Consider the following 446,034-nt stretch of genomic DNA (forward strand, 5'->3'; position numbering starts at 1 on the left):
CGGCCCCGACCGAGACCTCGCAGACCCCCACGTCGAGCGGGCCGGAGACGGTCCAGGTGAGCGAGGACGCGCTGCTGGGCCTCACGGAGGCGGAGTTCCGCGCGGCCGTCGAGGAGCTCGGCCTCGAGCCGGCGATCCGGCAGGGCGAGCCGGCCACGACGGCCACGGAGGTCGGCACCTCGTACGCCGTCGACCCCACGGGCTCGGTGCCCGAGGGATCGACCCTGACCGGCACGTTCTACGGCGCGGTCGCGACGCTGAGCGACCCGACCGAGTCGCCCCGCCTCGCCGACGACTCCGACCCCTCGGCCGTGGTGGCGGGCTCGGACATCAGCGTCGTGTGGGACGAGGCGTCGTGCCCCGCGGGCTATTCGCTCTCCGGCTACTCGGCCACGATCCAGTGGGCGAGCGGCCGCGAGCAGGTCGTCGAGAGCCCGGTGGCGCGCGTCGAGCTGCGCGACATCCCGGAGGGCGAGTCGCGCGTCTCCTACACCTACTCGTGCCAGGTCGGCGGCGGCGAGACGCTCACGAGCGGCTCCTCGCCCACCCTGACGATCACCGGGACCGCCGAGGAGGAGGAGCCGACGCCGACCGAGACGCCGGAGCCGACCGAGGGCGTCGACCTGCCCCTCCCGACCCCCTGATCGGGGCTGGCGTAGAATCGATCGATCCCTGCGAGGGCAGGGCACGTCGACGACAGGCATGGATGAGCCCGCACCCCCGGGAGGAGCAGCGATGACCGACAGCATCATCGCGTCGCTGCGGACGCTCGGCGACCGCTACGAGATCGGCGAGCTGATCGGGCAGGGCGGCATGGCCGAGGTGCACCTCGCGCGCGACACCCGCCTCGACCGCCAGGTGGCGGTGAAGCTGCTGAAGCCCGAGCTCTCGCTCGACCCGGAGTTCCGCTCGCGCTTCCGACAGGAGGCGCAGTCGGCCGCGCGGATGTCGCATCCGACGGTCGTGCGGGTGTTCGACGCCGGCGAGGAGCCGGCGAAGGACGCGGGCGGACAGCCCGCAGCCGTGCCGTACATCGTCATGGAGTACGTCGACGGCCGCATGGTGAAGGACATCATCGCCGAGGGCCCGCTGCCCGAGTCGGAGGCCGTCCGCATCACGAAGGGCGTGCTCACCGCGCTCGAGTACTCGCACCGCGCGGGCATCGTGCACCGGGACATCAAGCCCGGCAACGTCATGGTCACGCCCGGCGGGCAGATCAAGGTGATGGACTTCGGCATCGCCCGCGCCGTGAGCGAGACGAGCGCGAACGTCGCGCAGACCGGCACGATCCTCGGCACCGCGCAGTACTTCTCGCCCGAGCAGGCCCGCGGCGAGCAGGTCGACGAGCGCACCGACCTGTACTCCACGGGCGTCATGCTCTTCGAGCTGCTCACGGGCGCCGCGCCCTTCACCTCCGACACCGCGGTGGGCGTCGCCTACCAGCACGTCGCCGAGGTGCCGCCCGCCCCGTCGTCGATCACGCCCGGCGTCTCGCCGGCGATGGACTCCGTCGTGGCGCGGGCGCTCGAGAAGCGCCGCGAGCACCGCTTCCAGTCGGCCGCCGAGTTCAAGGAGGCGCTCGACGACGGGCTCGCGGGCGTGCTCGCGCCGTACGAGCGCACCGAGACCGCGCCGGTCGAGATCGGCGCCGCGACCACGATGTTCGCCGCCCTGTCGGTCGACGGCACCGTCGACGACGACGGCGAGCAGCAGCAGCGCCGCGACCGGCGCCCGCCGATCGTCTGGCTCTGGGCCGCGGTCGCGCTCATCGCCATGCTCGTCGTCGGCGCGGTCGTCTGGGCCGTGGGGCTCGGCGGCAGCCTGCCGATCGCGGGCCTGTCGACGACCGTCCCGGAGGTCGTCGGCCTCACCGAGGACGAGGCGGTCGCCGCGGTCGAGGGGGCCGAGCTCGAGCCCGAGGTGCGGCGCGTGATCGACGACGCCGAGGCCGGGACGGTGCTGCGCACCGATCCGGATGCGGGCGTCGCGATCAGCCCCGGCAGCGGCGTGACGGTCGTCGTCTCGAACGGCCCGCCGCCGGAGCCGCTCATGAGCGTCGCGAACCTCACCGAGGCGCAGGCCCGGCAGGCGCTCGAGGCCGCCGGCTACGTCGTGGGCACGGTGTCGCGCGAGGACTCCGCGACCGTGGCGCGCGACCTCGTCATCAGCACCTCGCCGCAGGCGGGCACGGACGTCTCGCGCGGCCAGACGGTCGACCTCGTGCTGGCCTCCGGCCAGGTGGCCGTCCCCGACGTCACCGGCCGCCCGATCGACGCCGCCGCGTCCGAGATGTCGTCGCTCGGCCTGCAGGTGGAGCGACGCTGGACGACGCGCTGCATCGGCGGCGACGTCGTGGAGCAGTCGCTCACGCCCGGCAGCCACCCGCAGGGCAGCGCGATCACGCTGCTCTACTGCAACGGCCAGCCGGCGCGGCCGGCACCCCAGCCCCAGCCCCAGCCCCAGCCTCAGCCGGAGCCGGAGCCCGACCCGCAGCCGACCGAGCAGGGCGGCGGCAACGGCGGCGGCAACGGCGGCGGGAACGGCGGCCCCGGTGGTGGTGGCGGCGGCGGTGACGAGGGCTGAGCCGGCGCTGCCCGTCGGGCCGTCCCGTCAGGCGATGTGGTCGGGCGCGGGTGCGAGCGTGACGAGCGGGGCTCGCCCCGCGGCTCGCGAGGCGGCGCCGTCGAGGCCGGCCGCCTCGAGCCAGTTGCCCAGCATCCGGTAACCGCCCTCGGTGAGCACCGACTCGGGGTGGAACTGCACGCCCCACACCGGCGCCGCGCGGTGCTCGACCGCCATGATCACGCCCTCGTGGCCGTCCTCGGCGACGGTGCGCGACGTCACGCGCAGGGCCTCGGGCACGGTGCCGTCGACGATCGCGAGCGAGTGGTAGCGGGTCGCGGTGAGCGGGCTCGGCAGGCCCGCGAAGATCGTGGAGCCGTCGTGCTCGACCTCGCTCGTCTTGCCGTGCATGAGCTCGGGCGCGTGCGTGACGACGCCGCCGAGCGCCTCGGCGATGGCCTGGTGCCCGAGGCAGACGCCGAGCAGCGGCGTGCCGTGCTCGATCGCAGCGTGCACCATCGGGATCGAGACGCCCGCGTCGGCTGGCGCGCCCGGGCCGGGCGAGAGCAGCACGGCGTCCCAGTCGTCGATCGTCGCGGCGTCGACCTCGTCGTTGCGCACCACCGAGACCTCGGCGCCGAGCTCCTGCAGGTAGCCGGCGAGCGTGTAGACGAAGCTGTCGAAGTTGTCGACGACGAGGATGCGGGTCATGCGTGGCTCACTGTGTCGGCCGGTCATTCGATGACCGGGTCGGGCGTCGGGAAGAAGGTCTGCATCGCCCACGGGTAGCCGTGGACGATGAGGGCGTAGGCGACCGCCGCCACGAGGGCGAGGACGATGAGGAGCCGCACGGACCAGGGGCCGGGCAGGATGCGCCACAGGGCCGCGTACATCAGGCCTCCCCGATCGCGGCGGCGAGCTCGGCCGGCATGCCGTCGGCCGCAGGGCTCCAGCCGACCCACGTCGCGTACGCGATCAGGCGACCCGCGGCCGACCACTCAGGGTTGCAGGTCGTGAGCGTGAGGTAGCGGCCGTCGGCGGGCACCTCGGGCATGCGCGGCACGGGCGCGACGACGTCGACCGCGGTCGGCGGCACGTACTCGTGGTTGCGGAGCTCGTAGACGTTCCACGCCTGCTCGGTGCGCACGTAGACGCGATCGCCGAGGCGCATCTCGTCGAGATGGGTGAACGGCCCGCCCTGCCCGTTGCGGTGGCCGGCGACGGCGAAGTTGCCGACCTCGCCGGGCATCGCGGACGTCTCGTAGTGCGCGAGTCCCTGCTGCAGCGAGTCGAGCACGGCGCGGCTCGTGCCCTCGCCGACCACGCGCTCGAACTCGCCGAGCCGGGGGATGTGGACGACGGCGAACGACTCGCGGTCGTCGGCGCGCACCTCGGCGGGCGGCGCGTCGGTGCGGAGCGCCTCCTCGGCCACGGCGCCGCCGTCCGCGCCGCTCGCCGCGTCGAGCTGCTGGGCGAACGCGCGACCGGCCTCCTGCTGCCGCTCCCCCATGACCGCGTCGGCGAGCGTGACCTGCCAGGCGAGGTAGCCGAGCACCACGACGCCGGCCGTCAGCAGCAGCTCGCCCGCGACGCTCGCCACGCTCGCGCGCCCGCGAGGGCGCGATCGCGCTCGGGACGGCTGGACCACGGCTCAATCCTAGGCGCCGCCTGCACTACCATGGGGCGCATGAGCCCCGAGAAGTCGGTCGACAAGGCCTCTGCGCGAGCCGTCAGCAAGGCGCAGGGCAAGCAGGAGCGATCGCCCCACGACGAGGAGCGGAATCCCGCCTGGTTCAAGCCGGTGATGTTCGGCTTCATGCTCGTCGGCTTCCTGTGGGTGATCGTCTACTACATCTCCGGCACGACGCTGCCGGTGCAGTCGCTGGGCTCGTGGAACATCGTCGTCGGCTTCGCCGTGATGTTCGTCGGGTTCATCATGACGACCCGCTGGAAGTAGCGCCGCCGCGCCTTCATCCGGCGGGAACTACACCGGTGTAGTTCTCCCCAGGTGTGGATATCTCTGTGGAGAACCCAGCGCCGGCGCGCGGTCGACGCCGGCGCTCTCCGGCGCCGGCGCGGCACGGCTCAGAGGAGCGTGGCGACGCGCAGGGCGAAGAGCGCGGCGAGCGCAGCCGCGACGGCGGCGATGACGATCCACGGCGCCCGCGGCGACCGCATCCGCTTGTCGGCGAGTCCCATGCCGAAGCCGAGCGCGAGGCCGACGACGAGGCCGCCCACGTGGGCCGACCACGAGATGTTCCCGAACAGGAACGTGATCGCGAGGTTGATGCCGACGATGATGAGCAGCACGGGCTGCACGCGGCCGAGCATGCGCTGCATGCCGATCGCCATGCCGAACAGCGCGTAGATGGCGCCCGAGGCGCCGACGACAGGCGTGGCCGGCTGCAGCCACGCGATCGCGACGGCGGCGCCGATGGCGCTCACCACGTAGGCGGCGAGGAACGGCAGCTTGCCGATCCGCTGCTCGATCGCCGGCCCCACCATGAACAGCACGAGCATGTTGAAGGCCAGGTGCAGCGGGCTGGCGTGCACGAGGGCCCAGGTGACGAAGCGCCACGGCTCCGCGAGCGAGTACGGGAAGTACCAGAGCAGCCACGACGAGAGGTCGCCGGGCAGCACCTGCGCGATCCCGACGAGCACCGTGACGACGAGGATCGACGTCGTCACCGGCGTCGGCTGCGCGAAGAAGGCGCGCATGCGGCGCCCCGCCGCGGTGCGGGGGGCGCCGTGCGCGACGCGCGTGGCGCGCTGCAGCGTCCGCTGCTCGTCGCGCTCCTCGCGGACGCACTCGGGGCAGCGCACGCCGACCGGCGCCTGGTGCTGGCAGGCGCCGCAGATGGTGCGCCCGCACCGGCTGCAGAGCACCCAGCTCTGGCGGTCGGGGTGCCGGTAGCAGCGATCCGCCGCCGGTGAGGACGTCACGCGCGGATCAGGCGGGCTGGATCTCGATGGTCTCGATCACGACGGCGTCGAGCGGGCGGTCGCGGCCGTCGGTCGGCACCGCCTGGATCGCGTCGACGACGCGCTGCGAGGCCTCGTCCTCCACCAGGCCGAAGATCGTGTGCTTGCCCTGGAGCCAGGGCGTCGCGACGGTCGTGATGAAGAACTGCGAGCCGTTCGTGCCGCGGCCGGCGACCTTGCCGGCGTTCGCCATCGCGAGCACGTAGGGCTTCGCGAAGGTGAGGTCGGGGTGGATCTCGTCGTCGAACTGGTAGCCGGGGCCGCCGACGCCCTGCCCGAGCGGGTCGCCGCCCTGGATCATGAAGTCGGGGATGATGCGGTGGAAGACGACGCCGTCGTAGAGGCGGTCGGTCGTCGTGGCGCCCGTGCCCGGGTGCGTCCACTCGCGGGCGCCCGTGGCCAGGTCGGTGAAGTTCTTGACGGTGGCGGGAGCGTGGTCGCCGAGGAGGTTGACCTTGATCTCGCCGTGGTTCGTGCGGATCGTCGCGACAGCGGTGTGGTGAGCCATGGCTCGATCCTCCCACAGCGCGGTGCCGCGGGACCGGGAGCCCGGGCGCCGTTCGACGACAGCGAAACCGGCCGCGGCCTGGGTGACGTCGCTCAGGAAGTGGTGCCATGATGGCGCCCAGGCTTCGACAGGGAAGGACACTCATGTCGCTCGAACTGACGCGCAAGCGCACCAAGCAGCTCAAGAAGCTCCGCAAGCAGGCGGACAAGCTGTGGGCCGAGCAGAAGGTCGTCGCGGACCACGCTGCCAAGATCGCCCGCGACGCCGGCCACCAGGCCAAGGCCTACGGCAACGAGTCGCTGCTGCCGACGGCCGACCGCCTCGTCCACCGGGGCGTCGACGCTGGCCGCGACACGCTCTCGCGCGCCACCAAGGGGTGGAACGGCAGCGTCGTGCCGGCGATCGCGTCGGGCCTCGGCTCGTTCGCGGCGCTCGCGCAGATCGCCAAGGACGAGCGCGTCAAGGACGCGATCGACAACGTGAAGCGCTACGCGACCGTCCCCGAGGTGAAGCCGTCGCGCGCCTCGAAGTCGGGTCCGAACGCGTTCCAGTGGGTGCTCATCGGCGTCGGCGCGGTCGCCGTCGTCAGCGCCGGCTACGCCGCCTGGCAGACGCTCCGCGCCGACGACGACCTGTGGATCCCGGACGCCGAGGACTCCACGATCGACTCGCCGTCGCAGGGCAGCCCCTCGTCGGGCATCGCCGACGGCCCGGAGGCGGGCTCGCCGCAGGCCTGACCCAGCACGACCTCGAAGGGCTCCGCCGCAGGGCGGGGCCCTTCGTCGTGCGCGGGCCGCGGCACGAGCCGGCACCCGTCGAGCAGGCTGGCCCCGGCCCGTCAGGCCAGCGCGCTCCCGACGGCGACGCAGATGCCGCCCGCGACGAGCAGCCCCGCGGCGACGAGGAACCAGCGGAGCCGGCGCTCGGGGTCGCGGCCGTCGCGCATGGTGCGCACGGCGTCGAAGCCGCTGACGAGGCAGCAGGCGATCATCAGGGCGATGCCCAGCACGACGAGGGGATGCATCAGCGGAGCGGCGTCCCGGGCTCGTCGAGGTGGCCGAGCGCCCAGTCGACCGCGTGCACGCGGCGGAGCGCCGCGACATCCCCGAGCCGGTGCCAGGCGACGTCGTCGGTCGTGCCGTCGACCTCCACAGCGAGCTCGCCGCCGACGACCTCGGCGCGGTACAGGATCCGGAGCGCCTGCATCGCGTCGCCGCGCGACGAGGTCGGCACGACCGCGGAGTCGACGCCGAGCAGCCCCGTGAGCCGCACGTCGTAGCCGGTCTCCTCGAGCACCTCGCGCACGGCGCCGTCTGCGGGGTGCTCGCCGGGCTCGAGCCCGCCGCCCGGCAGGGTCCAGCCGTGCATGCCCGCCTCGTTCCAATGGGGCAGCAGCACCTCGCGCGCGTCGCCCTCGCCCCTCGTGATGAGGGCGTAGGCGGCGACTCGCATGCGCATCCTGCCATCGTACGCACCGCTGACGCGACGGGCCCGTCGACGGAGCGCCACGAGTCGAGACCGGCGGCGCTCCGCACGCGGCGCGCGGTGCGTCAGCCGCGCGGGCGCGCGTCCTGCGGCGCTGCGGCCGGCTCGTCGTCCGCGGCAGTCCGCGGCTCCTCGCCGCGGAGCTCCTCCGCGACCGGGTCCCGCACGGGCTCCTCCTCGGCGGGCGAGGCCGCCGCGGCGTCGGCGAGCTCCGGCGTGACGACCAGCTCGCCGACGCCCTCGCCGGGCGCGGTCTGCTCGATCGAGAGCTGGAAGTCGTCGCCGTGCTCGGTGACGCCCGCGACGACCGCGTGCTCGACGGCCGCGACGGCGTACGCGCGCCGCACGACCACCGGATCCTGCGACAGGTCGCGGGTGAGCGCGACCGCGAGGCCGATCATCACGACGACGAACGGCAGCGCGGCGATGATCGTCACCTGCTGGAGGCCGGTGAGGGCGTCCTCGCCGCCGAGCAGCAGCATGATCGCCGCCACGGCGCCCGTCGCGACGCCCCAGAAGACGACGGTGCGGCGCGAGGGCCGCATCGATCCGCGGTGCGAGAGCGTGCCCATGACGATCGAGCCCGCGTCGGCGCCGGACACGAAGAAGATCGCCACGAGCACCATCACGACGACCGAGGTGATCTGCGCGAGCGGCAGCTCGCCGAGCGCCTGGAAGAGCGTCGCCTCCTGCGTGCCGGCGCTGCCGAGGTCGATGCCCTTCGACTCGAGGTCGATGCCGAGCCCGCCGAAGATGGCGAACCAGACGAGCGAGACGAGCGTCGGCGCCACGAGCACGCCCGTGACGAACTGGCGCACGGTGCGGCCGCGCGAGATGCGCGCGATGAACATGCCGACGAACGGCGTCCAGCTGACCCACCAGGCCCAGTAGAAGATCGTCCAGCCCGAGAGCCACGACGCGACCTCGTCGCCGCCCGCGGCCTCGGTGCGCGCCGACATGAACGCCAGCTGCTCGAAGTAGCCGCCCGCGGTGGTCGGGAGGATGTTGAGGATGAAGACCGTCGGGCCCACGACGAAGACGAACAGCGCGAGCGCGGCCGCGAGCACCATGTTGATGTTCGAGAGCCACTTGATGCCGCGCGAGATGCCCGAGACCGCGGAGAGCACGAACAGCACCGTCAGGAGCGCGATGATCGCGACGAGCACGCCGTTGCCGACCGGGCCGATGCCCGCGACGATCTCGAGCCCGGAGGCGATCTGCAGCGCCCCGAGGCCGAGCGAGGTCGCCGAGCCGAACAGGGTGGCGAAGATCGCGAAGATGTCGATCGCGCGGCCGACGGGGCCCTCGACCGTGCGCTTCCCGAGCAGCGACGTGAATGCCGACGAGATGAGCAGCGAGCGGCGCCTGCGGAACACGCTGTACGCGATCGCGAGGCCCACGGTGGCGTAGATCGCCCACGGGTGCAGCGACCAGTGGAACATCGTGGTGGCCATCGCGGTGCGCACGGCCTCCGCCTGGTCGCCGCCGCCGGTGCCCGGCGGGGGCGTGACGAGGTGGCTCACGGGCTCGGTCACGCCGTAGAAGACGAGGCCGATGCCCATGCCGGCCGAGAACATCATCGCGATCCACGAGATCGTGCTGAACTCCGGCTCCTCGCCGTCGTCGCCGAGCGGGATGGTGCCGAAGCGGCTCGCGGCGATCCAGATGACGAACACGACGAAGCCCGTGGCGGCGATGGCGAACAGCCACCCGGTGCTGTGGACGACCCACTCGACGCCCGCGGTGGAGGCGGCGCTCAGCGACGGCGTCGAGATGACGCCCCACGCCACGAAGGCGAGGGCGACGGCGGCGGCGACGCCGAACACGACGCGGTCGAGGGGGCGCGGTCGGCCGCCGGTCTCGGCGACGGGCGGTGCGTCGAGCGCTGGGTGGAGCGGCTTTGGCCGGCGAGGAGCGCGAGGGCGCTTCGACTCGGTACGGGGGCGGTCTCCTGCGGCGGTGGTCTCAGGGGCGTCGGTGTCGGTTCGCTTCGTCGTCTCAGTCATTCGTCCTCTTCGGTGCACACGTCGAATCCCCCGAGCAGCGGCGTGTCGCAGCGGCGTCGGGGGACCGGGCAACGGTACTCCTGTTGCGCGCAGAAGGCCAGCCGGGAATCAGACATCCCCGGTCAGAGGCGCGTCGCGGTGCTAGCGGGCGCGACCCCGACCACGCACGACGCTCTCGACCGTGTCGCGCACCGGGGCACCGAGGAAGAGGCCGAGCGAGGCGCCCGAGGCGAGCGCGATGCCGATCGCGCCGGCGCCCACGAGCGTGGCCGCGCCCACCACGAGGCTCGCCGCCGACTCCCCCGCCTCGACGAGCTCGAGCAGACCCCGGAACACCGCGTAGCCGGGCACGAGCGGCACGATCGCGGCGGTCGTCACGGCGATCGAGGGCACGTGGAGGCGGTGGGCGACGAGGATGCCGATGAAGCTCGCGACGAGCGCGCCGATGCCGCTCGCCACCGCGACCTCGAGGCCCGCGAGCCCGGCGAGCGAGAAGCCGCCCCATGCGATGCCGCCGAGCACCGCGGAGACGATCGTGGTGCGCAGCCCCGCGCCGTTCATGACCGCGACCGACACGGCGATGGCGATCGCGCCCACCGCCTGCAGGGGCAGCGCGCCGACCGGCGGGGCCGCGCTCGTGACCATGAAGCCGATCCCGAGGCTGCTCGCCATCGAGAGCCCGCCGACGATGCCGAGCACGACGCCGAGCGTGAGCAGGACGATGTCGAGGATGCGGCCGCCAGCCGTGAGCGCGAACCCGTCGATCGCGTCCTGGGCCGCGCCGACGACGGTGAGGCCCGCGAGCATGAGGACGATGCCCGCCGCGACGATGATCGACGGGCGCATGCCCTCGAGCCAGGGGATGCCGAGGTCGCTCAGCTGGTTCGCCGCCACCGCGAACCCGGTGACGACGAGCGCACCCGCGATCTGCGAGAAGAAGAACGGCACGCGCAGCCGCGCCATGCCCCGCTGCGCGACCGCCGCGGCGACCGAGGCGAGGAAGGCGATGAGCACGACGGCCCAGCCGGCGCCGAAGTACACGCCGACGCCCGCTCCCAGGAGGCCCTGGGCGAGCACGACGACGATCGGCCGGTAGAGGAACGGCGTGCGGCGGACGGCGTGGAAGCGCGCGCGGGCGGCCTCGAGCTCGAGGCCCGCCTCGATGTCGGCCACGAGCGCCTGCAGGCGCTGCAGCTTCGCGTGGTCGGGGTAGGGCGCCCGCACGACGCGGAGCAGCGTGATGGGGTCGTCGTCGTCGCCGCGGTGGTACGAGACGCCGATCGAGTTGTAGGTCACGTCGGTGTGGAGCGGCCGGATGCCGTAGGCGGCGGCGACGCGGTTCGTCGCGAGCGCGACGTCGTTCGCGGAGGCGCCGACGGTCATGAGCGACTCCGCGATGCGCATCGCGAGGTCGATGACGCGGGTGGCGCGGATCGCGTCGACGGTCTGCAGCAGCTCGGTCGCTGGCCGCGAGGAGGCGTCGGTGCGGATCGCGCCGACGAGGCGGGCGAGGAGTCCGGGTCGCTGCTGCTCCATCCCCACCATCCTCGCATTCCCGCCCGGCGCGGCTCGCCGAGCCGGGCCCGGGTGTGGCCTCCGCATGGAGGAGCCGTCATAGCAATATCAGTATCGATAGTGATATCGTGCTCGCATGGACTCCGCCTCCGTGCTCCTCCACCCCGTCCGCCTCCGCATCGTGCAGGCGATGCTCGCCGATGGCGCGCTGACGACCCGCGCGCTCCACGATCGGCTCGACGACGTGCCCATCGCGACCCTGTACCGCCACGTCGGCCAGCTCGCGGGGCACGGGCTGCTCGAGGTCGCCGAGGAGCAGCGGGTCGGCGGAGCGAGCGAGCGCACGTACCGCCTCGCCGCAGGGTTCGCGAACCCGACGGCGGACGACCTGGGCGCGCTCGACGGCGAGCAGCTGCTCGCGGCCTTCACCGTGTTCGCGTCGGGCCTCATCCGCGACTTCGCCGACTACGTCGCCCCGGGCGGCATCGACCTCGCGGCCGACCGGGTGAGCTTCGCGCAGGCCGCCTTCTGGGCGAGCGACGACGAGGTCGACGCGCTGGGCACCGCGCTGATGGCGGCGCTCGAGGGCGTGCTCGGCAACGACGCGGCACCCCACCGGCGGCGCCGCGTGCTGAGCACCGTGCTGCTCCCCCGCGACGGCGCCGACGGGACGGACGCGCCGTGAACCTCCTCGACCTCGGGGGCGCGATGCTCCTGCCGCTCGTGCCCGCGCTGCTCCTCGCGCTCGCGCTCGTCGCCTGGGCGCTCGTCGACATCGTCCGCTCACCGGTGCGGCACCTGCCCAAGGTCGTCTGGGCAGTCATCGTCCTGCTCGCCGTGCCGGTCGGCGCGATCGCCTACCTCGTGGTCGGGCGCGGGAGCGGCGCTGCGACCGAGGGGATGCTCCGATGAGCGCGGCCGTCGTCGTCCGCTCGCTGACCCGGGTCTTCCCCGGCGGCGGCGGCATCCACGACGTGCACCTCGCCGTCGACGACCGGGCGGTCACCGCGATCGTCGGCCCGAACGGCGCCGGCAAGACGGTGCTGCTCAGCATCGTGGCCGGGCTCGCGCGCGCCGACTCGGGGGCCGTCGAGCTGGGCGACGCCGACGCCCGGGTCGCGCTCTGCCCCGACGTGCCGCAGTTCGAGCCGTGGCTCACCGCGCGCGAGGTGGTCGAGACGTCCCTCGCCCTGACCGGCGTGCGCGGCACCGATGCGGCGCGCGACGCCGTCCGGGCCGCGCTCGCCAGCTGCGGCATCGAGGCGGTCGCGGAGCGACGCGTCGGCGGCTTCTCGCGCGGGATGCTGCAGCGGCTCGGCATGGCGGCCGCCCTCGTCGCCGATCCCGCGGTGCTGATCCTCGACGAGCCGAGCAGCGCGCTCGACCCGATCGGTCGCTCGGAGGTGCGCGACCTGATCGCCGCGGAGGGCCGGCGCCGCTGCGTCATCCTCAGCAGCCACGCCCTGGGCGAGGTCGAGCAGGTGGCCGACCGCGTCGTCGTGCTCGACCGCGGCAGGGTCGTCGCCGACGGCAGCACGGCCGAGGTGCTGGGTGCCGGGCTCGCGCCGGAGTGGACGATCCGACTCGCCGGGCCGTCGCCGCTCGGCGTCGTGCCGTCGTCGCTCGGGCCGCGACAGGCTCCGGATGCCTCGGGGGTCGTGCGCCTCGAGCGCGTCTCCGACGAGGTGTGGACGGTGCGGTTCGAGAGCTTCGACGCCGCGGCCGACGGGCTGCTGCCGGTGCTCGAGTCGCTGCGGGCGCCGATCGTCGAGGTGACCCTGCGGGACCGCGACCTCGACGCGTCGTTCGCTCGGCTCGTCCGCGAGCGGATCGTCGCGTGAGCATCGCGCTCGCCGCCGCGCGGCTCGAGGCGCGGCGCCTCGCCCGATCCGGCCTGCTCGCGGGCCTGCTGCTCGCCTCCGCGTTCTTCGGCCTCTCCGGCCCGGCGCTCGCGCTGTCCCTCCCCGAGGTCCTCGCGGCCGCCGGCGGCAGCGACCAGCTGACCGTCGAGGCGGCACCGGCGACGCCGGCCGCCGGCATCGCGCTGTTCCAGCAGAGCGCGATGCAGCTGGGGCTCATCCTCGCGGTGGTGGTCGCGATCACCGGGCTCTCGTGGGATGCGCGGCCGGGATCGTCCGTGTTCTACCGGACCCGCGTGTCCCGCATCGAGCTGCTGGTGCTGCCGCGCGCGATCGTCGGATGGATCGCCGCCGCGGTGAGCCACGCCCTCGGCCTCGTGCTCGCCGCGCTGCTCACCGCGGTGCTGATCGGGCCGGTCGACGTCGACGCGCTCGTGCGCGTCGGGGTCGCGTCGACGGGATACCTGGCGATGGCCATGGCGCTCGGCGTCCTGGTGATGGCCGCCACGAGGCGAACGGCCACGGCCATCGCCGTCAGCACGGTGCTCGTGCTGATCCTGCCGGTGCTCGGCGCCGTGGACGCGATCGCCGGCTGGTCGCCGACGTCGCTGCTCTCGGCGCCCGACGGTGCGCTCGCCGGGCCGATGGCCGCTGCGATCTCGGTCGCCGTCGCCGCCCTCGTGGGCTCGGCCGCGCTCGCGCGCCGCCAGGAGCTGCGACGGGACGCGTGAGCGGAAGCGCGGGAACGACGAAGCCCCCGCGCGAGCGGGGGCTTGGACGTGGAGCCTGGGAGAATCGAACTCCCGACATCCTGCTTGCAAAGCAGGCGCTCTACCAACTGAGCTAAGGCCCCGTGGCCGGCGCCGGCCGTGGGAGTTGTGCGTGGTGGGGCTACCTGGACTCGAACCAGGGACCTCTTCGTTATCAGCGAAGCGCTCTAACCGCCTGAGCTATAGCCCCGAGCACAAGCATCGACTCTACCAGACCGAATCGTCCCGGAGGACACGTCGGCGAGCCGCGCTCGCGCGCGATCCCCTACTGGTTGGCGAAGCCGACCTGCAGGCCGCCGGTGATGCGCACCGACAGGTTGTACAGCACCGCGACCACGGCGCCGAGGACGGTGATGACGACGAAGTTCAGCACCGCGACGAGCAGCGTGAACATCATCACCTGCGGCAGCGACACGATCGACGTGATCGCGAAGTCGGGCTGGGCGAGGATGTCGCGCAGCACCTCGTCGATCTTGTCGAACAGGCCGACGACCGACAGCAGCGACCACATGACGAACGTCACCACGAGCTGCACGATGCCGAGCACGAGACCGAGGATCGCCGAGACCTTCATGGCCGACCAGAAGTCGACGTGCACGAGGCGCAGGCGCACCTGCTTCGACGAGCCCGAGCGGCGGGGGGCCTTGCTCTGCAGCTTCTCGGCGATGCTCGTCATGCGTCGGTCCCCTCGGTGCCGGTCTCGTCGGTGCCGGTCTCGGCGGCGTCTCCGGCCGCGGTCGCGTCCGTGCCGTCCACGATAGCGCCCTCGGTCTCCGCGGCCTCCACCTGCGCGACGCCCGTCTGGGCGTCCTGCGCGGGGGTCGTCGCGGGCGCCTCGGCGGCCTCGGCGACGGCCTCCTCGACCTCCTCCTCGACGTTGCGGGCGATCGAGAGCACCGGGTCGGTCGTCGACTTCTCGGCGAACTGCACGCCCATCGTGGTGCGGCCGGTGGCGCGCACCTCGTCGACGCTCGAGCGGATGACCTTGCCCGAGGTGCGGATGAGCAGCAGCTCGTCGCCGTCGTGCACGATCGTGGCGCCCACGAGGGTGCCGCGGTCGTGGTCGCCGGACGAGAACGTGAGCACGCCCTGCGTGCCGCGGCCCTTCGTGGGGTAGTCAGCCACGGCGGTCTTCTTGCCGAAGCCCTGCTCGGTGACGACGAAGACGTAGCCCTCGTCGCCGATCACCATCGCGGCGAGCGCCTCGTCGTCGTCGCGCAGGCGCACGCCGCGCACGCCGCCCGTCGCGCGGCCCATCGGCCGCAGCGCCTCGTCGGTCGCCTCGAAGCGCGCCGCGCGGCCGGACCTCGTGATGACGAGGATCTGGTCGTCGGCGTTCGCGAGCATGGCCGAGATGAGGCGGTCGCCCTCGCCGAGGTTGATGGCGATGATGCCGCCAGTGCGGTTCGTGTCGTACAGCTCGAGGCGCGTCTTCTTCACCTGGCCCTGCTGCGTGGCGAGCACGAGGTAGTCGGCCTGGTCGTAGGTGCGAAGCCGCAGCACGGTCTGCACCTGCTCCTCGGGCTGCATCGCCAGCAGGTTGGCGACGTGCTGGCCCTTCGCGTCGCGGCCGGCCTCGGCGATCTCGTACGCCTTCATCCGGTACACGCGGCCGAGGTTCGTGAAGAACAGCAGCCAGTCGTGCGTGGAGGTGATGTCGAAGTGGTCGACGACGTCGTCGCTGCGCAGCTGCGCGCCCTTCACGCCCTTGCCGCCGCGGTGCTGCGCGCGGTACTGGTCGATGCGGGTGCGCTTGATGTAGCCGCCGTGCGTGAGGCTGACGACCACCTGCTCCTCGGGGATGAGGTCCTCGATCGACACGTCGCCGTCGAAGCCGTGCAGGATCTGCGTGCGGCGGTCGTCGCCGTGCTTGTCGACGATCTCGGTGAGCTCGTCGACGATGATCGTGCGCTGCCGCTCGGGGCTCGCGATGATGTCGCGGTAGTCGGCGATGCGCGTCTCGAGCTCGGTGGCCTCGTCGTGGATCTTCTGGCGCTCGAGCGCCGCGAGGCGGCGCAGCTGCAGCTCGAGGATGGCGCGGGCCTGCACCTCGTCGATCTCGAGCAGCTCCATGAGCCCGTCGCGGGCGGCCTCGGTCGTCGACGAGCGGCGGATGAGCGCGATGACCTCGTCGAGCGCGTCGAGCGCCTTGAGGTAGCCGCGCAGGATGTGCATCCGCTCCTCGGCCTGCGCGAGGCGGAACTGCGTGCGGCGCACGACGACCTCGACCTGGTGGTCGGCCCAGTTCGTGATGAAGCCGTCGACCGAGAGCGTGCGCGGCACGCCGTCGACGATCGCGAGCATGTTCGCGCCGAAGTTCTCCTGCAGCTGCGTGTGCTTGTACAGGTTGTTCAGCACGACCTTCGCGACGGCGTCGCGCTTGAGCGTGATGACGAGGCGCTGGCCCGTGCGGCCCGAGGTCTGGTCCTCGAGGTTCGCGATGCCCTGCAGCTTGCCGTCCTTGACGAGCTCGGCGATGCGCACCGCGAGGCGGTCCGGGTTCACCTGGTACGGCAGCTCGGTGACGACGAGGGCCGTGCGGCCCTGGATCTCCTCGACCGTGACCACGGCGCGCATCGTGATGGAGCCGCGGCCGGTGCGGTACGCCTCCTGGATGCCCTTGGTGCCCAGGATCTGCGCACCCGTGGGGAAGTCGGGGCCGTGGATGCGCTGCATGAGCGCGACCTGCAGCTCCTCCTTCGTCGCATCCGGGTGCTGCAGGTGCCAGATGGCGCCGTCGGCGACCTCGCGGAGGTTGTGCGGCGGGATGTTCGTCGCCATGCCGACGGCGATGCCGACCGAGCCGTTGACGAGCAGGTTCGGGAAGCGCGCCGGCAGGACGGACGGCTCCTGGGTGCGGCCGTCGTAGTTGTCCTGGAAGTCGACGGTGTCCTCGTCGATGTCGCGCACCATCTCCATGGCGAGCTGCGACATCTTCGTCTCGGTGTACCGGGGCGCCGCGGCCTCGTCGTCGCCGGCGGAACCGAAGTTGCCCTGGCCGAGCGCGAGCGGGTAGCGGAGGCTCCACGGCTGCACGAGGCGCACGAGCGCGTCGTAGATGGCCGAGTCGCCGTGCGGGTGGAACTGGCCCATGACGTCGCCGACGACGCGCGAGCACTTCGAGAACGCCTTGTCGGGGCGGTAGCCGCCGTCGTACATCGCGTAGAGCACGCGGCGGTGCACGGGCTTGAGGCCGTCGCGCACCTCGGGCAGCGCGCGCCCGACGATGACGCTCATCGCGTAGTCGAGGTACGACCGCTGCATCTCGAGCTGCAGGTCGACCTGCTCGATGCCGGTGCGCTCCTGCGGCTCGTCGGGCGTGTTCGTGTCAGTCATCGTGCTCTCTCAGCCTCAGATGTCCAGGAAGCGGACGTCGCGGGCGTTCTTCTGGATGAACGTGCGGCGCGCGTCGACGTCCTCGCCCATGAGGGTGGCGAAGATCGAGTCGGCGACGGCGGCGTCGTCGAGGGTGACCTGCTTGAGGATGCGCGTCTCGGGATCCATGGTCGTCTCCCACAGCTCCGAGTAGTTCATCTCGCCGAGGCCCTTGTAGCGCTGCACGCCGTTGTCCTTGGGGACGCGGCGGCCGGCGGCCTGGCCCTTGGCGAGCAGCTCGTCGCGCTCGCGGTCGCTGAAGGCGTACTCGGGCTCGGCGTTCGACCACTTGATCTTGTAGAGCGGCGGCGCGGCGAGGTAGACGTAGCCGAGGTCGATGAGCGGCCGCATGTAGCGGAACAGCAGCGTCAGCAGCAGCGTCGTGATGTGCTGGCCGTCGACGTCGGCATCGGCCATGAGCACGATCTTGTGGTAGCGGGCCTTCTCGGGGTCGAAGTCCTCGCCGAGGCCCGCGCCGAAGGCGGTGATCATCGACTGGATCTCGGCGTTGCCGAGCGCGCGGTCGAGGCGCGCCTTCTCGACGTTGAGCACCTTGCCGCGCAGCGGCAGGATCGCCTGCGTGTGCGGGTCGCGGCCCTGCACGGCCGAGCCGCCGGCCGAGTTGCCCTCGACGAGGAAGATCTCCGAGATCGACGGGTCCTTCGACTGGCAGTCCTTGAGCTTGCCGGGCATGCCGCCCGACTCGAGCAGGCCCTTGCGGCGGGTCTGCTCGCGCGCCTTGCGCGCGGCGATGCGGGCGGTGGCGGCCTGGATGGCCTTCCGCACGATCTCCTTCGCCATCTGCGGGTTGGCCTCGAACCAGTGGCCGAGCTCCTCGCCGGTGACGCGCTGCACGAACGACTTCGCCTCGGTGTTGCCGAGCTTCGTCTTCGTCTGGCCCTCGAACTGCGGCTCGCCGAGCTTCACCGAGACGATGGCGGTGAGGCCCTCGCGCACGTCGTCGCCCGAGAGGTTCTCGTCCTTCTCCTTCAGGAGGTTCGTGGCGCGCGCGTAGCGGTTGACGAGCGTGGTGAGCGCCGCGCGGAAGCCCTCCTCGTGCGTGCCGCCCTCGTGCGTGTTGATCGTGTTCGCGTAGGTGTAGACGGCCTCCTGGTAGGAGCCGGTCCACTGCATGGCGATCTCGACCGAGATGCGGCGCTCGGTGTCCTCGGCCTCGAAGTCGATGATCTCCGGGTGCACCGGCTCCGACTTCTTCGACTCGTTGAGGTAGGCGACGTAGTCCTTGAGGCCCTGCTCGTAGAGGTAGGCGTCGGCGCGCTGGGTGGGCTCGCTCCCGTCCTCGTCGGCGTCGGGCTCGATGATCGCCTCGGGGCGGAGGTCCTCGATGGCGATGCGGAGGCCCTTGTTGAGGAAGGCCATCTGCTGGAAGCGCTTCGCGAGCGTCTCGTAGTCGAACTCGACGGTCTCGAAGATGTCGGGGTTCGGCCAGAACGTGACGGTCGTGCCGGTCTCGGCGGTGACCTCGCCGACCTGGAGCGGGCCCTCGGGCTCGCCGATCGCGAACGACTGGCGGTGCACGTGCCCCTGGCGGCGCACCTCGACCTCGAGCCGGGTCGAGAGCGCGTTGACGACCGACGAGCCGACGCCGTGCAGGCCGCCGGAGACGGCGTACCCGCCGCCGCCGAATTTGCCGCCCGCGTGCAGCACGGTGAGGACGACCTCGACGGTCGACTTCGTGGGGTCGCTCGAGTGCGGGTCGACGGGGATGCCGCGGCCGTTGTCGCGCACGCGCACGCCGCCGTCGGCGAGGATCGTCACCTCGATGTTGTCGCAGTGCCCGGCGAGCGCCTCGTCGACCGCGTTGTCCACGATCTCGGAGACGAGGTGGTGGAGGCCGCGCGGGCCGGTGGAGCCGATGTACATGCCGGGGCGCTTGCGCACCGCCTCGAGGCCCTCGAGGATCTGGATCGCGTCGGCGCCGTAGTCGGCGTCCGGCACCGATCCGCCGCGGGGCGCTGCCGCCGCGTCCTGGGTCGGCTCCTGCGGCTCCGCTGCTGCCTCGTCGTGCTCTGCCATCGTCTCTCGCATCCGCCGTCGGTGTGCCTGCGTCGCCAGCCCGGAACGGGTGTCCGGCAACCTCCCCAGTCTACCCCGCTTGCGGGGTGCGGGCAGCGCACAGCGCCGCTGAGAGCCGCGATCGGGCATCGGGACGATCCAGATGCCCGCCGCAACGGCGCTCGGCGTCCACGGATGCCGTCCAGGGCCTGCACGGGGCGATCCGCGATCGGGGACGATCCCCCGCCTCGGACGCCTCCGGCGTCAGGAGCGGCGGTTCGGGGCGACCACGCGGATGACCGCCGAGTCGTCGCGATCGCCGAGGCCGGCGGCCTCGCCGAGGAGGAAGAGCTGCTCGGCAGCGGCGGCGACGGGCGTCGCGAGGTAGTGGGCGCGGGCGGCGTCGCCGACGATGCCGAGGTCCTTGACGAAGATGTCGAGGCGGCTGAGCACCTCGGCGCCGCCCTCGTCGTACGCCTGGAGCGCGCGCGGGCCGCGGTTGCCGAGCATGAAGGAGCCCGCGGCGCCCGCCTGGAGCGCGTCGAGCGTGCGCTCCCGGTCGAGCCCCAGGGCGTCGGCGAGGGCGAGCGCCTCCGCGGCGGCGGCGATGTGGACGCCGCACAGCAGCTGGTTCACGGTCTTGAGCGCCTGGCCGTCGCCGGGGCGGTCGCCCACGATCGAGAGCGTCGAGGCGAGCTGCTCGAGCACGGGGCGCGCGACCACGAGGGCCGCGTCGCTCGCACCGACGACGATGAGGAGATCGCCCTCCCCCGCGCGGACGGGCCCGCCCGAGAGCGGCGCGTCGACGAGGTGCGCGCCGATCGCCTCGAGCCGCGCGGCGACGTCGGCGATCCCCGAGGTGCCGACGGTGCTCGTCAGCAGCACGGCGGCACCGGGCCGCAGGTGCTCGGCGAGGGGCTGCTCGCCGAAGAGCAGCGACTCGAGCTGCTCGCCCGTGCGGACGGCGACGAGGACGACGTCGGCGCCCGAGGCGGCCTCCGCCGCGCTGCCGGCGGCGCGCACGCCGCGCTCGGCGGCGAGCTCGAGGCGATCGGCGGCGATGTCGAAGCCGGAGACGTCGAAGCGCTCGGCGAGGCGTGCTGCCATGGGGAGCCCCATGGCGCCGAGGCCGATGACGGCGACGGTGCTGGTCATCTGTGCGGTTCCTTCCTGCGGATCGGCCGGTGCCGATCAGTCCTGGTGGTGCTGCTCGTCGTCCGCGAGGGTCTGCACGACGGCGGCGAGGGAGTCGGTGTCGCCGACGTTGCCGGCGAAGACGACGTAGGGGATGCCGATCGCGGGGCCGGCCTCCGGCTGCCACAGCGAGACGATGCCGGGGAGCATGGGGCCGACGACGCGGGCGCGGCGGATGCGGAGCGCCTCGGAGGCGACGTCGCTCGAGGTGATGCCGCCCTTCGCGATGACGAAGCGGGGCGGGGCGAGCTCGAGCACGCGGGCGACGAGCTCGACGATGCCGCTCGAGACGCGGCGGGCGATGTCGAGGCTCTCCTCGCCGTCGCGGCCGGTCACCAGCTCGCGGCTCGTGTGCACGATGACGGTGCCGCGCTCGATCGCGTCGGCGACGGCGCGCGCCTGCTCGTCGAGGTGGGCCTCGCGGCGCTCGTCGATGAGGCTGCGCACGTCGAGCTCGATCGTGGCGGTCGCGGGGCGGTCCTCGCGGAGCGCGGCGAGCTGCGCGGTCGTGAGCGGCACGTGGCTGCCGACGACGACGAGGCCGCCGCGCTCGTTCGCGAGCTCCAGGCCGTCGGGGCCGACGACGGCGGGCAGATCCTGGCCGATGTGGGCGCGCGGGTAGGGCGGGCCGACGCGCAGCAGCGCGCCGAGGCCCTCGCGGTCGAGCTCGTGGAGGGCGATCGCGACCGAGCGCATGTCGTGCTCGTCGACGACGTCGACCGCGACGACGGTGCCGGCCGCGAGGGCCCGGAGCTCCTCGGCGACCGCGTCGGGCCCGCGGCGGATGGTGCCGAGCGACAGCGCGTGCACGGCGTCGCGCACGATGCGGCCGCCGGTCTTCTCCTCCACCCAGTCGCGGAGGTCGCTCGCTCGGAAGCCGAAGGTCGCGTCCTGCGCGAACGGCGTCTCGCCGACCGGCGTCGCCTCGCCGTCGACCACCCAGTGGTGCACGCCGTCGACGGTGATGCGGCCGGCGTCGGGGAAGGCGGGCACGAGCACCGTCAGGTGCGGGGCGGCGTGGCCGCGCTCGACGATGGCTGCGGTGAGCACGTCGGTCTCGAGCGGGAAGTGGCCGCGGAGCGTCGAGTCGCTGCGCGAGACGAAGGTGACGCGGCGGCCCGCGGCGTCGGCGGCGTCGAGGGCGACGGCGACGACCTCGCGGTTGCGGGCCTCGGCCGCGCCCTCGTCGAGCGAGCGGGTGTTCGTGAGCACGTAGACGGCGGGCGCGTGCTGCGCGAGTGCCCAGTCGAGGTCCTCCCGCTCCCACCGCGTGAGCACCGGGAGGCCGGCGACCGACTGGGTGCCGGTCGGGTCGTCGTCGAGCACGACGAGCACGGCGGCAGGATCGAGCACGGCGCGGACGCGCTCGGCGGGGATCTCGATGGGCGCGGGGGCGGCGGCGAGCAGGTCGTCGACGTGCACGGGAGACTCCTTCGTCTGCGGGCGGGCTCGCGACGCGATCCCATCAGATATCAGACATCATGGGCGACGGCGCGCGAGGAAGTCAAGTCCCCGCTAGGAGCCGCTCGCGGCAGGGCGGCCGCGAGCGCTGTCAGCGGCCGTGGACGAGGTGCACGAGGTCGTCGCGCGTCTGCTGCATGTGGCTCGCCATCGCATCGCGCGCGGCGAGCGCGTCGCCCGTCGCGATCGCCTCGAGCACCGCCCGGTGCTCGGCGATCGCGTGCTCGCGGATCACCGGCACCGCGCTCGTCTCGCCGCGCGTCGCGGCGAGCACGGTCGTGAGCGGCAGGAGCGCGGCGACGAGGATGCGGTTGTCGGCCGCCCGCATGATGACGTCGTGGAACTCCAGGTCGGCCTCGACGAACCCGTCGAGGTCGCCGGCCTCGTGCCGCTCGACCATGGCGCGCAGCGAGTCGGCCAGCCCGTCGAGGTGCTCCTGCCCGCGGCGCTCGGCGGCGAGCTGCGCGGCGCCGGTCTCGATCATCATGCGCACCTCGAGCAGCTCGAGCGACGACCGCTCGCGCTGCCCGGAGCTGCGAGCGTGCCGCACGACGGCGTCGAGGCCGGTCCATTCCGCGACCGGAGCGATGCGGTGGCGGCTGCCGGGCACCTGCACGATGACGCCCTGGGCCTGCAGCAGGCGGACCGCCTCCCGCATGGTGAGGCGCGAGACGCCGAACTCGAGGGCGAGCTGGCCCTCGGCGGGCAGCTGGTCGCCTGCGGTGAGCCGCCCCGCGATGATCGCGTCGAGCAGCCGATCGACCGCGTCGTGGGTGCGCGAGGGCCTCGGCATCCGTCCTCCTCCATCGGGTGTCAGACAGCGTAGCCGCACAGACGGCCCGACGCATGGCAGGCGGCTCAGCCGAGGCTCAGCCCTCGAGCCGCACCCCTAGCCTCAGCCCAGAGCGTCAGCCCCAGGTATCGCGTGGGCCGCGACCCGGCACCGAGCGGCGGCCGCGCTGGAACGACGGCAGGTCGGGCCCGATGAACCGGATGCCCGTGAGGCCGCAGTCGGGGAACCGCTGCAGGATGCGCGTCGTCGTCTCGGCGCGCAGGATGCGCATCTGCTGCGTCCACGCGGTCGAGGCGCAGCGCACGGTGAGCTCGCCGTCCTCGAACGCGATCGGCTCGGTGCGGCCGGCGTTCTCCTCGCCGACGAGCTCGGGCCAGTGCGCCATGACGTCGGCCTTCGCGAGGGTCGAGGTCCAGCCGCGGTCGGCGGCGAAGCCGCCGAGCACGTCGCCGAGCGCGCGCGGGTCGCGGCCCTTGCCGAACGGCACGGAGGCGTCGGGGTCGCGGCGCGAGCGGCGTCGGCCGTCGCGCGTCACCATCTCGGGGTCGCCCATCTTGGCTTTGAGGCGCAGCCACACGCGCTCGGGCTCCGTGGGCGCGAGCCGCTGCCAGGGCCGCTCAGCCATCGACGGCCTCGGCGTCCGCGCGCTCGTCGACGCCGACCACGGCCTCGGCGTCCGGATCGACATCCGGATCGCCCGCGCGCTCGACCGGCGTGCGTGCCGCCGCGCCCGCCTCGACGACGACGCCCGCATCGATCCGGATCCGGTGGTCGCGCAGCGCCTCGGGCACGTCGTCCTCGACCGCCGCCGTGATGAGCACCTGCTCGAAGCCGCCCGCGGCCTCGGCGAGCCGCTGCCGCCGGCCGGCGTCGAGCTCGGCGAACACGTCGTCGAGGATCATCACCGGGTCGCCGCCCGAGCCGTCGCGCAGCAGCTGCGCTGAGGCGAGCCGCAGCGCGAGCGCGAACGACCACGACTCCCCGTGGCTCGCGTAGTGGCGGGCGAGCAGGCCGTTGAGCTGGAGCTCCAGGTCGTCGCGGTGCGGGCCGACGAGGCTCACGCCGCGGTCGAGCTCGTCGCGGCGGCGCTGCGCGAGCAGGGCGCGGAACGCCTCGGCATCGGCGGGCACGTTCGTGACGAGCGCGATCTCGGCGCGGTGCTCGTCGCCCGCGACCACGCGGTAGGCCTCGGCGACGTGGGGCGCGAGGTCGGCGACGAGCGCCTGCCGGGTGCGCAGCACCTCGAGCCCGAGCTCGACGAGCCGGCCGTCCCACACCTCGAGCGTCGTGAGCTCGTCCTCGCGGAGCCGCGACGCACGAGCGCTCTTCAGCAGCGAGTTGCGCTGCCGCAGCACGCGGTCGAGGTCGCTGTGCACGCCGGCCAGCCGCGGCGCCCGCATGACGGCGAGCTCATCGAGGAACCGGCGGCGGCCCGCCGGGTCGGCACGCACGAGCTGCAGGTCCTCGGGGCTGAAGAGCACCGCCTGCAGGTAGCGCGGGAGGTCGCGGATGCGCACGCCGTTGCCGTTGGCCTGGGCGCGGTTCGCGCCCTTCGCGTTCAGCTCGACGTCGAGCTGGAACGAGCGCTCGTCGTTCGTGACGGTGCAGCGCACGATCGCGCGCTGCTCCCCCGCCCGGATGAGCGCGACGTCGGTGGGCACGCGGTGGCTCGAGCCGGTCGCGATCCAGACGAGCGACTCCACGATGTTCGTCTTGCCCTGGCCGTTGCGGCCGACGAGCAGGTTGGCGCCCGGCTCGAACGCGACGTCCGCGCTGCGGTAGTTGCGGAAGTCGGTCAGCGCGAGACGGCTGACGCGCACCTACGCCTGCTTGACGGCGTGGCCGCCGAACTGGGCGCGGAGCGCCGCGACCGCCTTCATCGCCGAGGAGTCGTCCTGCCGCGACTCGAAGCGGGCGAAGAGCGAGGCGGCGATGACCGGCATCGGCACCGCGTTGGCGATCGCCTCCTCGACGGTCCAGCGGCCCTCGCCGGAGTCGTCGACGTAGCCCTCGATCTCGGACAGGTCGTCGTCCTCGTCGAGCGCGCGCACCATCAGGTCGAGCAGCCACGAGCGGATGACCGTGCCGCGCTGCCAGGCCTTGAACGAGCCGGCGACGTCGTGCACGAGCTCCTTCTTCTCCAGCAACTCGAAGCCCTCGGCGTACGCCTGCATGAGGCCGTACTCGATGCCGTTGTGCACCATCTTCACGTAGTGGCCGGCGCCCACGGGGCCGGCGTGCACGAAGCCCTCGGCGCGCGGGCCCTCCGGCCGCAGCGCGTCGAAGACCGGCAGGAGCTCGGCGATGTCGTCGGCGGCGCCGCCGACCATGAGGCCGTAGCCGTTCTCGAGACCCCAGATGCCGCCCGAGACGCCGACGTCGACGAAGCGAACGCCCCGCGCGGCGAGCTGCGCCGCGTGGCGCTCGTCCTCGGTGAAGCGCGAGTTGCCGCCGTCGATGACGAGGTCGCCCGCCGACAGCTTCTCGCCGAGCTCCGTGACCACGGCGTCGGTGATCTCGCCCGCCGGCACCATCGCCCACACGATCCGCGGCGCCGGCAGCGCCTCGATGAGCGCGTCGACGCTCGCGACGTCGCTCACCTCGGGGTTGCGGTCGTAGCCGGTGACCTCGATGCCGCGCTGGCGGAGGCGCTCCCGCATGTTGCCGCCCATGCGGCCCAGGCCGATGAGTCCGATGTGCATCGAAGCCTCCTCCTGCCGCGGATGCGGCTCTCGGTCGCCCGCCGGCGGCGGGCTCAGCGCAGCAGCAGGTTGGGCTGCAGCAGGTACTTGAAGTCGGTGGCCTCGGCGTCGTCGCGCGAGGTCTGGCCGCGGATGAGCATCGGGCCGGGCTTGTTCGAGCTCTCCGAGCGCGTGAACGCGATGCGCACGAACTCCGAGTGCGTCGCGTTGATGCCGTCGATGAGCAGCTGCGGCTTGATCGAGAGCACGATGTCGTCGCCGTCGAGCACGCAGTCGATCGTCTCGGATGCCTGCGCCTGCTCGGAGCCGATCGCCTCGAGCTGCACCTGGCCCTCCGAGAACGTGTACCGGATGGCTGCCTCGGCGTCGAGCACGAGCTGCACTCGGCGCGTGGCGTCGACCAGCTCGGAGGTGCTCACGACCGCGTGGTGGTCGACGGCCTCCGGGAACAGGCGGCGCACGGGCGGGTAGTTGCCCTTGATGAGCAGGCTCGTGACCGTGCGGTCGGCGGTCGAGAACGCGATCTGCTGGCGGTCGCCCGGCTCGGAGAGGGTGATCTCGATGCGGTCGGCGGAGCCGAAGGTGCGGCCCACCTCGACGAGGGTGCGGGCGGGCACGAGCGAGGTGACCGGGTCGGTCTCGGTGCCGGCGTCCCACTGCACGCTGCGGACCGAGACGCGGTAGCGGTCGGTGGCGATGAGCGTGAGCGTGGTGTCGGCGGCCTCGAGCTGCACGCCGGTGATGACGGGCGTGACGTCCTCGCGGGACGCCGAGATCGCGACCTGGCCGATCGCCTCCGAGAAGGCCTTGCCCTCGACGACGCCGGTGCGGCCCTGCACCGTCGGCACGGTCGGGTACTCCTCGAGGGGCATGCGGGCGAGCGAGAAGTTCGCCGAGCCGCAGCGGATCGTGACCTTCTGGCCGTCGTCCTCGATGCGGACCTCGCGCTGCGGAAGCTTCGACGCGATGTCGCTCAGCAGCCGGCCCGAGACCAGGACCACGCCCTCGGTCTCGACGTCCGCGGCCACCTGCGTGCGGGCCGACGACTCGAAGTCGAACGACGAGAGCACGACGCCGTCGGCCGTCGCCTCGATGCGGACGCCGCCGAGGATCGGCATCGCCGGGCGCTGCGGCAGCAGCCTGACGGCGAACGACACGGCGTCGCTGAAGACATCGCGGTTGATGACGAACTTCACTCGGCACCCTTCCCTCGTCGCGCTCGGCGCGGCAGCTCGAGCCGTGGACGCGCAGGGCGCACGGCGCTGTCGATTCTGGCACAGGCTCCCGACGCCCGACCCGGCGCCCCGACCGCCCGCCGGCGTCATCGTTGGTGGCTCGACGGATGACAGGAAACTCTTCTTGTCATTCATAACCGCTGTGGAACCTGTGGATCGATCGGCTCCTCGCCAGTGGACGACGGCGAACTACACGACTGTGAGTTGTACATCGCCTGTGGACGCGCATCCGCGGTCCGTGGAACGACAGGATCCGTGTCATCCCCGCCGTCCACAGACCGGGTCCCCGCTCTCCACAGCCCATCGCGTGTCGTCCACACTCGAATCACATGAATTCAACATGGAGGGTTCAGCCGTCGAACCCGCCTCCGGAGTACGCGGCAGCGCCCCTCGAGCCGGTCGAGGGGCTGCGGTGGACGGATGCCAGCGGGACGGACGTCAGCGGACGGGCGACTGCCGGATGCGCGAGGTGAGCTCCGTCACCTGCGTGTAGACCGAGCGGCGCTCCTGCATGAGCTTCTCGATCTTCTTGTTCGCGTACATCACCGTGGTGTGGTCGCGGTTGCCGAACAGCTGGCCGATCTTCGGCAGCGACATGCTCGTCATCTCGCGGCACAGGTACATGGCGATCTGCCGCGCGAGCGCGATGGTCTGCGAGCGCGACGAGCCGTGCAGGTCGTCGACCGTGAGGCGGAAGTAGCTCGCGGTGTGGCTGATGATGTCGCTCGGCGACACGACCGCCTCCTCGTCGAACGAGAAGAGGTCCTTGAGCACCGTCTGCGCGAGCTCCATGGTGACCGGCAGCCGGTTGAGGCTCGCGAAGGCGGTGACGCGGATGAGCGTGCCCTCGAGCTCGCGGATGTTCGACTGCACCTTGTCGGCGATGACCGACAGCACCTCGGCGGGGATCTGGATCCGCTCCGCCTCGGCCTTCTTGCGCAGGATGGCGATGCGCGTCTCGACGTCGGGCACCGTCACGTCGGTGATGAGGCCCCACTCGAACCGGCTCACCATCCGCTCCTCGAAGCCCTGCAGGTGCTTCGGCGCCACGTCGGAAGTGATGACCACCTGCTTGTTGTGGTCGTGCAGCGTGTTGAAGGTGTGGAAGAAGGCCTCCTGCGTCGACTCCTTGCCCCGCAGGAACTGGATGTCGTCGATGAGGAGCACGTCGACGTCGCGGTAGCGCTGCTGGAACGACTGGTTGAGGTTGTTCGCGATCGAGTTGATGAAGTCGTTCGTGAACTCCTCGCTCGAGACGTACCGCACCCGGATGCCCGGGTACATGCCTTCGGCGTAGTGGCCGATCGCGTGGAGGAGGTGCGTCTTGCCGAGGCCGGAGTCGCCGTAGATGAAGAGCGGGTTGTACGCCTTGGCCGGCGTCTCGGCCACCGCGAGGGCGGCGGCGTGCGCGAAGCGGTTCGAGCCGCCGATGACGAAGTTCTCGAAGACGTACTTTGGGTTCAGCCGTGAATCCGCCTTGCGGCCCGAGGGCTCGGAGGAGCGCTCGAAGGTCTCGATCGGCGCCACGACCGGGTGCGAGGCGGGGTCGTCGACGACGTCCGGCAGCGGCTCCTCGTGCTCGAGCGCGGGGTTCACCACGATCTTGAACGACTGGATGTCCACAGGGCTGTCCACAAGCGCATCCGTGATCGGGAGGCGCAGGCGCTGCTCGAGCATGTCGCGCGTCAGATCGTTCGGGACGTCGAGGTAGAGCACCGATCCCATCACGCCCTGCGGCTCGACCAGGTCGAGGAATCCGCGCAACGACGGGGGAATCCGCGGATCCGTCGCCAGAGCCGAGAGGACGCTCGACCAGAGATCCCTGGTGGGGTCGTCCGGGGCCATGGGGCAGCGGTTCCTCTCGTGGGGCGTCGTGATGACAGGTGCGATCCACACCATTATCCACAGGTGTCTGGGGATGAGAGGTCCGCTGCGCGGCAGTGCTCCTGAGCACCTCCCGCGGCGCGGATTCATAGAGTCTGCACGCATAGCGCATCGGGTGCAAGTCCCCGCTGCATCGATCCGGCGTGGCGCGCAAGCGGCCACCGCGCCGTTGACCGCGCCCGTGGCCTCGCGTATGATCGTCAGGTTGCCGCAGCAGGTCTGCGGTGCGCCGTCGAGCCTCGCGGGCTCGATGCGACGACTTCCGGCGCCCAGCGCCGAACCCCACGGGAGACATCACCATGAGCAAGCGCACGTTCCAGCCGAACAACCGCCGCCGCGCCAAGAAGCACGGCTTCCGCCTCCGCATGCGCACCCGCGCCGGCCGCGCCATCCTGTCGGCCCGCCGCGCCAAGGGCCGCACCGAGCTCTCGGCCTGACCCCCAGGGATCTGGCGCGAGGTGCTCGCGAAGGCGAACCGGATCGTGCGGGGCGACGACTTCCGTCGCATCGTGCGCACCGGTCGCCGCGCGGGCGGCCCGCTCGCGGTGGTGCACCGCACGAAGCCCGAAGCGGCAGGCAGCCGCTTCGGGTTCATCGTGTCCAAGCAGGTGGGCAACGCCGTGGTGCGGAACCGCGTGCGACGCCGGCTGTCGGAGATCGTCCGCGCCGAGCTGCCGCTGGATCCCGCCGAGGACATCGTGATCCGCGCCCTGCCCGCGGCGGCCGAGGCCGACTTCGCTACACTCAGGGCCGGGATCACGGCGCTCCTGGAGCGACGGCCATGAGCCTCGCGCTCCTGCCCCGCAACATCTGCGTCGCGTTCCTCGTCGCCTACCGAGCGGTGATCTCACCGCTCTACGGCGATGTCTGCCGCTACTACCCGAGCTGCTCGAGCTACGCCCTCCAGGCCATCCAGCAGCACGGGGTGATCCGGGGCATCTGGATGGGCTCGCGCCGCATCCTCCGCTGCCACCCGTGGGCGCCGGGAGGCGTCGACGACATCCCGGAGCCGCGACGGCGGCTCCACACCACCCGCGCGGGGTTCGTCCTCGCGCACGAGGAGCACTGACACCTTGGACATCTTCGCCCTGCTCATGTGGCCCATCAAGTGGGTCATCGAGGCGATCCTCGTCGGATTCCACACGGTCATCACCGCCCTCGGCGGCGCGGAGGGCTCGGGGCTCACCTGGGTCCTCTCGATCGTGGGCCTCGTGCTCGTGATCCGCTCGGCGATGATCCCGCTCACCGTGCGCCAGATCGTCTCGTCGCGGAAGTCGCTCGAGATCCAGCCCGAGATCCAGCGCATCCAGAAGAAGTACAAGGGCAAGAAGGACCAGTTCTCGCGCGAGGCGATGCAGCGCGAGACGATGGAGGCCTACCGCAAGGCCGGCACGAACCCCTTCGCCTCGTGCCTCCCGCTGCTCATCCAGATGCCGATCTTCCTCGGCCTCGTGCAGGTGCTCACCGACGCGAACAACCGCAAGGCCGGCGTCGGCCTCCTCACCGAGGAGCTGGCGACGCTCTTCAGCCAGTCGACGCTCTTCGGTGTCGTCCCGCTGCACCAGACGATGCAGGGCGGCTTCGCCTCGGGCGACGTCTGGGTCATCATCACCGCCATCGTCCTCACGGCGATCATGTGCGCCACGCAGTTCTACACGCAGCTGCAGATCATGACGAAGAACCAGACGCCGGCGATGAAGGAGTCGCCGATGTACAAGCAGCAGCGCATCCTGCTGTACATCATCCCGGTGTTCCTCCTCGTCTCCGCGTGGCTGTTCCCGCTCGGCACGATGTTCTACTGGCTCGTCTCGAACATCTACACGCTCGTGCAGCAGCTCATCATCATCAACAAGATGCCGACGCCGGGCTCCGACGCCGCCCTCGCCCGCGAGGCGCGCATGGCCCGCAAGCGCCAGCGGATGGGCCTGCCGCCCGTCGAGGGCGACGAGGCCGCGGCCGAGACCGAGGTCGAGATCAAGACCCAGCGGCAGCAGCCCAAGGGCAAGGGCACGAAGTCGAAGCGGGAGGGCCGCGCATGACCGAGCAGGAGACCGTCCGGGCCGAGCAGGCCGAGGGCACGCGCGTCGACGAGGGCGAGATCGCGGCGGACTACGTCGAGGGGCTCCTCGACATCGCCGACGTCGACGGCGACATCGAGATCGACGCCGACGGCTCGCGCACGACGCTCGTGGTCGGCGAGGCCGGCGACGACCTCGGCGGGCTCTCGAAGCCCGAGGTGGTCGCGGCGCTGCAGGAGCTGACGCGCCTCGCGGTCCAGCAGCAGACGGGCGACTTCTCGCGCCTCGTGCTCGACGTCGCCGGGTCGCGCGACGCGCGGGCCGAGCAGCTGCAGGCGGTCGTCGAGCGCGCCGCCGCATCGCTGGCCGACGGCGCGCAGCGCGTGCCGCTCGAGCCGATGTCCTCCTACGAGCGCAAGCTCGTGCACGACCTCGTCCGCGAGCACGGCCTCGCGAGCGAGTCGGAGGGCGAGGGCGCGGACCGCCACATCGTCATCGTCCCCGCGTGACCGAGGACGCCGCTCCCCCGGTGCTCGAGGCCGAGCCCGCCCAGGCGGCGGCCCTCTTCGGCGACCGCATCGACCTGGCACGGTCGTTCACGGCGTCGCTCGCCGAGCACGGCGAGACGCTGGGCCTCATCGGCCCCCGCGAGCTGCCGCAGCTCTGGACACGACATATCCTCAACTCTGCGCTCGTTGCTCCCCTGCTCCGTGGTCGCGTCGGCGACGTCGGGTCCGGTGCCGGCCTCCCCGGGCTCGTGCTGGCGATCGCGCGGCCCGACGTCGAGCTGACGCTCATCGAGCCTATGGAGCGGCGCACCGACTGGCTGCAGTCGGAGGTCGACCGGATCGGCCTCACGAACGTGCGGGTGCTGCGCGCCCGCGCCGAGGACGTTCCGGGCAGCGGCGAGCTGCTGCCGCTCGACCAGGTCACGGCACGTGCGGTCTCCGCGCTGCGCTCGCTCATCCCGCTCACCGCTCCCCTGGCGCGCTCCGGCGGCGAGCTGCTGCTGCTCAAGGGCGCGCGGGCCGACGACGAGATCGCCGCGGCAGCCAAGGTCATCCGCAAGCACCGGCTGCAGTCGGTCGAGGTGCTGGAGCTCGGCGCGGAGCACGGCCTCGAGGTCACGCGCGTGGTGCGAGCGCTCGTCGATCCCTGATCTGCTGCACCCGCGGCGACGGCACTGCGTCGTGCTGCCGGATGGAGCACACCTGCCGATGGCGGGCGTCGTGCCCCGACCGCCGTGCGCGTGGAGCGGGCCGTGCGCCGAGCTCAGTCCGTGCAGGCGTACTGCGCTCCGCTGTGGCGGCGTCGCGCGCTTCGCCGCGTGAGCTGAGCGGCCCACCGGCTCGGTGCTGCGGTTGTTTCACGTGCAACATCGGCCTGGCCGGCCACGGACCTGGCCGCCACTGCATCGGCGCGGTCGCTCTTGCTTCGCGTCGCCCGCTGATGCGCTCCTCGCGCTCCGGGCTTGCTCCGCGCAGCTGATGATCCAGACCCTCGCCGAGGACTGGGATGTTTCACGTGGAACATCAGTAGCGGCTGTGTCATGAAGCCGCTGACCGCGACCAATGCGAAGAGACGGCGATGGCGCCAACGCACCAGCCGGGTCACCGCGTCTGATGCTCGCGATTAGGCAAGTCGTTTCACGTGGAACATCTGTGGCACGAGGGCTACGTGTGATCGACGTGCGCGGTGCCGTCGCGGCGGCTGGGAGGCAGCACGACGGCTGCCGCGTCAGCGGGTCGGCCGCGACTCGGCTGCGGCTGGTGTGCGATCGCAGCGCAGCGGCTCGCGCATGACCGATGTGTTTCACGTGGAACATCGATCATCGGTGCGTGAGTGCCGTCGGGCAGGATGCTCGCCGGCTCGTGGGGTCCGGACATGGCGCTGGCGTGGCCTGCGGGACGACGAGACCTGCATCGCGCGCGGCAGGCGTCGGCATGGCGTCGCACCAGGCGTTCCACGTGAAACATTCCGCGGAGCGAGGCGCGCAGATACGACGAGCATGCGCGCGCTCGCGCGACACGCGGTCGATCGCGTGCGAGGCTCGGCGTACGACGCGCGCTGCTGCGTTCGAGACTGGCCCGTGACCTGTGGACAACTGTGGACAAGTACGGCGACCGCGGAACGCCGAACTTGAGGTCAACGACGGTTCCATGGCCCGAAATCTCCCGGAAACACGCGGAATCTGACCTCTCGGACGTCGCGCTTGGACCGCGATGGTGTGCGAACACCGTCACCGAACGTTCTCCACAGGCATCCATAGGTCTGTGGAGAGTGCGCCTCGGTGTTGCAGTGGACGACACGGCACAGCACCGACTTTGCGACAGCGCGTCGACGCGCCACACTAGGTGTTCTGCATCCCTCGCGCGCGAGCGCGCGGCTCGCGAGAGCCTCGGACGGATGTTCCACGTGAAACATCGACAGGAAGGCCCGCGTGACCACCGGTAAGTTCGACACGACGCCGATCGCCCGCGAGCTCGCTGCGATGGCACGTCGGCGTCAGGCGCTCCAGGCTCAGCAGGTGCCCCTCCCCGCACGCACCCGGATCATGACGGTGGTGAACCAGAAGGGCGGCGTCGGCAAGACGACCAGCGCCGTCAATCTCGCCGCAGCGCTCGCCCAGGGCGGCGCACGGGTGCTGGTGCTCGACCTCGATCCGCAGGGGAACGCCTCGACCGCGCTCGGCATCGACCACCACGCGGACGTCATGAGCACCTACGACGTGCTCATCGATGGGGAGCCGCTGGCGTCGGCCATCGCGACGAGCCCCCAGGACGACAGGCTGCAGGTCGTGCCGTCGACGATCCACCTCGCGGGCGCCGACCTCGAGCTCGCCGGCATGGAGCGACGCGAGCACCGCCTGCGTGAGGCGCTCGACCGCTTCCTCACCGAGACGTCGGTGCCGCCGCACTACGTCTTCATCGACTGCCCGCCGTCGCTCGGGCTGCTCACGATCAACGCCTTCACCGCGGCGACCGAGGTGCTGCTGCCGATCCAGTGCGAGTACTACGCCCTCGAGGGCGTGACCCAGCTGCTCGACACGATCGACCGCATCAAGGCGCACCTCAACCCGACGCTCGACCTGTCGACCGTCCTCCTCACGATGTTCGACGGCCGCACGCTCCTGTCGCGCCAGGTCGTCGACGAGGTGAAGGCGCACTTCCCGACGCAGACGCTCGAGGCGATCATCCCGAGGTCGGTCCGCGTCTCGGAGGCGCCTGGCTACGGCCAGACCGTGATCGCCTACGATCCCAACTCACCCGGCGCGCTCTCGTACCGCGAGGCTGCCGCCGAGATCGCACGCAGAGGAGCGGCATGAGCAAGAAGGCAGGGCTCGGGCGCGGCATCGGCGCCCTCATCCCGACCGGTCCCGCGCCGACGGCAGCGCCCGCCGAGGAGCGCCCGGCGCCCGCATCGACGCAGGCGCCGGCCGAGCAGCAGGATGCCCGACCCGCTGCGCCCGCGTCGCAGCGCCGCCGCCGCAGCACCCCGAAGCCCGGCAGCCGCCCCGTCGACGTGTTCTTCTCGAGCGACGACGACGAGCAGGAGCACGAGCTGCTCGAGGTGCCCGGCGCGACCTTCGGCGCCGTCTCGCCCGGCGACATCCGGCCCAACGCCAACCAGCCGCGCACCGTGTTCGACGAGGACGACCTCGCCGAGCTCGAGCACTCGATCCGCGAGTTCGGGGTTCTGCAACCCATCGTCGTGCGGCCGATCTCGGCCCCGGACCCGGACGGCCCGAAGTACGAGCTCATCATGGGGGAGCGGCGCTGGCGCGCGAGCCAGCGCGCAGGCCTCGAGAGCATCCCCGCGGTCATCCGCGACACCACCGACGACGCGATGCTGCGCGACGCGCTGCTCGAGAACCTCCACCGCGCGGAGCTGAACCCCCTCGAGGAGGCCTCGGCGTACCAGCAGCTCATGGAGGACTTCGCGATCACCCAGGAGGAGCTGTCGCGCCGGATCGGCCGCAGCCGCCCGCAGATCTCGAACACCATCCGGCTCTTGAAGCTGCCCGAGCCCATCCAGGCCCGGGTCGCCTCCGGCGTGCTCTCCGCCGGCCACGCCCGTGCGATTCTCTCGCTCTCCACGCGCGAGGCGCAGGAGCAGCTCGCCGCGAAGATCGTCAATGAGGATCTCTCAGTCCGTGCGGCGGAGACCGCGGCGGGCCTGCTGCAGTCGCGCACGCCGCGCCGGGCGCCCACGAAGGGCGCGGTGCAGCACGGGCTCGACGAGATCGCCACGCGGCTGGAGGACCGCCTCGACACGCGTGTGCGCGTCTCGCTCGGTCGCTCGAAGGGGCAGCTCACCATCGACTTCGCGACGGTCGCCGACCTCGACCGCATCCTCTCGGAGCTCGGCGAGCAGGGCTTCGGCGGCTCGCTGCCGCCGCAGCAGTAGCCCGCGTCCGGCACTACGAAGGCCCCGGGGGAGTCCCCGGGGCCTTCGTGCGTCGCGCGTCAGAGGAACGCGGCGAGCTCCTGCTCCATGGCGGGCTTCGGACGGGCGCCGATGAGCTCCTTGACGACCTGGCCGCCCTGGAACACCTTCATCGCCGGGATCGACGTGATGTTGTAGCGCATGGCGAGGTCGGGCTCCTGGTCGACGTTCACCTTGACGACGTCGAGCTTGTCGGTCTCGCCGTCGATCTGCTCGAGGATCGGGCTGACCGCGCGGCAGGGACCGCACCAGGCCGCCCAGAAGTCGACGAGCACGGGCTTGTCGGCGTTGAGCACGTCCTGCTCGAACGACGCGGTGGTGACTTCCTTCACTCTGTGCCTCCTAGGCCTCATCGAGGGCCGGCGCGGGGTGCGCGGCCAGGTGGTGCTGTGCGTCCAGGGCGGCCACGGTGCCGGATGCGGCGGCCGTGACGGCCTGGCGGTAGGTGGGGTCGATGACGTCGCCGGCGGCGAACACGCCCTCGACCGAGGTGCGGGAGCTGCGGCCGTCGACGGCGATGGTGCCGTCGGCCGTGAGCTCGAGCTTGCCGTGGATGAGGTGCGTGCGCGGGTCGGAGCCGATCGCGACGAAGACGCCGTCGACGGGCATCGTGCGCGTCTCGCCCGACACGGTGTCGCGCAGCACCACGCCGGTGACCTGCTCGGTGCCGTTGATCTCGGTGCCGAGGATCTCGTCGAGCGTGGCGTTCGTGAGGAACGAGATCTTCGGGTCCTGCTCGGCGCGCTCGAGCATCGCCGCGCTGGCGCGGAACGTCTCGGAGCGGTGCACGATCGTGACGTGGTCGGCGAACTTCGTGAGGAAGGTCGCCTCCTCCATCGCCGAGTCGCCGCCGCCCACGACCACGAGCTGCTTCTGCTTGAAGAAGAAGCCGTCGCAGGTCGCGCACCACGAGACGCCGTGGCCCGAGAGGCGCTGCTCGCCCTCGACGCCGAGCTTGCGGTACTCCGAGCCGGTCGCGTAGATCACGGCGCGGGCCTCGAGGACTTCGTCGCCGACGTGGACGCGCTTGATGTCGCCCTCGAGCTCGAGGTCGGTCGCGTCGACCATGCGCACGTCGGCGCCGAAGCGCTCGGCCTGCTGCTGCATCGCGAACATGAGGTCGGGGCCCTGGACGCCCTCGGGGAAGCCGGGGAAGTTCTCGACCTCGGTGGTGGTCATGAGGTCGCCGCCCATCGCGACGCTCGAGGCGAGCACGACCGGCTTGAGGTTGGCGCGCGCCGCGTAGATCGCCGCGGTGAAGCCGGCGGGGCCGGAGCCGATGATGATGAGGTCGTGCACGACATCTCCTGGGTCGGGGTCTCTGGGGAGCACAACCGATCCTAGGTCGCCGGCATTCCCGCGCTCGCGCCGTCGCGGGCCTCCACCACGGCGAGCAGGTCGCCGGTCGCGGCGTCGACCACGAGCAGGCCCTCGCGCGGCCACTCGGGGGTGCGGCGCACCACGGGGCGGGCCACGCGGTCGCGCGTGCGGCGGTCCCACGAGTCGACGAGCCGCGCGGTGCCGGCGTCGACGATGAGCACGGCGGGATGCGCGTGGGCGAGCGACGACGAGGAGTCCGACGACCACCAGCCCTCGGCGGCGAGCGGCCTCGGGGCGGGCGCGAGCTCGAGCCGCGCGCGCTCGCGCCGCAGCGTGGCGCCCACGATGGCGCCGGCCCCGGCGAGCGCGCCGACGAGCAGCGGCGCGACGATGCGGATGAGCGGGCTGGCCATGGATCCCCCTGGTTCGGCGGGCGCGTGCGCGACCGGTGGAGCCGACCCTAGCGATCGGGCCGCGGCGACACCCCGGAGCCGCCCAGGAGGCCCCTGAGCGCAGCCCCGCGGCCGCTGGGGCCCCACGGTGCGGGCGAGGGCGTCAGGCCCGGCCGCGGCGCAGGCGGCCGACGACGAGGTCGACGGTCGAGCGGAAGTCGGGGTTGCGGGTGAGGAAGAGGATGCCGAAGTAGACGACGGCCATCGCCGCGCCCGCGACGATGCAGGTGATGACGCCCGCCGGCTTGTTGATGGTGCCGAAGCCGCCGTCGACGTAGCCGCCCATCGCCCAGACGACCGCGAAGCCGACCGCGCCGGCGGGGATCGCGTACAGCAGGTACTGCACGTGCCGCCACGCGACGAGGCGGAAGCCGAAGGGGCCGATCTTCCGGCGCACGAGCACGAGCCACACGGAGGCGGAGACGAGGTTGGCGATCGAGACGGCGAGCGCGGTGCCTGCGATGATCCAGACCGCGGGCAGCGTCGAGGCCCACCACAGCAGCGCGAAGGTGACGAACATGCTCACGCACGCGTAGAGGAACGCGGTGCGGGTGTCGCCGAGGGCGAAGAAGACGCGCTGGATGACGTATTCGGCCGAGTAGGCGACGGCGCAGACGAGGAACGCCCAGATCACCCACGACATCGCGATCGATCCTGCGTAGCCTTGCTCGAAGATGCGGGCGAGCGGCGGGGCGACCACGGCGACCATGATCGCGGCGATGGTCGTGAGCATCCCTACGCCGCGGAGCGCGCCCGAGAGGTCGCTGCGGATCTTGCCGATCTCGCCGTCGTTCGCGTGGTGCGACATCCGCGTGAAGTACGCGATGGCGATCGAGACCGCGATGATCGAGTGGGGGAGCGAGAACACGTACCAGGCGTTCTGCATGGTGAGGATGTTCGCCTCGTCGCCCATCGAGGCGACGCGCGACTGCACGAGGCCCTTGATCTGCCCGATGATGACGATGCCGAAGAGCCACATGGCGCTCTTGCCGGTGGCGCGCAGGCCCACGCCCCGCCAGCCGAAGTCGAGGCGGAACCGCATGCCGGTGCGGCGGAAGAACAGCACGAGCACGAGCGCCTGCACCGCGACCGCGCCGGTCGTGATGATGCCGAGCCACATGACGCGGTCGGCGTCCCACACGTCGAGCGACTTGTTCGTCTCGGCCTCGCCGAAGAGCAGCATGAAGACCGCGAGGCCCGCGATGCCGATGACGTTGTTGGCGACGGGCGCCCAGGTGTAAGGGCCGAACTGGCTGCGCGCGTTGTAGATCTCGCCGAGCAGCGTGTAGATCGCGTAGAAGAGGATCTGCGGCATGCACCAGTAGGCGAGCCCGATCGCGAGGGCCATCTGGCCGTCGCTGAAGCCTCGGCCGTCCTCGCCGGCGCTCACGGCGTAGATCTGCACGAGGAACGGCGCCGCGATGGTGGCGACGATCGTCAGGAGCAGGAAGACGGTGCCGCCGAGCGTGAGGATCTTCGAGACGTACGACTCGCCGCCGTCCTTCGCCTTCGACGCCTTGACGATCTGCGGCACGAGCACGGCGCTCATGACGCCGCCGGCGACGAGCGCGTAGACGTTGTTCGGCAGCTGGTTGGCGAGGCCGAAGGCCGCGGCGGACTGCGAGAACGACTGCCCGATCGCGGCGGCGAGCATGCCCGCCTTCACGAAGCCGAGGATGCGCGAGACCATCGTCCCCGAGGCGATGATCGCGCTCGCCCTGCCTGTGCTCACGCGGTCTCCTCGATGATCGGGTTCGGCTCGGTGCGCCGGCGGGTGGTGCGGTCGTCGAGGTCGCCGCGCGCCTCGCCGCTGCGTCGCTTGCGCACCGAGCGCCACACGCCGAAGCCCAGCAGCAGCGCGATGCCGATGCCGAGGGTCCACGCCACGACCGCCTCGATCGTCGGTCGGGCCGCGACGCGCACCGTCTGGATCTGGCCGAGCGAGACGCCGTCGGGCGTCTGCAGCTGCGCGATCATGAGGACGGTGCCGGCGCCGACGATCTCGATGGGCACCTGCACGCGCTGCTGGCTGCCCGGCGCGACCGTGACCTCGACCTCCGGGTCCGGCACCGTCACGAGGGCGTTGGAGGGCCGCACGGTCAGCACGACGGTCGTCTCGACCTCGAGCTCGTTCGTGAGCGTGATCGGCAGCGGCAGCGACGTGCCCACGGCCTGGATGTCGCTGCCGCCGACGATCCGGACCGCGTGCCGGATGTCGGCGAGCGCGCCGGCGACCCCGTCGATGGCGACGCGGTCCGCCTCGGTGACGCTGCGTCCCGCGTCAGGGAGGGCGAGCAGCAGATCGAGCCGGAGGCCCGCGAGCAGGGTGGAGGGGTCGTCGACGATGCTCGCGACCTGCGCGGCCTCCGCCTCCTGGTCGAGCGCTGCGCGCACGAGCTGCGCGCCGGCGTCGCGCTGGGGGTCGTCGTCGGCGGCGAGCACGGCGTCGCGCACCGGCGCGTCGAGCGCGGCGTCGATGCCGACGGTCTCGACGAAGGTCGCGTCGTCCAGATCGGCGAGCAGCGCGGCGACGTCGCCGGTGCTCGACGCCGGGAGCATCGCGGCGAGGGTGCGCGGGTCGGAGGGCCGCTCGCGCGTGACGGTGGCCAGCAGTCCGAGGGCGCGGGCGCGGGAGTCGGAGGCGGCGACGCCCTCGTCGCGGCCGGCGGCGCGGACGAGCGACTGCAGCTCCGCATCCGCGGCCACCACGTCGACGCCCTCGACGCGGGCGTGGGCGCTCGGCGTCGAGCCGACGAGCAGCTCGTCGAGGTTCGCGGTCGTGAGCACCACCGTGCCGGCCGTGCCGAGGCCGCGCAGGTCGTCCGCCGTGAGCACGGCGGCGGTCGCGTCGATGACGGGCTGCCGGGTGCCGATCGCGGCGGCGCCGGGCGGCAGCATCGGCGCGTCGTCGCGGGGGATGCCGATGGGCTCGACCGGGTAGGCGCCGGCGCGGACCTGCGCGATCGGGTCGGCGTTGCCGAACTGCAGCGGGTACGTCTCCGGGCGGTCGACGCGCTCGAGCCAGGCCTCGGCGGCCTGCGGCGCGTCCTCGCCGAGCGCCGCCGCGCTCGCGGCGAGGAGCGGATCGGCGCCGATCGTGGCGCCGGCGTCGATCGCGGCGTCGAGCGCCTCGCGCGCCTGGCCGCCGAGCGCGGTCGTGCGCTCGAGGTCGTCGGCGTCCAGGAGGCCCTCGGTGGCGCCGGAGTCGATGGGCGCCGCGAGGGCGAGGCGAGTCGGGCTCGACTCGCCGGGCTCGTCGCGCACGACGACGCTCGTGGCCATCGCGAGCGAGCCGTCGGTCGCCCCGATGCCGTACGCGCCCCACTGCCGGCCGTCGAGGCCGAGCGCCTCGGCGTCGATGGTCACGGTGGCCGTCGCGGCGTCGCCGGCCGCCGCGGCGGGCACCTCGACCTGCGCGACCGGCGCGCTCGCGAAGAGCGCCTGGCCTTCGAACCAGCGCGAGAGGCCGTAGCGGGTGCCGATGGGGGAGGAGGTGAGCAGCACCTCGACCGTCGAGGCGGGCAGCACCGCATCGCCCGGGTTCTCGAGCCGAAGCTCGAGCTCGAGCTCCTCGCCCTCCGACAGCAGCGGGTCGGTCGGCGCGATCGTGAGCGTCGGGCCCTCGGCCGCCGGGGCGGTCGTGGCGGCGGCGGGCTCGCTGCCGACCACCGGCGCGACGAGCAGCGCCGTCGCGGCGGCAGCGGCGGCGAGCGCGGTCGCGCGCCGCCCGGCGAGGCGACCAGCCGACAGCATGCGGCAAGTCTAGGTGGGGTCAGGGACGCGGCCCGCCGCGACCGCGCGGCCGCGGATCTGCGAGGATGGTCGGTCGTGACGGACATGGGTGAGGCCGCAGGGCGGCTCGAGGCGCTGGTCGCTGAGGCGCCGACCGCGGGGCTCGCGGCGGCCTTCGCGGCGGCGGGCCACGAGCTCGCGCTCGTCGGCGGCCCCGTGCGCGACGCCTTCCTCGACCGCAGCGTCACGGACCTCGACTTCGCCTCGAGCGCCTCGCCGGACGAGATCCTCGCCGTCGTCGCGCCGCTCGCCGACGCCACGTGGGACGTGGGCCGCGAGTTCGGCACGATCGCCGCGCGGATCGGCGGCGCCGACGTGGAGATCACCACGTACCGCGCCGACCAGTACGACGGCGTCTCGCGCAAGCCATCGGTCGCGTTCGGCGAGCGGCTCGAGGACGATCTCGTGCGCCGCGACTTCACGGTCAACGCGATGGCGCTGCTGCTCACGCCGCGCCGCGACGGCACGGAGGAGCGGCTGCCGCAGCTCGTCGACGTCGGCGGCGGCCTCGAGCACCTGCTCGCCGGCGTGCTCGACACTCCGCAGGCGCCCGAGCGATCCTTCGGCGACGACCCGCTGCGCATGATGCGGGCCGCGCGCTTCGCCGCGCAGCTGGGCTTCTCGGTGGCGCCGCGCGTCGTCGAGGCGATGGAGGCGCAGGCGGAGCGCATCCTCGGCATCTCCGCGGAGCGGGTGCGCGACGAGCTCTCGAAGCTGCTGCGCACGGCCTCGCCCGTGCCGGGCATCCGCCTCCTCACCGAGACCGGCATCCTCGACCGGGTGCTGCCAGAGGTGCCGGCGCTGCGGCTCGAGGCCGACGAGCACGCGCACCACAAGGACGTCTTCGAGCACTCGCTCACGGTGCTCCAGCAGGGCATCGACCTCGAGGCCTCGCGCCACCCGGGCGCCGAGCTCGACCTCGTCTCGCGCCTCGCGGGCCTCCTGCACGACATCGGCAAGCCCGCGACGCGACGCATCGAGGGCCGCGTCGTCACGTTCCACCAGCACGACGTCGTCGGCGCGCGGATGGCGGCGAAGCGCCTCAAGGCGCTCCGGTTCGACAACGACACGGTGAAGGCGGTGTCGCGGCTCGTCGAGCTGCACCTGCGCTTCTACGGCTACGGCGACCAGGGATGGTCGGACTCCGCCGTGCGGCGCTACGTGCGCGACGCGGGCCCGCTGCTCGAGCGTCTCCACATCCTCACCCGCTCCGACGTCACCACGCGCAACCGCCGCAAGGCCGAGCGGCTCGACTTCGCCTACGACGACCTCGAGCGCCGCATCGCCGAGCTGGCCGAGCAGGAGGAGCTCGACGCCGTGCGCCCCGACCTCGACGGCGAGCGCATCATGGCGATCCTCGGCATCGCGCCGGGCCGCGAGGTGGGCGAGGCCTACCGGATGCTGCTCGAGGCCAGGCTCGAGCACGGCCCGCTCGGCGAGGAGCGCGCCGAGGCGATGCTGCGCGAGTGGTGGGCGGCGCGCTCGGCGTGACGCGCGGCGGCGCACCGGGCCGCGCATAGGCTCTGCCCGTGCAGCCCCACCCGTCCGACGACGCGCCGATCGCCGAGCAGCCCGTGCATCGGGTCTCGCTCGACCTCCTCGAGCGCGAGCCGCGGCCGGGGCTCCTCGACCGCGCGCTCGAGGTGCTGCGCACCGAGCGGCTCATCGGCCTCGTCGGCCGCGATGACCTCATGCAGGCCGCCGGTGCCCTGGCCGGCGAGCTCGCGGTCGAGCGCTCCGTCGCGCTGGTCGCGGGCGCCGACGGCGTCGAGGAGGGCCTGTCGCTCGAGGCCGTCGCCGCCCGCATCGCCCGGGCGCTCGACGCCGCGGTGCTGCTCGCGCCCGCCGAGGACGACGCCGCGCCGGGCCTGGCCGCCGCGCCGGTGAGCGTCATACCCGGCGGCTTCGACCCGGATGCGGCGCTCGCCGAGCGCCTGGAGGCCGCGATGGCGGGGTCGGCGCGCGTCGTCTCGCTCGTGCCCCTCGACGCGGCGGCGGTCCGGCCGCGGCTGCCCGAGCTCGCGCAGGGCGCCGGCGGCAGGGCGGTGCTCGTGCCGGCCGACGGGCGCGCGCTCGTCGTGACGGAGTCGCCCCGCTTCCCGACCTGGTGGGGCGCGGCGAAGCCCGTGCTCGCCGTGGTCGCGGCGGACGACCGCATCGATCTGCTCGCCTGGACCCGGCGGCCCGTGGCCGCGAGCCCCGGGCGGATGCAGCGCTGGGCGGGCGAGGCCGACTGGGGCATCGGGTGGAACGATCCGTCGATCGGCGTCCAGGGCGACGGCGCGGCGCCGGCGGTGCTCGCGCTGCAGGACCGGCTGCGCACCACCGAGCTGTCGGAGCTGCCCGGGGTGCTCGCCGCGCAGCTCGGCTGGGACGCCGAGCGCCTCGCCGCGGTCGCGGCGCTGTGGCGCGAGCCGCTCTCCGCCGTGCCGGTCGAGCGGATCGTCGCGGCGATCGGCGCTCCGGAGGCGATGACGCGGCTGCTGCACGGCGGCGACCCGGCGCTCGAGCCCGGCGCCGTCGCGTACGAGCCGCGCGGCATGGGCGCGACGCTCGCCGACGCGATGATCCTCGCGAGCCGCCCGAAGGGCGACACGTGGTGGTCGCGCTACGAGGCCTGGTGGTGGCGCCGCCCCGGGCTCTCGACGGTCGTCGGCGCCGGCATCCTCGTGCTCATCGGGGTGCTCGCGGTCGCTGCGACGATCGACGATTCGTGGTCGTGGTGGCGCGCGATCGTCTGCGCGGTCGGCGCGATCAACGGCATCGGCCTGCTCGGCTCGGCCGCGCTGGCGCGCCGCGAGCGGCGGCAGCGGCCCGCGGCCTGAGCGGCCCCGGCAGCCGGGCCCTCCCGTCCGGCGCATCCGGTCTGGCGCGCGAGTGAGGTCCTGCGGTACCCTTGCAAGGTTGTGCGGGCTCGGCTCGATCTCGAGCACGCGTCCCGCGCACCATGCATACCCTCCTGCTGCAGACCGCCTGCAGCCGTTCTAGTCCGAAGGAGGTGGGTGAAGCATGCAGCAGTACGAGCTGATGGTGATTCTGGACCCGGAGGTCGACGAGCGCACCGTCGCCCCGTCGCTCGACAAGTTCCTCAACGTCGTCCGCAACGACGGCGGCACGATCGACACCGTCGACATCTGGGGCCGTCGCCGCCTGGCATACGAGATCGACAAGAAGTTCGAGGGCATCTACGCCGTCGTGAACTTCACGGCCGAGTCGGCCACCACGGTCGAGCTCGACCGCCAGCTGAAGCTGTCGGAGGCCGTCATGCGCACGAAGGTGCTCCGTGCCGAGGACGCCGTCACGCAGACGTCGAAGTCGCGCCGCGAGGCCGAGGCGAAGGCCGCCAAGAAGGCTGCCGCGCCCGCTGCGCCCGCTGCCGAGGTCGAGGCCGAGTAGCCATGGCTGGCGAGACGATCATCACGGTCGTCGGCAACCTGACGGCCGACCCGGAGCTGCGCTACACGCAGAACGGCCTCGCGGTCGCGAACTTCACGATCGCTTCCACGCCCCGCACGTTCGACCGCCAGGCGAACGAGTGGAAGGACGGCGAGGCGCTGTTCCTCCGCGCGTCGGTGTGGCGCGAGTTCGCCGAGCACGTGTCGCAGAGCCTGCAGAAGGGCTCGCGCGTCATCGCGCAGGGCCGCCTGAAGCAGCGCTCGTTCGAGACGCAGCAGGGCGAGAAGCGCACCGTCATCGAGCTCGAGGTCGACGAGATCGGCCCCTCGCTCCGCTACGCCACCGCGCAGGTCACCCGCACGTCGGGCGGCGGCGCGGGCCGCAGCTCGGGCGGCCAGGGCCAGGCAGGCGGCTTCGGCGGCCAGCAGCAGGTCGCCGACGAGCCGTGGGGCCAGCCCCAGCAGTCGAACCAGGCGCAGCCGCAGGCTGACGTCTGGGGCGCGCCGGGCACCTCCTACAACGACGAGACGCCCTTCTAGGGGCGCACCCACTCACATGCATAGGGGCTCCGGCCCCGAACAGGAAAGGCAAGCACTATGGCTGGCAAGCCGCAGAACCGCAAGCCGCGGGGCCCGAAGGGCGGCAAGAACGCCGCTCCGGCCAAGGCGATCAAGGTCGGCGTCATCGACTGGAAGGACGTCGCGACGCTCAAGAAGTTCATCTCGGAGCGCGGCAAGATCCGTGCCCGTCGCATCACCGGTGTGTCGGTGCAGGAGCAGCGCCTGATCGCCAAGGCGATCAAGAACGCGCGCGAGATGGCGCTCCTGCCCTACTCGGGCGCCGGACGCTGAGGGGGCTGACGATGGCAAAGCTCATTCTCACGAACGAGGTCTCGGGCCTCGGATCCGCCGGTGACGTCGTCGAGGTCAAGAACGGCTTCGCGCGCAACTACCTCGTCCCGCAGGGCCTGGCCGTCGCCTGGTCGCGCGGCGGCGAGAAGCAGGTCGAGCAGATCAAGGCCGCCCGCGCTGCGCGCGAGCACGCCACGATCGAGGAGGCGCAGGACCTGCGCCAGCGCCTCGAGGCCAACGCCGTCGTGCTGTCGGCCAAGGCCGGCGCCGAGGGCCGCCTCTTCGGCTCGATCCAGACGAAGGACATCGCGGAGGCCGTCGAGGCCGCCGGCCACGGCTCGATCGACCGCCGCGTCATCGAGATCCCGACGCCGATCCGCGCCACGGGCGAGCACACCGCCACCGCTCGTCTGCGCGACGACATCATCGCGACGATCACCCTCAAGGTGGTCGCCGCCAAGTGACGTCCTGACGTCGCTCGCGAGGGCCCGCATCCGACCGGATGCGGGCCCTTCCGCATGCCCGCGAGGATGCCGGGGAGGATTCCTCAGTGCAACCTCAGGGCACGCTCAAGACGAGGCGAGCAGCAACCTTCAACGTGCACTTGACACCACTTTCCCCCCACGGGGTGTGGAAAGCGAAATGTCCGGTCAGACCCGTTTTCCAGCAGTATCCCCAAGACGCTTCCACAGATCTGTGCACAGGGTGGAGGGAACGTGGACAACGTTCGAGTCGGCGTTGTCCACATCCGTCCACATGTCTGTCCACAGGGGGATTCGACGCCGCCGGGAACCCCCACCTAGCCTTGCCGGGATCCACGCGCGCTGCCGATGTCACCGGCATGCGCGACGATCGCGAGCGGGGGAGGAGCGCGCATGACGGACCTGGCGGAGCGGAGCCTCGACGAGAGCCGCTACAGCGAGCGCACGCCCCCGCACGACATGCTCGCCGAGCAGTCGGCGATCGGCGGCATGCTGCTGTCGAAGGACGCGGTGGCCGACTGCCTCGAGCAGGTGCGCGGCGCCGACTTCTACCAGCCGAAGCACGAGATCGTCTACGAGGCGATCCTCGCGCTGTACTCCAAGGGCGAGCCCACCGACGTCATCGCCGTCTCCGACGAGCTGACGAAGACGGCGATGCTCTCGCGCGCCGGCGGCGTCGAGTACCTGCATTCGCTCACCTCGATGGTGCCCACGGCCGCGAACGCCGGCTTCTACGCCTCGATCGTCGCCGAGAAGGCGGTGCTGCGGCGCCTCGTCGAGGCGGGCACCCGCATCGTGCAGATGGGCTACGCCTCGGAGGGCGAGGTGACCGACCTCGTCAACCACGCGCAGGCCGAGGTCTACGCCGTCATGGGCGACGAGGCGGCCGAGGACTACGTGCCGCTCGCCAACGCGATCGAGATGGCGATCGAGGAGATCGAGGCCGCCAAGGGGCTCGACGGCAGCATGACCGGCGTGCCCACCGGCTTCCGCGAGCTCGACGAGCTCACGAACGGCCTCCACCCCGGTCAGCTCGTCGTCATCGCCGCCCGACCGGGCCTCGGCAAGTCGACGCTCGCGATGGACCTCGTGCGCTCGTGCTCGATCAAGAACGACCTCCCGTCCGTCTTCTTCTCGCTCGAGATGGGGCGCACCGAGATCGCGATGAAGCTGCTCTCGGCCGAGTCGAGCATCCTGCTGCAGAAGCTCCGCAAGGGCACGATCGAGGGCCGCGACTGGACGACGCTCGCCCAGGTTCGCGGCCGCATCAACGATGCGCCGCTCTTCATCGACGACAGCCCCAACATGACGCTCGTCGAGATCCGCGCCAAGTGCCGCCGCCTCAAGCAACAGAGCGGCCTGAAGATGGTCGTCGTCGACTATCTCCAGCTCATGACCAGCGGCAAGAAGGTCGAGTCGCGCCAGCAGGAGGTCTCGGAGTTCTCGCGCTCGCTCAAGCTGCTCGCCAAGGAGCTGCAGGTGCCGGTCATCGCCCTCTCGCAGCTGAACCGAGGCCCCGAGCAGCGCGGCGACAAGAAGCCCGCGATCAGCGACCTCCGCGAGTCGGGCTCGATCGAGCAGGATGCCGACATCGTCATGCTCCTCCACCGCGAGGACGCGTACGACCGCGACATCCGCCCGGGCGAGGCCGACATCATCGTCGCCAAGCACCGCGGCGGACCGACGAAGACGATCCCGGTCGCCTTCCACGGCCACCTGGCCCGCTTCGTCGACATCGCGCCCGGCGCGGGTCCCGAGGGCGGCGCCCCCGGCATGCCCGCGATGGGCCCAGGCGGCACGCCCTTCGGCGGCGCGCCGTACGGCGCCCCTCCCGGACCCCCGCCGCCCGTCGAGGGCTGAGCACGACGCAGCGCGTCGAGCGCGCAGAGAGGTCGACGATGACCATCACCCACACCGTGGCGTTCCGCCTCGTCCACGAGGCCGGCTCCGACGCCGAGGCCGCGTTCCTCGCCGACGGGCACGCCGCGCTCACGTCCATCGAGCACGTGCGCGACTTCGTAGTGAGCCGGCAGGTGAGCCCGAAGAGCGACCTGACCTGGCACTTCTCGATGCGCTTCGACGACGAGGATGCCTACCGGGAGTACGACGCGCATCCGACGCACCGCGCCTTCGTCGCCGAGCGCTGGATGCCGGAGGTGGCGGCCTTCCAGGAGCTCGACCTCGTCGCGCACCCCTGAGCGAGGGCGCACGTCGAAGGGCCCCGACCTGCACGGTCGGGGCCCTTCGTGCGGCGGAGCTGCCTAGGCGGCCTGCTGCACCGCGAAGTCGACGCGGCCGTCCGGCTGCGACGAGGCGTCGAGCACCTTGTCGTCGAGCGCGAGCGCTGCCGATGCGTCGAGGAAGACCTTGGCGCCGGCCTGCTCGACCACCTGGTCGGAGGCCTCGGGGGCGTTGGCGACCGACACGTTGAGCCCCTGGCCCTCGGCGTCGGATGCGATGCGCAGACCGCCGGTCTGGGGCGCCTCGGCGCCGCCGACGATCGTCGTGATGACCTGCTGGGCGTTCTCGGTGAGCGTGAGCATCTGGAGCTCCTTCCCGTTGCGAGCAGGCCACGATGCCGAGATCCGGCGGCCGATGCAAGGCCCTCGGGTGCCCGGGCGTGTCGGATGCGCGACGCGAGCGCCCATTCGAGGGTGCGGGATCGACCTCGTGGTGGATCGTGCTCGCGTGGCGCTGGGGGGCAGCTTCTGGCGGCTCTTCGGCGCCTCCACCGGCTCCAACCTCTCCGACGGTCTCATGCAGGCGGCGCTGCCGCTCGTCGCGGCGAGCCTCACGCGCGATCCGCTGCTCATCTCGCTCGTCGCCTCCCTCGCGTTCCTGCCGTGGCTGCTGTTCGCGATCCCGGCGGGCGCGCTCGTCGACCGGCTCGACCGGCGCCGCGCGATGCAGGTCGCGAACCTCGTGCGCGCACTCGTGCTGCTCGGGCTGGCAGGGCTCCTCGCCGGCGGCCTCGCGACCATCTGGGTGCTGTACGCCGCGGCGTTCGTGCTCGGCGTCGCGGAGACGGTCTACGACAACGCGGCGCGGGCGATCCTGCCCCGCGTCGTGCGCCGCGACCAGCTCGAGCGCGGCAACTCGCTCCTCGCGACCGCCGAGAGCGTCACGAACCTCTTCCTCGGCGCGCCGCTCGGGGCGATGCTGTTCGCCCGCTCGGCGGTGCTGCCGCTCGCCGCGTGCGTCGCGCTCTACGTGGCCACCGCGATCCTCGTCGTCACGGTCCGCGGCGCCTTCCGCCCCGAGCGGGCCGCGCCCACGACGCTCGCCGCCGACATCCGCGAGGGGCTCGGCTGGCTCCTGCGCCACCGCATCCTGCGCTCGCTCGTCGTCGTCACCGCGCTCGGCGCCATCGCCTCGTCGCTGGGCAGCGGCATCGCGGTGCTGCTCGCGCTCGAGGTGCTGGGCCTCGACGAGGCCGCGTTCGGCCTGCTGCTCGCCGCCGTCGGCGCGGGCGGCGTCGCGGGCGCGCTCGTCTCGCCGTGGCTCACGCGGGTGCTGGGCCGCACGGCGGCGATCGGGCTGAGCGGCACGGCGTTCGGCATCGGCAGCGGCATCGGCGTCATCGGGCTGTGGCCGACGCCGGTCGTGGTGTTCCTCGCATGGTCGCTGTCGTCGCTCGCGGTGAGCGCCTTCAACGTGCAGATCATGTCGGTGCGGCAGGTGCTCGTCCCGGATGCGCTGTTCGGCCGCGTGCAGGGCGCGTACCGCACGGTGCTGTGGGGCGGCATCCCGGTCGGCACGACCGCGGGCGGCCTGCTCGCCGGCTGGCTCGGCGTCCCGCCCGTGTACGTCATCGACGGCGCCATCGGCATCGTGGCGGGCGTCGGCACCTGGTGGGTGCTGCACCGGCACCGCGATGCGATCGCCGCCGCCTTCGCCGACGAGGAGTCGCTCGGCGACGGCCCGGCCGCCGTCGATCCCGCACCGCCGCCGGGGCCCACGCAGGCCTGATCGCCCTGAGGCTGGGAGGATGGGCGCATGCCCGATCTCGAGCCCCGCGTCGCCGTCTACATCGACTTCGACAACATCCTCATCTCCCGCTACGACCAGCTGCACGGGCGCGGCTCGTTCCACAGCGACCGCGTGCGGCAGCTGCCGGCCGACGGCCGCGAGTCGAAGGCGCGCACCCGCTCGGCGCAGGCGACCGTCGACCTCGGGGCGATCATCGACTACGCCTCCTCCTACGGCTCGATCGTGCTGAGCCGCGCGTACGCCGACTGGTCGGTGCCCGCGCACGCCGCATACCGCGATCAGCTGCTCGCCCGCGCCGTCGACCTCGTGCAGCTCTTCCCGACGACGCGCGCGCTGAAGAACGGCGCCGACATCCGCCTGGCCGTCGACGTGGTGGAGGACCTCTTCCGGCTCGACGACATCACCCACGTCGTGATCGTCGCCGGCGACAGCGACTACATCGCGCTCGCCCAGCGCGCCAAGCGCCTCGGCCGCTTCGTCGTGGGCATCGGCGTCGCCGGGAGCACCTCGAAGTCGCTCGCGGCCGCGTGCGACGAGTTCGCCGACTACGACGCGCTGCCGGGCATCGAGCCGGTGGTCGTCGACGAGCCCGAGGCGGAGCCGGACGCGCCCGAGCCCTCGGTCGAGGAGGGCAAGCAGATCCAGGCGGAGGCCGAGGCGCAGGCGCCCGCGAAGGCGAAGCGCCGCAGCCGGCGCGCGTCGAGCGCGTCCGTCGCGGCGGAGGCCGACGACGAGGTCGCGATGACGCCCGAGCGGCGCGGCGACGCCGCGACCGGGCTGCTCGAGCGGGCGCTGCGCATCCTCACGCAGAAGACCGACGACGAGTGGCTGCACGCCAACGTCGTCAAGGAGCAGATGAAGCGCATGGATCCGGTCTTCAACGAGAAGTCCCTCGGGCACCGGTCGTTCTCGGACTTCGTGGGCGCGCGGGAGCAGCTCGTGGAGCTGCGCGAGGACGGGCAGGCGCGACTGCTGCGGCTGAAGGGGTAGCGACTCCCGACGCCCGCTGGTCGAGGAGCGAGCGGCCGCCGGTCGCTTGCTCCTCGAGACCACCCCCGGCGAGCGGAGCCGCCTGTCAGCGGCCCGGTGCACCATGGGCGCATGCCGGAGCTCCCCGAGGTGGAGGCGCTCGCGGCCGACCTCGCCGAGCGCCTGGTCGGCCGCACGATCCGCCGCGTCCAGATCGCCGAGGTCGCCGCGCTCAAGACCTACGACCCGCCCATCGACGCGCTCGAGGGCGCCGTCGTCACCGGCACCGGCCGGCGCGGCAAGCACCTCGTGCTCGACGTCACCACCGCCGACGGCAATCCGCTGCACCTCGTGATCCACCTCGCCCGCAGCGGCTGGGTGCGCTGGCGCGACGCCGCGCCCGCGCCGCTCAAGGGCCGCGGGCGCGGCCCGCTCGCCGCGCGGATCGTGCTCGAGCGGGCGGAGGGCGACGAGGGGATCGGCGGCGACGGCGTCGACGTCACCGAGCAGGCCACGCAGAAGCGGCTCGCGATCCACCTCGTCGCGCACCCCGACCAGGTGATGACGATCGCGACGCTCGGCCCCGAGCCGCTCGACGACGGCTTCACCGAGGAGCGCTTCGCGCGCATCCTGCAGCAAGCGGGGCGCGCGCAGATCAAGGGCGTGCTGCGCGACCAGCGGCGCATCGCCGGCATCGGCAACGCCTACTCGGACGAGATCCTGCACGCGGCGCGCATGTCGCCCTTCCACCCGGCGTCGATGCCGGCCGAGGAGGTGCACGAGCTCTACGAGGCGCTCCGCCGCATCCTGGGCGGCGCGGTCGAGCGCGCGAAGGGCGTCAAGGCCTCGTCGCTGAAGGCCGAGAAGCGGCAGGGCATGCGCGTGCACGGCCGCAACGGCGAGCCGTGCCCGGTGTGCGGCGACGCCGTGCGGCAGGTGATCTACGCCGACAGCACCTTCCAGTACTGCCCCACCTGCCAGACGGGCGGCAAGCCGCTCGCCGACCGCGTGCTCTCGCGGCTCGGCGTGCGGCGCTGATGCGTGCCGGGGCCAGTCGGCGTCAGGCGGATCGGTGTCAGCCGCGCACGCCGCCCGTGACGATGCCCCAGCGCTTGCGCGAGACGATCGTGACGCCGGGCGCCGCGTAGTAGGGGTCCTCGGCGAGGGCCGCGTCCACCTCCGCCTCGTCGTCGGTGTCGAAGACGAGCAGCGCTCCCGACTGGTCCTCGAACGGGCCGGCGGCGACGAGCAGGCCGCGCTCGTGCAGGGCGCCGAGCAGTTCGCGGTGGCGCGGGCGCAGCTCGAGGCGGGCGGGGTCGTCGCTGAAGCTGAGGATGACGGCGATCATGCCCTCAGCCTAGGAGGGGCGGAAGCGCCGCAGCGCATCCGCCCCTCGGGCCTGTCAGTCGGGCTCAGGCCGCGGCGCGCTCCTCGGCGGCGGCGCCCACGAGCCGCTCGGCGGCGAGGCGCAGCTGCTCCTCGGAGCGCGCGACGAAGGCGGCGGCGTCGACCATGCGCATCGACTCGTCGAAGTCGGTGGGCTGGAACGGCATGAGCACGCCCTCGCCCTGCAGCTCGAGGCCGATGTAGCGCAGCACCGCGCTCAGCTGCGCGTTCGACGAGGCGCCGCCCGACCAGCCGTACGAGACGACGACGGAGGGCAGGCCCACCCACTCCGCCTTGAGGTAGTCGATCGCGTTCTTCAGCGCGGCCGGGTAGCCGGAGTTGTAGTCGGGGGTGACGAACACGACGGCGTCGAGCGCCTCGATCCGCTCGGCCCACGCGATCGTGTGCGGCTCGGTGCGCACACCCGAGGCAGGCGGCAGCGCCTCGTCGAGCAGCGGCAGCTTGATCTCGGCGAGGTCGAGCATGACGGCCTCGCCGCCGGCGGCCTCGACGAGGGTCGCGATCTCGTCGGCGACCGGGCGGCCGACGCGGACGGGACGGGTGCTGCCGACGATGATGCCGACCTGGGGACGTGCGGACATGATGCTCCTGACGCGGTGCGGGTGGATGGATCCTGGCCCGCTCCGACGCGGTGCCGGTGTCTGACAACGCACGGAGGGCCGGGGCATTCCCGCCCCGGCCCTCCGTGCCGCGCCCTCGGGTCAGCGAGCGAGGAACGCCCGCGCCGCCGCGACCATCGCCGTGGTCGCCGTGTCGAGCGTCGGCTGCATCACCGGGATGAACGTGGGGGAGTGGTTCGACGGCACCGAGGCGGCGAGCGTGCCGCGCTCCGTCGCCTCGGCGACGAGCTGCGGGTCGAAGCCGCCGTACATCCAGTACACGTAGGGCGCGCCCCACGTGGCGGGGAGGTCGCTGAAGTCCTCGGAGCCGAGCAGCGGCCGCAGCTCGAGGTGCTGGGCGCCGAACGCCTCGTCGAACGCGGCGGCGACGAGCGCCGTCGCCTGCGGGTCGTTGTCGGTGAGCGGGGCGGTGGAGCCGCGCTCGATCGTGGCGGGCCGCGGCGCGCCGGAGGCCTCGCACTCGCCCTGCACGATCCGCTCGATCGCGGCGATCACGCGGGCGCGCACGCCCTCGTCGAAGGTGCGGATGTTGATCTCGAACCGCGCGCTCTCGGGGATGATGTTCTGCTTCGTGCCCGCGTGGAAGGTGCCGACCGTCACGACCGCCTGCTCGAAGGGCGCGACGGTGCGCGAGACCACGGTCTGGAGGCGCACCACGATGGAGGCGGCGAGCACGATCGGGTCGACGGTGGCCTCGGGCTGCGAGCCGTGGCCGCCGCGGCCGTGGACGGTCACGATGAGGTGGTCGCTCGCGGCCATCACGGGGCCGGCGGCGAGGGAGACGGTGCCCGCGGCGCCCGGCATGACGTGCTGGCCGAGCGCGACGTCGATGCCGTCCGGAAGGATGCGGCGCAGGTCGTCCTGCATGCCCTTCGCGCCGTCGATCGTCTCCTCCGCCGGCTGCAGCACGGCGACGAGCGTGCCGCTCCAGTCGTCCTGCTCGACGAGGATGCGCAGCGCCCCCTGGAGCGTCGCCATGTGGGTGTCGTGGCCGCACGCGTGCATGACGCCGACGGTCTGGCCCTCCCACTCGTCGGTCTGCGTCGAGCGGTACGGCACCTGCTCGGCCTCGACGACGGGCAGCCCGTCCATGTCGGCGCGCACGAGCACCGTGGGGCCGGTGCCGCGGCGGAGGACGCCCACGACGCCCGTGCCGCCGACGTGCTCGTGCACCTCGAAGCCCGCCTCGCGCAGCAGCTCGGCCATGCGCCCGGCCGTGCGGTGCTCGCGGTGCGAGAGCTCGGGGTGCGCGTGCAGCTCGCGGTAGAGGTCCTCGATGAACGGGCGGTGCGATTCCAGCGTCATGGGCCGAGGCTACCGAAGCGCCGGCGCACCGGATCCGGCCTCGAACCGATCAGATATCGAGGGCTACGCTGGCTCCATCGCGCCGCCCGAGCGCGACGACGACGACGTCAGGAGCAGCATGCGCACCCTTCCCGGCACCTTCGCCCCGACCGCGGCGCCCGAGCCCATCGCCGTGCCCGCCGCCGTGCTCGGCACCATGACCTTCGCCGACGGCGCCGACGCCGCCACCTCGCGCGAGCTGCTCCGCGTCGCGCTCGACGCCGGCGTCACCTGGCTCGACACCGCCAACCAGTACGCCGCGGGGCTCGGCGAGCCGCTCGTGGGCGAGCTGCTCCGCGAGCTGCCGGCCGAGCAGCGCGACCGGCTCGTCGTCGCGACCAAGGTCGGGCAGCCGGATCCGGAGCTCGGCGAGGCGTCGCAGCTGCGGCCCGAGGTCGTCCGCCGCAGCGTCGAGCGCTCGCTCGAGCGGCTCGGCGCCGAGCGCCTCGACCTCCTGTACCTCCACAAGCCCGACCGCACGACGCCGCTCGCCGACACCCTCGCCGAGGTCGCGGCGCTCCACCGAGAGGGCAAGGTCGAGCGGCTCGGCCTCTCGAACTTCGCGGCGTGGCAGATCGCGCAGGCGATCGAGACGGCGTCGGCCGTGGACGCGCCGCGCCCTGTGATCGCGCAGCAGATGTACTCGGCCATCGCGCGGCGGCTCGACGACGAGTACGCGGAGCTCGCGGTCGAGGCGGGCCTCGCGACAGTCGTCTACAACCCGCTCGCCGGCGGCCTGCTCACCGGCCGCTACCGCTTCGACACCGCGGCGGGCGAGGGCCGCTTCGGATCGTTCGGCAATGCGGCGCAGTACCGCGACCGCTACTGGGACGAGCGGAACTTCGCCGCCGTCGAGCGCATCGCCGCCATCGCCGACGACGCCGGCATGCCGGTCGCCGAGGCGGCGCTGCGCTGGACGCTCTCGCGCCCCGTCGTCGACGGGGTGCTCGTCGGCGGCTCGAAGCCCGCGCAGCTGCGGCAGAACCTGGCCGCGATCGCGCGGGGCCCGCTCCCGGCCGACGTCGCGGCCGCGATCGACGCGGTCGGCGACGAGCTGCGGGGGCCGATGCCCGCGTACGGGCGCTGAGCCGGGCACGCCACCCGGCGGATCCCGGAGCCGGAGGTCGCCGATAGGATCGAGGGGACTGCCGAGGAGGAGCCGTGACCGCCACGCCCGTGCCCTCGCAGGGACCCCAGCTCTGGCACCTCCCTGCGATGCGCGCCGTCCCCGCGCTCCTCGTGGGCCTGCCGATCCCGTTCATCCAGCTCCACTCGCCCTTCGTCGGGCTCGTGGCGCTCGCGGTGCTCACGGGCCTCGGCGCCGTCGCGCTGTGGATCGGCCGGGGCGTCGTGCCGGCCGAGGCCGGGCGCTGGCCGGCGCGCGCGGCCGGCTGGTCGGCGCTCGCCGCCCTCGTGGCCGTTCTGCTCGTGCTGCTCTCGCCCACCGAGACGGCGTTCGGGCTGCTCGTCGCGGCCTGGGGCATCGGCGCCGGCGCGCTCGAGCTGTCGGGCTGGTGGCGGATGCGCGGGGCGACCGAGCCGCGCACCCTGCGCACCGCGCAGGACTGGCGAGCCGTCGGCGTGCTCACGATCGTGCTCGGCGTCGTCTTCGCCGTCGTGCGCGACGCCGTGACCCTCACGGGCCTCCTCGGCGCCTACGCCGTGATCGTCGGCATCTACCTCGCGCTCGCGGCGCTCTCCGCACGCCCCGCGCGCACGACCGAGCGGAGCGACGCATGAGCGACCACGACGGCACGCGACCCGGCGAGCAGCCGACCCGGCGGCAGAAGCTGAAGCCCTTCGAGTACCTGGCGTTCGCCGGCGTCGCGGGCGGATTCACGGCCCTCGTCGTGCTGCTCTCGATCCGCGACCTCGTGCTCGCGCTCGTCTTCGGCGGCGTCGCCTTCATCGTGACGGTGCTCGTCACCGCGACCCTCATGCTCGCGGTGCAGCCGCGCGACCGCGACGGCCGCGCCCAGCACGACCCCGAGGGCCGCGACCGCACCGACGCGTCCGACTCCTGATCGGCCGACGGATGCCCGCCCGAGCGATCGCTGCCGCCGTGGGCGTGCTGGTGCTCGCGGGATGCTCGACGCTCGGGCCGCAGCCGGCGCCCGCGCCCGCGTCCTCGTCCGGCGTCGAGCCGGAGGGTCTGCACCTGCGCGCCGAGGGCGTCGTGCTGGATCCTGTCGCGGGCGACGTGGCGGGCACGGACGCGTGCGACGGCCTCGCGGGCCGCGAGGTGCTCGAGACCTTCGACCGCGCCGCGTGGCCCGACCTCGACGTGTCCGCCGGCGAGGGCGTGCTCACGTGCGGCAACGCCGACGGCGCGGGCTGGCGGCACATCGCCGACGGCCACACGGGCGACTTCGGCGAGCTCGCCGAGGAGGTCGGCGCCGGCTGGGAGGACGTGGCGTGGTTCGCCATCGACCGCGCGCTCGAGCAGCCCACGCGCGTGGAGGCGTACCGCGACGACATCGTCAACTACGACGTGCTCGTCGAGCTCGTCGACGGCGGCGCCGTGGAGCGGTCGTGGATGGTGACGGTCGGCGTGGGCCTCGGCACCGGGAACGTCATCACCGCGTTCCCAGACGAGCAGCGCTGAGCGGAACCCGGGGCTATCCTGCGGCCGCCTCCCTGGTCCTCGCCCTGGGCGAGAACCTAGGCTCACCACGAGCAGAGCAGCGGCGAAGGCGTCGCGCGGTGAGGAGTCGCGTGGAGATCACGACCGGACCGGCGCCGCAACGGCGCGTGAGCGGGGTCGCCACAGCCGTCGCGGCGGTCATCGCCGCGATCGCGCTCGTCTTCGGCGCGACGTCGACCGCCGCCGCGGTGCCCGTCGCACCGACGACACCGCTCTCGACCGAGGTGACGACCGTCCCCGTGGTGACCCTGGGCGTGGGTTCGCAACGCATCGACGTGCGATGGACCGCAGCCGTCGCGCCGAGCGCGGTGGTCGCGCAGCGAGTGCAGATCGGATGGTCGGGCGTTCCCTGGACTGACGTGTCGGGCGCGCTCGGTCCGGAGGTGCGGGGCTTCTCCGTGGCGGGGCTCACCAACGGCACACGCTACGCGGTGCGGGTCCTGGCCTCGACTGCCACCGAGACGCTGCGTTCGACCACTGCGCTCGCGACACCCCTCGGGCCGCCCTCGGTGCCGCGGGCGGTTGACCTGGGCGTCGGCGCGACCAGCGTCACCTTGAGGTGGACCGCTCCGTCTTCCTCGGGCGGCGCGCCGATCTCGCGGTTCGTCGTCCATCGTTCTTCCGACGGTCTCACCTGGACGGCGGTGAGCTCATCGGTCCCCGCGGACTCGACGCGTCTTCGCGTCGACGGCCTGCGTCCGGGGGTGCGCATCCATCTGCGCATCCAAGCCGTCGCGCCGGGCGGCCGAAGCGCCTGGGTCGCCGTCCACGGCGTGCCGCGATCCGTGCCGGGAGCGGTGCATGCAGCAACGGCGACGGCGGGATCGGGCCAGATCCGCGTCTATTGGGGGCAGCCGGCATCGAACGGCGCATCCATCCAGCAGTACGTGGTGCAGCGTCTGGTCTCAGGCACGTGGCGCAACGTCGCCACCGTCGGGGCCTCTGCTCGGAGCATCACGCCTGAGGGGATGGTCAACGGCGTGTCGCAGTCGTTCCGGGTCCGCGCGGTCAACGCCGTCGGCGCGGGCGCCTGGAGCGCCACCTCCCGTACCGCTCCTCGGGCGCCGAGCGGGTGCGACGCGCGCTACGGCCAGATGGGATCGGGCTCATGCGTGCCGATCGCGAGCGACGTGGACTGCGGCGGCGGCCGAGGCAACGGGCCGACATACTTCTGGGGTCCCGGGTACGTGCTGACCTCCGACCCGTACGGCCTCGACAGCGACGGGGATCGCATCGCCTGCGAATGATCGGCGCCCGCGCGCCACTCCTTTTGTTTTGAGCAGATCAAAACATGCTACGGTCGAGGGGATGACGACGACCGCCCCGCTCCCTGGCGTGCAGGGACCCGACGCCCAGGCCGCGCTGCGCGCGACCGGGCTCAAGGTGACGGCCGGCCGCGTCGCGGTGCTCGAGGCGCTCGAGCACGCCCCGCACGTCGACGCAGAGGCGGTGCTCGCGCTCGTGCGCGACCGGCTCCCCGGCACCTCGGTGCAGTCGATCCACAACGTGCTCGGCGACCTCGTCGACGCCGGCCTCGTGCGCCGGTTCACGCCCGCGCGCCAGTCGGCCCGCTACGAGCGCCGCGTCGGCGACAACCACCACCACGCCGTGTGCTCCTCGTGCGGCCGCGTCGACGACGTCGACTGCGTCGTCGGCGAGGCGCCCTGCCTGCACGCCGACGCGCCGTCCGGCTTCGTCGTCGCCGTCGCCGAGGTCACGTTCGTCGGCATCTGCGCCGACTGCCTCGCGGCCGCCGCGGCCGAGGAGCCCGCCCCCTAGCCCCCGGGCGACGTCCGAGCCCCGCGCATCCGCGCGGCGGCGAGGGCGGAGCCTTGCCAGAACGCCCCCACGTCACGACACCAGGAGGACGCATGCACACCACCACCAACTCCGGAGCGCCGGTCGCGAGCGACCAGCACTCCCAGTCCGTCGGCGCCGACGGCGCCATCGTGCTCACCGACCACTACCTGGTCGAGAAGCTCGCGCAGTTCAACCGCGAGCGGGTGCCCGAGCGGGTCGTGCACGCCAAGGGCGGCGGCGCCTTCGGCCGCTTCGAGACCACCGCCGACGTCTCGCGCTACACGCGCGCCGCGCTCTTCCAGCCCGGCACGACCACGCGCCTCCTCGCCCGCTTCTCGACCGTCGCCGGCGAGCAGGGCAGCCCCGACACCTGGCGCGACCCGCGCGGCTTCGCGCTGAAGTTCTACACGAGCGAGGGCAACTACGACCTCGTCGGCAACAACACCCCCGTCTTCTTCATCAAGGACGGCATCAAGTTCCCCGACTTCATCCGCTCGCAGAAGCGCCTGCCCGGCAGCCACCTCCGGGACCACGACATGCAGTGGGACTTCTGGACGCACCAGCCCGAGTCGTCGCACCAGGTGACGTGGCTCATGGGCGACCGCGGCCTGCCCCGCTCGTGGCGCTTCATGGACGGCTTCGGCTCGCACACCTACCAGTGGATCAACGCCGAGGGCGAGCGCTTCTGGGTGAAGTACCACTTCCGCACCGACCAGGGGAACGACTTCCTGCCGCAGGCGGACGCCGACCAGCTGGCCGGCTCGGACGCCGACCACCACATCCGCGACCTCTACGAGGCGATCGACCGCGGCGAGCACCCGACGTGGACGCTCTCGGTGCAGGTCATGCCGTACGAGGACGCGAAGACGTACCGCTTCAACCCGTTCGACCTCACGAAGGTGTGGCCGAAGAGCGACTACCCGCTCATCGAGGTGGGCCGCATGACGCTCGACGAGAACCCGGCGAACTACTTCGCCGAGATCGAGCAGGCGACGTTCGCGCCGTCGAACTTCGTGCCCGGCATCGCCGCGAGCCCCGACAAGATGCTCCAGGCGCGCATCTTCAGCTACGCCGACGCGCACCGCTACCGGGTGGGCACGAACCACGCCGAGATCCCCGTGAACCGCCCGGTCGCGCCGGTCGACTCGTACTCGAAGGACGGCCAGCAGCGCCACACCTTCCACGACCCGACCCGGCCCGTCTACGCGCCCAACTCGTTCGGCGGCCCGCACGCCGACGCGGCGGCGCACGGCGACGACCGCGGCTGGCACTCGGACGGCGAGCTCGTGCGCTCGGCGGCGACCCTGCACCCCGAGGACGACGACGTGACGCAGCCGCGCACGCTCATCCGCGAGGTCATGGACGACGCCGCCCGCGACCGCCTGGTGGCGAACATCACCGGCCACGTCGGCGGCACGCGCATCCCCGCGATCCGCGAGCGCGCCATCCAGTACTGGAAGAACATCGACGAGGAGATCGGCGCGCGCGTCGAGGCGGGCCTCGAGCCCATCGCGAACCCGCGCGAGACGCTCGCCTGACCCAGCCACGCACGCACGAGGGCCCCGGCGCGATGCCGGGGCCCTCGTCGCGTCTGGGAGAGGTGTGGCTACGGGCGCAGCAGCACCTTGATCGCGCGCCGCTCGTCCATCGCCGCGTAGGCGGCGGCCGCCTCGTCGAGCGGCAGCTCGAGGTCGAAGACGGCGGATGCGTCGAGGTCGCCCGAGAGCACGGCCGGCACCAGCTCGGGCAGGTAGCGGACGACGGGGGCCATGCCGCCGCGGAGGCCCACGTTGTGGCGGAAGGCCGTGCGCCACGGGATGGCCGTGCCGTGCGGCACGCCGACGAAGCCGACGGTCGCGCCGGGTCGCGCCGCCTCGAACGCGGTGACCATCGACTCCTCGGTGCCGACGCACTCGAGCACCGCATCCGCACCGACGCCGTCGGTGATCTCGCGCACCGCGTCGACCGCCGCCTCGCCGCGGTCGGGCACGAGGTGGGTGGCGCCGAAGACGGTCGCGATGCGCTGCCGCTCGGGGTTGCGCGAGAGCGCGATGATGCGCTCGGCGCCCAGGCGGCGCGCGGAGAGCACGCCGCAGAGGCCCACGGCGCCGTCGCCGACGACCACCGCGGTCATGCCGGGCTGGACGTCGGCCGAGACGGCCGCGTGGTAGCCGGTGGGGAGCACGTCGCTGAGTGCGAGCACTGCCGCGTGCTGCGCGGCGTCGGGCGCCTCGTCGAGCACGAAGCACGTGGCGTCGGCGTTCGTGACGCGTGTGAGCTCGGCCTGGCCGCTCGCGGTCATGGCGAGGTCGACGCAGCCCTGCGTCTGCCCCGCGAGGCAGTGCACGCAGCGGCCGCAGCAGTGGTCGAAGGGCACGATCACGAAGTCGCCGACGCGCACCCGCTCGACCCCGGCCCCGACCGCCTCGACGACGCCGATCGCCTCGTGGCCGACGGTGCGGGCCTCCGCCACCTCGTTGATGCCGCGGTACGACCACAGGTCGGAGCCGCAGACGCAGCCCGCGACGACGCGTACGACGGCGTCGGTCGGCTGCTCGATCGTCGGGTCGGCCCAGGTCTCGACGCGGATGTCGCCCGGTGCGTGGAGGATGGTGGCTCGCATGCTCCCAGCCTGGCACGGCCGTGCAGGATGGACGCATGCGTGCGATCCCGGACCTCGTCGACGTCGAGTGGCTGCGCGAGCGCCTGGGGGAACCCGGGCTCGTCGTGGTCGACGCGAGCATCGCCCTCTTCGGCATCCCGGATGAGAGCGTGCCGGGCGCCAGGCGCTTCGCGATCGACGGCGCCATGTCGGCCGACCGCGGCGGCGTGCACGACCTCCCGACGCCCGACGAGCTGCAGGCGGCGCTGCGCGCGCTCGGCATCCACGAGGGCGACCGCGTCGTGGCGGTCGACGCGGCCGGCATCACCGGCAGCGCGCGGGCCTGGTGGATGCTGCGATCGGCGGGCATCGACGCCGCGGTGCTCGACGGCGGCCTGCTCGCGTGGACGGCCGCGAGGCTCCCGCTCGAGCGCGTGCGCGATGCGGCGGACGAGCCCGGCGACGTCGTCGTGCGGTGGCAGGACGGCGGATTCGTGGGCGCGGATGCTGTGGACGCGGCCCTCGCCGACGGCGACGCCGTGCTCGATGCGCGCGCGGCGGAGCGCTTCCGCGGCGAGGCGCCGGAGCCCCGCGAGGGCGTCCGTGGCGGGCACATGCCGGGAGCGGCATCCCTGCCGTTCGCCTCGCTGCAGGACGGCGGTCGGATGCTGCCCGCCGACGAGCTGCGGGCGCGGCTCGAGCAGGCGGCGGGCGATCGCCCGATCGTCGCGAGCTGCGGCTCGGGCGTCACCGCCTGCGTCATCGCGCTCGCCGCGACCCTCGCCGGGCGCGACGACGTCGCCGTCTACGACGGCTCGTGGGCGGAGTGGGGCGCCGCCGGCTCGGGGCGGCCGGTCGTCACGGGCGCGTGATGGCCGCTGCTCGATGGCAGCGTCAGAGCATGCCGTGCGAGCGCACGCTGCCGTCGGCGAGGTCGACCACGATCCGGATGCCGTCGAGCTCGAGCATCGCCCCGTAGGCCGGCGGCAGCACGGCGGCGCGGATCGCGGCGGGCTTGAGCCGCTGCACCATCCACGCCTCCAGCCGCTCGCGGTCGTCCAGGCGCAGGCGGTCCGGCTCGCTCTCGTGCGGCTCGATGAGCCAGCCGCTGTCGCCGGGCTCCGGCGCCGCGTCGCGCGTCATCGTCAGCCTCGTGCAGCGCTCCCAGCCGACCACCGCCGTGATCCGGTCGTCGAAGCGCACCGGCGCCGGCTCGACGCGCGCTGCGCGCCGCACGTCGTCCCAGCCCTCGGCCACCGCGAGGGGCACCGAGAGGTCCGGGCTCGTGCCGGCATGCGGGTCGCCGTCGAACGCCGGCGCGACGACCTGGAGGCCCTCGGCAGTGGCGCGGAGCGTCAGCGAGCACCAGCCGGTGTCGATCGACGACCCGTCGGTCCACGTCGGTCGAGCCTCCGCGAAGGCGTCGAGCGTGCGCTCGAGCCTCGCTCGGTGCGGCTTCGCGGCAGACGCGGCGATCGCGACGCCATCGACCTCGCGCCGCACCGTCACGAGCGCGGGTCCGCCCGAGAGCGAGATCGAGAAGGTCGGCTGCTCCGTCACGGCACCATGCTCGTCGCCCGAGGTGATCGCACGCTGGGAGACGGCCGCGTCGCCCGCTCAGTGCTCGATCACGCCCTGGAGCTCGACCATCGTGCGGATCGCCTCGATGGTCTTGCGGGGCTTGAGGTTGTCGACGTGCTTCGGGCCGCCGAGGGAGAGCAGCGGCACGTACGTGAACGACTCGTCGAACGCGAGCGGGTTGTGCGCCGCGACAGCCTCCGGGAACATGTCCCAGTCGAACTCCTCAGCCAGGTAGTCCTCGCCGTCGAGGGCAAGCATCCCGAGCAGGGTGTCGAGGTCGGTGCCCACCCCCGACGCCGAGCCGTTGCGGTAGATGGCGCCGACGCCGATGCCTGGCTCCCACGTCACGACGTCCGCGAGGCCGGTGACCAGGAACGGGATCGAGATCCGCTGCCCGATGACCTTGCCGAGGACGTCACCGATGCCTCGCTCGTACGCGACGGGATCGATCACGCGGAAGAACCCGTAGCCGAAGGTGCCGAAGCCGTACGTCTCCCACAAGTCGACGACCTCGGGGTGGACGCGATCCCGGTACGCGTCGATCGTGGTCTGCGGGACGGGGGCGTGGAGGACGAAGTCGGTGATCGGGATCATGCTGGCGTCTCAGTGCTCGATGAGGCCCTGGAGCTCGACCATCGTGCGGATCGCCTCGATGGTCTTGCGGGGCTCGAGGTTCGCGACCGACTTCGGGCCGCCCAGGGAGAGCAGCGGCACGTAGGTGAACGACTCGTCGAACGCGAGTGGACCGTGGGTCGCGACCGCCTCGGGGAACGCGCTCCAGTCCAGCACGCGGGCGAGGTGCTTCGCGCCACCGCTGCGGGTCAGGTTGAAGAACGTCGAGACCTTCGAGCCGAGACCTCGGGTGTCCCCGTTCCGGTAGATGATGCCCGTCAGGCCCGCGCCCGGCTCCCAGACGATCAGGTCGGCGAGCCCGGTCACCATCAGGGGGATGGACTCGGTGCCGCCGACCACGCGGCCGATGCAGTCGCCGACGCCGCGCTCGTACTCGCGCGGGTCGATGACGCGCACGAAGCCCTCGCCGAAGGTCCCGAACCCGTATCGCTCCCAGACCTCCACCATCTCGGCGGGCACGCGCTCGCGGTACGCCGCGACGACCTCCGCCGGCACGGGGGCGACCTGCTGGAAGTCGGAGATCTCGATCATGATCGACGCTCGGCGTCGGTGCGGCCCGGGTGGATCAGTGCTCGATCACACCCTGGAACTCGACCATCGTGCGGATCGCCTCGATGGTCTTGCGGGGCTTGAGGTTCTCGACCTTCTTCGGCCCACCGAGCGAGAGCAGGGGCACGTAGGTGAACGACTCGTCGAACGCGAGCGGGCCATGCACCTGCTGCGCCGCGAAGAAGTTCGCGCCGTCGAAGACGTCGACGACGTACTGGTCGCCGTCGAGGTCGAGCCAGTCCGGGATCGCGTTGACGTCGCTGCCGATGCCCGTGGTGCGCTGGTCGCGGTAGATGATGCCCACGACGCCGTGGCCGGGATCCCAGGTGATGAGGTCGGCGAGGCCAGTGACCATGATGGGGATCGCGATGCGGTTGCCGGTGACCTTGCCGATGACGTCGCCGATGCCGCGCTCATAGGCCCCGGGGTCGATGATGCGGAAGAACCCGTTGCCGAAGGTGCCGAACCCGTACGTCTCCCAGAGCTCGATGACCTCGGGGTGCACGCGATCCCGGTAGGCGTCGATCGTCGCCTGCGGGACCGGGGCGTGGAGGACGAAGTCCGTGATCGGGATCATGCGGCCACCCTATGAGAACGAGATGTTCATGAAGACCTGGGACAGATCGGCGCCGGGATTGTTCGCGACGAACTCCGCCACGGCGCTGTCGAGGGCACCGACGCGGCCACGCCACTGGGATCCGAGCGACGAGTTCACTCCACTGTCGCCGACGCCGGAGATGTCGGTCTGCGATCCGCCCGCGATGCCGTCGAGGCGGTGGGTGGCGGCCTGGGTGGCGAGCCAGTCCCGCGCGTCCTGCGCCGCCTGCTCCGGCGTCAGGTTCCGATCCGCTCGGCGGAGATCGCGGATGCGGTCGCGGAGCGCGATGTCGCGGGCTTCCTGCTGGGCGCGCACCGACGCGCTCGTGCGCCCGTTCTCGAGGTAGTCGCCGCGGTTGCGGATCCAGTCGGCGACCGACATGTCCTGCAGCGCGTCGACCTGCTCGTTCACCTGCCGGTTGAACTCCGCCTGGTCGTAGCGGCGATTGTTGAAGGCCCGCACGTCGACGTCCATCGTCGTCGGGTTCTCGACGTCCTGCCGGCGCACGCCGCGCGCGAGCTCCGCGTCCTTGCGGCGGATGGCCTCGGCCATCTCCTTGATCTTGTCCTTCGAGCGCTTCGACTGCCCGGCGACGCCGCGGGCGATGCGGGGCAGCACGTCCTGCAGGGCGTCGATCGCCTCGCGCGTGAGCGTCTTCAGTGCTTGCGACATGCGGTCACCCCGTGAAGATCTGGCAGGAGGAGAGCTGCGAGAGGAAGTCCTCGGCGAGCGCCTCCTGGTCGTCGCCGTTGGCGTCGAGGTCGGCCGCGGCCTGGTCGAGCGCCGCGAGGTCGGCGCCGAACTCGCTCACGTCGCCGGTCTGGCCCTCGACGATGGGCGAGTCGAGCATCGCCATGACCGCAGGCACGGCCTGGTTGAAGAGCGGCTCGACGACCATCGGCAGCAGGCGCGCCGCGAGCTGGTCGATGGCGATGTTCGTGGCGACGTCGAGCAGCTTCTTGCGCAGCGCGATGATCGCGGCGTTCGCGGCGAGGCTCGCGCCGAGCGTGAAGACGGCGCTCGCCGCAGCCGCCGCGATCTGCGCGGCGGTGATGACGAGCTCGGCGATCACCTTCACCTTGAGGGCGAGCACCGCGTCGGCGGCGATGTCGATGCCGGACGCCGCCGGGTCGAGCACGTCGACGAGCTTCTCGACGTTCTGCTGGCGGTTCGTGTCCCACGCGTTGCCGAAGGAGTTCGCGGCCTGCGCCTTCATGGCGCTGCCGACGTCGTCCTTGATCCGGGCCGTCGCCTGGTCGATCGTGCCCTCGATGTCGTCCTTGAAGGTGCGGATGATGTTCGCCGCACGGCGCATCTCGTCCTCGTCGAGGGGCGGCCAGTCGTACCCGAGCATGTCGAGCACCCAGACCAGCTCGCCCGGCAGGTTCATCGCCACGGGACACCTCCTCCACCCTGGCGCTCACGCTAGGGCGGCGGGGTGGGGGAGGGAATGGGGAGAACTCCCCGTCGGCGCTCGCTAGGCGAGGCGGTCGACGAGCTGCGCCGCGACCCCGGTGTACGTGCCCGGCGTGAGCGCCTTCAGGCGCCCCTTCGCGTCGTCGGAGATGTCGAGGCCGTCGACGAAGGCCGCGAGCTCGGCCGCGCCGACGCGCTGCCCGCGCGTGAGCTCCTTGAGCTGCGCGTACGGGTCGGCGATCGACGAGCGGCCGGCGAGCACCTCGGCGCGGATGACGGTCTGGATCGCCTCGGCCAGCACCTCCCAGTTGCCCTCGAGCGCGGCGTCGAGCGCGGTGTCCGACACGGCGATCTCGCCGAGGCCGCGGCGCAGGTTGTCGAGCGCGAGCAGCGAGTGGCCGAGCGCGACGCCCACGTTGCGCTGCGTCGACGAGTCGGTGAGGTCGCGCTGCAGGCGGCTCGTGACGAGCGTCGCCGAGAGCGACTCGAGCAGCGCCGACGCGATTTCGAGGTTCGCCTCGGCGTTCTCGAAGCGGATGGGGTTGATCTTGTGCGGCATGGTCGACGAGCCGGTCGCACCGGCGACCGGGATCTGCGTGAACGTGCCGAGCATGATGTACGTCCACACGTCGGTCGCGAGGTTGTGGAGGATGCGGCCCGCGTGCGAGATCGCGCCGAAGAGCTCGGCCTGCCAGTCGTGCGACTCGATCTGCGTCGTGAGCGGGTTCCACTCGAGCCCGAGCGACTCGACGAAGGCGGATGCCGTGGCCGGCCAGTCGGCGCCCGGCTCGGCGACGACGTGGGCCGAGAAGGTGCCGGTCGCGCCCGCGAACTTGCCGAGCACCTCCACCTGCTCGATGCGGCGGGCCTGGCGCTCGAGGCGCCACGCGACGACCGCGAGCTCCTTCCCGAGCGTCGTCGGCGTCGCCGGCTGGCCGTGCGTGAGCGAGAGCATGGGGCGCTCGCGGTGCTCCTCGGCGAGCTCGCGCAGGCGGTCGATCACCGCGCGGAACGCCGGCAACCAGACCTCCTGCACGGCCGCGCGGATGGTGAGCGCGTAGGAGAGGTTGTTGATGTCCTCGCTCGTGCAGGCGATGTGCACGGCCTCGGCGAGCGCGCCGAGCCCCTGCTGCTCGAGCCGGTCGCGCACGAGGTACTCGACGGCCTTGACGTCGTGGCGCGTGACCGCCTCCTTCGCCGCGAGCCAGTCGATCTCCTCCTGGCCGAAGCCGGCGGCCCAGGCGCGCAGCGAGGCGGCGTCGTCGGCCGAGATCGTCGGCGCGCCGAAGAGGCCGCGCTCCGCGACGAAGACGAGCCACTCGACCTCGACGTGCACGCGGGCGCGGTTGAGGCCGGCCTCCGAGAGGTGCTCGGCGAGGCCCGAGGTCTGCGCCTGGTAGCGGCCGTCGAGCGGCGAGAGGGGCTGGATGGGCAGCGGCATGGTGCTCCTAGCTGCGGAGGGCGGGCTGGATCTGGCGGAACAGCCGGCCGACCGCGGTCTCGATCTGGCGGAGGACCGTGCCGAAGAAGGCGTCCTCCGAGTAGTAGGGGTCGGGCACGTCGGGGCCCGTGGCCTCCGGGTCGAACGAGAGCAGCAGCCGGATCTTCGACTGCTGCTCGTCGGTGCGGGCGAGCGAGCGCAGCGCCCGCTCCTGGCCGCGGTCGAAGGCGATGACGAGGTCGACGCTGTCGAACCACTGCGCCTGGAACTGCTTCGCGCGATGGCCGCTCGCGTCGTAGCCCGCGTCGGCGAGCACCGCGAGGGTGCGCGGGTCGGCGGTCTCGCCCACGTGGTACTCGCTGAGGCCGGCGCTCATGACGAGCAGCCGGTCGGCGATGCCGTGCTGCTCGGCGAGCCGCTCGAAGGCGACCTCGGCCATCGGCGAGCGGCAGATGTTGCCGGTGCAGACGAACGCGACGCGGAAGCGCGTGGCGTCGGCGAACGCCCGGTCGATGGTCACGACCTCCATCCTGCCGGATCGCGCGATCCGACGGGCCGTCGCGGCGCCGTCCACAGGTCGCCGACCGCCCGGCGCGTGACGGCGACGTCGGATGCGATGGTCCCGCCGGGAGGTGCCCGATGACGGTGATGACGACGGCAGCGCAGGCGGCGCTCGCGGCGGCCGCCGCGGCCGAGATCCGCGCGGCGAGCGCAGCGGTGGCGCGCGCGGCGCGGCTGGTGGAGGAAGCCGAGGGGCTCGTGGGCGTGCACGGGGACGACGGCTGGCTGGGTCCCGCGCGCGGCGCGTTCGACGACGCGTGCGGGCGGCTGCGGCGCGCGGCGGGCGTCGAGGCCCACGAGCTGCGGCTGCTCGAGGGCGCGATCGAGGCGGCGCTGTGAGCGCCGGCAGCGGCGGCGGCTCGTTCGGCGCGCCGGTGGGCAGCCTCGGCGGGTTCACGGGCGGCGGCTCGTTCACGGGCGGCGGCGGATCGTTCGCGCCCGGCCCGGGGGCCGCGCCCCAGGGCAAGCGGGGCGTGACGGTCGCCTGGGATCCGACCGCCACGGGCGCCGTCACGGCGCAGCTGCGCGAGGCGCGGCAGCGGGTGCTCGACGCCGCCCGGGCGCTCCGCACCGCGCCCGACCTGCGCGTGCCGGCCGGCGCCGGCATCGATGCGGCGCGGCTCGCCACCTGCGCCGACGAGCTGGCCGCGCGCACGGCCGCGCTCGCGCGCCTCGCCGACGAGCTGGAGCGGCTCGCCGACACGACGCTGCTCGCCGGCCGCGCGTACGAGCACGCGTCGCAGGCGGTGCGCGGCGCGATCGAGGAGCTCGCGGGCCACGCCGCGTGGGCGGGCGGGCGACTGCTCGGCGCGGGCGCCGCCGCGCTCGGCGGCATTGCGGCGACCTCGCTGCTCGGTCTCGCTCCGGTGGCGCTCGCGGTCGGCCTCGCGGCCGTGCCGCTCGCGGCGTGGCTCGCGACGTCGCGCCCCGACCTGCTCGCGCGGGCCGTGGCGGCCGCGCCCGGCCTCGCGGCGACCGCCTCGCGCGGCACGGGAGGGGCCGCGGACGCGGCGATGACGCGTGTCGACGCCTTCCTGCAGCAGACGTCGGGCTTCTGGGACCGCGCCGGCGAGGCGCTGCTGGCCACGCCGGGCTTCGCCGCGGCGCTGCGGCTCGGCGTGGAGTCGGCCGACGAGATGGCGGCCGGGTTCCTCGGGGTGCCGCTGCCGGTCGTCGAGGCGCTCGAGCGCGGGATCGGAGAGGACGAGCTGCTCGCCCTGCTCGCGGGCGGGGCGGCGATCGGCGTGCGCGCGGGCGCCGGCGTCGGGCAGGTACGTCCCGCGGTGCTCGTGCGCGACACCACGGCCGCGCCGACGCCCGTGACGGCGCCGGCCGAGGCGATGCGCGTGCTCCGCGGGCAGCCGGACCAGGTCGTCGTGCACGAGCTCCGGCAGCCGGACGGCTCCCGCCGCTTCCAGGTGTTCGTCGACGGCACGCAGGACTTCGGCCTGAGCCGCGAGACGGGGCTCGACGGCCTCGCGAACGTCGAGAACGGCGCGGCCGCCGTCTCGGCGCACGAGGGCTCGGCCGCGGCGCTCGCCGAGGCGCTCCGCTCCGCGGGCGTGGGGCCCGGCGATGCCGTCGATCTCTTCGGGTACTCGCAGGGCGGGCACGCGGCGATGGGCGTGGCCGCCTCCGGCGACTTCGACGTGCGCTCGGTGACGACGATCGGCTCGCCGGTCGACGGCCTCGACGTGCCGCAGGGCGTCGCGGTGCTGCCGCTGGCGCAGGCGGGCGACCTCGTGCCGGCCGCGATGGGCTCGCCGGACGAGCCGGGCCGGCTCGGCGAACTCGTCGCGGCCGCGCGGGGCGTCGAGGCGCACGCGCCCGCCGCGCCGACGGTCGAGCTCGCGCCGGCGCACGGCGTGGGCAGCGGCGCGTTCGCGCGCCACGATCCCGAGGGCTACCTCGTGGCGCTCGAGGGCGCGCCGGCCGAGAGCACGCGGATGGAGCGCTTCGTCGACCGGCTCGAGCGGCAGCTGGACGGCGCCGAGGGCGTCGCGACGACGAGCGTCCGGCTGCGGCGGGAAGGGGTCTAGCGCTCCCGCGGGCGGTCGCGGCCGAAGATCGGCCGCGTCACGATCGTGATGAGCCAGGTGAGGAACGCGATGCAGACGGCCGCGAGCATGCCCCACCAGAAGCTCTCGAGCTCGAGGCCGAACCCGATGAGGTTCGAGAGCCAGTGCACGATCATGAGCAGGAAGGCGTTCACGAACAGGGCGATGATGCCGAGCGTGAGGATGTAGAGCGGGAACGCGACGATCCGGATGAGGTTGCCGATCGTCGCGTTGACGATGGCGAACACGAGCGCCACGCCGAGCGTGGTCAGCGCGACGTCCCACCACGCGGGGCCGTAGGAGTCGATCTCGATGCCGGGCACGACGAGCGTCACGACCCAGATGGCGATCGCGGTGAACAGCACGCGGAGCAGGAAGCGCATGCCTGGATCATCGCATCCATATCCCCCGAGGGGCCACGACGCGCAATAGCCTGGGCCGGTGACTGTGCGACTTCGCCGCGAGATCGCGGAGGTTCCCCCGTACCAGCAGGGACGGCCCGCCCCGGAGGGCGGGTTCAAGCTCTCGAGCAACGAGAACCCGTTCCCGCCGCTGCCGGCGGTCGTCGAGGCCGTGCAGCGGGAGGCCGAGCGGGTGAACCGCTACCCCCGGCCCGGCGCCCCCGACCTCAAGGCCGCGCTCGCGGCCGAGCTCGGCGTCGAGGCGGAGCGCATCCTCATCGGCGACGGCTCCGCGTCGCTGCTGCAGCAGCTCATCCACGCCGTCGCCGGCCCCGGCGACGAGGTCGTCTACGCCTGGCGCTCGTTCGACGCCTACCCGCTGTTCGTCCGCACCGGCGGCGCGACGCCCGTCGAGGTGCCGCTCACCGCCGACCACGAGCACGACCTCGAGGCGATGGCCGCCGCGATCACCGAGCGCACCCGCGCCGTGATCGTCTGCAGCCCGAACAACCCCACCGGCACGATCGTCGGCGCCGAGGAGCTCGACGCCTTCCTCGACCGCATCCCCGCCGACGTGCTCGTCATGCTCGACGAGGCCTACGTGGAGTTCGTGCGCGAGCCCACGTTCGACGGGATCGACCAGCAGCGCCGCCGCGACAACGTCGTGGTGCTCCGCACCTTCTCGAAGGCGCACGGCCTCGCGGGCCTCCGCGTCGGCTACGCCGTCGGCGACCCGGCGGTGCTGTTCGGCGCCGACGTCGCCGGCGTGCCGCTCTCGCAGACGGCCCTGGCCTCCTCGGCCGCGATCGCGGCGCTCGAGCACGTCGGCGAGACGTTCGCGCGCATCGAGGTGCTCGCCGAGCAGCGCGACGCGCTCTGGCACCGCCTCGTCGACGCCGGCGTGCCCGCGCCCCGCCCGCACGGCAACTTCCTCTGGGTCCCCTCGCGGCCCGGCCAGGAGGAGCGGATCCACGACATCCTCTTCTCGGAGCGGATCGTCGCGAAGGTCTTCCCCGAGGGCACGCGCATCTCGATCGGCGAGCCCGAGAGCTTCGACCACGTGCTCGCGGCGGCCGTGCGCATCCAGGAGCTGCAGACCGACGCGCCCGCGGCCGCCGAGCGCCAGGAGGCGTCGTCGCTGTGAGCGCCGGCACAGCCATCCGCGCCCGCGCCGCGGAGCCCATCCGACTCCTCGACGAGGACGGCCGGATCGTCGAGACCGACGAGAACGCCGAGCACCACGCGCTCGCCGCGCAGCTGAGCACCGACGACCGGCTCGCGATGCACCGCGAGATGGTCGCGACGCGCGCCTTCGACATCGAGGCCGGCAACCTGCAGCGGCAGGGCAAGCTCGGCCTGTGGGTGCCGTCGCTCGGCCAGGAGGGCGGCCAGGTCGGCGCCGCATGGGCGACGCGGCCGCAGGACACGATCTTCCCCAGCTACCGCGAGCACCTCATCGCGCTGCACCGCGGTGTCGAGATGCTGCAGATCCTCGACATCTTCCGCGGCGCGCGCCACGGCGGCTGGGACCCGCTCGAGACGCAGGGCATGCGCATCTACTCGCTCGTCATCGGCACGCACGCGCTCCACGCGACGGGCTACGCGATGGGCGTGCGCCTCGACGGCCGCTGCGGCACGGGCGACGCGGAGGCGGACGAGGCCGTCGTCGCCTTCTACGGCGACGGCGCGGCGAGCCAGGGCGACGCGAGCGAGGGCCTCGTCTTCGCCGCGAGCTACGAGGCGCCCGTCGTCTTCTTCGTGCAGAACAACAAGTGGGCGATCTCGGTGCCCTCGAGCCGCCAGTCCCGCTTCCCGCTCCACGAGCGCGCCCGCGGCTTCGGCCTCGACGCGGCGTGGGTCGACGGCAACGACCCGCTCGCCTCGTTCGCCGTCACGCGCCGGATGCTCGACGCGGCCCGGCAGGGCCGGCCCGGCTACGTCGAGGCCGACACGTACCGGATGGGCGCGCACACCACGAGCGACGACCCCACCCGCTACCGCGACGACGCCGAGGTGGAGGCGTGGCGCCGCCGCGACCCGATCGAGCGCATGGCCGCGCACCTGCGCGAGCTGGGCGTCGACGACGCGGCGCTCGCGGCGATCGGCGAGGAGGCGACCGAGGCGGCCGCCGACGTGCGCCGCCGCATGCTCGCGGCCGGCGGCCCGGCGAGCGACGACATCTTCGACCACGTCTACAGCGAGCCGCACCCGCTGATGGTGGAGCAGAAGCGCGCGCTGGGCGAGTTCGAAGCGAGCTTCGGGGACGAGCGATGACCGAGACCCAGACCCAGGCCGCGGCCGCCGAGCGGCCCGCGACGACGACGATGCCGCTCGCGAAGGCGCTGAACAGCGCCCTGCGCGAGGCGATGCGCGCCGACGAGAAGGTGCTGCTCATGGGCGAGGACATCGGCCCGCTCGGCGGCGTCTTCCGCATCACCGACGGCCTGCAGGCTGAGTTCGGCGCCGACCGCGTGCTCGACACCCCGCTCGCCGAGTCGGGCATCATCGGCACCGCGATCGGCCTCGCGATGCGCGGCTACCGCCCGGTCGTCGAGATCCAGTTCGACGGCTTCGTCTACCCCGGCTTCGACCAGATCGTCTCGCAGCTCGCGAAGCTCACCGCGCGCCACCGCGGCGCCGTCTCGATGCCCGTCGTCATCCGCATCCCCTACGGCGGCCACATCGGCGCCGTCGAGCACCACCAGGAGAGCCCGGAGGCGTACTTCGCGCACACGGCGGGCCTGCGGGTCGTGAGCCCGTCGACCGCGAACGACGCGCACTGGATGCTGCGGCAGGCGATCGAGAGCGACGACCCCGTCATCTTCCTCGAGCCGAAGTCGAAGTACTGGTCGAAGGGCGAGGTGCTCGCCGAGCCCGCGGTCGACCTCCACCGAACGGTCGTCGCGAAGCCGGGCACCGACGTGACGCTCGTCGGCCACGGCGCGATGGTGCACGTGCTGCTGCAGGCGGCGCAGATCGCCGAGCGCGAGGGCACGAGCGTCGAGGTGCTCGACCTGCGCTCGCTCTCGCCCATCGACTGGGCGCCCATCGTGGAGTCGGCGCAGCGCACCGGCCGCGTCGTCGTCGCGCAGGAGGCGCCCGGCCACGTGTCGGTCGGCTCCGAGATCGCCGCGACGGTCGCCGAGCGCGCCTTCTACTCGCTCGAGGCGCCCGTGCTGCGGGTGTCCGGCTTCGACGCGCCCTTCCCGCCGGCGCAGCTCGAGGACGTCTACCTGCCCGACGCCGACCGCGTGCTCGACGCCGTCGACCGCGCGCTCGCCTACTGAGACCGAAGAGGACCCGATGCAGGAGTTCAGGCTGCCCGACCCGGGCGAGGGCCTCACCGAGGCCGAGATCGTCAGCTGGCGCGTCCAGCCGGGCGACGCGGTCCACGTCAACGACGTCCTCCTCGAGGTCGAGACCGCGAAGTCGCTCGTCGAGCTGCCGAGCCCGTTCGACGGCACCGTCGAGGCGCTGCTCGTCGAGCCGGGCCAGACCGTCGAGGTCGGCACGCCCATCATCCGCGTCTCCGGCGGCGACGCCGAGACCGTCGAGACCACGCGCGCCACCGAGCAGACGATCGAGCGCGACGAGGACGGCGGCGCCGTGCTCGTCGGCTACGGGGTGCGCGGCGGGGCGGAGACCCGCCGGCGCAAGCCGCACACGGTGCGCGAGGTGCCCGAGCGCGACCGCCCGGCGCCGCCCGCGTCGGTGCCCGCGGCCGCCGCGGCGCCCGTGATCGCCAAGCCGCCCATCCGCAAGCTCGCGAAGGACCTCGGCGTCGACCTCGCCTCGCTCGAGGGCACGGGCCTCGCGGGCGAGGTGACGCGCGACGACGTCGTGCGCGCCGCCGAGCAGGCGAAGGTGTTCCGCAACCTCGACGCGCCCGCCTGGTCGGGCGGCCGCGAGGAGCGCGTGCCGGTGAAGGGCGTGCGGAAGGTCATCGCGCAGGCGATGGTCGACTCGGCGCAGTCGGCGCCGCACGTGTCGGTCTTCACGGACGTCGACGCGAGCCGCACGATGGAGTTCGTCAAGCGGCTCAAGGCCTCGCCCGACTTCGCCGACGTGAAGGTGTCGCCGCTGCTCATCATGGCGAAGGCGATCCTGTGGGCGATCCGCCGCAACCCGCTCGTGAACTCGACGTTCAAGGGCGACGAGATCGTCGTCCACCACTACGTGAACCTCGGCATCGCCGCCGCGACGCCGCGGGGCCTCCTCGTGCCGAACATCAAGGACGCGCAGGACCTCTCGCTGCTCGAGCTCGCGAAGGCGCTGCAGCAGCTCACGACGACCGCGCGCGAGGGCCGCACGCAGCCGGCCGAGCTCGCGAACGGCACGTTCACGATCACGAACATCGGCGTCTTCGGCATGGACACGGGCACGCCCATCCTCAACCCGGGGGAGACGGGCATCGTGGCGCTCGGCACGATCCGGCAGAAGCCGTGGGTCGTCGACGGGGAGGTGCGCCCGCGCTGGGTGACGACGGTGGGCGGATCGTTCGACCACCGGGCGATCGACGGCGACGTGATCAGCCGCTTCGTGGCCGACGTCGCCTCGATCCTCGAGGAGCCGGCGCTCCTGCTCGACTGATGCAGGTGCCGTCGGCGGCTCCCACGGGCTGAGCCGCTCCGTTCACCTGCGGTGTGGTCTCGACTCGGTCAGCGCGCTGCGCGCGCGGACCGGCTCGACCGGCGGAGGGGCGTCAGCGCCACCAGCCGTCCTCGGGGCCGACGGGCACCTGGCGCTTGTGCTCGGTGCGGTCGTAGCGCTCGATGATCGCCGCGGCCTCCTCGGGCGCGACCTCCTCGCCGCGCAGGAACGCGTCGAGCACCTCGTAGGTGACGCCGAGCTCGTGCTCGTCGAGCTGCCCGGGGCGGTCGTCGAGCAGGTCGGCGGTCGGCGGCTTCTGCCAGAGGCGGTCGGGCGAGCCGAGCTCGCGCAGCAGCTCGCGCCCCTGCCCCTTCGTGAGGCCGTTGAGCGGCAGCACGTCGGCGCCGCCGTCGCCGTACTTCGTGAAGAAGCCGGTCACGGCCTCGGCGGCGTGGTCGGTGCCCACGACGAGCAGGCCCAGCTGGCCGCCGACCGCGTACTGCGCGATCATGCGCGCACGTGCCTTGACGTTGCCCTTGTGGTAGTCGGAGACTTCACCGATCGCCGCCTCGACCGAGGCCTCGAGCGCGTCGACGCCGGGCTTCACGTCGACCGTGACCTCCCGGTCGGCGCGGATGAAGTCGAGCGCCAGCTGCGCGTCGTCCTCGTCGGCCTGCACGCCGTAGGGGAGGCGCACCGCGACGAACGTCGCCTCGCCGCCCCCCGCGCGCGCGCGCTCGACCGCGAGCTGCGCGAGGCGGCCGGCGAGCGAGGAGTCCTGCCCGCCGGAGATGCCGAGCACGAGGCCCTGGGCGCCGGTCGAGCCGAGGTAGTCGGCGAGGAAGGCGACGCGGCGCTCGACCTCGGCCGCCGGGTCGATCGACGGTCGGACGCCGAGCGCCTCGACGATGGACTGCTGGGTGGTGCCGCGCGCGGTCTGCTCCATGGCAGAAGCGTAGTCAGCCCGCCTCGGAGGCCGATCCTCGTGCTCCATGATTTTGACAATCGTTCTCATCGGCTCTACGGTCGTGGAGGAAAGCGAGGACCCATGCACCGCACCCCCACGACCGTCGGCGCCGTCGCCGCGACCGCGATCGTCTCCCTGGCGCTCGCCGGCTGCGCCACCGGATCCGCCGCCGAGCCCGAGGCGGGCGACGGCCTCCAGGTGGTCGCGACGACGACCCAGCTCGGCGACTTCGCGCGCGAGGTCGCGGGCGACGACGCGCAGATCACGCAGCTGCTGCAGCCCGGCCAGTCGGCGCACGGCTTCGACCCGAGCCCGCAGGCGCTGCAGGGCCTCGCCGCCGCCGACGTGCTCGTGATCAACGGCGCTGGCCTCGAGGAGTGGCTCGACAGCGCCGTCGAGGCGTCCGGCTTCGACGGCACGATCGTCGACACCTCGGAGGACGTGCACCTGCACGAGGGCGCGGGCCACGACCACGGCGACCACGCCCACGAGGGCGAGGAGGCGCACGAGGAGCACGCGCACGAGGACGAGACGCAGGCCGAGGACGCACTCGAGGACGAGGCGCACGCGGAGGACGAGCACGCCGACGAGGCCGGCGCGGAGGACAGCCACGGCCACGACCACGCGATCGACCCGCACACGTGGTCGGACCCGCACAACGCCATCCACATGGTCGAGTCGATCGTCGCCGGGCTCTCGGCCGCCGACGAGGCGTCCGCCGACGCGTTCGCCGCGAACGGCGAGGCGTACGTCGGGCAGCTCGAGGCGCTCGACGCCTGGATCCACGCCTCCGTCGACCAGGTGCCCGCGGATGAGCGGCTGCTCGTGACGACGCACGACACGTTCTCGTACCTCGCGGAGGCGCAGGGCATCGAGGTCGTCGGCAACGTCATGGCGTCGCTCGACGACAACGCCGAGCCGAGCGCCGCCGAGATGGACGCGCTCATCGCCGCCATCCGCGACACCGGCGTGCGCGCCGTCTTCTCGGAGACCTCCATCAACCCCGCCCTCGCCGAGACCATCGCGCGCGACGCCGGCGTCGAGGTCTTCTCGGGCGAGGATGCGCTCTACGCCGACTCGCTCGGCGCGGAGGGATCGGCCGGCGCGACCTACATCGGCAGCCAGATCCACAACATCACCCGCATCGTGGAATCCTGGGGTGCGGAGCCGGCAGCGCTCCCCGCGGAGCTGGAGGAGCCCTGAACCCGATCGTCGACATCGCGCGCGCGAGCCTCTCGCACGCAGGCGGCACCCCCGTGCTCACGGGGGTGTCGTTCGACGTGCGCCCGGGGGAGGCCGTGGCGCTCATCGGGCCGAACGGCGCCGGGAAGTCGACGCTCCTCGCGGGCCTCATCGGCACGGCCGCGCACGCGGCCGAGCGCTGGGTCGTGCCCGACCGCGCCGACATCGGCCTGCTGCCGCAGACCTCCACGGCTGACCTCGACTTCCCCGTCACGCTCGAGGACGTCGTGCTCATGGGCCGCACCGCCCGGCTCGGGATGCGCTGGCCGGGCCGCGCCGACCGGCGCATCGCGCGCGACGCGATCGAGCTCGTCGGCCTCGGCCCGCAGCGCCGCACCCGCTTCGGCGCCCTCTCCGGCGGCCAGCGGCAGCGCGGCCTCCTCGCGCGCGCCCTCGCGGGCGAGCCGCGCCTCGTGCTGCTCGACGAGCCCTTCAACGGCCTCGATCGCGCCTCGCGCGACGCGCTGCTCGGCGTCATCGAGCGGCTGAAGGCCGAGGGCGTCGCGCTCCTCATCACGACCCACGACCTCGACCTCGCTCGCGCCGCCTGCGAGCGCACGCTGCTCGTCAACGGCGAGCAGGTGGCGTTCGACGAGACCGCCTGCGTGCTGACGCTCGAGCAGGTGGAGCGCACCTTCGCCGCCCACGCGATCGAGATCGACGGGCACACGCTCGCCACGACGGAGCACCACGCATCCGAGCACGCCGAGCACCACGGCCTCGGGCAGCACGAGGCGCACGGCGCGCCCGCCGCACCTGCCGAGCGACCCGGCGCCGCGTCCGACGCCGCGCGGTGACCCGCCGATGATCGACATCGTCGGCCCGTTCGCGCTGCCCTTCCTGCAGCGCCCGCTGCTGCTGCTGCTCGTGCTGGCGGTCGCCGCCGCGACCGTGGGGCTGCTCGTCAACCTCCGCCGCCTCGAGTTCATCGGCGACGGCCTCACCCACGCCGTCTTCCCCGGCCTCGTCATCGGCTTCGTCATCGCCGGCGAGCCGGGACTCCTGCCCGGCGCGCTCGTCGCCGCCGTGCTCGCGGCGCTCGCGCTCACCGCCGTCGAGCGGCGCGGCACGGGCGGCGAGACCGGCATCGCGATCCTCCTCACCTCGTTCTTCTCGGTGGGCGTCGTGATCGTCTCGACCCGCAGCGACTACGCGGGGCAGCTGCAGGAGCTCTTCTTCGGCCGCCTGCTCACGATCACGGATGCGCAGCTCGGCTGGTCGGCGGCGATCGTCGCGCTCGCCGTGGCGCTCGTGGCGCTCGGCTGGCGGCAGCAGGTGTTCCGCGCGTTCGACCCGGCGGGCGCCGAGGCCGCGGGCCTGCGCACGCTGCGGCTCGACCTCGTCGCGAACATCGCGGTCGGCCTGTTCGTCGTGGCCGCGGCCTCGTCGGTGGGCGTGCTGCTCGTGCTCGCGGTGCTCATCGTGCCCGCCGCGGCCGCGCGGGGCGTCACCGGGCGCATCGGCGCCGCGGCGCTCGTCGCGCTCGTCTTCGCGGCCGTCACCGGCTGGCTCGGCCTCGCGGTGTCGTTCCACCTCTCGGTCGAGCTGGGCGTCGACGCCGCGCCCGGCGCGACGGTGGCGACGCTCATGGTGGCCGCGTACCTGCTCGTGCTCGGCGCCGGCGCGCTCGTGCGCCGCGCCGGCTCCGCCCGCTCGCGCGCGGGCGTCGCCGCAGGGACGGCGGCCGCCTGATGGACTACTTCTCGCTCGCCCTCGTCGAGGCCGTGCTCGCGGGCGCCCTCGCCGGGCTCACGGGGGTGCTCGTGGTGCTGCGGCAGCGCGCGTTCTTCACCATGGCGCTCACGCACGCGACCTTCCCGGGCGCCGTCGTCGCGGTCATGCTCGGCGTCGCCGCGCCCATCGGCGCCGCGGTCGCGGCCGTCGCGCTCATCGGCGTCGCCGCGCTCGTCGGGCGGGTGCGCAGCCAGGGCTCGGCGACGGCGAGCGGCATCATGCTCACGCTCGGCTTCGCGCTCGGCTCGCTCGCGCAGTCGCTCGCCCACGGCCCGGTCGACGTCGAGTCGATGCTCACGGGATCGATCCTCGCGACCGACGCCGGGCAGGTCGCGCTCACCGCGGTCGTGCTCGCGCTCGTCGCCGCGCTGTGGCTGCTCGCCGGCCGCCGGCTCGTCTTCGACTCCTTCGACCGGGGAGGCGCGGCGGCCGCGGGGCTGGCGCCGCTCGGCACCGAGGTGCTCGCGCTCGCCGGCATCGCGGCGACCGTGGTCACCATCCAGCCCGTCGTGGGCGCGATCCTCGGCGTCGCGCTCGTCGTGGCGCCCGCCGCCGCCGCGCGCCGGCTCGTCGGCTCGGTGGGCGGGATGCTGTGGCTCGCCCCGGTGCTCGGCGCGGCCTCCGGTGTCGCGGGCCTCTGGATCTCGCGGTCGCTCGGCGTCTCGGCCGGCGGCGCCATCACGCTCGTCGCTGCGCTCGTGTTCGCGGCGACGCTGCTCGTGCCGCAGCACCGCGACGCGGGCCGGGTGGGCGGCCGGGAGCGGCCGGCGCCGGCGCGGGCTACGGTGGGGGCACCATGACGGAGACGAGGCGGCGCACGACGCGCCAGCGCGAGGCGGTGCGGGCGGCGCTGACGGCCAACGACGAGTTCGTCTCGGCGCAGACGCTCCACCAGTCGATGCGCGATGCGGGCGAGACCGTCGGCCTCGCCACCGTCTACCGCGCGCTCGCGACCCTCGCCGAGGACGGCGAGGCCGATGCGCTGCAGTCGGGCGGGGAGCAGCTGTATCGCGCCTGCACCCCCACGCACCACCACCACCTCATCTGCCGCAGCTGCGGCCGCACGGTCGAGCTCGAGGCGGCCGAGGTCGAGGCGTGGGCGCGCCAGGTCGCGTCCGCGCACGGCTTCGTCGAGCCCGAGCACGTCGTCGACATCTTCGGCCTCTGCGCCGACTGCGCCGCGAAGCGCTGAGCCGCGGGCCTCGAGCCGGCTGAGCCGCGGCCGCCGGCCGGTCGCCCTCCTGTCCACAGGCGCCCCGCCGCTCGCGGCGCGCCCCCAGCCGTCGCTGTGAGACTGGCGCCGTCCGTCGACGGACGGATCCCGCAGCGCCCGTTCCAGCACCACAGGAGGCACCGGTGACCCAGCCGCCCAGCGCGTTCGGCGCACACCCGACCGAGCCCGCCGCCGAGCCGCGGCCCGCCCGCACGCCGCGGCGCATCATGGGGATCCAGCCGGTGCTGCTCGTCGGCATCTGCCTGCTCGCGATCGTCTCGCTCATCACCGTCGTGCTCATCTTCATCGGCGACTTCGAGAGCCAGGCCGCGCGCGTCGTGTGGACCGTCGTCGTGTTCCTCGTCTTCACGGGGCTGCTCGCGCTCGACCTCGTGCTCGCGCGGCGCTCCGCGACCCCGCTCGTCATCGGCGTCGCCGCGAACACGTACCTGCTCGCGGTGCTCATGATCGCGATCTGGGTGCGCGGCGGGACGTCCGACGACGACAGCCTCATCGGCTACGACAGCGGATGGCTCTTCGCCGAGCTGTTCGGCATCGTGCTGCTCACGATCCTCGTCGTGCGCGCGGCGGCCGCGGGCGCGTGGGGGCTCATCGTGCTCGGCCGCCGGGCGCGGGCCGCGTTCGCGTACGTCGTCGGCCTGGTCGCCGCGTCGCTGCTGGGGCTCGTCGGCGTGCTGCTCACCCTGCACTTCGCGATCGACGCCTTCGGCATCGAGGTGGGGGAGTGGTACTGGCGCTCCACCGTGGCGGCGGTCGTGATCTCGGCGCTCGCGGCGTCGATCACGGTGCTGCTGTTCTGGAACCGCCGCAACATCGACTGGCAGGAGGCCGAGGCGCGCGGCGAGCACGTCGGCCCCCGGCAGCCCACCGGGCCGGTGCAGCCGCCGATGCAGGCGGCGTCGATGCAGGGCGCGCCCGCGCAGGCGGGTGCGGTGCCGCCTGCGGCGGCGCCCTGGCCGCCCGCCCCGCAGCCCGACGCGCAGGGTCGCCTCCCCTGGCCGACCTACGCCGACGGCACGCCGCTGCCGATGGGCCCCGACGGCCAGCCGGTCTTCCCGCAGCACTGAGCCGCGATAGCGCGCGACCCGCCGCGCATCCGGGATTGCCGGCGGCGCGTCGCGTCGCGTATGATCGATCCTTGGTGCGCCTCTGTGCGCGCCCGTCCGCGGTCCGCCGCGGAGCACATGGTCACCCCGGGGCCCTCACGGAACGCGGGCAGTGCCATGCGCAGGCAAGTGATCTTGGGTGGGGCTCCGGCCCCACGGTACCCATGGAGGAAACCAATGGCAGCAGTGTGCCAGGTGACCGGAGCCGTTCCCGGCTTCGGCCACAACATCTCGCACTCGCACCGTCGGACGAAGCGCCGCTTCGACCCGAACGTGCAGCGCAAGACCTACTTCGTCCCCTCGCTCAAGCGCAACGTCACGCTGAACGTCTCGGCCAAGGGCATGAAGGTCATCGACGCCCGTGGCATCGAGTCCGTCATCCGTGACCTGCAGAAGAAGGGGGTGAAGCTCTGATGGCGAAGAAGTCGCAGGACATCCGTCCGATCATCAAGCTCCGCTCGACCGCCGGTACGGGCTACACCTACGTGACGAAGAAGAACCGTCGCAACAACCCCGACCGCCTCGTGCTCAAGAAGTACGACCCGGTGATCCGTCAGCACGTCGAGTTCCGAGAGGAGCGATAAATGGCCAAGAAGAGCATGATCGCCAAGAACGAGCAGCGGAAGGCCATCGTCGCCCGCTACGCCGAGAAGCGCGCTGCGCTCAAGAAGGCGCTCGTCGACCCCAACAGCACCGACGAGGAGCGCGAGGCCGCTCGTCTCGGCCTGCAGAAGCTGCCCCGCAACGCGTCGCCCGTGCGCGTGCGCAAGCGCGACGCCATCGACGGCCGCCCCCGCGGCCACGTCGGCGAGTACGGCATCTCGCGCGTCCGCTTCCGCGACATGGCGCACCGTGGCGAGCTGCCCGGCGTGACCAAGTCGAGCTGGTAAGCACCCGCTTCGCTCGAAGGCCCCCGACTCCGGTCGGGGGCCTTCGTCGTTGCCGCCCCGCTAGCGGCGGCGGATGCGGGCGTCGGCCGGCGTCACCTGCAGCCACCGCCAGCCGTACGGCGCGACCTCGACGTCGAGCGCACCGTCGCTGCGCGAGGTCGTGCCCTCGAAGCGGTCGAGCAGCGACACCTGCTCGCCGCCGGCGTCGACCGTGAGCGTGACGACCTCCGGCGCATCCCCGAGGTTGTGGAGCGCGAGCATCGTCCAGCCGTCGCCGCGGCAGACGTGCGCCAGCACGGGCCGCTGCCGCACGGGCAGGACTTCGAGCCGCGACCAGGCGAGCTCCGGCTCGTCGCGGTACATGCCCGCGAGCCGCTGCACGTGCCGCCAAAGCGACTGCGGGTCGTCGCGCTGGTCGGCGACGTTAATCCGGTCGGGACCCCAGCCGTCGGAGGGCATCGGCCGCGGCCAGCGCCGCGGCGCCGCGGTCGAGAAGCCGCCGTCGGCGGTCCACTGCATCGGCGTGCGCACCGCGTACCGGCCCTCCACCTCGAGCGCCTCGCCCATCCCGATCTCCTCGCCGTAGAACAGCACGGGCACGCCCGGCAGCGAGAACAGCAGCGTGTAGACCATGCGCACGGCGCGCTCGTCGCCGAGCATCGTCGGCAGGCGGCGGCGGATGCCGCGGCCGTACACGCGCATCCCCTCGTCGGGCGCGAACGCCTCGAAGACCTCCTCGAGCTCGTCGGGCGCGAGCTGGTCGAGCGTGAGCTCGTCGTGGTTGCGCACGAAGTTGGCCCACTGGCTCGCGACCGGCAGCTGCGGGCGCGCCCGCAGCGTCTCGGCGAGCGCCCGCGCGTCGCGGCGCGCGAGCGACAGGTAGAGCCGCTGCATCGTGGCGAAGTCGAACTGCAGGTGCAGGCCCTGCGCCTCGCCCTCGGCCTCGAACCACGCGAGCTGCTGCTCGTGCGGCAGGTTGACCTCTCCGAGCAGCATCGCCTCGCCGGCGCGCCGCGTGACGAACCGCTGGATGGCGCGCAGGTGGTCGACGCCGTCGTACTCGGCGGCGCCGCGGACGTCGGTCTCCTCGGTCTCGGCGTTCGCGAACAGGAACGGCACCGCGTCGATGCGGAAGCCCGAGACGCCCAGCTGCAGCCAGAGGCCGAGGTTGCGCTCGATCTGCAGCTGCACCTCCGGGTTCGCGACGTTGAGGTCGGGCTGGTGGGCGCGGAAGTGGTGGAGGTACCACTGGTCGGTGCGCTCGTCGTGGGTCCAGGTGGAGTCCTCCTCGCCGGGGAAGACCGGCGGGTCGGGATTCGCGGGCGGCTCGTCGCGCCACACGTACCAGTCGCGTCGCGGGTTGGAGCGCGAGCGGCGGGCGGCGCGGAACCACGGGTGCTCGGCCGAGGTGTGGTTCATGACGAAGTCGAGGATCACCCGCATGCCGTGGGCGCGGGCGACGCGCACCACCTCCACGAGGTCGCCGAGCGTGCCGAGGCGCGGGTCGACGGCGAAGAAGTCGGTGATGTCGTAGCCGTCGTCGCGGTCGGCGGTGGGGAACATCGGCATGAGCCAGAGGCACGTCACGCCGAGGTCGGCGAGGTCGTGGATGCGCGAGACGAGACCTTGCAGGTCGCCGACGCCGTCGCCGTCGGAGTCCTGGAACACCTGCACGTCGAGGCAGTAGAAGACGGCGCCGCGCCACCACCGGTCGGCCGACTCGATGGGCCGCGGGCTCATGCGCCGACCCGCAGCGACGGCAGCACCCGCTCGCCGAAGGCGTCGATCCAGGGGGCCTGCTCCTCGCCGACGTGGTGGAGGTAGAGCTCGTCGATGCCGGTGGCGAGGAGCCCGGCGATGTGGGTGGTGTGGCGCGAGAGGTCGCTCGAGACGTGCACGGCGCGGCGGATGTCCTCCTCGCTCGCGCCGGCGGAGCGGCGGTCGAACTCCTCGGGGAAGGCGATGTCCCACGACTCGGGCGGCGTGATCACCCCGTTCGCCCACTCCTCGCGGGCGATGCGGAGGGCCTCCGCCTCGTCCTCCGCCCACGACAGGTGCAGCTGCCCGGCGACGGGGCCGCGGCCGCCCGCGTCGCGGTAGGCGGCGACGATGTCGGCGAGCGAGCCGGCGTCGCCCGCGACGGTGATGAGGCCGTCCGCCCACTCGGCGTGCCGTGCGGCGGAGGCGGTGGTGGTGGCGGCGGCGAGGAGCCGCGGGGGCTGCTCCGGCAGCGACCAGACGCGGCCGCGATGCACCGTCACCTCGCCATCGTGCGTCACCTCCTCGCCCGCGTGCAGGCGGCGGATGACGTCGACGCACTCGCGCAGCCGCCGCTCGCGCACCGGCTTCTCGGGCCACGTGTCGCCGGTGACGTGCTCGTTCATGGCCTCGCCGGAGCCGAGCGCCGCCCAGAAGCGGCCGGGGAACATCTCGGCGAGCGTCGCGAGGGCCTGCGCGTGCACGACCGGGTGGTAGCGCTGGCCGGGCGCGGTGACGACGCCGAACCGCAGCGACGTCGTGGCGAGGGCGGCGGCGAGCCAGGAGAAGGCGAAGCCGCTGTGCGCCTGGCGCAGGCTCCAGGGCGCGAGGTGGTCGGAGCACATGGCGGCGTCGAAGCCGGCCGCCTCCGCGTGCTGCACGGCGGCGAGCAGGCGGCTCGGCGGCAGCTGCTCGTGGGACGCGTGGAATCCGAGGACGGGCATGATTCCCACGGAAGCCGCTCGCGCATCCGTCGTCAAGGCTGCCCGGGGGACTGGCAGGGCCTCCCCAGGAGCGCTCGCCAGGGACGTGGTACCCGCTACACGACCGCGGCGTCGTGCAGGCGCTCGTGGCGCGAGCGCTCGCCCGCGCGCAGGGCGCGCCACGCGGCACCCAGCCGGGCCATCGCGGCGGCCGTGAGCTCCGGCTCCCACGTCATCGGGATGCGGGCGTAGCGGTCGAGCACGCCGGACGCCGAGAAGCGCGGCCCCGGCGGCAGCAGCAGCCCCCGGTCGCGCGCGGCGAGCGACAGCGACGTCGACCAGGGCCCGCCGAGGTCGACCCACGCGGCGAGGCCGCCCGGCACGGCGGGCATCGCGACCTCCGGCAGGTGCGTGGCGAGCCCGTCGGCGACCGCGGCGCGGCCGATCCGCAGGCGGCGACGGGCGTGCGACAGCAGCCCCTCCATGTCGTCGTGGAGCTCGATCGCGATGCACTGCTCGAGCACCGCGGTGCCGAGGTCGAGCGACGGCCGCACAGACAGCATCCGGTCGACGTGCTCGCGGCTCGCGCGGATCCACCCGATGCGGAGGCCGCCCCAGGCGATCTTCGACATGGAGCCGATGAGCACCGCGGGCCCGTGCGCGGCGAACGGCCGGGGCGTCCAGCCGCGGTCGATGTCGAGCTCGGCGCACGTCTCGTCGACCACGAGCACGGTGCCGACGGAGCGGGCGACGGCCGCGACGCGGGCGCGCTCGAGCTCGGGCATCGTCGCGCCCGTCGGGTTGTGGAAGTCGGCGACGAGGTACGCGAGCGCCGGCCGCTGCTGCCGGATGGTGTCGACGAGGTGCGCCGAGTCCCAGCCCTCGGGGGTCACGGGCGTCGGCAGCAGGCGGTGGCCGGTGCGGCGCAGCGCCTCCATCGCGTGCGCGAACGTCGGCTGCTCGACGACGGCGGGGCGGCCGCGCTCGCCGAGCGCGGCGAGCACGATCGCGAGGGCGTGCATGGCGCCGCTCGTGACGATGATCTGCTCCGGATCGGTGGGCAGGCCGCGCTCGCGGTAGCGGGCGGCGATGCGCTCGCGCAGCTCCGGCAGGCCCTGGAGGGAGTAGCCGGGCGTGCCGAGCAGCGGCGCCAGGCGGTCGAGCGCCCGCACCGTCGCGGCGTGCATGCCGGGGGCGGAGCCGACGGAGGCGATGGTGAGGTCGATGACGTCGCCGTCGACGGCCGCGGCGCGCGGCAGCCGCTGCGCGGGCAGCGCGGCGCGCGTGCCGGAGCCGTGGACGCGCTCGGCGTAGCCGGCCGCCTCGAGCAGCTCGTAGGCGCGCGCGACGGTGGCGCGCGAACGGCCCAGCTCGGCGGCGAGCGCGCGCTCGCTCGGGAGGCGCTCGCCGACCGTGATGCGGCCGTCGAGCAGGAGCATGCGGATGCGGTCGGCGAGCGCCTGGGCGACGCCGCCCGTCGCCTGCCACTCGCCGAGCTGCGTGCCGAGCCGGGATGCCATGGCACCAGCATGGCGCACGAGGCATGCCGAGTGGACCGGTGATCGCGAGCCACTTCGGATCGAGTGGTCCGTGGTGGCGGCATGCGGGCGGGTGTCTGATGGGTTCCATGCACCGCATCCGCCGACTCCTGCTGCCGATCGACTCGCTGGGCCGTGCCGACACGGCCGCCCGCGTCGCGCAGCTGCTCGTCGGCCTGGGCCTCTACGGGCTCTCGCTCGCGCTGCTCATCCGCGCCGACCTCGGCGTCGGGCCGTGGGACGTCTTCTCGCTCGGCCTCGCCGTGCACCTGCCGATGACGTACGGCACCGCGACCGTCGTCGTCTCGGGCATCGTGCTGCTCCTGTGGATCCCGCTGCGGCAGCGGCCGGGCATCGGCACGCTCGCGAACGCGCTGCTCGTCGGCCCGGCCGCCGACCTCGGCCTGTGGCTCATCCCGGAGGCGACGGCGCTGTGGCAGCAGATCCTCCTGCTCGCGGGCGCGATGCTGCTGCTCGCCTTCGCGACCGGCGTCTACATCGCGCCGCGCCTCGGGCCGGGTCCGCGCGACGGGCTCATGACGGGGCTGCGGCGCGTGACGGGCTGGCCGGTGTGGATCGTGCGCACGCTCATCGAGGGCACGGCGCTGCTCGTGGGATGGCTGCTCGGCGGTCCCGTGGGCGTCGGCACGGTGGTGTTCGCGTTCGGCATCGGGCCGCTCATCGGCGTCTTCCTGCCGCTGCTCGAGCGGCGCCGGCAGGCCAGGATCGAGCACCTGCTGGTGCGCCGCGCGGGCACGACGACGGGCGCCTGAGCGGACCGATCCGTTCGCGGATGGCGAGCAACAGCGTCCGCAAACCTCGAAATCCGCGGAATCATCGGCGTGTCGGGGTGTTCCGGCGGTGCTCCCGGTCCGTCGCGGCTACGGTCGGGGGTGGCCGGAGCCCCCTGAGCGGCACCGGCTGATGCCCGCCTCCTGGCGGGCCGGACATGCCACCATCAGGAGGACACCATGGCTGAGACCATCAACAAGACCACCCTCGCCTCGAAGATCGCGGCGTCGACCGACCTCTCGCAGGCCAAGGTCACCGCTGTGCTCGACGAGCTCTTCGCCGAGGTCTCCTCGGCCGTCGCCGCGGGCGACAAGGTCTCGATCCCCGGCTTCTTCACGGCCGAGCGCACCGAGACGGCTGCCCGCACGGGCCGCAACCCGCAGACGGGCGCCGAGATCCAGATCGCCGCGGGCCACCGCGTCAAGCTGACGGCCGGCTCGAAGCTCAAGGCTGCCGTCAAGTAACGACCGCACCCGCAGCCACGAGGGGCCCCGCCGGACGGCGGGGCCCCTCGTGCGTGCTCGCCGCTGGTCGGGGAGCGGCCGGCGGCGCCGGCGGCGTCTCGAGACCTCCGCTCCAAGCTCCATCGCACATAGCAGCCCCGACTACCCTGGGACGGTGCAGCGCCTTCGACTCCTCGGGCCGGCACTCGCGGTCCTCGCGGGGCTGGCTGCGCTGTGGGCGGCGCTCGCCTACGGCGGCGGCGCCGAGGCGCCCCTCATCGAGGATCCCGGAGCCGTCGTCCGCTACGGCATCCCGGTCGCCACGATGCTCCGCAACCTCGCGATCGCCGTCGCGTTCGGCGGCCTCGTGCTCGCCTGCTTCGCGCTGCGGCCCGACGGCCGCGACTGGCAGCGCACGCTCGACCTCGCAGCCTCCGCCACCGGCGTGGCCGCGGTCGCGCACGCGTTCGTCGCGTTCGGCGCCTTCCGCACCGTCGTCACGAACCCGGTGAGCGCCGATGACCAGTTCGGCGGCCTCCTGCAGCTGTTCTTCGTCGAGATCGAGACCGGCCGCCTGCTGCTCGGCACGCTGCTCTCGCTCGCGCTCCTCACGGTCGTGCTGCTCGTCGCGCGCAGCGCGGCCGCGGCCGCCTGGGTCGTGGCGCTCTGGGCGGTGCCGTTCTGGCTCATCGCCTCCGGCGGGCACGCGGGCGGCACCGACAACCACACGCTCGCGGTCTCGTCGCTCTTCCTGCACCTCGTCTTCGTCTGCATCTGGCTCGGCGGCCTCGCGCACGTCGCGCTGCTCGCCGGCCGCCGCGACGGCGACGTCGACGGCCCCGCGCTCCTGGCGCGCTACTCGTCGCTCGCGATCGTCAGCTTCGCCGTCGTCGCCTTCAGCGGCATCGTCTCGGCCCTCATCCGCATCGGCGACGACTGGGGGAGCCCCTACGCGGTGCTCGCCATCGCGAAGACGGCGCTGCTCGTCGTGCTCGGCGGCTTCGGCGCCTGGCAGCGGCTGCGCGTCATCGGCCCGCTCCGGGCCGCGGGCGAGCGGGTGCCGGGGCGCGCGCTCGCCGCCCTCCTCGCCGCCGAGCTCGTCGTCATGGGCGTCACCGCCGGCGTCGCCGCGGGCCTCGCCCGCACACCCACGCCGGTGCAGGAGGTCGTGCCGGGGGCCGGATCCACCCCCTCCGAGATCCTCACCGGCAGCCCGCTGCCGCCGCCGTTCGAGCCCGCGCGCCTGCTCGACACCTGGAACGTCGACCCGCTGTGGCTCGCGATCTCGGCGATGCTGCTGTTCTTCTACCTCGCCGCCGTCGTGCGCCTCGCGCGCCGCGGCGACCGCTGGCCCATCGGCCGCACCGCCTCGTGGACGGCGGGCGTGCTGCTGCTCGCCTGGTGCACGAGCGGCGCGCTCAACGAGTACCAGGAGCACCAGTTCTCGCTGCACATGCTCGTGCACATGCTGCTGGGCATGGCCGTGCCGGTGCTGCTCGTGCCGGGCGCGCCCATCACGCTCGCGATGCGCGCGATCGCCAAGCGCAAGGACGGCACGCGCGGCGGCCGCGAGTGGCTGCTCGCGATCGTGCACTCGAAGTACCTGCAGGCGGTCGGGCACCCGCTCGTCGCCGCCGGCATCTTCGTCGTCAGCCTGTGGGTCTTCTACTACACGCCGCTGTTCGAGTGGTCGATGCGCGACCACCTCGGGCACGTGTGGATGGTCGTGCACTTCGTCGGATCCGGGTACCTGTTCGTGCAGGCGATCATCGGCATCGACCCCGGCCCCGCGCGACCGCCGTACGCGCTGCGCATCGTGCTGCTGCTGGGCGCGATGGTGTTCCACGCGTTCTTCGGCCTCACGCTCATGACGGGCGAGACGCTGCTCGTCGCCGACTGGTTCGGCGCGATGGGCAACGGCATCGACGCGCTGCACGACCAGCAGGTGGGCGGCGGCATCGCCTGGTCGATCGGCGAGATCCCGACGATCGTGCTCGCCATCACCACGGTGGTGCTGTGGGCCCGCAGCGACAAGCGGGAGCGGGTGCGCATCGACCGCGCGGCCGACCGCGACGGCGGGGCCGAGCTCGCCGCCTACAACGAGATGCTCGACCGGATGGGGAAGCGATGACCGACGCGACCGGCACGACGGACACGACGGGCACGACGGGCCGCCGTGACGCCGACGAGGAGGTGCAGCGGAGCCCTGAGGAGCTCGCGGCGCTCGCGGGCGGCCGCGGGCTCGTGCTGCGCATCGTCCGGCACGCCGAGACCGTCTACAACACGCAGCACGTGATGCAGGGCTGGTCCGACTCGCCCATCACGGAGCGCGGCACCGAGCAGATCGCCGCCGTCGCGCGGCACCTCGCGGCCCAGCGGTTCGACCTCGCGTTCTCGTCCGACCTGCAGCGCACCCGCACGACCATGGCCGGCATCCTCGCCGAGCTCGACCCCCAGCCGCCGCTCGAGCACCTCGAGTCGCTCCGCGAGTGGAACTTCGGCGGCCATGAGGAGCGGCCCTCGTTCGAGGTGTGGAGCGAGGTGATCGCGGCGCACGGCCTCGAGGTCGACCGCGAGCTCACGGCGCTCCGCTCGATCGCCGACCGCATCGGCTGGCGCGGGCTGTTCGACGCCGTCGCCCAGTCGGACGTCTCGGGCCAGGCCGAGCAGGCCGCGGCGATCGTGCTGCGCGCCGACGCCGCCCTCGCACACGTCGTGAAGGCCGCCGCGGCGCTGCCGGGCGAGCACGAGGCGCAGGTGCTCGTCGTCTCGCACGGCGGCTTCATCACCTCCCTGCTGCGCCAGCTCGTGCCCGAGGTGACGCCCGACGTGATCCTGCCCAACTGCTCCGTCTCGACGGTGGCCCTGGCCGCGGGCTCGACCGCGTGGGAGCTGCGCGGGGTCGGGGAGACCGCCTAGGCCGCAGCGCCCGACCCGCTCGGACGGAGGAGACCCATGCCGCTCGACGCCGCCGCCGTGCGCGCGCACGTGCAGGAGCGGGACCTCCGACCCGTCGCGGAGGGGCTCCGCGAGGCGCGCGTCGACGAGGTGCTCGCGCTCCTCGACGAGCTCGCGACGACGGATGCCGCGGTCGTCTTCCGGCTGCTCGGGAAGCAGGCGGCCGTCGAGGTGCTCGACCGGCTCGACGCGCGGTCGCGCACCGACCTCGTGGCCGTGCTGGGGCACGAGGAGGTGGCGGCCGCGTTCCGGGGGCTCGACGCCGACGAGCAGGCACGCCTCCTCGACGAGCTGCCGGCGACCATCGCTCGCAGGCTGATCGCGACGATCGACGACGAGCGGCTCGAGCCGGTGATGGCGGTGCTCGGCTACCCGGCGGGGTCGGTGGGCCGCCGGATGGAGCCGACCACGGTGCGGCTGCTCGCCGACGACAGCGTCGACGCCTCGCTCGCCGCGCTGCGCGCGACCGCCGACGTCGGCGCGGCGGTCCCGGTGCTCGAGGACGACCGCGTGCTCGTGGGCCTGAGCGACGCGCACGCGCTGCTGCGCGCCGATCCGGCCGCACCCACCCGTTCCGTCGCCGCGGCGGCGCCCGTGGTCGCCACCACCTCCGACGACGCCGAGCGCGTCGCGCGCCTCGCGCTCGACCGCGGGGCGCTCCTCGTGCCCGTGCTCGACGCCGAGCGCCGGCTCGTGGGCGTGCTGCCCATCGCCGACGCCGCCCGCATCGACCGCGACGCGGTGGCCGAGGACCAGGCCCGATCGGGCGGCAGCGAGCCGCTGCGCCGCCCCTACCTGCTCACGCCCGTGCGCACGCTCACGCGGTCCCGGATCGTCTGGCTGCTCGTGCTCGCGGTCTCGGCCGTGCTCACGGTGCACGTGCTCGAGCTCTTCGAGGCGACCCTCGAGCAGCAGGTGGCGCTGGCGCTGTTCATCCCCCTGCTCACGGGCATCGGCGGCAACACCGGCTCGCAGGCCGCCACGACGGTGACGCGGGCGCTCGCGGTGGGCGACGTGCAGCCGCGCGACGTGCTCCGGGTCGCGGGCAAGGAGGTGCGCACGGGCCTGCTGCTCGGGCTCGGGCTCGCGCTGCTCGCCTTCGCGATCGCCTCGCTGGTCTACGGCTGGCACATCGGCGCCGTGCTGGCGATCGCGCTCGCCCTCAACTGCCCGATCGCGGCGACGGTGGGCGGCGTCGTGCCGCTCGCCGCGCGCGCCTGCCGCGTCGACCCCGCCGTGCTGTCGACGCCGTTCATCACCACCTTCTGCGACGCGACCGGTCTCGTCGTCTACTTCCTCGTGGCGATCGCGGTGCTGCCGCTGTGAGGCCGAGCGCCCACGCGCGGGTCGGCCGCACCGCCCGCACCGCAGTCGCGGTCGGGGCGGGGCTCGCGGTGCTGGTCGTCTACGCGCTCGCCGTGCACACCGGCGGCGGCCGCGCCCTCGACGGCGCGGTGCTCGACGCGGCCGGCTACGCCACCGACTCGCCGCTCCTGACCGCCGTGAGCGTGGCGAGCCTGCTGCTCGCGTGCGCCGCCGTCGCGACGATCGCGCTCGCGCGCCGCCGCGGCGATCTCGCGATCGTCGGCGTCGCGATCGTCGTCGGCGGCAGCGTCATCGGACGCCTGCTGAAGCTCGTGCTCCCGCGCCCCGAGGTCGCGGGCGGCGCGAACTCGTTCCCGAGCGGCCACATGATCGCCTTCGCCGGCGTCGCGGTCGCGCTGCTCGTGGTCCTGCCCGCGGCCGCGCGACCGGTCACGGCGATCGCGGCGGCCCTCGTGCTGCCCGCGGTCGCCGTGCAGCTCGTGCGCGACGGCTGGCACCGCCCGAGCGACGTGCTCGGCTCGCTGCTGCTCGTGCTCGCAGCGACCGCCGCGGCGACCGCCTGGCGCGCGCCGCACGCGCCCGCCCGGGCGCGCTTCCACCGGCTGGCCGAGACCGGCCTCATGGCGGCCGCCCTCGTGGCCGCCGCGGTGGCCGGCATCGCCCACGGGTTCGCGCCCGAGGGGGATGCTCGGGGAGGATGGACGCTCGTGGCCGGCGCAGCGGCGCTCGTCGCGCTCGTCGAGGCCTTCCTCGCCGCGACCCTGCGGCTCCTGCGCCTCGCCCCGGGTGGCGGCGCAGCCCGGCGGCCCCACACCCTGCCCGAGACCACCTAGGGACCGATCCACCCATGCAGCAGCCCCCGCAGCCCTACGGCCGCGCGCCCCGCGGCGCCCGTCGCGCGACCTTCGTCCCGGCTCCCGAGGACGGTGCCGGCCGGCGCGGGCGGCACCGCGCCTCGCGCGCCACGTACGTGCGGCGCCGCGCGGTCGCCGCGCTCGGCGGGGCGCTCGCGATCGTGCTCGTGGCGGGCATCGCCTTCGCCGCGGTCGTCTCGCTGCGGGTCGTGCAGAACATCGACGAGAACGCCGTCGCCCGGCCCGGCGCGCCGACCGAGGCGCTCGGCGACACGGACGGTCCCGACTGGCACGGCGCGGTGAACCTGCTCATCATGGGATCCGACACCCGCGACGGGCAGGTGAGCGGCGACTACGGCGACGTCGGCGGCGCGCGTTCGGACGTCATGATGCTGCTGCACGTGGCCGAGGACCGCGAGAGCGCGACCCTCGTGAGCATCCCGCGCGACACGATGGTCGCCGCCCCCGAGTGCACGACCGAGGACGGCCGGACGGTGCCGGCGCGGCAGGCGGTGCAGATCAACGGGCTGCTCGACCAGGGGCCGTTCTGCGCGCTCGACGCCGTCGCCGAGCTCACGGGCCTGCCGCTCGAGCACTTCATCGTCGTCGGCTTCGACGGCGTCATCGGCATGACGGAGGCGATCGGCGGCGTCGAGGTGTGCGTCGACCGGGATGTCGACGACCCGTACTCCGGCCTCCAGCTGGCCGCCGGCACGCACGAGATCGAGGGCGAGCAGGCGCTCGCGTTCCTGCGCACCCGCCACGGCTTCGGCGACGGCAGCGACCTCGGCCGCATCGAGGCGCAGCAGGCGTTCCTCGCCTCGCTCGCGCGGAAGGTGAAGGCGGCGGGCACGCTCTCGAACCCGGCCGCGCTCTACGGCCTGGCCGACGCCGCCTCGCGCGCCGTCACGGTCGACGAGGGCCTCGCCGACCCGACGAGCCTCGTGGCGCTCGCGGGCACGCTCGCCGACATCGACCTCGACAGGCTCGTCATGGTGCAGCTGCCGGTCGAGGCCTACCCGTCCAACCGGAACCGCGTGCAGGCCACGGCCGAGGCGGATGCGCTCTTCGCGTCGCTGCGCGACGATCGGCCGCTGACGCTGCAGGCCGAGGCGCCGGCGGGCGCCGAGGGTGCGACCGCCGCGCCGTCGGGCTCGGCGGAGGCGACGCCCACGCCGACGCGGACCTCGACCGAGGATCCCGCCGCCTCCTCGTCGCCGCTCGAGCTCGGCCCCGACGCCGTCGGCCAGACGGCCGAGCAGGTGCGCTGCGCGAGCTGAGCCGGTCGCGGTCCCGTCAGCCGCGCACGTCGACGACCACGCGGCCGCGGATGCTGCTCGCGAGGATCCGCTCGGCCGCGTCGACCGCGCCCTCGAGCCCCACGACCTCCGTCGCCTCGTCGAGCGCCGCCAGGTCGAGCTTCGCCTCGAGCATCGACCACGCGCGCTCGCGCTGCGCCGCCGGCTGCTCGACCGAGTGCACCCCGTGGAGGGTGATGCCGCGCAGGATGAACGGCAGCACCGTCGCCGGCAGCTCCGCGCCCGCCGTGAGGCCGCACGCGGTCGCGTGGCCGCCCGGCCGCAGCTGCGCGAGCGCGTTGGCGAGGATCGTGCCGCCCACGGCGTCGGCCACGGCATCCCACCGCGCCGACTGCAGCGGCCGCCCGGCCTCGCCGAGGCTCGAGCGGGGCTCGACCGCGACCGCGCCGAGCGAGCGCAGCCACGGCTCGAGCTGCTCGACCCGGCCCGTGAGCGCCGTCACCTCGGCGCCGGCGCGCGCGAGCAGCTGCACGGCGATCGAGCCGACCCCGCCGCCCGCGCCGGTGACGAGGATGTCGGCGCCGTCGAGGCGCATCCCCGCGTCCTGCAGCGCGAGCACGCCGAGCGCGGCCGTGTAGCCGGCGGTGCCGACCGCGGCGGCCTGCACGTCGGTGAGGCCGGCGGGGATGCGCGTGAGCATGTGCGGCTCGACGCGGGCGCGCTCGGCGAGGCCGCCGTGGCGCGACTCCCCGAGGCCCCAGCCGTTCACGAGCACGCGCTCGCCCGCCGACCAGCCCGCCGCATCCTCGGCGACCGTGCCGACGAGATCGATGCCCGGCACCTTCGGCCAGTCGCGGATGACGCCCGGGCGGCCGCCGATCGCGAGCCCGTCCTTGTAGTTGATCGACGAGTGCGTCACGTCGACGAGCACGGCGCCGTCGAGCGCGGATTCGTCGAGGTCGGTCACGCCGGTCGTCGCGGCGTCCCCGGTGGCCAGCAGCGCGCGCATCACGCCTCCTCTCGCGCCGTCGACGTCGACGGCCTCGGTCAGCTCCTCGTGGGCAGGTGGACGGAGAGCTCGTAGCGCTCGCGCGGCTCGCCGTCGTCGACGCGCTCGCCCGCGAGGCCGAGGCGCCGGTAGAAGTCGGCCGCGACGTCGAGCGACTGCCACTCGAGCACGCGGATGCGGGTGTGCTGCTCCGCCCAGTCGCGGATCGCGGCGAACAGCGCCGTGCCGGCGCCGCGGCCGCGGGCGGCCGGCGAGACCCACAGGTCGTGCATGCGGGCGATCGACCAGTCGCGGTGCGGGGCGGGTCCGTAGTCCTGCGCGGCCGCGTAGCCGATCACGGCGCCGTCGGCCTCCGCGACGACGATCCGGTGCCCGGGGTGCTCGACGAGCGACTCGAGGCGCTCGCGGTAGCGGTCGACCTTCTCGTCGGGCTCGTCGGCGCCGCGGTGCTCGGCGAGCAGCGGCAGCAGGGCGCGGGCGTCGTCGACGTTCGCCTGCCGCACGACGATGCCGGAGGGGGCGCTGCCGCCCCCGTGGATGTCGCCGTCGCCCATGCGGCCAGGGTAGCGGCGCGCGCTCCCGGTGCGCCGAGCGCGGTCGCGTCAGCGGCGCGTCGGCGCCTCAGGCAGCGCCGCCGCCTCGACGAGCGCCGCGTGCTCCGGGCACGCGGGCGCGCAGGCCTCGCAGGTGGTCAGCTGCCGCCGGCACGACAGGTCGGCGCAGTTCGCGACCCGGTTCGTGCCCGTGCCGCAGCGGTGGCAGGTGCCCATGACCGTCGCGCCGTCGCCGAGGTCGACCGTGCCGCGGCCGTCGAAGACGTACAGCGACCCCTCCCACAGCCCCCGGTTGCCGAAGGTCTCGCCGTACCGGACGATGCCGCCCTCCAGCTGGTAGACGTCCTCGAAGCCGCGCGAGCGCATGAGCGACGACAGCACCTCGCAGCGGATGCCGCCCGTGCAGTAGGTGACGATCGGCGTGCCCTTGAGGTGGTCGTAGACGCCCTCGTCGAGCAGGCGCACGAAGTCCTTCGTGGTGTCGACGTCCGGCACGATCGCGTCCTTGAAGCGGCCCACCTCCGCCTCGAACCGGTTGCGGCCGTCGAGCATGACCGCATCCGGCCGCTCCTCGAGCAGGCGGTGCAGCGCGCCCGGGGTCAGGTGCTGGCCGCCGCCGACGACGCCGTCCGCATCCACCTCGAGCTCGTCGGGCGCGCCGAACGAGACGATCTCGTCGCGCGCCTTGACGCTCAGGCGCGGGAACTCGGCGCCCGTGCCGTTCGACCACTTGACGTCCATGCCGTGGAACGCGGAGTACGAGCGCGTCGCCCGCACGTAGCGCTTGCACGCGGCCATGTCGCCGCCGAGGGTGCCGTTGATGCCGTGGCGCGAGACGAGGATGCGGCCCGTGAGGCCCAGCGAGTCGCAGAGCGCGTGCTGCCACAGACGCACCGCCTCGGGGTCGGCGATCGGCGCGAAGCGGTAGAAGAGCAGCACCTTCTGCATCCCTCCATCGTCCCATCCCGGGCGGCGGCGGGCGTTGTGGGCCGACGACAGCGCGTGCCCGGCAGGGAGGCGCGCTGCGGCAGGATCGACGCCGTGAACATGTGGCTGCAGTGGCTGATGGCGATGACGGTGAAGAGCACGGGGAAGCCGGCGCTCGCGATCGACGAGGTGGCGCGCACGCCGTTCCGGGTGCTGCCGACCGACATCGACCTCCTCGGCCACATGAACAACGGCCGCTACCCGTCGTACATGGACCTCGCGCGCGTCGACATGACCGTGCGGACGGGCATGCAGGCGGCGCTCGAGGCCGAGGGCATCTACGCAGTGGTCGGGCAGTCGTCGATGGTCTACCGCCGCAGCCTCGACCTGTGGCAGCGCTTCGACATCGAGACGGCGGTGCTCGGCGCCGACGAGCGCGCCGTCTACCTCGTGCAGCGGTTCGTCGTCGACGGCGAGGTGTACGCGCGGGGCGTCGTGCAGGGCCGCTTCATCCAGAAGGGCGTCGGCACGATCCGGGTCGCGCGGCTCGTGGAGGTGCTGGAGGCCGCCGGCATCGAGGTGCGGCTGCCGGAGCTCGACGAGCGCGTGGCCGACTGGGCGCGCCTCAACGCGCTGCCGCCGACGCGCGCCGCGGCGCCGTCCGACTGGGCGGGGCGCACGCCGCGCTGAGGCGGGAGCCGCGCCGTATCCGCTCCTGGGCACAGCGCCGAGCGCACATCGCAGCCGGCGGCCTGCTGGCGTGCTGATCCGGGCGGGAATCGGCGGATCCCCGGAGCATTCGGCCGTCAGCGGCCTCATGGCTGCGATGTGCGCTCATGTGCCCGCTGAGCGCGGATTCCTCCGGCCCAGGGCCGGCGCTTCCCCGGAGGAATCGGGCCGCAGCGGAGGGCCAGCTGGATAGTCCACTCGGCGCACCGCTGAGCGCGGAATCCTCCGGGCACCCGGCGCCTACGCTGGAGGCATGGCCTCCGCTGATCCCGACGTCGAGCGCCGCGTCGCCGTCCTCGGCTGGGTGAGCCTCGGGCTCGCGGTCGCCGCGCTCGTGCTGCTGTTCGCGCCCCTCCCGGTCGCCGACGAGCAGCTCCTGACCCTCAAGGTGGCCGCGCTGCCGCTCTCCGTCGTCGCGGTCTTCATCGCGCTGCGCTCCCGCCGGCTCGTCGTCGCGCACGGGGTCGAGCGCGGCTGGCAGCCGGGCCTCGGTGGCATGATCCTCGGCGGCTTCGCGCTCGCGGCAGCGCTCATCGGGGTCGTCATCCCGATGCTCGCCGCCGGCTGAGGCCGCTCAGGCCAGCTCGGGCCCCAGCAGCTCGAGCGCCGCGTGGGCGGCGTTGTGGCCGCCGATGCCCGAGACGGCGCCACCGCGGCGCGCACCGGATCCGGCCATGAGGATGCGCGCGAACGGCGTCTCGACGCCCCACGCCTCCGCCACCGAGGTGGCCTCCTGCTCGAGCCACGGCCACGACAGGTCGCCGTGGAAGATGTGGCCGCCGGGCATGCCGAGCGCCTGCTCGATGTCGAGCGTCGTGCGCGCCTCGATCGCGGGGGCGCCGGAGCCGTCGGCGAGCAGCAGCGGCTCGATGGGCTCGGCGAGCACCGAGTCGAGCGACGCGACGACCGCCTGCAGCAGCTCCGCCCGCATCCGGTCGTTCGACTCCGCGTCGACGAGCCGGTCGGGCGCGTGGAGGCCGAAGACGGTGAGCGTCTGGGCCCCGGAGGCGCGCAGGTCGTCGCCGAGGATCGTCGGGTCGGTGAGCGAGTGGCAGTAGATCTCGCACGGCAGCGGATCCGGGATGCGGCCGGACGCCGCCTCGCGGTAGGCGGCGCCGAGGCGTTCGTAGCCCTCGTTGATGTGGAACGTGCCGCCGAACGCGGCCTCCGGTGCGACGCCCTCGCGCAGGCGCGGCAGCCGCGACAGCAGCATGTTCACCTTGACCTGGGCGCCCTCGGGGCGCGTCCACCCCTCCGGCCCGTCCTCGCCGAGCAGGCCCGCGAGGACGTGCGGGGCGACGGCCGAGAGCACGAGGTCGAACTGCGCCGTGAGCTCGGTGCCGAGCGGCACCGGGCCGCGCTCGGCCCACGTCACCTCGCCGTCGGGCGTGACGCGCGTCACCTCGACGTCGGTGAGGATGGTCGCGCCGGCGTCGCGCGCCGCGCGCTCGAGGCCGCCCGAGACCTGGCCCATGCCGCCGATCGGCACGTCCCAGTCGCCGGTGCCGCCGCCGATCACGTGGTACAGCAGGCAGCGGTTCTGCTCGAGGCCCGGGTCGTCGAGGGCCGCGAAGGTGCCGATGAGCGCGTCGGTGGCGACGACGCCGCGCACCAGGTCGTGCTGCACGGCCGCCTCGATCGCCTCGGCGATCGGCGCGTCGACGATCTCGCCCCACGCCGAGTCGGCGCCCGCCGCGGCCCGCGCGGCCTCCCGCGTGGGCAGGCGGTCGGTGAGCGTGGGGAAGAGGGATGCGGCGAGCCGCGTCGTGCGGCCGTAGAACGCCGCGAACCCGTCGGCGTCGGCGGCCGCGCCGAGCGCCGCGAACGACGCGCGCGTGGCGGCCTCGTCGCCCGCGTCGACGAGCAGCCCGCGGTCGCTGCCCGGCAGCGGCGTGTACGAGGAGTAGCGGCGTCGCGCGAGCCGCACGTCGAGGCCGAGGTCGCGGATGATGCGCTCGGGCAGCAGGCTCACGAGGTAGCTGTAGCGCGACAGCCGCGCGTCGAGGCCCGGGAACGCCTCGGCCGACACCGCCGCGCCGCCGGGGTGGTGGAGGCGCTCGAGGACGGTGACCTGGACCCCCGCGCGGGCGAGGTAGGCGGCGGCGGTCAGGCCGTTGTGGCCCCCGCCGACGATGGCGACGCTCGGCATGCTCTTGCTCCTCACTGCGCTGGCGCGGTCGGCCCGTTGCGCGGTGGCGCAAGAGTCGTGCGCAGGAGGCCTCCCGGACGCTCGACCGGCAGGGCCGCTCTGCCCGCACGCATACGATATGCGGCATGAGCGACCAGTCCAGGCCGGACGACTTCGACGCCCTCATCGCCGAGGGCATCGAGCGGGCCGACGCCGACCACCCCGCGCCCGAGGCGCCGCAGGCCGACGGCGCGCAGCCGGACGACGGAGCCCAGCCCGACGACGACGCGCTCGTCGTCGACGAGCAGCGCGCCGACGACGCCCCCGACGGGCTCGAGCCGTCGCTCGACACGGGCCCCGCCTTCGAGGTGGACGAGGCGACGCTCGCCGCGGCCATCCGCCCCTACGAGCCGGTCGAGGTGCCCGGCCGCGCGGCCGACGAGCCGCCCCGCGTGGGGTGGTCGCTGTCGCAGGACGTGACGGAGGTGCCGACGGTGCAGATGGACGCGGCGGAGCTGCAGGCCGAGCTGGCCGCCGCCGACGAGACGCCTGTGCCGGCCGATGCTCGCGTGCCCGAGCCGGTGGACGAGGATGCGCCGGTCGAGGTGGACGAGCCGGTCGACGAGGACGAGCCGGTGGCTGCCTCCGAGGCAGCGACCGCGGAGCCGGAGGCCGCGCCCGCCGCCCCCGTGCTCGCGGGCCCGGCCGAGCCGGAGGACGAGCGCACGCGCGTGCTCGACGTGATCTCGGCGGTGCCCTCCGCGCCCGCGCCGGAGGCCGCGCCCGCCGCTCCCGTGGCGACGCCGCCGGCCGAGCCGGTCGAGGAGGCTGCCGTCGAGGAGCCTGCCGCGGCGCCCGCCGCCCGACCCGCCGAGCCGCGTCCTGAGCCGGAGCCGGAGCCTGCCGTCGAGCCGGAGCCGGAGCCGGAGCCGGAGCCGCACCCCGATGCCGCGCCGGAGCCGGAGCCGGAGCCGGAGCCGGAGCCGGAGCCCGATGCAGCACCGGCGCCCGCCGCGGCGTCGCCGGCGCCCGTGCCCGTGATCCCAGCCGCCGCACCTGCGCCGGCAGCCCCCGCGCGGCCGGTCGCGAACCCGCTCGCGCCAGCCGCCTCCTCGACCGCCGCGGCGCCCGCGCCTGTCGTCGTCCGCGATCCGGAGACCGACGACCCGATCGCGCTCGCCGCCGTCCGGCGCGTCGAGCAGTGGCTCGCGCGCCCGCACGACGCGAAGCGCGACGCCTCCGCCCAGCGCCTCGCGGGCCTCCTCAAGGACCCGAACGGCCTCGACTTCGCCATCGGCTTCGTCGACAAGGTGGTCCGCCCCGAGGACCCGGCCGTCAGCGCCCGCAACTTCGATGCGCTGAGCCGCGACATCCCCGGCTTCCTCGACTGGTACCTCAAGCTCGCCATCACCGTCGGCGGCGGCTTCGGCGTGCTCGCGCCCAGGCTGGTCATCCCCATCGCCAAGCGCGCGATGCGCGAGATGGTCTCGCACCTCGTCATCGACGCCACCCCCGGCCGCCTCGGCCGCCCGCTCGCGAAGCTGCGGCAGGACGGCACGCGCCTCAACATCAACCTCCTCGGCGAGGCCGTGCTCGGCGAGGAGGAGGCCGCCGGCCGCCTCGCGGGCACCACCGAGCTGCTGCGCCGCGACGACGTCGACTACGTCTCGATCAAGGTGTCGTCGATGGCGCCGCAGCTGCAGATGTGGGCGTTCGACGAGACCGTCGAGCGCGTCGTCGAGCGGCTGCTGCCGCTCTACCGGATCGCGGCGGAGGCGAGCCCGACGAAGTTCATCAACCTCGACATGGAGGAGTACCGCGACCTCGACCTGACGATCGCGGTGTTCGAGCGGCTGCTGAGCCGCCCCGAGCTCGCGCGCCTCGAGGCCGGCATCGTGCTGCAGGCCTACCTGCCGGATGCGCTGGGCGCCTACCGCCGCCTCGCCGCCTTCGCCAAGGAGCGCCGCGCCCACGGCGGCGCGGGCATCAAGGTGCGCGTCGTGAAGGGCGCGAACCTGGCGATGGAGCGGGTGGACTCAGCCGTGCACGACTGGCCGCTCGCGGTGCTGCCGTCGAAGGCGTCGAGCGACGCCAACTACAAGCGCGTGCTCCGCGAGGCGCTGCAGCCCGAGAACGCCGCCGCGGTGCGCGTCGGCGTCGCGAGCCACAACCTCTTCGACCTCGCCTACGCGGCCGAGCTGGCGCGCCGCCACGGCACGCGCGACCGCGTCGACGCCGAGATGCTGCTGGGCATGGCGGCCGAGCACCGCGTTGCCGTCGCCGAGGAGTTCGCGCACATCATCCTCTACACGCCCGTCGTCCGGCCCGACCAGTTCGACGCCGCGGTGGCCTACCTGATCCGCCGCCTCGAGGAGAACGCCTCGGGCGAGAACTTCATGTCGGGCATGTTCGAGCTCGCCGAGGCGCCCGTGTTCCAGCGCGAGCGCGACCGCTTCCTCGACTCGCTCGCCCTCATGCGCAGCGAGGACGAGGCCGGCGACCCGCGCCCGAACCGCACGCAGGACCGCCTCGGCGACCTCGCCGTCGCCGTCACGAACCCGAAGGGCTTCGAGAACGAGCCCGACACGGATCCGTCGCTCGCGTCGAACCGCGACTGGGGCCGCCAGGTCGTCGCCCGCGCGGGCACGACCGAGCTGGGCCTGCGCACGCTCGACCAGAACCGCATCGACGACCTGCCCACGCTCGAGCGGCGCATCGACCGCGCCGCGCAGGCCGGCGCCCGCTGGGCCGAGCTCGGCGCCGCCCGCCGCGCGAACATCCTGCGCGAGGCGGCCGTCGCCCTCGGCGTCTACCGCGGCCGCCTCATCGAGGTGATGATGGCCGAGACCGGCAAGACGCTCGCAGAGGCCGACCCGGAGGTGTCGGAGGCGATCGACTTCGCCCGCTACTACGCGGAGCAGGCCGTGCTGCTCGAGCAGGTCGAGGGCGCGCGCCCCGTGCCCGTCGACCTCACCGTCGTCACCCCGCCGTGGAACTTCCCCGTCGCCATCCCGTGCGGCGGCGTCACCGCGGCGCTCGCGACCGGCTCCGCCGTCATCATCAAGCCCGCGCCGCAGGCCCGCCGCTCCGCCGCCGTCATGGTGGAGGCGCTGTGGGAGGCGGGCGTGCCGCGCGACGTGCTCGTGCTGTGCGACATGGAGGAGGGCGAGGTCTCGAAGCGCCTCATCACCCACCCGGCCGTCGGCAGGCTCATCCTCACCGGCTCGTCCGAGACCGCGGGGCTCTTCACGTCGTGGCGCTCCGACCTGCCGCTGCTCGCCGAGACGAGCGGCAAGAACGCGATCGTCGTCACCCCCTCGGCCGACCTCGACCTCGCCGCGGCGGACGTCGTGAAGAGCGCGTTCATGCACGCCGGCCAGAAGTGCTCGGCCGCGTCGATCGCGATCCTCGTCGGCTCGGTCGGCGACTCGGAGCGGTTCCGCCGCCAGCTCGTCGACGCCGCCAGCACGCTGCGCGTGGGCACGCCGCTCGACGCGCGCACGCACGTCGGCCCCGTGATCGAGCCCGCGCAGGGCAAGCTGCTGCGGGCGCTCACGACGCTCGAGGACGGCGAGGAGTGGCTGCTCGAGCCGAAGCGGCTCGACGCCGAGGGGCGGCTGTGGTCGCCCGCCATCCGCGACGCCGTGCTGCCCGGCACCGTCACGCACACGATCGAGTTCTTCGGCCCGCACCTCTCGCTCATCGAGGTCGACACGCTCGAGGAGGCGATCGAGGTGCAGAACGCCACCGACTTCGGCCTCACCGCGGGCATCCACTCGCTCGACCCCGACGAGGTCGCCCTGTGGCTCGACCGCGTGCAGGCGGGCAACCTCTACGTGAACCGCGGCATCACGGGCGCGATCGTGCGGCGGCAGCCGTTCGGCGGCTGGAAGCTGTCGCAGGTCGGCCCGGGCGCGAAGGCGGGCGGGCCGAACTACCTGGCGACGCTCGTCGACTGGGAGCCGGTGTTCGCCGAGCCGCGCAAGTCGGTGCGCCTGCACGGGCTCGACCCGCGGGTCGCCGAGCTCATCGAGGCGGCCACCCCGCAGCTCGACTTCGAGGAGTTCGACCGGGTCCGCGCGGGCGCGAACAGCGACGAGGCGGCCTGGGAGGACGAGTTCGGCGTCTCGCGCGACGTCTCGGCGCTCGGCGTCGAGCGCAACGTGTTCCGCTACCGCCCGACCGAGGTGCTCATCCGCCTCGCCGACGACGGCACGACGGGCGAGCTCGTGCGGCTGCTCGCGGCCGCCGCCCGCACCCGCGCGACCGTGCGGATCTCGACGGCCGTCGAGGTGCCGCAGGGCGTGCTGCGGCTCTCGCAGCGCGCGATCCCGCACGTGCGGATCGAGGAGGTCGTCGTCGAGGACGACGCGGCGTTCCGCGCCCGCGTCGCATCCGGCGAGGCGCTCGAGCCGGTGGAGCGGCAGGATGCGCTCGGCATCGACCACGTCGGCGAGCCGGTGCGGCGCATCCGCGTCGCCGGCACCGCCGCGGGGCTCCGGGAGGCGCTCGCGGGCAACCCGCGCGTGGCCGTCTACGACGGGCCGGTGTCGTCGGAGGGCCGGATCGAGCTGCTGCCGTTCCTGCGCGAGCAGGCGATCTCGATCACGGCGCACCGCTTCGGCAACCCCGACAAGGCGTTCCGCGACCTGGCGGTGTAGGCGCGGCCGCTGCCTGATCCCGCCGTGCGCGCGGGGTCAGGCGGCGGTGCTTGACTGATCCGCATGCGGTACGGATACAAGGCCAGCGCCGAGCAGTTCTCGCCCGCCGAGCTCCTCGACCTCGTCGTCCTCGCGGAGCAGGTCGGCCTCGACTCCGCCTTCATCTCCGATCACCTGCAGCCGTGGCGGCACGAGGGCGGGCACGCGCCGAACGCGGTCGCGTGGCTCGGCATGGCGCTCGAGCGCACCGAGTCGATCATGCTCGGCACCTCGGTGCTGACGCCGACCCTCCGCTACCACCCGGCGGTCGTCGCGCAGCAGCTCGCGACGCTCGGGCAGGTGCACCCGGGCCGCCTCATCCTCGGCGTCGGGACGGGGGAGTCGCTCAACGAGCAGGCGATCGGCGTCGAGTTCCCCGACCTGAAGGAGCGCTTCGCCCGACTGCGCGAGGCCGTGCGGGTGCTGCGGCGCCTGTGGACGGACGAGCGGGTCGACTTCGACGGCGACTTCTACGACCTGCACGGCGCGACGATCTACGACCGGCCGGAGCAGCCCATCCCGATCTACGTCGCCGGCGGCGGGCCCGCGACCACGCGGTACGCGGCGCGCTTCGCCGACGGCCACATCTGCACCTCGGGCAAGGGCGACGACTACTACCGCGACACGATCGTCGCCTCCCTCGAGGAGGGCCTCGAGCAGCAGGGGCGCGACTCGGCCGACGTCGACCGGATGATCGAGATCAAGGTGTCGTACGACCGGGATCCGGAGGCGGCGCTCGAGGCGACGCGGTTCTGGGCGGCGCTCTCGCTCACGCAGGAGCAGAAGCACTCGGTGCACGACCCGATCGAGATGCAGCGCCTCGCCGACGAGCTGCCGATCGAGCAGGTGGCGAAGCGCTGGATCGTCGGCTCGGATGCGCAGGAGGTCGCCGACGCGATCCGCCACTACGTCGACCTGGGCTTCACGCACCTCGTCTTCCACGGCCCCGGCCACGACCAGCGGCGCTTCCTCACGCAGTTCGCCGAGGACGTCCTCCCGCTGCTCCCGGCCCGCTGACGCGCGTCGCGGCCCCTCCACCTGGCCGGGCGCACGCTTCCCGTCGCCCAGGGGCCACGTCCTGCTGCTGATCGGTCGCTCCCTGCGACGAGTGGTCGCGTCGTGCTGGGAGTGGTCACCTCCTGCAGCAGGACGTGACCGCTGATCGCGCGGATCGACCAGTCACGAGCAAGCAGTGACCACTGGGCATGAGAGACACGGCGACGGGGCCGAGGCGCGCTGCCTCAGCCCCGTCGCACCCAGGATCCGGATGCGAGCTACGCCGGCGCCCGCTCCGTCGCCACGCGCCGCACGAGCGGCAGCGCGCTCGCCGTCGCGCCGAGCACCGCCACGACCGACAGCGCCGAGATGAGCGCCCACGTGCCGATCGACTGCGGCGACTGCACCCACAGCAGGAAGCTCGGGATGATCAGCAGCAGCGCCACGCCGGCCGCGCCGCCCACGGCCACGAGCAGCGGCAGCGTCACCTGGCGCACGATCGCGGCGCGCATCGTCGGCAGCTCCACGCCCATCCGGTGCATCGCCTGGTGCTCGCGGCGCTGGTCGAGCACCTTGGCCGACTGCGCGATGCCCGCGAGCACGGCGCCGAGCACGCCGGCGATCGCGATGGTGAGCGCGGCGCCCGTGGCCATGTCGATCGACATCTGGTCGACGCCGCCGCTCATCGCGGGCGCGAGGCTCGCGAAGCCGCCCGCCATGACGGCGACCGCCATGGCGCCGACCACGTTGAAGGCGCCCCGCGGGTCGTCGACGACGCGACGGGCCGCGAGCAGCGTCGCGGGGGAGCGGGCACCCTTCGCCACGAGCCACGCGACGCCCTGGATGACGAGCGGGCCGAGGAGCGAGTACGAGAGCACGAGGATCGAGATGAGCGCGATCGAGACGCCCATCGCCACGTCGATGACGCCCATGCCCACGATGAGCACGTACGCGGCCACCGGCACGGCGAACGCGGCGATCCGCCACAGCGAGAGCCGCCTTGGCCGCACCCGCTGCGCGACGCCGAGCGGCGTCACGTGCACGCGCCGCAGCGACGCGAGCGCGGCGCCGAGCGCGATGAGCACGACCGCGCCGATCGCGGCCAGCCACACCCAGGCGGGTGGCAGCAGCTCAGCGGTGGTGAACGGGAGGCCCTGGAACTCGATGCGGGCGATGCCCGGGGTCACGGCGAGGGCGAGCAGCGCGCCGACGAGGCCGCCGACGAGCGCCTGCGAGACCGCGTCGAGCAGCGCCATCGCGCTCACCTGGCCTCGCGTCGCGCCGGCGAGGCGCAGCGCGGCGAGGCGGTCGTCCCGACGGGCGATCGCGAGCCGCACGGCGGCCTGCGCGAGCGTCCACACCGCCGGCAGCAGCAGCGCCGCCGCGACGAACGAGAGCATGAGCACGAAGGATCCGGTGGCCTCGTCGACCGCGCCGGTCTCGTAGCGCAGGCGGAAGGCGTTGACGCCGCCGAGCACCGCGAGCAGCGCGGCGGTGGCGAAGGCGAACGCGACGGCGCTGAGCATGTCGGTCGCGCGGGGGCCGGTGGCGCGGCCGAGCCGCGCCCAGAGGCGCAGGGCGGTCATCGGGCGCCGCCCTGCTGCCAGGCCTGCTGGCCCTGCTGCCCGTGCTGGGCCTGGTGCCAGGCGGCCGGGACGGATGCGGGGTGCGGCGCCGACGCTGCCGGGTTCGGCACGTGGGCGGTGCGGCCCGTCCAGTCCTGCGGCACCTCGGCGGGGTGCGCGGGCACGCCCTGGAGCGTGACGCCGGCGCGCGTGGCGCCGTACGAGGGCGCGGGGTAGGGCTCTGGCTGCGCGGCCGGGCCGGATGCGGGGTGGTCGGACGCGGGATGGGCGGCGGCGCGGTGGGAGGCGGCGTGCGCGGCGGGGTGCGTCGGGGCGACGTGCGGCACGGGCGGCTGCGGGAGGTGCGCCGTCTGCGCCGTGTGCGCGACCTGCGCCGGACCAGCGACGGCTGCCGCATCCGCGGCCCCGGCATCCCGGGCACCCGCATCCGTCCGCTCGTCGCCGACGATCCGGCCGTCCTGCAGGCGCACGATGCGCGAGCACGCGGCCGCGACCTCCGGGTCGTGCGTGACGACGACGAGCGATGCGCCGTGGCCGAGCGTCGCGCCGATGAGGAGGCTCATGACGGCCGTGCCCGTGGCGCTGTCGAGGGCGCCGGTGGGCTCGTCGGCGAAGACGATGCCGGGGCTGCCGACGAGGGCGCGGGCGATCGCGACGCGCTGCGCCTGGCCGCCCGAGAGCTCGCCGGGGCGGCGCGACTCCATGCCGCCGAGGCCGAGGCGCACGAGCAGCTCGGCGGCCTGCGCCTCGGCGCGGCCGCGCGACTGCCCGGCGAGCAGCAGCGGCAGGGCCACGTTCTCGACGGCGGGCAGCTCGGGCAGCAGCTGGCCCGACTGGAAGACGAAGCCGAAGTCGCTGCGGCGGAGGCGCGTGCGCTCGCCGTCGCGCATCGTGGCGAGGTCGCGGCCGCGCCAGGCGACGCGGCCGTCGACGGGGGCGACGATGCCGGCGAGCACGTGGAGGAGGGTCGACTTGCCCGAGCCCGACGGGCCCATGATGGCGACGGCCTCGGGGCCCTCGGCGCCGATCGTGAGCGAGACGCCGTCGAGCACCCAGGGGTGGGTGCCGGGGTCGCCGTAGGCGTGCGCGACGGCGGTGGCGTCCATGCGGTTCGCGGAGGTCTGGGTGGTGTGCATGGCTGCACTCCATCGCGTCGGAGCACCTCGGCGCGAGCGATCCGGCCCTCCTTCCGACCGCGGTCGGACGAGGATCATCCGCTGGGATGACGGGCCGGCCGACCAGCGGATGTCGCGGGCCGTCGTGGCTCGTCCGGCTAGGGCTGGGCGCCGCCCACCCGCCCCGGTCGATGCGGCACCCCCGAGAGGCGAGCGCCTACGGCTCGACGGGCTGTGCCGTGCCGAGGTCCGTGGAGAACGGACTGGCCTGGGACGCCTCGAGCGTCGAGTGGACCACGCCGTCCCGGCGGATCGTGGGGTTGACCGGCTGCCCCGCGGGACGGGCGTCGATCGTCCGGCCCCCGTCGGCGACGGCGATGCTGTCGCCTGCGGCCTCGGCGATCGCGACGTTGATGGGCGATGCGATGAAGTCGCGCATCGTGACGCCCTGGAGGCCGCTCCAGTCGCCGGCGAACGCGGGGACGACGTCGCGGTCGGTGAAGCGACCGTCGTCGATGTACATGCCGCGGGTGCCGTCCCCCTCGGTGTTGCCGATCGCGCCGAGGTAGCGGTCTGACGCGAGGAAGTCGCCGCGCTCGGCGGCGTTCGCGGCGGCGAGCGCGGTCGCGCCCTCCCAGTAGGAGAAGGCCTGCGCGACGCCGTTGCCGCGCTCCCACATGGCGCCCGGGTGCGCGGGGTCGTCCTCGAGGCCGGTGGCGGCCGGCCAGGCGTAGCCGGCCGGCAGGTCGTAGGGGAACGCGCGCACCGCTGCGCGGTACTCGGCCTCGACCGCGTCGAGGTCGTTGGCCCCGCCGCTGAACGAGTGCTCGCGGATGAACGCCTCGACCGACACCGGCTCGAGGTCGTCGATGGTCTCGACGTCGGCGATGTCGACAGGGGCTGCCGTGTGCGCACCGACGACGATCGGTTCCGTGAGCGGATCCGCCGAGGTGTCGAGCGGGGCGTGCGAGCACGCCGCGATCGTCATGGCGGCGGCCGCGACGGGGATGGCGACGGCGGTGCGGAGGCGGAACATGGGTCCCATCGTGGCATCCGAACGGGGTCGAAAGCGAGCGGCTCTCACGAATGCTCTGCAGGGCCTCGGCGCTCTCGAGCGATGCGCCGGCACCCGGCCCCCGCGCAGGCGGGCTCCGTAGGCTGGGCTCGTGACGACCGCCGAGCGCAGCGCCCGGGGCCTCCGCCTGCCGCCGATCGCCGCCGAGGGGGCGCCGACGCATCCGATCGCCATCGTGCCGGCGGCGCTCGTCTCGGCCGGAGCGGTGCTGCTGTTCTGGGTGATGACCGATTGGGGCTACGCGCCGCTCGTCGCCGGCGTCGTCGCCGGCATCCTCACCGACCGTGCCGGCCGCTCGAGCCGCCTCGGCTCCGACCTCGCGATCATCGCGCTCGCGCTCGCGTGGATCAGCACCATCTCGCTCCACGCCGACCTCACCGACGCCGGCATGACGCGGTTCACGATCGCGCTCGGCGGCGCGGTGCTCATCCCGTACGCGATCTCGCGCTGGGGCTACCGCGAGCACGCGGTGCGCTTCCCGTGGGGCGGCGGCCGCTGGAGCCGGCGGATGTTGGTGTACCTTGCCGTCGTCATCGTGCTGGCGTACCTGATCCTGCCGTTCTACTTCCTCACCTCGGGCGTCTACCGCAACTGGCCGGCGGTCGAGGAGGGCGGCGAGATCGCTCGGCTGTTCGTGGGCGTGAACGCCGTCGGCCTGTGGGACGAGCTGTTCTTCATCTGCACCGCCTACACGCTGCTGCTGCGGCACTTCCGGCCGTGGCTCGCGAACCTGCTGCAGGCGGCGATCTTCGTCTCGTTCCTGTGGGAGCTCGGCTACCAGTCGTGGGGGCCGCTGCTCACGATCCCGTTCGCGCTCGTGCAGGGCGCCATCTTCTCCTGGACGAAGAACCTCGCCTATGTCGTCACGGTGCACCTGCTGTTCGACGCGATCGTGTTCCTCGTCATCGTGCACGCGCACCACCAGGAGGCCCTGCCGATCTTCCCGCTCGTCCACGGCTGGTGAGCGGAGGCGCGGGCGCCCTGGCGGATGTCAGGGGCGCCGCGTAGGTTGCGCGGCATGGCAATCGCACGCTGGCCCAACGTCGTCATCGACTGCCCGGACGCGAAGGCGCTCGCGGGCTTCTACGGGGCGCTCCTCGACTGGCCCGTGAAGCCCGAGGGCGACGAGGTCGACGACTGGTACGAGATCCGCGGCGCCGAGGGGCAGGTGATCTGCTTCCAGCAGGTCGACGCCTACCGGGCGCCCGAGTGGCCCGGGCAGGAGCATCCGCAGCAGATGCACCTCGACGTGGTCGTCGACGACCTCGACGAGGCGGAGGCCGCCACGCTCGCGCTCGGCGCGACGAAGCACGAGGTCCAGCCGGGCACGACCTTCCGGGTCTTCCTCGACCCCGCCGGCCATCCGTTCTGCCTCTGCGTCAGCTGAGCGGCCAGCTGCGCCGGCGGCGCGGCCGGCGGCCGTAGGGTCGTCGACGTGACCCTGGTGCTGCTCGACGTCGACACGGGCGTCGACGACGCGCTCGCCATCCTCACGGCGGCGCTCTCGGACTCGATCGAGCTCGTCGGCTGCAGCGTCGTGTGGGGCAACGTCGACGTCGACCAGTGCGTGCGCAACACGGTCGAGGTCCTGCGCATCGCGGGCCACGGCGACGTGCCCGTCGCGCGCGGTGCCGCAGGCCCGCGCGCAGGTGGCCCGGCGGTGCTCGCGCCCGAGGTGCACGGCGACGACGGCCTCGGCGGCTGCGCCGACCTCGGCATCGAGCCGGGGCCGGGCTCCGCGACCGCTGTCGACCTCATCCTGCGCCTCAGCCACGAGCACGCGGGTGAGCTCGAGCTCGTCGCGGTCGGGCCGCTCACGAACCTCGCCGAGGCGCTCGACGCGGATCCGACGCTGCCCGAGCGCATCCGGCACGTCACGATCATGGGCGGCGCGGCCATCGCGCCCGGCAACGTGAGCGAGACGGCAGAGGCGAACATCTGGCACGACCCCGAGGCCGCGCAAGTCGTGCTCGACGCCGCCTGGGACCTCACGATGGTCGGCCTCGACGTGACGATGACCTCGCTCGTCACCGACGCGCACCGCGCGCGGCTCGCCGCAGGCGGCGCCGCCGGCCGGTTCTGCGCGCGCATCCTGGACCACTACCTCGGGTACTACGAGGGGTGGACGGGCGAGCGCGCCTCCGGCAACCACGACGCCCTCGCGCTCGCGGTCGCGACGGGGCTCGTGCGCACGACCCTCTCGCCCGTCGTCGACGTGACGGTCGACTGCACCGACGGGCCCGCCCGCGGTCGCACGGTCGCCGCCCTCGAGGGTGCGTGGGGCGAGTGGCCCGACCGTCCCGGCGCGCGGCACCGCGTGGTGATGGAGGTCGAGCCCGGCTTCGAGGAGCGGATGGTCGACCTCATCGCCGCCGCGCCCTGAGCGCCCGGCGCGATCGCCTCAGTCGAGGCGATGGATCCGCTCGTCGACCTCGCGGCCGAGACCGGCCGCCCAGGAGCGCTCCGCACCCACCTCACGGAAGCCGGCCTTCCGCAGCACCGCCGCCGAGGCGAGGTTGTGGGCCGCGACCCGCGCGTGGAGCGGACGCGTCGTGTCGGCCTCGAGCAGCAGGGCCACGGCTCGCGACGCGATGCCGCGTCCCCACCTCGCGGGGTCGATCCAGTATGAGATCTCGCGGTCGCCCTCCATCGTGAAGCTCGAGGCGGTGCCGACGAGCTCGCCGTCCTCCTCGACGACCAGCAGCAGGTTCGCCGGATCCGACCGGACCCTGGCGTAGTGCTCGTCGGACGCAGGGCGATCGTCGGGGTCGGCCCTGGTGAACGCGGCCATCGCCACGGCCGCGGGGTCGCGCTCCCATCGGAAGACCGCGTCGAGGTCGGCGTCGCTGAGCGGTCGGAGGCGCGTCGTCATGGCAGCACCGTAGGCGCGGCCGCCCACCGCGCGCGAGGCCCGAGCCGAGGCGCACCTGCCAGACTGGACGCTCCGCGCCGACGGGTCGGCGCCCCTCCATCCGCGACCGGCCGCGCGCGCCGCGGTCCGGGGAAGGCTCCGATGCGCGCGCTCCACACTCTCGCCCACACGCTCCGAGGCGGCCTGATCGGCGTCACGGAGCTGATCCCGGGGGTGTCGGGCGGCACGATCGCGCTGCTCATCGGCGTCTACGAGCGGCTCATCGAGTCGGCCGGCGCGCTCGTGCGCGGCGTCGTGCGGGCCGTGCTCGACGTGCCGCGCGGCCGTGGGCTCGCGCGCGCGAAGGAGCACTGGCACCGCGTCGCGTGGGCGACGGTGCTGCCGGTGGGCATCGGGATGGTCGTGGCGGTCGTCGCGATGGCGCGGGTCGTCGCGCCGCTCGTCGAGGCGCACCCGATCACGTCGCGCGCGCTGTTCGCGGGGCTCATCGTCGTCTCGCTGATCGTGCCGGCCCGGATGCTCGGCACGCGCTGGCAGCTGCGCGACGTCGCGCTCGCCGTGCCGGCCGCGGCCGCGAGCTTCCTGCTCACGGGGCTCCCGAGCGGCGGCGAGGCGGAGCCGGGGCCGCTCGGCATCTTCCTGTCGGCGGCGCTCGCGGTCTGCGCGCTCGTGCTGCCGGGCGTCTCGGGCTCGTTCGTGCTCGTCTCGACCGGCATGTACGAGCCGACGCTCAAGGCGCTCAACGACCGGGAGCTCGGCTACATCGGCATCTTCATCGCGGGCGCGGTGGTCGGCCTCGCGCTCTTCGTGCACGTGCTGCTGCGCCTGCTCTCGCACCACCGCCGCGTGACGCTCGCGATCATGACGGGCCTCATGGCGGGCTCGCTGCGGGCGCTGTGGCCCTGGCAGACCGAGGAGCGCGACCTGCTGGCCCCGAGCGGAGACCTGCTCGGGCCGACGCTCTGGTTCCTGCTGGGCGCTGCGATCGTGGCCGGGCTGCTCGTCGCCGAGCACCTCGTGCACCGGCGCTCGCTGGCGGGCGCGGCGGCCGCCCAGGACCGCGCCGCCGACGACGCCGCCTAGGCGGCCGCCGCCCCGCGCGCGCCGCGTCGCGCCGGCCCGGTCACGCGATCGCGCCCATCCGCCGCACGGCCTCCTCGATGACGTCCGGTCGCGTGCCGAGGTTGAAGCGCACCCGGTTCTCGCCGCCGGTCCCGAACGACTCGCCCGCGTTGAGCCCCACGCGCGCCCGCTCGAGGAACGCGGCGGCGGCACCGGTCGAGAGGCCCACATCGCCCGCGTCGGCGCGCGACGCCGCATCCGCCACCCGCGTGCCGCGGCAGTCGAGCCAGGCGAGGAACGTCGCCTCGCCCGGCTGCCACCGGATGCTCGGCGCGTGCCCCGCGAGCAGGCGGGCCAGCAGCGCGCGGTTGCCGCGCAGGCCCGCGATGACCTCGTCGAGCCAGCCGCGGCCGTCGTCGAAGGCGGCGACGTGCGCGATGGTGGCGAGGTGCGAGGGGCCGTGGCTGACGACCTCGGCGAGGTGCTCGAGGTCGCGCGCCTCCGCCCCCGGGACGATGAGCGCGGTGCGCAGGCCCGCGAGGTTCCAGGCCTTCGAGGCCGAGGTGATCGAGAAGCCCTGCGGATCGACGCTCCAGTAGGGCGTGAACGCGGCGTCGAAGACGATCGGCGCGTGCACCTCGTCCGAGATGACGCGCACGCCGTGGCGCGCGCACACCTCGGCCACGGCCTCGAGCTCCGCCCGGGTGTGCACGGTGCCGGTGGGGTTGTGCGGGTTGCAGAGCAGCAGCACGCCGCCCGCCTCGCCGACGCGCGCGCACGCATCCTCGATCGCGGCGACGTCGAGGCGCAGGTCGTCGCCGAGCGGCGCCTCGAGCACGGTGCGCTCCGCGTGCTCCGAGTAGGCGTGGAACGGCGGGTAGACAGGGCTCGTGACGATCACGTTGCCGCCAGGGCGCGTGAGCAGCCGGATGAGCTCGAACGCGCCCTGCATGACGTCGGCGACGAGCGCCGTGCGGCCGGGATCGAAGGAGGCGCCCCAGCGGTCGTCCGCGAAGCGCGCGAAGGCCTCGGCGTAGGCGTGCCCGTGCGGGTAGCCGGTGTCGCCGCGGCCGAGCGCCTCGGTGATCGCCGCCGTGATCGCGGACGCGGGCAGCACGTCCATCTCGGCCACCCACATCGGCAGCACGTCGGGCTCGAACCACCGCCACTTGATGCTCGTGCGCTCGCGGAGCGCCTCGACGGTCACCTGCTCGAACGGGTTCGCCATGCCCCGATCCTCCCAGCCCGACGTACCGACGGCGCTGCACCTCAACGGCTCTGCGCGCACCGCGACCCGCCTCAGGCGGGTCAGCTGCGCAGAGCCGTTGAGATCGGGAGGCGTCAGGCGACCTGGTCGAGGAGGCCCGAGTCGACGTCGTAGAGGAAGCCGCCGACCTTCACGCGGTCGCCGATGAGCGGGTGCGACGAGACGCGGTGCACGTCGGCCGTGAGCGCCTGGCGCTGATCGTCGATCGCGCCGAGGTCGAGCCAGGAGGCGTCCATGCCGGCGGAGGCGCCGAGGGCGGCGATGAGCTCGTCCTCCGACTTCGACGCCATGGCGCAGCGCGTGTGCTGCACGACGAGCACGCGCTCGACGCCCAGCAGGTGCGTGGCGAGCACGAGCGCCACGAGGGCGCGCTCGGTGACGCGGCCGCCCGGATTGCGCAGGATCTTGGCGTCGCCCGGCACGAGGCCGATCATGCCCAGCGGGTCGAGCCGCGAGTCCATGCAGGTCACCATGGCGACGCCGGCGCGCGCGACGCCGTCGAAGCCCTGGAGGTCGAAGGAGGCCGCGAAGTCGCGGTTGTGCGCGAGGAGGTCCTCGAACGATGCGGAGTCCATGCTCCGAACCTACGCCCGCGTGCGAGCATGGGCCACATGGAGCTCCGCGCCCTCGCCCAGCAGATCGACGCGATCTCGCGCCGCTACGCCGACGTCTACGGCTTCGAGCGCGACGCCGACTGGCTGGTGCTGAAGCTGCAGGAGGAGGTCGGCGAGGTCGTGCAGGCGTGGCTCGCGAAGACCGGGCGGCAGCGCGACAAGGGGCACTCGCCCGAGGAGATCGACCGCCGCTTCGCGCTCGAGCTCGCCGACGCGGTGGGGATGCTGCTGGCGCTCGCGGAGGCGACGGGCGTCGACATCGAGCGCGCGGTCGACGAGAAGTGGCTCGTCTGGGACCGCCGCGTCTCGCAGCGCACCGGTGAGTCCGACGAGGCCTGGCGGGCGCGCACGGCCGATCCCGCGTAGCGGAGTCCGGATGGACCGCCCGCCGCGCGCTCAGTCGCCGCGGGTAGCCTGCGGGCATGACGCAGACCGCCATCATCGTCGGAGCAGGGATCGGCGGGCTCGCCGCCGCGCGGGCGCTCGAGGACGCCGGATGGCGGGTCCGGGTGCTGGAGGCCGAGGATGCCGTGCCGACGCCCGGCGCGGGGGTCGTGCTCACCCGCAACGGCGTCGCCGCGCTCGACGCGCTCGGGATCGGCGCCGAGGTGCGCCGAGCCGCCGTGCGCTCGATGCCGCAGGGCGTCGCGACCGACCAGGGCGCCCCGCTCCTCCGTGCCTTCCAGTCGCCCTCGAGCGCCGTGCTCGGCATCCATCGGGCGACGCTGCTCGAGCTGCTGCGCGGCGACCGCGAGGTCGAGACCGGCAGCCGCGTGCTCCGCGCGACCGACGGCGAGCAGGGCCGCCCCGCGGTGCTCGTCGAGCGCGCCGGCGCCGAGCCCGAGCGCATCGAGGCCGACCTCGTCGTCGGCGCCGACGGCATCCGCTCGGCCGTGCGCCGCTCGCTGTGGCCCAAGGCCGCGCGGCCCGACTACACGGGCGCGACCTGCTGGGAGGCCGTGCTCCCGGCCGGCGCGATCGCCGGCGTCGCGGACGCCCGCGGCATGCGGCAGATGGTCGGCCAGGGCACCGAGCTCGGCTGGATGCCGATCGACGGCGAGCGCGTGCACTGGTGGGCCATCGCCCACTCGCGGCTCGGCCGCGCGGAGGCCGACGAGCTCGCCGCCGTCCGCGCGTGGGTCGGCGACTGGTCGCCGGAGGCGCAGGGCCTGCTCGCGGGCACGCCGGCGGACGCCGTGCAGCGCCGGGACCTCTGGTACCTGCCCACCTCGATGCGCTCCTTCCGTCGCCCGGGCGTCGTGCTCGTCGGCGATGCGGCGCACGCGATGGCGCCGATGCTCGGCCAGGGCACGAGCCTCACGCTCGAGGACGCCGCGACGCTCGGGGCCCTCGTCGACGACCGCCCGCTCGACTCTGCCCTCGACGGCTACGACGACGCGCGCGTCGACCGGACGCAGCGGTTCCAGCGCCGCTCGCTGCGCCTGCTGCGTGCCACCACCGACCGCCGCCTCCCGGCGCTCGTCGCCGCCCGCAACGGCGCCGCGAACCTCGTGCCGGTGCTCGCGGCCGAGATCGTGCTCGACTGGATGCTGCACTGGCGCGCCCCGCGCCGGCGCGACTGAGCCGGCGCGACTGATCCGGCGCGACTGAGCCGGCGCGACTGAGCCGGCGCGACTGAGCCGGCGCGGCCGCGCGGCCGCTACGCCCGCGCGGCCGCCGCCCGCTCGGCGAGCAGCAGCGGGAAGACGTGCTCGCGGTTGAGCGGCGCCTCCGCCGGGTCGTCGACGCCCACGGCCGGCAGGATCCACCGGCAGCCCTCGATCTCGGCCTGCACGACCGGCTCGATCCGCTCGCGAGTGCGGAACACCGTCGCGCGCAGCGCGAAGCCCGCCTCGTTCGCGGCCCGCGTCTCGAACACGTCGACGAGCTCGATCCGGTCGACCGGCAGCGCGACGCCGAGCTCCTCGCGCACCTCGCGCACGGCGCACTCGGCCGCGCCCTCGCCGGGATCCGGCTTGCCGCCCGGCAGCATCCACATGCCCGTGCCTCGCTTGCGCACCGTGAGCACCGCGCCGTCCTCGCGCTCGAAGCAGATCGCCGAGACCACGATGACGCCCATGCGACCAGGCTAGGGCCGCCCGGCCGCCCCCCGCCGACGACGTCGCCGCACGCCGGAACGACACCTCGGGGCGGGGGTTGAGCATGTGCTGAGCCGTCGGCCCTGGCGCGGCAGCGCGCCGCGGGCGGACACTGGGGCATGGCCGAGCGGGCTGACGATCCGCGGCCGCCGCGAGACGACGCCGCGCTCGCCCGTCGCGCCCAGATCCTCGCCACCGAGCACTGGGGGCTCCTCGCCGCCCGCGGCACCGCCCAGAGCGAGGTCCTCACGCGCATCACGATCTTCCTCACGCTCGTCTCCGCCGGGCTCGTGACGATCGGCCTCCTCGGCCAGGCGACGCGCTTCGACGGGCCGTTCCAGGCGGCCATGCTCGGCATCCTGGGCTTCCTCGCGCTCATCGGCTGGATGACGCAGCTGCGCGTGCTGCACGTGGCCGAGGAGGACTTCATGTACGTCATCGCGATGAACCGGCTGCGCGGCGCGTACGCAGACCTCGACCCGGGTGTGGAGCGCTACTTCCTCGCCTCCATCGCCGACGACGAGCGCGGCGCGGAGCGCACCTACTCGTTCCTGCGCGTGCGGGGCGACTGGGCGGTCGTCGGCGGCAGCTCGATGATGCTCATCATCCTCGTCGAGGCCTGCGTCGTCGGCACCCTCGCGGGCGGCGTCGCCGTCGCGGCCGGCGCCGCGGTGCCGTGGGCGATCGCGCTCGGCGTGCCCGTCGCGCTCGCGTGGGCCGCCGCGGCGGCTCGCCACGGCTACGTGCTCTACCGGGCGTCGATCGACGGCCACCGGCCGCTGCGCACGAGCGCGCCGCCGCCGGTGCAGGAGCCGCCGCTCGCCTAGCGCTGCGCGGCGTCGGCGTCGGATGCGCGGCGGTACGTCGCGCCGTCGACGTCGCGGTCGAGGAGGCCCGCGTCGACGAGGTCGCGCCGCAGCGTCGCGGGGTCGTCGGCGACGGCCGCGAGCCGCTCGGTCACCGCGCGCTCGGTCGCCGTCGTGCCCTGGGCGACCGCGCGGTCCGCCGCCCACGCGAGCAGCTCGGCCCGGTCGTCCGGCCGGCGCGGCCACGCGGCGATGCGCCCGTCGCGCAGGAAGCGGTCGAGCCCGGATGCCGCCGGCCGATGCTCGAGGAGCGGGCCGAAGGCGTCGACCGCCGTCGCCCGGCCGCCCTCGACGGCCGCGAGCCCGGCGCGCTCGAGCGCGGCGAGCGCGCGCCGCTCGCGGCTCGTCAGCGGCGCGGCGTCGACGCCGCCCTCCACGAGCATCCGCGCCCACAGCATCCGTCGACCCTCGTCGGCGAGCGCCGCCGCGACCGGCCGCCAGGCATCCGTCATCGGCGTCCTCCCGCGTCGGCGCCAGTCTGCCAGCCCGCGGGGACGCCGCACGGGCCCTCCCGCGCGGCACGCAGGTCCGTCCGCCTACCGTCGTCCCGACGGATGGCTGGCGCGCGACCGGAGGAGACCCCATGCTCGACCGCGATCGCGTCGAGCGGTCCCCGTTCGAGCGCTCCCCGGCGAAGCGGCTCTTCACCCTCGCCGCGATGGTCAGCGCCGCCCAGCTGCTGTGGGTGCTCGCGATGGGCCTCATCGCCGGCGGCCAGTTCGTCCCCGACCAGTGGCCCGACCGGGACCCCCTGGTGCCCTGGCCCGTGCTCGCCATCCCGTCGTGGTGCACCATCGCGCTGGGTGCGCTCGCGTGCGTCGGCGCGGTCGGCGCCGCCGCCGGCCCCACGGGGGATCGCATGCTGCGCCGTCGCACGCCGCGCGGTCGCGGGTCGGGCGGGCGGTGCAGGACATCGGCATCGCGCTCGTCGTGCTCGTGGTGCTCCCGCTCGGCCTCGCCCGCCTCTACCCGGAGCCCGGGGGCGTCGCGGCGCCCTTCACCGGCCCCGACGGCGTGCTCGGCTGGCACTGGATCGCGGCGGCGCTGCAGGCGGTCACCGTCGCGGCGCTGCTCGTGCGCCGCGCTGATCGGCGTCGTCGCCGCGCTCAGCCCGCCGTGCGGGTGATGAGCTTCGAGAGCACGATCGCCGAGCGCGTGTGGTCGACCGAGGTCGCCGCACGCACCTTCTCGAGCGCCTCCTCGAGCGCGATGACGTCGCGGGCGCGCATGATGACGATCGCGTCGGCCTCGCCCGTGACGGTGCCGGCCTCGACGATCTCGGGCACGCCCGAGAGGATGCGCTTGAGGTCGGTGGGCGAGACGGTGCCGCGGCAGAAGAGCTCCACGTAGGCCTCGGTGGCGAGGCCCTCGACGGCGGGGTCGACCTGCACGGTGAAGCCCCGGATGACGCCGTCGGCGACGAGCCGGTCGATGCGGCGCTTCACGGCGGAGGCGGAGAGGCCGACCTCGGCGCCGATGTCGGCGTAGCCCGCGCGCGCGTTGAGGCGCAGCTGGTCGATGATGCCGTGGTCGATCCGGTCCATGTGCACGAATGTACGGTGCGAACCCCCTGAGTCGCAAGAAACATGCGCTCCCGCCCTGGGAAGTGCGTGGATCGTTTGCGACCATGGCCTCATGCAGACCGAGACGACCATCGCGCCCGCCGGCGCCCTGCGCACCCCCGTGCAGAAGACCGTGCTGATGTGCCGCCCCGAGCACTTCACGGTGACCTACCGCATCAACCCGTGGATGGATCCCGACATCCCCACGAGCACCGCCACGGCGGTCGAGCAGTGGGAGACGCTCCGCGCCGCCTACACGGGCCTCGGCTACGGCGTCGAGCTCATCGACCCCATCGAGGGCCTCAACGACATGACCTACGCCGCCAACGGAGGCTTCACGCTCGACGGCAAGGCCTACGGCGCGCGGTTCACCTACGAGCAGCGGGTGCCGGAGGGCCCCGCGTACATGCGCTGGTTCGCCGACCACGGCTTCCAGGTGCACGACCCGCAGCACATCAACGAGGGCGAGGGCGACTTCCTGCTCTCGAACGGCGCGATCCTCGCCGGCCACGGCTTCCGCACGAGCCTCGAGTCGCACGACGAGCTGCGCTCGATCTTCGACCGCGAGGTCGTGAGCCTGCGGCTCGTCGACCCGGCGTTCTACCACCTCGACACGGCCATCGCGATCCTCGACGAGACGAACATCGCGTACCTCCCGAGCGCGTTCGACGAGGCGAGCCAGGCCGAGCTCGCGCGCCGCTACCCGGATGCGATCCACGTCGCCGCCGAGGACGGCGCGGTGCTGGGCCTCAACTCGTTCGGCGACGGCCGCACGATGCTCATCGCCGAGCGCGCGGTCGGCTTCGGCCGGCAGCTGCGCGACCGCGGCTACGAGACCGTCGCCGTCGACCTCTCCGAGCTGCTGCTCGGCGGCGGCGGCATCAAGTGCTGCACGCTGGAGCTCCGCCGATGAGCGCCGTCGGCATCCGCACGTCGGAGGCGACCGAGGCCGCGATCGGCCAGGTCGAGGCGCACGCGGCGCACAACTACCACCCGCTGCCCGTCGTGGTCACCGAGGCGTCCGGCGCCTGGGTGACCGACGTCGACGGCCGCCGCTACCTCGACTGCCTCGCGGCGTACTCCGCCGTGAACTTCGGCCACGGCAACGAGCGCCTCATCGCCGCGGCGAAGGCGCAGCTCGACCGCGTCACGCTCACGAGCCGCGCCTTCCACTCCGCCGCGCTCGGACCCTTCGTCGAGGCGCTCGCGCGGCTCGCCGGCAAGGAGATGGTGCTGCCGATGAACACGGGCGCGGAGGCCGTGGAGTCGGGCATCAAGGTGGCGCGCCGCTGGGCGTACGAGGTCAAGGGCGTGCCCGCCGGCGAGGCGGAGATCGTCGTCATGGAGGGCAACTTCCATGGCCGCACGACCACGATCGTCTCGTTCTCGGACGACCCCGACGCCACCACGAACTACGGGCCGTTCACGCCCGGCTTCGTGCGCGTGCCGTACGGCGACATCGACGCGCTCGAGGCGGCCATCACGCCCCGCACGGCCGCGGTGCTGCTCGAGCCCATCCAGGGAGAGGCGGGCATCCTCGTGCCGCCGGCCGGCTACCTGCAGGCCGTGCGCGAGCTGACGCGCCGCGAGCGCGTGCTCATGATCGCCGACGAGATCCAGTCGGGCCTCGGCCGCACCGGCGCCACGTTCCAGTGCGACAACGAGGGCGTCGTGCCCGACGTCTACCTGCTGGGCAAGGCGCTCGGCGGCGGCGTCGTGCCGGTCTCGGCGGTGGTGGCGAATGCGGACGTGCTGGGCGTCCTGACGCCCGGCTCGCACGGCTCGACGTTCGGCGGCAACCCGCTCGCGGCGGCCGTCGGCCTCGAGGTGGTGCGGATGCTCGAGGAGGGCGCGATGCAGGAGCGCGCGCGCGTGCTCGGCGAGCGCCTGCACGCGGGCCTCGGCGCGCTCGTCGGGCACGGCGTGACCGCGGTGCGCGGCATCGGCCTCTGGGCCGGCATCGACATCGACCCGGCGGTCGGCTCGGCGCGCGACGTGTGCCTTCGGCTGCTCGAGCGCGGGATCCTCGCGAAGGACACCCACGGCCAGACGGTGCGGCTCGCGCCGCCGATCGTCATCGATGAGGCCGACCTCGACATGCTCGTCGATGCGTTCCGCGAGGCGGTCGGCGCGGAGCGCTGACCACCGCCCCCCCCGTCGGTCGAGCCGGACGGCGCCGCAGGCGCCGCCCGAGTCGAGACCACCGAGTGGCGGACCGCTCGCCCGGCGGTGGTCTCGAGACGCGTGCGGCCTGCGGCCGCGCGCTCCTCGACCAGCGGGGGCCCTCAGTCCTCCGGCGGCGCCTCCGCGCGCACGTCGGAGCCGTCCGAGAGGACGTCGGAGATGAGGCCCATGACGTTGCCGTCCGGGTCGCGGAAGTACGCGAGCCTGCCGACGCCCGGCATGTCGTACGGCGCCATCGCCTCCGCGCCGCCCTGCTCGAGCGCCGCCGCGTACCGCGCGTCGGCGTCGTCGACCCCGACCACCACGACCACGCCGTTGATGGGCGCCCCGGCCTCGGGCGGCGGCCCCTCGCGGCGAGCGAGGCCGCCGTTGATGCCCATGCCCGGCGCATCCATGCCGATCGACCCCTCGCCGGTCTGGATGGTCCAGTAGTCCATCTGGCCGTAGCGCTCGAAGCGCCAGTCGAGCACGCGCCCGTAGAAGTCGGCGAGCCGCTCGGGCTCGCTCGCGTGGAGCTCGAAGTGGACGACCAGGCTGCTCATGGCGGCTCCTCCGCTCGATGCGCGCGCGCCACCGGTCGCGGCCGCGTCGCCGTGGCCGACGCTACGCGGGCCCCGAGCGGCCCGCCAGCATCGCCTGCCACGCTCGTCGCATGCCCGCCCGCTACCGCTTCGGCCATGCCTGGCACGTCGACGCCGCGCCCGAGCGCGTGCGAGCGCTGCTCGAGGATGTCGCGCGCTACGACGCGTGGTGGCCCGCCGTGCGGGTCGTCGGGGGCGCTGCGGGCACCGACCCCGGCAGCGGTGCCCGCGCCGCCCGCCTCGTCGTGACCGCGCCGCTCGGCCACCGACTCCGCATCCGTGTCGTCGAGGCCGCGCCGCGCGACCGCGAGCTGCGCGCGGCCATCCACGGCGACCTCGAGGGCTGGTGCGCCTGGCGGGTGGAGCCCGACGGCGACGGCAGCCTCGTGCGCTTCGCCCAGCACGTGGAGGCCAGGGCATCGCTCGTGCGGCTCGCGACGCCGCTGCTGCGGCGCGTGCTCGAGCGCCAGCACGCGGCCGTCATGCGCGCCGCCGCCGACGGCATGCGGGCCGCGCTCGCCCCCTGACCGGGCACTCCCCGCCATCGGCGCGTCGCGCGCCCATTGGACTCCTGCGGGGAAGAGCGTAGGCTCGGCCGGGTGCCCGATCGCATCCTCCTCGGCAGCGCACCCCGTCCGACCGACGGCACCCTGCTCGCCAAGCGCATCCGCAAGCTCATGATCGCCGCAGAGCCGGCGCGCATCGAGTGCACCGCCCACATCGAGGCGGTCCTCGACGGCCCCGACATCGCGAGGCTCGACCTCGACCTCACCGGCTACGTGCTCGGCGACGAGCACGACCGAGACCGGTCCCGGATCGAGCCGCAGGGCGCGCCCGTCGCGAGCGAGGAGGGCGTGCTGCGCGACCTGCGCGTGCACGCCGCCCCGATGCGGGTCTCCGGCGCCGACGTGACGCTCGACCTCGCCCTGCAGGGCGTGCCGGTGCGCTGGATCGACACCGACGCGGGCGAGCTCGCCGTCGAGCTCGGCGACCCCTCGGGCGAGCGGCCCGTCCACGGCTCGCTGCGCCTGGCGGTGCCCGAGCAGCAGCTCGGCGACGCCGTGCGCGCGCTCGCCGAGCCGATCCTGCAGGAGCACGGCGTGCACCTCTCGCGCCTCGACCTCGAGCTCGAGGCCGTCACGCCCCGCCAGGTGCGCATCCACGCCGACGCGAAGGTGCGCAAGGGGCTCCTCGGCGCCTCGGCGCACGGCTCCGCCACCGCGACCGTCGACGACGCCATGGGGCTCGTGCTCTCGGACATCCGGCTCGACAGCGGCAACCCGCTCGTCGCGGCCATGCTCGCGGTCGCGCGCGGCCGCATCCAGGGCCTCGAGGGCCAGCGCTTCGACCTCGCCACCGAGCTGCCCCCGGGCATCTCGGTCGAGGACGTGCGCGTCGCGGTCGACCGCGACGTCGTCATCGAGGCGCGGCTGGCCTAGGCGCCGGCCGGCCTGGCCTCAGCCCAGCAGCGGCTCGAGCCGCCGCGCCGGCTCGGGCATCCGCACGCCCGCGCGGCGCAGCCGCGCCGCGGTCTCCTCGGCGCTCACCATGTCGAGCGGCGGGCCGGCCTCGAGCGGCACCACCGAATGCAGCACCGTCGCCGGGTAGACGTGCACGAGGTTGTACGAGCGCGCGGCGTCCTGCGCGCGGAGGCCGCCGACCGGCACCGTGAGGTCCTGCGTGTAGCAGGTGGCGGACGCGACCGACACGGGGATGCCGGCGAACGTGCCGCTCGACGAGTGGTGCAGGTGCCCGGCGAGGATCGTGCGCACGTCGGTGCCCACGAGCACCTCCGCGAGCCGATGCTGCGCGCGCAGCTCGACGCTGATGGCGAGGTCGATGACGCTCGGCAGCGGCGGGTGGTGCATGGCGAGGATCGTGCCGTGCGGCGCGCGGGTCGAGAGCACGTCGGCGAGCCAATCGAGCTGGCGGCCGTCGACGGCGCCGTGGTGGTGCCGCGGCACGGTGGTGTCGAGCACGACCACGCGGAGGCCGTCGAGGTCGACGACGCGGTCGACCGGCTCGGCCGTGGCCGGCTCGTCGAGCAGCCCGGCGCGGAACGCGCGGCGCTCGTCGTGGTTGCCCATGACCCAGATCGCGCGGGCGCCCAGCTCGGCGGCCGCGGGGTCGACGATGGCGCGCAGCCGCCGGTAGGCGTCCGGCTCGCCACGGTCGGCGAGGTCGCCGGTGAAGACGATCGCCTCCGGCCGCGCGCCGGACGCGGCGAGGCCCTCGAAGAGGCGCCGCAGGTGCGCCTCGCTCGCGACGCGGTCGTAGAGGCGGCCGCCGTCCGCGAGCAGGTGGGTGTCCGAGATGTGGAGGAGGAAGTGGTCCGGCCGGGGGTGCTCGGCCGAGCGGATCGTCACGGTGCATCCATTCCGTCGGTTCATGCACAGCGTCGTGCAGTGCGCTGAGCGTATTCGAGCAGCCGACGGGGAACGGTGTGTGAACGCGGCGTGTACGAGCGATGATCCCGCAGGATTCCGCCGCAGTACCATGGGCTGTCCCCCTCGGAAGGAGCCCCGCGAGCTGTGAGCGATCGAGAGCCAGACCACGGCAGCGCCTTCGAGCGCCCCGCACCCGCGCCGGGCATCCGGCTCTCCGCCGCCCCCGAGCTCGTGCTCGTGCCCTCCGGCGGCCGCTTCGGTCGCTTCCGACGCCAGGACCTCGTGCTGCGGAAGGGCCGGTACGCCCTCCGCAACGGCCACATGACCCCGCAGGAGTCGATGGTCGAGGACCTGCTGGCGCTCGCCGACGCGCTCGACGGCGCCGACATCCCGCACCTGCTGGTGCGCGACGACGACGGCCGCCCGATCCTCGCGGTCGACCGCGGGCGGCGGAAGCAGCTCGCGGCGGCGCTCGCGGAGGCCTTCGCGGAGGAGCCGTTCTACGCCGAGCCGATCGCGCCGGAGCAGCTGGCCGGGCGCGACCCGGTGCTGCTCGCCGACGGCCGCCTCGCGGGCCACAAGAAGGCATCGGCGATGCGCGTGTGGCGCCCCCGCGTCGAGCCCGCCGGCCGCCTCCGGTACGGCCGGGAGACGGCCGTGCAGCTCGAGCTGTGGCGCTTCGGCGACGAGACGCTCGTGGCGCCGCTGCCGAACGCGGTGATGCGGGCCGCGATGCCCCGCCACGAGGCCGTGGTCGAGACCGTCGAGCGGTACGGCCGCGAGTGGCAGACCATCCAGCACATGTGGGAGCCGCTCGCGAGCGACGTCGGCTTCCCCGTCGACATCGTCTTCTCGTGGGTCGACGGCTCGAGCGACGAGTTCCAGCGCGAGCGCGCCAAGCGGATGCAGGCGTACGTGGTGGGGGAGGGCGACGACTCGGAGGCCCGCTTCCGACAGATCGACGAGCTGCGGTACGCGCTCCGGTCCGTGCACATGTACGCGCCCTGGGTCCGTCGCATCTTCATCGCCACCGACTCGCCGGCGCCCGCCTGGCTCGCCGAGCACCCCAAGGTGACGATCGTGCGCGCCGAGGAGATGTTCGAGGACACGTCGGTGCTGCCGACCCACAACTCGCACGCGGTCGAGGCGCAGCTGCACCGCATCGAGGGCCTCGCCGAGCACTTCCTCTACTCGAACGACGACATGTTCTTCGGCCGGCACGTGAGCCCCGACCTGTTCTTCTCGCCCGGCGGCATCACGAAGTTCGTGGAGGCGACCACGCGCATCGGCCTCGGCGACACGCACGAGCGGCGCTCGGGCCACGACAACGCGGCCCGCACGAACCGGCGGCTGCTGCGCGAGCGCTTCGGCACGGTCACCACGCGGCACCTCGAGCACTGCGCGGCGCCCCTGCGTCGCAGCGTCATGGCCGAGCTCGAGGCGACGTTCCCGGACGACTTCCGCCGCACGGCGGGCAGCCGCTTCCGCGCCGCGACCGACATCTCCGTGACGAACTCGCTGTACCACTACTTCGCGCTCATGACCGGGCGCGCGGTGCAGCAGACGACGGCGAAGGTGCTCTACGTCGAGACGACGCTGAAGAAGGCGCTGCCGGCCATGGAGCGGCTGCTGCGCAAGCGCGACCAGGACATGTTCTGCCTCAACGACGGCAGCCACCCCGAGATCCCGGTCGAGGAGCGCACGGCCGCCGTGCAGGCGTTCCTGGAGTCGTACTTCCCGATCGCCGCGCCGTGGGAGCGCGACCGGCCGGCGGCCGCCGAGCCGGAGCCGCGCGTGGGGCTGCCCGACGTCGGCTGACCGCCCTTCGCTGGTCGAGGAGTGCTGCCGCAGGCCGCACGCGTCTCGAGACCACCGCGCGGCCTAGAACGGCAGCACCATCCCCGCCTCCTCCGCAGCCAGCTCGCGGTCGATCGTCGACGCGGCGGTGAGCCCCGAGGCCATCGCCGCCACCACGGCCGCCGGCGGCATGGGCGCCCACTCCGGCTGCGCCGCATCCCCCGCCGCGGAGACGCCCGGCACGCTCGTGCGCCCGAGCGCGTCGACCGCGATCGCGCCACTCGCGGCCCGGGCGAGCCCGAGGTCGTCGGCGAGCGTGCCGACGGGCTTCCACGCGGTGTGCACGATCATCCCCGACGCCTCCACCGCCTCCTCGCCCTCGACGTCGATCGCGATCTCGGCGCCGTCGGCCGTGCGGGCGGGCAGGCGCCGGGCGCCGAGCACCTTGCCGGGCCGCAGCTCCGCGCCGAGGCGCGTGAGCGCCTCCGCGGTCTCGGGCGCGACCTCCGCGCCGTCGGCGAGCACGACGACCCGGGTGGCGAGCCGTCCGATGAGCGAGGCCATGAGCGGCACGTGCGCCGCGGCGCCCAGGAGCGCGATCGGACCGTCGGCGATCTCTGCGCCGTGGCAGTACGGGCAGTGGATGACGCGGTCGCCGAAGAGCTCCGCGACGCCCGGGATCGCGGGCAGGCTGTCGGCGACGCCGGTGGCGAGCAGCACGCGGCGGGTGCGGAGCGCGCCGCCGTCGGCGAGCGCGACGCGGAAGCCGGCCTCCGCCGGCTCGACGGCGGCCGCGGCCTGCTCGCGCACGGCGACGGTCGCGTAGCGGGCGAGCTCGCCGCGCCCCTCGGCGCGCAGGGCGGCCGGGGCGGCGCCGTCGTGGCCGAGCGCGTTCTGCATCGCGTGGGCGGGGTCGTTGCGGTAGCTGCCGCTGTCGAGCAGCACGACGCGGCGGCGCATGCGGCCGAGCGTCAGCGCCGCCTGCAGGCCGGCAGGGCCGCCGCCGATGACGACGACGTCGAGCTCGGATGCGGGAGCGGTGGGGGCGGGCATGGATCCTCCTGGGGTTGCGGTCGGCACCCATGCTGTGACTTCATGTCGACATGAAGTCAAGTGCGACGTGGGCGATCGGGGAGCTGGCCGAGCGGTTCGGGCTCGAGACGCACGTGCTGCGGCACTGGGAGGACCGCGGGCTGCTCGCGCCCGAGCGCGACGCCGGTGGGCGCCGGCGCTACGGCGAGGCCGACGCGTGGCGGGTCGCGGTGATCCTCGCGAGCAAAGCGGCGGGGCTCGGGCTCGAGCAGATCCGCGCGCTCGTCGACGGGGAGGCGCGCGACCGCCACCGCATCCTCGAGGCCCAGCTCGCCGAGCTCGACGCGCGCGCGGATGCGCTCGCCCGCGCCCGCCACATGGCGCAGCACGCGATGGAGTGCGAGGCGCACGACATCACGGCGTGCCCGCGCTTCCGCGAGCACGTGGCCGACGTCGTCGCGGGCGAGCGCGTGGGCCTCCCGTTCGAGGCGGCGCTGCGCGGAACGACCCTCTAGCCCCTCTCCGCCGCTCGATCCGGCACTAGTGGTTGCCCCAGGCGCCCGGAGGCCAACCACGAGTGCCGGATGGTTCGGGCCAGGGCGCTCCGCCGCTGGTCGAGGAGCGCGCGGCCGCGGGTCGCACGCGTCAGGAGGCCCGGCGGGGTCAGCGTGCGAGCAGCGCGTCGACCTCGGCGGCGGTCGGGATGCTCGGCGAGGCGCCGCGCCGGGTCACGGCGAGGGCGCCGGCGGCGGATGCGCGCCGCGCGGCCGCGTCGAGGTCGTCGCCTCGGGCGAGCGCCGCAGCAAGGGCGCCCGCGAAGGCGTCGCCCGCGGCCGTGGTGTCCACCGCATCCACCGCGAAGGGCGGCACGCGCCGCGCGCCGGCGGCGTCGACGAGCACCGCGCCGGCACCGGCGAGCGTCACGATCGCCGCCCGAGCGCCGCGCTCGAGGAACCACCGTGCGGCCGCCTCCGCGCTCGCGGCGTCGCGCACCGCGATGCCGGTGAGCGCGCTCGCCTCCGACTCGTTGGGCGTCACGACGGCGACGTGCGGCCACAGCGCGTCGTCGAGCGGCTGCGCGGGAGCCGGGTCGAGCACGACGGCGAGGCCCGCCTCGTCGCCGCGGCGGATGGCGTGCGCGACGGTCGCGAGCGGCGACTCCAGCTGCACGAGCATCGCGGCTGAGCGGCCCGCCTCCGCTGTCAGTGCCGCGTCGACGTCGTCGGGCGAGAGCGCGGCGTTCGCGTTGGCGACCACCACGATGTCGTTCTCGCCCGCGGCGTCGACGCGGATGTGCGCGATGCCCGTCGGCCCTTCCGTCCGCGCCACGTGCGCGAGGTCGACGCCGGCATCCGCGAGGCCCGCGGCCACGATCGCGGCGAACGGGTCGTCGCCGATGCGGGCGACGAAGCGGGTGGGCGCCCCGGCACGTGCGGCGGCGACGGCCTGGTTCGCGCCCTTGCCGCCGAGCACGAGCGTGCACGCCTCGCCGAGCACGGTCTCGCCCGGGGCCGGCAGGCGGCTGGCGAAGGCGGTGACGTCGACCGAGACGGAGCCGACCACGAGCACGCCGTCGCGCCTGCCGGCCTCGCCCATCCGCGCCTCCTCGTCGTCGCCGCCCACCACGCTAGCGGCACGACAAGGGCCCGCCGCGCGGATGCGACGGGCCCTCGGACGCTCGGTCAGACGGCCGTGTAGCCGCCGTCTGCGAGGTGGTAGCTGCCGGTGATGAAGCTCGCGTCGTCCGAGAGCAGGAACGCCGTGAGCGCCGCGATCTCCTCGGGGCGGCCGAGGCGGCCGAGCGGGTGCTTCGCGGCGATCGCCTGCATCGCGTCGGCGTCGAGGTTCGCCTCGAGCAGCGGGGTGCGGATGTAGCCGGGGCCGACCGCGTTGATGCGCAGGCCCTGCGCGCCGTACTCGGCGGCCGCGTTCTTCGTGAGGCCGACGACCGCGTGCTTCGTGGCCGTGTAGGCGCTGCTCATCGGGGCGGCGACCGAGCCGTGGATCGACGCCATGTTGACGATGGCCGACTCCGTCGGGTGCTCGAGCATCGCAGCGATCTGCGCCTGCATGCCGTGGAAGACGCCCGTGAGGTTGATGTCGACGACCTTCTGCCACGAGACGGGGTCGACGTCGGCCGTGGGGGCGGGGGCTCCGCCGATGCCGGCGTTGTTCACCGCGAGGTGGAGCGCGCCGTACGCGTCGACCGCGGCCTGGACGGCCGCCTTCGCGTCGTCGGCCGAGGCGACGTCCTGCTGGAAGGCGGTCGCGGTGCCGCCGGCGCCCTCGATCTCCGTGACGACGCGCTGCGCCGCGTCGAGCGCGATGTCGGTGACGAGCACCTTCGCGCCCTCGCTCGCGAGCCGCTTCGCGATCGCCTCGCCGATGCCCGAGCCGCCGCCCGTCACGAGCGCCACCTTGCCGTCGAACCGTGCCATGACCACTTCCTCCATCCCGGCGCCGCCGTCGGTGCCGCTGCTGGATGCAACGCTACGCCTGTCGCTTTGCTTCCGCGCGCACCGGATCCGCGGTCCTCTCGCTGCAGCCTGCTCCAGCCCGTCCGGGATCGAGTGGTCACTTCTGCCATCGAGTGGTCACGATGTGCTGCATCTCGCGACCACAGTCGACCGATCGTGGCCACTCGATGCAGGAAGTGGCCACTCGATGCAGGAAGTGGCCACTCCCCACAGGAAGTGGCCACTCGAGTCCTGCGGCGCGGGCGGAAGCGACGCGGCGGCGCGAGCAGTTCAGCGAAGGCTGATCAGCGCGGGCGGAGGCTCGTCAGCTGGGTCACGTGCTGCGGGCCGAGCTCCTCGAGCGAGGTGACGCCGAGGAGGCGCATGACGCGCGAGGTCTCGTCCGACAGGATCGACAGCATCCGGTTGACGCCCGCGCGGCCGCCGGCCATGAGGCCGTACAGGTAGGCGCGGCCGACCTGCACGTAGCGGGCGCCGAGCGCGACCGACGCGACGACGTCGGCGCCCGACATGACGCCCGTGTCGACGTGCACCTCGAGGTCGCGGCCCACCTCGCGCACCACCTCCGGCAGCAGCAGGAACGGCACGGGCGCGCGGTCGAGCTGGCGGCCGCCGTGGTTCGAGAGCTGGATCGCGTCGACGCCGAAGTCGGCCATGCGCTTCGCGTCCTCGACCGACTGCACGCCCTTCACGACGAACTTGCCCTTCCACAGCGAGCGGATCTCGCGGAGGTCGTCCATGTCGATCGACGGGTCGAACATCGTGTCGAGCAGCTCGCCGACGGTCCCGTCCCAGTTGCGGATCGCCGCGAACTCGAGCGGCGGCGTCGTGAGGAAGTTGATCCACCACTCCGGGCGAGGCAGCGCGTCGAGCACGGTGCCGGGCGTGAGCTGGGGCGGGAACGACATGCCGTTGCGCTTGTCGCGGTGCCGGGCGCCGGCGACGGGGGTGTCGACGGTCACGAGCAGCGTGTCGAAGCCCGCCGCGGCCGCCCGCTCGACGAGCTCGTACGAGCGGTGCCGCGCCTTCATCATGTACAGCTGGAACCACAGGCGGCCGTCGGGCGACGCCTCGCGCACGTGCTCGGGGCTCGTGGTGCCGAGCGTCGAGAGCGCGAACGGCACGCCGTACGCGGCGGCCGCCGCCGCGCCCGCCCGCTCGCCCGCCGCGTGCATGAGGCGCGTGAAGCCGGTCGGCGCGATGCCGAACGGCAGGGCCGAGCGCTGGCCCAGCACGTCCCACCCCGTGTCGACCGCCGTCACGTCGCGCAGCACCGACGGGTGGAACTCGACGTCGCGGAACGCGTTGTAGGCGCGCTGCAGGCCCACCTCGCCCTCGGCGGCGCCCGCCGTGTAGTCGAACGGGCCCTTGGGCGTCCGCCGCTTCGCGATGGCGCGGAGGTCCCAGATCGTCTGCGCCTTCGCGAGCCGCTGCTGCGCGGGGTTCCGCAGCGGGTTCTCGAAGCGCATGAGGTCGCGGAGGGCCGCGATGTCGGGCAGCTGGCGTCGCATGGGAGCCATCCTTCCGTGTGTCACCCTCGCGGGCGCGGGGCGTAGGTCGTGAGGTCGGCCGTGTCGCGCACGAGCGCGCGGAGCGCCTCGAGGGAGTCGGGGGCGGCGCCGAGCGTGCGCGCCTGCACGAGCACGTTGCCGATGGCGGTCGCCTCGACAGGACCCGCGATCACCGGCAGCCCCGTGCGGTCGGCCGTGAGCTGGCACAGCAGCGCGTTCCGCGAGCCGCCGCCCACGACGTGCACGCGCTCGACCCGCTGGCCGCTGATCCGCGCGGCGTCGCGCAGGGTCACGGCGTAGCCCTCGGCGAGCGACTCGAGGATCGAGCGCGCCACCTCGGCGCGGCCCCGCGGCGCCCGCTGCCCGCGCGCTGCGAACCACGCCTCGATGCGGGCGGGCATGTCGCCCGGCGGGTAGAACGCGGCGTCGGTGGGGTCGAAGACGGGCACGGCCCAGTCGACCTCGGCGGCCGCCGCGAGCAGGCCCGGCAGCGCGATCCGCTCGCCCGCCGCCTCCCACGTGCGCACGGCCTCGGTGAGGATCCACAGCCCCATGACGTTCTTCAGGAACCGCGTGCGGCCGTCGACGCCGCCCTCGTTCGTGAAGTCGGCGGCGAGCGCCTCGGGCGTCGCGATCGGCGCGGGCGTCTCGATGCCGACGAGCGACCACGTGCCGCTCGAGATGTAGGCGGCGCCCTCCTCCATCGGCACCGCGACGACGGCGGATGCGGTGTCGTGCGAGCCGACGGCCAGCACGTCGGGCGCGCCCTCCACGCCGAAGTGCTCCCGCGCCTCGGCCGAGAGGGGTCCGATGCGGGTGCCGGGCTCCACGACCTCGGCCATGAACGACGCGTCGATGCCGAGCGCCGCGAGCAGGTCGGCGTCCCACGAGCCGTCGAGCCGCATGAGGCCCGTCGTCGACGCGTTCGTCGCCTCCGCCACGCGCCGCCCCGTCATCCAGTAGCCGAAGAGGTCGGGGAGCATGAGCATCCCGTCGGCGGCCTCGAGCAGGCCCGTCTCGCGGTCGACGGCGAGCTGGTTGATGGTCGTGAAGGGCATGCGCTGCAGGCCGCAGCGGGCGTAGAGCTCGGGCTGCGGGATGATCCGGTCGACGAGCTCGAGGCCGTGCGCGGTGCGGTCGTCGCGGTAGGAGTAGGGGATGCCGAGCATGCGTCCGCGGCGCAGCAGCGCGTAGTCGACGGCCCACGAGTCGACCGCGACGGAGGCGATGGCGCCCTCGCGCGAGGCGCGGGCGAGCCCGTCCATCGCGCTGCCGTAGAGGCCGAGCACGCTCCAGTGCAGGCCGCCGCCGATGCGCACCGGCCGGTTCTCGAAGCGCGCCACCTCGTCGAGCCGCAGCACGCCGCGGCCGACCTCGGCGCGCACGACGCGGCCGCTCGTCGCGCCGAGGTCGATCGCGGCGACGGTCGCCGTCACGCCGCCGGCCCCGTCCGGCCTCGCCGCATCCGGGCCCGGTCCATCCCCGGCCCCCTCATCGCAGGAACGCCGCGGGGACGCCCGAGTCGACGGGCACGTGGAGGCCGGTCGTGTGCGAGAGGTCGGGCCCGGTGAGCACCGACACCGCGTTCGCCACGTGCTCGGGCAGCACCTCGCGGCCGAGCAGCGTGCGGCCGGCGTAGTACTTGCCGAGGTCCTCCTCGGCCACGCCGTAGACCTTCGCGCGCGAGGCGCCCCAGCCGCCGGCGAAGATGCCGGAGCCGCGCACGACGCCGTCGGGGTTGATGCCGTTCACGCGCACGCCGTGGCTGCCGAGCTCGGCCGCGAGCAGCCGCACCTGGTGCGCCTGGTCGGCCTTCGTCGCCGAGTAGGCGATGTTGTTCGGGCCGGCGAAGACGGCGTTCTTCGAGGAGATGTAGACGATGTCGCCGCCGAGCCCCTGGTCGATGAGCACGCGGGCCGCAGCGCGCGAGACGAGGAACGAGCCCTTCGCCATGACGTCGTGCTGGAGGTCCCAGTCGGCCTCGGTGGTCTCGAGCAGCGTCTTCGAGAGCGACAGCCCGGCGTTGTTCACGACGAGGTCGAGACCGCCGAAGGCGAGCACGGCCGCGTCGACCGCCGCCTGCACCTGGTCGGCCCGCGTCACGTCGCACTGCACGCCGATCGCGACGTCGGTCGAGCCGAGCTCGGCGGCGGCCTCCTGCGCCTTCGCGAGCGAGAGGTCGGCGATGACGACGCACGCGCCGTCGGCGGCGAGCCGGCCGGCGATCGCGCGGCCGATGCCGGAGGCGGCGCCCGTGACGAGCGCGACGCGACCGGCGTGCGAGCGCGGCTTCGGCATCCGCTGCAGCTTCGCCTCCTCGAGCGACCAGTACTCGATGCGGAACTTCTCGGCCTCGTCGATCGGCCGGTAGGTCGAGAGCGCCTCGGCGCCGCGCATCGCGTTGATGGCGTTGATCGCGAACTCGCCCGCGACGCGGGCGGTCTGCGCGTCCTTGCCGTAGGAGAACATGCCGACGCCCGGCACGAGCACGATCGCGGGATCCGCGCCGCGCATCGCGGGGGAGTCGGGGCTCGCGTGCCGCTCGTAGTAGGCGGTGTAGTCGGCCCGGTAGGCCTCGTGCAGCGCGCCGAGCCGCTCGCGCACCTGCTCGAGGGGCGCGTCGCCCGGCAGGTCGAGCACCATCGGGCGCACCTTCGTGCGCAGGAAGTGGTCGGGGCAGGAGGAGCCGAGGGCGGCGAGGCGCGGATGCTCGGCGCGCGCCAGGAAGTCGAGCACGACCTCGTCGTCGCTGAAGTGCCCCACCATCGGCCGGTCGTGCGAGGCGATGCCGCGCAGCTGCCCGGCGAGCGCGGCCGCGCGCTCGCGCCGCGCCTCGGGCGCGAGCGCCTCGAAGCCGGGCACGACGGGGCCGAGCGGCTCCGGCTTCCCGTGCTCGGCGATGTAGGACTCGGCCGTGCGGATGATCCAGAGCGAGCGCTCCTCGCACTCCTCGCTCGTGGCGCCCCACGCGGTGATGCCGTGGCCGCCGAGGATGCAGCCGACCGCCTGCGGGTTCGCGCGCTGGATCTCGCGGATGTCGAGTCCGAGCTGGAAGCCGGGGCGCCGCCACGGCACCCAGACGACGCGGTCGCCGTAGATGCGCGCGGTGAGCGCCTCGCCGTCGGCGGCCGCGGCGATCGCGATGCCCGCATCCGGGTGCAGGTGGTCGACGTGCGGCTGCTCGACGAGCGCGTGCATCGACGTGTCGATCGACGGCGCCGCGCCGCCCTTGCCGTGCAGGCAGTAGTCGAACGCGGCGACCATCTCGTCCTCGCGCTCGACGCCCGGGTAGACGGCCTCGAGCCCGCGCACGCGGTCGAGGCGGAGGGCCGCGAGCCCCGCGGGGGTGAGCGTGCCGAGGTCGCCGCCCGAGCCCTTCACCCAGACGAGCTCGACCGGCTCCCCGCTCGCGGGGTCGACGTCGACGCCCTTGGCGGAGGTGTTGCCGCCGGCGTAGTTCGTGACGGTCGGGTCGGAGCCCAGCCGGTTGCTGCGGGCGATAAGCGCCTCGACCACCTCGTGCACCATCGTCATGCCCCCCATCCGGCCTGGACGCCGCCCTGGCGCTCCTCGGCGATCCGCTCGAGGTACCCGGAGGCGAGGAACGCCCGCATCGGATCCTCGGGCAGGCCCTTCGACGCCCGGTGCTCGGCGAGCAGCGGGCGCACGTCGGTCGCGTACGCGTCCATGAGCACCTCGTTCGCGAGCAGCACGTCGCCCGCGCGGCGGGCCGCGTCGAGCGCGGCGGTGTCGAGCGAGAGCGCCTTCGCGACGGCCTCCTGCACGTTGAGCACCGAGCGGATCTGGCCCGGCACCTTCGCCTCGATGTTGTGGCACTGGTCGAGCACGAGCTGCACGTCGGGGTCGCCGTAGCCGCCGCCCGCGATGAGCTCGACGACGATGCGGAAGAGCTGGAAGGGGTCGGCCGCGCCGACCATGAGGTCGTCGTCGGCGTAGAAGCGCGAGTTGAAGTCGAAGGCGCCGAGCTTCCCGAGCCGCAGCAGCTGGGCCACGATGAACTCGATGTTCGTGCCGGGCGCGTGGTGGCCGGTGTCCAGCACGACCTTCGCCTGCTCGCCGAGCGCCGCGCAGTGCACGTAGCTCGTCCCCCAGTCCGGGATGTCGGTGTGGTAGAACGCCGGCTCGAAGAACTTGTACTCGAGCACCATGCGGTGGTCGTCGTCGAGCGCGGCGTAGATCTCGGCGAGCGACTCGGCGAGGCGGTCCTGGCGCTCGCGGATGGAGTCCTGGCCGGGGTAGTTCGTGCCGTCGGCCAGCCACACCTTGAGGTCGCGCGAGCCGGTCTGCCGCATCACGTCGATGCACTGCAGGTGGTGGTCGATGGCCTTGCGGCGGATGCGCGGCTCGACGTGGGTGAGCGAGCCCAGCTTGTAGTCGTCGTCCTGGAACGTGTTCGAGTTGATCGTGCCGAGCGCGACGCCGAGATCCTCCGCGTGCCGTCGCAGCGCGCCCCAGTCGTCGACGAGGTCCCACGGGATGTGCAGCGCGACCGTGGGGGCGAGGCCGGTGTGGGCGTGCACCTGCGCGGCGTCGGCGACCTTCTCGAAGGGGTCGCGGGGCGTGCCGGGCGTGCCGAACACGCGGAAGCGCGTGCCGGAGTTGCCGTAGGCCCAGCTGGGCACCTCGATCCGGAGGCGGTCGAGCTCGGCGCTCGTGGGGGTCACGGCCATGGCGGCTCCTGTCGGTCTCAGCGCCTGTCGGCGGGGTCGTCGGGCGCGGCGGCGAGCTGCGCCTCGAGGTCGAAGGCGAGGGGGAGGAGCTCGAACGACTCGTCGGCCGGGCGCTCCAGCCCCTCGAAGAACGGCCGCATCTCGGCCTGCCAGCGCGCGTTGACGTCGGTGGCGGCCATGCCGGCGAGGGATGCGGCGAGGTCGGCGGTGCGGAAGGTGCCGATGCAGGTGCCGTCGTCGGCGACGAAGATCCGGTAGTCGTGCCAGCCGGTCGCCGCGAGCGCGCGGAGCATCTCGGGCCAGACGGCGGCGTGGCGCTCGCGGTACTCGGCGACGAGCTCGGGCCGGACGCGGAGGCGGAAGCACATGGGATGCAGCGGCGCTGGGTGCAGCGGCGCTGGGTGCAGCTGCTGCCCGGTCGTCCCGCCCATGCGCTCGCGTCCTCCTCGACGTCGTCGCGGCCTCCGGCATCGGAGGTCCTGCGCGGCCAGCATGCCGCCTCCGACTTTCGAACGCAAGCGATTAGGTTGCGATTTGGTATCGGAGTGTTGCGATCGGAGTTTCGTATGCGTACTGTCGCCGTCAACAGGGACGAAGGGGTCACCGTGGTCGATCGGGATGCGCACATCCTCGACGTGCTCGGCGCAGCAGGCGCCGTCGCCGTCGCCGACCTGGCGCGCGACCTCGGCGTCTCGGAGGTGACGATCCGCAAGGACCTCGACGGCCTCGAGCGCCAGCAGCTCCTGCGCCGCACCCGCGGCGGCGCCCTGCCGCCCGAGCGGCGCGACGAGGGCGCCTTCGCCGACCGCATGCGCGCCGCGTCCGACGCCAAGCGGGCCATCGCCCGCCGCGCGGCCGAGCTCGTCGACGACGGCGACGTCATCGCCCTCGACACCTCGTCGACCTCCCACTTCCTCGCGCTCGAGCTCGTCGCGCGCCAGGGCCTCGTCGTCATCACGCAGTCGCTGCCGACCGCCACGATGCTCGCCGAGCGCTCGAGCGCCCGCATCGTCATGCCCGGCGGCACGCTGCGGCGCGAGAGCTCGGGCCTCGTCGGCTCCATCGGCGACGCGCTCGCCGGCCGCGGCCGGATCCGCACGAGCTTCGTCGGCGTCGTCGGGCTCTCGCCCGAGCGCGGCCTGCTCGAGCTCGCCTCCGACGAGGCCGTCGCCAAGCAGGCCCTCGTCGCCTCGAGCGACCGGGTGCACGCGCTCTTCGACTCGAGCAAGGTCACCGGCTTCGCGCTCCACACGTTCGCGACCGCCGAGCAGGTGACGAGCCTCATCACGGATGAGGACGCGGACGACGACTTCGTCGCGCAGTGGGAGGCCGTCGGCGTCGCCGTCGACCGCGTGCCCCTGCTCGACGCGCAGACGACCGGCACGGCGCCGGTCCGGCCTCGGGCGGGGACCGCCTCCCGACGCCACACCCAGAAGGAGCATCGATGAAGATCTCACGCAGGATCGCGGGTGCACTGGCGCTCTCGGCGGCCGCCGCCGTCGTGCTGGCCGGCTGCACGTCGCGCAACGACCCCGGCCAGTCGGCCGCCCCCGGCGCCAGCGAGGGCGGCGGCACGGCCGAGGACCTCACCATCGCGTTCGTCCCGAAGCTGCAGGGCATCCCGTACTTCGAGGCGATGAACACCGGCGGCCAGCAGGCTGCCGAGGAGCTCGGCTTCGAGTGGCTCTACCAGGGCCCCACGACCGCCGACGCCGCCGCGCAGGCCGACATCGTCCGCTCGTTCATCCAGCAGGGCGTCGACGTGCTCTTCGTCGCCCCGAACGACCCGAACTCGATGGCGCCGCTGCTCGAGGAGGCCCAGGCCGCCGGCATCCACGTCGCCACGACCGACACCGACGCGCCGGACTCCGTGCGCGAGGTGTTCGTGAACCAGGCGTCGACGGAGGGCATCGGCGAGGCTCTGACCGACGCGCTGCTCGAGGCCATGGGCGGCTCGGGCCAGTACGCGATCGTCTCCTGCGGCGAGACCGCGGCGAACCTCAACGCGTGGATCGAGGTGCAGGAGGCGTACACGGCGTCCGAGTACCCCGACGCCGAGATCGTCGACATCGTCTACGCCGGCGAGGACCAGGCCATGGCCACGCAGATGGCGACCGACCTCATGAGCTCGAACCCCGACCTCACGGGCCTCGTGGGCGAGTGCACCTCGTCGGCGCCGGGCGTCGCGCAGGCCGTCGAGGACGCCGGCCGCACCGGCGAGGTCTTCACGGTGGGCCTCGGCACGCCGCAGTCGATGCTCCCGTACCTCGAGTCCGGTTCGTCGAGCGGCTCGATCCTGTGGGACGTCGAGGCGCTCGGCTACCTCACCGGCTGGGCCGGCGTGCAGCTCGCCAGCGACGGCGACCTGGGCGACACCAGCACCATCGGCCTCGAGGGCGCCTCGGGCGCCACGTACGACGAGGCGACGGGCGAGCTGCTGCTCGGCCCGCCGACCATCTTCACGGCCGAGAACGCGGGCGACTACGACTACTGACGCCCGACGGTCACGTCCCTCGTGACCTGCCCGGGGCGCGGCGAGCGCCGCGCCCCGGGCACCCCACCCGCATCCGGATCCACCCGATCCACGACCACCGCATCCGCGACGCGACCCGCGACCTCGGACCATCGGCGACGGCGCCGAGGAGGAGCAGCATGACCGACACCGCGCATCGACCGGCAGCCGCCGGCCCGCCCAGGCTCGAGATGCAGGGCATCGCGAAGCGCTACGGCGGCGTCCGCGCCATCCGCCACGCCGACATCACGGTGCGGCCCGGCACCGTCCACGCCCTCGTGGGCGAGAACGGCGCCGGCAAGTCGACGCTCATCAAGATCCTCTCGGGCGCCGAGCAGGCCGACGAGGGCACGATCGCCATCGACGGCAGCCCCGTCTCGATCGGCGCGACGACCGACGCGATCGCGCTCGGCGTGCAGACCGTCTACCAGGAGCCGCAGCTCTTCCCGGAGCTGACGGTCGCCGAGAACTTCTTCGTCGGCCGCGAGATCACCCGCGGCCCCGCCATCGACTGGCGCGCGCAGGCGCCGCGCATGCTCGAGCTGCTCGACACCGTCGGCCTCGACCGCGGCCTGGCCTCGCAGCCCCTCGGCTCGCTCTCCATCGCCAAGCAGCAGCAGGTCTCCATCGCCAAGGCGCTCCTCGAGCAGGCGAGCATCCTCATCCTCGACGAGCCGAGCGCCATCCTCACCGACGCCGAGATCGAGGTGCTCTTCGGCGTCGTGCGCCGCCTCGCCGCCGACGGCGTCTCGATCATCTACATCAGCCACCGCCTCGACGAGCTCTTCCGCATCGCCGACGAGGTGACGATCATGCGCGACGGCGAGACCGTCTCGTCGCAGCCGATCGGCGAGCTCACGGTGCGCGAGATCGCCGAGCGCATGGTCGGCGGCGCCATCTCCGAGGGCCACCACGAGGACCGCGAGCACGGCGAGCCCGTGCTCGAGCTCGAGTCGCTCTCGCTCGACGGCGCCTTCGAGGACGTCACGCTCACGCTGCGCGCGGGCGAGGTCGTGGGCCTGTACGGGCTCGTCGGCTCCGGCGCCGCCGAGGTGGGGGAGGTCGTCTACGGCATGCGCCGCGCCACCTCCGGCCGGCTCCGCGCCGTCGGCGACGACCGCCACCCGGCCTCGCCCTCGGCGGCGAAGCGCCGCGGCATCCGCATGGTGCCCGCCAACCGCGCCTCGCAGGGCTCGTTCTCGTTCCAGCCCATCGCGTTCAACATCACCGTCGGCTCGCTCGGGCTGCTCGGCAAGGCGCCCGGATGGGTCTCGCCCCGCGCCGAGCGCCGCATCAGCGACGACCTCATCCGCCGCCTCGCCGTGAAGACCCCCTCGGGCCGCCAGCCGATCGGCGCGATGTCAGGCGGCAACGCGCAGAAGGTCGTGCTCGCCCGGCAGATCGTCGAGCAGCCGAAGCTGCTCGTGCTCGCCGAGCCCACGCAGGGCGTCGACGTCGGCGCCAAGGAGGAGATCCACCGGATCGTCGCCGACCTCGCCGAGCGCGGCACCGCCGTGCTCGTCATCACCACCGACCTCGCCGAGGTGCAGCGCATCGCCGACCGCATCCTCGTCTTCCGCGCCGGCCGCGTCGCCCGCGAGCTGCCGCCCACCGCGAGCCAGGCGTCGCTGCTCGCCGCCGCGGCGGGCGCGATCGACGACGAGCCGACGCCCATGCCCGGCACCACCGAGGAGGCAGCATGACCGCCACCGCACCGGCGCCCGCGCCGGCATCCGCGTCCGGCCAGGTGAGCCTGCGCCGCATCCTCCCGCCCGTCGTCACCGGACAGGAGCTCGTGCTCCTCGGCGTGCTCGTCGTGCTGTGGGTGCTGCTCGGCATCTTCACGCCCGCGTTCCTCACGCCCGGCTCCATCGGGCCGCTGCTCGTGCAGGTCGCGCCGATCGCGCTCATCGGCGTCGGCATGACGTTCGTCATCATCACCGCCGGCATCGACGTCTCGGTCGCCGCGACGATCATGGTCTCGGCCGTCGTCACGGCCCGGGTGCTCGTCGCCGCCGACGTGCCGGCGGTGCTCGCCGTGCTGCTCGCGATCGCGATCGGCGCCCTGCTCGGCACCGTGAACGGCGTGCTCATCGCGTACGGCCGCGTGCACCCGATCATCATCACGTTCGGCACGGCCAACCTCTTCCAGTGGCTCGGCCTGCGGGTCTTCGACTCGTCGACCGTCAACGGCATCCCCGGCACGCTCGACTTCTTCGGCCGCGGCGCCGCGGGCTCCACGCTCGGCGTGCCGCACTCGTTCGCGATCGCCGTCGTCGCGGTCGCGGTCGCCTGGTGGTTCCTGCGCTACGCGAAGGCCGGGCGCAACCTCTACGCGATCGGCGGCAACCAGAACGCCGCGCGCCTCGCGGGCATCAAGGTGCAGCCGCGGCTCGTGTGGGTCTACGGCATCACGGGCGCCCTCGCCGGCCTCGCCGCCTGCATGATCATCGCCACCGGCACCTCGAGCCTCGACCAGTCGGTCGGCTCGGGCAAGGAGCTGCAGGTGATCGCGGCCGTCGTCATCGGCGGCACCTCCATCCTCGGCGGCCGCGGCAGCGTCGTCGGCACCATGCTCGGGGCGCTGCTCGTGCAGACGGTCGTCTCGGGCGTCACGCAGCTCGGCTGGCCCACCCAGCTCGGCTTCCTGTTCGTCGGCATCTGCATCCTCATCGCCGTCGGCACCGATCTCATCCGCGAGCGAGCGAGGAGGCGCGCATGACCGCCGTCGACACCGCCACCCAGGGCGGCCGGCACGGGCGCGACCCCGAGCCCCGCCCCTCCGCCCTCGACCGCGCCCGCGTGTGGGTCGCCAGCGGCGGCCTCAAGGAGCGCGCGACGCTGCTGCTCGGCCTCATCGTCGTGCTGCTCGTCGTCATGTCGATCCTCGACGGCGTGGGCCTCACGAGCGGCCGCTTCAACAGCGACTACCTCGCCTCGACGCTCATCGCCTACGTGCCGCTCGCGCTGCTCGCGCTCGCCGAGCTGTTCGTCATCACCTCCGGCCGCGGCGGCATCGACCTCTCGGTCGGCTCGATGGTCTCGCTCACGGGCGTCGTCTTCGCGATGCTGTACCAGCAGGCGATGCTGCCGCTCGCGGCCGCGATCGTGCTCGCGGTGCTGTTCGGCGCGCTGCTCGGCGCCGTGAACGGCTTCCTCACCGCCTACCTCGGCTACCCCGCGCTCATCACGACGCTCGCGACGTTCTACGCCTACCGCTCCATCGCGCTCGTCGTGAGCGAGCAGCGGCCCATCTCGGGCCCCGAGATCTCGTCGTTCTACAGCGCGGCGAAGGCCGTCGAGCTGCCCGTCATCGGCGCCTCGCTGCCGCTCGTGCCGCTCGGCGTCTTCACGTTCCTGCTGCCCGTCGCGATCGTCGCCTGGTTCGTGCTCAACCGCACCACCTACGGCCGCAAGCTCTACGCCATCGGCACGAACGACACCGCCGCGCAGTGGGCGGGCATCGACACGCGCCGCACGCGCATGATGGCGTACGTCACCGCGGGCGCCATCTCGGGCCTCGTCGGCGTCTACACGGTCGCGCAGTTCGCCTCCGCCCGGCCCGATGCGGGCACGAGCGGCAGCGGCATGGCGCTGCCGGCCATCACGATCGCCGTGCTCGGCGGCGTCGCCATCACCGGCGGCATCGGCCGGCTCTCGGGCATCCTGCTCGCCGCGCTGCTCATCGTCTGGCTCAACGCCTCGATCCTGCTCGTCGTGCCCGGCAACGAGGGCGCCCAGGCGCAGCTGCTCGCGCTCGGCGTGGTGCTGCTCGGCGCCTCGCTGCTCTCGAACGCGTCCATCCGGCGGCGATCGACGGGGCTCACGAAGCCCGTCGGGGTGCCGGGCACGGCCGCGGGGACCTCGCGGTGATCGCCGACGAGCTGCTCGCCCTCGCCCACGCGGTGGGCGAGCCGCGGCGCGAGCTCGTCATCCTCGCCGAGGGCAACGTCTCGGCCCGCCTGGACGACGAGCGTATGCTCGTGAAGGCGACCGGCTCGTCGATGGTGGCCGCGACGCGCGACGACCTCGTCGAGTGCCGCTTCGCGCCCATCCTCGAGCTGCTCGACGACCCGCGCGCGTTCGAGGGCGGCGAGGGGGATGCGCGCGTCGCCGAGGCGCTGCTCGCCTCCCGCGTCGACCAGGCGGCGAAGCGGCCGAGCGTCGAGGCGCTGCTGCACGCGGTGGTGCTCACCTCGGGCGCGGCCGCCGCGTGCCACACGCACCCCGTGTCGGCCAACGGCATCCTCTGCTCCGACCGCGCGCCGCTGCTCACGGCCGGCGCGCTCTTCCCCGACCAGATCGTCGTGCTCGGCACCCGCACGCTGCTCGTGCCCTACGTCGACCCGGGCCTCGGCCTCGGCCGCCTCATGCGGCACGAGCTGCGCGTCTTCGCCGACCGGCACGGCGCGCTGCCGAAGCTCGTCTGGCTGCAGAACCACGGCATGTTCGCCATCGGCGCCGACCCGGCCGAGTGCCTGCGCATCACCGAGATGGCCGACAAGGTCGCCCGCATCCTCGCCGGCGCGCTCGCCGCGGGCGCGCCCACGTTCCTGCCCGACTCGGTCGTCGACCGCATCGACGGGCGCGAGGACGAGGACGTGCGCCGCGCGGCCCTCGCCGCGCGCTGACCGGCGCCCGTCCTCCACCGCCTCCCGACCACCGTCCCGACCCACCGCCTCCGAACCACCCTGAGCGAAGGAGCTCCCCATGCAGATCGGCGTCCACGGCCTCGTCTTCACCGGCACGTTCGACGAGGCGGGCATCCGCACCGCCATCGAGGGCACGCAGCGGGCGGGCTTCGACCTGCTCGAGCTGCCGCTCATGGACCCGTACGCGATCGACGGCGCGCTCGTCGGCCGCATCCTCGGCGACCACGGCGTCGCCATGACCTCGTCGCTCGGGCTCGACGCCGCGCACGACCTCTCGAGCGAGGACGCGGCGGTGAGCCGGAAGGGCGAGGCCCTGCTCGAGCGCGCGATCGACGTGGTGGCCGAGGCGGGCGGCGCGCACCTGTGCGGCGTCATCTACTCGGCGATGCAGAAGTACACGGCGCCCGCGACGCCCGCGGGCCGGGCGGCCTCGGCCGCGGCGCTCGCACGGCTCGGCGAGCGCGCGCAGCAGGCGGGCATCACGCTGTCGCTCGAGGTGGTGAACCGGTACGAGACGAACGTGATGAACACGGCTCGCGGCGGGCTGCGGTTCCTCGAGGAGATCGGCCACGGCAACGTGCACCTGCACCTCGACACGTACCACATGAACATCGAGGAGTCGGGGATGCTCGAGCCCGTCCTCGACGCCGGCGAGCGCCTCAAGTACGTGCACATCGGCGAGAGCCACCGCGGCTACCTCGGCACCGGATCGGTCGACTTCGGATCGTTCTTCCGCGGCCTCTCGCGGCTCGGCTACGACGGGCCGGTGGTCTTCGAGTCGTTCTCGAGCGCCGTCGTCTCCGAGTCGCTGTCGAACACGCTCGGCATCTGGCGCAACCTGTGGGACGACTCCGACGACCTCGCCGCGCACGCCAACCGCTTCATCCGCGACCAGCTGCGCGCGGTGGAGACGATCGCCCTCCACTAGGCCGCGCCCGAGCCCTTCCCGGCCCGCCCCGGTCGACCCCGACCGGTCGCTCCCGCGCGGATCGTGCGTCGAGCGGTCGCGTGCGGCGGCTCCGAGCCCCCGGGCCGCCGCACGTGACCGCTCAGCGGCGCGTGGCGGCCGCGGCGTGCGACAGCCGGGCTACAGCGGCAGCGCGTCGGGCAGCGGCTCGCCGCCCAGCACGTGCTGCTCGCAGAAGCCGAGCACCGCGCGGTTCCACGTCACCGCGTTCGACGGCCGCAGCACCCAGTGGTTCTCGTCGGTGAGCTGCAGGAAGCGGTGCGGCATCGACGCAGGGCTCCCCTGCCAGCCCGAGACGAGGTCCCACCACAGCCGCAGCGCCTCGCTGACGGGCACCCGGTAGTCGCGGTTGCCGTGCGTGACGAGCATCGGCGTGGTGATGGCGGATGCGTGGTGGTGCGGCGAGTAGGCGCGGAACCACTCGGGCAGCTGGTCCGGCAGCCCGTGCACGCGCACCTTGTGGGATGCCGCATCCGTCGTCGTGTGCTGCTGGTCGAGCGCCCACAGCCCCGCGTGCGTCACGATCGCGCCGAAGCGGTCGCTGTGCCCGGCGATCCAGTTGGTCATGTAGCCGCCGAACGAGGCGCCGAGCAGGGCCGTGCGGTCGCCGTCGAGGGTGCGGCGCTCGAGCACGCGGTCGAGCAGCGCCTCGCACTCGCGCCAGACGACGTCGGCGAGGCGCGGCCAGCCGCGGTTGAGCCCCTCGTGGCCGTAGCCGGTCGACATGGCCGGGTCGGGCAGCAGCACCGCCCAGCCGCGCGCGACCGCGAGCCACGGGTTCCAGCGCCAGCTCCACGCGTTGTACGAGCCGTGCGGGCCGCCGTGGATCCAGAGCATGACGGGGGCGGGGGATGCGGTGCTCGCGCCCTTCGGGGTGCAGAGCCAGCCGCCGACGGCCGTGCCGTCGACCTCCGTCTCGACCCACTCGAGGCGGCCGGGGAGCGCACCGACGCGGCCGGGCGCGGGGATGGTCGTCGCCTCGACCGCGCCGCGGCCGCGCAGCGGGATGCGCACGGGGGCGGGCGGCGTCGCCATGTCGGTGCGGAGCGCGAACAGCGCGGAGCCGTCGGCCGCGGGGGCGAGGGAGCCGTGGGGCGCGTCGTCGACCAGCGTGCGCACCGCGCCGGTCGCGGTGTCGACGAGCAGGACGGCGCCGCGCGAGTGCAGGTCGCCCGAGACGACGAGCCGCGCGTCGTCGACCCACGCGTAGGCGCCGACGGTGAGGTCGCCGACCTCGACCGACACGGGCTCGCCGCCGCCGAGCGAGTGGATCTCGAGGAACGAGTACGCCGTGTCCGTCGGCGTCGAGGCGGTCACCCGCCGCACGGCGACGCGCGTCCCGTCGGGCGAGAGCCGCGGCCCCGACCAGCCCTGCGCGGCGGTCGCGCGCAGCAGCACGCGCCGCCGACGGGGCTGCACGTCGACGACGGCGATCGAGGTGCGGGTCTCGCCGCCCGCGACCCGCGTCGTCCAGGTGGTGACGGCCCGGCGGCCGTCGCGCGAGAGGTCGGCGGAGGCGTCGAGCAGGCTCGTCGTGTCGGCGCCCGGCGTGAGCTCGCGCATCCCGCCGTCCGGGTCGACGTGCACGAGGCGCGTGCTCGTCTCGCCGACCTCGTGGTCCCAGTGGCGGATGGGCATGCCGGTGTGCCAGATGGCGGTGCGCTTGGCGGCCTTCCGCGCCTGCCGGGCCTCGGCGTCGTCCTCGAGCGAGCCGCCCGCGAGCACCTCGGTGGTGGCGAGCATCGAGCCGTCGTCGGCGACGCCGACCAGCGTCAGCCCGCCCGGCGCGGATGCGACGACGTGCGCCTCGCCGCGCTCCGGCAGCCGCCAGATCGCGGGCACGTCCTCGTCGGCGCTGCCTGTCGGATCGGGCCGGGCCGAGGTGAACAGCAGCGAGCCGTCGGCGGCGAAGCGGGGCGCGCTCTCGCCCTTCGCCGACCACGTGAGGCGGCGCGCCTCCCGCTCGCCCGACGGGTCGAGCTCCCAGAGCGACGAGACCATGCGCGAGCCGTGCTCGTCGGCCTGCTGGATGGCGGCGACGAGCCGGCCGTCCGGCCCCGCGGCCAGCGAGGCGAGGCGCGGGATGCGCAGCAGGCCCTCGATGTCGGTGAAGTCGTCGAACGGGGTCTCGGGCGTCGTCGCCGGTGTCGTCCTTGGCATGGATCGACGCTATCGGCACCGATCCGGGAGTCCGGATGGGTGCGGCCGGCGCCGTCAGGCGGTGAAGACCGCGTGCGCCTGGGGCACGCGCTCGCGCCCGCGGAGCTCGGTGAGCTCGAGCACGACCGCGATGCCCGCGACCTCGCCGCCGAGCTGCTCGACGAGCGAGACCGCCGCGGCGAGCGTGCCGCCGGTGGCGAGCACGTCGTCGACCACGAGCACGCGCCGGCCGGTCAGGTCGCCCGCCGCCTCGATGGTGGCGACGCCGTACTCGAGCGCGAAGTCGACCGAGGCGGTCGGGTTCGGCGTCTTGCCTGCCTTCCGGATGGGCAGCAGGCCCGTGCTGGTGGCGGCGGCGAGCGCGCCGGCGAGCAGGAAGCCGCGCGCCTCGACGCCGGCGACGAGGTCGTAGCGGCCCTCGAAGGGCGCGGCGAGCGCGGCGGTCACGGTCGCGAGCGACCCGGCGTCGGCGAGCACGGGCCCGATGTCGCGGAACAGCACGCCCGGCGTCGGGAAGTCGGGCGTGAGCGCGATGCGCGACTCGGCGCGCGCGAGGTCGTCGGGGCTGGGGGTCGGCACCCGTCGACCCTAGTCCCGGCCCGCATCCGGCGCCGTCTCGCGCTCACCGCACGACGGCCGCGACGGCGCTCACCTCCACGAGCGCGCCGGGCACGCCGAGCGCCGAGACGATCGCGGCCGTGACGAGCGGTGGCTCGCCGTCGGTCGCGAGCTTCGCGGCGACGGCGCCGTAGGCGGCCCGGAGGTCGGCGCCCTCGGCGAGGAGCACCGTCCAGTGCACGACGTCGGCGAGGGTCGCTCCGGCGGCGGCGAGCGCGGCGGCCGCGTTGTCGACGGCGCGCGCCGACTGCTCGCCGGCGTCGTCCGAGACGATGGCGCCGGTCTCGTCGACGCCGTCCTGGCCGCCGACGTAGATGGTGGTGGCGCCCGGGGGCACGACGGCCACGTGCGAGAAGGCGGGCGAGCGGACGAGCCCCTCGGGGCGCAGGCGGGTGATCGCATCCATGGCCCGAGCATCCTCCGCACCGCCCACGCCCGCGACCCCGCATCCATGCTCCATCCCCGCCTCCGCTGCCCGTGCCCGCCGCCTCGCACGCCCTCCGGTCAGCGAGCTTCCCCAGATCCCGCCTTTCGGCCAGGAAGTACGGATTCGGGGAAGTTCGATGAGCATGGACGGGCCCGAGGTGCGGGGCGCCGGGAGGGCCGAACGGGCGGCTCGGCGCCGTCACAGGCCCGAAACAGGCGTCCGGCTAGGCTCGCCGCATGGGCGACCTCTTCGACGACTACGACAAGCCCTTCGCGAACCCGCGCAAGCGCACCGGCGTCGCGTGGGACGAGATGTTCGCCGAGACCGGCGTCGCCCGGAAGCCCTACGAGCGCATCCACGACGCCCTCTCGGAGCTCACGAAGGACGACCTCCGCGCCCGCGCCGACGCGCTCGCCACCTCGTACCTCGCGCAGGGCGTCACCTTCGACTTCGCGGGCGAGGAGCGGCCCTTCCCGCTCGACGCCGTGCCCCGCATCATCACCGCCGAGGACTGGCGCCACGTCGAGTCGGGCGTCCAGCAGCGGGTGCGCGCGCTGGAGGCGTTCCTCGCCGACATGTACGGCCCGCAGCGCGCCGTCGAGGACGGCATCATCCCGGCGAAGCTCATCTCGTCGTCCACCCACTTCCATCGCCAGGCCGCGGGCGTCGTCGGGGCCAACGGCGTGCGCATCCACGTCTCGGGCATCGACCTCATCCGCGACCAGGAGGGGGAGTGGCGGGTGCTCGAGGACAACGTGCGCGTGCCCTCGGGCGTCTCGTACGTGATCTCGAACCGCCGCGTCATCGCCCAGACGCTGCCCGAGATGTTCGCCTCGATGCGGGTGCGCCCCGTCGGCGACTACTGCGACAAGCTGCTCCACGCCCTCCGCGCGGCCGCGCCCGCCGGCGTCGACGACCCGCGCGTCGTCGTGCTCACGCCCGGCGTCTACAACTCCGCCTACTTCGAGCACACGCTGCTCGCGCGCCTCATGGGCGTCGAGCTCGTCGAGGGCCGCGACCTCTTCACCTCCGGCGGCCGCGTCTACATGCGCACCACCGAGGGCCCCGCGCGCGTCGACGTCATCTACCGCCGCGTCGACGACGACTACCTCGACCCGCTGCAGTTCCGCGCCGACTCGATGCTCGGCAGCCCCGGCCTCATGCTCGCGGCGCGCCTCGGCAACGTCACGATCGCGAACGCGGTCGGCAACGGCATCGCCGACGACAAGCTCGTCTACACGTACGTGCCCGACCTCATCCGCTACTACCTGTCGGAGGAGCCGATCCTCAAGAACGTCGACACCTGGCGGCTCGAGGAGCCCGGCCAGCTCGACGAGGTCATCGACCGCCTGCACGAGCTCGTCGTGAAGCCGGTCGACGGATCCGGCGGCAAGGGCCTCGTCGTGGGCCCGGATGCGACGCAGGAGGAGCTCGACGCGCTCAAGGAGCGGCTGCTCGCCGACCCGCGCGGCTGGATCGCGCAGCCGGTCGTGCAGCTCTCGACCATCCCGACGCTCGTCGAGGACGGCATGCGGCCCCGCCACGTCGACCTGCGGCCCTTCGCCGTGAACGACGGCAAGGAGGTGTGGGTGCTGCCGGGCGGCCTCACCCGCGTCGCGCTCCCGGAGGGCCAGCTCGTCGTGAACTCGTCGCAGGGCGGCGGCTCGAAGGACACCTGGGTGCTCGCCGACCCGCGCGAGCAGCTGCCGGTCATCGACCACGACGCCGAGTTCGGCGCGTCGGGCGAGCCGATGACCAGGCCGATGGCGATCATCTCGGGCCACGAGCACCCGCAGGACCAGTCGCCGCAGGACGCCCCGCGCGGGCAGTCCGAGCAGCAGCAGCAGACGGGAGGGACCCCGCGATGATGCTCTCCCGCATCGCCGAGAGCCTGTTCTGGATCGGCCGCTACATCGAGCGGGCCGACGGCACCGCCCGCATCCTCGACGTCTACCTGCAGCTCCTGCTCGAGGACGTCGCGGTCGACGAGGACACCGCCTGCCGCGCCCTGCTCGGCGTCATGGGCCACGACGCACCCCCGGAGCGCAGGCTCACCCGCGTCGACGTCGTCAACGCCCTCGCGACCGACCGCACGCAGCCCGCCTCGATCGCCTACTCGGTGAACGCCGCGCGCGAGAACGCCCGCCGCGCCCGCGAGATCATCTCGACCGAGCTGTGGGAGGTGCTCAACGGCACCTACGCCAACATGCCGCGGCGCGTGAACACCGAGCAGGTGCACGCCATGTTCGGCTGGGTGCGCGAGCGGTCGGCGCTCGCGACCGGCATCTCCGACTCCACCGCGAGCCGCGACGACGCGTGGAGCTTCTTCACGCTCGGCTGCTCCATCGAGCGCGCCGACATGGTCGCGCGCCTGCTCGCCACCCGCGCCCTCACCGAGGCGTCCGGCCCGTCGTGGACGACGATCCTCCGCTCCGTCGGCGCCTACGAGGCGTACCTGCGCACCTACCGCGGCGTGCCCTCGTCGACGAACGCGGCCGAGTTCCTGCTGCTCGACCGCCTCTTCCCGCGCTCGATCCTGTTCTCGGTGCTCTCGGCCGAGCAGTGCCTGCGCGACATCGAGCCGCGGCAGGAGCGCGTCGGCTACGTCGACTCGGCGCAGCGGATGCTCGGCCAGATCCGCGCGGAGCTCGAGTTCCGCCCCATCCAGGAGATCATCGAGGACCTCCCGGGCGTCATGGACAAGGTGCAGACCACCACGACCGCCGTCTCGAACGCGGTGCGCGAGCGCTACTTCCCCACCCACAACATGCCCGCCTGGACGAGGGAGGCATCGTGAGCCGCATCCGCATCCGCCACACCACCGGCTACCGCTACGAGCAGCCGGCCATGGCGTCGTACAACGAGTCGCGGATGCTGCCGTCGACCTCGGACGGCCAGTTCGTCATCTACTCGAACCTCGACATCCGCCCCAACACCTCGATCAACACGTACGAGGACTACTGGGGCACGAAGGTCGTCTCGTTCGACGTGCTGCAGCCGCACACCGAGCTGCAGCTGACCGCGACGAGCCTGGTGGAGGTGCGGCCGCGCCTCACCGGGGGGCACGACCTCACGTGGGAGCAGCTCGGCAAGGTGGCGCAGCGCGCGACGCAGCACGTGGAGCAGCTGGCGCAGACGCCGCGCACCCGCCCGACCGACGACCTCGTCGCGGCGGCGCGCGAGATCGCGGATGCGTCGTCGACGCCCGGCGCGGCCGCGTCGGCGATCGCGCGGATGGTGGGCGACGAGATGGAGTACATGTCGGGCGTCACGCACGTCCACACGCTCGCCTCGGAGTCGTGGGCGAGCCGCAAGGGCGTCTGCCAGGACATCGCGCACATCACGCTCGGCGCACTGCGCGCCGTCGGCATCCCCGCCCGCTACGTCTCGGGCTACCTGCACCCTCGGCCGAACGCGCAGATCGGCGAGACGATCCGCGGCGAGTCGCACGCGTGGGTGGAGTGGTTCACGGGCGAGTGGAACGCATGGGACCCGACGAACCTCATCGACATCGGCGAGCGGCACGTGAAGGTCGGCCTCGGCCGCGACTACAACGACGTGCCGCCGCTGCGCGGCGTGTACGCGGGCGCCGGCAAGAGCCAGCTCTTCGTCTCCGTGGAGATCACGAAGGAGAGTTGAGGCTCCGGCCGCCCGAGTCGAGACCACCCTGACGCGGCGGCCCCCTCCCGCTGGTCGAGGAGGCCGCGCCGCAGGCGCTGCCGTCTCGAGACCGCACGCGCGACAGGTGCCTTCCCGGACGACCGGTGCCCGGGCACCAGCACCCCTCATCCACGCCAGCACCCCTGGCGGGCCTCCCCGCTCCGGCCTACCGTGGACGCCATGTGCAGGAACATCACCGAGCTGCGCGGCCTGGAGCCGGCCGCGACCGACGACGAGGTGGAGGCGGCGGCCCGCCAGTACGTGCGCAAGGTCTCGGGCATCACGCATCCGTCCGAGCGCACCCGCGAGGCGTTCGAGCGCGCTGTCGCGGAGGTCGCGCACATCACCGAGCACCTGCTCGCCGACCTGCCCGACCGCCGTCAGCCGCCCAAGAAGCTGCCACCGCTGCGCCGCCCCGAGGTGCGGGCGCGCATCGCCGCGCGCGAGGCCGCCGCGAGCTGAGCCGCGCGCCGTCAGCCGGCCAGCAGCGCCGCGCGCACGTCGTCCATGAGTCGCATGATCGCGACGCTCTCGTCGAGCGGCATGGTCGGGCTCTCAGTCTCGCCGGCGGCGACGGCCCGCTCCACCTCGCGCGCCTGGAACTGCATCCCGCGCCCCTCGAGCTCCGGCTCGTAGCGCTCCGCGATCGCGTCGCGGTCGGCGACGCTGCGGCGCGTGAACGAGGTCCACGTGTAGAACGCAGGGTCGAGGTGGATGACGCCGTCGGTGCCGATGATGCTCGCGCGGTTCGAGCCGAGCGTCGTCATCGAGAAGGTGCTCGTCGAGGTGCGGCCGGGGCCGTGGTCCAGGATGACGGAGGCGCGGTGGTCGACGCCGGCGTGGTCGACGACCCCGCTCGCCTGGATGCGCGTCGCCGGCCCGAGCAGGTGGTGTGCGAGCGAGAGGTCGTAGACGCCGAGGTCGAGCAGCGCGCCGCCGCCGAGCGCGGCCTCGATGAGGCGGCTGCCGGGGGAGAGGTCGAGCACCTGCGAGTGGTCGGAGACGAGGCCCACGACCTCGCCGAGGTCGCCCGCCGCGATCCGCTCGCGCACGGCGACCATCGTCGGCAGGAACCGCGTCCACATCGCCTCCATCGCGAACACGCCGCGCGCCCGGGCGGCGTCGACGAGCGCCTGCGCGTCGTCGCCGGTCGTCGTGAAGGCCTTCTCGACGAGCACGTGCTTGCCGGCCTCGATCGCGAGGAGGGCGTGCTCGAGGTGGTGGGAGTGGGGCGTGGCGACGTAGACGACGTCGACGGCCGGATCCGCGACGAGCGCCTCGTAGCAGCCGTGCGCGGTGGGGATGCCGGTGCGGTCGGCGAAGGCTCGGGCCCGCTCCGCGTCGCGGCTGCCGACCGCGGCGAGCCGCCTGCCGTCGAGCGCGAGGTCGCGCGCGAAGGCGCCGGCGATGCCGCCGGCGCCGAGGATGCCCCAGCCGATCGAGTCGCTCATGCGGCGAGCCTACGCAGGCCGGCCCGCGAGCCGGCCGCGCGCGATCCTGGACCCCATCCTGCGTCGTGGATCCGATCGTTCGGGTCCCGGATGCAGGATTGGGTCCGGGATCGGGTCAGCCGCAGCCGGGCGCAGTGGGCGCGGCGGCGCAGTCGCCGGCCGTGAGCACCGTGTCGACCTCGAACACCTTCACCGGCACGGCCGGTGCCTCGACTGGCAGGCTGCCCGGCACCTGGAACCAGCCGCCGCCCGCGTCGACCTCGGCCGTGAAGGTGACGGTGAGGGATGCGGTGACGTCGTCGCGAGAGGAGTACGCGTGGCTCGTCGATGTCTCGGTCCACTGCTCGCCGGTGCCGCTCCACGCGGCGCCCGAGCCCTCGGTGGTCTGGGTCGTGCCGTCGCCGTAGTCGAACGCGTAGGTCGTCGGAGTCCAGCGGACCGTCACGGCAGACCCGAGGAGGTCGCCCTGCATCGTGTGCGACTCGGCGGTGGCGTAGAAGTTCGTCGGCGTGCCCACGACGCCCCACCCGTCGGGCTCGACCACGAGCTCGCCCACGATGGGGCGGAAGGCGGCGAGGTCCTCGATCGTGATGGGATCGACCGAGTCGGAAGGAAGCGAGCCGCGATTGTCGATGGCCGTCACCTGGCAACGCCCCGCCGCGATCTCGCTCACCGCGTCGGCCTCGCACGCCGCGAACCGAGCGTCGAGGAACGCGTCCCAACGCGCCTTCAGTTCTGCCGCGGACAGGTTCGAGACGTTGGCTGGAGCCGCTCCGTCGAAGGCATCGTTCGCGATCACGTTCAAGCGGTCGTCGTCGAAGAATGAGTCGCTCTCCCCAGAGCGGTTCGACCCGGAGGTGGCCAAGAGGGTTGCGGCCAAGATCAAAGTCACGATGCGGAGCAAGGATCACTCCCGTCTGAAGATTCATGACTGCGATCTGCGCTGACGAGCAGGCGCGAATCTTCGGACGCGAAGCTCACGACGCGACTGAGCTGGCCGGCTTGATCCGACGGCGTGATGTCCTCGCCAGAGGCGTTGATGAGCCGTTCTGAGGAGATGTCCACGCACACAGCGGCCTCGAGTGCTCCGGCCTGAAACCGGAAGTTCTGAGTCGAGCGCTCGCCTTCCACGCGCGCGCCGAGGGCAGCGGCCTGTTCAAAGGATTCGAACTGTTGCCGCGCCAATTCAGATGAGGCGACCGCTTCCAGTTGATCGAGCGACGCGCCTTCGGGTTCGGCCCCAGCGTCGGAGAGGGCCGCTTGGTATGCCTCCCAGGCAGCCCGAGCCTCCTCCTCACTCACCGTCGGCGCCGCCGACGTCGGCGGGGTCGTCTCGACCGGAGCCTCGGGCGTGCAGCCCGCGAGCATCGCGCCCGAGAGCGCGGCGAGGGCGAGCACGGTTCCGGTCCTGCGACGCATGCGGGCAGGCTAATCGACGCGGCTCCGGCGCCTCAGGCGCATTCCACAGGCCGCGGGCGCGGGAGAATGGGGGCCGCACCATGACCGACGCCCACGACCAGCATCCCGAGCCCCGACGCCACCGCGTCGGCGCCGTCCTCGGCGACGCCGGCCGCGAGCTCGTCCGCTTCCACCCGTCGGTAGGCGACTGGCGCGTCGCCACGCGCGCGGGCCTCGCGACGCTGCTCGTGCTCGGCGGGCTCGTGCTCGCCGGCCGCCTCGACCTCGGCCTCTACGCGAGCTTCGGCATCTTCGCCTCGCTGTACGGCGGGCGTCTGCCGACGCCGGGCCGCTGGCGCATCCAGGTGCGCCACGGGCTGCTGCTCACCGCGGTCATCGCTCTCGGCGCGGCCGTCGCGACGAGCGATGCGCGGGCATGGCTCGCGATCCCGGTCGTCGCGGCCGTCGCGGCGGTCGCATCCTGGCTCTCCGATCGCCAGGGGTGGTCGCCGCCGGGCGCGCTCTTCCCGGTCTTCGCCGCCGGCGCGAGCGCCACGATCCCGGTCGACTGGGCCGGCGTGGGCATCGCGGCGCTCGTCGCCGCCGGCGCCGCGACGCTCTCGATCCTGCTCGGCGCGCTCGAGCAGGCGCTGCTGCCCGTGCCGCACGCGCCGCGCACGCGGCCCCGCCCCGACGGCATCGGCCGCCATGCCATCCTCACCGCCGCGTCCGTGCTCGTCGCCGGCCTCATCGCGACGGGCGCGCAGATCGGCCACCCGTACTGGGCGATGCTCGCCGCCGTCGTGCCCTTCGCGGGCCGCGGCGCCGCCGTGCAGCTCGCGCGCGGCGCGCACCGGCTGCTCGGCACGTGCCTCGGCATCGCGCTCGCCGCGCTGCTCCTGCTGCTCGAGCTGCCGCCCATCGGCGTCGTGCTCGCGGTGGTGGTGCTGCAGGCGGCCGTCGAGCTCGTGGTGGTGCGCAACTACGGCCTCGCGCTCGTGGCGATCACGCCGCTCGCGCTCGTGCTCGTGCACGCATCCCGCCCCGAGCCCGTCGGCGAGCTGCTGCTCGAGCGGGTGCTCGAGACCGCGATCGGCGTGGGCGTGGCGCTCGCGGCCGTCGCGCTCGACCGCGCGATCCGCCGCCGCTGACGCCGGCGCATCCGGCCCCCATGGAACCCGTCCCGCGCTCCCGGGTCGCGCTGAGTGGCGACTTCGTGCGGTGACTGGCGACTCCGTGCGCTGAGTGGCGGCGTCGGGTCGCGATACGCCGCGACGGTCGACCGTTCCCCGCCACTCGAGGGCGAACGCCGCCACTCAGCTGCCGAACGCCGCCACTCGACCGCCACGGCGGTCGCCGCTGGGGGCGGGCTCCACACTCCTCCTCGCACCCAGACGCTTGACGCGGCCCGAACGACGTTCTACTGTCAACAGTTAGACACGGCGCACGACGCGCACCGCCTGCAAAGGAGCAGATCTTGAACCTGTACACGCTGCTGCGACGACGGAACGCGGAGTCCGGCCCGATCCGGGTGGGCGTCATCGGCGCCGGCAAGTTCGCCTCGATGTTCCTGACGCAGGCGTCGGTCACCCCCGAGCTGCACGTCGTCGGCGTCGCCGACATCGACGTCCCGAAGGCGAGGGCGGCGCTCGAGCGCACCGGCTGGGCGCCCGAGCGGTTCGCCGCGACGAGCCTCGACGAGGCGGCCCGCACGGGACTCACGGCCGTCGTCGACGACTCCATGTCGCTCATCCGCCACGGCTCGGTCGAGGTCGTCCTCGAGGTCACGGGCAACCCGATCGTCGGCACCGACCACGCTGTCGCCGCGATCGACAACGGCAAGCACGTCGTGATGGTCAACGTCGAGGCCGACTGCATGGTCGGCCCGCTGCTGCAGCGCCGCGCCGAGGCCGCGGGCGTCGTCTACTCGATGGCGTACGGCGACCAGCCGGCCCTCATCTCGGAGCTCGTCGACTGGTGCCGCACCGTCGGCTTCGACGTCGTCGCGGCGGGCAAGGGCACGAAGTACCTGCCGGAGTACCACTACTCCACGCCCGACACCGTGTGGGACCACTACGGCTTCACCGACGAGCAGCTCTCGAGCGGCGACTTCAACCCCAAGATGTTCAACTCGTTCCTCGACGGCACGAAGTCGGCGATCGAGATGGCCGCGGTCGCCAACGGCACGGGCCTGGAGCCGCAGCTCGACGGCCTCGCCTTCCCCGCCGCCGGCATCGGCGACCTCCCGCACGTGTTCCGCGAGCGCTCGGTGGGTGGCTCGCTCGACCGGCGCGGCACGGTCGAGATCGCATCGAGCCTGCACCGCGACGGCAGCGACGTGGAGCGGGACCTCCGCTGGGGCGTCTACGTCACGTTCGAGGCGAAGACCGACTACGCGGTGCAGTGCTTCGCGGAGTACGGGGTGAAGACCGACGAGACGGGCCGCTACGGCTCCCTCTTCCGGCCGTACCACATGATCGGCCTCGAGCTCGGGGTCTCGATCGCGAGCGCGGTGCTGCGCGGCGAGGCCACGGGCGCCCCGACGGGCTTCCGCGGCGACGTCGTCACCACCGCCAAGCGCGACCTGCGCGCGGGCGAGACGCTCGACGGCGAGGGCGGCTTCACCGTCTTCGGCAAGCTCCGCCCCGCCTCCTACTCGCTCGAGCAGGGCGTGCTGCCGCTCGGCCTCGCGCATGGCGCGAAGCTCATCCGCGACGTGCCGAAGGACCGCTCGGTGACCTGGGCGGACGTGGACGCCGACGAGACGCTGGCGGCCGTGCAGGTGCGCCGCGAGCTCGAGGCGGAGTTCCGCGCCGAGCACGGCATCACGATTCCGTAACCTCTGCGACCCCTGCCGGTTCGACTGTTGACAGTCGACTGCCGACCCTGATTCACTCGCGGAACGCGCGCCACGCAGGCGCATCGCAAAGGAGCGATTCCATGAAGAGAGCTGTCAGCCGGGTGCTCTCCGGCCTCGACCTCGTGCTGCAGTGGGTGTGCATCGCCCTGCTCGCGCTGGTCATCGCGGGCGTCGTGTGGCAGGTGCTCGCGCGCTACGTCACGCGCGACTCCACCGCGTGGACGGCCGAGCTCGCCTCGTACTCGTTCGTCTGGCTCGCCATGCTCGCGATCGCCCTCGGCGTGCGCCGCGGCCGGCACATGGTGCTCGACATCTGGGAGTACGTGCCCTACCGCAAGTGGCTCTCGCGCCTCATCGACACCGTCGCGTTCGCGGTCGTCGGCGGCACGCTCGTGCTGCTGCTCTGGTTCGGGATCGTCGGGCTGGACGCGTCCTGGAGCCGCACCGCGCCGGGCCTCGGCATCTCGACCGGCTGGGTCTCGCTCGCCGTGCCCGTCGGCGCCGCCATCGCGCTCGTCTTCGCGGTCGAGGCGTGGTGGCTCAACTTCCAGGCCGAGGAGGGCGAGGACCCGCTCAGCGCCCCCCTCATCCACCAGCCGAAGGACCTCATCATCGTGAAGGGAGAGGTGTGATGGGCCCCACCATCCTGTCCAGCTTCGGCGCAGCCATGCTGCTGCGCGTGCCCGTCGGCTTCGCGCTCGCGGCGGCATCGTTCATCGCCATCTGGTTCACGACCGACGCCCCGCTGTCGGTCGGCGCCCAGCGCCTCGTGGCCGGCATGACCCCGTTCCCGCTCCTCGCGATCCCGCTGTTCGTGCTCGCCGGCGCGATCATGAACGAGGGCGGCATGACGAAGCGGATGCTCGACCTGGCCGACTCGATCGTCGGCGGCATGCGGGCCGGCATCGCGCAGACCACCGTGCTCTCGTCGCTCTTCTTCGGCGGCATCTCGGGCTCGGCCGTCGCGTCGATCTCCAGCCTCGGCCGCATCCTCATCCCCGCGATGAAGGAGCGCAAGTACAAGCCGGCCTACGCGTCGGCGGTCATGGCGGCCGCGCCCGTCGTCGACCCGATCATGCCGCCGTCGATCACGATGATCGTCTACGGCGTCGTGAGCGGCACCTCGATCGGCGCGCTCTTCTTCGCCGGCATCGTGCCGGCGATCCTCTACGTCGCCATCCTGATGCTCGTCGTGCACTTCACCTCCAAGTGGCTCGGCTTCACCGACGAGGCCATCCAGGAGGCGCGGATGCTGAACCGCCCGATCGGCACCATCGCCAAGGAGGACCGCCCCGCGTTCCTGCCGTCGCTCTGGAAGGCGACGCCGGCGCTGCTGCTGCCGCTCGTCATCCTCGGCGGCATCCGCTTCGGCTGGTTCACCCCGACGGAGGCGGCCGCGGTCGCCGTGGTCTACGCGCTGCTCGTCGGCATCTTCGTCTACCGCGAGCTGAGCTGGAAGAAGTTCCTGTTCGGCATGGCCGACTCGGCGCTCATCGTGGGCCTCATCATGCTCGTGCTCGCCGCGGCGCAGATCTACTCGTGGGCGCTCACCCTCGGCCTCGTGCCGCAGACGGCCGCGGAGGCGATCTTCTCGATCACCGAGAACCCGGTGATCCTGCTGCTGCTCATCAACGCGGTGCTGCTCGTCGTGGGCATGTTCGTCGAGGCCAACGCCGCGCTCATCATCCTCACGCCGATCCTCTACCCGGTGGCGATCGAGGCCGGCATCGACCCCGTCCACCTCGGCATCATCATCGTCGTCAACCTGAGCATCGGCCTGCTCACGCCGCCCGTCGGCATCGGCCTCATGCTCGCCGCCGAGATCGGCAAGGTGTCGATGCTCCGGGCCGTCAAGGCGGTCCTGCCCTTCCTCATCGCGGGCCTCCTCTACCTGCTCCTCATCACGTTCGTGCCCGAGATCTCGCTCTGGCTGCCGAACCTGATGATGCAGCAGTGACCCCTCCCCACCCCACTCACCCCATCCATCCAGCAAGGAGCACCATGCACCAGCGCACCATCCTCCGCAGCGTCGCGGTCGGAGCCATCGCCCTCGTCGCCCTCACCGGCTGCCGCCCCAGCGACGCCGCCCCCGCCGACTCCGCCGATGGCGGCAGCGGCACCCTCAACCTCGTGCTCGGCCACGCCGGCAGCGACACGGACGCCCGCCAGGTCGCGGCGACCCGCTTCGCGGAGCTCGTCGAGGAGGCCTCGGACGGCGCGATCACCGTCGAGGTCCACCCCGCGTCGACGCTCGGCACGTGGGAGGAGATGATCGAGGGCCTGCAGCTCGGCTCGACCGACATCGTCATCGAGAGCCTCCTCTCGCTCGAGTCGTACACCGACCTCGCCGGCGTCGAGACGGCGCCGTTCCTCTACGAGGACTACGACCAGTTCGAGGCGGTCTGGAGCGGCGAGCTCGGCACCGAGATCATCGACGCCGTGAGCGAGGCCTCGGGCTACGAGCCCATCGGCAACATGTACCGCGGCCCGCGCGTGCTCACGACGAGCGACCCCGTGGAGTCGATCGACGACGTGCAGGGCCTCACGATCCGCACGCCCAGCGCGCCGACGATGCTCGCCACCTGGGAGGCGATCGGCGCCCGCGCCGAGGCGCTGCCGTTCAACGAGGTCTACTCGGCGCTCGAGTCGGGCGTCATCGACGGCCAGGAGAACCCGGTCGACGCCATCCTCTTCAACTCCATCTACGAGGTGAACCCGTACATCGCCGAGACGAACCACGTCTACGCGAACTACCACTTCATCCTGTGGGAGGAGGCGCTCGAGGGCCTCACCGAGGAGCAGCAGACCATCATCCGCGACGCCGCGAACCAGGTCGGCGAGGAGTACACCGAGACGACCATCGAGGAGTCGGAGGAGTACCGCGCCGAGCTGGAGGAGGGCGGCGCCACCTTCACCGAGATCTCCGACCGCCAGGCCTGGATCGACGCTACGCAGCCCGTGGTCGACGGCCTCCCCGACCAGGTGCAGACCTGGGTCGAGCAGATCCGCGCGATGTGATCCCGATCGCGTGAACCGGCGGGGCCCCGTGCTTCCGGGGCCTCGCCACCCCCTCCAATCCATCCCGCCGCACCGAGCACCCAGGCGGTGCGGCCGCCCCGTCGCGCCCGCGACCGGCACCGACCGACCCCACGAACCCAGGAAGAAGAAGGATCCATGAACCTCCACGAGCTGCTCCAGGAGCGCGAGGCGGCCGGTCGGCCCATCAGGGTCGGCCTGATCGGCTCGGGCCGCTTCGGCACCATGTACCTCTCGCAGGCGCGCAACATCCCCGGTGTGCGCGTCGCGGCGATCGCCGACATCAACACCGCCCGCGCCCGCGAGTCGCTCGCCCGCGTCGGCTGGCCCGAGGACGCGATCGTCGACTCGGTCGACGACCTCGCGGAGGGCCGCACCGCCGTCATCGCGGATGCGATGGACCTGTTCCGCACCGACATCGACGTGATCGTCGAGGCGACGGGCAATCCGATCGTCGGCATCACGCACGCGCTCGCCGCGATCGAGACCGGCAAGCACGTCATGATGGTGACCGTCGAGGCCGACGCCCTCGCCGGCCCTGCGCTCGCCAAGCGCGCCAAGGAGGCGGGCGTCGTCTACTCGATGGCGTTCGGCGACCAGCCGGCCCTCATCTGGGAGCTCATCGACTGGGCCCGCACCTCCGGCTTCGACGTCGTCTGCGCCGGCAAGGGCGCCAAGTACCTGCCCGGCTACCACCAGATGAACCCCGACAACGTCTGGGACCACTGGGAGTTCTCGGACGAGCTGAAGCAGTCGGGGCAGCTGAACCCCTACATGCACACCTCGTTCCGCGACGGCACGAAGGCCGCGATCGAGATGGCGGCCGTGGCGAACGCGGCGGGCCTCGTGCCCGGCGACGCCGGCCTCACCTTCACGCCCGGCAACCTCGAGGAGATCGCCACGGTCTGCCGGCCGGAGTCGGTCGGCGGCGTGCTGCCGCACGAGGGCACCGTCGACGTCATGTCGTCGTACACGCGCGAGGGCGACTGGATCCCCCACAACACGCAGGAGGGCGTCTTCGTCGTGGTGAAGGCCACGAACGAGTACGTCTCGAGCTGCTTCCAGGAGTACCCGTGGCACCCGGACCCCACGGGCCAGTACGCGGCGCTCTACCGCCCGTACCACTACGTGGGCCTCGAGCTGAACGTCTCGATCGCCAACGCGGTGCTGCGCGGCGTCGCGACCGGCACGGCCGTCGGCTTCACCGCCGACGTCGTCGCGACGGCGAAGACCGACCTGCAGGCGGGCGCGACGCTCGACGGCGAGGGCGGCTTCGCGGTCTACGGCAAGCTCGTCTCGGCCCGCACCTCCGTGGCCGAGGGCTACCTGCCGGTCGCGCTCGCGCACCACGTGCCGCTCAAGCGCGACATCGCCCAGGGCGAGAGCGTCCGGTGGGACGACGTCGAGGTCGACGACTCGCTCGCGCAGGCGATCGAGCTGCGCCGCGAGACCGAGGCGCTCGCCGCGGCTGCGGCTGCGGCCGCAGCTCGGTGAGCCAGGCCGCCAGCCAGGCCGATCGGCGGCCCGTCGCGCTGAGCCTCCTGGGGCTCGGCGCGATGGGCCTGCCGATGGCCCGTCGCCTCGCGGCCGCCGGCACGCTGACGGTGTGGAGCCGCTCGGCCGCCAAGCCCGAGGCGCTGCGGGCGGAGGTCGGGGTGCAGGTCGCCCCGACCCCCGCCGCCGCGGCGGGCGACGTCGTCGTCACCGTGCTGCCCGACCTCGCCGAGGTGCGCGAGGTGCTCGAGGGCGCGGACGGCCTGCTCGCCGGCTGGGCGGCGCGGCCTCCGGAGGCCGCGCGGCCGACGCTCGTCGTGTGCGGCACGGTGTCGCCCGTCGCGCTGCGGGCGCTCGCCGACGAGCTCGCGCCGACGGTCGACGTCGTCGACGCGCCGCTCTCGGGCGGCGTGCTGGGCGCCGCCGAGGGCCGTCTCTCGGTGATGGTGGGCGGCAGCGAGGCGCAGGCGGCGCTCCTCGCCGAGGTGCTCGCGCCGTGCGCGAGCCGCGTGACCCGGATGGGTCCCACGGGCGCGGGCGCGACGGCGAAGCTCTGCAACCAGCTCGTCGTGGCCGAGACGATCACGGCGCTCTCGGAGGCGTTCGCGCTCGCGCGGGCGAGCGGCATCGACCCCGACGCGCTCGCCGACGCGCTCGGCGCCGGCCTCGCCGCGAGCGAGGTGCTGCGGCAGAAGCGGCACCACTGGATCGACGAGTCGTTCCAGCCGGGCGGCACGATCGACTACCAGGTGAAGGACCTCCGCTACGCGCGGGAGGCGGCTGCCGCATCCGGTGCGAGGCTGCCGGCGGGCGAGGCGGCGCTCGCCCTGTTCGAGGCGGCGTCGGCCGCGGGCGACGGCGGGCTCGACCACACGGGCGTCTACCGCACGATCGCGGGCTGAGGGCGCGAGACGGAGCGAGCGGGGCCGGAGGGCGCCGCCCGCCCGCCGCGTCGTCTCGCGTCGTGCCGCAGCATCCGGCCGCCGGCGCGACTCAGGCGTTCGAGAGCCGCGCCTCGATGAGGTCGCGCGCCGTCGCGCTGTGCTCGCGCAGCACGGTGCGCGCTCGCTCGGCGTCGCCCGACGCGATGGCGTCGAAGATCGGCTCGTGGCGGCTGGCCGACATGTTGAGCACCGCGGTCTCGCGGCCTGCGGCCATGATGGCGGCGCGCGCGAGGCCCGAGACGCGGCGCCACGATGCGACGAGGACCTCGTTGCCGCTCGCGGCGCAGATCGCCTCGTGGAAGGCGAGGTCGGCGTCCACCTGCTCGGGGATCGGCCCGTGCTCGCTCGCCTCGAGGCGGTCGAGGGCGGCGCGGAGGGCCGGCAGCGCGCTCTCGAGGTCGGGGCGGGCGCAGATCACCTCGGCCGCGTGCGACTCGAGGGCGAAGCGCACGTCGAAGATGTCGCGCACCTCCTCGAGCGTCACGACCCGCACCGAGAGCCTGCCGCGGGAGTCCTTGCTGAGCAGCCCCTCCTCCTCGAGGGCGCGGAGCGCCTCGCGGAGCGTGCCGCGCGAGACGCCGAGGGATGCGCTCAGCTCGGTCTCGGCGAGGTGCGTGCCGGGCGGCAGCTCGCCGCCGGCGACGGCGGCGCGCAGGCGGTCGAGGATCAGCTCCCGGCGGGTCACCCGCTCGATGGATCCGAGCGCCTGGAACTGGGCATCGGGTGACATGTCGCTCACGCTACCGGAGGGAACCTCGGGTGTACAGCGTCGAACTGTTGACACTTGCCGTTCGTCGAGCGATGCGAAGAGGGGCCGCCCGTAGGCGGCCCCTCGCTCGTGCGCTCAGCCGACGACGACGCCCTTGCGCGCATCCCCGACCGGGATCGGGTCGAGGCGGATGACCTCCACCGGGGAGGCCAGCAGCCCCTCGAGCTCGGCGTTGAGGTCGGCGACGGGCGCGCCGGCGCCGTGCTCGTCGAGCAGGGCGGCCGAGTCCCAGTGCTCGATCATCCAGATGACGCCGTCGGCGGCCTCCTGGATCGAGTACAGGTTGCAGCCCGCCTCCTCGTGCACGCGCGGGATCGCGCGCTCGAGCGCCGCGAGCACCTGCTCGCGGGCGCCCTCGGCGGGGCGGAAGACGGCGATGACGACCAGCGGCGCGTCGGACATGGGGCTCCTCCTCGAGCGGGGTGCGGGCGGGCGCCCGCGGTGGTGCGGATGGGGTGCGACCTCCCGATGCTCTCAGGCGTCGGATGCACACGATGCCCCGGCGCTGTCGCGGGGCCGGGGCATCGGGTCTGGGGCGGTCCGGCCGGGGCCGGCCGGGCGCGATCAGTGCAGGTGGCTCGCGCCGTTGATGTCGATGTTCGTGCCCTGCAGGTAGGCGGCGTCCTCGCTCGAGAGGAACGAGAACACGGCGGCGATCTCCTCGGTCGAGGCGACGCGGCCGAGGGGGATGTCGGCGGCGAGCTTCGCCTCCGACTCGGCGGTCGCGCCGACCCGGATGTTCGTGTCGACGGCGCCCGGCGTGACCGAGTTGACCGTGACGCCCGACGAGGCGATCTCGCGCGCGAGGGCCTTCGTGAAGCCGAGGATGGCGGCCTTGGCGGCCGAGTAGGGCACCTTGCCGAAGACGCCGCCGCCGCGCTGCGCGGACACCGACGACATGTTGACGATGCGGCCCCAGCCGGCCTCGAGCATCGCGGGCAGGAACGCCTTGGTGACGAGGTAGGTGCCGGTGGCGTTGACGGCCATGACCTTGTTCCAGAGGGCGAGGTCGGTCTCGAGGAACGGCACGGGCGAGGTGATGCCGGCGATGTTCGCGAGGCCGCCGACGACGGGCAGGCGGCCCGCCTCGACCTCGGCCTGCACGGCGGCCTGCGCGGCGGCGACGGCGTCCTCGTCGGCGACGTTCGCGGCGAAGCCGAAGTGCGGCACGCCGTGGCGCTCGCCGATCTCGGCGGCGACCTGCGCGGCGCGCTCGCCGTCGAGGTCGAGGATGACGACGGCCCAGCCGTCGCGTGCGTAGCGGTCGGCGACGGTCATGCCGATGCCGCGCTCCGAGGTGGCGCCGGTGATGACGGCCGTCCGAATGGGCGCAGTGCGCTGGGTCATGGGGGTTCTCCTGGGTGTGAGGTGGGTCAGCGGGCTGCGGAGGCAGCGAGCTCGGGGGCGATGCGGGCCGCGGCGTCGCGGATCGCGTCGATGCGGGCGGCGCGGGCGTCGTCGGACATCCCGCTCGTGGCGTCGTCGACGTAGGCGCGCGAGGGCAGCTCGAGCGCGTAGCCGCCGGAGAAGCCGACGGCCTCGAGGGCGGCGATCGCGGCGGCGAAGTCGACGTCGCCGCCGCCGATGGGCCGGCTGAAGTCGCCGAGCACGGCGTCGCGCAGGTGCACGTGGGCGATGCGGTCGCCCCAGCTGCGGATGACGTCCTGCAGGTCGTCGCCGGCGGCGGTGACGTGGGCGACGTCGAGGATGGGCCGCACGGGGCTGCCGGTGAGCAGGCGGTGGAGCGCCTCGGCGCGGGCGCGGTTCCAGCCGAAGCGCAGGAAGTGGAGCGACTCGACCCACAGCGCCACGCCGTGGTCGGCGGCGGCGTGGCCGGCCTCCCGCAGCCAGTCGCCGACGAGGCCGAGGTCCTCGGCCTCGGTGCGAATGGGCTCGTGCGCGAGCGCGCCGCAGGGGAGCACGAGCGCCTCGGCGCCGACCGCGGCGGTGAGGCGCAGGAGGCGCTCGAGGTGCGCGCGGCGCGCGAACGCGTCGGCGGTCGGGTCGTTGAGGTCGCCGATGTCGCCGTTCACGCTGCGCACGCGCAGGCCGCTCGCGCGGACGTCGGCCGCGACGGCCTGGATGGCCGCCTCGTCGAGGTCGAACGGGACGTGGTCGCAGACGCCGGGGAGGGCGCCGAGGTCGATCTCGGTGAAGCCGAGCGAGGCGATGGCCTCCAGCGCGGGCGCGAGCTCGAGGTGCTGGAACGAGATCGTGGAGCATCCGAGACGCTCGGGGAGCTGCTGCACCATCGTCGGTTCCTTCCGCCGCCCTCGACCGTCGGAGGCGACGTCTCGGAGGCTAGCAAGGTCGACGGTTGACAGTCAACCAAGAACGTCGCAGAATGATCCCGCTGACGAAGGAGTCTCCCTTCGCCGGCATGGGATGCACAGCGGCGCGAAGCAGCGGCCGCCGGCAGAGAAGGGACACCCCATGAGCAACGTCGCTCTCGCGACCCGAGGGCCGGTCAACGGCACCCCGGAGGCGAAGAAGGTCGCGGTCGGATCCGGCGTCGGCGCCGTCATCGAGACCTACGACTTCATCGGCTACGGCACGGCCGCCGCGCTGTACTTCGGCACCGTCTTCTACCCGAGCGAGGATCCGCTGGTCGGCACCCTGCTCTCGTTCGCCACCCTCGGCGTCGGCTTCCTCGCCCGCCCCCTCGGCGGCGTCATCGGCGGCCACCTCGGCGACAAGGTGGGCCGCAAGCCCGTGCTCGTCGCCTCGCTCATCGCGATGGGCCTCGCGACCTTCGTCATCGGCCTCCTGCCGACCTACGCGCAGGTGGGCATCCTCGCCCCGATCCTGCTCGTCACCGTCCGCATCATCCAGGGCATCGCCTTCGGCGCGGAGTGGGGCGGCGCGATCCTCATGAGCTACGAGCACGCCCCGTGGCGGCGCAAGGGCGCCTTCACCGGCATCGTGCAGGCCGGCTTCCCCGTGGGCCTGCTGCTCGCCAACCTCACGTTCCTCGTCTCGGTGCACCTGCCCGGCGACTGGGCGTGGCGCGTGCCGTTCCTCGCGAGCATCGTGCTCGTCGTCGTCGGCCTCATCATCCGCGCCAAGGTGCCGGAGTCGCCCGTCTTCGAGGACGTCAAGGCCAAGGACGAGGTCATCAAGTCGCCCGTCGTCGAGGTCATCAAGAAGGACTGGCGCAACATCCTGCGCGGCATCGGCCTGCGCATCGCGGAGACCGCCGGCTACGCCGTCTCGGTCACGTACATGATCAGCTACATCAACACGAACGGCCTCGCGGAGCCCTCGCAGACCCTCACGGCCCTCTGCATCGGCGCGGGCGTCGGCGTCTTCGCCACCTGGGGCTGGGCGGCGCTCACCGACAAGGTCGGCCGCAAGCCGCTCTACGTCTGGGTCACCGCCTTCGCCGTGCTGTTCGCCATCCCGATGTTCCTGCTCGTGAACACCGGCTCGCTGCTGCTCATCATCGCCACGATCGTCATCGCCTACGCCGTCTGCCAGAACGCCCTCGCCGGCGCGCAGGGCGCCTGGTTCCCCGAGCTCTTCAACGCCAACACGCGATCCTCGGGCGCCTCGCTGGCCTACCAGTTCTCGGCGATCGTCTCGGGCTTCACGCCCTTCCTCACCACGCTGCTCTTCATCAGCTTCGGCTGGGTCGGCCCGGCGCTGCTCTTCGCCCTCTACGCGGCCATCGGCCTCGTGTCGGCGCTCCTCACCCGCGAGACGTGGGGGCCGGCCGAGCGCGCGCAGACCGAGATCGAGGCGGAGCGCCAGCTGGCCCGCGACGCCGAGCGCGTCTGAGGCATCCCGGCCAGGAGGCGGGCGCGGCACGACGCGCGCCCGCCTCCTCGCTTCGTCCCCCACCGACCGACGCCCCGTAGGATCGGGGCACCACGACCACGAGGAGCGCAGATGCTGCCGCCGCTTGCCGAGCTGGGCAGGCTGAGCCTGCGCGAGCAGGCGCTCGCCGCCCTCCGCCGCGCGATCTCGTCCGGCTCGATCCAGCCGGGCACCCGGATGGTCGAGGCCGACCTCTCGACGCAGCTCGGCATCAGCCGCGGCACGCTCCGCGAGGCCATGCGCCAGCTGCAGCAGGACGGCCTGCTCGAGGCGGATGCGCGGGGCCGCCTCAGCGTGCGGCAGATCGGGCACGCCGAGATCGTCGACATCTTCCTCGTGCGCGGCGCGCTCGAGGCGCTCGCGGTGCGCACCATCTGCGGCTTCGGCGACCGCGAGCCCGCGCTCGCGGCGGTGCGCACGGCGCTCGAGGGCATGTCGGCGCCCACGCAGGAGCAGATCGCCGAGCGCATCGAGGCCGACCTCGACTTCCATCGCACGCTCGTGCGCGCCTCCGGCAACGGCACGCTGCTGCACCAGTGGACGCAGCTCGAGGGCTCGATCCGCATGTCGATCATGTTCGCGGGCGCCGAGCGGGCGCTGCGCAACATGGACGTCGACCGCCACCGCGAGATCGTCGACGCCATCGAGGCCGGCGACGGCGACGAGGCGGCCCGGGTGCTGCGCGAGCACATGCACGAGGCGGCGACCACGCTCATCGGCTGAGGCCGCGGCCGCAGGCGCAGCGCCGCGGACGACGAGAGGGGCGGAGCGCATCGCGCGCTCCGCCCCTCCGTGCGTGGTGGCTCAGCCGAGCTCGGCGAGCACCGTCTGGACGATCCGGTCCTTCGAGATGCCGTAGCGCTCGTGGAGCGTCGGCAGGGCGCCGGCGTCGAGGAACTCGTCCGGCAGGCCGATCGGCACGATGCGCTTCGCGACGCCCTTCCGGGCCGCCGCCTCCGCCACCGCCGAGAACAGGCCGCCGACGACGGTGTGGTTCTCGAGCGTGACCGCGAGGCGCGGGGTGTCGAGCTCGCGCAGCACCGTCTCGCTGTCGAACGGCTTGATGGTGGGGGAGTGCACGACCGCCACGTCGACCTTGTGGGCCGCGAGGGCCTCCGCCGCCTGCAGCGCCCGCATCGTCATGAGGCCCGACGAGATGAGCACGACGTCGGCGCCGCCGCGCAGCACCTTCGCCTTGCCGAGCTCGAACGAGTAGTCGTACTCGTCGAGCACGAGCGGCACCTTGCCGCGGAGGAGCCGCAGGTAGGTGGGGCCCTCGTGGGCGGCGAGCTGCGGCACCGACTGCTCGATGTCGAGCGCGTCGCACGGGTCGACGATCGTGAGGTTCGGCATGCCGCGGAAGATCGCCATGTCCTCCGTCGCCTGGTGGCTCGGCCCGTAGCCGGTCGTGAGGCCCGGGAGGCCGCCGACGACGTTGACGTTGAGGTTCGGCTCGGCGATGTCGAGGCAGATGAAGTCGTACGCGCGGCGCGCGGCGAAGACCGAGTAGGTCGACGCGAACGGCACGAGGCCCGTCTCTGCCATGCCTGCGGAGGCGCCGAAGAGCAGCTGCTCGCTCATGCCCATCTGGAAGAAGCGCTCGGGGTGCTGCTTCGCGAAGATGTGCATGTCGGTGTACTTGCCGAGGTCGGCGGTGAGGCCGACGACGCGCTGGTCGGTCTCGGCGAGCGCCGCGAGGGCGGTGCCGAAGGGCGCCGTCTGCGTGCGCTGGTCGGCGTCGGCGATCGACGCGATCATCGCGCTCGTGCTGGCGCGCTTCGCGGGTGCTGCGGTGCTCATCGTGCGTCCTCCTTGCCTGCGGTGAGCTGGTCGCGGCAGATCTGCCACTCCTGCTCCTCGATGCGCATGAAGTGCGCCTTCTCGCGGTCCTCGAGCAGCGGCACGCCGCGGCCCACCTTCGTATCGCAGATGATCACCTGCGGCTGTCCGTCGGCCGCCCGGCCGGCCTCCAGCTCGTCGAACGCGTCCAGCAGGGCGCCCGCGTCGTTGCCGTCGACGCGGATGGCCTTCCAGCCGAACGCGCGCCACTTCTCCTCGACCGGCTCGATCCGCAGCACGTCGGCCGTGGGGCCGTCGGCCTGCAGCGCGTTCATGTCGACGAGCGCCGTCAGGTTGCCGAGCCGGTGGTGGGCGGCGCCCATGGCGGCCTCCCACGTCGAGCCCTCGTCGAGCTCGCCGTCCGACAGGAAGTTGATGACGCGCTGCTCGCCGCGGCCCTGCAGGCGCAGGCCCAGCGCCATGCCCACCGCGACCGTGAGGCCGTGGCCGAGCGAGCCTCCGGAGATCTCCATGCCGGGCGTGTACGAGGCCATGCCGGACATCGGCAGGCGCGAGTCGTCGCCGGCGTAGGTCAGCAGCTCCTCGACGGGCACGATGCCCGCCTCGGCGATCGCCGCGTAGAAGCCGATGGCGTAGTGGCCGGTCGAGAGCAGGAAGCGGTCGCGGTCGTCCCAGTGCGGGTCGGCGGCGTCGTAGCGCAGCTGGTCGGTGTACACGGCCGAGAGCATGTCGGCGGCGCCGAGCGCCTGGCCGACGTAGCCCTGGCCCTGCACCTCGCCCATGTCGAGCGCGTGGTGGCGCGCCCGGTAGGCGGCCTCCTCGACGGCGCGGATGCGCTCGTCGCGGCTGCGGCCGTCCTTGCCCGCCACGCGGGCGCCGGTCTGGGTGATCGTCATGCGTGGACCTCCTCTGCGATGGCGGCGCGCTCGTCGGTGCTCGCGCCGGTGACGCGCGGGGCGGTCTCCCGCGCGGTGATGGCCGTCAGCGTCGAGATGACGCCGAGCAGCATGAACAGCAGGGCCGGGCCCATCCAGCCCATCCACCCGTAGAGGGCGGTGGCGATGAAGGGCAGGAAGCCGGCGACGATCGCGGCGCCGTTGTAGCCGAGCGAGATGCCCGAGGTGCGGCGGTTGGCCGGGAACTGCTCCGAGAACCAGCTCGACTCGACGGCGAAGATCGGGTCGTGGCTCAGCAGCAGCGACAGCGAGATGGCCACGACGATCATGAGCAGCGAGCCCGTGTTGATCATGAGGAACATCGGGATGCCGAACAGGATCGTGAAGACCGAGCCGATGAGGAAGACCTTCTTGCGGCCGATCCGGTCGCTCCACGCGCCGTACAGCAGGTGCGAGGCGAGGCCGAGCGCCGAGCCGACGAGCGTGCCGATGAGCACGTCGCTCTTGTCGGTGATGGTCGCGAGGCCCACGTAGGTGACCGTGAACGCGGTGGTGACGTAGTAGCCGCCGGTCTCGGCGAGGCGCAGGCCGATGATCTGCAGGATGGCGCGCCAGTCCTGCTTGATGGCCTCGAGCGCGGGCTGCTTGAGCACCTGGCCCTGCTCCTTGGCGGTCTCGAACTCGGGGCTCTCGGCGACCTTGAGGCGGATGAAGAGGCCGATGACGACCATCACGGAGGCGAGCAGGAACGGCACGCGCCAGGCCCAGTCGCCGGGGAGGCCGCTCGTGAGCAGGATGGTGCCGTTGGCGACGAGGAGGCCGCCGGGGATGCCGATCTGCGGCAGGGCGCCGAAGAAGCCGCGGCGGTGCGCCGGGGCGTGCTCGACGGCCATGAGCACCGCGCCGCCCCACTCGGCGCCGTAGGCGATGCCCTGCACGGCGCGCAGCACGATGAGCATGATGGGCGCGCCGACGCCGATCATCGCGTAGGTGGGCAGCACGCCGATGAGGGTCGTGACGACGCCCATGATGACGAGCGACCAGATGAGGATGCGCTTGCGGCCGATGCGGTCGCCGAAGTGGCCGGCGAGGTAGCCGCCGAGCGGGCGGAACAGGAAGCCGATCGCGAGGGTCGCGAACGAGGCGAGCGCGCCGACGATCGGGTCCTCGGAGTGGAAGAACGCCGTGCCGAAGTAGGTGGCGGCGGCGGTCGCGTAGATGAAGAAGTCATACGACTCGACGACGGTGCCGATCATCGAGGCGACGGACACCTTGATCGGGTTGTCCTTCTTGGCCTCGAGGCCGGGGGCGGTGGGGCTGGTCATGGTTCCTCCTCGAACCTGGGTGATGCTGCGCGCCGCTCGGCGCGCGGAGGGGGTCTGGGTCGGCGCCGGCGAGGTCGGCGCCGACGCGGGTCAGTGCTGGTACGTCTCGATGACGCGGCTGTCGTCGCGGCGCTCGAGGCCCGCATCGGCGGCCTGCAGGTAGCGGGCGCGGGCGGCGGCGAGCACGGGCACCTCGGCGCCGACGGCGGCGGCGGAGTCGGCCACGAGGCCGGAGTCCTTCACGAAGATGCCGATCGTGCTCGTGACGGGCGCGTCGGTGCCGAGCAGCATGCGCGGGCCGCGGTCCGAGAGCATCCAGCTGCCGGCCGCGCCGCCGCCGACGAGGTCGAGCACGGCAGCCTTGTCGAGGCCGAGCGACTCGCCGAGCGCGAGCGCCTCGGCCGCGGCGACGATGTGCACCGAGCAGAGGTGCTGGTTGACGACCTTGATGGCCTGGCCCTGGCCGAGCTCGCCGCCGACGGCGCGCACGGTGCCGAGCGGGGCGAGCACGTCGGCGACCGACGCGAGCTCGGCCTCGAGGCCCGAGGCGAAGATGATGAGCTCACCGGTGGTGGCGCGCGCGACGCCGCCGGTGACGGGGGCGTCGACGACCGCGGCGCCCTCGGCCCGCAGGCGCTCGCCCGCGCGGGTCACCGCATCCGGCCCGACCGTCGACATGACGACCCACGTGCGACCGCCGGCGACGCCCGCCGCCTCGGCCTGGTCGACGAGCGCGTCGAGCTGGTCGGGCGTGGCGACCATGACGACGACGGTGCCGTCGGCGGGCGCCTCGGCGATCGACGTGACCGCGGCGATGCCGCCGGCGGCGGAGCGCTCGCGGGCGGCCTCGAAGGGGTCGACGCCGGTCACGGCGAAGCCGGCGGCGGCGATGCGCTGCGACATGGGGGTGCCGATGGCGCCCAGGCCGACGAAGACGACGGGGGTGGTCATGCGGTGGTCTCCTTGCTGGTGGGGGCCGCGGCCGCGGCGGGCGTCTCGGCGCGCTCCGGATCGTGCGTGATGAGCGAGTGCACCTCGAAGTGGCGGCGGATGGCGGCGCGCGCGGCGTCGGGGTCGTTCGCCGCGATCGCCTCGACGATCGGGTAGTGGATCGTGTCGGTCTCGACGGGGCCGTCGTGGTCGGCGCCGACGGCGGCGAGGGCGGCGGCGCGGCGCTCGTGCATCGCGTCCTGCAGCACGTGCGCGAGGCCCGCGTGGATCATCGTGAAGACCGGGTTGTCGAGGATGCGGAAGAGCTCGGCGTGGAAGGCGAGGTCGGCCTCGCTCGCGGCCTCGTGCTCGCCGGCGGCGGTGCTCGCGACCATCGCGTCGACGTGGGCGCGGAGGCGCTGGGCGTCGGCGGCGGTGCCGCGGCGCGCGGCCTGCACGGTGACGACGGTCTCGAGCATCTCGCGGGCCTCGGCGACGTGGGCGGCGTCGAGGAAGCCGAGCGCGCCCATCGTGGTGAAGTACGTGCGGATGAAGTCGGGGCCGGGCGCCTGCAGGTACGTGCCGTGGCCCTGGCGGCGCGAGAGCACGCCGATCGACTCGAGGCGCGAGAGCCGCTCGCGGAGCGTGGCGCGGCTGACGTCGAGGCGGATGCAGAGCTCGCGCTCGGGGGCGAGGCGGCGGCTGCCGTCGGGCTCGGGCGTGGAGAGGTCGACCAGCTGCAGGGCGAGGGCCTCGAGCGACTCGTGCATGCGGGGCTCCTCTCGCCATCGAGCGCGGCCCGACCGGATTGGTCTGACCAATCGGCGACGGTACGCCAGGGTGCGGCGGCTTGTCAAGATTGGTCAGACCAATCGCCCCTCCGCTGGTCCCTTCCGCTGGTCGAGGAGCGGCCGGCGCAGCCGGCCGAGTCTCGAGACCACGCCCCAGAGAGTCGCGCCCTCGGAATGCCGATCCGGAAATTCCTCCGAGCAATTCCGCATTTCGGCTTGCGCGGTCTCACAGCCTGCGCATATGCTCGACCTCGCGACTTCCGCACCGACGAGAAAGGAGGAGCTCGCGATGTTCCACATGACCGGCACCGCCGTCACGACCGCTGGAGCCCTCCTCGCCGGTGGGGTCCGCTAGCGGCGGAGCGCAGGACACGGCCTCGGGCGTCACGCCCCGGCATCACCCGACCCGCATCGATCAGCGCGCAGCATCCGCGAAGGCACGCACTGCCTGAGCATGACGTCGCCCGCTGACGGCGGCCCATCCGATCGCCATCGGTGGGCGCCCGCGGCACGGTCCCACGCGCTCCCCGTCCCCGACGACCGTCGCGCCGCAGCGGCCTGCTGCGCGCACGACGCATTCGCGATCGAATTCGACCTCGCGTCGATTCCATCGCGCTTTCATCACGCAATTCATCTGCGGTATCCACGCCCATTCGAGGGGCGATATCGCCATGCCCGGAAGAGATCACCATGTCGAACGCCACCATTGCGATGGCAACGCCGCGCAGGCTCGCCCTGCAGGCGTCGCGCAGCCTGGAGCGCTGGGCCACCCGGCCCGCCGCCGACGGCCGCCGTGCTGCTCGCGCCGCCGAGCGCGAGCTCGCGGCGCGCGCGCTCGCCGAGCGCGAGCAGCACGAGCTGCGGGCCATCGCCACGCTGCCGCAGCTGCGATGAGCGCTCCCCGCGCGCCCTGAGCCCGCTGCACCGATCGAGCACAGCGGGGCCGCCCCCATCCTTGGGGCGGCCCCGCTGTCGTGTGTCCCCCACGAGGGGCTACGGTGACCGGGTGGGCGACTCGAACCCTGACGGAGACCGCTCCTCGAAGGTCGCCGCGTCCGCGGCGGCGACGGGGCGCGCGCTCGAGCGCGCGATGCCGCGGCGCCGGCTCGCGCTGGCCGTCCGCGCGGCTGTCTCGGCGATGGCCGCCTGGCTCATCGGCAACAGCCTGCCGGGCGGCCTGCACGAGTACGCGTACGCGGCGCCGCTCGGCGCGTTCGTGGCCGTCGGCTCGACCGTGCTCACGATCGCGCGCGGCGCGCTGCAGCAGGCGGCCGGGCTCGTGCTCGGGGCGCTGCTGGGCATCGGGATGCTGTGGCTCGAGATCCCGGGCGTCGTGAAGGTCGGCATCATCGGCGCGTTCGCGGTGCTCGCGCAGAGCGTCACCATCCTCGGCGCCGGCAGCAGCTTCGTGCCGGTCGTCGCGCTGCTCGTCATCATCTTCGGCGGCGTCGACGCCGACGGCTACGCCATCGCCTACGTCGGCCAGTTCACGATCGGCATGGCGGTGGGGGTGCTCGTGAACATGGTGCTCATGCCGCCGCTCCACGACCGCACGGCGCGCGAGCGCATCCGGCTCGCCGGCCACGACCTCGCCGACCGCGCCGACGTGCTGGCCGAGGCGCTCCGCGGCGACTGGCCGCCGTCGCGCTCCGACTGGGCCGACTGGGGCGCCGAGCTCGACGAGGCGGCCGACAAGCTCGGCGAGTCGGTGCGCGAGGCGCGCGAGAGCCGCGTGCTGAACATCCGAACCCTCTGGCGCGATCACGACGTGCAGCTCGACGAGACGCGCCTCGCGGCGGTGCGCAGCCTCGTGCACCGCATGTCGGAGCTGCTCGACGCGCTCGCGGCCGCCGCGTGGGGCGAGCCGGTGGTCGTGCAGCTCGACGAGCGCGAGCGCGGCCTCGCCGCCGAAGCGCTCGACGCGCTCGGCGAGCACCTTCGGGCCTGGACCGAGGACGACGACGCGGCCGGAGCCTCCCGCCGCTCGGGCGAGCGGATCGACGCGCTCTACCGCGCCTCCGCCGAGCGCGAGGAGCCGGAGTCGGGCGCGGGCGTCGTCGTCTTCGCGCTGCGGTCGATGCGCAGCCGCATCGACCGAGCGGCCGCCGGCGACGTGACCGGCCCGCTGCCGACCGTCGACGACGCCTAGCCTCCAGCCTCCGTCCCCTGGTCTCAACCGGCCTATTGGTAGGGCATCGATCTCAGCTCGATGCCCTACCAAGGAGCCGGTTGAGACCAGGTCGCTACTCGGCGGGGAGGACCGCCGCGATCACGTGCTGCGGGCGGCCCGCGAGCGGCACCTCGCGCACGGCGCCCGTCGCCGGGTCGACGAGCGTGAGGCCGTCCCACCATCCGTCGCGGGTGAAGCCGCCGCCGAGCACCGCCGTCCACGGGACGTCGGGCTCGGGCTGCCAGATCGCGACGGTCTCGTGGGGATGCTCGAGCGGCACGACGCGCTCGTCGCCGCTCGCGGGATCGAGGAAGGATGCGTTCGGCATGCCCCTCGCAGTGCCGAACGCACCGGTGCCGGCGGTCACGAGCGTGCCGTCGGGCGCGGCCGCGACGCCGTGGGAGTGGCTGTTCGCAGTCATCTCGACCCGATCGGTCGCGCCGGTGGCCGGGTCGAGCAGCACCGTCACGAGCCCCTGGAACGGCAGCGCGATCCTGCCGTCGGCGGTGACCGCTCCGTAGTGCGGCTTCTCCCAGCCGGCGAAGCCGAGGTCGCCGAACGGCGCGATCTCGTGGCGCTCGACAGCGAGCGTCGCCCGGCCGACGACCGAGACCGAGTAGGAGTCGTGGTCGACGGTCGCGAACCAGTCGCCTTCGGGGTCGGCCAGCACGTCGAAGGGTCGGATGCCGACGTCGGCGCTGCCGGTGAAGGCGCCCTCGTCGACGTCGTAGACCTCGAGCCACGCCGGATCCGGCCAGCGGTGCACCGCGACCGCCACCTGCTCGCCGTCGGGCGAGACGGCGATGCCGAGCCCGCCGTCGCGGTACTCGCCGAAGCCCTCGGCACCCGCCTGCGGCGCCGGCTGGTGGAGGTAGGGGACGAGGGCGGTGCGCTCGCGGGCGGCGAGGTCGACGATCGCGAGGCCGTCGGCGGTGGCGACGTAGGCCGTGCCCTCGTGCGCGGCGACGCCCCACGGCGCGCGGCCCACCTCGACGACGTCGAGCAGCGGCTCGGGCCGGTCCGGGTCGACGATGGCGAGCCCGTCGGAGGCGGCGAGGGAGGCGAAGAGGACCGGGCGATCCGGCGCCGGATCCGCGCTCGGCTCCGGCGTCGCGCTCGCGCTCGCGCTCGCGCTCGGTCGCGCGGCGCGGGTCGGGCTCGGCGCCGGCGCGAGCGACCCCGGCGCGCAGGCTGCGAGCGCGAGCACCGCGGTCAGCGCGGCGGCGACCCGAGCCGCGCCGACGGCCCCAGCCGCACCGAGCGCACCGCGGCGGCCACGCCCGCGTGCGCCGCGCATCCGGCCCGTCCCCAGCATCCGCCGATCGTCGCACGCGCCCCTATGCCGATCTCAACCGGTTCAGTGGTCGGCCGACGCGATAGTCGCGCCTGCCGACCACAGGACCGGTTGAGAAGGAGGGTCAGGGGGCGAGGAGGCCGAAGTGGACGAGCTCGGGCTCGGTGAGCATGCGGGAGCGGATGAGGAAGCGCATACCGGTCGGGCCCTCCACCGAGAAGCCGGCGCCGCGGCCCGGCACGATGTCGATCGTGAGGTGCGTGTGCTTCCAGTACTCGAACTGGCTCACCGACATGTACACCTCGACCGGGTCGTCGAGGCCCGCGTCGACGGCGCCCAGCAGCACGTCGCCTGCGCCGGTCAGGAACATCCCCACCGGGTAGCACATGGGCGACGAGCCGTCGCAGCAGCCGCCCGACTGGTGGAACATCAGCGGCCCGTGCTGCGCGGTGAGCTGCCGCACCATGGCGGCCGCGTCGTCGGTGATCGCGACCCGCTCGAACTGCTCGGACATCCGCTCCTCCATCGTCGGTCGGTGGCATCGGTCGGGTGAGGGTGCGCAGCCGGGGCGGGGTGGGGACATCCGCCCCGGCTGGCGTTCGGGGGATGCGCGGTGCGGCCCCGCGCATCCGGTCGATCAGAAGAAGCCCATCGCCCCGTCGGCGTACGAGACGAGCAGGTTCTTCGTCTGCTGGTAGTGCTCGAGCATCTTCAGGTGGTTCTCGCGCCCGATGCCCGACTGCTTGTAGCCGCCGAACGCGGCGTGCGCCGGGTACTGGTGGTACGTGTTCGTCCACACGCGGCCGGCCTCGATCGCCCGGCCGGCGCGGTAGGCGATGTCGCCCGAGCGGCTCCACACGCCCGCGCCGAGGCCGTAGAGGGTGTCGTTCGCGATCGAGATGGCGTCGTCGAAGTCGCTGAACGACGTGACCGAGAGGACCGGTCCGAAGATCTCCTCCTGGAAGATCCGCATGTCGTTCGTGCCCTCGAAGACGGTCGGCTGCACGTAGTAGCCGCCCGAGAGGTCGCCGCCGAGGTCGACGCGCTCGCCGCCCGTGAGCAGCTTCGCACCGCCCTCCTTGCCGATCTGGATGTAGCTGAGGATCTTCTCGAGCTGGTCGTTCGAGGCCTGCGCGCCGATCATCGTCGACGGGTCGAGCGGGTTGCCCTGCTTCACCTTGCCGACGCGCTCGAGCCCGTCGCCGAGCAGCTGGTCGTAGATGGAGCGCTGGATGAGCGCGCGGCTCGGGCAGGTGCACACCTCGCCCTGGTTGAGCGCGAAGAGCGTGAAGCCCTCGAGTGCCTTGTCGTAGTAGCTGTCGCCGGTGTCGCGCGCGACATCTTCGAAGAACACGTTGGGGCTCTTGCCGCCGAGCTCGAGCGTGACGGGGATGAGGTTCTGCGAGGCGTACTGCATGATGAGGCGGCCCGTGGTGGTCTCGCCCGTGAAGGCGACCTTGCGGATGCGCGGGTGCTGCGCGAGGGGCGCGCCGGCCTCGATGCCGAAGCCGTTCACGACGTTGACGACGCCCGGCGGGAGGAGGTCGCCGATGAGGTCCATGAGCAGCAGGATCGACGCGGGCGTCTGCTCGGCCGGCTTCAGCACGACGCAGTTGCCGGCGGCGAGCGCGGGCGCGAGCTTCCAGGTGGCCATGAGCAGCGGGAAGTTCCAGGGGATGATCTGGCCGACCACGCCGAGCGGCTCGTGGAAGTGGTACGCGATCGTGTCGCCGTCGAGCTGGCTGAGGCTGCCCTCCTGCGCGCGGAGCACGCCGGCGAAGTAGCGGAAGTGGTCGACGGCGAGCGGGATGTCGGCCGCGAGCGTCTCGCGCACGGGCTTGCCGTTCTCCCACGTCTCGGCGACCGCGATCTGCTCGAGGTTCGCCTCGATGCGGTCGGCGATCCTGCCCAGGATGTTCGCGCGCTCGGTGGGGGAGGTGGTCTTCCAGCTCTGGAACGCCTTCCAGGCGGCGTCGACGGCGCGGTCGATGTCCTCGGCGGTGCCGCGGCCGACCTCGCAGAAGGGCTTGCCGGTGACGGGCGTGATGTCCTCGAACCACTGGCCCTTGACCGGCTCGACGAACTCGCCGCCGATGTAGTGGCCGTAGCGGGAGCGGTAGCTGACGATCGAGCCGTCGGCGCCGGGGGCGGCGTAGGCGCCCGTGCTCGGGGTGGTGTCTGCCTGGACGTCGTCGTCGACGATGGTCATCGCTGTCTCCCTTGACTCGGCATGCCCTGCGCCGCGGATCGCGACGCTGCGATTGCGGGGCACGCTACGTCGAGGCACGTTGCATCGCGTTGCGCCCTCCGGCGCTGGTCGAGGAGCGCGCGGCGCAGCCGCTCGCGTCACGAGACCCTGCCCGCTAACCGGGTCTCGAGACGGCAGCGGCCTTCGGCAGCGGCCTCCTCGACCAGCGAGGCGTTCCGCTGGTTGAGCCGCTCCGCCGCCGGAGGCGGCTGAGCGTGTCGAAACCACAGCGTGGGGAGCAGTGCTCTGCGCGGGTGGTCTCGAGACGGCAGCGGCCTCCTCGACCAGCGGGGAACGGGAGGGAGCTACCCCTCCAGCCGCTCGATGCGCGCCACCAGGCCCGCCCGCCGCGGCGATCGCGCCGGCAGCATCCGCAGGCACAGCCGCAGCACCTCGGCGTCGTCCGCGCCCGCCGCCGTGTCGGCGTACGCGAGCAGCACCTCCACGCTCGCCTCCGCGAGCAGCGCCTCCCGCAGCGTCGAGCGCGCCGTGTCGCGCAGCTCCTCCACGCCCGGCGCGCGCGAGCCGGGCAGCGCATCCCCGGGATACGCGGCGAGGGCCACCCGGTGCGCGCCGCGATCGAGCAGCGACAGCATCTGCTGCAGGTCGGTCTCGAGCGGCGCCTCGAGCCGGTACGGGCGCGAGGCCGGCACGAGGTGCGGCGCGTGCTCGGCGAGCACCTTCTTGAGCCGCACCATCTCGGGCCGGAGGGAGTCGGAGCGCGCGTCGTCGTAGACGAGCTCGGCGAGCCGCTCGCCCGAGAGGCCCTGCCGGTGCGTAGCGAGCATGAGGAGCAGCTCGGCGTGCCGCTCGCTGAGCTCGACCGTGCGCTCGCCATCGGGCCCGTGCACCTCGAGCACGGCGAGGTCGCGCCCCAGCACGCGCAGGATCGAGGCGGGCTTTGGCGCCCGGGCGGGCGCCTTCGGCAGCGCGCTCCGGTGCCCGGTCGATTCGGCGCGGGCGCGCAGCCGCGCGACGAGCAGCTCCGACTCCACGGCTCGCGCCGTCGCGTCGACGAGCAGCTGCGCCTGCGCCGTGGCCGCCTCCGACCCGCCCGTCACGTCGAGCACGCCGAGGATGGCGCGCGTCTCGGGATCCCGCACGGGCGCGGCGGTGCACGACCACGGCTGCACGAGCCGGTTGTAGTGCTCGGGGCCGCGGATCTGCACCGAGCGGTCGAGCGCGAGCGCAGTGCCGGGCGCGGCCGTGCCGACCGCCGCCTCCGACCAGTTCGCGCCCGCCACGAAGCCCATGTCGCCGGTGAGCGCGCGGATGCTGCGGTCGCCCTCGACCCACAGGAGCCGGCCCGCCGCATCCCCGACCGCCACGACGACGCCCGACTCGAGCGCGTCGCCGGGCAGCAGCAGCCCGCGGATCATCGCCATCGCGGCGGCGAGCGGATGCGCGGAGCGGTAGGCGGCGAGCTCCTCGGCGTCGAGGTCGAGCGGCGGGGCGCCCTCGACGCCGACGAGCGCCGTGAGGGAACGGCTCCAGGAGTCGCGCACGAGGGAGCGGACGGCGGCGAGCCGCGGGTCGTCGGCGTGGCCGGCGAGGAGCTCCTCGTGCGCGCGCTCGACGAGCAGCCGGGGCGCGTCGTCGCGCCGGTCGGTCCACGTCGTCATGGTGCTCCCGATCGTCCGCCGCGGCGCGGCGTGCGGCCAGTGTAGGCGGAGCGGGCCGACGGCGCGCGGGCGGGCTCGGCGCCGGATCGGCACGTGAGCGGGGCGCCGGCTGCGCGTCGCACGCGGCCTCCCGCTGACGTGCGGATGCGTGCGGCGGCGCCGTCCGGGTCAGGCGCCGCGGAGCCCCTGCACCGCGATCGAGAGCTGCAGGCGGCGGGCGGCCCCGTCGTCGTGCGCGAGCTCGGCGGCGAAGTCGACGGCGCACACGAGGTGCGCGAGCGCGACGCCGGTCACGCCCTGGTGCACGCGGTCGCCGAGGTGCGCGACGAGCTCGTCGAGCGCGGCGACCACGTCGACGACGGCCTCCGGCGCATCCGGCTCTCCCGCCTGCGCGCGCAGCTGCTCGGCGACGTCGGGGTGCTGGCCGAGGAGCGCGACGGCGCCGACGACGGCGACCTCGAGCGGGTCGTCGGCGTCGACCGCGGAGCGGACGAGCGCGGCGAGCTGGCGCAGGTGCGGCTCGGCGAGCGCGGCGATGAGGTCGGGGCGCGCGGGGAACGCGCGGTACACCGTGCCCACGCCGACCTCGGCCGCCCGCGCGAGGTCCTTGTGGGCCACGCTCTCTCCGGCCTCGATGCGCTCTGCGGCGACCTCGAGGATGCGCGCCCGGTTGCGCTCGGCGTCGCGGCGCCGTACCTGCTCACTCACCTTCGGATCGTAACCAAGCGGATGCGCCTTCCGGTTGTGCTACGTTCACACCTGAGCGAACGTTGACGCTGCGCTTGGGGCCGAGGGAGAGCGCATGGGCGAGCCGAAGACCGTCGTGCTGACGGGTGCCAGCTCGGGCATCGGCGCGGCCGCCGCCCGGGCGCTCGTCGCCGCCGGCCACGAGGTGATCCTCGTCGGCCGCGCTCCGGAGCGCACCACCGCGCTCGCCGACGAGCTCGGCATGCGCTGCATGCTCGCCGACTTCGAGGAGGCGCTCAGCGTGCGCGACCTCGCCGCGCGGCTGCTCGAGGAGGTGCCGCGCATCGACGTGCTCGCCCTCAACGCCGGCGCCCTCTACGCCGAGCGCCGCCGCACCATCGACGGCCACGAGCGCACCTGGCAGGTCAACCTCCTCTCGCCGACGCTCCTGGGCCGGATGCTGCTGCCGCGGCTGCGCGAGTCCCACGGCCGCGTCGTGGTCACCTCGAGCGCCGTGCACCGCACCGCGCGGCTCGTCGCGGGCGATCTCGAGGGCGACCGCAGCGGCTACTCGATGCTGCGGTCGTACGGCGCGGCGAAGCTCGCGGGCCTGCTGGTGATCGACGAGATGGTGCGCGGCGGCCGCTATGCCGAGATCGGCTTCGCATCGTTCCACCCGGGCTACGTGCCGAGCGCGATCTGGCGCGACTCCCCGATGCTGCAGCGGCTGCTGGCGTCGCAGGTGACCCGCAGCTTCTGGACGCCGCCCGAGCAGGCCGCCCTCCCGCTCCTCTACCTCGCGACCGAGGCGCCGGCCGAGGAGCTCGACGGCGGCTACTGGCACGGGCTCAAGCCGCGCCGCATCCGCCACCCGCAGTGGGACGACGTGCAGCTGCGCGCGTCGCTGCGCGAGGCCGTCATGGGCTTCGACACTGCGATCGTCTAGGCGCTCCGCTCGCCCTCGCCCCTCCGGCACCCTCTGCGGAGCATCGGATGCCGGGCACAGGTGCCGCCCTGGCGCCGCTCCTAGCGTGGGCCGTCCGCGCCCCGACGGGGCAGCCGATCCGAAGGAGCACCATGGGCCCGCACGTCGCCGACCTCGCCATCGCCGCCGCCGAGTACGAGGCGGGAGGCGCGATCCCCGAGGGGCTGAGCAAGGACGGCGGCAACGCGGCGCCCACGTTCACCGTGACGGGCGTGCCCGACGGGGCGGTCGAGCTCGCGCTCGTCGTGCACGATCCCGATGCGCCGATGGCGCGCGGCTTCACGCACTGGGCGGTCTACGGGCTCCCGGCGGTCGACGGGGCGATCGATCCCGCCGCGGGCTCCGCCGGGCCCAACAGCGCGGGCGAGACCGGATGGTTCGGCCCGCAACCGCCCGAGGGCCATGGCGTGCACCACTACTACGCCTGGGTCTATGCGCTCTCGGAGCGGGTGACCGGCACGCCGACCTATGAGGAGTTCCTCGACCGGCACGCCTCGGCGATCCTCGAGCAGGCGCGCGTCGTCGGCACCTTCGAGCGCTGAGGTCCGCGGGCGCCCTGATCAGGTGAGCGCCGCCGGCAGGTTCGGTGACGCCGCCGATCAGGTCCGGCGGCGGATGGGCGCCACGAGCGTGCCGACCTCCTCGCGGATCCAGGTGAGGCCCGTGCGGCGGCGCTCCTCGTGCGTCGCGAAGCGGTAGCGGAAGGTGCGGGCGCGGATCCAGTGCGGCGGCTGGCCATCGAAGGGATCGTGGGCGAGCAGCCGCAGCGTGGCCGGGTCCGCCTCGAGCAGGCGCTCGAGCAGCACCGGGAACCACGGCCCGCGGGCGCCGAGCGCGAGGAACCACAGCTGCCAGCCGAGCCGCTCGTGGTGCGGCGCGAGCCACGGCGGCCGGCGGGCCGGGTCGCCCGGCTTGCCGCGGAAGCCGTACTCCTGCCAGCCCGCATCCGGCGCCTCCGACTCCGTGCCCTCGACGATCACCTCGTCACGCCGCTTCGTCACGGTGCCGAACGCGCCGTACGCGTTCGCGATGCGGAAGCGGTTGAAGGAGGCGTTCATCAGCTGGCGGCGCGAGAGCAGGTTGCGGGCGGCCGGGATCGAGAGCGCGACGACGAGCACGGCGACCGCCAGCACGACGACCTGGAACCAGGCGGGTGTCGGCGCGTAGTCGTGCGACGCATCCCACGCCGGCACGAGCCAGGCGACGACCCGGTCGTCGACGGCAGCGAACGCGAGCGCGATCGTGAGCCAGTTGAGCCAGGCGAAGTTGCCGGTGAGCACGAGCCAGCCCTGCGTGGCGATGATGACGGCGGCGCCGATGCTCGCGATCGGCTGCGGCAGGAAGAGCAGCCAGGGTGCGCCGAGCTGTGCGACGTGGTTGCCGAGCACCTCGCCCTTGTGGAACCAGCGCGGGAGCAGGTGCGCGCGGCGGCTGAGCGGGCCGGGCATCGGCTGCGTCTCGTGGTGGAAGGCGAGCGCGGTGAGGTCGCGCCACTCGCGGCCGCCCCGGATCTTGATGAGGCCGGCGCCGAGCTCGAGGCGGAAGACGAGCCAGCAGACGAGCAGCAGGATCGGGATGGGCGGGGCCACCTCGTGCGAGCCGAGGAACGCGACCGTGAAGCCGGCCTCGACGAGCAGCAGCTCCCACCCGTAGCCCCAGAACGTCTGGCCGATCGGGAGGATCGAGAGGTAGACGGCCCAGAGGATGAGGAACGCGAGCATCGGCAGCCACGGCGGGCCGGCCTGCGGCAGGCCCGCGACGAGCGCCAGGGCGATCGCGATGCAGATGAGGCAGAGGGTGCGGAGCAGGCGGTCGGAGTAGCGGATGCGGAAGAGGCTCGGCAGGCTGTCGAGGCCGCCGGCGGCGATGAAGCGGGGCGCCGGGGAGAGGCCGCGCTCGCCCGCGAGGGCCGGGAACTGGAGCAGGGTGCTGAGGAACGCGACCGCGAAGATCAGCGCCGTGCCGCGCTGCAGCACCTGCCGGGCGAGCTCGGCGTGCGGGGCGTCGAGCCAGGTCAGCCATTCCATGGGGGCTCCCCGGTCTGGCTCGACTGGTGGTGTCCGGAGGATTCGGGCCTGAGCGGGAGGCCGAGTGGATTATCCAGCTGGCCCGCCGCTGAGTGCGGATTCCTCCGGGCTGCCGTGCGTGCTCCGGAGGAATCCGCTCTGAGCGGCCGCATGGATGCACTACGCGCCCATGTGCCCGCTGACGGCTGATTCCTCCGGACCTCCCGCGCCCCGGCCACCGCCGCCCTCCTCAGCCCTCGCGCACCCCGAGGTCGCGCAGCGCCGCGTGCGCCGCGTGCCATCCGGACATGCCGTGCACGCCGCCGCCGGGCGGCGTGGAGGAGGAGCAGACGTAGAGGCCGGTGCCGGCCCGGTACGGATGCGCCAGCAGCGGCCGCGCGAGCTGCTGCAGCCCGGCGAGCGAGCCGCCGCCGATGGCGCCGCCGACGAGGTTGGGGTTCCAGGCCTCGAGCGCGGCGGGCGGGGTGGAGACGGCGCGCACGATGCGGTCGCGGAAGCCCGGCGCGAAGCGCTCGATCTGCGCCTCGATCGCCGAGCGCGCGTCGCCGGGCCAGCCGAAGGGCACGTGCGCGTAGGTCCAGAGGATGTGCTGGCCATCGGGCGCGCGGGAGGGGTCGGCGGCGCTCGGCTGGCAGACGAGCACGAACGGCCGCTCGGGCAAGCGTCCGGCGGCGACCGCGGCCTCCGCCTCCTGGATCTCCTCGATGCGGCCCACCACGTGCACGGTGCCCGCGCCCTCGACGCGCGCGTCGAGCCACGGCACGGGCCCGTCGAGCAGGTAGTCGACCTTCGAGACGGCGGGGCCGTAGTCCCAGCCGCGGATGCGCCGCGCGTACGCGCGATCGAGGCGGCCGCCGGCGAGCGCGAGCGTCTGCGTGGGCGTGGTGTCGAGCAGCACGAGGTCGGCGGGCGGGAGGTCGGCGAGGTCGGTGATCTCGCTGCCGAGCTCGACGCGGCCGCCGTGCGCCTCGACGACGCGCACGAGCGCATCCGCCACCGCCTGCGAGCCGCCCTTCGCGAACGGCCAGCCGATGGTGTGGCCGACGCCGCCGAAGGCGATGCCGAAGGCGCTCGTCATGAGGTGCGTGAGCGGCAGCGTCGCATGGGTGGCCTGCCCGCCGAACAGCGCCTGCGCTGCGCCGGAGCGGAAGACGGTGCGCGCGAGCGGCAGCGCGGGCCACGCGCCGCGCAGGCCGAGCCGGGCGAGCAGCAGCGGATGCTCGGGGATGCGCACGAGCGGCCCCATGACCGCCTCGACCGTGTCGTACGGGCTCTCGGTGGCGGGTGCGTGGAGGCGCAGCCAGGCGCGCCGGTCGACGCCGAGCTGGCGGGCGGTCGCCTCGGCGTCGCGGTGGAGGAAGGCGGCGCTGCCGTCGGGGAGCGGATGCGCGAGCGGGTCGGCGGCGTGGAGCCACTCCACGTGCTGGTCGACGCCGAGCGAGCGGAACGCGGGGCTGCCGGCGCCGAAGGGGTGGGAGGCGGAGCCGAGGTCGACGATGGTGCCGTCGCCGAGCAGTGGCCCGCTCGAGGCGGCGCCGCCGGGGTAGGGGAGCCGCTCGTGCACCGTGACGTCGAGGCCGGCGCGCGCGAGCACGGCCGCGGCCGTCAGCCCGTTGGGGCCGGCGCCGACGACGATGGCGGTGGTCATCAGGTCTGCGGGCTCGGCTGGTCGTCGGCGGGGGCGTGGCCGTGGTGCTCGGTCTCCCGGCCGCCGGCATCCCGCTCGTGTGCCTCGCGCGGGTCGCCGTTGCCGAAGCGCTCGCGCACGGTCGCGAGGGTGATGCGGGCGAGCTCGTCGAGCTGGTGATCGGCGCGCGCGACGAGGTCGCGCAGCAGGGGCACGTCGTGGCGGGCGTCGTCCTCGGCGAGCTCGAGCAGCGCCTCCCACATGAGCCGCTTCGCACGCACGGCGCCGGTGAGGAGGTCGAGCTCGATCTGGGCGGTCGAGGCGCGGCGCCGACGCATCAGGTTGTAAGGGCCGGCCGCGCCGAACGCGCGGAGGAAGCCTGTGAAGAATCGCTTCCAGCCGGCGGGCTTGTGGCCGAGCCGCATGATGATGCGGGCGAGGTCGCGGCGGTCGCGGTCGACCTCGTCGGCCACAGCGTCGAGCGCCGCCTCGTGCGGCGTGCCCTCCCACGTGCGGACGGCGGCGCGGAACGCGCGCACGCCGCCCTCGGCGCCGAGCAGGTGCTCGTTGAGGTAGGCGCCGAGGCGCTCGTCGGCGTCGGATGCGGTGCGACGGTCAGGCATCGCGGGCTCCATCTTCGCGGCGGTCGGGGTACGCCTCCAGGGTGGCGCCGGGCGGCTGGGAGTGGTCGGGGAGTTCGGGTGGCGCTCGTCAGGGCGAGGTCGTGGTGCGACGAGCGACGGGCGCCGTGCCGTCAGGCACGACGCCCGTCGATCAGCAGCGCTGGTCGGGCACGCTCGTTTCAGGGCAGCGGCTGCCCCGCCGCCTCGGCCTCCTCCACGAGGATCGGCACGGCCGTCGTCGCGGCGTGGATGCCGATGACGCTCGCGATCTCCATGACCTCGAGGATCTCGCCCGGCGTCGCTCCGTAGCCGATCGCGTTCTCGATGTGGAGCTTCAGGCCCGGCTTGTAGAGGTGGGTCGCGGCGGTGTCGAAGGCGATGTAGACGAACTCCTTGACCTTCGGCTCGAGCGTGCCGGTGCGCCACGGCACGGACGAGAAGGCGGTGTAGGCCTCGAACATCTCGGGGTCGAGCTCGAGCATCTCGTCCCAGAAGGAGTGCCAATAGCCGCGGGTGCGCGTGAAGTCGGCCTTCAGGGCCTCCTGATGGGCATCGAGCTCGGCGGGCCCCGTGCGCAGCCCCTGCTCCTCGAGCACCTCCACGAGGATCGGCACGCCGATGTTCATGGCGTGGATGCCGAGCGTGGAGGCGCACTCGATGACCTCCATGATCTCCTGCACGGTCGCGCCGTGGCGGAAGGCGGCCTGGATGTGCTGGCGCACGCCCGGCAGGTACATGTGCGTCGCGTTGGCGTCGACGGCGATGTAGATGAGCTCCTTCGTCTTGGCGTCGAGGTGCGTCTTGCGCCAGGGCACCATCGAGAGCTCGCGGTAGGCGTCGAGGAACTCGGGGTCGATCTTCGCGATCGACTCCCAGAGCGGGCTCCAGGCGCCTTCGCCGCGCTGCTCGACGAACGCGTCCTTCGACTGCTGCTGACGGGGGGTGAGGGTCACGGTCTGCTCCTTCGCGGTGACGTGGACGGTCGCGGGGACCGGTCTGGTGCGCCGGCGGCCGTGGGCCGTCGACGGAGCGCCGGCGGACCGGCACGGGTGGGGCGCGGGTCAGGCCTGCGCGTGGAGGGCGCGCAGCGCGAGCCGCGACGCCATGTGGATGTGCTCGGCCATGAGGCGGGCCGCGCGATCGGGGTTGCGGGCCTCGATGGCCTCGACGATCTCGCGCATCTCGCGCACGACGTGCGGGAGGCGGTCGGCGGTCGAGAGCGAGGTGACGCGCAGCAGGCGCACGCGCGCCTGGATCGAGCCCAGCAGCTGCGTGAGCGACGCCGAGCGGGCGCCGGCGAGGAGGACGTCGTAGAACTCGTCCTTCGCCTTGAGGAAGTCGATGATCGTCGGCGGCTCGTCGAGGCGCTCGGCCATGCGGTCGACGGTCGCCACGAGGTGGGCGACGTCGACGTCGGTGGCGCGGTCGATGAAGCGGCGCACCACGAGCGACTCGAGCGAGGCGCGCACCTCGTAGAGGTCCTCGGCGTCCTCGAGCGTGGGGGCGGTGACGTGCGCGCCGCGCTGCGGCACGACCGTGACGAGGCCCTCGGAGGCGAGGACGCTGATCGCCTCGCGCACCGTGGCGCGCGAGACCTCCATCGACTCGATGATCTCCCGCTCCACCAGGCGGTCGCCGGGCTTGAGCTTGAAGTCGAGGATCGCGTCGCGGATCGCCGTGACGACCTGCTCCTTGACGGGGGCGGCCACGCGGCCCACGGGGGAGACCCCCCACCGCTGCGCCGCCGACTCCGTCACACCCGCGATGCTACCCATCGTCGCTCCCGGAGCCGTCCGCCCCGGCGGCCAGCCGCTCGCGGGCGGCGATCCACTCGGCGACGCGCGTGTGGTCGGCGTCGGGCGCGAGGCCCTCGGCCGCCTCGGCCCACAGCTCGACCGCGTCGGCGCCGAGCCGCGAGGGCGCGCCCACCTGCTCGGCGAGGCCCGTGGCGATCCGCATGTCCTTGAGCATGAGGCGCAGGCCGAAGCCCGAGTCGAAGGTGCCCGGCACGATGAAGTTCGGCCACTTGTTCTCGGTGGAGCCCGACTTGCCGCTCGAGCCGTTGAAGACCGAGAGCATGACTTCCGGATCGAGGCCGAAGCGGATGCCGGCCTGCATCGCCTCGCTCGTCGCCCACAGGTGCGTGGCCGAGAGGAGGTTGTTGAGGGCCTTGAGCGCGTGGCCGGCGCCGACGCCGCCGCAGTCGACGACGCGGCCGAGCGGCGCGAGCAGCGCGTGCGCGCGCTCGCGGTCGGCGTCGCGCGCGCCGAGCATGATCGTGAGCGAGCCGCGCTCGGCGCCGCGCACGCCGCCCGAGACGGGGGCGTCGGCGAAGGCGATGCCCGCCGCCTCGAGGCGCTCGGCGAGCGCCTGCGTGCGGGTGGGCTCGGAGGACGACATGTCGACGACGAGCGTCTGTGGGCCGATCGCGCCGGCGTCGAGCAGCTCCTCGACGACCGCCTCGACGATGGCGGAGCTGGGGAGCATGAGGATGACGGCGGTCGCGTCGGCCGCGGCCTCCGGCGCCGTCGCCGCGGGCTCCCCGCCGCCCTCGCGCAGCCGCTCGCGGGCGGCCTCGACGAGGTCGAAGCCGCGCACGCGGTTGCCGGCGTCGACGAGCCTGCGCGACATGGGCGTGCCCATGTTGCCCAGGCCGATGAGGGCGACGTTGCTCACGCCTGGGCCGCCTCGGCCTGGTAGCTGTCGACCGCCTCGTCGCCGAGCTCCTCGCGCAGCACGCGCTCGGTGATCCGGAACGCCTCGAGCGCGGCGGGCGCCCCCACGTACATCGCGGTCTGCAGCAGCACCTCCTGGATCTGCTGCATCCTCACGCCGTTGCGGACGGCGCCGCGCACGTGCACCGCGAGCTCGTGCGAGCGGCCCAGCGCCGTGAGGATGCCGAGGTTCACGAGGCTGCGCTCGGCGCGGTCGAGGCCGTCGCGCGACCAGATGCCGCCCCAGCAGAACTCGGTGACGTAGTCCTGGATCGGGCGCGAGAACGGGCTGACCTTGGCCATCGAGCGCTCGACGTGCTCGGCGCCCAGCACCTCCTTGCGGATGGCGAGGCCCTCCTCGTAGGTCTCCAGGTGGCTTCCCTCAGCGAACATCGGTCGGGTCCTCTCCATCGATCGGCTGCTGCGCGTACTCCTCGTCGGCGACGGGGTCGGCCCACACGGTCTGCCCGAGGGAGATCGCGGTGTGGACCATGTACGAGTCGGGGGCGGCGCCGTGCCAGTGGCGCTCGCCGGGCGGGCACCAGACGGTGTCGCCGGCGCGGATGACGTGCACCTCGCCGTTCGCGCAGACGAGGCCGCGGCCCGCGAGCACCTGCAGGATCTGCCCGTGCTCGTGGTGGTGCCAGAAGGTGCGGGCGCCGGGCGTGAAGTCGACCGTGTTGATCGTCACGCCGTCGGTCTGCGCCATCGTGACGAAGGGGAAGACGTCGCCGGTGAACTGCGAGCCGGGCTTGCCGGCGGTGCCGTCGTAGTCGCGGGGGTGCTTGATCTTCATGCGGTGGGCTCCTCGGTCTGCTGAGGCGTGTGGAGGTGGACGCCGCCCGACACGTCGCCGATCGCGTCGACGACGGTGTTCGAGATCTCGTCGGCGTAGCCGAGCTGGCGGGCGAGGCCGAACGCCGCGACGGGGCCGGCCGCGTTGAGGCTCGTGACGCCGAGGCCCGCGAGCAGCTCGAGGTAGAGCGACACGTCCTTCAGCATGAGCGTGTTCGTGAGCCCGCCCTTGAGGTAGTCGCCCTGGATGATCTTCGGGAAGCGGTTGATGGTCGCGAAGTTCACGCCGGAGGACGCGTTCAGCACGTCGAGCACCGTCGCGAGGTCGAGGTCGGCCTTCTTCGCCGCCACCATCACCTCCGCCGTCGCCGAGAGGGCGATGGCGTTCAGGAAGTTGTTGAGCAGCTTCACCGTGTGGCCCGCGCCCGAGCCGCCGCAGAGGAAGACCTCCTTGGAGAAGCGGTCGAGCACCGGCCGCACCCGCGCGAGCGCGTCGGCGTCGCCGCCGACCATGAGCGTGAGCGTGCCGACCTCGGCGGCGGCCGCGCCGCCCGAGATGCCGGCGTCGAGGTAGTGCGCGCCGCGCGCCGCGAGGTCGGCGGCGATGCGGCGGGTGGAGTCGGGGGAGGCGGTGGAGAGGTCGACGACCACCTGGCCCTCGCGCACGCTCTCGAGGAACGCAGGGTCGCCGTAGACGACCGCCTCGACGACCTTCGAGTCGGGCAGCGAGAGCAGCACGACGTCGCTGGCCGCGACGACGGCCGCGGCGCTCGCGGCGGGGGAGGCGCCGGCCTCGCCGATCGCCGCCTCGCGCGGGTCGAAGCCGAGCAGCGCGTCGCCGGCACCCGTGATGCAGCGGGCCATGCGGCCGCCCATGTTGCCGAGGCCGATGAAGCCGACCCGGTCGGTGGTGGCGGTCATGCCTGGCCTCCCTGCTGGACGCCCGGCCACCGTGCTCCCGGCCATTCTGCGAAGAGCGCCGCGTCGAGCCCGGAGGCGTCCCACGCGCCCGCGCCGCCGGCGGGGCGCACGGTGTTCACGATCGAGGCGCCGCCGTCGGCGGCGACGATCTCGCCCGTCGTGTACGAGCTGTCGTCCGAGAGCAGGAACGCCACGGCGCCCGCGATCTCGGACGCGGCGCCCGCGCGGCGCAGCGGCGTCGTCGAGGCGCGCTGCACCATGTCGTTGCCGCCGCCCTTCTGGGTGGCCGCGGCCGCGAACAGCTGCGTCGGCACGATGCCGGGCGCGACGCCGTTCACGCGGATGCCGAGCGGGCCTCCGTAGACGGCGGCGCCGTGCACGAGGCCCACGACCGCGTGCTTGGAGGTCTGGTACGGCAGCAGGTCGGCCGAGCCGCGGTGGCCGGCGATCGACGCGGTGACGGCGATCGCGCCGCCCGCGAAGGTGCCCGCGGCGGCCTGGTCGCGGTAGTGGCGGAACGCGGCGCGCAGGCCCAGGAACTGGCCCGTCACGTTCACGCGCATGACCTGCTCGAAGTCGTCGACGCCGAGGTCGGGGATCGACGCGAAGGAGCCGAAGATGCCCGCGTTGAGGTGGAAGCGGTCGATGCGCCCGAAGGCCTCGATGCCGGCAGCCATGTACGCGTCGACCGAGGCCTCGTCGGCGATGTCGGCGACCACGCCGATCGCCTCGCCGGGCAGCTGCGCGGCCGCCTCGACGATCCGCTCGTCGCGGTCGACGGCGACGATGCGCGCGCCCTCCTCGGCCAGGCGCAGCGCGGAGGCGGCGCCCAGGCCGCCCGCGGCGCCGGTCACGACGGCGACCAGGCCTTCGAACCTCTGTGGGGTGGTCATGCTGCGTGCGCTCCTTCTCTGCTGCGGGATGGCTGGGGTGGGGTCGGGCCGGCGTCAGCCGATGCGCGCCGTGAGGCCCGGCAGGGGGCCGTCGGCGATGCGGCCGAAGCGGTCGAGCGTCGAGGGGTCGTGCCCCGAGACGAGGTGCTGCACGCGGCCGTCGGTGACCATCGCGTGCAGGAGGTCGAAGCCCGCGTACATCGCGGGGAGGTCGGCCACGTAGGCGAAGGGCACGTCGTCGTCGTGCTCCTCGTAGTAGTGGATCGCGTCCGAGGCGAGCGCGACGGTGCCCTCGGCCGTGTCGACCAGCACGATCGACTGGCCGGGCGTGTGCCCGCCGACGCGCACCATGCGCACGCCGGGGGCGATCTCGAGCTCGTCGTCGAAGGTGCGCAGGCGCCCCTCCGCCTCGATGCGCCGCAGCGTCTCGAGCTCGGCATCCTCCACCGAGTGGTGGAACTGCGCCCGACGCTCCATGCCGCTCGACCAGAAGTCGCGCTCGGCGGCCGAGATCGTGACCCGGGCGGTGGGGAAGGCGTCGAGGTTGCCGATGTGGTCGTAGTGCGCGTGCGTGACGAGCACCTCTGGCACCGTGGCGGCGTCGACGCCGAGCGCGGCGAGCGCCTTCACGGGGTGGGCGAGGAAGGTGCGCGAGCGGTTGGCGCCGCCCTCGCGGCTGAACCCGGTGTCGACCAGGATCGTCCCGGTCGGCGTCTCCACCAGCCAGACGAAGTAGTCCATGCCGATCGGCTCGTCGGGCCGGCCGTAAATGCCCCAGTTCAGGTACACCTCCGACTTGTGGCCCTGACGGGTGCCGTACTGCACGATCGTGACGGTGTTCGTGGGAACGCCGCTGGTCGACACCGGGTTGCGCATCCGCTGCGTCCTATCGCTGCTCGGTCGAAGTGGGCGCCGCCACGTGGTCCTCGAGGTGGCCGAGGTCGAGGCCGATGGCGTCGCCGCGCTCCGCCTGGTGGTCGGCCGTGATGTCGCGGCCCGCGGTCTCCGGCAGCCACCTCCAGATGAAGGGCAGCGCGATGAGCGCTAGCACGACGAGGTACCAGGCCGGCGAGACCGGGTTGCCCGTGGCGCCCGCGAGCCAGGTGCCGATGTACGACGCCGGGCCGGCGATGAATGCGAGGGCGAAGTTGAAGCCGATCGCGCTGGCGCTCGAGCGGTTCGAGGCGGGGAAGAGCTCCACGAGCATCACGACGGTGGTGACCGACACGAGCGCCTGCGTCATCGTGAGCAGGATCATGCCGAGCACGACCGGGGCGAAGCCGCCGCCGGCGCCCGACATCAGCATGAACACCGGGATCGGCAGCACGATGTAGCCGATCGTGCCGATGATGTTGAGCTTCCGGCGGCCGAAGCGGTCGGAGAGCGCACCGGCGACGGGGCACAGGATCATGTAGACCGTGAGGCCGGTGGCGCTCATCGCGAGGGCCTCGGGACGCTCGATGCCGACCGTCGTCATGAGGTAGTTCACGATGAACGTGGCCAGGTAGTAGAAGCCGGTGCCCTGCACGGCCGCGATCGCGACGGTGAGGAGGATCGGGCGCCAGTTCTCCTTGAAGGCGCGCATGATCGGCGCCTTCTCCTTGCTGTCGCTCGCCTCCACCGACTTGTACACCGGCGTCTCGCCGAGGCGCATGCGGATGTAGAGGCCGATGAGCGCGAGCGGCGCGGCCATCAGGAACGGCACGCGCCAGCCCCAGCTGAGGAGGTCCTCGGGGCTCAGGATGTTGTTGAGGAGCAGCGCGAAGAGGCTGCCCGCGATCGTCGCGAGCGCGGCCGTCGCGGAGATGACCGAGCCGAACTTGCCGCGGTGGGCGGTCGGCGTCGACTCGATGAGGTACGCGGCCGAGCCGGTCCACTCGCCGCCGGCCGAGAGGCCCTGGATGCAGCGGCAGAGCACGAGCAGGATCGGCGCCAGGATGCCGACCGTCGCGTAGACGGGGAGCAGGCCGATGATCGTCGTCGCGATGCCCATGGCGAGGATGGAGACGGCGAGCGCCGTGCGGCGGCCGTACTTGTCGCCGATCGGGCCGAGGATGAAGCCGCCGAGCGGCCGCATGAAGAAGCCGACCGCGAAGACCGCCAGCGACGAGAGGATCGCGACGAACTCCGACGTGTCGGCGGGGAAGAAGAGCTGGCCGATGATCACGGCGAAGAAGCCGTAGACCGCGAAGTCGAACCACTCCATGAAGTTGCCGACGGCGACCGCGACGGCCACCTTCGCCTTGGACGGCGCTGCCGTCGTCGTAGAGCTCGTGCTCACGAGTACCTCCTTGTACTGGTGCGCGCAGGGACGGCGCGCGCGGGAGTCACAATGCCTGATTGTCCGACAAAGTGCAAGTGGCACGCTGGGCGCGTTGATTCGCTGCCTGGATTCTACGCTTGGCCGTCGCGGTACTTGTCGGGTCGCTGTGCGATCCGTATGATCGCCTGACAATCGGGCAATGTCGCGTCGATCCGTCGCGTCCGGCCCGTGCCAGGAGATTCGCAACGACGCGGAGGACGACCATGAGCACCACGACCGACCCCAGCACGATGTCTGACAATCCATCCAGCAGAGGCCTGTCGCCGCGCGGGGTGATGGTGGCGAGCGTCGTCGGCAACACGCTCGAGTTCTACGACTTCCTCGTCTACGGCACCATCGCCGCGCTCGTCTTCCCGGTGCTGTTCTTCCCCGAGACGGGCGACCCCGCCATCGGCGTCCTCCTGTCGCTCTCGACCTTCGCGGTCGGCTTCTTCGCCCGGCCCGTCGGCGCCGCCGTGTTCGGCCACCTCGGCGACCGCATCGGCCGCCGCCGCGCGCTCATGGCGACCCTCGTGATCATGGGCGTCGCCACGATCCTCATCGGCTGCCTGCCGGTCTACGGCACCATCGGCATCGTCGCGCCCGTGCTGCTCGTGCTGCTGCGGCTCGTGCAGGGCTTCGCCGTCGGCGGCGAGTGGGGCGGCGCCGTGCTGATGGTCTCCGAGAACGGCGACCCGAAGCACGCCGGCCGAGGCACCTCGTTCGTGCAGCTGGGCTCGCCCTTCGGCCTGCTGCTCGCGAACGGCGCCGTGCTGCTCACGGTCACCGCCACCACCGACGAGCAGTTCGCCGCCTGGGGCTGGCGCCTGCCGTTCATCGCCTCCGCGATCCTGCTGATCGTGGGCATCTACATCCGCCTGCGCCTCGAGGAGACGCCCGCGTTCAAGCAGCTCGAGGCAGCCGGAGCCGTCGCGAAGGTGCCCGTGGCCGACGTCTTCCGCCAGCAGTGGCGCGCGCTGCTGCTCGGCATGGGCGCGACCGCGGTCGTCTTCTCCGGCTACTACGTCTTCACGATCGTGTCGGTCACGTACCTGCGGCAGATCAGCGCCGACTCCTCCGTCGTGCTCATCGGCCTCGTCGTCGGCTCGGCGCTGTCGATCCCGGTGATCCTGTTGACCGGGCGGCTGTCCGATCGCATCGGCCGTCGCCCCATCTACTTCGTGGGCGCCGCCGCGACCGCCGTGTGGGGCTTCGTGTTCTTCCCGCTGCTCGACACCGGCTCGCCGTTCGTGATCGTCGCGGCGGTCTCGGTCGGCATCCTCACCTGGGCGATCATGTACGGCGCGCAGGGCGCGTTCCTGCCGGAGCTCTTCCCGCAGCAGCTGCGCTACACGGGCTCGTCGCTCGCCTTCCAGCTCACCTCCGCGCTCGGCGGCCTCGTGCCCGTCGTGTGCGTGGCGCTGCTCGCGGCCTTCGACACGACGCTCGCGATCGGCGTCTTCGTGCTCCTCACCGCCGTGCTGTCGTTCGTCGCGGCGTGGCTGTCGCCGGAGACGGCGCCGGGGAAGGCGGCTGCGCGCGATTGACACGACGGGTGAACTAGAGGCCTAGCCGGGAGCGCGAGGTCTCTCGAAAGCATCGGTCAACCGAACTGCGCCAACCGGCGATGGCGTCGGGAGCTAGACGAACTGCGATCTGCGTGACAATTGGCCAGATGGCGTCGGGCCTACGGTGACGGTGCTCGAATGGCGACAGTCACCGTGACCATCCTCTTCAAAGCACGGTCACGGGCTCTCGATCCTCGGCGCTCAGTGGGCTTAGGGCGCGACGGTCAAGATCCATCGATTCGACGTCGACTCGGAAACGTCCACAGTAACTACCAATGGGGCGTCGACGAACCTCAACCGTGGTGGTTCGGATGCTGAGCCGTAGTCGTATCCAGACGTCAACGGGTCGTAGATGGCGTCGAATTCGAGCCGAGAGTTGCCTACCTCAGTGCTGAGCGTCGCCCAGCTGTCAGCCCCGGACCACAACCCCACGGTATCGCCGCTACCCGCTTGGGTCAGCGGCGGCACATGCCGCATGTCCCGAAGCGTGATGGTCCAATCACCCGTGGCCTCGACGTGCAAGAAGGGATTGAACACGAAGCGGTTGTCGTGCACGACCGAGCCATGGTAGGCGGCGGTCGAGTTCGCGATGAGCCCGCCACGATTGGTCAGCGTTGAAGAGACCTGCGAAACCACGAATCGTCCGCCGGACGAACTTGCCGTGAGTAATGCGTGCCTCGCTGCGGGCGGCAGGACGACGTAAGCACTGCCCGAGCCTCGAACTTGCCACGAACCAAAGACGCCATACCGCGAGCCGGCCTCCGCCTGAAGGGGCGAGAACGAGGCCGAGTCCGCGATGCGAGTTGGGGACAGCGCACCAGGAGGCGCAGCGGGAGCGACATGGGGTTGGATCGCGACAGAGCCAGTTCCCGTCGCTCCGCCGATCTGCACTGCCACCGATGCGGTGCCGCCGGACTGCGAACCAGTCGCTCGTCCAGTGACCTGGATGTGAGCGAAGCCAGCCGCTGGCACGGTGATGCCGATTTCCCCTCGGTATGGGGCAGATGAGCCGTTTGCGTAGACTTCCAGCTCGAACAACTCCGCCGGGCTAGCGATTGTCAATTGCTGCGTGGTGGCGACGCCTCCATGGTTGGCGATGGTGAAGCTGAGGCGGAACTGGCCGCCGTACTCGACTGAGGTGGCGGTGGCTGTTCTGACTGATAGCTGGGCTGGTGCAGGTAGGACCGCAGTCGTTGCCGCTGTGCCGATGCCGTCCAAGAACGCTTCGCTTCGAAGGGTGCCACCGAGGACCGAGCCGCCGGCGACGCCTCCCACGACGATGCGGAGTTCTTCGCCTGCCGCGACGGAGACCGACTGCCACCACTGTCCGTGCAGGATGCGCCCCGGAAGCGAGACCGTCTGCTCCTGGATGTCAAAATCGATCTCGATGCGAAGGCTGGCCGACGCTGCTTCGCCTCCCGTGTTCCGGACGATGAAGACTTGCTCGACTTGCGCGCCATACGGCACTGAGGCGGTTGCCGGTGCCGTGACGCTCAAGTTCGCAGGCGCGGCTAACACGGTGACTGCTGCCGCCGCGGCGCGGCCGCCAGCGGCTGCCCTGACCTGGTAGGTGCCTCCCGTTGCCGGGCCGCCCGCATCGAACTCGACGACGACCAACTTCGCGGCGCCTGCGGGGACGGTCAGGTTTAAGGCTGCGGAAGCCGCCTGGGGCACGCTGCCGTCGATGCGGACGGTCGCAGCGCTCAGAGCGGGAGGCACGGTCACCGCGAGCGACGTCGACCCGTCGATCCCTCCGCGGTTTTCCAGGGTGAAGCTCACCGAACTCCGCTCCCCAGGGGACACGGTGGTCGCGGGTGACGCCGAGATCTGCCAAGTGGCGGGTGCAGGGCGCACCGTGAGATCGGTTCGAAACGCCTGCCCGTCGACGGTGAGCGTCACAGGAAACGTTCCGCCGCCAACGGGTCCGGCCGCGGAGCCTCGAACTCGAACCGAGGTCGAGGCTCCCGCGGCAATGGCGGCGGCCGAACTCGTCGAGGCCTGCTGCCAAGCGCCTCCGCCGATTGAGAACGATCCGCCAGCGAGCGCCGGTTGCGCATCAAAGCGAATAGTTGCTGTGACGCCGAAGTTGCTCGGGTTGCGTAGGGAGAACGTGAGCTCTACGAGACCACCATAATTCGCGGAGGTCGGAGCGGGCGCGACAGTGTCGATCGGGGAAGGCGGGCTCGAGTTGCACTGTCGGAGTCGCAGCGCATCCTGCGTGATCCAGAACTTCGTGCCGATGCCCGTGACGGCGCCCACGCCCAGTCGATCGAACTGCGCAGGGACGAGGCCGTGGTCGTGGCAGTAGCGGCCCGACAGCATCATCACCGAGCCGAGCTCTGCCGCGAACACCGAGGCGCCGATCGTGTCGCCATGGCCGTTGCCGGCGACGAGGAACGCGCGGTCGCCGGTGATCGAGGGCACGAAGCGCTGCACGACCTGCGCGTTCGTGGCATAGCGGTCGGGGCCGGCGATGCGGCTCATCGTCGCGTTCGTGCGGGCGTCGAGCGCTCGGTAGTAGTCGTCGGAGAGCACCGAGCTCGCGCCGATGAAGTGCACGCGCTGCACTCCGCTGAGCTGCGGCGCGATCTTGCGCGCCCATACCGCGGGGTCGCCCATCGCGGGGAAGACGGCAGCGCCCATCCGTGCGGCGACGTTGCCCGTGGCGAGGCCGTCGGAGTAGCCGTTGCGTCCGATGATGAAGACGTCGCGGATCGACCCCTTCGCCTGTCGCAGCTGCGAGGCCAGCGCGATGGCCGAGTCGACGCGATCGCCGCTGTTCGTGCCCGCGCGGTACATCGTCGCGCTCGGGAGGATCCGGCGAACGTTCGACCAGAGCCGGTCGGACAGCACCGAACGACTGCCCACGATGTGCACCCAACGGGGGTTGAGGCGCCGCAGCTCGGCCTCGATGACGCTCGGCACCGAGTCTCGACGCACCATGAGCACATGCGCTCCCTGCGCGCGTGCGGCGGGCGGCACCGACAAGGAGTCGCCACCGGACTCGCCCGACGTCAGGTAGACGACCCGCGCGCTGCCCATCTGCTGCGACATCAGCGCGCTCGTGGCGTAGAGGTCCTTGCCGCCGATCCACGACACGTTCGTGACCACCGCGTTGGCTGCGGGCACCTGGATGAAGGCAGCGAGCAGCGCGAGCAGGATCGCGGCGATCATGGCGGGTACGAAGGCAGGTCGGCGCAGCAGCATGGCGCGGGCTCCCAGGTGCGTGACGGTGTTCCGATGCGCTGGGAGGGTGCCTCTGTCGCGCGAGAGGCGGACCGCTGGTCCGCTTGCATCGAACGCTAGCAAGCACCTACGACACACGCCATCGGAGTCCTGAGCGCCTGAGGTGACGCTGAGGAATCCCCGGTCAGCGGCGGCTCGTGATGAGCGCCGCGAACCAGCTCGCGCCCGCGACGAGGTGCATGATCGCGAGCGAGACGCCGGTGCCGGTGTCAAGCGCGCCCGTGAGCGGCGCGGCGGTCGAGGCAGCCGCGACCGCGAGGCCCGCCCAGGCGAGGATCGGCGTGGTGCGAGGCCAGCGCTTGGCGAGCGGCCAGGCGACGACGACGGCGAGCGCGAGCGGCACGAGCGTCGCGACGGCGACCGGCAGGAACCCGACCGCGATCTCGGCGCCGCCCTGTGCGACGACCATCGAGGCGCCCGCGGCGGATGCGACCGCGAGGATCGCGAGGTTGACGAGCGCGGCGATGCCGGCGGCGGCGAGGCCGCGCACGAGCAGGCCCGGGCGGGTGCGCGCGGCGGGCGGGTCGAGGGCCGTAGTAGCGGGGTCAAGGGGTGTGGTGACGGGCTCGGATGCGGTGGTCATGGCTCCTCCGTGGGTTCGGCCGGGCCGGGGCCCGGGCTCCGATGCGCCCATGATCCGCCCGATGCTTGACTCGGTCAAGTATCTATTCGTCGGGAGTAGCCTGAGCGCGTGACGAGCGTGGACGCGATCAACGAGGCCAGGGGGCTGGCCGTGCTGCTGCACCGGGCGGCGGCGCTCGCGCGCGAGGACTTCGCCCGCGCCGCGGAGCGCTTCGGCATCGCGCCGCCGGCTGCTCGCGTGCTGCTGCTGCTCGACGACCCGATGCCGATGCGCAAGATCGCCGACCGCCTGCTCGTCGACGCCTCCTACGTCACCGGCGTCGCCGACCAGCTCGAGGAGGCCGGCCTCGCCACCCGCGGCGTCGGCGAGGACCGCCGGGTGAAGCTGCTCTCGGCCACCGAGTCCGGCGCGGATGTGCGCGAGCGTCTGGCCGTCGCGATCAGCGCCGACTTCACGGCGCTCCACGCCCTCGACGATGCCGAGCGGGCGCAGCTCGCGACGCTGCTGGAGCGGCTCGTCGAGAGCGGCGCGCGGTAGGGCGCGCTCCCACCTGCCTGCGGCATGCTCGCCGCATGAGCGCCGCCGCCTCCGGGCCAACTGCCGCCGCACCTGCTGTCGCCACCCCCGACCGCGCGCTGCGCGTCGCGGGCTGGATCGCGATCGCGGCGCCGCTGCTGGCGCTCGCCGTGAAGCTGCCGTCGTTCGGCTGGCTCATGGTCGGCGCGATCTGGATGTCGCCTCTGCTCCTCGGCGGCTACGCGCTGCTCGTGCTGGCCGCGGCTCGCGGGATGCTGCGGCGGGGCGCGACCTTGCGTGCGCCGCGGTGGGCGCGCATCCGCGCGATCGCGTGGGCGTGGCTGACCTCGGGCGGCGTCGTCCTGGTCGGGCTGGCGATCGTCGACGGCGGCGACACGATGGCGTCGGTGCAGTCGACGCTCACGATCCTGCTCGGCTCTTCGGGCGGCGACTCCCCGCTGCACGACGCATCGATGGTGCTCGCGCTCGTCGGCGCGATCGCCTGGGGCGTTGGCTGGCTCGGGCTCATCGCCGAGTGGCTCTCGTCGATCGCGGGGCGGCGATGGGAGGCGGCGCAGGTCGCGCCGCCGGTGCTGCCGCCCGCGCCGTAGACGAAGGGCCGGTCCTCGGCGCCCTGCTCGTCGCCTACCGTCCCCCTCAGCGCGTCGCCGCCTACTTCGCTCGGAGCGAGATCTGCCAGCGGTCGGAACCGCTGTCGAACGAAGTCGATTCGATGACGACGATCGACGGCCCCTGCTGCAGCGTGCCGCTTACCGTCTGGCCGCGGTCGACCGAGAGCCAGAGATCCGAGTAGTTGAGGAAGTGCTCCTCGCGGATGAACGTCGAGTCACTGAGCCCCGCGGCGGTGATCCATGCCTCGGACCCTCCGTAGAGTCCGATCGCGGAGTCGGATCCCGAGAAGGCCAGCATCGGCGCGTGGCGCATGTCGCGCACGGTCAGCGACCAGGCGTCATCCGCCTCGACGCGGACGTAGCGAGGAGGGTCCAAGCGGTCGGTCGTCCGAAGCAGACCGGTGCCGTTGAACGAGTCGCCGGAGTCGTAGATCGGCATGTCCTGCAGCTCGAGCCGCGCGTCGAGCACGTTGACCGAGAACGAGCTCCACTCGTCGTTCGGCGCGTGGGTCGCCTGCAGCACTCCCCACCGCGCTCCGGGGGGCAGTGCAACGGTGTGCGTGCCCGCGCCGCCACTGATCGTGCCGCCCTGGAAGGTGCCGTATCGGCGGCCGGCGAGGCGCTGTTCCTTGGTGAACCAGTTCGCCTCCGAGACATCCACGAGCTGACGGGTGCCAGGTGCGTACTGCGGAGTGGTGCCGCCGTAGTAGCCCGTCCCGCAGATGCGGAACTTCAAGGCGTCCGCAGTGATCCAATGCCGCGTACCGACGCCGATGATCTTCGTCACGGCCAGCTTGTCGATCTGCGAGGGCACCGCGGTGTGATCGTGGCAGTAGCGGCCGGAGAGCATCATGACCGAGTTCTGGGAGGCGGCCAGCACGGACGCCCCGATCGTGTCGCCGTGACCGTTGCCCGCGACCAGGTAGACGTGGTTCGCGCTGATGCCGAAGACGAAGCGGTCGATCACCGCTGCGTTCGTGCGGTATCGATCACGACCTGAGATCCGCTCGACGTCGCCAGGGATGCGCCAGTAGAGCGCATCCATGTACGCCTCCGGCAGCACCGAGCCGCTGCCGATGAAGAAGACCTGACCGACGTCCTGCAGCCGTGGCGCCACGCGATTCGCCCAGGCGACGGGGTCGCCGACCGCCGGGACGATCGCCGCGCCCATGCGGGCGGCGACGGTGCCGGTGACGAGCCCGTCGGAGTATCCCCGGCTGCCGATGACGAAGGCGGTCGTCAGGTAGCCGTTGCTGCGGGTGACGTGGTCGAGCAGCTGCAGCGCGGAATCGACGCGGTCGCGGCCGCCGACACGGTAGATGCTCGCGCGAGGCAGGATCGAGCGCACGTCGGCCCAGAGGGCATTGCTGAGCACGCTCGCGTTGCCGACGACGTTGACGTAGCGAGGATTGAGCCTGCGCAGCTCCTGCTCCACCACTGCCGGTACCGAGTCGCGGCGCACCATGAGCACATGGGCGCCGGTGGCCGACGCGGCCGGAGGCACGGCCAACGCATCCGCGCCCGACTCTCCTGAGGTCAGGTAGACGGTGGTGGTGGGCGCCATCTTCTGCGACATCAGCACGCTGGTCGCGTAGAGATCCTTGCCGCCGATCCACTCCTGACCGGTCGGCAGGGTGGCCTCAGCCGGAGCTGCTGGCGCGACGATCAGCGAGACCGCGGTCGCCGCGAGGGCGGCGGCCGCGACGGCGACGCGCACTCGACGCATCGCCGAGCCGAGCGTCGCGCGCCGAGCGTTCGAATCGTGCTGTCGCATGTCACTGCCCCGCGATCGTCGTGAAGTGGGTGACGAAGTTCGGATCCCACGCGCCGGGCCGGTCGGAGGCGGAGCGTACGGGGGCGGCGCAACGGCGGCGCCGTTCGGCTGCTGCCAGGCGGCGGGCTGGTTGGGGGGCGAGGAGGGGTCGGTCATCGGCGTGCCTTCGAGGTGATGAGGGAGACGGCCCATGGGTGCTGGAGGCCGAGACGCGGACACGGATACCCTTTCCGGTCTCCCGTCTGGGATGAGCGTACGGCTCGCGCGACCGCGCGCCTCGCCCGGGCGAATCCTTGAGCATCACTTGAGCGTCGGCGGATCCTGACGGGTCGTTCAGTCTCGACTCGCTCGGCCCCCTCGGCTCGAGGTGCGCCGCGCTTCGCGTAGCGTGGAAGGTCGGACCATCGGAGGAGCCCCATGCCCGACCTCGCCAACGGCAAGTACGTCTCGCAGTCCGACGCGATCCGCCAGTGGTGGCCCGCGGCGCGGGAGGTGCTGCTCGAGACCGCGCGCGAGTACGGCGCCTGGATCACCGAGGAGGATCTCGGCGCCCGCATCCAGGCTGCCACCGGCATCTCGACCAAGCAGCCCGCGGAGGAGTGGGTCGGCAGCGTGCTCACGCGGGTCGCGACCGATGCGGCGGGCCGCGGCGAGCCCCGGATCGCCTCGCTGTGCGTGCGCGCCGACCTGTCGGTGGGCGACCACGCGGGCGCCGTGCCCGGCACCACGGTGCAGTCGCGCGAGCAGCGCGCAGCCGAGGACCGCTTCGACTGCTACCGGCTGTACGGCGCCGAGCTGCCGGAGAACGGCGGGCGTCCCCAGCTGACGCCGCGCACCTCGGCACGCCCCGTGACGAGGGCGCCCCGCTCGACGACCCCTCGAGCCCCGCGCACGCCGAAGTCGACGAAGCCCGCGCCCGCGGCGATGCGCGAGGTCACCTGCACCAGCTGCTTCATGGTGGTGCCGGAGGCGGCGGAGTGCCGCGAGTGCGGGGCGAGCCTGGCGAGCGCCGTCTAGCGCAGCGGGTCCTGCTCCGCCGCGCTCAGCGGCGTGAACGCGTGGCCCGCGAGCGTGAAGTGGAGGCGCGCGGCGAGCTCGAGCTCCTCGGCGATCGCTGCCGCGTCGCCCACCGAGCGGCCGACGGCGACGAGGCCGTGCCGGTCGAGCAGCACGGCGTTCGCGCGGGCATCCGCCGCGAACCCAGCTGCGCATGCCGCGGCGAGGCCTGCATCGCCCGGGGGCACGTAGGCGACCCGCGGCAGCAGCCCGACGCGCATCGTGTAGTACGGCGTGTAGTGCGGCAGCGCGTCCTCCCGAGGCAGGTCGTCGAGGCACGAGAGCGCCAGCGCCCACGGGGAGTGCGTGTGCACGATGCCGCGCGCCTCCGGCCGCTCCTGATAGACCGCGGCGTGCAGCACCGACTCCTTGGTGGGCCGCGGGCCGTCGAGGTGCTCGCCGGCGAGCGAGATGCGCGAGAGCGCGTCGGGGTCGAGCGCGCCGAGCATCGCTCCGGTCGGCGTGACGACGATCGTGTCGCCGTCGCGCGCGCTCAGGTTGCCGCTGGTGCCCGGAGCCATGCCGAGTCCGTCCAGGCGCCGACCCAGGTCGACGATCGCGTCCGCGAGCTCGCTCATGCGCGCACGCTCCCTTCCGTGAGGTCGAGCGACCGGTCGAAGATGTCGTCGCCGCCGAAGTTCCCGGACTTCAGCAGCAGCCCCACGCGGTCGCCGTCGAGGGCGACCGTCCACGGGACGCCGGGGTCGACCTCGGCGCCGATGGCGAGGGCGCGCACGCCCAGGCCGTTCACGACCGCGCCGCTCGTCTCGCCGCCGGCGACGACGATGCGGCGCACGCCCTCGCGGGCGATGCCTGCCGCGATGCGCGCGAAGGCCGCCTCGATCGCGAGCGACGAGGCCTCGATGCCCAGCTCGGCCTGCACGGCGGCCACGACCTCCGGATCGCTCGACGAGTAGACGAGCGGGCGCTCGTCGAGGTGCTCGGCGACGAACGCCACGGCCTCCTCGACGACCGGCTCTCCGGCGACGATGCGGTGCACGTCGACCTCGAAGGCCGGATGCGCGGCACGGTGCAGCGCAACCTGGCGTCGGGTCGCGGCGGAGCAGGAGCCCGAGAGCACCGCGGCAGGACCGTCGGGCAGCACGAGCGCATCCGCCGCGGCGTCCCGGGTGAGCACGACGCGGCCGAGGGCTGCGGAGAGGCCCGCGGCGCCGGTGAGCAGCGGGGCGTCGGCGAGCGCGAGCGCGAGCGCGTCGAGGTCGCCGTCGGTCTCGGCGTCGGCGATGCGGAGGCGCGGACCCGCGTCGGCGACGGCGGCGCGCACCGCCTCCGCCCCGTCGCGGACCGCAGCGAGCGGCACCGCGCCGACGGGCTCGTCGACCTGTGCGGCGAGCACGCGGCGCAGGTCGCTCTCGCGCATGGGGTTGATGGGGTGGTCGCGCATGGGCGACTCGGCGAGCGGCACGCCGTGCACGAAGAGGTCGCCGTCGCGCACGACGCGGCCGTTCTCGGGCACCGAGGGCGCGAACAGCACGCGCTCCGCGCCGACGAGGTCGGCGAGCGCCGTGGCGACGGGGCCGATGTTGCCGCGATCGGTGGAGTCGAAGGTGGAGCAGTACTTGAAGTAGAGCCGGTCGGCGCTCCGTGCCCGCAGCCAGCGCGCTGCCGCGAGCGACTGCTCGACGGCCTCGGCGGCCGGGATGCTGCGCGACTTCAGCGCCACGACGACGACGTCCGCGTCGGACGAGGCACCGTCATCGGGGACGCCGAGGTGCTGGATCGCGCGGAAGCCGGCCCGCACGAGCATGCCGGCGAGGTCGGTGGCGCCGGTGTAGTCGTCAGCGATGACGCCGAGCTGCATGGGTCTCCTCCAAGGGGTGGGTGCGGTGCCCGCGCGCGAGGGCGCGGGCACCGCAGGGGTGATCAGCCGCGGAGGCCGATGATGGTCTCGGCCCACTCCCGCACCTGCGGGTCGGCCTGCTCGATGAGGCCGGCCGTGGGCTGGCGCCACTCGGCGAGGTCGATCGGGTAGAACTCCACGCCGTTCTCCTCGAGGAACGCGCGGTGCTCCTCGCGCTCCGAGATCGAGGTCTCTCGGTAGGTCGACGAGACGGTGTCGGCCGCCTGGAGCAGGATCTCCTGCACCTCCGGCGCGTAGCCGTCGAAGGTGTCGCCCCACATCTGGAAGTGGAAGTTGCCGTAGAGGTGGTTCGTCTCGGTCACGTACGGCGCGACCTCGTAGAACGACGAGAAGCGGACGACGTCGAGGGGGTTCTCCTGGCCCTCGATCGCGCCCTGCTCCATGGCAGAGAAGACCTCGTTGAGCGCCATCGGCGTCGGGGCTGCGCCGAGCGCCTGCCAGGTGTCGATGTAGGTCTGCTGGTTGGGCACGCGCAGCTTGAGGCCGCCGAGGTCGGCCGGGCCCTCGACCGGGCGCGTCGAGTTGAGCACGCGGCCGCCGCGGTACAGGCTGCCGATCAGCTGGAAGCCGGAGTCGTCGCGCACGGCGGTGAGGATCTCGTCCTTCATCTCGCCGTCCCACACCTCGAAGAAGTGCTCCTCGTCCTCGTAGAGGAACGGGAGGCCCTCGATCGCGGCGAGGTCGGTGTAGCGCTCGAGCGAGCCGAGGCTCTCGATGACGATGTTCGTCGAGCCGATCTCGAGGCCCTCCTGCATCTCCTCCCAGCTGCCGAGCTGGGCCGAGGGGAACACCTCGATGGTGATCGCGCCGTCGGAGAGGGTCGAGACCTCCTCGGCCAGCTGCTCGGCGGCGCGGTGCTGCAGGCTGTCGACCGCGTAGGCGTGGCCGAGCGTGAGGGCCATCGGCGCGATGCTGCCGTCCTCGGTGGTGCCGCCCTCGGCGCTCGAGCAGCCCGTGAGGGCGAGCCCGGCGATGGCGATGGCCGCGATGCCGGTGGTGGCGCGGCGGGAAGTGATCTTCATTGATGCGTCTCCTGTGGTGGTGGGTGGAGGGCGCAGTCGACCGACTCCGGAGGACAGGGTGCTCCGGTAGGCGTCGGCTGCAGGGGGGGGGGCTAGCGGAGCGGGCCGTCCTCGCGGAGGTCGGTCGCGTGGAGGGAAGCGGGGGCGTCGCCGAGGGTGCGGCGGAGGCGCCGCTCGGCGCCGCGCATGTGGCTGCGCATGGCCGACTCGGCGGCGCGGCGGTCGCCGGAGGCGATGGCGGCGACGATCGTGGCGTGCTCGGAGCAGGAGCTGTCGGTCTCGCCAGCGGCGCGCAGCGAGCGCGACATCCAGATCCGCAGCAGCGAGGTGATGTTCGACAGCATGTCGGCGAGCGCGGAGTTGCGTGCGGCGTCGGCGATGGTGCGGTGGAAGCGGATGTCGAGGTCGACGAACGCCGCGGCGTCGCCGGAGATGGCGTCCATCTCGGCCAGGAGCGCCTCGAGCGATGCGAGGTCGGCGGGCGTCGCGCGCCTCGAGGCCAGGCCCGCGAGCACGATCTCGATGTGCTGGCGGGCCTCGACGAGCTCGAGCAGTCGGCGCTCGCCGAGGAAGAGGCCCCATTCGATGACGCGCGGCAGCAGGTCGCCGCCCGACTCGCGCAAGTAGGTGCCGTCGCCATGACGGATCTCGACCACGCCGAGCAGGCCGAGCGACTGGATCGCCTCGCGCACCTGCGCCCGGCTGACGCCGAGCTCCTCGGCGAGCTGGCGCTCGCTCGGCAGCTTGGAGCCGGCCATGTGCGGCCCCTCGAACATGCGCGTCGTGAGCGCGTGCACGATCGCCTCGCGCACCCCGCTGCCGTGCGGCGTCGAGGGTGCCGCGTCGGCGGCGGGTGTGGTCTCGTCCATGAGGGTCATGGTCTCAGGCTGCGTCCTCGGCGAGCTCGCGCCGCAGGCGCGAGAGCTCGCTGTAGGCGTTGTCGCGCTGGGCGACCATGCTCGCGGCGGCCTCGGCGTCGAGCCCGAGGTAGCCGCCGCCCGTCTTGATGCCGAGGTCGCCGGCCTCCACTCGCGCCTTCAGCGAGGGCGGCACGGCGAAGCGGTCGCCGAAGGCGCGCTCGAGCGAGACGTAGGAGTTGGCGTAGATGTCGAGGCCCGCCATGTCGGCCACGGCGAAGGGGCCGTAGAGCGCGAGGCGGAACCCGAAGGAGGCGCGCACGATCGTGTCGATCTGCTCGGCGTCGGCGTGGCCGTCCTCCACCATGCGCGCGGCCTCCTTGAACAGCGCGAACTGCAGGCGGTTGCAGACGAAGCCGGGGGTGTCCTTGACGATCGCCGGCTCCTTGCCGGCCTCCGTGAGCAGGCCCGCGATGAGCGGCGGCAGGGATGCGTCCGTGCTCGCGTGGGGGATGATTTCGACGCCCGGCAGCAGCGTCGCCGGGTTGAAGAAGTGCACGCCGAGGAAGCGCTCCGGGCGCTCGAGCGCCTCGGCCAGGTCGCCGATCGGGATGGCAGAGGTGTTGGTGGCGATGACGACGTCGTCGCCGATCACGGCCTCGATCGCGCGCAGCACCTCGTGCTTCACCGAGAGCTCCTCGAAGACGACCTCGAACACGATGTCGGCGCCGACGACGCCCTCAGCGAGCGATCCCGACCACGAAAGGTTCGCGGCGACGCTCGAGCCCTGCTCGGCGGTGAGGTAGCCCCGCGCGACGTGGTCGGCGGTCTCGGCGATGACCCGGGCGTGGCCGGACTCGGCTCGCGCGGCGTCCGTGTCGATGAGGACGCAGCGGGCTCCGGCTCGGGTCAGCACCTGGGCGATGCCGCCGCCCATGTATCCGGATCCGACGATGGCGATCGTCGTGGCTGCCAGCTGCATGTCTCTCCTTCGAGGTGGTGCACCGCCATCATCGGTGCGCGGACTGATCGTGCACTGCGCGCCTTGCTCATGTCAAGTGGTCGACCAATAAGGTCAAAAAAGCGTTGCAATCAAAGACATTGAGCGTGGAACGTTGCACATCGACGTGCATCACTGGTAGACCAGTCACTCGACAGAGGTCGACCTCTCCCGAGCAGAGCGGGAGCGGCCGAGGGATTCGAAGGAGAGTCGCCATGCACGAGCGCAGATGGATGCCGAGCCCGCCCGGGCTCTCGGGAGGCATCCTCGGCATCCTCGACAAGACCGCCGCCTGGCTGGTCGTCGTCGGGCTGGGGCTGCTGGCGGCGGTGATCTTCCTGCAGGTCGTCGCGCGCTACGCGCTGAACGCCCCGACCGTCTGGTCGGAGGAGCTCGCGATCAGCATCTTCGTCTGGGTCTCGATGCTCGCGATCCCGCTGGGCCTCCGCCGCGGCGAGCACCTCACGCTCGACTTCGTCATCAAGCGCTTCTCCGGCACCGTTGCGAAGGTCGCCGCCATCGGCATCGCGGCGCTGACCGTGCTGATGTTCTCGATCCTGGTGTGGCTCACGGTGCAACTGCTGCCCGCCGCTGAACGGCAGCTGCTGGCCGGCATCGCGGGTGGCCTCGGTATCCAGGCGAAGGTCTCCTGGGTCTACGCCGCGGTGATCGTGGGCGGCGCGCTCTCGGTCGTGTTCTCGGTGGAGCGCGCGGTGCTCTTCGCCCGCGGCCGCATCGAAACGCTCGTCGAGGACGCCGACCAGCAGGTCATCGAGCAGCTCGAGGCGGAGGCCGACGGCCGCCCGCAGGGCCCGGCGGCGGGGATCTGAGCATGGGCTACGCACTCCTCGGCGGCTTCGCCCTCCTGCTCCTCATCGGCGCGCCCATCGGCGTCGCCCTCGCGCTCGCCTCCATGTTCGGCATCGAGTTCTTCTCCTCCGTGCCGCTCGAGGTCACCGCCCAGCGCATGATCGCCGGCATCCGCAGCTTCCCGCTGCTCGCGATCCCGCTCTACATCCTCGCCGGCGCGCTCATGAACGCCTCCGGCATCACCCAGCGCCTCGTCGACTTCGCCTACGCGATCGTGGGCTCCATACGCGGCGGCCTCGCGCAGGTGACGATCATCACGACCGCGATCTTCGGCGGCATCTCCGGATCCCAGGTCGCCGACACCTCGAACGTCGGCCGCCTGATGATCCCGCAGATGGTCGCCCGCGGATACAAGCCCACCTACGCGGTGTCCGTGATGGCGACCGCGGGCGCGATGTTCGTGACGATCCCGCCGAGCATCAACCTGATCGTCTACGGCGTCCTCGCGCAGGCGTCTATCGCCGACCTCTTCTTCTACGGCCTGCTCATCGGCATCGCGTTCGTCGTGGTCCTCATGGCTGCGGCGTACGTCGCCGCGATCATCCAGGGCCAGCCGGCGGAGGCGCGTGAGAGCTTCGGCAACGTCATGCGAGCGATGGGCCGGGCCGTTTGGTCGCTGCTGCTGCCGGTCGTGATCATCGGCGGCATCCGCATGGGCATCTTCACGCCCACCGAGGGCGGCGCCGTGGCCGTGTTCTACGCGCTCATCATCGGCTTCTTCGTGCACCGCGAGCTCACCTGGAAGAAGATCGTGCACTCCCTCACGGAGTCCGGTCTGCTCGTGGGCGTCATCATGCTCGTGATCGCGGCCGCTCAGATGTACTCGTGGGCGCTCATCTCCGGGCAGATCCCGCAGCAGATCACGCAGGCGATGCTGTCGCTGACCGAGAACCCGCTGCTGATCCTGCTGCTGATAAACCTCCTGCTGCTCATCATCGGCACGGTCATCGAGACGAACGCCGCGCTCATTGTGTTCGTGCCGCTGCTGCTGCCGGTCGCGACCGCCGTCGGCATCGATCCCGTGCACCTCGGCCTCATCATGGTGGTCAACCTCGGCATCGGACTGCTCACGCCGCCAGTCGGCCTGGTCTTGCTCGTGGCGAGCAAGATCGGGAAGCTCTCGATCTCCGAGATCATCCGTCCGATGCTGCCGTGGTTCGGCCTGTGCCTGGTGTTCCTCGCTGGTGTGACGTACCTGCCGTTCGTGTTCGGTTGGGTGTAGTCGGCGAGCCGCCAGACGCTCGTGGCGGCCCCGGTGCACGCGCACCGGGGTCACCCGTGAGTACCGGGATACCGTGAACCCATGACCGACGACCGCGTGCTCGCCGCCCTGCGCGCCTTCGTCGCCGAGCGCGACTGGGCCCAGTTCCACACCGCTCCCAACCTCGCCAAGAGCGTGTCGATCGAGGCGGCCGAGCTGCTCGAATGCTTCCAGTGGAGCGATGAGGCCGACGAGGCGCGGGTGCGCGAGGAGCTCGCCGACGTCCTCACCTACTGCCTGCTCCTGGCCGACCGCATCGGCGCCGACCCGGCGCAGCTCGTGCTCGACAAGCTCGAGACGACGAAGCAGAAGTACCCGGTCGACCTCGCTAAGGGCTCGATGATCAAGTACGACCGGCGCTGACGACGACCGTGCCGACCATCCACGAGCTGCCCTTCGACGACGCGTCGATGCGCGCCTGGGCCGGGGCCGACCCTCGCGCCACGAACTGGCCCGTCGTCTACACGCTGGAGGGCGGATCCGAGGTCTACGTCGGCGAGACGCTCAACATGCGCAAGCGCGCCGAGCAGCACCTCAAGGGCGAGCGGCAGCACCTCCAGCGAGCGCACGTGGTGGTCGACGAGACCTTTCACAAGTCCGCGTGCCTCGATCTCGAGTCGTTCCTCATCCGGCTGTTCAGCGGCGACGCCGCTCGGACGGTGCTCAATCGCAACACAGGCATCGTCGACGCCGACTACTACCGGCGCGACGAGTACCAGGCGCGCTTCGACACCGTCTTCGACGAGCTCCGCAGCCGCGGCCTCTTCACGCGCAGCATCCCGGAGATCCGCAACTCCGACCTCTTCAAGCTCTCGCCCTTCAAGGCGCTCACGGTCGACCAGGCCGCCGCGACGGCCGACATCGTCGAATCGCTGTTCCACGACCTCGAGGCCGGTGTGCAGAGCACGAGCATCGTGCAGGGCAACCCGGGCACGGGCAAGACGATCGTCGCGATCTACCTCATGAAGCTGCTCGCCGACATCGCCGCGGCGGATCGCGACGAGGAGCCGACCGGCGAGTCGCTCTTCGACGACTTCTTCACGGCAGGGCACCGCGAGCTGCTCGGTTCGGCCCGAATCGGACTCGTCGTGCCCCAGCAGTCGCTCCGAGCCTCCATCCGTCGCGTCTTCTCGCACACGCCGAACCTCGACCCGTCGATGGTGCTCTCGCCGTTCCAGGTCGGGCACAGCGAGGAGCGCTTCGACGTGCTCGTCGTCGACGAGGCGCACCGGCTCTCGCAACGAGCCGCACAGGCCGTCGGCGTGCAGACCCGCGACTTCCGCCTCATCACCGAGCGCCTCTTCGGCGAGGACGACCACGCCCGGTCGCAGCTCGACTGGATCGAGGCGAGGGCCGAGCATCGCATCGTGATGCTCGACGAGCTGCAGGCAGTGCGCCCCTCCGACCTGCCCGCCGAGGTCGTGGGCCCGCTCGTCGAGCGCGCGGCAGCCGACGGGCGAGTCCACCGGCTCGCGACGCAGATGCGCGTCGCGGCCGGCACCGACTACGTCGCGTTCGTCCGCGATGCGCTCGCCGCGGAAGGCGACGCGACCGTCGTGCGGCCCGACCTCGGCGAGTACGACCTGCGCTTCTTCGAGAATGCCGCCGCGATGCGCGAGGCGATCCTCCAGCGCGACGACGAGGTCGGGCTGTCGCGGATGCTGGCTGGCTATGCCTGGCGGTGGCGCAGCAACAAGGATCGATCCGCGCCCGACATCGAGGTCGACGGCCTCGAGCTGCAGTGGAACCGGACGGCGACGGAGTGGATCCGCTCCCGGACCTCGCGCGAGGAGGTCGGGTCGATCCACACGGTGCAGGGCTACGACCTGAACTACGCCGGGGTGCTCATCGGCCGCGACGTCGGCTGGGACGCCGAACGCCGTCGCGTCGTGTTCCGCCGCGAGCACTACTTCGACGCGCGCGGCAAGGCGAACAACAACATCCGCGGCATCGCCTACTCGGATGAGGACCTGCGCACCTTCGTCCTCAACATCTATGCGGTGCTGCTCACCCGCGGGATGCTCGGCACCTACGTGCACGTCGTCGATCGGGACCTGCGGGAGGCGCTCCGTCCTTCGTTCGCTCGATAGTTCGGCAATTCACTGAGTCGGTCTCAGCGATGTCGTCGCTCCGCGCTACTGTCGTGGCAATCCCGGGAGGTAGATGTGGAATTCAGCGATCGCCTGAACGCGTTGGCGACGAAGGTGCAGAACCAGAAGTCGGCCATTCAGACCGAAGAGGCAACGAAGAACGCGTTCATCATGCCGTTCATCTCGTCGATCCTCGGCTATGACGTGTTCAACCCGCTCGAGGTCGTGCCTGAGTTCACCGCGGATGTCGGCCTCAAGAAGGGCGAGAAGATCGATTACGCCATCCTCCGCGATGGCGAGGTGCAGATCCTGCTGGAGTGCAAGGCGTCAGTCGGCAACCTCAAGTTCGAGCACGCATCCCAGCTCTTCCGGTATTTCGCCGTGACGAACGCGCGGATCGCGGTTCTGACGAACGGCGAGGTCTATCAGTTCTTCACGGATCTCGATCGCCCCAACCGCATGGACGAGAAGCCGTTCCTCGTCTTGGATCTCTCCGACATCGACGAATCGATCGTGCCCGAGCTCCGCAAGCTGACGAAGGAGAACTTCGATCTCGATTCCGTCATCAGCGCTGCCGAGGAGTTGAAGTACGTCGGGGCGATCAAGCGAGCTATCGGGGAGCAGTTCAAGGAGCCGACCGACGACTGGGTGCGGTTCTTCACCACGCGCGTCTACGAGGGCGCCTTCACGCAGAAGGTTCGAGAGCAGTTCTCCACCCTCGTCGCGAAGGCGGGCAAGCAGTATCTGAGCGACCAGGTGAACGACCGGCTCAAGACTGCGCTCGGCGCGACCGGTTACACGCCGGCGCCGGTGTCCGAGTCGGCGACGGCCGTCGCCAGCGAGCCGATCGCCGAGAAGGATCTCGACCGCGACACCGAGGTCGACACGACGCTCGAGGAGCTCGAGGGTTACCAGATCGTCAAGGCGATCGCCTGCAGCGAGGTCAAGCCTCCGCGTATCGTGCACCGCGACGCCAAGTCATACTTCGCGATCCTGCTCGACGACAACAACCGCAAGCCGATCGCCCGACTGCATTTCAACGGCCTGAAGCAGAAGTACCTCGGTCTCTTCGACGACGCGAAGGTGGAGACCAAGCATCCCCTCGAGTCGCTCGACGACATCTACAGGCACGCGAATGCTATCCGTGAGGCTGTTCGCCGCTACCGGGGGTAGGGAGCGAAGGCGGATCCGACTAGTTGTGGTTCATGCCATGGCGTCGAGTATCGAGCGCCTGCTTCCAGAACGCTTCCCGCTGCAGCACGGTTGCCGCACTCGTCTTGGGATCGAAGATCTCCAGGATCGAGTACTGGAAGTGCTCGATGAGATGACCGTCGCCGGCTGAGGAGCGCAAGTCCTCGAACCCCTTGTTGCCTCCGCTCAGGTTCCAGACATCGGCGTAGCTCGACCACCGCTGCCAGAGCCCGTTGGCCTCTCCTGACGCCGACCCAATGTAGAGGGCGCCATCGCTCAGGTCCGTGATGACATAGACACCCTTCACGCTCGATAGCGCGTCCTTCCAGCTCGGCTCGTCATTGGCAATGATGCGCTGGAGTTCGTGGTGTCGCAGTCTGACGTTCTGGTAGCCGGGGAAGGTTCCGAGCTTCACGTCGGGTGCCAGCTCGTACACCTCCGGTGCAAGACGGCTCTCCTGGAGGCGGTCGTACTTCCGCAGGTACAGGTCGCGGCCGATCGGTTGTCGCAGCTTGACGATGAGGCGCTTGATGTAGTCCTCGTGCATCGGCACGGGAGTGAGGTCGTATCCGTATCCGCCGATGATCTCGGGGACGACCTTCCGGACTAGGAAGAAGCCACCGAAAATGAAGTACTGCGGCCCGTACGGGTAGTACTGCGCGAACGACATCAGGTACTCGGCATCGCCCAAGTTGTTGTTCTGCTGCTTCGCGCGGTAGCGGCTCATGTTCAGCCACTCCTCTTGGTTCTCCTCGAGCAGCAGGTCCCATGCCGCGACGCCGCCGACGCCCGCGCGGATGTTGAACTTCACCTTCGTCCGTGAGGGTTCAGGGACGGGCAGGAAGTCAGTGAAACGGATCATGCGCTCTCTCCTGCTCGTGATGCGAAGTTGGCCAGCCCGCCGTTGACTGCCCGCCACTGCTCCATGTTCGTCGCGTGGCCCGCGCGCTCGACGACCGCCGATGATCCGCGAGGCGCCAGCGCGGCGGCAGCGGCGGCATGCGAGGACGGCCAGTACTCGCTCTCGGCCCCGGCCACGAACAGCACCGGCCGCGAGAACGAGGCGATCACCGTCCTCCAATCGGCTCGAGCGTGGTCGTTCAGGAGCCCGAGGTCGCCCGGCCTGAATTCGCGCGAGACGCCCGCCATCGCCCGCAGAAGCCGCAGCGTGCGCACGGGCTTCCGCCACAGCGGCGTGCCCATCCCCGTCTCGGGGATCGTCGTCGCGAAGTAGGTGTCGCGGTTCGCGGCGTCGTAGCCGTAGAAGCCGTGGTCCCAGCCGTCGCCGTTCAGCATCCGCGGCGTCTGGTCCACCGACACCGCCGCCCGCACGCGCGACTCCCCGAACTCGGCGACGTAGGCCCAGATCGTCGACGCGCCCATCGAGCCGCCGACGAGCACCGCATCCGAGATCCCGAGGTGCCGCAGCAGCACGTCGACATCGGAGGCGCGGGTCGCCATCGTGGTCCCGACCGGCGACGGATCCGCGGCGCCGTGCCCGCGCAGGTCGAGCACCGTCACACGGTACCCGGCCGCCACGAGCGCCGGCACCTGGAACCGCCACGAGGTGCCGGGCGCGCGGAAGCCGGCGAGCAGCACGACAGCGGCGCCAGAGGCGGGCCCGTGCTGCGAGTACGCCAGCCGGACGCCGTCGGGAGCGGTGAGGAACGGCACGTGACCTCCTAGGTCGAGAGCCCCGGGAACGCCTTCCCGGGGTTGAGGATGCCCTGCGGGTCGAGGGCCTGCTTGATGGCGCGGTGCATCGCGAGCACCTCGGGCGAGAGCTCCGCCGCCGCGCCCGGAAGCTTCAGCAGCCCCACGCCGTGCTCGCCCGTGACGGTGCCGCCGAGGTCGCGGCACGCCTCGACGATGCGGTCGAACGCCTCCTTCGCGCGGCCCCGCGCATGCGCGTCGCCCTCCGGCGCGATGATGAGCGGATGCAGGTTGCCGTCGCCCGCGTGGGCGATGTTCGCGATCGTCACGTCGTGCTCGAGCGCGATCGCCTCGATGCGCGCGAGCATCTCGGGCACCGCGCGGCGCGGCACGCAGACGTCCTCGGTGAGCACCGGGCCGAGCCGCTCGAGCGACGGATACGCGAGGCGGCGGGCGAGGAAGAGGCGGTCGGCGTCCTCCGGATCGACGGACCGCGACACCGACGTCGCGCCGGCCGCGGTCATGTGCTCGGCGACCCGCGCGGCCAGCGCCTCACCCGCGGCGCCCGGCTCGTCGACGCGCGCGAGCAGCAGCGCCGCCTGCCCGGTCGGCAGGTCGAGGTGCTGCCAGGCCGCGACGGCGTCGAGGCAGGTGCGGTCGATGAGCTCGAGCGCCGACGGGATGATGCCGTCGGCCGAGATCGCCGCCACGGCGACGCCCGCCGCGTGCAGCGACGCGAACGACCCGACGATCGCGCGGTCCTCGCGCCCGGCGAGCGGCCGCAGCTTCACCGTCGCGTCCACGACGATCCCGAGCGTGCCCTCGCTGCCCACGAGCAGCTGCGCCAGCTGGTAGCCGGTCGAGCCCTTCGCGGTGCGCCGCCCGACGCGCGCCACCGACCCGTCGGCCAGCACGACCGTGAGCGCGATCACCGCATCCGCCGTCACGCCGTACTTCACGCAGCACAATCCGCCGGCGTTCGTCGCCACGTTGCCGCCGATCGTCGAGATCGCGCTCGACGCCGGATCCGGCGGGTACCAGAGGCCGTGCTCGGCCACGGCGGCGCGCAGCGCGTCGTTGAGCACCCCCGCCTCGGCCACCGCGAAGCGCTCGCCCGCGTCGATCTCGAGGATGCGCGTCATCCGCTCGAGCGACAGCACGACCGACCCCGCGGTCGCGTTCGCGCCGCCCGAGAGCCCGGTGCCGGCGCCGCGCGGGACGATCGGCGTGCCCGTCGCGGCGCACGCGTGGACGACCGCGACGACGTCGTCGATCGACTCGGCGAAGACCACCGCGAGCGGGGGAGCGAAGTCGGCCCACTCGGCGTCGTCGTGCGCGTACGCCTCCCGCACCGCGTCGTCGAGGCCGAGCTGGTCGTCGCGCAGCGCGCCCCGCAGTCGGTCGAGCACTCCCTGCATCCGCGCCTCCGCATCGTCGCCTGGCCGTGCGCCCATCCGATCACACGCGGCCGCGAGCCGCGCAGAGGACGTGCACGGATCGGCCCCTCGAGAGCGCCGAAGACGGCGGTCCGGTGCACCTACGCAGCGAGAGGTGCACCGATCTGCCCCGCGCGCGGTGCCGACAGGACCGCTCGGTGCACGTCGAGCTCGTCAGCCCTCCGAGTCGCCCGCCGAGCCGGCCGCCTGCGGGAACCCCGCAGGGCTCGGCTCCTTCAGCTCCACGAGGATCGCGTGGCCGTCGCTCGAGCCGACGTTCTCGCCGACGTGCGACTCCTCGGGCACCCACTGGGCCACGCCCGACTCGAGCGTCCGGTCGGTCGTCCGCGAGCCGTGCTCCAGCCTCAGCTCGAACGAGGAGAGCGGGATGAGCACGCTGTCGGGGTGATGGTGCGCGCTGCTCCTGGCACCGGGCGAGTCGCGGTACTCGAGCACGCGCACGCGCTCGTTCTCGAACACCACGGTGTACAGACCGGGATCGGTCGAGACGGCGTCGTCATCCATGCGGCGGACCGTACACCCGCGTCCTGCGAGCGTGGGGGACGGATGCTCGCCGCGCACGCGGACGGGCCGCCGCCCGGAGGCAGCGGCCCGTCGCGGAGCAGGGGGCTCAGCCCTCCTGCGACTCGAGCAGCTCGTCGAGCTGCACCTGCAGGCGGTCACGGTGGTCGCGGATGAGGTCGAGGCTGCTGCCGAGGATGTCGGCGCGCGTCTGCACGTCGCCGAGCTCCGACTGCGTCTCGGCGAGCTGCGCCTGCGCGGCCGAGGCCTGCGAGAAGCCCAGCGCCGTGCCCGTCGCGCCGAGGGCGGCGACCACCACGAGCGCTACGATCCACGGCCAGCGTCGCGCGCGGGGCGCCGCGGCGGCGGTCGTCGGCGTGCCGGCCTCGGTCGCGGGGGCGGTCTGCTCGGTGCTGTGCGTCGTGGTCATCGGATGCTCCTCGGCAAGGGACGGCGCACGCCAGCGGGCACGGCCGATCGCCGTGCGCCGGTCGCGCCCGTCGTCGGTGATGGGGGATCGGGACGCATGCTCGTGGCGCGTCCAGCAGACCATCATCCCACGGACGTGGGGGACACGGGCGCGCCTCGGTCCGCCCGGAGCGAACCATGCCCGTCCCCCACAGGGTCGCTCGCTAGCCTGGCGGGCGTGCCGGAACCCAGAGCCGGCGCACTCTGGAGCACGCATGACCGGCAACGCGACCACCCGATTCAGCAACGTCTCGCTGCTGTCCGTCGCGAGCACCCTGCCCAGTCGCACGACCACGTCCGAGGACATCGAGCACCGCCTCGACGGCGCCCTCAGCCGCCTGAAGCTGCGCAAGGGCCTGCTGCGCCGCGTCGCCGGCGTCGACGCGCGGCGCAACTGGGCCGAGGGCGAGAGCGCGGATGCGGCCACGGTCCGGGCGGGCAACGAGGCGCTCGCGCAGGCGGGCGTGCAGCCGGGTGACGTCGGCCTCCTCATCAACACGAGCGTCACGCGCAAGCACCTCGAGCCGAGCGTCGCCGTGCGCCTCCACCACGAGCTCGGCCTGCCCACGAGCGCCATCAACTTCGACGTCGCCAACGCGTGCCTCGGCTTCGTGAACGGCATGAGCCTCGCGGCCGGGATGATCGAGTCGGGCCAGATCCGGTACGCGATCGTCGTCAACGGCGAGGACGCCGACGACATCCAGGTGAACACCGTCGAGCGGCTGCTGGGCGACGACATCGACCGCGACGACTTCCTCAGCGAGTTCGCCACCCTCACGCTCGGCTCCGGCTCGGCCGCCGCTGTGCTCGGCCGCGCCGACGAGCACCCCGAGGGCCACCGCATCCTCGGCGGCGTCACCCGCGCCGCCACCCAGTGGCACGACCTCTGCGTCGGCAGCGCCGAGGGCATGTACACGAACGCGAAGGCGCTCCTCAAGGGCGGCCTCGAGCTCGTCGTCTCCGCCTGGAAGGAGGCGGCGCCGGAGTGGAAGTGGTCGGAGGTCGACCGCTACATCACGCACCAGGTCTCGTCGGTGCACACCAACGCGATCGTGAAGGCCGCGAAGCTCGACCCGGCCAAGGTGCCCACCACCTACCCGCGCTACGGCAACGTCGGCCCCGCCTCCATCCCGATCACGCTCGCCGAGGAGCAGGCCACGCTCCAGCGCGGCGACCGCGTGCTGCTCATGGGCGTCGGATCCGGCCTCAACACGGCCATGATGGAGCTCGCCTGGTGAGCTCGGCTCGCCACGACCACGCTCCCGGCAGCGGCTCCGGCCCCGCCGTCACCGCGCCGCGCACCACCACCGCGCCCGCCTCGCTCCCGCCCGAGGGCCTCCCCGGCCTCGACCCCGCGTGGAGTCGCCTCGTGCGCGTGCCTGGCCGCGGCATCGACGCCGGTGTCACGCGCGGCTGGCACTGCCTCGACACGGCCGGCGAGCTCGAGGCGCTCGGCGTCGAGCCGGCCGGCACGATCCTCGCGGTGCACGGCAACCCGACGTGGTCGTTCCTGTGGCGGCGCCTCGCCGAGGGGACGCTGGCCGCCGCCGCAGCGGGCGGACCCGCCTGGCGACTCGTCGCCGTCGACCAGCTCGAGATGGGCTTCTCGGAGCGCAGCGGCCTGCACCGCACGGTCGCGCAGCGCGTGCACGACCTCGCGGGCTTCGCGGATGCGGTGGTCGGCGACGGCCCCGTCATCACCATCGGGCACGACTGGGGCGGCGTCGTCTCGCTCGGTTGGGCCGTCGACCACGCGCCGCAGCTCGCCGGCGTCGCGCTGCTGAACACCGCCATCCACCACCCGGCCGGCGTGCCGATCCCCGCGCCGCTGCGCCTCGCCCGCGCCCGCGGCGTGCTCGCCGCCTCCACCGTCGCGACGCCCGCGTTCCTCGAGACGACGCTCTCGCTGCCCGCCGAGCCGCTGCCGGCCGACGTGCGTGAGGCGTACCGCGCGCCCTACCGCACCGCCGCCCGGCGCGACGGCATCGGCGGCTTCGTCGCCGACATCCCCGCCGACGCATCCCACGAGAGCCACGCCGAGCTCGAGCGCATCGCCGCCGGCGTCGCCCGGCTCGAGGCGCCCGCGCTCCTGCTGTGGGGGCCGCGCGACCCGATCTTCGGCGACCGCTACCTCGACGACCTCGTCGACCGCCTCCCGCACGCCCGCGTGCACCGCTTCGAGGGCGCGGGACACCTCGTGGCGGAGGAGCGGCTGTACGCGGATGCGGTGCTGTCGTGGGTGGGGGAGGACGTCGCTCCGGCTGCGGGTGGTCTCGAGACGCCGCGGCCTGCGGCCGAGGCTCCTCGACCAGCGGAGGGGGCGGCCGAGGCTCCTCCGCCAGCGGATGCGGAGGCGTTCCGCCCTCTCTGGCACCGCCTCGACGAGCGGGCGCTCGATGACGGCACGGCCGTCATCGACATGACGCGCACCGACGCCGGCGAGCCGCGCACCGTCTCGTGGCGGCAGCTGCATGCGCGCGTGCAGGAGCTCGCCGCCGGCCTCCACCGCCTGGGCATCCGCAGGGGCGACCGCGTCTCGCTGCTGCTCCAGCCCGGCCCCACCCTCACCGCCGTCGTCTACGCGTGCCTGCGCATCGGCGCGATCGCGGTCGTGGCGGATGCGGGGCTCGGCGTGCAGGGCCTCTCGCGCGCCGTCCGCGGCGCCCAGCCCGACGTCATCATCGGCGAGCAGAAGGGCCTCGCGGCCGCCCGCGCGCTCGGCTGGCCGGGACGCCGCTTCAGCGCCGGGCGCCTCCCGCGCGCCGCGGAGGCTGCGCTCGGCGTCGAGGCGAGCCTCGGCGAGGTCGCGCGCCTCGGCTGCGGCGAGCCCCTCCCGCCCGAGCCCGCCCCGGCCGACGAGGCGGCGGTGCTCTTCACCTCCGGCTCCACCGGCCCCGCGAAGGGCGTCGTCTACACGCACGCGCAGCTGAGCGCTCTCCGCGACGTGCTCGAGCAGCACCTGGCGATCCACGGCGGCACGGGCCTCGTCACCGGGTTCGCGCCGTTCGCGCTGCTCGGCCCCGCGCTCGGCACCCGCTCGGCGACGCCCGACATGGACGTCTCGGCGCCCCGCACGCTCACCGCATCCGCCGTCGCCGCGGCCGTCCGGGCGTCGGACGCGCGCATCGTCTTCCTCTCGCCCGCGGCCGTCCTCAACGTGGTCGCCACCGCCGACGCGCTCACCGACGCCGACCGCGCGGCGCTCGGCCGCATCGAGACCTTCCTCTCCACCGGCGCGCCGATCGGGCTCGGGATGCTGCGCTCGATCGCCGCGCTCATGCCGGCCGCGACGCCGCGCACGCCTTACGGCATGACCGAGTGCCTGCTCGTCGCCGACATCACGCTCGCCGAGGTCGAGGCTGCGGCGACCGCGCCCGACGAGGGCGTCTGCGTCGGCCGCGCGATCGACGGCAACCGCATCCTCATCAGCGCCCTCGACGCCGACGGCCGCGCCGTGGGCGAGCCGAGCGCCGAGCCCGGCGTGCTCGGCGAGGTCGTCATCGCGGCACCGCACCTGAAGCGCGGCTACGACCGGCTCTGGCTCACCGACCGCGAGGCCGCGCGCGGCACCGAGGCGCTCGACGCCGGGAGCCCCGAGCACCCGATCCGCTGGCACCGCACGGGCGACGTCGGCCACCTCGACGCCGACGGGCGCCTCTGGATCGAGGGCCGCCTGCCGCACGTGCTCGTCACCGCCGACGGCCCGCTCGCGCCGGTCGGCACCGAGCAGGACGTCGAGGCGGTGGATGCGGTGCGCCGTGCCGCCGTCGTCGGCGTCGGCCCGCACGGCCTCCGCCAGGCGGTCGCCGTGGTCGAGTCGCTCCCGGCCGCCCGCCGGCCCGGCCTCGCCGACGCGGGCCTCGCGGCCGCCGTGCGCGCGAGCACCGCGCAGCCGCTCGCGGCCGTGCTCGTCGTGCCGAGCCTCCCGACCGACGTGCGCCACAACTCCAAGATCGACCGCGTGCGCCTCTCGGCCTGGGCCGAGCGGACCCTCGCCGGCCGCACGCCGGGCGCGCCGTGATCGCGCTCGTCACCGGCGCCTCCGGCTTCCTCGGCCGTGCCGTCGCCGCGCAGCTCGTCGCCGAGGGGCACGAGGTGCGCACGCTGCAGCGCCGCCCCTCGGGTGTCGCGGGCGCGACCGACGTGCTCGGCTCGATCACCGATCCGGATGCCGTGGCCCGCGCCGTCGCCGGGGATGGGTCGGCACCCGTCGAGGGCGTCGTGCACCTCGCCGCGAAGGTGTCGCTCACGGGCGACCCCGCCGACTTCCGCGCCGTGAACGTCGAGGGCACGCGCGCGCTGCTCGACGCCGCCGAGAGCGCGGGCGCCGCCCGCTTCGTGCAGGTCTCGTCGCCCTCGGTCGCGCACGCGGGCGCCTCGCTGACGGGCGTCGGCGCCGAGCCCGCCTCGCCGCAGCACGCGCGCGGCGACTACGCGCGCACGAAGGCCGAGGCCGAGCGCATCGCCCTCGAGCGCGACTCCGACCGCCTCGCCGTAGTCGCGATCCGCCCCCACATCGTCTGGGGGCCGGGCGACGAGCAGCTCATCGAGCGCGTCGTCGACCGCGCCCGCCGCGGCCGGCTGCCGCTGCTGAACGGCGGCACGGCCCTCATCGACTCCACCTACGTCGACAACGCGGCGACCGCGATCGCGGCCGCGCTGCGGCGGGCGGATGCGGCGCACGGCCGCGCGCTCGTGGTGACCAACGGCGAGCCCCGCCCCGTCGGCGACCTGCTCGCGGGCATCTGCACGGCGGCGGGGGTGAGGCCCCCGCGCATCAGCGTGCCCGCCGCGCTCGGCCGAGCGGTCGGCTCGCTCGTGGAGCGCGCGTGGGCGATCCGCCCCGGTGCCGACGAGCCGCCGATGACGCGGTTCCTCGCCGAGCAGCTCTCGACCGCGCACTGGTTCGACCAGCGCGAGACGCGTGAGGCGCTCGACTGGGCGCCGACGGTCACGATCGACGAGGGCCTCGCGCGCCTTGCCGCGCACTACCGCGCGCGCTGAGCGCGCCGCCCGCTGCGGCGATCGCTGCCCGCCGCGGTTCGCCGCCATGCCGGCGCGACGGTTGGTGCACGCCGTGGTCGGTCTGCACGACCGAGAACGACCACGGCGTGCACCAAGTCTCATCGGGCGCTGCGCCGATTGGTGCCCGGCGCGTCGCACGGAGCGGGCGGGCGCGGCCGTGCGGGGCGCGCGGTCGCCCGCGGCGCGTCAGTCGCGCTCGAGCGCGGGCACCGACTCGTGCACGGGCGCGGTGCCGAGCATGTGCTCGCCCTGGTGCATCGCGATCGTCACGAGCTCGCTCGCGTGGTCGTCCGCGAGCCGGTAGAAGACGCGCGTGCCGACCTGGCGGGCGATGACCATGCGGGCGAGCCGCATCTTCGCGAGGTGCTGCGAGACGGCCGGCGTGGGGCGCCGGGCGACGGCGGCGAGGTCGCCGACCGACATCTCGCCCTCGCGGAGCGCGAGGAGGATCCGCAGCCGGGTCGCATCGGCGAGCATCGAGAACACCTCGACCGCGAGCTCGACCGGCTCGTCGTCGACGTACGACATATCTGCATCCATGCGCACACGATGACACAGCGCGCCAGCACTGGCAAGGCGCGGCGTCCGCCAGAGACGAGCGTTGCCGCATTGCAGATTGTCAACATTCTGCAATCACGCTACGGTGGGCCCATGAGCGCCACCCACGAGCACAGCGACCACGGTCACCACGACCACGGCCCGGGCGACCACGGCCACGACCACGACCACGACCACGGCCACGCCTTCGACGAGGCGCACCCGCCGCGTCCGGCCTCCGCGAGCGGCGGCCACCACAGCCACAGTCACGGCCTCGAGGGCCACACGACGGCCACCGGCAAGCACCGCAAGAAGCTCGTCATCGTGCTCTGCATCACCGCGAGCATCTTCGTCGTGCAGCTCATCGGCGCCTTCGTCGCCAACTCGCTCGCGCTGCTCGCCGACGCCGGCCACATGCTCACCGACGCGATGGGCGTCACGATCGCGCTCATCGCGAGCATCCTCGCGGCGCTCCCGGCCACGTCGAAGCGCACCTTCGGCCTCATGCGCGTCGAGGTGCTCGCCGCCATGGCGAACGGCATCATCCTCGGCGTCATCTGCGTCGTGATCGTCATCGAGGGCATCCGCCGCCTCGGCACCGAGGTCGAGGTCGAGGCCGGCCCCATGCTCATCGCGGCCATCGCCGGCGCGCTCGCGAACCTCGTCTCGCTGCTCATCCTGCAGTCGGGCCAGAAGGAGAGCCTCAACGTGCGCGGCGCCTACCTCGAGGTGCTCGGCGACCTGCTCGGCTCGGTCGCCGTCATCATCGCCGGCTTCATCATCCTGTTCACCGGGTGGATGGTCGTCGACCAGATCGCCTCGTTCGCGATCGCGGCCCTCATCGCACCGCGCGCCTACAGCCTCCTCAAGGACGTGCTGCGGGTGCTGCTCGAAGCCACGCCGCAGGACGTCGACCTCGACGCCACGCGCGAGCACATGCTCTCGGTGAAGGGCGTCGTCGACGTGCACGACCTCCACGCCTGGACCATCACCTCCGGCGTCAACGCCCTCTCGGCGCACGTCGTCGTCGACGACGCGATCGACGAGCGCGACTACCACGACGTGCTCGACGAGCTCCACGCGTGCATCGGCGAGCACTTCGACACCGAGCACTGCACGCTGCAGATCGAGCCGGCGAAGCACGCGCCGCACGAGCACGCGCTCCACGCGTGACGCGTCGGCCGTGACGCCCGACGTCGTCCGGTCATAGCGCCCGCACATCGTCGTGATGTAGACAATAGGAAGATAGGCAGGGGGAGCCATGGTGGGACTGCAGTCCATCTCGGCGATCGAGAGCCGCTCGACGGCCGTGATCATCGCCGACCAGCTCCGCGAGGGGATCATCGCCGGCACGTTCGAGTCGGGCGACCAGATCAACGAGGCCCAGCTGGCCGAGCGCCTCGAGGTCTCGCGCGGTCCCGTGCGCGAGGCGCTGCACCGCCTCGTGCAGGAGGGGCTCCTCGAGGGGCGCCCCAACCGCGGCGTCTTCGTCAAGCAGGTCACGCATCGCGACATCGCGGAGGTGGCGGAGGCGCGCGAGGTCATCGAGTGCGCGGCGGCGGAGGTCGTGGTCGGCCACGGCGCCGCCGAGCGCTCGCGCATCGCCGACGCCCTCGTCGCCGCCACCGAGCCGATGGCGGATGCGGTGCGCCGCGGCGACCGGGCGGCGCTGCGCCGCGCCGACCTCGGCTTCCACGCGCTGCTCGTGGCGCAGGGCGCCAACCGCCGCCTCGAGCGCGCCTATCGCACGCTCGCCACCGAGGCGCTCATCGCGATGAGCCACTTCGACGGCTGGGAGCCCGACGACGCGCTCATCGCCGAGCACGTGCGGCTCGCCGAGCTGCTCCGCGCCGGCGACATGGAGGCGTTCCACCGCGTGCTCCACGAGCACCTGGCCATCGACACGATCGAGCTGCACACGCACGACGACGAGCCGCTCCGCCACGGCCGCGTCGAGGCCTGACGCGCTCCCGGCGCGGCACCGACGCGCCGGCTCTGAGGGCCGCATCCGGGGCTGCCGCGATCGCGTCGATGGGCGGCCGCGCGCAGGCCGCGCACATCGCGGTGCGCGAGACTGCAGGTCCGCACCGAGATCGGGGATCCGCATGGCATCGCACGTCCGACGGCGGGGGCGCGACCTCGCAGGCCGCAGGCCCTGAATGGCCCCCGACGGGCCGGGCGACGCTCGGCCCTCGTTCGCGGGATGGCTCGCGTTCGGCCTGTCCTGCTGCTCGGTCGGCCTCCTGGCGCTCGCGATCGGGCTGCGCTTCATGACCGAGCTGCCGCGGCCGATCGCCGACGCGGTGCTCGTCGGCTCCGCCGCCTACTTCCTCGCCGGCCTGGTCGGCTGGCTCGTGTGGCGCAGGCAGTCGGCCGGCGCCGAGCCGCCCGCCGGCTGAGGTCGCCGCGCGCTCAGTGCGAGCGCCGCCACTCGCCGTCGACGAGGCTGAACTCCACCCATCCGCCGCCCGCGGTCCTGCCCGTCAGCCGCACCGAGCTCACGACCCGGCTGGCGCGCACGAGCGCCGTGCGCACGTCGCGGCGGCCCGCCCAGCGGCGCAGCGCGTGGGGGTCGGTGCCGCACGCGGCGAGCTCGGCGAGGATCGCGTCGAGGTCGTCGGCGGAGTAGACGTCGTGCTGCGTGGGATGCACGGCGTCGTCGGGTCGCGCCGGGCGCCTGGCGTCGAGGGAGGTCGGATCCCATCCGCACGAGGCGCATCGCCGCTGGACGATCGTGAGGAGGGAGAGGCAGCGCGGGCACAGGTCGCCGAACGCGTCGAGGGTCATGGAGGACCTCTGAGAGGTGGCGGGATCGCGCCATGCGTCGCCCCACGGGTGGGCGTTGGGCTGCGGCACTGTTCCGTCGCCCCTGCAGTGTCCCACGGCGGAGGCCCGCGCGCGCTGACCGCGCGCCGCCCTATCGCCACCTCGTAGGATTGCCCTACAATCAGAACGTCTACCAGCCGCGCGATCTCGCGCGACGACCGAAGGAGCTGAGCCCGTGCACGACCTCCCCGACTCGATCCCGGCGCTCTGGAGCGCACAGGCCCACATGCCCTCGGTCCTCGGGCGCCAGCTCGTCATCGACCGCGGCGAGGGCAACTACGTCTTCACCGCCGACGGGAGGCGGCTCTTCGACGGCACCGCCGGCCTCTGGCACGCGAACATCGGCCACGGCCGGCCCGAGATGGCGGAGGTCGCCGCGGCGCAGATCCGCAGGCTCGAGACCTACCACGTGTTCGGCCGCTACGTGAACGACCGCGCGCTCGAGCTCGCCGAGAAGGTCGCCTCCGTCGCGCCCATCGACGACGCCCGCATCATCCTCAACAGCGGCGGCTCCGACTCCATCGACGTCGCCCTCAAGCTGGCCCGCCGCTACTGGCAGCTCCGGGGTCGCCCCGAGCGCACCGCGATCCTCAGCCGCGACCTGGCCTACCACGGCCTCCACGCCTACGGCACGAGCGTCGCCGGCCTCGACTTCAACCGCGAGGGCTACGGCACCGACTCGCTCGTGCCCGACACCGTGCGCTTCGACACCTACGACATCGAGCGCGTGCGCGAGACGGTCGAGCGCGTCGGCCCGCACCGCATCGCCGCGATCATCGCCGAGCCGATCCAGGGCACCGGCGGCGTCATCCCGCCCACGCCCGGCTACCTCGAGGGCCTGCAGGCGATCGCCGACGAGCACGACATCCTGCTCATCCTCGACGAGGTCATCACCGGCTTCGGCCGCACGGGCGAGTGGTTCGCCGCGCAGCGCTACGGCCTCCGCCCGCACATCGTCGCGATGGCGAAGGGCATCTCGTCCGGCTACTCGGCCGTCGGCGGCATCATCGTCGCGCCCGAGCTGTGGCGCCCCTTCTACGAGGCGGATGCGCCCATCTACCGCCACGGCACCACCTACTCGGGCCACGCGACCGCCGCGGCGCTCGCGCTCGAGAACCTCGCCATCATCGAGCGCGAGGGGCTGCTCGGCCGCGTGCGCGAGCTCGAGGCCGTGCTCGAGACCGAGCTCGCGGGCCTCGCCGGCGACGACCGCGTCGCCCAGGTGCGCCACGCCGGCCTCCTCGGCGGCATCGAGCTGCGGCCGGAGGTCTCGGCCGAGCAGGTCACCGACCGGATGGTCGAGCAGGGCTGGATCGCGCGGCCGCTGCGCGGCAACGTCATCCAGCTGAGCCCGCCCTTCACCACGACCGACGCCGAGCTCCGCGAGCTCGTCGCCGCCGTGCCCACCGCCATGGACGCGCTCCGAGGCGCGCCCGTGCCCGCCGCCGCACGCTGACGATCGCCGAAGGAGACATCGCCATGACGACCGCGACCACCACCCCCATCCGCCGCGACGTCGACGCCGCGCTGCTGACCGCCTCCGACGAGGCCGTCGCCAGCGTCGTGCTCGACCGCCTGCAGCTCGGCACCGGGCGCACCTTCGAGGTGCACGACCCGGCGACCGGCCGCACGATCGCGACCCCGCCCGACCACTCCGTCGAGGACGCCCTCGTGGCGCTCGGCAGGGCGGATGCCGCGGGCCGCGCCTGGGCGGGCACCACCGCGCGCCACCGCTCCGACGTGCTCCACCGCGCCTACGGCCTGCTCATCGAGCAGCAGGAGCGGCTCGCGCACATCATCACGCGCGAGATGGGCAAGCCGCTCGCCGAGGCGCGCGGCGAGGTGCAGTACGCCGCCGACTACGTGCGCTGGTACGCCGAGGAGGCGCTGCGCCCCTCCGGCAACTACCGCGAGAACCCCGTGGGCGGCTCGACGATCCTCACCACCCGCGCGCCGATCGGCACGACCCTGCTCATCACGCCGTGGAACTTCCCGATGGCGATGGCCACCCGCAAGATCGCCCCGGCGATCGCGGTCGGCTGCGGCGCGGTCGTCAAGCCCGCCGCGCTCACGCCCCTCACGACCCTCGCGGTCGTCGAGGTGTTCGTGCAGGCGGGCGTGCCGGAGGAGCTCGTGCAGGTCGTCACGACCTCGAAGGCCGGCCCGTTCAGCGCCGCGCTCATGGCCGACGGCCGCGTGCGGAAGGTCTCGTTCACCGGCTCGACCGGCGTCGGCAGCGTGCTGCTCGGCCAGGCCGCCGAGCACGTCATCAAGAGCTCGATGGAGCTCGGCGGCAACGCGCCGCTGCTCGTCTTCGACGACGCCGACCTCGAGCGCGCCGTCGAGGGCGCCGTGGTGGCGAAGCTCCGCAACGGCGGGCAGTCGTGCGTGGCCGCCAACCGCATCCTCGTGCAGGACGGCATCGCCGACGCTTTCGTCGAGGGCTTCGTGGAGCGGATGCGCGCCACGGTGCTCGGCAACGGGCTCGCCGAGGGCGTCGCGCTCGGCCCCGTGATCGACGACCGCGCCGTGCGCGGCTTCTCGCGCCTCGTGGAGGACGCCGTCGACAAGGGCGCGGAGCTGCGCACCGGCGGCGCGGCGGTCGGCGGCGACGGGCACTTCTTCGAGCCCACCGTGCTCGACCGCGTGCCGGAGAGCGCCGAGATCGCCGTCGAGGAGATCTTCGGCCCGGTCGCGTCGATCGCCCGCTTCGGGACCGAGGCCGAGGCGCTCGAGCGCGCGAACGCGACGCCGTTCGGCCTCGCGAGCTACGTCTTCTCGCAGGACGTCGACCGCGCGTTCCGGGTGGCCGACCGCCTCGACGCCGGCATGGTCGGCATCAACCAGGGCATCGTCTCGAACGTCGCGGCGCCCTTCGGCGGCACGAAGGCCTCGGGCCTCGGCCGCGAGGGCAGCGGCGAGGGCCTCGAGGAGTACCAGGAGATCCGCTTCTACAACCTGGCTCGCGGCTGACGCGCAGGCTCGCTCGCGGCTGACGCGCGCGGGCGGCCGGCTCAGCGCGGGCCGGCCGCCGCGCGCTCGGCGAGGATGTCGCGGATGCGCCGGTGGTTCGCCGCCAGGTGCTCGGCGACCGCGGCCCGCGCCGCCGCGGCGTCGCCGGCGCGGATCGCGTCGACGAGCACCCGGTGCTGCGCGAGCACGGCGTCGTCGGCGTGGCCCGGCTCGTCGTCGGTGTGCGACAGGATGCGCAGGTAGTAGCCCATCTCGGTGATCACCTGGGCGAAGAACGCGTCGAGGCGCTCGCTGCCGAGCCGCGCGACGATCGTGGCGTGGAAGGCCATGTCGGCCTCCACGATGGTGCGGGCGTCCCGCGTGGCCGCGGCGGCCTCCAGCCGCGCGTAGGCGGCCTCGAGCGCCTGGTCGCGGCCGCCGTCGTCCGGCAGGCCCGCGGCGAGCTCCTCGAGCCGGTGGCGGGCCGTGTAGAGGTCGTCGAGGTCGGCGACCGAGGGGGTGGCGACGACGGCACCGCGGTGCATCTCGGAGCGCACGAGCCGCCCGCGCTCGAGCAGCCGGATGCCCTCGCGCACCGAGTTGCGCGAGATGCCGAGCGACGCGGCGAGCGTGCTCTCGGGCAGCCGGTCGCCCGGCAGCAGCGTGCCGTCGAGGATGAGCGCGGTGAGCCGGTCGGCGACCTGCTCGGGCGCGCTCGTGCGGCGCAGCGCCACGGGGTCGAGCCCGTGGGCGCGCGCGACGGGCGGTGCGCCGTCGCGCCCGGGCCCCTGCTCGCTCGTCATCGTGTGCAGTCTGCCACCGAGCGGGACCGAGCCCGCACCGCCGCATGACGCTCCGTGACCGCGATCCTGAGCATCCGCCGACAACCGCTTGACTACTTGCGCAGATGCGCAAAGACTGATGCACATGTTCGCCGCCCTCCAGCACGCAGCCTTCCGCCGCCTGTTCGCCGCCCACGTCGTCGCCCTCCTGGGCACGGGCCTGGCGACGATCGCCATCGGCTTCCTCGCGGTCGACGTGGCGGGCGGCGACGCCGCGGGCGTGCTCGGCACCCTGCTCGCGCTGAAGATGCTGACCTTCCTCGTCATCGGCCCGCTGGCGCCGGCGATCGCCCGCCGCGTCGGCACGAAGCGCCTGCTCGTCGCCACCGACCTCGGCCGTGCCGGCGTCGCGCTCGCGCTCCCGTTCGTCGACGACGTCGTCACCGCCTTCGTGCTCGTGATCGTGCTGCAGTCGGCCGCGGCGCTCTTCACGCCCACGTTCCAGGCGGCGATCCCGACGGTCGTGCGCGACGAGCGCCAGTACACCGGCGCCCTCGCCCTCAGCCGGCTCGCCTACGACCTCGAGGCGCTCGCCTCGCCCACGCTCGCGAGCCTCATCCTCGTCGTCGCCCCGTCGGTCGCGCTGTTCGGCGGCACGGCGGCGGGCTTCCTGGCCTCGGGCCTCCTCATCCTCTCGGTGGCGCTGCCGAAGCCCGCGGGCCCGGCGGCAGGGGAGCCCTCGCGCCGCAGCCGCCTGACCCGCGGCATCCGCCTCATGGTCGAGCTCCCGCGCCTGCGCGGCGCGCTCGCGATGCACCTCGCGCTCGCCGCCGTCGGCGCCGTGCCGATGGTGCTCACCGTGCCCCTCGTGCGCACGGGCCTCGGCGGCGACGAGGGGCAGGCGGCCGGGCTGCTCGCCGCGTTCGGAGTCGGCTCGATGCTCGCGGCGCTCGCGATGACGACCGTCGTCGACCGCATCGGCCCTCGCCGCTACATGATCGCCGGGCTGGCGCTCGAGGTGCTCGCCGTGGCCGCCGTGTGGCCGGTGCTCGCGCTCGCGCCGGGCACGGGGGCGCTGCCGTGGCTCTGGCTCGTGTGGGGCCTCGCCGGCATGGGCAACGCCGCGGTGCTCGCGCCGATGGGGCGGGTCGTGCGCGACGCCGTCGACGACGCCGACCTGCCCGACGTCTTCGCCGCGCAGTTCTCGCTCGCGCACGGCTGGTGGCTGCTCACGTACCCGCTCGCCGGCTGGGGCGCGACGCTGCTCGGCTTCGGCCCGACGACGCTCGTGCTCGCGGCCCTCGGCGGCGCGGTGCTCGCGGTCGCGGTGCGGATGTGGGCGGTGCGGGAGCGCGTCCCCGTGGGCTGAGCGCGTCGCAGCGCGACGGCCGGGCGGCGACGCCCGGCCGTCGTCATGCGCTCGCGCGGCTCGTGCGGCGAGCCTCGGCGACGGCTCGCGGCGGGCTTCGTGTCGTCCAGATTTCACCGGGGTAACGAAATCATTGGATTGTTGACAATCTGCATGAGGCGGGTCTACGTTCACTGCAAGGGCCAGCGATGGAGCGGGCCGCCGGATCTCTTTCTACAGGGGTGAGCATGCACAGTCTCGAAGTGACCGACCTGCGTATCTCGATCGGCGGGCGCACCATCGTGAACGGCACGACGTTCTCCGTCGGCCAGGGCCAGCGCGTCTGCCTGCTCGGCGAGTCGGGCTCGGGCAAGTCGCTCACCGCCGCCGCCGTCCTCGGCCGCCTGCCCGCGAACGCGGAGGCCGACGGCAGCATCAAGGTCAACGGCATCGAGGTGCTCGGCATCCCCGCGTCGAAGCGTCCCGAGGATGCGCGCGTCGCGATGGTCTTCCAGGACTCCGCGGTCGCCCTCAACCCGCTCGTGCGCCTCAAGGAGCAGCTCATCGAGCCGCTCCGCCGCCACCGCGGCCTCTCGCGCGAGGACGCGGCCAAGGCCGCCGTCGAGCTCGCCGAGTCGGTCGGCCTCCCCGACCCGGAGCAGATCGTCGAGCGCTTCTCGGCCGAGCTCTCCGGCGGCCAGCGCCAGCGCGTCTGCATCGCCCTCGCGCTCGCCTGCAACACCCGGCTCATGGTCGCCGACGAGCCGACCACCGCGCTCGACGTCGTCACGCAGAAGCGCGTGCTCGACGTGCTCAAGCGCTACACGGCCGGCCAGCGCACCCCCGCGCTCCTCTTCATCACGCACGACTTCGCCGTCGCCTCCGAGCTGTGCAGCGACTCCGTCGTCATGAAGGACGGCGACGTCATCGAGCAGGGCCAGGTGCACTCGATCTTCGCCCGCCCCGAGCACGCCTACACCCGCGAGCTCATCCGTGCCGCGCAGGCGGCCACGGTCGACCCCTACGTGCAGCAGTTCCGCGACGAGCTCGCGGCGCTGCGTGCGTCGGAGGCCGCGGAGGTCGCGGCGCGCCCCGTGTTCTTCGACGTCGGCCGCGTCAGCCGCAGCTACCGGATGCCGGCGAAGGGCCTGTTCGGCCCGCGCGTCGACAGGACCGCGCTGGAGGAGACGAGCCTCGCGATCGCAGAGGGCGAGCGCGTCGGCATCGTCGGGGTCTCCGGCTCCGGCAAGACGACGCTCCTGCGCCTCATGCTCGCGCTCGACGAGACCGACACGGGCGCCGTCAGCTGCCAGGGCAAGCCCGTGCGGCCCGGCACCGTGCGCGCGCTCAAGTGGTATCGGCGCAAGGTGCAGTACGTGCCGCAGGACCCCGCGAGCACGCTCGACCCGCTCATGACGGTGCGGGCGCTCGTGCGCGAGCCGCTCGTGCGCCTCGGCGTCGAGGGCGACCACGACACGATGGTGCGCGAGGCGCTCGAGTCCGTCGGCCTCGACGCCACGTACCTCCGCCGCCGCGCCAACGAGCTCTCCGGCGGCCAGGCGCAGCGCCTCGCCATCGCCCGCGCGATCGCGACGCGCCCCGACTTCCTCCTCGCCGACGAGCCCGTGAGCGGCCTCGACCTGCCGATGCGGGAGTCGATCGTCGCGCTGCTCCGGAAGGTCTCCGAGGAGCGCGGCACCGGCATCGTCGTCGTCTCGCACGACCTCTCGATGGTCGCGAGCCTGTGCGAGCGCACCGTCGTGATGCACGGCGGCGCGGTCGTGGAGGACCGCCCCACCCGCGAGCTGCTCACCGCACCGCGGCACGAGCGCACCAAGGAGCTCCTCGACGCGATCCCGACGCTGCATGTCGTGCCCGAGGGCATGACGCCGGTGGCGGCCTAGGCGAGGACGGAAGGAACGGCGATGGCTCTCTCCACCCAGGCGGTCCCCGCGCTGCGCCGCACGCAGCGCCGCAGCACCGGCATCTCGGACGCGTCGCGCGCGATGCTCATCTCCACCGCGTCGCGCATCGGCACGATCCTGCTCGTGATCTTCCTGCTCGGCATCCTGCCGCTGCTCTCGGGCCGCGACATCGCGGCCACGGTGTTCCGCTCCCGCTACGCCGAGGGCGAGATGACGCCGGCGGCCCTCGAGGCCATCCGGCAGGAGCTCGGCCTCGACGGCGGCCCGGTCGGCGCCTTCTTCGCCTGGCTCGGCAACGCGGCCCAGGGAGACTTCGGCGTCTCGTGGACGACGAGGCAGCCGGTGCTGCCGACGATGCTCGAGGCGATGGGCAACTCGCTCATGCTGATGCTCGCGTCGCTCGTCGTGGCCGTCGTGCTCGCCGCCCTCCTCGTCATCCCGACCATCCGGCGCGGCCTCGCCGGCCGCTCCGACCGCACGGGCGGCGGCGTCGCCGCGGCCTTCACGGCGCTGCCGGAGTTCCTCCTCGCGTCGGTGCTGCTGGTGGTCTTCGCCGTCTGGCTCGGCTGGTTCCCGCCGTTCGGCTGGCGCGGCCCGGCCTACCTCGTGCTGCCCGCCCTCTCGATGGGCCTGCCCGCGGGCGGCTTCCTCGGCCGGCTCCTGTCGGACGCGCTCGCCAGCACGTTCAGCGAGCGCTGGGTCGCGACCTGGCAGGTCGCCGGGTTCTCGCGGACCCGCGTGGTGCTCGCCGCGATCCGCCGCACCCTCCCGGGCGTCACGGCGCCGATGTCGCTCATCCTGGTCGGCATCACGGCAGGCGCGGTCGTCATCGAGCAGGTCTACGCCATCCCCGGCATCGGCAGGGAGACGCTCGCCGCCGCGCAGTCGCAGGACCTGCCGACGCTGCAGGCGGGCGTGATCCTCCTGATGCTCCTCGCCGTCGCCCTCGGCATCGGCGCGAACCTCGTGCGCCGCCTCCTGCTCGGCCCGGCGCTGCGCTCCAGCTCGCTGCCCGCCCCCGTGCCGAAGGCGCCGAGCTCGCGCTGGGCCCTGCTGCTCCCCGCCGCCATGCTCGCCCTGCTCGTCGTGGTGATCGTCGCGGGCCTGCCGCGCGACCCCTTCTCGCTCGACTACGCCCGCCTCGAGGGCCCGAGCCTCGCGCTGCCCCTCGGCGCCGACGCGAGCGGGCGCGACGTGCTCGCCCGCATCTCCCACGGCGCGCTCTCGACCATCGGCCTCGGCGCGATCGTCGCCGCGATCTGCCTCGCGATCGGCCTGGTCGTCGGACTCTTCCCGAACCTCGGCTCCGGGCCCATCGAGGTCACGAACGCGGCCCCGCCCATCCTCGCCGGCCTCATCGTCGCGGCCGTCATGGGCCCGTCCTCCTTCGGCGCCGCCGTGGCCGTCACCATCGTCAGCTGGGCGCCGCTCGCGGCCCACACCGCGGCCCTGGTCGCGGAGGTGAAGGCGCAGCCGCACGTGAAGATCGCGCCGGTGCTCGGCGTCGGCCCCGTGCGCCTCATGCTCCGCTACATCCTGCCGAGCGTGATCGGTCCGGTGTTCCGCCACGCGTGCCTCCGCCTGCCCGGCATCGCGCTCGCGCTCGCCGCGCTCGGCTTCCTCGGCCTCGGCCCGCAGCCGCCCGCCTCCGACTGGGGGCTCATCCTCGCCGAGGGCATGCCCTACGTCGAGCGCGCCCCGCTCGTCGTGCTCGTGCCCGCCCTCTCGCTCATCGCGCTCTCGATCTTCGCGGTCTCGCTCTCGAGCCTCAGCATCGACCTGCGCGGCGGGAAGCCCCGCGTCAGCCGACGCCGCAAGCCGCGTCGCAGCATCACCGACCCGCGCACGGGGCTCGTACCGGCGGCGCGCACGAGGACCGCCGACATCCCCGTCACGACCCCCTGACCGACCGACCCGACCTCCCTCCCCTCCCACCGAAAGGCGCCCATGTCCATCGAGCTCCCTCGCCCGAAGTACATCTCGTTCGACATCATCGGCACGCTCATCCACTTCGAGATGCGCAAGATCGTCGAGCCGATGGTCGCCGACCGGCTGCCGGCCGGCCAGATCGACCAGTTCTTCGACGACTTCAGCTTCATCCGCTACGACGAGATCCTCGAGTACCGCCCCTACGACGAGGTGCTCGAGCGGTCGTTCCGCCGCATCAGCGAGCGCTACGGCCTCGAGGCGCGCGACGAGGACATCGCCACGATCCAGCGCGAGGTGCTCGAGTGGGGCGCGCACCCCGACGTCCCCGAGCCGCTCGCGAAGATGGCCGAGCACTTCCCGCTCGTGGCGCTCTCGAACGCCGACGACCGCCACCTGAACGCCTTCATCCCGCGTCTGGGCGCTCCCTTCCACCGCGTCATCACGGCCGAGCAGACGGGCGCCTACAAGCCGCGCGTGCAGGCGTTCGACCACATGCTCCGGGAGCTCGACGCAGAGCCGTCCGAGTTCCTCCACATCTCCTCGCACCAGCACTACGACCACATCCCGATGCAGAAGCTGGGCTTCACCAACAAGGTGTTCCTCGACCGCGGGTACGACCCCGACCTGCCCTCCTACGGCGCCATCCGCATGACCTCCCTCGACGAGGTCAACCGGGCGCTCGGCATCGCGTAGCACCCCCGCGCGCCGCTTCCGGATCCCTCCCTCGCACTCGAAAGGCACCACACCATGAGCACCACCCCAGGTCGCAGGCTCGCGACCGCCGTCGCGCTCGCCGCGAGCGCCGCCCTCCTCCTCGCCGGCTGCGCCGGTGGCGCGGGCGCCTCGCAGGGCGGCGGCGATGGCGACGACCGCATCCAGGTCTCCTTCATGCAGCCGCCCAAGGCGGCGCTGAACCCCTTCAGCGACGACGCGTTCAAGCTCTCGCGCTGGAGCACCGCCGAGACGCTCGTGCGCCTCACGCCCGACCTCGAGATCGAGCCGCTGCTCGCGACCGAGTACGAGCAGGTCGACGACCTCACCTGGGTCTTCACCCTGCGCGAGGGCGTCACCTTCCACGACGGCACGCCGTTCGACGCCGCCGCGGTGCAGAACACGCTCGACCAGGCGACGAGCTACTCGCCGCCCCCGCGCGCGCTCAACGGCGTCGCGCTGACGACCGAGGCGACGGGCGACATGGAGATCACGGTCACGACCGACGTGCCCGACCCGCTGCTGCCGAACCGCCTCGCGAGCCCGCAGCTGTCGATCCTCTCGGCCGCGGCCTACCAGGACGGCGGCGTCATCAGCCCGATCGGCACCGGCACCGGACCCTTCGAGCTCGTCGACGTCAACGGCAGCACGACCGCGACCCTCGACCGCTACGACGACTACTGGGGCGAGCCCGCCGCTGCCGCCGGCATCGACGCGTCGTTCGTGCCCGACGGCACCGCCCGCGCCGCGTCGCTCCGCTCCGGCGAGGCCGACGCCGCCGAGACCATCCCCGTCTCGCAGATCAGCCTCCTCGACCCCGAGCAGGTCTTCGAGGTGCAGCAGTCGCGCAGCACCTACCTCGCCCTGAACAGCGAGAGCGGCCCGTTCGCCGACCCGGCGGTGCGTGCCGCGGCCCGCGCCGCGATCGACCCGTCGACCATCGTCGACACGATCTACGAGGGCCACGCGGACCCCTCGGTGGGCCTCATCCCGCCGGCCATCCCGTGGGCCGAGGACCTGCGCGGCGACGTCGCTTCGGCGACCGACCCGGCGGCCGAGGGCGTCGCGATCACGCTCGCGACGTACACCGACCGCGCCGAGCTCCCGGAGATCGCCGTGCAGCTCGAGCAGCAGCTCGAGGCCGCGGGCTTCGACGTCACGCAGGACGTGCGCGAGTACGTGAACATGGAGGCCGAGATGCTCGACGGCGGCTTCGACGCGGTCATCATGTCGCGCAACGTGCTCCTCGACACCGGTGACCCGCTCTCGTACCTCGCGCAGGACTTCACCTGCGACGGCGGCTACAACATCGCCCAGCTGTGCGACCCGGGCGTCGACGAGATCGTCGCCGCCGGCCTGCAGCTGCCCGTCGGCCCCGAGCGCCAGCAGGCCACGATGGACGCCGAGGCGGCCATCCTGCAGCTCGACGCCGTCGTCCCGCTCGTCCACGACCGCGTCGCCCAGGGCGAGGCCGGCACGTGGACGAACATCGAGCGCGACCCCTTCGAGCGGCGCCTCATCACGGAGCTCACCGCTCCCGCCGAGTAGTGCGCTGCCGGGCGGGCGGCGACGCCCGCCCGGCATCCCTCGGCCATCAGGCTCACCCACGACAGACGGAGACACCCGTGACCACCGACCAGACCCACGCCGTGACGATGCGCTCGTACTGGCTCGAGACCTCGACGCCGAGCGGCGACCACAGCAGCACCCCCATCCCCAAGGAGGTCGACGTCGCCGTCGTCGGCGGCGGCTTCACGGGCCTGTCGACCGCTTACCACGCGGCGAAGGCCGGCAAGTCGGTCGCACTGCTCGAGGCCAATACGGTCAACTGGGGTGCATCGGGCCGCAACGGCGGCATGGCCACCACGGGCCTCGCCATCGGCTTCCGCGACGCGATCAAGCGCTACGGCGAGCGTCGCGCGATCGGGTACTTCGAGGAGTACAACAAGGCGATCCAGCTCATCGAGGACCTGGTGCACGAGCACGACCTCGACGTCGACTACGAGCGCTCCGGCAAGATGAACCTCGCCTACAAGCCGTCGCACTACGAGGGCATGAAGGCGACCGCCGACGCGCTCCACCGCCTCGTCGGCCAGCCCGTCGAGCTCGTCGACAAGGCGAACATCCGCTCCGAGATCGGCTCGGACTACTACCACGGCGCCCTCGTCGACCCGCTCGGCGCCGGCATGCACGTGGGCAAGTTCGGCCACGCGCTCGCGGGCCTCGCCCTCGACGAGGGCGCGACCATCCACGAGCGCGCGGAGGTGACCGACGTCGAGCGCGTCGGCAGCTCCACGACGCACGTCCTGACCACGACGCGCGGCTCGGTGCGCGCCGGCAAGGTCGTGCTCGGCACGAGCGGCTACACCGGCAAGCCGTTCGGCTGGCAGCAGCGCCGCGTCATCCCCGTCGGCAGCTTCATCGTCGTCACCGAGCCGCTGCCGCAGGCCGTCGTCGACGAGCTCCTGCCCAACCGCCGGATGGCCTCCGACAGCAAGAACTTCATCTACTACTTCCGCATCACGCCCGACAACCGCCTGCTGTTCGGCGGTCGCGCGCGCTTCGCGCTCTCCGACCCGTCGCAGGACCGCGCGAGCGGCGAGATCCTGACCAAGGCGATGCACACGATCTTCCCCCAGACGACGCAGGCGCGGATCGATTACATGTGGGGCGGCCTCGTCGACATCTCGATGGACCAGATGGTCCACGCCGGCGAGCACGACGGCATCTACTACTCGCTGAACTACTCCGGCCACGGCGTCCAGATGGCCAACTACATGGGCAAGGTCATGGTCGACATGCTCGACGGCAAGCCCGGCGCGAACATCTGGAGCGACCTGAAGAACCCGTGGATCCCCGGCTACTTCGGCAACCCGTGGCTGCACCTGCGGGTGGGCGGCGCCTACTACGGCCTGCAGGACAAGCTCAGCTGAGGCTGGGCCGGACGACGAGGAGCGATCGATGACGACGCACGTGCACGAGGCGGCCACCGCGACCGGGCTGGAGGCGCTGGGCATCCCCGGCGGCGGCTACGTCGACGGGGCCTGGATCGTCGACGAGCTCACGCTCGCGGTGACCGACCCCGAGGACGGCGCCGTGGTGGCGCACGTGCACGTGGGCGACGCGGCGACCATGGACCGCGCGATCGCCGGCGTCGAGCGGAGCCTGCGCGACGAGTGGGAGCTGTGGGAGCGCCGCGAGGTGCTCGAGCGCGCCGCCGCCCTCGTCCGGGCGGAGTCCGGCAGGCTCGCGCGCATCATCTCGGCCGAGAGCAGCAAGACGATCACCGAGGCGACGCGGGAGGCGGCGCGCACCGCCGAGACCATCCGGCTCTCCGCCGCCTCGGCGCACCTCCTCGAGGGCGAGACGCTCGCGCTCGCCGACACCCCGCGCGGGCGCGGCCGCTTCGGCTGGAACCGCCGCGCCCCGCTCGGGGTGGTCGCCGCCATCACGCCGTTCAACGACCCGATGAACCTCGTGGCGCACAAGGTGGGCCCGGCGCTCATCGCCGGCAACGCGATCGTGCTGAAGCCCGCGCTCACCACGCCGCTGTCGGCGCTCGCGCTGCTCGACATCCTGCTCCGCGCCGGCATGCCGGCAGGGCGGATGGCGGTGCTCGTCGCGGAGCGGGAGGCCGGCACGGCGCTCGTGAGCGACCCGCGCGTCGCCGCGGTCTCCTTCACGGGCGGCCCGACCGCCGGCGACGCGATCGCCCGAGCGGCGGGCGCCCGCAAGGTGATGATGGAGCTCGGCGGCAACAACGCCGTCGTCGTCTGCGAGGACGGCGACGTCGTCACCGCGGCGGCGGGCATCGTCGACGGCGCCTTCGGCGTCGCAGGCCAGAACTGCCTCTCGGTGCAGCGCGTCTACGTGCACGAGTCGCGCTACGACGAGCTCGTGCGACGCGTCGTCGACGGCACCGCGCGGCTCGTGGTCGGCTCGAAGCGCGACCCCGCGACCGACGTGGGCCCGCTCATCGCCGAGCGCGAGGCGATCCGCATGGGCTCGTGGGTCTCGGAGGCCGTGGAGCAGGGCGCGCGCGTCGCCATCGGCGGCACGCGCGACGGCGCCTACTTCGCGCCGACCGTGCTCGTCGACGTCCCCGACGACGCCCGCGTGCTCCGCGAGGAGGTCTTCGGACCCGTCGTCTCGATCCTGCCGTTCCGCGACCTCGACGACGCGCTCGACCGGGTCGACGACACCGAGTACGGGCTGCAGGCCGGCATCTTCACGGGGTCGATGGCGACCGCGATGGAGGCGGTGGAGCGGCTGCACGTGGGCAGCGTGCTCATCAACGAGACGAGCGACTTCCGCATCGACTCGATGCCCTTCGGCGGCAGCAAGCGCTCCGGCGTGGGCCGCGAGGGCGTCGCGAGCGCCGTGCTCGAGTACAGCGAGCCGAAGAACGTCATCGTCAGCGTGCTGGCATGAGCGGCGCTCCTCACGAGCGGTTCGAGCACGTGCTCCGCGCGCTCGGCGACCAGGTGAGCACGCCGGCGCCGATCGTGCTCATCGACGTCGTCGAGGAGAACATCCGACGCATGCAGGCCTTCGCGGAGGCGCACGGCAAGGCCGTCCGTCCGCACGTGAAGACGCACAAGAGCGTGGCGATCGGCCGGATGCAGCTCGACGCCGGCGCGATCGGCCTCACCGTCGGCACCCTCAGCGAGGCGGAGATCTTCGCCGACGCGGGCTGCGACGACCTCATGCTCGCCTACCCGATCTGGCCCGCGGGGACGAAGGCCGAGCGCATCCGGTCGCTCGCGGTGCGCACCCGCCTGACCGTCGGCGTCGAGAGCGCGGCTGCGGTCGACGCGCTCGCCGCCGCGATGAGCGACGACGCCGCCTCGCTCGGCGTCGTCGTCGAGATCGACTGCGGCGCCCGCCGCTCGGGCGTGCGTCCCGAGGAGGCGGGCGCGCTCGCCGCCCGGGCGCGCGAGGCGGGCCTCGACCCGCGCGGCATCTTCACCTACCCCGGCCACGGCGGCTCCGTCGGCAAGCCCGAGGGCGCGGCGGCCGACCAGGCCGTCGCGCTGCGGCGAGCCGCCGCGTCGCTGCGCGAGCACGGCATCGAGCCGAGCATCGTGAGCGCCGGCTCGACGCCGACCGCCTCGCGCAGCACCGACGACGTCATCACCGAGATCCGCCCCGGCGAGTACGTCTTCAACGACCACGACGGCGTGCGCATCGGCGCCGCGGAGCCCGAGCAGATCGGCCTCTTCGTCGCGACGACCGTCATCAGCGACCAGGGGCATCCGCACGTCATCGTCGACGCCGGCACGAAGGCCCTCGCGCGCGAGGGGAACCCGGATCGCGGCTACGGGCAGGTGCCCTCCTACGGTGCGCACCTGTCGCTGCTGAACGAGTACCACGGCTTCGTCGCGCTGCCCGAGGGCGGCGAGCGGCCGCAGGTCGGCACCCGCATCGTCGTCGTGCCGCACCACGTCTGCCCCGTCGTGAACAGCTTCGAGGAGCTGCTCGTGACCGACCGCGCCGGGTCGCGCCTGGAGCGCTGGCCGGTCGACGCGCAGGGGCAGCTCAACTGAACTCGCCGCCGCGGCGCGGCGGCACGACGAGAGGAGGGGCGCATGGGCGTCCACACCCTGACCGACATCGACACCGATCCGGCCGCGGCGCTCGCCGCGCTCGGCCTCGAGCTGCCGACGATCGCCGATGACCCGAAGTACATCAACGCCCGCGCGCTCCGCGACGGCACGATCCACATCTCCGGCCAGCTGCCCTACCGCGACGGCGCGCTCCCGGTGGCGGGCACCGTCGGCGCCGACGTGGACGTCGACACGGCGCGCGAGATGATGGCGCAGGCGACGCTCAACGGCCTCGCGGTCGCGGCGCAGGAGCTCGGCGGCCTCGAGCGCGTGCGCATCGTGCAGCTGCTCGTCTTCGTCCGCAGCGCCGATGGGTTCGGCGAGCAGTCGCGGGTCGCCGACGCCGGCAGCGAGCTGCTCGTCCAGGTGCTCGGCGAGCACGGCCGCCACGCGCGCACCGCGATCGGCGTCGCCGGCCTGCCCCGCAACAGTCCCGTCGAGGTGCAGATGGTCTGCGAGCGGCGCGGATGACCGACGCCGGCCTCGCCGTCCTGCTCACGGGGGCCTCGAGCGGCATCGGCGACGCCGTCGCCGAGCGCTTCCGCGCGGACGGCGCTCGCCTCGTCCTCACCGGGCGGCGCGAGGAGCCGCCCGCGTCGCTGCGAGCGGGGGAGCGCTACGTCCCGGGCGACCTCGGGGACCCCGCGTTCGTCGAGCGGCTGGTCGCCGAGGCGGTCGAGGCGGTCGGGCCCCTCGACACCGTCGTGCTGTGCCACGGCCTGCAGGGCGACGGCGCGATCGAGGCCATGCCGCTCGAGCGGGCGGCGGCGCTCCTCGACGCCAACGTGCTCAGCGCGTTCTCGGTCCTGCAGCGCGTCGTGCCCGCCATGCACGAGCGCGGCGGGCAGGTCGTGCTCGTGAGCTCCCGGCTCGGCATCGTCGGCATCGCCGGCCAGGTCATGTACACGGCGGCGAAGGGCGGGCTGACCATGCTGGGCAAGGGTGCCGCGGTCGAGCTCGCGCCGCGCGGCATCCGCGTGAACGTCGCCGCTCCGGGGCTCACCGAGACGCCCACGATCGCCGCCGCGTTCGACGCGAAGGACGACCCGGTCGCCTACCGCGCCCAGCGTGCGGCGACGATCCCGATGCGCCGCCTCGCGCGGCCGGAGGAGGTCGCGGAGGCGATCTTCTTCCTGGGATCGCCTGCCTCGTCGTACGTCACGGGCGTCGTGCTGCCGATCGACGGCGGCTACACCGCCGCCTGAGGTCGCTACGGCTGGCTCGCGACGGCGTCGCCCTCGGGCCGGCCGTGCCGCAGGTCTCCGTCGGCGTCGTGGCCGTGGAGGCGGTGGTCGTCCACCGAGAGGTGCTCGTGGAGCGCCCGGTGCAGCTCCTCCATGGTCCCCGAGCGGACGAGCTCGATGAGCTCGCGGTGGCCGGGCACGACGTTCGATCGCTCGGGGTAGGCGCCGGGGAAGTGCGTGAGGCAGATGAGTGCCTCGGTCGCGAGGGTGGCGTAGGCGCGGTCGAGCCGCGAGTTGCCGGCATCGGCGACGAGCGCGGTGTGGAACTCCAGGTCGATCCGGCCCAGCCGTGGCCAGTCCCCGGCGTCGAACGCAGCCTGCATGCGGTCGACGATCGCCGTCAGCCGGTCTGCCGCAGCCTCGCGTCGATCGGCGTCGCGGCCCGTCACGATCTCGCCGGCCGCGCACTCGATCACCTCGCGCGCCGCGAACACCTCCGCGACGTCCCGCGCATCGAGCTCCTGCACGAACACGCCGCGGTTGGGCCGCGCGAGGAGCAGGCCCTCCTGCACGAGCCGGTGCAGGGCCTCCCGCACGGGGCCGCGCGACACGTTGAGCCGGCTCGCGACGAGCGCCTCGTTGACCTGGTCGCCGGGGGCGAACGCGCCGTCGATGATGCTCTCGCGGAGCTGGTCGGCGATCACCACCGCCGTCGGCCTGCTGTTGATGGCCGACAGTGCCTCGACTCCTCGCATGCGCGCTCCCCTCGTGACGCGGTCCCCGATCGGGGGACCGTTCCTCGCATCGTAGACAATCCACACGGACAACCGGTGAGGCGCGGCTCGACTTCCCGGATCCGTCGATGCGGATTGTTGACAATCTGCACGTGCGGGCGGGACGATGGAGGGGAGCGGGCGCGACGCGGCGCCCCAGCACCGAGAGGATCCGCATGCCCAACGCCATCGTCGTCGCCGACGCGACGCAGGCCGACGCCGGCGAGCACCGGCCCAAGGCCACCGCCGAGCAGCCCGGCCAGACCGAGTCCTCCCGGACCGTGTGGGAGTCCGGCGAGGGCATCCGCTCGGGCGTGTGGGAGGTGACCCCCGGGTCGTTCCGCAGCACCCGCCCCGAGTACCACGAGATGTGCCAGATCGTCTCGGGCACCGCGACCATCACCGAGGACGACGGCAGCTCGTTCGAGATCGGCCCCGGCTCGCTCTTCGTCACGCCCGAGGGCTGGACCGGGCACTGGCAGGTGCACGAGACGCTCCGCAAGGTCTGGGTGACGATCCCGTTCTCGGCGCTCGCCGCGCCGGTGCGCTCGGCCTGAGATCCCGCATCCGCCGAGCGGCGGACACGAAGGAGGCGCCGCCCCGCTCGGGGCGGCGCCTCCTGCTGTGCGGCGTCGCGACTACGCGGCCGCCAGGTAGCGCTCGGGGTCGGCGTCGAAGAGCGGGCCGCAGGCGGCGCAGCAGAGGTAGTAGGTCTGGCCCTCGTGCTCGCGGACGAGGCCCTGCGAGGCCGCCGTCTCCTTGTCGACGAAGTTGCCGCGCATCACGGGGCACTCGGCGGTGGCCTCCTCCGGCGTGGTCGCGGCGGCGTGGTGGTTGTGCGCTTCGCACATGGTGGTGGTCCTCTCGGATGGGGGGTGAGGGATCGGGCGCCGGTCCGGATCGCTAGGCGATCGCGGGGGCCGTCGCCCCGTGGTCCACCGCGCGGCTCTTGAAGGAGCGCAGGCGGAGGCTGTTGCCGACGACGAAGACGCTCGAGAACGCCATCGCCGCACCGGCGAGCATGGGGTTGAGGAGGCCGAGGGCAGCCAGCGGGATCGCGAGCACGTTGTAGGCGAAGGCCCAGAAGAGGTTGCCCTTGATCGTGCCGAGCGTGCGCCGCGCGAGGCGGATGGCGTCGGCGGCGCTGCGGAGGTCGCCGCGCACGAGCGTGATGTCGGACGCCTCGATCGCCGCATCCGTGCCCGTGCCCATCGCGAGGCCCAGGTCGGCCTGCGCGAGCGCGGCGGCGTCGTTGACGCCGTCGCCGACCATCGCGACCGTGCGGCCCTCGGCCTGCAGCTGCGCGACGACGTCGGCCTTGTCGCCCGGCAGCACCTCGGCGATGACGCGCTCGATCCCGACCTCCGCCGCGATGCGGCGCGCCACGGTGTCGTTGTCGCCCGTGAGCAGGATGGGGGTGAGGCCGAGGCCGCGCAGCTGCTGGATCGCCTCCGCGCTCGTCGGCTTCACCGCGTCCGCCACCACGAGCAGGCCGCGCAGCGCCCCGTCCCAGGCGACGAGCACCGCGGTGCGGCCCTCGGCCTCGGCGGCCTCCTTCGCGGCGGCGATGCGCGCGTCCTGCGCGACCGCCCACTCGTCGAGCAGCGACTGGCGGCCGACGAGCACCGCGTGCCCCTCGACGACGCCGGTGACGCCGCGGCCCTCGATGTTGCGGAAGTCCTCGACCTCGGGCAGCACGACGTCGAGCTCCTCGACGGCGCCCTTCGCGATCGCCTGCGCGATGGGGTGCTCGGAGGCGTCCTCGATCGCGCCGGCGAGGCGCAGCAGCTCGGCGCGGTCGACGCCCTCGGCGACGACCGCCTCGACGAGCGTCATGCGGCCGGTGGTGACGGTGCCGGTCTTGTCGAGCACGACCGTGTCGACCTTGCGCGTCGACTCCAGGATCTCCGGGCCCTTGATGAGGATGCCCATCTGGGCGCCGCGGCCGGTGCCGACGAGCAGCGCCGTGGGCGTGGCGAGGCCGAGCGCGCAGGGGCAGGCGATGATGAGCACCGCGACGGCGGCCGTGAAGGCGCTCGCCACGGGGAAGCCCGCGCCGAGCCAGGCGCCGAGCGCGACGACCGCGATGGCGATCGCGATCGGCACGAAGATGCCCGAGACCCTGTCGGCGAGGCGCTGCACCTCGGCCTTGCCGGACTGCGCGTCCTCGACCATCCGCGCCATCTGCGCGAGCTGCGTGTCGCCGCCGACGCGCGTGGCGCGCACGACCAGGCGGCCGCTCGCGTTGACGGTGGCGCCGGTGACGGCGTCGCCGGGGGCGGCCTCGACGGGCACCGACTCGCCGGTGAGCATCGAGGCGTCGATCGCGGAGCGGCCCGAGACGATGACGCCGTCGGTGGCGATCTTCTCGCCGGGGCGCACGACGAACTCGTCGCCGACCGAGAGCTCCTCGATGGGGATGCGCACCTCGGCGCCGCCGCGCATGACCGCGACGTCCTTGGCGCCGAGCTCGAGCAGCGCGCGGAGCGCCGCGCCCGCCTGCCGCTTCGAGCGCTTCTCGAAGTAGCGGCCGGCGAGGATGAACATCGTGACGCCCGCGGCGACCTCGAGGTAGATGTTCGCCGCGCCGTCGGTGGGCGCGATCGAGAGCTCGAAGGGGTGCGTCATGCCCGGCTCGCCCGCGGTGCCGAAGAACAGCGCCCACAGCGACCAGAGGAACGCGGAGGTCGTGCCGACCGAGACGAGCGTGTCCATCGTCGCGGCGCCGTGGCGGAGGTTCATCCAGGCGGCGCGGTGGAACGGCCACGCGGCCCAGACGATCACCGGGGCGGCGAGCGCGAGCGAGAGCCACTGCCAGTACGTGAACTGCAGGGCGGGCGCCATCGCCATCGCGATGACGGGCACCGAGAGCACGATCGAGCCGATGAGCCGCTGGCGCAGCGCGACGAGCTCGTGGTCGACGGGCTCCTCGTCGCCGCCGCCGACCGCCTGCTCGGCGGCCTTCGGCGCGGGGAGCACGGCCGTGTAGCCGGTCTTCTCGACCTCGGCGATGAGGAGCGCGGGGTCGTAGCCTGCGGGCGCCGTGACGCGCGCCTTCTCGGTGGCGTAGTTGACGGAGGCCTCGATGCCGTCGAGCTTGTTGAGCTTCTTCTCGATGCGCATGGCGCACGACGAGCACGTCATGCCGCCGATCTCGAGCTCGTAGCTGCTCGCGGGGCTCTCGGAGAGCACGGGCTGGCTGGTCATGTGCGGTTCCTTCGCGGTTCGGGCGCGGGACGCGTCAGTGGTCGTCGTCGTGGCCGTCGTCGGCCGGGGACTCGCTCGGCGAGCCCTCGGTCGCCGGCGCCGACTGGGCGGGGGCTGCGGTGCCGTCGGTGGTCACGACGAACGACGCGGTCTGGACCTCGCCGTCGACCTGGAAGTCGAAGTAGAGGAGGTAGCGGCCGGGCGTGGGCGCCTCGGTGGCGAACTCGACCGTGGGGCCGGACTCCTGGCCGGCCTCGGGCTCGGCGCCCTCGGGGTGCACGTGGAGGTAGGCGAGGTCGCCGTCGCGGAGCGCGACGAGGTGGCCGAAGGCGCCCAGGTAGGGCTCGAGCTCCGTGACGGACTCGCCGTCGCGGCTCACCTCGACGGTGAGGGTCGAGCTGCCGCCGGCGACGAGGTCGCCCTCGAGCCGCACGTCGAAGTCGCCGGCGCGAGACTCCCGCACCTCGTCGCCGAGCGCGACGGCCTCCACCTCGCCCGGCACCGAGATGCTGCGGGTGAGGGTGATGCCGTCCTCCTGCGCCGCGGGCGTGAAGTCGGCGAACACGCGGTAGGTGCCAGCCTCCTCCCACGTCCACGGGATCGACCAGGTGCCCTCGGCGTCGAGCTCGGGGTGCACGTGGCGGAACTCGCTGCCGTCCTCGCGGACGACGATGAGGTGGAGGTCCTTCTCGTGCTCCTCGGTGTACTCCGTCACCGGCTCGCCCTCGGGGTCGAGCACCTGGAACGAGAGCTCGCCGTCCTCGTCGGTCGCGGCGGGGGCCGCGACGGGGCTGAGGAGGTAGCCGTCGGCCTCGAGCGAGAGGCCGGGGAGCGCGGCGCTCGCGGCCTCGCCCTCGGGGGCGGTCTCGGCGTGGCCGCCGTGGCCGCCCTGCTCCTCGGCGGCCGCGCGCGCCTCGACGGCGCTCTCGGGCACCACGGCGCCCGCGACGACGAAGGCCGCGCCGAACGCGGCGAGCAGGCCGAGGCCGTACAGGGAGAGTCGGGCGGGAGCGTTCATCGGATCCTCGTCGTTCGTCGCGTCGGTTCGGTGCGGTGCGGGGTCGGTGCGGTCGGCCGCGGGGGCCGGGCCGGGTCAGGCGGGCTGGGCCTCGTAGCCGGCCTCCTCGACGGCCGCGAGCACCGCGGCGTCGTCGACGGGGGAGTCGGCCGTGGTGACGGCGAGGTGGCCGTCGGCGGCGCGGACGTCGATCGAGACGACGCCGTCGATCTGCGAGACCTCGCCGCGGATCGCGCCCTCGCAGTGCGAGCACGTCATGCCGGTCACCTGGTACTCGGTGGTTGCCATCGCTGCCTCCTGGTCGCTGGGGCTCCCGCCGTCCGCGGGTGCCTGCTACGGTCGAAACTATACCCCTGGGGGGTATGCACGCAACACCGATCGAGGAGGCCGGGATGGCATCGGAGCAGGACGGCATCGTGATCGTGGGCGCGGGCGCCGCGGGCCACGCGGCCGCGGCGGGGCTGCGCCGCCACGGCTGGACGGGCCGCATCCGGCTCGTCCACGGCGAGGACGGCCCGCCCATCAACCGCACCCTCGTCGACACCGGCCTCCTGCCGGGGCTGCTCACGGTCGGGCAGATCGCGCTGCCGCCGCTCGACGACGTCGAGCTCGTGCATGCGCGCGCCATCGCGCTCGATCCGGAGAGCCGCTCGGTGGCGCTCTCGAACGGCCAGGTGCTCACCGGCGAGGCGATCGTGCTCGCGACCGGCAGCGCGCCGCGCGCGCTCGACCCGTCGGTCGAGGTCGACGCCGAGGTGCCGCTCCACGTGCTCCACACCGCCGACGACGCCGCATCGCTCCGCGGCGCCGTCGCGGCGCTCGACGCGCCCCGCATCGCGGTGCTCGGCGCCGGCTTCATCGGGGCGGAGGTCGCGAGCCTCTGGGCACCCGGCGCCCGCGTGACGCTCGTGGGCCGCTCGGCGCTGCCGCTGCGCGACGCCGTCGGCGAGGGGATCGCGGCGCGGCTCGCGGCGCTGCACGCCGAGCGGGTCGACGCCCGCCTCGGGTCGCGGGTGCTCGCTGTGCGCGCGACGCCCGGCGGCGCGGCGCCCGTGCGCGTCGAGCTCGCGGGCGAGGACGGCGCGAGCGACGTGGTCGACGCCGACCTCGTGGTCGTCGCGGTCGGCGCCGCGCCCGCGGCCGCGTGGGCGGGCTTCCCCGGCGCGGTCCCGACCGACGACCGCCTCCGCGTGCCCGGCATGCCGGGCGTCTACGCCGCCGGCGGCGCGGCGGCGCCCGAGGTCGATGGCGCCCCGCTGCGCGTCGACCACTGGGATGCGGCGGCCGCACAGGGCGCGCACGCGGCGCAGGCCGTGCTGCACGACCTCGGCCTCGCCGCCGATCCGGGCCCGTGGCGGCCCATCACGGGCTTCACGCTCATGGCCCACGGCGCCGTCGTCTCGGGCCGCGGCGCCTGGGCGCCGGGTGCCGAGACGACGACCGAGGCGGCCGGCGACGGCCTGCTCGCCTTGGTGCGCGACGCATCCGGCACCCTCGTGGGCGTCGCCGGCTGGAACGCCGGGCGCGCGGTCGCCGAGGCCGCCGCCCGCATCGGGGCGGCCGCGGCGCCGGTGGCTTCGGGGAAGCCGGCCTAGAGGAACTCGAGCGGGTCGAACTCGTCGATGGGGATGATCCGCACGCGCGGCAGGCGGCTGTTGAACGCCGCGACGTCGTACTCGAGGTCGAAGAGCTCGACGCCCTCGACGTTCCGCAGCCCGCCCGCCACGAACTCCGCGAACCCGACGACGCCCACGCGGCGCTCGCCCTCGGCCAGCTGCTCGAGCTGCGGCGCGAAGTCGCCGTCGTGGCTGACGAGCATGACGTCGGCGTCGCGCTCGAGCAGCGCCTCGGCCGTGCGCTGGATGGCGATGTCGACGACCTTGCCCTCGCCGCTCAGCGGCACCGGGCGGTAGCCGATGGCGATGAGCGCCTGCACGAACGACGTGGGCAGCTCGCCCGGCACCGCGAGGAAGAACAGGCCCTGCACGGGCTGCTCCCACGCGCGCTCGGCGAAGGCGAGCAGCTTGTTCCAGCGCGGCCGCTCCTCGGGCTGCGGTCGTCGGTTGAGCAGCGAGACCCCGAGGGTCGCGTCGATGTTCTCGCCGTCGACGAGCAGGTACGTGGTGCGGGCCATGGGCCGATCCTAGGTGCGGCCGGGCGTCGGGCCGCCGGGCCGCGCGGCTCGCGCCGGATGCCGAGGTGCACCGATGCGCCCCTCCGGCGCCGCTCGAGGGGCGCTTCGGTGCACGGGCTGCGGGGCACGTGCACCGATCGGCTCCGACGGGCGCCGCCGCGGGGCCGATCCGTGCACGTGCGAAGCGCTCAGCGCCGCTCGAGGTAGGCCGCGATGCGGTCGAACGCGCCCTGCCACGCCATGCCGGCGAAGAAGTCGCGCACCTCGGGGGTGGGGAAGCCGCTCTGGACCACGCGCATCCGCGTGCCCGCCCCCTCCGCCTCGAACGTGACCGTCACGCGCGTCGTCATCGTCGCGCCGCTCGGATCGGAGCCGACCGACTCGGTGACGAGCCGATGCGGCCGCTCGATCTCGAGGAAGGTCTGCACCTCGCGGAAGAGGGTCTGCGCGTCGGGGCCCCAGACCGCCGTCTGCTGCCCGCCGACCCGCAGGTCGGTCTCGATCTCGACGATCCCCGGCTCGTCGTCGAGGATCGAGAACCAGATCCGCTGCTGCGCGGGGTCGGTGTAGGCGTCGAAGACCTGCTCCGGGGTGGCCGGCAGCAGCCGGTCGGTGCGGAGCTCGAGCCCCTCGTCCTGGGTGGTGCGCTGCGTCTCGTTCATCGTCCTGCTCCGTCCTTCAGGGTGCAGTAGGCGTCCAGGCCGTCGAGGCGACGCTCCCAGAGCCGTTGGTAGAAGCCGATCCATGCCATGGCGTCGTCGAGCCGGTCGGCGCCGAGCCGGACCTGGCGCGTGCGCCCGACCTTCTCGGTGGCGACGAGGCCAGCCTCCTCGAGCACGCGCACGTGCTTCGCCATGCCGGTGACGGTGATGCCCGCGGGTGCCGCGAGCTCGCCGATGCTGGCGGAGCCGTGGCGCCCGAGGTGCTCGAGCACGTCTCGGCGGCTGGGGTCGGCGATCGCCGCGAGCGTGCGGTCGACGACGTGAGAGTGAACCATGCTGTTCAGTGGTGCACGCTGAACCGGATGGTGCAACGTCCGATCTGCGACGGCAGGGGAGCCGCGCCGCCCGCTCCCTCGCCCCGAGCGGTCGATGCGCGCGAGGGAGTGGTCACCTCCTGCGAGCAGTGGTCACGAAGTGCTGCGACGAGCGACCACTCCCGACACTTCGTGACCACTCGATGCAGGAAGTGGCCACTCGAGCTCGGGCCGCGAGCTACGCGGCCCCGACCACCACGCCCGGCACCGGCTCCGACGCCGCCTCGGCACCATCCATCGTCTCCGGCTCCTCGGCGATCGCCTCGACGGCATCGGTGAGCTCGGGCGTGCGCGCCGGCCGCGCGTCGAGGTGGATGCCCGCGATCATGCAGCGCACGGAGCCGCCGGCGAGCTCGATGGTGGGGATGTCGACCGCGACGATCTCGCAGGACTCCTCGATGGCCGCGATCTGGTCGGGTCGCAGCGAGCGCCGCGCGCGCTCCGACATCGCCATGATCGTGCGGCGGCGCCCGTCGGGCCAGCGGCCCGCGAGCTCGACGGCGTTCCCGGCGAACTCCCGCACCTGCGTCTCGGTGAGCTGGACGACCTTCCGGCCGTGCACCGCGAGGCGCTCGCGCACCTGCTCGCGCCGCCGCGCATCCGGGATCATCTCGAGCGCGAACAGCGCCACGTCGGTGCCCACGCAGGCGATGACGTTGGTGTGGTAGACCGGCACGCCGTCGGCGTCGACCGCGTCGAACACCATCGGCTCGTAGCCGAAGTCGGTGCAGAAGCGCTCCAGCACCTGCGCGTCCGCGCGGTGGCTGCGGGCCATGTAGGCGACGCGCGAGACGTGGTCGAGCACCATGGCGCCCGTGCCCTCGAGGAAGACGCCGTCGGGCTCGAGGCCCGAGTAGTCGACGACGACCTGCACGCGGTAGGTGCTCTTCAGCATCTCGAGCACGTCGGTGCGGCGCTCGTGCCGGCGGTTGGAGGCGTACATCGGGTAGACGGCGACCATGCCGCCCGCGTGCGTCGACAGCCAGTTGTTCGGGAAGACGGAGTCGGGGCGTGTGTGGTCCTCGTCCTCGAAGACGTGCACGACCACCCCCGCGGCGCGGAGGGCCTCGGCGACGGCGTCCATCTCGGCCAGCGCGCTCGCGGCGACGGCGGCGGCGCTCTCGCCGTCCTCCGGCTCCGCCTGGAAGGCGTTGTCGGCCGCGGTCGCGGGGTTCGGGCGGAACCGCAGGGCGCGGACGAGGATGACGGCTTCGGGTGCGACGGCGCTCACGATGCCGACAGTAGCGACGCTCGCGCGCGGATTCCGAGCATCCGCGCTCGCGAGCCGCGCCGGGCCACCTTGACGTGCAACGATCGTGCTGTGGAGCGCTCGGCGATGGATCGGCGGCCCCTGTGGCTGGCGGCGCTGGCGCTCGCGGTCGTGGTCCAGCTCGTGGTGCTCTACCTCCCGAGCCCGCCCGAGGGGCCGGGCATCCCGGGCCTCGACAAGGTCGTCCACGTGGGCGTCTTCGCGGCGCCGGCGCTCGCGGGAGTCCTCGGCGGCCTGCGCCCGGCGGTGCTCGGCGCTGCGCTCGCGGCCCACGCCGTCGTCTCGGAGCTCGCGCAGCACGCGCTGCTCGCGGAGCGGTCGGGGGATGCGTGGGACGTGGCCGCCGACCTCGTCGGCGTCGCGCTCGGCCTCGCGGTCGGCGTCGCGCTGCGGCGGCGCGCAGCCCGCCCGATCGAGCGCCACGAGCGCCGATGAGCGCTGCGGAGCGGCGTCCGCAGCCGCTCTCTGCACATGTGCGGCGCGCGCTGCTCACGGGCGGTGCGGCGGGCTCGCCACCACCCACGGCACCTGGCCGGTGCGGCGGCGGGCGTCGTCGAACGTGTGCCCGAGGCGCTTGTAGTAGTGCAGCAGGAGGCTGCGGTCGAGCACGCGGGCGGTGAGCCCGCGGGTGATCTGCGCCTCGATCTCGGCTGCCTCCTCGAGCGAGCGCAGCCAGACGATCGCGTAGAGGTTCGACTGCCCGCCCGCGAGCGCCGCGCACAGCCGCGTCGTGGGCAGGTCGCCGATGCGGCGCGCGGCCTCGTCGAGCTGCGCCGCCGGCACCACCATCCACAGCGCGAGCGAGTGCGGCCAATGCGGCTGGTCGAGCGTCACGTCGACGCGCTGCACGATGCGGCGCGAGTCGAGCAGCCGGTGCACGGTGCGGCGCGCGTGCGCCTCGCCCGAGCCCATCGCCGCAGCGATGCGCGCGGTCGGCGCGCGCCCGTCGCGCTCGAGCTCGCCGAGCACGGCCATCGTGCCGGGCGCCGCGAGCGGCGGCGTCGCGCCGGCCGAGGGCGCGGCGCCCACGCCGCGGGCCGGGCTGTCGAGCACCCCCGCCCGCCAGTGCGAGCCCTCGCGGAACACGCGCGTCATGATCGACGACCGCACGCCCACGACGTCGCCGTGCGCGCCCAGGTCGCGCTGCACGATGCGCCGCAGCTCGGTGAGGTCCTCGGCGAAGACGATGAGGCCGAGGTCGCGCTCGCCGGTCTGCGCAGAGACGGTCACGATGCGCGGATGCGTCGAGAGCGACGCCGCGACGGCATCGGAGGTGCCGGGCCGGCACCGCACCTCCACGAGCCCCGCCACGAGGCCCGCGCCGATGCCGGGGTAGGTCGTGATCCAGGCCGTGCCGTCGGCGACGAGCCGCTCCCAGCGCCGTCGCGCGGTGGGCGCCGAGACGCCGACGGCGGCCGCGACCTGCGCCCACGACGCCCGCGGATCGCGCTGCAGCGCCTCGATGAGCGCGAGGTCCGAATGCGAGAGCGCGGGGGCGGGATCGGCGGGGCTGAGGTCCACATCGGACATCCTGCACCCGTTTCGGGTCGGATCCGTCGGATGTCACACGTCCGCAACAGCAGAACCGCATCCTGGTCGGCAACGTCAGCCCGGGGCATCCGACGCCCGGGCACTCCCGAGAGGGCACCCATGACCACCACCAGGAAGCAGCCGCAGGCCGGCCCCGAGCTCGCGCTCGCCGACGCGCCGGGCCTCACCGGCCGGATGCTGCGCGGCATCGAGCGCGTGGGCAACCGCCTGCCGCACCCCTTCTACCTGTTCCTCATCCTCGCGGCGCTCGTCGCCGTCGCGTCCGCGATCGCGGCGGCGGCCGGCGCGACGACGCTCGACCCGGCCACCGACGAGGTCGTGCCGGTGCAGAGCATCCTGTCGCCGGAGGGCGCGGTCTACGCGCTGACGAGCGCGATCGACAACTTCGTCGCGTTCCCGCCGTTCGGCCTCATCGTCACCGTGATGCTCGGCATCGGCGTCGCCGAGCGCCTCGGCCTGCTCAGCGCCTTCATGCGCGGCGCGGTGCTCGCGGCGCCGCGCTCGCTCGTGACGGTGGTCGTCGTGGTCGTGAGCCTCATGGGCAACCTCGCGTCCGACTCCGCGATGGTGATCATCCCGCCGCTCGCGGCCGCCGCGTTCCTCGCCGCCGGCCGGCACCCGCTCGCGGGCTTCATCACGAGCTACGCCGCCGTCGTCGCCGGCTTCAGCGCCAACGTCATCATCGCCGGCACCGACGTGCTGCTCTCGGGCATCACCACTTCGTCGGCGCAGATCGTCGACCCGGAGGCGCAGGTCACGCCGCTCGCCAACTGGTACTTCATGTCGGTGTCGCTCGTGATCCTCGCGATCGCCATCACGATCACGTGCCAGCGCTTCCTCGAGCCGCGCCTGGGCCCGTGGGGCGGCGAGGCGGAGGCCGACGACACGAAGCCGCTCGAGCGCAGCGAGCGCCGCGGCCTCATCGCCGCCGCGATCGCGGTCGTCGTCTTCATCGGCGTCGTCGCGACGCTCGCGCTCCTTCCCGGCTCGCCGCTGCAGGGCGAGGGCGGCCAGCTGCTGCGCTCGCCGTTCATGGACGGCCTGCCGATCTTCCTGCTCCTGTTCTTCCTCGCCGTCGGCGTCACCTACGGCCTCGCCGCCGGCACGCTCACGCGCTGGGCGCAGGTGCCCGAGATGATGGTGGATGCGGTGAAGGAGCTCGTGCCGTTCATCGTCGTCATCTTCACGGCCGCGCAGGCGATCGCCTGGTTCTCGTGGTCGAAGCTGGGCCTGCTCGTCGCCACGAGCGGCGCGGAGGCGCTCGGGGCCGCGGGCCTCGACGGCATCGGCGGCCTGCTGCTGTTCAGCCTCTTCGTCGTGCTGCCGGCGCTGCTGCTCGCGAGCGGCTCGGCGCTGTGGACGCTGCTCGGCCCGATCTTCGTGCCGATGTTCATGCTCAACGGCGTCGACCCGGCCGCCGTGCAGGCCGCGTTCCGCATCGCCGACTCGGCCACGAACCCGCTCGTGCCGATGAACCCGATGCTCCCCGTCATCCTCGGCCTCATGCAGCGCTGGGCGCCGAAGGGCGGCCTCGGCACGCTGTTCAGCCTCGTGCTGCCGTTCACGATCGTCATCTTCGCCGTGTGGCTGCTGCAGCTGCTCGTGTGGGGCCTCGCCGGGCTGCCGTTCGGCCCCGGCCACGGCCTGATGCTCTGATGCCGGGCGCATCCGCCACCCCTACGCCCCTGCCCCAGGAAGGAACCGCATGACCACCACCGAGACCCCCGTCGCCGCGTCCGAGGCCGACGCCACCGACGCCGCCGCGCTCGTCGACGAGGCCCGCGAGGCGCTCGCCGCTCACCTGCCCACGCTCGTCGACGTCGCCGCCGACCTGCACGCGCATCCCGAGATCCGCTTCACCGAGGTGCACGCCGCCTCGCGCCTCACGGCCGAGCTCGAGGCCGCAGGCTTCACCGTGGAGCGCGGCTTCGCGGGCCTCGAGACCGCGTTCGTCGGCCGCTGGTCGACGCCGGATGCGGGGGAGGACGCGGCGACGATCGCGATCTTCCTCGAGTACGACGCGCTCGAGGGCATCGGCCACGCCTGCGGGCACAACATCATCGCCGCCGCGGGCCTCGGCGCGGCGCTCGCGACCAAGGACGTGCTCGCCGCCGAGGGCACCCCCGCGCACCTCGTGGCGATCGGCAGCCCCGGCGAGGAGGGCGCCGCCGGCAAGGTGCCGATGATCGACGGCGGCGTGCTCGACGGCATCGACCTCGCGATGATGATCCACCCGGCGGGCGAGGACGTCGCCGCCTCCTCGTCGCTGTCGCGCGTCGCGCTCGACGTCGACTTCACCGGCCGCGCGAGCCACGCCGCCGCGCACCCCGAGCGGGGCATCAACGCGCTCGACGCGTCGACCCTCGCGCTCACGGCCATCGGCCTGCTGCGGCAGCAGCTCGCCGACGACGTGCGCATCCACGCGATCGTCACCGACGGCGGCCAGGCGCCCAACATCATCCCCGAGCACACGGCGCTCCGCGTGTTCGTGCGCGCCGAGGATCGGGATGCGCTGCTCGAGACCGTCGTGCCGCGCGTGAAGGCGTGCTTCGAGGGCGCCGCGATCGCGACGGGCTGCGAGGTGGCGATCGCCGAGAACACGCCGCCGTACTTCTCGCTGCGCCCGAACCCGACGCTCGCCGGCATCGCGGAGCAGGCGATGGTCGCGCTCGGCCGGCCGTCGTCGGTCGCGCCGCAGATGGGCGGTTCGACCGACATGGGCAACGTGAGCCACGTCGTGCCCGCGATCCACCCGATGCTGACGCTGCTGCCCGACTGCTCGCCGCACACGCGCGAGTTCGCCGAGGCTGCGGGCGGCCCGGCAGCGGAGCCGGTGATCGCCGACGGCGCGGCGCTGCTGGCCGCCACGGCGCTCGCGGCGTTCCGCGACCCCGCGGTCGTCGTCGCCGCGAAGGCGACCTTCGCCGGCTGACGCCGCGCATCCGAGGCCCCGGCCCGTCCTCACGGACGGCCGGGGCCTCGCCGTGCAGGTGCGCGACACGCCGAAGCATCTCTTTTGAAAGAAGCGTTGCGAAGCGGGCGATGTGAAAGTAGTCTTTCGGATGTCGGCATCCCCGCCGGCCGAAACCGAGGAGGCAGCCATGGGACGCATCCGCCGCATCCCCGCCCGCATCGCCGAGGCGCTCGAGGAGCGCCACCGCATGCGCCGCATGGCCGAGCGCCAGGAGCGGCACTACGACCGCATCCGGGCCGAGGCCATGATCCAGCGTGGTTTGATCTGAGCATGGCTGAGGACTCCGCGCAGCACGAGGGCATCGACGCACGGCCGTCGCTGCGCACGAGCGACCCCGCGGTGCTGCGGGCCCTCGCGCACCCCCTGCGCGTCGAGATCCTTGCCGCCATCGACGACCTCGGCGAGGCGACCGCGACGCAGATCGCGGAGCGCATCGGTGACACCCCGTCCAACTGCTCGTTCCACCTCCGCACCCTCGCCAAGGCCGGCTTCATCGAGCGGGCCGAGGCGCAGGGCACGTCGAAGCCGTGGAAGGCAGTGCACAAGGAGCGCGACCTGCGGCCCGACCCGAACGACCCGGAGTCGGTGCGCAGCTCCGGCACGATCGGCGCGCTCTACGTGCAGCACGAGGCCGACCGCATGGTGCGGTTCCTCACGACGCAGGCGCCCGAGGCCGTGGCCGCCTGGTCCGTCACGGTGACGACGTCGAGCTTCTGGGCCACGCCCGAGGAGCTCGCGGCGCTGGCCGAGGAGGTCCACCACCTCGCCGACCGCTTCGCCGGCCGCAGCGCCGACCCATCGCTCCGACCCGCGGGCAGCCGCAAGGCGTACCTGTTCGCCACGGTGAACCCCGACCTCGAGATCCCGGCGACCCCCGCCGCCGAGTAGCCCAGCGCTCTCGGCCGTCCTCCCCGCTGGTCGAGGAGCTCGCCGCCGACGGCGGCTCGCGTCTCGAGACCCCCCCCGACCCCGCCCCGGGTCTCCCCAGCGCGCCCGCGCGCGCCTCCGCCGACGCACCCCGCGCATCCCGCCCGAGCCCCGCCCGCACCGTCGCGGGCCCGCCCCGAGAGGCCCCCATGAGCACCACCGACACCGCCCCGCCCGACGCGGTCCGCCCCGGCCGCGCCCCGTCGCCCATGCGGCGCCCGGCCTATCGACGCCTCGTCGTCGGCTGGTTCGCCACGAACCTCGGCGACAGCGCGCTCTACCTCGTGCTCGCGATCTGGATGCGCGAGCTCACCGGGTCGGACGCCGCGGGCGCGCTCGTCTTCCTCTTCATCGGCCTGCCGGCGCTGCTCGCGCCGTTCGCCGGCCAGCTCGCCGACCGCATGAGCCGGCGACGCCTGCTCATCGGCACGAACCTCGGCACCGCAGCGGTCGTGCTCGTGCTGCTGCTCGTCGACGGCCCGGACCGAGCCTGGGTCATCTACGCCGTGACCTTCGCGTACGGCCTCGCCGGCTACCTCACCGCGGCGGCGCAATCGGGCCTGCTGCGCGACCTCCTGCCTGACGAGGAGCTCGCGAGCGCCAACGGCATCTTCACGTCGATCGACAACGGCATGCGGATCGTCTCGCCGGCGCTCGGCGCCGGGCTCTACGTGCTCGCCGGCCCCTGGTCGGTCGTGCTCGTGAGCGCCGCATGCTTCGTCGTGATGGGGCTGCTGCTGCTCACGATGCGGGTCGAGGAGTCTGCGCCCGAGCCGCGCCTGGAGGGGGAGACAGCGTGGCACGAGATCACCGCGGGCTTCCGCGCGCTGCTGCACGACCCGACCCTGCGGCTGCTCACGATCGCCACGGCGGTCGCGTTCGGCATCACGGGCCTCCTGAACGCTACGATCTTCCCGCTCATCGAGGACGGACTGCGGGAGGGTCCCGCGGCGCTCGGGCCCGCGCAGACGATCCAGGGCGTCGGCGCGCTCGCCGGCGGCCTGCTCGCGGCGGCCGTGCTGCGGCGCATCGGCGAGCGGATGCTCGTCTTCTGGGGCCTCACGATGCTCGGCGGCGGCATCGCCCTCGCGCTGCCGCTCGTCATCCTCGACCTGCCGGAGGCATGGATGCGCTGGGGCGGCATCGGCGCCGTGCAGGCCCTGATCGGGTTCGGCGTGCCGTGGGTGATCGTGGGCGTCGTGACGCTGCGGATGCGGCTGACGCCGGCCAGGCTGCAGGGCCGCACGTCGGCGGCGCTCAACATGGCGATCAACGTGCCGCAGATGCTCATGCTGGCGCTCGGCGCCTCGCTGCTCGGCGTGCTCGACTACCGCTGGCTGCTCGTCGCCTCGGCGGTGGGCGTGCTGGGTGCCGCGGTCGCGGTGCTGCTCGGGCTGCGGCGGGGCGCGCCCACCGCTGGTTGAGCGGCCCCACCGCTCTTCCCGCTGGTCGAGCCGGACGGCGCCGCAGGCGCCGCCCGAGTCGAGACCACAGCGTTGCGGGCCGTCCGTCGCACGGCTGGTCTCGAGACACGGCCGTCTCCGCCGGCAGCTCCTCGACCAGCGAGGGCTGCTCGACCGGAGGAGCGCGGATGAGCAGGCGAACCCCGGAAGATCCAGCCCTGAGCGGGCACCTGAGTGGATAGTGCGCTCAGTCCTCCGCTCAGAGCCGATTTCTCCGGAGGTGCCGCCCGCTCGCCGACCAGCGGGTGAGCGGAGCGGCTCATCGGATCCGCAGAGCAAGCCGCGGCAGGATGGAGCCATGACGACGCTCAGCGACTTCACGGTGCGATCCCTCGAGGGCGGCGAGGTCGACCTCGCGCAGTACGAGGGGAAGGTGGTGCTCGTCGTGAACACCGCGAGCAAGTGCGGCCTCACGCCGCAGTTCGAGGGCCTCGAGCAGCTCCACCGCGAGCTCGGCGACGACGGCCTCGTGGTGCTCGGCTTCCCCTCCGACTCCTTCGCGCAGGAGCACGACTCCGCCGACGAGATCGCCGACGCCTGCCAGCGCAACTACGGCGTCACCTTCCCCATGCTCGAGAAGGTCGCCGTCAACGGCGCCGACACCCACCCCGTCTTCCAGTGGCTGAAGGCGGAGCAGAAGGGCCTCCTCGGCGGCGCGATCAAGTGGAACTTCACGAAGTTCCTCATCGGCCGCGACGGCGCGGTGCTCGAGCGCTTCGCCCCGACCGCCACCCCCGAGGAGCTGCGCCCGCGCATCCAGGAGGCGCTCGCCGCCTGACCGGCGCATCCGCCCCGCGCATCCGACCGGCGCATCCGCTCGGCGGCGCGGGTCTACGCTCGCGCCATGAGCATGATCAACCACGCCGGTGAGGCCGACGGCGACGGCGACGAGGTCGTCCCCGCGGCCGAGCAGGGCAGGTTCCGCCTGCTGCGGATGCGGGCGCGCGACCCCGAGGAGGTCGGCCGCACGGCGACCCCGCTCGAGCTGTTCTTCGACCTCGTCTTCGTGGTCGCGGTGAGCATCGCCGCCGTCAACCTCCACCACGCGCTCACCGATGCCCACGTCGTCGAGGGCCTCCTCGCCTACGGCGCCATCTTCTTCGGCATCTGGTGGGCGTGGATGAACTTCACGTGGTTCGCGACCTCGTTCGGCACCGACGACTGGCTGTACCGCGTGCTCACGTTCGTGCAGATGGGCGGCGTGCTCGTGCTCGCCGCCGGCATCAAGCCGATGTTCGAGGAGGGCGACGCCACCGTCCTCATCCTCAGCTACGTCGTCATGCGCGTCGCGATGGTGGCCCAGTGGCTGCGCGCGGCGCGCTCGGGCGGCGAGGGCGGCCTGGCCGCGAAGCACTACGCGATCGGGATCGGCGCCGCGCAGGTGCTCTGGCTGCTGTCGCTGCTGCTGCCCGACGGCCTCACCCCCATCGCGTTCGTGCTGCTCATCGGCGTCGAGCTCGCGGTGCCGATCCTCGCCGAGCGGCGGGGCAGCACGCCCTGGCACCCGCACCACATCACCGAGCGGTTCGGCCTGTTCAGCCTCATCCTGCTCGGCGAGAGCCTGCTCGCGTCGGCGAACGCGGTGGTCGAGGCGCTCGAGACCGTGCAGGAGCTCGGGCCCCTGCTGTGGATCGCGGTGCTGGCGCTCGCGGTCACGTGCGCGCTGTGGTGGATCTACTTCTGGCCGCCGCACCACCGCGTCATCAACGGCTACGCGTCGTCGCTCGTGTACGGCTACACGCACTTCTTCGTCTTCGCCGCCGCCGGCGCGCTGTCGGCGGGCATCGAGGTCGAGATCGACGTGCTCACGGGGGAGTCGAAGCTCGACCCGCTCGCCGCCTCCTTCACCGTCACGGTGCCGATCGCGATCTTCGTGCTCGGCATCTGGTGGATCGCGCTGCGGCACCAGGCGGATCGGGTGGTGAACATCGCGGTGCCGGCGGGCGCGGTGCTCGTGCTGCTCGACCCGATCCTGCCGTTCCCCGTCGCGGTGACGGCGATCATCCTCGCGCTCGTCGTGGCCGTGCTCGTCGTGCGCGCGCCGCTGGAGGCGCACGAGCACGGCAGGATGGTGGGGTGAACGACGCCCCCGACGCCCCGCAGCTCGAGACCCCGCACAAGCGCCCCATCTGGGCCTACGTCGTCATCGGCCTCGTGGCCGGCTTCCTCTCGGGCCTGTTCGGCATCGGCGGCGGCATCGTCATCGTGCCGCTGCTCGTGCTGCTCGCGCACGTGGAGCGAAAGCGCGCCTCGGGCACCTCGCTCGCCGCGATCGTGCCCTCGGCGCTCGTGGGCGTCGCGAGCTACGCCGTGGGCGGGCACGTCGACTGGCTCATCGCGCTCATCCTGGTGGTCGGATCCGTGATCGGCGCGCAGGTGGGGGCGTGGCTGCTGCACCGCCTGCCGGTGGGCGTCATCCGCTGGGCGTTCATCGCGTTCCTCGCGGTCGTCGCCGTCAACCTCTTCCTCGCCGTGCCCTCGCGCGAGGCGGGCATCGCGCTCGACGTCTGGCCGATCGTCGGGCTCGTCGCGCTCGGCTTCGTCACCGGCGTGCTCTCGGGCATCCTCGGCGTCGGCGGCGGCATCGTCGTCGTGCCGATGCTCATCCTGCTGTTCGGCCAGAGCGACCTCGTCGCCAAGGGCACGTCGCTCGCGATGATGATCCCCACCGCGCTCTCGGGCACCATCGGCAACCTGCGCCGCAAGAACGTCGACCTCGTGGGCGCGGGGCTCGTGGGCGTCTCGGCGTGCGTGACGACGGCGCTCGGCGCGGCCGTCGCCCTCGCGCTCGACCCGCGCACCGCATCCATCGTCTTCGCCGCGTTCCTCGCGGTGCTCATCGTGCGGCTCGCGTTCGAGGCCGTGCAGACGGGCCGGAAGGAGCGCGCGGCGAAGCGCGCCGAGCGGGCCGAGGAGCCCGCCGCCGACTGAGGCGTCCGCTGGCTCTCTCGCGCCGGCTACCAGCCGCGCGTGCCGGGCGCGCCCTTGAACGGCCCCTGCACGCGCGACGTGATCCAGCCGCCGTAGAAGCCGCCCTCCTGCGGGCGCACGACCTCGCCGTCGACCTCGCACCGGTCCATGCGGGCGGGGTAGATCGCGACGTGGCCGACGAGCGCCTCGAAGCCGGGCAGCGGCAGCGGGTAGTGCCAGGCGGCGCCCTCCTCGGCGCGACCGCCGCCGGCGACGGTGAGGTAGGCGGCGCGGCCCTTCCACTCGCACATGCTGGCGCCGTTCGCGCGCTCGAGGGCGCCCGGCACGAACGCCTCGCGCGGCAGGTAGTAGGTGGGCGGGTGGCTCGTCTCGAGCACGCGGAGGCTGCTGCGGGTCTCGGCGATCACCTCGCCGCCGAGCACGACGCGCACGAGCTCGTCGCTCGGCTCGACGCGGGGCGGCCGCGGGTAGTCCCAGACGGATTCGACCGGATGCTCGGGCATGCCGCGACGCTAGCCGCGCGTCCTATGCGCCGGATGCGCGTCCCCTCGCGATCGGGTGGTCACGAACGGCCCCGCTGACGGCGCATCGGGGGGCCACAGCTGACCACTCGGCTCCGGACGGCCGGGATGCCCGCGTCAGCGGACGATGTCGACCGATTCCGTGGGGGAGCCGAGCGTGAGCGTGCCCGTGCGGCTCATGCGGTCGGCGCGGCGCGCCCGCGCCCACCAGATCGCGCCGATGACGAAGGCGAGCAGGCACGTGACCGAGGCGACCATGATGCCCCAGCGCGGGCCGAACTCATCGGCGACCCAGCCCACGATCGGCGCGCCGATCGGGGTGCCGCCCATGAACACCGCGCCGTAGAGCGCCATGACGCGGCCGCGCATCTCGGGCGCCGACGTCAGCTGCACCGTCGCGTTCGCGTTCGTCATGAACAGCTGCGCCGTGAAGCCGGCGAGGGCGAGGGCCGCCCCGAACACGACGATGTGCGGCGACCACGCGGCGGCCGCGCACGCGACCGAGAACGCGCCGAGGCCGCCGATCACGAGGGTCCAGCGCGGCCGCTCGGCGCGCGCCGCGAGCAGCGCGCCGGTGACCGAGCCGATGGCCATCGCGGAGGAGAGGATGCCGAACACGTCGGCGTCCGAGAGGTACTCGACGCTCGTCATGGTCGAGATGTAGATGGGGAAGTTCAGACCGAACGTGCCGAGGATGAACGCCATGACGAACACGACGACGAGGTCGTCGCGCCGCCGCACGTAGCGGAACCCCTGCGCGATGTCGCGGAAGCCCTTCGCGCCGCGCGGGCTCGGCTGCAGCTCGGACACCCGCATCCGCAGCAGCGCGACGATCATCGCGAGGAACGTCGCCGCGTTGATGAGGAACACCGGACCCGGGGCGAGGAAGGCGATGAGGAGGCCGGCCACGGCGGGGCCGATGAGGCGCGCGCCGTGGAAGGAGGCGGAGTTGAGGGCGACGGCGTTCGCGATGTCGCCCTTGCCGACCATCTCCGAGACGAACGCCTGGCGCGCGGGGGTGTCGAAGGCCTGCACGGTGCCGAAGGCGAGCGCGAAGACCTGCACCATCCACAGCTCGACGACGCCGGTGACGACGATGATGCCGAGCGCGAGGGCGAGCACGCCGAGGCCGCTCTGCGTCCACAGCAGCACCTTGCGCCGGTCGTACTTGTCGGCGATGAGGCCGGTGATGGGCACGAGCAGCAGCTGCGGGCCGAACTGCAGCGCCATGTTGATGCCGACCGCGGTCGCGTCGTTCATCGTGAGGACGGTGAGGACGGTCCACGACAGGGCGGTGCCCTGCATCCAGGCGCCGACGTTCGAGATGAGGGCGCCGACGAACCAGGTGCGGTAGTTGAAGATGCGCAGGCTGCGGAACATCATGCTTCCGCGAGCCTCGCCAGGATCGGGATGGCCCGCTCGAGCGTCGCGCGCTCGTCGGCGTCGAGCGAGTCGATCGCGGCGGCGAGCGTGCGGTTCCGCAGCTCGCGGAACTCGGCGATCATCGCCTCGCCCTTGCCGCTGATGCGCAGCACGACCATCCGGCCGTCGGTGGGGTGCTCGCTGCGCTCGATGTAGCCGAGCGACTCGAGGTGCTGCAGCGTCTTCACCATGCTCGGCGGCTTCACGCCCTCGAGCGCGGCGATGCGCGCGAGCGTGGGCTCCTCGAGCTGCTGCATGGTGCCGAGCGCCGACAGGTGGTGGATCGCGAGGTTCTCGTCGAGGTGCTCGCGGCGCATCCGGCGCTGCAGGCGCACGAGCGCGACGCGGAGGGAGTCGGCGAGCGCGATCGTGGGCATGCCATTAGCCTACCGAACGATCTGACAGCGGTCGAGGATGCGCGCAGACGGCAGCGCCCCCGCCGATCGGGCGGGGGCGCTGCGGGTGGGGTCAGTCGTTCGAGCCGGCGCTCGGCGCTGATGCGGCCGAGGGCGGCGACGCGGGCGACGTGGGCGAGGCGGGCGATGCCGGGGAGGCGGGCGAGTCGGCCGGAACCGGGGCGGGTGCCGGCGCCGGTGCGGGCCGCGGCGACGGCGCGGACTGGACGGCCGGGGCCGGGGCCGGGGCGCGCGCGGGCGCCGGTGCCGGTCGCGCCGAGGGGGCGGAGGCGCTCTGCTGCGCGCTGCCCGCCGGCGCGGCGGCCGGGCTCGGGGCCGAGGCGTGCGACGCGGCCGTGGCGGCCGAGGGCGACGCGGTGGGCGAGGGCGCCGAGACGATCGAGGCGTGGTCCTGGCCCGCCTTGATGTGCACGGTGCCGCGGTCGAGCACGTCGCCGCGCAGGTGGGCGGCGTCGACGACGCGGCCTTCCGAGTCGCGCAGCTCGACCGCGTTCGCGACGCTGGCGGCGCTGGCGGCGATCGCGCCGAGGCCGAGGGCTCCGAGGGTGCCGACGGCGATCCACTTCGTGTGCATGGTGTTCCTCCTGGTGGTGGTGTTCATCGGTCGGCTTCCGACCTGGTACCACCGTCCCGCTCCGGTGTGAGGTGCTGAGGAGGCCCCGGTGAGAGCGCTCTCACCGGGGCCTCGAGACGTGCGGATCAGCCGTTGGACGCGGCCGACCAGCCGGATGCGGAGCCGTCGGGAGCGACGGGCGCGGGCGGCGCGACGGGCTGCGGCGCGGGCGCCGGGGCCGCAGCGGGTGCGCTCGGGGCGCTCGCCGCGGGCGGGGGCGTGGCGCTCGGCGTGGTCGAGCCGGCCGCGGCCTTGGGTTCGAGCTGCGCCTGCTCGCCCTGCCCCTGCACCTGCGCCTGCTGCGCGTCGGCCGCGACCTCGCCGCGGAGCTCGACGCCGGCGACGGTGCGGCCGGCCGCGTCGTGCACGGTCATGGCGTTCGCGATGCCCATGGCGCCGATCGCGATCGCGCCGATGCTGAGGGCGCCTGCCGCGCCCGCGATGATCCACTGCTTCCGCTCCATGGCCCCAGCCTCGCGACCGCGCGTGAGCGCGCGAGGAGGGCCGGGTGAGAGGACTCTCATGCAGCGCGGGTCGCCCCGGATCGTCAGCGGGTCACGTCGCGCCCTCGCGTCGTGCCGCGCCGCGCCCGGCCGCCCTCGCCGCCTCTTCTCGGCCCAGCACGGCGGCGCCGAGCCCGAGCTGGGCGGCCGCGACGCGGAGCTCGCCGCGCTCGACCGGCGCGAGCGCGTGCGCGAGCACGTGCACGGCGAGGCGGTGCGCGAGGCGGGTGCGCTCGGCGCCTCCGCTGGCAGTCTCTCCGCTGGCGGTCTCTCCGCCCTGCGGGGCGGGCCCGAGCCAGCGACCGGCCGCCTCGCCGAGGATCCGGCGGTAGCCGCGCGCGCGGTCCGGGTCGTCCGCGAGCCCGATCGAGGCGACGAGGTGTCCGAGCAGCGCCGCCCGGTCGTCGACCGGGTCGCCGAGGCCGGCCGTGTCGACGTCGATGAGGCCCGTCACGGCGCTCGCGCCGTCGACGAACAGCTGGCCGACGTGGAGGTCGCCGTGCACGGTGCGGAGCTCGGCAGCCGGCACCTCGAGCGCCGCGGGGTCGGCGGCGTCGATGCCCGCCTCGAGCGCGCCGAGCGCCGCACGGGCGGCCGCCGCCTCGCCGCCGGGCGCGCCGTCGAGCGCCGCGCGCAGCCGCTCGCGGTACCAGCCGTCGCGGAGCGCGAGGGAGTCGCGCGCGGCCCGCCCGGTGTCCACGCGGCCCATCGCCGCCTGCAGCGCCTCCACCGAGTCGAGCAGCCGCGCGGGGTCGACGGCGTCGAGGCGGGCGGTCACGGGCTCGCCCGCCGCCGCCTCGGTGAGCACGATGCCGAGCGCCGACCATCCGGTGATCGCCGGCACGGGGATGCCGCCGCCGCGGAGCGCCTCCTGCAGGTCGACGATCGTCGCGGCCGCGTCGGGCCGCACGACCTTGAGGTACGTCTCGCGCTCGCCCGCGCGCATCCGGAGCATCGCGCGCTTGCCGGGCCGGTAGACCAGCAGCTCGGGCGCCCGATCGACGGTGACGCCGAGGCGCGCGAGCAGCGCCGCGGCCGCGTCGGGGAAGCTCGCGGCGGCGAGCGCGGGCAGGCGCGGATCGGCCGGGTGCAGCCAGATGCGCGCCTGGGGCGCCGCGGGGTCGCCGAGCACGAGGCCCGACTCCTCGGGCACCGGACGCCCGGAGGTGTCGACGTACCAGTAGCGGGTCTGCGCCCTCGCCTCCTCGAAGCCGGCCGTCGTCTCCTCGAAGCCGGTCAACGCGCCGGCGCCGTACGGCTCGCGGCTCAGCACCCGCAGCTCGCCCTCGAGCGCGTCGCCCAGCGCATCGCGCAGCAGCCGCTCCTCGGGGGATGCGGCGGGCGCCTCGGCGGCGTCGATCGTCTCCACGCACCGATCCCACCAGAGGCGCGGCCGGCGCGGGGCGAACGTGAGGCTTCTCTCACACAGCCGTCACGACGCGCCAGGGTCTGGTGGGATGGCCCCATGACCGCCGCCCCTCGATCGCGCCTGCGCACCTGGACGGTGCGCTCGCGGATCGTGGGCCTCCTCACCCTCCTCAGCTTCGTGGGCCTGTTCGTGGCGGGCGGCGTCGCCTATGTCGTCGAGCGCGAGCGCGTGCTCGCGCAGATCGACGCGAACCTCGGTGCGGCGCTCGAGTCGGCGAGCATCACGGTCGCGAACGCCGAGGAGCCGTGGGAGTCGGAGGAGGCCGCGCTCGGGTCGATCGTGCAGCGGCTCGCGCCCGACGACAACACCGGCACGCTCGGCATCATCGACGGGGCGCCCTTCTGGCAGCCGTTCATCCCGCCCGACGTGCCGCTCGAGCGGCTGCCGGGCTTCGTCGACCGCGTCGTCGCCGAGACCGCCGACGGCGAGATCGTGGTCGGCACGTACGCGAGCGACGACGAGACGGTGCGCTACCTCGCGGCGCCCGTGACCATCGGCGAGCCCGACCCGGAGGCGCCGAACTCGGCGATCTTCGTCACCGGCTACGACGTGCAGGCCGAGCTCGCGGAGTTCGACGCCGCCGCCCGCATCTTCACGGTCGTGGCCGTCGTCGTCACGATCGTCATCTTCCTCGTGGGCCTGCTCGTCTCGGGCCTGCTGCTGCGGCCGGTGCGCCGCATCCGCGAGGTCGCCGAGCGCTCCTCCGAGCAGAGCCTCAGCGAGCGCGTGCCGGTCACGGGCCGCGACGACGTCTCGCAGCTCGCCGAGACCGTCAACCGCATGCTCGACCGGCTCGGCGGCTCCCTCGACGCCCAGCGACAGCTGCTGCAGGACGTCGGCCACGAGCTGAAGACACCCATCACGATCGTGCGCGGCCACCTCGAGCTCGTCGACCCGACGGATGCGCGCGACGTCGAGGAGACGCGGGCGCTCGCGATCGACGAGCTCGACCGGATGGCGCGGCTCGTCGACGACATCCGCGCGGCCGCGCGCCTGCGCGAGCCCGACGCGTTCGCGATCGTCGAGACCGACGTCGCCGTGCTCGTCGAGCAGATCGCGCAGAAGGCGCGCGCCATCGAGGGCGCCGACATCGACGACGCGGTGCGCACCGACGACGTGCTCGCGCGCATGGACCCCGACCGCATCACGCAGGCGATGCTCCAGCTCATCGCCAACGCGGTGCGGCACGCGCGGGGGCCGATCACGATCGGCTCGCGCGTGCGCGGCGCCGACCTCGAGCTGTTCGTGCTCGACCGCGGTCCCGGGGTGCCGGATGCGCTGAAGGCGGTGATCTTCGACCGCTTCCGCCGCGGCGCCGCCGAGGGCCGCGGCGACGGCGGCTCGGGCCTCGGGCTCGCGATCGTCGCGCTCATCGCCGAGCAGCACGGCGGCACCGCGGCGGTCGTCGACGCCGGAGGCGGCTCGGAGTTCCAGATCGTGCTCCCGCGCGCGGTCGTCGGCGCCGACGACGACGACCAGCCGACGTGGGTGGCGGCGCTCGCCGAGCCCGCGCCGCCGTCGGCGATCGCCGATCCCGTGGCCCCGCCCGCGACCGCCGACCCCGCGGCGCGCGCACCGCATCCCCACGACCCGCGCGCCGCGGCGCGCACCGACGCAGAGGAGCCCGGATGGCATCGATCCTGATCGCCGAGGACGAGGCGCGCATCGCCGCGTTCGTCGAGAAGGGGCTCGCCGCCGCGGGCTTCTCGACCCGCGTCGCCGCGACCGGCCGCGACGCGCTCGACCTCGCGCTCACGGACGAGTTCGACCTCCTCGTGCTCGACATCGGGCTGCCGGGCATGGACGGCTTCGAGGTGCTGTCGCAGCTCCGCGGCTCCGGCTCGGCGATGCCGGTCATCATCCTCACCGCGCGCGGCGGCGGCGCCGACACCGTCGCGGGGCTCGAGGGCGGCGCCGACGACTACATGGCCAAGCCCTTCCGCTTCGACGAGCTGCTCGCGCGCATCCGGCTGCGGATGCAGTCGAGCGCCGCGGGCCAGGGCACCGCCGAGCTGTCGCACCGCGGGCTCGACCTCGACGTGCGCACCCGGCGCGCCCGCATCGACGGCCGCGAGGTCGACCTCTCGGGCCGCGAGTTCGCGCTCGCCGAGGAGCTCATCCGCCACGCCGGGCAGGTGCTCTCGCGCGAGCAGCTGCTGAGCCGCGTGTGGGGCTACGACTTCGATCCGGGCTCGAACGTCGTCGACGTCTACGTGCGCTACCTGCGCAACAAGCTGGGCGCCGACCGCATCGAGACGGTGCGGGGGATGGGCTACCGGCTCGTGTGAGGCGGGCGCCGCAGGATCACGCCGGCAGCAGCTCGGCGACGAGCGCCCGGATGCGCGCCTCGATGTCGTCGCGGATCGGCCGCACCGCCTCGATGCCCTGGCCGGCGGGGTCCTCGAGCGCCCAGTCCTCGTAGCGCTTCCCTGGGAAGATCGGGCAGGCGTCGCCGCAGCCCATCGTGATGACCACGTCGGACTCCCGCACGGCGTCGACCGTGAGCACCTTCGGCTGCTCGCCGGCGATGTCGATGTCGCGCTCGGCCATCGCCGCGACCGCGACGGGGTTGATCTGCTCGGCGGGCAGGGAGCCCGCGGAGCGCACCTCGATGCGCTCGCCGCCGATCGCGCGCAGGAAGCCGGCTGCCATCTGGGAGCGGCCCGCGTTGTGCACGCAGACGAACAGGACGGTGGGGACGGGCTCGGGCATGGCTCCTCGTTCCGGGGCGATGGTCGGTCGTGGTGGGATGGGCTGGGCGCTCCCGGATCCATCCCGGGAGCGCCCGCTCGTGGTCAGCAGCAGCAGCTGTCGTCGGCGAGCTCGGCGGGGCAGCCCAGCTCTGCGCAGATCGTGTCGGCGTCCATCATCCCTCCTCCCATCGATGTCTGTCGATGTGGAGTCTGCCTCGACCCATCGACGGATGTCAATACGAGTGGCATGATGGTGGCCATGACGATGACCGAGGCGCCCCTCCCGCAGCTCGAGGCCTGCTGCTCGCCGGTCACGCGCGAGGTGCTCGACGTCGGCGCGGCCGACGAGCTCGCCCGCACCCTCAAGGCGCTCGCCGACCCCGCCCGGCTCCGGCTGCTGTCGATGATCGGCGCGCACGAGGACGCGGAGGCGTGCGTGTGCGACCTCACCGATCCGCTCGGCCTCTCGCAGCCCACGGTCTCGCACCACCTGAAGGTGCTGACCGAGGCCGGGTTCCTCACGCGGTCCACCCGGGGCCGGTGGGCGTACTACCGCCTCGTCGACGGCGCGCTCGCGCAGGTCGGCGGGCTGCTCGCCGCGCCCTGACGTCGAGCGGCGCCCGGACGCCGTGCACGCGACGAGGCGCCCGGACGCCGTGCACGCGACGAGGCGGTCGGACGCCGCGCACGCGACGAGGCGCCGCCCCTCTCGGGTGCGGCGCCTCGCGGTGCAGCCGGTCGTGGCCGGCGGAGCGTTGAGGGTCAGCGGTTCAGGATGCCGCCGAGGTCGAGGCCGAGCGAGCCGTCCTCGCCCTCGCCCACGACCACGAGGCCGAGGTCGAGCGAGTCGCTCTCGTCGTCGGCGCCCACGTGGGTGCCGGCCTGGAGGCTCTCGTCCTCGGTCACGGCGACGGCCTCGCCGCCGGCGTGCACGCCGTCCTCGGTGGCGGCGGCCTCAGCGCCGGCGCCCGCGGCGATGTCGTCCGTCGCGGCGCCCGCGCCGGCGGCGGTGCTCACGCCGTCGTCGTTCGCCTGCGCACCGGCGACGGCGTCGATGTCGACGTCCTCGGTCTGCACGCCCGTGTCGCTCCAGACGTCGAGCGAGTCGTCGGTGGTGCTGACGCCGAGGTCGGTGCCCACCGAGTCGCCGTCCTCGCCCTGGAGCCAGAGGCCGGTCTTGAGGTCGAGGCCCTCGTCCTCCGCGGCGTTCGCGGCGAAGCCGCCGGTGACGGCGAGGCCGAGGCCCATGAGGCCGGCCGTGGTGATCGTGAGCGTGGTGCGCTTCTGCATGCTGTTCCCTTTCGTCGGTGTCACGACCGGCCCCTGTGCGGTGCCTGCCGTGGCAGCTTCGGCGTTTCCGGGAGTGCTTCGGGAGGCCTGCGGCGGACGGATTGGGCGCGAAGGCGCCGACGGGCGATCCTGCCGCGCGAGCGCTGGGGTGTCGATGTCGGATCGTGCGGCGGATCCCGGGCGTGTCGGGCCGAGCCGGCGGTCGGGTCGGCTCAGCGCCCGACGCGGTCGCGCACGAGCTCCCGCGCGCGGTCGACGAGGCGGTGCGCCGCCTCGGGGCTGCGCTCGGCGGCGCGGATGCCGTGCGCCAGCAGGTGCAGGCTCGTGAGCGCCGTCGCGTGCGGGTCGCGCAACCAGCGCTCGCCGGCCTCGGCGGCGATGCCCTCGAGCACCGCCGCGTCGCCGTCGCGCCCCGCGGCGGCGTTGCGCGCGGCGCTCGCGAGCGCGTGGCCGACGAAGGCGGCGGCGTCGTCGGCCGGGTCGCCGAGGCCGGCGGTGTCGACGTCGATGACGCTCGAGACTCGCGGTCCGGTGAAGAAGAGCTGGCCGATGTGGAGGTCGCCGTGCACGCTGCGGGGTGGACCGATGCGCCGCACGTGCGGCGCGAGCGCCGGCAGCAGCTCGGCGACCTCGCCGCGGCGGTCCGGCAGCGCCGCGGCGATGCGCTCGAGGTGCCACTCGAGCCGGGTGCCGACCGAGGCGCGCGCGATGCGGGTGGTGTCGACCGCGAGGAAGCGCTCCCGGAGGTCGTCGACGGCGTCGAGCAGCGCATCCGGGCTCGTGCGCGCGGCGGCGACGGGCCCCGCCGTGCCCTCGGCGTCGGGCACGACCACGATGCCGGCGGGCGACCAGTGCACCACCTCGGGGGCGGGCACGTCCGCGGCGCGGCAGGCGTCGTGGATGTCGACGAGGCTCTCCGCCTCGCTCGGCCGCACGACCTTCACGAACAGGTGCACGCCGTGCTGCGTGAGCCGCACGACCGCGCGGCGGCCAGGCCGGTAGGCGAGCACCCGCGCCTCGATCTCGCCGCTCGTCCCGGCCGCGGCCGCGATGCGCGCGAGCTTCACGGGGTCGACCGCTGTGCGGAGCGAGGGGAGGCGAGGATCGAGCGGGTGCCGCCAGATGCGGGCCACGAGGCCCTCGGTGCCGCGCACGACGAAGCCCGTCTCGCGCGGCACGGCCTGGCGGGAGGTGTCGACGAACCACTCGCCGGCATTCTCGCCGGCGTCGACGGTGAAGCGCGCGATGCTGCCCTCGCCGAACGGCTCCACCGCGACGAGGCGACCGGCCTCGCCGATCGCCCGCTCCAGCAGCCTGGCCTCCTGCACGTGTCCATCCTGACAGGGGTTCCGCTTCACGGCGAGGGTTCTGCTCACAGGTTCCCTGCCGCCACCCGCTGGTCGAGGAGGCTGCGCCCGCAGGGCGCTGCCGTCTCGAGACCATCCGCAGCGTGGTGGTCTCGAGACGCGGCCGCCTGCGTCGGCAGCTCCTCGACCAGCGGGGAGGGCGGCAGCTCCTCGACCAGCGGGGAGGGCGGCAGCTCCTCGACCAGCGGGGAGGGCGGCAGCTCCTCGACCAGCGGGGGCGGGAGGGGCTCAGCGCGGCGGCTCGGGCGCGTCGCGGCAGTCGTCGAGCAGGCGCGAGCGCAGCGGGCCGAAGACCCGGTCGAGCACGGCGAGCGCCTCGTCGTCGAGCCCCCCGAGGAACAGCTCCTCGACGTGCCGCGCGTGCACGGGCCGCGCTGTGCGCAGCCGCGTCCGGCCGGCGCCCGTCAGCACCGCGTCCGTGCCCCGCCGGTCGGCCGCGCTCGCCTCGCGCGCCACGAGCCCATCGCGCTCGAGCGCGCCGATCCGATACGTGAGCCGGCCGGGCGCGAACGCGAGCTGCCGCGCGAGGTCGCCCATGCGCATCCGGCAACCCTCGGCCTCCGAGAGCACGAGCAGCACGTTGAAGTCGCCGAGGTCGAGCCCGGTCGCCGTCTTCATGCGGCGCTCCAGCTCGTTCTCGAGCAGGCGCGAGCCCTCGAAGTACCCGCGCCACGCCCGTGGCGCCAGGCGCTCCGAGGGCGCGCTCACGCGTGTCCCAGCAGCTGCTCGAACGACTGGAAGGCGCCGCCCTCCACGTCGAAGGGATCCGCCTCGCGTCGGCGGGGGAGGGCCGTCATGAGGTCGGCGAGCTCCTTGCCCTCGCGCGCGATCCGGCGGTCGAGGCCCGAGTCGGCGCCCCAGTCCTCGCTCGCGGCGAAGACGCCCGTCGGCACGACCTGCGCCTTGAGGTAGGCGAACATCGGCCGCATCGCGGTGTCCATCACCATCGAGTGGCGGGCGGATCCGCCGGTCGCGGCGAGCGCCGTCGGGATCGAGGCGAGCTGGCCCTCCTCGATGCCGTCGAAGAACGACTTGAACAGGCCCGAGTACGACATGTTGAACGTCGGCGTCACGGCGATGATCGCGTCGGCGTCGATGACCTCGCGGATCGCGGCAGACAGCGCCTCGGTGGCGTTGTGGGTGACCATGTGCGCCGCGATGTCCTGCGCGAGCGGCCGCAGCACCACATCCACCGCCTCGGCGTGCGCGCCGCAGTCGGCGAGCGCCTGGAGGGTCGCGTCGCGCAGCCGGTCGGCGAGCAGCTTCGTGCTCGACGGCTCGCCGAGGCCGGCGGAGACGACCGCGATGCGCACCGGGGTCATCGCTCGCCCGCCTGGCGGGCGATCGCGGCGCCCGTGTCGAAGTCGTCGCGGAGGCCCTGCTCGCTCGGGGCGGCGTCGGCGCGGCGCGGCGCGCCCTGCTCGCCTCCCTGCGTGCCGTCGGCGATCGCCTGGGCGACGCGCGCGGCGTGCGTGGGCGCGTCCGGGACGCCCGCCTGGCGCACGCTGTCGAACTCGCGGCGCAGCACCGGCACGACCTCCGTGCCGAGGATCTCGATCTGCTCGAGCACCTCCTCGAGCGGCAGGCCCGCGTGGTCGACGAGGAACATCTGGCGCTGGTAGTCGCCGGCGTAGTCGCGGAACGCGAGCGTCTTCTCGATCACCTGCTCGGGCGTGCCGACGGTGAGCGGCGTCATCTGCTCGAAGTCCTCGAGGCTCGGGCCGTGGCCGTAGACCGGCGCGACGTCGAAGAACGGGCGGAAGCGCTCCTTGGCCTCGCGCTCGGTCGACTTCATGAAGATCTGCCCGCCGAGGCCGACGATCGCCTCCTCGGGCGCGCCGTGGCCGTAGTGCGCGAAGCGCGAGCGGTACAGGCGCACCATGCGCTCGGTGTGCTCCTTGTTCCAGAAGATGTTGTTGTGGAAGAAGCCGTCGCCGTAGAAGGCGGCCTGCTCGGCGATCTGCGGCGAGCGGATCGAGCCGTGCCACACGAACGGGGGCACGCCGTCGAGCGGCGCGGGCGTCGACGTGTAGCCGGTGAGCGGCGTGCGGTGCTTGCCGGTCCAGTTGACGACCGGCTCGCGCCACAGCTTGTGCAGCAGCGAGTAGTGCTCGATGGCGAGCTCGATGCCGTCGCGGATGTCCTTGCCGAACCACGGGTAGACGGGGCCGGTGTTGCCGCGGCCGAGCGTGAGGTCGACGCGGCCGCCCGAGAGGTGCTGCAGCATCGCGTAGTCCTCGGCGATCTTCACCGGGTCGTTCGTGGTGATGAGCGTCGTGGCGGTCGAGAGGATGAGCCGCTCGGTGCGCGCGGCGATGTAGCCGAGCGTCGTGGTCGGGCTCGAGGAGAAGAACGGCGGGTTGTGGTGCTCGCCGGCGGCGAAGACGTCGAGGCCGACCTCCTCGGCCTTCTCGGCCATCGCGATCCAGCCGCGGATGCGCTCGTGCTCGGTGGGCGTCCTGCCCGTGGTGGGGTCCTGGGTGAGGTCGCTCACCGAGAAGATCCCGAACTGCATGCTGCTCATCGCCGTCTCCCTCTGCGGCTCCCGCCGCGGATCCAATTCTTTCAAATTCGAACGATCAGTGCAACGCCGGATCCGCGGATGCATTCCCATGGTGCGCGGGGAACCTGCGAGGTCGCGCAATCGCGGGCGGATGCGGCGGCCGACGGGACGCGGTGACGCTCGATGACGGACGCGTGCGGGCGCGCCCCCGGCCCGCGGGTAGCGTCGAGCGCATGACCGGCAGCGAGCGCGCCCACGATGCGGAGGTGGCCGTCGTCGGCCTCGGGGCGATCGGCTCGAGCGCCCTCTGGCAGCTCGCCGCGCGAGGCGTCGACGTCGTCGGCGTCGAGCAGCACGAGCCCGGCCACGACCAGGGCGGCTCGACCGGCCGCACCCGGCTCTTCCGCGTCGCGTGCCTCGAGCATCCGGGCCTGGCGCCCATCGCGCGCCGCTCGCGCGAGCTGTTCCGCGAGCTCGAGGCGTCGAGCGGCGAGGAGCTGCTGCTCGAGAGCGGCGGCATCATGATCGGGCAGCCCGGCAGCCGCATCATCGAGGGCACCCTCGCGACCGCGCGCGAGCACGGCCTGCCGGTCGAGCGGCTCGACGACGCCGAGGTCGCGCGCCGCCTGCCCGCCCACGCGGTGCTCGACGAGGGCGACGTGGGGCTGTGGGATCCGGAGGCCGGCGTCGCCCGGCCCGAGGCGACGATCGTCGCCGCCGTCGAGGCGGCGCGGGCGGCGGGCGCGCGGGTGCGGACCGGCGAGCGGGTGCTCGCGATCGAGCCGGACGATGAGGGCGTGACGGTGCGGCTGGCCTCGGGCGACCTGCGCGTCGCGCGCGTCGTGGTGGCAGCCGGGCCGTGGATCGCGCAGCTCGTGCCCTCGGCGCCGGTGGTGCCGCACCGGGTGGTGCAGACGTGGTTCCGGCCGAAGGAGGGGCGCGACGCCGGCATCGAGCGGCTGCCGGTGTTCATCCGCTCGGTGCCCGGGCTGGCGGGCGAGCCGCGCTGGATCTGGGGGCACGGCGCGCTGCCGGGCGACCTCGTGAAGGTGGGCGGCGAGTTCGACGGGCCGTTCGATCCCGACGATCCCGATGCCATCGACCGCGGGCTGCACGTCGGCGAGACCGACGACATCCGCGACCAGGTGGCGGCGACGTTCCCCGACCTCGAGCCGGAGCCGGCCGCGTGGACGACGTGCATCATGGCGCACACGCCCGACGGGCAGTTCCTCGTGGGGCGGGCGGATGCGGCGGGCCGCGTCGTCGTGGCGGGCGGCTGCTCGGGCCACTCGTTCAAGCACGCGCCCGCGCTCGGCGAGCTCGCGGCGCAGGCGGCGGTGGGCGAGTCGCCCGCGACCGATGTCGCCTTCCTCGACCCCCGGCGCTTCGAGCACCTCGTCCCCTCCACCGCTGGTTGAGCCGCTCCGCCGCCCCCGCTCGCTGGCTGAGCCGCTCCGCCGCCGCCCCACCCGCTGGTTGAGCCGCTCCGCCGCCGCAGGCGGCGGAGCGTGTCGAAACCACAGCCCGGCGAGCGGCTCCCGCGCTGGTGGTCTCGAGACGCGGCCGGCTGCGCCGGCAGCTCCTCGAAACCACCAGCCCGGCGAGCGGCTCCCGCGCTGGTGGTCTCGAGACGCGGCCGGCTGCGCCGGCAGCTCCTCGACCAGCGGACCGGCGACCAGCGGGGTCGTCGGGGGACAACCCCGCCCGACGGGCGTCGAGCGCACAGGAGTAGCCTCGCCCATCGCCCGCACGACGCATCCGCGTCGACGACGAGAGGACGGTGCACCATGGTCACGAGCGCAGCAGGCTCGACGCAGCACGGCGACGACGCCGGCGGCCGCAGGCTCGAGGTCGACGACGTCATCGTCGTGCAGACCCGGCGCGTCCGCACCGCCATCAGCGGCACGGTCGTCGGCAACTTCATGGAGTGGTTCGACTTCGGCATCTACGGCTACCTCGCCGTCACCATGACCGCCGTGTTCACCGCGGGCCTCGACGAGGGCGTGGGCCTGCTCGTCGTGCTCTTCGGCTTCGCGATCTCGTTCCTCGTGCGCCCGCTCGGCGGCCTGGTGCTCGGCCCGCTCGGCGACCGCATCGGCCGCCAGAAGGTGCTGTTCCTGACGATGGCGATGATGGCGATCGCCACGGCGCTCATCGGCCTCCTGCCCTCGAGCGCGCAGATCGGCGCGTGGGCCATCGTGCCGCTCTACCTGCTGAAGATGGTGCAGGGCTTCTCGACCGGCGGCGAGTACGCCGGCGCCACGACCTACGTGTCGGAGTTCAGCCCCGACCGCTCGCGCGGCTTCTGGTCGTCGTGGCTCGACGTGGGCTCGTACGTCGGCTTCGCCGCCGGCGCGTCCGTCGTCGCCGCGACCACCGCGATCACGCAGTCCGTCTCGGGCCCGGACGCGATGGTCGAGTACGGCTGGCGCATCCCGTTCCTCATCGCGATCCCGCTCGGCGCCGTCGCGATCTACTTCCGCCTCCGCATCCCCGAGACGCCCGCGTACGAGCAGGCGCAGGGCGCCGAGGAGGAGCACCAGCGCGACGCCGACGACCCGCTCGCGCGCCACGGGATCCTCGGCATCTTCCGCTACCACTGGCGCCCGATCCTCATCGGCATCGCGCTCGTCGCCGCCACGAACACCGCCGGCTACGCGCTCACGAGCTACATGCCCACGTACCTCGAGGAGACGGTCGGCCTCGACAGCATCGCGGCGGCGATCGTCACCGTGCCGGTGCTGCTCGTGATGTCGGCGTGCCTGCCGCTCATCGGCCGCCTCTCCGACCGCATCGGCCGGCGCCCGGTCTACGGCATCGCGGTCGTCTCGACGCTCGTGCTCATGATCCCGGCCTTCGCGATCATGCAGATGGGGCAGCTGTGGGCCGTGGTCGTGGCGCTGTGCATGGTGGCGATCCCGGTCGGCTTCTACGTGGCGATCTCGGCCTCGGCGCTGCCGGCGCTCTTCCCGACCGCGTCGCGCTTCGGCGCCATGGCGATCGCCTACAACCTGGCCGTCTCGCTCTTCGGCGGCACGACGCCGCTGTTCAGCGAGGCGCTCATCCAGGCCACGGGCAACACCTTCATGCCGGCGTTCTACATCATGTTCTTCGCGCTGCTCGGCGGCATCGCGCTGCTGACGATGCCGGAGTCGGCCAAGCGCCCGCTCGTCGGCTCGGTGCCGACGGTCGAGACGCGGCAGGAGGCGGAGGAGCTCGTCGAGGGGCAGGACGACAACCCGTACCTCGACACCGCATCCATGCCGCTGCTCGGCGCGGGAGCGAGCCGGGGCGACGCCTCCTAGGCGCGGCCCGGTCTAGCAGGTGGGCGGCGCCTCGACCTCTGGGCCGCCGTCCGCCTCGCCGCCCGGCTCCGCCGGCGCCGTCACCTCCTGCGCCGTGTCCGCGCGGGCGTGCTGCGCGCGGCTGAGCAGGATGAAGGGCACGGCGAGGGCCGAGAGCGCGCCGCTCACGAGCAGCGACGCGCCGTAGCCGCCGAGGTCGGCGGTGCGGCCGAGCACCGGCTGGAAGGCGGTCGAGCCGGCCCCGCCGAGCAGCGAGTCGAACGAGAGCACCGTCGCGCGCTGCTTCGAGGGGATGAGGTCGTTGAGGTAGGCGCGGCGCACCGGGTCGTCGATGGCCGACATGACGCCCCACAGCGCCACGAGCACGACCGCGATCCAGAACGACTGCACGACGCCCAGCAGCACGAGCACGAGGGCGCTCGTGACGGCGGCGAGCAGGATCGTGGAGGTGCGGCGCGGGAACCAGCGGCGCACGAGCGGCGCGAGCGCACCGCCGAGCATCGCCGCGCCCGACAGCAGCGCGGCCGCGAGGCCGGCGATCGAGTACGCCGACTCGTCGCCCCACAGCTGCAGCAGGTGCGGCTGCAGCGCGTAGAAGACGTAGAAGCCGACGCCGGCCGTGAAGGGGCTCGCGAGCAGCAGCCAGCGCACGGGCGCGCTGCGCATGCCGTGCCGCCACGACTCGCGCAGCACCGTGCGGGTGGCGCGGATCGGCCCCTCGCTGCGGTCGGGCGAGAAGCCGAGGTCGCGCATGAGCGCCGCGGCGACGCCGATCATCGCCACGAGGATCGCAGCGCGCACGAGCATCGGCGCGCCGAGGTCGACGAGCTGCGCCAGCACGCCGCCCGCCACCGAGCCGGCGAGCATCGCGCCGCCGCCGACGATCTGCGCGCGCCCGAACACCTGCTCGAGGCTGCCGCGGAAGCCCGTGGCCTCCAGCGCATCCACGAGCCACGCGTCGACCGCGCCGGTGAAGAACGTGAAGCCGAGGCCCAGCAGCGCCGACACCACCGCCCACGCGGCGAAGGGCGCCTCCCACACCCACAGCAGCCAGTAGAGCGCCGTCGTGAGCGCGAGCGTCGCCGAGCCCAGCAGGTAGGAGGCTCGGCGGCCGAGGGTGTCGGCGACGACGCCGGTGGGGATCTCGAACACGAGCACGCCCACCGTGTAGAACGCGTTGGCCGCGAACGCCTCGAAGTTCGTGAGCCCCGCGTCGAGCAGGAACAGGGTGTTGATGCCCCAGATGAACGACGCGGCGAGCGTGTTGCCGAGCACGAGCACGAGGTAGGTGCGCTGCACCCTCGCCGGGCTCGGGAGGCCGCTCATCGCCGCTCGGATCGCCGCATGGATGCATCGTGACAGATCCGTGACCTTCGGGGCAGGGCCGTCGTGCCGGCACCTCACTACCCGCGCGCGCTCGCGTGCGCACGCACGCGCACGCGACGCGCACGCGATAGCGAACCCACCTCCGAACCACTCATCAGACATCTCGCTACCGTCATCGATCGCCGCTGGCGGGCACCTCCGTGCGCCCGGCGGCCGTGGCCTGATACGCAACAGAGAGACGATCCATGCCCAGCAGCACACCGCCCGCGCGCGACCGCGGCGCCGCTCCCACCACCGACACCGGCGAGATGCGCCGGCTCGAGGTCGACGACGTCATCGTCGTGAAGACCTCGAAGGTCCGGAAGGCGATCAGCGGCACCGTCGTCGGCAACTTCATGGAGTGGTTCGACTTCGGCATCTACGGCTACCTCGCCGTGACGATGACCGCCGTCTTCACCGCGGGCATGGACGACGGCCTCGGCCTGCTCGTCGTGCTGCTCGGCTTCGCCATCTCGTTCCTCGTGCGGCCCCTCGGCGGGCTCGTGCTCGGGCCGCTCGGCGACCGGATCGGGCGCCAGAAGGTGCTCTTCGTCACGATGGCGATGATGGCGCTCGCGACGGCGATGATCGGCCTGCTGCCGACCGCGGCGCAGATCGGCGCCTGGGCGATCCTGCCGCTCTACCTGCTGAAGATGGTGCAGGGCTTCTCGACCGGCGGCGAGTACGCCGGCGCGTCGACCTACGTCACCGAGTTCTCGCCCGACCGCTCGCGCGGGTTCTGGGCCTCGTGGCTCGACGTCGGCTCGTACGTCGGCTTCGCCGCGGGTGCCTCGGTCGTGGCCGTCACGACCCTCATCACGGAGTCGGTCTCCGGCCCGGGCGCGATGATCGAGTACGGCTGGCGCATCCCGTTCCTCGTCGCGATCCCGCTCGGCGCGGTCGCGATCTGGTTCCGCCTCCGCATCCCCGAGACGCCCGCGTACGAGCAGGCGCAGCAGATCGAGCAGGCCGAGGCCTCCGACGCCGACGACCCGCTGGCCCGCCACGGCATCCTCGGCACGATCCGCCACCACTGGCGCGTCATGCTCATCGCCGCCGCGATCGTCGCGGCCACGAACACCGCCGGCTACGCGCTCACGAGCTACATGCCCACGTACCTCGAGCAGACGGTCGGCACGACCAACCTGTTCGCGGCGCTCGTCACCGTGCCCGTGCTGATCGGGATGTCGGCCCTCCTGCCGGTGTTCGGGCGCCTCTCGGACCGGGTCGGCCGCAAGCCGCTGTACATCGCGGCCGTCACGTCGACGCTCGTGCTCATGGTGCCGGCGTTCTGGCTCATGCAGCAGGGCGAGATCTGGACGGTCGTCGTGGCGCTCTGCCTCGTCGCGCTGCCGGTGGCGCTCTGGGTCGCGCCGTCGACGTCGGCGCTGCCGGCGCTGTTCCCGACGGCGACCCGCTTCGGCGCGATGGGCATCGCGTTCAACATCTCGGTGTCGCTCTTCGGCGGCACGACGCCGCTGTTCAGCGAGGCGCTCATCCAGCTGACCGGCAACACGTACATGCCGGCGTTCTACATCATGTTCTTCTCGGTGCTCGCTGGCCTCGCGCTGCTGACGATGCCGGAGTCGGCCAAGCGCCCGCTCGTCGGCTCGGTGCCGACGGTCGAGACGCGCGAGGAGGCCGTGGCGCTCGTCGAGGGCCAGGACGACAACCCGTTCCTCGACACCTCGTCGATGCCGCTCGCCGACCTCGACGTCGTGCGCGAGGCGGAGCGGATCCGCGACGAGGCCGCGGACGGGGAGCCGGCCGGCGCCCGCTGAGCTGCGCCCTGCACGACGGAGGCCGACCCGATCGCCGGGTCGGCCTCCGTCGTCCGTTCCGCTGGTCGAGGAGCGCGCGGCCGGAGGCCGCACGCGTCTCGAGACCACCTGCTCGGCGAGCCGCCCGCGATGCAGGGGTCTCGACTCGCTCGGCCGCCTGCGGCGGCGGAGCGGCTCGACCGGCGGGTGGCTCCGGCTCAGCCCGCCGTCGCCGCCGGCGGCGCGTGGTCCTCGCGGGGCGCCGGCCCACGGCCGCCGCGCAGCCGCTCGAGCCCGCCCATGAGGTGGTAGATCACGAGCGTCGCGACGGTGCCGAGCACGATGCCCTCGAACACGAGCTCGCCGGCCGTGAGCGTGTAGTTCGCGATGGCGACGATGAGGCCGACGCCCGCCGCGAACTGGTGCTTCGGCACCGAGAAGTCGACGCGGTTCTCGATCCAGATGCGCACGCCGATGATGCCGATGAGGCCGTACAGCGCGGTCGTGACGCCGCCGAGGACGCCCGCCGGCACGGCGAAGATGATCGCGCCGACCTTCGGGCTGAGCGCGAGCAGGATCGCGGTGATCGCAGCCACCCAGTAGGCGGCGGTCGAGAAGACGCGCGTGGCGCTCATGACGCCGATGTTCTCGCCGTACGTGGTGGTGGCCGAGCCGCCGAAGAGGCCGGCGAGCATCGTGGCGCCGCCGTCGGCGATGAGCGCGCGGCCGGCGAGCGGGTCGAGGTCGCGGTCGATGAGCTGGCCGACGCCCTTCACGTGGCCGAGGTTCTCGGCGATGAGGGGCAGCACGACCGGCACGAACAGCAGGAGCGAGGGCAGCAGCGCCGGGTCGAACGACGGCGTCTGGAAGTCGGGCAGGCCGATGAGCGGCGCGGCCTCGACCTTCGTCCAGTCGACCTTCTGCTGCAGCGCGGCCACGACGTAGCCGACCACGACGCCGACGAGGATCGCGAGGCGGCCGATGAGGCCGCGGAAGAGCACGGCGGTGAGGATGATCGCGCCGAGCGTGATGATCGACAGCAGGGGGTCCTCCTCGAAGTTCCCCTTGGCGGCCGGCGCGAGGTTGAAGCCGATGAGCGCGACGATCGTGCCCGAGACGACGGGCGGCATGACCGCCGAGATCCAGCGGGTGCCCGCGAAGTGCACGATGACGCCGACGAGCGCGAGCAGCGCGCCGACGAGCACGATGCCCGCGAGCGCGAAGCCCTGGCCGCCCATCGTGGTCGCGGCGGCGACGGGCGCAAGGAACGCGAACGAGGAGCCGAGGTAGCTCGGCAGGCGGTTGCCGGTGATGAGCAGGAACAGGATCGTGCCGAGCCCTGAGAACAGCAGCGTCGTCGAGGGCGGGAAGCCGGTGATGATCGGCACGAGGAACGTCGCGCCGAACATGGCGACGACGTGCTGCATGCCGAGGCCGATGGTGCGGCCCCAGCCGAGCCGCTCCTCGGGGAGCACGATCTCGGTCGCGGTCAGGTCGGATGCGTCGCGGCGGCGCCAGGGCATGCTGCTCCTCGGGGAGGGGGCTGGGGAGGCGCGGCCGACGTCGGCCGCTCCCCGGATCGTACTGCCGCGCACGACCGCGCCGACGCCGCGGCGGGCGCCCGGCTCAGCCCGCGAGCTCCTCGCGCGCGGCCGCGAGCACGACCTCGTCGCCGCATCCGGCCGCGAAGCCCGCGATGCGCGCGCGGATCTCGCGGCCGAGCACGCGCTGCCCGATCGGCTCGGCGATCCGGCGCAGCCACGCCGGCCGCACCGTGTACGTGTACTTCCAGGTGGCGAGGGTGCCGTCGACCCCGTCGCGCGCGCGGGGCGCGAACCGCCAGCCGCCGCCGAACCGCTCGAGGAACCACGGCCCGCGCAGCATGGTCATGCCCACCGAGGTCGGCGGCCGGAAGGAGGCGTACTCGCTGAGCATCGACAGGCCCAGCCGGGTGCGCGTCACGGTGCGCACGCCCTTCGCCGCCCGCTCGGCGCCGACGAAGCGCTGCGCGCTGATGAACGGGTCCCAGCGGAGCCGCACCGCGCCGTGCGTCTGCGAGACGGCGAACGCGAGCTCGGGCGGGATCGGCACCCACGTCTCGGCGACGACCTGCGGCATGCCGCCAGCATCGCACGGGGTCCCTCAGTGCCGGTCTCCCTCAGTGCCGGTCTCCCTCAGCGCCGGCCTCGCTCAGCGCGCCGCGGTGAGCGAGCGCACGGCGGCCGCCACCGCTTCCGGCCGGTCGTGCGCGAGGTAGTGGCCCGCACCCTCCGCCGTCGTCACCTGCAGGTCCTCGGCGGTGCCGCGCCACGGCCCGAGCGCCGACTCGGTCATGACGGGGTCGTCGCCCGCGAGCACGATGCGCGTCGGCACCGCGAGGTGCCGGCCGTCCCACGGGCCCTTCGGCATCTCGGCCATGCCCGGCAGGATCAGCTGCCGGTACACCGCCGAGAGCGCCCGGGCCCGGCTCGGGTCGCGCCAGGGCGCGAGGAATGCCTCCCGCTCGGCGGCCGAGAACGGCCGGTCGGGGTGGTCGAGCATCCAGCGCACGACGCGCTGCCGGCCGCGCGCGGCCGACCGCGGCCCGATGCCGGGCGCCGCGAGCACCGGCTGGAACCACAGCTGCCACATGTGGGGCACCATCGCGGCGCTCGGCCGGGTCCAGGGGTGCGGGGCGCCGACGGCGACGAGGCCCGCGAGCCGCTCGGGGTGGTCGAAGGCGATCCGCCAGGCGAGGAAGAGGCTGTAGTCGTGGGCGACGAGGACGACCGGCCCGACATAGAGCGCGTCGAGGATCGCGAGCACGTCGGCGGTCTGGGTGGCGGCGTCGTAGCCGCCCTGCGGCGCTGAGGTCCAGCCGCAGCCGCGCAGGTCGGGCGCGATCGCGCTGTGGTCGCGGGCGAGGTCGGGGAGCACGCGGTGCCACTCGAACCAGTGCTGGGGCGAGCCGTGCAGCAGCACGACGGGCGGGCCGTCGCCCGCCTCGGCGACGTGCACGTCGAGGTCGCCGGCGCGGATCCGGCGGTGCGAGGCGCCTGCCACCTCGGGCATGGGCGCCGTGGTCGGGGCTTCCATGGCCGCACGGTACTACGATCGTAGTAACGCGTCCAGGGGCGGATCCTGCCGGGTCGGCACAGGGACGGCGGACCGATCGGCGGACGGAGGGGCGGATGCGCGGGCGGCCTATCGTGGAGCGCGTGAGCACTCGCGATCGCGCGATCCGGGCGGCCGTCGAGCTGCTCGGCACCGAGGGCGCGCACGCGCTCACGCACCGACGCGTCGACGACCGCGCTGGCCTCCCCGCCGGTTCGACCTCCAACCACTTCCGCACCCGCGCGGCGCTCGTCGACGGCGCGGCCGACGGCATCGTCGGGCCCGAGCTGCGCGGGCTCGAGGCGGCCGTGCACCCCGCGGATGCGGCCGAGCTCGTGGAGCAGCTCGCCGCGCTCGTCGAGCAGCTGACGGGGCCGATGCGGGTGGCGACGACCGCGCGGCACGTGCTGTTCCTCGAGGCCACGCACGACGCGCGCGTGCGCGAGCGGCTGAGCGCCGACCGCCCCGCCTACGTCGCGGGCGTCGCCGCGGTGCTCGAGCGGCTCGGCGCGGCCGAGCCCCGGGTGGCGGCCGAGGCGCTCGCGGCGACCTGCGAGGGCATCATCCTGCACCGCATCGCGCGCGGCGACGACTCCGACCCGCGCCCCGTGCTCGCCGTCGCCGTGCGGGGCGCGCTGGGCTGACCGCGCGCGGATGCTCGCGTCCGCCCGCGCCGCGGCCCCGGATCGGGCAGGAGCCGCGGCGTAGAGTGGCGCCGTGCAGATCACCGCCCTCCGCGACGAGTCGACCTTCGTCGACCTGCAGGGCGTGACGATCCACGAGTACCGCTGGAAGCCGGGCCGGCCCAAGGGCGCGATCCTGCTCGCGCACGGCCTCGGCGAGCACGCGCTCCGCTGGGAGCACGTCGCGCAGCGGCTCGTGAACGCGGGCTACGCGGTGCACGCCATCGATCAGCGCGGCCACGGCGCCACCGGCATCGAGCAGCACGGCGGCGACCTCGCGAAGCTCGGCAGGCTCGGGCCTGGCGGGATGCGCGCCGTCGTCGGCGACCTCGTCACGGCGCTGAAGCGCATGCGCGGCGCCCACCCGGGCCTCCCGGTGGGGCTGCTCGGCCACTCGTGGGGGTCGCTGTCGACGCAGATCCTGCTCGACCGGCACTCCGAGCTCGTCGACGCCGTCGTGCTCTCGGGCACCGCGCTGCGGCTGCCGGGCTCGATGAACGCCGGCGACCTCAACGCCCGCCACGCGCACCTCGGCGGCACCGGCTACGAGTGGCTCTCGCGCGACCAGGCCGTCGTCGACGCGTTCGTCGCCGATCCGCTCACCTTCCCCGCGAAGGTGCTGCAGCTGTTCGGGCCGATCGAGGGCGCGCGGCTGTTCGGCGTGCCCTCGCGGCTCGCGCATCCGATCCCGCTGCTCATCGTCGGCGGCTCCGACGACACCCTCGGCGGCCCGCGCTCCATGCGCCGGCTCGCCGACATGTACCGGCGCCGCGGCGGCCTCGACGACGTGACGGTCACCGTCTACCCGGGCGCGCGCCACGAGATCGTGAACGAGATCAACCGCGCGAAGGTGCTCGACGACCTCGTCGAGTGGTTCGACGCCCGCCTCGTCCCCACCCAGCAGTAGAGCGGCCCCTCTCCGCCGGTCGAGCCGGACGGCGGCGCAGCCGCCGCCCGAGTCGAGACGACCCTGCGCAACTGCAGCGGGCCGGCGGCCGACGTAGGCTGGCCCCATGCACGGCGAGTACAAGGTCCCCGGCGGCAAGCTCGTGGTCGTCGACCTCGAGGAGCAGGACGGCCGCATCGCCGGCTTCCGCCTCGCGGGCGACTTCTTCCTCGAGCCCGACGAGGCGCTCGGCGCCATCGACGCCGCCGTCGAGGGCCTCCCCACCTCCTCCACCGCCGCCGAGATCGCCGCCGCGATCCGCGCCGCCCTCCCCGAGGACGCCGTGCTGCTCGGCTTCACGCCCGAGGCGGTCGGCGTCGCGATCCGCCGCTCGCTCCAGCACGCCCGCTCGTTCGCCGACTACGAGTGGACGATCATCGACGACGAGCCGCGCCTGCCCATCCAGCACGTCGCGCTCGACGAGGTGCTCACGCAGGAGGTCGGCGCCGGCCGGCGCGGGCCGACGCTGCGCTTCTGGAACCTCTCGGGCCCCGCCGTCTACATCGGCTCGTTCCAGAGCTACCGCAACGAGGTCGACCCCGGGAACGCCGCGAAGCACGGCATCCCGGTGCTCCGCCGCATCACGGGCGGCGGGGCGATGTTCTCGGAGCCCGACAACGCCATCACCTACTCGCTGTACGTGCCGGGCGACCTCGTGCAGGGCATGAGCTTCCAGGACTCCTACGCGTTCCTCGACGCGTGGGTGATCGAGGCGCTCAAGGGCCTCGGGATCGAAGCGTACTACGCGCCGCTCAACGACATCACCTCCGCGAAGGGCAAGATCGGCGGCGCCGCGCAGAAGCGCCTCGCGGGCGGCGCTGTGCTGCACCACGCGACCATGTCGTACGACATCGACGCCGACAAGATGACCGAGGTGCTGCGCATCGGCAAGGAGAAGCTGAGCGACAAGGGCACGACGAGCGCGAAGAAGCGCGTCGACCCGCTGCGCTCGCAGACCGGCATGACGAAGGCCGACGTGCAGGAGGCCCTCAAGGGCACCTTCCGCCGGCTCTACGGCGGCGCCGACGGCGCGCTCACCGACGCCGAGCTCGCCGCGGCCGACGACCTCATCCTCACGAAGTTCGACACGGAGGCCTGGCTGCACCGCGTCCCCTGACCTCGGCCGTGACGCGCGCGACACGAGCGCGTCACGGAATCGCGGCATCCTGGGAGGCATGTCGCAGCCCATCACCGTCGCGATCGAGCGCCGCATCGATCCGTCGCTCCACCTGTACGCCCGCACCTGGCTCCAGCAGGGCATCGACCTCGCCTCCACCCGGCCCGGCTTCCTCGGCGCCGGCTGGGTCGAGGAGGCGCCGGGCAGCGACACCTGGCACATGCTCTACCGCTTCGACGACGCGGACCGCCTGGCCGAGTGGGAGGACTCCGAGGAGCGCCGCCGCTGGCTCGACGCCGGCGCCGCGTTCGCGCACGAGGCGCGCGTCGAGCGCCGCACCGGCATCGAGGGATGGTTCGACGCGGTCGAGGGCGTGACGCTCCCGGGCGAGCAGGTGCAGATCCGGGTGGAGGAGCCGGCCCCGCCGCGCTGGAAGCAGGCGGTCACCGTGTGGGTGGCGTTCTTCCCGATGAACCTGCTCACCACGTGGCTGCTCTCGTTCATCCCCGGCTTCGCCGAGCTGCCGCTGTGGCTGCGGCTGCTCATCGCCACGCTGCTGCTCACCCCGGTGATGGTCGGCTGGGTGCTGCCGTTCGTCACGCGGCTCTTCCGCCCGTGGCTGCGGCGGGGCATCGCGCCGCACGAGGCCGCGCCGGACCGGGATCCGGACTCACAGCATCCCGACGCCTGACCTGCTTACGATCTGAGGCCTGATGGACTTCTCACTCGAATTCACGCCCGATCTCATCGCGATCTTCCTCACGCTGTTCGTGCTCGAGATCGTGCTCGGCGTGGACAACGTCATCTTCATCTCGATCCTCGCCTCGAAGCTCCCCGAGGAGCAGCAGGCGAAGGCCCGCACCCTTGGCCTCACGCTCGCGATGGGCATGCGCGTGCTCCTCGTGCTGCTCGCGGGCTGGATCATCACGCTCGACGAGGACCTCTTCGAGGTGTTCGGCATGGGCTTCTCGGGCCGCGAGCTCGTGCTCATCGCGGGCGGTGGCTTCCTGCTCTACAAGGCCGTGCACGAGATCCACCTGAAGCTCGAGGGCGAGGAGGAGCACGGCGCCTCGGCGGTGCGCGCGACGTTCGGCGCGGTGCTCGCGCAGATCCTGCTCATGGACCTCGTCTTCTCGCTCGACTCGGTCATCACGGCCGTCGGCATGACGAGCAACATGGTCGTCATCATCGCCGCCGTCGTCATCTCGTTCGGCATCCTGCTGTTCGCCGCGAAGTACATCTTCGAGTTCGTGAACCGCCACCCCACGGTGAAGATGCTGGCGCTCTCGTTCCTGCTGCTCATCGGCGTCTTCCTCGTGGCGGAGGGCTTCGGCATCCACATCGAGAAGGCCCTCATCTACGGCCCGATGGCGTTCGCGGTGCTCGTCGAGGTGCTCAACCTCGCGTACGCGCGCAACCGTGCCAAGCGCAAGGGCAAGCAGCAGGCCGAGCCGGTGAAGCTGCACGACACGATGCACGAGACGAAGCGGCCCGTGGCGGCCGGCCAGGCGGCGCCCGCCGCCGGCGCCGACGTCGCCGCGCCCGAGGTGCCGGGGGCCGACCAGCCGCCGCGCCCCGGCGACACCCCGTAGCGGAGCCCTCCGCGAGCGGCGTCGGCCTTGTCGGCCGGCGCCGCTCCGGCTTGGATGGGAGCATGAGCGACCACCAGCACGTCGTCGTGGGCGACGACACCGACCGCGGCCGCTACGAGGCGCACATCGGCGATCGGCTCGCCGGCGTGCTCTCCTACGTCGACGACGAGCGCGGCCGCGTGCTGCAGCACACCGTCGTCGGCGAGGCGTACGGCGGGCACGGCGTGGGCAGCGCGCTCGCGGCGTTCGCGATGGCGGATGCGCGGGAGGCCGGTCGCCGCATCGTGCCGCAGTGCACGTTCGTGCAGGGCTGGCTGCAGAAGCACCCGGAGCACGGCGACCTCGTCGCCTGACCTCTCGCCGCTGGTCGAGGAGCACGCCGCCGGAGGCGGCGCGCGTCTCGAGACCACTCCCCAGCCAGTTGGCGTACGATGATCCCGGCCGCATCGCGGCTGCGCGGATGTAGTTCAATGGCAGAACTTCAGCTTCCCAAGCTGATAGCGCGGGTTCGATTCCCGTCATCCGCTCTCTCAGGCCCGGTCCCAGACCGGGCCTTCGTCCGCTCCTGACGGGAATCGAACAGACGAGCGGCCTTCGGCCGCGCTGGTCGAGGGCTCCGCGCCGACCACGACGCCCGCCCGCACTACCAGCGCAACGACTACCTCGGCTGGTTCGCCCGTGCCGCGACGAGACGCGCCAGCAGCGCATCCGGCAGATGCTCGACGAGCTCCGCGAGGGCGGCGTCTCCGTGCCCATGCCGCACGCCCCGTCCCGCCGGCGCTAGTCGGTCCCCGGCACCTCGAGCGGCTGCAGCACGCCCGCCTGCAGCCACAGCATCGGCGCGACGACGGCGAGCGTCGCGCACAGCAGCAGCGCGATCACGACGACGACGTACTGGATCCGTCGCCGCCCGGCCGAGATGCGCCGGAAGCCCCATGCGATCGGGATGCCCACGAGCGACACCATGAGCGCGACAGTCGGCGCCACCCAGTGCGGCACGCATGCCAGCACCGCCAGCAGCGAGACGCCGATCGCGACCGGCAGGATCGACGGCTCGCGCCGGGCGCCCGCCGGGTCCTCGGGCGGCGCCTCCCACGGCAGCTCCGGCACGGGCACGCCCGACACGGGCTCGACCATCCGCCGCTCGCGCGGCCCGCGCACCCACGCGGACGCCTCCGAGCGCGGCTCCGCCCGCGGCGCCTCGCGCGGCCGCGACCCGGGCCGCGCCCAGCGCGAGTCGCCGCGCCCCTCGCCCGACTCGTCCGCCATGCCCTCATCGTCCCACCCGCGCCTCCGCGCCTCCCGCCGCACATGTGCAGGGAACGGTCGTCCTGGAGGTCTCAGGACGGCCATTCCCTGCACATCTGCGCCCGGATGGCGAGCGGCCGGCGGCCGGGCCGGGAGGGCGAGACGGACGAGCGCGGAGCGGGCGCAGGTCGGGAGAGGTCGGAGGGTCCTACGGCAGCGGCGGCAGCTGCCCGGTCGTGGGCGGCGGCTCGCGCCGCGCTCGCGCCGCCGAGAGCGCGACGCCCACGGATGCCGCGATCACGAGCGCCAGCGCCAGCAGGTCGAGCCCGCCGAGCGCCTCGCCCAGCACCAGCAGCCCGAAGATGCCGGCGGCGGCCGGCTCCATCGCCATGAGGATCCCGAACACGCGCGTGGGCACGCGCCGCAGCGCCAGCAGCTCGAGCCCGTACGCGATCGCGCTCGAGAGCATCGCGATGCCGAACGCGGGCAGCAGCACCGACGGGTCGGCGAGCGTCGACGAGATCGCGCCAGCGGCGCCGAAGGGCGCGACCACGACGGCCGCCACGACGAGCGCCCCCGCGAGCCCGCCCATCCCGGGCACCCGCTGCCCGACCGCCGCCGACGAGAGGATGTAGAGCGCCCAGAACCCGCCCGCGCCGAGCGCGAGCAGCACGCCCACCGGGTCGAGGTCGCCGCCGACCGCCTGCGCGCCGATGACGCCCACGCCGATCGCCGCGAGGCCCACCCACGCGACGTCGACGAGCCGTCGCGACTGCACGAGCGCGAGCACGAGCGGGCCGATCAGCTCGAGCGTCACGGCGAGCGCGATCGGGATGCGCGGCAGCGACAGGTAGAAGAGCAGGTTCATGCCCGCGAGTGTCACGCCGAGGGCGAGCACCGCGCGCCACGCGCCGGCGTCCCAGGAGCGGATGCGCGGCCGCGCCACGAGCAGCATGACGGCCGCCGCGAAGACCAGCCGCAGCAGCGTCAGGCCCGCGGGGTCGATGCGGTCGAAGACGGTCTTCGCGATCGAGCCGCCCAGCTGCACCGACGAGATCGCGCACACCACGAGCAGCACGCCGACGACCATGCCGCCGGGGGAGAGGCGGGGGATGCGCGGCACCCGTCCAGCGTAGGCGCGCGCGGGTGACGCACCGGAGGCGGGCCCGGCGCGGGCGGCGGCCGGTGCCGCACCGGATGGTCACCGCGCGTTCGCCGAGTCGTCGAGGACTCCTCGCGTCCCGGCCCTATGCTCGCGCCATGACCACCACGCCGCCGGCGCCCGACGGCGCCCCGGAGCCGGTCCCGGCTGGCCCGGCGTTCGTCGATCCGCTCGCCGGCCGGCCCGAGCCGCCGGCGCTCGACGCGGGCGGCATCGTGGTGCGCGACGTGCGCCGCAGCTTCGGCCAGGTGCACGCCGTGCGGAGCATGACCTTCCACGCGCGCCCGGGCGAGGTGACCGCCCTCATCGGCCCGAACGGCGCGGGCAAGACGACGCTGCTGCTCATGCTCGCGTCGCTCCTCGCGCCCGACACGGGCGACATCCGCATCCACGGCGCCGACCCGGTGCGCGACCCGCACGGCGTGCGGCGCGCGATGGGCTGGATGCCCGACGTGCTCGGCACGTGGCGCACGCTCACGCCCCGGCAGATCCTCACGACGGTCGGCCGCCTCCACGGCATGCGCGCCGCCGAGGCCCGGGCACGCGCCGACGAGCTCATCGTCGTCGCTCGGCTCGACGAGCTCGCGAACCGCGCGAGCCGCGTGCTCTCGCGCGGCCAGCAGCAGCGGCTCGGCCTCGCCCGCGCGCTCGTGCACCGCCCGAGCGTGCTGCTGCTCGACGAGCCCGCGGCGGGCCTCGACCCCACCTCGCGCCTGCAGCTGCGCGGCCTGCTCCGCGACTTCGCCGCCGAGGGCGGCACCGTGCTCGTCTCGAGCCACGACCTGTCGGAGCTCGACGAGATGGCCGACGACGCCGTGTTCGTCGACCGCGGCGAGGTCGTCGGCGCCGAGCGCATCGTGCTCGCCCGCCAGGCCGCGCGCGAGTGGCGCATCCGCGCGCTCGACCCGCGGCGCCTCACGCTCGAGCTCTCGCGCATCGGCGTCGCCTTCGACCGCGTGCGCACCGTCGGCGACTCCGCCTTCGTCGCGCTCGACCGCGACGAGCACGCCGCCGAGATCCTCGCCAGGCTCGTCGGCGCGGGCGTGCCGATCATCCACTTCGCGCCGGCCGTCGGCGAGATCGAGCGCACGTACCTCGGCCTCGCGGGCGACGCCCCGGGCGCGCACCGAGCGGGAGGACGCGCATGAGCGCCTGGTTCCGGATGCTCCGGGTCGTCGTCGGGCTCGAGCTCGCGCAGCGCGTGCGCTCGGTCGCCTGGTACGTCCTGCTCGGCATCGTCGCGGTCGTCGTCGGCGGCATCGTCGTCATCCTCTTCGTCTCGCTGTCGGGCTGGCAGCAGGACATCGGCGGCGCGATCTTCTCGACGACGATCTTCCTCGTCATGCTCGTCACCTCGCTCGTGACGCCCGCGCTCAGTGGCGGCGCGATCAACGGCGACCGGGATGCGGGGGTGTTGGCGTCCACGCAGGTCACGCAGGTGACGTCGATGCAGCTCGTGCTCGGCAAGGTGCTCGCGGCCTGGATCGCGTCGCTCGGCTTCCTCGCGGTGTGCGTGCCGTTCATGATCGGGTCGGCGCTGCTGGGCGGGCTGCGCCTCGAGGCCGTGGCGCTCAGCATCCCCATCCTCGTGCTCGAGATCGGCGTCGTCTCCGCGATCGGCGTGGGGCTCTCGGGCGTCATCCGCAAGCCGATCCTGTCGACGGTGGTCAGCTACCTCGTGGTCGCCACGCTCAGCGTCGGCACGCTCATCGGCTTCGGCGTGGGCGCGGTCGCCGCCACCGAGGAGCAGCAGTGGCCCGACATCGCGTGGGAGTACGACGAGGACGCCGCCGGCGTCACGGAGCGCTGCATCGAGACGGGGACCACCTACCCGCAGACGGTGCAGCGCTACGACCGGGTGTGGCTCTTCCTCGCCGCGAACCCGTACGTGATCGTCGCCGACGCCATCCCGCCGAGCTTCGACCAGTACGGCTATCCGGACGACCTGTTCGGCCAGATCGCGTTCGGCGTGCGCCAGGCGCAGATCCCGCAGGAGCCGACGACGTGCGCCGACTTCTCGTCGAGCTGGGAGCCGGACGCCGACCAGGGCCGAGAGGTCTTCGAGTCGACCGTGCCGAGCTGGTTCGCGGGGCTGGCCCTGCACCTGGCGCTCGCCGCCGCGGCGGTGTGGGGCGCGGTCGCGACGACGCGCACGCCGGCGCGGACGCTGGCGCCGGGCAGCCGGATCGCCTGACCGGGGCGACGTCGGCGGTGTCGGCGGGCAGGATGGGGGCATGACGACCCTCCCCGCCCGCGCCGCCGGCATCCAGCAGCGGCTCCACGAGCTCGGCATCGACCGCGAGGTCATCCGCTTCGACGAGGGCACCCACACCGCGAAGGCGGCCGCGGCCGCGCTCGGCATCGAGGTGGGCGCGATCGCGAACTCGCTGATCTTCTGGATGGCGGATGCGCCGCTGCTCGTGATGACGAGCGGGCGGCACCGCGTCGACCTCGAGCGGCTCGCCGCCGACCTCGGCGCCGGGCCGATCGTGCGGGCGACGCCCGAGCAGGTGCGCGCGGCCACCGGCCAGGTGATCGGCGGCGTCTCGCCGCTGGGCCACCCGGCGCCGATCCGCACGATCGTCGACGTGGCGCTGCGCGACTACCCGCTGCTGTCGGCGGCTGCCGGCACGGCCGACACGGTCTTCATGCTCAGCTACGAGGAGCTGGTGCGCATCACGGGCGGCGAGGAGCGCGTCGTCGGCGACTGAGCCCCCCGCTGGTCGAGGAGCTGCCGGCGCAGCCGGCCGCGTCTCGAGACCACCCGCGCGGCGAGCACCTCGCCATGCTGCGGTTTCGACACGCTCGGCCGCCTGCGGCGGCGGAGCGGCTCAACTGGAGGAGCGCCGCCCCACCGCGAACACCCGCCGGAACGGCAGCACGACCCGCCCCTCCGCGTCCGCCGGGTACGCCTCCCGCAGTCGCGCCTTGAATCGCTCCTCGAACACGGGCCGCAGCGCATCCGGCAGCGCCTCGAGCACCGGCCGCGCGCCTGTGCCGCGCACCCACTCGAACACGGCGTCCGGTCCTTCGAGCACGTGCAGGTACGTCGTCTCCCACGCGTCCACCTCGAGACCGAGGTCGCTGAGCGCGCGCAGGTAGGTGGCCGCGTCGTGCGCGTCCGGCCGCGCTGCGCGGCCGGTGTGCGCGACGAACTCGGGCTCGGCGGCCACCTCGTCGCGGAGCACGTGGCTGGGCTCGGCGAAGTTCCCGGGCACCTGCATCGCGAACCAGCCGCCTGGCGCGAGCGCCTCGACGAGCCGCGGCAGCAGCGCGAGGTGGTCGGGGATCCACTGCAGCGCGGCGTTCGTGACCAGCACGTCGACCGGATGCTCGGGCCGCCACTCGCGCGCGTCGGCCAGCGTCCACCGCACGCCGCCGATCGCGGCCGCGCGCTCCAGCATCTCGGCTGAGCTGTCGACGCCCTCGACGTGCGCGCCGGGCCAGCGCTCGGCGAGCAGGCGGGTGAGGGTGCCGGGGCCGCAGCCGAGGTCGACGACGCGCTCCGGCGCCTCCGCCCCGACGCGCGCGACGAGCTCGACGAACGGCCTCGCCCGCTCGTCGCCGTAGACGAGGTACTGCGTCGGATCCCAGCGGTGCGCCATGGCGCCTCCCAAGTATCTTGACGTCAAGATATCTGCCCGGCAAGCGACCGGCAAGGTGCCGGCGCCACGGTCGCCGCGCGGCGGGCACACAGCGGAACGCAATGTCCGCGAAACGCCGCTCCGTAGAGTGGGCCGGGTGACCTCCAGCACCCCTGCAGACTCCGCCCTCGCGGTCTGGCCCGGCCAGCCCTACCCGCTCGGCGCGACCTTCGACGGCACCGGCACGAACTTCGCGCTCTTCACCGAGTCGGCCGAGCGCGTCGAGCTGTGCCTGTTCGACGAGGACGACGTCGAGACCCGCGTCGAGCTCACCGAGGTCGACGCCTTCGTCTGGCACGCCTACCTGCCCTCGGTGCAGCCCGGCCAGCGCTACGGCTACCGCGTGCACGGCCCCTACGACCCCGACCAGGGCCAGCGGCACAACCCCAACAAGCTGCTCCTCGACCCGTACGCGAAGGCGACGAGCGGCTCGATCGACTGGGGCCAGCCGCTCCACAGCTACGACTTCGGCGACCCCTCCTCGCGCAACGACGAGGACTCCGGCCCCCACATGGTCAAGGGCGTCGTCATCAACCCGTTCTTCGACTGGACGGGCGACCGCTACCCGCGGCGGCCGTACAACGAGACGATCATCTACGAGGCGCACGTCAAGGGCCTCACGCAGACGCACCCCGAGGTGCCCGAGAGCCTGCGCGGCACGTACGCGGGCATCGCGCATCCGGCCGTCATCGCCCACCTGAAGAAGATCGGCGTCACCGCGATCGAGCTCATGCCGGTGCACCAGTTCGTGCACGACGCGACGCTGCAGGAGAAGGGCCTCCGCAACTACTGGGGCTACAACACGCTCAGCTTCTTCGCCCCGCACGCCGAGTACGCCGCCACCGGCGAGCGCGGCCAGCAGGTGCAGGAGTTCAAGGCGATGGTGAAGGCGCTCCACGCCGAGGGCATCGAGGTGATCCTCGACGTGGTCTACAACCACACCGCCGAGGGCAACCACATGGGCCCCACGATCAGCTGGCGCGGCATCGACAACGCGGCCTACTACCGCCTCGTCGACGACGACAAGCAGTTCTACATGGACTACACCGGCACCGGGAACAGCCTCAACGTCGGCCACCCGCACGCGCTGCAGCTCATCATGGACTCGCTGCGCTACTGGGTCACAGAGATGCACGTCGACGGCTTCCGCTTCGACCTCGCCGCCACCCTCGCCCGCGAGTTCTACGACGTCGACAAGCTGTCGACGTTCTTCGAGCTCGTGCAGCAGGATCCGGTGATCAGCCAGGTCAAGCTCATCGCCGAGCCGTGGGACATCGGCCCCGGCGGCTACCAGGTCGGCAACTTCCCGCCCCAGTGGACGGAGTGGAACGGCAAGTACCGCGACGAGGTGCGCGACTTCTGGCGCGGCGAGCCGACGGCGCTCGGCGAGTTCGCCAGCCGCCTCGCCGGCTCCGCCGACCTCTACGAGCACTCGGGCCGGCGCCCGGTCGCCTCCATCAACTTCGTCACGGCGCACGACGGCTTCACGCTGCGCGACCTCGTCTCGTACAACGAGAAGCACAACGACGCCAACGGCGAGGACGGCAACGACGGCGAGAGCCACAACCGCTCCTACAACTACGGGGTGGAGGGGCCGACCGACGACGCCGAGATCCTCGCGATCCGGGCGCGCCAGCAGCGCAACTTCCTCGCGACGCTGCTGCTCAGCCAGGGCGTGCCGATGATCCTGCACGGCGACGAGCTGGGCCGCACCCAGCACGGCAACAACAACACGTACGCGCAGGACTCCGAGATCGCCTGGATCGACTGGTCGAACGTGGACCAGCCGCTCATCGAGTTCACCGCCGCGGTGGCGAAGCTGCGCCGCGACCACCCGACGTTCCGCCGCAAGCGCTTCTTCACCGGCAACACGGTGCGCACGGGCGACGGCGAGCGCCTCAACGACATCGTCTGGCTGCGGCTCGACGGCACGCCGATGGAGCCCGAGGACTGGGACGGCGCCGCCGACAAGGCACTGGGCATGTACCTCAACGGCAACGGCATCGCGGGTCGCGGCAGCCGCGGCGAGCGCGTCGTCGACAACCACTTCCTGCTGTACGTGAACGCCTCCGAGGAGGAGCGGGAGCTCGAGATCCCGGCCGAGGAGTACGCACGCGCCTGGGACGTGCTCATCGACACCGGTGCGCGCGAGTCTCGCGAGGAGGCGATCGTCGCCGGCTCGTCGGGCCGGCTCGCGCCGCGCTCGCTCGCGCTGCTGCGCGAGCACATCCCGCCGGTCGACGCCGACTACTCCGTCGCCGCGTCGGTCGCGGCGAGCACGGGCAGCTCGGCGCCGGGGCCGGTCTCGACGCCTGACGCCCGCCACGGCGACGCGACCCCGCTCGGCTCGCGCCCGCCGCAGGCGGCGCCCGGTGACCCGGTCGAGCCCGGCCGCGACGCCACCATCCCCGTCGAGCCGGAGTCCGAGCCCGGCGAGCCCGACCGCGGCTGAGCCCGCGCCGCCACCCGAACAGCACCGAGCGAAGGAGCCATCCGTGCACGCGCCGAGGAGCACGTACCGCCTGCAGATCAGCGAGGACTTCACCCTCCACGACGCGGCCGCGCGGCTCGAGGCGCTGCACGACCTCGGGGTCGACTGGGTCTACCTCTCGCCCATCCTCGAGGCGGAGCCCGGCTCGAACCACGGCTACGACGTCGTCTCGCACGAGCGCATCGACCCCGCGAGGGGCGGCCGCGAGGGGCTGGATGCGGTGGCCGCCGAGGCGCGCAGGCTCGGCATGGGCGTGCTCGTCGACATCGTGCCGAACCACGTGGGCGTCGCGACCCCCGAGCACAACCGGTGGTGGTGGGAGCTGCTGCGCGACGGCCGCGACGGCGCGCGGGCCGAGGCCTTCGACGTCGACTGGGATGCGGGCGACGGGAAGCTGCTGCTGCCCATCGTCGGCGACGACGACTGGTCGGAGGACGGCACGGTCGGCCACCTGGAGCTCGAGGAGCCGGAGGCCGGCGGCGAGCCGGCGCTGCGCTACTGGGACACCCGGCTGCCCGTCGCGCCCGGCACGGGCGAGGGCACCGCGCAGGAGGTGCTCGAGCGCCAGCACTATCGGCTCGTCCACTGGCAGCAGGGCGACGACCGCCTGAACTACCGCCGCTTCTTCGCCGTCACGACGCTCGCGGCGGTCCGCGTCGAGCTGCCCGAGGTGTTCGACGCGACCCACGCGGAGATCGGCCGCTGGTTCGACGAGCGGCTCGTGCAGGGCCTCCGCGTCGACCACCCCGACGGCCTCCGCGACCCCGCTGGGTACCTCGACGACCTCGACCGGCTCACGGGCGGCGCGTTCGTGCTCGTCGAGAAGATCCTCGAGCCGGGGGAGGAGCTGCCGCGCTGGGCGACGGCCGGCACCACCGGCTACGACACGCTCGGCCTCATCGACCGGGTGCTCACCGACGGTTCGGCCGCCGAGGCGCTCGACGACCTCGACGCGCGGCTGCGCGGCGAGCCGGTCGACTGGCACGAGCTCACCCACCGCACGAAGCGGAGGATCGCCGACGGCATCCTCCGCGCCGAGGTGCTGCGCCTCGAGCGCGAGGTGCGCGCGGCGGATGCGTGGGGCGACGCGGGCGCGCCCGCCGACGCCGCCGACGCGATCGCCGAGCTGCTCGCGTGCTTCCCCGTCTACCGCTCCTACCTGCCCGAGGGCCTCGAGCACCTCGGCGCCGCCGCCGAGCGCGCCAAGCAGCACCGGCCCGACCTCGCCGAGACGATCGACGCGCTGCTGCCCGTGCTCGGCAACGCCCGCCAGGATGCCGCGCTCCGCTTCCAGCAGACGAGCGGCATGGTGATGGCGAAGGGCGTCGAGGACACCGCCTTCTACCGGTACTCGCGCCTCACGAGCCTCAACGAGGTCGGCGGCGACCCCGACGTCTTCGACGTCACGGTCCACGACTTCCACACCGCGATGGGCCGCCGGCAGGCGGAGTGGCCGCACGCGATGAACGCGCTCTCGACGCACGACACGAAGCGCGGCGAGGACGTGCGCGCCCGCATCACCACCATCTCCGAGCTCCCCGGCTCGTGGGAGGCGCTGCTCGATCGCCTGCTCGTGTTCGCCCCCCACCGCGGCAGGGCGTTCGCGAACCTGCTGCTGCAGGCGGTCGTGGGCGCCTGGCCCGCGAGCGAGGAGCGGCTGCTCGCCTACATGGAGAAGGCGGCGCGCGAGGCGGACGCCATCACGCACTGGACGGATCCCGACGAGCGCTACGAGCGGCATCTCGCCGAGCTCGTGCGGCACGTCGCCGCCGAGCCCGCGAAGGGCGACGTCGAGGCGTTCCTCGCCGAGACCGAGGCGGGCTTCCGCGCCAACGTGCTCGCGGCGAAGCTGCTGAACCTCACCATCCCCGGCTTCCCGGACGTCTACCAGGGCTCGGAGGCGCTCGAGCAGTCGCTCGTCGACCCCGACAACCGCCGCCCGGTCGACTGGGCGCGCATGGATGCGCTGCGCGAGGCCGCGCGCGAGCCGATCGCCGAGGGGTGGGACCTCGAGGTCGCCAAGGTGCGGCTCGTGCGCGAGGCGCTGCGGCTGCGGCGCGAGCACCCGGAGCGCTTCGAGCGGTACGAGCCCGTGCGGGCGTCCGGCGAGGCCGAGGACCACGTGGTCGCGTTCGACCGCGGCGGGGTCGTCGCGGTCGCGACGCGCCTGCCGATCGCGCTTGCCGCGCGCGGCGGCTGGGGCGGCACGACGCTGCACCTGCCGCCCCGCGGCGACGACGCCGTGCGCTGGCGCGACCTGCTCACCGGCCGCGAGGTCGACGGCGGCGAGGCGCGGCTGGCCGACCTGCTCTCGACCCTGCCGGTCGCGCTGCTCACCGTCGTCGACTGACGGCGGGGGACGCGGCCCCAGGGCTGGTGCACGGCTCGCGCTCGGCGCCCCCCGGCCGGATCGGCGGCGATCGTGCAGGATCCGCGCCTATCGTCCATCCATGAGCTCCACCCCCACCCCGCCGGCGTTCGACGACCACGAGAAGGGGACCGCCTGGACGGCGGTCGTCGGCCTCGTGCTCCTCTGGGGCGCCTTCATCGCCGTGGCCTACTTCTCGACGCTCCTCAGCCTCTGGTTCCTCGCGACCCTCGACGCGGGCGCCGAGCTCGGCCCGGGCGACATCATGATCAGCGTCGCCTCGGGCGTCGTGCCGCTCGCGCTCGGCCTCATCGTGCTCGTGTGCGCGAGCCTCCGCCAGCGCTGGGCGCGCTGGGTCGCGGTCGTGGCCGGCATCGGCCTGGGCGCGCTCGGCCTGTTCCTCCTGTGGTCCTGGTCGTCGGAGGCGCTGCAGACGGTGCTCATGGGCGGCGCCGCGCTCGTCGGCGGCATCCTGCTCGCGCTCCCCACCCGCGGCCGCTGGCACCGGCCGCGCCGCGGGCAGCCGGCGCCGCAGCCGCTGCCCGTCTGATCGTCCGGCGCGCCCCGGCGGGCGGGCCGGCCATCCTCAGGTCGTCCCCCGCCTGCCCTGCGAGGATCGCCGCATGACCGAGCAGCACGAGTACCGGGTGTGGGCGCCGCTGGCGTCGAGGATGCGCGTCGTCGCCGGCGACGAGACCGTCGAGATGGAGTCGGCCGGCGGCGGCTGGTGGCACGCGCACGCGCCGCTCGCCGACTACGGCTTCCAGATCGACGACGACGACGCGATCCGGCCGGATCCCGCCTCCCGCCACCAGCCGAACGGCGTGCATGAGCGCAGCCGCGTGTTCGACCCGCTCGCGCACGACTGGCAGGACGGCGCGTGGACTGGCCGCCCGATCGCCGGCGGCGTGCTCTACGAGCTGCACGTCGGCACCTTCACGCCCGAGGGCACGCTCGACGCGGCCGCCGAGCGCTTCGAGCACCTCCGCTCGATCGGCGTCACGCACGTCGAGCTGCTGCCCGTCAACGGCTTCAACGGCACGCACAACTGGGGCTACGACGGCGTCGCCTGGTACGCGGTGCACGAGGGCTACGGCGGCCCCGCCGCCTACCAGCGCTTCGTCGACGCCGCCCACGCCGCCGGCCTCGCGGTCGTGCAGGACGTCGTGCACAACCACCTCGGTCCCTCCGGCAACTACCTGCCGCTGTTCGGCCCGTACCTCTCGAGCGAGGGGCGCTCCACCTGGGGCGAGCACGTGAACCTCGCCGAGCCGGAGGTGCGCCGCTTCATCCTCGACGACGTGCAGATGTGGTTCCGCGACATGCACGTCGACGCGCTGCGGCTCGACGCGGTCCACGCGCTCGTCGACGAGTCGGAGGTCCACATCCTCGAGGAGATGGCGATCGAGACCGCGGCGCTCGCGGCCCACCTCGGCCGCCCGCTCGAGCTCATCGCCGAGAGCGACCTGAACGACGCGAAGCTCATCACGCCGCGCGAGTCGGGCGGCTACGGGCTCGACGCCCAGTGGTCGGACGACTTCCACCACGGCGTGCACGTCGCGCTCACGCGCGAGACCGAGGGCTACTACGCCGACTTCGAGCCGCTCGCGGCGCTCGCGAAGACGCTCGAGCGGGGCTTCTTCCACGACGGCACCTACTCGTCGTTCCGCGGCAAGGACCACGGCCGGCCGATCGACCTCGAGCACGCGCTCACGTGGCGGCTCGTGGTGAGCGCCCAGAACCACGACCAGATCGGCAACCGCGCCCGCGGCGACCGCATCACCGAGGCGCTCGACGAGTCGCAGCTGCTGTGCGCGGCGCTGCTCCTCTACGCGGGCCCGTTCACGCCGATGCTGTTCCAGGGCGAGGAGTGGGGCGCGTCGACGCCGTTCCAGTTCTTCACCTCGCACCCCGAGGAGGAACTGGGCCGCCTCACCGCCGAGGGACGGCTCGAGGAGTTCCGCGAGATGGGGTGGGACGCCTCGGTCGTGCCCGACCCGCAGGACCCCGAGACATTCCGGCGGTCGAAGCTCGACTGGGCGGAGGCCGGCGACGGCGAGCACGCGCGCATCCTCGACGGCTACCGGCGCCTCGCGACCCTGCGGCGCGAGCTGCCCGCGCTCACCGATCCGGCCTACACGGCCAACGAGGTGAGCGCCGACGAGGACACCCGCGTGCTGCGGCTCGTGCGCCGCGCGGGCCGCGACGACGCGGTGGAGGTCGTGCTCAACCTCGGCGACGCGGCGCAGCAGGTGCCGGTCACGAAGGAGCGGCTGCGCTTCACGACGCATCCCGACGTCGCCGTCGCCGACGGCGCCGTCTCCCTCCCGCCCGGCAGCGGCGCCCTCCTCGACTGACCCCCGCCCGCCGCCCCTGGTCTCAACCGGGCCAGTGGTCGGCCGAGGGGATAGTGCCCTCGGCCGACCACTGAACCGGTTGAGATCGCAGGCGGCGGCGCGGGTAGCGTTGCCGCGTGGACACCGTCGGCGACCTCCCCTTCCCCGTCCGGGGCTTCCTGCAGACGCGCCGCGGCGCGATCGTCGAGGTCGCGCTCTCGCAGGAGCCGATCGGCCCGACCCGCGCCTACCTGCGCGTGCCCGAGGGCGCGGGCGAGCTGCGCGCGGGCCTCTGGAGCACCGAGGTCGCGGCGCTCCTCGACGACGAGGTCGAGGCGGGCTGGATCGTCACGACCGTGCTCGTGCCCGAGGAGCCGGATGCGGCCGTCCGCCGCGATGCGGTCATCGACCCCGGATACGACTGGGAGGAGACCGACCTCGTGCTCGCCGAGGTGCGCGAGGACCTCGAGCCCGACGGCCCGGCGCCGGACGCGGAGGGCGAGATCGATCCGTTCGGCCTCTGGGCGCTCGACGACGAGGGCCGCGCCTTCGTCGTCGCCGGCGGCCTCGACGACGAGAGCGGCCTGCTCTGGCTGCACCCCGCATCCGACTACGGCCGCGCCCTGCACCCTGGCGTCTACGACGCCGAGCCGACGGGGGATGCGGATGCCGCGGCCGCGCTCGAGGCGACGGGCGTGCAGGAGCTGCAGGTCTACCTCTACGACGGCCATCCCGACGAGCCCTGCGGGGTCTGGCGGATCGGCAGCCGGGCCGCGCTCGAGGCCGAGGCGGCGAAGGCCGGATCGGGAGCGCTGCCGCCGTTCGACCCCACCGACTGGCTGCGCTGGCTCGTGCCGGCAGGCGGCGACCCGGTGCCGGTCGTGGCGCACGGCGCCGCCGATGGCCGCTCGCTGACCTTCGACGTGCTCGGCGCGCACCCGCCAGCCTGGGCGGCGGGCCGCTCGGTGACGGCGCCCGGGCCGCGGCCCGGCCAGTCGCACGCCGAGCGGCGCGAGGTGCCGCTGTCGGCGAAGCCGATCGGCGAGCTGCGCTCGGGCAACCCGCGCATCCGCAAGCGCCCGCCGGCGCCCGTGGGCCGGTTCGTGCTCGAGGCCGAGGGCTGGATGCCCGAGGGCTGGGCGCGGCTGGGCTGACCGCGGAGCACACGCGAGCCAGAGGTGCCCGCGCGGATGACGGGTGCTGGTGCACCGGCACCGCTCGTCCGCGCGAGCACCGCTCGGCGGCCGCGGCGAGGGCGTCAGCCGACGGGCACGGCCTCCGCGTCCTCGAGGTCGCATGCGAAGCGGCGGCGGTAGGCGGAGGGCGTCGTGCCGAGCTGCCGCTGGAAGTGGTGCCGCAGCAGCGCCGCCGTGCCGAAGCCCGACTGCTGGGCGACGACGTCGAGCGAGAGGTCGGTCGCCTCGAGCAGCTGTCGCGCGCGCTGCACGCGCTGGCCGGTGAGCCACGCGAGCGGCGTCGTGCCGAGCTCCTCGCGGAAGCGGCGAGCGAAGGTGCGCTCCGAGAGCATCGCGCGGCGCGCGAGCGAGGCGATGGTGTGGTCCTCGTCGAGCCGCTCGGCCGCCCAGTGCAGCACGGGCGCGAGCGTCTCGGCCCGCTGCTCGGCGACGGGGCCGACGGCGTACTGCGACTGCCCGCCGTCGCGGCGCGGCGGCACGACCATGCCGCGCGCGATCACCGCGGCGGCGCGGGCGCCGAAGAGCACCGAGACGAGGTGCAGGGATGCGTCGATCGCCGCGGCGGTGCCGGCGCTCGTGACGACGCGGCCGTCCTCGACGAAGATCGCGTCGGCGTCCACCTCGATGGTCGGGAAGTCGCGCGCGAGCCGGTCGGTGTGGCGCCAGTGGGTGGTGGCGCGGCGGCCGTCGAGGAGGCCCGCCTTCGCCGCCACGAACGCGCCGGTGCAGAGGGTGAGGATCCAGGCCCCGCGGGCGTGCGCGCGGCGGAGGGCGTCGATCGCCCCGACGTGGCAGTCGCGGCCGGCGCAGTCGGTGTAGGCGGGCACGACCACGATGTCGGCCTCGTCGACGAACGAGAGGTCGTGCTGCACGAGCAGGTCGGCGCCGCCGGGGTAGTCGAGCGCGATGCGGCCAGGCACGGGCGCGACGATCCGGTAGTCGAAGCGCGGCACGCCCCGGTCGGAGCGGTCGTCGCCGAAGACCTCCGCGGCGACGCCGAGCTCGAAGGGGTTCACCCCGTCGTCGACGATGACGGCGACCTTGTGCATGGCTCCTCCTCGTGCCGGCGCGGGATCCGGCGGCCGTTCGAGCCGCTTGGCGGGATCTTGCCGAGCGTTGTCCATCCTGCCACTCGTGGCAGGATCTCCACAAGAGGAGAGTTCCTGCCATGGACACGATCTGGCTCCTCATCATCGCCCCGCTGGTGATCCTCGCGATCATCGCCACCGTCGGCGCCCTCGTGGGCGAGCGCGCGCCGAGCGTCCCGGTCGACCCGTGGCGCCTCCGAGGTCTCCGCGACCGGCACGAGGTCGCCGAGCTCGACCGCCTCGAGCGGGAGCGCGCCCGCGCGATCCTCGAGGCGCAGCTCGAGCACGAGCTCGACGCCCCCGGCGACGGCCCCGCGCCGGCCTCCCTCCAGCCGCGCGGCCACCGCGCGGCGCCCCGCACCCGCACCGCCTGAGCGCAGCAGCGCTCGAGCCCGATCCGGCGACCGCGCCCCGGCCCACGTGGCCGGGGCGCGGTCGCGCGCGGAGGAGGCCCGCGCGACCGGTAGCGTGCGATGCATGCGCCTCGCCGACGCCCGACTGCTGGACGGATCCCTCGTCGACATCGACCTCGCGGGCGAGGCGATCGCCCGCGTGAGCCCCGCGGGCAGCACGCCGAGCGCGGGGGAGCGCGTCGCCCTCGACGGCGCCCCGGTCGTGCCCGGCCTGTGGGATGCGCACACCCACATGGCGCAGTGGGCGCTGTTCCGCGCCCGCCCGTCGGTGCTCGAGGCGCCGACCGCGGCCGCCGCGGCGCTCCTCGCGCGCGAGGCCGCCGCCGCCCACCCCGGCCCCGGTCCGCTCGTGCTCGTGGGCATGCGCGACGGCCTGTGGCCCGACGCGCCGACCGCGGCGCTGCTCGACGCCGCCACCGGCGACGTGCCCACCCTCGTCGTCTCGAGCGACGTCCACTCGTCGTGGCCGAACACCGCCATGGCGCGGCTGCTCGGCCGCGAGCCCGCCGATGCGCTCTTCCGCGAGGAGGAGGCCTTCGACGTGCTCACCCTCGTCGACCGGATGCTCGAGAGGGCAGCCGTCGACCGGCTCGTCGTCGATGCGCTCGCCGCGGCCGCGTCGCGCGGGGTCGTCGGCGTCGTCGACCTCGACTTCGACGACGCGGTCGGCGCATGGCTGCGTGGCACGCGCCGCACGCCGGCCCGCGTGCGCGCCGGCGTCTACCCCGCGGGTCTCGAGCTGCTCGCCGAGCGGGGCCTCCGGGGCGGGGATGCGCTCGCCGGCCGTGCGCAGGTCGGCCCGTTCAAGGTCATCACCGACGGCTCGCTCGGCACCCGCACGGCCTGGACCGCCGAGCCGTACGGCCACGACCACGCCTCGCACGGCGTCGTCAACGTCGGCGGCGAGGAGCTCGACCGGCTGCTCGTCCGCGCGGGCGAGCTCGGCCTCGACGCCGCGATCCACGCGATCGGCGACGCCGCGGTCACGGCGGCGATCGATGCGCTCGAGCGCACCGGCCGCGGCGGCCGCATCGAGCACGCGCAGCTCGTCGTCGCCGCCGACGTGCCGCGCATGGCCCGCGCGGGCATCGTCGCCTCGGTGCAGCCCGAGCACGCGCTCGACGACCGCGAGCTCACGGGTGCGCTGTGGGCCGACCGCTCGCACGACGCCTACCGCCTGCGCTCCCTCCTCGACGCGGGCGTCGCGCTGTCGCTCGGCTCCGACGCGCCCGTCACGCCGCTCGACCCGTGGCTCGCGATCTCGACCGCCGTCACGCGCACGCGCGGCGACGAGCGCCCGTGGCAGCCGGAGGAGGCGATCGGCCTCCAGGAGGCGGTGGCGGCGAGCGCCCCGACCACCATCCGCGCCGGCCAGCCCGCCGACCTCGCCGTGCTCGACGCAGCGCCGCCGACCGCCGACGAGGTCGCCGACGGGCCCAACGCGGCGGCGGCCCGCCTGCGCGCCATGCCCGTGCGCGCCACGCTCATCGCGGGCGAGGCGGTCTTCGGCACGCTCGGCTGACGCAGCGGGCGGCCCGCCGCCCGCGCGTCCCAGTCGCATCCGACAGCCGATCCGGCGCCGCGTTGTGGATGCGCCACAACCGCGACCGGAGCGTCGCGAGCCCCGGTCGTGCGCCCGCGCAACGTCCGCGCGGCCCGTCGTGGACGGTCGTACCGTCAGGGTGGACGACCGCCGGCGCGCCCGGCGACGAGAGCATCGAGGGGGATCCGTGACCGACCGCACCGAAGCCAAGCCCACGCGCAAGGCCCGCGCGGCCCGCCGCGCGACGCGCGGCGCATCGACGCGAGGTGCCGTGCCGCGCCAGCACGGCAAGGTCGACGTCGACTGGCTCGGCCGCGACCTGCTCGGCACCTGGGCCGAGCGCCGCCTCGCCGCCCGCGCCAAGGTCGCCGACCCGCGCTACCAGCGTCAGGACGACCTCACCGTGGCCGAGCACCGCGAGCGCGTCCTCGGCCAGCTGCGGATGCTCGTCGACGACGGCGCCGTGCTCGCCGCCTTCCCGACCCGGCTCGGCGGCGGCGACGACCACGGCGGCAACATCGCGGGCTTCGAGGAGCTCGTGCTCGCCGACCCGAGCCTGCAGATCAAGTCGGGCGTGCAGTACGGCCTCTTCGGCGCGGCGGTGCTGCACCTGGGCACCCAGCACCACCACGACACGTTCCTGCCGCCGATCATGCGCTTCGAGATCCCGGGCGCGTTCGCGATGACCGAGACGGGCCACGGCTCCGACGTCGCCTCGATCGGCACGACGGCCACGTACGACGCCGAGACCGAGGAGTTCGTCATCCACACGCCGTTCCGCGGCGCCTGGAAGGACTACCTCGGCAACGCCGCCCTCCACGGCCGCGACGCCGTCGTGTTCGCGAAGCTCGTCACGCGGGGCATCGACCACGGCGTGCACGCCTTCTACGTCCCCATCCGCGACGAGCAGGGGCAGCACCTGCCGGGCGTCGGCTCCGAGGACGACGGCGTCAAGGGCGGCCTCAACGGCATCGACAACGGCCGCCTCCACTTCGACCACGTGCGCATCCCGCGCACGAACCTCCTGAACCGCTACGGCGACGTCGCCCCCGACGGCACCTACTCGAGCCCCATCGAGAGCCCCGGCCGACGCTTCTTCACCATGCTCGGCACGCTCGTGCAGGGCCGCGTCTCGCTCGACGGCGCCGCCGCCCGCGCGCAGCAGGCGGCGCTCGCGATCGCCATCCGCTACGGCACCGAGCGGCGCCAGTTCACCGCCTCGAGCGACGTGCAGGAGGAGGTGCTGCTCGACTACCGCCGGCACCAGCGGCGCCTGTTCACCCGCCTCGCGAAGGCGTACGCCCAGACCTACGCGCACGAGATCCTGCTCACGAAGTTCGACGGCGTCTTCTCCGGCGCGACCGACACCCCCGAGGAGCGCGAGGACCTCGAGACGCTCGCGGCGGGCCTGAAGTCGCTCTCGACCTGGCAGGCGCTCGACACGATCCAGGAGGCGCGCGAGGCCTGCGGCGGCGCGGGCTTCCTCGCCGAGAACCGGCTGGTGCAGCTGCGCGCCGACCTCGACGTCTACGTCACCTTCGAGGGCGACAACACCGTGCTCCTCCAGCTCGTCGGCAAGCGCCTGCTCGGCGACTTCGCGAAGTCGTTCAAGGGCGCCTCGAAGGCCGACGTCGCGCGCTTCGCCGCCGACCAGTTCTTCGACCGCGCGCAGACCCTGACGGGCCTCCGCGGCCTCTCGCAGGACGTGCGCGACCTCGGCCGGGTGCAGAACGCGTCGATCGCGCTGCGCGACCGCGAGGTGCAGCGCGAGCTGCTCGAGGACCGCGTCTCGACGATGGTCGCCGAGATCGCTGGCCGCCTCCGCCACGCGCCGAAGGCGCAGGCGAAGGCCGCCGCGGCGTTCAACGACGAGCAGCACGAGCTCATCGAGGCCGCGCGCGCCTGGGCGGAGCTGCAGCAGTACGACGCGCTCGACGCGGCCGTGCAGCGGATGCCGGAGCCGACGAAGAAGGTCATGACGCACGTGCGCGACCTCTTCGCGCTCACGATCATCGAGGAGCACGCCGCCTGGCACCTCGAGCACGGCCGCCTCTCGGGCGCCCGCTCGCGCGCCGTGACCTCCACGATCGAGCGGCTGCTGCAGAAGCTGCGCCCGCACGCGCTCGACCTCGTCGCCGCCTTCGGCCTCGAGGACGAGCACCTGCGCTCGAGGATCGCCTCGGGCGCCGAGGGCCGCCGCCAGGCGGAGGCGATGGCGCACTACGAGGCGCTGCGCGCCTCCGGCGAGATGCCCGTGCCCGAGAAGCAGGCGGGCGCCCGCCGCGGCACCCCCGCGCCGGCCGTGCCGGAGTCGAAGGCCGCACCGCTCCCGCCCGAGGCGATCGCGCACGTCGAGCACGAGGGTGCCCCGGAGGAGCCGGCCGACGGTGCCGCCTCGGCCCCCGCCGCGACCGATGAGGACGCCCTGGCCGAGTCGCGCTGACGCTGGAGACGAGGGAGCCGCCGGTCCGCCGGCGGCTCCCTCCGTCGTCCTGCCGGCGCGCCGCATCCATCGCCCATCCACAGGCCCGCATGCCCCGAACCGCATTGCGTACGCCATACGCTAAGAGAGTCCGGGGTCGGTGCTGACCGATCGACCTGACGGTCCAGCCGTCCCCGAGGCCGAGAGGTTCGACATGACCACCACGATGACCGCAGGACCCCTGCGCTCCACCATCCGCCGCTCCGAGGAGGAGCGCCGCGCCGACTTCCGCGTCGTCGCGAAGGCCGTCCGCGACGCCGGCCTGCTCGAGCGGACGGTCGGCTTCTACGCCTGGCTGCTCGCGGGCCTCGGCGTCGCCCTCGTGGCGCTGCTCGTCGGCTCCGCGCTACTCGGCGAGAGCTGGTGGCAGCTCGCGATCGCCGCAGGCCTCGGCGTCGTGCTCACGCAGGTCTCGTTCGTCGCGCACGAGGCCTCCCACCGGCAGGTGCTGCGCTCCGGCCCCGCGAACGACCGGCTCGGCCGCATCCTCGCCGCGGGCGTCGTCGGCATCAGCCACCAGTGGTGGATGTCGAAGCACTCGCGCCACCACGCGAACCCCAACCAGATCGGTCGCGATCCCGACATCGAGATCGACACCATCCACTTCCTGCCCTCGGACGCCAAGCGGTCGAAGGGCGCGCTGCGCTGGATCGTGCGCCGCCAGGGCTGGCTCTTCTTCCCGCTGCTCACGCTCGAGGGCCTCAACCTGCACGTGCTGTCGATCCGGACGCTGCTCGAGCGTCGGCCCGTCGAGGGCCGCTGGATCGAGCTGGGCATGATCGCCGCGCGCTTCGCGGCGCTCGGCACCTTCCTGCTGCTCGTGATGCCGTGGTGGATGGCGCTCGCCTTCCTCGGCGTGCAGCTCGCGGTGTTCGGCGTCGGGATGGGCGCCTCCTTCGCGCCCAACCACAAGGGCATGCCGACCGTCTCGCGCGACGCGCGGCTGGACTTCTTCACGAAGCAGGTGCGCACGTCCCGCAACATCCGCGGCTGGGGCATGAGCGCGCTCATGGGCGGCCTCAACTACCAGGTCGAGCACCACCTCTTCCCCAACATGGCGCGCCCGCACCTCAAGGCGGCGAGCGCGATCGTGCAGGCGCACTGCCGCACCCACGGCATCCCCTACACCGAGACGGGCCTCGTGGGCGCGTACGCTTCCGTCGTGCGCCACCTCAACCGCGTCGGCCTCGCCGCGCGCGACCCGTTCGACTGCCCCATGCTGGCCGCGCGCCGGTGAGCGGGCGGCGAGCGAGCGGCAGTCCGACCGGCGGCCGCGGATGAGCGGGCGCCAGCCGATCCGCCACGCGATCGCGCAGCTGCACTGGCGGCTGAGCCCGTGGCGGCTCGTGCGCGAGCAGCCGGCGTCCGAAGGACCGCGGCTGCTCATCGGGGCGCCACACACGTCGAACCGCGACTTCGTGCTCATGCTCGCGATCGCCTGGGACGCGCGCCTGCCGGTGCGCTGGCTGGGCAAGCGCCAGCTCTTCCGCGCCCCGTTCGGCGGCATCATGCGCGCGCTCGGCGGCATCCCCGTCGACCGCGACGACCCCGCGGGGCTCGTCGAACGCGTCGTCGCCCAGGCCCGCCGCGACCCGCGCGCCGCGATCGTCGTCACCCCCGACGGTACTCGCCGCTCCAAGGGCTGGCGCTCCGGCTTCTACCGGATCGCGCTCGACGCCGACCTGCCGGTGACGCTCGGCTTCGTCGACGCGACGACGCACACGGCGGGGCTCGGCCCCACCATCCGGCTCACGGGCGACGTGCCGGCCGACATGGATCGCATCCGCGCCTTCTACGCCGACAAGGCGGGCATCCTGCCCGAGCACCGCACCGAGCCCCGGCTCGCCGACGAGGCGGGCCTCGCGGCGCGGCTCGCCGAGGAGCGCTCGCGCGGCTGAGCGCCGCCCGCTCGTGCGACGACCCTCGCGCGATCCTGGGCCCGCGCCTCCTGGCGCCCCCGGGCCCGCGGTGCGACCATGAGGCATGGACGACAGCCCGGTGCACGACATCAGCGAGGACGAGTGCCTCAAGCTGCTCGCCGCGTTCGACATGGGCCGGATCGCGTTCCGGCTCGGCGACGAGCTCGAGATGCTGCCGGTGCACTACCACGCGAGCGGCCGCGCGATCACGGTGGCCACCGCTCCCGGCACGCGCCTGGCGGCCGGCCTCCTGGCGAGCGACCTGCTGCTCGAGATCGACCACATCGGGGTGAAGGAGGCCTGGAGCGTGGTCGCGCGCGGGCGGGCGCGGCTCGTCCAGGAGCCGGAGGAGCTCGCCGAGGCGGAGGCGCTGCCCATCCACCCGCTCATCCACGCCGAGCGGCGGCAGTTCCTGCGCATCCCCATCGACCGCGTCACCGGCCGCCGCTTCCACCGCCTGCCGGAGCAGCCGGCCTCGGTCGTCTCGTCCGCCGCCGCAGACGAGGGCTGAGCCCTCACGCCGGTGCGTCGGCGCCTCAGCCTCCCTGCGCCGACATGCCGCCGCCCGCGGGGACGCGGGTGATGCGGCGTCCGTCGATGCGGGAGGCCGCCCAGAGCAGGAAGGCGACGAGCGCGGGGTCGAGCGGCCGGTCGGCGTCGAGGCCGGGCCGGTAGCGCCACGGGCCGTGCGGCGCGATGCGCCCGATGCGCTCGCCCTCGTGCTCGAGGTCGAAGCACAGCGCGCCGAACAGGCTCGTGGTGCGCACGAGGTCGAGCTCGCCGAGCGCGGTCGCGAGCGAGCGACGGGCGGGCCACAGCCGCCGGTCGTCGAGGCGCAGCGCTCCGCCGTCCTCGCCGGCGGCCACGAGCGCGTCCCGCTCGGTGCGCAGGGTCCAGCGCACGCCGTCGACCTCGAAGGCCGCCTCGCGGCCCCAGAAGCCCCGCTCGGTGAGCGCGACAGCCTCGCCGTCGCGGCGCAGCGCGCCGTCCTCCCACCGGAACTCCATGGCCGCACGCTAGGCGCGGGTGCTGGGAAGCCGCGGAATGCGCTCCCGCGCCCGCCCGTTGCATCCAGCGGGGCGAGAACGAGGAGCGACGCGGTGCAGGAGCAGCTGGTGCAGGAGCAGGCGGAGGCCGTCGACGGCCGTCCGCTCGATGCGCTCGCGATCGGCATCCTGGGCGCCGGCAAGCTGGGCCTCGTGCTCGCCCGCCACGCGCTGCGCGCCGGGCACCGCACGCTGCTCGCCGGCTCCGGCAGCCCCGCGCGGCTGCGCCTCATCGTGCAGCACCTCGCGCCGGGGGCCGAGGCGATGACCGCGGCCGAGGTCGCCGCGGCCGCCGACGTCGCGATCCTCGCGCTGCCCCTCGGCGAGCACGAGCGGCTGCCCGTCGACGCGCTGCGAGGCACGCTCGTCGTCGACGCCATGAACTACTGGTGGGAGACCGACGGCGTGCGCCCCGAGCTCGACGACCCCGAGCATCCGACGAGCGGCATCGTGCAGGCGATGCTGCCCCAGTCGCGGGTCGTCAAGGCGTTCAACCACATGGGCTACCACGACCTGGCCGACCACCCGCGATCCCGCGGGCACGTCGACCGCCGCGCGATCGCCGTCGCGGGCGACGATCCCGCCGATGTCGCGCTCGTGGCGCGGCTCGTCGACGAGTTCGGCTTCGATCCCGTCCTGCTCGACTCGCTCGCCGACGGCCTCCGCCTCCAGCCCGGCCATCCCGCCTTCGGCGCGAACGAGGACGCGGCGACGCTCCGCCGCCTCGTCGGCCTCGGCTGACGCCGCGCCCGCCGTCGGTGGCGGCTGGGAGGATGGTCGGCATGCGTGCCCTCGTCCTCGACGCCGTCCGCGGCGTGCCCGAAGTCCGCGACGTCCCCGAGCCCGTCGCGCCGGACGGCGGCGTCGTCGTCGCGGTGGAGGCGACGGGCCTGTGCCGCAGCGACTGGCACGCGTGGGCCGGCCACGAGGACATCGCCTGGCCGCACGTGCCCGGCCACGAGCTCGCCGGCGCGATCGCGGCGGTGGGCGCCGGGGTCGAGCGCCGGCGCATCGGCGACCGCGTGACGGTGCCGTTCGTCTGCGGCTGCGGCCGCTGCGAGCACTGCCTCGCCGGCGACGCGCAGGTGTGCCCCGACCAGGAGCAGCCCGGCTTCACCCACTGGGGGTCCTTCGCCGAGCGGGTCGCGCTGCACGCGGCCGACGCGAACCTCGTCGCCATCCCCGACGGGATCGACGCCGCGACCGCCGCGAGCCTCGGATGCCGCTTCGCGACCGCCTACCGGGCGCTCGTCGGCCGCGCGCGCGTGCAGCCGGGGGAGCGGGTGGTCGTCGTCGGCGCAGGCGGCGTGGGCCTCAGCGCGGTGATGATCGCGCGGGCGCTCGGCGCCGTGCCGATCGCCATCGACCGCAACCCCGAGGCGCTGCTGCTCGCCGCCGAGCTGGGCGCCGAGCACGCGATCCTCGCCGACGGCCGCGACGTGCCCGCCGAGGTCGCCGCGCTCACGGGCGGCGGCGCGCACGTCGCCGTCGACGCGGTCGGCAGCGAGCGGACCGCGGCGGATGCGGTGCTGAGCCTGCGCCGTCGCGGCCGGCACGTGCAGATCGGCCTGCTGCCGGCGGCCGAGGGCCATCCGCGCATCCCGATGGACCGCGTCATCGCGTGGGAGCTCGACCTGCTCGGCAGTCACGGCATGGCGGCCGCCGACTACCCGGGCATGCTCGAGCTCGTCGCGTCGGGCGCGCTGCAGCCGCAGCGGCTCGTGCGCCGCACCGTCGGCCTCGACGACGCGGGGCTGCTGCTGCCGGAGGTCGACCGCTCGACGCTCGCCGGCATCACGATGATCGACCCGCGCCGCTGAGCCTCGGTCGGTCCGGACGCGCCGGAGCGCGCCTCACGAGACCGGGATGCCCTGCCGGGCCGCGGCGACGAGGATCTCGCGCCACGTGGATCGGGTGCCGAAGGCGGCGCACGAGTGCGTCGAGCCGCGGTGCGCCACGAACGCGCCGCCCCACGGCGACCCCTCCGGGTAGTCGACGCGCAGGCAGTCGCCGTCGTGGCGCACGCGAGCGCCCGCGATGAGGGTGAGCCCGCCGTCCTCCTCGACGCGCACGAGCGCGTCGTCGCGGCCCCGCGGGGGCCAGGTGTGCAGCTGCTCGCCGTCGGCGCCCGTGATCACGTGGGGGAGCAGGTGCCCGGGCGGCTCGCCGCAGCGCCGGCCGCGCCGGTCGGTCTCCTCGCAGCGCGGTGCGGGCGGCGCCGCCGGCGGCTTCACCGCCTCATGCCGCCGCACCCGCAGGTGCCGCGCCCGCGCGCGCCCGTGCTGCGCGGGCGCCTCGTCGGCGCCGTGGCCCAGCAGCTCCCGCATCGTCAGCATCGTCGCCCCCTCGATTCCGGACGATGTTACGGATGCAGTGCGAGGGTGACGCCAGCGTCGGCTCAAGGGGGCGCGAGCGTCGCGCGAGGCATCGCCGCCGGGCTTGCGTGCGCCTGCTCGGCGCTCGAGCGGATGCCGTCCGGCGCGATCGCGGGATGAGAGGGCGCTGGCGGGCGGCGGCTCACGCCGCCGCGACGCCGTCGGTCCCGAGCGCCGTGAGCCCATGCAGGAGCCGCGACGCGGCCACGCCCGGCTCGACGTCGGTCAGGCTTGCGGCCTGGGCGAGCGTCAGGCCGGCGAGCACGAGCGCGATCGCGCGGCGCTCGTCGTCGCCGAGCGCCGCGAGCCGGTGCGGTTCGACGGCCCGTGCGGTCGACGAGGCCGATGGTGCCCGCCCGAGGCTGCTCGAGTGCGCCGCGACGTGCTCGAGCGTGACCGCGAGCAGCCATGGCAGCGCGTCGTCGCGCGTCGGGTCGAAGCTCCGCGCCCGGGTCCACGCGGTCACGTACGCATCGCGGACGATCGCCTCGGCGGCCGCGGCGTCGTCGACGAGCCGGTGGACGAGCCCCAGGATGGCGCCGCTCGTGGCGCCGCAGAGGTCGCCGAACGCCACCTGGTCCCCGTGCGCCGCCTTGACGAGGGCGAGGTCATGGGAGGGGCGCATGGCTCGACGGTCGCGGACCGCCCGATGCGGGAGCCACGTGCAGGCTGATCGATCACCCTGCATCCGCCGTGAGGATGCCCCGTGAACGACGAAGCCCCCGCTGCTGCGGGGGCTTCCGATGGTGGCTCCGACGGGCGTCGATCCCGTGACCTCACGATTTTCAGTCGTGCGCTCTACCAACTGAGCTACAGAGCCAGGCGACTCGCGCCGCCGCTTGCACAAGGCCCGCTCTCTCGAGCGGGCCAGGGCAATGGCGACCCTGACGGGACTTGAACCCGCGACCTCCGCCGTGACAGGGCGGCGCGCTAACCAAACTGCGCTACAGGGCCATTCGTCGGTAGACCCATCGTACAGAACCGAATCCGCTGTGGTGACCCCAACGGGATTCGAACCCGTGCTGCCGCCGTGAAAGGGCGGTGTCCTAGGCCGCTAAACGATGGGGCCATGTGCCGGAGCTCATGACTACCGAGGAGAGACGATACAGGGCGCAGGGGTGCGCCTGCAAATCGAGGCCGCCCTCGGCCGACGCGCGGCGGGTCGCGGCCGCGATGGCGGTGCACGGACCCCGTTCGTGCGCCGTGCCTCAGCGGTCGCTTGGTCGCGGCTGGGCGACACGCCAGGAAGCCCAGGCTCTCCTCAGAACCTTCATGCGGGACATGAACCTTGCTACCGTGGTCGGGATCGCGTCGGCCCTGCCGAGCCGCGGGTTCGAGAGGCGGGGTCACGATCCGCCGGACGGGGAAGCGATGAGCACGCAGGACGAGCGGCGACGCGCGAGCAGCGCGGGCGCCCGCCTCCGACGCATCGTCGCGACTGCGGCCGCGACCCTCGCGCTCGTGGGCGGCCTCGTCGTGCCGGGCGTGCCCCGTGCCGAGGCGGTCGACGAGTACGGCTTCCCGACCTGGGCCGAGGTCGAGGCCGCGCGCTCGAACGCCGCGGCGAAGGACCGCCAGATCGAGGAGATCCGCGGGCTCATCGGCCGGCTCGAGACCGAGCTCACCAACGCCCGTGCCCTCGCCGACCAGCGCGCCGCCGAGGCCGTCGAGGCGCAGCGCCGCTACGACGAGGCCGTCGCCGTCGCCGAGCGGCTCCAGCAGCAGGCCGACGAGGCGTCAGCGCGCGCGATCGACTCCGAGCGCGCCGCCGGCCAGCTCGCCGCGCAGCTCGCCCGCTCGGGCGGCACGGGCGACATGAGCGCCGAGCTCTTCGCCAACCCCGGCTCCGCCGACTCCTGGCTCTACCGGCTCGACGTGATGGATCGCGTCGCCGGCACCGCCGACACGCTCTACCAGCAGGCGCAGCGCGACGCGAACACCGCGCAGGCGCTGCAGGACCAGGCCTCCGTCGCCCGCGAGGCGCTCCTCGAGCTCAAGCAGGCCGCCGACGCCGCCTACGAGGCGGCTGTCGCCGCGTCGGCCGCCGCCGAGGCCGCCGTGCAGCGCGAGCAGGAGCACCGCGTCGAGCTGGAGGCGCAGCTCGCCGTGCTCGTCGAGAACCGCCGCGCGACCGAGGCCGACTACCAGGCCGGCCAGCGCCACCGCGCATGGCTGGCCGAGCAGGAGCGCCTGCGCCGCGAGCGCGAGGCGCGCGAGCGCGAGGAAGCGCGCCAGCGCGCCCTCGCCGAGCAGCGCGCCCGCGAGGCCGCAGCGGCCGCAGCGGCCGCGCAGCAGAACCAGGGCGGCGGCGGAGGCTCGAGCGGTGGCGGCGGAGGTGGCGGCGGCTCCGTGCCGGTCGCGCCTCCCGCCTCGAGCGGCTGGCAGACGCCGCACTACGGCCGCTTCACGTCGGGCTACGGCTGGCGCTGGGACCCGGTGGGCTCGCTCGGCTACAAGCTCCACGGCGGCATCGACATCGCCGCGGGCTGCGGCACCCCGATCTACGCGGCGGCGGCCGGCACGGTGACGCTCCGCTCGCGCGACATCTACGGCGCCAACATGCTCTACATCAGCCACGGCGGCGGCGTGCAGACGGAGTACTACCACATGATCCGTCCGGCGTCCGTGGCGCCGGGGCAGAGGGTCGCGGCGGGCCAGGTCGTCGGCTACGAGGGCCGCACCGGGCACGCGACCGGCTGCCACCTGCACTTCCAGATCCGGCAGGGCGGCTCGCTGGTCAACCCGGAGGCGTTCCTGAACGCGCGCGGCGTCGGCCTGCGCTGACGCCCCGCTCCGCCCGCGCATGCGAGAGGGGGCGCACCGTGCGGTGCGCCCCCTCTCGAGCTGTGTGCGGAGCCGTCAGTCCTGGCGGCCCGGCTGCGGCGCCTCGACCGAGCCGTCGCCCTGGTCGTGGCCGGCGGCCTTGAACGCGTCGAAGCCGGCCTGCACGGTGGCCTCGGCCGCGGCCTTGCCCTCCCAGCCGCCGAGCTTGGCCCACTTGCCGGGCTCGAGGTCCTTGTAGTGCAGGAAGAAGTGCTCGATCTCGTTCCGCAGCTGCTGCGGGACGTCCTCGATCTCCTGGATGTGCGCCCAGCGCGGGTCCTTCTCGAGGACGCAGATGACCTTGGTGTCGATGCCGCCGTCGTCCTCCATGTTGAGCTGGCCGACGGGGCGGACCTTGACGAACACGCCCGGCGGCACCGGGTGGTCCAGCAGGACGAGCGCGTCGACGGGGTCGCCGTCGAGGCCCAGGGTCTCGTCGAAGAAGCCGTAGTCGGTCGGGTAGACGAACGTCGTGAAGAGCACCCGGTCGAGGTAGACGCGGCCGGTCTCGTGGTCGACCTCGTACTTGTTGCGGCTCCCCTTCGGGATCTCGATGACGACGTCGTAGGCGGCCAAGATCGGCTCCTTCTCGGTGGGGTGCGGAATCGGCATAAGGTTACTTCATGCCCGAGAGCGACCGTCGTCCGCGCCTGACGCCGGCCGTCGCCGACGTGCGGCGGGCCGTGCGCGAGGCGATCGACGACGTCCCGGAGGGCGCGCTCGTGCTCGTCGCCCTCTCCGGCGGCCCCGACTCCCTCGCCCTCGCGGCGGCCGCCGCCTTCGAGGCGGAGCGCGCCGGCGTGCGCGCGGGCGCCGTCGTCGTCGACCACGGCCTCCAGCCCGGCAGCGGCGACGCCGCCGAGCGCGCGGCCGCCCAGGCGCGCGCGCTCGGGCTCGACCCCGTGCGCGTCGTGCCGGTGCAGGTCTCGCCGGAGGGCAGCCCGGAGGCGGCCGCCCGCCAGGCGCGCTACGCGGCGCTGCTGCAGGTGCGCAAGCAGGAGGGCGCCGCGGCGGTGCTGCTCGGCCACACCCTCGACGACCAGGCCGAGACGGTGCTGCTGGGCCTCGCCCGCGGCTCCGGGCCCGAGAGCCTCTGGGGCATGCACCCGCGCATCGGCTTCCTCCGCCGCCCGCTGCTGCAGGTGCGCCGCGCGACGACGCACCAGGCGTGCCGCGACCTCGGCGTCGAGCCGTGGCACGACCCCCACAACGACGACGACCGCTTCCTGCGCGTGCGCGTGCGGCACCAGGTGCTGCCGAAGCTCGACGAGGTGCTCGGCGGCGGCGTCGCGCTCGCCCTCACCCGCACCGCCGACACGCTCCGCGAGGACGCCGAGGCCCTCGCGCACTTCGCGCAGGAGCAGGTGGTCGACCTGGTCGAGCACGCCGAGGGCGGCCTCTCGCTCGACGTGGGCGGCCTCGAGTCGAACCCGCCGGCGCTGCGCCAGCGCATCATCCGCCTGGCGGTGCAGAGCGAGTTCCACACGGCGCTCTCGCGGCAGCAGACGCTCGAGGTCTCGCGGCTCGTCACGGACTGGCACGGCCAGGGCCCGATCCACCTACCGGGCATCCGCGTGACGCGCGAGGGTCGCAGGCTCGTCTTCGTCGCCGCCTGAGCGGCGTAGGCGCCGTCGCCCGGCGTTCCGGACCGCTCGCCGCGGCATCGTTGCGGAACCGTGATCCGTCCCCCAGCGGCTGTCGATGCGGCCTTCGCGGCGGTGCGCTTCGATGGTGAGGAAGCATCGTGATCGAACCGTGACCGGCAGGGCGCGACGAATCCATCGGGACCGGACATGTCGGGATGCCTGGATGCGTCCGCATCCGCCGAGAGAGGATCCCCGATGCCCGTCCGCCGACCTGTCGCCCCGCTTGCGCCGCTGCTCGCCGCCACCCTCGTGCTCGCCGGTTGCGCGGCAGCCGCGGACGAGCCTGCGCCCACCGCACCCGCGCCGTCGGAACCTCCGCAGAGCTCGCCCGCCCCGACCTCCGAGCCGACCCCGACGACGGTGCCCACCGCCTCCGACCCGGGTGACCCCACGGCCGGCTGGCAGGACGTCGAGCTGGCCGGGGGCGACGTGCGCTGGCGCATGCCCGACGCCTGGAGCCTGGAGCCCGAGCTCGATGGTCCCGAAGACCTCTCCGGCATCGTCGTCGACGGTGCCGGCACCCCGATGCTGACCTACGGCGCCGTGCGCGATGGCCAGTACGCCACCGACTTCTCGCCCTGCGAGCGCCCGGACGGCGTCGAGGTGCTCGGCAGCGAGCGGCTCGAGGGGCTGGCGTCCGAGGCGGGCAGCCTCGTGGTCGTCGCGGTGCCCACCGACCGCGGTGTCCTGCTGCACGCGGGCATCTCGGAGCTCGACCCCGAGGCCGCGTGCGAGCCGGGGATCCTCGCGATCTACCCCGAGTCGCTCCCGTACTCCTTCGTGCGGCTCGACCTCGTCGACGACGCGGGCGACATGGCGCCGCGCTTCGACTCGATGGCATCCGCGCGCGCGTACCTCGAGACCGATGAGTTCACCGCCATCCGCGAGGTGCTGCGGACCGCCGCGATCGGCGACGAGCGATGAGCGGGCGGAGGTCGAGCGCCCGAGCGATGCCCGTGGTCGCGGCCGCGCTCGCCGCCCTCCTGCTCGCCGGCTGCGCCGCGCCGTCGGCGCCCGCGGAGCCCAGCGGCGAGGCACCGGCGCCGACCGCGACGAGCGCGGCGCCGGCGCCCCAGCCGACCGAGACCGCGGATCCGCGCGCCGGTTGGCGCACGATCGAGACGCAGGACGGCCTCTTCCGCTGGCAGATCCCCGCCGACTGGACCGTGGTCGACGAGAGCTTCGAGGCGGAGGACGACCTGGGCTGGGTCAACCAGCTGACCGTCGTGAGCGAGTTGGGGCAGGACCTGGCGTTCTTCGGCAGCGCCTCCTACGGAGACCGCGGCGGCATCTGCGCGTCGCCCGACGACCCGGGCCTGGTCGACGCGGAGGGCTTCGTCCCGGCACTGGTCCACGACGACGAGCTGGTCGAGCTCGGCGAGGGTCTGCTCGGGATGGACCTCGAGCCGGTGGAGGGCGCGCGCCTGGTGGCGCACACGCGCACGTCCGACGACGAGTCGTTCGTGTTCTACGCCGGCTTCACGATGTACCCGATGCGGGAGGACGCCGTGCCGTGCCTGCAGTACTCAGATGTCGCCGTGCCCGATGGCTACCCGCAGACCTCGTTCGGCACGACGCACGCACCGGCGCTGTGGCAGGTCGAGTCGTACGAGCAGGGCGAGGCGTACACCGAGACCGAGGAGTACAGCGAGCTCATGGACATGTTCCGATCGCTCGAGCTGACGGGGGCGCACCGATGAGGGACGCCTCGACGCCGTCGTCCTCGTCCGCCGCGATGGACGCGCGATGGACGCGCTCGGCATCTTCGCGATGCTCCACCTCATGGGCATCCCGGCCCCCGTCCTCCCCGAGGACTGACGCCGGGTGAGACGCCGGGGCGTGCGCGGAGCACCGCGCGCGCCCCGTGCAGGCGCCGGTAGGTTGGTCGCACCGCCGCCGATCCGTCACGCCCCAGGAGCGCCCATGGACTTCCGCCACGTCGAGGCCGACCTCTCGAAGACCCTCGTCACCGAGGAGGAGCTGCACGCGAAGCTCGACGAGCTCGCGCGCCAGATCGAGGACGACTACGAGGGGCTCGACCTGCTGCTGGTGGGCGTGCTCCGCGGTGCCGTGATGGTGATGGCCGACCTCTCGCGCGCGCTGAACCGCCACATCGAGATGGACTGGATGGCCGTCTCGTCCTACGGCTCGGGCACCGTCTCGTCGGGCGTCGTCCGCATCCTCAAGGACCTCGACACCGACCTCACGGGCCGCCACGTGCTCATCGTCGAGGACATCATCGACTCCGGCCTCACGCTCTCGTGGCTCAAGGGCAACCTCGAGTCGCGCGGCGCCGCCTCGGTCGAGATCTGCACGATGCTCCGCAAGCCCGACGCGCTCAAGGTCGAGGTCGACGTCAAGTACTGCGGCTTCGACATCCCCAACGAGTTCGTCATCGGCTACGGCCTCGACTACGCGGAGCAGTACCGCAACCTGCGCGGCATCGGCGTGCTCGCGCCGCACGTCTACGAGTGACGCCCCGATCGTGACGCGATCGTGATCGCGCGTCGCCGGCTCTCGGCGAGCGCGGGGGACGGTCGCGGCATGATGGAGGGGTGGACAGGACCGGCCGAACGATCGCAGCCCTCGCGCTGAGCGTCGCGGCCGTCGCGCTCGTCGGATGCTCGCAGGGCCCAGCGCCCTCGCCCGGCCCGTCGATCCCGCCCGGCATCACCGCGCCGCCGCCCACGCCCGTGGGCGAGCCGGAGCCCGAGCCGGCACCAGAGCCTGAGTCGTCGCTCCCTGCCGAGATCGCGGGCGTCGACACCAGTGGCTGGACCCAGGTCGCCGTGCCGAGCGGCGCCGCGACGTTCCGCATCCCTCCCGACTGGAGCACGGCCGAGCAGGCCGACGGCCTCGCGGTGCTGCGCGCCGACGGCGAGCGGCAGCTCGCGCTCGTCGAGGGCGCGAGCCGCGGCGACGGCCGCTGCGTCGACGGCGCCGGCACGGCGGTGTCGTGGCGCACGCTGCCGCTCGAGCGGCAGCCGGTGCAGGTGCCGGGCGCGAGCGGCGAGATCGCCTTCGGCGCGGTCGCGCTGCAGCTCGGCGGGCAGTGGATCGTCAGCGTCGGGCTGCTCCCGAACGCCGAGGCCCAGAGCCCGCGCTGCCCGATCGCGAACGTCGTCGACACGTCGGAGGGCGCGATCAGCTTCGCCTCCGAGGTCCTGCCGACCGGATCCGGCCCGGGCGCCCCCTGGGCGGTCGGCTCGCTCGAGGCCGCGCAGGGCTACGTCGGCACCGAGGAGTTCGCCACGATCCGCGCGATCCTCATGTCGCTCGAGCTGCTCCCGCAGGGCTGACCCGCCAGCCCGATCCCGGCTGCGCCTGGGCGCTTCCACAGGCTCCGGCGCCCACAGCGAACAGCGCGCTGGCGCCCGGCTCACGGCGGCTAGCCTGGACGCATCCCGACCCAGAAGGGCGTCATGAGCTTCAAGAAGTTCCTCAAGGGGCCGATCCCGTGGATCGTCCTCGCGCTGCTCATCGTCGGCGTCGCGTTCAGCTTCGTCATGACGCCGCAGTTCCGTCCCGTGCAGACCGACGTGGGCATGCAGATGATCCAGGACGGCCGGGTCGAGCAGGCCCGCATCGTCGACGGCGAGCAGCGGGTCGACCTGATCCTCAAGCAGCCCGACGCCGAGCACGGCCAGCAGGTGCAGTTCTACTACGTCGCGCAGCGCGGCGAGGCGGTCGTGCAGGCCATCACCGACGCCGATCCGCCCGAGGGCTACGTCGACGAGGTGCCGCAGGGCAACTGGTTCCTGTCGCTCATGGGCATCCTGCTGCCCGTGCTGCTGCTCGGCGCGCTCTTCTACTTCTTCATGACCCGCATGGCCGGCGGCAACCGCGGCGTCATGCAGTTCGGCAAGTCGAAGGCCCAGATGGTCTCGAAGGACATGCCGCAGGTGAAGTTCGCCGACGTCGCCGGCGCCGACGAGGCCGTCGAGGAGCTCCAGGAGATCAAGGAGTTCCTGCAGGACCCGTCGAAGTTCCAGGCGGTCGGCGCGCGCATCCCCAAGGGCGTGCTGCTCTACGGCCCTCCCGGCACCGGCAAGACGCTGCTCGCGCGCGCCGTGGCGGGCGAGGCGGGCGTGCCCTTCTACTCGATCTCCGGCTCCGACTTCGTGGAGATGTTCGTGGGCGTCGGCGCGAGCCGCGTGCGCGACCTCTTCGAGCAGGCGAAGCAGAACGCGCCGGCGATCATCTTCGTCGACGAGATCGACGCGGTCGGCCGCCAGCGCGGCGCCGGCCTCGGCGGCGGCCACGACGAGCGCGAGCAGACGCTCAACCAGCTGCTCGTCGAGATGGACGGCTTCGACGTGAAGACGAACATCATCCTCATCGCCGCGACCAACCGCCCCGACATCCTCGACCCGGCGCTGCTGCGCCCGGGCCGCTTCGATCGCCAGATCGGCGTCGACGCCCCCGACATGAAGGGCCGCGAGACGATCCTGCGCGTGCACGCCAAGGGCAAGCCCATCGCGCCCGGCGTCGACCTCGAGGTGCTCGCGCGGAAGACGCCCGGCTTCACCGGCGCCGACCTCGCGAACGTGCTCAACGAGGCCGCGCTGCTCACCGCCCGCCAGAACGCGACGCAGATCACCGAGGTCAACCTCGACGAGGCCGTCGACCGCGTCATGGCCGGCCCGCAGCGCCGCACGCGCATCATGAACGACAAGGAGCGGCTCATCACCGCGTACCACGAGGGCGGCCACGCGCTCGCGGCGGCGGCGATGCGGCACTCCGACCCCGTCACGAAGGTGACGATCCTGCCGCGCGGCCGGGCCCTCGGCTACACGATGGTGCTGCCCGTCAACGACAAGTACTCCGTCACGCGCAACGAGCTGCTCGACCAGCTCACCTACGCGATGGGCGGCCGCGTCGCCGAGGAGATCGTCTTCCACGACCCCACCACCGGCGCCGGAAACGACATCGAGAAGGCAACGAGCATCGCGCGCCGGATGGTGACCGAGTACGGCATGACCGCAGCGATCGGCGCCGTGAAGCTCGGCGCCTCGCAGGGGGAGCAGTTCTTCGGGCGCGACATGGGCGGCAGCCGCGACTACTCGCCCTCGCTCTCCGAGACCGTCGACCGCGAGGTGCGGGCGCTCATCGAGCAGGCGCACACCGAGGCGTGGACGGTGCTCAACGAGAACCGCGACGTGCTCGACGCGCTCGCGCGCGAGCTGCTCGAGCAGGAGACGCTCGACCACCGCCGCCTCGAGGAGGTCTTCGCCGACGTGCGCAAGCTCCCCGAGCGCCCGCAGTGGCTCTCGAGCACGCAGCGCCCCGTGAGCACGGTGCCGCCCATCGAGCTGCCCGTCTCGCAGCACGTCGACGAGGCGGTCGAGCCCGACACCGAGTCGGAGCCCACGGCCTGATGGCGGTCGACCGGCAGCGCGTCGAGGCCGCGGTCCGCGAGCTGCTGGCCGCGATCGGCGACGACCCGTCGCGCCCCGGCCTCGCCGAGACGCCGCGCCGGGTCGCCGCCGCCTACGAGGAGTACTTCGCAGGTGTCGGCGCCGACCCCGCCGAGCACCTCGACTCGGAGGGCCTCGCGGGCGAGACGGGCGAGCTCGTGCTGCTGCGCGACATCGAGTTCCGCTCGATGTGCGAGCACCACCTGCTGCCGTTCACCGGCGTGGCGCATGTCGCGTACCTGCCGAGCGACCGCATCGTCGGCCTCGGCCGCATCCCGCGCGTGGTCGAGACGGTCGCCTCGCGGCCGCAGATCCAGGAGCGGCTCACCGACGAGATCGCCGACGCCCTCGTCGCGGGCCTCGCGCCGCGCGGCGTGCTCGTGGTGGTGGAGGCCGGCCACGGCTGCGTCGCCGCCCGCGGCGCCCGCCAGGCGCGCTCGTCGACCGTCACGGTCGCGAGCCGGGGCACGCTCGCGGAGCCGATCGAGCGCGCCGAGATCATGGCGCTCATCGGGGAGCGCCGATGACCGCGGCCGGCGTGGAGGTGTGGGGCATCCTCAACGTGACGCCCGACTCCTTCAGCGACGGCGGCCGCTACGTCGACGCGGGCGCAGCGATCGCGCACGCGCGGCGGATGCGTGCCCAGGGCGCCGACGTCATCGACATCGGCGGCGAGTCGACGCGGCCCGGCGCGACGCCGATCCCGCCGGAGGAGGAGCAGGCGCGCATCCTGCCCGTCGTCGCCGAGCTCGTGCGCGAGGGCATCCGCGTCTCGGTCGACACGATCCACGCCTCCACCGCCCGCGCCGCGGTCGAGGCGGGCGCCGAGATCGTCAACGACGTCACGGCCGGCGAGCACGACCCCGAGATGCTCCGGACGGTCGCCGAGAGCGGCGCGCGCATCGTGCTCATGCACTCGCGCGGCATCGACGTCACGCAGGACACCCACTACGACGACGTCGTCGCCGAGGTCGCCGAGCACCTCGCCGCGCGAGCCGAGGCGGCGGAGGCGGCGGGCATCGACCGCGACCGCATCATGATCGACCCGGGCTTCGGGTTCTCGAAGGACGCCGCAGCCAACTGGCGCCTGCTCGCGGGCCTCCGCGCCCTCACGGGGGCGTGGCTGCCGATCCTCGCGGGCACGAGCCGCAAGCGCTTCCTCGGCGAGCTGCTGCCCGAGGGTGCGCGCGTGCAGGAGCGCGACGTGCCCACGGCCGTCACCGGCGTGCTCGCCGCGCAGCACGGCGCCTCGGCGCTGCGGGTGCACGACGTGGCCTCGACCGTCGCCGCGCTGCGCGCCTACGGCGCGATGGTCGCCGCGGCCGACGAGCTGCCGCACCCCGACCTCGACCACGGCTCCATCCGCCTCGAGGGCGTGCGGGCGTTCGGCCACCACGGCGTGCTCGCCGAGGAGCGGCGCGAGGGCCAGGAGTTCCTGGTCGACGTCGACCTCTCGGTCGCGATCGGCCGCGCTGCCCGCTCCGACCGCGTCGCCGACACCGTGCACTACGGCGAGCTCGCGCAGCGCATCGTCGCCGCCGTCGAGCGCGACCCCGTCGACCTCATCGAGACGCTCGCGAAGCGCCTCGTCGACCTGTGCCTCGAGCATCCGCTCGTCGACTCCGCGTTCGTCACCGTGCACAAGCCGAGCGCCCCCGTCGGCGTGCCCTTCGGCGACGTCTCGGTGTCGCTGAGCGGGAGCCGCGAGCGGTGAGGCTCATGGCCGAGCACCGCGCGGTGCTCTCGCTCGGCTCGAACCTCGGCGACCGCGTCGCGACCCTCGACGCCGCCGTCCGCGCCCTCGACGCGATCGACGGCATCCGCGTGCTCGAGCGCTCGAGCACTTGGGAGTCGCCGTCCTGGCATCCCGACGGCGAGGGGCTCTCGCCGGACTACGCGAACATCGTGGTCATCGTCGGCACGGTGCTCGCCGCCGACGACCTGCTCGACGCGCTCCACGCGGTCGAGGACGCGCTCGGCCGCGTGCGCGAGGAGCGGTTCGGCAGCCGGACGATCGACATCGACGTCGTCGCCATCGGCCAGCTCGTGCACGCGAGCGACGATCTGATCGTGCCGCACCCGCGCGCGCACGAGCGGCAGTTCGTGCTGCAGCCCTGGCTCGAGCTCGATCCTCGCGCGTCGCTCCCGGGCCACGGGCCGATCGCCGAGCTGGCGGAGTACGCGGACGGAGACGCCTGGAGGCTCGCGTGAAGCGGACGACCGCGACGGCGCTCGTCGCCGCGGCGCTCATCGGCGGCGGGGCGGTGTGGATGCTCGAGGCGTCGCTCGTCATGAGCGGCCGCGTCGCGATCGTGCCGCCGCTCACGCTCGGCCCCGCGCTCGCCGTGCTCGCGGGCGCGCTGCTCCTCATCGCCTGGCCGGTGCGGCAGGCGGCGCGCGGCAAGCGACGCATCGACGACCGCCACGCGACGGGCGTGCTGGGCCTGGCCAAGGCATCCGCCCTCGTCGGCGCGCTGCTGCTCGGCGCCGCGCTCGGCGCGCTCGCGTTCTTCGCCTCGCGCGCGGTCGTCGCCGGCGACGCGGTGCTCGCGCTCGCGCTCGTGGCCGGCGGCTCGCTGCTGCAGCTCGTGGCCGGGCTCGTGGCCGAGCACTGGTGCGTGCTGCCGCCCGACGACGAGGACGACGCCCGCGCCCGCGGCGCCGAGCCGACGCCCTCCGCCGGCTGACCGCCTCTGCCCGCACCGCCCCCACGCACGCCGGTGCGACCCGCACATGTGCAGGAAGGGGTTGCTCTGAGCGCGTCAGAACGGCCGGTTCCTGCACATGTGCGGCCGCGGCGCGATCGCTGGCGCTCGGCGGCCTACCTCTCGGGCGCGGGCTCGAAGCCCGTCATCGACTGCTCGTCGAAGGCTGCGCGGATCTCCTCGACGCCGTCCCAGTTGACGTAGACGACCGACTGGCTGCCCTCCATGCCGGTGCCGAGCGTCGGCATCGTGAAGGTGCGGATGTCCGAGGAGTCCAGCTGCGCGATGCTCGGGGCGAGCCCCAGCACGAACGGCAGCGAGAACGTGTCCGACGTCGCGATGTACGGCGAGATCGATGCGAAGAGGTCGGCCATGCGGTCGGGGTTCGTGAGGTTCTCGCGTGTCATGAGCTGGTCGAACGCGCCGCGCAGGAACGCGCGCTGGTTGTAGACGCGCTGGTAGTCGCCGTCCGAGAAGGGGTACCGGGCGCGCACGTAGATGAGCGCCTCCTCGCCCTCGACCGTGATGTCGCCCGCCGGGTAGTCGTAGCCGTGGTACGAGAAGGCGATGTCGTTGCGGAGGGTCACGCCGCCGAGCTCCGTGGTGAGGTTCTCGAACCCGTCGAAGTCGATGATGGCCACGTGGTCGACCCGCTGGTCGATGATGCCCTCCACCGTCTGCACCATCAGCGGCACGCCGCCCAGCGACAGCGCCGCGTTGACCTTCGACATGCCGTGGCCGGGGATCTCCACCCAGGAGTCGCGCATGATCGACATGATCTGCACGGTGCCGCGGTCCGGGGGGATGTGCGCCACGAGGATCGTGTCGGCGCGGTCGCCGAGACCGGTGAGCAGCGACCCGTCCTGCGCCCGCGAGTCGCTGCCGAGCAGGAGCACGTTGACGGCGTCGGCGGACTCCGGGTTCTCGGTGGGGCGGAGCGACTCCTCGGGGAAGGCGGTCTCGATCGCCTCGACCTGGTCCACCGAGGGGGCGATCCGCAGGAAGTACCAGCCGATGGCGGCGAGGAGGGCCAGCACGACGACGCCGACGACGCCCGCCGAGATCCAACGGCCGACGTGCTTCTTGCGCTTGGGGGTCTCGACGCTCACGCCGCCAGCATCCCACAGCCGCCTGGCGCGCCCCGTGCTCCCAGGCCCGAGCACTAGCCTGGGACGCGGCCGTCGGGCACCGGCCCGCACGGCTCCGCCGCACAGCTTGGAGGCACCGTGAGCGAGCGCCTGGACGTCACCGGGGCATGGCAGCGCATCAGCATGCGCTACGCCTGGGTCGAGTCGATCGGCGGTGTCATCACCTGGGCGGTGATCGGCGTCGGCGCGACCGTGCCGCTCTGGTTCGTCTTCGACGGCGACCTGCCGCTGTGGGCGTGGCTGCCGGCCGTCGGCGCCGCGGTGCTCGCGGTCGTCGGCGTGGTGTTCGCCTTCCTGCGGACGCGCACCATCGGCTGGCTCGAGCGCGGCGACGACCTCCTCGTGCGCCGCGGCATGCTCTTCCGCCGCTTCGTGGCGGTGCCGTACGGCCGCATGCAGGTGGTCGACATCACGCAGGGCCCGATCGAGCGGATGTTCGGCCTCAAGAGCCTGAAGTTCGTCACCGCGGCCGCCACGAGCGCGATCGCGATCCCCGGCATGCCCGGCGACTCCGCCGAGGAGCTGCGCGATCGGCTCGTCGCCGTCTCCGAGTCGAGGCGGGCGGGGCTGTGACCGACGGCCACCAGCACGGCGGGCCGCAGCAGCACCAGCCCTGGCCGCAGCAGCCGGCACCCGGGGCCGGTGCGGGCGCGCCGTGGTCGCAGCAGCAGCCGCAGCAGCCGCAGCCGCAGCAGCCCGGCTCGGCACCCGCGCCCGCCACGACGGCGCGCGCGAAGGCGGTCGAGCTCGCCGACGGCGAGTGGCACCGCCTGCACCCGGCGACGCCGTTCCTGCGCGGCGGGCTGTCGTTCGTCATCCTGGTCGGCGTCCTGTTCTCGATCTTCCGCGACCGTCTCATCGGCCTGTTCGTGCCGCCCGAGTGGGCGGAGGGCGCGGTCGAGGACGAGTTCGGCGACTTCGTCATCGCGCAGCTCCTCTGGGTGCTCATCGGCCTGCTCGTGGTCGTCGTCGTCGGCGTGCTGCTGTCGTGGCTGTCGTGGCGCGTGCACCGGTTCCGGATCACGGGCGACCAGGTCGAGGTGCAGCAGGGCATCTTCGTGCGCAAGCACCGACGCGCGCCCCTCAACCGCATCCAGGGCATCAACGTGCAGAAGCCCTGGTTCGCCCGCCTGTTCGGCGCCTGCAAGTTCGAGATCCAGCAGGCCGGCAGCGACTCGAACGTCGACCTCAACTACCTCCACTCGTCGCTCGCCGATGCGCTGCGCACCGAGATCCTCAACCGCGCCTCCGGCCGCTCGACCCACGAGGCCGACCGGATGGCCGCCCAGCGCCGCGCCGGCGGCGGCATCGTCGACGACCTCCTGCGCCCCGATGCCGAGATCTCGCACCTCGCGCCCGACTCGCTCGTGCGGATCGGCATCGGCCGCGTGATCGCGTCGTCGCTGCTCGACGGCTGGATCGCGGGCGCGATCGCGTACACGATCGGCGTGCTCGTGCTCGTCGTCGGCTTCCAGCAGTTCTGGGCGATCTTCGCCCTGCTGCCCGCCGCGATCGGCTTCTTCGCCGCCGGCGTGCGGGCGCTCTCGGCGAAGCTCCGCTACTCGATCGCCGCGACGCCCGACGGCATCCGGCTCGCGTACGGCCTCGCCTCCACGACCACCGAGATCCTGCCGCCTGGCCGCATCTTCGGCCTGCAGGTGAAGCAGCCGCTGCTGTGGCGCCCCTTCGGGTGGTGGCAGGTGACGTTCACGCGCGCCGGCAAGCAGACCGCCGACGGCTCCGGCCAGGGCGGGCAGAGCGGCCAGATGGCGAGCTACCTCCTGCCCGTGGGCGACCTCCGCGACGTGCGCGCGGTGATCGGCCTCGTGCTGCCCGAGCTCGCGCGCTCGCCGCTCGTCGACCAGGGCCTCTTCGGGCGGGCGCCCGACGCGTTCATCGTCAGCCCGCCGCGCGCACGGGCCTTCCGCTGGTTCTCCGTGCGGCGCAACGGCTTCCACGTGCACGAGGCGGCGTTCCTGCTGCGCACCGGCCGCATCTGGCGCTCGCTGCAGATCGTGCCGCAGGCGCGCGTGCAGTCGGCGGCGGTCTCGCAGGGGCCGATCTACGGCGCCGCGCGGCTCGCCCGCGTGCAGCTCCACGTGCCCGGCGGCGTGCTCTCGCCGTCGATCGGCGCGCTCGACCAGCGCGACGCTGGCCTCCTCTTCGACCACGCGTTGCGCACGGTGAAGGCCGCGATCGACCGGGATGGGTCGGAGTCGTGGGCCGCGTCGGTCGCGCGCCACGCGGTGCTGGAGACCGCACCGGCGGTGCAGGACGGGCTCGCCGCTCCCGGGCCGCTCGCGGCGCCGGCGCACGCCGCGCCGCAGCAGTGGCCCGCACCGCAGCAGCATGGCAGCGCGCCGCAGCCGTGGCCGCAGCAGGCGCCGGAGCCGCGCCCCTGGCGGCCTCCGGCCCAGCAGGCGCCGCAGACGCCCGCGGCGGAGCCCTGGCGCCGGCCCGAGCAGCCCCCGGAGCAGCAGGCGCGGCGCCACGACGGCGGCGAGGCGTGAAGCCCGGCAGGCTCGGCGTCGGCATCATCGGCGCGGGCCGCGTGGGCCCGGTGCTCGGCGCCGCGCTCGCCGGCGCGGGCCACGCGATCGTCGGCATCGACGCGACCGGCGCCGACGCGGTCGAGCGCGCCGAGGCGATCCTGCCGGGCGTGCTGCTGCTCGATGCGCCCACGATCGTCGAGCGCGCTGAGCTCGTGCTGCTCGCCGTGCCCACCGCGGAGCTGCCCGGCCTCGTCGCCGGCCTCGCGTCGACGGGTGCGTGGCAGCCCGGCCAGATCGTCGTGCACACCGCCGCCGAGCACGGCGTCGACGTGCTGCGCCCCGCCGTCGAGCGCGGCGCGATCCCCATCGCGCTGCACCCGGCGATGTCGTTCACGGGCACCTCCATCGACCTCGCGCGGCTCGTCGAGTCGACCGTCGCCGTCACCGCGCCCGGGCCCGTGCTGCCGATCGGGCAGGCGCTCGCCGTCGAGATGGGCGCCGAGCCGATCGTCGTCGACGAGGCCGACCGCCCCGCGTACGCCGAGGCGGTCGCCGCGGCCGGCGAGTTCGCCGCCGGCGTCGTCGCCCAGGCGCTGCGGCAGCTCGCCGAGATCGGCGTCGAGCGCCCCGCGCGCGTGCTGGGCGGCGTCGTGCGCAGCGCCGTCGAGGCGGCGCTCGCGAAGCACCCCGACCCGCCGCTCGAGCCGTAGGGCCGCATCCGCCGCGCGTCCTGGCCGCGCCCGGCGCCGCCGTACGCTGGCACCATGCCCATCCAGGTCCTGACGACGATCGACGACGTCCGCGCGCTCGTGCAGCGCGCCCGCGCCGAGGGGCGCCGCGTCGGCCTCGTGCCCACGATGGGGGCGCTCCACGCCGGCCACGTCTCGCTCGTCGAGACCGCGCTCGAGCACGCCGACCTCGTCATCGCCTCCGTCTTCGTCAACCCGATGCAGTTCGGTCCGCACGAGGATCTCGGCCGCTACCCGCGCACGCCGGAGGCCGACACGGAGCGGCTCGAGGCGCTCGGCGTCGAGGCGGTCTTCATGCCGTCGGTCGAGGAGATGTACCCGGACGGCGGCCGCTCGGCCACGCTCGTGACGGCGGGCGGTCTCGGCATGGTGCTCGAGGGGCGCAGCCGCCCGGGGCACTTCGACGGCGTGCTCACCGTGGTCGCGAAGCTGCTCTCGATCGTGCAGCCCGACATCGCCGCGTTCGGCGAGAAGGACGCGCAGCAGCTCTTCCTCGTGCGCCGCATGGTGCGCGACCTCGACCTCCCGGTGGAGGTCATCGGCGTGCCGACGGTCCGCGAGGACGACGGCCTTGCCCTCTCGAGCCGCAACCGCTTCCTGCAGGGCACCGACCGGCAGGACGCGCTCGCCCTCTCGCGCGCGCTCGAGGCCGCGGGCGCCGCGGCCGACCGCGGCGTCGAGGCGATGCTCGCCGCGGCGCAGGGCGTGCTGCAGGGGGAGTCCGGGGTGCGGCTCGACTACGTCGCGATCGTCGACCCGCGGACCTTCCTCGGCGCCGGCGAGCACCACCACGGCCCGGTGCAGGTGCTCGTCGCCGCGCGCGTGGGCGACGTGCGCCTCATCGACAACGCCCGCTTCACCATCCCCTGACCCGCGCCGGCAGGCAGGGGCGGCGGCCTCGGTAGGATCGGATCCCGTGACGGACGCCGAGCAGACGCAGCTGGAGCACGACCGCGCCGACTGGGTGTCGCGCATCGCCGACGAGGTGATCGCCGAGGCCGAGCGCCGCGGCACGAAGCCCATCGCCGCCTCCGGCCTGTCGCCCTCGGGCGTCATCCACCTCGGCAACTTCCGCGAGGTCATGACCCCGCACCTCGTCGCCGACGAGCTGCAGCGGCGCGGCGTCGACGCCGAGCACATCATCAGCTGGGACGACTACGACCGCTTCCGCAAGGTGCCCGCCGGCATCGACGGCGTCGACGAGACCTGGGCCGAGCACATCGGCAAGCCGCTCACGAGCGTGCCCGCGCCTCCCGGATCCGAGCACGGGTCGTGGGCCGCGCACTTCCGCGCCCGCGCCGAGGAGGGCTTCGCCGCCCTCGGCATCCGCTACCGCGGCATCAGCCAGACCGAGCAGTACCGCGCCGGCGCCTACACCGAGCAGATCCTGCACGCGATGCGCCACCGCGCCGAGATCGACGCGATCCTCGCCCAGTACCGCACCCTCCCCGCCGCGAAGGACGAGGACGAGGCGCTGCAGGCGGCGCTCGACGCCGGCTCCGGCGCCGCGACCGAGGACGACGGCTCCGGCGGCCGCGAGTACTACCCGTACAAGCCGTACTGCACGGCGTGCGGCAAGGACCTCACGACGATCGAGGCGTACGACGACGACTCGACCGAGATGACCTACTCGTGCCAGTGCGGGCACCGCGAGACGGTGCTGCTGCGAGAGTTCCGCTCGGGCAAGCTCGTGTGGAAGGTCGACTGGCCGATGCGCTGGGCCTACGAGCGCGTCGTCTTCGAGCCCTCGGGCGTCGACCACCAGTCGCCCGGCTCGTCGTTCCAGGTCGGGCTGCAGCTCGCGCCCGTGTTCGGCTGGGAGCGGCCGCTCGGCCCGATGTACGCGTTCGTCGGCTTCGGCGGCGTCGCCAAGATGTCGTCGTCGCGCGGCGGCGCCCCCGACACCCTCGACGCGCTTCGCGTCATGGAGGGACCGGTGCTGCGCTGGCTCTACGCCCGCCGCCGCATGAACCAGTCGTTCGACGTGGCCTTCGGCTCCGAGCTGCAGCGCACCTACGACGAGTGGGACGCGCTCGCCCGCAAGGTCGACGCCGGCACGGCGCAGGCCGCCGACCTCGCCGCGCTCGAGCGGGCCCTCGGCACCGCGCACGAGCGGCTCCAGGAGACCCCGCGCCGCGTCGCGTTCCGCACGCTCGCCTCCGTCGTCGACATCACGTTCGGCGACGAGGCGCAGGTGCTGCGCATCCTCCGCGGCCTCGACGACCAGCCGCTCGACGACCTCGAGCCGCTGCGGCCGCGCCTGACGAAGGTGGAGGCGTGGGTCGCCACGCACATGCCGGCCGACGAGCACACGGTCGTGCGGGCCGAGCCCGACGTCGAGGCGCTCGGCGAGCTCACCGACTCGGAGCGCGAGGCGCTGCACCTGCTGCTCGAGGGCGGCGGCGGCCTGCCCGCGATCGACGAGGCGTGGACGCTCGACGGGCTCACGAACCAGGTCTACGGCGTCGCCAAGGTGCAGCGAGGCCTCGAGCCCGACGCGATCGTGAAGGGCGACAAGGAGCTCTCGGGCGCCCAGCGCGCGTTCTTCGCGCTGCTCTACCGCCTGCTCGTCGGCCGCGAGACCGGACCGCGCATCCCCACGCTGCTGCTCGCGATCGGCAGCGAGCGCGTGCGCGCCCTCCTCACCGCCTGAGGCCGCGCGGGGCGCTCGCGGTCGCCCTCCGCGCGCCGGAGGCGGGCGCGGGCGCCGCATCGCACGGGTACCCTGGAGGCATGCCCGAGAGCTGGTGGGGGAACGCGATCTTCTCGCTCGTCCCGACGGTGGTGCTCGGCCTCATCTTCTGGATGGTGCTGCGCTTCATCATCCGCGGCGACCGCACCGCGCGTCGCGAGTACGACGCGCTCGAGGCCGAGGAGCGCGCGAAGGCCGGCCTGCCGCCGCGCGAGCGGCCCGGCGCCCGGGCGGCCGCGCCCGCGTCGGCCCCTGGCGCATCGGTCCCGTCGCCCGACGCCGACGGGTCCGGCGAGCCGCCCCGCCCCTCTGCCTGACATCGGCGGCCGACGAGCATCTTCGAGCGGCGCGCGCGAGTGGCCGAGCGGTCCCCTTCGTCGAACCGCGCCGCCGAGCGGTCGTCTGCGTCGAGTCGCACCGTCGAGCGGTCGCGCACGGCGCGCATGAGGCCTCGACAGGGTGCGTGAGCGACCGCTCGACGGGATGCTGGAGCGCGGGCGACCGCTCGGACGCTCGGGGCGTCCGGCACCGCTCGCGCCGTGGTCGGCTAGCTCGTCGGCACCGCCACGGGCGGCGCGAGCCGCGGCTGCGGCAGCAGCAGCTCGGCGCCCGGCGCACCCGAGGTGCGCCGCTGCGCGCGCGGCATCGTGAAGTGCACGGCCGCGTACGCGAGGCCGAGGGCGAGTGCCGCGAGGCCGAGCGAGAGCCAGTCCTCGCCCGCCACCGGCTGCGCCGAGAAGGCCGACTGCCCCGTGAGGGCGAGCGGCACCATGATGAAGACGTTGTTCGCCGTGTGCAGCACCGACGCGGCCTCGAGCCCGCCGGTCCGGAAGGTCAGCATCGAGCAGGCGAAGCCGACGAGCGCGAGCTGCAGCGTGGCCGAGATGGCGGTGTGGCCGTGCGCGAGCCCGAAGAGCAGGCCGATGCCCGCGCCGGTGATGAGGGACGCCGCCCACGGGTTCCGGATCCAGCCGCCGAGCATCTGCGTGAGGAAGCCGCGGAACGCGAACTCCTCGCCCGTCGCCTGCAGCGGCGTCGTGAGCAGCACGATCGCCACGAGCGCCCAGTTCGGGTCCCACGTCCACTCGATCGAGCGGTCCATCGAGAGCGAGAGGCCGATGTAGAGCGCGAAGATCGGCACGATCACGATGGCGGAGCGGCCGACGAGGCCCCAGCGCCAGCGGCCGACGACGCTCGACGCGTAGCCGGCGGCGCGCGGGCCGAACGCGGCGGTCGCGACGATCGCGCCGGGGATCATCGCGGCCCACGAGAGGTTCACGCCGAGCATGCCGAGCGGCGATGCGACGGCCTCGAGGACGAGCTCGGTCGCGGCGCTCGGGTCCTGCAGCTGCGCGGGGCCGGCCGAGAGCATGGCGTCCACGAGCGCGGGCATGAGGAGCGCGCCGGCGACGATCTGGCCGCCGAAGAAGAAGCCGATCGCGATCGCCCACGCGAGGAACCAGCGGCCCGTGCGCCTCGGCAGCGGGCGCAGCGCCTGCGCGTAGACCTGCTCGGGCGCGGGGAGCGCTGCGGCGAGGAGCGCCGGCTTCTGCGGCGCCGGGGGGGCGGCGGGCGCGCCGTACGGGGTCCAGCCGGGGCCGGCGTACCCGCCGGCGGGCGGTGCGCCGACCGGCGCCTTCCACGGCTGGTCCTGGTGCGGCTGCTGGACCGGGTACGGCTGCCATCCCTGCGGCTGCTGCGGCTGCCACCCCTGCGGCGCCTGCCACGGCTGCCGCGCATCCTGCGGCTGCCCGTCGTGCGGCTGCCCCTGCGGCCCGCTCCAGCTCATCGTGCGCTCACCCCTCCGTCGCGCCCACCGGCGGCGCTCCCGCCGAGGCTATCCGGCGCCCCCATGGGCGGCCTGCGCATCCGGTGTGACGACGAGCAGGTCGCCGGGCTGGCAGCCCAGCGCATCGCAGACCGCCACGAGCGTCGAGAAGCGGATGGCGCGGGCCCGGTCGTTCTTCAGCACCGAGAGGTTGACGACGCTGACGCCCACGGCCTCGGCCAGCTGCGTGAGCGTCATCCCGCGCGCCTCGAGCAGCTCGTCGAGGCGGCAGTGCACCCGTTCCGCGTCCTCCTCGGCCGGCATCAGACCAGGCCGCCGACGTCGTGCTGCATCCGCTCGCCGATGCGGAAGGCGACCATGAGCGCGAGGATCACGAGCAGGAGGAGCATCGCGGCGAGGTCGAGCGACGAGACGGCGCCGTAGCCGCTGCCGAGCAGCGGCATCGCGGAGGTGCTGGCGAGCCCGCGGAGCGCCGGCGCGATCAGGGAGACGAGCATGACGCCGATCGCGATCGCCGCGAGGGCGCCGCGCGCGCTCGCCGCGAACGGGGCGCCGCGCAGCATCCGATGCGCCAGCCAAGCCACGCCGGCGAGCACGACGAGCCCGCCGGCCACGCCCACCACAGCGGCGCCGACGACGAGCGCCGCGAGCCAGCCGGGCGCGTCCAGCACGGTCACCGTCGTCTCGACCCAGGCCTGCGCGGGCGCGACCTCGATGCCCTGGCCCGAGGGCATGCGGGCCTCGACCATCGCCGGCACCCCGATCCATCCCTGCGCGAGCGGCACGACGAGCGCGAGGGCGGCGGCCGCGAGGTGCGCCACCAGCGCGAGCAGCGCGACGGCGCGCACGACGTGGACGAGCACCAGGTCGCCGCCGCGCGGTCGGGCGTCGGCGAGGGGAGCGGTGGCGTCCATGGTGGCCTCCCGGCGTCGGTTGCGATCATCGCATATCGATGATCGTTGGTATCGAAGAACGATATGCGCCGCGGCGGTCGTGCGCAAGGTCCGTCCCCGCGGCCCGCGTGACGCCGCGCGTCGCGCCGACAGCGAACACGCGCGCGGGCCCGCCGAGCCCGGGGCTACGCTCGCAAGCAAGGAAGGGAGGCAGCGATGTTCGAGAGGTTCACGGACCGCGCCCGCCGAGTCGTTGTGCTCGCGCAGGAGGAGGCGAAGCTCCTCAACCACAACTACATCGGCACCGAGCACATCCTGCTCGGCCTCATCCACGAGGGCGACGGCGTCGCCGCCAAGGCGCTGGAGCAGCTGGGCATCTCGCTCGACGCCGTGCGCGCGCAGGTGCAGGACATGATCGGCACCGGCAGCCAGCAGACCACGTCGCACATCCCGTTCACGCCGCGCGCCAAGAAGGTGCTCGAGCTGAGCCTGCGCGAAGCGCTGCAGCTGGGCCACAACTACATCGGCACCGAGCACGTGCTGCTCGGCCTCATCCGCGAGGGCGAGGGCGTCGCCGCCCAGGTGCTCGTGAAGCTGGGCGCCGACCTCAACCGCGTGCGCCAGACGGTCAACCAGCTCCTCGCCGGCTACCAGGGCAAGGAGACCACGGCGGTCGGCGGCGAGCAGACGCAGCAGTCCGACGCCAAGGGCTCGCAGATCCTCGACCAGTTCGGGCGCAACCTCACGCAGGCCGCCCGCGACGGCAAGCTCGACCCGGTCATCGGCCGTGAGAAGGAGATCGAGCGGGTCATGCAGATCCTCTCGCGCCGCTCCAAGAACAACCCCGTCCTCATCGGCGAGCCCGGCGTCGGCAAGACCGCCGTCGTCGAGGGCCTCGCGCAGGCGATCGTCAAGGGCGAGGTGCCCGAGACGCTCAAGGACAAGCAGGTCTACACGCTCGACCTCGGCTCGCTCATCGCGGGCAGCCGCTACCGCGGCGACTTCGAGGAGCGGCTCAAGAAGGTGACGAAGGAGATCCGCACGCGCGGCGACATCATCACCTTCATCGACGAGATCCACACCCTCGTCGGCGCCGGCGCGGCCGAGGGCGCGATCGACGCGGCCAACATCCTCAAGCCGCTGCTCGCGCGCGGCGAGCTGCAGACGATCGGCGCCACGACGCTCGACGAGTACCGCAAGCACTTCGAGAAGGATGCCGCGCTCGAGCGCCGCTTCCAGCCGATCCAGGTGAACGAGCCGTCGGTCGCCCACACGATCAACATCCTCAAGGGCCTTCGCGACCGCTACGAGTCGCACCACAAGGTCACGATCACCGACGGCGCGCTCGTCGCCGCCGCCAACCTCGCCGATCGCTACGTGCAGGACCGCTTCCTGCCCGACAAGGCGATCGACCTGATCGACGAGGGCGGCGCGCGCCTGCGCCTGTCGATCCTCTCGGCCCCGCCCGAGCTCCGCGAGTTCGACGAGCGGATCGCCGACGTGCGCACCCGCAAGGAGGCCGCGATCGAGGGCCAGGACTTCGAGGCCGCGGCGCGCCTGCGCGACGAGGAGAAGGAGCTGCTCGGCGAGCGCCTCCGCACCGAGAAGCAGTGGCGCTCCGGCAACGGCGGCCCCACGGGCGTGCTCGACGAGGGCGTGATCGCCGAGGTGCTCGCGAACGCGACCGGCATCCCGGTGTTCAAGCTCACCGAGGAGGAGTCGGCCCGCCTCATCTTCATGGAGAAGGCGCTGCACCAGCGCGTCATCGGCCAGGACGAGGCGATCGCGGTGCTGTCGAAGACCATCCGTCGCCAGCGCGCCGGGCTCAAGGACCCGAAGCGCCCCTCGGGGTCGTTCATCTTCGCCGGCCCCACGGGCGTCGGCAAGACCGAGCTCGCCAAGGCGCTCGCGGAGTTCCTGTTCGACGACGAGGACGCCCTCATCTCGCTCGACATGTCGGAGTTCAGCGAGAAGCACACCGTCTCGCGGCTCTTCGGCGCCCCTCCCGGGTTCGTCGGCTTCGAGGAGGGCGGCCAGCTCACCGAGAAGGTGCGGCGCAAGCCGTTCTCGGTGGTGCTCTTCGACGAGATCGAGAAGGCCCACCCCGACATCTTCAACTCGCTGCTGCAGATCCTCGAGGAGGGCCGCCTCACCGACGGCCAGGGCCGCGTGGTCGACTTCAAGAACACCGTCATCATCATGACGACGAACCTCGGCACGAAGGACATCGCCGGCGGCCCCGTCGGCTTCGTGCTGGAGGGCTCGACCGAGGGCGACTACGAGCGGATGCGCGCGAAGGTCCGCGAGGAGCTGAAGCGCAACTTCAAGCCGGAGTTCCTGAACCGCGTCGACGAGACGATCGTGTTCCCGCAGCTCTCGGGCGAGGAGCTCCTGCAGATCGTCGACCTGTTCGTCAAGCGCCTGGCCGAGCGGATGCTCGACCGCGACATGACGATCGAGCTCACCGAGGCGGCCAAGAAGCGCCTGATCCACATCGGCTTCGACCCGGCGCTCGGCGCCCGGCCGCTGCGGCGCGCGGTGCAGCACGAGGTCGAGGACGTGCTCAGCGAGAAGATCCTGCACGGCGAGCTGGGCTCGGGCGAGCACGTGACCGTCGACTACGTCGACGAGCAGTTCGTGTTCACCCACACGAGCCCGGAGCCGCACGAGCCGGCGCTCGAGCCGGCCGACGCCTGATCCGACCGCACCACGAGGGGCCCCTGCGGGGGCCCTTCGTGCTGTCCGGACCGATCGTCACCATCCGTTCACCCGGATGCAACGGACGGGGGTTCCGCGATGCATCGCCGGTCCGTAGGGTCGAGAGCGGTGCGCCACGAGCGCGCCGTCCCGTCACCTGCATCGGAGAACCAGTGAACACGCACGCGAAGAAGCGAACGCTCGCGGCCGGCGCCGCCTGCGCGGTCGCGGCAGGCCTGCTCGTCGCCCCGGCGACGGCCAGCGCCGCCCCGATCACCGTCGATCCGGCGACCACGGCGGTCGTCAACCTGCTCCACTTCAACGACTTCCACGGCCGCCTCGACCGGACGCAGACGGTGCAGTTCGCCGGCACGGTCGAGCAGCTGCGCGCCGACTACCCGGACAGCTCGCTGCTGCTCTCGGGCGGCGACAACATCGGCGCCTCGAACTTCACCTCCGCGTCGCAGGACGACGAGCCCTCGATCGAGGTGCTCAACGCGCTCGAGGTCGACGCGGCCGCCGTCGGCAACCACGAGTTCGACCGCGGCGTCGACGACCTCACCGGTCGCGTCGACGCGCTCGCGGACTTCCCCTACCTGTCGGCGAACGTCACGCTCGACGGCGCTCCCATCGGGCCCGCCTACGAGACCTTCGAGGTCGACGGCATCACGGTCGGCGTCATCGGCGCCGTCACCGAGCAGACCCCGAGCCTCGTCGACGGCGCCGGCATCGTCGGCGTCGAGTTCGGCGACCCCGTCGAGGCCGTCAACGCCGTCGCGGCCGAGCTGACCGACGGCGACCCCGCCAACGGCGAGGCCGACGTCATCGTCGCCGAGATCCACGAGGGTTCGCAGATCCAGCTCGCGACCAACGCGCCGCAGGCCGAGCAGCAGGCGGCGCTCGGCGCCGACGCAGCCGCGGGCGGCCCGTTCGGCGAGATCGTCACGGGCCTCTCGGCCGACGTCGACGTCATCTTCAACGCCCACACGCACCGCACGTACTCGTGGCTCGCGCCCGTCCCGGGCGTCGCGGGCGCCACGCGCCCCGTGGTGCAGTCGAACGAGTACTCGAACCTCGTCGGCCAGGTCGTGCTCGCCGTCGACCGCGAGAGCGGCGACGTCTCGGTCGAGGCGCTCACGAACCACGCGCGCACCACGGCATCGGTCGACTCGCTCGTCGCCGCCCACCCGCGCGCGGCGGCCGTGCAGACGATCGTCGACGCGGCGGTCGAGCAGGCCGCCGTCATCGGCAACGTCGAGGTCGGCACGATCTCGGGCCCGATCACGGTGCCCGCGCTGTCGAACGGCAACCGCGGCGAGGAGTCGACCGCGGCCCAGCTCGTGGCCAACATGTACCGCGACCAGCTCGCCGACGAGGGCCGCGGCGGCGCCGACATCGGCGTCGTCAACCCTGGCGGCGTGCGCGACAGCCTGCTCTACGCGGCGACCGAGCCGGAGGCGCAGGACGGCATCGTCCGCCTCGCCGAGGCCAACACGATGCTGCCGTTCATCAACAACCTCTGGACGATCACGATGACCGGCGCGGAGCTCGACGAGCTCCTCGAGCAGCAGTGGCAGCGCACCGCGGACGGCACGCCGCTCACCAGCGGCCGCACCTACCTGCAGCTCGGCCTCAGCGACAACGTCACCTACGTCTCCGACCCCTCGCGCGCCTTCGACGACCGCGTGAGCGACATCCGCATCGACGGCGAGCCCGTCGCGGCGGACCAGGAGATCCGCGTCGCGAGCGCATCGTTCCTCATGGGCGTCAACGGCGGCACGCCGGGCGACAACTTCTGGGCCTTCGCCGAGGGCACCGACGAGCGCGACTCGGGCCTCGTCGACCTCGACGCGCTGCTCGCCTACCTGGGCGACAACCCCGGCCTCGCGCCCGACTACTCGGTCCGGCACGTCGACGTGGTGGGCCTCCCCGATGCGCCGGTCGCGGAGGGCGCGGCGCTCAGCCTCGAGGTCTCGCAGATCGACCGCATCCGCTCGCTCGGCGCCGAGGTCTCGGCCGCGGTCGAGGTCGTGGACGCCGCCGGGGCCGTCATCGGCACCGGCGCAGTGGAGATCGTCGCAGACGCTACCGGCGCTCCGCTGTCGACCACCGCGCAGGTCGAGCTGGTCGCCACGGCACCGGGTGCGACCGGCGCCGAGGCGACGGAGCAGACGTACACGCTGCGCGCCGAGAACGGCACCGCGATCCCGTTCGAGGTCACGGTCGTCCCCGCCGCCGAGCCGGAGGCGCCCGGAGGCGGTCACCCGGTGTTCGGCGACGAGCACCCGGTCCATGGCGACGACCACCCGGGTCGCGGCTTCGACCGCGGCTCGCACCCGGTGTTCGGCGACGACCACCAGGGCAAGGGCAAGGGCGGCAAGGGCGACCCGCGCGCCGTCTGACGCATCGCGACGGGGCTCCGAGGCGCACCTCGGGGCCCCGTCGGCGTGGGCGGCCGCCGCTAGCGTCGCCCCGTGACGCGCTTCCTCTTCGACACGGCCACCACGATCACCGGCCACCTCGCCGACGACGAGCACTCGCTCGCCTGGCTCTTCGCCGTGCCGGGCGGGGCGGAGCCCGACCCGAGCCTCCTGCCGCAGGGCCACACCGTGCTCGTCGAGGGGTCGAGCACCTACGAGTGGCTGCTCCGCGAGGGCGACCTGCTCGCGCATCCGGAGCGATGGGCGGAGTTCCACGGCGACCGCCCGGTGTTCGTGTTCAGCACCCGCGCGCTGCCCGCGCCCGAGGGCGCCGACGTGCGGCTCGTGCGCGGCCCCGTGGCCGACGCGCTGCCCGCCATCCGGGAGGCTGCGGGGGAGGGCGACGTGTGGATCGTCGGCGGCGGCGACCTCGTGGGGCAGTTCCTCGAGGCGGGCGCGCTCGATGAGATCCGCCTCTCCGTCGCGCCCGTCGCGCTGCCGGGCGGTGCGCCGCTGCTGCCGCGCCGCGTCGGGTCCGACCGGCTGCGGCTCGTCGAGGCGCGGCAGGCGGGGCAGTTCGCGCGCCTCGTCTACGAGGTGGTGCCGCCCGCGTCCTGAGCGGCGGGCGCGCGAGTGCCGCTCAGGGCGCGGATGCGGCGGTGGTTAGGCTGGTCGATCGTGACCGCCGAGACCGCCCAGACCGCGCCCGTCACCGTGCGCGCCGCCCGCACCTCCGACGTGCGCGCGATGCGCGAGCTCATCGAGCCGTACGTGCGACGACGCATCCTGCTGGGCAAGGAGCTCGTGACCCTCTTCGAGGCGGTGCAGGAGTTCGTGGTCGCCGAGCGCGACGGCGAGATCGTCGGCTGCGGCGCGCTGCACGTGCTGTGGGAGGACCTCGGCGAGGTGCGCACCATCGCCGTCGCGGAGGGCGTCATGGGACTCGGCGTCGGCCACCGGATGCTCGACGCGCTCGAGCAGCGAGCGCTCGACCTGGGCCTCAGCCGGCTCTTCTGCCTCACCTTCGAGACGGAGTTCTTCGGCCGCCACGGCTACGTCGAGGTCGCCGAGCAGGTCGTGAGCCCCGAGATCTTCGGCGAGCTGCTGCGCTCGATCGACGGCGGCGTGCACGAGTTCCTCGACCTGGCGCACGTGAAGCCGAACACCCTCGGCAACACGCGCATGCTGAAGCGGCTCTGAGCCCCGACGCGCCTACCCTGGATCGGTGACCAGGGGGACGACGGGCCGAGCGCCCAGCGCGAAGCGCCGCGCAGCCGTGCGCCGGCGCCGCACCCTCCTCGGGCTGCTCGCCATCGTCGCCGTCGCGGCGCTCGTGCTGCTGCTGTGGCGCCCGTGGGAGGGCGGCGAGCCCGCCGCGCAGCCCGCGCCCACCGACTCGCCCGCCGCCTCCGAGGCGCCCGAGCCGACCCCGGAGCCGACGCAGCAGTTCACGCCCGTCGGCGGCACGCCGCCGCCCACGGGCGCGCCGACGGATCCGTGCGCGGCCGAGCAGGTGCGCATCACCCCCGCGACCGACAAGGGCGAGTACGCGGGCGGCGAGCCCGTGCAGCTGTCGTTCACGATCGAGAACACGGGCGACGCGGCATGCTCGCTGAACGCCGGCACGTCGCAGCAGGAGTACGAGATCCGCTCGGGCGACCAGGTCGTCCACCGCTACACCGACTGCGCGGCCGACGTGCAGGACGACGTCGTGCAGCTCGAGCCGGGCGCGCCGCAGTCGACCGTGCCCATCGAGTGGGACCGCACCGCCTCCTCGACCGAGACCTGCGGCTCCGAGCGGACGCAGGTGCCCGCCGGCGGCGCGACCTACGAGCTGGTCGTACGGGTGGGCGAGCTCACGAGCCAGGCGCCCGCGCAGTTCACGCTCCGCTGACGCGCGGCGCGGAGTAGGTTCGCCCCAGGGTCACATCGGCTCAGGGTCACATCGGCTCAGTGTCACACCGGAGGTGCGCATGGGCGAGCAGCAGCCGACGCAGGTCGGAGTCGACGTCGACGTCGTGGTCGTCGGAGCCGGACCGGCGGGGCTCGCCGCCGCGACGGCGCTCGCTGACGCGGGCCGCACGGTCGCCGTCCTCGAGGCCCGCGGGCGCGTGGGCGGCCGCACGTGGACCGACACCGTCGACGGCGCGATGCTCGAGCTCGGCGGGCAGTGGGTCTCGCCGCACCAGACGGCGCTGCTCGAGACGATCGAGCGGCTCGGCCTGACCACGTTCCCGCGGTACCGCGCCGGCGAGTCGGTCTACGTCGTCGACGGCGAGGCCGTGCGCTACGAGGGCGACTTCCCGATCGACCCCGACACCGTCGACGAGCTCGACCGCCTCATCGGCGACATCGACGCGCTCTCGCACGAGGTCGATCCGGATGCCCCGTGGGACCACCCGCGCGCCCGTGAGCTCGACACCGTCTCGTTCGAGGCGTGGCTGCGGGAGCAGACCGACGACGCGGCCGCCGCGCACCTCGCGGCGCTGTTCATCGGCCCGGCCATGCTCACGAAGCCGTCGCACGCGTTCTCGGCGCTGCAGGCGCTGCTCATGGCCGCGAGCGCCGACGGCTTCGCCAACCTCGTCGACGAGGACGAGATCCTCGACCGCCGCGTCGTCGGCGGGATGCAGCTCGTCAGCATCCGGATGGCAGAGGCGCTCGGCGACGCCGTGCACCTGGGCGCGCCCGTGCGACGGATCGTGCGCGACGACGACGGCGTCGTGGTCGTCGCCGACGGCGTGGTCGCCCGCGGCCGTCGCGTCATCGTCGCCGTGCCGCCCAACCTCATCACCCGCATCGACGTGCAGCCGCCGCTGCCGCGCCGCCAGCACCAGCTGCACCAGCACCTCTCGCTCGGCCTCGTCATCAAGGTGCACGCCGTCTACGAGCGGCCGTTCTGGCGCGACGCGGGGCTCTCCGGCACGGGCTTCGGGCCCGATGAGCTCGTGCATGAGCTGTACGACAACACGAACCACGACGATCCGCGGGGCACGCTCGTCGGCTTCGTCTCGGACGAGCACGCCGACGAGGCGTTCCGGTGGAGCGACGAGGAGCGGCGCGAGCGCATCCTCGCGTCGATCGCGCGCTACCTCGGCCCGGAGGCGCTCACGCCGACGGTCTACTACGAGAGCGACTGGGCGAGCGAGGAGTGGACGCGCGGCGCCTACGCCGCGAGCTACGACCTCGGTGGCCTCCACCGCTACGGCGCCGACCAGCGGCAGCCCGTCGGACCGATCCACTGGGCGTGCTCCGACTATGCGGGCCACGGCTACCAGCACGTCGACGGCGCCATCCGCTCGGGGCGACAGGCGGCCGACGACGTGCTCGCGTCGCTGCGGTAGCCCCGCCCACTCCCACCGGGCGAGCAGCGCGCGTCCCCGCCCGCCGGTCACCCTCCGCTGATCGAGGAGCGCGCGGCCGTAGGCCGCACGCGTCTCGAGACCACCCTGGCCTAGAAGTCCGGCACCCCCGCTGGCTCGCGCCGCCCCGCCGGCGCCGACTCCTGCCGCCCGGCGCGGATCGTCTCGGGCACGGCGTTCCGCACGAGCGCCGCCGACTCGTCGACGACCCGCGCGTAGCCGAGCCGCTTCGCCTCGGTCGCGCGCCGCTTCGCCGCGCTCGCGGCCCGGATCTCGCCGGCGAGCGAGATCTCGCCGATGGCGGCGAGCCGCGGCGGCAGCGCCACGTTGCGCGCGGCGCTCGCGATGGCGAGGGCGATCGCGAGGTCGGCGCCGGGCTCGGTGAGGCGGATGCCGCCCACGGTCGAGACGTAGACGTCCTCGCTGCCGAGCGGCATGCTCGCGTGCCGCTCGAGCACGGCGAGCACCATCGCGACGCGCGACGAGTCGACGCCGTTCACGACCCGGCGCGGCTGCGCGGTCGAGGAGCGCACGACGAGCGCCTGCACCTCCACGGGGATCGCGCGGCGGCCCTCGAGCGCCACGGTCACGCACGTGCCCGGGAGCGGCGTCGACGAGCGCGAGAGGAAGAGGCCCGAGGGGTCGGTCACCTCGACGATGCCGTCGCCGGTCATCTCGAAGCAGCCGACCTCGTCGGTCGGGCCGAAGCGGTTCTTGGAGGTGCGCACGAAGCGCAGCGCCGTCTGCCGGTCGCCGTCGAAGTGGGCGACGACGTCGACGAGGTGCTCGAGCAAGCGGGGGCCGGCGACCGAGCCGTCCTTCGTGACGTGGCCGACGAGCAGCAGCGGCACGTCCGCCTCCTTCGCCGCGCGCGTGAGCGCCGAGGCGACGTCGCGAACCTGGCTCGGACCGCCCGCGAGGCCGTCGTTGTCGGCGCTCGCGACGGTCTGCACGGAGTCGACGATGACGAGCTCGGGCGCGGTGTCGCGGATCTGGCCGAGGATCGTGCCGAGGTCGGTCTCGCTCGCGAGGTAGAGCTCCGGCTCGAGCGCGCCCGTGCGCTCGGCGCGCAGGCGCACCTGCGCGAGCGACTCCTCGCCCGACACGTAGAGCACCCGCCGCCCGGCGCGCGCCGCCGTCGCGGCGACGGCGAGCAGCAGCGTCGACTTGCCGACGCCCGGCTCGCCCGAGCACAGCACCACGGCGCCGGGCACGATGCCGCCGCCGAGGACGCGGTCGAACTCGCCGATGCCGGTCGCCCAGCGCGGCGCGTCGGCGGCGGTGAGCTCGGTGATGGGGCGCGCAGCGCGCGAGGCGGGCACCGACGACGCGGCCACGCGCGCCGCCGCGCCGCCCGCCTCCTCGACCGTGCCCCACTGCTGGCACTCGCCGCAGCGCCCGACCCACTTGAGGGTCGTCCACCCGCACTCGGAGCAGCGGAACGCGGGTGCCTTGGCCATGCGAGCGAGGCTACCGGCGGGCACCCACGCGGCCGTGCGGCGCGCCTCGCGGCGTTCCTGCAGGGAGCGCGGCTAGCGTGCCCGCATGCTCAGCGTCGGCTCGATCGTCATCAGGGTCGCCGATCTCGAGCGCCAGCTGCTGTTCTGGACCGCGGCGCTCGACTACGAGCCGCGGCTGCCGCTCGACGACGGCTTCGCGCTGCTGCGCCCGCGCTCCGGCCAGGGCCCGAACGTCTCGCTCGACGCCGTGCCGAGCGAGCGCGTGCTGCCCCCGCGCATCCACCTCGACCTCTACGCCGACGACCAGGCCGCCGAGGTCGAGCGCCTCGAGGCGCTCGGCGCGCAGCGCGTGCACTGGCCGAAGCGGCCCGACGACGCCGACTACCTCATCATGGAGGACCCCGAGGGCAACCGCTTCTGCGTCATCGACGCCGGGCCCGGGGAGGCCGCATGACGGCCCACGTGCGCGAGGCGGCGATCGGCGACGCGGCCGGCATCGCGCGAGTGCGGGTCGAGACGTGGCGGGCCGCCTACGCGGGGCTCGTGCCGCAGGCGATGCTCGACCGGATGGACATCCAGCGCGAGGCCGAGCGCCGCGCCGAGCTGTGGGAGGAGCACCACGACCACCCGCACAAGCACGAGCTCGTCGCGGTCGCCGACGGCGAGGTCGTCGGATGGGCGGCCTTCGGCCCCGCGCGGGAGGAGATCCCCGGGGTCCCCGCCGAGCTGTACGCGATCTACGCGCTCTCGGAGCGCTGGTCGCGGGGCGTCGGGCACGCGCTGCTGATGGAGTCCGAGCGCCGGCTCGTCGCCGACGGCCATTCCGCCGCATACCTGTGGCGGCTCGAGGGGAACGACCGCGCCGCGCGCTTCTACGAGACGCACGGGTGGGCGCACGACGGCGGCCGGAAGGTCGACGGCGACCTCTGCGAGCTGCGGCACCTGCGCCGCTTCGACGCCTGAGCCGCTCCGGCGCCCGCGACCGACCGGCTGTTCGGCTCCGGCGCCCGTTCGCTCAGGCGGATGCAGGCGCCGGTTTGGGAGGCGGTCCGGGCCTCGTGTAGGCTCTCCTCTTGGTGACGTGTCCGAGCGGCCGAAGGTGCAACTCTCGAAAAGTTGTGTGGAGTAACCCTCCACCGTGGGTTCAAATCCCACCGTCACCGCCACAGGAAGCCCCGCAGCATGCGGGGCTTCCGTCGTCTCGCCATCGGTCGAGGAGGCGGTGCAGGCAGGGCGCTGCCGTCCCGAGGCCCTGAGGCTCGAGGAGGGCCCATGGAGCTCCCCGTCGTGCTCGGCGCCGCCGGCATCGCCATCGCTGCGATCGTCGCCGTCGTCGTGCTGCTCGTCGTCCGCGAGCTGCGCTCGCGCGGGCCGCGCCCCGGCGGCGCCCGCCCGGGTGCCGCGCCGGCCGGGCGGCTCGATCCGCGCGCCGAGATCGCCCTCACGCACCACGCGCGCGAGCGGATGGCGCAGCGGGGGGTCGGGCAGCGCGAGCTCGAGCGGGTCGTGCGGATGCCCGAGCGCACCGCCGTCGACGACCGCCAGGGCAGCATCCGGCTCGAGCGCGACGTGGGGGAGAACGCGCTGCGCGTGTGGGTGCTGCCGCCGTGGCCGTCCGATCGCGTGGTCGTGAAGACGACCGCGTGGAGCTACCGGCGCACGACGACGATCCCGCGCCGCGAGATCGGCCGCGTCGTCGGCCGCGGCGGCGAGCGGATCCGCGCGATCCAGGCGAGCAGCGCGGCGCGGATCTCGGTGCAGCCGGACGGCGTCGTGCGCATCAGCGGCGACTCGCAGGCGGCGGTCGACCGCGCGCTCGCGCTCGTCCGCGCGGAGGTCGCGGGCCGCTGATCCTCCGGCGCGGGGACTGCCTAGCGGCGTCGCCCGCGGCCCGGCTGCCGACCCTTCGCGGGCTTCTGCCCGCGCTGCGGACCGCGCGCCTTCGGCGGCTGGCGGCGCTGCGCGGTGGGAGTCTGCGCGGCGGGCGTCGGCGCGGCATCCTCGTCGCGGTCCTCGCCGCGGGACGAGCGCGCGGTGCGGCCGCGCACGATCCCCACGAGCTCCTGGTGCAGCGGGGAGTCGTCGGCGCGGCGCCACGCGAGCGCGATCCGGGTCGGCGGCACGTCGACGACGACGCGGTGGCGCGTCTCGGGTCCGCCGAGCGCACGCGCGACCGACATCGGCACGATCGCGATGCCCGCGCCCGTCGCGACGACCTCCAGCTGCTGCGCCGCGGTCATCCCGCCGCGCTCGACGCGCGCCTCGCCGGCGAGGTCGGCCTCCGCGACGTCGTCGAACGCGACGACCGGATGCCCCTTCGGCACGACGACGACCGCGAGCTCGGCGTAGAGCGGCACGACGTGCAGCGCCTCGTCCTCGACGGGCAGCCGCACGAGCGCCGCGTCGAGCTCGCCCGCGCGCAGCGCCGCGACCGCCTCGGCCTCCTCGAGCTGCACGAGCTCGATCGGCACGTCGGGCACCCGCTCGCCCCACACCCGCATCCACTTCGCGGGCGTGACCCCGGGCACGCCGCCCAGCCGGAACCGATCCACGGCACCCATCCTGCCGTGTCCGCGCCGACGAGGCGGAGGGTCAGGCGCGCTCGAGGAACGCGACGACGTCGGCGAGCTCCTCCGCCACGATCGCGTGCGCGCGGTGGTAGGTGCGGCGGTCGACGGCGAAGTGGCGGTCGAGCCACGGCGCCGAGCGCCGCACCTTGTCGACGTGGATGACATCGTCGAGGTCGCCGATCGTCGCGAGCAGCGGGATGCGAGGCTCGCGCCCGGCGAGCGCCGCGTCGCCCGGCAGCTCGCCCGCGTGCACGAAGGACGACAGGTGGGCGATCGAGGCGAAGCGCTCCGGCTCGAGGCGCGCGAGCTGCACGGCCATCGCGCCGCCCTGCGAGAAGCCGAGCAGGTGCACGCGGGAGTAGGAGTGCTCGAGGCCCTCGAGCCACGCGAGCACGCCCTCGGCGGCGGAGTCGATGAGGGCGTGGTCGTCGGCGTCGACGGGCGTGAACTCGAACCACGCGAAGCCGCCGCCGTAGGGGATCGGCGCGCGCAGCGAGGCGACGTCGAAGCGCTCCGGCAGGTGCGGGGCGAGCCCGAAGAGGTCGCCCTCGTGGCTGCCGAGGCCGTGCATGACGACGAGCAGCTCGTCGCCCGTTCCCTGCCGCCAGAGCACGGCGTCCGCGTCGATGGGGTGCATGGATGCTCCTTCCTCGAGCCGCGCGCGCCGCCGTCCGGCCGGCCGAGCGCGGCGCCTGCGCGGCGCCCTCGGACGGGCGCCCGCCGCTCCCCACACCGTAGCCTCGGAGCATGACGAGCACCTCGGCGACGACCCGCGTGCTCCCCGCGTCGGGCGGCCGCGGCGGCCGGACGCGCGCGCCGAAGCGGAGCGGCCGGGCACGCATCGGCCGCGTCGTCTCGCTCGACGCCGCGCGGGGCCTGCTCGTGCTCGCGACCGTCGCGTGGCTCGCCGCGCCGCGCCGGCCGGTGCCCGCCTCGCAGGCGTGGGGCGCGGTCGGCCTCGACGCGATCGCGCTGCCCGCGTTCGCCGTCGTCGCCGGCTGCGCGCTGGCCATGGCGCAGCACCGCGGCTGGACCTCCGGGGCGCGCGTCGCGGGGCGCGCGCTGCTGCTGCTCGCGCTCGGCGTCGTCATCGCCGCGGGCGCGGCGCTCGTCGCCGGCGCGGCGACGGGGGCGCGCTGGGCGCCCGAGGAGGGCGCGCTGGGCGGCCTCGAGCGGATCTCGGTGGGCGGACCGCTCGTGCAGCTCGCGGTGGCGACGGCGGCGCTCGGCGTGCTCGCGGCGATCGCCCGCAGCTGGAGCGCGTGGGCGTGGACCGTCGTGATCGCCACGGCGATCGGGGCCGGATCCCTCTGGATCACGACGGCGATCTGCGACGGCCCCAACGACGCGTGCAGCCCCGCGACGCTGCTCGTGGGCGGCGTCGCGGATGCGGCGGGCGTCGGCACGGACCCGGCGGTCGTCGCGACCGTCACGACGGTCGTGGCGGGCCTCGGGCTCGCGATCCCGGCGGCCGCCGGCGCCGCCCTCGTGCACGCCCTGCTGCGCGCCCGCAGCGTGCCCGGGGCGCAGCGCCGCCGCGTCGTCGGCTACGCGCTGCTCGCTGCGACCCTGTTCGGCGTGCTCGGCATCCTCGCCCACTTCACGCCCACGGTGTGGGGGCAGGCCGCCCTGCAGCCGAGCACCGCCATCTGGACGCCGCCCCTCACGCTCGCGGTGGCGTCGCTCGCCGCGGTGCTCGCGGCGGCGATGCACCCCTCGATCGACACCGACCTCCGCGGCGGCACCTCGGCGCTCGGCGCGTTCGCCGAGCCGTTCGCCGCGCTCGGCCGCTGCAGCCTGCTCGCGGTCGGCACGACGCTCGCCGCGCGCACGCTGCTCGAGGCGCTCCCCGCACCGAGCCCCGTCACGTGGTTCGCGCGCCTGGGCGACATCCCGTCGATCGTGCTCGCGCTCCTCGTGGCCGCGGCGTGGCTCGCGCTGGCGCTCGCGGCCGATCGCCGCGGGCGCCGCCTGCGCCCCTGACGCCGCGCCGGGCATCAGCCGTCGGACGCGCTGGCCTGGCACCATGGGGCCATGGCGGTGCGCACTCCCGATCCCAACCCCGGCTGGCTCAGCGACGACGAGCTGCGCGATGCGCGCGAGCGGCTGCCGATCCTCTACGTCGAGGCGATCCCCGTGCGCCTCGACGGCATCGGGCAGGTGACCGAGGTCGGGCTGCTGCTGCGCATGAACGCGCAGAGCGAGATGACCCGCACGATCGTCTCGGGCCGCGTCATGCGGGGCGAGTCGGTGCGGGATGCGCTGTACCGCCACCTCGAGAAGGACCTGGGCCCGATGGCCTTCCCGCAGCTGCCGGCGAGCCCCGTGCCGTTCCAGGTGGCCGAGTACTTCCCGCTGCCCGGCGGCGGCCTCTACAGCGACAGCCGCCAGCACGCGGTGTCGCTGTGCTACATCGTGCCCGTCACCGGATCCTGCGATCCGCGGCAGGACGCGCTCGAGCTCACGTGGCTCAGCCCGGAGGCCGCGGCGTCCGAGCTCGTGCTCTCCGAGATGGAGGGCGGCCGCGGCAGCCTCGTGCGCGCGGCTCTCGCGCACCTCGGCGCGCTGCGCTGAGCGCGGCCGCCCGAGCCGGGCGTCCGCCCAGCGGATGCGGCACGCGCCCCCATAGGCTGGCGGCATGAGCGCCGAGTACCAGGTCACCCTCGAGTGGGGGATGGAGGCCGTGCGCGCCTCGACCGCGCACGTGCTCGTGATCGCGGACGCCGACCGCGGGCCGGAGGCGCTCGAGCTGGAGGCCCGAGCACCGCGCAGCTCGCTCGTGCTCGGCGCGACGCTCGTCAACGCCGCGGAGGTGGCTCGCGCGGCGCTCGACGAGCAGGAGCGCCGCGGCGAGCGCACGACGGTCGAGATCGTCGCGGTGGGCGATCGCTGGCCGGACGGCTCGCTGCGCCCCTCGACCGCCGACCTGCTCGTGGCCGGTCGCGTCGTCGACGAGCTCGCCGAGCTCGGCATCGACTTCCACAGCCCCGCCTGCGCCGCCTCGTGCGCCGCGGCGACGGCGCTGCGGGGCGCCACGGAGGCGCTCGTCGCCGCTGAGGCGCTCGCGAGGAGCACCGCCGAGCCGCGCTGAGCAGCGCACGCAGCGCCGCCCCGTGCGCTACGCTCCGATCGTCACGGTGCGCTCCTGAGCGCCGACGCGCTCCGCGGCACTCTCCGCCGCGTCCCTCGAGCAGCAGCACTCCCATGCGCGCCTCCCTCCGCCACGCCGCCGTCGTGCTCGTCGCCCTCGTCAGCGTCCTCGGCATCGCCGTCCCGGCAGGGGCCACCCCGCCCCCGGCGCCGACCGCGCCGTCGGCTCCGGCGGTCGAGCCGACGCCGTCGGGCGATCCGGCGACGGACGGATCGGTCGCTCCTGCCGCACCGGCCGCCACCGAGCCCGCGGCGGCGCCGACGCCGACCTCGGGCCCTCCCGCGCAGGCTCCGTCGCCGTCCCCGACGAGCGCCGCACCGACCAGCCCCGCCCCGACGACCGATGCGCCCGCGGCCGACGCGCCGGCACAGCCGGAGGTGCGGAGGAGCCCCTCGGTGTGGATGACGACCGACGCGACATCCGTCCGCTATGGCCGGACGATGGCCGCCCACGGTCGGGTCCTCGCCGCGGGCGTGCCCGTCGCGGACGCGCCCGTGCGCATCGTCGCGAGGTCCACCCACACGGGCCGCTGGTCGCTGCTCGGCACGGTCTCGACGCGTTCGGACGGCCGCTTCCGCCTCGACGTGAAGCCGCTCGAAGGAGCCAGGATCAAGGCCGAGATCGTGGTCAGCGCGACCCTCGACGCGGCGAGCAGCGCCTCGCGGACCGTCATGGTCCAGCCGGGCCTCTACGGCGTCCAGCCCGCAGGATCGGCACCCGCCGTCCTCGGAGCCGAGCAGGTGGTCGTCGGGAGCGTGTACGCGCAGCTCGCGGGGAGGCGCGTCAAGCTCGAGGCCCTGGAGAGCGGCTCGTGGCGGACCCTCGTGCAGGCGTACGTGCAGCGCGACGGCCGCTTCGCCCTCCGCTACACCTCCGGATCGGCGGACGTCCGGGCGCTGCGCGTCGTCATGCCGTCCGGAGCGGGCACCGTCACCGCCGTGTCGAGCACGACGAGCATCACGACGTGGGCGAAGGGCGAGCAGCTCGGGTTCTCCGGTGCCCCGTGCTTCGGGGTCCGCGCGCTGCTCGACAGCGGCTGCGACGCGCGCGCGGGCGGGCTCATCGCGCCGACCACGGACCCTGAGCGCCTGCGGCCGCAGACCGGAGGCGCCTACTCCCGCGAGTGCTGGCAGTCCGACAAGGAGGCGCTCGTCCCGGTCTGCACGCTCGGGAGCAGCCGCGCGGACGCGCTGCGCGTCGCGTTCATCGGGGACTCCCACGCCGCCGGGTACGCCAACTCCATGCGCGCCGAGTTCACGCACTGGAACTGGTCGGTGGACGCCTACCTCGGGGTGAGCTGCCGATGGGAGCGCGTCCCGCTCGGCCACGGCTGCTCCGACCGCTACCGTCAGCTCTCCGCAGCCGTGCTGAGCGGGGAGTACGACGCGATCGTCTACACCGGCGTGCGGCACCCGTTCGTCGACCAGCCGGACGAGGCTGCGGCGGTGCGCGACCGGTACCTCGCGGCGTGGCAGCCGGTGCTCGACGCCGGCATCCCGCTGGTCGTGCTCGGCGACTTCCCGTACCTGCCCTCTGGCGGCGTCCGCTGCGTGACCGAGTCCGCGGGGGCGGCGCCCTTCGACTGCGCCGTGCCGCAGAGCGTGGGCCACCGCGGGTGGGATCCGATCCTCGACGCGGCTGCCCTCGCACCCGAGGTGCGGGTCGTCGACGTCACTCGCTACTACTGCGCCGACGGCACGTGCCCGCTGATCGTGGGCAACGCGGTCGTGTACCGCGATCAGCACCACATCACGGGCACGTACCTGGCCACCGTCTCCTCGAAGATCATGTGGGAGCTGCGCCGAGCGCTCCGCTGAGCCCGGGCGTCCGACACGCCCGTTCCCCGTGTCACCGGCCGTGGCTATGGTGCCCCCATGAGCACCGACGCTCCCGGCGGCCAGCCCGCCGAGCCGCGCGGCGGCAGCGACCGGCCCGTGCCGGCCCGCGGTTGGCGCACGTTCCTGCACACCCTCGTCAACACCGCCGCCGCCAACCTCACCACGAGCTTCCTCTGGTTCGCGCTCACCTTCTGGGTCTACCTCGAGACCCGGTCGGTGCTGGCCACCGGCATCATCGGCGGCGCCTACATGCTGTTCGTCGCGTTCGGCAGCATCCTCTTCGGCACGATCGTCGACCACCACCGCAAGCTGCGGGTCATGCTGCTCTCGAGCACGGTCACGCTGACGTCGTTCGCGGTCGCGGGCGGCATGTACCTGGTGCTGTCGGAGGAGGCGCTGCTCGACCTCGGGGCGCCGTGGTTCTGGCTGTTCACCGCGATCGTCCTGTTCGGCGCGGTCATCGAGCACATGCGCAACATCGCGCTCTCGACGACCGTCACGATGCTCGTGCCCGACGCGCAGCACGCCAACGCCAACGGCCTCGTCGGCACCGTGCAGGGGCTCGCCTTCATCGTCACGAGCGTGCTCTCCGGCCTCGCGATCGGCTTCGTCGGCATGGGCTGGACCATCGCGATCGCCATCGGCCTCACGGCGGGCACGCTCGTGCACCTGCTGACGCTCCGGTTCCCGGAGGACCGCGCGGCGGCCGAGCGGGTCGAGGGCGAGAGCGCGATCGACCTGCGCGGCTCGGTGCGCGCGGTGCTCGCCGTCGGCGGGCTCTTCGCGCTCATCGTCTTCTCGACGTTCAACAACCTCATCGGCGGCGTCTACATGGCGCTCATGGACCCGTACGGCCTCGAGCTGTTCTCGGTGCAGGCGTGGGGCATCGTGTTCGGCGTCGCCTCGACGGGCTTCATCGTCGGCGGCCTGGTGATCGCGAAGTTCGGGCTCGGCACGCGCCCGATGCGCACGATGCTGCTCGTCGTCGCGGCCATGGGCCTGCTCGGGGCGCTGTTCACGATCCGCGAGTCGTGGCTGCTCTACGCGGTCGGCATCTGGCTCTACCTGTGCCTCGTCCCCGCCGTCGAGGCGGCGGAGCAGACGGTCATCCAGCGCGTCGTGCCGCTCCAGCGGCAGGGCCGCGTGTTCGGCTTCGCGATGGCCTTCGAGTCGGCCGCGGCGCCCATCACGGCGTTCCTCATCGCCCCGATCGCGGAGTTCGCCATCATCCCGTGGGCCCGCTCGGACGAGGGCGCGGTGGCGCTCGAGCCGCTGCTCGGCACGGGCGTCGTGCGCGGCATCGCGCTCGTCTTCCTCGTCGCTGGGCTCGTGATGGTCGCGGCCTCCCTGCTCGCGTTCCTCACGCCCGCCTACCGGCGCATCAGCGAGTCGTACGCGACGTCCGCGCCGCTGGCGGCGACCGACGCCGACGACGGCGGCGCGGTGCAGACCGAGGCGCCGTCGGTCGCCGCCGAGCACAGCGCCGGCGAGCACAGCGCCGGCGAGCAGGCGGACGGCGGCGTCCCGCCGGTCAGCCCCGTCGACGCCGGCATCCGCGGCCCGTCCCTGCGGGGCGCACCCGAGCGGGCTCAGCCGCCGAGCAGCGAGGCGGGCAGCGCCGAGCCGCCCAGGTAGGCCGAGCGCACCGGCGCGGGCGAGCCGACCGCGGTGGCGTCGCGGACGACCTCGGGACCGGTCTCGGCGACGAACGGCGCGAGCCGCTCCCAGCCGAGCGCGGCCGCCGGCGGCCTCCCGTCGCGCACCTGCGCGCGGATCGCATCGAGGGGCAGCGGCGCTTCGCTCGCCAACAGCACCACGTTGCTGTGTCGGGCGCCCGCGAGCGTCGAGCCGGTCGTGACGATCGCGACCTCGGGGAAGGCCGCGCGGAGGGTCGCGAGCTGCGATCGCAGGAAGGCGAGCGGCGGGCCGTCGGCGGAGTTGGCGACGAGCGTGCCGCCGGGCGCGAGCGCGCGACGGGCGGCGGCGAAGCACTCCACGCTCGTGAACGGCGCGGGCACCCGGCCGGCCGCGAAGACGTCGATCGCGACGACGTCGACCGGCTCGCGCGCGGCCTCGAGCGCCGCGCGCCCGTCGCCCACCTCGACCGCCACGGACGCGGGCGGCGGCGCCGCCTCGGCGATGAGCTCGACGAGCGCGGGCTCGAGCTCGACGACCCGCTGCCGCGCATCCGGCTGGGCGGCAGCGATCGCGCGCGGCAGCGCGAGCGCGCCGCCGCCGAGGTGCAGCACCGCGGGCGCGGTGCGGCCCTCGACCGCGGCGAGCGCGGCGGCGAGCATCCAGCGGTGCGAGGCGTGCCGCGGCGGGGCGCCGGGCTCGCCCAGGTGCGACTGCGCGATGCCGTCGATGACCAGCACGAGGCCGTGCTCGTCGGGCTCGAGCGTCGCCTCGAGGCCGTCGGAGAGCGTGCGCCGCGTCATGCCGCCCGGCGCTCCCAGCGCACCTCGACCGCCTGCGGGGCGCCCTTCGAGCACGGGCGGCAGGCGTAGCGGCCGCGCGGCGCGCGGAACCGCACGTGCTCGTGGCCGCCGGGGCAGCGGCCGACCCAGCCGGCGCGCTCCGCGGCGATCTCGCCCTGGTGCGTGCGGCCGCCGACGTAGCCGAGCTCGCGCGCGGTGCGCAGCCAGCGCCGGCCGTGGCCCTCGCCCGGCCCCACCATCGCGTGCGCCACCTCGTGCAGCAGCGTCTGGTGCACCTCGTCGTCGTCCCAGCGCGCAGCGAGGTGCTTGGAGACCGTGATGCGCCGTGCGGTGAAGTCGGTGAGGCCCGCGCGCTTCACGGCGCGGTCGAAGCCGAACGACCAGGTGTCGTCGAGGTGCAGGCGGATGAGGGCCTCGGCCCAGCGCTCCACGCGATCGAGCTCAGCCATGGCGCACCCCCTCCCGCTCCGCCACGAGCATGCCAGGCGCCGCCCACCGGACGCGGCGCGCGCCGGCGCGGCGGGGGAGGGTCAGCGCCCGCCCCAGATCGGGTGGCTGGCGCGCGGCACGTCCTGCTCGGCCCGCAGCGCCTCGGTCTGTGCCCGGTCGGTCGCGACGAGCAGCGCGACCTCCGCCGCCTCCAGCTGCGAGGCGCCGAGCTCGGCCTCGCGGCACAGCTCGACGGCAACGGTGAAGTCGACGCACGCCTCGTGCCACTGCCCGAGCGCGAAGTGCACGGTGCCGCGCTGCTGGAGCGCGAGCGCCCACAGCTCCACCCAGTCGTTCGAGCGCGACTCGGCGATGATCGCGGTGCAGTCGCGGAGCGCCGTCGCGAGGTCGCCGCGGGTCTGCAGCACGGAGGCGCGCAGCAGCCGCGCCTCGGCGACGCGGTCGCGCGAGCCGCTCGCGCGGGCGAGCGAGACCGCCTCGGTGGCGGCGGCGAGCGCCTCGTCGAGCCGCCCGAGGCTCTCGAGCAGCCAGGCGCGCTCGGAGACGGCGGCGAGCGAGCGCTCCCGGCCGAGCTGGCGGAGGCGCCGCGCGGCCGAGGCGACGTCGACCGCGTTGCGGAGCGCCGTCTGGTCGTAGCCGATCGACTCGCTCATGCACGGCATCGTCCCGCATCCGTGGCCGATCGCCGGGCGCAACGCCGGGCGCGGCTCAGCCGAACAGGCCGCGGCTCGGCGCGGGGCTCGGCGTCGCGTCGGCGTCGCGCGCCGGCAGCGCGCCGCCGAGGAAGCGGGTGAGCTCGGCGCCGGCGACGACCTTGCCGGGCAGCGGGTCGCGCCGCAGCGCGCGGCCGATCGCCTCGAGGTCGGGCAGCTCGGCGCCCGCGACCGCCACGACGTTGCCGAAGCGGCGGCCCTTGAGCATGCCCGGGTCGGCGATCGCCGCGACTGCCCCGTGCACCTCGGCGAGCGCCGCGAGCTGCCGACGCACGAACCGCAGCGTGCGGTCGTCGGCCACGTTCACGACGACGACGCCGCGCGGCGCGAGGAGCGCCCGCACCTGCTCGTGGAACTCGACGGTCGTCACGTGCGCGGGCGTCTGCGAGCCCGAGAAGACGTCGACGACGACGAGGTCGACGCGGCCGGCGAGCCCGCCCGGCAGCCGCGAGAGCTGCTCGCGGGCGTCGCCGTAGCGCACCCGCACGCTCGCGCCGCGGGGGAGCGGCGCCACCTCGCGCACGAGCTCGACGAGCGCGGGCTCGAGCTCGATCACCTGCTGCCGCGAGCCGGGACGGGTGGCCTCGACGTAGCGGGGGATCGTGAGCGCGCCGGCGCCCAGGTGCACCGCCGTCAGCGGGCCCGGCGCGAGCGCGTCGACGACGTGGCCGATCTGCTGCACGTACTCGTAGACGAGCAGCTGCGGCCGCTCGGGGTCGACGTGCGACTGGGGCGTGCCGTCGACGACGAGCTGCCAGCCGCCGTCGGATGCGAAGCGCATCTCGGCGTGCAGGCCGGAGGCCAGGCGGCGGCTCGGCGTGGTCATGCACCCCATCCTGGCCGAGCGCGGCCGGGTGCCCGCGCCGCGCCGCCGCGCGACCGCGCTCCGAGCGCTCGCGGAGGTCCCGGATGCGAGGGGCGCGCGGGCGATAGCACCGGCCCTGGCGTGGATGCGAGCCGACACGCCGGATCGACTGGACAGCGGATGCCTCGCGGCGTAGTGTTGGACTTTGCGCTCACAGACATCCCCTCTGCCTTCATATTGCGGTCGGCGCGCGCCCTCACCGGGCGCTCCAGGGTGTTGACGAGTCTCTCACCGACGACACGATCCCGGGAAGACCCGCAACCCTTCCCGGCCCGGAGGTATCTGCCTTGGCTGAACTGAGCCCCAAGTCCGGTCGGAACGCGAGCCGACTGAGCTTCGCGCGCATCACGGACACCCTGACCGTCCCCGACCTGCTGGCCCTGCAGACCGAGAGCTTCGAGTGGCTCATCGGCGACGAGGCCTGGCGGAGCCGCCTCGACGAGGCGCAGTCGGCCGGTCGCGACGACGTCCCGGCCCAGTCGGGCCTCGAGGAGATCTTCGAGGAGATCTCCCCGATCGAGGACCTGAGCGAGAAGATGCAGCTCTCGTTCTCGGAGCCCGTGCTGGACGTCCCGAAGTACACGATCGACGAGTGCAAGGAGCGCGGCAAGACGTTCGCCGCGCCGCTGTACGTGTCGGCCGAGTTCATGAACCACGAGACGGGCGAGATCAAGTCGCAGACCGTCTTCATGGGCGACTTCCCGCTCATGACCGAGAAGGGCACGTTCATCGTGAACGGCACGGAGCGCGTCGTCGTGTCGCAGCTCGTGCGCAGCCCCGGCGTCTACTTCGAGCGCACCCCCGAGAAGAACTCCGACAAGGACGTCTACTCGGCCCGCGTCATCCCGAGCCGCGGCGCCTGGCTCGAGTTCGAGGTCGACAAGCGCGACGCCGTCGGCGTGCGCATCGACCGCAAGCGCAAGCAGTCCGTCACGGTCTTCCTCAAGGCCCTCGGCCTCACGAGCGAGGACATCGCGCAGGAGTTCGCCGGCTACGAGTCGATCCTCGCGACGCTCGAGAAGGACGCGCCGATGACGAAGGAGGACGCCCTCCGCGACATCTACCGCAAGCTCCGTCCGGGCGAGCAGGTCGCCGCCGAGGCCGCCCGCGCGCTCCTGGACAACTTCTACTTCAACCCGAAGCGCTACGACCTCGCGAAGGTCGGCCGCTACAAGATCAACCGCAAGCTCGGTCTCGACGTCCCCATGAGCGACTCCGTGCTCTCGGTCGACGACATCGTCGCGACGATCAAGTACCTGGTCGCCCTCCACGCCGAGCAGACGACGCTCCCGGGCGTCCGCAAGGGCGAGGCCGTCGACATCCGCCTGGACGTCGACGACATCGATCACTTCGGCAACCGTCGCATCCGCGCCGTCGGCGAGCTCATCCAGAACCAGGTCCGCACGGGCCTGGCGCGCATGGAGCGCGTCGTCCGCGAGCGCATGTCCACGCAGGACATCGAGGCGATCACCCCGCAGACCCTGATCAACGTGCGCCCCGTGAGCGCCGCGATCAAGGAGTTCTTCGGCACCTCGCAGCTCTCGCAGTTCATGGACCAGAACAACCCGCTCGCGGGCCTGACCCACAAGCGCCGCCTCTCGGCGCTGGGCCCGGGCGGTCTGAGCCGTGAGCGCGCGGGCGTCGAGGTCCGCGACGTGCACCCCTCGCACTACGGCCGCATGTGCCCGATCGAGACCCCCGAGGGTCCGAACATCGGCCTCATCGGCTCGCTCGCGACGTTCGCGCGCATCAACTCCTTCGGCTTCATCGAGACGCCGTACCGCCGGGTCGAGAACGGCGTCGTCAGCGACGTCGTCGACTACCTGACGGCCTCGGAGGAGGACGACTTCGTCGTCGCGCACGCCAACAACCGCCTCGACGGCAAGGGCCGCTTCGTGGAGGACCGCGTCGTCGCCCGCTCGAAGGGCGAGGAGGTCGAGCTCGTCGCGCCGTCGGCCGTCAACTACATGGACGTGTCGCCGCGCCAGATGGTCTCGGTCGCCACGAGCCTCATCCCGTTCCTCGAGCACGACGACGCCAACCGCGCGCTCATGGGTGCGAACATGCAGCGCCAGGCGGTGCCGCTCGTCCGCAGCCAGGCGCCGTTCGTCGGCACCGGCATGGAGGGCTTCGCCGCGATCGACTCCGGCGACGTCATCACCGCCGAGAAGGCGGGCGTCGTGGCCGAGGTCTCGGCCGACGTCGTCTCGATCCAGCTCGACGAGGGCGGCACGCAGCAGTACTACCTGCGCAAGTTCGACCGCTCGAACCAGGGCACGTCGTACAACCACCGCGTCATCGTCTCGGCGGGCGACCGCATCGAGGCCGGCGAGGTCATCGCCGACGGCCCCGCGACCGACCAGGGCGAGCTCGCGCTCGGCAAGAACCTGCTCGTCGCGTTCATGCCGTGGGAGGGCCACAACTACGAGGACGCGATGATCCTCAGCCAGAACCTCGTGAAGGACGACGTGCTCTCGTCGATCCACATCGAGGAGTACGAGGTCGACGCGCGCGACACCAAGCTCGGCAAGGAGGAGATCACCCGCGACCTCCCCAACGTCGGCCAGGACCTGCTCGCCGACCTCGACGAGCGCGGCATCATCCGCATCGGCGCCGAGGTCGTCCCCGGCGACATCCTCGTCGGCAAGGTCACGCCGAAGGGCGAGACCGAGCTGTCGGCCGAGGAGCGCCTGCTCCGCGCGATCTTCAACGAGAAGAGCCGCGAGGTCCGCGACACGTCGCTCAAGGTCCCCCACGGCGAGCAGGGCACCGTCATCGCGGTGAAGCAGTTCCGCGCGGAGGACGGCGACGACGAGCTCGGCTCAGGCGTCCACGAGAAGGTCGTGGTCTACATCGCCCAGAAGCGCAAGATCACCGAGGGCGACAAGCTCGCGGGACGCCACGGCAACAAGGGCGTCATCGCGAAGATCCTGCCCGAGGAGGACATGCCCTTCCTCGCCGACGGCACCCCCGTCGACATCGTCCTGAACCCGCTCGGCATCCCGAAGCGCATGAACTTCGGCCAGGTGCTCGAGACACACCTCGGGTGGATCGCGAAGACGGGCTGGAAGGTCGAGGGCACGCCGGAGTGGGCCGAGGGCCTCGACCCGCGCACGCTCGAGGCGCCGAAGGACACGAAGGTCGCCACCCCCGTCTTCGACGGCGCGACCGAGGAGGCCATCATCGGCCTGCTCGACTCGACACTGCCGACGCGCGACGGCGACCGGCTGATCGACGGCTCGGGCAAGGCCCGGCTGTTCGACGGCCGCTCGGGCGAGCCGTTCCCGTACCCGATCTCGGTCGGCTACATGTACATCCTGAAGCTCCACCACCTCGTCGACGACAAGATCCACGCTCGCTCGACCGGCCCGTACTCGATGATCACCCAGCAGCCGCTCGGTGGTAAGGCGCAGTTCGGCGGCCAGCGCTTCGGCGAGATGGAGGTGTGGGCGCTCGAGGCCTACGGCGCGGCGTACACGCTGCAGGAGCTCCTCACCATCAAGTCGGACGACATCGTCGGCCGCGTGAAGGTGTACGAGGCGATCGTCAAGGGCGAGAACATCCAGGAGCCCGGCATCCCCGAGTCCTTCAAGGTGCTCATGAAGGAGATGCAGTCGCTGTGCCTGAACGTCGAGGTGCTCAACGCCGCCGGCGAGGTCGTCACGCTCCGTGACGACGAGGACGAGGCGCTGCGCACGGCCGAGGAGCTCGGCATCAACCTCTCCCGGCCCGAGATGTCGTCGATCGACGAGATCTGATCCGGCCGCAGCATACGAATCTTCAGACAAGAGGGAACACATTGATCGACGCAACCACGTTCGATGAGCTGCGGATCGGCCTCGCGACGGCCGAGGACATCCGCGCCTGGTCCTACGGCGAGGTGAAGAAGCCGGAGACCATCAACTACCGCACGCTGAAGCCGGAGAAGGACGGCCTGTTCGGCGAGCAGATCTTCGGCCCGTCGCGCGACTGGGAGTGCGCGTGCGGCAAGTACAAGCGCGTGCGCTTCAAGGGCATCGTCTGCGAGCGCTGCGGCGTCGAGGTCACGAAGTCCTCGGTGCGCCGCGAGCGCATGGGCCACATCGAGCTCGCCGCCCCGGTCACGCACATCTGGTACTTCAAGGGCGTGCCGAGCCGCCTCGGCTACCTCCTGGACATGGCGCCGAAGGACCTCGAGAAGGTCATCTACTTCGCCGCGTACATGGTCATCCGGGTCGACGCCGACGCTCGACACGAGCGCCTGCCGCAGCTCGAGCAGGAGCTGCGCCTGAAGACCAGCGAGATCGAGAAGCGCCGCGACGCCGACATCGCGGAGCGCCTCTCGCAGCTGGAGGCCGACGTCGCCCAGCTCGAGGAGGAGGGCGCCAAGGCCGACCAGAAGCGCAAGGTGAAGGATGCGGGCGAGCGCGAGATGGCGCACATCCGCAAGGTCGCCGACGACGAGATCGCCCACAGCGAGCGCGTCTTCGACGACTTCCGCACCCTGAAGGTCGGCGACCTCAAGGCGGAGGACGCGGTCTACCACGACCTCGTCGACCTCTACGGCGAGTTCTTCGACGGCCACATGGGCGCCGAGGCGATCAAGCTGCGCCTCGAGGCGTTCGACCTGGCCGCCGAGGCCGAGCTGCTCCACCAGCAGATCGCCGAGGGCAAGGGCCAGCGCAAGATCCGCGCGATCAAGCGCCTCAAGGTCGTCAACTCGTTCCTGCAGACGGGCAACAGCCCGGCCGCGATGGTCCTCGACGTCGTCCCGGTGATCCCGCCGGAGCTGCGCCCGATGGTCCAGCTCGACGGCGGCCGCTTCGCGACCTCCGACCTGAACGACCTGTACCGCCGCGTCATCAACCGCAACAACCGCCTGCGTCGCCTGCTCGACCTCGGTGCTCCCGAGATCATCGTGAACAACGAGAAGCGCATGCTGCAGGAGGCGGTCGACGCCCTGTTCGACAACGGCCGTCGCGGCCGTCCCGTCACGGGCACCGGCAACCGCGCGCTGAAGTCGCTCTCGGACATGCTGAAGGGCAAGCAGGGCCGGTTCCGCCAGAACCTGCTCGGCAAGCGCGTCGACTACTCGGGCCGCTCGGTCATCGTCGTCGGCCCGCAGCTGCAGCTGCACCAGTGCGGCCTGCCGAAGCAGATGGCGCTCGAGCTGTTCAAGCCGTTCGTCATCAAGCGCCTCATCGACCTGGGCCACTCGCAGAACATCAAGCACGCGAAGCGCATGGTCGAGCGGTCGAAGCCGCAGGTCTGGGACGTGCTCGAGGAGATCATCCGCGAGCGCCCCGTGCTGCTGAACCGCGCGCCCACGCTGCACCGCCTCGGCATCCAGGCCTTCGAGCCGCTGCTCGTCGAGGGCAAGGCCATCCAGCTGCACCCGCTCGTCTGCTCGGCGTTCAACGCCGACTTCGACGGCGACCAGATGGCTGTCCACCTGCCGCTGTCGGTCGAGGCGCAGGCCGAGGCCCGCGTGCTCATGCTCGCGTCGAACAACATCCTGAAGCCGTCCGACGGCCGACCGGTGACGCTGCCCACGCACGAGATCGTGTCGGGCCTGCACCACCTGACGTCGGTCAAGAAGGACGTCGCAGGCGAGGGCCGTGCGTTCTCGTCGGTCGCCGAGGCGATCATGGCGATGGACCAGGGCTCGCTCGACCTGTGCGCCACGGTGCGCATCCGCCTCGAGGGCCTCGTGCTCCGCGAGGACGAGCGCCCCGAGGGCTTCGTCGAGGGTGAGCCGTTCCTGCTCGAGACCACGCTGGGCCGCGCGCTCTTCAACGAGCTCCTGCCCGCGGACTTCCCGTTCGTGCAGCAGGTCGCGACCAAGCCGGTCATCTCGCAGATCGTGAACGCGCTCGCCGAGGGCTACCCGAAGACGGTGGTCGCGTCGACGCTCGACAAGATCAAGGACGCGGGCTTCCACTGGGCGACCCGCTCGGGCATCTCGGTCGCGCTCTCCGACGTCATCACGCCGGAGCGCAAGGGCGAGATCGTGGGCGAGGCCGAGACGGCCGCGCGCAAGATCGACGAGAAGTTCTCGAAGGGCCTCATCACGGCCGCGGAGCGCCGCTCGGACCTCACCGAGCTGTGGACCAAGGCGACGAACGAGGTGCAGAAGGCGACGCAGGACGCGTTCGACGAGGGCAACTCGATCTACCGCATGGTCACCGCCGGCGCGAACGGCAACTGGATCCAGGTCCGCAACATCACCGGCATGCGCGGCCTCGTGACGAACCCGAAGGGCGAGGTCATCCCCCGTCCGATCATCTCGTCGTACCGCGAGGGCCTCACGGTGGCGGAGTACTTCATCGCCACCCACGGCGCGCGCAAGGGCTCGGCCGACACCGCGCTCCGCACGGCGGACTCGGGCTACCTGACGCGTCGACTCGTCGACGTCTCGCAGGACGTCATCATCCGCGAGGACGACTGCGGCACCGAGCGCGGCCTCGACACCCCCATCGCGGAGGTCATCGACGGCCAGCTCACGCTGCACGAGAACGTCGAGTCGGCGGTCTACGCCCGCAACCTCGCGACGGACGTCGTGGCGGCGGACGGGACGGTCCTCGCGACCGGCGGCTCCGACATCGGCGACCGCGAGATCCGCGCGTTCATCGAGGCGGGCGTCGAGTCCGTCAAGGTGCGCTCGGTGCTCACGTGCGAGTCGGCGGTCGGCGTCTGCGCCCACTGCTACGGCCGCTCGCTGGCCACCGGCAAGCTCGTGGACATCGGCGAGGCGGTCGGCATCATCGCCGCCCAGTCGATCGGCGAGCCCGGCACCCAGCTCACGATGCGCACGTTCCACACGGGTGGTTCGGTCGGCGCGAGCGACATCACGCAGGGTCTGCCCCGCGTGACGGAGCTCTTCGAGGCCCGCACCCCGAAGAACGCCTCCCCGATCGCCGAGGCCGCCGGCCGCGTGCGCATCGAGGAGGACGAGAAGTCGAAGCGCATCGTCCTCACGCCCGACAACGGCGACGAGGAGCTGGCCTACCCGGTGCTGCGCCGCGCCACGCTCGAGGTCGCCGACGGCGACCACGTCGAGCAGGGCCAGCAGCTCCAGGTCGGCTCGGTCGACCCCAAGGAGGTGCTGCGCGTGCGCGGCGTCCGCGAGGTCCAGAAGCACCTCGTCTCGGGCGTCCAGGACGTGTACCGCTCGCAGGGCGTGCCGATCCACGACAAGCACATCGAGGTCATCGTGCGGCAGATGCTGCGCAAGGTCACGGTCGTCGACCACGGCGAGACGGACCTGCTGCCCGGTGAGCTCGTGGACCGCTCGCGCTACAACGAGCTGAACCGCGCCGCGCTGACCGACGGCAAGAAGACCGCCTCGGCCCGCCAGGAGGTCATGGGCATCACGAAGGCGTCGCTCGCGACGGAGTCGTGGCTCTCGGCCGCCTCCTTCCAGGAGACGACCAAGGTGCTCACCGAGGCGGCCCTGGCCGGCAAGCGCGACCCGCTGCTCGGCCTCAAGGAGAACGTCATCATCGGCAAGCTCATCCCCGCGGGCACCGGCCTGTCGCGCTACCGCGACGTCACGGTCGAGGCCACCGAGGAGGCGAAGGCGGAGCGCTACCCGAACCGCCTGTTCGCCGACGCGGGCGGGGTCGACGAGTCGGACCTCTCGTACCTGGACTTCGACGCCTTCACGGGCGGCGAGTACGGCTCCGAGGAGCCGGGCCAGTACGTCTGATCCATCCCACGCCGCAGGGGCCGCATCCGAAAGGGTGCGGCCCCTGCCGCGTCCGGCCCCGAACGGGGTGGCGCACGGCTCGCGCGGCCCGCGCGTGCGTAGGATCGGGCGACGGCGCGGCACCGAGCCCGCCGCTGGAGGGATGACCATGAGCGACGAGCAGCCCACGTCGTGGCGCGAGCGCTTCTTCGGCACGCGCCCCGAGGACACGGCCGACGAGGCGACGGCGCCCCCTGCGGACGCCACTGCCGACGGCCCTGCGCGGAGCGAGGCCGACGCGGAGGTCGCCTCGACCTCGGTCGCCGAGCACGACGACCACCAGCCGCTCGTGGAGCACGAGCCCGCTGCCGACACCGCGGTGCTCGACGAGCAGCCGCACGCGGACGGCGGCCACGACGCGGGCCACCACGCGCACGACGACGGCTCGATCGAGCCCACCGTCATCGCGCCGTCGAGCCTGCGCGGCCCCTCGCACTCCGCGGCGCACCCCGACGACTCGCGCGCCGACCGCGCCTCGTCGCTCGAGCAGCCCGCCGACGAGCCGGCCGACGGCCCGCCCGCGCTCGTCGAGCCGCGCCGGCCCTCGTTCGGCCTGCGTCGGCAGACCGACCCCGACGACGCCTCCTCCGCCGACGCGGGCGCCGTCCCGGCGCACGACGCGGACCAGCGCGCCGATGCGGCGCGCGCCAACGGCGACCACGACCTCGCCGACCACGACCGCGACGGCGGCGCCCCCACCGCGCCGCTCGCGGCCGCGGGCGCCGGTGCCGCGGGCGGCATCGCCGCCGCCGCGGCGAGCCGTCGCCAGGAGCGCACCGAGCGCGAGTTCGTCGAGCCCGAGCCCACGCAGGCCATCGACCAGCAGCGCGCCGACGAGCCGACGCAGGCGATCGACGCTCAGCGCACCGACGCCGGCGACGACCGCACCCGCGTGCTCGACGCGCAGCCCGAGCAGCGCACCGAGCGCTTCGGCATCGTGCGCGACGGCGCCACGATCCCGGTCGACGACGAGACCGGCCGCGCCGCGGCCGCCGGCGGCACCCCCATCGTGCTCGTCGAGGAACCGCAGCCGCCGCGCCGCAAGGGCGCCCGCGGCGTCGGCTTCGCCGTCGCCCTCCTCGCGGCGATCATCTTCGCCGCGCTCTTCGCCGCCGCGTTCTTCGCGGTCGGCTACCTCTTCGACCGCGACTTCGACGCGCTGCAGACGGCGCAGGAGGTGTGGCTGCGACCGTCGTGGCTGCTGCCCGTCATCGTGTTCTTCGTCGCCTACTGGCTCGTCACGCTCATCGTCAACCGCGCCGGCTGGTGGGCGCACGTGCTCGGTGCGTTCATCGTCGCGATCCTCGTCTACGCCGCGCACATCGGTGGCGCGTACATGGAGGAGCTCGGCGGCTGGGGCGAGTACGCGTCGGTGCCCGGCATCGCGCCGCAGGAGCTCGGCCAGCTGCTGCTCGCGCCGCTCTCGGTGCTCGCGTTCGTCATCGCCCGCGAGGTGCCGGTCTGGGTCGGCGGCATCGTCGCCCGCCGCGGTCGCCGCGCCCGCGAGTGGAACCGCCAGGCCAACGACGACTTCCAGCGCGAGAACGCGGAGCGGCTGGAGGCGTACGAGCGCTCCCGCGGCTGATCGCAGCAGCAGACCCACTCCAGAGGGGCAGGCCTGAGCAGGGCCTGCCCCTCTGGGCATCATCAGGAGTGATGGTGCGGATATCGGACACACGTTCAGGATCGGGTCGTTCGCCCGTGGCAGAATCATCGACGGTCACGTTCGCGCATGCGCGCGCGGCCGCGTGCGTGGATCGGACCGGGGGAGAGGGGCTGCCGCGTTGCTGCGCTGGATCAAGCGCCACCGCAGGTCGTCTGCGGCCGGTGCTCTCGTCACGGCTGTGTCGGTCGCCCTGGGCGTGCTCGCGTTCACCTACGAGGGCTTCACCACGACCGACGTCGACCTCAACGACGGCGGCGTCTGGGTCACGAAGACCGAGACGCTGCAGCTCGGCCGCATCAACGTGCAGGCCGAGGAGCTCGACGCGGGCCTGATCTCGCCCACCGCCAACCTCGACGTGCTCCAGGACGGCGAGCGTGTCCTCCTCCACAACCGGGAGGCCTCGACCGCGATCGTCGTCGACCCCGTGCAGGTCGCCACCGGCAACGGCATCCAGCTGCCCCCGCAGGGCGAGATCTCGATGGACGCCGGCGTCGTCTCCGTGCTCGACCCCGCCGACGGCAACCTCTGGGCGATGCCGTACGACGAGCTCGCCGCCTTCTCGCCCGAGGGCACCGATCCGCTGCTCGAGCTCGGCGAGGGCGCCGCCGCGGTCGTCGGCCGCGACGGCACCGTGCACGCCGTCTCGCCGCGCGAGGGCCAGCAGGTCGAGATCCGCCTGGGCGAGGACGGCGCCCTGGAGGAGCCGGAGCTCCGCGACCGCGGCGAGCTGACGGGCATGCAGGATCCCGTCGTCACCGCCGTCGGCGCCGACGCGGTCACGATCGACGTCGCCACCACGACCCTCCTCGTCCCCGGCGGCGCCGTCGAGGTGCCCGAGGACGCCGCGGTGCAGCTGCCGGGCGACGCCGCCGACCGCGTGATCGTCGCGACGCCCGAGAGCCTCGTCCGCCAGCCGCTCTCCGGCGGCGACGCCGAGGTCGAGCAGCGCGTCGGCGGCGGCGACGCCGTGCGGCCCGTGCAGCTCGGCGGCTGCGTGCACGCGGTCTGGCCCGCGAGCGCCACCTACTACCGCGACTGCCAGGACGACGCCGCCGACCTCGACGTGCAGGTCGACGGCATGGACGGCTCGCCCGTCGTGTTCCGCGTGAACCGCGACGCCGTGGTACTGAACCAGTACCAGGAGGGCTCCTCCTGGCTGCTCGCCGACCAGCTCATCCTCGTCGACAACTGGGAGGACCTCATCCCCCCGCAGTCGCAGGAGGAGAGCGAGGAGCAGGACGAGGAGTCGACCGAGGACCTCCTCACCAACCAGCCGCCGCCCATCAACGAGGAGAACAGCGACCCCGTCGCGAACGACGACGGCTTCGGCGCGCGGCCGGGGCGCTCGACGCTCCTGCCGGTGCTCTGGAACGACTCCGACCCCGACGGCGACGTGCTCACCGCCTCCGTCATCAGCGGCCTGCCGCAGGGCGTGACGGTCGCCCCGGTCGCCAACGACTCCCAGCTGCAGGTGCAGCTGCCCGCCGACTACCCGACCGGATCGTTCTCGTTCCGGTACCAGGTGCAGGACGGCCGAGGCGGCGACGACGACGCGCAGGTGACCGTCACGGTGCGCGGCGAGGCCGAGAACACGGTGCCGGAGCCGCTGCGCGAGCAGGCGTTCGCGGTCGAGCAGGGCGGCGAGTACGAGTACCAGGTGCTCGACAACTGGTTCGACCCCGACGGCGACGACATGTACCTGGTGGGCGCCGTGTCGGACTCGGGCGACACCATCCGCACCGACCCCTCGGGCCGCCTCATCTACGTCGCCACGGGCGAGGTCGGGATCCAGACCGTCACCGTGACGATCTCGGACGGCCGCGCGGAGACCACGGGCGAGGTCACCGTCGACATCCGCGAGCGCGGCGACGCGCCGCCGCTCGCGAACGCCGACTTCGTGCAGATGGTCGAGGGGCGCGAGGCGACGATCCGGCCGCTCCTCAACGACTTCTCGCCGTCCGGCCGCCCCCTGCGCCTCGCGTCGGTCGAGCCGGCGGCCGGGCTCGACATGACGTGGGACGCGAACGCGGGCACGATCCGCATCACCGACGGCCCGATCGGCACGCACTACATGACGTACCTCGTCGCCGACGGCCCGCTGCCGAGCACCGGGCGCATCCGCGTCGACATCCGCACGCCCGACGAGGAGGCGCGCCCCATCGCGGTGCGCGACGTCGCGCTCGTGCCGCAGGGCGGCTCGACGCTCGTCGACCTGCTGCAGAACGACGTCGACCCCGCGGGCGGCGTGCTCGTCGTGACGCAGATCTCGCTCGAGAACGGCGCCCCGGTCACGGTCGAGCTCCGCGACCGCCGCATCGTCTCGATCGTCGACAACCGCGGCCTCGACTCGCCCTTCCGCTTCACCTACACCGTCTCGAACGGCCGCTTCTCCGAGACGGGCACCGTCGAGGTCATCCCGGTCACCCCGCCCGAGCAGCCGCGGGCGCCCGTCGCGGTCGACGACCGCGCGACGATCCGCGCGGGCGACTACGCGACGGTCGACGTGCTCGGCAACGACTTTTCGCCCGACGGCACGCCCTTCGAGCTCGTCGAGCAGATCGTCGAGACCAGCTTCGAGAGCGACGCGGTCGGCGTCGCGTTCATCGCCGAGGGCAAGCTGCGCGTGCACGTGCTCGCCGAGGAGCCGCCGACCCGCGCGACGGTGACCTACGAGGTCAAGGACGACTTCGGCAACCGCGACTCCGCGACGGTCGCGCTCACGATCGTGCCGCGCGAGGCGGAGCAGAACGCGCCGCCGGCGCCCGTGACCGTGACGAGCCGCGTGCTCGCCGGCTCGACCGTGCGCATCCCGATCCCGCTCGAGGGCATCGACCCCGACGGCGACGGCGTCGAGCTCGTCGGCTACGACACGGCGCCCGAGGGCGGCCGCATCCTCCCGGAGATCGGGCCCGACTTCTTCGACTTCGAGGCGTTCCCCGACAGCTCCGGCGCCGTCGACTTCACCTACCGCGTGCGCGACCGCTACGGCGCGGAGTCGACCGCGACGGTCGTGATCGGCATCGCGCAGGCATCCGACGTCAACCAGCCGCCGTTCGCGCAGACCGACGAGGTGACGGTGCGGCCCGGCCGCGCGATCGCGATCGACGTGCTCGCCAACGACACCGACCCGGACCAGGATCCGCTCTCGATCGTGGTGGACGGGCTCCAGGACCTGCCCGAGCAGCTCTCCGGCGCCACCGTGAACCCCGAGCGGCAGACGGTCGACATCGTCTCGCCGACCGAGGTGGGCACCTACCAGTTCACGTACGGCATCGTCGACTCCAAGGGGGCTCCCGCGCGGGGCACCGTCGTCGTCGACGTCGCCGAGGACGCGCCGCTGCTGGCCCCGATCGCGCGCGACGACCCGCTGCCGCGCGACGGCGTGGTGCTCGGCGAGCCGCTCGACGTGCCCGTGCTCGACAACGACCTCGACCCCGACGGCGACCCGAGCGAGCTCGACGTCTCGGTCGTCACGGGGCCGGGCACCGTCACGGCGGCCGGCGCGGTGCAGGTCGTGCCGAGCGAGGCGTTCCAGGTCGTGACGTATCGCGTCACCGACATCGACGGGCTCACCGCCGAGGCGTTCGTCTCGGTGCCGCCGGTGCGCGACCAGGCCCCGTTCGTCTCCCGCACCGAGCCGATCCAGATCCCCTCGGGCGAGCTGCGCGAGATCCCGCTGCGCGACTACGTCTCCGTCCCGAGCGGCAAGCCGCCGCGCATCACGACGGGCGACTCCGTCACGGGCGTCAACCACGACGACACGGGGCTCATCAAGGACACCCAGACGCTGCAGTTCCGGTCGCCCGCCGGCTACGTTGGTCCTGCGTCCATCACGTTCGAGGTCACCGACGGCTCCGGCCCCGACGACCCCGAGGGCATCACGGCGATGCTCACGATCCCGATCGAGGTCCTCCCCTCGAGCGCGGTGCCGCCGACCTTCGCGGGCACGGTGCTGCGCCCCGAGGCGGGCGAGGGGTCGACGACGTTCGACCTCCGTGACGCGACCACCGATCCCGACCCCGGTGACCTCGAGGACATGCGCTTCGAGCTCGCCGGCGGCAGCATGGCCGGGGTCACGGTCGGGCTCGACGGCCCGATCATCTCGGCGGACGCGGTCGTCGACGCGGTCCCCGGAACGACCGGATCGTTCCAGATCGTCGCGATCGACCCGGCGGGCAACCGCGCGCCCGGCACCGTCGTCGTCGAGGTCGTGGCGACGAACCGGCCCCTCGCCGAGGCACGTCCCGACTCGGGCGAGGCCACCGCGAGCGAGCCCATCATGATCGACGCCCTCGCGAACGACTTCAACCCGTTCGCGACCGATGGCCGGCCCCTGCGCATCATCAGCGCCGAGACCATCGCGGGCCAGGGCGCCGTCGCCAACAGCGAGCGCGACGTCACCATCACGCCTGGCGCCGACTTCTCGGGAGTCCTGACCGTGCGCTACACGGTGCAGGACGCGACCGAGCGCACCGAGCGGCAGGTGACGGGCACGATCACCCTCAACGTGAAGGCCCGCCCCGACGCGCCGCCGCGCCCGAACGTCGACGCGGTCGGCGACTCGCAGGTCACGCTCACCTGGGCGCCGCCGCCGTCGAACGGCGCGCCGATCCAGACCTACACCGTGCGCTCCGTCGACGGCGCGATCAGCCAGGACTGCGCCGCGACGACGTGCACGATCACGGGCCTGTCGAACAACGTCACGTACCGCTTCCAGGTGACCGCGACGAACGAGGTCGGCGAGTCCGACCCGTCGACGCCCTCGAACGAGGCGCGTCCGGACGTCCGTCCGGAGCAGCCTGCGCCGCCGACGGTCGAGCGCGGCGACGGCCAGGTCGCGCTGACGTGGGAGGCGCCGGTCAACAACGGCTCGCCCATCCAGTACTACACGGTCGAGATCTCCCCGCCCGCGCCCGGCGGCGTCGTGCAGCAGCAGGTGCAGGGCACGAGCTACACCTGGGGCAGCCTCACGAACGGCGTCTCGTACACCTTCCGCATCCAGGCGACCAACCTCGCGCCCGAGCCGAGCGACTTCTCCGCCTACTCGCAGGCCGTGACGCCGGCGGGTGCGCCGTTCCAGGTGGCCTCCGTCCGCGCGACGCCCGACCGCTCGATCCCGGGCGAGGTGCAGGTGCGCGTCGAGTGGGACTACCCGCCGGGCCAGAACGGCATCGACGGCAACAACGGCGCGGCCATCACCGGCTACACGGTCACGCCCTCCAACGGGGCGGCGGCGCAGACGGTGAGCGGCACGAGCGCGAACTTCGGCTTCGACGCGACGGGCCAGAACGTGACGTTCACGGTCGTGGCGAACAACGACGTCGGCTCCGGCCAGCCCTCGCCGCCGTCGGCGCCCATCCGCGTGTTCACCGCGCCGGGCGCGCCCTCGGACGTGTCGGCGACCGACGGCAACACCGACTCGGTCGTCACCTGGACGCCGGGCGCGAGCAACGGCCTCCGCGCCGACGAGATCCGCTACGAGATCACGGGCGGCGGCGCGGGCGCGCAGTCGTTCGGGCCGGGCGGGACGTACACCCGCATGGACAACAACGGCGGGCCGTACACGTTCCAGGTGCGGGCCTACGCCGTCGTCGACGGCGTGGAGTACTCGAGCGGCACGACGTCGGCGAGCAACCAGTCCCGGCCGTTCGGGGCGGTCGGTGCTCCCTCCGCATCGGTCGCAGACCGGCAACAGCGCCAGATCACGTTCGCATGGAGTTCTCCGCAACCGAACGGCCGATCACTCACCACCGAGATTCGTGTAGACGGGGGAGCTTGGCGATCGGTCGCCGCGAGCGGCAGAGAAACCGTCGGAGGGGCGCCAGGGTCAGACCATTGGCTCGAGGTGCGCGTGACGTCAAGTGCGTTCGACGCCAACAACGATCCGTTGTCAGGTCATGGATCCCAACGATCCTCCAATCGAGCTGACGGAAGAATCCCAGACCTCCCCGAACCGAGCCTCAGTCTCAGCAAGGGCGGGCAGGTCACGGCTCCGAACGGCCAGATCGGCACGAACTACGTCCTGACCTGGACCGATCTTGTGCCAGGTCAGCAGTACCGGTACGAGTGCTACTCCACCCGTAGCGGCAACTTCCAGGGCGGCACATGGACGGCGCCCAGAGCGAATGGGACGTCGCCTCGTGACACCTACACGTTCTGCATGTCCGGGTATAGCGGCCAGGGATGGATGACTCTCTCCGCGAACGGCAAGACCTGGACAACCCAGCGAGTGGACTGGCCATGACGTCACATGAACAGGAAAGCGAAGGCGCCCGATGACCCCCATGACCCGCGAGCAGGCGACGTGGTTCGCCGAGACGTTCCAGCGCCTCGTCGACAACGTCGGCACGGTCGTGCTCGGCAAGGAGGACGTGATCCGCCTCGCCTTCACGACGATGCTCTCCGAGGGCCACCTGCTCCTCGAGGACGCCCCCGGCACCGGCAAGACGCAGCTGGCGAAGTCGATGTCGGCGACCGTGCAGGGCACGAACCACCGCATCCAGTTCACGCCCGACCTGCTGCCCTCCGACGTCACGGGCGTCACCGTCTACGACCAGAAGACGCAGGCGTTCGAGTTCCACAAGGGACCGATCTTCGCCTCCATCGTGCTCGCCGACGAGATCAACCGCGCGAGCCCGAAGACGCAGTCGGCGCTCCTCGAGGTCATGGAGGAGGGCCGCGTCACCGTCGACGGCACGCCCTACGACGTCGGCCGCCCCTTCATGGTCATCGCGACGCAGAACCCCATCGAGCAGGCCGGCACGTACCGCCTGCCCGAGGCGCAGCTCGACCGCTTCCTCATGAAGACGTCGATCGGCTACCCGGGCCGCGAGCAGACCGTGCGGATCCTCGCCGGCGCCTCGAACCGCAACGCCTCCTCCGGCGTCACCCCGGTCATCACGACGGGCGCCATCGCCGAGATGGTCGACCTCGCCGCGACCGTCCACGTCGACGAGGCCGTGCTCGACTACGTCGCGCAGCTCGCCGAGCACACGCGCGACTCGAAGGACACGCGCCTGGGCGTCTCGGTGCGCGGCGCGATGGCGCTCATGCGCGCCGTCAAGGTGTGGGCCGCGAGCCGCGGCCGCGCCTACGCGCTGCCCGACGACGTCAAGGAGCTCGCGCAGCCAGTGTGGGCGCACCGCGTCGTGCTCGACCCCGAGGCGGAGTTCTCGGGCGTCACCGGCGACCGCATCATCGACCGCGCGATCGCCGACATCGCCGCCCCGCAGGACCGGCAGCAGGCCGCGTGACGACGGCGCCCGAGCGGGCGACGTCAGCCCCCGCCCCCGACACCGACACCGCGACCGGCACGACCGGCAGCACCGCATCCGGCACCACCCGGCTGCGGCGCATCGCCGAGCGCGAGCGCACGCCGCTGCAGCGGCTCGTCGACGGCGCCGTCGGCGCCGGCTCGCCGCTCGACGGCGCGCGCCGCGCCGCCGGACGGATGCTGCGCGACCGCGTCGTGCCGGTGCTCGAGCCCATCACGGGCTTCGGATGGGCGGTGCTCGTCGTCACGGTCGCGGCGCTCGTGCTCGGCATCATGCTCGGCTGGAAGGAGCTCATCGTGATCGGCATCGCCGGCGCGCTGCTGCTGCTCGCGGGCATCGCCTTCATCATCGGTCGCAACCGGTACCGGATCGAGCTCGACCTCGCCTACACGCGCGTCGTCGTCGGCGAGCGCGCGCTCGGCCGCATCGAGATCCACGCCGCCTCGCCCAAGCCGCTGCTGCCGGCCACCATCGAGGTGCCCGTCGGCCGCGCGCTCGCGTCGTTCCACCTGCCGCGGATGCGGCCCGGCGACGTCCACGAGGATGTCTTCGCGATCCCGACGAGCCGCCGCACGATCCTCCAGGTCGGCCCGGTGCGCTCGGTGCGGGGCGACCCCGTGGGCCTCCTGCGCCGGCAGGTGAAGTGGACCGACCCGGTCGAGCTGTTCGTGCACCCGAAGACGGTGCAGCTCGACGAGACCGCGCCGGGCCTCATCCGCGACCTCGAGGGCATCACCACGCGCGACCTCACGAACAGCGACATCGCGTTCCACGCGCTGCGCGACTACGTCGCGGGCGACGACCGCCGCTACATCCACTGGAAGTCGTCCGCGCGCACCGGCTCGCTCATGGTGCGCCAGTTCGAGCAGACCCGGCGCAGCGTGCTCGCGCTCGGGCTCTCGACCAACCCCGAGGACTACGCCGACCCGAGCGAGTTCGAGACCGCCATCTCGGTGCTCGGCTCCGTCGGCCTGCAGGCGGTGCGCGACGAGATGGACGTCGTCGTGCAGACCTCGCGCCGCACCCTCCCCGCCACCACCGGCAAGCGCCTCCTCGACGGCCTCTCGGGCGTCGAGTGGTCGCCGCGCCACGACCGCTTCCTCGACCTCGCCGCGACGATCGGCCAGGCCCACGCTGGCGCCTCCGTCGTGCTCCTCCACGCAGGCGCCGTCGTCGACCCGGCCCTCGTGCGCCGTGCGCGCACGCTGCTGCCGTCGCAGGCGCGCGTCATCGTGGTGAGCGCCGTGCAGGGCGCGAGCCCGCGCATCCAGCCCATCGGCGACGTGGTGCTCGCCACCGTCGGCGCGGTCACCGACCTGCCGCGCGTGATGCGAGGGGTGGCGCTCCAGTGAGGGCACGTCCCCGTCGCCTGCTGCCGCGCACGCCGCGGGAGGCCGCGGTCGACTGCGCCGCGATCCTCGCGGTCATGCTCGTCGCGACGCTGTCGTTCGGCCCCGTCTTCGGCGGCGTCGCCTACCTCGTCGCGGGCATCGGCGGCGCGCTCGCCGGCATCGGCGTCGGCATCGCCACCTCGCTCCGGCCGCTGCGCGGCTGGCTCATGACCGCCGCGGGCGTCGTGCTCGTGATCGTCGTGCTGGGCCCAGCGCTCGCGGTGCCGCGCGCGACGATCGGCGGCGTGATCCCGACGCTCGACGCCTGGCGCGAGCTGCTGCTCGGCGTCGTCTACTCGTGGAAGGGCCTGCTGACGGCCGAGCCGCCCGCCGAGGGCTTCCCGAGCCTCCTCGTCGTGCCGTTCCTCACGACCCTCGTCACCTCCACCGTCGCCACGGTGCTCGCGCTGCGGCTCGGCCGCGGCGCGCCCTTCGCGATGATCCCCGCGTCCGTCGCGCTGATCGTCGGCATCGCCTTCGGCACGAAGATCGCCTTCTGGCCGATCGTGCTCGGCGTCGTCGTCGCCGGAGTGATGGTGGGCTGGTGCTCGTGGCGCCGCGAGGCGTGGCGGACCGGGCTCAACGAGGAGGTCGAGGTCACGAACGACACGCGGCACCGCGGCCAGGCCCGGCGCCAGCGCACGCTCGGCGCCGTCGGCATGGTCGCGGGCGCGCTGCTCGTCGCGGGCCTCGTCAGCATCCCCGTCCAGCCGCGCGACCGCGCGGTGCTGCGCGACGTCGTCGAGCCGCCCATCGAGCTCGCGGAGTACCCGAGCCCGCTCGCCGGCTACCGCACCTGGAACAAGAACTTCGAGGACGAGACGCTGCTGACGGTCTCGGGCATGCCCGAGGACGGCCGCCTGCGGCTCGCGACCTTCGACTACTACGACGGCACCGTGTACGCGGTGGCGGGCAGCCAGCAGACGAGCGGCTCCGGCACGTTCTCGCGCATCGGCGACGAGGTGCTCACCTCGCAGTCCGGCGACCCCGCGAGCGTGCGCGTCGCCATCGACGCCTACACGGGCATCTGGGTGCCCGACATCGGCTTCCTGCAGGCGCTCGACTTCGACGGCCCGCGCGCCGACCAGCTCCAGGGCTCGCTCCACTACAACGCGCAGACCGGCACGGCGATCGCGCTCGACGGCCTGGGCGCCGGCGACTCCTACGCGCTCGACGCGATCGTGCCGCAGCAGCCGTCGGTCGACGAGCTCGAGGGCGTCCCGGTGACGGAGCTCCAGGTGCCGCAGGCGGCGGTCGTGCCGGACCTCCTCCAGGCCTGGGTCGTCGAGCACGGCTCGAGCGGGCAGTCGAAGCTCGAGAACATCGTCGCGATGCAGCAGCTGCTGCAGGCGGGCTCCTTCAGCCACGGCCTCGAGGACGACGCGATCCCGTCGCTCGCGGGCCACGGCGCCTCGCGCATCCAGTCGATGTTCGAGCGCGACGTGCTCGTCGGCGACGACGAGCAGTACGCGACCGCCTTCGCGCTCGCGCTGCAGCGCATCAACGTGCCCTCGCGCGTCGTGATGGGGCTCTACCCCGACGACGGCTTCCCCGGCGGCGACGCCGAGGTCGAGCTCACCGGCGGCGACATGCACGCCTGGGTCGAGATCCCCTTCGAGGGCTACGGCTGGGTGCGGTTCGACCCGACGCCGCCCGAGGAGAACCAGGACATCCAGCCCGAGCCCGAGCCGCAGCCCGAGCCGAAGCCGCAGGTGCTCCAGCCGCCCCAGCCGCCCGAGGAGCCGGCCGAGATGTCGCCCGACACCGTGGCCGAGGAGGGCCAGGAGGAGGACGAGGAGCTCGAGGACCGGTCGTGGACCGTCTGGCTCTGGGTGGCCGGCTCGATCCTGCTGCTCGTGCTGCTGCTGCTCTCGCCGTTCCTGATCGTCGGCGCCATCAAGGCCGCCCGCCGCAAGCGCCGCTTCCGGGCGGAGCGCGAGAGCGACCGCCTCGCGGGCGGCTGGCACGAGGTGGTCGACGAGGCGGTCGACCTGGGCCTGCTCGTGCCCGCCGGCGTCACCCGCCGCGAGGTCGCCCGCGAGGTCGAGGATCGCTACCCTCGATCGCGAGCGACCGAGATCGGCGAGTTCGTCGATGCGGGCGTGTTCGGCCCGGGCGAGCCCGAGCGCGAGGACGTCGACGCCTTCTGGCGCGACGTCGAGCGCAGCGTCGAGGGCATGCGCTCCGAGGCGTCGCGCCGACGGAGGGTGCTCGGCAGGCTGTCGCTGCGCTCGTTCGTGCGGCGCAGGGGCGAGCGACGGCGACGAGGATGACGCGGAGGATGCGGTGATCTGGGAGATCGAGGACGGCCGGAAGGTCGTCGAGGGGCTGGACGAGACGGGCCGCCCCGACCCCGAGTACGCCGCGGCGCTGGGCCTGCGCCCGGCGCCCGCCGGACGGCGCGCGCTCGCCTCGCTCATCGAGTTCGCCGTGTGGGCGCTGCTGCAGCTGCCGTACTGGCTCGTGGCGCTGCCGACGCTCGTGAAGGTCGCGACCGGCGCCCTCCAGCCGTGGGGGCTCGCGAGCCACCCCGACCTCGTGTGGATGATCGTCGCGACCGCGATCTCGAGCGTGCTCACCCTCGCGTTCGTCATCGTGCAGCTCGTGCTGCACGGCCGCCGCGGCGTGACGCTCGGCAAGGCGCTCCTCGGCATCCGGAGCGTCGACGTGCGGACGCTCGCGCGGCCCGGCATCCGCCGCTCGGTGCTGCGCGGCCTCGTGCTGTGGGCGTCGTTCCTGCTGCCCGTGATCGGACCCGCGCTCTTCCTCGCCTCCCCGCTGCTCGACCGCGAGAAGCGCGGCCGCGGCTGGCTCGACCTCGCCGCCGGCACCTGGTTCGTCGACGTGCGCGACGGCCTCGACCCGTACCACGACAAGAAGATGCGTATCGCCCGCAAGACGGTCGCCGCCGAGCCGGAGGCCGAGCGCTCGCAGCTGCCCTCGCTCGCGACCCCCGCCGACAGCGCGGGCCTCGCGTACCGGCCCGGCGCCCGCACGAGCTCAGGCGTCGTCGGCGCCGCGCGCCCCCAGGCCCCGGGGGAGCAGCGGCCCATCGGCCTCGCCTCGCAGCAGCCCACCGAGCCGGCCCCCTCGCACACCGTGCCCGGCATGCCCTCCGGCGGCGCCCGCCTGGGCGGCTACCGCCCGGGCGAGCTGAGCGGCGACCCGCGCGCGGGCCGTCCCGACGCCGCGGCGCCGAGCGCGCCCGCGCCCGGCCTCGCGGGCGGCATCGTCGACAGCGTGCCCGGACGCGATCGGTCCGCACCCGCACCGGCACCGTCGCCCGGCTGGCAGCAGCCCGCCGCGCCGCAGGCGCCCGCGGCATGGCAGCCGCCCGCGTCGGCTCGCGAGCGAGCCATCCCGGACTCGGCGATCCCGGGCCAGGCCAGCCCCGAGCAGACCAGCCCGATCGCCGACGAGACGGTCGTCGAGGTCGAGCACGAGGCGCCGCGGCAGCCCGACGCGGCGGCACCGCAGGCGGCACCGCTGGCCGCGCCCGTCGCGCCTGCCGCGTCCGCCGCCGACGAGATCGACGACCGCACGGTCCGGCGCATCGAGATCGTGGAGGATGACGACGACCTCGAGGCCACGCGTGCTCGCGTCCCCGCCCGCGCGGCGGCCGCCACGCTGGCGTTCGACTCGGGCGAGCGCTTCGCCATCACCGGCGCCGCGCTCATCGGCCGCAACCCCTCGCCCTCGCCGGGCGAGGTCGTCGACCACCTGCTGCCGATCGCCGACGACACCCGCTCGGTCTCGAAGACGCACCTGCTCATCGCCGTGCGGCCGCTCGCCGCGGTCGACCGCGCGTCGACGAACGGCTCGAGCGTCGTGCGCGCCGGCGCCGAGCACCCGCTCGAGGCGGGCAGGCCCTTCCCCCTCGCTCCGGGCGACGTCGTGCGCTTCGGCGACCGCAGCGTCGTGATCGAGGGCGCATGAGCGCCATCGGGGAGTTCCGCTTCAGCCACCCGTCGATCGCGCTGCGCTGGGCCGGGGCCACGCATCCCGGGCGCCGCCGGAAGGTGAACGAGGACTCCGTCTTCGCGTCGTTCCCGGTCTTCCTCGTCGCCGACGGCATGGGCGGCCACGCCTCCGGCGACGTCGCGAGCGCGCTCGCGATCGAGGCGTTCCGCAGCCTCAAGGGCCGCACGCTCGCCGACGTCACGAGCGTCGAGGAGTCGGTGGAGCGCGCCTTCGACGACGTGCGATCGCAGGCGGTCGGCGAGCCGGTCGGGGGCACGACGCTCTCTGGGGCGGTGCTCGTCGACGTCGACGGCGTCGCGCACTGGCTCGTGCTCAACGTGGGCGACTCCCGCACCTACCTCTACGCCGACGGCGAGCTGGAGCAGGTCACGGTCGACCACTCGGTCGTGCAGGAGCTCGTCGAGACCGGCGCGCTGCGCCGCGACGACGCGCGCCGGCACCCGCACCGCAACGTCATCACCCGCGCGCTCGGCCCGGGGGAGCAGCACCCAGCAGACGCCTGGCTCCGCCCCGCGGAGCGCGGCCAGCGCCTGCTCGTCTGCTCCGACGGCCTGAGCGGCGAGGTCGACGACGTCGAGCTCGCCGAGATCCTCGGCGACGTCGCCTCGCCCGCCGCGGCGGCCGCGCTGCTGCTGCGGCGCGCGCTCGACGCGGGCGCGCCCGACAACGTGTCGGTCGTCGTCGTCGACGTCGACGCCGTCGCGCTCGACGAGGCGGAGCTGTTCGACACGCACGTCCAGACGCTGGACGACACGATCCCGAGGGAGGGGCGATGAGCGCCCGCATCGAGTACGCGCCCGGCGAGGCGTGGTGCGTCGCGAGCGGCCGCGCCGTCGTCGTCTGCGAGCGCGACCTCCCGGTCGAGCGCGCCGCCGCCCTGCACGCCGCGCTCGGCGCCGTCGCCGACGCCGCGGGCCTCCGCGCGCTGCTCGCCGCCGAGCCCGCCGCGCTCATCGGCGCGGTCGACGAGCCGGGGTCGCGCGCGCTGCTGCGCCGCCACGGCGTGCCCGCCACCGCCGACGGCCGGCCGCTGCCCGACCGCTTCGGCGCCGACTGGGCCGACGACGCGATCGCGCCCGGCGAGGTCGTCGCCGCGGGCGGCCTCGCTGCGCTCGACGGCGCCCTGCTGCCGCTCGAGGGCGGCGTGGTGCGCGTCGCCGCGGTCCGCGTCGCGCCCGCGCCCGGGCCCGCCGCGGAGCCGGCGCCGGAGCCTGTCGTCGAGCCCGCGCACGGCGCCTTCGGCCAGACCCTGCCGCCGGCCGCCGCCGCGGCGGTGCTCGACGAGCGCGCCGAGCCCGCGGCTGCGGCGCCCGCGGCAGAGCCCGCTGCCGCTGCGGCGGAGCAGGCGCCCGAGGCGCCCGTGTCGGGGGAGACGCCGGAGGCATCCGAGCCGGAGCAGCTGCCGGAGGCGCCCGAACCCGAGATCGCCGTCCCTGAGCCGGAGCCGGAGGCTGCCGCCCCCGAGCCGGAGCAGGACCCCGAGGCGCCCGAGCCCGAGCAGGCTCCTGAGGCGCCCGCCGTCGCGGACGCCCCGCCGACCGGCGAGCACCCGCTGCCCGCCGCCCCCGAGGCGCCCGCGCTCGCCGACGCCCCGGCCGAGCACGCCGGCCCGCTCGGCGGTCTCATCGACTCGGTGCCCGGCTTCATCCGGCCCGCCGCCGAGGTGCGGCCGCAGGAGCCCGCGCCCGCGCAGCCCGAGCCCGATCGGGCGCAGCTCGCCCCGAGGCCCGCCCCGACCGCCCCGGCGTCGCCGGCGCTCGACGAGGGCGACCACGACGGGATGACCGTCACGGCCGAGCAGGCCCGCGCCCTGCTCGGCGACCGCGCACCCCGCTCCGGCGGCATCGACGTCGCGTCGCCGGCCACGGGCCCGCTCGTGCTCTCGACGCTCTGCCCGGTCGGCCACGTGAACGCGCCCGGCAGCGCGACCTGCGGCACCTGCGGCGCCGCGATCGACGAGGGCTCCGCAGCCCAGCGGCGCCGCCCCGAGGTCGCCGTCGCCGTCCTGCCCTCGGGCGAGCGCATCCCGCTCGGCCGCGGCGTCGTGCTCGGCCGCCGGCCGCGCTCGCGCCGCGTGGAGGACGGCCGCGTGCCGCGCCTCGTGACGGTCGACAGCCCCAGCGAGGACATCTCGCGCAGCCACCTCGAGCTGCGCGTCGACGACTGGAACCTCGTCGCCGTCGACCTCTCGTCCACGAACGGCACGCTCCTGCTCCGCGACGGCGCCGCGCCGCAGCGCCTGCGCCCCGAGTCGCCGACCATCCTGCAGCTCGGCGACCGCCTCGACCTCGGCGACGACGTCGTCCTCCGGATCGAGTCGGCACCGTGAGCCCGAAGCGCGCGCCCTCCGCCCCGCCCGAGCTGCCCGGCTACGACTACCTGTCGCTGCTCGGCTCCGGCGGCTTCGCCGACGTCTTCCTCTACGAGCAGCAGCTGCCCTCGCGGAAGGTCGCGATCAAGGTGCTGCTGCCGGACGCCGTGAACCGGGAGCTCATCGAGAACTTCCGCCACGAGGCGAACGTCATGGCGCAGCTGTCGACGCACCCCTCGATCGTGACGATCTACGGGGCGGCGGTGGCCCCCGACGGCCGGCCGTTCCTCGCCATGGAGTACTGCTCGCGCCCCAACCTCGGCGTGCGCTACCGCCGCGAGCGCTTCGCGGTGCCCGAGGTGCTCGCGCTCGGCGTGCAGATCGCCGGCGCCGTCGAGACCGCGCACCGCGCCGGCATCCTCCACCGCGACATCAAGCCCGCGAACATCCTCGTCACCGCCTACAACCGACCGGCGCTCACCGACTTCGGCATCGCCACGAGCGCGGGCGGCACCGACGACGCGAGCGGCATGTCGATCCCGTGGTCGCCGCCCGAGGCGTTCCTCGACCCGCCCCGGTCGACGCCCGCCTCCGACGTCTTCTCGCTCGCCGCGACCCTCTCGACGCTGCTCGCCGGGCGCACGCCCTTCGAGATGCCGGGCGGCTCGAACTCGAGCGTCGACCTCATCGACCGCATCCAGCGCGGCGAGCTGTCGCCGCTCGCCCGCAGCGACGTGCCCGCCCGGCTCGAGGCCGTCCTCGCATCGGCGATGGATCCGGACCCGTCGCGCCGCTACTCGAGCGCCGTCGCCTTCGCGCGCGCGCTCCAGCAGGTCGAGGCCGAGATGGCGCTGCCCGTCACGCCGCTCGACGTGCTCGACGAGGGGATGGACGAGGGCGAGACGGAGGAGCAGGACGGCGGCGCCACGCGCATCCGCGGCGTCGTCTCGATCGACCCCCACGCCGGCGAGGCGCCCCCGTCGTTCGCCCCGCCGCAGGCCGCCGCGGCCGTGCCCGACGCCACGGTGCGCCGCGCGCGCCCCGCGCCCGCCGCAGTCGCGCCGGACGCCCCCGCCGCCGCGCCCGCCCCGGCGCCGCGCAGCCGCCGGGGCGCGGCGATCGCCATCGCGGCGAGCGCCGCGGTGCTGCTCGTCGGCGGCGGGATCGTGGTCATGGCGCTGTCGGGCGGCGGCGCCCCGACCGTGTCGGCGAACCCCACGCAGACCGTCGCCCCGCCGCCCGCCGCGCAGCGGCCGCCCGCGCCGATCGCGGTGCAGGGCGAGATCGAGGGCGAGACCGTGCGGTTCAGCTGGACGAACGCGCAGCCGCAGGACGGCGACACCTTCCGCTACCGCTACGTCGCGGAGGGCGCCGACCCGGTGATCTCGAGCGTGAGCGCCACCGAGGTCGTGCTCGAGCGCGACCCCGACGGCACGTCGTGCATCCTCGTGAGCCTCGTGCGCTCCGACGGGCGCGACTCGAACGATGCGGAGGGATGCGTCGATGGCTGAGACCCTGGCCCCGGTGCTGCAGGTGGAGTTCGCGGGGGAGTGGTTCGCGCTCGACCCGCAGCGCCCGTTCGTGATCGGCCGCGAGGGCGACCTCACCGTCGACGACAACCAGTACCTCCACCGCGCGTTCCTCGACGTGCGGTTCCAGGACGGCCTGTGGTGGCTGTCGAACGTCGGCTCGCGGCTCTCGGCGACGGTGTCGAGCGCGGGCGGTGCGGTGCAGTCGTGGCTCTCGCCCGGCGCGCGGCTGCCGATCGTGTTCGAGGAGTGCTCGATCGTCTTCACCGCCGGCCCCACGACCTACGAGCTCGGCGTGCACTGCGACGACCCCTCGTTCGCGATGTCGACCGAGCACCGCCGTCGCAGCTCCGGCGAGACGACCGTGATGCCCGTCGGCCTCACGCAGCTGCAGAAGCTGCTCATCGTGGCGCTCGCGGAGCCGATGCTGCGCCGCGACGGCGTCGGCGTGAGCGAGCTGCCCACCTCGGGCGCCGCCGCCGAGCGGCTCGGCTGGACGATGAGCCGCTTCAACCGCAAGCTCGACAACGTCTGCGACAAGCTCGACCGGATGGGCGTGCAGGGGCTGCGCGGCGGCGTCGGCAACCTCGCGAGCAACCGCCGAGCGCGGCTCGTCGAGTACGCCGTCTCGTCGCAGCTCGTCACCCGCACCGACCTCGCCCTCCTCGACGACGCCTCGCTGCGCGCCGCCGACGACGCCCAGGACCAGGAGACCGCATGAAGGTCAAGCTGACGCTGCACCGCCCCGCAGCCGACCCCACCGACGTCGTCATCACCGCCGACTCCACCGCGACCGTCGAGGACGTCGCGCGGCAGATCGCGCTCGCCGACCCGGCCCGCTCCATCCCGGTCGCCGAGGGCGACACGCTCTCGCTCGCGGTGGCGCCGCCCACCGAGCAGAGCCTCGTGCAGCTGCAGCCCGACGCGCTCATCGGCGAGGCGCCGCTCGGATCGGGCTTCCACGCCCAGGTCGTGAACCTCGGTGCCGGGGCGTCGCGCCACGGCGGTCCCGCCGGCAGCGCGCTCGACGCCGTCGCGGTGCTCCGCGTCGTCGGCGGCCCCCTCCGCGGCCAGGAGTTCCAGCTCGGCCGCGGCCACGCGACGATCGGCCGCGACCCCTCGAACCAGATCGTGCTCGCGGATCCGCTCGTCTCCAAGCGCCACGCGCGCATCGAGGTCGGCGCCCACGTGGAGGTCGTCGACCTCAACTCCGCCAACGGCGTGCTGGTCGACGGCGGCCTCGTCTCGCGCCTGCGCGTCACGCCCGGCGCGGTCTTCACGATCGGCGACAGCGAGCTCACCGTGCAGCTCGCGGGGGCCTTCGACTCGTCGGGCCCCGACCCCGTGCTCGAGCGCGGCGGCGCACTGCTGTTCAACCGCTCGCCGCGCGTCGAGGCCCGCTACCCGGGCACCGCCTTCGACGGCCCGCGCATCCCGCGCGAGATGATCCAGCGGCTCTTCCCGTGGCCGATGCTCGTCGCGCCCATCCTGCTCGCCGGCGCGATGTACGCGCTCACCGAGAACCCGCGCTCGATCCTCGTCGCCCTCATGACGCCGCTGATGCTGCTCGGCAACTTCATCAACATGAAGACGCAGAACGGCCAGCGCCGCAAGTTCGAGGTGCAGATGTTCGAGCAGAAGTTCGAGGAGCTCGAGGAGACGCTGTACCGCGAGAAGCCGAAGGAGGAGGCGGTGCGCGGCATGGAGGTGCCGCCCGTCGCCGAGGTCTTCGAGCACGCGATGCGGCTCGGGCCGATGCTCTGGACCCGGCGTCCGGAGCACTGGAACTTCCTCTCGGTGCGGCTGGGCACCTGCCAGGCGGAGTCGCGCAACTCCATCAAGGAGGAGGAGCAGCAGGACGGCCTGCCCGAGTACCTCGACCGCGTCGAGCGCCTCCGCGACCGCTACCGCCACGTCGACGACGTGCCGATCGTCGAGTCGTTCGAGTCGGTCGGCTCGATCGGCATCGCGGGCCCCAAGTCGCTCGCGGCCGACGCGCTGCGCGGCCTCGCGGTGCAGCTCTACGGCCTGCACGCCCCCAACGAGGTCGTCACGGTCGCGCTCTGCGACGCCGACTGGACGGGCGAGCTCGAGTGGATGAAGTGGCTCCCGCACACGACGAGCGAGACGAGCCCGTTCAAGGAGATGCCGCTCGCCGACTCCGCGACCGCCGGCACCGCGCTGCTCAACGCGCTCGAGGAGCTCGTCATGGGCCGCTCGAAGTCGGCGACGCCCGAGCGCAAGACCCCGTACGACGAGGACTGGGACCCGATGCGGTACGGCACCGACGTCGAGCGCGCGGCGAAGGACGCCGTCCGCAGCATCCAGACCTCCGTCGTGGTGGTCATCACGAACGACGCGCCCGTCGACCGCCCGCGCCTCACGCAGATCCTCGAGCGCGGCGCCGCCGTCGGCGTCCACGGCGTGTTCGTCGCCCCGACGGTCGAGTCGCTGCCGGCCGTCTGCCGCTCCTACGTCGACGTCACCGCGGGCCTCGAGGCCGCTACGGCCGGCACCGTCCGGTCGGGCGTCGCCTACGAGGGCGTCCGCGTCGAGGGCGTCTCCGGCGAGTACATGCAGATGTTCGCCAAGCGCCTCGCACCGGTCGTCGACGCGAGCATCGTCATCACCGACTCCTCCGACATCCCCGACTCGGTGATGTTCCTCTCGCTCGTGGGCCCCGAGCTCGCCGAGGACCCGAACGCGGTCATCGAGCGCTGGCGGCAGAACAACACGATCCTCGACCGCTCCGGCGGGCAGAAGCCGCGGCTGAAGAAGGCGGGCACGCTGCGCGCCATCATGGGCCAGGGCGCGACCGACGCGATGACGCTCGACCTCCGCACGCAGGGCCCGCACGCCCTCGTCGGCGGCACGACCGGCGCCGGCAAGTCGGAGTTCCTGCAGGCCTGGGTGCTCGGCATGGCCGCGGCGCACAGCCCCGACCGCGTCACGTTCCTCTTCGTCGACTACAAGGGCGGCTCCGCGTTCGCCGACTGCGTCGACCTGCCGCACTGCGTGGGCCTCGTCACCGACCTCAGCCCGCACCTCGTGCGGCGCGCGCTCACGAGCCTCCGCGCCGAGCTGCACCACCGCGAGCACCTCTTCAACCGCAAGAAGGCGAAGGACCTGCTCGAGCTCGAGAAGCGGCAGGACCCCGAGACGCCGCCCGCGCTCGTGCTCGTCATCGACGAGTTCGCGGCGCTCGCGGGCGAGGTGCCGGAGTTCGTCGACGGCGTCGTCGACATCGCCCAGCGCGGCCGCTCGCTCGGCATCCACCTGATCATGGCCACGCAGCGGCCCGCGGGCGTCATCAAGGACAACCTGCGCGCGAACACCAACCTGCGCGTCGCGCTCCGCATGGCCGACGAGTCGGACTCGAAGGATGTCGTCGACGACCCGATCGCCGCCTCCTTCCCGCCCTCCATCCCGGGCCGCGGCATCGCGAAGACCGGCCCCGGGCGGCTCGTGCCGTTCCAGTCGGCCTACGCGGGCGGCTGGACGCGCTCCGACGAGGGCACCGCCGCCGACGTGAAGGTCGACGAGCTGCGATTCGGATCGCTGCAGCGGTGGGAGCCGGCGGCGCCGCCCGAGTCGGACGCGCACGACGAGGACCTCGGCCCCAACGACCAGAAGCGGATCGTGCGCACCCTCATCGCCGCCTCGCAGCACGCGCGCATCCCGGCGCCGCGCCGCCCGTGGCTCGACGACCTCGCGACGACGGTCGACCTGCGCGACCTGCCCATCGAGGGCGACTCGCGCATCGTGCTGGGCAAGGCCGACATCCCCGAGCGCCAGCGCCAGGACGCCCTCTACCTGCACCCCGACCGCGACGGCTCGATGCTGGTCTACGGCACCTCCGGCTCGGGCAAGTCGACGCTGCTGAAGACGATCGGCACCGCCGCGGGCATGCGCCCCGAGCACGGCCGCGCCGAGGTCTACGGCCTCGACTTCGCCTCCGGCGCGCTGAAGGCGCTCGAGGTGCTGCCGCACGTCGGCTCGATCATCGCCGGCGACGACGCCGAGCGCGTGCAGCGCCTGCTGCGCTCGCTCGGGCGCGAGCTCGACCGCCGCGGGAAGGCGTTCGCGGCGGCGAGCGCGGCGAGCCTCACCGAGTACCGCGAGCTCGTGGACCCGGACGCGACGCGCATCTTCCTGCTGCTCGACAACTTCCCGCAGTTCAAGGCCGACTGGGAGGTGACGAGCGCGCGGGCGCCGTTCTACCAGGTGTTCATGCGCATCCTCGGCGAGGGCCGTCCGCTCGGGATCCACGCGATCGCGACGGCCGACCGCTCGGGCGCCGTGCCGACCGCGGTGAGCTCGAACATCTCGCGCCGCGTCGTCATGCGGCTCGCCGACGAGTCGGCGTACACGCTCGTCGGCGCGCCGAAGGACGTGCTCGACGACCGGTCGGCGCCGGGCCGTGCGATCGTCGACGGGCTCGAGATGCAGGTCGCGGTGCTCGGCGGCACGCCGAACGTGGCCGAGCAGACGAAGCTCATGGGCCAGCTGGCGGAGGCGCTGCGGGCGCAGGGCGCGCGCGACGTCGACGAGATCGGCGCGCTGCCGACCCGGCTCTCGCTGCAGCAGCTGCCCGACCGCATCGACGAGTTCCCCGTCATCGGCGTCGCGGAGGACACCCTCGCGCCGCGCGACTTCGACCCCATCGGCACGTTCATCGTCGCCGGCCCGCCGCAGTCGGGCAAGACGAACGCCCTCAAGGCGCTCGTCGTGGCGATGGAGCGGCTCGACCCGCAGGTGCGGCTGTTCCACTTCGCCGGCCGGCGGTCGGTGCTGCACGACTTCCGCCCCTGGGTGCGGAGCGTCACGCGGCCGGACGCGGCGAAGGAGCTCGCGAAGGAGCTCGCCGAGGTCGTGGCCGACGAGACGGTGCCCGGCCGCATCGTCGTCGTGGTCGAGAACGTGCCCCAGTTCGCCGACTCCGAGGCGGAGCGGCCCATGAAGGAGCTGTTCCAGGCCATCAACCGCAGCGACCACCTGCTCATCGGCGACGCCGACGTCACGCAGGTCACGGGCGGCTACGGCTTCATCGGCGACTTCAAGGCCGGCCGCAAGGGCATCGTGCTGAAGCCCGACGCGTACGACGGCGACTCGGTGTTCAAGGTGCCGTTCCCGAAGGTCAAGCGCTCCGACTTCCCGGAGGGTCGCGGCATCTTCGTGCAGAACGGCCGCGCCGTCACGGTGCAGCTGCCGCTCGTGCCGGAGCGCACGGAGCCGCGCGCGGCCGCCGCGCCGACCCTCGCGTCGACGCCCGCTCCCGCGCCCGCGGTGCAGGAGGAGACGCTGCAGGCGGTGCCCGACCGCGACTGAGGCGGGGCATGGGGAGTCCTCCCCATCGACCCCTCAGCGGGCGTTCCGTAGCGTGTTCCTCGGATGGTCCGGGTGGGCCATGATTCGGGAACGATGAAGGGAACGGGACCATGAGCGACTTCGGTGCTTCCTATGCCGAGATGGAGTCCACGGCGGGCAAGCTCGACACGGGCAAGGAGGACATCGCGGGTGTCCTCAAGGACCTCAAGAGCGCGGTGGACACGCTGCTGGGCGAGGACTTCAAGACGCAGCACGCGTCGGGCAAGTTCGGTGAGGGCTACGAGGAGCTGACGACGGGCCTGGAGCAGGCCATCGAGGGCATCTCGGACATGGGCGAGGCGCTGCGCGGCATGATGCAGGCGATCCAGTCGCTCGACGAGCAGATGGCCGGCAGCTGAGCCGACGCTGACACCGCGAGGACCCGGCTGAGCGCCGGGTCCTCGCGCTCTGCCCGCACGACACCGAGGAGACCCCGTGGCCTACGACGACATCGACATCCCGCTGCGCAGCATGGAGTCGCTCGCGAGCGCCCTCAAGGACATCGTCGCCGAGTTCGACGACGCGAGCCGCCGCAGCGAGGACCTCGAGGACGCGATCGGCCGGCCGCTCGGCCGCTCGGGCCTGCGCGACGAGGCCAAGCGCTTCGAGGAGGCGTGGGACGACAAGCGCGACACGCTGAAGGCGAAGCTCGAGCGCCTGCACGAGCGCGTCGAGGACACCAAGAACGCGTGGGAGGAGCTCGACGTCGAGCTCTCGACCGCGACCGAGGCCCAGGACGGGAACGACGGATGACCGAGAACTCCTTCCGCTACCGCGGCGGCATGCCGCCGACCCCGGAGCGCGGCAACGAGATCCGCGAGATCTCCGGCGACGCGGCCGCGATCATCGCGCGCGGCCGCACCATGCAGTCCCTCGGCGACCGGATGCAGCGGGCCGCGAACACGCTCCAGCACCTCGCCGACGGCACCGTCGGCAAGGGCCTCTCCATCGAGCAGCTCCGCTCCGACGCGGAGGACGTGCACAGCGACCTCAAGACCGCGGGCATCCGCTACAGCCCCTCCGGCGCCGCCGTGAAGGCGTACGGCGAGGCGCTCGACGACGCGCAGACGGCGCTCCGGCCCATCATCAGCGACTGCGAGGCGCTGTGGGAGGTCGTGCAGTCGGCCTCCTCCGCCCTCGCGGGCGCCGACGAGGAGGGCGAGGACGCCAAGCAGTCGGCGTTCGACACGGCGGTCGCTGAGTGGGAGGCGGCGGCACGCTCCTACGACGGGCCGTACGAGGCGTGGGACGCGGCGTACGAGACGGCGCGCGACGGCCTCGAGGACGCCAACGAGAGCGGCGTCGAGGACTCGCGCTGGGACGACTTCGTCGGCGCCCTCGACACCTTCGTGACGATCCTCGGCTGGGTCGGCGTGGCCCTCGTCGTCGTCGCCCTCGTGATCGGCGGCCCGATCGTCGCCGCGATCGCGCTCGTGGTGGGCGTCGTCGCCCTCCTCGGCACCATCATCCTCGCCGTGGAGGGCAGGAAGACCGGCACCGACGTCGCGTTCGCCGCGCTGAGCATCGTGCCCTTCGGCAAGCTCGCCAAGCTCGGCCCCGTGATCAGCGGTGCGAGCCGCGGCTCCCGCGTCTCGGCGGTCGCCGCGCACTTCGGCGACGACTTCATCCGCGGCGCGCAGAACCTGCGATCGACCCGCGCGGCGGCCGCGCAGGCGTGGTCGGGCATGGGCAACCGCGTCATCCCGGAGCTCCGCCAGGCGACGCTCGGCACGCAGGCGATCATGCAGCTGCGGCACACGCCGTGGCAGCTGCCCGGCTCGTACGGCGACGTCGTGCGCCGCCTCGGCGGCTTCCAGCCGGGCCAGGTGCCCGGCAACCTCGCGGAGGGCCTCGGCGGCATGGCCGACGCGATGTTCGGCTCGGTCTACCCGACGCTCGACACCGTCTCCGATGCGGTCCAGGGCTGACGTGCGCGTCGGTAGCGTGGTCGCATGAGCGTGCGAGCCGAGCCCGTCCCCGAGGTCGCGGCGTGGCCCGACTTCGCCCTGCTGCTGCCGCCGGGCTGGCGCGCGGTCGACGCCGACGAGGCCGCGATCGCGGAGCTCGAGGAGCGCGCGACGGCCGTCCTGAAGCGGCACGGCCGCCCCGATGTCGACGCGCAGCTGCGCTCGCAGCTCCGTGCCGCGCTGCGCAGCGGCGGCGGGCGCGAGGTCGTGCGGATGTTCCTGCAGGAGACCGACGATCCCGAGGCGATGACGCCCATGTCGATGGTCGCCGCCCGGCTCCGCCCACCCGCGGGCGGCAGCCTCGACGACTACGTGGGCGAGCTCGTGCGCGAGCGCGGTGCAGCCCCGCTCGCCGAGGGCAGCCCGGTGCTCGCGTGGACGCAGGAGACCTCTGCGCGGATCGACGGCTCGACCGTGCGCACGATCACGCGCAACGGGCTCGTCGCCGTCCCCGGCACGTCGCGGCGCCAGGGGCTGCTGCTCAGCGCCGTGATCGTCGCCGGCGCCGACGGCGCCGAGCTGCCCGACGAGGTCGCGCGGCAGCTCGTGCTGCTCGCCGACGCGATGCTCGCGACCTTCCGGTGGGCCGCATGAACGAGATCGGCCTCGTCGTCGACGAGGGCGTCTGGACGGTCCTGCCGGCGCTCCCGTCGTCCCCCGAGGTGGAGGACGCCGCTGTCGCCCACGCCATGGGGCTCGGGGCCGAGGAGGACCAGGTGCGGGCCGCGCTCGACCTGCGGATGCCGGCGTCGCAGTTCGAGCTGCTGCTGCACGAGCCCGGCCTGCCCGCGCCGGCGCTCGTCCACGGCTTCGTCGGCGCGTCCGAGACGCCCGACGCCGATGGCCTCGAGGCGCTCGTGCAGCCGATGGAGGAGACGTACACCGAGCCCGTCGTCGAGCACTACGAGCTCGGCGGGCGGCCCGCGGTCCGCGCGCTCTGGTCGCTGCCGTACGCCTTCGACGACGGCACGCGGGCGACGGCGTGGTCGCTCGCGGTCGCGCTCGAGGGCGGCGTCGCGATCTTCGCCTGCGAGCCTGCCCCGCCGCTCACGACCGCGGCGCTCATCGGCCGCGGCGACACGCTCGTCGCGAGCCTGGACGTCGCCGCGTGAGCGCGGCGAGCGAGCTCGCGCGCACCGCCAAGCCCGGCCTGGGGCCGTCGCGCGCGTCCGAGATCGAGCTGGCCGCGGCGACGGAGGCGCACCCGCCGCTCGGCGAGGCCCTGCGGGAGGCGGGCACGGCGTTCCAGCGCGCGGCCCACGGCGTCGCGGGTGCCGCAGCCGCGGAGCAGCGCGCGGCGCTCGGCGTCGGCTACGCCGGCGGCGCCACGAAGCTGCGCCTCGGCCTCGCGGCCCTCGCCGCAGGCGGCGGCCTCGCCTTCCACCTCGCTCGGGGGCAGGCGCCCGCCGAGGAGACCTGGCCGGGGTCGGTCGCGCTGCTCGCCGTCGCGGTGCTGCTCGTCTCGCCCGAGGCGCTCCGCGCGCGCCGGACCACGCCGCCGTCGCGCTCGCAGACCATCGTCGTCGAGGTCGTGGCGGGCATCGCCGCGGTCGTCGCCGTCATCCTGCTCGTGGCCGGCCTCCAGCTCGGTGCGGCGCTCGCCGTCGCGGTCGCCGCCCTGGGGATCGTCGCCGCGATCTGGTGCGCGGTCGCGCGCGCCGGGGACCCCACGGCGCGCCAGCGTGCCGACGACGCCCCCGCCGCGCTGCGCCGCACCATCGCCGAGCGGAGCGCCCAGGCGCGCCGAGACGCCGAGCAGCGCGTCGCGCTCGCGCAGCGCGAGGTGCCGCGCGCCGCCGCCGCCGTGCTCGTCGCAGACCGCGCGGCCTCGCTCCGCGCCCTCGTCGGCACCGCGGCGCTCGCCGAGGACGAGGCGGAGCGCCTCATCGCCGCACCGCTCGGCACGGCGCACCTGGACTTCCTCGCCTCCGTCGTCGTCCGCGGCACCGGCTCCGCGGCGGTCGAGCCCGGCGCCGGCCGGTGAGCATGGGCGCCGCGACCGGCGACGCCGGGGGAGCAGGGGCGCCGGCATGAGCCGCGTGCTGCGGCTCTCGGGCGACGACGCGACCGTCGCGCGCATCGCCGAGGCGGCGATCGAGGCGCTGCGGCCCCTCGATCCCGAGCGCGCGGCAGCGCTGCGGCAGCTGCACCAGGGACGCCGGCAGGCCGTCGCGGCGCTCAGCGCCGTGCAGCACGTCCGGGTCGGCGACGGGTCGGCGCCGTCGCCGAGCGAGCGCAGGGCGGCCGAGGGCTGGATGTGGCTGGCCGCGATCGCGGTCCTCGCCGCCGTCGCGGGCAGCGCCGGCATGCTGCCGCCCCGGCATCCGCAGGATCCGACGCTCGTCATGCAGGTGTCGCCGCCGGCGATGGCGATCGGCGCCGCGCTCATGGTCGCGCTCGCGGCGTGGGTGCCGGCGGCCGCGCGCCGCATCTCCGGCGCCCCCGCCATCGGCATCCTCGTCGCCCTGCTCGTCGGCGTCGCGCTCGTGCTGAACGCCTCCCGCGAGCCCGCGCTGCTCGACGCGGGCGGAGAGGCGGGCGTGCTGGTCTGGACGATCGCCGCTGTCGCGACGCTCGTCGCATCCGTGGTGGTGGCCGCGCGCACCCGCGCGGACCGCCCCGCGCCGACCCTCGCGGATCGCTCCCGCGTCGCGTGGCGGGATGCCGGGGCCGACCTGCGGCGGGACGCCGAGCGGCTCGCGCGCCGCGGTCCCCACGTCGACGGCACCGCGTGGCTGACGGGCCTCCCGGACGGCATCGACGCGGACGTGCTCGCCCAGGCGGCGGCGATCGGGCCGTGGCGATGGCTCGTGTGGAGCGCGTACGACGGCGAGATCGCGGTGCCGGCCCTCGCGCGCGCCTGAGCGCGCCGCCGCCGCCTTGACCGCCGCACGTCACGCGGCGTAGCATTGGTCGGGTGTGCGCACATGCGCGCCCTGCGTCATGCGCCCCGTGCCATGCGCCGGGCTCGCGGAGCGCGCACGGGCGAGCGGGGCCTCCCGCGGACCCCCACGGCATATCCGCCCCCAGCAGGGAGCGCGCGAGCGCGCGGCGGATGCACCGATGGAGCCGGACTCCGGCGAACCACATCGAACGCTGTCACCGTGCAGCAGAAGGAAGCAACGTGCCCACCATCCAGCAGCTGGTCCGCAAGGGCCGGTCGCCGAAGGTCTCGAAGACCAAGGCGCCCGCGCTCAAGGCCAACCCCCAGCAGCGCGGCGTCTGCACCCGCGTCTACACGACCACCCCCAAGAAGCCGAACTCGGCGCTCCGCAAGGTGGCTCGCGTGAAGCTCTCGAACGGCACCGAGGTCACGGCCTACATCCCCGGTGAGGGCCACAACCTCCAGGAGCACTCGATGGTGCTCGTCCGCGGCGGTCGTGTGAAGGACCTCCCCGGCGTGCGCTACAAGATCGTGCGCGGCGCGCTCGACACCCAGGCCGTGAAGAACCGCAAGCAGGCTCGCAGCCGCTACGGCGCGAAGATGGAGAAGAAGTAATGCCTCGCAAGGGTCCCGCTCCCAAGCGCCCGGTCGTTGCCGATCCCGTCTACGGCGCACCGATCGTCTCGCAGCTCGTCAACAAGATCCTCCTGGACGGCAAGAAGGGCCTCGCCGAGCGCATCGTCTACGGCGCGCTCGCCGGCGTCGGCGCCAAGTCGGGCCAGGACGCGGTCGTCGTCCTCAAGAAGGGCCTGGACAACATCCGTCCGACCCTCGAGGTGAAGTCGCGCCGCGTCGGCGGCTCGACCTACCAGGTCCCCGTCGAGGTCAAGCCGCACCGCGCGAACACGCTCGCGCTCCGCTGGCTCGTCTCGTACGCCAAGGCCCGTCGTGAGAAGACCATGACCGAGCGCCTCATGAACGAGATCCTCGACGCGTCCAACGGCCTCGGCGCCGCGGTGAAGCGCCGCGAGGACACGCACAAGATGGCCGAGTCGAACAAGGCCTTCGCGCACTACCGCTGGTGACAGCCCGGGTGCGCTCCGCGCTCGCGCGGGGCGCACCCACCCCACACTTCCCTCTCCCCATCCATCACTTCGGAGGAACCCAGTGGCTCAAGAGGCCCAGAAGGACCTGACCAAGGTGCGCAACTTCGGCATCATGGCGCACATCGATGCCGGCAAGACCACCACCACCGAGCGCATCCTGTTCTACACGGGCGTCAACCACAAGATCGGCGAGACGCACGACGGCGCCTCCACGATGGACTGGATGGAGCAGGAGCAGGAGCGCGGCATCACCATCACGTCCGCGGCGATCACGGCGGCCTGGAAGGGCACGCAGATCAACATCATCGACACGCCCGGCCACGTCGACTTCACGGTCGAGGTCGAGCGCTCGCTGCGCGTGCTGGACGGCGCCGTCGCCGTATTCGACGGCAAGGAGGGCGTCGAGCCCCAGTCCGAGACCGTCTGGCGCCAGGCCGACAAGTACGACGTCCCCCGCATCTGCTTCGTCAACAAGATGGACAAGCTGGGCGCCGACTTCTACTTCACGGTCGACACCATCATCAACCGACTGGGCGCGAAGCCGCTCGTCCTGCAGCTCCCGATCGGCGCCGAGTCGTCGTTCGAGGGCGTCGTGGACCTCGTCGAGATGAACGCGAAGACCTGGCGCGGCGACGCGAAGGGCGACGTGAAGATGGGCGCCGAGTGGACGGTCGAGGAGATCCCGGCCGACCTCAAGGAGAAGGCCGAGGAGTACCGCGCCAAGCTGCTCGAGACGGTCGCCGAGACCGACGACGCGCTCATGGAGAAGTTCTTCGAGGGCGAGGAGCTCTCGATCGCCGAGGTCAAGGGCGCCATCCGCAAGCTGACGCTCGCGAGCGAGGTCTACCCCGTGCTCTGCGGCTCGGCGTTCAAGAACCGCGGCGTGCAGCCGATGCTCGACGCGGTCGTCGACTACCTCCCGAGCCCCCTCGACGTCCCGGCCATCCCCGGCCACGACGCCAAGGACCCCGAGGTCGAGATCGAGCGCCACGCCGACCGCGACGAGCCGTTCTCGGCCCTCGCGTTCAAGGTCGCCGTCCACCCCTTCTTCGGTCGCCTCACCTACGTCCGCGTGTACTCCGGTCACGCCGACTCGGGCGCCGCCATCGTCAACTCGACGAAGGGCAAGAAGGAGCGCATCGGCAAGATCTTCCAGATGGCCGCCAACAAGGAGATCCCCGTCGACGAGGTGACCGCCGGTCACATCTACGCGGTGATCGGGCTCAAGGACACCACCACGGGCGACACCCTCTCCGACCCGGCCAGCCCCGTCATCCTCGAGTCGATGACGTTCCCGGCCCCGGTCATCGAGGTCGCGATCGAGCCGAAGACGAAGGCCGACCAGGAGAAGCTCTCCACGGCCATCCAGAAGCTCGCCGAGGAGGACCCGACCTTCCGCACCGAGAACAACCCGGAGACGGGCCAGACGGTCATCAAGGGCATGGGCGAGCTCCACCTCGACATCCTCGTCGACCGCATGAAGCGCGAGTTCAAGGTCGAGGCAAACGTGGGCAAGCCCCAGGTGGCCTACCGCGAGACGCTCAAGGGCACGATCGAGAAGTTCGACTACACCCACAAGAAGCAGACGGGTGGATCGGGCCAGTTCGCGAAGATCCAGATCAAGCTCGAGCCGATGGAGATCACGGCCGACGAGACCTACGAGTTCGTGAACGCCGTCACCGGCGGCCGCGTGCCCCGCGAGTACATCCCCTCGGTCGACGCGGGCATCCAGGACGCCATGCAGGTCGGCGTGCTCGCCGGCTTCCCGACGGTGGGCGTCAAGGCGTCGCTGCTCGACGGCGCGGCGCACGACGTCGACTCCTCGGAGATGGCGTTCAAGATCGCCGGCTCGATGGCGTACAAGGAGGCTGCCCGCAAGGCGCAGCCGACCCTCCTCGAGCCGCTCATGGCCGTCGAGGTCCGCACGCCCGAGGAGTACATGGGCGACGTGATCGGCGACCTGAACTCGCGTCGCGGGCAGATCCAGTCGATGGAGGACGCCCAGGGCGTGAAGGTCGTCAAGGCCCTCGTCCCGCTCTCGGAGATGTTCGGCTACGTCGGCGACCTGCGCTCGAAGACCTCGGGCCGCGCCGTCTACTCGATGGAGTTCTCGACGTACGCCGAGGTCCCCAAGGCGGTCTCGGAGGAGATCGTCCAGAAGAGCAAGGGCGAGTGATCGACGGGGCGGCAGCCGTGCTGCCGCCCCGTCCCACCGCCCAGCCGGCCCGGTTTTCCCTGGACCGGCACCCCCAGTACCATTGATCACCACCACCCCGAAGCCCTGCCGCGACGCGGCGGTGCACGCATGAGAAGTCCTAGGAGGACATAGTGGCTAAGGCCAAGTTCGAGCGGACCAAGCCGCACGTCAACATCGGAACGATCGGTCACGTCGACCACGGCAAGACGACGCTCACCGCGGCGATCTCCAAGGTCCTGGCCGACAAGTACCCGTCGGCGACCAACGTGCAGCGCGACTTCGCCTCGATCGACTCCGCTCCCGAGGAGCGCCAGCGCGGCATCACGATCAACATCTCGCACGTCGAGTACGAGACGCCGAAGCGCCACTACGCGCACGTCGACGCCCCGGGTCACGCCGACTACATCAAGAACATGATCACGGGCGCCGCGCAGATGGACGGCGCGATCCTCGTGGTCGCCGCGACCGACGGCCCGATGGCCCAGACGCGCGAGCACGTGCTGCTCGCCAAGCAGGTCGGCGTGCCGTACCTGCTCGTCGCGCTGAACAAGTCGGACATGGTCGACGACGAGGAGATCCTGGAGCTCGTCGAGCTCGAGGTCCGCGAGCTCCTCTCGTCGCAGGACTTCGACGGCGACAACGCGCCGGTCGTCCGCGTCTCGGGCCTCAAGGCTCTCGAGGGCGACGAGAAGTGGGTCAACGCCGTCCTCGAGCTCATGGAGGCCGTCGACGAGTCGATCCCGGACCCCGTGCGCGACAAGGACAAGCCGTTCCTCATGCCGATCGAGGACGTCTTCACGATCACCGGTCGTGGCACGGTCGTCACGGGCCGCGCCGAGCGCGGCACGCTGGGCATCAACTCGGAGGTCGAGATCGTCGGCATCCGCCCGACCCAGAAGACCACCGTCACGGGCATCGAGATGTTCCACAAGCAGCTCGACGAGGCCTGGGCCGGCGAGAACTGTGGCCTCCTCCTCCGCGGCACGAAGCGCGAGGACGTGGAGCGCGGCCAGGTCGTCGTCAAGCCGGGCTCGGTCACGCCGCACACCAACTTCGAGGGCACGGCGTACATCCTGTCCAAGGACGAGGGCGGCCGCCACAACCCGTTCTTCACGAACTACCGCCCGCAGTTCTACTTCCGCACGACGGACGTGACGGGCGTCATCTCGCTGCCCGAGGGCACCGAGATGGTCATGCCCGGTGACACCACCGACATGACGGTCGAGCTGATCCAGCCGATCGCCATGGAGGAGGGCCTCGGCTTCGCCATCCGCGAGGGCGGCCGCACCGTCGGTGCCGGCACGGTCACGAAGATCATCAAGTAAGTCCTCTGACTTGCTGGAAGGGCCCCGCTCCGGCGGGGCCCTTCTGCATGCCCGGGCGCAGCTCGGCGCCCTAGGCTCGGCCACGTGGAGCGCGCGGAGTTCGACGAGTGGTCGGAGCGGCTGGTCGCCTGGGCGGCGCAGGCGGACGGCGTGCTCGGCCTCGTGCTGGTCGGGAGCACGGCGAGGACGGCGCACGCGCCGGACGCGTGGAGCGACCACGACTTCTTCGTCGTCGCCGAACCGGGCTCGGCGGAGCAGCTGCGCGCGCGGACCGACTGGCTCCCGCGGCGAGCGGCGGGCATCGCGCTGCACGAGCGCGACACGGCGCACGGTGCGTGGGTGGTCTTCGTCGACGGCCACCTGCTCGAGTACGCGGTCTTCGCGCCCGACGAGGTCGGCCTGAGCCGCAGCGGCGCGCTGCGCGTCGCGGTCGACCGCGCGGGCGGGCTCGCGTCCCGCATGCTGCCGACGCTCGCACCGCCGGAGCGCGATCCGCGCACGCTCGCGACCGCGCTGCACCGGGCGCTCCTCGTCGGCGCCGGCCGCGGCGCCCGCGGCGAGCGGCTCGTCGCCCGTCGCCACCTGCTCGACGCCGCGGACGCGCTGCTCGGACTCGTCGCCGCGCTCCGCGGCGCGGACGACGCGCAGGACCCGTGGCGCCGGGTCGAGCGCACCGAGCCCGAGCTCGCGGCCGCGCTCGACGGCATCATCGCCCGCGGCGACGCGGGCGCCGCGCTCGCGCTCGCCGACCTCGCGGCCGACGCGGCAGGGGACCAGCCGTGGTGGCCGGCCGCGCTGGCGGCCGCGGTGCGTCCGAGGCTCGTCGCCGCCGCGCGCGACGACGAGGCGTGACCGCCGCGGTCGCCTAGGCTCGACGCGTGGTGGAGATCATCGACTTCGACGTCCAGCAGACCCCGATCGACGGGCTCGCGCTCATCCGCATGAAGCAGGTGCGCGAGGAGCGCGGCACGGTGCGCGAGTTCTTCCGCGCCTCGGCGTTCGAGGCCGCCGGGATCCCGCTGCCCGCCTTCCAGCAGGTGAACGTCACCGAGACGAACCCGGGGGCGATCCGCGGCATGCACGGCGAGTCGATGGTGAAGCTCATCGCCATCGCGCACGGCACCGCGTGGGGCGCGTGGGTCGACGCCCGGCCCGAATCGCCCACCCGCGGCGCCGTCTTCCAGACCGCGCTCGAGCCCGGCACCCAGATCCTCGTGCCCGAGGGCGTCTGCAACGGCTTCCAGTCGACGGGCGACAGCCCGACCCAGTACGTCTACTGCTTCACCTCGGAGTGGGTGCCCGGCATGACCGGCGTCGCGCTCACCCCGCTCGACCCGGCGCTCGGCATCGCGTGGCCGCTGCCGGTCGACACGGAGGACCGCTCGAGCGTGAGCGCGAAGGACCTCGCCGCCCCGACCCTCGCCGAGGTGCTCGGCGAGCACGCGTGACGGCCGGCGTGGAGGCGCTCGGCCTCGCGGCCGCGATCCTGCTGCTCGTCGGCGCGGCGTTCAGCGCCATCGTCTGGCCGCCGTTCTGGCGCCGCGTCGCCGCCGATCCGCGCGCCCGCGATGCCGACGGCCGGGCCACGCGGTTCCTGCGGGTGCACGCCGTGCTCATCGGCACCGCGCTCGTGATCGCCCTCGCGCAGGCCGTGGTCGGCGTCTGGTGGCTCATCGCGCGCTGAGGCGCGTCGGCGCTGATCGCGCGCGCAGGCCGCGGTGCGGCCGCGTCCAGGCTCGTGCGGTTGGGTCGGGGGACAGGTCGGCGCAGCCGTGCCGACCCCACGACACGGAGGTGCGAGATGGCAGACAGCGACATCCGCGACGGCGGCGACCAGCCGCTCGACGACGAGCAGGCGCTCCCGGGCGGACGGCCCGACGATGCCCCCAGCGGCACCGGCGACCTCCCGCCGCGCGCCGACGAGCAGACGGGCGAGGCGATCCCCGCCGGCGGCGACGCCGCGGGGCCGGATCCCGCGCAGGGCATCGACGGCCAGGCGACGTTCGTCGCGGATGCGACGGGCCGCGCCTACGAGCGCACCGTCGAGGAGGGCGAGGCCGCGATCGACGAGCACAGGGCGCGCATCGCCGCGATGGAGGCGCAGGCTCCCGGCGCCGCCGACGCGGCGGGCACGGCCGGTGAGCCGCTCGAGCCCGGCCCCGGGGCGCCGACCCCGGGCGAGTCGCCCGGCCCCGAGGAGCCCGAGGTCACGCCCCTGCCCGACGCCCCCGGTGCGCCCGGCGCGCCGACGGCGCCCGGCGGACCGGAGGCGCCGACCGGACCCGGCGCGCTCGATCCGAGCGCGCCCGTCGGCGACCCCGCCGGCGACGCGAGCGCGCAGGATCCGCTCGACGGCCGCCAGGCCTGACGGAGCGCGCGGCGCCGCGGAACCGTCGGCTCAGCCGGCGACCGCGGCGCCGCGCCGCGCCGTCGCCTCGAGCAGCGCCCGCAGCAGCTCTTGCACCACGGGCTCCTGCTCGTCGGCGACGACCGCGCCGATCTCGCGCCGCGCGAGCGGATGCCGCACCGGCACCTCGCGCACGCCGTCGTCGATGCGCGACGGGCTCGGGGGCAGCACCGCGACGCCGAGGCCCGCGGCGGCCAGCCCGCGCGCGGCGCGGTACTCTCCGACCACGAGCGCGGGCTCGGGCACCTCGCCGCCGTCGGCCGCGAAGAGCGCCTCCACGGCGTCGTGGATGCCGTAGCCGGGCGCGAGCATGATCTGCGGCCAGCGCCGCAGCGCCTCGACCGACACCTCGTGCATCGCGGCGAGCGGATGCTCGGCCGCGGCGACGGCGACGAGCGGCTCGGCGTAGAGCATCGTCACGGCGCCGATCTCGGCGGGCGGCGCCGCGACGACGGCGATGTCCGCGCTCCCGTCGACGACCGCCCCGACGCAGCTCGCGCGCGAGCCGTGCTGGAGCCGCAGCGCGACGTCGGGCCAGCGCGCGCGGAAGCGGCGGATCGCCTCCGGCACCAGCCGCTCGCCGAGCATCGTCTGGAACGCGATCCCGACCTCGCTCGCCCCGATCGAGCCGGCGCGCGCCACCGAGGCCAGCGCGTCGCCGATCGCCTGCAGCGCCTGCTCGCCCGCGCCGGCGAGCGCCTCGCCGGCGGCGGTGAGCACGACCCCGCGGCCCTCGCGCCGCACGACCGGTGCCTCGACGACGGCCGCGATCCGCTGCAGCGCGCGGGTGGCGCTCGGCTGCGGGATGCCGAGCTCGTCGGCCGCAGCGGTCACCGTGCCCGTGCGCCGCACGGCGACGAGCACGGGCAGGTCGCGCAGCAGCCGCGCGTCGTGGGGGTCAGGATGCATGCCGCCAGCGTATGGGAACGGGGTGTCGGCGCATTGGTCATTCGCTCGACGGCGGCCTAGCGTCGACAGCATGACCGCCTCGCCAGCCCTCCTCGAGCGCGCGCCGGTGGCGATCTCGCCCCGCCGCCTCACGGTGGCGCTGCTGGCGGTGGGCCTCGCGACCTTCACGCAGCTCTACGCGATCCAGGGCGCGCTGCCGCAGCTCGCGCGAGAGCTGGGCGCGAGCCCCTCGGAGGCAGCGCTCACCGTGTCGCTCGCGACCGCGGGCCTCGCCGTCTCGGTCATCCCGTGGGCGTTCGCCGCCGACCGCTTCGGCAAGCTGGCGATGATGCGCGCCGCGGCGATCGGCTCGGTCGTGCTGTCGGCCGCGGTGGTGGTGGCGCCGAGCACGGAGGCGCTCCTCGCGATCCGCTTCCTCGGCGGCGCGGCGCTCGGCGCCGTGCCGGCCCTCAGCGTCGCCGTCGCCTACGAGCGGCTGAGCGGGCGCGCCGCCGCGACCGTCGCCGCCGCGTACATCGCAGGCACCTCGGTGGGCGGCGCCGCGGGCCGGCTCGTCGTCGGGCCGCTCGCGCCGCTGCTCGGCTGGCGGTGGGCGGTGCTCGTGGTCGTCGCGCTCGGCGCGGTCGCGATCCTCGTCTTCCTGCTCGCGGTGCGCGGGCGCGGGGCAGGGCCGTCGGCACCGTCGGGGTCGCGCCGGAGCCGCATGGCGGAGGCGCTGCGCGGCCGGGGGCTGCGGCCCCTCTACCTCCAGTCGTTCCTGCTCGTGGGCGTGCAGGTGGGCGTCTACAACTACCTCGCGTTCCGGCTCGAGGCGCCGCCGTACGCGCTCGCGCCGGCCGTCGCCTCGCTCATCTTCCTGGCCTACGCAGCCGGCACCGCGGGCTCGCGCGCATCGAGCTGGATCGCGGGCCGGCTCGGCGCGCGCACGACGATGGTCGCGGGGCACGCGACGATGCTCGTCGGCCTCGCCCTCCTCGCGCTGCCGCCGCTGCCGGCCGTCGTCGCGGGCCTCGTCGTGGCGACGCTCGGCTTCTTCGTCGCGCACGCGACCGCCGCCTCGCAGGTGGGCGCGCGGGCGAGCGCCGCCTCCCGCGCGCAGGCCGGCGCCCTGTACACGATCGCCTTCTACGTCGGCTCGGCCGTCTTCGGGTGGGTGCTCGGGCTGCCGTTCGAGGCTGGCGGCTGGCTCGCGCTCACGGCCTGCGCCATGGGCATGGTGCTCGTGTCGCTCGCCGTCGCCCTCGCCGCGGCGTGGTCGGCCCGCCGCGGGGGCGCGCCGGAGCCGGCGGCCTCCGCTCGCTGACCGCGCTCGCTCAGCCGCCGAGGCGTCGCCCGAGCTCGCGGGCCGCTGCGGCGCAGCGCTCGCCGAGCGACGCCCAGTCGTCCCCGCCGGGACCGGCGTCCGCCATCCGGAAGGTGAGGCCGACGGCGGCGGCGGGCGCGCCCGTCGCGTCGAAGGCCGCGGCGGCGACCGAGCCGTACGAGGGGTCGACCTCGCCGGCCTCCGTCGCCCAGCCGCGTCGGCGGACGGCGCCGAGGAGCGTCGTGAGCGCCTGCCGCGTCGCGGGCCGCTCGCCCGCGAGGTCGCGGTCGTGGGGGAGCAGCGCCCGCACCTGGTCGTCGCCGAGCGCGGCGAGCAGCGCGCGCCCGGTGGCGGTGCGCACGGCGGGCAGCCGCACGCCCACCCGCGAGACGGTCACGGGGGAGCGCCGGCCCGCGCCGCGGCCCGCGTACGCGACGTCGCGCCCCGCGAGCACGGCGAGGTGGCTCGTCGAGGGCAGCGGCGCCTCGGCGACGAGCCGGTCGAGCACGGGCTGCGCGAGCCGCTCGAGGCGCGTGGCGGCGGCGACGCGCGAGCCGATCTGCTGCACGCGCGCGCTCGGCCCCCACGCCCCGAGCTCGGGGTAGTGCACGAGGAAGCCCTCGTCGCGCATCACCTGGAGCAGCTGGTACGCGCTCGAGCGCGGCAGGCCCAGCTCGCGCGCGATCGTCGACGCGCGCACGGGCCCCGGCTGCTCGGCGAGCAGCGAGAGCACCCGCAGCGCGCTGCGCGCCGCCGGCATCCGCGGCATCCCCATCCGCCCCTCCTCCCCATCCGACCGGTCGCTGCCGCCCCGATCGCGCCCGAGCGGTCACGTGCTGGCGCCAGCGCGGCGCATCGGCGACCACAGGTGACCGCTCGACGACGCAGTCTGAGATCTCAGACGGTACTGGAGCGGGAGGCGGTGCGCCAGAGCGCGCGAACGGGTGGGATGGGAGCCATGCAGGAGATCGTCATCGGAGACGCGCCGCTCGACCGCCACCAGGTCGTGCAGGTCGCCCGCCACCGCGCGCGCATCGCGCTCAGCCCCGCCGCGCTCGAGCGGATCGACGCCTCCCGCGCCGTCGTCGACGCGCTCGCGAGCGACGTGCGCCCCCACTACGGCATCTCGACCGGCTTCGGCGCGCTCGCGAACACCGCGATCGCCCCCGCCGACCGCACCCGCCTGCAGCAGTCGCTCATCCGCTCGCACGCCGCGTCGTCGGGTCCGGAGGTGGAGGCAGAGGTCGTCCGCGGCCTCATGCTGCTGCGCCTGCAGACGCTCGCGACCGGCCGCACCGGCGCGCGCCGCGCCACCGTCGAGCTGTACGCGGCGATGCTCAACGCCGGGATCCACCCCGTCGTCGGCGAGCACGGCTCGCTCGGCTGCTCCGGCGACCTCGCGCCGCTCTCGCACATGGCGCTCGCGGCGATGGGCGAGGGCACGGTGCGCGTCGAGGACGAGCTGCTCGACGCCGCCGAGGCGCTCCGCCGCGCCGGCCTCGAGCCGGTCGTGCTCGCCGAGAAGGAGGGCCTCGCCCTCATCAACGGCACCGACGGCATGCTCGCGATGCTCTGCATGGCGCTCGCCGACCTCGACCGCCTGCTCGACACCGCCGACCTCGCCGCCGCCATGAGCGTCGAGGGGCTGCTCGGCACCGACGCGCCCTTCGCGGCAGAGCTCATGGCGCTCCGCCCGCACGCGGGCCAGGCGACGAGCGCCGCGCAGATCGCGGCGCTGCTCGCCGGCAGCCCGATCGTCGCGAGCCACAAGGGCCCCGAGGACACCCGCGTGCAGGACGCCTACTCGCTGCGCTGCGCGCCGCAGGTGCACGGCGCCGCGCGCGACACCGCCGCCCACGCCGAGCGCGTCGGCGCCGTCGAGCTCGCGAGCGCGATCGACAACCCCGTCGTGCTGCCCGACGGCCGCGTCGTCTCGAACGGCAACTTCCACGGCGCGCCCATCGCGGCCGTGCTCGACTTCCTCGCGATCGCGATCGCCGACGTCGCGTCCATGAGCGAGCGCCGCACCGACCGCTTCCTCGACCCGGCGCGCTCCTACGGCCTCCCGCCGTTCCTCGCGCACGACCCGGGCGTCGACTCCGGGCTCATGATCGCCCAGTACACGCAGGCCGCGATCGTCTCCGAGCTCAAGCGCCTCGCCGTGCCGGCCTCCGTCGACTCGATCCCGTCGAGCGCGATGCAGGAGGACCACGTGTCGATGGGCTGGGGCGCCGCGCGCAAGCTGCGCCGCGCGATCGACGGGCTGGAGCGGGTGCTCGCGATCGAGGTCATGACGGCGGCGCGCGGCATCGAGCTGCGCGACGACGCCGCGGGTGAGCGCACGGGCGCCGCCATCGCGACGATCCGCGAGGACGTGCCGGGCATCGGGCCCGACCGCCTCCTCGCCGACGACATCGAGCGCACCCGCGCGCTCGTCGCATCCGGTGCGCTGCTCGCGGCCGCCGGCATCCACCACGATGGAGGGAACGCATGATGGAGGGCGCACGTCCGGTCCGCGCGCACCGCGGCACCGAGCTGCACACGAAGGGGTGGCAGCAGGAGGCGGTGCTGCGGATGCTGCAGAACAACCTCGACCCCGAGGTCGCCGAGCACCCCGACGAGCTCGTCGTCTACGGCGGCACCGGCCGAGCCGCGCGCGACTGGCGCTCGTACGACGCGATCGTGCGCGAGCTCGAGCGGCTGGAGGCCGACGAGACGCTGCTCGTGCAGTCGGGCCGCCCCGTGGGCGTGCTGCGCACGAGCGAGTGGGCGCCGCGCGTGCTCATCGCCAACTCGAACCTCGTGGGCGACTGGGCGACGTGGCCGGAGTTCCGCCGGCTCGAGGCCGAGGGGCTCACGATGTACGGCCAGATGACGGCCGGCTCGTGGATCTACATCGGCACGCAGGGCATCCTGCAGGGCACGTACGAGACCTTCGGCGCCGTCGCCCGCGCGCTCGGCCGCGAGAGCCTCGCCGGCACGATCACGCTCACGGCCGGCCTCGGCGGGATGGGCGGCGCGCAGCCGCTCGCGGTCACGATGCAGGACGGCGTCGCCATCTGCATCGAGGTCGACCGCTCGCGCATCGACCGCCGGATCGAGCACCGCTACCTCGACGTGCTCGCCGACTCGGTCGAGCACGCGCTCGAGCTCGCCGTCGAGGCGCGCGACGCCGGCCGAGGGCTGTCGATCGGCATCCACGGCAACGCCGCCGACGTCGTGCCGCAGCTGCTCGCGATGGGCGCGCCCATCGACGTCGTCACCGACCAGACGAGCGCCCATGATCCGCTCGCCTACCTGCCGAGCGGCGTCGCCTTCGACGACTGGCAGGCCGAGCGCGAGCGCGACCCCGAGGGCTTCACCGTCCGCTCGCGCGCGTCGATGGCCCGCCACGTCGAGGCGATGGTCGGCTTCCAGCGGGCCGGCGCCGAGGTGTTCGACTACGGCAACTCGATCCGGGCGGAGGCGCTGCTCGGCGGCTTCGAGGACGCCTTCGCGTTCCCCGGCTTCGTGCCCGCGTACATCCGCCCGCTGTTCTGCGAGGGCAAGGGCCCGTTCCGCTGGGCAGCGCTCTCGGGCGACCCGGAGGACATCCGCCGCACCGACGAGGCGATCCTCGAGCTGTTCCCCGACGACGCCCACCTGCACCGCTGGATCCGCATGGCGCAGGAGCGCGTGCACTTCCAGGGGCTGCCCGCCCGCATCTGCTGGCTCGGCGCCGGCGAGCGGCACCGCGCGGGGCTCCGCTTCAACGAGATGGTGGCGAGCGGCGAGCTCTCGGCGCCCGTCGTGATCGGCCGCGACCACCTCGACTCGGGCTCGGTCGCGAGCCCGTACCGGGAGACCGAGGCGATGAAGGACGGCTCCGACGCCATCGCGGACTGGCCGCTGCTCAACGCGCTCGTCTCCACGTCGTCCGGTGCGAGCTGGGTGTCGATCCACCACGGCGGCGGCGTCGGCATCGGCCGCTCGATCCACGCCGGGCAGGTGACGGTCGCCGACGGCACGCCGCTCGCCGCGCAGAAGCTCGAGCGCGTGCTCACGAACGACCCGGCGATGGGCGTGCTGCGCCACGTCGACGCCGGCTACGGCGAGGCGATCTCGTTCGCCGAGGAGCACGAGGTGCGCGTGCCGATGCGGGAGGCGTGAGCGTGGCCCTCCTCATCGACGGCATCGGCGAGCTGACGACGAACGACGACGAGCTGGGCCGCGTCGCCGACGCCGCCGTCGTGGTCGAGGGGGAGCGGATCGCGTGGGTCGGGCCGGCGTCCCGGGCGCCGGCGGCCGACGAGCGGTTCGACGCCGCGGGCCGCGCGGCGCTGCCCGGCTGGGTCGACAGCCACGTGCACCCCGTCTTCGCGGGCGACCGCTCGGCGGAGTTCGAGGCGCGGATGGCGGGGCAGGCGTACGCGGCGGGCGGCATCGCGACGACGGTCGACGCCACGCGCGCAGCGAGCGACGCCGAGCTCGCGGCGACGCTCGACCGCCTCGCCGACGAGGCGCTCGCGGGCGGCACGACGGCGCTCGAGGCGAAGACCGGGTACGGCCTGACGATCGACGACGAGGTGCGCAGCGCCCGGGTCGCCCGCGGCCGTGCCGAGGCCGTCACCTTCCTCGGCGCGCACCTCGTGCCGGAGGGATGGGATGCCGACGCGTACGTCGAGCACGTGGCAGGTCCCATGCTCGACGCGGTCGCGCCGCTCGTCGACGCCATCGACGTGTTCTGCGAGCGCGGCGCCTTCGACGAGGCGCAGTCCCGACGCGTGCTCGAGGCGGGCGCGGCGAAGGGGCTCGCGCTGCGCGTGCACGGCAACCAGCTCGGGCCGGGGCCCGGCGTGCGGCTCGCGGTGGAGCTGGGCGCGCGGAGCGTCGATCACGTCGCATTCCTCGACGACGAGGAGGTCGCGGCGCTCGCAGGCTCGTGGGCAGCGGGCATCGGGACCGTCGCCACGGTGCTGCCCGCCTGCGACCTGTCGACCCGCATGCCGCTCGCCCCGGCACGTCGCCTGCTCGACGCCGGCGCCGTCGTCGCGATCGCGACGAACTGCAACCCCGGCACCTCGTACACGACCTCGATGGCGTTCTGCGTCGCGACCGCGGTGCTGCAGATGGGCCTGACCGTCGAGGAGGCGGTGCGGGCGGCGACGCTCGGCGGGGCGATCGCACTGGGTCGGGACGGCGAGGACGCAGACGGGCGCCCGCCGCTCGGCCGCATCCGGCCCGGCGCGCGCGCCGACCTGCAGCTGCTCGAGGCGCCGTCGGCCGCGCACCTCGCGTACCGGCCGGGCGTGCCGCTCGTTGGCGCCGTCTGGCGGCGCGGGGAGCGGGTGCGCTGACAGGCTCGGCCGATGGCCGGCCGGGCCGTGCGGCGCTGCGGCGCCCAGCGCGCACTGGGCTTGCGCGCAGTGTCCCCCTCTAGGGTCGCGGCATGACGACGGTGACGCTGCAGGGACTGTCCACGGCGGTGCCGCCGACCGAGCTGCTCCAGCCCGAGGTCGCGGAGGTGTTCGGCGCGCAGCCCGACCTCACGCGGCTGTCGCAGCGCATCGTGGGCACGTCCTTCGGCGGCTCGGGCATCGAGCGGCGCTACACGGTGCTCGAGGAGCTCGACCTACGCACGGAGCCCGCGCGCGAGCCGGAGTTCTTCGACCGGGCGAGCGGCCTCCTGCTCGACCCGGGCACCCGGCTGCGCAACGACCGCTACGCCGAGCACGCGACCCGCCTCTACGTCGAGGCGGGCGCCGCCGCGATCGCCGCGGCGGGCTCGGTCGAGCGCGACGACGTCACGCACGTCATCACCGTCTCCTGCACGGGCTTCTACGCGCCCGGGCCCGACTTCGTGCTCGCCCGCGACCTGGGCCTTCGGCCCGGAGTGCAGCGCTACCACCTGGGCTTCATGGGCTGCTACGCCTCCATGCCGGCGCTGCGGCTCGCCTCGCAGCTCGTGCAGGCGGATCCCGAGGCGGTGGTGCTCGTCGTGAGCGTCGAGCTGTGCACGCTGCACCTGCGCACCTCGAACGACCCCGACACGATCGTCGCCACCTCGCTCTTCGGCGACGGCGCGGGCGCCGGCATCGTCACCGCGCGGCCCCCCGCCGCGGGGGAGCGGGCGCTGCGGCTCGACGCCTTCGCCACCCGCACGACCCCGACGGGCGAGGGCGCGATGGCGTGGCGGATCGGCGACCACGGCTTCGAGATGGTGCTCTCGAACGCGGTGCCGTCGCTCATCGGCGAGCACATCACGGGCGCGATCGCGCCGCTGCTCGACGCGGAGGCGCCGCTCGCCGCGGCGCTCGCGGAGGAGCGGGCCGGCGACGCGATCGAGCACTGGGCCATCCACCCGGGCGGCCGCAGCATCCTCGACAAGGTGGAGTCGACGCTGCGGCTCTCGGAGGCGCAGCTCGCGCCCGCGCGGAACACGCTCCGCGACTACGGCAACATGTCGAGCGCCACGGTGCTCTTCGTGCTCGACCGCATCCTCCGCGACCCCGCGACCGCCGACGGCGACCGCGTCGCGGCCATGGCCTTCGGCCCCGGCCTCACGGTCGAGTCCGGGCTGCTCACGGTGCAGGGCTGAGCCGAGGATGCCGCTCGGCCCGCTCCGCGCGCGCGACGCGTCTGCGCGCGAGCTGATGGACGAGCCCGGGTGCGACCCGGAGGCGCTCGAACGCACCTACGCCCGGTTCGGGCTCGTGAACGCCGTCGTCTCGGCGCCCGGCGCCGTGCGGCGCCGATGGATCGTGCCGCGGCTGCGCGCCGACCGGCCGCTGCGGGTGCTCGACGTCGGCACGGGTGGCGCCGACCTGCCGCGCTCGCTCGCCCGCTGGGCGGCCAGCCGCGGCGCCCGCGTCGAGGTGCTCGGCATCGACCCCGAGCCGCGCGCGATCGCCTACGCGCGGGCGCTCCCGCCCGTGGAGGGCGTGGCGCTGCGGCAGGCCGCCACCGGCGACCTGGTGGCGGAGGGCCGGCGCTTCGACGTCGTGCTCTCGAACCACGTCCTCCACCACCTCGCGCCGCACGAGCTCGGCGCGCTGCTCGCCGACAGCGAGCGGCTCGTCGCGCCGGGCGGCGTCGTCGTGCACGGCGACATCGAGCGCTCGATGCTCGGCTGGCTCGGCTTCGCGGTCGGCACGCTGCCGCTCGAGCCGACGATCCTGCGCGGCTCCTTCATCCGCGCCGACGGGCTCGCCTCGATCCGCCGCAGCTGGACGGCGGCGGAGCTCGCGCCCGCGCTGCCGGACGGCTGGCGCGTGCGTCGGGCGGTGCCCTCCCGGCTCGAGGTGGTGCACGAGCCGTGAGCGGGCACGACGTCGCGATCGTGGGGGCGGGTTCGGCGGGCCTGCTGCTCGGCTGCCTGCTCGCGCAGCGGGGGCTCGACGTCGTCGTGCTCGAGCGGCGCTCCGAGCCGCAGGGCGGCTCGCGCGCGATCGGCATCCACCCGCCTGGCCTGCGCGCCCTCGACCGCGCGGGCATCGGCGCGCACGTGCGCGACCAGGCCGTCGCGATCCGCGCGGGCGTCGCGATGTCGCGCGGCCGCGAGCTCGGCACGCTCCGCTTCGACGCGAGCCCCATCCGCTCCCTCCCGCAGCACCGCACGGAGGCCCTCCTGCGGCAGCGGCTCGAGGCGCTCGCGCCCGATGCGCTGCGCACGGGCGCCGGTGTCACCGGCATCGATCCGGGCGACGGGGCGGTGGGTCTCGGGCTCGCCGACGGCGGCGCCGTGGAGGCGCGCTGGGTCGTCGCGGCCGACGGCGTGCGCGGCCAGCTGCGCGGCATGCTCGGCATCGGCAGGACGGCGCTGCCCGGCGAGGCGCACTACGCGATGGCCGACGGCCCCGACCGCACGGGGCTGCCGCACGCGGCGGCGCTGCACATCGAGCCGGGCGGCATCGTGGAGTCGTTCCCGCTCGTCCACGGCGGCCGACGCTGGGTCGCGCGGCTCGACGGTCCGGGCGACGGGATGGCCGCGGCCGGGCTGCGCGCGGTCGTCGCAGCGCGGATCGGCGACGAGCCGCCGATCGTCGACGAGGCGCCCGTGAGCGCGTTCGTCGCCCGCCAGCGGCTCGCCGACGCGTTCGCGCGCGGCCGGGTCGCGCTGCTCGGCGACGCCGCGCACGAGCTGAGCCCGATCGGCGGCCAGGGCATGAGCCTCGGATGGCTCGACGCGGCCGCGCTCGAGGAGGCGCTGCTGCGCGCGATCGCGACCGCCGACGAGGCGCCCGTCGAGGCGTGGGCGCGCGCCCGCCGGGCCGCTGCACGCCGCGCGATGCGCCGCGCCGCCTGGAACATGCGCATGGGCGCGCCCTGCAGCCCCGCGCGGCTCGCCGCGCGCACGGCGCTCGTGCGCGCGCTCGCGACGCCGCCCGCGAGCACGATGCTGGCCGCCTCCTTCACGATGCGCGGCCTCTGACGCCGCCGCGAGGCGCCCGCAGGGCCGCCGAGGCGCTGTCCCGAGTGCGACCCGTTCCTGGCCGCTCGTCGGCCCAGTCCGTGCCGTCGAGCGGTCGTCTCCAGCGATGCGTGGTCACGATCTGCTGCACGGAGCGACCGATCACGACACGAAGCGACCAGCGATCGCGCGGATCGACCACTCGATCGCACGGATCGACCGCTCACGGATGCCGCTGGGGGCCGGCAGCGCCCGAGCGCGCGGAGGCGGTCAGGCGTCGCGCGAGGCGAGGCCCGCGAGGGCTTCGAGCACGCAGAGCGCCGCGAGCCGCACCGTGCGGCCGTCGGGCGCGTCGGCCGATGCGTCGACCTCGGTGAGGTCGATGGAGCGCACGAGCGGCGAGGAGGCCAGCGCCCGCACGAGCTCGCGCAGCTGCCACGCGCTCAGCCCGCCGGGCGTCGACGCCGGGCAGCCGGGCGCGACCGCCCGGTCGCACGCGTCGACGTCGACGTCGACGTGCACGGGGCCGCCCGCGGCGCCCGCGATCGCGAGCGCCCGCTGCGCGATCGCCACCATCGGCGCCTCCTCGCACGCGGCGCGCGGCACGACCGTGATGCCGGCCGCGGCGGCGCGCTCGGCGTAGTGGCGGGAGTTCGCGAAGTCCTGGATGCCGATCTGCACGACGCGGCTGCCGTCGAGGCCCGCGTCGAGGAGCCGCCGCACGGGCGAGCCGTTGCTGCGCCCGTCGCGGAGGTCGTGGTGCGCGTCGATCGTGATGAGGCCCGCCGTCGCCACCGCACCCGGGGCGCCGTCGGCCGCGCCCCACGCGCCGAGCGCCGCCGGCACGGTCGCGGCGTTGTCGCCGCCGATCGCCACGACGAGCCGCGCGCGCGCCGCCGCTCGGGCGACGAGCGCCGTCGCGCCCGCCTCGTCGCCGTCGGGATCGGCCGCGTCGCCCGCGTCCGCGACGACGAGCGCGCCGACGTCGCCGTGGCCCGCGGCGTGCGGGGAGTACCGGCGCAGCGCCTCGCGCACGGCGGGCGGGGTCGTGTGGGCGGAGGTCGGGCTCAGCGAGGTCGCGTGGGTGCCGAGGCCGACGAGCGCGGCGTCGAGGTCGCCGTCGACCTCGTCGAGCGCCGGCCAGCCGCCGGCGCGCGGCCAGCTCGGGTCGTGGGGGAGGGTCATGCCTGCGACCCTAGCCAGCCGTCGGCGGCGGAGCCCGCCGGAGCCCGCCGCGCGATCCATCGCACCCGCACAGGACGTCCCCCTGGCGCCGGCCGTCGCCGTGTGCTTCGGTGGATGCCTGGCGCCGCGATCGGCGCGGCGGGAGCGGGAGGAGGCCTGGATGGGCATCGAGGACCTCGTGAACAAGGCGAAGGCAGCGCTCGACGGCGAGCAGGGCGAGCAGACCAGCGACCGGGTGATCCAGGGCGCTGGCGACGGCTTCGACCGGCTGACCGGCGGACGCTTCGCCGAGCACACCGACACCGTGCAGGAGCACGCCGATCGGTTCATCGGCCAGACCGACGCAGACGCTGCCACGACGCAGCCGCAGGACGACGCGCCGCGCCGATAGGCGACGGCAGATCGAGGGGCGGGGAGCGATCCCCGCCCCTCCGCACGTCCACGGGGGATCCTGAGGCGGCGGGCCGGGCCGCCACGGCCCCCTCCCAGCCTCCGCTCCTAGCGTCGGCCCATGGCGCTCGAGGCCGCATCCGCCCACCGGCGCCACATCGCGCTCGGGCGCGCGGCGGGCATGGCGGTGCTCGAGGCCGCCGCGATGGCAGCCGTCGCCGCGGCCGCGGCGCTCGGCATCGGCGCGCTCGAGGGGACGGGCGACGCGCGCCTCGCAGGCGCGATGCAGCTCGTGGCCATCCCGGCCGTGCTGTGGATCGTCGTCATGACGCCCCTCGGCCTCGCGGCCCGGATGCGCCGCGGCGTGCCGCGCGCCGTCGCGCTCTGCGCGCTCGCGCTGCTGCTCGGCGCCGGGTTCGGCGCGATGGCGGCACTCGACGGCGCCGCGGCGTCGTCCGCGCCGGCGGCGGTCGGCCTCGCCGCCATGGCGATCACGGTGGTCGGCGGGCTCGCGGGCGTCGCGCTGTCCCGCGCCGTCGCGGCGCGGGATCCGCGCGCACGCTGACCGGACCCGAGAGCGCGGACCGATCGAGCCCTGGCGCGACGCTGACGCACCCCTGGCACGGGCCTGCGCCGATCGAGAGCGGCCGGGCGTACCGTCCCGTGCATGACCGAGGGCGCCATCCCTCCAGCACCGGCCGCGGCGCACCGCCCCACGCGGGCCGAGGCGGCGGCGTCGGCCCGACGGGCCGCGGTCGAGGTCGCCGCCATCCAGCTCTGCGGGGCGATCGCGCTGCTCCTGCCGCGCTTCCGCGCCGATCGGCCCGAGCCTCTGCTGGGGGTGCTCCTCAGCGCCGTGCTGCTGCTCTGGCTCGCCGTGGCGGTCGCGGCAGCGCACCAGCTCGTCGAGCGCGGCACGAGCGCGCGCGTGCTCGTCCTCATCGCCGTGGTGCTCCTCGGCGCGGGCGCAGCGCTCGCGGTCGAGGCCGCCGTGCGGCCGGGCACCTCCCTCGCGCTGTGGCTCCTGGTGGCGGGGCTGCCGGGCGTCCCGCTCGGCACGGCGCTGTCGCGCGCCGCCGCCCGGGCCGTCGCGCCGTCGACGGACGCCCCCGGCCGCTGGCGGCCGTCGCCGGCGACGCGGCGAGCGCTCGCCGAGTGCTGGGCGCTCCTGCTCGCCGGCAGCGGCGCCGCACTGCTGCTCGGGGCGGGGGAGGTGAAGGCGCTCTGGATCGTGCCGGCCGTGCTCGTCGTCTGCGCGGCCTGGCTCGCGCTCGCGCGCCTCGCGCGCCGCGCAGCCGGCCTCATCGGCACCGGCGGGCGGGCGACGGCGCTCGTCCTGCTCGTCGTCGCGGCGGCCGTCGCCGCCATCGCGGCCGGCGCGGCCACCGGCGACGCCTTCTGGCACCTCGGCGGCTCGCTCCTCGGCGCGGTGCTGCTCGCAGCGCTCGTGCCGGCGGCCATCGTGGGCGCGCTGCGCGCGGGCGCGGCGGCGCGCGGCTGACGGTCGCGCGACAGCGCCGGTGCGGGCGAGGCGGGGCGCCGACTTCCGCGGAACGGCGCGGCGGAGCGCGCGACACGCCCGGGTTGCACGGGCATCCGATCCCGTGCGAGAATCGTCAGGTTGCAAACGCGGCGCCCTGCGCGTCGCTCACTGCTCTGGCAGTGCACAGGACGATCACGATCCTGGGCCGCGGGCAGCTTGACACGAACTTCGCCGAAGCCGAGCGCGGCACGTCCGCGCTCAGCTTCGGTGCGCGCCCTCCGGGGCATTGACAGAAGAACAGCGGTGCACTCGAGAGTGCGTTGCGAGCAGCCGGGCATCCGGCTGCGTCGACAGGAGATGGAGTCAGCCATGGCGGGACAGAAGATCCGCATCCGACTGAAGTCGTACGACCACGAGGTCATCGACTCGTCGGCGCGCAAGATCGTCGACACCGTGACCCGTGCGGGCGCGACGGTGGTGGGCCCGGTGCCGCTGCCGACCGAGAAGAACGTGGTCGTGGTGATCCGTTCCCCTCACAAGTACAAGGACAGCCGCGAGCACTTCGAGAAGCGCACGCACAAGCGACTCATCGACATCATCGACCCGACGCCCAAGGCCGTCGACTCGCTCATGCGCCTCGACCTGCCCGCTGACGTCAACATCGAGATCAAGCTCTAAGGAACGCCATGTCGAAGATCACGACGACGCGCGGCCTGCTCGGCACGAAGCTCGGGATGACCCAGGTCTGGGATGAGCACAACAAGCTCGTCCCGGTCACGGTGCTCGAGATCACCCCGAACGTGGTCACGCAGATCCGCACCCAGGACAAGGACGGCTACGCGGCCATCCAGATCGCCGCCGGCCAGGTCGACCCCCGCAAGGTCAACAAGCCCGCTGCCGGCCACTTCGACGCCGCAGGCGTCACGCCCCGCCGCAACCTCGCCGAGGTCCGCACGGACAACGCCGGCGAGTACGAGCTCGGCCAGGAGCTGTCGGTCGACTTGTTCGCCGCCGGCCAGAAGGTCGACGTCGTCGGCACCTCCAAGGGCAAGGGCTTCGCCGGTGTCATGAAGCGCCACAACTTCGCGGGCGTCTCCGCGTCGCACGGTGCGCACCGCAACCACCGCAAGCCGGGCTCCATCGGTGCCTCGGCCACGCCGAGCCGCGTCTTCCGCGGCAAGCGGATGCCCGGCCGCATGGGCGGGGACCGCGTGTCGGTGCTGAACCTCACGGTCCACTCGATCGACGTCGAGCAGGGCCTCATGCTCGTCAAGGGCGCCGTCCCCGGTGCCCGCGGCCGACTCGTGTTCGTCCGCAACGCTGTGAAGGGAGCCTGAGCATGACCACCCAGGTCGCCATCCTCGACGCCGACGGCAAGCAGGCCGGCTCGGTCGAGCTGCCCGCGAGCGTCTTCGACGTCCAGACCAACGTCCCGCTGATCCACCAGGTCGTCGTCGCCCAGCTCGCCGCAGCGCGCCAGGGCACCCACAAGACGAAGAACCGCGGTGAGGTCTCGGGCGCCGGCCGCAAGCCGTTCAAGCAGAAGGGCACCGGTCGCAGCCGTCAGGGCTCGATCCGCGCCCCCGAGCACACCGGCGGTGGCATCGTCCACGGCCCCGTGCCGCGCGACTACTCGCAGCGCACCCCCAAGAAGATGATCGCCGCCGCCCTCCTCGGCGCGCTGTCGGACCGCGCTCGCGGTGGCCGGCTGCACGTCGTCGAGTCGCTCGTCTCGGGCGAGACGCCCAAGACGCGCACCGCGGTCGAGCTCTTCGGCACCCTCGGCGTCGTCAAGAACGTCCTCGTGGTGCTCGAGCGCACCGAGGAGATCGCGGCCCTGTCGGTCCGCAACCTCCCCGAGGTCCACGTCCTCTCGTGGGACCAGCTCAACGCGTACGACGTGCTCGTGAGCGACGACATCGTGTTCTCGAAGGCCGCCTACGAGGCGTTCGTCGCCGCGAAGACCGGCACGAAGGCCGACAAGGCAGAGAAGGACCAGTGATGAGCGGCTACAACAAGGACCCTCGCGACATCATCATCCGCCCGATCGTGTCGGAGAAGAGCTACGCGCTCATCGACATGGGCAGCTACACGTTCGAGGTCGACCCGCGCGCCTCGAAGACCGAGATCCGTCTCGCGATCGAGAAGATCTTCGGCGTCAAGGTGGCTCGCGTCAACACGCTCAACCGCAACGGCAAGACCCGCCGCACGCGCTTCGGGACGGGCAAGCGCAAGGACACCAAGCGCGCCATCGTCACGCTCAAGTCGGGCTCGATCGACATCTTCACGGCTGTCGGCTGAGGCTCTGGAGGACACGCATCATGGCAATTCGCAAGTACAAGCCGACGACCCCCGGTCGTCGCGGCTCCTCGGTCGCCGACTTCGCTGAGATCACGCGCACGACGCCCGAGAAGTCGCTGCTCCGCCCGCTCCCCAAGACGGGTGGCCGCAACAACACGGGCCGCATCACGACGCGTCACATCGGTGGCGGTCACAAGCGCCAGTACCGCGTCATCGACTTCAAGCGCAACGACAAGGACGGCGTCAACGCCCGCGTCGCGCACATCGAGTACGACCCGAACCGCACGGCGCGCATCGCGCTGCTGCACTTCGAGGACGGCACGAAGCGCTACATCATCGCTCCCAACAAGCTCAAGCAGGGCGACGTCGTGGAGTCGGGCGCCGGTGCCGACATCAAGCCCGGCAACAACCTCCCGCTCCGCAACATCCCGACGGGTACGGTCGTGCACGCGATCGAGCTGCGTCCGGGCGGCGGCGCGAAGCTGGCCCGCTCGGCGGGCGCCTCGGTGCGCCTCGTCGCGAAGGACGGCCCCTACGCGCAGCTCCGCCTGCCGTCGGGCGAGATCCGCAACGTCGACGTGCGCTGCCGCGCCACGGTCGGCGAGGTCGGCAACGCCGAGCAGTCGAACATCAACTGGGGCAAGGCCGGCCGCAAGCGCTGGCTGGGCGTCCGTCCGACGGTCCGCGGTGTCGCGATGAACCCGGTCGACCACCCGCACGGTGGTGGCGAGGGCAAGACGAGCGGTGGCCGCCACCCCGTCAGCCCCTGGGGCCAGGCCGAGGGCCGCACCCGCCGGCCGAACAAGCCGAGCGACAAGCTCATCGTCCGTCGCCGCCCGACCGGCAAGAAGAAGCGCTAGTAGGAGAGTCCGATGCCCCGCAGCCTCAAGAAGGGTCCGTTCGTCGACGACCACCTCCTCACCAAGGTGGTTCGCCAGAACGAGGCCGGCAGCAAGAACGTCATCAAGACGTGGTCGCGCCGCTCGATGATCGTCCCGGCCATGCTCGGCCACACGATCGCCGTGCACGACGGCCGCAAGCACATCCCGGTCTTCGTCACCGAGACGATGGTCGGCCACAAGCTGGGCGAGTTCGCGCCCACCCGCACCTTCCGCGGTCACGTGAAGGACGACAAGAAGGGCCGTCGCCGCTGACGCGGCGACGGAAGAAGGAGAAGGCAATGGTTGAGTCGATCGCTCGCGTTCGTCACATCCGCGTGACCCCTCAGAAGGCCCGCCGCGTCGTCGACATGATCCGCGGCAAGCAGGCCGAGGAGGCCCTCGCGATCCTGAAGTTCGCCCCGCAGGGCGCCTCGGAGCCGGTGTACAAGCTCGTCGCCTCGGCGATGGCGAACGCCCGGGTCAAGGCCGACGCGTCGAACGAGTTCCTCGACGACAGCGACCTCTACGTGTCGCGCATCTTCGTCGACGAGGGCACCACGCTCAAGCGGTTCCAGCCGCGTGCACAGGGTCGCGCGTTCCGCATCAACAAGCGGACGAGCCACATCACCGTCGTGCTCGCGACGCCGACCACGGAGGACGAGAAGTAATGGGACAGAAGGTCAACCCGTACGGCTTCCGCCTCGGCATCACCACCGACCACGTGTCGCGCTGGTTCGCCGAGTCGACGAAGCCCGGGCAGCGCTACGCCGACTACGTCGCCGAGGACGTCCGCATCCGCCGGATGCTCACGACGAGCCTCGACCGCGCCGGCGTCGCCCGCATCGAGATCGAGCGCACCCGCGACCGCGTCCGCGTCGACATCCACACCGCCCGCCCGGGCATCGTGATCGGCCGCCGCGGCGCCGAGGCCGAGCGCATCCGCGCCGACCTCGAGAAGCTCACCGGCAAGCAGATCCAGCTCAACATCCTCGAGGTCAAGAACCCCGAGGGCTCGGCGCAGCTCGTCGCGCAGGGCATCGCGGAGCAGCTCAGCGCCCGCGTGGCCTTCCGCCGCGCGATGCGCAAGGGCCTGCAGTCGGCGCAGCGCGCCGGCGCCAAGGGCGTGAAGATCCAGGTGTCGGGCCGTCTCGGCGGCGCCGAGATGAGCCGCAGCGAGTCGTACCGCGAGGGCCGCGTGCCCCTGCACACGCTCCGCTCGAACATCGACTACGGCTTCTACGAGGCCAAGACGACCTTCGGCCGCATCGGCGTCAAGGTCTGGATCTACAACGGCGAGCTCACGAACCGCGAGCTGGCCCGCGAGCAGGCGAACCAGAAGCCGCAGCGCGAGCGTCGGGGTCCCCGTCGCGACGACGCGGCCGCAGCAGGAGGCAAGGCGTAATGCTCATCCCCCGTCGAGTCAAGCACCGCAAGCAGCACCACCCGAAGCGCAGCGGACAGGCCACCGGTGGCACGAAGGTCAGCTTCGGCGAGTTCGGCATCCAGGCGCTCACGCCTGCGTACGTCACGAACCGCCAGATCGAGGCCGCTCGTATCGCCATGACCCGCCACATCAAGCGTGGCGGCAAGGTGTGGATCAACATCTACCCCGACCGTCCGCTCACGAAGAAGCCCGCCGAGACCCGCATGGGCTCCGGCAAGGGCTCGCCCGAGTGGTGGGTCGCCAACGTCAAGCCGGGCCGCGTCCTCTTCGAGGTCGCCGGCGTCAACGAGGAGCTCGCGCGCGAGGCGATGCAGCGAGCCATCCACAAGCTGCCGCTCAAGGCACGCATCATCAAGCGCGAGGAGGCTGACGCATAATGGCGATCGGTTCCAAGGAGCTCATGCCCGCCGAGCTCGCCACCTTCGACGACGAGCGACTCGTCGTCGAGCTGAAGCGGGCCAAGGAGGAGCTGTTCAACCTCCGCTTCCAGTCGGCCACCGGCCAGCTGGAGTCGCACGGCCGCCTGCGCGCCGTGAAGCGCGACATCGCGCGCCTGTACACCGTGATCCGCGAGCGCGAGCTCGGCATCAGCGCCTCCCCGGCGCCCGTCGAGAAGCCCGCGGACAAGAAGAAGTCCAAGAAGGCCGACGAGGCCGAGAAGGCCGAGGAGAACTGATGGCCACCGAGCAGAACACGGACACCGTGCAGCGCGGGTACCGCAAGTCCCGCATCGGCTACGTCGTCTCCGACAAGATGGACAAGACCGTCGTCGTCGAGGTCGAGGACCGCGTCAAGCACCCCCTCTACGGCAAGGTCATCCGCCAGTCGTCGAAGGTGAAGGCCCACGACGAGCAGAACGCCGCCGGCATCGGCGACCGCGTGCTGATCGCCGAGACCCGTCCGACGAGCGCCACCAAGCGCTGGCGCCTCGTCGAGATCCTCGAGAAGGCCAAGTAGGCCTCGGCCTCGAAGGAGATCCAGAGATGATCCAGCAGGAATCCCGCGTCAAGGTCGCCGACAACACCGGCGCCAAGCAGCTCCTGACCATCCGCGTGCTCGGCGGCTCCGGCCGCCGCTACGCCGGCCTGGGCGACACGATCGTCGCCACGGTCAAGGACGCCATCCCCGGCGGTGCGGTCAAGAAGGGCGACGTCGTCAAGGCCGTCATCGTCCGCACCGTCAAGTCGACCCGTCGTCCCGACGGCTCGTACATCAAGTTCGACGAGAACGCAGCCGTCATCCTGAAGAACGACGGGGACCCCCGCGGGACCCGCATCTTCGGCCCGGTCGGCCGCGAGCTCCGCGACAAGCGCTTCATGAAGATCGTGTCGCTCGCACCGGAGGTGATCTGACTCATGGCCAGCATCAAGAAGGGCGACCTCGTCGTCGTCATCGCCGGCGCACGCCAGTCCCGCGGCGGCGACCGCGGCAAGACGGGCCGCGTGCTCGAGGTCCTCACGGACCGCAACCGCGTCATCGTCGAGGGCGTCAACCTCGTCACGAAGCACATCAAGGTCGGCCAGACCAACCGCGGCACCCGCACGGGCGGCATCGAGACCCACGAGGCCCCGATCCACGTGTCGAACGTCGCGCTCGTCGACCCCGAGTCGAAGAAGCCCACGCGCGTCCGCAGCGAGGTCACGACGTCCGAGAAGAACGGCGTCACGACCACGACGAAGGTGCGCGTCTCGACGAAGTCGGGCAAGGAGATCAAGAGCAATGACTGACACCGCAGTGCGCCTGCCCCGCCTGAAGCAGCAGTACCGCGAGACGATCGTCGGGCAGCTCCGCGAGGAGTTCTCGTTCGAGAACGTCATGCAGGTGCCGGGCCTGGTGAAGATCGTCGTGAACACGGGCGTCGGCGAGGCCGCGCGCGACTCGAAGGTCATCGAGGGCGCGATCAAGGACCTCACGCAGATCACCGGCCAGAAGCCGATGGTCACGCTCGCGCGCAAGTCGATCGCCCAGTTCAAGCTGCGCGAGGGCATGCCGATCGGCGCCCACGTGACGCTCCGCGGCGACCGCATGTGGGAGTTCCTCGACCGCCTGCTGACGCTCGCGCTGCCCCGCATCCGCGACTTCCGCGGCCTGAGCCCGAAGCAGTTCGACGGCAACGGCAACTACACGTTCGGCCTCACGGAGCAGTCGGTGTTCCACGAGATCGACCAGGACCGGATCGACCGCGTCCGCGGCTTCGACATCACCGTCGTCACGACGGCGAAGACGGACGACGAGGGTCGCGCGCTGCTCAAGGCGCTCGGCTTCCCCTTCCAGGCCGAGTCCTGACCCCCATCGGTGCCGCCGGCACCGAGCTGACATTCCAGGTCGGCGTCCGTGGAACGGGCGTCGAAACCAGAACGGAGAACCCATCATGACGATGACCGACCCGGTCGCCGACATGCTGACGCGTCTGCGCAACGCCAACACGGCGATGCACGACGAGGTCCAGCTGCCGTCGTCGAACCTGAAGGCCAACATCGCCGAGATCCTCGAGCGCGAGGGCTTCATCACGGCGTGGAAGGTGGAGGACGCGCGCGTCGGCAAGACGCTCACCCTCTCCCTCAAGTACGGCCCCAACCGCGAGCGCTCGATCTCCGGCATCAAGCGCGTCTCGAAGCCCGGCCTCCGCGTGTACGCGAAGTCGACCGAGATCCCCCAGGTCCACGGCGGCCTCGGCGTCGCGATCCTGTCCACGAGCTCGGGCCTCCTCACGGACCGTGAGGCCGAGCAGAAGGGCGTCGGCGGGGAAGTCCTCGCCTACGTGTGGTGAGCTGAGATGTCACGTATCGGACGACTCCCCATCGACATCCCCTCGGGTGTCGACATCACGGTCGACGGCGACGTCGTCACCGTCAAGGGCCCGAAGGGCGAGCTGCAGGTCCGGATCGCGAAGCCGATCCAGGTCGAGGTCGCCGACGGCCAGGTCCAGGTCACGCGCCCGGACGACGAGCGCGAGTCGCGCTCGCTCCACGGCCTGACCCGCACCCTCATCGCCAACGACATCGTGGGCGTCACGCAGGGCTACTCGAAGCAGCTCGAGGTCGTCGGCACGGGCTACCGCGTCGCCGCCAAGGGCACGGGCATCGAGTTCGCGCTCGGCTACTCGCACCCGATCGTCGTCGAGCCGCCGGCCGGCATCACGTTCGCGATCGAGGGCAACACCAAGGTCACCGTCACCGGCATCTCGAAGCAGGCCGTCGGCGAGGTGGCAGCGAACCTCCGCAAGCTGCGCAAGCCGGAGCCCTACAAGGGCAAGGGCGTCCGCTACGCGGGCGAGCAGATCCGCCGCAAGGCTGGAAAGGCTGGTAAGTGATGGGCATCGGAACCCGAGGCAAGAGCAAGTCGGCTGCCCGCGGTCGCCGCCACGCACGCCTCCGCAAGAAGATCGTCGGCACCGCGTCGGTGCCGCGCCTGGTGGTCACCCGCTCGGCGCGCCACGTCTTCGTCCAGATCGTCGACGACTCGGTGGGCCGCACGGTCGCATCCGCGTCGACGATGGAGGCGGACCTCCGCGCGTTCGACGGCGACAAGTCGGCCAAGGCCAAGCGCGTGGGCGAGCTCGTCGCCGAGCGCGCGAAGGCCGCGGGCGTCGAGTCGGTCGTGTTCGACCGCGGCGGCAACCGCTACGCCGGCCGTGTCGCGGCGATCGCCGACGGCGCACGAGAGGCAGGTCTGGGACTGTGAGCGAAGAGAACAAGGACACGCAGGTGACCGACACCACGCAGGCGGCGGCTCCGGCCGAGGCCGGCCAGCAGGCCGACCACCGCGACGAGCCGCGCGAGCAGCGTCGCGGCAGCCGCGACCGCGGCACGCGCAACGAGCGCGGCCGTCGTGACGACCGCACCGAGAACCAGTTCCTCGAGCGCGTCGTGACGATCAACCGCGTCTCGAAGGTCGTCAAGGGCGGCCGCCGCTTCAGCTTCACGGCGCTCGTCGTCGTGGGCGACGGCGACGGCATGGTCGGCGTCGGCTACGGCAAGGCGCGCGAGGTCCCCACGGCCATCTCGAAGGGCGTCGAGGAGGCGAAGAAGAACTTCTTCCGCGTCCCCCGCATCGCCAAGACGATCCCGCACCCGGTGCAGGGCGAGGCCGCTGCCGGCGTCGTGCTGCTCCGTCCCGCTGCCGCCGGTACCGGTGTCATCGCGGGCGGCCCGGTGCGCGCCGTCCTCGAGTGCGCCGGCATCCACGACGTCCTGAGCAAGTCGCTCGGCTCGTCGAACTCCATCAACATCGTGCACGCCACGGTGGAGGCGCTGCGCCAGCTCGAGGAGCCCCGCGCCGTCGCCGCTCGCCGTGGCCTCCCGGTGGACCGCGTCGTGCCGGAGCGCCTGCTCCGCGCCGAGGCCGAGTTCACCAAGCACGAGGCTGAGATCGCGAAGGCGGCGGGCAAGTGAGCAAGCTGAAGATCACGCAGACGAAGTCGACGATCAGCGAGAAGCAGTACCAGCGCGACACGCTCCGGTCGCTGGGCCTGAAGCGCATCGGCCAGTCGGTCGTGCGCGAGGACACCCAGCAGAACCGTGGCTACGTCAACACGGTCCGCCACCTCGTGAAGGTCGAGGAGATCGAGAATGACTGAGAAGAACGAGTCGGCCGAGCTGCCGGCCCTCAAGGTCCACCACCTCCGCCCCGCTCCGGGTGCGAAGACGGCGCGCACGCGCGTCGGCCGCGGTGAGGCGTCGAAGGGCAAGACGGCCGGTCGAGGCACCAAGGGCACGAAGGCCCGCTACTCCGTGAAGCCCGGGTTCGAGGGCGGCCAGCTGAACAGCGTCATGCGCGCTCCCAAGCTGCGCGGCTTCAAGAACCCGTTCCGCACCGAGTACCAGGTCGTCAACGTGGGCGCGCTCCAGGAGCTCTACCCCGCCGGCGGCGAGGTGACGGTCGCCGACCTGGTGGCCAAGGGCGCCGTGCGCAAGAACCAGCTGGTCAAGGTGCTCGCCGGCGGCGAGCTGTCGGTCGCGCTCACCGTGACGGTCGACAAGGTCTCTGCTGCCGCGGAGCAGAAGATCGTGGCCGCGGGCGGCTCGATCAAGTAAGTAGGCTGAGGGGCGGTCCGCGAGCGGGCCGCCCCTACTGCCATTCTCGGAAGGCTGCACGTGTTCAGTGCCATCGCACGCATCTTCAAGACGCGCGACCTGCGTCGGAAGATCCTCTTCACGCTCGCCATCGTGGCGGTGTTCCGGCTGGGGTCGTTCATCCCCGCGCCGTTCGTCGACTACGGCAACGTGCAGGCGTGCATCGCGGCCAACCAGACCACGACGGGCCTCTACCAGCTCGTCAACCTCTTCTCCGGCGGCGCCCTGCTGCAGCTGAGCATCTTCGCGCTGGGCATCATGCCCTACATCACCGCGTCGATCATCGTGCAGCTGCTGCGCGTCGTCATCCCCCACTTCGAGGCGCTCTACAAGGAGGGCCAGGCGGGGCAGTCGAAGCTCACGCAGTACACGCGCTACCTCACGATCGCGCTCGGCGTGCTGCAGTCGACGACGCTCATCACGGTCGCCCGCTCGGGCGCGCTGTTCTCGGCCACGGGCGGCCCCGCGCTCCCGCAGTGCCAGAACCTGCTCACGAGCGACACCTGGTACGCGATCCTCCTCATGGTCATCACCATGACGGCGGGCACGGGCCTCATCATGTGGCTCGGCGAGCTCATCACCGAGCGCGGCGTCGGCAACGGCATGTCGCTGCTCATCTTCACGTCGATCGCCGCGACGTTCCCCGGCGCCCTCGGCATCATCTTCGAGACGCAGGGTCCGAACACCTTCATCATGGTGCTCCTGGTCGGCGTGCTCATCATGGGCCTCGTCGTCTTCGTCGAGCAGTCCCAGCGCCGCATCCCGGTGCAGTACGCGAAGCGGATGGTCGGTCGCCGCATGTACGGCGGGCAGTCGACCTACATCCCGATCAAGGTGAACATGGCCGGCGTCGTGCCCGTCATCTTCGCCTCCTCGCTCCTGTACCTGCCGGCGCTCGTGGCGCAGTTCAACACGCCCGCCGACGGCTCGACGCCGCCGGACTGGGTGCTGTGGGTGCAGGCGAACTTCACGACCGGCGACCACCCGCTCTACATGCTGGTGTTCTTCCTGCTCATCGTGGGCTTCACCTACTTCTACGTCGCGATCACCTTCAACCCCGAGGACGTCGCCGACAACATGAAGAAGTACGGCGGCTTCATCCCCGGCATCCGCGCGGGACGGCCGACCGCCGAGTACCTCGACTACGTGCTCACCCGCATCACGTTCCCGGGCTCGATCTACCTCGGCCTCGTCGCCCTCATCCCGCTCATCGCGCTCGCGACGGTCGGTGCGAACCAGAACTTCCCGTTCGGCGGCGCGTCCATCCTCATCATCGTCGGCGTCGGCCTCGAGACGGTCCGCCAGATCGACGCGCAGCTGCAGCAGCGCCACTACGAAGGGCTCATCCGCTAGATGCCGAACCTCCTCATCGTCGGCCCGCCGGGAGCGGGCAAGGGCACGCAGGCCGTCCGGATCGCGGAGGCGCTCGGCGTCCCCGCGGTGTCGACGGGCGACATCTTCCGCCAGAACATCAAGGAGCAGACCGAGCTCGGGCAGCGGGTCACCGCGATCCTCGACGCGGGGGAGTACGTGCCCGACGAGCTCACGAACGAGCTCGTCGACGACCGGCTCGCGCAGGCCGACGCCCAGGCCGGCTACCTGCTCGACGGCTACCCGCGCACCGCGGGCCAGGTCGCGTTCCTCGACGGCGTGAACGAGCGCCGCGGCGAGCGGCTCGACGCCGTCGTGCGCCTCGTCGCCGACACCGACGAGGTCGTCCGCCGCCTCTCGGCCCGCGCGGCCGAGCAGGGCCGCAGCGACGACACCGAGGAGGTCATCCGCCACCGCCTCGAGGTCTACGAGCGCGAGACGGCGCCCCTCGTCGCGACCTTCGCCGAGCGCGGCCTCGTGATCGAGGTCGACGGCATCGGCGCGGTCGACGAGGTCACCGCGCGCATCCTCGACGGCCTCGCCGCCCGCGGCGTGCAGGGCACGCCGAGCGTCCAGGCCTGATGCGCCGGCGCGGTCCGTACAAGTCGCGCCGCGAGCTCGCCGGCATGCGCGAGCCCGGGCGCATCACCGCGCTCGCGCTCGAGGCGGTCGCCGCCGCGATCCGGCCCGGCGTGACGACGCTCGAGCTCGACGCGATCGCGGAGCGCACGATCCGCGAGCACGGCGCCGTGCCGAACTTCCAGCTCGAGCCCGGCTACGAGCACGCGATCTGCGCGAACGTCAACGACGTCGTCGTGCACGGGATCCCCGGTGCGACGCCGCTCGTGCCGGGCGACCTCGTGACGATCGACTGCGGGGCGAAGATCGACGGCCTCAACGGCGACGCGGCCATCTCGGTCGTGGTGCCCGAGGCCGACGGCTCGGAGGCGCAGGGCGAGCTCGCCGCCTCGCGCCGCCGCCTCAGCGCGGTCACGCGCGGTGCGCTGCTCGCCGGCATCGCCGCCCTCGCCTCGGCCCGCCAGCTCGGCGAGGTGAGCGCCGCGATCGAGGACCACGTCGACGAGCACTCCGACTACGGCATCTCGGAGGACTACATCGGCCACGGCATCGGTGCGCGCATGCACGAGGAGCCGCCGGTGTTCAACTACCGCACCCGCGTGACCGGGCCCGCCGTGAAGCCGGGCCTGTGCGTCGCGATCGAGCCGATCGTGCACGAGCGCGGCATCGAGACGACGACCGACGCGGACGGCTGGACGGTGCGGAGCGCCGACGGCGCCGACGCGTGCCAGTGGGAGCACTCCGTGGCGGTGCACTCCGGCGGCATCTGGGTGCTCACGGCCCTCGACGGCGGCGCCGCCGAGCTCGCGCCGCTGGGCGTCGTGCCGGTCCCCATCGCCGAGCGCTGAGCCCGGCGGGGACACCTTCGGGCGTCCCCCGGAGTGGCTCGTGGACGGGCGTCCCGCGGCGCGCCGCGAGACCGGTTCCGACGCCCATCCGCCTTTGGTAGCGTGACACCGATCACGGGCCCGTCGGGCCTCTCCGAGCGAAGGAGCACCATGGCAGAGCGCACCGTCACCGTCGAGTCCTCCCACGGGCTGCACGCCCGCCCCGCCTCGCTCTTCGCGCAGGCCGCCGCCAAGGCTGCCAGCCCCGTCACCGTCGCCAAGGGCGACAAGCAGGTGAACGCGGCGAGCATCCTCTCGGTCATCTCGCTCGGCGTCTCGCAGGGCGACCAGGTGACCATCGCCTCCGACGACGAGGCGATCCTCGACGAGCTCGAGCAGCTCCTCAGCACCGATCACGACGCCTGAGCGTCCCAGCAGGATCGAGTCCCCGATGACCGCCACCCCAGCACAGCAGAAGGGCGGCGCGCGCGTCGCCGTCCAGAAGTTCGGCACCTTCCTCTCCGGCATGATCATGCCGAACATCCCCGCGCTCATCGCGTGGGGCATCGTCACCGCCCTCTTCATCGACGTGGGCCCCCTGCCGAACGCCGACCTCGCGTCGATCGTCGCCCCGACGATCCACTATCTCCTGCCGATCCTCATCGCCGGCACCGGCGGCCGGATGGTCTACGACACCCGCGGAGCCGTCGTCGGCGCGTTCGCCGTCATGGGCGCGATCGCCGGCTCCGACGTGCTCATCGCTGCGTTCAACGAGGCGAACCCGCCCGCCGAGGGCGGCGCCGAGCTCGGCCAGGTCCACATGTTCATCGGCGCGATGATCCTCGGACCGCTCTCGGCCTGGGTGATGAAGCAGCTCGACAAGCTGTGGGACGGCAAGGTCCGGGCCGGCTTCGAGATGCTCGTCAACATGTTCTCGGCGGGCATCGTCGCCTTCCTCATGGGCCTCGTCGGCTTCTACATCGTCGCCCCGGTCGTGAACTGGATCATGTCGGTCGTCGGCGGCGCCGTCGGCTGGCTCGTCGAGACGGGCCTGCTGCCCGTCGCCTCGCTGCTCATCGAGCCCGCGAAGGTGTTCTTCCTCAACAACGCGATCAACCACGGCGTGCTGACGCCGCTCGGCACGTCGGAGGTCGCGGTCGACGGCAAGTCGATCCTGTTCCTCCTCGAGGCGAACCCCGGCCCGGGCCTCGGCCTGCTGCTCGCGTTCTCGGTCTTCGGCGTCGGCGCCGCGCGCGCCACGGCGCCGGGCGCCGCGATCATCCACTTCCTCGGCGGCATCCACGAGGTCTACTTCCCCTACGCGCTCATGAAGCCGACGCTCATCGCGGCGCTCGTGCTCGGCGGCGCGTCGGGCGTGGCCACGAACATGCTCCTCGGCACGGGCCTCGCCGGCCCGGCGGCGCCGGGCAGCATCATCGCGGTCGGCGCGCAGGCCGCGCTCGTGGGCGTGCCGAACCTGCTGGGCGTGCTGCTCTCGGTCGTCATCGCCGCGGGCGTGACGTTCCTCGTCGCGGCGATCATCCTCCGGGCGGGCCGCCGACGCGACCTCGAGCGCGAGGCCGCAGGCGACGACGCCCTCGGCGCCGCCGTCGCGCAGACGACCGCGAACAAGGGGCGCGAGTCGGAGCACCTGTCGAACCTGACGGCCGCGAGCGGCGCGGCGGGTGCGGCCGGGGCCTCGTCGGCCGCGGTCGCCGCGCACCCGATCGACCGGATCGTGTTCGCGTGCGACGCGGGCATGGGCTCGAGCGCGATGGGCGCGAGCGTGCTGCGCAGCAAGATCAAGAAGGCCGGCATCGAGGGCGTCGAGGTGACGAACATCTCGATCGCGAACCTCCAGCCGTCGACGGCCGACCTCATCGTGACGCACCGCGATCTCACCGACCGGGCGAAGCAGCGCACGCCCGACGCGATCCACGTGTCGGTCGAGAACTTCATGAACAGCCCGAAGTACGACGACGTCGTCGCGCAGGTCGCGGCGAGCAAGGAGACGCAGGCACGATGACGGTCCTCACGACGGCGCAGATCACGACGAGCCCGCGGGCGACGACGAAGGAGGAGGCCATCCAGGAGGCGGCCGACATGCTCGTCGCCGCCGGGGCGGTCACCCCCGACTACGCCGACGCGATGCGCGAGCGCGAGGCGAGCGTGTCCACCTACATGGGCAACCTGCTCGCGATCCCGCACGGCACGAACGAGTCGAAGGACTCGATCCTCGCCTCGGCGCTGTCGGTCGCGCGCTACGCGACGCCCATCGACTGGGACGGCAACGAGGTGCGCTTCGTGATCGGCATCGCAGGCAAGGACGGCGGGCACCTCGAGATCCTGTCGAAGATCGCGGTGGTGTTCGCCGACGAGGACGAGGTGGCGAAGCTCGTCGAGGCGCCGGACGCCGAGGCGATCATGGCGCTGCTGGGCGACGTCAACGAGTGATGCGCGCGGTCCACTTCGGCGCCGGCAACATCGGGCGCGGCTTCGTCGGCCTCATCCTGCATCGCGCCGGCTACGAGGTGACCTTCGTCGACGTCAACGCCGACCTCATCGAGCTGCTCCGCACGACCGAGTCGTACGAGGTGCGCGAGGTCGGCCCAGAGGCGCAGGTGCACACCGTGACGGGGTTCACGGGCATCGACTCGCGGGCCGACCCCGCCGCCGCGGCGCAGGCGGTCGCGGACGCCGACGTCGTCACGTGCGCCGTCGGCCCGACCGCGATGCGGTTCATCGCACCGGTGATCCGCGAGGGCCTCGAGCTGCGCTCGGGCGCGCCCGTGGCGGTCATGGCGTGCGAGAACGCGATCGGCGCCACCGACACGCTCCGCGACCTCGTGCTCGAGGGGGCGCCGACGCTCGCCGACCGCGCGGTGTTCGCGAACACGGCGGTCGACCGCATCATCCCGCCGCAGGACCCGAGCGGCCTCGACGTGGTGGTCGAGGACTTCTTCGAGTGGTCGATCGACCGCACGCCCTTCGCGGGCGACGCGCCGGTCATCCCCGACGCGCACTTCGTCGACGACCTCGCGCCGTTCATCGAGCGCAAGCTCTTCACGGTGAACACCGGCCACGCCACGACGGCGTACCAGGGGTGGACGCGCGGCATCGGCACGATCGCCGAGGCGCTCGCCGAGCCCGGGGTGCGCGCGGCGGTCGACGCCGCGCTCGCCGACACCGCGCGGCTGCTGGTGGCGAAGTTCGGCTTCGACGCCGACGAGCACGCGGCCTACGTCGCGCGCGCGATCGCCCGGTTCGAGAACCCGGCGCTGCCCGACACGTGCGAGCGCATCGGCCGCCAGCCGCTGCGCAAGCTCTCGCGCCGCGAGCGGTTCGTGCAGCCCGCCGCCGAGCTGCTCGAGCGCGGCGACGACGCGGCCGGCCTCGTCGCCGCCTACGCGACGGCGCTCCGCTTCGACGCGGAGGGCGACGAGCAGGCGGTGGAGCTGCAGCAGCTCCTCGCGACGCGCGACGCCGCGCCGTTCGTGGCCGAGGTGAGCGGGATCGAGGCCGGCCACCCGCTGCAGCCGCTGCTCGAGGCCGAGGTGCGCGCGGCGCAGGCCTGAGCCGCCGCCCGTCCGCTCAGCGGACGGGCACCCTCCTGGTGCAGGATCGGAGCATGGGATCGGGGGAGCGGTGCTGACGCGCGGCGCAGGGCGCGCGCGGCGCGTCGGGCGCGCGAGCGCGAACCCCCGCCAGCGCCTGCTGCACGGCTGGGACTGGGAGGACCCGCGCGTCGAGCTCGAGCTGCTCGAGCCCGGCAGCCGCGTGCTCGTCTCGGCGGGCGCGGGCGAGGTGGTCGCGGCGCTCGCCGCCGCCGGCCACGAGGTGACGGCCATCGCCGCGAACCGGGAGCAGCTCGAGTACGCGCGACGCCGCGTCGGCGGCGCGCCGTTCGAACCCGGCGCCGCCGAGCGGCTCATGGACCTCGGCCGCGGCATGGTGCGCGCGGCGAGCCCGGCGTGGAGCCGCCGCCGCGTGCGCCAGTTCCTGCAGGAGGGCGACCCCATCCGCGCGGCGGCGCACTGGAAGGCGCGGCTCGACAACCGCACCCTCGCCTCGATCCTGCGCACGGTGCTGGGACCGGCGGGCGCGCTCACGGCGCTCGTGCAGCGCGACTTCGCCACGTCGATCCCCGCGCACTTCGACGACGCGGTGCGCGGCCGGGTCGCGCGCGCGTTCCGCAAGCACCCGCCCGCGTCGAACCCGTGGGCGTGGCGGCTGCTGCTGGGGGAGGAGCTGCCCGGGCACGAGCTCGAGCGCGTCGACCCGGGCGCCATCCGCTGGGAGGCCGAGCCGCTGCTCGAGCACCTCGAGCGGGCGCCCGGCGGCGCCTATGACGCGGTGTCGCTCTCGAACGTGTCCGACGGCGCCGACGAGCGGTGGGTGCGCGACCTGCGCAAGGCGGCGGTGCGCGCGATCGCGCCCGGCGGCGCGGTCGTCGCCCGCTCGTTCGCGACCACGATGGACGACGACGCGGCGAAGCGGGCGCGCCGCGACCGCGCCATGCTGTGGGGGTCGATCGTCGTGCACCGGAGCTAGCTCGACACGCCCGGCTTGCGCGAATGCCGCGAACCCGCGTAATCTTGCCCGTTGGTGTCATGCGCCCGTATGCGCGTGCCACTCGCACGACCAGCAACCGCCAATCAAGCAGAAGAGGCTATGGCCAAGAAAGACGGCGTCATCGAGATCGAGGGCTCGGTGGTCGAGGCACTTCCCAACGCGATGTTCCGCGTGGAGCTGTCCAACGGCCACGTCGTGCTCGCGCACATCTCGGGCAAGATGCGGCAGAACTACATCCGCATCCTCCCGGAGGACCGCGTGATCGTGGAGCTCAGCCCGTACGACCTCAGCCGCGGCCGGATCGTCTACCGCTACAAGTGACGGCTGCTGGACAAGGAACGGCCCGCGCATCCGCACGGGCACGAGGCCAGCGAGGAACAACATGAAGGTCAACCCCAGCGTCAAGCCCATCTGCGACAAGTGCAAGGTCATCCGCCGGCACGGTCGCGTGATGGTCATCTGCGAGAACCCCCGCCACAAGCAGCGGCAGGGCTGATCGCGGCGCCGCCCCTCGCGGGGCGGCGTCACGAGCGCTCGCACCACGCGCACAACTGAACACGTCCGCACCAGGCGGACAGCACCCAGCAGCGGTAAGAGCGCGACGCGCGACACCTTGGGGAGAGGCCCAGGCACCTCCGCTGCTCCACACCTCTCACACTCCTGAGGAGACACACGATGGCACGCATCGCAGGTGTCGACATCCCGCGCGAGAAGCGCGTGGAGATCGCACTGACGTACATCTACGGCGTCGGCCGCACCCGCTCGGTCGCCACGCTCGAGGCAACCGGCATCGACCGCAGCATCCGCGTCAAGGACCTGACCGACGACCAGCTCGTCGCGCTCCGCGACCACATCGAGGCCGAGTTCAAGGTGGAGGGCGACCTCCGCCGCGAGGTGGCCGCCGACATCCGCCGCAAGGTCGAGATCGGCTCGTACGAGGGCATCCGCCACCGCCGCGGCCTCCCCGTGCGCGGCCAGCGCACCAAGACCAACGCGCGCACCCGCAAGGGCAAGAAGCAGACGGTCGCCGGCAAGAAGAAGGCCGGCCGCTAGGCCGCGGGGAAGAGGTAGAGAACAATGGCAGCTCCCAAGTCCGCGGTCCGCAAGCCGCGCAAGAAGGACAAGAAGAACATCGCCGCGGGCCACGCCCACATCAAGTCGACGTTCAACAACACGATCGTCTCGATCACCGACACCACCGGTGCCGTCATCTCGCAGGCCTCGGGCGGCGCGATCGGCATGAAGGGCTCGCGCAAGTCGACGCCCTACGCCGCGCAGCTCGCCGCCGAGTCGGCCGCGCGCCAGGCGCAGGACCACGGCATGAAGAAGGTCGACGTGTTCGTCAAGGGCGCCGGTTCGGGCCGCGAGACGGCGATCCGCTCGCTCCAGGCCGCCGGCCTCGAGATCGGCGCGATCCACGACGTGACGCCGCAGGCGCACAACGGCGTCCGTCCGCCGAAGCCCCGCCGCAACTAGTCGCTCCTGCCGGGCAGGCGCTCCTGCGCCTGCCCGGCCCTCCGCCGTCACCGAACACGCGAGTCATATAGCGGACTCGCGACCGAAAGGAACCGACACGTGCTGATCGCCCAGCGCCCCACTGTCACCGAGGAGACCATCGCCGAGCACCGCTCGCGGTTCACCATCGAGCCGCTCGAGCCCGGCTTCGGCTACACCCTCGGCAACTCCCTCCGCCGCACCCTCCTCTCGTCGATCCCCGGCGCCGCTGTCACGAGCGTCCGCCTGGACGGCGTGCTCCACGAGTTCTCGACGATCACCGGCGTGAAGGAGGATGTCACCGAGATCATCCTGAACGTCAAGCAGCTCGTCGTCTCGAGCGAGCACGACGAGCCCGTCGTCGCCTACCTCTCGCGCCAGGGCGCGGGCCAGGTCACGGCCGCCGACATCACGGCTCCCGCCGGCGTCGAGATCCACAACCCCGAGCTCGTGCTCGCGACGCTGAACGACTCGGCGAAGCTGCAGCTCGAGCTCACGATCGAGCGCGGCCGCGGCTACGTGTCGGCCGCCCAGAACCGCGACGAGTTCGCCGAGGCCGGGGTCATCCCGGTCGACTCGATCTACTCGCCGGTCCTCAAGGTCACCTACCGCGTCGAGGCGACGCGCGCCGGTGAGCGCACCGACTTCGACTCGCTCGTCGTCGACGTCGAGACGAAGCCGGCGATCTCGCCGCGCGACGCCATCGCGTCGGCCGGCCGCACGCTCGTCGAGCTGTTCGGCCTGACGCGCGACCTGAACGCCGAGGCCGAGGGCATCGAGATCGGCCAGGCGCCCGCCGAGGCCATCGGCTCGGGCGAGCTCGCCACGCCGATCGAGGAGCTCGACCTGTCGGTCCGCTCGTACAACTGCCTCAAGCGCGAGGGCATCAACACGGTGTCCGAGCTCGTGGCGCTGAGCGAGACGCAGCTGATGAACATCCGCAACTTCGGCCAGAAGTCGGTCGACGAGGTGAAGGACAAGCTCACCGAGCTCGGCCTCTCGCTCAAGGACGCGGTGCCCGGCTTCGACGGCGCGCACTTCTACAGCGGTTACGACGAGGACGCTCGCTGAACGCGGGCCGACTGAAGAACTAGAGGGATACGAACCATGCCCAAGCCCACCAAGGGTCCCCGCCTCGGAGGCGGTCCGGCGCACGAGCGCCTGCTGCTCGCGAACCTCGCGGCCGCGCTGTTCACGCACAAGTCGATCAAGACGACCGAGACGAAGGCCAAGCGCCTGCGTCCGATCGCCGAGCGCCTCATCACGTTCGCGAAGCGCGGCGACCTGCACGCGCGCCGTCGCGTGCTCGCCGTGATCGGCGACAAGGGCGTCGTGCACGAGCTCTTCACCGAGATCGCGCCGCTCGTCGCGGAGCGCGAGGGCGGCTACACCCGCATCACGAAGCTCGGCTACCGCAAGGGCGACAACGCCCCCATGGCGCAGATCGAGCTCGTGCTCGAGCCGGTGCAGAAGAAGGCGTCGAAGTCGAAGGCGTCCGCCGCCGCGACGTCGGCCGCCGCCGACCAGGAGGCCGCCGCGGCCAAGGCCGAGGAGGCGAAGGCCGAGGAGGCCGAGGTCGAGACGACCGACGCCGAGGCGACCGAGGCCGAGACGACCGAGGCCCCCGAGGCCGGCGACGAGGCCGTCGAGGCCGAGCCCGCCGCCGACGAGAAGGCCGAGGAGACCAAGTAGGGTCTGCTCCACCCACGCAGAGAGGGCCCCGCGCGAGCGGGGCCCTCTTCGCGTGCCGGGGCGGAGGGGCCGGCGAGCGCGAGGCGCTAGCGGCGCCCGGCCTCCGCCTCCGCGATCGCGGTGGCCGCGAGCACGAGCCCGAGGTGCGAGAACGCCTGGGGGTGGTTGCCCCAGTGGTGCCCGGTCACCGGGTCGACCTCCTCGGCGAGCAGGCCCACGTCGTTGCGGTGCGCGAGCAGCTGCTCCATGAGACCGTGCGCGTCGGCGACCCGGCCGGCCTGCGCGTAGGCGATGACGAGCCAGAAGCCGCACAGCACGAACGGGTGCTCGTCGCCCGCGAGGCCGTCGAGCCCCGTGGTCCGGTAGCGCAGCGGGATGCCGTGGTGCACGAGCTGCTCCTCGATGCGGCGGATCGTGCCGAGGAAGCGCGGATCCGTCGCCGCGACGATGCCGATCGTGGGCAGCTGCAGCAGCGAGGCGTCGACCTCGTCGGTGCCGGCGTGCTGCCGGAACGAGCCGGTCGCCTCGCTGAAGCAGGCGCCCATGACCTCGTCGTGCAGTGCGGCGCGGATGGGCTTCCACCGCTCGGCGTCGCCGTCGCAGCCGTCCTCCTCGATCGCGCGGATGCCCCGGTCGAAGGCCGCCCACATCATCGCGAGCGAGTGCGTGAAGCGCTGCGGCTCGCCGCGCATCTCCCAGAGCCCTTGGTCGGGCTCGCGCCAGTGGCGCTCGAGCTCGGTGAGGAGCGCGCGCTGCATGTGCCACGAGTCGTGCTCGTCGTCGTGGCCGATCTCGCGCAGGCGCGCGAGGGTGAGCATGACCTGCCCGAGCACGTCGTGCTGCCGCTGGCCGACCGCCCCGTTGCCGATGCGGACGGGGCTGGAGCCCGCGTAGCCGGGCAGGTGCTCGAGCTCGCGCTCGGGCAGGTCTCGGCCGCCGTCGACGCGGTACATGATCTGCATGTCCTCCGGGTCGCCCGCGATGGCGCGCAGGAGCCAGTCGCGCCAGTGGTCGACCTTGTCGTCGAGCCCGACGGCGATGAGCGCGTCGACGGTGAGCGACGCGTCGCGCAGCCACGTGAAGCGGTAGTCCCAGTTGCGCTCGCCGCCCGGGTCCTCCGGGAGCGAGGTGGTGGGCGCGGCGATGATGCCGCCGGTCGCCTCGTCGGTGAGCCCGCGCAGCACGAGCACGCTCGTCTCGACCGCCTCGCGGTAGGGGCCGACGTAGGCGAGCGCAGCGAGCCACTCGCGCGACTGCGCGATCGTCGCCTCGAGCGCCTGGCGCTCGTCGACCGCGGCGCCGAAGGGGCGCCAGGAGCGCTGCCAGCGCAGGTCGAGCGCCCGGCGCTCGCCGGCCCGCACGGCGAAGCGCGCCCGATGCGCGTGGTGGCCGGACTCGGGCAGCGGGTCGGAGCGGAGCACGAGCCGGTCGGGACCGGCGATCATCGAGAGCACCTCCTCGCCGTCGACCTCGAGCCGGCGGACCCACGGTGCCGCGCGGCCGTAGTGGAAGCGCACGATGAGCTCCTGCTCGAGCTCGACCTCGCCCTCGACGCCCTCGACGACGCGGAGCACGTCGGCGACGCCGTCGCCCGTGGGCATCGCGTCGGTGACGCGGACGACGCCGGTGGCGGTGCGGTAGGTGGTCTCGAGCACGAGGCTGCCGGGCACGTACCGCCGGGTCACGATCGCCTCGTCGACGGGCGCGAGGCGCCAGCGGCCGTGCTCGGGCCCGCCGAGGATCGCCGCGAAGCAGGCGGGGGAGTCGAAGCGCGGCAGGCAGAGCCAGTCGATGGAGCCGTCGAGGCCGACGAGCGCCGCGGTGGTGCGGTCGCCGATCATGGCGTAGTCCTCGATGGGCTGCGGCGTGGGCCGCCCCTGGTCGAGCTCGGCTGCGGGGTCGGGGCGCTGCACGCGGAGGGCTTCGTCCTGCATGCCTCGACGCTATCGAGCCGCGCCTCCGCATCCGCGCACCGCGGGGACGGGGCGCCCGCTCGCGGCGCCCCGTCCCCGTATCCTCGTGGCGTGCCCCGCATCCGCCTCGACCTCGCGTACGACGGCGGCGGCTTCTCGGGCTGGGCCGCGCAGCCGGGACTCCGCACCTGCCAGGGCGAGCTCGAGCGCGCGCTGTCGACCGTCGCGCGCGAGCCGGTGCGCGTCGTCGTCGCGGGGCGCACGGATGCGGGCGTCCACGCGAGCGGGCAGGTGGCGCACGCCGACGTGCCCGACGCGCTCGGCGTCGAGCCGCGGCTCGCGCACCGCCTCTCGCGGCTCGCGGCGCCCGAGGGCGACCTCGTCGTGCGGTCCGTCGGCCTCGCGCCCGCGGGCTTCGACGCGCGCTTCTCGGCCGTGTCGCGCTCGTACCGCTACCGCATCGTCGCCGGCCCCGCGGATCCGCTCGAGCGCCGCACCGCGGCCCACGTGCCGCGGCCGCTCGACGTCGACGCGATGCGCCGCGCGGCCGAGGCGCTCGTGGGGCTGCGCGACTTCGCCGCGTTCTGCAAGCCGCGCGAGGGTGCGACGACGATCCGCCACCTGCGCGCGTTCTCGTGGGCGCAGGACGGCCCGCTGCTCACTGCCTCGCTCACGGCCGACGCCTTCTGCCACTCGATGGTGCGGGCCCTCGTGGGCGCGTGCGTGCGCGTGGGCGAGCGCCGCCTCGGGCTCGCCGAGGCGGCGGCGCTGCTCGACGAGCGGGCCCGCTCGCCGCGCACGGGCCTCATGCCGCCCCACGGGCTGACGCTCGTGGCCGTCGGCTACCCGCCGGACGACGAGCTCGCCGCGCAGGCCGAGCGCGCCCGGGCGCGCCGCAGCGCCGACGACGTCGAGGACTAGCGGCGTCAGGCTGCGGCGCGCTCGAGCAGCGCGCGCCGCAGGCCGTCGACGTCGTCGACGATCGTGTCGGCCCCCGCGGCCGCGAGCTCCTCGAGGCCGCCGTAGCCGTAGGCGACGCCGATCGTGCGGACGCCGAGCTCGCGCGCCGAGGCGATGTCGTTGATGCGGTCGCCCACCATGACCACCTCCGCGGCCGGCAGCCCCACCGAGGCGATCGCGCGCGCGATGACCTCGGCCTTCGAGTGGCCGGCTTCGCCGGGAACGCGGCCGTGCACGCCGCGGAAGCGGTGCCGCAGGCCGTAGTGGTCGATGACCGCGTCGGCGTCGAACTGCATCTTGTGCGTCGCGACGGCGAGCGGCCGGCCCGCGGCGTCGAGCTCGGCGAGCAGGCCGTCGATGCCGTCGTAGAGCGTGGAGTCGACGAGGCCGCCGTCGGCCTGCGCGACGCGGAACGCGGCGATCGCGCGCTCGACCACCTCCGGCTCGTGGCCGGCCTCGGTGAGCACGGTGACGAGCGGCGGCCCCAGCCAGCGCACGAGCTCCGCCTCGCTCGGCTGCTCCCAGCCGACGGCGTCGTGCATGTGCCGGAGGCTCTTGAGGAGGCCGGGCTGCGAGTCGGTGAGGGTGCCGTCGAGGTCGAAGACGATGCCGTGCATGATGCCCCCATCCTCGCAGGCCGCGGGTGCCGCACGGCTGGATGCGGGGGCTCGGGGGACGGCTGGGCGCCGTGCACGCCGCTCCCTAGGATGGTCGTGCCGGCGGGGGTCCGGCAGGAGCCGGAGCAGACATGTCGGAGCAGGCGACCGAGTTCGATCAGGTCTTCCGCGGGTACGACCGTACGCAGGTGGACGAGTCGCTCGCGCAGCTGCGCGCGGCGCTCGAGGAGGCGCGCAGCGCCCGCGCTACCTCCGACCTCGACGCCGAGGCGCGCATCCAGCACCTCACCGAGGACCTCGACGCGGCCGTGGCGCGCGCCGACCAGGCCGAGGCGCGCATGCTGCGCCTCGCGCAGCAGGTGCAGACGCTCGACGGCGACGGCGACGGCGACGGCGAGGGGGTCGAGGGGACCGACGGGGCCGACGAGGGCGAGGGCCGGCAGACGCGCGTGCGCTTCGCCGAGATCCTGCGCGTCGCCGAGGACCAGGCGTCGACGCTCGTCTCGAACGCCTCGACCACCTCGCAGCGCATCCTCGACGACGCGAACGCCGAGCGCGACCGCATCCGGAAGGACGCGAAGGACGAGGCCGCGCGCGTGCTGCAGGAGGCGCAGCACGAGGCCGAGCTCATCCGCCGCCGCTCCGAGACGGAGCAGACGGCGCACCGCGCGCGCATCGAGACGGAGCTCGGCTCGCTGGGCGAGAAGGTGTCGCAGGCGGACCGCGAGGCGCAGGTGCTGCTCGGCGAGGCCGAGCGCGCCGCCGCGGCGCTGCGCGCGCAGGCGACCCGCGAGACCGACGACCTCAAGCTCGACGCCGACCGCGTCGTCCGCGAGGCGAAGGCGCGTCGGGTCGAGCTCGACGCGGCGCTCACCCGCCGGCAGGACGACGCCCAGCAGGAGTTCCTGCGGCTCCACAACCAGGCGGTCGCGCACGCGGAGCGCGTGACGGCCGACGCCAACGAGAAGGTCGCCTCGGCGCTCGCGCACGCCGCGCACGTCGCCGACCAGTCGGAGGCCTACGAGCAGCTCTCGAAGGCGCAGGCCGCGCAGGTCGAGGCGAGCGCCAAGGCGCGCGCGGCGGCGATGCTCGAGGAGGCCCGCGGCCGGGCGCAGGCGATCGTCGACGCCGTGACGGGCCACACGAAGGACGTGCTGCGCGACGCGGAGGACCGCGCCCGCAGCCTGCGCTGGCAGCAGCAGCAGCTCACGGGCTTCATGGCCGAGGTGCAGTCCCTCATGCGCATCGCGGACGCGGCCGACCCGCGCACGTGGTCGGCGGCCGGGCAGGAGGCCGACGGGCGCACCGCGAGCGGCTCGGCGGCCGCGGGCGCCGCCGCCGCGGGCACGGTCGCGGTCGCGGCGGAGGACCGCGAGGTCGTCCAGGACGGCTTCACGGCGCCGGCCCCCGAGCAGGACGACCTCGAGGCCCTCGCGCTGCAGGTCGACGAGGCCGTCGAGGGCGAGCCGCTCGACGACGGGGCGGCTACGCGCCAGCAGTCGGTCGACGTCGTGTGGCACGAGGAGACCGAGGAGTACGACCCGTCGATCGACCGCTGAGGTCGACCGCCGGGGCGGCGGTCCTCGCGCGGCGCGCCGGTGCCTTGACCGGGCATCCCGGCGCCCTGTAGTCTCGACCCTTGGTGCGCGCTGCCTGCGCGCCCGCGAATGCGCCCTCCACCGGACCGTTCCAGCACCTCGTGCGGGAACACCATGGAGCGGGATTCACGACCATCCATTCGACAGTGAGGCACACATGACTCGCACCTACTCGCCCAAGGCGAGCGACGTCCAGCACGACTGGGTCGTCATCGACGCCACCGACGTGGTCCTCGGCCGCCTGGCCAGCCACGTCGCCGCCATCCTCCGCGGCAAGCACAAGCCGACGTTCGCCCCCCACATGGACATGGGCGACTTCGTCATCATCGTGAACGCCGACAAGGTCGCGCTCACGGGCCAGAAGCTCGCCAAGAAGGTCGCCTACCGCCACTCGGGCTACCCGGGCGGCCTCAAGGCCACCGGCTACGCCGAGATGCTCGACCGCTACCCGGTCCGCACCGTGGAGAAGGCGATCCGCGGCATGCTGCCGAAGAACTCGCTCGGCCGCGCCCAGATCAAGAAGCTCAAGGTCTACGCGGGCCCCGAGCACCCCCACGCGGCGCAGCAGCCGACCCCCTACACGTTCGACCAGGTCGCCCAGTAGGGCGCGAGGAGACCACAGACATGGCGAAGATCGCAGACTCCATCGAGGCTCCCGAGAGCTTCTCGACCGAGACGCCCGCCGCCGAGGCTCCCAAGGCCCCGCGCGTCGTCAACATCCCCGGCGCCGCCGTGGGCCGTCGCAAGCAGGCCATCGCCCGCGTGCGCCTCGTCCCCGGCTCCGGCTCGTTCACGGTGAACGGCCGCACGCTCGAGGACTACTTCCCGAACAAGCTGCACCAGCAGCTCATCAACGACCCCTTCACGCTCCTCGAGCTGAACGGCTCCTACGACGTGATCGCCCGTATCTCGGGCGGCGGCCCCTCGGGCCAGGCCGGCGCGCTCCGCCTCGGCATCGCCCGTGCGCTCAACGAGATCGACGCCGAGAACAACCGGCCCGAGCTCAAGAAGGCCGGCTTCCTCTCGCGCGACGCCCGCGTCATCGAGCGCAAGAAGGCCGGTCTCAAGAAGGCTCGCAAGGCGCCGCAGTACTCGAAGCGCTGATCGTGTCGCGCCTCTTCGGCACGGATGGAGTGCGTGGCCTCGCAGGCCACGACATCACGGCGGAATCGGCGCTGGCGCTCGCACAGGGCGCCGCACTCGTGCTCGGGCGACCAGCCCGGCAGGAGTCGCGGCGCCCTGTCGCCGTCGTGGCGCGGGATCCGCGGATCTCGGGCGAGTTCATCGTCGCGTCGGTCGCCGCGGGCCTCGCGTCGAGCGGCGTGGACGTGCTCGACGCGGGCGTCATCCCGACGCCCGCGGCCGCCTACCTCGTGGCGTCGATCGACGCCGACTTCGGCGTCATGGTGTCGGCGTCCCACAACCCGGCCCCCGACAACGGGATCAAGTTCTTCGCCCGCGGCGGCCGCAAGCTGCCCGACGCGGTCGAGGACGAGATCGAGGCCGCGCTCGTCGCGCCTCCGCTTCGCCCCATCGGTGCCGAGGTCGGCACGATCGCGCGCTTCGCCGACGCCGAGGACCGCTACCTGCTGCACCTGCTCGGCACGCTCGACGTGAGCCTCGAGGGCCTGCACGTCGTGCTCGACTGCGCGCACGGCGCAGCCGCCGGCGTCAGTCCGCGCGCGTTCGCGGACGCCGGCGCCCGGGTGACGGTCATGGGCAACGACCCGGACGGCATGAACATCAACCGCGAGGTCGGCTCGACCCACCTCGAGCAGGTGCGCGAGCTCGTCGTCGCCTCCGGCGCCGACCTCGGCATCGCCCACGACGGCGACGCGGACCGCTGCCTCGCGATCGACGCGGCGGGGAACGTGGTCGACGGCGACCAGATCATGGCGATCCTCGCGGTCGCCGCGAAGCGCCGCGGCCTGCTCACCGACGACACGCTCGTCGCGACGGTCATGTCGAACCTCGGCCTCAAGGTCGCGATGGACGAGCACGGCATCCAGCTCGTGCAGACGGCCGTCGGCGACCGCTACGTGCTCGAGGCGCTCGGCGAGTACGGGCTGGCGCTCGGCGGCGAGCAGTCGGGCCACATCATCTTCAGCCAGCACGCCACGACGGGCGACGGTGTGCTCACGGGCCTCCAGCTCGCCGCGGAGATGGTGCGCTCCGGGCGCACCATCGCCGAGCTGGCGAGCGTCATGCAGGTCTTCCCGCAGGTGCTCGTGAACGTCTCGGGCGTCGACCGGCTGGGCCTGCGCGGCAACCAGCCGATCGCCGATGCGGTCGCGCGCGCCGAGGCCGAGCTCGGCTCGAACGGCCGCGTGCTGCTGCGCCCCTCCGGCACCGAGAAGATGGTGCGCGTCATGGTCGAGGCGCACGAGCACCACGTCGCGCAGTCGATCGCCGACGAGCTCGCCGAGCTCGTGCGCGCCGAGCTCGGCGTCAGCGCCTAGCCGATCACGACGAAGGCCCGGCCCACGAGGGGGCCGGGCCTTCGTCCTGCGACGGAGGCGCCGCGGCGCGTCACTCGAGCGGGATGGCCCGGGTCGGCTCCGCGGTGCCCCGCGCGTACTCGCGCCGGCGGGCGGCGCGCGCGATGAGGAACAGGATCGTGCCCACGACGATGTAGCCGCCGGCGATGAGCCACGTCTGCAGGCTCTGCTGCGTGAGCAGGGCCACGGAGGCGATGAGCGCGAGCACCGAGACGATGCGCGGCGCCGTGAAGTGCTTGTGCGCGACCTGGTCCTTCTTCAGCACGAGCACCGACACGTTCGCCGAGATGAACACGAGCACGAGCAGCAGCACCGTCGTGTCGGCGAGGGTGCCGACGTCGCCGATGAACGACATCGCCATCGTCACGATGCCCACGACGAGGATCGCGACCCACGGCGTGCGGCGCTTCGAGAGCACGGCGCCGAAGGCGCGGGGCAGCAGCTTCGCCTCGGCGAGCCCGTAGGTGGCGCGCGACGCCATCACCATGAACAGCAGCGCGCCGTTGCCGATCGCGACGAGCGCGATGATGGCGAACAGCCACGACGGGAACGCGAGGCCGGAGGCCTGGATCACCTCGAGCAGCGGGCCCTCCGAGGTGGCCAGCTGCTCGGTCGGCACGACGATCGCGGCGCCGATCGCGATGAGCAGGTAGACGACCGCCGCGGTGATGATGGCGCCGAAGAGCGCGCGCGGGTAGGAGCGGCTCGGGTTCTTGACCTCCTCGGCCATGTTCGCCGCGGCCTCGAAGCCGAGGAACGAGAAGAAGGCCGTGATGGTCGCCGCGAACGCGCCGGTGAGCGGGGGCACGCCCTCGGCGAAGGTCGTGAGCCGCTCGGGCTCGCCGCCGCCCCCGCCGATGACGATGGCCGCGACGGCGATGATGATGATGAGGCCGGTCATCTCGATGAGCGTCGCGCCGACGTTGGCGATGAGCGACTCCCGCACGCCGCGCAGGTTCACGACGATGAGCAGGGCGATGAACACGAGCGTCACCGGGATCGGCGAGATGTCGGGCAGCAGCGCCTGGAAGTAGTCGCCCGCGAAGGCGTTCGCGAGCGCGGCCGACGTCGTGATGCCCGAGGACAGCATGAGGAAGCCGATGAGGAACGTCACGTACGGCGTCTTGAAGGCGCGCTCCGCGAACCGGGCGGCGCCGCCCGCGTGCGGGTACTTGGTGATGAGCTCGGCGTAGGTGCCGGCCGTGAGGAGGGCGAGCACGAGGGCGAGGATGAGCGGCAGCCAGATCGCGCCGCCGACGTCGCCCGCCATGGTGCCGACCAGCGTGTAGATGCCGGCGCCGAGGGTGTCTCCCACGATGAAGAAGAAGAGGAGGAGCGTGGTGATCCCGCGCTTGAGCTTCGTGCTGCTTGGCGCTTCGGCCATCGTCGTCTCGGACATGAGCGACCACACTGCCACGGATCGCCTGGCAGGTCGATCCCACGGATCGATCGCGCGGCGCGCCGGGGCCCGGGCGCGCCGCCTCAGGCCGCGCTGGCGCGAGCCCGGAACGCCGCTACGTTCGTGCGCGACTGGCACGTCGTGGAGCAGAAGCGGCGGGACCGGTTGCGGGACCGGTCGAAGAACATGCTCGCGCAGCGGTCGTCGCCGCAGCGCTTGCAGCGGTCGGTGTCGTCGGCGCGCACCAGGTCGGTGAAGGCCATCGCCGCGTCGACCGCGATCGCGTCCGCGACGGGGGCGCCGGCCTGCAGCCCGTGCAGGTGCCAGTCGAGCCCGTCGTGCCGCACGAGGTGGGGGCGCGCGTCGGCCTCGCGGAAGACGCGGTTGACCATCCCGGCGACGGCGTCGCGCGGGGCGTCCCACATCGCCTCGATCGTCGGCACGTGCGCCCAGGTCGCCGCGGCATCCGAGCGGGAGGCGCCGCTCGCGCCCGGGAACGCCCACTCGGCGCAGAGCCGCCGCAGGCTCGCGGCGCTGTCGAGCTCGCCCTCGCGCCGCCCGTTGCACAGGGCCGCGACGAACTCCATGGTGCGCACGACCTCATGCGGATAGTGGAGCGTCACGCGCACGTCCTCCCGACTAGGATCGCGACTGTCAGGCCCGACGGCCGTGACATCGTGCCGCGGTCGCCAGAGCACGATCGTAGCCCTCTCGACCCCGCGGGTGAGCCATGCAGCATCGTCGTTCCGCCGGCCTCGCCCTCGCGCTCGGCAGCGCCGCCTCCTTCGGCGTCTCCGGGATCGTCGCGGCATCGATGCTCGAGGCCGGCTGGTCGTCCGGAGCGGTGACGCTCGTGCGCATCGGCGGCGGCGCTGTCGCGCTCGCCGCGCCCACCCTCTGGCTGCTGCGCGGTCGCTGGGGCGCGGTGCTCCGGTCGTGGAAGGAGGTGCTCGTGCTCGGCCTCATGGCGGTCGCGCTCTGCCAGCTCGCCTTCTTCAGCGCGGTCGCCTACATCTCGCCCGCGCTCGCCCTGCTCATCGAGTTCCTCGGCCCTGTGCTGCTCGTCGGCTTCGGCTGGGCGACCACGCGGCGCGTGCCGCCGGGCCTCACGCTCGTCGGCGCCGCGGTCGCGGTGGTGGGCCTCGCCCTCGTCTCGGGCATCGGCGGCGACGCGCTCCACCCGCTCGGCGTGCTGCTGGCGCTCGGGGCGGCCGTCGGCAACGCCGCCTACTGGACGGCGGCGTCCTCGACGACCACCGAGCTGCCGCCCGTGGCGCTCGCGGGCCTGGGGCTCGCCGTCGGCGCCCTCGCGCTCGGCGTCGCCGCCGCGATGGGCGTGCTGCCGATCGCGCTGAACGGCGCGCCGGTCGTGCTCGCGGGCGCGACCGTGCCCGTGTGGGTCGCGGTCGTGATCCTCGTGCTCGTCGCCACCGCGGCCGCGTACGTGCTCGGCATCCTCGGCGCGCGCCGCCTCGGCCAGACGCTCGCGAGCTTCGTCGGCTACGCCGAGCCCATGTTCGGCATCCTCTGGACGGCGCTGCTGCTCGCGCTGCTGCCGACGCCGGTGCAGGCGCTCGGCGCCGCGGCGATCATCGGCGGCGTCGTGCTCGTGAAGCTCGGCCAGGCGAGGGTGCCGAAGCACGCGGTCCACGCGACGCCGGTGCACCCGGTGGCCGAGCAGGTGCCGGGCGCCGCGCCCGGCGACTGAGCCGGCTCAGACCTTCCGCAGCAGCACCGAGCGGATCGTGTGGTCCTCGGCCTTCCGCAGCACGAGGTCGGCGCGCGATCGCGTCGGCACGATGTGCTCGACGAGGTTCGGGCCGTTGATGGAGTCCCACACCTCCTGCGCGTACGCCCGCGCCTGCGAGTCGGTGAGGTCGGCGAAGCGGTGGAAGTAGGACAGCGGGTCCTGGAAGGCGCCGGCCTTCAGCGCGAAGAAGCGCTCGACGTACCACTCGCGGATGGCGCTCGTGCGGGCGTCGACGTAGATCGAGAAGTCGAAGAGGTCCGAGACCGCCAGGTGCGCGCTCGAGGGCGGCGGCTGCAGCACGTTGAGGCCCTCGACGATGAGGATGTCGGGCCGCCGCACGACGATCTCGTCGTCGGGGAGGATGTCGTAGGTGAGGTGCGAGTAGACGGGGGCGCGCACCTCCGCCTCGCCCGACTTCACGCGCGAGACGAAGCCGAGCAGCGCGCGCCGGTCGTACGACTCTGGGAAGCCCTTGCGGCCCATGAGGCCGCGCTCCTCGAGCACGCGGTTCGGGTGCAGGAAGCCGTCGGTGGTGATGAGGTCGACCTTGGGGGAGCCCTCCCAGCGGCGCAGCAGCTCCTGCAGCAGGCGCGCGGTGGTCGACTTGCCCACCGCCACCGAGCCGGCGACGCCGATCACGAACGGCGTCGGCTCGGCCTTCGCGCCGAGGAACGCGGTCGTCTCGCGGTGCAGCCGCGCCGCCGACTCCTGGTAGAGGCTCACGAGGCGCGAGAGCGGCAGGTAGACCTCAGCCACCTCGCGCAGCTCGAGCCGGTCGCCGAGGCCTCGCAGCCGCCGGACCTCCGCCTCGGTGAGCGGGTTCGGGGTGCGCGGGGCGAGCCGGGCCCAGTCGGCGCGCTCGATCTCGACGAACGGCGAGAGGATGGGGTGCGACATCGAACGCGAGCCTAGCGCCGCTAGGATCGGGCCCATGTGCGGAATCGTCGGGTACACGGGTGAGCGGAACACGGTCGAGGTCCTCCTCGAGGGCCTGAGCAGGCTCGAGTACCGGGGGTACGACAGCGCCGGCATCGCCGTCGTCGCCGACGACGCGGTCGCGTCGCGCAAGCGCGGCGGCAAGCTGAAGGTGCTGCGCGAGAGCCTCGAGAGCGCGCCGCTGCCGGAGGGCTCGATCGGCATCGGGCACACCCGCTGGGCGACCCACGGCGGCCCCACCGACCAGAACGCGCACCCGCACCTCGGCGACGAGGGCCGGCTCGCGCTCATCCACAACGGCATCATCGAGAACTTCGCGGCGCTGCGCGCCGAGCTCGAGGCCGCGGGCGAGGCATTCGAGAGCGAGACCGACACCGAGGCGGCGGCGAAGCTGCTCGGCCGCGCGTTCCGCGAGACGGGCGACCTCACGAGCGCCATGCTCCAGGTCGTCGGCCGCCTCGAGGGCCAGTTCACGCTGCTCGCGGTGCACCAGGAGCAGCCGGGCGTCGTCGTCGGCGCCGCCCACAACTCGCCGCTGCTCGTCGGCTTCGGCGAGGGCGAGCAGTTCCTCGGCTCCGACGTCAGCGCCTTCGTGAAGTACACGGCGAGCGCCGCAGCGCTCGACAACGACCAGGTCGCCACCATCACGCCCGAGGGCGCGAGCGTCGTCGACTTCTCGGGCGCCCCCGTGGAGCCCAAGCGCTTCGAGGTCGACTGGGACGCCTCGGCCGCCGACAAGGGCGGCTGGACGTCGTTCATGGCCAAGGAGGTCTCGGAGGGCCCCGAGG

The 446,034-nt window shown here is 73.4% G+C and carries 441 protein-coding genes, 7 tRNA genes and 1 pseudogene (2 of these 449 cut by a window edge); 277 read left to right on the forward strand and 172 right to left on the reverse strand.

The features are described from left to right. A protein-coding gene (locus tag IEW90_RS00535; RefSeq protein ID WP_188714895.1) for a protein kinase domain-containing protein crosses the window boundary here: on the forward strand, positions 1–644 show its 3' end. Its footprint begins 1,099 nt before the window's first position; only the last 644 of its 1,743 coding nucleotides appear in the window; its start codon lies off the left edge, out of view; it ends in the stop codon at positions 642–644. 91 nt (positions 645–735) lie between these two features. Then, positions 736–2,583: a Stk1 family PASTA domain-containing Ser/Thr kinase gene (pknB, locus tag IEW90_RS00540; RefSeq protein WP_188714897.1), complete on the forward strand. Its 1,848-nt coding sequence runs from the start codon at positions 736–738 to the stop codon at positions 2,581–2,583. 27 nt (positions 2,584–2,610) lie between these two features. On the opposite strand, the gene IEW90_RS00545 is transcribed toward pknB, so the two are convergent. Genes IEW90_RS00545 through IEW90_RS00555 form a run of 3 tightly spaced genes read right to left on the reverse strand, consistent with a single transcriptional unit; the run spans position 2,611 to position 4,162 of the window. Next, positions 2,611–3,273, reverse strand: coding sequence for an anthranilate synthase component II (locus tag IEW90_RS00545; RefSeq protein WP_188714898.1), 663 nt, complete (start codon positions 3,271–3,273; stop codon positions 2,611–2,613). A gap of 23 nt (positions 3,274–3,296) precedes the next feature. Continuing rightward, positions 3,297–3,455 (reverse strand): hypothetical protein, encoded by a 159-nt coding sequence (locus IEW90_RS00550; protein WP_188714900.1) that lies wholly within the window; start codon positions 3,453–3,455, stop codon positions 3,297–3,299. Then, on the reverse strand, positions 3,455–4,162 hold the full coding sequence (locus IEW90_RS00555) for a class E sortase (RefSeq protein WP_188714902.1): 708 nt from the start codon (positions 4,160–4,162) through the stop codon (positions 3,455–3,457). Before IEW90_RS00555 ends, IEW90_RS00550 begins: the two co-directional genes overlap by 1 nt. Before the next feature lie 87 nt (positions 4,163–4,249). On the opposite strand from IEW90_RS00555, the gene IEW90_RS00560 reads away from it, so the two are divergent. Beyond that, positions 4,250–4,519, forward strand: coding sequence for a cell division protein CrgA (locus IEW90_RS00560; RefSeq protein ID WP_188714904.1), 270 nt, complete (start codon positions 4,250–4,252; stop codon positions 4,517–4,519). Between the two features lie 128 nt (positions 4,520–4,647). Here the strand turns inward: IEW90_RS00560 and IEW90_RS00565 are convergent, their stop codons facing one another. Together IEW90_RS00565 and IEW90_RS00570 are read right to left on the reverse strand one after the other, a co-directional pair. Next, complete coding sequence (locus IEW90_RS00565; protein WP_188714914.1) at positions 4,648–5,505, reverse strand: rhomboid family intramembrane serine protease; 858 nt, start codon at positions 5,503–5,505, stop codon at positions 4,648–4,650. Positions 5,506–5,512: 7 nt separating this feature from the next. Then, entirely contained in the window at positions 5,513–6,052 is a 540-nt protein-coding gene (locus IEW90_RS00570; protein ID WP_188714916.1) for a peptidylprolyl isomerase, read from the reverse strand. 143 nt (positions 6,053–6,195) lie between these two features. Between IEW90_RS00570 and IEW90_RS00575 the strand changes: the two genes are divergently transcribed. Further along, positions 6,196–6,789 (forward strand): hypothetical protein, encoded by a 594-nt coding sequence (locus IEW90_RS00575; protein WP_188714918.1) that lies wholly within the window; start codon positions 6,196–6,198, stop codon positions 6,787–6,789. A gap of 101 nt (positions 6,790–6,890) precedes the next feature. On the opposite strand, the gene IEW90_RS00580 is transcribed toward IEW90_RS00575, so the two are convergent. From IEW90_RS00580 to IEW90_RS00595, 4 genes are all read right to left on the reverse strand, one after another. Then, on the reverse strand, positions 6,891–7,076 hold the full coding sequence (locus tag IEW90_RS00580) for a hypothetical protein (RefSeq protein ID WP_188714920.1): 186 nt from the start codon (positions 7,074–7,076) through the stop codon (positions 6,891–6,893). Continuing rightward, positions 7,076–7,510 carry an NUDIX hydrolase gene (locus IEW90_RS00585; RefSeq protein ID WP_188714922.1) on the reverse strand — a complete coding sequence of 145 codons (435 nt, stop codon included), beginning with the start codon at positions 7,508–7,510 and terminating at the stop codon, positions 7,076–7,078. Before IEW90_RS00585 ends, IEW90_RS00580 begins: the two co-directional genes overlap by 1 nt. A gap of 92 nt (positions 7,511–7,602) precedes the next feature. Beyond that, positions 7,603–9,543, reverse strand: a complete 1,941-nt coding sequence (locus IEW90_RS00590) for a BCCT family transporter (RefSeq protein WP_188714925.1) — start codon at positions 9,541–9,543, stop codon at positions 7,603–7,605. A 141-nt stretch (positions 9,544–9,684) separates the two neighbouring features. Next, a complete protein-coding gene (locus IEW90_RS00595) occupies positions 9,685–11,079 on the reverse strand; it encodes a threonine/serine exporter family protein (RefSeq protein ID WP_188714927.1) in 1,395 nt (464 codons plus the stop codon). A 115-nt stretch (positions 11,080–11,194) separates the two neighbouring features. On the opposite strand from IEW90_RS00595, the gene IEW90_RS00600 reads away from it, so the two are divergent. From IEW90_RS00600 to IEW90_RS00615, 4 genes are read left to right on the forward strand one after another with little or no spacing between them, the layout of a single operon-like run. Next, entirely contained in the window at positions 11,195–11,743 is a 549-nt protein-coding gene (locus IEW90_RS00600; RefSeq protein ID WP_188714929.1) for a helix-turn-helix domain-containing protein, read from the forward strand. After that, on the forward strand, positions 11,740–11,970 hold the full coding sequence (locus IEW90_RS00605) for a PLD nuclease N-terminal domain-containing protein (protein ID WP_188714931.1): 231 nt from the start codon (positions 11,740–11,742) through the stop codon (positions 11,968–11,970). Before IEW90_RS00600 ends, IEW90_RS00605 begins: the two co-directional genes overlap by 4 nt. Continuing rightward, positions 11,967–12,899 carry an ABC transporter ATP-binding protein gene (locus IEW90_RS00610; protein WP_188714934.1) on the forward strand — a complete coding sequence of 311 codons (933 nt, stop codon included), beginning with the start codon at positions 11,967–11,969 and terminating at the stop codon, positions 12,897–12,899. The genes IEW90_RS00605 and IEW90_RS00610 overlap by 4 nt, the downstream gene beginning before the upstream one ends. Then, positions 12,896–13,648, forward strand: a complete 753-nt coding sequence (locus IEW90_RS00615; protein ID WP_188714936.1) for an ABC transporter — start codon at positions 12,896–12,898, stop codon at positions 13,646–13,648. Before IEW90_RS00610 ends, IEW90_RS00615 begins: the two co-directional genes overlap by 4 nt. Positions 13,649–13,697: 49 nt before the next feature. Here the strand turns inward: IEW90_RS00615 and IEW90_RS00620 are convergent. The 13 genes from IEW90_RS00620 to dnaA form a co-directional block, all read right to left on the reverse strand. Next, positions 13,698–13,770, reverse strand: a tRNA-Ala gene (locus IEW90_RS00620). 30 nt (positions 13,771–13,800) lie between these two features. Continuing rightward, positions 13,801–13,877, reverse strand: a tRNA-Ile gene (locus IEW90_RS00625). Between the two features lie 75 nt (positions 13,878–13,952). After that, positions 13,953–14,363 (reverse strand): DUF3566 domain-containing protein, encoded by a 411-nt coding sequence (locus tag IEW90_RS00630; RefSeq protein ID WP_188714939.1) that lies wholly within the window; start codon positions 14,361–14,363, stop codon positions 13,953–13,955. Further along, entirely contained in the window at positions 14,360–17,023 is a 2,664-nt protein-coding gene (gene gyrA, locus IEW90_RS00635; RefSeq protein WP_188714941.1) for a DNA gyrase subunit A, read from the reverse strand. The genes IEW90_RS00630 and gyrA overlap by 4 nt, the downstream gene beginning before the upstream one ends. A gap of 15 nt (positions 17,024–17,038) precedes the next feature. Beyond that, entirely contained in the window at positions 17,039–19,099 is a 2,061-nt protein-coding gene (gene gyrB / locus IEW90_RS00640; RefSeq protein ID WP_188714943.1) for a DNA topoisomerase (ATP-hydrolyzing) subunit B, read from the reverse strand. Between the two features lie 243 nt (positions 19,100–19,342). Then, entirely contained in the window at positions 19,343–20,233 is an 891-nt protein-coding gene (locus IEW90_RS00645) for an NAD(P)-dependent oxidoreductase (RefSeq protein ID WP_188714945.1), read from the reverse strand. A 36-nt stretch (positions 20,234–20,269) separates the two neighbouring features. Continuing rightward, positions 20,270–21,694, reverse strand: a complete 1,425-nt coding sequence (locus IEW90_RS00650) for a four-carbon acid sugar kinase family protein (RefSeq protein WP_188714948.1) — start codon at positions 21,692–21,694, stop codon at positions 20,270–20,272. Positions 21,695–21,824: 130 nt separating this feature from the next. Then, entirely contained in the window at positions 21,825–22,526 is a 702-nt protein-coding gene (locus tag IEW90_RS00655) for a FadR/GntR family transcriptional regulator (RefSeq protein WP_188714949.1), read from the reverse strand. 115 nt (positions 22,527–22,641) lie between these two features. Then, positions 22,642–23,151, reverse strand: coding sequence for a DciA family protein (locus IEW90_RS00660; protein ID WP_188714951.1), 510 nt, complete (start codon positions 23,149–23,151; stop codon positions 22,642–22,644). Then, entirely contained in the window at positions 23,144–24,346 is a 1,203-nt protein-coding gene (gene recF, locus IEW90_RS00665) for a DNA replication/repair protein RecF (RefSeq protein WP_188714953.1), read from the reverse strand. Before recF ends, IEW90_RS00660 begins: the two co-directional genes overlap by 8 nt. Beyond that, positions 24,347–25,228 carry a phosphogluconate dehydrogenase (NAD(+)-dependent, decarboxylating) gene (gene gnd, locus IEW90_RS00670; protein ID WP_188714955.1) on the reverse strand — a complete coding sequence of 294 codons (882 nt, stop codon included), beginning with the start codon at positions 25,226–25,228 and terminating at the stop codon, positions 24,347–24,349. It abuts the gene before it with no gap. A gap of 53 nt (positions 25,229–25,281) precedes the next feature. After that, the gene (gene dnaN / locus IEW90_RS00675) at positions 25,282–26,424 is read right to left on the reverse strand and encodes a DNA polymerase III subunit beta (RefSeq protein ID WP_188714957.1); all 1,143 of its coding nucleotides are present in this window, start codon (positions 26,422–26,424) and stop codon (positions 25,282–25,284) included. A gap of 477 nt (positions 26,425–26,901) precedes the next feature. Further along, positions 26,902–28,308: a chromosomal replication initiator protein DnaA gene (gene dnaA, locus IEW90_RS00680; protein WP_188714959.1), complete on the reverse strand. Its 1,407-nt coding sequence runs from the start codon at positions 28,306–28,308 to the stop codon at positions 26,902–26,904. Between the two features lie 338 nt (positions 28,309–28,646). Between dnaA and rpmH the strand changes: the two genes are divergently transcribed. The 8 genes from rpmH (at position 28,647) to IEW90_RS00720 (ending at position 34,772) form a co-directional block, all read left to right on the forward strand. Continuing rightward, positions 28,647–28,784 (forward strand): 50S ribosomal protein L34, encoded by a 138-nt coding sequence (rpmH, locus tag IEW90_RS00685; protein ID WP_022889115.1) that lies wholly within the window; start codon positions 28,647–28,649, stop codon positions 28,782–28,784. A gap of 21 nt (positions 28,785–28,805) precedes the next feature. Next, positions 28,806–29,132 carry a ribonuclease P protein component gene (rnpA, locus tag IEW90_RS00690; protein WP_188714961.1) on the forward strand — a complete coding sequence of 109 codons (327 nt, stop codon included), beginning with the start codon at positions 28,806–28,808 and terminating at the stop codon, positions 29,130–29,132. Then, a complete protein-coding gene (gene yidD / locus IEW90_RS00695; RefSeq protein WP_188714963.1) occupies positions 29,129–29,416 on the forward strand; it encodes a membrane protein insertion efficiency factor YidD in 288 nt (95 codons plus the stop codon). Before rnpA ends, yidD begins: the two co-directional genes overlap by 4 nt. 4 nt (positions 29,417–29,420) lie before the next feature. After that, positions 29,421–30,386: a membrane protein insertase YidC gene (gene yidC / locus IEW90_RS00700; RefSeq protein ID WP_188714965.1), complete on the forward strand. Its 966-nt coding sequence runs from the start codon at positions 29,421–29,423 to the stop codon at positions 30,384–30,386. Then, entirely contained in the window at positions 30,383–30,874 is a 492-nt protein-coding gene (locus IEW90_RS00705; protein ID WP_188714967.1) for a Jag family protein, read from the forward strand. Before yidC ends, IEW90_RS00705 begins: the two co-directional genes overlap by 4 nt. Continuing rightward, a complete protein-coding gene (gene rsmG / locus IEW90_RS00710) occupies positions 30,871–31,524 on the forward strand; it encodes a 16S rRNA (guanine(527)-N(7))-methyltransferase RsmG (RefSeq protein ID WP_229679427.1) in 654 nt (217 codons plus the stop codon). The genes IEW90_RS00705 and rsmG overlap by 4 nt, the downstream gene beginning before the upstream one ends. A gap of 1,332 nt (positions 31,525–32,856) precedes the next feature. Continuing rightward, complete coding sequence (locus IEW90_RS00715; RefSeq protein WP_188717967.1) at positions 32,857–33,690, forward strand: ParA family protein; 834 nt, start codon at positions 32,857–32,859, stop codon at positions 33,688–33,690. Beyond that, a complete protein-coding gene (locus IEW90_RS00720; protein ID WP_188714970.1) occupies positions 33,687–34,772 on the forward strand; it encodes a ParB/RepB/Spo0J family partition protein in 1,086 nt (361 codons plus the stop codon). The genes IEW90_RS00715 and IEW90_RS00720 overlap by 4 nt, the downstream gene beginning before the upstream one ends. A gap of 59 nt (positions 34,773–34,831) precedes the next feature. Here the strand turns inward: IEW90_RS00720 and trxA are convergent, their stop codons facing one another. The 5 genes from trxA to IEW90_RS00745 form a co-directional block, all read right to left on the reverse strand. Then, the gene (trxA, locus tag IEW90_RS00725; RefSeq protein WP_188714972.1) at positions 34,832–35,164 is read right to left on the reverse strand and encodes a thioredoxin; all 333 of its coding nucleotides are present in this window, start codon (positions 35,162–35,164) and stop codon (positions 34,832–34,834) included. Then, positions 35,154–36,110 (reverse strand): thioredoxin-disulfide reductase, encoded by a 957-nt coding sequence (gene trxB / locus IEW90_RS00730; RefSeq protein WP_188714976.1) that lies wholly within the window; start codon positions 36,108–36,110, stop codon positions 35,154–35,156. Before trxB ends, trxA begins: the two co-directional genes overlap by 11 nt. 41 nt (positions 36,111–36,151) lie before the next feature. Then, entirely contained in the window at positions 36,152–36,544 is a 393-nt protein-coding gene (locus IEW90_RS00735; RefSeq protein WP_188714978.1) for a hypothetical protein, read from the reverse strand. Between the two features lie 142 nt (positions 36,545–36,686). Then, positions 36,687–38,315, reverse strand: a complete 1,629-nt coding sequence (gene murJ, locus IEW90_RS00740) for a murein biosynthesis integral membrane protein MurJ (RefSeq protein ID WP_188714980.1) — start codon at positions 38,313–38,315, stop codon at positions 36,687–36,689. Then, positions 38,312–40,336, reverse strand: coding sequence for a DUF6049 family protein (locus IEW90_RS00745; RefSeq protein WP_188714982.1), 2,025 nt, complete (start codon positions 40,334–40,336; stop codon positions 38,312–38,314). The genes murJ and IEW90_RS00745 overlap by 4 nt, the downstream gene beginning before the upstream one ends. A gap of 84 nt (positions 40,337–40,420) precedes the next feature. Between IEW90_RS00745 and IEW90_RS00750 the strand changes: the two genes are divergently transcribed. The 8 genes and pseudogenes from IEW90_RS00750 (at position 40,421) to IEW90_RS00785 (ending at position 47,302) form a co-directional block, all read left to right on the forward strand. Beyond that, a complete protein-coding gene (locus tag IEW90_RS00750) occupies positions 40,421–41,866 on the forward strand; it encodes a CCA tRNA nucleotidyltransferase (protein ID WP_188717968.1) in 1,446 nt (481 codons plus the stop codon). 38 nt (positions 41,867–41,904) lie between these two features. Beyond that, positions 41,905–43,200, forward strand: a complete 1,296-nt coding sequence (locus IEW90_RS00755) for a hypothetical protein (RefSeq protein WP_188714984.1) — start codon at positions 41,905–41,907, stop codon at positions 43,198–43,200. Positions 43,201–43,384: 184 nt separating this feature from the next. Then, positions 43,385–43,771 (forward strand): 30S ribosomal protein S6, encoded by a 387-nt coding sequence (gene rpsF, locus IEW90_RS00760; RefSeq protein WP_188714986.1) that lies wholly within the window; start codon positions 43,385–43,387, stop codon positions 43,769–43,771. A gap of 2 nt (positions 43,772–43,773) precedes the next feature. Beyond that, entirely contained in the window at positions 43,774–44,310 is a 537-nt protein-coding gene (locus tag IEW90_RS00765; protein WP_188714988.1) for a single-stranded DNA-binding protein, read from the forward strand. A gap of 57 nt (positions 44,311–44,367) precedes the next feature. Beyond that, a complete protein-coding gene (gene rpsR, locus IEW90_RS00770; protein WP_188714990.1) occupies positions 44,368–44,622 on the forward strand; it encodes a 30S ribosomal protein S18 in 255 nt (84 codons plus the stop codon). Positions 44,623–44,633: 11 nt separating this feature from the next. Then, positions 44,634–45,086: a 50S ribosomal protein L9 gene (rplI, locus tag IEW90_RS00775; protein ID WP_188714992.1), complete on the forward strand. Its 453-nt coding sequence runs from the start codon at positions 44,634–44,636 to the stop codon at positions 45,084–45,086. 411 nt (positions 45,087–45,497) lie between these two features. After that, positions 45,498–46,847: pseudogene (dnaB, locus tag IEW90_RS00780) on the forward strand (replicative DNA helicase); the annotation flags it as partial. A 155-nt stretch (positions 46,848–47,002) separates the two neighbouring features. Continuing rightward, positions 47,003–47,302: a Dabb family protein gene (locus tag IEW90_RS00785; RefSeq protein WP_188714997.1), complete on the forward strand. Its 300-nt coding sequence runs from the start codon at positions 47,003–47,005 to the stop codon at positions 47,300–47,302. A gap of 63 nt (positions 47,303–47,365) precedes the next feature. On the opposite strand, the gene IEW90_RS00790 is transcribed toward IEW90_RS00785, so the two are convergent. Then, complete coding sequence (locus tag IEW90_RS00790; protein ID WP_188714999.1) at positions 47,366–47,647, reverse strand: Fe-S cluster assembly protein HesB; 282 nt, start codon at positions 47,645–47,647, stop codon at positions 47,366–47,368. A 145-nt stretch (positions 47,648–47,792) separates the two neighbouring features. On the opposite strand from IEW90_RS00790, the gene IEW90_RS00795 reads away from it, so the two are divergent. From IEW90_RS00795 to IEW90_RS00805, 3 genes are all read left to right on the forward strand, one after another. Next, entirely contained in the window at positions 47,793–49,073 is a 1,281-nt protein-coding gene (locus tag IEW90_RS00795) for an MFS transporter (RefSeq protein WP_229679428.1), read from the forward strand. A gap of 27 nt (positions 49,074–49,100) precedes the next feature. Next, positions 49,101–50,084 carry an NYN domain-containing protein gene (locus IEW90_RS00800; RefSeq protein WP_188715004.1) on the forward strand — a complete coding sequence of 328 codons (984 nt, stop codon included), beginning with the start codon at positions 49,101–49,103 and terminating at the stop codon, positions 50,082–50,084. A gap of 111 nt (positions 50,085–50,195) precedes the next feature. After that, positions 50,196–51,101, forward strand: a complete 906-nt coding sequence (locus IEW90_RS00805) for an Fpg/Nei family DNA glycosylase (protein ID WP_188715005.1) — start codon at positions 50,196–50,198, stop codon at positions 51,099–51,101. A 37-nt stretch (positions 51,102–51,138) separates the two neighbouring features. Here IEW90_RS00805 and IEW90_RS00810 read toward each other — a convergent pair whose 3' ends face one another. From IEW90_RS00810 to IEW90_RS00820, 3 genes are all read right to left on the reverse strand, one after another. Next, positions 51,139–51,411 carry a YciI family protein gene (locus IEW90_RS00810; protein ID WP_188715007.1) on the reverse strand — a complete coding sequence of 91 codons (273 nt, stop codon included), beginning with the start codon at positions 51,409–51,411 and terminating at the stop codon, positions 51,139–51,141. 64 nt (positions 51,412–51,475) lie between these two features. Further along, the gene (locus IEW90_RS00815; protein ID WP_188715009.1) at positions 51,476–52,051 is read right to left on the reverse strand and encodes an NADPH-dependent FMN reductase; all 576 of its coding nucleotides are present in this window, start codon (positions 52,049–52,051) and stop codon (positions 51,476–51,478) included. 120 nt (positions 52,052–52,171) lie between these two features. Beyond that, complete coding sequence (locus IEW90_RS00820) at positions 52,172–53,395, reverse strand: amidohydrolase (RefSeq protein ID WP_188715011.1); 1,224 nt, start codon at positions 53,393–53,395, stop codon at positions 52,172–52,174. 118 nt (positions 53,396–53,513) lie between these two features. On the opposite strand from IEW90_RS00820, the gene IEW90_RS00825 reads away from it, so the two are divergent. The 7 genes from IEW90_RS00825 (at position 53,514) to IEW90_RS00855 (ending at position 59,416) form a co-directional block, all read left to right on the forward strand. After that, positions 53,514–54,521, forward strand: coding sequence for an aldo/keto reductase (locus tag IEW90_RS00825; RefSeq protein WP_188715013.1), 1,008 nt, complete (start codon positions 53,514–53,516; stop codon positions 54,519–54,521). Positions 54,522–54,595: 74 nt separating this feature from the next. Continuing rightward, positions 54,596–55,174, forward strand: a complete 579-nt coding sequence (locus tag IEW90_RS00830) for a hypothetical protein (RefSeq protein WP_188715015.1) — start codon at positions 54,596–54,598, stop codon at positions 55,172–55,174. Continuing rightward, positions 55,171–55,458 carry an ABC transporter ATP-binding protein gene (locus IEW90_RS00835; RefSeq protein WP_188715017.1) on the forward strand — a complete coding sequence of 96 codons (288 nt, stop codon included), beginning with the start codon at positions 55,171–55,173 and terminating at the stop codon, positions 55,456–55,458. Before IEW90_RS00830 ends, IEW90_RS00835 begins: the two co-directional genes overlap by 4 nt. Positions 55,459–55,469: 11 nt before the next feature. Further along, positions 55,470–56,039, forward strand: a complete 570-nt coding sequence (locus IEW90_RS00840; RefSeq protein ID WP_188715019.1) for a YdgH/BhsA/McbA family protein — start codon at positions 55,470–55,472, stop codon at positions 56,037–56,039. 110 nt (positions 56,040–56,149) lie between these two features. Beyond that, positions 56,150–57,325: a fibronectin type III domain-containing protein gene (locus tag IEW90_RS13895; RefSeq protein ID WP_188715021.1), complete on the forward strand. Its 1,176-nt coding sequence runs from the start codon at positions 56,150–56,152 to the stop codon at positions 57,323–57,325. A 61-nt stretch (positions 57,326–57,386) separates the two neighbouring features. Next, positions 57,387–57,857 carry a Fur family transcriptional regulator gene (locus IEW90_RS00850; RefSeq protein ID WP_188715023.1) on the forward strand — a complete coding sequence of 157 codons (471 nt, stop codon included), beginning with the start codon at positions 57,387–57,389 and terminating at the stop codon, positions 57,855–57,857. A gap of 92 nt (positions 57,858–57,949) precedes the next feature. Continuing rightward, a complete protein-coding gene (locus IEW90_RS00855; protein WP_188715025.1) occupies positions 57,950–59,416 on the forward strand; it encodes a catalase in 1,467 nt (488 codons plus the stop codon). A gap of 68 nt (positions 59,417–59,484) precedes the next feature. On the opposite strand, the gene IEW90_RS00860 is transcribed toward IEW90_RS00855, so the two are convergent. After that, positions 59,485–60,501, reverse strand: coding sequence for a zinc-binding dehydrogenase (locus IEW90_RS00860; protein ID WP_188715027.1), 1,017 nt, complete (start codon positions 60,499–60,501; stop codon positions 59,485–59,487). A 35-nt stretch (positions 60,502–60,536) separates the two neighbouring features. Between IEW90_RS00860 and IEW90_RS00865 the strand changes: the two genes are divergently transcribed. Then, entirely contained in the window at positions 60,537–61,352 is an 816-nt protein-coding gene (locus tag IEW90_RS00865; RefSeq protein WP_188715029.1) for a sulfurtransferase, read from the forward strand. A gap of 22 nt (positions 61,353–61,374) precedes the next feature. On the opposite strand, the gene IEW90_RS00870 is transcribed toward IEW90_RS00865, so the two are convergent. The 8 genes from IEW90_RS00870 to IEW90_RS00905 form a co-directional block, all read right to left on the reverse strand. Then, entirely contained in the window at positions 61,375–62,040 is a 666-nt protein-coding gene (locus tag IEW90_RS00870) for a hypothetical protein (RefSeq protein ID WP_188715031.1), read from the reverse strand. A gap of 57 nt (positions 62,041–62,097) precedes the next feature. Beyond that, entirely contained in the window at positions 62,098–62,655 is a 558-nt protein-coding gene (locus tag IEW90_RS00875) for a T6SS immunity protein Tdi1 domain-containing protein (RefSeq protein ID WP_188715033.1), read from the reverse strand. Positions 62,656–62,664: 9 nt separating this feature from the next. Beyond that, positions 62,665–63,225, reverse strand: a complete 561-nt coding sequence (locus IEW90_RS00880; protein ID WP_188715035.1) for a GAD-like domain-containing protein — start codon at positions 63,223–63,225, stop codon at positions 62,665–62,667. A 34-nt stretch (positions 63,226–63,259) separates the two neighbouring features. Continuing rightward, entirely contained in the window at positions 63,260–63,820 is a 561-nt protein-coding gene (locus IEW90_RS00885) for a GAD-like domain-containing protein (RefSeq protein WP_188715037.1), read from the reverse strand. A gap of 9 nt (positions 63,821–63,829) precedes the next feature. Further along, positions 63,830–64,513, reverse strand: coding sequence for a polymorphic toxin type 15 domain-containing protein (locus IEW90_RS00890; RefSeq protein WP_188715039.1), 684 nt, complete (start codon positions 64,511–64,513; stop codon positions 63,830–63,832). 4 nt (positions 64,514–64,517) lie between these two features. Next, complete coding sequence (locus IEW90_RS00895; protein WP_444541777.1) at positions 64,518–65,231, reverse strand: WXG100-like domain-containing protein; 714 nt, start codon at positions 65,229–65,231, stop codon at positions 64,518–64,520. 87 nt (positions 65,232–65,318) lie between these two features. Beyond that, positions 65,319–66,698: an adenylosuccinate lyase gene (gene purB / locus IEW90_RS00900; RefSeq protein WP_188715044.1), complete on the reverse strand. Its 1,380-nt coding sequence runs from the start codon at positions 66,696–66,698 to the stop codon at positions 65,319–65,321. 7 nt (positions 66,699–66,705) lie between these two features. Beyond that, positions 66,706–67,218 (reverse strand): low molecular weight protein-tyrosine-phosphatase, encoded by a 513-nt coding sequence (locus tag IEW90_RS00905; RefSeq protein WP_373284689.1) that lies wholly within the window; start codon positions 67,216–67,218, stop codon positions 66,706–66,708. 128 nt (positions 67,219–67,346) lie between these two features. On the opposite strand from IEW90_RS00905, the gene IEW90_RS00910 reads away from it, so the two are divergent. After that, the gene (locus tag IEW90_RS00910; protein ID WP_188715048.1) at positions 67,347–67,598 is read left to right on the forward strand and encodes a hypothetical protein; all 252 of its coding nucleotides are present in this window, start codon (positions 67,347–67,349) and stop codon (positions 67,596–67,598) included. Then, positions 67,595–69,298: a hypothetical protein gene (locus IEW90_RS00915; protein WP_188715051.1), complete on the forward strand. Its 1,704-nt coding sequence runs from the start codon at positions 67,595–67,597 to the stop codon at positions 69,296–69,298. The genes IEW90_RS00910 and IEW90_RS00915 overlap by 4 nt, the downstream gene beginning before the upstream one ends. Here IEW90_RS00915 and IEW90_RS00920 read toward each other — a convergent pair. Then, positions 69,295–69,699 (reverse strand): phage holin family protein, encoded by a 405-nt coding sequence (locus IEW90_RS00920; RefSeq protein ID WP_188715052.1) that lies wholly within the window; start codon positions 69,697–69,699, stop codon positions 69,295–69,297. The two genes, IEW90_RS00915 and IEW90_RS00920, sit on opposite strands and share 4 nt — an antisense overlap. A 58-nt stretch (positions 69,700–69,757) precedes the next feature. Here IEW90_RS00920 and IEW90_RS00925 point away from each other — a divergent pair, with 58 nt between their 5' ends. The 4 genes from IEW90_RS00925 to IEW90_RS00940 are packed head-to-tail and all read left to right on the forward strand — an operon-like array spanning position 69,758 to position 74,307. Further along, the gene (locus IEW90_RS00925; RefSeq protein WP_188715054.1) at positions 69,758–70,861 is read left to right on the forward strand and encodes a histidinol-phosphate transaminase; all 1,104 of its coding nucleotides are present in this window, start codon (positions 69,758–69,760) and stop codon (positions 70,859–70,861) included. Further along, complete coding sequence (locus IEW90_RS00930) at positions 70,858–71,991, forward strand: thiamine pyrophosphate-dependent enzyme (RefSeq protein WP_229679429.1); 1,134 nt, start codon at positions 70,858–70,860, stop codon at positions 71,989–71,991. The genes IEW90_RS00925 and IEW90_RS00930 overlap by 4 nt, the downstream gene beginning before the upstream one ends. After that, positions 71,988–73,004, forward strand: coding sequence for an alpha-ketoacid dehydrogenase subunit beta (locus IEW90_RS00935; RefSeq protein ID WP_188715055.1), 1,017 nt, complete (start codon positions 71,988–71,990; stop codon positions 73,002–73,004). The genes IEW90_RS00930 and IEW90_RS00935 overlap by 4 nt, the downstream gene beginning before the upstream one ends. Positions 73,005–73,020: 16 nt before the next feature. Then, the gene (locus IEW90_RS00940) at positions 73,021–74,307 is read left to right on the forward strand and encodes a dihydrolipoamide acetyltransferase family protein (protein ID WP_188715057.1); all 1,287 of its coding nucleotides are present in this window, start codon (positions 73,021–73,023) and stop codon (positions 74,305–74,307) included. Positions 74,308–74,419: 112 nt separating this feature from the next. Here the strand turns inward: IEW90_RS00940 and nadE are convergent, their stop codons facing one another. Then, complete coding sequence (gene nadE, locus IEW90_RS00945; protein ID WP_188715064.1) at positions 74,420–75,253, reverse strand: NAD(+) synthase; 834 nt, start codon at positions 75,251–75,253, stop codon at positions 74,420–74,422. A gap of 102 nt (positions 75,254–75,355) precedes the next feature. Between nadE and IEW90_RS00950 the strand changes: the two genes are divergently transcribed. The 9 genes from IEW90_RS00950 (at position 75,356) to rpsN (ending at position 81,480) form a co-directional block, all read left to right on the forward strand. Further along, on the forward strand, positions 75,356–76,477 hold the full coding sequence (locus tag IEW90_RS00950; RefSeq protein ID WP_188715075.1) for a metal ABC transporter substrate-binding protein: 1,122 nt from the start codon (positions 75,356–75,358) through the stop codon (positions 76,475–76,477). Positions 76,478–76,530: 53 nt separating this feature from the next. Next, a complete protein-coding gene (locus IEW90_RS00955; RefSeq protein WP_188715085.1) occupies positions 76,531–77,313 on the forward strand; it encodes a metal ABC transporter ATP-binding protein in 783 nt (260 codons plus the stop codon). Positions 77,314–77,320: 7 nt separating this feature from the next. Further along, the gene (locus tag IEW90_RS00960; protein WP_188715087.1) at positions 77,321–78,208 is read left to right on the forward strand and encodes a metal ABC transporter permease; all 888 of its coding nucleotides are present in this window, start codon (positions 77,321–77,323) and stop codon (positions 78,206–78,208) included. Further along, positions 78,208–79,050: a metal ABC transporter permease gene (locus IEW90_RS00965; RefSeq protein WP_188715089.1), complete on the forward strand. Its 843-nt coding sequence runs from the start codon at positions 78,208–78,210 to the stop codon at positions 79,048–79,050. The genes IEW90_RS00960 and IEW90_RS00965 overlap by 1 nt, the downstream gene beginning before the upstream one ends. Beyond that, complete coding sequence (locus IEW90_RS00970) at positions 79,047–79,442, forward strand: Fur family transcriptional regulator (RefSeq protein ID WP_188715091.1); 396 nt, start codon at positions 79,047–79,049, stop codon at positions 79,440–79,442. The genes IEW90_RS00965 and IEW90_RS00970 overlap by 4 nt, the downstream gene beginning before the upstream one ends. 164 nt (positions 79,443–79,606) lie before the next feature. Next, a complete protein-coding gene (locus tag IEW90_RS00975) occupies positions 79,607–80,551 on the forward strand; it encodes a hypothetical protein (RefSeq protein ID WP_188715093.1) in 945 nt (314 codons plus the stop codon). A 216-nt stretch (positions 80,552–80,767) separates the two neighbouring features. Next, positions 80,768–81,004 carry a 50S ribosomal protein L28 gene (rpmB, locus tag IEW90_RS00980; protein ID WP_146795552.1) on the forward strand — a complete coding sequence of 79 codons (237 nt, stop codon included), beginning with the start codon at positions 80,768–80,770 and terminating at the stop codon, positions 81,002–81,004. Then, positions 81,004–81,174, forward strand: a complete 171-nt coding sequence (gene rpmG, locus IEW90_RS00985) for a 50S ribosomal protein L33 (RefSeq protein ID WP_188715096.1) — start codon at positions 81,004–81,006, stop codon at positions 81,172–81,174. The genes rpmB and rpmG overlap by 1 nt, the downstream gene beginning before the upstream one ends. Then, positions 81,175–81,480: a 30S ribosomal protein S14 gene (rpsN, locus tag IEW90_RS00990; RefSeq protein ID WP_188715098.1), complete on the forward strand. Its 306-nt coding sequence runs from the start codon at positions 81,175–81,177 to the stop codon at positions 81,478–81,480. A 60-nt stretch (positions 81,481–81,540) separates the two neighbouring features. Here rpsN and IEW90_RS00995 read toward each other — a convergent pair whose 3' ends face one another. The 3 genes from IEW90_RS00995 to yczR all read right to left on the reverse strand — a co-directional run bounded on the left by IEW90_RS00995 (position 81,541) and on the right by yczR (position 85,681). Then, entirely contained in the window at positions 81,541–83,220 is a 1,680-nt protein-coding gene (locus tag IEW90_RS00995; RefSeq protein ID WP_188715100.1) for an alpha-amylase family protein, read from the reverse strand. Further along, positions 83,217–84,182 (reverse strand): TIGR03885 family FMN-dependent LLM class oxidoreductase, encoded by a 966-nt coding sequence (locus IEW90_RS01000; protein WP_188715101.1) that lies wholly within the window; start codon positions 84,180–84,182, stop codon positions 83,217–83,219. Before IEW90_RS01000 ends, IEW90_RS00995 begins: the two co-directional genes overlap by 4 nt. A 95-nt stretch (positions 84,183–84,277) precedes the next feature. Next, complete coding sequence (gene yczR, locus IEW90_RS01005; RefSeq protein WP_188715104.1) at positions 84,278–85,681, reverse strand: MocR-like transcription factor YczR; 1,404 nt, start codon at positions 85,679–85,681, stop codon at positions 84,278–84,280. A gap of 107 nt (positions 85,682–85,788) precedes the next feature. On the opposite strand from yczR, the gene yczE reads away from it, so the two are divergent. The 7 genes from yczE to IEW90_RS01040 all read left to right on the forward strand — a co-directional run bounded on the left by yczE (position 85,789) and on the right by IEW90_RS01040 (position 93,352). After that, positions 85,789–86,472 (forward strand): membrane protein YczE, encoded by a 684-nt coding sequence (gene yczE / locus IEW90_RS01010; RefSeq protein WP_229679430.1) that lies wholly within the window; start codon positions 85,789–85,791, stop codon positions 86,470–86,472. Between the two features lie 198 nt (positions 86,473–86,670). Next, positions 86,671–86,955: an HU family DNA-binding protein gene (locus IEW90_RS01015; RefSeq protein ID WP_188715106.1), complete on the forward strand. Its 285-nt coding sequence runs from the start codon at positions 86,671–86,673 to the stop codon at positions 86,953–86,955. A gap of 154 nt (positions 86,956–87,109) precedes the next feature. Further along, positions 87,110–89,065 carry a bifunctional copper resistance protein CopD/cytochrome c oxidase assembly protein gene (locus IEW90_RS01020; RefSeq protein ID WP_188715109.1) on the forward strand — a complete coding sequence of 652 codons (1,956 nt, stop codon included), beginning with the start codon at positions 87,110–87,112 and terminating at the stop codon, positions 89,063–89,065. After that, positions 89,062–89,853: a histidine phosphatase family protein gene (locus IEW90_RS01025; protein WP_188715111.1), complete on the forward strand. Its 792-nt coding sequence runs from the start codon at positions 89,062–89,064 to the stop codon at positions 89,851–89,853. Before IEW90_RS01020 ends, IEW90_RS01025 begins: the two co-directional genes overlap by 4 nt. Before the next feature lie 36 nt (positions 89,854–89,889). Continuing rightward, complete coding sequence (mgtE, locus tag IEW90_RS01030; RefSeq protein ID WP_188715113.1) at positions 89,890–91,218, forward strand: magnesium transporter; 1,329 nt, start codon at positions 89,890–89,892, stop codon at positions 91,216–91,218. Next, entirely contained in the window at positions 91,215–92,051 is an 837-nt protein-coding gene (locus tag IEW90_RS01035) for a phosphatase PAP2 family protein (protein ID WP_188715115.1), read from the forward strand. The genes mgtE and IEW90_RS01035 overlap by 4 nt, the downstream gene beginning before the upstream one ends. 14 nt (positions 92,052–92,065) lie before the next feature. After that, the gene (locus tag IEW90_RS01040) at positions 92,066–93,352 is read left to right on the forward strand and encodes an LCP family protein (protein ID WP_188715117.1); all 1,287 of its coding nucleotides are present in this window, start codon (positions 92,066–92,068) and stop codon (positions 93,350–93,352) included. A gap of 16 nt (positions 93,353–93,368) precedes the next feature. On the opposite strand, the gene IEW90_RS01045 is transcribed toward IEW90_RS01040, so the two are convergent. The 3 genes from IEW90_RS01045 to trhO are packed head-to-tail and all read right to left on the reverse strand — an operon-like array spanning position 93,369 to position 95,842. Continuing rightward, complete coding sequence (locus tag IEW90_RS01045) at positions 93,369–94,340, reverse strand: acrylyl-CoA reductase family protein (protein ID WP_188715119.1); 972 nt, start codon at positions 94,338–94,340, stop codon at positions 93,369–93,371. Between the two features lie 38 nt (positions 94,341–94,378). Beyond that, complete coding sequence (locus tag IEW90_RS01050) at positions 94,379–94,894, reverse strand: GNAT family N-acetyltransferase (protein ID WP_188715121.1); 516 nt, start codon at positions 94,892–94,894, stop codon at positions 94,379–94,381. Positions 94,895–94,942: 48 nt separating this feature from the next. Next, a complete protein-coding gene (gene trhO, locus IEW90_RS01055; RefSeq protein WP_188715123.1) occupies positions 94,943–95,842 on the reverse strand; it encodes an oxygen-dependent tRNA uridine(34) hydroxylase TrhO in 900 nt (299 codons plus the stop codon). 99 nt (positions 95,843–95,941) lie between these two features. On the opposite strand from trhO, the gene IEW90_RS01060 reads away from it, so the two are divergent. Both IEW90_RS01060 and IEW90_RS01065 read left to right on the forward strand, forming a co-directional pair. Beyond that, positions 95,942–96,511 (forward strand): acyl-CoA thioesterase, encoded by a 570-nt coding sequence (locus IEW90_RS01060; RefSeq protein WP_229679590.1) that lies wholly within the window; start codon positions 95,942–95,944, stop codon positions 96,509–96,511. A 292-nt stretch (positions 96,512–96,803) separates the two neighbouring features. Then, positions 96,804–97,118, forward strand: coding sequence for a hypothetical protein (locus IEW90_RS01065; protein WP_188715127.1), 315 nt, complete (start codon positions 96,804–96,806; stop codon positions 97,116–97,118). A gap of 6 nt (positions 97,119–97,124) precedes the next feature. Here IEW90_RS01065 and IEW90_RS01070 read toward each other — a convergent pair whose 3' ends face one another. Continuing rightward, positions 97,125–98,819 carry a phytoene desaturase family protein gene (locus tag IEW90_RS01070; protein WP_268236827.1) on the reverse strand — a complete coding sequence of 565 codons (1,695 nt, stop codon included), beginning with the start codon at positions 98,817–98,819 and terminating at the stop codon, positions 97,125–97,127. A gap of 1,028 nt (positions 98,820–99,847) precedes the next feature. On the opposite strand from IEW90_RS01070, the gene IEW90_RS01075 reads away from it, so the two are divergent. After that, on the forward strand, positions 99,848–103,339 hold the full coding sequence (locus IEW90_RS01075) for a bifunctional proline dehydrogenase/L-glutamate gamma-semialdehyde dehydrogenase (protein WP_373284749.1): 3,492 nt from the start codon (positions 99,848–99,850) through the stop codon (positions 103,337–103,339). A gap of 63 nt (positions 103,340–103,402) precedes the next feature. Further along, positions 103,403–104,395, forward strand: coding sequence for a glucose-6-phosphate dehydrogenase (coenzyme-F420) (fgd, locus tag IEW90_RS01080; RefSeq protein WP_188715131.1), 993 nt, complete (start codon positions 103,403–103,405; stop codon positions 104,393–104,395). Positions 104,396–104,652: 257 nt separating this feature from the next. On the opposite strand, the gene IEW90_RS01085 is transcribed toward fgd, so the two are convergent. The 3 genes from IEW90_RS01085 to IEW90_RS01095 form a co-directional block, all read right to left on the reverse strand. Further along, positions 104,653–105,960 carry an FtsX-like permease family protein gene (locus IEW90_RS01085; RefSeq protein ID WP_188715133.1) on the reverse strand — a complete coding sequence of 436 codons (1,308 nt, stop codon included), beginning with the start codon at positions 105,958–105,960 and terminating at the stop codon, positions 104,653–104,655. Beyond that, positions 105,957–107,096 carry an ABC transporter ATP-binding protein gene (locus tag IEW90_RS13955; protein ID WP_188715141.1) on the reverse strand — a complete coding sequence of 380 codons (1,140 nt, stop codon included), beginning with the start codon at positions 107,094–107,096 and terminating at the stop codon, positions 105,957–105,959. The genes IEW90_RS01085 and IEW90_RS13955 overlap by 4 nt, the downstream gene beginning before the upstream one ends. A gap of 196 nt (positions 107,097–107,292) precedes the next feature. Beyond that, positions 107,293–108,120 carry a hypothetical protein gene (locus IEW90_RS01095; RefSeq protein WP_188715143.1) on the reverse strand — a complete coding sequence of 276 codons (828 nt, stop codon included), beginning with the start codon at positions 108,118–108,120 and terminating at the stop codon, positions 107,293–107,295. A 121-nt stretch (positions 108,121–108,241) separates the two neighbouring features. On the opposite strand from IEW90_RS01095, the gene IEW90_RS01100 reads away from it, so the two are divergent. From IEW90_RS01100 to IEW90_RS01110, 3 genes are read left to right on the forward strand one after another with little or no spacing between them, the layout of a single operon-like run. Beyond that, positions 108,242–109,114 carry a CPBP family glutamic-type intramembrane protease gene (locus IEW90_RS01100; RefSeq protein ID WP_373284691.1) on the forward strand — a complete coding sequence of 291 codons (873 nt, stop codon included), beginning with the start codon at positions 108,242–108,244 and terminating at the stop codon, positions 109,112–109,114. Positions 109,115–109,168: 54 nt separating this feature from the next. Further along, positions 109,169–109,537, forward strand: coding sequence for a VOC family protein (locus tag IEW90_RS01105; protein ID WP_188715145.1), 369 nt, complete (start codon positions 109,169–109,171; stop codon positions 109,535–109,537). Between the two features lie 48 nt (positions 109,538–109,585). Further along, positions 109,586–110,533 carry a nucleoside hydrolase gene (locus IEW90_RS01110; protein WP_188715148.1) on the forward strand — a complete coding sequence of 316 codons (948 nt, stop codon included), beginning with the start codon at positions 109,586–109,588 and terminating at the stop codon, positions 110,531–110,533. An 18-nt stretch (positions 110,534–110,551) separates the two neighbouring features. On the opposite strand, the gene IEW90_RS01115 is transcribed toward IEW90_RS01110, so the two are convergent. Beyond that, on the reverse strand, positions 110,552–111,022 hold the full coding sequence (locus tag IEW90_RS01115; protein ID WP_188715150.1) for a GNAT family N-acetyltransferase: 471 nt from the start codon (positions 111,020–111,022) through the stop codon (positions 110,552–110,554). 141 nt (positions 111,023–111,163) lie between these two features. Between IEW90_RS01115 and IEW90_RS01120 the strand changes: the two genes are divergently transcribed. Continuing rightward, a complete protein-coding gene (locus IEW90_RS01120; protein ID WP_188715152.1) occupies positions 111,164–112,105 on the forward strand; it encodes a DUF368 domain-containing protein in 942 nt (313 codons plus the stop codon). Positions 112,106–112,145: 40 nt separating this feature from the next. On the opposite strand, the gene IEW90_RS01125 is transcribed toward IEW90_RS01120, so the two are convergent. Together IEW90_RS01125 and IEW90_RS01130 are read right to left on the reverse strand one after the other, a co-directional pair. Continuing rightward, positions 112,146–113,312, reverse strand: a complete 1,167-nt coding sequence (locus tag IEW90_RS01125) for a MalY/PatB family protein (protein WP_188715154.1) — start codon at positions 113,310–113,312, stop codon at positions 112,146–112,148. 113 nt (positions 113,313–113,425) lie between these two features. Beyond that, positions 113,426–113,926: a beta-class carbonic anhydrase gene (locus IEW90_RS01130; protein ID WP_188715156.1), complete on the reverse strand. Its 501-nt coding sequence runs from the start codon at positions 113,924–113,926 to the stop codon at positions 113,426–113,428. Between the two features lie 36 nt (positions 113,927–113,962). On the opposite strand from IEW90_RS01130, the gene IEW90_RS01135 reads away from it, so the two are divergent. Together IEW90_RS01135 and IEW90_RS01140 are read left to right on the forward strand one after the other, a co-directional pair. Beyond that, the gene (locus IEW90_RS01135; protein ID WP_229679432.1) at positions 113,963–114,331 is read left to right on the forward strand and encodes a nucleoside triphosphate pyrophosphohydrolase family protein; all 369 of its coding nucleotides are present in this window, start codon (positions 113,963–113,965) and stop codon (positions 114,329–114,331) included. 56 nt (positions 114,332–114,387) lie between these two features. Further along, positions 114,388–115,548 carry an FAD-dependent monooxygenase gene (locus IEW90_RS01140; RefSeq protein ID WP_188715159.1) on the forward strand — a complete coding sequence of 387 codons (1,161 nt, stop codon included), beginning with the start codon at positions 114,388–114,390 and terminating at the stop codon, positions 115,546–115,548. Between the two features lie 77 nt (positions 115,549–115,625). On the opposite strand, the gene IEW90_RS01145 is transcribed toward IEW90_RS01140, so the two are convergent. Continuing rightward, positions 115,626–116,045 carry an NUDIX hydrolase gene (locus IEW90_RS01145; protein ID WP_188715161.1) on the reverse strand — a complete coding sequence of 140 codons (420 nt, stop codon included), beginning with the start codon at positions 116,043–116,045 and terminating at the stop codon, positions 115,626–115,628. Between the two features lie 138 nt (positions 116,046–116,183). Between IEW90_RS01145 and IEW90_RS01150 the strand changes: the two genes are divergently transcribed. Beyond that, positions 116,184–116,891, forward strand: coding sequence for a hypothetical protein (locus tag IEW90_RS01150; protein WP_188715163.1), 708 nt, complete (start codon positions 116,184–116,186; stop codon positions 116,889–116,891). Here the strand turns inward: IEW90_RS01150 and IEW90_RS01155 are convergent. Then, on the reverse strand, positions 116,888–117,382 hold the full coding sequence (locus IEW90_RS01155; protein WP_188715165.1) for a DUF2087 domain-containing protein: 495 nt from the start codon (positions 117,380–117,382) through the stop codon (positions 116,888–116,890). The two genes, IEW90_RS01150 and IEW90_RS01155, sit on opposite strands and share 4 nt — an antisense overlap. Before the next feature lie 131 nt (positions 117,383–117,513). Between IEW90_RS01155 and IEW90_RS01160 the strand changes: the two genes are divergently transcribed. Beyond that, the gene (locus IEW90_RS01160) at positions 117,514–118,056 is read left to right on the forward strand and encodes a hypothetical protein (protein WP_188715167.1); all 543 of its coding nucleotides are present in this window, start codon (positions 117,514–117,516) and stop codon (positions 118,054–118,056) included. Here IEW90_RS01160 and IEW90_RS01165 read toward each other — a convergent pair. Continuing rightward, the gene (locus IEW90_RS01165; protein ID WP_188715169.1) at positions 118,037–118,474 is read right to left on the reverse strand and encodes an Lrp/AsnC family transcriptional regulator; all 438 of its coding nucleotides are present in this window, start codon (positions 118,472–118,474) and stop codon (positions 118,037–118,039) included. The genes IEW90_RS01160 and IEW90_RS01165 overlap by 20 nt on opposite strands. Positions 118,475–118,565: 91 nt before the next feature. On the opposite strand from IEW90_RS01165, the gene ddaH reads away from it, so the two are divergent. After that, positions 118,566–119,405 (forward strand): dimethylargininase, encoded by an 840-nt coding sequence (ddaH, locus tag IEW90_RS01170; RefSeq protein ID WP_188715171.1) that lies wholly within the window; start codon positions 118,566–118,568, stop codon positions 119,403–119,405. Continuing rightward, positions 119,402–120,634 (forward strand): ornithine--oxo-acid transaminase, encoded by a 1,233-nt coding sequence (gene rocD, locus IEW90_RS01175; protein WP_188715172.1) that lies wholly within the window; start codon positions 119,402–119,404, stop codon positions 120,632–120,634. Before ddaH ends, rocD begins: the two co-directional genes overlap by 4 nt. Positions 120,635–120,777: 143 nt before the next feature. On the opposite strand, the gene IEW90_RS01180 is transcribed toward rocD, so the two are convergent. Continuing rightward, positions 120,778–121,218 (reverse strand): VOC family protein, encoded by a 441-nt coding sequence (locus IEW90_RS01180; protein ID WP_188715175.1) that lies wholly within the window; start codon positions 121,216–121,218, stop codon positions 120,778–120,780. Positions 121,219–121,328: 110 nt separating this feature from the next. Here IEW90_RS01180 and IEW90_RS01185 point away from each other — a divergent pair, with 110 nt between their 5' ends. Both IEW90_RS01185 and IEW90_RS01190 read left to right on the forward strand, forming a co-directional pair. Beyond that, entirely contained in the window at positions 121,329–121,784 is a 456-nt protein-coding gene (locus tag IEW90_RS01185; RefSeq protein ID WP_188715177.1) for an SRPBCC family protein, read from the forward strand. A gap of 72 nt (positions 121,785–121,856) precedes the next feature. Further along, a complete protein-coding gene (locus IEW90_RS01190; protein WP_188715179.1) occupies positions 121,857–122,696 on the forward strand; it encodes a hypothetical protein in 840 nt (279 codons plus the stop codon). Between the two features lie 18 nt (positions 122,697–122,714). Here IEW90_RS01190 and IEW90_RS01195 read toward each other — a convergent pair whose 3' ends face one another. Next, entirely contained in the window at positions 122,715–123,623 is a 909-nt protein-coding gene (locus IEW90_RS01195; RefSeq protein WP_229679433.1) for a phosphodiesterase, read from the reverse strand. 165 nt (positions 123,624–123,788) lie between these two features. On the opposite strand from IEW90_RS01195, the gene IEW90_RS01200 reads away from it, so the two are divergent. Continuing rightward, on the forward strand, positions 123,789–125,462 hold the full coding sequence (locus IEW90_RS01200) for a stealth family protein (protein ID WP_308421846.1): 1,674 nt from the start codon (positions 123,789–123,791) through the stop codon (positions 125,460–125,462). Between the two features lie 63 nt (positions 125,463–125,525). Here the strand turns inward: IEW90_RS01200 and IEW90_RS01205 are convergent, their stop codons facing one another. After that, entirely contained in the window at positions 125,526–126,494 is a 969-nt protein-coding gene (locus IEW90_RS01205) for an NAD(P)/FAD-dependent oxidoreductase (protein WP_188715183.1), read from the reverse strand. Between the two features lie 50 nt (positions 126,495–126,544). Here IEW90_RS01205 and IEW90_RS01210 point away from each other — a divergent pair, with 50 nt between their 5' ends. Further along, positions 126,545–126,988 carry a MerR family transcriptional regulator gene (locus IEW90_RS01210; RefSeq protein ID WP_188715185.1) on the forward strand — a complete coding sequence of 148 codons (444 nt, stop codon included), beginning with the start codon at positions 126,545–126,547 and terminating at the stop codon, positions 126,986–126,988. A gap of 148 nt (positions 126,989–127,136) precedes the next feature. On the opposite strand, the gene rbsK is transcribed toward IEW90_RS01210, so the two are convergent. From rbsK to IEW90_RS01245, 7 genes are all read right to left on the reverse strand, one after another. Continuing rightward, a complete protein-coding gene (gene rbsK, locus IEW90_RS01215) occupies positions 127,137–128,099 on the reverse strand; it encodes a ribokinase (RefSeq protein WP_229679434.1) in 963 nt (320 codons plus the stop codon). Positions 128,100–128,155: 56 nt separating this feature from the next. Then, positions 128,156–128,911, reverse strand: coding sequence for an SDR family NAD(P)-dependent oxidoreductase (locus IEW90_RS01220; RefSeq protein ID WP_188715187.1), 756 nt, complete (start codon positions 128,909–128,911; stop codon positions 128,156–128,158). A 323-nt stretch (positions 128,912–129,234) separates the two neighbouring features. Next, positions 129,235–130,470: an alpha-hydroxy acid oxidase gene (locus IEW90_RS01225; protein WP_229679435.1), complete on the reverse strand. Its 1,236-nt coding sequence runs from the start codon at positions 130,468–130,470 to the stop codon at positions 129,235–129,237. Between the two features lie 11 nt (positions 130,471–130,481). Continuing rightward, a complete protein-coding gene (locus IEW90_RS01230; protein ID WP_188715191.1) occupies positions 130,482–131,897 on the reverse strand; it encodes a rhamnulokinase in 1,416 nt (471 codons plus the stop codon). A 55-nt stretch (positions 131,898–131,952) separates the two neighbouring features. Next, positions 131,953–133,989 (reverse strand): bifunctional aldolase/short-chain dehydrogenase, encoded by a 2,037-nt coding sequence (locus IEW90_RS01235; RefSeq protein WP_373284750.1) that lies wholly within the window; start codon positions 133,987–133,989, stop codon positions 131,953–131,955. A 2-nt stretch (positions 133,990–133,991) separates the two neighbouring features. Continuing rightward, positions 133,992–135,152 (reverse strand): L-rhamnose isomerase, encoded by a 1,161-nt coding sequence (rhaI, locus tag IEW90_RS01240; RefSeq protein WP_188715196.1) that lies wholly within the window; start codon positions 135,150–135,152, stop codon positions 133,992–133,994. A 17-nt stretch (positions 135,153–135,169) separates the two neighbouring features. Beyond that, a complete protein-coding gene (locus IEW90_RS01245; RefSeq protein WP_229679436.1) occupies positions 135,170–135,583 on the reverse strand; it encodes an L-rhamnose mutarotase in 414 nt (137 codons plus the stop codon). Between the two features lie 174 nt (positions 135,584–135,757). Here IEW90_RS01245 and IEW90_RS01250 point away from each other — a divergent pair, with 174 nt between their 5' ends. From IEW90_RS01250 to IEW90_RS01280, 7 genes are all read left to right on the forward strand, one after another. Then, positions 135,758–136,600, forward strand: a complete 843-nt coding sequence (locus tag IEW90_RS01250; RefSeq protein ID WP_188715199.1) for a DeoR/GlpR family DNA-binding transcription regulator — start codon at positions 135,758–135,760, stop codon at positions 136,598–136,600. Next, positions 136,597–137,646, forward strand: a complete 1,050-nt coding sequence (locus IEW90_RS01255) for an autoinducer 2 ABC transporter substrate-binding protein (RefSeq protein WP_188715201.1) — start codon at positions 136,597–136,599, stop codon at positions 137,644–137,646. Before IEW90_RS01250 ends, IEW90_RS01255 begins: the two co-directional genes overlap by 4 nt. 158 nt (positions 137,647–137,804) lie before the next feature. Further along, positions 137,805–139,367 (forward strand): sugar ABC transporter ATP-binding protein, encoded by a 1,563-nt coding sequence (locus IEW90_RS01260; RefSeq protein ID WP_188715203.1) that lies wholly within the window; start codon positions 137,805–137,807, stop codon positions 139,365–139,367. Beyond that, positions 139,364–140,386 (forward strand): ABC transporter permease, encoded by a 1,023-nt coding sequence (locus IEW90_RS01265; RefSeq protein ID WP_188715205.1) that lies wholly within the window; start codon positions 139,364–139,366, stop codon positions 140,384–140,386. Before IEW90_RS01260 ends, IEW90_RS01265 begins: the two co-directional genes overlap by 4 nt. Further along, the gene (locus IEW90_RS01270; protein ID WP_188715207.1) at positions 140,383–141,537 is read left to right on the forward strand and encodes an ABC transporter permease; all 1,155 of its coding nucleotides are present in this window, start codon (positions 140,383–140,385) and stop codon (positions 141,535–141,537) included. The genes IEW90_RS01265 and IEW90_RS01270 overlap by 4 nt, the downstream gene beginning before the upstream one ends. After that, positions 141,534–142,295 carry a class II aldolase/adducin family protein gene (locus tag IEW90_RS01275; protein ID WP_188715209.1) on the forward strand — a complete coding sequence of 254 codons (762 nt, stop codon included), beginning with the start codon at positions 141,534–141,536 and terminating at the stop codon, positions 142,293–142,295. Before IEW90_RS01270 ends, IEW90_RS01275 begins: the two co-directional genes overlap by 4 nt. Positions 142,296–142,374: 79 nt before the next feature. Next, a complete protein-coding gene (locus IEW90_RS01280; RefSeq protein WP_188715211.1) occupies positions 142,375–143,244 on the forward strand; it encodes a sugar phosphate isomerase/epimerase family protein in 870 nt (289 codons plus the stop codon). A gap of 159 nt (positions 143,245–143,403) precedes the next feature. On the opposite strand, the gene IEW90_RS01285 is transcribed toward IEW90_RS01280, so the two are convergent. Genes IEW90_RS01285 through IEW90_RS01295 form a run of 3 tightly spaced genes read right to left on the reverse strand, consistent with a single transcriptional unit; the run spans position 143,404 to position 146,467 of the window. After that, positions 143,404–145,443 (reverse strand): S9 family peptidase, encoded by a 2,040-nt coding sequence (locus IEW90_RS01285; protein ID WP_188715213.1) that lies wholly within the window; start codon positions 145,441–145,443, stop codon positions 143,404–143,406. Positions 145,444–145,497: 54 nt separating this feature from the next. Continuing rightward, complete coding sequence (locus IEW90_RS01290; protein ID WP_188715216.1) at positions 145,498–146,022, reverse strand: adenine phosphoribosyltransferase; 525 nt, start codon at positions 146,020–146,022, stop codon at positions 145,498–145,500. Between the two features lie 43 nt (positions 146,023–146,065). Then, positions 146,066–146,467 (reverse strand): RidA family protein, encoded by a 402-nt coding sequence (locus tag IEW90_RS01295; protein ID WP_188715218.1) that lies wholly within the window; start codon positions 146,465–146,467, stop codon positions 146,066–146,068. 257 nt (positions 146,468–146,724) lie between these two features. On the opposite strand from IEW90_RS01295, the gene IEW90_RS01300 reads away from it, so the two are divergent. From IEW90_RS01300 to IEW90_RS01315, 4 genes are all read left to right on the forward strand, one after another. Further along, the gene (locus IEW90_RS01300) at positions 146,725–148,356 is read left to right on the forward strand and encodes a circularly permuted type 2 ATP-grasp protein (RefSeq protein ID WP_188715220.1); all 1,632 of its coding nucleotides are present in this window, start codon (positions 146,725–146,727) and stop codon (positions 148,354–148,356) included. Then, positions 148,356–149,285, forward strand: a complete 930-nt coding sequence (locus IEW90_RS01305) for an alpha-E domain-containing protein (protein WP_188717976.1) — start codon at positions 148,356–148,358, stop codon at positions 149,283–149,285. Before IEW90_RS01300 ends, IEW90_RS01305 begins: the two co-directional genes overlap by 1 nt. Then, positions 149,282–150,127 (forward strand): transglutaminase family protein, encoded by an 846-nt coding sequence (locus IEW90_RS01310; RefSeq protein ID WP_188715222.1) that lies wholly within the window; start codon positions 149,282–149,284, stop codon positions 150,125–150,127. Before IEW90_RS01305 ends, IEW90_RS01310 begins: the two co-directional genes overlap by 4 nt. A gap of 201 nt (positions 150,128–150,328) precedes the next feature. Next, positions 150,329–150,610 carry a DUF2277 domain-containing protein gene (locus tag IEW90_RS01315; protein WP_188715224.1) on the forward strand — a complete coding sequence of 94 codons (282 nt, stop codon included), beginning with the start codon at positions 150,329–150,331 and terminating at the stop codon, positions 150,608–150,610. An 11-nt stretch (positions 150,611–150,621) separates the two neighbouring features. On the opposite strand, the gene IEW90_RS01320 is transcribed toward IEW90_RS01315, so the two are convergent. The 3 genes from IEW90_RS01320 to IEW90_RS01330 form a co-directional block, all read right to left on the reverse strand. Continuing rightward, entirely contained in the window at positions 150,622–151,599 is a 978-nt protein-coding gene (locus tag IEW90_RS01320; protein ID WP_188715226.1) for a Gfo/Idh/MocA family protein, read from the reverse strand. Between the two features lie 115 nt (positions 151,600–151,714). Next, on the reverse strand, positions 151,715–152,398 hold the full coding sequence (locus IEW90_RS01325) for a hypothetical protein (RefSeq protein ID WP_188715228.1): 684 nt from the start codon (positions 152,396–152,398) through the stop codon (positions 151,715–151,717). Positions 152,399–152,487: 89 nt separating this feature from the next. Next, on the reverse strand, positions 152,488–153,018 hold the full coding sequence (locus IEW90_RS01330; protein WP_188715230.1) for a hypothetical protein: 531 nt from the start codon (positions 153,016–153,018) through the stop codon (positions 152,488–152,490). A gap of 80 nt (positions 153,019–153,098) precedes the next feature. On the opposite strand from IEW90_RS01330, the gene IEW90_RS01335 reads away from it, so the two are divergent. From IEW90_RS01335 to IEW90_RS01365, 7 genes are all read left to right on the forward strand, one after another. Then, a complete protein-coding gene (locus IEW90_RS01335; protein WP_188715232.1) occupies positions 153,099–154,148 on the forward strand; it encodes an FUSC family protein in 1,050 nt (349 codons plus the stop codon). A gap of 326 nt (positions 154,149–154,474) precedes the next feature. Further along, on the forward strand, positions 154,475–155,836 hold the full coding sequence (locus IEW90_RS01340; protein ID WP_188715234.1) for an NAD(P)H-dependent oxidoreductase: 1,362 nt from the start codon (positions 154,475–154,477) through the stop codon (positions 155,834–155,836). A gap of 101 nt (positions 155,837–155,937) precedes the next feature. After that, positions 155,938–156,489, forward strand: coding sequence for a TRAP transporter small permease (locus IEW90_RS01345; RefSeq protein WP_188715236.1), 552 nt, complete (start codon positions 155,938–155,940; stop codon positions 156,487–156,489). Further along, complete coding sequence (locus IEW90_RS01350; RefSeq protein WP_188715238.1) at positions 156,489–157,814, forward strand: TRAP transporter large permease; 1,326 nt, start codon at positions 156,489–156,491, stop codon at positions 157,812–157,814. The genes IEW90_RS01345 and IEW90_RS01350 overlap by 1 nt, the downstream gene beginning before the upstream one ends. Before the next feature lie 44 nt (positions 157,815–157,858). Next, positions 157,859–158,875: a TRAP transporter substrate-binding protein gene (locus tag IEW90_RS01355; protein ID WP_188715240.1), complete on the forward strand. Its 1,017-nt coding sequence runs from the start codon at positions 157,859–157,861 to the stop codon at positions 158,873–158,875. A 156-nt stretch (positions 158,876–159,031) separates the two neighbouring features. Further along, complete coding sequence (locus tag IEW90_RS01360) at positions 159,032–160,387, forward strand: NAD(P)H-dependent oxidoreductase (RefSeq protein ID WP_188715242.1); 1,356 nt, start codon at positions 159,032–159,034, stop codon at positions 160,385–160,387. Continuing rightward, complete coding sequence (locus IEW90_RS01365) at positions 160,384–161,289, forward strand: NAD(P)-dependent oxidoreductase (protein ID WP_229679437.1); 906 nt, start codon at positions 160,384–160,386, stop codon at positions 161,287–161,289. The genes IEW90_RS01360 and IEW90_RS01365 overlap by 4 nt, the downstream gene beginning before the upstream one ends. 91 nt (positions 161,290–161,380) lie before the next feature. Here IEW90_RS01365 and IEW90_RS01370 read toward each other — a convergent pair whose 3' ends face one another. The 4 genes from IEW90_RS01370 to IEW90_RS01385 all read right to left on the reverse strand — a co-directional run bounded on the left by IEW90_RS01370 (position 161,381) and on the right by IEW90_RS01385 (position 164,352). Continuing rightward, positions 161,381–162,061, reverse strand: a complete 681-nt coding sequence (locus IEW90_RS01370; protein WP_188715244.1) for a GntR family transcriptional regulator — start codon at positions 162,059–162,061, stop codon at positions 161,381–161,383. A gap of 114 nt (positions 162,062–162,175) precedes the next feature. After that, positions 162,176–162,502, reverse strand: coding sequence for a putative quinol monooxygenase (locus tag IEW90_RS01375; protein ID WP_188715246.1), 327 nt, complete (start codon positions 162,500–162,502; stop codon positions 162,176–162,178). A gap of 162 nt (positions 162,503–162,664) precedes the next feature. Beyond that, the gene (locus IEW90_RS01380) at positions 162,665–163,447 is read right to left on the reverse strand and encodes an SDR family NAD(P)-dependent oxidoreductase (RefSeq protein WP_188715248.1); all 783 of its coding nucleotides are present in this window, start codon (positions 163,445–163,447) and stop codon (positions 162,665–162,667) included. A 26-nt stretch (positions 163,448–163,473) separates the two neighbouring features. Then, positions 163,474–164,352 (reverse strand): sugar phosphate isomerase/epimerase family protein, encoded by an 879-nt coding sequence (locus tag IEW90_RS01385; protein ID WP_188715251.1) that lies wholly within the window; start codon positions 164,350–164,352, stop codon positions 163,474–163,476. A gap of 181 nt (positions 164,353–164,533) precedes the next feature. Between IEW90_RS01385 and IEW90_RS01390 the strand changes: the two genes are divergently transcribed. Then, positions 164,534–165,877 (forward strand): MFS transporter, encoded by a 1,344-nt coding sequence (locus tag IEW90_RS01390; protein WP_188715254.1) that lies wholly within the window; start codon positions 164,534–164,536, stop codon positions 165,875–165,877. Between the two features lie 111 nt (positions 165,878–165,988). Continuing rightward, positions 165,989–166,639, forward strand: a complete 651-nt coding sequence (locus IEW90_RS01395; protein ID WP_188715256.1) for a GntR family transcriptional regulator — start codon at positions 165,989–165,991, stop codon at positions 166,637–166,639. A gap of 81 nt (positions 166,640–166,720) precedes the next feature. On the opposite strand, the gene IEW90_RS01400 is transcribed toward IEW90_RS01395, so the two are convergent. From IEW90_RS01400 to IEW90_RS01420, 5 genes are all read right to left on the reverse strand, one after another. Continuing rightward, entirely contained in the window at positions 166,721–167,716 is a 996-nt protein-coding gene (locus tag IEW90_RS01400; RefSeq protein ID WP_188715258.1) for a transketolase family protein, read from the reverse strand. After that, a complete protein-coding gene (locus IEW90_RS01405) occupies positions 167,713–168,612 on the reverse strand; it encodes a transketolase (RefSeq protein ID WP_188715260.1) in 900 nt (299 codons plus the stop codon). The genes IEW90_RS01400 and IEW90_RS01405 overlap by 4 nt, the downstream gene beginning before the upstream one ends. After that, entirely contained in the window at positions 168,609–169,937 is a 1,329-nt protein-coding gene (locus IEW90_RS01410; protein ID WP_188715262.1) for an MFS transporter, read from the reverse strand. The genes IEW90_RS01405 and IEW90_RS01410 overlap by 4 nt, the downstream gene beginning before the upstream one ends. A 90-nt stretch (positions 169,938–170,027) precedes the next feature. After that, on the reverse strand, positions 170,028–170,888 hold the full coding sequence (locus IEW90_RS01415) for an NAD(P)-dependent oxidoreductase (RefSeq protein ID WP_188715264.1): 861 nt from the start codon (positions 170,886–170,888) through the stop codon (positions 170,028–170,030). Continuing rightward, the gene (locus tag IEW90_RS01420) at positions 170,885–171,637 is read right to left on the reverse strand and encodes a FadR/GntR family transcriptional regulator (protein WP_188715267.1); all 753 of its coding nucleotides are present in this window, start codon (positions 171,635–171,637) and stop codon (positions 170,885–170,887) included. The genes IEW90_RS01415 and IEW90_RS01420 overlap by 4 nt, the downstream gene beginning before the upstream one ends. Positions 171,638–172,348: 711 nt before the next feature. Here IEW90_RS01420 and IEW90_RS01425 point away from each other — a divergent pair. Beyond that, positions 172,349–172,552, forward strand: a complete 204-nt coding sequence (locus tag IEW90_RS01425; RefSeq protein ID WP_188715269.1) for a hypothetical protein — start codon at positions 172,349–172,351, stop codon at positions 172,550–172,552. Positions 172,553–172,664: 112 nt separating this feature from the next. Continuing rightward, on the forward strand, positions 172,665–173,807 hold the full coding sequence (locus tag IEW90_RS01430; RefSeq protein ID WP_188715271.1) for an FUSC family protein: 1,143 nt from the start codon (positions 172,665–172,667) through the stop codon (positions 173,805–173,807). Positions 173,808–173,901: 94 nt separating this feature from the next. On the opposite strand, the gene IEW90_RS01435 is transcribed toward IEW90_RS01430, so the two are convergent. From IEW90_RS01435 to IEW90_RS01455, 5 genes are all read right to left on the reverse strand, one after another. Continuing rightward, positions 173,902–175,143 carry a YncE family protein gene (locus IEW90_RS01435; RefSeq protein ID WP_188715273.1) on the reverse strand — a complete coding sequence of 414 codons (1,242 nt, stop codon included), beginning with the start codon at positions 175,141–175,143 and terminating at the stop codon, positions 173,902–173,904. Between the two features lie 103 nt (positions 175,144–175,246). Continuing rightward, positions 175,247–175,636 carry a DUF779 domain-containing protein gene (locus IEW90_RS01440; protein ID WP_188715276.1) on the reverse strand — a complete coding sequence of 130 codons (390 nt, stop codon included), beginning with the start codon at positions 175,634–175,636 and terminating at the stop codon, positions 175,247–175,249. 123 nt (positions 175,637–175,759) lie between these two features. Beyond that, positions 175,760–177,331: an acetaldehyde dehydrogenase ExaC gene (exaC, locus tag IEW90_RS01445; protein ID WP_188715278.1), complete on the reverse strand. Its 1,572-nt coding sequence runs from the start codon at positions 177,329–177,331 to the stop codon at positions 175,760–175,762. Between the two features lie 344 nt (positions 177,332–177,675). Continuing rightward, the gene (locus IEW90_RS01450; protein ID WP_188715280.1) at positions 177,676–178,992 is read right to left on the reverse strand and encodes a sigma-54-dependent transcriptional regulator family protein; all 1,317 of its coding nucleotides are present in this window, start codon (positions 178,990–178,992) and stop codon (positions 177,676–177,678) included. Between the two features lie 168 nt (positions 178,993–179,160). After that, entirely contained in the window at positions 179,161–179,700 is a 540-nt protein-coding gene (locus IEW90_RS01455; RefSeq protein ID WP_188715282.1) for a TetR/AcrR family transcriptional regulator, read from the reverse strand. 94 nt (positions 179,701–179,794) lie between these two features. Between IEW90_RS01455 and IEW90_RS01460 the strand changes: the two genes are divergently transcribed. Next, entirely contained in the window at positions 179,795–180,625 is an 831-nt protein-coding gene (locus IEW90_RS01460) for an SDR family NAD(P)-dependent oxidoreductase (RefSeq protein WP_188715284.1), read from the forward strand. 131 nt (positions 180,626–180,756) lie between these two features. Beyond that, positions 180,757–181,206 carry a YbhB/YbcL family Raf kinase inhibitor-like protein gene (locus IEW90_RS01465; protein WP_188715286.1) on the forward strand — a complete coding sequence of 150 codons (450 nt, stop codon included), beginning with the start codon at positions 180,757–180,759 and terminating at the stop codon, positions 181,204–181,206. 57 nt (positions 181,207–181,263) lie between these two features. Here the strand turns inward: IEW90_RS01465 and IEW90_RS01470 are convergent, their stop codons facing one another. From IEW90_RS01470 to IEW90_RS01525, 12 genes are all read right to left on the reverse strand, one after another. Next, positions 181,264–182,691, reverse strand: coding sequence for a lipase maturation factor family protein (locus IEW90_RS01470; protein ID WP_188715288.1), 1,428 nt, complete (start codon positions 182,689–182,691; stop codon positions 181,264–181,266). Between the two features lie 229 nt (positions 182,692–182,920). Next, positions 182,921–184,339, reverse strand: coding sequence for a phytoene desaturase family protein (locus IEW90_RS01475; RefSeq protein WP_188715291.1), 1,419 nt, complete (start codon positions 184,337–184,339; stop codon positions 182,921–182,923). Next, positions 184,339–184,941: a hypothetical protein gene (locus IEW90_RS01480; RefSeq protein ID WP_188715292.1), complete on the reverse strand. Its 603-nt coding sequence runs from the start codon at positions 184,939–184,941 to the stop codon at positions 184,339–184,341. The genes IEW90_RS01475 and IEW90_RS01480 overlap by 1 nt, the downstream gene beginning before the upstream one ends. 179 nt (positions 184,942–185,120) lie before the next feature. Continuing rightward, the gene (locus IEW90_RS01485) at positions 185,121–185,894 is read right to left on the reverse strand and encodes a carboxymuconolactone decarboxylase family protein (protein WP_188715294.1); all 774 of its coding nucleotides are present in this window, start codon (positions 185,892–185,894) and stop codon (positions 185,121–185,123) included. Between the two features lie 108 nt (positions 185,895–186,002). Next, positions 186,003–186,698, reverse strand: a complete 696-nt coding sequence (locus IEW90_RS01490; protein WP_229679438.1) for a GntR family transcriptional regulator — start codon at positions 186,696–186,698, stop codon at positions 186,003–186,005. A gap of 10 nt (positions 186,699–186,708) precedes the next feature. Further along, positions 186,709–187,617, reverse strand: a complete 909-nt coding sequence (locus IEW90_RS01495) for an NAD(P)-dependent oxidoreductase (protein ID WP_229679439.1) — start codon at positions 187,615–187,617, stop codon at positions 186,709–186,711. Next, a complete protein-coding gene (locus IEW90_RS01500; RefSeq protein ID WP_188715298.1) occupies positions 187,614–188,048 on the reverse strand; it encodes a carboxymuconolactone decarboxylase family protein in 435 nt (144 codons plus the stop codon). Before IEW90_RS01500 ends, IEW90_RS01495 begins: the two co-directional genes overlap by 4 nt. Then, the gene (locus tag IEW90_RS01505; protein WP_188715300.1) at positions 188,038–188,451 is read right to left on the reverse strand and encodes a cupin domain-containing protein; all 414 of its coding nucleotides are present in this window, start codon (positions 188,449–188,451) and stop codon (positions 188,038–188,040) included. Before IEW90_RS01505 ends, IEW90_RS01500 begins: the two co-directional genes overlap by 11 nt. After that, entirely contained in the window at positions 188,448–189,371 is a 924-nt protein-coding gene (locus tag IEW90_RS01510; RefSeq protein ID WP_229679440.1) for an NAD(P)-dependent oxidoreductase, read from the reverse strand. The genes IEW90_RS01505 and IEW90_RS01510 overlap by 4 nt, the downstream gene beginning before the upstream one ends. Then, positions 189,368–190,264 carry an SDR family NAD(P)-dependent oxidoreductase gene (locus IEW90_RS01515; RefSeq protein WP_188715304.1) on the reverse strand — a complete coding sequence of 299 codons (897 nt, stop codon included), beginning with the start codon at positions 190,262–190,264 and terminating at the stop codon, positions 189,368–189,370. Before IEW90_RS01515 ends, IEW90_RS01510 begins: the two co-directional genes overlap by 4 nt. Positions 190,265–190,318: 54 nt before the next feature. Next, positions 190,319–191,140 carry an N-acyl homoserine lactonase family protein gene (locus tag IEW90_RS01520; protein WP_188715306.1) on the reverse strand — a complete coding sequence of 274 codons (822 nt, stop codon included), beginning with the start codon at positions 191,138–191,140 and terminating at the stop codon, positions 190,319–190,321. A 10-nt stretch (positions 191,141–191,150) separates the two neighbouring features. Beyond that, positions 191,151–192,545 carry an MFS transporter gene (locus IEW90_RS01525; RefSeq protein ID WP_188715309.1) on the reverse strand — a complete coding sequence of 465 codons (1,395 nt, stop codon included), beginning with the start codon at positions 192,543–192,545 and terminating at the stop codon, positions 191,151–191,153. A gap of 245 nt (positions 192,546–192,790) precedes the next feature. Here IEW90_RS01525 and IEW90_RS01530 point away from each other — a divergent pair, with 245 nt between their 5' ends. Beyond that, the gene (locus tag IEW90_RS01530; RefSeq protein ID WP_188715311.1) at positions 192,791–194,113 is read left to right on the forward strand and encodes an MFS transporter; all 1,323 of its coding nucleotides are present in this window, start codon (positions 192,791–192,793) and stop codon (positions 194,111–194,113) included. A gap of 231 nt (positions 194,114–194,344) precedes the next feature. Here IEW90_RS01530 and IEW90_RS01535 read toward each other — a convergent pair whose 3' ends face one another. Further along, positions 194,345–197,341, reverse strand: a complete 2,997-nt coding sequence (locus IEW90_RS01535) for a cell wall-binding repeat-containing protein (RefSeq protein WP_188715313.1) — start codon at positions 197,339–197,341, stop codon at positions 194,345–194,347. A gap of 163 nt (positions 197,342–197,504) precedes the next feature. After that, positions 197,505–197,963 carry a DUF6069 family protein gene (locus IEW90_RS01540; protein WP_188715315.1) on the reverse strand — a complete coding sequence of 153 codons (459 nt, stop codon included), beginning with the start codon at positions 197,961–197,963 and terminating at the stop codon, positions 197,505–197,507. A 108-nt stretch (positions 197,964–198,071) separates the two neighbouring features. Here IEW90_RS01540 and IEW90_RS01545 point away from each other — a divergent pair, with 108 nt between their 5' ends. Beyond that, positions 198,072–198,500 (forward strand): MarR family winged helix-turn-helix transcriptional regulator, encoded by a 429-nt coding sequence (locus tag IEW90_RS01545; RefSeq protein WP_188715317.1) that lies wholly within the window; start codon positions 198,072–198,074, stop codon positions 198,498–198,500. 35 nt (positions 198,501–198,535) lie between these two features. Then, a complete protein-coding gene (locus IEW90_RS01550) occupies positions 198,536–199,090 on the forward strand; it encodes a hypothetical protein (RefSeq protein ID WP_188715318.1) in 555 nt (184 codons plus the stop codon). 61 nt (positions 199,091–199,151) lie between these two features. Here the strand turns inward: IEW90_RS01550 and IEW90_RS01555 are convergent, their stop codons facing one another. After that, positions 199,152–200,885 carry a cell wall-binding repeat-containing protein gene (locus IEW90_RS01555; RefSeq protein WP_188715320.1) on the reverse strand — a complete coding sequence of 578 codons (1,734 nt, stop codon included), beginning with the start codon at positions 200,883–200,885 and terminating at the stop codon, positions 199,152–199,154. Positions 200,886–201,302: 417 nt separating this feature from the next. Here IEW90_RS01555 and IEW90_RS01560 point away from each other — a divergent pair, with 417 nt between their 5' ends. Beyond that, entirely contained in the window at positions 201,303–201,902 is a 600-nt protein-coding gene (locus IEW90_RS01560; RefSeq protein WP_188715322.1) for a hypothetical protein, read from the forward strand. On the opposite strand, the gene IEW90_RS01565 is transcribed toward IEW90_RS01560, so the two are convergent. The 5 genes from IEW90_RS01565 to IEW90_RS01585 all read right to left on the reverse strand — a co-directional run bounded on the left by IEW90_RS01565 (position 201,899) and on the right by IEW90_RS01585 (position 206,684). Continuing rightward, positions 201,899–202,519 (reverse strand): class II aldolase/adducin family protein, encoded by a 621-nt coding sequence (locus tag IEW90_RS01565; RefSeq protein ID WP_188715325.1) that lies wholly within the window; start codon positions 202,517–202,519, stop codon positions 201,899–201,901. The genes IEW90_RS01560 and IEW90_RS01565 overlap by 4 nt on opposite strands. Beyond that, positions 202,516–203,763: a 3-oxo-tetronate kinase gene (otnK, locus tag IEW90_RS01570; RefSeq protein ID WP_188715327.1), complete on the reverse strand. Its 1,248-nt coding sequence runs from the start codon at positions 203,761–203,763 to the stop codon at positions 202,516–202,518. The genes IEW90_RS01565 and otnK overlap by 4 nt, the downstream gene beginning before the upstream one ends. A gap of 62 nt (positions 203,764–203,825) precedes the next feature. After that, on the reverse strand, positions 203,826–204,845 hold the full coding sequence (locus tag IEW90_RS01575) for a TRAP transporter substrate-binding protein (protein ID WP_188715329.1): 1,020 nt from the start codon (positions 204,843–204,845) through the stop codon (positions 203,826–203,828). A gap of 92 nt (positions 204,846–204,937) precedes the next feature. Beyond that, positions 204,938–205,723, reverse strand: coding sequence for a FadR/GntR family transcriptional regulator (locus tag IEW90_RS01580; RefSeq protein WP_229679441.1), 786 nt, complete (start codon positions 205,721–205,723; stop codon positions 204,938–204,940). Between the two features lie 4 nt (positions 205,724–205,727). Further along, positions 205,728–206,684 (reverse strand): 3-hydroxyacyl-CoA dehydrogenase family protein, encoded by a 957-nt coding sequence (locus tag IEW90_RS01585; protein WP_188715331.1) that lies wholly within the window; start codon positions 206,682–206,684, stop codon positions 205,728–205,730. A 233-nt stretch (positions 206,685–206,917) separates the two neighbouring features. On the opposite strand from IEW90_RS01585, the gene IEW90_RS01590 reads away from it, so the two are divergent. The 5 genes from IEW90_RS01590 (at position 206,918) to IEW90_RS01610 (ending at position 212,096) form a co-directional block, all read left to right on the forward strand. Then, entirely contained in the window at positions 206,918–207,532 is a 615-nt protein-coding gene (locus IEW90_RS01590) for a TRAP transporter small permease (RefSeq protein WP_188715333.1), read from the forward strand. A gap of 2 nt (positions 207,533–207,534) precedes the next feature. Continuing rightward, on the forward strand, positions 207,535–208,794 hold the full coding sequence (locus IEW90_RS01595) for a TRAP transporter large permease (RefSeq protein WP_188715335.1): 1,260 nt from the start codon (positions 207,535–207,537) through the stop codon (positions 208,792–208,794). Between the two features lie 81 nt (positions 208,795–208,875). Beyond that, on the forward strand, positions 208,876–209,196 hold the full coding sequence (locus tag IEW90_RS01600; RefSeq protein ID WP_188715337.1) for a nucleotide pyrophosphohydrolase: 321 nt from the start codon (positions 208,876–208,878) through the stop codon (positions 209,194–209,196). Between the two features lie 8 nt (positions 209,197–209,204). Beyond that, complete coding sequence (locus tag IEW90_RS01605; RefSeq protein ID WP_229679442.1) at positions 209,205–210,923, forward strand: DUF2075 domain-containing protein; 1,719 nt, start codon at positions 209,205–209,207, stop codon at positions 210,921–210,923. A 75-nt stretch (positions 210,924–210,998) separates the two neighbouring features. After that, positions 210,999–212,096, forward strand: a complete 1,098-nt coding sequence (locus IEW90_RS01610; protein WP_188715339.1) for a type I restriction endonuclease — start codon at positions 210,999–211,001, stop codon at positions 212,094–212,096. 19 nt (positions 212,097–212,115) lie between these two features. Here IEW90_RS01610 and IEW90_RS01615 read toward each other — a convergent pair whose 3' ends face one another. The 5 genes from IEW90_RS01615 to IEW90_RS01635 all read right to left on the reverse strand — a co-directional run bounded on the left by IEW90_RS01615 (position 212,116) and on the right by IEW90_RS01635 (position 216,155). Beyond that, positions 212,116–212,976, reverse strand: coding sequence for a GIY-YIG nuclease family protein (locus IEW90_RS01615; protein WP_188715340.1), 861 nt, complete (start codon positions 212,974–212,976; stop codon positions 212,116–212,118). Beyond that, complete coding sequence (locus IEW90_RS01620; RefSeq protein WP_188715342.1) at positions 212,973–213,788, reverse strand: alpha/beta fold hydrolase; 816 nt, start codon at positions 213,786–213,788, stop codon at positions 212,973–212,975. The genes IEW90_RS01615 and IEW90_RS01620 overlap by 4 nt, the downstream gene beginning before the upstream one ends. 8 nt (positions 213,789–213,796) lie before the next feature. Next, positions 213,797–215,185 carry an FAD-binding oxidoreductase gene (locus tag IEW90_RS01625; protein WP_188715344.1) on the reverse strand — a complete coding sequence of 463 codons (1,389 nt, stop codon included), beginning with the start codon at positions 215,183–215,185 and terminating at the stop codon, positions 213,797–213,799. A gap of 192 nt (positions 215,186–215,377) precedes the next feature. Further along, complete coding sequence (locus tag IEW90_RS01630) at positions 215,378–215,728, reverse strand: cupin domain-containing protein (RefSeq protein ID WP_188715347.1); 351 nt, start codon at positions 215,726–215,728, stop codon at positions 215,378–215,380. A 106-nt stretch (positions 215,729–215,834) separates the two neighbouring features. After that, on the reverse strand, positions 215,835–216,155 hold the full coding sequence (locus IEW90_RS01635) for a hypothetical protein (protein ID WP_188715348.1): 321 nt from the start codon (positions 216,153–216,155) through the stop codon (positions 215,835–215,837). 253 nt (positions 216,156–216,408) lie between these two features. Between IEW90_RS01635 and IEW90_RS01640 the strand changes: the two genes are divergently transcribed. From IEW90_RS01640 to IEW90_RS01650, 3 genes are read left to right on the forward strand one after another with little or no spacing between them, the layout of a single operon-like run. After that, positions 216,409–217,431: a 3-oxoacyl-ACP synthase III gene (locus IEW90_RS01640; RefSeq protein WP_188715350.1), complete on the forward strand. Its 1,023-nt coding sequence runs from the start codon at positions 216,409–216,411 to the stop codon at positions 217,429–217,431. Further along, positions 217,428–220,214: an alpha/beta fold hydrolase gene (locus tag IEW90_RS01645; protein WP_188715352.1), complete on the forward strand. Its 2,787-nt coding sequence runs from the start codon at positions 217,428–217,430 to the stop codon at positions 220,212–220,214. The genes IEW90_RS01640 and IEW90_RS01645 overlap by 4 nt, the downstream gene beginning before the upstream one ends. Then, positions 220,211–221,197, forward strand: coding sequence for an NAD-dependent epimerase/dehydratase family protein (locus tag IEW90_RS01650; RefSeq protein ID WP_188715354.1), 987 nt, complete (start codon positions 220,211–220,213; stop codon positions 221,195–221,197). The genes IEW90_RS01645 and IEW90_RS01650 overlap by 4 nt, the downstream gene beginning before the upstream one ends. 207 nt (positions 221,198–221,404) lie before the next feature. Here the strand turns inward: IEW90_RS01650 and IEW90_RS01655 are convergent, their stop codons facing one another. Continuing rightward, complete coding sequence (locus IEW90_RS01655; RefSeq protein WP_188715357.1) at positions 221,405–221,758, reverse strand: ArsR/SmtB family transcription factor; 354 nt, start codon at positions 221,756–221,758, stop codon at positions 221,405–221,407. Positions 221,759–221,869: 111 nt separating this feature from the next. On the opposite strand from IEW90_RS01655, the gene IEW90_RS01660 reads away from it, so the two are divergent. From IEW90_RS01660 to IEW90_RS01670, 3 genes are all read left to right on the forward strand, one after another. Beyond that, the gene (locus tag IEW90_RS01660) at positions 221,870–222,928 is read left to right on the forward strand and encodes a cation diffusion facilitator family transporter (RefSeq protein WP_188715359.1); all 1,059 of its coding nucleotides are present in this window, start codon (positions 221,870–221,872) and stop codon (positions 222,926–222,928) included. Positions 222,929–223,016: 88 nt separating this feature from the next. Next, positions 223,017–223,718, forward strand: coding sequence for a GntR family transcriptional regulator (locus tag IEW90_RS01665; RefSeq protein ID WP_188715361.1), 702 nt, complete (start codon positions 223,017–223,019; stop codon positions 223,716–223,718). Positions 223,719–223,914: 196 nt separating this feature from the next. Further along, positions 223,915–224,154, forward strand: coding sequence for a hypothetical protein (locus IEW90_RS01670; protein WP_188715364.1), 240 nt, complete (start codon positions 223,915–223,917; stop codon positions 224,152–224,154). A 13-nt stretch (positions 224,155–224,167) separates the two neighbouring features. Here the strand turns inward: IEW90_RS01670 and IEW90_RS01675 are convergent, their stop codons facing one another. Further along, positions 224,168–224,407: a hypothetical protein gene (locus IEW90_RS01675; RefSeq protein WP_188715366.1), complete on the reverse strand. Its 240-nt coding sequence runs from the start codon at positions 224,405–224,407 to the stop codon at positions 224,168–224,170. Between the two features lie 349 nt (positions 224,408–224,756). Between IEW90_RS01675 and IEW90_RS01680 the strand changes: the two genes are divergently transcribed. Continuing rightward, the gene (locus IEW90_RS01680) at positions 224,757–226,037 is read left to right on the forward strand and encodes an aminotransferase family protein (protein WP_229679443.1); all 1,281 of its coding nucleotides are present in this window, start codon (positions 224,757–224,759) and stop codon (positions 226,035–226,037) included. A 23-nt stretch (positions 226,038–226,060) separates the two neighbouring features. Next, entirely contained in the window at positions 226,061–227,554 is a 1,494-nt protein-coding gene (locus IEW90_RS01685) for an NAD-dependent succinate-semialdehyde dehydrogenase (RefSeq protein ID WP_188715368.1), read from the forward strand. A gap of 41 nt (positions 227,555–227,595) precedes the next feature. Here IEW90_RS01685 and IEW90_RS01690 read toward each other — a convergent pair whose 3' ends face one another. Further along, positions 227,596–228,336 carry a GntR family transcriptional regulator gene (locus tag IEW90_RS01690; protein WP_188715370.1) on the reverse strand — a complete coding sequence of 247 codons (741 nt, stop codon included), beginning with the start codon at positions 228,334–228,336 and terminating at the stop codon, positions 227,596–227,598. Between the two features lie 124 nt (positions 228,337–228,460). Between IEW90_RS01690 and IEW90_RS01695 the strand changes: the two genes are divergently transcribed. The 10 genes from IEW90_RS01695 (at position 228,461) to IEW90_RS01740 (ending at position 241,039) form a co-directional block, all read left to right on the forward strand. Next, positions 228,461–229,684: an MFS transporter gene (locus IEW90_RS01695; RefSeq protein WP_188715372.1), complete on the forward strand. Its 1,224-nt coding sequence runs from the start codon at positions 228,461–228,463 to the stop codon at positions 229,682–229,684. 242 nt (positions 229,685–229,926) lie between these two features. Beyond that, on the forward strand, positions 229,927–231,567 hold the full coding sequence (locus tag IEW90_RS01700) for an ATP-binding cassette domain-containing protein (protein ID WP_188715374.1): 1,641 nt from the start codon (positions 229,927–229,929) through the stop codon (positions 231,565–231,567). 21 nt (positions 231,568–231,588) lie between these two features. After that, positions 231,589–233,493 (forward strand): ABC transporter permease subunit, encoded by a 1,905-nt coding sequence (locus IEW90_RS01705; RefSeq protein WP_188715376.1) that lies wholly within the window; start codon positions 231,589–231,591, stop codon positions 233,491–233,493. A gap of 42 nt (positions 233,494–233,535) precedes the next feature. Continuing rightward, positions 233,536–234,210, forward strand: a complete 675-nt coding sequence (locus IEW90_RS01710; RefSeq protein WP_188715378.1) for an HAD-IA family hydrolase — start codon at positions 233,536–233,538, stop codon at positions 234,208–234,210. 54 nt (positions 234,211–234,264) lie between these two features. Then, positions 234,265–235,776: an ABC transporter substrate-binding protein gene (locus IEW90_RS01715; RefSeq protein WP_188715380.1), complete on the forward strand. Its 1,512-nt coding sequence runs from the start codon at positions 234,265–234,267 to the stop codon at positions 235,774–235,776. A 77-nt stretch (positions 235,777–235,853) separates the two neighbouring features. Continuing rightward, entirely contained in the window at positions 235,854–237,161 is a 1,308-nt protein-coding gene (locus IEW90_RS01720) for an NAD(P)/FAD-dependent oxidoreductase (protein ID WP_229679444.1), read from the forward strand. Positions 237,162–237,189: 28 nt separating this feature from the next. Next, positions 237,190–238,659 carry an aldehyde dehydrogenase family protein gene (locus tag IEW90_RS01725; RefSeq protein ID WP_188715382.1) on the forward strand — a complete coding sequence of 490 codons (1,470 nt, stop codon included), beginning with the start codon at positions 237,190–237,192 and terminating at the stop codon, positions 238,657–238,659. Continuing rightward, positions 238,656–239,774 carry an alanine racemase gene (locus IEW90_RS01730; RefSeq protein ID WP_188715384.1) on the forward strand — a complete coding sequence of 373 codons (1,119 nt, stop codon included), beginning with the start codon at positions 238,656–238,658 and terminating at the stop codon, positions 239,772–239,774. Before IEW90_RS01725 ends, IEW90_RS01730 begins: the two co-directional genes overlap by 4 nt. A gap of 42 nt (positions 239,775–239,816) precedes the next feature. Next, entirely contained in the window at positions 239,817–240,305 is a 489-nt protein-coding gene (locus tag IEW90_RS01735; RefSeq protein WP_188715386.1) for a RidA family protein, read from the forward strand. Further along, positions 240,302–241,039 carry an SDR family NAD(P)-dependent oxidoreductase gene (locus tag IEW90_RS01740; RefSeq protein ID WP_188715389.1) on the forward strand — a complete coding sequence of 246 codons (738 nt, stop codon included), beginning with the start codon at positions 240,302–240,304 and terminating at the stop codon, positions 241,037–241,039. The genes IEW90_RS01735 and IEW90_RS01740 overlap by 4 nt, the downstream gene beginning before the upstream one ends. 5 nt (positions 241,040–241,044) lie before the next feature. Here the strand turns inward: IEW90_RS01740 and IEW90_RS01745 are convergent, their stop codons facing one another. Continuing rightward, a complete protein-coding gene (locus IEW90_RS01745; protein WP_188715391.1) occupies positions 241,045–241,773 on the reverse strand; it encodes a GntR family transcriptional regulator in 729 nt (242 codons plus the stop codon). Between the two features lie 194 nt (positions 241,774–241,967). On the opposite strand from IEW90_RS01745, the gene IEW90_RS01750 reads away from it, so the two are divergent. After that, positions 241,968–242,348 (forward strand): cupin domain-containing protein, encoded by a 381-nt coding sequence (locus IEW90_RS01750; protein WP_188715393.1) that lies wholly within the window; start codon positions 241,968–241,970, stop codon positions 242,346–242,348. Positions 242,349–242,429: 81 nt separating this feature from the next. Here the strand turns inward: IEW90_RS01750 and IEW90_RS01755 are convergent, their stop codons facing one another. From IEW90_RS01755 to IEW90_RS01770, 4 genes are all read right to left on the reverse strand, one after another. Then, positions 242,430–242,642 (reverse strand): YHS domain-containing protein, encoded by a 213-nt coding sequence (locus tag IEW90_RS01755; protein WP_188715395.1) that lies wholly within the window; start codon positions 242,640–242,642, stop codon positions 242,430–242,432. Between the two features lie 52 nt (positions 242,643–242,694). Beyond that, positions 242,695–244,998, reverse strand: coding sequence for a heavy metal translocating P-type ATPase (locus IEW90_RS01760; RefSeq protein WP_188715397.1), 2,304 nt, complete (start codon positions 244,996–244,998; stop codon positions 242,695–242,697). 34 nt (positions 244,999–245,032) lie between these two features. Further along, on the reverse strand, positions 245,033–246,016 hold the full coding sequence (locus tag IEW90_RS01765) for a DUF8832 domain-containing protein (RefSeq protein ID WP_188715400.1): 984 nt from the start codon (positions 246,014–246,016) through the stop codon (positions 245,033–245,035). A 75-nt stretch (positions 246,017–246,091) separates the two neighbouring features. Further along, a complete protein-coding gene (locus IEW90_RS01770) occupies positions 246,092–246,304 on the reverse strand; it encodes a heavy-metal-associated domain-containing protein (RefSeq protein ID WP_188715402.1) in 213 nt (70 codons plus the stop codon). Positions 246,305–246,408: 104 nt separating this feature from the next. Here IEW90_RS01770 and IEW90_RS01775 point away from each other — a divergent pair, with 104 nt between their 5' ends. Continuing rightward, positions 246,409–247,611 carry an FAD-dependent oxidoreductase gene (locus IEW90_RS01775; RefSeq protein ID WP_188715405.1) on the forward strand — a complete coding sequence of 401 codons (1,203 nt, stop codon included), beginning with the start codon at positions 246,409–246,411 and terminating at the stop codon, positions 247,609–247,611. Here IEW90_RS01775 and IEW90_RS01780 read toward each other — a convergent pair. The 4 genes from IEW90_RS01780 to ctlX all read right to left on the reverse strand — a co-directional run bounded on the left by IEW90_RS01780 (position 247,608) and on the right by ctlX (position 250,417). Continuing rightward, positions 247,608–248,150, reverse strand: a complete 543-nt coding sequence (locus IEW90_RS01780) for an NYN domain-containing protein (RefSeq protein ID WP_188715407.1) — start codon at positions 248,148–248,150, stop codon at positions 247,608–247,610. The genes IEW90_RS01775 and IEW90_RS01780 overlap by 4 nt on opposite strands. A 188-nt stretch (positions 248,151–248,338) precedes the next feature. Then, positions 248,339–248,812 (reverse strand): SRPBCC family protein, encoded by a 474-nt coding sequence (locus IEW90_RS01785; protein ID WP_188715409.1) that lies wholly within the window; start codon positions 248,810–248,812, stop codon positions 248,339–248,341. Next, a complete protein-coding gene (locus tag IEW90_RS01790; RefSeq protein WP_188715411.1) occupies positions 248,809–249,147 on the reverse strand; it encodes an ArsR/SmtB family transcription factor in 339 nt (112 codons plus the stop codon). Before IEW90_RS01790 ends, IEW90_RS01785 begins: the two co-directional genes overlap by 4 nt. Positions 249,148–249,364: 217 nt before the next feature. Beyond that, positions 249,365–250,417: a citrulline utilization hydrolase CtlX gene (gene ctlX, locus IEW90_RS01795; protein ID WP_188715413.1), complete on the reverse strand. Its 1,053-nt coding sequence runs from the start codon at positions 250,415–250,417 to the stop codon at positions 249,365–249,367. A gap of 105 nt (positions 250,418–250,522) precedes the next feature. Here ctlX and IEW90_RS01800 point away from each other — a divergent pair, with 105 nt between their 5' ends. After that, positions 250,523–250,891 (forward strand): VanZ family protein, encoded by a 369-nt coding sequence (locus IEW90_RS01800; protein WP_229679445.1) that lies wholly within the window; start codon positions 250,523–250,525, stop codon positions 250,889–250,891. Positions 250,892–250,945: 54 nt separating this feature from the next. Here the strand turns inward: IEW90_RS01800 and IEW90_RS01805 are convergent, their stop codons facing one another. After that, positions 250,946–251,986 (reverse strand): Lrp/AsnC family transcriptional regulator, encoded by a 1,041-nt coding sequence (locus IEW90_RS01805; protein WP_188715415.1) that lies wholly within the window; start codon positions 251,984–251,986, stop codon positions 250,946–250,948. 120 nt (positions 251,987–252,106) lie between these two features. Here IEW90_RS01805 and IEW90_RS01810 point away from each other — a divergent pair, with 120 nt between their 5' ends. From IEW90_RS01810 to IEW90_RS01845, 8 genes are all read left to right on the forward strand, one after another. Further along, on the forward strand, positions 252,107–253,663 hold the full coding sequence (locus IEW90_RS01810) for an AbgT family transporter (RefSeq protein ID WP_188715418.1): 1,557 nt from the start codon (positions 252,107–252,109) through the stop codon (positions 253,661–253,663). Between the two features lie 49 nt (positions 253,664–253,712). Continuing rightward, entirely contained in the window at positions 253,713–254,939 is a 1,227-nt protein-coding gene (locus tag IEW90_RS01815) for a M20 family metallopeptidase (RefSeq protein ID WP_188715420.1), read from the forward strand. A gap of 169 nt (positions 254,940–255,108) precedes the next feature. Continuing rightward, entirely contained in the window at positions 255,109–255,249 is a 141-nt protein-coding gene (locus IEW90_RS01820) for a hypothetical protein (RefSeq protein ID WP_188715422.1), read from the forward strand. Positions 255,250–255,251: 2 nt separating this feature from the next. After that, positions 255,252–255,869, forward strand: coding sequence for an ArsR/SmtB family transcription factor (locus tag IEW90_RS01825; protein ID WP_188715424.1), 618 nt, complete (start codon positions 255,252–255,254; stop codon positions 255,867–255,869). A gap of 188 nt (positions 255,870–256,057) precedes the next feature. After that, positions 256,058–257,332 carry an MFS transporter gene (locus tag IEW90_RS01830; protein ID WP_188715426.1) on the forward strand — a complete coding sequence of 425 codons (1,275 nt, stop codon included), beginning with the start codon at positions 256,058–256,060 and terminating at the stop codon, positions 257,330–257,332. Positions 257,333–257,669: 337 nt separating this feature from the next. Further along, a complete protein-coding gene (locus IEW90_RS01835; RefSeq protein WP_188715428.1) occupies positions 257,670–258,149 on the forward strand; it encodes a glutathione peroxidase in 480 nt (159 codons plus the stop codon). Positions 258,150–258,305: 156 nt separating this feature from the next. Next, complete coding sequence (locus IEW90_RS01840) at positions 258,306–259,451, forward strand: low temperature requirement protein A (protein ID WP_188717984.1); 1,146 nt, start codon at positions 258,306–258,308, stop codon at positions 259,449–259,451. Further along, positions 259,448–260,302, forward strand: a complete 855-nt coding sequence (locus IEW90_RS01845; RefSeq protein WP_188715430.1) for a sulfite exporter TauE/SafE family protein — start codon at positions 259,448–259,450, stop codon at positions 260,300–260,302. The genes IEW90_RS01840 and IEW90_RS01845 overlap by 4 nt, the downstream gene beginning before the upstream one ends. A gap of 26 nt (positions 260,303–260,328) precedes the next feature. Here the strand turns inward: IEW90_RS01845 and IEW90_RS01850 are convergent, their stop codons facing one another. The 6 genes from IEW90_RS01850 to IEW90_RS01875 all read right to left on the reverse strand — a co-directional run bounded on the left by IEW90_RS01850 (position 260,329) and on the right by IEW90_RS01875 (position 265,146). Continuing rightward, entirely contained in the window at positions 260,329–260,805 is a 477-nt protein-coding gene (locus IEW90_RS01850; RefSeq protein WP_188715432.1) for a DUF427 domain-containing protein, read from the reverse strand. 135 nt (positions 260,806–260,940) lie between these two features. Then, the gene (locus tag IEW90_RS01855) at positions 260,941–262,206 is read right to left on the reverse strand and encodes an MFS transporter (RefSeq protein WP_188715434.1); all 1,266 of its coding nucleotides are present in this window, start codon (positions 262,204–262,206) and stop codon (positions 260,941–260,943) included. Beyond that, the gene (locus tag IEW90_RS01860; RefSeq protein WP_188715436.1) at positions 262,203–262,622 is read right to left on the reverse strand and encodes a MarR family winged helix-turn-helix transcriptional regulator; all 420 of its coding nucleotides are present in this window, start codon (positions 262,620–262,622) and stop codon (positions 262,203–262,205) included. The genes IEW90_RS01855 and IEW90_RS01860 overlap by 4 nt, the downstream gene beginning before the upstream one ends. A gap of 91 nt (positions 262,623–262,713) precedes the next feature. Then, positions 262,714–263,235 (reverse strand): hypothetical protein, encoded by a 522-nt coding sequence (locus IEW90_RS01865; protein WP_188715438.1) that lies wholly within the window; start codon positions 263,233–263,235, stop codon positions 262,714–262,716. 125 nt (positions 263,236–263,360) lie between these two features. Then, entirely contained in the window at positions 263,361–263,738 is a 378-nt protein-coding gene (locus IEW90_RS01870) for a hypothetical protein (RefSeq protein ID WP_188715440.1), read from the reverse strand. Positions 263,739–263,829: 91 nt separating this feature from the next. Further along, positions 263,830–265,146, reverse strand: coding sequence for an aminoglycoside phosphotransferase family protein (locus tag IEW90_RS01875; protein ID WP_188715442.1), 1,317 nt, complete (start codon positions 265,144–265,146; stop codon positions 263,830–263,832). A 96-nt stretch (positions 265,147–265,242) separates the two neighbouring features. On the opposite strand from IEW90_RS01875, the gene IEW90_RS01880 reads away from it, so the two are divergent. After that, positions 265,243–266,850 (forward strand): sensor histidine kinase, encoded by a 1,608-nt coding sequence (locus IEW90_RS01880; protein ID WP_188715444.1) that lies wholly within the window; start codon positions 265,243–265,245, stop codon positions 266,848–266,850. Continuing rightward, on the forward strand, positions 266,835–267,494 hold the full coding sequence (locus IEW90_RS01885) for a response regulator transcription factor (RefSeq protein WP_188715447.1): 660 nt from the start codon (positions 266,835–266,837) through the stop codon (positions 267,492–267,494). Before IEW90_RS01880 ends, IEW90_RS01885 begins: the two co-directional genes overlap by 16 nt. A gap of 16 nt (positions 267,495–267,510) precedes the next feature. On the opposite strand, the gene IEW90_RS01890 is transcribed toward IEW90_RS01885, so the two are convergent. Beyond that, positions 267,511–267,918, reverse strand: a complete 408-nt coding sequence (locus tag IEW90_RS01890; RefSeq protein ID WP_188715449.1) for an arsenate reductase ArsC — start codon at positions 267,916–267,918, stop codon at positions 267,511–267,513. Between the two features lie 240 nt (positions 267,919–268,158). Between IEW90_RS01890 and IEW90_RS01895 the strand changes: the two genes are divergently transcribed. Continuing rightward, entirely contained in the window at positions 268,159–268,506 is a 348-nt protein-coding gene (locus IEW90_RS01895) for an ArsR/SmtB family transcription factor (RefSeq protein WP_188715450.1), read from the forward strand. Positions 268,507–268,661: 155 nt separating this feature from the next. Here the strand turns inward: IEW90_RS01895 and IEW90_RS01900 are convergent, their stop codons facing one another. The 5 genes from IEW90_RS01900 to IEW90_RS01920 form a co-directional block, all read right to left on the reverse strand. Beyond that, positions 268,662–269,189, reverse strand: a complete 528-nt coding sequence (locus IEW90_RS01900) for a hypothetical protein (protein WP_188715452.1) — start codon at positions 269,187–269,189, stop codon at positions 268,662–268,664. A gap of 212 nt (positions 269,190–269,401) precedes the next feature. Then, a complete protein-coding gene (locus tag IEW90_RS01905) occupies positions 269,402–270,517 on the reverse strand; it encodes a phosphotransferase family protein (RefSeq protein ID WP_188715454.1) in 1,116 nt (371 codons plus the stop codon). Positions 270,518–270,784: 267 nt separating this feature from the next. Next, positions 270,785–271,264: a MarR family winged helix-turn-helix transcriptional regulator gene (locus IEW90_RS01910; protein WP_188715456.1), complete on the reverse strand. Its 480-nt coding sequence runs from the start codon at positions 271,262–271,264 to the stop codon at positions 270,785–270,787. Then, positions 271,261–271,878, reverse strand: a complete 618-nt coding sequence (locus IEW90_RS01915; RefSeq protein WP_188715458.1) for a CE1759 family FMN reductase — start codon at positions 271,876–271,878, stop codon at positions 271,261–271,263. Before IEW90_RS01915 ends, IEW90_RS01910 begins: the two co-directional genes overlap by 4 nt. Then, positions 271,875–273,071, reverse strand: a complete 1,197-nt coding sequence (locus IEW90_RS01920; RefSeq protein WP_188717985.1) for an LLM class flavin-dependent oxidoreductase — start codon at positions 273,069–273,071, stop codon at positions 271,875–271,877. The genes IEW90_RS01915 and IEW90_RS01920 overlap by 4 nt, the downstream gene beginning before the upstream one ends. A 221-nt stretch (positions 273,072–273,292) precedes the next feature. On the opposite strand from IEW90_RS01920, the gene solA reads away from it, so the two are divergent. Both solA and IEW90_RS01930 read left to right on the forward strand, forming a co-directional pair. Then, complete coding sequence (gene solA / locus IEW90_RS01925) at positions 273,293–274,477, forward strand: N-methyl-L-tryptophan oxidase (RefSeq protein ID WP_188715460.1); 1,185 nt, start codon at positions 273,293–273,295, stop codon at positions 274,475–274,477. A 369-nt stretch (positions 274,478–274,846) separates the two neighbouring features. Then, a complete protein-coding gene (locus IEW90_RS01930) occupies positions 274,847–276,364 on the forward strand; it encodes an MFS transporter (protein WP_188715462.1) in 1,518 nt (505 codons plus the stop codon). 12 nt (positions 276,365–276,376) lie between these two features. Here the strand turns inward: IEW90_RS01930 and IEW90_RS01935 are convergent, their stop codons facing one another. Then, positions 276,377–277,690, reverse strand: coding sequence for an MFS transporter (locus tag IEW90_RS01935; protein ID WP_188715464.1), 1,314 nt, complete (start codon positions 277,688–277,690; stop codon positions 276,377–276,379). A 308-nt stretch (positions 277,691–277,998) separates the two neighbouring features. On the opposite strand from IEW90_RS01935, the gene IEW90_RS01940 reads away from it, so the two are divergent. Continuing rightward, complete coding sequence (locus tag IEW90_RS01940; RefSeq protein ID WP_373284751.1) at positions 277,999–279,510, forward strand: MFS transporter; 1,512 nt, start codon at positions 277,999–278,001, stop codon at positions 279,508–279,510. A 197-nt stretch (positions 279,511–279,707) separates the two neighbouring features. Here IEW90_RS01940 and IEW90_RS01945 read toward each other — a convergent pair whose 3' ends face one another. From IEW90_RS01945 to IEW90_RS01955, 3 genes are all read right to left on the reverse strand, one after another. Then, positions 279,708–281,012, reverse strand: a complete 1,305-nt coding sequence (locus tag IEW90_RS01945; protein WP_188715470.1) for a uracil-xanthine permease family protein — start codon at positions 281,010–281,012, stop codon at positions 279,708–279,710. A 103-nt stretch (positions 281,013–281,115) separates the two neighbouring features. Next, positions 281,116–281,607: an SRPBCC family protein gene (locus IEW90_RS01950; protein ID WP_188715472.1), complete on the reverse strand. Its 492-nt coding sequence runs from the start codon at positions 281,605–281,607 to the stop codon at positions 281,116–281,118. Between the two features lie 72 nt (positions 281,608–281,679). Next, positions 281,680–282,564, reverse strand: coding sequence for an alpha/beta fold hydrolase (locus IEW90_RS01955; RefSeq protein WP_188715474.1), 885 nt, complete (start codon positions 282,562–282,564; stop codon positions 281,680–281,682). Positions 282,565–282,686: 122 nt separating this feature from the next. Between IEW90_RS01955 and IEW90_RS01960 the strand changes: the two genes are divergently transcribed. The 7 genes from IEW90_RS01960 to IEW90_RS01990 all read left to right on the forward strand — a co-directional run bounded on the left by IEW90_RS01960 (position 282,687) and on the right by IEW90_RS01990 (position 287,447). Beyond that, positions 282,687–283,226: a TetR/AcrR family transcriptional regulator gene (locus tag IEW90_RS01960; protein WP_229679446.1), complete on the forward strand. Its 540-nt coding sequence runs from the start codon at positions 282,687–282,689 to the stop codon at positions 283,224–283,226. Between the two features lie 73 nt (positions 283,227–283,299). Then, positions 283,300–284,172 (forward strand): alpha/beta hydrolase, encoded by an 873-nt coding sequence (locus IEW90_RS01965; protein ID WP_229679447.1) that lies wholly within the window; start codon positions 283,300–283,302, stop codon positions 284,170–284,172. 106 nt (positions 284,173–284,278) lie between these two features. After that, a complete protein-coding gene (gene lplAB / locus IEW90_RS01970) occupies positions 284,279–285,328 on the forward strand; it encodes a lipoate-protein ligase LplAB (protein ID WP_188715478.1) in 1,050 nt (349 codons plus the stop codon). Between the two features lie 58 nt (positions 285,329–285,386). After that, the gene (locus IEW90_RS01975; RefSeq protein WP_188715480.1) at positions 285,387–286,019 is read left to right on the forward strand and encodes an antibiotic biosynthesis monooxygenase; all 633 of its coding nucleotides are present in this window, start codon (positions 285,387–285,389) and stop codon (positions 286,017–286,019) included. Positions 286,020–286,041: 22 nt separating this feature from the next. After that, on the forward strand, positions 286,042–286,920 hold the full coding sequence (locus tag IEW90_RS01980) for a TerC family protein (protein WP_188715482.1): 879 nt from the start codon (positions 286,042–286,044) through the stop codon (positions 286,918–286,920). A 62-nt stretch (positions 286,921–286,982) separates the two neighbouring features. Beyond that, complete coding sequence (locus tag IEW90_RS01985) at positions 286,983–287,273, forward strand: GNAT family N-acetyltransferase (RefSeq protein WP_188715484.1); 291 nt, start codon at positions 286,983–286,985, stop codon at positions 287,271–287,273. 103 nt (positions 287,274–287,376) lie between these two features. Beyond that, positions 287,377–287,447, forward strand: a tRNA-Gly gene (locus tag IEW90_RS01990). Positions 287,448–287,700: 253 nt separating this feature from the next. On the opposite strand, the gene IEW90_RS01995 is transcribed toward IEW90_RS01990, so the two are convergent. Both IEW90_RS01995 and IEW90_RS02000 read right to left on the reverse strand, forming a co-directional pair. Beyond that, on the reverse strand, positions 287,701–288,189 hold the full coding sequence (locus tag IEW90_RS01995) for a hypothetical protein (protein WP_188715486.1): 489 nt from the start codon (positions 288,187–288,189) through the stop codon (positions 287,701–287,703). Positions 288,190–288,376: 187 nt separating this feature from the next. Continuing rightward, on the reverse strand, positions 288,377–289,291 hold the full coding sequence (locus tag IEW90_RS02000) for an EamA family transporter (protein WP_229679448.1): 915 nt from the start codon (positions 289,289–289,291) through the stop codon (positions 288,377–288,379). Positions 289,292–289,428: 137 nt separating this feature from the next. Between IEW90_RS02000 and IEW90_RS02005 the strand changes: the two genes are divergently transcribed. The 3 genes from IEW90_RS02005 to IEW90_RS02015 are packed head-to-tail and all read left to right on the forward strand — an operon-like array spanning position 289,429 to position 292,041. Further along, the gene (locus IEW90_RS02005) at positions 289,429–290,478 is read left to right on the forward strand and encodes an ABC transporter ATP-binding protein (protein ID WP_188715488.1); all 1,050 of its coding nucleotides are present in this window, start codon (positions 289,429–289,431) and stop codon (positions 290,476–290,478) included. Next, positions 290,475–291,524 carry an ABC transporter permease gene (locus IEW90_RS02010; protein ID WP_229679449.1) on the forward strand — a complete coding sequence of 350 codons (1,050 nt, stop codon included), beginning with the start codon at positions 290,475–290,477 and terminating at the stop codon, positions 291,522–291,524. Before IEW90_RS02005 ends, IEW90_RS02010 begins: the two co-directional genes overlap by 4 nt. A 40-nt stretch (positions 291,525–291,564) precedes the next feature. Beyond that, on the forward strand, positions 291,565–292,041 hold the full coding sequence (locus IEW90_RS02015) for a YbaK/EbsC family protein (protein ID WP_188715490.1): 477 nt from the start codon (positions 291,565–291,567) through the stop codon (positions 292,039–292,041). Between the two features lie 120 nt (positions 292,042–292,161). On the opposite strand, the gene IEW90_RS02020 is transcribed toward IEW90_RS02015, so the two are convergent. After that, a complete protein-coding gene (locus IEW90_RS02020) occupies positions 292,162–292,935 on the reverse strand; it encodes a methyltransferase domain-containing protein (RefSeq protein WP_188715493.1) in 774 nt (257 codons plus the stop codon). Between the two features lie 136 nt (positions 292,936–293,071). Here IEW90_RS02020 and glgX point away from each other — a divergent pair, with 136 nt between their 5' ends. The 5 genes from glgX to IEW90_RS02045 all read left to right on the forward strand — a co-directional run bounded on the left by glgX (position 293,072) and on the right by IEW90_RS02045 (position 301,323). Beyond that, the gene (gene glgX / locus IEW90_RS02025) at positions 293,072–295,426 is read left to right on the forward strand and encodes a glycogen debranching protein GlgX (protein ID WP_229679450.1); all 2,355 of its coding nucleotides are present in this window, start codon (positions 293,072–293,074) and stop codon (positions 295,424–295,426) included. 43 nt (positions 295,427–295,469) lie between these two features. Further along, positions 295,470–297,815 carry a malto-oligosyltrehalose synthase gene (gene treY, locus IEW90_RS02030; protein WP_188715498.1) on the forward strand — a complete coding sequence of 782 codons (2,346 nt, stop codon included), beginning with the start codon at positions 295,470–295,472 and terminating at the stop codon, positions 297,813–297,815. A gap of 100 nt (positions 297,816–297,915) precedes the next feature. Next, positions 297,916–298,383: a hypothetical protein gene (locus IEW90_RS02035; RefSeq protein ID WP_188715500.1), complete on the forward strand. Its 468-nt coding sequence runs from the start codon at positions 297,916–297,918 to the stop codon at positions 298,381–298,383. 73 nt (positions 298,384–298,456) lie between these two features. After that, positions 298,457–300,190, forward strand: a complete 1,734-nt coding sequence (treZ, locus tag IEW90_RS02040) for a malto-oligosyltrehalose trehalohydrolase (protein WP_188715502.1) — start codon at positions 298,457–298,459, stop codon at positions 300,188–300,190. A gap of 116 nt (positions 300,191–300,306) precedes the next feature. Next, positions 300,307–301,323 (forward strand): hypothetical protein, encoded by a 1,017-nt coding sequence (locus tag IEW90_RS02045; RefSeq protein WP_188715504.1) that lies wholly within the window; start codon positions 300,307–300,309, stop codon positions 301,321–301,323. 104 nt (positions 301,324–301,427) lie between these two features. On the opposite strand, the gene IEW90_RS02050 is transcribed toward IEW90_RS02045, so the two are convergent. After that, a complete protein-coding gene (locus IEW90_RS02050) occupies positions 301,428–302,414 on the reverse strand; it encodes a GlxA family transcriptional regulator (RefSeq protein ID WP_188715507.1) in 987 nt (328 codons plus the stop codon). Between the two features lie 119 nt (positions 302,415–302,533). Here IEW90_RS02050 and IEW90_RS02055 point away from each other — a divergent pair, with 119 nt between their 5' ends. From IEW90_RS02055 to IEW90_RS02080, 6 genes are all read left to right on the forward strand, one after another. After that, on the forward strand, positions 302,534–302,827 hold the full coding sequence (locus tag IEW90_RS02055) for a hypothetical protein (RefSeq protein WP_188715509.1): 294 nt from the start codon (positions 302,534–302,536) through the stop codon (positions 302,825–302,827). 103 nt (positions 302,828–302,930) lie between these two features. Beyond that, entirely contained in the window at positions 302,931–304,388 is a 1,458-nt protein-coding gene (locus tag IEW90_RS02060; RefSeq protein WP_188715511.1) for an amidohydrolase, read from the forward strand. 208 nt (positions 304,389–304,596) lie between these two features. Beyond that, the gene (locus IEW90_RS02065; protein ID WP_188715514.1) at positions 304,597–306,852 is read left to right on the forward strand and encodes an acyl-CoA dehydrogenase family protein; all 2,256 of its coding nucleotides are present in this window, start codon (positions 304,597–304,599) and stop codon (positions 306,850–306,852) included. 193 nt (positions 306,853–307,045) lie between these two features. Next, positions 307,046–308,128: a fatty acid desaturase family protein gene (locus IEW90_RS02070; protein WP_229679451.1), complete on the forward strand. Its 1,083-nt coding sequence runs from the start codon at positions 307,046–307,048 to the stop codon at positions 308,126–308,128. Between the two features lie 40 nt (positions 308,129–308,168). Then, positions 308,169–308,789 (forward strand): 1-acyl-sn-glycerol-3-phosphate acyltransferase, encoded by a 621-nt coding sequence (locus IEW90_RS02075; RefSeq protein ID WP_188715516.1) that lies wholly within the window; start codon positions 308,169–308,171, stop codon positions 308,787–308,789. 85 nt (positions 308,790–308,874) lie between these two features. Further along, complete coding sequence (locus IEW90_RS02080) at positions 308,875–309,321, forward strand: pyridoxamine 5'-phosphate oxidase family protein (protein ID WP_188715520.1); 447 nt, start codon at positions 308,875–308,877, stop codon at positions 309,319–309,321. Positions 309,322–309,346: 25 nt separating this feature from the next. Here IEW90_RS02080 and IEW90_RS02085 read toward each other — a convergent pair whose 3' ends face one another. After that, entirely contained in the window at positions 309,347–309,817 is a 471-nt protein-coding gene (locus tag IEW90_RS02085) for a hypothetical protein (RefSeq protein WP_188715522.1), read from the reverse strand. Between the two features lie 93 nt (positions 309,818–309,910). On the opposite strand from IEW90_RS02085, the gene IEW90_RS02090 reads away from it, so the two are divergent. Both IEW90_RS02090 and IEW90_RS02095 read left to right on the forward strand, forming a co-directional pair. Further along, positions 309,911–310,597 (forward strand): NADPH-dependent F420 reductase, encoded by a 687-nt coding sequence (locus tag IEW90_RS02090; protein ID WP_229679452.1) that lies wholly within the window; start codon positions 309,911–309,913, stop codon positions 310,595–310,597. 41 nt (positions 310,598–310,638) lie between these two features. Continuing rightward, positions 310,639–311,676, forward strand: coding sequence for a zinc-binding dehydrogenase (locus IEW90_RS02095; RefSeq protein ID WP_188715525.1), 1,038 nt, complete (start codon positions 310,639–310,641; stop codon positions 311,674–311,676). A 33-nt stretch (positions 311,677–311,709) separates the two neighbouring features. On the opposite strand, the gene IEW90_RS02100 is transcribed toward IEW90_RS02095, so the two are convergent. The 5 genes from IEW90_RS02100 to IEW90_RS02120 all read right to left on the reverse strand — a co-directional run bounded on the left by IEW90_RS02100 (position 311,710) and on the right by IEW90_RS02120 (position 313,300). Further along, complete coding sequence (locus tag IEW90_RS02100) at positions 311,710–312,192, reverse strand: hypothetical protein (protein ID WP_188715528.1); 483 nt, start codon at positions 312,190–312,192, stop codon at positions 311,710–311,712. Between the two features lie 181 nt (positions 312,193–312,373). Further along, on the reverse strand, positions 312,374–312,856 hold the full coding sequence (locus IEW90_RS02105) for a sigma factor (RefSeq protein ID WP_188715529.1): 483 nt from the start codon (positions 312,854–312,856) through the stop codon (positions 312,374–312,376). 119 nt (positions 312,857–312,975) lie between these two features. Next, positions 312,976–313,051: transfer RNA gene (locus IEW90_RS02110), tRNA-Phe, on the reverse strand. A gap of 56 nt (positions 313,052–313,107) precedes the next feature. Next, positions 313,108–313,185, reverse strand: a tRNA-Asp gene (locus IEW90_RS02115). A gap of 39 nt (positions 313,186–313,224) precedes the next feature. Then, positions 313,225–313,300: transfer RNA gene (locus tag IEW90_RS02120), tRNA-Glu, on the reverse strand. Between the two features lie 302 nt (positions 313,301–313,602). On the opposite strand from IEW90_RS02120, the gene IEW90_RS13900 reads away from it, so the two are divergent. Continuing rightward, a complete protein-coding gene (locus IEW90_RS13900; protein WP_188715531.1) occupies positions 313,603–315,015 on the forward strand; it encodes a peptidoglycan DD-metalloendopeptidase family protein in 1,413 nt (470 codons plus the stop codon). A gap of 75 nt (positions 315,016–315,090) precedes the next feature. On the opposite strand, the gene IEW90_RS02130 is transcribed toward IEW90_RS13900, so the two are convergent. Beyond that, positions 315,091–315,630, reverse strand: a complete 540-nt coding sequence (locus tag IEW90_RS02130; RefSeq protein ID WP_308421848.1) for an inorganic diphosphatase — start codon at positions 315,628–315,630, stop codon at positions 315,091–315,093. A 47-nt stretch (positions 315,631–315,677) separates the two neighbouring features. Here IEW90_RS02130 and tilS point away from each other — a divergent pair, with 47 nt between their 5' ends. From tilS to IEW90_RS02180, 10 genes are all read left to right on the forward strand, one after another. Further along, entirely contained in the window at positions 315,678–316,670 is a 993-nt protein-coding gene (gene tilS / locus IEW90_RS02135; RefSeq protein ID WP_188715543.1) for a tRNA lysidine(34) synthetase TilS, read from the forward strand. Between the two features lie 390 nt (positions 316,671–317,060). Next, positions 317,061–317,624, forward strand: a complete 564-nt coding sequence (locus IEW90_RS02140; RefSeq protein ID WP_188715546.1) for a hypothetical protein — start codon at positions 317,061–317,063, stop codon at positions 317,622–317,624. Beyond that, a complete protein-coding gene (locus tag IEW90_RS02145) occupies positions 317,621–318,400 on the forward strand; it encodes a hypothetical protein (RefSeq protein ID WP_188715547.1) in 780 nt (259 codons plus the stop codon). Before IEW90_RS02140 ends, IEW90_RS02145 begins: the two co-directional genes overlap by 4 nt. Positions 318,401–318,623: 223 nt before the next feature. Continuing rightward, positions 318,624–319,175, forward strand: coding sequence for a hypoxanthine phosphoribosyltransferase (hpt, locus tag IEW90_RS02150; RefSeq protein WP_188715549.1), 552 nt, complete (start codon positions 318,624–318,626; stop codon positions 319,173–319,175). Positions 319,176–319,255: 80 nt separating this feature from the next. Beyond that, positions 319,256–319,999, forward strand: coding sequence for a hypothetical protein (locus IEW90_RS02155; RefSeq protein WP_188715550.1), 744 nt, complete (start codon positions 319,256–319,258; stop codon positions 319,997–319,999). Positions 320,000–320,122: 123 nt separating this feature from the next. After that, positions 320,123–322,078 (forward strand): ATP-dependent zinc metalloprotease FtsH, encoded by a 1,956-nt coding sequence (gene ftsH, locus IEW90_RS02160; RefSeq protein ID WP_188715560.1) that lies wholly within the window; start codon positions 320,123–320,125, stop codon positions 322,076–322,078. Beyond that, positions 322,078–322,644 (forward strand): GTP cyclohydrolase I FolE, encoded by a 567-nt coding sequence (gene folE, locus IEW90_RS02165; RefSeq protein ID WP_188715563.1) that lies wholly within the window; start codon positions 322,078–322,080, stop codon positions 322,642–322,644. The genes ftsH and folE overlap by 1 nt, the downstream gene beginning before the upstream one ends. Beyond that, positions 322,641–323,831, forward strand: coding sequence for a dihydropteroate synthase (folP, locus tag IEW90_RS02170; RefSeq protein ID WP_188715565.1), 1,191 nt, complete (start codon positions 322,641–322,643; stop codon positions 323,829–323,831). The genes folE and folP overlap by 4 nt, the downstream gene beginning before the upstream one ends. A gap of 5 nt (positions 323,832–323,836) precedes the next feature. Continuing rightward, positions 323,837–324,328 carry a 2-amino-4-hydroxy-6-hydroxymethyldihydropteridine diphosphokinase gene (gene folK, locus IEW90_RS02175; protein WP_188717991.1) on the forward strand — a complete coding sequence of 164 codons (492 nt, stop codon included), beginning with the start codon at positions 323,837–323,839 and terminating at the stop codon, positions 324,326–324,328. Continuing rightward, on the forward strand, positions 324,325–324,804 hold the full coding sequence (locus IEW90_RS02180) for a DUF3180 family protein (RefSeq protein ID WP_188715567.1): 480 nt from the start codon (positions 324,325–324,327) through the stop codon (positions 324,802–324,804). The genes folK and IEW90_RS02180 overlap by 4 nt, the downstream gene beginning before the upstream one ends. A gap of 134 nt (positions 324,805–324,938) precedes the next feature. On the opposite strand, the gene IEW90_RS02185 is transcribed toward IEW90_RS02180, so the two are convergent. Continuing rightward, the gene (locus IEW90_RS02185) at positions 324,939–325,931 is read right to left on the reverse strand and encodes an LCP family protein (protein ID WP_188715569.1); all 993 of its coding nucleotides are present in this window, start codon (positions 325,929–325,931) and stop codon (positions 324,939–324,941) included. Between the two features lie 117 nt (positions 325,932–326,048). Between IEW90_RS02185 and IEW90_RS02190 the strand changes: the two genes are divergently transcribed. The 6 genes from IEW90_RS02190 to IEW90_RS02215 all read left to right on the forward strand — a co-directional run bounded on the left by IEW90_RS02190 (position 326,049) and on the right by IEW90_RS02215 (position 332,220). Next, complete coding sequence (locus IEW90_RS02190) at positions 326,049–326,543, forward strand: PH domain-containing protein (protein WP_188715578.1); 495 nt, start codon at positions 326,049–326,051, stop codon at positions 326,541–326,543. Beyond that, complete coding sequence (locus IEW90_RS02195; protein WP_188715589.1) at positions 326,540–328,480, forward strand: PH domain-containing protein; 1,941 nt, start codon at positions 326,540–326,542, stop codon at positions 328,478–328,480. The genes IEW90_RS02190 and IEW90_RS02195 overlap by 4 nt, the downstream gene beginning before the upstream one ends. Beyond that, positions 328,477–329,172: a DUF2520 domain-containing protein gene (locus tag IEW90_RS02200; RefSeq protein WP_188715592.1), complete on the forward strand. Its 696-nt coding sequence runs from the start codon at positions 328,477–328,479 to the stop codon at positions 329,170–329,172. Before IEW90_RS02195 ends, IEW90_RS02200 begins: the two co-directional genes overlap by 4 nt. A gap of 54 nt (positions 329,173–329,226) precedes the next feature. Further along, positions 329,227–330,081, forward strand: a complete 855-nt coding sequence (gene panC / locus IEW90_RS02205) for a pantoate--beta-alanine ligase (protein WP_188715595.1) — start codon at positions 329,227–329,229, stop codon at positions 330,079–330,081. 46 nt (positions 330,082–330,127) lie between these two features. Beyond that, positions 330,128–331,864 carry a lysine--tRNA ligase gene (gene lysS, locus IEW90_RS02210; protein WP_229679453.1) on the forward strand — a complete coding sequence of 579 codons (1,737 nt, stop codon included), beginning with the start codon at positions 330,128–330,130 and terminating at the stop codon, positions 331,862–331,864. A gap of 80 nt (positions 331,865–331,944) precedes the next feature. After that, positions 331,945–332,220: a hypothetical protein gene (locus tag IEW90_RS02215; protein WP_188715596.1), complete on the forward strand. Its 276-nt coding sequence runs from the start codon at positions 331,945–331,947 to the stop codon at positions 332,218–332,220. 230 nt (positions 332,221–332,450) lie between these two features. Here the strand turns inward: IEW90_RS02215 and IEW90_RS02220 are convergent, their stop codons facing one another. The 3 genes from IEW90_RS02220 to IEW90_RS02230 are packed head-to-tail and all read right to left on the reverse strand — an operon-like array spanning position 332,451 to position 334,606. Beyond that, the gene (locus IEW90_RS02220) at positions 332,451–333,692 is read right to left on the reverse strand and encodes a CPBP family intramembrane glutamic endopeptidase (RefSeq protein WP_188715598.1); all 1,242 of its coding nucleotides are present in this window, start codon (positions 333,690–333,692) and stop codon (positions 332,451–332,453) included. A gap of 48 nt (positions 333,693–333,740) precedes the next feature. Then, the gene (locus IEW90_RS02225; RefSeq protein WP_188715601.1) at positions 333,741–333,995 is read right to left on the reverse strand and encodes a helix-turn-helix domain-containing protein; all 255 of its coding nucleotides are present in this window, start codon (positions 333,993–333,995) and stop codon (positions 333,741–333,743) included. Continuing rightward, positions 333,995–334,606 (reverse strand): hypothetical protein, encoded by a 612-nt coding sequence (locus IEW90_RS02230; RefSeq protein ID WP_188715603.1) that lies wholly within the window; start codon positions 334,604–334,606, stop codon positions 333,995–333,997. Before IEW90_RS02230 ends, IEW90_RS02225 begins: the two co-directional genes overlap by 1 nt. A gap of 195 nt (positions 334,607–334,801) precedes the next feature. Between IEW90_RS02230 and IEW90_RS02235 the strand changes: the two genes are divergently transcribed. The 6 genes from IEW90_RS02235 to IEW90_RS02260 all read left to right on the forward strand — a co-directional run bounded on the left by IEW90_RS02235 (position 334,802) and on the right by IEW90_RS02260 (position 343,046). Then, positions 334,802–337,282 carry an ATP-dependent Clp protease ATP-binding subunit gene (locus IEW90_RS02235; protein WP_188715604.1) on the forward strand — a complete coding sequence of 827 codons (2,481 nt, stop codon included), beginning with the start codon at positions 334,802–334,804 and terminating at the stop codon, positions 337,280–337,282. A gap of 173 nt (positions 337,283–337,455) precedes the next feature. Further along, entirely contained in the window at positions 337,456–339,684 is a 2,229-nt protein-coding gene (locus IEW90_RS02240; protein WP_188715607.1) for a bifunctional metallophosphatase/5'-nucleotidase, read from the forward strand. Positions 339,685–339,756: 72 nt separating this feature from the next. Further along, complete coding sequence (locus IEW90_RS02245) at positions 339,757–340,320, forward strand: dihydrofolate reductase family protein (protein WP_188715609.1); 564 nt, start codon at positions 339,757–339,759, stop codon at positions 340,318–340,320. 33 nt (positions 340,321–340,353) lie between these two features. After that, the gene (locus IEW90_RS02250) at positions 340,354–340,902 is read left to right on the forward strand and encodes an amino-acid N-acetyltransferase (RefSeq protein ID WP_188715611.1); all 549 of its coding nucleotides are present in this window, start codon (positions 340,354–340,356) and stop codon (positions 340,900–340,902) included. A 25-nt stretch (positions 340,903–340,927) separates the two neighbouring features. Continuing rightward, positions 340,928–341,596, forward strand: a complete 669-nt coding sequence (locus IEW90_RS02255; RefSeq protein ID WP_188715613.1) for a hypothetical protein — start codon at positions 340,928–340,930, stop codon at positions 341,594–341,596. Positions 341,597–341,675: 79 nt separating this feature from the next. Then, entirely contained in the window at positions 341,676–343,046 is a 1,371-nt protein-coding gene (locus IEW90_RS02260; RefSeq protein ID WP_188715615.1) for a flavin monoamine oxidase family protein, read from the forward strand. Positions 343,047–343,156: 110 nt separating this feature from the next. Here the strand turns inward: IEW90_RS02260 and radA are convergent, their stop codons facing one another. Further along, the gene (gene radA, locus IEW90_RS02265; RefSeq protein ID WP_188715618.1) at positions 343,157–344,524 is read right to left on the reverse strand and encodes a DNA repair protein RadA; all 1,368 of its coding nucleotides are present in this window, start codon (positions 344,522–344,524) and stop codon (positions 343,157–343,159) included. Between the two features lie 85 nt (positions 344,525–344,609). Here radA and IEW90_RS02270 point away from each other — a divergent pair, with 85 nt between their 5' ends. From IEW90_RS02270 to IEW90_RS02285, 4 genes are all read left to right on the forward strand, one after another. Next, complete coding sequence (locus IEW90_RS02270) at positions 344,610–344,978, forward strand: VOC family protein (protein ID WP_188715620.1); 369 nt, start codon at positions 344,610–344,612, stop codon at positions 344,976–344,978. Further along, a complete protein-coding gene (locus IEW90_RS02275; RefSeq protein WP_188715622.1) occupies positions 344,975–345,487 on the forward strand; it encodes a GNAT family N-acetyltransferase in 513 nt (170 codons plus the stop codon). Before IEW90_RS02270 ends, IEW90_RS02275 begins: the two co-directional genes overlap by 4 nt. Positions 345,488–345,599: 112 nt before the next feature. Continuing rightward, positions 345,600–345,690, forward strand: a tRNA-Ser gene (locus IEW90_RS02280). Positions 345,691–345,796: 106 nt separating this feature from the next. After that, a complete protein-coding gene (locus IEW90_RS02285) occupies positions 345,797–346,375 on the forward strand; it encodes a KH domain-containing protein (protein ID WP_188715624.1) in 579 nt (192 codons plus the stop codon). Positions 346,376–346,395: 20 nt separating this feature from the next. On the opposite strand, the gene IEW90_RS02290 is transcribed toward IEW90_RS02285, so the two are convergent. Beyond that, the gene (locus IEW90_RS02290; RefSeq protein ID WP_188715626.1) at positions 346,396–347,076 is read right to left on the reverse strand and encodes a LysR family substrate-binding domain-containing protein; all 681 of its coding nucleotides are present in this window, start codon (positions 347,074–347,076) and stop codon (positions 346,396–346,398) included. 40 nt (positions 347,077–347,116) lie between these two features. Then, positions 347,117–347,731 (reverse strand): alpha/beta hydrolase, encoded by a 615-nt coding sequence (locus IEW90_RS02295; RefSeq protein WP_188715628.1) that lies wholly within the window; start codon positions 347,729–347,731, stop codon positions 347,117–347,119. A 110-nt stretch (positions 347,732–347,841) separates the two neighbouring features. On the opposite strand from IEW90_RS02295, the gene IEW90_RS02300 reads away from it, so the two are divergent. The 5 genes from IEW90_RS02300 (at position 347,842) to IEW90_RS02320 (ending at position 353,718) form a co-directional block, all read left to right on the forward strand. Then, the gene (locus tag IEW90_RS02300; RefSeq protein WP_188715631.1) at positions 347,842–349,077 is read left to right on the forward strand and encodes a hypothetical protein; all 1,236 of its coding nucleotides are present in this window, start codon (positions 347,842–347,844) and stop codon (positions 349,075–349,077) included. Between the two features lie 51 nt (positions 349,078–349,128). After that, on the forward strand, positions 349,129–349,668 hold the full coding sequence (locus tag IEW90_RS02305; RefSeq protein WP_188715632.1) for an NUDIX hydrolase family protein: 540 nt from the start codon (positions 349,129–349,131) through the stop codon (positions 349,666–349,668). A 64-nt stretch (positions 349,669–349,732) separates the two neighbouring features. Continuing rightward, on the forward strand, positions 349,733–350,185 hold the full coding sequence (locus IEW90_RS02310) for a hypothetical protein (RefSeq protein ID WP_188715634.1): 453 nt from the start codon (positions 349,733–349,735) through the stop codon (positions 350,183–350,185). A 500-nt stretch (positions 350,186–350,685) separates the two neighbouring features. Further along, positions 350,686–352,062 carry an SGNH hydrolase domain-containing protein gene (locus tag IEW90_RS02315; RefSeq protein ID WP_188715636.1) on the forward strand — a complete coding sequence of 459 codons (1,377 nt, stop codon included), beginning with the start codon at positions 350,686–350,688 and terminating at the stop codon, positions 352,060–352,062. Between the two features lie 57 nt (positions 352,063–352,119). After that, entirely contained in the window at positions 352,120–353,718 is a 1,599-nt protein-coding gene (locus IEW90_RS02320; protein WP_188715638.1) for an MFS transporter, read from the forward strand. Here the strand turns inward: IEW90_RS02320 and IEW90_RS02325 are convergent. From IEW90_RS02325 to IEW90_RS02340, 4 genes are all read right to left on the reverse strand, one after another. After that, positions 353,673–354,521, reverse strand: a complete 849-nt coding sequence (locus IEW90_RS02325) for a spermidine synthase (protein WP_188715640.1) — start codon at positions 354,519–354,521, stop codon at positions 353,673–353,675. The genes IEW90_RS02320 and IEW90_RS02325 overlap by 46 nt on opposite strands. Next, a complete protein-coding gene (locus IEW90_RS02330) occupies positions 354,518–354,970 on the reverse strand; it encodes a SprT-like domain-containing protein (RefSeq protein ID WP_188715642.1) in 453 nt (150 codons plus the stop codon). The genes IEW90_RS02325 and IEW90_RS02330 overlap by 4 nt, the downstream gene beginning before the upstream one ends. 81 nt (positions 354,971–355,051) lie before the next feature. Beyond that, complete coding sequence (locus IEW90_RS02335) at positions 355,052–355,624, reverse strand: hypothetical protein (RefSeq protein WP_188715644.1); 573 nt, start codon at positions 355,622–355,624, stop codon at positions 355,052–355,054. A 55-nt stretch (positions 355,625–355,679) separates the two neighbouring features. Continuing rightward, complete coding sequence (locus tag IEW90_RS02340) at positions 355,680–356,510, reverse strand: spermidine synthase (RefSeq protein ID WP_229679454.1); 831 nt, start codon at positions 356,508–356,510, stop codon at positions 355,680–355,682. Positions 356,511–356,836: 326 nt separating this feature from the next. Here IEW90_RS02340 and rpoB point away from each other — a divergent pair, with 326 nt between their 5' ends. The 28 genes from rpoB (at position 356,837) to IEW90_RS02480 (ending at position 399,641) form a co-directional block, all read left to right on the forward strand. Continuing rightward, positions 356,837–360,307 (forward strand): DNA-directed RNA polymerase subunit beta, encoded by a 3,471-nt coding sequence (gene rpoB / locus IEW90_RS02345; protein WP_188715648.1) that lies wholly within the window; start codon positions 356,837–356,839, stop codon positions 360,305–360,307. 41 nt (positions 360,308–360,348) lie between these two features. Beyond that, entirely contained in the window at positions 360,349–364,236 is a 3,888-nt protein-coding gene (rpoC, locus tag IEW90_RS02350; RefSeq protein ID WP_188715650.1) for a DNA-directed RNA polymerase subunit beta', read from the forward strand. A 148-nt stretch (positions 364,237–364,384) separates the two neighbouring features. Next, complete coding sequence (locus IEW90_RS02355) at positions 364,385–365,860, forward strand: hypothetical protein (protein ID WP_188715652.1); 1,476 nt, start codon at positions 364,385–364,387, stop codon at positions 365,858–365,860. A 259-nt stretch (positions 365,861–366,119) separates the two neighbouring features. Next, on the forward strand, positions 366,120–372,185 hold the full coding sequence (locus tag IEW90_RS02360; RefSeq protein ID WP_188715654.1) for an Ig-like domain-containing protein: 6,066 nt from the start codon (positions 366,120–366,122) through the stop codon (positions 372,183–372,185). Positions 372,186–372,216: 31 nt separating this feature from the next. Next, positions 372,217–373,194: an AAA family ATPase gene (locus IEW90_RS02365; RefSeq protein ID WP_188715656.1), complete on the forward strand. Its 978-nt coding sequence runs from the start codon at positions 372,217–372,219 to the stop codon at positions 373,192–373,194. Next, the gene (locus tag IEW90_RS02370; protein ID WP_188715658.1) at positions 373,191–374,567 is read left to right on the forward strand and encodes a DUF58 domain-containing protein; all 1,377 of its coding nucleotides are present in this window, start codon (positions 373,191–373,193) and stop codon (positions 374,565–374,567) included. Before IEW90_RS02365 ends, IEW90_RS02370 begins: the two co-directional genes overlap by 4 nt. Next, positions 374,564–376,879 carry a transglutaminase TgpA family protein gene (locus IEW90_RS02375; RefSeq protein ID WP_188715660.1) on the forward strand — a complete coding sequence of 772 codons (2,316 nt, stop codon included), beginning with the start codon at positions 374,564–374,566 and terminating at the stop codon, positions 376,877–376,879. Before IEW90_RS02370 ends, IEW90_RS02375 begins: the two co-directional genes overlap by 4 nt. Before the next feature lie 13 nt (positions 376,880–376,892). Continuing rightward, positions 376,893–378,542: an RDD family protein gene (locus IEW90_RS02380; protein ID WP_188715662.1), complete on the forward strand. Its 1,650-nt coding sequence runs from the start codon at positions 376,893–376,895 to the stop codon at positions 378,540–378,542. Then, a complete protein-coding gene (locus IEW90_RS02385) occupies positions 378,539–379,363 on the forward strand; it encodes a PP2C family protein-serine/threonine phosphatase (protein WP_188715665.1) in 825 nt (274 codons plus the stop codon). The genes IEW90_RS02380 and IEW90_RS02385 overlap by 4 nt, the downstream gene beginning before the upstream one ends. Beyond that, positions 379,360–380,916: an FHA domain-containing protein gene (locus IEW90_RS02390; protein ID WP_188715667.1), complete on the forward strand. Its 1,557-nt coding sequence runs from the start codon at positions 379,360–379,362 to the stop codon at positions 380,914–380,916. Before IEW90_RS02385 ends, IEW90_RS02390 begins: the two co-directional genes overlap by 4 nt. Then, positions 380,913–382,409 (forward strand): serine/threonine-protein kinase, encoded by a 1,497-nt coding sequence (locus IEW90_RS02395; protein WP_188715669.1) that lies wholly within the window; start codon positions 380,913–380,915, stop codon positions 382,407–382,409. Before IEW90_RS02390 ends, IEW90_RS02395 begins: the two co-directional genes overlap by 4 nt. Then, the gene (locus IEW90_RS02400) at positions 382,402–383,148 is read left to right on the forward strand and encodes an FHA domain-containing protein (RefSeq protein ID WP_188715670.1); all 747 of its coding nucleotides are present in this window, start codon (positions 382,402–382,404) and stop codon (positions 383,146–383,148) included. Before IEW90_RS02395 ends, IEW90_RS02400 begins: the two co-directional genes overlap by 8 nt. Further along, positions 383,145–387,755 carry a type VII secretion EssC family protein gene (locus IEW90_RS02405; RefSeq protein WP_188715672.1) on the forward strand — a complete coding sequence of 1,537 codons (4,611 nt, stop codon included), beginning with the start codon at positions 383,145–383,147 and terminating at the stop codon, positions 387,753–387,755. Before IEW90_RS02400 ends, IEW90_RS02405 begins: the two co-directional genes overlap by 4 nt. 110 nt (positions 387,756–387,865) lie before the next feature. Continuing rightward, entirely contained in the window at positions 387,866–388,153 is a 288-nt protein-coding gene (locus IEW90_RS02410) for a WXG100 family type VII secretion target (RefSeq protein ID WP_188715675.1), read from the forward strand. A 76-nt stretch (positions 388,154–388,229) separates the two neighbouring features. Beyond that, entirely contained in the window at positions 388,230–388,547 is a 318-nt protein-coding gene (locus IEW90_RS02415) for a flagellar protein FlgN (RefSeq protein WP_188715676.1), read from the forward strand. Beyond that, positions 388,544–389,722: a hypothetical protein gene (locus IEW90_RS02420; protein WP_188715677.1), complete on the forward strand. Its 1,179-nt coding sequence runs from the start codon at positions 388,544–388,546 to the stop codon at positions 389,720–389,722. The genes IEW90_RS02415 and IEW90_RS02420 overlap by 4 nt, the downstream gene beginning before the upstream one ends. A 24-nt stretch (positions 389,723–389,746) precedes the next feature. Continuing rightward, complete coding sequence (locus IEW90_RS02425) at positions 389,747–390,355, forward strand: hypothetical protein (RefSeq protein ID WP_188715679.1); 609 nt, start codon at positions 389,747–389,749, stop codon at positions 390,353–390,355. Next, on the forward strand, positions 390,352–390,873 hold the full coding sequence (locus IEW90_RS02430; RefSeq protein WP_188715681.1) for a hypothetical protein: 522 nt from the start codon (positions 390,352–390,354) through the stop codon (positions 390,871–390,873). The genes IEW90_RS02425 and IEW90_RS02430 overlap by 4 nt, the downstream gene beginning before the upstream one ends. Next, positions 390,870–391,745 carry a hypothetical protein gene (locus IEW90_RS02435; RefSeq protein ID WP_188715684.1) on the forward strand — a complete coding sequence of 292 codons (876 nt, stop codon included), beginning with the start codon at positions 390,870–390,872 and terminating at the stop codon, positions 391,743–391,745. The genes IEW90_RS02430 and IEW90_RS02435 overlap by 4 nt, the downstream gene beginning before the upstream one ends. A 46-nt stretch (positions 391,746–391,791) precedes the next feature. Beyond that, a complete protein-coding gene (locus tag IEW90_RS02440) occupies positions 391,792–392,625 on the forward strand; it encodes a hypothetical protein (protein ID WP_188715686.1) in 834 nt (277 codons plus the stop codon). A gap of 260 nt (positions 392,626–392,885) precedes the next feature. Beyond that, complete coding sequence (rpsL, locus tag IEW90_RS02445) at positions 392,886–393,260, forward strand: 30S ribosomal protein S12 (RefSeq protein ID WP_021010916.1); 375 nt, start codon at positions 392,886–392,888, stop codon at positions 393,258–393,260. Continuing rightward, the gene (rpsG, locus tag IEW90_RS02450) at positions 393,260–393,730 is read left to right on the forward strand and encodes a 30S ribosomal protein S7 (protein WP_188715693.1); all 471 of its coding nucleotides are present in this window, start codon (positions 393,260–393,262) and stop codon (positions 393,728–393,730) included. The genes rpsL and rpsG overlap by 1 nt, the downstream gene beginning before the upstream one ends. Before the next feature lie 82 nt (positions 393,731–393,812). Further along, on the forward strand, positions 393,813–395,927 hold the full coding sequence (gene fusA / locus IEW90_RS02455; protein WP_188715695.1) for an elongation factor G: 2,115 nt from the start codon (positions 393,813–393,815) through the stop codon (positions 395,925–395,927). A 152-nt stretch (positions 395,928–396,079) separates the two neighbouring features. Next, the gene (tuf, locus tag IEW90_RS02460; RefSeq protein ID WP_188715697.1) at positions 396,080–397,273 is read left to right on the forward strand and encodes an elongation factor Tu; all 1,194 of its coding nucleotides are present in this window, start codon (positions 396,080–396,082) and stop codon (positions 397,271–397,273) included. Positions 397,274–397,357: 84 nt separating this feature from the next. Continuing rightward, positions 397,358–398,125, forward strand: coding sequence for a hypothetical protein (locus IEW90_RS02465; RefSeq protein ID WP_188715699.1), 768 nt, complete (start codon positions 397,358–397,360; stop codon positions 398,123–398,125). A gap of 26 nt (positions 398,126–398,151) precedes the next feature. Then, positions 398,152–398,721: a dTDP-4-dehydrorhamnose 3,5-epimerase family protein gene (locus tag IEW90_RS02470; protein ID WP_188715701.1), complete on the forward strand. Its 570-nt coding sequence runs from the start codon at positions 398,152–398,154 to the stop codon at positions 398,719–398,721. Then, positions 398,718–398,957, forward strand: coding sequence for an SCO4848 family membrane protein (locus IEW90_RS02475; protein WP_229679455.1), 240 nt, complete (start codon positions 398,718–398,720; stop codon positions 398,955–398,957). Before IEW90_RS02470 ends, IEW90_RS02475 begins: the two co-directional genes overlap by 4 nt. A 117-nt stretch (positions 398,958–399,074) precedes the next feature. Continuing rightward, positions 399,075–399,641: a hypothetical protein gene (locus tag IEW90_RS02480; RefSeq protein ID WP_188715703.1), complete on the forward strand. Its 567-nt coding sequence runs from the start codon at positions 399,075–399,077 to the stop codon at positions 399,639–399,641. A gap of 30 nt (positions 399,642–399,671) precedes the next feature. On the opposite strand, the gene IEW90_RS02485 is transcribed toward IEW90_RS02480, so the two are convergent. Further along, the gene (locus tag IEW90_RS02485; RefSeq protein WP_188715705.1) at positions 399,672–400,589 is read right to left on the reverse strand and encodes a LysR family transcriptional regulator; all 918 of its coding nucleotides are present in this window, start codon (positions 400,587–400,589) and stop codon (positions 399,672–399,674) included. A 70-nt stretch (positions 400,590–400,659) separates the two neighbouring features. Here IEW90_RS02485 and IEW90_RS02490 point away from each other — a divergent pair, with 70 nt between their 5' ends. Next, positions 400,660–401,892, forward strand: a complete 1,233-nt coding sequence (locus tag IEW90_RS02490; protein ID WP_188715708.1) for an MFS transporter — start codon at positions 400,660–400,662, stop codon at positions 401,890–401,892. A 10-nt stretch (positions 401,893–401,902) separates the two neighbouring features. Here IEW90_RS02490 and IEW90_RS02495 read toward each other — a convergent pair whose 3' ends face one another. Next, a complete protein-coding gene (locus tag IEW90_RS02495) occupies positions 401,903–402,667 on the reverse strand; it encodes an IclR family transcriptional regulator (protein WP_229679456.1) in 765 nt (254 codons plus the stop codon). Between the two features lie 174 nt (positions 402,668–402,841). On the opposite strand from IEW90_RS02495, the gene hutH reads away from it, so the two are divergent. The 6 genes from hutH (at position 402,842) to IEW90_RS02525 (ending at position 410,302) form a co-directional block, all read left to right on the forward strand. Then, entirely contained in the window at positions 402,842–404,386 is a 1,545-nt protein-coding gene (hutH, locus tag IEW90_RS02500; RefSeq protein ID WP_188715709.1) for a histidine ammonia-lyase, read from the forward strand. Then, positions 404,386–406,041 (forward strand): urocanate hydratase, encoded by a 1,656-nt coding sequence (gene hutU / locus IEW90_RS02505; RefSeq protein WP_188717995.1) that lies wholly within the window; start codon positions 404,386–404,388, stop codon positions 406,039–406,041. Before hutH ends, hutU begins: the two co-directional genes overlap by 1 nt. Then, positions 406,038–407,228 carry an imidazolonepropionase gene (gene hutI, locus IEW90_RS02510; protein WP_229679457.1) on the forward strand — a complete coding sequence of 397 codons (1,191 nt, stop codon included), beginning with the start codon at positions 406,038–406,040 and terminating at the stop codon, positions 407,226–407,228. The genes hutU and hutI overlap by 4 nt, the downstream gene beginning before the upstream one ends. Before the next feature lie 92 nt (positions 407,229–407,320). Then, the gene (locus IEW90_RS02515) at positions 407,321–408,469 is read left to right on the forward strand and encodes a type III polyketide synthase (protein WP_188715711.1); all 1,149 of its coding nucleotides are present in this window, start codon (positions 407,321–407,323) and stop codon (positions 408,467–408,469) included. A 7-nt stretch (positions 408,470–408,476) separates the two neighbouring features. Then, the gene (locus IEW90_RS02520; protein ID WP_188715713.1) at positions 408,477–409,190 is read left to right on the forward strand and encodes a methyltransferase domain-containing protein; all 714 of its coding nucleotides are present in this window, start codon (positions 408,477–408,479) and stop codon (positions 409,188–409,190) included. Continuing rightward, entirely contained in the window at positions 409,187–410,302 is a 1,116-nt protein-coding gene (locus tag IEW90_RS02525; RefSeq protein WP_188715715.1) for an FAD-dependent oxidoreductase, read from the forward strand. Before IEW90_RS02520 ends, IEW90_RS02525 begins: the two co-directional genes overlap by 4 nt. 249 nt (positions 410,303–410,551) lie before the next feature. Here the strand turns inward: IEW90_RS02525 and IEW90_RS02530 are convergent, their stop codons facing one another. Then, on the reverse strand, positions 410,552–411,466 hold the full coding sequence (locus IEW90_RS02530) for an arginase family protein (RefSeq protein ID WP_188715717.1): 915 nt from the start codon (positions 411,464–411,466) through the stop codon (positions 410,552–410,554). A gap of 160 nt (positions 411,467–411,626) precedes the next feature. On the opposite strand from IEW90_RS02530, the gene IEW90_RS02535 reads away from it, so the two are divergent. From IEW90_RS02535 to rplQ, 37 genes are all read left to right on the forward strand, one after another. Beyond that, the gene (locus IEW90_RS02535; RefSeq protein WP_188715719.1) at positions 411,627–411,857 is read left to right on the forward strand and encodes an antitoxin; all 231 of its coding nucleotides are present in this window, start codon (positions 411,627–411,629) and stop codon (positions 411,855–411,857) included. Between the two features lie 120 nt (positions 411,858–411,977). Continuing rightward, positions 411,978–412,421, forward strand: a complete 444-nt coding sequence (locus IEW90_RS02540) for a hypothetical protein (RefSeq protein WP_188715721.1) — start codon at positions 411,978–411,980, stop codon at positions 412,419–412,421. Positions 412,422–412,523: 102 nt separating this feature from the next. Continuing rightward, positions 412,524–413,357, forward strand: a complete 834-nt coding sequence (locus IEW90_RS02545) for a hypothetical protein (protein ID WP_188715723.1) — start codon at positions 412,524–412,526, stop codon at positions 413,355–413,357. 351 nt (positions 413,358–413,708) lie between these two features. Beyond that, positions 413,709–414,017, forward strand: coding sequence for a 30S ribosomal protein S10 (gene rpsJ / locus IEW90_RS02550; protein WP_021010896.1), 309 nt, complete (start codon positions 413,709–413,711; stop codon positions 414,015–414,017). Between the two features lie 8 nt (positions 414,018–414,025). Further along, on the forward strand, positions 414,026–414,676 hold the full coding sequence (gene rplC, locus IEW90_RS02555) for a 50S ribosomal protein L3 (RefSeq protein WP_188715726.1): 651 nt from the start codon (positions 414,026–414,028) through the stop codon (positions 414,674–414,676). A gap of 2 nt (positions 414,677–414,678) precedes the next feature. Further along, complete coding sequence (gene rplD, locus IEW90_RS02560; RefSeq protein ID WP_188715728.1) at positions 414,679–415,341, forward strand: 50S ribosomal protein L4; 663 nt, start codon at positions 414,679–414,681, stop codon at positions 415,339–415,341. Continuing rightward, the gene (rplW, locus tag IEW90_RS02565) at positions 415,341–415,640 is read left to right on the forward strand and encodes a 50S ribosomal protein L23 (protein ID WP_188715730.1); all 300 of its coding nucleotides are present in this window, start codon (positions 415,341–415,343) and stop codon (positions 415,638–415,640) included. The genes rplD and rplW overlap by 1 nt, the downstream gene beginning before the upstream one ends. 20 nt (positions 415,641–415,660) lie before the next feature. Next, positions 415,661–416,500 (forward strand): 50S ribosomal protein L2, encoded by an 840-nt coding sequence (rplB, locus tag IEW90_RS02570; RefSeq protein WP_188715732.1) that lies wholly within the window; start codon positions 415,661–415,663, stop codon positions 416,498–416,500. Positions 416,501–416,512: 12 nt separating this feature from the next. After that, the gene (gene rpsS / locus IEW90_RS02575) at positions 416,513–416,794 is read left to right on the forward strand and encodes a 30S ribosomal protein S19 (protein WP_021010891.1); all 282 of its coding nucleotides are present in this window, start codon (positions 416,513–416,515) and stop codon (positions 416,792–416,794) included. Between the two features lie 26 nt (positions 416,795–416,820). Next, on the forward strand, positions 416,821–417,189 hold the full coding sequence (gene rplV / locus IEW90_RS02580) for a 50S ribosomal protein L22 (RefSeq protein ID WP_188715741.1): 369 nt from the start codon (positions 416,821–416,823) through the stop codon (positions 417,187–417,189). Continuing rightward, positions 417,189–417,923: a 30S ribosomal protein S3 gene (rpsC, locus tag IEW90_RS02585; protein ID WP_188715743.1), complete on the forward strand. Its 735-nt coding sequence runs from the start codon at positions 417,189–417,191 to the stop codon at positions 417,921–417,923. Before rplV ends, rpsC begins: the two co-directional genes overlap by 1 nt. After that, positions 417,923–418,342 (forward strand): 50S ribosomal protein L16, encoded by a 420-nt coding sequence (rplP, locus tag IEW90_RS02590; protein WP_188715745.1) that lies wholly within the window; start codon positions 417,923–417,925, stop codon positions 418,340–418,342. The genes rpsC and rplP overlap by 1 nt, the downstream gene beginning before the upstream one ends. Beyond that, the gene (rpmC, locus tag IEW90_RS02595; RefSeq protein ID WP_188715747.1) at positions 418,342–418,641 is read left to right on the forward strand and encodes a 50S ribosomal protein L29; all 300 of its coding nucleotides are present in this window, start codon (positions 418,342–418,344) and stop codon (positions 418,639–418,641) included. The genes rplP and rpmC overlap by 1 nt, the downstream gene beginning before the upstream one ends. Then, on the forward strand, positions 418,641–418,922 hold the full coding sequence (gene rpsQ, locus IEW90_RS02600) for a 30S ribosomal protein S17 (protein ID WP_188715749.1): 282 nt from the start codon (positions 418,641–418,643) through the stop codon (positions 418,920–418,922). Before rpmC ends, rpsQ begins: the two co-directional genes overlap by 1 nt. A 26-nt stretch (positions 418,923–418,948) precedes the next feature. Further along, a complete protein-coding gene (gene rplN / locus IEW90_RS02605) occupies positions 418,949–419,317 on the forward strand; it encodes a 50S ribosomal protein L14 (protein WP_123697054.1) in 369 nt (122 codons plus the stop codon). Between the two features lie 3 nt (positions 419,318–419,320). After that, complete coding sequence (rplX, locus tag IEW90_RS02610; protein WP_188715751.1) at positions 419,321–419,692, forward strand: 50S ribosomal protein L24; 372 nt, start codon at positions 419,321–419,323, stop codon at positions 419,690–419,692. After that, a complete protein-coding gene (gene rplE, locus IEW90_RS02615) occupies positions 419,685–420,251 on the forward strand; it encodes a 50S ribosomal protein L5 (protein WP_188715752.1) in 567 nt (188 codons plus the stop codon). The genes rplX and rplE overlap by 8 nt, the downstream gene beginning before the upstream one ends. Positions 420,252–420,336: 85 nt before the next feature. Further along, positions 420,337–420,735, forward strand: coding sequence for a 30S ribosomal protein S8 (gene rpsH, locus IEW90_RS02620; RefSeq protein WP_188715754.1), 399 nt, complete (start codon positions 420,337–420,339; stop codon positions 420,733–420,735). A 6-nt stretch (positions 420,736–420,741) separates the two neighbouring features. After that, positions 420,742–421,278: a 50S ribosomal protein L6 gene (gene rplF / locus IEW90_RS02625; RefSeq protein ID WP_188715756.1), complete on the forward strand. Its 537-nt coding sequence runs from the start codon at positions 420,742–420,744 to the stop codon at positions 421,276–421,278. Then, complete coding sequence (gene rplR, locus IEW90_RS02630; protein ID WP_188717997.1) at positions 421,278–421,649, forward strand: 50S ribosomal protein L18; 372 nt, start codon at positions 421,278–421,280, stop codon at positions 421,647–421,649. The genes rplF and rplR overlap by 1 nt, the downstream gene beginning before the upstream one ends. Beyond that, complete coding sequence (gene rpsE / locus IEW90_RS02635; RefSeq protein ID WP_188715758.1) at positions 421,646–422,359, forward strand: 30S ribosomal protein S5; 714 nt, start codon at positions 421,646–421,648, stop codon at positions 422,357–422,359. Before rplR ends, rpsE begins: the two co-directional genes overlap by 4 nt. Next, positions 422,356–422,544, forward strand: coding sequence for a 50S ribosomal protein L30 (rpmD, locus tag IEW90_RS02640; RefSeq protein WP_188715760.1), 189 nt, complete (start codon positions 422,356–422,358; stop codon positions 422,542–422,544). The genes rpsE and rpmD overlap by 4 nt, the downstream gene beginning before the upstream one ends. Next, on the forward strand, positions 422,537–423,001 hold the full coding sequence (gene rplO, locus IEW90_RS02645; RefSeq protein WP_188715762.1) for a 50S ribosomal protein L15: 465 nt from the start codon (positions 422,537–422,539) through the stop codon (positions 422,999–423,001). Before rpmD ends, rplO begins: the two co-directional genes overlap by 8 nt. Positions 423,002–423,061: 60 nt before the next feature. Then, positions 423,062–424,393, forward strand: a complete 1,332-nt coding sequence (gene secY, locus IEW90_RS02650) for a preprotein translocase subunit SecY (RefSeq protein ID WP_188715764.1) — start codon at positions 423,062–423,064, stop codon at positions 424,391–424,393. Then, the gene (locus IEW90_RS02655; protein WP_188715766.1) at positions 424,394–424,993 is read left to right on the forward strand and encodes an adenylate kinase; all 600 of its coding nucleotides are present in this window, start codon (positions 424,394–424,396) and stop codon (positions 424,991–424,993) included. Next, positions 424,993–425,838 carry a type I methionyl aminopeptidase gene (gene map, locus IEW90_RS02660; RefSeq protein WP_373284699.1) on the forward strand — a complete coding sequence of 282 codons (846 nt, stop codon included), beginning with the start codon at positions 424,993–424,995 and terminating at the stop codon, positions 425,836–425,838. The genes IEW90_RS02655 and map overlap by 1 nt, the downstream gene beginning before the upstream one ends. 150 nt (positions 425,839–425,988) lie before the next feature. Then, on the forward strand, positions 425,989–426,243 hold the full coding sequence (locus tag IEW90_RS02665) for an HPr family phosphocarrier protein (protein ID WP_188715768.1): 255 nt from the start codon (positions 425,989–425,991) through the stop codon (positions 426,241–426,243). Positions 426,244–426,268: 25 nt separating this feature from the next. Next, positions 426,269–427,843 (forward strand): PTS mannitol transporter subunit IIBC, encoded by a 1,575-nt coding sequence (locus IEW90_RS02670; protein WP_188715771.1) that lies wholly within the window; start codon positions 426,269–426,271, stop codon positions 427,841–427,843. Continuing rightward, positions 427,840–428,271 carry a PTS mannitol transporter subunit IIA gene (locus IEW90_RS02675; RefSeq protein WP_188715773.1) on the forward strand — a complete coding sequence of 144 codons (432 nt, stop codon included), beginning with the start codon at positions 427,840–427,842 and terminating at the stop codon, positions 428,269–428,271. The genes IEW90_RS02670 and IEW90_RS02675 overlap by 4 nt, the downstream gene beginning before the upstream one ends. After that, entirely contained in the window at positions 428,271–429,392 is a 1,122-nt protein-coding gene (locus IEW90_RS02680) for a mannitol-1-phosphate 5-dehydrogenase (protein ID WP_188715775.1), read from the forward strand. The genes IEW90_RS02675 and IEW90_RS02680 overlap by 1 nt, the downstream gene beginning before the upstream one ends. A gap of 70 nt (positions 429,393–429,462) precedes the next feature. Beyond that, entirely contained in the window at positions 429,463–430,368 is a 906-nt protein-coding gene (locus IEW90_RS02685; protein ID WP_188715777.1) for a BtaA family protein, read from the forward strand. Positions 430,369–430,488: 120 nt separating this feature from the next. Beyond that, positions 430,489–430,710: a translation initiation factor IF-1 gene (gene infA, locus IEW90_RS02690; RefSeq protein ID WP_188715780.1), complete on the forward strand. Its 222-nt coding sequence runs from the start codon at positions 430,489–430,491 to the stop codon at positions 430,708–430,710. Positions 430,711–430,771: 61 nt separating this feature from the next. Next, complete coding sequence (rpmJ, locus tag IEW90_RS02695; protein ID WP_004008316.1) at positions 430,772–430,885, forward strand: 50S ribosomal protein L36; 114 nt, start codon at positions 430,772–430,774, stop codon at positions 430,883–430,885. A gap of 179 nt (positions 430,886–431,064) precedes the next feature. Further along, positions 431,065–431,442, forward strand: coding sequence for a 30S ribosomal protein S13 (gene rpsM / locus IEW90_RS02700; RefSeq protein WP_188715782.1), 378 nt, complete (start codon positions 431,065–431,067; stop codon positions 431,440–431,442). Positions 431,443–431,466: 24 nt separating this feature from the next. Continuing rightward, on the forward strand, positions 431,467–431,865 hold the full coding sequence (rpsK, locus tag IEW90_RS02705) for a 30S ribosomal protein S11 (protein ID WP_188715784.1): 399 nt from the start codon (positions 431,467–431,469) through the stop codon (positions 431,863–431,865). Positions 431,866–431,964: 99 nt separating this feature from the next. Next, positions 431,965–432,954: a DNA-directed RNA polymerase subunit alpha gene (locus IEW90_RS02710; protein ID WP_188715787.1), complete on the forward strand. Its 990-nt coding sequence runs from the start codon at positions 431,965–431,967 to the stop codon at positions 432,952–432,954. Positions 432,955–432,990: 36 nt separating this feature from the next. After that, positions 432,991–433,575 (forward strand): 50S ribosomal protein L17, encoded by a 585-nt coding sequence (rplQ, locus tag IEW90_RS02715; RefSeq protein ID WP_188715789.1) that lies wholly within the window; start codon positions 432,991–432,993, stop codon positions 433,573–433,575. 86 nt (positions 433,576–433,661) lie between these two features. On the opposite strand, the gene IEW90_RS02720 is transcribed toward rplQ, so the two are convergent. Further along, a complete protein-coding gene (locus IEW90_RS02720) occupies positions 433,662–435,509 on the reverse strand; it encodes a glycoside hydrolase family 15 protein (protein WP_188715791.1) in 1,848 nt (615 codons plus the stop codon). 90 nt (positions 435,510–435,599) lie between these two features. On the opposite strand from IEW90_RS02720, the gene truA reads away from it, so the two are divergent. Further along, positions 435,600–436,409, forward strand: coding sequence for a tRNA pseudouridine(38-40) synthase TruA (gene truA / locus IEW90_RS02725; RefSeq protein ID WP_188715793.1), 810 nt, complete (start codon positions 435,600–435,602; stop codon positions 436,407–436,409). A 5-nt stretch (positions 436,410–436,414) separates the two neighbouring features. On the opposite strand, the gene IEW90_RS02730 is transcribed toward truA, so the two are convergent. Then, positions 436,415–437,065, reverse strand: coding sequence for an HAD hydrolase-like protein (locus tag IEW90_RS02730; protein ID WP_188715795.1), 651 nt, complete (start codon positions 437,063–437,065; stop codon positions 436,415–436,417). 131 nt (positions 437,066–437,196) lie between these two features. On the opposite strand from IEW90_RS02730, the gene IEW90_RS02735 reads away from it, so the two are divergent. The 4 genes from IEW90_RS02735 to glmM all read left to right on the forward strand — a co-directional run bounded on the left by IEW90_RS02735 (position 437,197) and on the right by glmM (position 441,122). Further along, complete coding sequence (locus tag IEW90_RS02735) at positions 437,197–438,624, forward strand: DivIVA domain-containing protein (protein ID WP_188715797.1); 1,428 nt, start codon at positions 437,197–437,199, stop codon at positions 438,622–438,624. Positions 438,625–438,820: 196 nt separating this feature from the next. Then, entirely contained in the window at positions 438,821–439,267 is a 447-nt protein-coding gene (gene rplM / locus IEW90_RS02740) for a 50S ribosomal protein L13 (RefSeq protein ID WP_188715799.1), read from the forward strand. 20 nt (positions 439,268–439,287) lie between these two features. Further along, on the forward strand, positions 439,288–439,767 hold the full coding sequence (gene rpsI / locus IEW90_RS02745) for a 30S ribosomal protein S9 (protein ID WP_188715801.1): 480 nt from the start codon (positions 439,288–439,290) through the stop codon (positions 439,765–439,767). Positions 439,768–439,769: 2 nt separating this feature from the next. Next, a complete protein-coding gene (gene glmM, locus IEW90_RS02750; protein WP_188715803.1) occupies positions 439,770–441,122 on the forward strand; it encodes a phosphoglucosamine mutase in 1,353 nt (450 codons plus the stop codon). A 70-nt stretch (positions 441,123–441,192) separates the two neighbouring features. Here the strand turns inward: glmM and IEW90_RS02755 are convergent, their stop codons facing one another. Both IEW90_RS02755 and IEW90_RS02760 read right to left on the reverse strand, forming a co-directional pair. Next, on the reverse strand, positions 441,193–442,560 hold the full coding sequence (locus tag IEW90_RS02755; RefSeq protein WP_188715805.1) for an APC family permease: 1,368 nt from the start codon (positions 442,558–442,560) through the stop codon (positions 441,193–441,195). A gap of 83 nt (positions 442,561–442,643) precedes the next feature. After that, positions 442,644–443,183 (reverse strand): CGNR zinc finger domain-containing protein, encoded by a 540-nt coding sequence (locus IEW90_RS02760; protein WP_188715807.1) that lies wholly within the window; start codon positions 443,181–443,183, stop codon positions 442,644–442,646. A gap of 107 nt (positions 443,184–443,290) precedes the next feature. Between IEW90_RS02760 and IEW90_RS02765 the strand changes: the two genes are divergently transcribed. Further along, positions 443,291–444,268 carry an EamA family transporter gene (locus IEW90_RS02765; RefSeq protein WP_188715810.1) on the forward strand — a complete coding sequence of 326 codons (978 nt, stop codon included), beginning with the start codon at positions 443,291–443,293 and terminating at the stop codon, positions 444,266–444,268. Between the two features lie 6 nt (positions 444,269–444,274). Here IEW90_RS02765 and coaA read toward each other — a convergent pair whose 3' ends face one another. Continuing rightward, complete coding sequence (gene coaA, locus IEW90_RS02770) at positions 444,275–445,207, reverse strand: type I pantothenate kinase (protein ID WP_229679460.1); 933 nt, start codon at positions 445,205–445,207, stop codon at positions 444,275–444,277. A 34-nt stretch (positions 445,208–445,241) separates the two neighbouring features. Between coaA and glmS the strand changes: the two genes are divergently transcribed. Next, on the forward strand, positions 445,242–446,034 hold the 5' portion of the coding sequence (gene glmS / locus IEW90_RS02775; RefSeq protein ID WP_188715814.1) for a glutamine--fructose-6-phosphate transaminase (isomerizing). Its footprint extends 1,052 nt past the window's final position; only the first 793 of its 1,845 coding nucleotides appear in the window; the start codon lies at positions 445,242–445,244; its stop codon lies off the right edge, out of view.

Source organism: Agrococcus terreus, from assembly GCF_014645235.1.
GTDB lineage: Bacteria > Actinomycetota > Actinomycetes > Actinomycetales > Microbacteriaceae > Agrococcus > Agrococcus terreus.

Coding starts and splice junctions, on each gene's coding strand:
- IEW90_RS01535 (WP_188715313.1), bottom strand. CDS start 197,341: ATGCTGCTGCGCCGACCTGCCTTCGTACCCGCCATGATCGCCGCGATC.
- IEW90_RS02275 (WP_188715622.1), top strand. CDS start 344,975: ATGACGGCCCACGTGCGCGAGGCGGCGATCGGCGACGCGGCCGGCATC.
- IEW90_RS02215 (WP_188715596.1), top strand. CDS start 331,945: ATGCCCGAGAGCTGGTGGGGGAACGCGATCTTCTCGCTCGTCCCGACG.
- IEW90_RS01750 (WP_188715393.1), top strand. CDS start 241,968: ATGCCCAACGCCATCGTCGTCGCCGACGCGACGCAGGCCGACGCCGGC.
- IEW90_RS01420 (WP_188715267.1), bottom strand. CDS start 171,637: ATGCACGAGTCGCTCGAGGCCCTCGCCCTGCAGCTGGTCGACCTCTCC.
- IEW90_RS01790 (WP_188715411.1), bottom strand. CDS start 249,147: ATGGTTCACTCTCACGTCGTCGACCGCACGCTCGCGGCGATCGCCGAC.
- IEW90_RS02325 (WP_188715640.1), bottom strand. CDS start 354,521: ATGACGCGGCGCACGCTCTCCGACGGCCTCGAGGCGACGCTCGAGCCC.
- IEW90_RS00820 (WP_188715011.1), bottom strand. CDS start 53,395: ATGACGCTGGAATCGCACCGCCCGTTCATCGAGGACCTCTACCGCGAG.
- IEW90_RS01860 (WP_188715436.1), bottom strand. CDS start 262,622: ATGCCCACGATCGCGCTCGCCGACTCCCTCCGCGTCGCGCTCGTGCGC.
- IEW90_RS01470 (WP_188715288.1), bottom strand. CDS start 182,691: ATGGAATGGCTGACCTGGCTCGACGCCCCGCACGCCGAGCTCGCCCGG.
- IEW90_RS02765 (WP_188715810.1), top strand. CDS start 443,291: ATGCAGCATCGTCGTTCCGCCGGCCTCGCCCTCGCGCTCGGCAGCGCC.
- IEW90_RS02365 (WP_188715656.1), top strand. CDS start 372,217: ATGACCCCCATGACCCGCGAGCAGGCGACGTGGTTCGCCGAGACGTTC.
- IEW90_RS01305 (WP_188717976.1), top strand. CDS start 148,356: ATGCTCTCCCGCATCGCCGAGAGCCTGTTCTGGATCGGCCGCTACATC.
- rpmH (WP_022889115.1), top strand. CDS start 28,647: ATGAGCAAGCGCACGTTCCAGCCGAACAACCGCCGCCGCGCCAAGAAG.
- IEW90_RS02405 (WP_188715672.1), top strand. CDS start 383,145: ATGAAGGTCAAGCTGACGCTGCACCGCCCCGCAGCCGACCCCACCGAC.
- IEW90_RS00835 (WP_188715017.1), top strand. CDS start 55,171: ATGAGCGACCACGACGGCACGCGACCCGGCGAGCAGCCGACCCGGCGG.
- IEW90_RS01380 (WP_188715248.1), bottom strand. CDS start 163,447: ATGACCCAGCGCACTGCGCCCATTCGGACGGCCGTCATCACCGGCGCC.
- rplQ (WP_188715789.1), top strand. CDS start 432,991: ATGCCCAAGCCCACCAAGGGTCCCCGCCTCGGAGGCGGTCCGGCGCAC.
- IEW90_RS00790 (WP_188714999.1), bottom strand. CDS start 47,647: ATGCTCACGCTCACCGAGAACGCCCAGCAGGTCATCACGACGATCGTC.
- IEW90_RS01885 (WP_188715447.1), top strand. CDS start 266,835: ATGGCATCGATCCTGATCGCCGAGGACGAGGCGCGCATCGCCGCGTTC.
- IEW90_RS01920 (WP_188717985.1), bottom strand. CDS start 273,071: ATGCAGTTCGGGATCTTCTCGGTGAGCGACCTCACCCAGGACCCCACC.
- IEW90_RS01625 (WP_188715344.1), bottom strand. CDS start 215,185: ATGCAGGGAGTGCTCGACCGACTGCGGGGCGCGCTGCGCGACGACCAG.
- rplF (WP_188715756.1), top strand. CDS start 420,742: ATGTCACGTATCGGACGACTCCCCATCGACATCCCCTCGGGTGTCGAC.
- IEW90_RS01255 (WP_188715201.1), top strand. CDS start 136,597: ATGAAGATCTCACGCAGGATCGCGGGTGCACTGGCGCTCTCGGCGGCC.
- IEW90_RS02225 (WP_188715601.1), bottom strand. CDS start 333,995: ATGCCGGCCGAGGAGGACGCGGAACGGGTGCACTGCCGCCTCGACGAG.
- rpsR (WP_188714990.1), top strand. CDS start 44,368: ATGGCTGGCAAGCCGCAGAACCGCAAGCCGCGGGGCCCGAAGGGCGGC.
- IEW90_RS01765 (WP_188715400.1), bottom strand. CDS start 246,016: ATGAACGCTCCCGCCCGACTCTCCCTGTACGGCCTCGGCCTGCTCGCC.
- rplE (WP_188715752.1), top strand. CDS start 419,685: ATGACTGACACCGCAGTGCGCCTGCCCCGCCTGAAGCAGCAGTACCGC.
- IEW90_RS01945 (WP_188715470.1), bottom strand. CDS start 281,012: ATGCCCTGGCGCCGCCGCGACGCATCCGACCTGACCGCGACCGAGATC.
- IEW90_RS00910 (WP_188715048.1), top strand. CDS start 67,347: ATGACGACGGCAGCGCAGGCGGCGCTCGCGGCGGCCGCCGCGGCCGAG.
- IEW90_RS01370 (WP_188715244.1), bottom strand. CDS start 162,061: ATGTCACCCGATGCCCAGTTCCAGGCGCTCGGATCCATCGAGCGGGTG.
- IEW90_RS01245 (WP_229679436.1), bottom strand. CDS start 135,583: ATGGGCGGGACGACCGGGCAGCAGCTGCACCCAGCGCCGCTGCACCCA.
- IEW90_RS01060 (WP_229679590.1), top strand. CDS start 95,942: ATGTGGCTGCAGTGGCTGATGGCGATGACGGTGAAGAGCACGGGGAAG.
- IEW90_RS01915 (WP_188715458.1), bottom strand. CDS start 271,878: ATGACCCCGGTGCGCATCGCGGTCGTCTCCGCCGGCCTCGGCGAGCCG.
- rocD (WP_188715172.1), top strand. CDS start 119,402: ATGAGCGCCGTCGGCATCCGCACGTCGGAGGCGACCGAGGCCGCGATC.
- IEW90_RS01515 (WP_188715304.1), bottom strand. CDS start 190,264: ATGACCACCCCACAGAGGTTCGAAGGCCTGGTCGCCGTCGTGACCGGC.
- IEW90_RS01130 (WP_188715156.1), bottom strand. CDS start 113,926: ATGGACTCCGCATCGTTCGAGGACCTCCTCGCGCACAACCGCGACTTC.
- rpsK (WP_188715784.1), top strand. CDS start 431,467: ATGGCAGCTCCCAAGTCCGCGGTCCGCAAGCCGCGCAAGAAGGACAAG.
- IEW90_RS01225 (WP_229679435.1), bottom strand. CDS start 130,470: ATGGCTCCCATGCGACGCCAGCTGCCCGACATCGCGGCCCTCCGCGAC.
- IEW90_RS01025 (WP_188715111.1), top strand. CDS start 89,062: ATGACCGACGCGACCGGCACGACGGACACGACGGGCACGACGGGCCGC.
- IEW90_RS01220 (WP_188715187.1), bottom strand. CDS start 128,911: ATGGCACGGTTCGACGGCAAGGTGGCGCTCGTGACGGGCGGCGGCTCG.
- IEW90_RS01270 (WP_188715207.1), top strand. CDS start 140,383: ATGACCGCCGTCGACACCGCCACCCAGGGCGGCCGGCACGGGCGCGAC.
- rplX (WP_188715751.1), top strand. CDS start 419,321: ATGGCCAGCATCAAGAAGGGCGACCTCGTCGTCGTCATCGCCGGCGCA.
- IEW90_RS02070 (WP_229679451.1), top strand. CDS start 307,046: ATGACCACCACGATGACCGCAGGACCCCTGCGCTCCACCATCCGCCGC.
- IEW90_RS01840 (WP_188717984.1), top strand. CDS start 258,306: ATGCGGGCGCGCGACCCCGAGGAGGTCGGCCGCACGGCGACCCCGCTC.
- IEW90_RS01985 (WP_188715484.1), top strand. CDS start 286,983: ATGAGCGACCACCAGCACGTCGTCGTGGGCGACGACACCGACCGCGGC.
- IEW90_RS00560 (WP_188714904.1), top strand. CDS start 4,250: ATGAGCCCCGAGAAGTCGGTCGACAAGGCCTCTGCGCGAGCCGTCAGC.
- IEW90_RS02145 (WP_188715547.1), top strand. CDS start 317,621: ATGAGCGGGCGGAGGTCGAGCGCCCGAGCGATGCCCGTGGTCGCGGCC.
- IEW90_RS02520 (WP_188715713.1), top strand. CDS start 408,477: ATGCCGCTCGGCCCGCTCCGCGCGCGCGACGCGTCTGCGCGCGAGCTG.
- IEW90_RS01715 (WP_188715380.1), top strand. CDS start 234,265: ATGAGCACCACCCCAGGTCGCAGGCTCGCGACCGCCGTCGCGCTCGCC.
- IEW90_RS00920 (WP_188715052.1), bottom strand. CDS start 69,699: ATGCGCTTCCTGCTCCGCGTGCTGTTCACCGCGATCGCCATCTGGGTC.
- IEW90_RS02400 (WP_188715670.1), top strand. CDS start 382,402: ATGGCTGAGACCCTGGCCCCGGTGCTGCAGGTGGAGTTCGCGGGGGAG.
- IEW90_RS01375 (WP_188715246.1), bottom strand. CDS start 162,502: ATGTCCGACGCGCCGCTGGTCGTCATCGCCGTCTTCCGCCCCGCCGAG.
- IEW90_RS01550 (WP_188715318.1), top strand. CDS start 198,536: ATGAGCGCCGCCGCCTCCGGGCCAACTGCCGCCGCACCTGCTGTCGCC.
- IEW90_RS02545 (WP_188715723.1), top strand. CDS start 412,524: ATGACCGAGGGCGCCATCCCTCCAGCACCGGCCGCGGCGCACCGCCCC.
- IEW90_RS00825 (WP_188715013.1), top strand. CDS start 53,514: ATGCGCACCCTTCCCGGCACCTTCGCCCCGACCGCGGCGCCCGAGCCC.
- IEW90_RS02315 (WP_188715636.1), top strand. CDS start 350,686: ATGGCCGCCCACGGTCGGGTCCTCGCCGCGGGCGTGCCCGTCGCGGAC.
- IEW90_RS01870 (WP_188715440.1), bottom strand. CDS start 263,738: ATGGAGCGGAAGCAGTGGATCATCGCGGGCGCGGCAGGCGCCCTCAGC.
- rplP (WP_188715745.1), top strand. CDS start 417,923: ATGCTCATCCCCCGTCGAGTCAAGCACCGCAAGCAGCACCACCCGAAG.
- IEW90_RS00575 (WP_188714918.1), top strand. CDS start 6,196: ATGTCGCTCGAACTGACGCGCAAGCGCACCAAGCAGCTCAAGAAGCTC.
- IEW90_RS01895 (WP_188715450.1), top strand. CDS start 268,159: ATGACGATGACCGAGGCGCCCCTCCCGCAGCTCGAGGCCTGCTGCTCG.
- rpmJ (WP_004008316.1), top strand. CDS start 430,772: ATGAAGGTCAACCCCAGCGTCAAGCCCATCTGCGACAAGTGCAAGGTC.
- ddaH (WP_188715171.1), top strand. CDS start 118,566: ATGCAGACCGAGACGACCATCGCGCCCGCCGGCGCCCTGCGCACCCCC.
- IEW90_RS01395 (WP_188715256.1), top strand. CDS start 165,989: ATGCTGCCGCCGCTTGCCGAGCTGGGCAGGCTGAGCCTGCGCGAGCAG.
- rpsH (WP_188715754.1), top strand. CDS start 420,337: ATGACGATGACCGACCCGGTCGCCGACATGCTGACGCGTCTGCGCAAC.
- purB (WP_188715044.1), bottom strand. CDS start 66,698: ATGCCGCTGCCCATCCAGCCCCTCTCGCCGCTCGACGGCCGCTACCAG.
- IEW90_RS01450 (WP_188715280.1), bottom strand. CDS start 178,992: ATGACGACGTGGACCGACCGGCGCGACGACGCGCCCCGGCTGCTCGTC.
- IEW90_RS02665 (WP_188715768.1), top strand. CDS start 425,989: ATGGCAGAGCGCACCGTCACCGTCGAGTCCTCCCACGGGCTGCACGCC.
- trxA (WP_188714972.1), bottom strand. CDS start 35,164: ATGAGGCCTAGGAGGCACAGAGTGAAGGAAGTCACCACCGCGTCGTTC.
- IEW90_RS02020 (WP_188715493.1), bottom strand. CDS start 292,935: ATGGCGCACCGCTGGGATCCGACGCAGTACCTCGTCTACGGCGACGAG.
- IEW90_RS00745 (WP_188714982.1), bottom strand. CDS start 40,336: ATGCTGTCGGCTGGTCGCCTCGCCGGGCGGCGCGCGACCGCGCTCGCC.
- IEW90_RS02410 (WP_188715675.1), top strand. CDS start 387,866: ATGAGCGACTTCGGTGCTTCCTATGCCGAGATGGAGTCCACGGCGGGC.
- IEW90_RS00645 (WP_188714945.1), bottom strand. CDS start 20,233: ATGACCAGCACCGTCGCCGTCATCGGCCTCGGCGCCATGGGGCTCCCC.
- IEW90_RS02295 (WP_188715628.1), bottom strand. CDS start 347,731: ATGCACCCCATCGACGCGGACGCCGTGCTCTGGCGGCAGGGAACGGGC.
- IEW90_RS01015 (WP_188715106.1), top strand. CDS start 86,671: ATGGCTGAGACCATCAACAAGACCACCCTCGCCTCGAAGATCGCGGCG.
- IEW90_RS01615 (WP_188715340.1), bottom strand. CDS start 212,976: ATGATCCGTTTCACTGACTTCCTGCCCGTCCCTGAACCCTCACGGACG.
- IEW90_RS00715 (WP_188717967.1), top strand. CDS start 32,857: ATGGCACGTCGGCGTCAGGCGCTCCAGGCTCAGCAGGTGCCCCTCCCC.
- IEW90_RS01865 (WP_188715438.1), bottom strand. CDS start 263,235: ATGCACACGAAGTGGATCGCCGTCGGCACCCTCGGAGCCCTCGGCCTC.
- treZ (WP_188715502.1), top strand. CDS start 298,457: ATGACCGAGCAGCACGAGTACCGGGTGTGGGCGCCGCTGGCGTCGAGG.
- IEW90_RS02080 (WP_188715520.1), top strand. CDS start 308,875: ATGGACGACAGCCCGGTGCACGACATCAGCGAGGACGAGTGCCTCAAG.
- rplR (WP_188717997.1), top strand. CDS start 421,278: ATGGGCATCGGAACCCGAGGCAAGAGCAAGTCGGCTGCCCGCGGTCGC.
- IEW90_RS01810 (WP_188715418.1), top strand. CDS start 252,107: ATGACCACCACCAGGAAGCAGCCGCAGGCCGGCCCCGAGCTCGCGCTC.
- IEW90_RS01360 (WP_188715242.1), top strand. CDS start 159,032: ATGAACCTCCACGAGCTGCTCCAGGAGCGCGAGGCGGCCGGTCGGCCC.
- IEW90_RS01890 (WP_188715449.1), bottom strand. CDS start 267,918: ATGCCCGAGCCCGTCCCCACCGTCCTGTTCGTCTGCGTGCACAACGCG.
- IEW90_RS00585 (WP_188714922.1), bottom strand. CDS start 7,510: ATGCGCATGCGAGTCGCCGCCTACGCCCTCATCACGAGGGGCGAGGGC.
- IEW90_RS01850 (WP_188715432.1), bottom strand. CDS start 260,805: ATGCCCGAGCATCCGGTCGAATCCGTCTGGGACTACCCGCGGCCGCCC.
- yczE (WP_229679430.1), top strand. CDS start 85,789: ATGCACCGCATCCGCCGACTCCTGCTGCCGATCGACTCGCTGGGCCGT.
- IEW90_RS01505 (WP_188715300.1), bottom strand. CDS start 188,451: ATGAAGATCAAGCACCCCCGCGACTACGACGGCACCGCCGGCAAGCCC.
- rpmB (WP_146795552.1), top strand. CDS start 80,768: ATGGCAGCAGTGTGCCAGGTGACCGGAGCCGTTCCCGGCTTCGGCCAC.
- IEW90_RS01480 (WP_188715292.1), bottom strand. CDS start 184,941: ATGCCTGACCGTCGCACCGCATCCGACGCCGACGAGCGCCTCGGCGCC.
- IEW90_RS01705 (WP_188715376.1), top strand. CDS start 231,589: ATGGCTCTCTCCACCCAGGCGGTCCCCGCGCTGCGCCGCACGCAGCGC.
- IEW90_RS02005 (WP_188715488.1), top strand. CDS start 289,429: ATGACCACCACGCCGCCGGCGCCCGACGGCGCCCCGGAGCCGGTCCCG.
- radA (WP_188715618.1), bottom strand. CDS start 344,524: ATGGCCAAGGCACCCGCGTTCCGCTGCTCCGAGTGCGGGTGGACGACC.
- IEW90_RS01410 (WP_188715262.1), bottom strand. CDS start 169,937: ATGACCAGCCCCACCGCCCCCGGCCTCGAGGCCAAGAAGGACAACCCG.
- hutU (WP_188717995.1), top strand. CDS start 404,386: ATGGAGGGCGCACGTCCGGTCCGCGCGCACCGCGGCACCGAGCTGCAC.
- IEW90_RS00800 (WP_188715004.1), top strand. CDS start 49,101: ATGCCCGATCTCGAGCCCCGCGTCGCCGTCTACATCGACTTCGACAAC.
- IEW90_RS01095 (WP_188715143.1), bottom strand. CDS start 108,120: ATGGGACCCATGTTCCGCCTCCGCACCGCCGTCGCCATCCCCGTCGCG.
- IEW90_RS01640 (WP_188715350.1), top strand. CDS start 216,409: ATGACCGGCAACGCGACCACCCGATTCAGCAACGTCTCGCTGCTGTCC.
- IEW90_RS02230 (WP_188715603.1), bottom strand. CDS start 334,606: ATGGACGCCACCGCTCCCCTCGCCGACGCCCGACCGCGCGGCGGCGAC.
- IEW90_RS02480 (WP_188715703.1), top strand. CDS start 399,075: ATGGCAGACAGCGACATCCGCGACGGCGGCGACCAGCCGCTCGACGAC.
- IEW90_RS00705 (WP_188714967.1), top strand. CDS start 30,383: ATGACCGAGCAGGAGACCGTCCGGGCCGAGCAGGCCGAGGGCACGCGC.
- IEW90_RS00720 (WP_188714970.1), top strand. CDS start 33,687: ATGAGCAAGAAGGCAGGGCTCGGGCGCGGCATCGGCGCCCTCATCCCG.
- IEW90_RS01460 (WP_188715284.1), top strand. CDS start 179,795: ATGGGCGAGCCGAAGACCGTCGTGCTGACGGGTGCCAGCTCGGGCATC.
- IEW90_RS00850 (WP_188715023.1), top strand. CDS start 57,387: ATGACGACGACCGCCCCGCTCCCTGGCGTGCAGGGACCCGACGCCCAG.
- IEW90_RS01475 (WP_188715291.1), bottom strand. CDS start 184,339: ATGACCACCGCCATCGTCGTCGGCGCCGGCCCCAACGGGCTGACGGCC.
- IEW90_RS00735 (WP_188714978.1), bottom strand. CDS start 36,544: ATGGCCAGCCCGCTCATCCGCATCGTCGCGCCGCTGCTCGTCGGCGCG.
- IEW90_RS01115 (WP_188715150.1), bottom strand. CDS start 111,022: ATGACGACGCGCCTCCGACCGCTCAGCGACGCCGACCTCGACGCGGTC.
- ftsH (WP_188715560.1), top strand. CDS start 320,123: ATGAGCTTCAAGAAGTTCCTCAAGGGGCCGATCCCGTGGATCGTCCTC.
- IEW90_RS01955 (WP_188715474.1), bottom strand. CDS start 282,564: ATGGAAGCCCCGACCACGGCGCCCATGCCCGAGGTGGCAGGCGCCTCG.
- IEW90_RS02385 (WP_188715665.1), top strand. CDS start 378,539: ATGAGCGCCATCGGGGAGTTCCGCTTCAGCCACCCGTCGATCGCGCTG.
- IEW90_RS00860 (WP_188715027.1), bottom strand. CDS start 60,501: ATGCGAGCCACCATCCTCCACGCACCGGGCGACATCCGCGTCGAGACC.
- IEW90_RS00890 (WP_188715039.1), bottom strand. CDS start 64,513: ATGTCGCAAGCACTGAAGACGCTCACGCGCGAGGCGATCGACGCCCTG.
- IEW90_RS02285 (WP_188715624.1), top strand. CDS start 345,797: ATGGAGCTCCCCGTCGTGCTCGGCGCCGCCGGCATCGCCATCGCTGCG.
- IEW90_RS01185 (WP_188715177.1), top strand. CDS start 121,329: ATGCCCGCCCGCTACCGCTTCGGCCATGCCTGGCACGTCGACGCCGCG.
- IEW90_RS01690 (WP_188715370.1), bottom strand. CDS start 228,336: ATGACGAGCGAGCAGGGGCCCGGGCGCGACGGCGCACCGCCCGTCGCG.
- IEW90_RS01145 (WP_188715161.1), bottom strand. CDS start 116,045: ATGGGCGTCATCGTGGTCTCGGCGATCTGCTTCGAGCGCGAGGACGGC.
- IEW90_RS02440 (WP_188715686.1), top strand. CDS start 391,792: ATGAGCCGCGTGCTGCGGCTCTCGGGCGACGACGCGACCGTCGCGCGC.
- IEW90_RS01835 (WP_188715428.1), top strand. CDS start 257,670: ATGACGACGCTCAGCGACTTCACGGTGCGATCCCTCGAGGGCGGCGAG.
- IEW90_RS01635 (WP_188715348.1), bottom strand. CDS start 216,155: ATGACCACGACGCACAGCACCGAGCAGACCGCCCCCGCGACCGAGGCC.
- rpsI (WP_188715801.1), top strand. CDS start 439,288: ATGGCGAAGATCGCAGACTCCATCGAGGCTCCCGAGAGCTTCTCGACC.
- IEW90_RS02535 (WP_188715719.1), top strand. CDS start 411,627: ATGGGCATCGAGGACCTCGTGAACAAGGCGAAGGCAGCGCTCGACGGC.
- mgtE (WP_188715113.1), top strand. CDS start 89,890: ATGCCGCTCGACGCCGCCGCCGTGCGCGCGCACGTGCAGGAGCGGGAC.
- IEW90_RS01510 (WP_229679440.1), bottom strand. CDS start 189,371: ATGACCGCCACCACCGACCGGGTCGGCTTCATCGGCCTCGGCAACATG.
- IEW90_RS00545 (WP_188714898.1), bottom strand. CDS start 3,273: ATGACCCGCATCCTCGTCGTCGACAACTTCGACAGCTTCGTCTACACG.
- rplN (WP_123697054.1), top strand. CDS start 418,949: ATGATCCAGCAGGAATCCCGCGTCAAGGTCGCCGACAACACCGGCGCC.
- IEW90_RS02060 (WP_188715511.1), top strand. CDS start 302,931: ATGCGCCTCGCCGACGCCCGACTGCTGGACGGATCCCTCGTCGACATC.
- hpt (WP_188715549.1), top strand. CDS start 318,624: ATGGACTTCCGCCACGTCGAGGCCGACCTCTCGAAGACCCTCGTCACC.
- IEW90_RS02300 (WP_188715631.1), top strand. CDS start 347,842: ATGACGAGCACCTCGGCGACGACCCGCGTGCTCCCCGCGTCGGGCGGC.
- IEW90_RS02755 (WP_188715805.1), bottom strand. CDS start 442,560: ATGTCCGAGACGACGATGGCCGAAGCGCCAAGCAGCACGAAGCTCAAG.
- rpsS (WP_021010891.1), top strand. CDS start 416,513: ATGCCCCGCAGCCTCAAGAAGGGTCCGTTCGTCGACGACCACCTCCTC.
- rpsG (WP_188715693.1), top strand. CDS start 393,260: ATGCCTCGCAAGGGTCCCGCTCCCAAGCGCCCGGTCGTTGCCGATCCC.
- IEW90_RS01315 (WP_188715224.1), top strand. CDS start 150,329: ATGTGCAGGAACATCACCGAGCTGCGCGGCCTGGAGCCGGCCGCGACC.
- IEW90_RS00970 (WP_188715091.1), top strand. CDS start 79,047: ATGACGGAGACGAGGCGGCGCACGACGCGCCAGCGCGAGGCGGTGCGG.
- yidD (WP_188714963.1), top strand. CDS start 29,129: ATGAGCCTCGCGCTCCTGCCCCGCAACATCTGCGTCGCGTTCCTCGTC.
- IEW90_RS01595 (WP_188715335.1), top strand. CDS start 207,535: ATGGGCTACGCACTCCTCGGCGGCTTCGCCCTCCTGCTCCTCATCGGC.
- IEW90_RS02075 (WP_188715516.1), top strand. CDS start 308,169: ATGAGCGGGCGCCAGCCGATCCGCCACGCGATCGCGCAGCTGCACTGG.
- IEW90_RS01040 (WP_188715117.1), top strand. CDS start 92,066: ATGCAGCAGCCCCCGCAGCCCTACGGCCGCGCGCCCCGCGGCGCCCGT.
- IEW90_RS00785 (WP_188714997.1), top strand. CDS start 47,003: ATGACCATCACCCACACCGTGGCGTTCCGCCTCGTCCACGAGGCCGGC.
- IEW90_RS00805 (WP_188715005.1), top strand. CDS start 50,196: ATGCCGGAGCTCCCCGAGGTGGAGGCGCTCGCGGCCGACCTCGCCGAG.
- IEW90_RS01590 (WP_188715333.1), top strand. CDS start 206,918: ATGCACGAGCGCAGATGGATGCCGAGCCCGCCCGGGCTCTCGGGAGGC.
- IEW90_RS01710 (WP_188715378.1), top strand. CDS start 233,536: ATGTCCATCGAGCTCCCTCGCCCGAAGTACATCTCGTTCGACATCATC.
- folK (WP_188717991.1), top strand. CDS start 323,837: ATGGCCGAGCACCGCGCGGTGCTCTCGCTCGGCTCGAACCTCGGCGAC.
- IEW90_RS01740 (WP_188715389.1), top strand. CDS start 240,302: ATGACCGACGCCGGCCTCGCCGTCCTGCTCACGGGGGCCTCGAGCGGC.
- IEW90_RS01930 (WP_188715462.1), top strand. CDS start 274,847: ATGGTCACGAGCGCAGCAGGCTCGACGCAGCACGGCGACGACGCCGGC.
- IEW90_RS01465 (WP_188715286.1), top strand. CDS start 180,757: ATGGGCCCGCACGTCGCCGACCTCGCCATCGCCGCCGCCGAGTACGAG.
- IEW90_RS02655 (WP_188715766.1), top strand. CDS start 424,394: ATGCCGAACCTCCTCATCGTCGGCCCGCCGGGAGCGGGCAAGGGCACG.
- IEW90_RS00885 (WP_188715037.1), bottom strand. CDS start 63,820: ATGATCCCGATCACGGACTTCGTCCTCCACGCCCCGGTCCCGCAGGCG.
- IEW90_RS02220 (WP_188715598.1), bottom strand. CDS start 333,692: ATGAGCTGGAGCGGGCCGCAGGGGCAGCCGCACGACGGGCAGCCGCAG.
- IEW90_RS02680 (WP_188715775.1), top strand. CDS start 428,271: ATGCGCGCGGTCCACTTCGGCGCCGGCAACATCGGGCGCGGCTTCGTC.
- IEW90_RS01065 (WP_188715127.1), top strand. CDS start 96,804: ATGGCCTCCGCTGATCCCGACGTCGAGCGCCGCGTCGCCGTCCTCGGC.
- IEW90_RS01280 (WP_188715211.1), top strand. CDS start 142,375: ATGCAGATCGGCGTCCACGGCCTCGTCTTCACCGGCACGTTCGACGAG.
- IEW90_RS02735 (WP_188715797.1), top strand. CDS start 437,197: ATGTCGGAGCAGGCGACCGAGTTCGATCAGGTCTTCCGCGGGTACGAC.
- IEW90_RS02055 (WP_188715509.1), top strand. CDS start 302,534: ATGGACACGATCTGGCTCCTCATCATCGCCCCGCTGGTGATCCTCGCG.
- IEW90_RS01880 (WP_188715444.1), top strand. CDS start 265,243: ATGACCGCCGCCCCTCGATCGCGCCTGCGCACCTGGACGGTGCGCTCG.
- rpsN (WP_188715098.1), top strand. CDS start 81,175: ATGGCCAAGAAGAGCATGATCGCCAAGAACGAGCAGCGGAAGGCCATC.
- IEW90_RS02515 (WP_188715711.1), top strand. CDS start 407,321: ATGACGACGGTGACGCTGCAGGGACTGTCCACGGCGGTGCCGCCGACC.
- IEW90_RS01150 (WP_188715163.1), top strand. CDS start 116,184: ATGGCCGAGCGGGCTGACGATCCGCGGCCGCCGCGAGACGACGCCGCG.
- IEW90_RS01415 (WP_188715264.1), bottom strand. CDS start 170,888: ATGACCACCCCCGTCGTCTTCGTCGGCCTGGGCGCCATCGGCACCCCC.
- IEW90_RS01210 (WP_188715185.1), top strand. CDS start 126,545: ATGAAGTCAAGTGCGACGTGGGCGATCGGGGAGCTGGCCGAGCGGTTC.
- IEW90_RS01800 (WP_229679445.1), top strand. CDS start 250,523: ATGGATCGGCGGCCCCTGTGGCTGGCGGCGCTGGCGCTCGCGGTCGTG.
- IEW90_RS13955 (WP_188715141.1), bottom strand. CDS start 107,096: ATGCACACCACCCAGACCTCCGCGAACCGCATGGACGCCACCGCCGTC.
- IEW90_RS01155 (WP_188715165.1), bottom strand. CDS start 117,382: ATGACGGATGCCTGGCGGCCGGTCGCGGCGGCGCTCGCCGACGAGGGT.
- IEW90_RS00965 (WP_188715089.1), top strand. CDS start 78,208: ATGGACTACTTCTCGCTCGCCCTCGTCGAGGCCGTGCTCGCGGGCGCC.
- IEW90_RS13900 (WP_188715531.1), top strand. CDS start 313,603: ATGAGCACGCAGGACGAGCGGCGACGCGCGAGCAGCGCGGGCGCCCGC.
- IEW90_RS01405 (WP_188715260.1), bottom strand. CDS start 168,612: ATGACGATCACCCAGACCGGCGCCCGCGTGGCGGGCAAGGACGGCCGC.
- IEW90_RS02540 (WP_188715721.1), top strand. CDS start 411,978: ATGGCGCTCGAGGCCGCATCCGCCCACCGGCGCCACATCGCGCTCGGG.
- rpsJ (WP_021010896.1), top strand. CDS start 413,709: ATGGCGGGACAGAAGATCCGCATCCGACTGAAGTCGTACGACCACGAG.
- IEW90_RS00595 (WP_188714927.1), bottom strand. CDS start 11,079: ATGGAGCAGCAGCGACCCGGACTCCTCGCCCGCCTCGTCGGCGCGATC.
- IEW90_RS02105 (WP_188715529.1), bottom strand. CDS start 312,856: ATGCGCCCCTCCCATGACCTCGCCCTCGTCAAGGCGGCGCACGGGGAC.
- IEW90_RS01900 (WP_188715452.1), bottom strand. CDS start 269,189: ATGCAGAAGCGCACCACGCTCACGATCACCACGGCCGGCCTCATGGGC.
- lplAB (WP_188715478.1), top strand. CDS start 284,279: ATGCACGGCGAGTACAAGGTCCCCGGCGGCAAGCTCGTGGTCGTCGAC.
- IEW90_RS00765 (WP_188714988.1), top strand. CDS start 43,774: ATGGCTGGCGAGACGATCATCACGGTCGTCGGCAACCTGACGGCCGAC.
- IEW90_RS01165 (WP_188715169.1), bottom strand. CDS start 118,474: ATGGACCGGATCGACCACGGCATCATCGACCAGCTGCGCCTCAACGCG.
- solA (WP_188715460.1), top strand. CDS start 273,293: ATGACCGGCAGCGAGCGCGCCCACGATGCGGAGGTGGCCGTCGTCGGC.
- IEW90_RS01725 (WP_188715382.1), top strand. CDS start 237,190: ATGACGACGCACGTGCACGAGGCGGCCACCGCGACCGGGCTGGAGGCG.
- IEW90_RS01730 (WP_188715384.1), top strand. CDS start 238,656: ATGAGCGGCGCTCCTCACGAGCGGTTCGAGCACGTGCTCCGCGCGCTC.
- IEW90_RS02495 (WP_229679456.1), bottom strand. CDS start 402,667: ATGGGGATGCCGCGGATGCCGGCGGCGCGCAGCGCGCTGCGGGTGCTC.
- panC (WP_188715595.1), top strand. CDS start 329,227: ATGCCCATCCAGGTCCTGACGACGATCGACGACGTCCGCGCGCTCGTG.
- rpsM (WP_188715782.1), top strand. CDS start 431,065: ATGGCACGCATCGCAGGTGTCGACATCCCGCGCGAGAAGCGCGTGGAG.
- IEW90_RS00655 (WP_188714949.1), bottom strand. CDS start 22,526: ATGCCGAGGCCCTCGCGCACCCACGACGCGGTCGATCGGCTGCTCGAC.
- rpmC (WP_188715747.1), top strand. CDS start 418,342: ATGGCGATCGGTTCCAAGGAGCTCATGCCCGCCGAGCTCGCCACCTTC.
- IEW90_RS02085 (WP_188715522.1), bottom strand. CDS start 309,817: ATGGAGTTCCGGTGGGAGGACGGCGCGCTGCGCCGCGACGGCGAGGCT.
- IEW90_RS01775 (WP_188715405.1), top strand. CDS start 246,409: ATGGCATCGGAGCAGGACGGCATCGTGATCGTGGGCGCGGGCGCCGCG.
- IEW90_RS00840 (WP_188715019.1), top strand. CDS start 55,470: ATGCCCGCCCGAGCGATCGCTGCCGCCGTGGGCGTGCTGGTGCTCGCG.
- folE (WP_188715563.1), top strand. CDS start 322,078: ATGGCGGTCGACCGGCAGCGCGTCGAGGCCGCGGTCCGCGAGCTGCTG.
- IEW90_RS01500 (WP_188715298.1), bottom strand. CDS start 188,048: ATGTTCGCTGAGGGAAGCCACCTGGAGACCTACGAGGAGGGCCTCGCC.
- IEW90_RS00750 (WP_188717968.1), top strand. CDS start 40,421: ATGGGTGAGGCCGCAGGGCGGCTCGAGGCGCTGGTCGCTGAGGCGCCG.
- IEW90_RS02530 (WP_188715717.1), bottom strand. CDS start 411,466: ATGACCCTCCCCCACGACCCGAGCTGGCCGCGCGCCGGCGGCTGGCCG.
- IEW90_RS01335 (WP_188715232.1), top strand. CDS start 153,099: ATGACCGACGCCCACGACCAGCATCCCGAGCCCCGACGCCACCGCGTC.
- IEW90_RS02015 (WP_188715490.1), top strand. CDS start 291,565: ATGACGACCCTCCCCGCCCGCGCCGCCGGCATCCAGCAGCGGCTCCAC.
- fgd (WP_188715131.1), top strand. CDS start 103,403: ATGCGGTACGGATACAAGGCCAGCGCCGAGCAGTTCTCGCCCGCCGAG.
- pknB (WP_188714897.1), top strand. CDS start 736: ATGACCGACAGCATCATCGCGTCGCTGCGGACGCTCGGCGACCGCTAC.
- rplB (WP_188715732.1), top strand. CDS start 415,661: ATGGCAATTCGCAAGTACAAGCCGACGACCCCCGGTCGTCGCGGCTCC.
- IEW90_RS01745 (WP_188715391.1), bottom strand. CDS start 241,773: ATGCGAGGAGTCGAGGCACTGTCGGCCATCAACAGCAGGCCGACGGCG.
- rpmG (WP_188715096.1), top strand. CDS start 81,004: ATGGCGAAGAAGTCGCAGGACATCCGTCCGATCATCAAGCTCCGCTCG.
- IEW90_RS00600 (WP_188714929.1), top strand. CDS start 11,195: ATGGACTCCGCCTCCGTGCTCCTCCACCCCGTCCGCCTCCGCATCGTG.
- IEW90_RS01135 (WP_229679432.1), top strand. CDS start 113,963: ATGGAGCTCCGCGCCCTCGCCCAGCAGATCGACGCGATCTCGCGCCGC.
- IEW90_RS01520 (WP_188715306.1), bottom strand. CDS start 191,140: ATGCGCAACCCGGTGTCGACCAGCGGCGTTCCCACGAACACCGTCACG.
- rpsF (WP_188714986.1), top strand. CDS start 43,385: ATGCAGCAGTACGAGCTGATGGTGATTCTGGACCCGGAGGTCGACGAG.
- IEW90_RS01575 (WP_188715329.1), bottom strand. CDS start 204,845: ATGAAGATCACTTCCCGCCGCGCCACCACCGGCATCGCGGCCATCGCC.
- IEW90_RS02310 (WP_188715634.1), top strand. CDS start 349,733: ATGAGCGCCGAGTACCAGGTCACCCTCGAGTGGGGGATGGAGGCCGTG.
- IEW90_RS01600 (WP_188715337.1), top strand. CDS start 208,876: ATGACCGACGACCGCGTGCTCGCCGCCCTGCGCGCCTTCGTCGCCGAG.
- IEW90_RS01565 (WP_188715325.1), bottom strand. CDS start 202,519: ATGAGCGAGCTCGCGGACGCGATCGTCGACCTGGGTCGGCGCCTGGAC.
- IEW90_RS01785 (WP_188715409.1), bottom strand. CDS start 248,812: ATGAACGAGACGCAGCGCACCACCCAGGACGAGGGGCTCGAGCTCCGC.
- IEW90_RS01120 (WP_188715152.1), top strand. CDS start 111,164: ATGCGCGCGCTCCACACTCTCGCCCACACGCTCCGAGGCGGCCTGATC.
- otnK (WP_188715327.1), bottom strand. CDS start 203,763: ATGCAGCTCGGCGTCATCGCTGACGACTACACCGGCGCCACCGACCTC.
- dnaA (WP_188714959.1), bottom strand. CDS start 28,308: ATGGCCCCGGACGACCCCACCAGGGATCTCTGGTCGAGCGTCCTCTCG.
- rplI (WP_188714992.1), top strand. CDS start 44,634: ATGGCAAAGCTCATTCTCACGAACGAGGTCTCGGGCCTCGGATCCGCC.
- IEW90_RS02335 (WP_188715644.1), bottom strand. CDS start 355,624: ATGAGCGAGTCGATCGGCTACGACCAGACGGCGCTCCGCAACGCGGTC.
- IEW90_RS01085 (WP_188715133.1), bottom strand. CDS start 105,960: ATGACCGCCCTGCGCCTCTGGGCGCGGCTCGGCCGCGCCACCGGCCCC.
- IEW90_RS00995 (WP_188715100.1), bottom strand. CDS start 83,220: ATGAGCCCGCGGCCCATCGAGTCGGCCGACCGGTGGTGGCGCGGCGCC.
- IEW90_RS01260 (WP_188715203.1), top strand. CDS start 137,805: ATGACCGACACCGCGCATCGACCGGCAGCCGCCGGCCCGCCCAGGCTC.
- IEW90_RS00810 (WP_188715007.1), bottom strand. CDS start 51,411: ATGATCGCCGTCATCCTCAGCTTCAGCGACGACCCCGCCCGCCTCGAG.
- IEW90_RS01940 (WP_373284751.1), top strand. CDS start 277,999: ATGCGCCGGCTCGAGGTCGACGACGTCATCGTCGTGAAGACCTCGAAG.
- IEW90_RS01780 (WP_188715407.1), bottom strand. CDS start 248,150: ATGGCCCGCACCACGTACCTGCTCGTCGACGGCGAGAACATCGACGCG.
- gyrB (WP_188714943.1), bottom strand. CDS start 19,099: ATGGCAGAGCACGACGAGGCAGCAGCGGAGCCGCAGGAGCCGACCCAG.
- IEW90_RS01425 (WP_188715269.1), top strand. CDS start 172,349: ATGTCGAACGCCACCATTGCGATGGCAACGCCGCGCAGGCTCGCCCTG.
- IEW90_RS01695 (WP_188715372.1), top strand. CDS start 228,461: ATGTTCGCCGCCCTCCAGCACGCAGCCTTCCGCCGCCTGTTCGCCGCC.
- IEW90_RS02390 (WP_188715667.1), top strand. CDS start 379,360: ATGAGCGCCCGCATCGAGTACGCGCCCGGCGAGGCGTGGTGCGTCGCG.
- IEW90_RS01050 (WP_188715121.1), bottom strand. CDS start 94,894: ATGGGCGACGGCGACATCCACGGGGGCGGCAGCGCCCCCTCCGGCATC.
- IEW90_RS01995 (WP_188715486.1), bottom strand. CDS start 288,189: ATGGCGGACGAGTCGGGCGAGGGGCGCGGCGACTCGCGCTGGGCGCGG.
- yczR (WP_188715104.1), bottom strand. CDS start 85,681: ATGGCATCCCGGCTCGGCACGCAGCTCGGCGAGTGGCAGGCGACGGGC.
- IEW90_RS02270 (WP_188715620.1), top strand. CDS start 344,610: ATGCTCAGCGTCGGCTCGATCGTCATCAGGGTCGCCGATCTCGAGCGC.
- IEW90_RS01830 (WP_188715426.1), top strand. CDS start 256,058: ATGAGCACCACCGACACCGCCCCGCCCGACGCGGTCCGCCCCGGCCGC.
- IEW90_RS01655 (WP_188715357.1), bottom strand. CDS start 221,758: ATGGATGCAGATATGTCGTACGTCGACGACGAGCCGGTCGAGCTCGCG.
- exaC (WP_188715278.1), bottom strand. CDS start 177,331: ATGACCATCGTCGACGACGACGTCCAGGCAGACACCACCCCGAGCACG.
- IEW90_RS01815 (WP_188715420.1), top strand. CDS start 253,713: ATGACCACCACCGAGACCCCCGTCGCCGCGTCCGAGGCCGACGCCACC.
- folP (WP_188715565.1), top strand. CDS start 322,641: ATGACCGCGGCCGGCGTGGAGGTGTGGGGCATCCTCAACGTGACGCCC.
- IEW90_RS00815 (WP_188715009.1), bottom strand. CDS start 52,051: ATGTCCGCACGTCCCCAGGTCGGCATCATCGTCGGCAGCACCCGTCCC.
- IEW90_RS01320 (WP_188715226.1), bottom strand. CDS start 151,599: ATGAGCGACTCGATCGGCTGGGGCATCCTCGGCGCCGGCGGCATCGCC.
- rpsQ (WP_188715749.1), top strand. CDS start 418,641: ATGGCCACCGAGCAGAACACGGACACCGTGCAGCGCGGGTACCGCAAG.
- trhO (WP_188715123.1), bottom strand. CDS start 95,842: ATGCAGAAGGTGCTGCTCTTCTACCGCTTCGCGCCGATCGCCGACCCC.
- IEW90_RS01350 (WP_188715238.1), top strand. CDS start 156,489: ATGGGCCCCACCATCCTGTCCAGCTTCGGCGCAGCCATGCTGCTGCGC.
- IEW90_RS01160 (WP_188715167.1), top strand. CDS start 117,514: ATGCTCGACCGCGATCGCGTCGAGCGGTCCCCGTTCGAGCGCTCCCCG.
- IEW90_RS01345 (WP_188715236.1), top strand. CDS start 155,938: ATGAAGAGAGCTGTCAGCCGGGTGCTCTCCGGCCTCGACCTCGTGCTG.
- rplO (WP_188715762.1), top strand. CDS start 422,537: ATGACTGAGAAGAACGAGTCGGCCGAGCTGCCGGCCCTCAAGGTCCAC.
- IEW90_RS01180 (WP_188715175.1), bottom strand. CDS start 121,218: ATGAGCAGCCTGGTCGTCCACTTCGAGCTCCACGCGAGCGAGCCCGAG.
- IEW90_RS00950 (WP_188715075.1), top strand. CDS start 75,356: ATGCACCGCACCCCCACGACCGTCGGCGCCGTCGCCGCGACCGCGATC.
- IEW90_RS01825 (WP_188715424.1), top strand. CDS start 255,252: ATGGCTGAGGACTCCGCGCAGCACGAGGGCATCGACGCACGGCCGTCG.
- rpsC (WP_188715743.1), top strand. CDS start 417,189: ATGGGACAGAAGGTCAACCCGTACGGCTTCCGCCTCGGCATCACCACC.
- IEW90_RS01295 (WP_188715218.1), bottom strand. CDS start 146,467: ATGGATGCGATCACCCGCCTGCGCCCCGAGGGGCTCGTCCGCTCGCCC.
- IEW90_RS01760 (WP_188715397.1), bottom strand. CDS start 244,998: ATGACCAGCCAGCCCGTGCTCTCCGAGAGCCCCGCGAGCAGCTACGAG.
- IEW90_RS00895 (WP_444541777.1), bottom strand. CDS start 65,231: ATGAACCTGCCGGGCGAGCTGGTCTGGGTGCTCGACATGCTCGGGTAC.
- IEW90_RS02675 (WP_188715773.1), top strand. CDS start 427,840: ATGACGGTCCTCACGACGGCGCAGATCACGACGAGCCCGCGGGCGACG.
- IEW90_RS00590 (WP_188714925.1), bottom strand. CDS start 9,543: ATGACTGAGACGACGAAGCGAACCGACACCGACGCCCCTGAGACCACC.
- IEW90_RS01390 (WP_188715254.1), top strand. CDS start 164,534: ATGAGCAACGTCGCTCTCGCGACCCGAGGGCCGGTCAACGGCACCCCG.
- IEW90_RS01685 (WP_188715368.1), top strand. CDS start 226,061: ATGACGACCGCGACCACCACCCCCATCCGCCGCGACGTCGACGCCGCG.
- IEW90_RS01630 (WP_188715347.1), bottom strand. CDS start 215,728: ATGGATGACGACGCCGTCTCGACCGATCCCGGTCTGTACACCGTGGTG.
- IEW90_RS01855 (WP_188715434.1), bottom strand. CDS start 262,206: ATGATGTTCCGCAGCCTGCGCATCTTCAACTACCGCACCTGGTTCGTC.
- hutH (WP_188715709.1), top strand. CDS start 402,842: ATGGGAGCCATGCAGGAGATCGTCATCGGAGACGCGCCGCTCGACCGC.
- IEW90_RS01755 (WP_188715395.1), bottom strand. CDS start 242,642: ATGTGCGAAGCGCACAACCACCACGCCGCCGCGACCACGCCGGAGGAG.
- IEW90_RS02430 (WP_188715681.1), top strand. CDS start 390,352: ATGAACGAGATCGGCCTCGTCGTCGACGAGGGCGTCTGGACGGTCCTG.
- IEW90_RS01950 (WP_188715472.1), bottom strand. CDS start 281,607: ATGCCGCAGGTCGTCGCCGAGACGTGGGTGCCGATCCCGCCCGAGCTC.
- IEW90_RS01820 (WP_188715422.1), top strand. CDS start 255,109: ATGGGACGCATCCGCCGCATCCCCGCCCGCATCGCCGAGGCGCTCGAG.
- map (WP_373284699.1), top strand. CDS start 424,993: ATGCGCCGGCGCGGTCCGTACAAGTCGCGCCGCGAGCTCGCCGGCATG.
- IEW90_RS02235 (WP_188715604.1), top strand. CDS start 334,802: ATGTTCGAGAGGTTCACGGACCGCGCCCGCCGAGTCGTTGTGCTCGCG.
- rplW (WP_188715730.1), top strand. CDS start 415,341: ATGAGCGGCTACAACAAGGACCCTCGCGACATCATCATCCGCCCGATC.
- IEW90_RS01400 (WP_188715258.1), bottom strand. CDS start 167,716: ATGAGCACCGCAGCACCCGCGAAGCGCGCCAGCACGAGCGCGATGATC.
- IEW90_RS01735 (WP_188715386.1), top strand. CDS start 239,817: ATGGGCGTCCACACCCTGACCGACATCGACACCGATCCGGCCGCGGCG.
- IEW90_RS02035 (WP_188715500.1), top strand. CDS start 297,916: ATGAGCTCCACCCCCACCCCGCCGGCGTTCGACGACCACGAGAAGGGG.
- infA (WP_188715780.1), top strand. CDS start 430,489: ATGGCCAAGAAAGACGGCGTCATCGAGATCGAGGGCTCGGTGGTCGAG.
- IEW90_RS01300 (WP_188715220.1), top strand. CDS start 146,725: ATGGGCGACCTCTTCGACGACTACGACAAGCCCTTCGCGAACCCGCGC.
- IEW90_RS00855 (WP_188715025.1), top strand. CDS start 57,950: ATGCACACCACCACCAACTCCGGAGCGCCGGTCGCGAGCGACCAGCAC.
- IEW90_RS02425 (WP_188715679.1), top strand. CDS start 389,747: ATGAGCGTGCGAGCCGAGCCCGTCCCCGAGGTCGCGGCGTGGCCCGAC.
- tilS (WP_188715543.1), top strand. CDS start 315,678: ATGCCCGAGAGCGACCGTCGTCCGCGCCTGACGCCGGCCGTCGCCGAC.
- IEW90_RS01265 (WP_188715205.1), top strand. CDS start 139,364: ATGACCGCCACCGCACCGGCGCCCGCGCCGGCATCCGCGTCCGGCCAG.
- IEW90_RS00940 (WP_188715057.1), top strand. CDS start 73,021: ATGCAGGAGTTCAGGCTGCCCGACCCGGGCGAGGGCCTCACCGAGGCC.
- IEW90_RS01440 (WP_188715276.1), bottom strand. CDS start 175,636: ATGTCCGAGCAGTTCGAGCGGGTCGCGATCACCGACGACGCGGCCGCC.
- IEW90_RS01435 (WP_188715273.1), bottom strand. CDS start 175,143: ATGCTGGGGACGGGCCGGATGCGCGGCGCACGCGGGCGTGGCCGCCGC.
- IEW90_RS02100 (WP_188715528.1), bottom strand. CDS start 312,192: ATGCTGACGATGCGGGAGCTGCTGGGCCACGGCGCCGACGAGGCGCCC.
- rplM (WP_188715799.1), top strand. CDS start 438,821: ATGACTCGCACCTACTCGCCCAAGGCGAGCGACGTCCAGCACGACTGG.
- IEW90_RS02095 (WP_188715525.1), top strand. CDS start 310,639: ATGCGTGCCCTCGTCCTCGACGCCGTCCGCGGCGTGCCCGAAGTCCGC.
- IEW90_RS02720 (WP_188715791.1), bottom strand. CDS start 435,509: ATGCAGGACGAAGCCCTCCGCGTGCAGCGCCCCGACCCCGCAGCCGAG.
- IEW90_RS02355 (WP_188715652.1), top strand. CDS start 364,385: ATGAGCGACGAGCAGCCCACGTCGTGGCGCGAGCGCTTCTTCGGCACG.
- IEW90_RS01235 (WP_373284750.1), bottom strand. CDS start 133,989: ATGGTGCACGAGGTGGTCGAGGCGCTTATCGCCCGCAGCAACCGGCTG.
- coaA (WP_229679460.1), bottom strand. CDS start 445,207: ATGTCGCACCCCATCCTCTCGCCGTTCGTCGAGATCGAGCGCGCCGAC.
- gnd (WP_188714955.1), bottom strand. CDS start 25,228: ATGCACATCGGACTCATCGGCCTGGGCCGCATGGGCGGCAACATGCGG.
- IEW90_RS02340 (WP_229679454.1), bottom strand. CDS start 356,510: ATGACCACGCCGAGCCGCCGCCTGGCCTCCGGCCTGCACGCCGAGATG.
- IEW90_RS01355 (WP_188715240.1), top strand. CDS start 157,859: ATGCACCAGCGCACCATCCTCCGCAGCGTCGCGGTCGGAGCCATCGCC.
- IEW90_RS02670 (WP_188715771.1), top strand. CDS start 426,269: ATGACCGCCACCCCAGCACAGCAGAAGGGCGGCGCGCGCGTCGCCGTC.
- IEW90_RS01140 (WP_188715159.1), top strand. CDS start 114,388: ATGACGCAGACCGCCATCATCGTCGGAGCAGGGATCGGCGGGCTCGCC.
- IEW90_RS00875 (WP_188715033.1), bottom strand. CDS start 62,655: ATGATCCCGATCACCGACTTCGTCCTCCACGCCCCCGTCCCGCAGACC.
- IEW90_RS00610 (WP_188714934.1), top strand. CDS start 11,967: ATGAGCGCGGCCGTCGTCGTCCGCTCGCTGACCCGGGTCTTCCCCGGC.
- IEW90_RS01770 (WP_188715402.1), bottom strand. CDS start 246,304: ATGGCAACCACCGAGTACCAGGTGACCGGCATGACGTGCTCGCACTGC.
- IEW90_RS02260 (WP_188715615.1), top strand. CDS start 341,676: ATGGGCGAGCAGCAGCCGACGCAGGTCGGAGTCGACGTCGACGTCGTG.
- IEW90_RS02420 (WP_188715677.1), top strand. CDS start 388,544: ATGACCGAGAACTCCTTCCGCTACCGCGGCGGCATGCCGCCGACCCCG.
- IEW90_RS01665 (WP_188715361.1), top strand. CDS start 223,017: ATGGTGGGACTGCAGTCCATCTCGGCGATCGAGAGCCGCTCGACGGCC.
- IEW90_RS01670 (WP_188715364.1), top strand. CDS start 223,915: ATGGCCCCCGACGGGCCGGGCGACGCTCGGCCCTCGTTCGCGGGATGG.
- rplV (WP_188715741.1), top strand. CDS start 416,821: ATGGTTGAGTCGATCGCTCGCGTTCGTCACATCCGCGTGACCCCTCAG.
- IEW90_RS01385 (WP_188715251.1), bottom strand. CDS start 164,352: ATGGTGCAGCAGCTCCCCGAGCGTCTCGGATGCTCCACGATCTCGTTC.
- IEW90_RS02485 (WP_188715705.1), bottom strand. CDS start 400,589: ATGCATCCTGACCCCCACGACGCGCGGCTGCTGCGCGACCTGCCCGTG.
- IEW90_RS02305 (WP_188715632.1), top strand. CDS start 349,129: ATGGCGGTGCGCACTCCCGATCCCAACCCCGGCTGGCTCAGCGACGAC.
- IEW90_RS01330 (WP_188715230.1), bottom strand. CDS start 153,018: ATGCGTCGCAGGACCGGAACCGTGCTCGCCCTCGCCGCGCTCTCGGGC.
- IEW90_RS01975 (WP_188715480.1), top strand. CDS start 285,387: ATGTCGCAGCCCATCACCGTCGCGATCGAGCGCCGCATCGATCCGTCG.
- IEW90_RS00570 (WP_188714916.1), bottom strand. CDS start 6,052: ATGGCTCACCACACCGCTGTCGCGACGATCCGCACGAACCACGGCGAG.
- IEW90_RS01125 (WP_188715154.1), bottom strand. CDS start 113,312: ATGGCGAACCCGTTCGAGCAGGTGACCGTCGAGGCGCTCCGCGAGCGC.
- IEW90_RS01660 (WP_188715359.1), top strand. CDS start 221,870: ATGAGCGCCACCCACGAGCACAGCGACCACGGTCACCACGACCACGGC.
- IEW90_RS00630 (WP_188714939.1), bottom strand. CDS start 14,363: ATGACGAGCATCGCCGAGAAGCTGCAGAGCAAGGCCCCCCGCCGCTCG.
- IEW90_RS01935 (WP_188715464.1), bottom strand. CDS start 277,690: ATGAGCGGCCTCCCGAGCCCGGCGAGGGTGCAGCGCACCTACCTCGTG.
- rplD (WP_188715728.1), top strand. CDS start 414,679: ATGACCACCCAGGTCGCCATCCTCGACGCCGACGGCAAGCAGGCCGGC.
- IEW90_RS01585 (WP_188715331.1), bottom strand. CDS start 206,684: ATGCAGCTGGCAGCCACGACGATCGCCATCGTCGGATCCGGATACATG.
- IEW90_RS02490 (WP_188715708.1), top strand. CDS start 400,660: ATGACCGCCTCGCCAGCCCTCCTCGAGCGCGCGCCGGTGGCGATCTCG.
- IEW90_RS01205 (WP_188715183.1), bottom strand. CDS start 126,494: ATGCCCGCCCCCACCGCTCCCGCATCCGAGCTCGACGTCGTCGTCATC.
- IEW90_RS00880 (WP_188715035.1), bottom strand. CDS start 63,225: ATGATCGAGATCTCCGACTTCCAGCAGGTCGCCCCCGTGCCGGCGGAG.
- IEW90_RS00660 (WP_188714951.1), bottom strand. CDS start 23,151: ATGGCTGAGCGGCCCTGGCAGCGGCTCGCGCCCACGGAGCCCGAGCGC.
- nadE (WP_188715064.1), bottom strand. CDS start 75,253: ATGGAGCAGACCGCGCGCGGCACCACCCAGCAGTCCATCGTCGAGGCG.
- IEW90_RS01580 (WP_229679441.1), bottom strand. CDS start 205,723: ATGACCCTCATGGACGAGACCACACCCGCCGCCGACGCGGCACCCTCG.
- IEW90_RS01105 (WP_188715145.1), top strand. CDS start 109,169: ATGGCAATCGCACGCTGGCCCAACGTCGTCATCGACTGCCCGGACGCG.
- IEW90_RS00550 (WP_188714900.1), bottom strand. CDS start 3,455: ATGTACGCGGCCCTGTGGCGCATCCTGCCCGGCCCCTGGTCCGTGCGG.
- IEW90_RS00580 (WP_188714920.1), bottom strand. CDS start 7,076: ATGCATCCCCTCGTCGTGCTGGGCATCGCCCTGATGATCGCCTGCTGC.
- IEW90_RS01000 (WP_188715101.1), bottom strand. CDS start 84,182: ATGCCCGTCCTCGGATTCCACGCGTCCCACGAGCAGCTGCCGCCGAGC.
- IEW90_RS02330 (WP_188715642.1), bottom strand. CDS start 354,970: ATGGCTGAGCTCGATCGCGTGGAGCGCTGGGCCGAGGCCCTCATCCGC.
- IEW90_RS00960 (WP_188715087.1), top strand. CDS start 77,321: ATGATCGACATCGTCGGCCCGTTCGCGCTGCCCTTCCTGCAGCGCCCG.
- IEW90_RS01560 (WP_188715322.1), top strand. CDS start 201,303: ATGCCCGACCTCGCCAACGGCAAGTACGTCTCGCAGTCCGACGCGATC.
- IEW90_RS01805 (WP_188715415.1), bottom strand. CDS start 251,986: ATGTCCGATGTGGACCTCAGCCCCGCCGATCCCGCCCCCGCGCTCTCG.
- IEW90_RS02050 (WP_188715507.1), bottom strand. CDS start 302,414: ATGCACAAGGTCGCCGTCATCGTCGACGACGGGGTGAACCCCTTCGAG.
- rhaI (WP_188715196.1), bottom strand. CDS start 135,152: ATGGCCGTGACCCCCACGAGCGCCGAGCTCGACCGCCTCCGGATCGAG.
- IEW90_RS01540 (WP_188715315.1), bottom strand. CDS start 197,963: ATGACCACCGCATCCGAGCCCGTCACCACACCCCTTGACCCCGCTACT.
- IEW90_RS02250 (WP_188715611.1), top strand. CDS start 340,354: ATGCGGCGGTGGTTAGGCTGGTCGATCGTGACCGCCGAGACCGCCCAG.
- IEW90_RS00865 (WP_188715029.1), top strand. CDS start 60,537: ATGCGTGCGATCCCGGACCTCGTCGACGTCGAGTGGCTGCGCGAGCGC.
- IEW90_RS02730 (WP_188715795.1), bottom strand. CDS start 437,065: ATGCACGGCATCGTCTTCGACCTCGACGGCACCCTCACCGACTCGCAG.
- IEW90_RS00935 (WP_188715055.1), top strand. CDS start 71,988: ATGACCGAGACCCAGACCCAGGCCGCGGCCGCCGAGCGGCCCGCGACG.
- gyrA (WP_188714941.1), bottom strand. CDS start 17,023: ATGACTGACACGAACACGCCCGACGAGCCGCAGGAGCGCACCGGCATC.
- IEW90_RS01045 (WP_188715119.1), bottom strand. CDS start 94,340: ATGCGCGCGCTGCTGGCCACCGGGGACGCCGCGACGACCGGCGTGACC.
- IEW90_RS02320 (WP_188715638.1), top strand. CDS start 352,120: ATGAGCACCGACGCTCCCGGCGGCCAGCCCGCCGAGCCGCGCGGCGGC.
- IEW90_RS01530 (WP_188715311.1), top strand. CDS start 192,791: ATGAGCACCACGACCGACCCCAGCACGATGTCTGACAATCCATCCAGC.
- IEW90_RS02010 (WP_229679449.1), top strand. CDS start 290,475: ATGAGCGCCTGGTTCCGGATGCTCCGGGTCGTCGTCGGGCTCGAGCTC.
- IEW90_RS01285 (WP_188715213.1), bottom strand. CDS start 145,443: ATGCCAAGGACGACACCGGCGACGACGCCCGAGACCCCGTTCGACGAC.
- rplC (WP_188715726.1), top strand. CDS start 414,026: ATGTCGAAGATCACGACGACGCGCGGCCTGCTCGGCACGAAGCTCGGG.
- IEW90_RS01980 (WP_188715482.1), top strand. CDS start 286,042: ATGGACTTCTCACTCGAATTCACGCCCGATCTCATCGCGATCTTCCTC.
- IEW90_RS01555 (WP_188715320.1), bottom strand. CDS start 200,885: ATGCGACAGCACGATTCGAACGCTCGGCGCGCGACGCTCGGCTCGGCG.